The sequence below is a fragment of the Nocardia sp. IBHARD005 genome (genome assembly GCF_052814245.1).
In genome coordinates this window covers 4061569-4517115 of record NZ_CP199935.1, presented here as the reverse complement: position 1 = coordinate 4517115, position 455547 = coordinate 4061569, and the positions used below count along the sequence as shown (strand labels likewise).

Sequence of the window (455547 nt, the reverse complement as noted above, 5' to 3'; positions counted from 1 at the left end):
GTGCGAATACCCTTCGTCTTCTCTTCGTAGCCGGCGAAACCGGGATACCGTCGGGCCTGCTCGGCGAAGAGGCGGTCACGTTCGGCACCGGTGACTTCGGTGACGGTGACCGCGAAGGTCTCGGTGCCGACCTCGGCTTCTGCTGTGCCCGCGGAGATGAGGTTGTAGTACCAGTCGGGATTGGTGGGGGCACCGGCTTTGGACGCGAAGACGTACATGACCTCGGGGTCGTTCTCGTCGGCCAGGTACATCATCGGCGATACCGATTGCCGGTCGGTGCGCCGTCCCCGGTGGTGCACCAGCGCGATCGGCGCACCGTCGAAGGGGCCACCCACGCGCCCTTCGTTTTCTCGGAACTCCGCGATGATCTTGCTGTTCCAGTCCTGTGATTCGCTCATGCCCGGCATCCTCTCCCCCGATCTCCGCATATGCGACTAACCACGCTCACGGCTCGTCGAGTACTTCTCGCAGACGGGCGGCGGCGCGGTAGCCGTCACCGAAGAAGCTCACGCGTTGCCGGCATTCACCGACTCTGACGCCGAGACCCGCAACGCCGTCCTCGGCGGACCCCGTCAACGAGTGTGATCAGGCTGCTGTCGCGCTGTTCGCGCGAGATGGCCTATCCCGGTACTGGCTACCTGCTCGGGTGGCGGGCCGCCTAGCGGCGGCGAAGCTCGTCGGCGCGAGCACGCAGTGTTCCGGCGACCAGTTCACGGCCTTCGTGCGCCAGGTCGACCAGCTCACGGGCGCTCTCACGTCCCGCGTCGCCCAAGATGGCGGCGATCGCGGTGCCTGCTCGGCGCGCCGCGATGGACAGTTCGTTGATCAGTTCTCGACCGGGATCGAATTTGTCCATCTCCGTGGGACTCCATTCGCAGTGCAGGCCAGCTCGGGTATCCGACAAGTATCAGTGTACAGTCGTGCACTGAACCTGTGTCAAGTCCCCGGCGGCGGCTCGCGACGATTCCAGCATGCCAGAACGTCGGGCCCGAGCCGAAGTACACCGGTGCCGCACAGCTCAGAACTGCGCGGCACCGGTGTGAGACGGGTCAGTTGTAGGAGTTGGCCACCCCGTCGAGCAGATGCTCGAGAGTCTCGTAGGCCGGCACGTCCACCACGTCGATCAGGTCGGCGGCCACGGGTACCGAACGTTCGGCGGCCACGGAGGTGAACTGGGCGGTGTCGCCGGTGCGGAAGCCGTGGTCGGCGGCCAGGCGACGCAGTTCGGGGTTGTCGGTGAGTAGTTTGCCGATCTTGTCGCCGGTGGCGTTCAGCGGGACGAGGGTATGACTCGACAGGACCGTCGGGGTCGGGTAGGTCAGCATCATGTCCGGCTTGATCCGGCCCTCGCCCGCCGCTTCGACGAACTGCGCCTCGTAGATGCAGACCAGCGGAGTCGGGCCCATGCCGTTGGTGAGGTACTGGTTGAACGGTCCGTCGCTGCTGTTGCCGGTGTAGCCCTGGGCGAGGAACAGTTTCGACAGAGTCGGTAATACGTGCTGTTCGGCCGTGGCGCCGCGCACGATGGTGTGGTCGTTGGCGACGTAACTGGCGATCGAGAGGTACATGGCCGCGGAGTTGGAGCTGCGCGGGTCGGTGGTGGAGACCAGGATGTTCTTGGCGACCGGGTAGGTGGTGTTGCCGGGCAGGTCGTCCCACTGCACGCCGGTTCCGGCCAACTCCAGGTACTTTTTCATATCGAACGTCGCGACCGGTCCGGGCTTGATCACCCCGGCCGCGGTCAGGAGGTCCGCGATCGGCCGGTAGGTGGCGATGGCGATCGGAGAGGAGAACGGTGTGTACTTGGTGGTGATGTTGCGTTGACGCTGGATTCGTTCCGCGGCCGGAATGCTCGACGGGAACGCGAAATCGAAGGCGCCGAGGTCGACGGTGGTCGCGATCTGCCGCGAACCGGCCGGTTCGACCTGAACGCGGAGACCGTTGTCGGCGAGTACCTTCACCACGCGCTCGTCGGCGAAGAACGACATCTTCTCCGACCCGACGACACCACGCACCACAGCCGGTTCCGCCACCGGGGCGGCAGCCGGCGCATCGGCACCGCCGGGCAACAGCACGACTCCGGCCACGACGGCGCCGACAACCACCGCCGCGCCGATCGACAACGGCACCACGCCACGCCTGCTCACCAACCGCTTCGGCTGCTCCTCGGTCGTGTTCGACTCTCGTGCGATGAGCTCGGCGGCCCGCACGCCGGCCGCGGGGGCCGGAACCCGCACCGTCGGATCGGGGTCGGCGAGTTCGCGGCGCACGATCCGCTCGACCAGGATCGGCACGAACTCCCGGATCGGTTTACCGGTGAAACGATGGTGTGCGGCACCTACCGCCGACGTCACCTGGTCGACGGGAACGTTCTCGGACAGGTCATCGACCAAACTCTCGGTCATCCGCCGCATCGCCAGCTCTTCACGCTGGACGGCATCGGCAGCTACGCCGGGGACTACGCGCGACACCACACTTCTCCTGGGCTCACAATCGGGCTGCGGACGCGGCGCGCCGAACACCCGTGCGCACGCCGCGGGCCACGCTACCGGCGCGCAGCACAGTTACCCCAGCCGTGAGCGCGGGTGCACACAGAGTTCAGCGCTCGCTCGACTGCCCGCAATGTCGCGTTGTCCCCGAGTTCGCGTAAACTTCGAATGCCGAACTCGCAGTGTGTGATTCGCTACTACAGCTCGGTCGCGGCCCGCACCGGCGGCACCTGGTCCTCGGTCGCGGACCCGCGCGCCCCCTGCAGAGCCGCCCGACCGAGTCCACCGGCGAGCAGTTCCATGGCACCGATCACGACCAGCCCACCACCGGCCATCGTGGCCAGGCCCGTGACCGTCTGGAAGGTGACCGCGATGATGGTGATGCCGACCGCGGCGGTGGCCAGCCCGCACACTTCGTGCGCCCCGCCGTCGACGATGCTGTCATCCCATCCCGCGACCAGCGCCTCCACGATGCCGCGCACCGACCAGCCGATCCCGATCCACAAGGCAAGCAGTTCGATATTGCCGCCGCTGAAGACCTGCCCGGCCAATATCCCCGTGAGCCCAGCGCTGACCAGCACCAGCAACCGCAGCAAGAACGCGATCCGCGCCATCATCGCCAGATACGCCTGCACCGCGGTGCTCAGCACCAGCGAGATCCCGAACAGCATCGCCAGGGTCGATTCGGCACGCCCCGGCCACAGCAGCAGCGCCACACCCAGCGCGAACGAGCACCCACCGGCGACGAGCATCGCAGTGCGGGTCCGATCAGCGCTGTGGGTCATCTCAGCCGCTCCAGCAGGTAGGGCGAAGTCCGGCTGACCGGATTCTGCGCCACCTGCTCCGGTGTCCCCTGCGCCACGATCCGGCCGCCCTGCCCGCCCCCGCCCGGTCCCATGTCGATCACGTGGTCGGCTCCGGCGACAACGGTCATGTCGTGTTCGACGACGACCACACTGGCGCCGCTGTCGACGAGCGAATTCAGTTGTGTCATCAAGATATCAGTGTCGGCAGGATGCAGCCCGGTTGTCGGTTCGTCGAGCAGGTAGACGGTGTCGGCGCGCCGCGCCCGCTGCAGCTCGGTGGCCAGCTTCACCCGTTGCGCTTCACCACCGGACAGTTCGGTGGCCGGTTGCCCGAGCCGCAGGTAACCGAGGCCGACATCGCGCAGCGTGTGCAGGGCGCGCGCGACGACTCCGACATCGGCGAGGAAGTCGGCGGCCCGGTCGACGGTCATGTCGAGCACCTGGGCGATCGTGGTGTCACGGTAGGTGATGTCGAGGGTCTCGGGGTTGTAGCGCGCACCGCCGCAGACCGGGCACGGGCTGTAGGTGCTGGGCAGGAACAGCAGTTCCACGGTGATGTATCCCTCGCCCTGACAGGTCGGGCAGCGCCCTTCGGCGACATTGAACGAGAACCGGCCGACGCCGTACCCGCGGGCTTTGGCGGTGTCGGTCGCGGCGAACAGTTTGCGCACCGTGTCGAACAGCCCGGTGTAGGTGGCCAGGTTCGACCGTGGGGTGCGCCCGATCGGCGCCTGATCCACTTCGACGACTCGCACGATGCCCGGGTCGGCCGTGGCGGTGGTCGAAACAGCATGCAGCAGAGTCGATTTGCCCGATCCGGAGACCCCGGTGATCGCGGTGAACACTCGCAGCGGGATGTCGACGTCGAGGTCTTGCAGGTTGTTGCTGGTGATCGCGCGTAATCGCAGCGCGCCGGTGGGGGTGCGAGCCGTGCGCGGTGGGCGGACGATCTCGTCGAACAGGTAGGGCCGGGTGACCGAGTCGGCGACCTCGCGCAAGCCCTCGACATCTCCGGCGTAGAGCACCGTGCCGCCGTGCACGCCCGCGCCGGGGCCGATGTCGATGAGCCAGTCGGCGTGGCGGACGACGTCGAGGTCGTGTTCGACCAGGAACACGCTGTTGCCCGAATTCTTGAGCCGATCCAGCACTGTCGTCAGTGCGGCGGTGTCGGCGGGGTGCAGGCCCGCCGACGGTTCGTCGAGAATGTAGACGACACCGAACAGTCCCGACCGCAGCTGCCCGGCCAGCCGTAATCGTTGCAGCTCACCGCCGGACAAGGTCGGGCTTTCCCGGTCGACGCTCAGGTAACCGAGCCCGAGCTCGATCAGCACATCGATCCTCGAGGTCAGGTCCTGGGTGAGTACCGCCAGCGCCTCCGTGCCAGGGGTGTAAGGCCGCAACACCTCGACGAGCTCGGTCAGCGGCAGGTCGGCGAGTTCGGTGATGTTGTACCCGGCGAAGGTCACCGCGAGCGCTTCGGGTTTGAGTCGGCGCCCGCCGCACAGCGGGCAGCGGGCGGTGTGCAGGTATTCGGCGGCGCGGGCTCTGGTCGCCTCGCTCTTGGATTCGGCGTGCGAACGCAGCAGCAATTGCTTGGCACCGGTGTAGGTGCCCTGGTAGGGGCGGTGGATGCGATGTGGTTCCCGCACGGGTTCGACCGTGACGACCGGTTTTTCCTCGGTGAACAGAATCCATTCGCGGGCGGCGGGTGAGAGTTCCCGCCACGGGCGGTCGATGTCGTAGCCGAGCGCGCTCAGCACATCGCGCAGGTTCTTGCCCTGCCAGGCACCGGGCCACGACGCGATCGCTCCTGCGCGGATGCTCAGCGACGGGTCGGGGACCATCGACGCCTCGGTGGCTTCGTGGACCACACCCTGTCCGTGGCAGCGCGGGCAGGCGCCTTCGACGGTGTTCGGGGAGAACGCGTCGGAGTAGAGGCGGTTGGTGCCCTCCGGGTAGTGCCCAGGGCCGGTTCTGGCCGGGGCGTCGGGATAGTCGCCTTCACGGGACATGAGCATCCGCAACGTGTTCGAGATCGCGGTGACGGTGCCGACAGTCGATCGTGACGACGGCGAGGACCGGCGCTGCGCCAGTGCCACCGTCGGCGGTAGGCCGGTGACACTGTCGACGTCGGGAGCTTCGACCTGGTGCAGCAACCGACGGGCATACGGTGCCACCGACTCCAGGTATCGGCGTTGCGATTCCGCGTAGAGAGTGCCGAATGCCAGCGACGACTTGCCCGAACCCGAAACACCGGTGAATGCGACCAGGGCATTTCGCGGCATGTCCGCGTCGACATCACGCAGATTGTGGACCCGGGCGCCACGCACCCGAACCGAAGAATCGACCTCGCGCGAATCCACAGCTACCTACCGTACTCCCGAAGCCGTGCCCTTCGGGCGAACGCGCCCGTTGTGGTGGAGCCTAGAAGAACCAACCCAATTGCGGGGCACGGTCGGTGGTGAACGCTTCGTCGAACGCGCGCAGCACCCCCGGATCCTCGACCGTGATCCGGTGCGCGGCAGCGAAAGCGCTCGCGCGCTGCCCACCGAAGTAGAGGGCGCCGAGAATGTTGATATCGAAGCCGAGCGTCGCTGTCCGGGTAGTCGGCTCGCACTCGGCGATGCCGTCGCGAATCCGCAGGGCGAAGTTCCCGCCCGCGTTGCGGAACGGGTCGTGCACCGCCAGGACGGTGTCGAGGTCGGCGCGATAGGTCCGGGCGGTGAGGGCGGCGGGTACGTCCATGACCCGTGCCCACAGTGCGTCGCCGCGGTGGGTCACCTGCACCGCGCGCGGGTCGGTGAGCAGGTAGGCCAGCGGATCGTCGTCGGCGATCTCGGCTTCCACGGTGTCGACGAGGTCCATGCCGAGCAGCACCCGCCACAGCGCGGCGTGCGCGTCCGGGGTCACGGCACGGAACTCCCAGACCGAGGCGATGCCACGATCCGCACGCCTGGAGCGCCGATACAGGGCGTAGCCGTCGGCGTGGAGCAGCACGAACAGTGTCGTCGCACCGTCGCGGTGACGCTCCACATCGGCGAAGAACAGGTCCCACTTGGCATCCGGACGATCCTGCGCCCCCGACGTCACTTTCTGCCACCGCTCGTAGATCTCGCGAATCCGCGGGCCGGCGTCGGGCAGTGTCTCCAAGGTGACACCACCGGGATCCGGTGTGGTGGAACGGAATTCGGCCCGCCGCGTATCGATGGACACCGCGGTCTCGAGAATGGCCACCTCATACCCGAACCGCCCGTAGATCGTGCCCTCACTGGCAGTGAAGATCGTCAACGGCAACCCATCCGCCTCGGTCCGAGCATGCTGGGCCGCATAGAGCTCGCGCAGAATCCCCCGCCGCCGATGCGTCGGCGCCACCGCGACCCCCGACACCCCACACGCCCGCACCGACCCCTCCCCCGGCACCGTGACCGTCATCGTCCGGTCCACCGTATGCCCCACGATCCGGTCACCCTCCACCGCGACCAATGACCGCTCGACCGGAAAAATCTCCCCCCGGAACTCGTTCTCATCACCCCCATACCGCATGCCGAACCCGGCCTCCTGCAATCCTGTGATCGCAACCGAGTCCGCCCGAGTACCCGCCCGAACGCAAACACTCTCCACCGATGCCATCCTCGTACCCTCCCACGCCACCCCACCACGCCACATCTTGTTTTCGACCCGATGTGGCGCGTCGCGGAGCACCTGTACGCCTAGGCGGTCAGCACAGTGATCAACTCGACGACCGGGCCAAGCACGGAGGGCGCGGCGACCGAACCTGCCCCGCCGAGCCGCACAGCTACGGGCGAGCGATGCAATCGCACAACAGCGGACCCGATGGGAACATCGGTGTGGGCGATGCCGTCCACACAAACGCCGAAATCACCCTCGATCAACTGTTGTTCGGGCTGTGTCACGACGACGGTCGGGTCTATCGTGTCGCTGAGGCTCTGAGCCTGAGCCGTCGTCCGACCTGTCAGCAGATCCACGATGGCGCCGATCGCTACCGGATCGCGGGTGCCGTCGTAGATCCAGCGGCGGCCCAGTACGCCATGCTCGGCTGTGCCGAGTAGCGCCGAGTCACCGTCCGGAAGCGGCGCCCCACGGTAGGTCAACGGCACCTGATACAACGCCTGGTCTGCACCGGAATCGTCGACGAACAGCATGAATTCGATGCCCACCTCGCCGGCCGGGTCATCGAGGCGGAACCCGCCGGCTTTTCGTATGCGTGGCATCGTGCCCTGGTACCACTGCCGACTGGGCAACCACGCCGCGACGATATCGCGCTTGGACGGCGTGACGGTGGTCTGGTGGATGACTGCCATAGTGTGCGTCAGCCTTTCGCGTTCATCGCGCGCAGGTCGGGGAGGGTGCCGATGCGTTGGGTGGTGGGGCGGTTCGGGGCGGGGGTTTGGGGGGAGCCGGTGGTGCGCAGGAGGGTTCTGATCTGGTCGGGGGTTGCGCGGCCTCGGCCGTGGGTGCGGATGCCCTGGTAGGCGGCGATGGCGCCGACGACGATCGGGGAGGCGCTGGAGGTGCCGCTGAATTCGTCGGTGTACCAGAGGTCTTCGTCGGGGCCGCCTTGGAGGTCGCCGTAGCCGGTGGTGGTGACTTCGCGGCCCCACCCTTGGGCGTCGAGGCGGGCGCCGTGGTTGGAGAAGTCGAGGCGGGAGCGGGCGGGGCCGTGGTCTCGGCCGTGCAGGCCCGGTGGTGGGGCGCCCGCGCCGACCAGGATGGCGCCGGAGTCGGCGGGGCCGGCTCGGAACGGGTTGTGCCAGGTGGCGGGGAAGTCGCCGGGGCGGGTGTCGTATACGGCGTCGTCGAGGTTTTCGCCGCCGTTGCCCGCCGCTTCGACGACAACGATGCCGCGGCTCACGGCGTAGCGGATGGCGGCGAGGTCGTCGGGCCACCATTCGACGGCGATGTAGCCGCGCTGATCGGGAGTGCCCCGGTAGTCGAATCGTGGTCCGGGGCGGTGCAATTCGATGAGGACGATGTCGCCGGGGTCGAGGGCGTCGGCCGCCGAGCGGATCGCGGCGGCCGAGCCGATGCCGAAGATGGAGATGGCTCTGATGTGGGCCTCGGGTGCGATTCCGGTGACACCGACGGCGTTGAGGTCGCCGCTGATCTCCCCGGCCACGGCGGTGCCGTGATTGCGCCAACCCAGATCGGCCGATGCGGTGCCACCGATCATCCCGCCTTGGTTCTGGCGCAGATCCTCGTGGGTGAACCGCCACGCGCCTTCGACGTCGATCACCCGCACGCCGGTGCCGAGCCCGCCGGGCCGACCGTGCGCCCACACCGCGTCGATGCCGTTCGGCGCGGCATCCAGATAGGCCTGTCGGACCCGGAAGTCGGGTGTCACAGCGGGTGCTCGCGGTGCGACGATGTTCTGCGCGAGGGGTGCCAGTGGCGGTTCGGCCGCGGGCTTCACATAAGCGGCGGCGACGGTGTCGTCCGCACGCAGCCGATGGGCGAGCTCACCGAGGTCACCCAGCTCACCGTGCACCGCGTAGTAGCTGAGGTACTCCCCCGCGACCGTCGCCTGCGGTGTGCCGGCCAGTCTGTCCGCGAGTCGATTGTCCGGACCGAAGATCGGCACCAGCCGTGCCGAACCGGGCAGCAACTCATCGACCCTGGTGCGGACGGATCGGTTCTCGCGCAAGGCGATCGGCGTGATCTCCGGGCCGGTCGGTGTGGTGATGACGATCAGTTCGCCCGGCGGGACCGCGGGTGCGGGCACCCCTGATCGGCGCTGCCTGCTGGATCGAGTGGAGGCCATGGATACCAGTCAACCGTGCTCTACGCCCGCCCGCTACTGTTCTGCGGCAACGGCTTCGGCGACACACCGTCACCACAGCGCGGCGACGACCCCGACCACGGCGATCGCCCCGACATAGACCAGCACCAGCCGTGTATCGCGCAACCAGCATCGACTGCGCCGCAACCCGGCCCGCCACGCCCGCCAATAGCCGGCGAACGCGAGCGCACCGAACCCGGCCACCGCCCACGGCCCCACCAGCCACGTCAGCAACGCCACGGTCGCGACCACACACAACGTCAACGGGTCGTGCGGCTGCTGCCCGCGCACCGCCTCCTCGAAATAGACCCCGCGCGCGCTCACCGCACCTCCACCGGCAACAACGCCCGCCCCGACGGTGCCGCCGCCGACAACCGCTGCCGCGACAGCGCCGGCCACGCCTGCACCGCACAGAACGGCGCGCACTGATCGGCATCAGCGCGGGTCCCGACGTGCACACAACACTGGGTGAGCCGTTCCTCGATCATCGTCGACATATCCATGAACGGCTTGACCGTGATCCGCACAACCCGTTCCCCGAGCAGCGTCCGCAACCGTTTGCGCCGCCCGGGCAACGCCGACGACGCCAACGTGAGCAGGGTCGACATCCCCAGATCGCAGTTCTCGCAGATGTTGCGCCACACCCGCCCGATCTCCGGATGCGAGAGAGACGACTGCTCCGACAGCAATCCCAGCAGTGACTCCTGCACCGCCACCCGCAGTTCGGCGGGACGCGCCGAGTCCGCGATCCGGTTCGACACCAGCCCCAGCTGTTGCTTCAACCGCTCGTGCCCGATCAGCGAGACCAGCGACCGCCATTCCCCCGCATCGTCACGCAGCAGGTAACCGACCGAGCAGCAGTGCGGATGCGAACACGGCAGCGCGGTGAGGTCACGCCAGGTGACCTGGCCGTCGGTCTGCGGGCCGAGCCGGCGCAGCACACCGGTGTGGGTGAGCCGGTCCATCGGGTCGATCGCTCCCGAACGCCCAGAACCGAATTGCGGTTGGATCGACACCCCGCCCACGAACGGTGTGTCCATCGCCGTGCGCAGAACCGCACCGATCTCGTCGTCGTTCACGCCCAGCGCGACCGTCATCACCAAGGTGGTGAAGATGGCGTTCGACGAAAGCCGTTGCAGCGCCTGCTGTTTACGGACCCGCAGGTCACCGCCGCGGTGATGGCGTGATGCCTGCGCCGATTCCCCGTCGTATTGCAGATACACCTCGACCCGGTCGCGATGCGCACCCAGCAGCGCCAGCAACTCGTCGTCGACGGCGATGCGCACACCGTTGGTGTTGAGCAGAATCCGGGTGATCGGCCGTGCGGTCAGCTCGGCGAGCAGTTGCGGCAACTGCGGATGCAGGGTCGGTTCACCGCCGCTCAGCATCAGCACGTCCAGGCGCCCGTTCTCGCGGGCCAGACGCTGGTCGACATTGGCCAGCACATCCTCGACCGCCACCACACCACGCAATTCGGGCGAGGAGTCGGCGAAACAGGTGGGGCAGCGCAGATTACAGCTGTCGATGATGTCCTCGAGGAGGATGCAGGTGTGCTGGGTCTGCATCTCGGGCAGCCCGCGCAGGTATGCCGAGGGCACCGGATCGAAATTGCCCGCGGTGTCGGGCAGATGCGCTTTGGTCGGGGCCGTCCACTCTTCGAGGTAGGCCAGGATTTCGGGGTCCTCGTCGTAGAGGGTCCGCACCATGCCGTGGGTGCGGCACCCTCGTTCGAGGAACACCTTGCCGTCCCGTTCGGCCAACCACCCCGACAGTCGCGCGACGTCGGGCAGCGGTGTCTCGGGGTGTTCATCATGGCAGCGGGGGCAGAACGCGGTGACATAACGCAGGATTCGATCGCCCCGCAACGGCATTCCGGTCATCGCGCCATCCCGAACATCCCCGTGTACAGCTCCGGGTTGATGGCCGTGCACAGACCCGCCGTGCACACCGTGACCAGCGACCACCCGATCATCAGCCCCATCCCGAACCCCTTGGGCGCGGGCCGTTTGCGCCGGATCAACAGCCAGCCACCGCCGAAGGCCACCGCCGCACTGGCCACCGCGGTGAGCCCGAACAGCACCTTGGTCGCGGTGTCGTCGTTGATGGAGGCGACCACCATGAACACGAAGAATCCCGCCATCGCATTGGCCACGATGAACGCCATCGCTCCCGCCAACGCCATCGCCGCGACCTGACCGCCCTGCCCAGGCGGTTTCCCGCCCTGCCGCGGTGGTGGGGGTGGCGTGTTCGGTGGTCGGGGAGGAAAGTTCATGCGACGACCTTTCGTCGAAGTACACCGTCGTAGTTCCCGCGCCGGTAGCCGATGGTCCAGCGCACCGCTACCAGGACCAGGCCTGGCAGCAGGAACCATTGTGGGCGCGTCAGATCCAGCCACACCGTGTCGTTGGCGCGGGTGAACTCGACCAGGAACCGGAAGATCGCATAGGCCCCGACATAGAGAGTGAATAACTCCCCCGGCGTGCTGATCCGGTCGCGCAACCACCACAGCGCGCCGAAAGCGGCGAGCTGGAACACGATTTCGTAGAGAAAACTCGGGTGCATCGCCACACCGGCCACGCACCCGGGGCACTGCGGCATCGTCGCGGGCGCGTGGATCCCCCACGGCAGGCTCGTCGGCCGTCCCGGTGCCTCGGTGAGCAGGCACCCGATGCGCCCCACCGCCATGCCCAGCGTCACCGCCGGTGCGAACAGGTCACCGGTCCGTTCCCGGTATCCGATGATCCTTTTCGCGATCAGTACACCTACATACGCGCCGAGCAGGCCGCCGAGCACGCTGCGCGCGCCGAACATCCAGCTTTCGAAGGGATCCAGAGTCTCGGCCAGACTCGACAACCGCATGCCGATCGCCCCACCGACCAATGCCCCGGTGACCGCGACCAGGGACTCCTCGCGCAGTGCGTCGCGTCGTCGGCATTCGGCCACGAACACCAACGCGGCCACAGCGACACCGAGCGCGACGAAGAACCCGTGCGTCGGGATCCCCCACATCAGCTGCGCCACCATGGCGAAAGGGTAGCGGGCCAACGGGCCGCCGTGCGTGAGTGAAACTACTCCCGAATTCGGGTACTACCCTGTTCGTTGGCGAACGACGGTGCGGGAGTGAGTGTTTCGATTAGAATGGTGCGTGGTGAGATCCTCACCGCGGTACCGATCCTCGGGTACCAGCGTCAATCATCGCGATAGTTCCACCATTTCGGGAATTCCATCCGATACGCAGTCATACAGGGGGTCAAACATGTCTACAGCTGTCGATTTCGCGGCCAGGCTCATCGATCCGCGGGCGATCGCCGCGGCGGGCCATTCAGCGGTCCTCGCCTACATCTCACCGAGCAGGCCGGGCGCGAACTTCGGTGCCAAACCGATCACCGCCGACTACGCTCGCACGCTCACCGCCGCCGGGCTCGACATCGTCTCCATCTGGCAATACGGCAAACCCGGCGACGCGACCCCGTCGGACTGGACCACCGGTTTCGAGGGCGGTCGGCAGATGGCCGAACAGGCGTTGGCCACCCACCTGAGCGTGGGCGCGCCTCGACACGCACCGATCTTCTTCGCCGTCGACGAGGACATCTCGTTGTCGCAGTGGAACAGCACGGCGGTCGAGTTCTTCCGCGGCGTCAACGCGGTGCTGGGTACGGCATGGACCGGGATCTACGGGCACTCCCGGGTGTGCGCGTGGGCGATCGAGGACGGGGTGATCGGTGCGCGAGGGGAATTCAGCTGGGCGTGGCAGACGCGTGCCTGGTCGGGCACCGAACGGGAACCGCGCGCCGTACTCTACCAGCGGGTGATCGACACCCCGAGCAACCCAGGACCTCTCATCGACGGCACCCGCGTCGACGTGAACGACATCCTCGCCCCCGACTTCGGGCAGTGGGCGATCGACCGCTCGGCATCGGTACCGCAGTTCACCGAGATCGACCGCCTCGGACCCTCACACTCCCCGCGCGACGGCACCCGGGTCACCAATTTCCTGTTGCACACCCAGGAAGGCAACGGCACCGCCGAATCCCTTGCCGCGTATCTGAACAACCCGGCCAACGAAGTGTCCTACCACTACACGCTGCGCGACGCGGTGGTGGTGCGGGTGGTGCCGGAGGAACGCGCGTCGTGGTCGGTGCTCTCGGCGAACCCTTTCACCGTGAATCTGTGCTTCGCCGGCAGCCGGATCGCGTGGTCGCGTGAGCGGTGGCTGAGCATCGACGGTGATCTGCGGATCGCGGCGTACCTCGCCGTGCGCAGCGCGCACCGGCACGGGCACTCGACCGAGGTGATCGGGCCGGATTACCACGTTGCCGACGGGATCTCCGATCATCAGTACGTCACGAGGGCTCTCGGTATCGGCTCGCATACCGATGTCGGCCCGAACTTCCCGTGGGATGTGTTCGCGGCCCATGTTGCCTCGTTCGTCGGTGGAACCGGGCAGACCGCGATCGATGCCCGTGCCGCCGCGTCCCCGTGGTTGGGCGTGCGCCGCACAATCGGCGAACACCCCACGTCGGACGGGGTAGGACGTTTCGCCGAATTCGAACACGGCTACGTCTACTGGCATCCGGCCGGCGATGCCCACGCCGTCCCGACAGCGGTCATGGCCAAGTACGCCGAGTTGGGGTGGGAGACAGGCCCCTTGGGCTACCCGACCGCCGAGCACACCGAACTGCCCGATCCGCGAGGTTCCGGACCCGGGCTGACGCAGGCTTTTCAAGGCGGAACCGTCTACCGGCGCGCCGCGCAACTCGCGTACTGGGTGCACGGTGCGATCGGTGCGCGTTGGGCGGCAACCGGGTCCGAGAACGGCGAGCTCGGCTGGCCTGCCTCCGACGAGACCGCCCACGACGACGGGATGTATCAGGCGTTCGAATTCGGCCGGATCTATTGGGTGCCCGGACAGATCGTCGCGCTGCGCAATTCCGGCGAGCCTGATACCCCGTTGGCTCGGCCCACGTGAGGGGTCAGGCCAGCAGGATCGCGAGGGTGGTGGCACCGGCACCCAGTACCAGCGCCGCTACCACCAGGAGCGCGATCAGCCGCGTCCGTGACGTCGGGCCGGTGTAGGTTTCTTCGGCGTTCAGCATGTCGTCGATGTCGATGGCGGCGAACTCACGGGTCGATTCGAGAGGGCCGGGCTGCTCGGTCATGTGCGTGACGCTAGTCCAGGTCGCTGCTCACCGCCGCCGATACCCCACTGATGTTCGCGAGCACCGGGGTCCGGGTAGTGGCGAGGAGCTCGTCGAGCTGAGCTTCGGCGCGTTCGGCACGGGCCAGGGTTTGCTTGCGGGCATCGTCGAGCGCTGCCCATCGTTGCGCGCCTTCGGTGCGCACTTGTTCCAGCGCGGCCGCCGATTCGTCGCGGCGTTGCTGGGTTTCGATGGTGGTGGTGCGGCGCAACTCCGCGAGTTCGGTACGGGTGCGGTCGAGTTCGCCGCGCGCGGTGTCGAGGTCGGTGCGGGCCCGGCGCCACTCCTCGCGTGCCTCGGCGGCCGCCTCCACTCGTTCGGCGGTGGCTTGCTCGGCGCGTTCGGTGGCGCGGTCGGCGTCGGCGGCCCGCTGGATCGCCAGGTCGCGTTCGGCGTTCGCGGCCGCGATCCGGGCATCTGCGTTTCGGCGCTGGTGGGCGATCTCGGTGTCGGCGCGCTGCTCGGCGCGCGCGACGGCGTCGTCGGCTTCTTGTTTTGCTGTGTCGATGTCGTCGGCCGCTTGTCGTTGCGCCGCACGCACTTGCGCCTCGGCATCGCTGCGCGCGGCGAAAACGTCCTCGGCAGCCTGCCTGGTGAGCGCGTCCACCGAGGCCACGACTTCATCCCTGGCCGCGAGCGCCGCACCCACCGCCTGCTCAGCCTGTTCCGCGGCAGCCACCGCCTCCTCGGCCACCGACTCCGCCAGCGCGCGGGCCTGTTCGGCCTCGCGCCGCGCTTGTTCGGCCGCCACCGTCGCGATTTCCGCCTCGGCGATCCGTCGCGCCGCGTCGGCCTGCACAGCCTGGACCTGCGCCTCGGCCACCGACGGATCCCCGATCGTCTGCAGCTCGGCCACCGCCGCATTCAAGGTGGTCCCCAACTGCTCGGCCAACCCCCGAAACTGCCCGAGCAGCTCATCGGCCCGCAACCGTGCCACCGTCACCGGCCCCTGAGCCGTCACAGTGACAGTAGCCGCCGCACCCTCGGACTCCTGTTGCTGCCGTTGCCTTTCCCGCCACGCCCGCCACCGCGTGTGGTCCGGGTGATCGCAGTACTCGGAGGGACGACCCGGGCCACCGGCGCGGGTAATGGGGCGGGCACAGCCCGGATAGTTGCAGATGCTCGACACCCGAGAATCGTAACGTTGGTTTCGTCATTTCCACATGTATTACACGAAACGAAACCCGTGTCGCCTCTTGCGGACTCGAATCCAGGGTTCGCGGTCCTGACCGCCGATAAGTGAACATTATCGGCGGTCAGCCAGCTGGCTTGTCGCCGAACACCTAGGATTATTTACGTTTACGTTTGGTTGGCACCAACGCTACGAATCGACAACGGAACACATCGAAAACCGTGCTCGGTGGTACGGGCGTCCACAACGGCGCCGAAGACAGGCGTGGGACTGGCTTGCTCATCAGACGGATCGCCAACAGCGCAACCCAAATGCCGCCGGCAATGATCCCGATCCGGTCGATCAGCCCTGACGCCCGGAATCGGCGCTGCGGATGTGCCCGTGCGGCCGCACCGATGAATTTCGGGTGCTTCCGTCGTCCAAACCTCTGAATGCACTGACAGACAGGAGTCCAGGCATGACGAGACCGTTGCGATGCGGGATGACCACGGTACGGGCGAACGGTGTGGATCTCGGCATCGAGAGCTTCGGCAGCGAGGACGATCCGCTGGTCCTGCTGGCCGGCGGCACAACGATGCTGTCCTGGCCCGACGCGCTGTGCGAGCGGCTCGCGTCGGGCGGGCGGCGTGTGGTCCGCTACGACCTGCGTGACTCCGGCGCGTCGACGACCCTCGATCCGGAGAATCCGGCGTACGACCTGCGCGACCTCGTCGCCGACGCGGCCGCGCTGGTCGAGGTGCTTGGTGCGGGGACCGCCCATCTCGGTGGGATCGGCGTCGGCGGGATGGTCGCTCAGGTCGCCGCACTGGCCCACCCGGACGTGTTCTCCGCACTGACCCTCGTCGGCACCCGGCCGGTGGCGCCGGGCCCGGCCGACGAGGACCTGCCGGACCACAACCCCGAGGTCATGGGTGCGCTGTTCTCCCGCATGCAACCGGACTGGACCGACCGGGATGCCGTCACGGCGTTCGCCGCCGAGGGTGCCGAGCCGATGGGCAACGATCCGGAGCAGGCGCGCGCGACTGCGGCTCGAATCTGGGACCGGACGCGGTCGCGCGATCCCGCGGTTCACCAGGCGAATCAGCTCGGGATGGTGTTCTCCCGGATCGACTGCTCCCCGCGATGGCGGGAGCGCCTCGGTGAACTCGACGTGCCCACACTGGTGGTGCACGGTCGCGCCGACCCGTTCTTCCCGGTCGGCAACGGTGAGGTCCTCGCCGCCGAGATCCCCGCAGCGCGACTGCTCGTCCTCGGGGACATGGGTACATCCTTGCGGGACAACGCGGCAGACCAGGTCGCTGCGGCAATGCTCACCCTGTGACCCTCGGCTGGACGCGCTGGCATCTGCGCCACCGAACTCGCCGATCCCACTGACCGCCGCTAAGGGTTGGACGCTACTATTTGACAGAGTGCGTAATACTGTAACGCATGATGCTCCGCCCCGACGGCATGACGATCACCGATGAGTCCGCGATCGGCCTGGCCGCGTCGATCCGCGCGCGCGAGGTGACCGTGCGTGCCGTGATCGACGCCCACATCGCCGTTCTGGAACGCTTCGCGCCCGCCACGAACGCCGTGGTCGTCGATTGCTACGACACCGCGCGACAGCAGGCCGACGCCGCCGACGCCCACCTCGCGACCGGACCGGCGACCCTGCCGCCGCTGTTCGGCGTACCGATCACCGTCAAGGAATCCCTCGCCGTCGCCGGCTTGCCCAACGCCGCGGGTGTCGTGGCACGAAAGCACCTGCGGCCCGCCGCCAATGCCACTGTGGTGCAACGAGTCCTGGACGAGGGCGCGATCGTGCTCGGGCTGACGAACACCTCCGAGGGGTGCATGTGGATCGAGTCGACCAACCGGGTCTACGGGCGAACCAGCAATGTGCACGACCGAACACGCACGGCGGGCGGGTCCTCAGGCGGTGAAGGTGCCGCCGTCGGCAGCGGTGGCTCCCCGCTCGGGTTGGCCACCGACACCCTCGGCTCGATCCGCATCCCCGCCTTCTGCAACGGAGTATTCGGCCACCGTCCCACGACCGGCCTGCTCCCGACCACCGGCGCCTGGCCACCGCCCTTCGGGGTCGCCGCCTTGTGCTCCAACGGGGTCATCGCCCGCCGCGCAGCCGATCTCATGCCGCTGCTGCAGATCATGGCGGGCCCTGACGGGACCGACCCACTGATCCAGGAAGTCACCCTCGGCGATCCGGCGACGACCTCGCTACGCGGTGTTCGCGTGGTGCTGCTCGACAAAACGTTCGCCCCTGGCGTCGGCCGCGAAGTGCTGGCAGCACGAGACCGGGCCGCCGCCGCGCTCACCGACGCCGGCGCCGAGATCACCCACGTGCCAATGCGTTCACTGCGGATGATCGGACTTTTCGCCACGATCGTGCTGGCCGAGGAAACCGGGATCAGCTTCGCCGAGATCATGCGCAACGAAGGCGCCGACATCCTCGCGGTACGCCAACTCACCGCCGCCCGTGGGGACCACATACTCGCCACCCGGCTCCTCGCACTCGGCGAACTGATCGCAGCACAACTACCCGCCCCGGCGGCCCGGCGCATCACCGCAGCCGCACACAACGCTGCCACCGAGATCACCGAAACCATCGGCGACGGACTCCTCCTGCACCCCACCCTGACCACGGTCGCACCCCGCCACGGTCGCACCACCGGGCGCCCATGGCGCACGAGCACGGTCGCACCGTTCAACCTCGCCGGACTACCGGTCACCCAGGTTCCCCTCGGCCGCGGCACCCACGGGCTGCCACTCGGGGTCCAGGTGGTCGCCGGCCCGAACCGCGATCACCTCTCGATCGCGGCGGCCCTCACGCTCGAGAAGGCGTTCGGCGGTTGGGTCAGGCCACGCCACTGACCACACTCGAGTGCCGGTGCCTCAGTGCGTGGCTGCCTCTTCGATAACGGCGGCGACAGCAGCGGGCTGCGAGACCAAGGAGGCATGGGAGGCGGGAATTTCGGAGGTGCGGGCGCCGATTCGGTCGGCCATGAAGCGCTGGGAGGTCGCGGGGATCACCCGGTCGGCGCCGGAGACCAGGTACCAGCTGGGTATCCGGGACCAGGCGGGCGGGCCGGAGGGTTCGATGTTCGCCACAACCGCGATGGAGCGCTGGTGGGCGATCATGTCGGTTGCGGTGGCATCGCTGACATCCTGCGCGAATACCTCGTGGAACGACGCGGGGTCGACGTAGCCGTCGAGGTTCTTGCCCGCGATCCCCTGACTGTCGTCGACGACGGCGACCTGCAGGACCGGCGGCAGCAGGCGGCTGCCGGGGAAGCGGATCGGATCCAGTGCCAACTGGGCGGGCTCACCCTGTTGCGGGGCGAACGCGGCGATGTAGACCAGCGCGGTCACATCGGGGTCGTCGATGTTGGTGATCACCGTGCCACCGTAGGAATGTCCGACCAGCACGATCGGTCCGTCGATCGTCGCGAGAGTGCGTTCGACAGCGGCGGCGTCGTTGGCGGGACCGCGCAGCGGATTGCCGGGGACCACGACGCGGTAGCCGTCGGCGCGCAGGGCCGCGGCGACGCCGTCCCAGCTGGTGGTGTCGGCGAACGCGCCGTGGACCAGCACCACGGTGGGGGTGTCGGCGGCCAGGGCGGGTGCCGTCGCGCTGAGCACGCCCGCACCAAGGCCGACCGCAACAGCAACCGCCACATTCGATCGGAGCCTGCTCGTCATGACTTCGTCCTCTCACCCTCGGAGATTCGGCGAACGCCCACGCCACAGTATTGTCCACCGCCCCGGAAAATGATCAGCAGGCGGCCACCGCCGGGATCGTCGCCGATGAAGCTGCGCCTCCTCGACGCCGTCGATCTGGCGGCGATGTCTGCTTTCGGGTAGGAGTGGAGGCGAATAGAGGGGGAATCGTGGGGCAACGAATCAGTCCGTCGGCGACGGGCTCGCGGGTGAGTGAGCGTCGAGTGCGCTCCACCGAGGAATGGCTGGACTACTTCCAGCGGAATGCGGCTCGGCAGCGACCCATTCCGTGGCAGACGAACGGAATCGGAGCCGGTCCGGCAGAGCTGGCACCGATTCGCCGCTCACTGCAGGCCTGGCAGCTCGGCGAAACATCGGACGGATGTCACCTGGCCGCATCCGCTGACCGATACGCCACAGCGACCGGCGACCCCGCCTACCGCGACGTCATCGACCTGTTCATCCGGGAAGAGCAACGCCACGGCGCGCTGTTGGGTCGAATCTTGGACGATGCGGGAATCCCACGCCGACAAGCCGATTGGGGCGACACGCTGTTTCGCCGACTCCGGCACAGCATCACCGACATCGAGGTCTGGACCACGCCCGTCGTCATGGTCGAGACCCTGGCGATGATCTATTACAACGCGATCCGCCGAGCCACCGGCTCACCGGTACTCCGCGCGGTCTGCGCCCAGATCCTCGCCGACGAGGTACCCCACGTGCAGCTGCAATGTGAACGACTGGCCGTGTTGCTACACAACCGATCCCGCACCCGCTACCACCTCACCATGCTCACCCACCGCGTCCTGTTCCTCGCAGTCATGCTCCTGGTGTGGGCAGGCCACCACCGCGCCCTCCGCGCCGGCGGCTACACCTGGGCCCATTACCGCCAGGCGGCCTACGCCAAAATGCACCGCGCGTGGCAACGGATGGACCCGCAGCGGTACGTCTGGACCTGATTCGCACGGCCGAGGACGCGGGTAGTCAGGCTCCACCGACACGCCGGGACGGGACCCTGGAACCGGTGGGAGCCGACCGGCCGCTCGGCACAGGGGATGCCCGCGAGAGAGCCACTTACATACCGCGGTACCAGGGGATTCGAATCCGCGCCCCGCAACCGGCGGGACCAGTAACGTCGCAGAAGTAGGTGCATCCCGACCAGAGGAGAACCGTGAAGCTACTCGTCACCGGCGGTGCTGGTTACATCGGCAGCATTGTCGCCGACCAACTGTGTACCGCGGGTCATCAGGTTCATGTGCTCGACGACCTATCCACCGGGTTTCGCGAGAACGTACCCTCGGCGGCGGCATTTCATGAGGGTTCGGTACACCATGTCGCTGATCTACTCACTCGCGCAGCGGGTTTCGACGGCGTCCTGCATTTCGCCGCATCAATCGAAGTCGCCGAGTCCGTTGCCAACCCAGAGAAGTACTGGCACAACAACATCGAAGGCTCACTGGCGTTGCTGCGCGCGATCCGATCCGCCGAAGTTCCGCGGTTGATCTTCTCCTCGACCGGGAGCATGTACGCCGGCGACGGCACCACAGCGTTCGACGAGACCGCCGTAGTCCGGCCGAAGAATCCCTACGCCGCAACGAAGGCCACCGTCGACCAACTCATCGCCGGCGAATGCGGTGCGTCGGCCACCCTCGGCGCGGCGTCGCTGCGCTACTTCAATGCCAGCGGTGCCGTGCTCACCGCGGACGGCGTCCACCTGGGCGAACGCCACGATCCCGAATCCCACCTCATCCCCATCCTGCTCCAGGCCGCCACCGGTCAACGCAGCGAATTCACCCTGTTCGGCACGGATTACCCGACCGCCGACGGCACCTGCATCCGCGACTACATCCACGTCGCCGACCTCGCCGCCGCACATCTTCTCGCCCTGAACGCGGTAACCCCGGGCGTCCACGAGATCTACAACCTCGGCAACGGCCAGGGCTACAGCAACCGCCAGGTCATCGACACCGTCCGCGAAGTAACCGGCGTCGACTTCCCACTACGGGTTGCAGGCCGCAGACCGGGCGACCCCGCGACCTGCATCGCGTCCAGCACCAAAGCGCACACCCACCTCGACTGGAAACCTCAACGCCCCGACCTCGCCGATATCATCAGCGACGCCTGGCGCTTCCACCAGCGTCTATGACCGATTCATCGCCCGGTCTCGACCGCAGCGGCCGACGAACGATTAGCGCTGAGCCAATCCCGCTTCACGAGAACCCCAGCACGGCACTCGCCGCAAGCTCGGGCGCGTTCAACTGCTGGCGGAATACATCGAAGAATCCTGCGCCGACTACGCCCACGATCTCCCCCGGCTCGACGGGACGCCGGTCCTGATTGTCGATGGTGCGAACGACAGCCGCACGGTCATCCTGGGATGGCCTGCGGCTGTCGGAACGGTTGCGCCGCGCCGCGGCGATGGCGACCCATCGCGTGTTGCCGGTCGGCCATGCGATCACCGCCGAGGACTGCGAGGTCGCGCGCGAATGGCTTCGGGCGCAACAGCTTTGATCATTTCCGCGTCAGACGAGAGCTCCGTGTCCGACGGTGACGTTCCCGTACAGGTTGCGCGCGAACACCTGCACGGCATCCCCGCTCCCCTGTGACTGGCCTACGGGTTCCATGCGATTCTGTACGCTGCCGTGCAGCGCGTTGACCTCCAGTCGCGCCGCGCTGCCCGGACGGATCCCCACCTCGAGATCGCCCATCGAGGTCTCCAGCCGGAGCACCCCGTGGGAGGCTTCGTCGACGCGGATGTTGCCCTTGGCGGTCTTCGCGGTCACTGAACCACCCGGTCGTTCGATCACGATGTCGCCGGCGGATACCTCGAGCTCGGACCGGTCGAATTCGCCGATACTCACCAGTCGACCCATTGCGGCGGTCGCGTCGAGCACGGAGCCGATCGGTACCGCGACGGTCACCGAGACCGCCGGATTGCCACCGAACGGCGTGAAGGCCTTCCACTTCTTCGGCGCCTCGACGGTCAGCTTGCCACCGGCGAACTCGACCTGAATCTGTTCGGCAGCACGCACATCCGCTTTGCTGGACGTATCGGCCGGTCGGACCTCGACGACGGTGTCGGTTCGGTCGGCGGCGACCACGGTGACATCACCGCAGGGCACATCGACGGTGACGGTGATCGGCTGCGGTGTCTGGAAAGTAGGCATCTGCACTCCTGGACTGCGAGGGTTATACGTAGATGTATACGCACATTGTGCTGCTCTCACTATAAGTAGATGTATACGTATAGCGCAACCCTCATTTTCAGCCGCCAGTCTTCGCCGCCGAGGGCAAGACGTGTATCCGAGGGGGATATTACTTTCAGGTAATATCCTGGTGGTATTCCCGGCGAGCAGGCAGAGCGAAAAGAGGGTGGACAGTGGGCGTAGCGCAACGACTGGTCGGATTGGTGAACCGGAACGGGCGGGTGAACGGGTCCCCGTTCGATGCCACCCAGTCGATGAGCCCACCGTCGGGATGGCAGCGGAACTGGGTGCACTACGGGGTGATGGTGCCCGATCTGCCCGAGCCGCACCGTTCCTTCGGGGTCACATCGATCGTCGGCACCCCCGGCGTGACGATCTTCGCCAACGATCACGCGATCACCACCACCCCGTCCGACACGGCGTACACCTCCTCGGCGACGGCATCCATGACCGAGGGGCAGTTCCTCGTGCACAGCATCGCTCGCGACTGCGAGTTCGCCTCGGACGGCAGCCACCTCCGCTTCGGCGAGGACCTCGTCATCGACGGCACCTACCCGCACTTCACCGTGCGCCGGACCCATCCAGAGGTCACCGTCGAACTCGAGATCGAGGCCACCGACAAGGTGGCCCACTTCGCGAACATCCCTGGGCTGTATCGGCATTGGAGTCTGCTGGCGACCTACCGCGGTCATATCGACTATCGCGGTGAGCGCGTCCAGGTGCAGGGTTTGTGCACCGTCGAATATGCCGCCGGTGCCGGTATGCACAGCGTGACGACCTCGACACGACCCAAACTGCCCGCGAAGTTCTTCGCGTACAACGTCATCAACGTGGACGACCGAACGCAGGCGTTGCTGGTCGAGGTCCTCGGCCCCGCCGGGTTCCCGATCCATCAGGCGGTCTACCTGCGCTCCCTCGACGGATACGGCGGCGTATACACCCGCGGACTCGAATTCCGTGTCCGCGAGTACGAATCCCAGCCGCGGCGTACCCCCGACGGCCGCGCGATGCGGCTACCGAAGTCGTTGTCGTGGCAGGTACTCGACGACGAGGGCCGGGACCTGATCACCATCGACGGCACGGCCGGCGGTGACTACTCCTACGGGCTCGGCGCCGGGTTCGTAGGCACCTACGACTACACCGGCACCTACCTGGGCCGCGCGATCACAGGCCGGGCCTACCTCGAGTACATCGACTGCCGCTGACCGCGGGCCACCGACGCCCAGCGGCATACCCGCACTCACCTGCGCTGTGAACGATGGAACCAGTAAGGCCTGCCAGCGCCGATGCGAGCGACAGAATTGGTCCGGGAACTCACCGGGCCCCTTCTCGCTACGGCAGAACCCGACACTTGACCACATAGCCGCTGGGCGAGCGGCCGAGATCTACGTCGTCACCTCGCACACCAGCATCTCGTCCGCGTGCGCTTGGAACTCGTAGTCCACCTTCACAATTCGGCTCGAAATGCCCGCGAGCGACAACTCGGCACGCAACTTCTCGAGCTGCTCGTACCGGCCCTGCGAACCGATGGGGACCACAGGGAACAGCCGGATTTCCGTGGCGGCGACGCGTGCCAGTTCGATAATCGCCTGGCGGTGGAACTCGTAGTCGAGATCGTCGGCGTAGCTGAAGAGTAGATGCGAGCTGAGGACGAGGTCGAAGGTGTTGTCGGCGAAGGGGAGTGCGGGGAGCTGACCTGGGATGTAGCGGTGCGGGGACGTCCGGGTGTGGGTGGCGAAGTGTTCGGCCGACTTGCGGCGAGCGCGGTGGTGTTCGTCGGGGTCGGCGAAGAACGTCCAGCGGTAGGCGTCGGCGTGCTCGCGGACATATCTGTTGCCACGGTCGGCTTCAGCGACAGCGTTGGCAGCCACCCGGTCGACGCCATTGCCGAAATAGGCTATGTCGCAAGCAGTGACATCACCACCGCGCTGGCATACCGCGGCGGTGAAACCTGCCGCACCACCCGGACAGTCCAGAATTCTGCGCCCGAGATCGTCTTCGGTGAGCGCGAACATCGCCTGGTACTCGCCGAGTGAGCGTGAGCTGACGAGAATCTCGCCGAACCCACCGGTTCCCCTGGACGTGTCGTTGTCGATCATGGTCGTCCTCCTGTTCCAGGACCGCCCGCAGGGCCGGAACAGATGTCGTCACGACAGATCTGGCCACCCTCGAGGCGGCCGCGCACAACTCGGTCAGCCGCTAGGTCAGCGGCCACCACCGTTGCGCGAACATCATCACCCGGTGATTGAACCACGTGGGCGCGCTCTCGAGTATGCGAATTTCGTCGCTATAGCGGATCATATGGCGGTGAATGAAGATCTCATGAGGGCGCACGCGGCGGAATTCGACGGCGCGGACGCACCGGCTGCCTGACATGCATCCCACTGAACTCGCAGCTGATCTGGACGAACGCCAGTTCGCGCGGTACGAATGCCCCTGTTGTGATGAGCCGATCGAGCGCACCTGGAACATGATCACCCGCGACGGGAATGCTTACGCGGCGTACTTCGCCAACAGCTACCAGCACACCGATAAGCATCATGACACCTGGATCGACGTCATCCTCGGCACCTGGGATTCCGAAACCGCCGACGACCACGTGACTTTCGGTTGCCGCGTCGGACCCGTGCAGAACAATCCGAACCCCGCGGCAACCCTGGTCCAGGCATGCCTGGACGGGTCAGCCGATGAAGTCCACGGCGTGGTGCTCTCGCGCGAGGACGGCTTGGTCCACCCTCGTCTTCCGGAGTTCTGGGGAATCGTCGACTTCGTGCTGGCCAACGACCCGACCGTCACCGCCCACTTGTACGGGTAGGCGAGAGGGGTCATCCAAGTACTCGATGACCCCTCTGAACTCAGTCGATCGGGCTGTGTCCCAGCAGAACCCGGCCACTGAAACGGGTCTGTTTCGCCCGGGGCAGGGGATGGAATTGGCAGCCGTGGATGTCGCGGTAGAGGCGTTCGAGGTCGCAGGTGCGGGAATAGCCTGCGCCGCCGGTGGTTTCGATCGCCAGGCGAACGGTGGTGATGAGGGCGTCGGCGGCGACGGTTTTGCGGCTCAGGGTGCGGGCGGCGTAGGTGTCGGTGTTGGGGAAGGTCAGGTTCTCGGAGTCGATGAACATGGCGGTGATGAGGTCCTCGGCGGTGGTGTAGGCGTTGAGCATTTCTCCCGCCGACTGGACCGTGTGGGCTTCGGAACGGCCCTCCAATAGGCGCGCGGTGAGGTCTACAGCCGCGTCGGCGACACCGAGATAGGCGGCCAGTACCAGTGGAAGGGCGGCGCCGATCACCACATTCAGCACCGGCGGCCACGGACCGGCCGGGCGGGTCATCGAGATCGCGGCATCGGGCACGAATACGTCGTCGAGGACGACAGTATGGGAACCGCTCGCACGCAGACCGAACGAATCCCAGGTCTTGTCGATACTCACCCCCGCGGCAGTCAGCGGGATCGCGAAATGCAGCACCTCACCGTCATAGCGAACACTGGTGACGAGCACATCGCCCACCTCACACCCACTCGCGGGTGCCTTGCGCGCGCTTACCCGATAGCCACCGTCGACACGCACGGCCTGCCCATTGGACTCGACCCAATCCGACGCGCCGGTGCTGACCAGAATCGCCCCGCCCACCACCTTCGCGAACACCGCCGAAGCATCCACCCCATGGTTGTGCCGCCACACCTGCGCGGCCACCAGGTGTGAATGCATCGCGAACGCGACCGCCGTCGACGGATCGTGCCTGCCGAGTTCGCGCAGGATCTCCCCCATCTCCCGATGCGAGGCGCCCCCACCGCCGAACTCGACCGGCACGAGCGCCGCCGACAGACCGCTCGACCGCAATCGGTCGAACGCGGCGACGGAGATCTCGCCGGTGTGGTCCCGCTCAGGGACTTCCAGACACAAGGTTTCACCGATCTCGCGGGCGAGGGAAACCCGGTCGGTGCTGGACGTGGTGCCGGAAATTGTGGAAGTCATGTTTCGAAGGTAGGAAGCGGCGCGATAACCAGATAGTCCAGAAAGTGGACTCTCCCGGTCCAGAAAATGGACCCCGTCGGTGAGGTGACCATGACAACAACGACCGCAGGCTACGGCCAGTACTGCCCGATCTCGCGGGCCCTCGACGTGCTCGGCGAACGGTGGTCGCTGCTCATCCTGCGCGACCTGTTCCTCGGCACCACCCGCTTCAACGACCTCGCCCGCGGCCTACCCGGCCTGTCACGCAGTTTGCTCGCCAAACGCCTGCGCCAGTTCGAACGCGCCGGACTCATCGAAAAGCTCGGCACCGAACACCTGCTCACCGAAGCGGGCAGCCAGCTCGAACCCATCCTGTTCGGCCTCGGCGAATGGGGCGCGCGCTGGACCTTCGGCGCCCCACAGCAGGACGAACTCGATGCGGCGTTGCTCGTGTGGTGGATGCACACCCGGATCGACACCTCGATGCTGCCCGGTCGGCGGCAGGTTTTGCAGGTCCGGTTCACCGACGATATCCGCCGGTTCTGGATCGTCGTCGAAGCCGCTGTTCCCTCGGTGTGCGAGACAGATCCCGGCTATCCCGTCGACGTCACCATCAGCGCCGACGTCGCCGGCCTGTACGAGGTGTGGTTGGGGCGAATGCCACTGCCCCACGCGCAGCGCACCGGGCGGGTCATGTTCACCGGCCCACCCGCACTCACCCGCCGGATGCCTGCGGTATTGCGATTGAGCCCGGTCGCCGGATATGTCTCCGCGACGGCTCGACCGGACCCGGCAGCGCGCGCCTCGTGAGACGAAAGGTCCTATTCCGGACCGGTACGCCCGGCGATCCACATCGCCCAGCGGTAGAGGTCTTCGGGATCCCCCAGACTCGCTCGCGCTTCGGGCCCGGCGAACATCATGGCGCCGAACGACCCCAGACCGGGGTCATGAACTAAACCGAACAAAACGTGGCAGTAATCACTACTTTGCCCGTCATGTTGGCAGCGGCCGTGATCAAAACGTTAGGGTTCATCCATGGTACGTACCGGAGCAGCAACCTCAGAGCCGTACGAACCGAATGTTCCTCTCCCCCAAAACCATCCGGCACGGCTCGAGCTCGTCAGCGAATCGCCCGACCCCACCGCTGCGCCGACCGGAGACGTCGACGACCAGTTCCCGCGTCTCGGCGACACCAGTTTCCTCACCGGCGCCGCCAAGCACCGGCTCGCCGCCTACATCCACACCCAGCTCGCCGAGCTCGAAGAAATGCCGTGACCGCACGCCGATAGCGACTCCCGAACGCTTCGCTCCCGCGCCGGATTAGGCTGCACGCCAGGAGTTATCGGCGGCAGCGACAATTCACGCGAGGGAGTGGCGAAGGTGAGCGACGCATCGGTCGTGCTTCCGGAACAGGTTCGCACCGAACTGCGCCGCGGGGTGCGTAGCGTCCTCGTCGATACCGCGGCCCTACGCCTGGTCCGCGAACGCTTCGACGACAACCAGGCAGGCGCACTGCGCCGCTACCTCGAAGCCTCCCAATCGGCGAACACCCTGCGCGCCTACCGAACGGACTGGATCGCCTGGGCGGGCTGGTGCGCCGTCGAACAGCGACAGGCGCTCCCCGCGGACCCCCTCGACGTGGCCGTGTACCTGGCGGCCTCCGCGGACGCCCGACGAGAAAGCGGCGGGTGGGCGTTCAGCCCTGCCACCCTTGATCGCAAGTCCGCCGCCATCGCCGCAGTCCATGCCGCCAACGGGCTCCCCTCCCCGACACGCTCCGACGTGGTCCGGCTCACCCTGCGCGGCATCCGCCGCACCCGCCGCACCCCGCCGACCCGGAAACGACCGGTCCTGCTGCACACCCTCGACCAGCTTCTCGCCGAACTCCCCGCCTCTGACTGGCCCACCGAACCCGCGCGCCGCCGAGACGCCCTGGCACTGCTCGTCGGATTCGCCGGCGCACTGCGGCGTAGCGAACTCGCGGGCCTTCGCATCAGCGACGTGCACGTGCGCACCGACCACACCACCGGCGAACCGCTACTCGTCGTGCACCTGCCGACAACGAAAACCGACCCGACCGGTGTCGCCGAGCAGCGCATCGCCCTGCCGCGCGGCAAACACGCACGCACCTGCCCGATCTGCGCGTTCGCCGACTGGGTTCGGCTACTGGAAGTCCACGCAGACACCGGCGACGCGGGCGCCCGAACCTGGACGACGAACAACCTCGCGGCCGACACCACAATCCACCGCTGCCACGGCTTCACGGGAACCCGCCTCAGCACCGACGTGGACCGCCCGCTGTTCCCCACGATCAACCGGCACGGCTCGATCAGCGCCACCGCGCTCTCCGGCCGGGCCGTCGCCGAGCTCGTCAAGCGCTACGCGGCCCGGGCGGGCCTGGACCCCGACCTGTTCTCCGGACACTCCCTGCGCGCCGGCTTCGCCACCCAAGCCGCCCTCGGCGGAGCCAGCGACCGCGAGATCATGCGCCAGGGCCGCTGGGCGAACCCCCGCACCGTCCACGGCTACATCCGCACCGCGAACCCACTCGAAGACAACGCCGTCACCAAACTCGGTCTGTGATCAGACGATCCGGTCGAGCCGGAAGATGCGGAACTCGCGACTGCCCGAGCGCTGGAATTCCATCTCGTAGCCGGGCCAGAACTCGACAGCCTGGTCCCAGACGCGCTTACGCTCGACGCCGGTGATCTCAGCAACGGTCACCGGGAACGCGGAGCTGCCGCCGAAGCGCGCCGAGGCCGTGCGGGCCGCGCGCAGGTTCGCCGACCACGCCGGATGCTCCGGCTTACCCCAGTTCGAGCCGACCAGATAGAAGCCGTCCCCGTCCGGCACACACAGCAGCGACGTAGTGCGTGGCTGTCCCGACTTGCGCCCGACCACCGTGATCTCGATCGACGGGAGCCCGGCCAGATCGAGTACACCCCAACGACCGCCACTGAGCCTGCGCAACAACCGCTCGGTCGGCAGAACGACACCGGCGCCACGCATCACCCAGGGCTGTGCCGCGAACACGCGCGCAAAGCCCGGCAAGGGATTCCAAACCATCCACGAATCCTGGCTCGAGCGAACCGAGTTCGCCCACTTACGACCGTGCGCTGAGAGGCAACTCACTCGGCATGCTGGACGACCGACCCCCGCGAGCGGACCATGGAAACATGGACGAGGCCCGAAACGAAGCTCGGCGCACCGCGGCCGCGGCCGAAATCGGTAAACACGGCAGACTGGTGCGCAGCCCCCGCGACGGCAAACTGCTCAGTGCGGGCATGGCACCGTTCTTTCGCATCCGCACCCCACGCGGGTACGGCATCCTCACGACCACCGGGCGCAAGACCGGTCTACCGCGCCCGAAGGGTGTTCGGGTCTTCCGCGACGGTGACCGGGCGTACCTGGTGCAGCTGATGCCACCCCACGTGACGATTCAGCAGCCTGACGCGGTCAACGCCTGGCTCCGCAATGTTCGTGCCGACCCCCGCGTCACCCTGAAGCTGTCCGACGGTACCCACAGCGGGACGGCCAGGGAGATCATCGACCCGGACGAAGTCGCCACCGCACGCGCCCTGCTGTGCGACACCGTGGTGCCGGTGGACTACGGCGAATGCGCGATCCACCTGCGCGGAATGCCCTCGCGGGCGAAGATCCGGAGGCTGCACGCGTACTGGTTCGACACCGGTCGCGCGGTTGCCATCGATCTGGCGACCTAGCGGAAGCTCTCTCCCGTCCTTGCTGGTGAGTAGTTGTCACGTGCGGACATGTCGTGGACTGGAGCGGCTATGTCGGCCCTAAGGGGTGATTCATTAGTAAATGCGCATATCTACGTAACTAGATGTTTCTTCTCTTGCGGCAGGCTCCAAGCCTGCCGCACAGCCCTAATTCCCCCGCACAACTACCTCGATGTCGCACATGAACTCCCTCCCCTCCCCTAGCCGCCAGGAGTGCCATGCCCTCCCCCACTGGTCGCCGAATCCTCGCCGCGGTCGCTCTGACCGCCGCGGCCATGCTCACGACCAGCACCTCCCCCGCTCTTGCCCGACCACCGGCGCCGGCGCAACTGGCACCACTGCGCCACGACGGGATCGGCGCCGCCGATGTCATCACCATGGGTGAACGAATCACCCAGGCGCACAACAGCATCTACGACTACATCCATGCCGTGCACCCCGGCGCCCAGGTGAGCAGCAATGTCGCCTACATCCCCGGCGCCGACGATGCGGTCAGCGGACCGCTGCTCGACGGGATCTCGGCGCGCCTGGACTACATCGGCATCGACTATTACTACGGCCTGTCCCCCACCCAGCTACAGGTCCCCGATCCAGACCACCTCTGGACGATTCCGTTGCAGCCCGAAGGCATCTACTACGCGCTCGACCACTACGCGCGAAAGTTCCCCGGCCGCCCGCTCTACATCGTCGAGAACGGCATCCCCACCGAGAACGGACTCCCCCGCGCCGACGGCTACACCCGCGCGGATTCGCTGCGCGACACCGTCTACTGGCTGCAGCGCGCCGTCGCCGACGGCATCCCGCTGATGGGTTACAACTACTGGAGCCTCACCGACAACTACGAATGGGGCTCCTACACAGCACGTTTCGGCCTCTACACCGTCGACGTGCTCACCGATCCGACACTGACCCGCACACCGACCGACGCGGTCGCCGCCTACCGCGCGATCACCGCGGCGGGCGGCGTCGCCCCCGATTACCGGCCGACGCGTCCCGTCGCCGCATGCTCGCTCGTCGACGGGCTCGCCAGTTGCACCGATCCGGTGGCGGTCCCCCGGTAGAGGTTTGAAGCATCGATGGTTGCTCTACACTCAGGCGGGTGTCGAGCACAGCGTCACGCCCCTCCAGTGCCGTCAGCGGCAGGCAAACCCGATGGCAGCCGCACAACGACAGCCGCCGGGAGCGGATCGTGCTGGCCGCGGTCGAGCTGATCGAACAGTCGCCCCTCGGCGTCGAGGTGGCGATCGTCCAGATCGCCGAGCACGCGGGGCTCGCGAAATCGGTGCTCTACCGGCAGTTCGCCGGTCGCGACGAGCTGGATCGCCGGATCAGGAGTGAGATCGCCGACCGATTCGTCGCCGATATCGAAGACGCGCTCGACATCGCCGAGGGCTCGATCCACGAAATCCTGGTTCGCACGATCGGCGGCGTCGTCACCTGGATCCAAGACCATCCCCGGCTCCACGAGTTCCTGCGAACAGGTCCGTCCGAAGCCGATCCCGATATCGACGCGATGAGCGCGCTGATCACCACGATCGCAGGGTCGGCCAGGGCGCTCGTCACCGGCCTGGCCGGGGTGGTCGGCGTGACCGATGAAGCCTCGGCCGACACGATGACCTTCGCCATCGTCTCGATGACCGAGGCCACCGTCACCCGCTGGGCCAACGACCCGAATCCCGCGCTCACCAGGGATCAGCTGATCGAGGAAGTCGCCTCCTACGCCTGGCACGTGGTCGACGGCGTGGCCCGCCGCCACGGCCTGAACCTGGATCCCGACCAGCAACTCACCGAGGTCATCACCCAGCTGGTCGCCGGCTACTGAACAGCCGCCGGGGCCAGCTCACGCGACGCGGCGCGCGCTGCGTTCGGGTTCGCTGCGGTAGCGCGACACCGGGCCGTCGATGCCGAACTTGCGCCACAGCCACTTGGCGGTCGGGTTCATCAGGCCGAGGTCATCGGCCAGTTTGCGCATATCACCGAAGTAGCCCGACAGGATCTGCTGGGAATGCTCCGACTTCCAGAACGCCTGCTCGATGACCTCGCGCGGAATATCGAACTCGCGCTCGAACGCACGCGGCGGTGCCATGATCTCGCCTGCCAGCCAGCGCATCGCGATGGGGAACGCGACCGAGCAGACGCCACGATTGAACTTGCCCATCTGCCCGATGTGCGCGGTGAGGAAGTCGCCGGCGAAGGAGATGTGGCGTGCTTCCTCAGCGATGTGAATCTCCATGGTGCGCAACACCAACGGCGGCATCGACGCGCCCTCGCGGATCACTGCCTTCTGGTAGTGATCGATCGGTTCCTCGCCGCCGAGGATGCCGATGAACAGGATCAGGTGGGCGTAGCCGCCCGCGACGCCGATCAGCGGCGAGAGTGCCCGGAACAGGGGCCGCATGCCGGGCACATCGACGTCGATGCGGTTGACCAGCTCCTGGAACATCTGGATGTGGTTGCACTCTTCGGTCATCTCGTGCAAGCAGTACCGGAATTCGGGCGAGCCGTTCGGCAGCTTCATGATGTATTGCATCATTCCGCGGATCAGGATGCTCTCGAAGGCCGAGCCGACCTTGATCGTGTTGGCTGTGCGCCACTTGCCGATCTCGATCTGCCGGTCGAGCGGTTGGTCGCGATACCACTGCGTCGCGCCGAGCGGGTCGATCCGCGGCGAGAGAACCCACCGCACATCGTTGGGGTCAAGGGCGAGCTCGGGTGAATCCCAGTCGATATCGAGGTACGGATCGAAATGACGGTCGACAGACCCCTGTGACAGGGTAGCCAGCGCCTCTCGGTACTCCTCGGACTTGGGTCCGCCACGGCTCGATTCGGTCAGCGTCATCGGTGCCTCCTCGGTTCGCGTCCGGCGCGGACGACACTGTTAGCGCCGTCACACCGTGCCCCAAGAATAACTGAGACGTTCCGTCCCACACAACCCTGGACCGATAACGTTTTCCACGTCCTATTCGACCAGCAGAACCACCATCTGACGGGCGAGGTCGGCATCGCCGGGACCGCCCAGCCAGACCAGGGGCCGCCGCTGGTCGAGATGATCCAGCGCTTCGGGCAGGGATCCGTAGACGCGGTCGGCACGGACGACACACACCTGGGGTATCGCCTCGGAGACGGCAGGCCCACCATCGACATCGAGTGCCAGCGAGCCCGTGGACGCATCGCCGGCCACCGCGTCGCGAACCACCGCGTCGCCGGGCTCGACCGAGTCAGAGCCGCTGTGTACGACCTGGTGTCCGGGAGCACTGGCCCAGTGGTCCAACCACGCCGGGCCCGGCTCGACCGCGGCGAGCACCGTCTGCACGCTCATGCCGTAGAGCACGTCGGCGACCGCGGCGGGCAGGCCCGCGACGTCGACAGTGCGCACCAGCGAGCCGTGCTCGCGCAACCGTTCGGCGAACCGCGCGCGTACCTCGGCTCGCTCGGTCGGGTCCACCATCGCGTGCCTGCCGGTGGATCGACGCATGGGGACCCGGCGCTCGTCCTCGGGTAGGTCGAGCAGCCCGTCACGGACTCGGCGCAAGATCTCCTCGCGAGGATTCACTCGGGCACTCTCCTTCGTTGGCGACATCGTCGTCGCCGTTCACACATTCCTCTCCCCACATACCGCGGGAACTCTTCAGATCGCTACCGTACCGACCGGTCCACATGATCCTGGCACGGCACGACGAAGCCGAGCAGATGCAGTAGCTGGTCGATATTCAGGTCGAAGATCTCCGCGCGATCAGCGAAGGTGTCTCGGCCGTACATGTCGAACACGTCGAAATTCACGGCACCGAACAGCGTGGTCCAGGCGGTGAGGGCGGACGCGATCACCCGGTCGGGGGCGAGCAGGCCGAACTGCTCGCGGATCGTCGCGAAATCGGCTGCCGTTCGCGGGCTGATCGCCGGTTGACCGGCGGGGACGGTGAGCTGACCCTGACGGAAGGCGCTGTCGACGATGCCGAGCAGGATCGCGATCACCCGGACGCCCGGCGCCTCGGTGTCGGCGGCGGGCGCGTTGTAGCCGGGGATGGGCGTGCCGAACAGCAGGCCGTACCAGGCCGGCTCGGCCAGTGCCCATTCCCGCACGGTCCGCGCGGTGACCCGGAAACGGGTCGCGGGGTCCACGGGTACGTCGATCAGTGCCGCGTCGACGGCGTCGCCCAGTGCGTTGTAGCCGTCGACCACCAGCATGGTCAGCAGTTCGTCACGGCTGCGCACATACCGGTACACCGCCGAGGACACGACCCCGAGATCGCGTGCGACGGCGCGCAGCGACAATGCCGCGGCGCCGTGGGTGGCCAGGTGCTCGCGGCCGATGCGTTTGATGTCGGCGATCGTCTGCGCACGCGCCAGTGCGCGCGGGCCCGGCTGGTCGGAACTCATCGTCCGATCATCGCGCACTCGCGGCCCGGGCCGGAGCACGGCGTCCGGCCGCGTCGTCGGCGGCCGCGGCGCGTTCGATCTCGGCGGCGAACGTGATACCGCCGACCTCCCATGCCATCGCGAGCAATCGGTCGCGGAAACGGCTCAGGTCCACCCCGACCCCCTCGCCGCCGTAGCCCGTGCCCGCGGCGTCGCGGACCGTGTGCACCACCTCGTCGGCGAGCGCGGCGATCCGCGACTGGACCATCGTTCGCAGCGCCCCGCTGAGGGTGATGTCGATGCCCACGTCGTAGAGGACCAGTGCGGCCTTGAACATCGACCGGTCCGCGAGGAACCAGCGCTCGTCGCGACGCTCGAGATATCCCGCCGAGATGAGTTCGGCGAGGACATCGGCGCCACGGTCGCCCAGCATCGTCGCGAGTTCGGCGTCGTCGATGAAGGACGAGCGTTCGGCGGCCTGGCCCGCGCGCGGATCGAACAGCGCGCGCCAGTCACCGGCCTGCGGTTCGGCGTCGAAGACCTCGCGGATGGCGTCCAGACGCAGCCCGCGCGCCTGCATGGCGACGATGTCGCGCAGGCGGTCCACGTGCGCGTCGGAGTAGACGACTTCCTTGCCCGCGCGGCCGGGTTTCGGCAGCACGCCGAGCGACTGGTAGTAGCGGATGGTGCGCGACGCCACGCCGCTGACGACGGCGAGTTCCGCTCGGGTATATCGGGCCACCCGACCAGCATAAGTCGGGCCGGACCTACGTTGACAGCTCTGGCTGTCGCCATTAGCGTTACCCGCGTCACTGCCGACACCCGATCGAGGAGCTCCCCCATGCCCGAGCGCACCACTGATTTCGACGTTCTGATCGTCGGCTCCGGGTTCGGCGGCAGTGTCACCGCGCTGCGCCTGGTGGAGAAGGGCTACACGGTCGGCGTCATCGAAGCGGGCCGCCGCTTCGCCGATGACGAACTGCCCAAAACCAGCTGGGACCTGCGCAAATTCGTGTGGGCACCCAAGCTCGGCTGCTACGGCATCCAGCGCATCCACCCACTGCGCGACGTCCTGATCCTGGGCGGCGCCGGCGTCGGTGGTGGCTCGCTGAACTACGCCAACACCCTCTACGTGCCGCCGGAGCCGTTCTTCCAGGACCCGCAGTGGCGCGAGATCACCGACTGGCGCACCGAGCTGACCCCGTATTACGAGCAAGCGAAAAAGATGCTCGGTGTCGTGACGAATCCCCACATGACCCCCGCCGACGAGATCTTCAAATCCGTCGCCGAGGACATGGGTGTGGGCGACACGTTCGTGCAGACTCCCGTCGGCGTGTTCTTCGGAACGCCCGGTGAGACCGAGGCCGATCCCTACTTCGGTGGTGCCGGTCCCGAGCGCACCGGCTGTGTGGAATGTGGCGACTGCATGGTCGGTTGCAAGTTCGGCGCCAAGAACACCCTGGTGAAGAACTACCTCTACCTCGCCGAACAGGCGGGGGCGCAGGTCATTCCGATGACCACGGTGTCGGCGCTGCGTCCGCTGCCCGACGGCACATGGGATGTCGCCACCGAGCGCACGGGCGCCTGGGTACGCAAGGCGCCCAAGACCTTGACCGCAAAGCACGTCGTGCTCGCGGCGGGCACTCTCGGCACGCAGAAGCTGCTGCACGCGATGCGCGATGAAGGTGCGCTGCCGAACCTGTCGGACAAGCTCGGCTTGCTCACCCGCACGAACTCCGAGTCGATCGTCGGTGCCGCGACCAAGACCCTCGGCCCGGACCAGGACTTCACCAAGGGTGTCGCGATCACCTCCTCGATCCACCCCACCCCCGACACCCACGTCGAGCCGGTCCGCTACGGCAAGGGCTCCAACTCGATGGGCATGCTGCAAACGCTCATGGTCGACGGTGGTGGGCGCGTGCCGCGGTGGCTGCGGTTCCTCGGCCTCGTGCTGTCCAATCCGCTGACCTTCTTCCGCTTCATGAGCGTGAAGAACTGGAGCGAGCGCACGATCATCTCGCTGGTGATGCAGCACCTGGACAACTCGATCACCACCTACACCAAGCGCGGGCTGTTCGGTGGCCGCAAGCTCACCTCCAAACAGGGCCACGGACAACCGAACCCGACGTGGATCCCGGCGGGCAACGACGTCACCCGGCGGGTGGCGGAGAAGATCGGCGGCGTCGCCGGTGGCACCTGGGGTGATGTGTTCAATGTGCCGATGACCGCGCACTTCCTCGGCGGCGCGGCGATCGGCGCCGACCGCGAACACGGCGTGATCGACGCCTACCACCGCGTGTACGGCTACCCGACGCTCAGCGTCGTCGATGGTGCCGCCGTGTCGGCCAACCTCGGTGTCAACCCGTCGCTCACCATCACCGCCCAGGCCGAGCGCGCGGCCGCCTACTGGCCCAACAACGGCGAGGTCGACACGCGCCCCGAACAGAGCGCCGGCTACACCAAGATCGCCCCGGTTCGCCCGAACCAGCCGGTCGTGCCCGCGAGCGCGCCCGCCGCGCTGATCCTGCCGATCGTCGAGATCCGCAGCTCGGAGAAGACCGCGGGCTGATTCGACGAAACCCGGCCCCGGCCTTGCGGTTACCCACCGCGAGCCGGGGCCGTTTCTGTTCCCCGGCGACGTAGCATCGGTGCCGACGAGCGGGAGGATCTTCGATGACAGTGCTGGTTCTCGGCGGATACGGAACGGTCGGCGCGCACCTGGTGCGATTGCTGCGTGCCGAGGGAATCCCCGCACAGGTGGCGGGGCGTGATCCTGCCAGGGCGGACCGGGTGGTCGACCTCCGCGACAGCGCCGGCGTCGACGCCGCCTTGACCGGGGCGACCGTCGTCGTGAACTGCGCAGGCACGGAGGACATCCGGTTGGCACAGGCGTGTGCCGGTCGCGGGATCGCCCTCGTCGACATCTCCGCGACGTCGAACTATGTTCAGGCGCTCGAGGACGTCGACGGCCCCGCGGTGCTCGGCGTCGGGTTGGCGCCCGGCCTGACCACCCTGCTCGCCGTCGACGGGCTCACACACCACCGTGGCCCCGTCGACATCATGATCGGCCTCGGCTCCGGTGAAACCCACGGCCCGGCCGCGACTGCCTGGACTTACCGGCTGCTCGGTCAGCACTTTCCCGATGCCGACGGCACGAGCATCCGCAATTTTACCGGGCGGCAACGCTTTTCAACGCCCGCGGACGCGGACTACCGACCGTTTCCGGCCGTGCGCGCCGATTTCGCCGATCAGCACCGCCTCACCCGCGAGTTCGGCGTCGCGGTGCGCACCTACCTCCGCCTCGACTCCCGACTCGCCACACTCGGGCTGGCCGCCCTCACCTGGGCGCCCGCCCTGCAACGGCTGGCACCCGCCCATATACCCGGTAGCAGCGACCGGTGGGTAGCACTGGCCCGGTCCGCGGACGGATCGACCAGGTCGGCGAGAGGTCGTGGACAATCACTGGCTACGGCCGTGGTTACCGCCATCACGGTTCGCGCGCTGATCCGGAATCCGGTCTCCGCACCGACTTGGATCCATCAGCTTCTCGAGCTCGACGACATCTGTCACGACCCGCTCGCAGCCGACATCCGGTTCGAGCGCTACTGACACTCTCCGGGGCGTGGTCAGAGTGCGTTGACCCGGGCCAGTGCTTCGAAAGCCAGGTCCGCAGCCTGCCACAACGCTGTGATCTCGGTGCGGATCGCGGGTGCGAGGGCGGGATCTTGCAAGGCGAGGCCGTTGGTGAAGATCACCGTGTTCGCGCCGAGGTCGGCGGCGATGAGCAGCTGTTCGGTGGCGACTCCGGCACCGAACAGCTGGTCGAGTCCCTCGCCGACGAAGTAGAACCGCCACAGCGGTCCGAGGTCGGCGCCGTAGGCGGCTTTGGTGCGGTCGATGATCACGTCGCCGACCGAGGCGATTCCCGCCACGATCTTGAAGTAGTCCGGCGCGTTCTCGGGCTTGCTACCGACTGCCGCCACCGAATAGGTCAGGTCGACGGTCAGGTGCGCGTTGTATCCGGCCATGGCGGTGCGAGCGCGCGATGCCCCACAGTCGCCGGCCAGCGCGAAGTAGTGCGCCCACTGGGGTTCGGCGATACCACCGGTGAATTCGGCGTGCAGATTGTCGAGGAACCGGCGCAACAGTTCCAGGCTGATCGCGTGCGCGTACTCACGGTCGGCGAATGCCGCGGGATCACGCTGCATGGGCATCACCGCGGCGTATTCGACGCCGTCGAGCCCGATCGCGAACAGCCCGCGCAGGTCTCGATGCTCGACGAGGATCTCGGTGATCCGATGATGCCGGGCCACCGCGTCCTCGAGCCGGTCCAGCGCAGGCTGTCGATCATCTTCTTCGCCTGATCGGCGGTGAGTTCGCCGGTGGTGCCGCGGTCGACGAGGATGGTCAGTACGAGGGTGGTGGTGGCGGCGTTGCGGAACCCGAAGGTGTAGACGGAGTAGGCGTTCGCCGTGCACCCAGGGATCTGCGGGGTCCACGCACCCGAGGTCTCCACGAATTGGCCGCTGACACCGCTCTGGGTCTTCAGCGAGGTAGGCGTGCTGATCTTTCCGCCGGTCGGGTCCGAATACCCGCCTGCCGCAGAAATCTTCGCGACGCTCTTGGCGGCGGCGGCGAGATCGGTTTCGGTGCTCGAGGTGACTGCGGCCATGGCGCGGTAGACCGAGCCGGGGCAGTAGTCGGCTCCCTCGGTGGCCTGCCCGCGACCGTCCACCGAGCCGTTCGCGGTGGTGAACGACATGGGGTCGGAGTCGGAGTGGATGGTCCAGGCCGACGGCACGTCATAGGCCACACGATAGGTCGGGATGAGCACGCCTTTCGAGCCAGGGGCCAGGGGCGCGGTGCTCGTGCCCGACAGTGGTCCCGCCTTCGTGGTGGTGGTCGAACCCGCCGACGTCGTGGAATCGTCGGAGGAACGGGCGCCGATCGCGACCGCGACCGCTACTCCGATCGCCAGCACCACGATCACCGACACCACCGCGATGATCACCCCCGAGCCACCACCACGACGCGGCGGTGCCGAATACTGTTGTGGCGCAGGAGCGTAGCCGTAGGGCTGCTGCCCGTACCCCGGCTGCTGGACAAATGGCTGCTGACCCGGTCCGAACTGCTGCCCGTACGGCTGTTGGCCTGTCAGCGGCTGGGATGGGTACGGCTGCCCGCTACCAGGTTGCGGCGCATACGGATCTTGGCCCATCCCGGGTTGTTGCCCATATGGTTGCTGCCCGGTCCACGGCTGTCCGACCACTGCCGGTGGCGCATACAGATGCTGGCCGCTGCCGGGTTGTCCCGTTCCGGGCTGCTGCCACTGTGGCTGCTGTCCGGTCCCGGGTTGCTGTCCGTACGGCTGCTCGCCACTGCCGGGTTGCCCGAAGGACTGCCCGAACACAGTGGGCGGAGCTACCGGATGTTGCCCACTACCAAGCTGATTCGTCCCCTGCTGCGGGCCGGCAGACGGTTGCGGGCCGTCTTGCGGTCGGGCGGCCGGCTGTTCGGCCGGGTTGCTGGGCGACCGCAGGATGGTGGGGTCGGCGAGAGGTTGTGCGGCGGGGTCAGCGGTGGGGCCTGACATTCCGGGCGCCTCCCACCACCGATCACTGTCGTTTGCCACGGCCCGTCCTTCCTCGCCATCCGCCTCCACGACCGTCGAGCGGGTCGTATCCGGTCAGATCCCCTCTCAGAGTAATGGCGAACCACCGTCGCCGAGAACTCGAATTCGCCTGTTCGCGTGGCATTCGGTGCGGCTGTGGTCTCGCTGGAGCGCGCGACCGGGGGTCAGTCCCCCGGCCCGCCGGAGGTGATTCGGTCGGCGGCGCTCACCGTCGCCGCGCCGAGCTCACTCAAGGCACGGGCAGACAACCGACTATCGGGGCAGCTCACGACCGCGGCGACGACCGCACCGGCGCGGTCGCGGATCGGGGCCGACAGCGTGACGACGGCGTTTTCGGGGCCGAGTTCGTCGGGGAGGTAGTCGATGGTGATCAGTTCGGTGATGACGGAACCGAGTTGGGCGCGCAACGCGGCCGTGATCGGTGAATCACGCAGGCCCGCAAGTACTTCCAGCATCGGTGTCGAATCGTCGACCAGGCGTTCCACGGAGTAGCCGCGGGTGCGGATCTCGGCGAGTACGCGCGTGAGGCGGTCACGGTGGGCCGGGTCGGCCGTGGCGATCCACGCCTGCCTGATGGGTTCGGCTGCCCAGGCGACGAATTCGCGGCAGACGGGGGGTGCGAACGGTAGCCGACGACCGGGACGGATCCAGCCCGCCGACGGATGACCGACGACCTCGGTGACCACGATGCTGTCCCCGGCGCGTTCGGCGAGGAAGACCGGCACGCCGGCCTGCTCGGACAGCGCGTGCAGATGCGCAACCGCGGTGCGGCGCAGCGGAAACGCCGTTTCGGCGCGCCTGGCCACCGTCAGTAGCCGCAAGCCGATGCCGTAACAGCCGTCATCGTCGCGCACCGTCCAGCCATCGGCGGTCAGCTGGGTGAGCACAGCGTGCGCGGTGGCGCGCGACAGCCCCGCTTCGCGCACGATGCGGGCCAGCGACAGACGTTCGGTGGCGTGCCGTGACAGCAGCTCGAGCACCTTCACCACGCGCTGCGTCGGCGGCGACGCGGCGCCGGACATCTCGGTATCGCCCATCGAATCCGGGGTCACCTCTTGACCGGCGCGCTCGGCCCGGCTTATCGTCGGTGTCACAATACCGAACACTAGCGTCGAATATTCGACATCGCAACCCGTCGGGGAAATCTTCCCGGTGAAAATGCGCGAACGAAGTGGGTGAACAGTGCAGGCGGGGTACGAGTTATCGCATCTGGCGGCCTTGGAGGCCGAGTCGGTGCACATCTTCCGGGAGGTCGCGGCCACTCTCGCGCGAGCGGCCCTGCTCTTCTCCGGCGGCAAGGATTCCGCCGTGCTGCTGCACTTGGCACGGCGCGCGTTCTGGCCGGCGCCGTTGCCGTTTCCGCTGCTGCATGTGGACACCGGCCACAACTTCGACGAGGTGATCGAGTTCCGCGACCGCACGGCCGAGCACACCGGGGCACGCCTCGAGATCGCCCGGGTCCAGGACGACATCGACGCGGGCCGCGCCGTAGAACGCCCCGGCGGCACCCGCAACCCTTTGCAGACCACCACCTTGCTGCGCGCGATCGGTGAGCACCGGTTCGACGCGGCGTTCGGCGGCGCACGCCGTGACGAGGAGAAGGCCCGCGCCAAGGAGCGAGTGTTCAGCTTCCGCAACAGTTTCGGCGAATGGGACCCGCGAGCACAGCGACCCGAGGTGTGGAACCTCTACAACGGCCGCCATCAGCCCGGCGAACACATCCGGGTGTTCCCGCTGTCGAACTGGACCGAGCTCGACATCTGGGAGTACATCGATCGCGAGGCCGTCGAACTGCCGTCGCTGTACTACGCGCACCGGCGGCAAGTCATCGAACGCGACGGAATGCTGCTGCCGGCAACACGATTCATCACCCCGGCTCCCGGTGAACGCACCTTCGAAGCCACCGTCCGTTTCCGTACGGTCGGCGACGCCACCTGCACCGGATGCCTCGAGAGCACCGCCGACACCCCAGCGACGGTGATCGCCGAGACCGCCGCCACCCGGCTCACCGAGCGCGGCGCTACCCGCGCCGACGACCGGATCTCCGAGACCGGCATGGAAGACCGCAAGCGAGAGGGCTATTTCTGATGCGCCGCAACCTATTACGACTGGCGACCGCGGGTAGCGTCGACGACGGCAAATCCACCCTCATCGGCCGGCTGCTCTACGACTCCAAGTCCCTGTTCGACGATCAACTCGCCGCCGTCGAACGAGTCAGCACCGAACGTGGCAGCGACGCGGCGGATCTCGCGCTGGTCACCGACGGTCTGCGGGCCGAACGCGAGCAGGGCATCACCATCGACGTCGCCTACCGCTACGTGAGGACACCACGCCGCAAATTCGTCATCGCCGATACCCCCGGGCATGTGCAGTACACCCGCAACATGGTGACCGGCGCCTCCACGGCGGACCTCGCGCTGATCCTGGTCGACGCGCGCACCGGTGTTTCCGAGCAGACCCGAAGGCACGCGTTCCTCGCGACACTGCTCGGCGTGCCGCACCTGGTGGTGTGCGTGAACAAGATGGACCTGGTCGACTGGTCGCAGGAGCGTTTCGAGGAGATCCGCACCGAGTTCGGCGCGTTCGCCACCAAACTGACGGTGGGCGATCTGAGCTTCGTGCCCATTTCGGCGCTGCTCGGCGACAACGTCGTCGACGGTTCCGAGCACATGGACTGGTATCCGGGACCGCCGTTGCTGCGCCACCTCGAGGACGTGCACATCGCCTCGGACCGCAACCTCATCGATGCCCGGCTGCCGATCCAGTACGTCATCCGGGCGCAGGAGGGGCTCGACCACCGCAGTTACGCGGGCACCATCGCGGGCGGCATCTTCAAGCCCGGCGACGAAGTGGTGGTACTGCCCGCGGGTCGGTCGACCCATGTCAGGCAGATCTGGGGGCCGGGCGGCAGCAAGGTCGATGAGGCGTTCACCGGGATGGCTGTCTCGCTGACGCTCGACGACGACATCGATGTCGGGCGCGGTGACTTGCTCGCCCGGCCTGGCAATCGTCCGCATATCGGCACCGAGCTCGACGCGATGGTGTGCTGGTTCTCGGAGAGTTCGCATTTGCGCGAGGGCGCGCAGTATTGGGTGCGCACCGCCGCGCAGACCTCGTCCGCGCAGGTCACGGCCATCGACTATCGCCTCGACGTGAACACTCTGCACCGAGTCGAGGACGTGGAGTCTCTGTCGCTCAACGACATTGCGCGCGTCCGTCTGCGCAGCCGCCAACCATTGCTGTCGGATCCGTATCGGGAGAATCGGCGCACAGGCAGCTTTATCCTGATCGATCCGGTGACCGATCAGACGGTTGCCGCGGGGATGGTGACCGGTCGGGAATCGGGGTTGGACCGCGCTGAGCGGACACTGATCGATACCGCGACCGAGGGCGACGACAGTGTGCGCTTAGCGCAGTCTCTGGTCTGGCATCGCTCGGCGGTGAGTCGCGCCGAGCGCGGACATCCGGGCGCGACGGTCTGGCTGACCGGCCTGTCCGGGTCGGGGAAGTCCACGCTGGCCGTCGAGCTGGAGCGGCAGTTGGTCGCGGCCGGCCGTCCCGCCTATCTGCTCGACGGCGACAACCTGCGGCACGGACTCAACGCGGGCCTCGGCTTCTCCCCCGCCGACCGGGACGAGAACGTGCGCCGGGTAGCCGAAGTCGCCGCGTTGTTCGCCGATTCGGGTGCGGTGGCGATCGTGTCGGTGATCAGCCCGTTCGCCGCGCAACGCACCGATGCCCGAACCGCCCATGCCGACCGCGAGCTGCCGTTTCACGAAGTCTTCGTCGACACCCCGCTCTCGGTCTGCGAGCGCCGAGACTCCAAGGGCCTCTATGCGAAAGCCCGCGCGGGCGAACTGCCCGGCTTCACCGGGATCGGCTCCCCCTATGAACGGCCCGAGCACGCCGATCTTGTCATCACTCCCGATCTCGGCTCACCCTCCGAGATCGCCGCCCATATCCTCCGAGAGCTAGGAATCGCAGACCGTTGACCCACTCCAGTACCGCCATCGAATCCGGTAGCAGCGCGCCACCGGAACCGCTCACCGCGCCGTTCCTCGCCGCTGTGGCTCAGGCCGAAACACTCATCGCCGGAGCGGAATTCGTCCGCAGTGATCAGGACCTCGCCGAGGGTTACGACTATCTCGCCGCCAGTGTCGCCGCGTGCCTGCGGCTTTCGGGCGCGCATGGCACGTCGCATCCCTACTTCGTGTCCTCGACGGGCCCGTACGCCAAAATGGGCCTGGACAACCCGGACACCCTCTACTACCACGCCACTATCGAGCCGACCGCCGAGTACGTGGTGAGCGGGGTGCGTGGCAGCACCGTCGACCTGAGTTTCCAGGTCCTCAAAGGTGACTACACCGCGACCGATGTGCCCGGCGGCGCCGATGCCTTCGACGACCGGCGCATTCCGATCGCCGCCGACGGCAGCTTCTCGCTTCGCTTCGGACCGCCGAAAGACGATGCCGGCCCGGACTACTTCCCACTCGGGGAGGGCGCGTCCATGCTGGCCGTGCGCGAGGTCTACAGCGACTGGACCGAGCGCAAGGGCTCGATCCGGATCGAACGGGTCGACACTATCGGCACCGCACCGGTAGAACCGGACCTGGCGCGGATCCGCAAACGGTACGGCGCGGCGGCGAAAATGCTGCTCACCCGGGTACACACCTGGTTCAACTTCCCGAAGTGGTTCTACCTCGATCTGCCGGTGAACACCCTCACCGCACCCCGGCGCACCCCCGGTGGGCTGAGCACCCAGTACTCCTCGGTCGGGCATTTCGATCTCGCCGACGATCAGGGCCTGGTGATCACCGTCCCGAAATCCGATGCGCCGTACCAGGGTTTCCAGCTGGGCAGCCTCTGGTACATCTCGCTGGACTATGTCAACCACCAGACCAGCCTCAATCACGCTCAGGCCCAGGTTGATTCGGATGGTCTGATCCGGATGGTGGTGAGCAAGCAGGATCCGGGCATCGCGAACTGGATCGAGACCACCGGCCGCACGCGCGGCATTCTGCAGTTCCGGTGGCAGCGCACCGATCGGCCGATGACCGAGGCAGACGGGCCGACCGTCTCCGTGGTACCGATCGAGGAGATCACGCAACACCTTCCGTACTTCGAGAACAACCGGATCGACGCCGCAGGATGGCGTGACCGGATCAGCGCCCGGCAGCGGGCATTCGCCGAAAGGATGCTCGGATGAGCGGGGCACTGTTGGACGGGAAAGTCGTCGTCGTCTCCGGGGTCGGCCCCGGGCTCGGGCGGTCGATCTGCCTGGAAGCGGCCACGGCGGGCGCGACGGTCGTGCTCGCGGCACGCACCGAATCCCGATTGCACGAGGTAGCCGCCGAAATCGAGGCCGCAGGCGGTGCCACGCTCAGTGTGCCCACCGACATCACCGACGAGGCCGCGGTACAGAATCTCGTGACGCGCACAGTCGAAACCTTCGGCCGGGTCGACGCACTCGTGAACAACGCGTTCTCGGTGCCGTCGATGAAACCACTCGACCGCACCGATTTCGACCACATCCGGTCGAGCCTGGATATGACGGTGCTCGGCGGCCTGCGGATGACGCAGGCGTTCGCGCCCGCGCTCGCCGAGGCCAAAGGCGCTGTGGTGATGATCAATTCGATGGTCGTGCGTCATTCCGAACCTCGGTACGGCAGTTACAAACTCACCAAAGCCGCGCTGCTGGCCATGTCGCAGACCTTGGCCACCGAACTCGGCGGCAAGGGCGTGCGGGTCAACAGCGTGCTGCCCGGCTACATCTGGACCGATCAGCTGAAGTGGTATTTCGGTCAGGTCGCCGGGAAATACGGCATCACCGTCGAGCAGGTCTACGAGCAGACCGCGTCGAAATCCGATCTGAAACGGCTACCCGAGCCCGACGAGGTCGCCCGTGCCGTGGTGTTTCTCGCCTCCGACTGGTCGTCGGCGATCACCGGTCAGACCCTCGACGTCAACTGCGGCGAATACCACAACTAGGAGCTTCTCTGATGACTGTGCGCACCGACGTCGGCACCGTGGCCGACCTGCACGCCTCAGCCACCAAACTCACCGGTCTCACCGAATTCGGGACCGACGACTACACCGAGGCGATGCAGGTTCTGCTCGACTCGTATCGCGACGAGGCCGGGCTCACCGAGCTCGGCTCCAAGATGTCGCGATTCTTCCTGCGCGGTGCGCTGGTCGCTCGTGCGCTGAGTGAAGCCGCGTGGGCGGCAAATCCCGGCTACGTCGAAACACCGGTCACCCAGCCGATTTTCGTCACCGGGCTGCCCCGGACCGGTACCACCGCACTACACCGGCTGCTGGCCGCTGATCCGGCCAATCAGGGGCTGGAGATGTGGCTGACCGATTTCCCGCAGCCGCGACCTCCGCGCGAGACCTGGGGCGACAATCCCGCCTACCAGCAGATCGACGCGGGTCTGCGACAGCATCAGGTGCAGAACCCCGAGTTCATGGGACTGCACTACATGAGCGCCTCCGACGTGGAGGAATGCTGGCAGTTGCTGCGCCAATCGGGCATGTCGCACTCCTATCAATGTCTGGCCTACGTACCGGGCTACGCGCAATGGCTGGCCGGTCAGGACTGGACACCCGCCTACGCACGCCACCGCCGCAACCTGCAGCTGATCGGCATGAACGACACCCGCCGCTGGGTCCTCAAGAACCCCAGCCACCTGTTCTGCCTCGACGCCTTGCTGGCGACCTACCCCGACGCCATCGTCATCCAAACCCACCGCGACCCCGCCACCATCATCCCGTCGGTCTGCAGCCTCAACGAACACGCCACCCGAGGCTGGTCCACGGTCTTCACCGGCGACACCATCGGCCGCACCCAACTCGACCTCTGGGCCCGCGGCCTCACGGAATTCACCGCCGCCCGCACCCGCCACCCCGCAGCCACCTTCATCGACGTCGACTTCGACGACCTGCGCACCGACCCCCTTGGCGTCGTCGACCGCATCTACTCCCGAACCGGCACCACCCTCACCCCCGAGGCCAGAACAGCCATCACCGCCCTTGACCACGAAAGCCGTACGGGCGCACGCAAACCCACCCACCACTACTCCCTCGCCGACTACGGATTGTCCGAGGAGATGGTCGCCGAACGTTTCCAACGATGACATCTCCCCTGGGTCCTCACCTCTGGCATGAAGAACGCCACCGGCGAAAGAGCACCGTCACCGCCGCACTGCGGATCCCGGCCCAGCGCTGCTTCTCGATCAGCATGCGAGGGCCGGCCGCCGCGCGGCCCGGTCGGGGTGGATCGTGGTCGGTTCCGCGATCATTCCGTCGGGCTATCGCGCGCAGCGCCGACGGGGTCACCCCCGCGAATGCCGTTGGTATGCCATTCGCCGTCCGGGTAGGTGATGTAGAGCGGGCCCAGATTGCACGGGTTGAGGCAACCGGTCGCGGTGATCAAGGCGCCGGGGTGGTCGCGGCGCAGCCTCCGGTGCAGCTCGCCCGCGCCGTACACGGTGCAGCGGGGGCCTCGGCACACCAGGATGTGCGAGGTGTGGTCCGGGATTTCGGACCAGGCCGGGCTGCGGAACGCTCGCGGGCTCGCGGTGACCGGTGCGCCGTCCTCGGACATCCTGGAACGCACCACATCGGCGAATCCATCGGCGGTGTCGATGCCGTCGGTGATGCGCACGTCGAGTTCGCACGCGCGGGTCTCCTTCCAGTTCGCTACCGCCCGCGCGATCCAGGTCTCGAGGTAGCGGTCGCGCGGCACGGCGAGCGGGATCAGGGTGACCGGCGATTCGTCGCGGGCGGCGGTATCCAGTGCGGTGTGGATGGTCGGCTCCTCCTGGTCGAGCAGCGCGTAGTCGACCCCGCAGGCCTGCGCCAGAGCTTCGACGGACGGCAGGTCGACGCCCGACGGAGTCGGCCGGGCGACGAGGACGTACCGGCGCGTCATGCGGTGCGCACCGTTCGCGGGGCCGGAATCACCAGCGGTGTGCCCGTCATCGGGTCCTCGATCACCGTGCAGTCGATGCCGAAGACTTCCGACACCAGCTCGGGGCGCACGATCTCGGCGGGTGAACCCTGAGCGACCACGCGGCCGTCCTGTACGGCGACGAGATGGTCGGCGTAGCGGGCAGCGAGGTTCAGGTCGTGCAGGACCACGATGATGGTGCGCGGCAACAGGTTTCGCAGGACGTCGAGAACGTCGAGTTGGTGCGCCAGGTCGAGAAAGGTCGTCGGTTCGTCGAGCAGCATCACCTCGGGGTCCTGCGCCAACGCGAGCGCGATCCACACCCGCTGTTTCTGGCCGCCGGAGAGCTGATCCACCGATCGGTCGATCAACTCGAGAGTGTCGGTGGCCGCCAGCGCTTTTCGCACGGCCTCGCCGTCGCGCGCCGACCATTGACGAAACCAGCGCTGGTGCGGATGGCGACCACGGCCGACGAGTTCACCCACGGTGATGCTGTCGGGGGCGACAGGTTGTTGCGGCAACATGCCGAGCCGGCGCGCGACCGTGCGCGCGGGCTGCGGGGCGATATCGGCGCCGTCGAGCAGGACCGCGCCCGCCGTGGGCGCGATCAGTCGGGCCAGGCCACGCAGCAGGGTCGATTTGCCGCAGCCGTTGCGGCCGACGATGACAGTGATCGCACCGGTCGGGAAGTCGACGGTGGCCTCGGTGACGATCGCGGTGTCGCCGTAGCCGAGCGTGAGTCCCTCAGTGGTCAGGTGTGCGGTCATCCAGCGTGTCCGATCCGGGTTGCACGGGCGAGAAGGTAGACGAGAACGGGAGCGCCGAGGATGGCGGTCACCACCCCGACAGGCAGTTCTGCCGGGAACAGCCGCCGGGCGGCCAGGTCGGCGGCGACCACCAGCAATGCCCCGGTGGCGGCCGCGGGCGCGAGCCCGGCACCGCGTTCGGCAAGTAGCCGTCGCGCGATCTGCGGCGCCACCAAGGCGACGAAACTGATCGGTCCGGCCGCGGCCGTCGCCAGGGTCGCGGCGGCGGCCGCGACGACGATGAGCGTGATGCGGTGCGGGCCGCGCCGCCCGGCCAGCGAATTCGCCAGTTCGTCGCCCATTTCCAGCAGCGGCAACGAGCGAGCGAGAACGATCAGCGGCGCCGCGACCACCACCAGCGCCACCGCGGCGAACCCGACGTGGCTCCCATCGCGGTTGGCCAAGCTGCCGGTGAGCCACATGGCGGCCGTATGCGCCTGGTAGTTGTCGGCAATGGTCAGGATGAACGCGATGGCCGAGGACAGCATCGCCGTGACACCGATACCGACGAGCACCAGTCGATAGCCGTCGAGTCCGTCCTTGGTGGCCACGGCCACGATCAGCGCCATGGCCACCCCGGCGCCGAGCACCGCGCCGCCGACCAGCCCCAGCCCGGCGCCGCCGAGCAACACGCTCACCACCAACGCACCCAGCGAAGCGCCCGCGTTGATCCCGATGATCTCGGGACTCACCAATGGATTGGTCGCGATCCGTTGCAGGATCGCCCCCGACATCGCGAAGGCCGCGCCGACACACAGCCCGGTGAGCACGCGCGGCAACCGATCGCCCACCACCACGTCGTACTCGATGAGCGTGCCACCGCCACCGAGAACCCGGATCACGTCAGCGACCGTGAGCGGGTAGTAGCCGATCGTGAGTGACCACGTCGCCACCGCCACCGCGGCCGCCGTGATCAGCACGGTCAGGACCGCGGATCGTTTCCCGACGCGAAAGACGATGCGCCGGTCGGGTGTTCGCAGCAACACCGTGCCGCTGGGCAGCACGCCGCACTCGGTGCGCGTCACAGGGTGGCCACCTTTCGATTGCGCACGAGATAGAGAAAGAACGGCGAGCCCGCGAAGGCGGTGATGATGCCGACCTGGATTTCCTGTGGCCGCGCCAGCATCCGTCCGAGAATGTCGGCCACCAACAGCAGCGTCGGACCCAGCAGCGCACACCAGAGCAGAATCCACCGGTAGTCGTGTCCGGCGAAGAATCGGGCGATGTGCGGGATCACCAAGCCGATGAAGGCGATCGGCCCGGCGATGGCCACCGCCGAGCCTGCGAGCAGCACCACGCTCAACGCACCGGTCGCGCGCGTCGCGGCCAGTCGGGTGCCGAGTGTGCGCGCCATGTCGTCACCGATGGCGACGGCGTTCAACGGCCGTGCCACCACTACCGCCAGCAACAACCCGACAGCGATGAACGGTGCTGTCTCCCACACGGATTCGATGTTCGCGCGAGCCAACGAGCCGACCACCCAGAACCGGAAGTTGTCGAACAGGGCCCGGTCGAGCAGGGTGATCGCCGTGGTGATCGATCCACACAGTGCGGTGCAGGCAGCGCCCGCGAGCGCCAGTTTCACCGGGGTCGTGCCACCGAACCCCAACGATCCCAGCGTGTAGACGAACGCGGCGGCGACCGCGGCACCGAGGAAGCCGAACCAGATGAATCCGCCCGTCGCCGTGAGGCCGAACGCACCCATCGCGATCACGATCGACAGCGACGCACCCGCGTTGATGCCGAGCAGGCCAGGTCCGGCCAGCGGATTGCGGGTGAGCCCCTGCATCACCGCGCCCGCCAGCGCCAACGCGACGCCCGCGAGGAGTCCCGCGACAGTTCTCGGCAGCCTGATGTAGCGCACGACCCGGTCGGTGTCGGTCCCCTGGAAATCGGTGAACGCGACCACGGCCTGGTCGAGGGTGAGCGGGTGGGAACCGATCAGGATGGACGCGACGCAGGCAGCCACCAGCGCGGCGCCGGCCAGGATCAGACCGGTGCCGCGTGCGGTGCGCGTCACCGCCGGAACAGCTCGGGATGGATCAATTCGGCGACCAGCTCGGTCGCGTGCGCGATCCGCACCCCTGCCGCCCGGTCGGCGAACAGGAACGGGTGCACGGTCGCGTTCCGCACGGCCGCCAGATTCGCGAACGCGGGGTTTGCGACGATCTTGTCGACCTGGGGCTGAGCGTCGGCGCGCGTGTAGGTCGCCTTGCAGCACAGGCTGGTCAGGATGATGTCGGGGTCGCGGGCGATGAGCTCTTCCGCGCCGACAGGCACGTTGCGCTTGGAGGTGAGATCGGCGAAGACATTCACTCCACCGGCGGCCTCGATGATCTGGGTGACGAAGTCGATGCCGCTTGCCACGGTATAGGAGCCGTCGTCTTTGGGGGTGACGACCGCGACCCGCGGCTTCCCAGCGTTACCGACCTTCGCGCGGACCGCGTCGATGCGCGAACTCAGCTGCGTGACAACCTCTTCGGCGCGCTCGGCGGTGCCCCACAGCGCACCGAGGTCGCGCAGGTCGGCGTACACGTTGTCGAAGCGCACGGTATCGGGGTCGATCGCTTCGTCGGCGAGCCCGTCGGCACTCGGGCACAGCGGACTCAGCACCCAGGTGCGCACGCCCAACTCGTGCAGGCTTGCCCGGTTACCGACGCTCTTCTGCGCCGAGGACGCGAACATGCCGTTGAAACCCGACATGACGAAGTCGGGTCGCTGGGCGAGCAGTTCGTCGCGACTCGGCAGCTTCTCGACGTACGGTGCGCGCGCCTGCGCGCCGACATATTCGTCGAGCACGGCGGAGTCCAGGAATGCCGTCCCCACCAGCCGATCGGTGACACCGAGCGCGTGCGCGATCTCGATGGACGGCTGATACGCGGCGTAGATCCGCTGCGGTGGGCCATCGACGGCGACGTCGATCCCACAGTTCACGCGGGTGACAACAGCTGCGCCCCCCGCGTCGGAGAGGGGTTGCACACCACAACCGGTGACAACAATCGTGCAGGCGAGCAACGCGCCGGAACGTAAGCGCGCGAAAACAGAGCGGGTCAAGAGACGGCCTTCCAGGTCCTCGTGGAATGGGGTACTGCGTAGCCGTGGCCGGTCTCCTGGCTGACGGGATAGTGCGCGGTGAATCCACCTTCCCAGGGCAGGTGCCCCAGTGGCTCCGGACGACATACGTCGTCCGGATCGATTCACAACTCCCGATCACAGTGGCGAGGGCCGCACCGGTTCTACACCGGTTTCCCGAACACCACGGCTGGTGCACTGTAGCAACGTCGCCTCCATCGAGGGTCGGCGCCGGGGCCTGTGCTCGAGCGCGGACTCCGGATTCGATACACAGCCGACTCCCAGCCGGGTCCCACCAGGCTCGACGGTTGGGCCGCGAAGATTCAGCTATCGGCCGAGCACTTCGGCCGGCCGACGATCTCGGCAGTGAGATCGAAGATCAGGAGGAACGCGCATGAGGATGAAATCGACACTGGCCAAGACCGCGGTGGCGGGCACTCTGGCACTCGGGGTGCTCGGCGCGACGGCGAGCGTGGCGAGCGCGGATCCGGGTAGGCACGACCAGCAGGGGCCCGGGCAGAGCCAGGAGCACCGGCCGCAGCAACAGCCGCAGCAGCACCGGAACGACGCGCCGCAGCACGGCTTCTGGTTCTTCGGCACCTGGGTCCCGTTCCGCTGACCCCCACCGCAGACCCGGCGCTTACCGGGTCTGCGGTGCCTGAACTGCGAGTTGCGGTGCGGGACTTCGCCATCCAGTTCGCGAACTCCCATCCATGCCGACGCCCGCGACGAATGGAAGGCAGGCGGGTCGGCACCGTATCACCGGTACCATTCACTCCCCTGAAGCCGACCCGCCTGCTTTTCACCTGCGATCCCGCTCACCGCGTGACCAGCCTCAGGACCGGTCGGACACGGCGGTCGCCGCCGGGTTGGTGGCATCACGGATCACCCGCAGGCCGGTGATCAAGCCGTCGAGTTGGGTGGGCGTCAGCTGACCGGTGAGCCACTGTTCGAGGCCGGCGAGGTAGTCGGGAAGAACCTGTTCGAGGCGGCGGATGCCCGCATCGGTCAAGGCCGCGTAGGCGCTGCGGCGGTCGGTCGGGTCGAGTTGACGTTCGACCAGTCCCGCGGTGGCCAATCGGTCGACCAGCCGGGTGACGCCGCTGGTCGAGAGCTCGGTTTGGGTGGCGAGATCAGACATCCGTAGGCGGCAACTCGGGGAGCGACTCAGTCTCAGCAGGGCATTGAGGTCGAGGCCGGAGAGACCGTGCGCTTTCCAGGTCGGCTCGAGCTTGGCGATCAGGCCGTTGTGTGCCTCGAAGAGCAGGCCGGAGATGGTGAAGCGGGGGTCGTCGAATAGCTCGTGCACGGACATGAGGCCAGCTTAGCCGATATTTGTCATGCGGATAGTTGACATGAGGAATACCTACGGGTAAACCTATGCGTAGGCATTATTCCGCACAGCAATTATTGGAGAGATCATGCAGCGCAACAGGTGGATCGCGGGCTTCCGGACCGGCGTCATCGACCCGAACGAGCAGATCAAGCTCGCCGAGTCACGGGAGTTCGGTGACGAAACCGTGCGCCACGTCGTGCACATGACAGGGGGCGGCGACGCGGTACGCGTGCGGTTGACCAACCGATACGGTCTCGCACCACTGCGGATCGGGGCCGCACGCATCGCACAACGCAAGACCGGATCGGCGATCATCGCGGATCGAGAGATCACGTTCGGCGGCGCGGCGGAGGTCACCATCGACGCGGGGGCCGAACTCGTGAGCGATCCGATCGACCTGCCGGTCGCCGCGGGCGAAGACCTGCTGCTCAGCCTGAACGTCGCGACTTCGACCGGCCTGGCTACCTACTCCCACCAACCTGGCGAGATCGCCTACATCGTCTCCGGTGACCACACCTCCGACGTGGAACTCAGTGGTGCGCAAGAGGTTCCGTTCCGATTCTTCGTCACCGGAATCGACGTGCTGGTCACCGATCAGACGCCGGTCGCCGTCGCGTTCGGCGACTCCTGGTTCGAGGGCGTCGGTACCACACTGAGCGCCAATCGCCGCTCGGTCGACGTGCTCAACGCCCGCCTCACCCATGGTTGGGTGGTGAACAACGGCATCGCAGGCAATCGCCTCACCGCAGAGGAAATCGGCGAATCCGGTCTGCGCCGTTTCGATTCCGACGCATTGCAGGTCCCCGGTGTCACCGACATCCTGATCAATTTCGGCATCAACGACCTCATCCTCGGGGCGATGGGCGGACAGCCCTCCGCGACCACCGAAGAATTGATCGCCGGTTTCATCGACCTGGCCGACCGCGCCCACGCCGCCGGGCTGCGCATCCACGCGGCCACCATCGGCCCTTATGCCGGGTGCGTCTACCCGGGCATGCCGCTACTGGAAACCCAGCCGACCCGCCGCGCCGTCAACGAATGGCTGCGCACCACTGATGTTTTCGACTCGATCTTCGACGTCGATCGGGCCGTAGCCGACCCCCAGCGCCCCGACTACATCAGGCCCGAGTTCGACAGCGGCGACGGCATGCACCTCAACGACGCCGGCGCCGCCGCCATGGCAGCCACCGTCGACCTCACCGCCCTCTTCCACTGAGACATCGATCGAGATCGCCACGCTCCCACCGTGTCTCCTTCGGTGGGAGCGTGCTACTCGGCCGGGGGTAGTACGCACCCGCCGTCGAGGATGCCGAGGTCGTAGAACACTCGGTAGCACGCGGGGTCATCGGGCAGTTTCCAATGCACACCCTCGAGACCGAAGACGACCACCAGGTTCGCCGCGATCACCAGACCGCACAACCACAGCGCCAGCTTGCCGATCAGGGCGAGTGACGGCGGGATGATCGTGGCCGCGGTCGGGTACGAGAAGGTCGTCACGACACCGATGGTGGCGATCGCGGCGACGTAGAGAACCAGCGCCCACACATACAGATGCACACCGAGGACGGCGCCGCCGTAACCCGGATCGCCCGGCAGAATATGCAACATCGTCTGCCGCCATGCGGTGAAACCGCCACCGACGCACCCGATTAGCGCCAGACCCCAGCCAACCGCGTAGTCGCGCGCCACGATGACGCCGTTCATCCCCTTGCGCACGATGAACGCACCGCCGAGGGCGGCCAGCACCATGAACATCCGCTGGAGCATGCACAGCGGGCACGGGTACTCCCAGTCGATGAACTGCACGGCGAAACCGCCACAGATCACCGCCGACCAGCAGACCACCGAAGATCAGCGTGTCCATAGCTACGCACGCTACGCATCGCCAGCGATTCCGGCGGTGTGCTGTATCGCGAACACGCCGACCAGGCTGTTCGACTGTGGACGGACGGCCGGTGACCCGCTCAGCGCTCGTCGTCCTGAGGCTTCGTTGGGGCGAATTGGGCGTACCAGGCGAGTAGAGAGGGATCGTCGACTGCGCTGGGGTCCACGACAGTTGTGGGATCGACCCGCTCGGTTGGCCGCGCCGAGCCCTGCACACCGAACGATTCGGCCGACCGAGCCGGGCACAAGGCTCGACAATGAGTGGCGGCAACCGGTTCCCGAGGGCACGGTCGCCTGTGTTCCCTATCAGTGCGATGTGACGGTTGACACTCAACTCTCACAATGGAAATCTGAATCGGATTCAATGTGAACTAGATTCACAATGGGGGACCCGATGTCAACCGGCACGAACATGCGACCGACGCGTGGCGGACACAGAATCCGAGGTCAGGCGATGCTCAGCGCGGCAATGCTCGCCGTCGCCGCAGTGCTGACCGTGGGCGCTGGACCCGCCGCCACCGCACCGGATTCGGGCTCGGCGTCGGGCTCCGCCCAGGGCAGCGACTTCTACCTGCCGCCCGCACCGCTACCAGCGGGGGCACCCGGCCAGATCCTGCGTAGCGAACCGTTCACCCTCGCCCTCGCGGTTCCCGGCCAGGACGGGCAGGTCCCCGCCAACGCCACCCGGATCATGTATCTGAGCGCCGACACCCACGGCACCCCCGCGGCGGTGACCGGGACCTACCTCGAACCCACCCTCCCGTGGAACGGACCCGGTCCCAGACCACTCGTCGCGGTCGCACCCGGAACTCAGGGCCAAGGCGACCAGTGCGCACCGTCGAAGGGTTTCGCCGAGCTCATCCACTACCGTTTCCCACTCGATGTGTGGGTCAGCTACGAGATGACCACCGCCTATTCGCTGCTCGCCCGCGGCATGGCGGTCGTGATGACCGACTATCACGGCCTCGGCACCCCCGCGGTCCACGACTACGTCAACCGGGCTGCCGAAGCCCACGCGGTCCTCGACTCGATCCGCGCTGCGGAATCGCTGACCGGGATCACCCGCCCCAGCGCGATTTTCGGCTACTCCCAAGGTGGGGGTGCCGCTGCCGCTGCCGCCGAACTGCAAGGCGACTACGCCCCCGAACTCGACGTGCGGGGCACCTACACCGGCGCGCCGCCCGCGGACCTGCGAGCGGTGATGCTCAGCGCCCCCGCGATCAACGGGATCGTGCCCGGCGTGATCGGCGGCTTCGCATCAGGTTTGCTGGGCTATGTGCTCAACGGGATCGTCGCCAACGATCCCGAGATGGCGCCGATCGTCGACGCCGCGACCAACCCCGCGGGCAAGCAGATGATGGCCGAGTTGGCCACCACCTGTATCGCCGAGGCGGTAATCCGGACCATGCTGAGACCGGTGACCTGGTACACCGCCGGTGGTCGCACACCCGCCGAGATCATCGACAGCTCACCGGAATTGACCGCGATCGTCGACCAGCAGCGCATCGGCAGGCGTAAACCCGCCGCACCCGTCTTGATCGCCGGCGGCACCAACGATGATGTCCTGACCTATCCGCAGGTCCGCCAACTGGCCGTCGACTGGTGCGCGCAGGGCGCGAAGGTGCAGTTCGAACCGACAGTGTGGCTCCCGCCCCTGTTCCCGAGCACCGCGATCGGCCACCTGGTGGAGTTCCTGCCCGCAACTGTCGCGGCCCACGACTGGCTCACCCAACGTCTCGCCGGCACACCAGCGCCGAGCAACTGCGCTGCTCTGCCCTGACCTCGGCCAGGGATGTTGCCGTGGGGCGCGAGAGAGCAATCCCGCGCCCCACTGGTCGCCGGCCCCGATCCAGCGCCTTCCACGGCTCCGGCGAAGGTTCGACCCCCATCGGCGGTGCGCCGATATCAAAGTGTTCTCTCAGCGAGGGGTGGGGCACTGGCCTTCATAGCGACTCAGACCCAGACCGCTGGCCTTCTTGCTGCGGCCTACCGGACCGTTCTTGGCGGAGCGGACCCAGGTGCCGTCGGTGTCGAGGACGGGCATGCGTTCGCTGAAGGCTCGGCTGTAGTGGATGGTGCCGTCGACGGTGAGGATGCCGTCGCGCACATCGATATGGGCGACGGTGGCCCAGAACGAGCTCTTGCCGTTGCCGATGATGACGGTGATCTGGTCGGCGTCCTTGTCGGGGAGGCCGTCGGGGCCGGGGCGGCCGTAGCGGACGCGGACTCGGGGGTTGCCGAATTTGTCGATGGCGCCCGCGCCGTTGTCGACGGATTGGTAGACGTTGAGGAGGAGGTCGCCGTTTTCGGTGGGGCGGACGGTGACCTGTTCGGTGGCGGGGAGGTTGTTGGCGCCGGGGCCGCGGGTGTCGCCCTGGTGGTGGATGAACGGCCACTGCGTGATGTCGCCCTGATGGCCCTTCTCGCCGCTGAGGACCACGTAGTCGCCGGTGATCTCGTTGCGGCAGAAGAAGTACACGTCCAGGTCGCCCGTGCCGAACTCGGTGACGCGGCCGTTCGCGTCGTATTTCGCGCCGCGACCGTCCCACTCGAGGCCGACTGTCAGCACGTAGCCGGGATCGCCCTTGCGAAGGTCGATGGTCGCGCGGCGGTCTGGCGAATCCTTGGTCAGAACGACATCGACTTTGCGGAGATCGACCGACGGCGCAGGGGGCGTAACACTCTGCGGCGCAGGCACTTCGGTCACACTCGGCGGCGCGTGCACTTCGGCCGGTTCTTCTTCCGCATCGACAACGATGCCGTGATCGGTCGCGAAGGCCGCCAGTCCGGCGCTATACCCCTGGCCGATCGCATCGAGCCGCCACCCACTCCCCCGTCGGTACAGCGCGACAGCTTGCAGCACCGTCTCCGAATCCAGACCAGGTGGCACGAAACTCACCGTTTGACTCGCTCCGACGACGGAAACCCGCAGCCCGGCCACCGCACCGAACCGAATCCCCTGCGCCTCGGTACTTCCGGTGATCACCACCCGATGAATCTCGGCAGGCAAAGCCGAAAGATCGACCGCGACAACAGCATCGGACTCCAACCGCACACCGGAAGCCGCCGGATTGTTGAAGAACACGAAGTCGGCATCGGAGCGCACCTTGCCGTCGGCGGTCAACAGCACCGCGGCAATGTCCACCGCCCCGGCCGGGCTGTCGAGATCCAGGCGCACCGTGTACTGCCCGTCGACGAGATCGGTCTTGGACCCTTTGGACACCTCGACCATCGTTGCCGCACTCCCACTCATGATTCTGCCCCTCCGCCAGTCGACTGAGCCCCACGGTACCCGCAGCGCTGCCGATGGTCCTGAGCTCTGCGATCGGTCCCGGACCGCGCCTGACACGCGACAACGCCGGCCCCGTAGGACCGGCGTTCACGCACTACACGGCGACGAGACCGAGGTCGAGCTTCACCAATTGATCGGCGCAATCGAAGTACCGGTCATCGTGGGTGATCACGATGACCGTCTTTCCACGGCGCTTCAGATCCGTGAGGATCTCGTGATAGAACACGTCGCGGAAGCGCGGCTCCTGATCGGCGGCCCATTCGTCGAAGACGTAGATCTGGCGGTCTTCGAGCAGGGCGGTGAGCAAGGCCAGGCGCTTGCGCTGCCCCTGCGACAGGTCGACGGTCGACAACCGCCCGTCCTGCACGGTCACCTTGTGCGCGATCTGCAACTCGTCGAGATAACGCTGGACTTCGGCGTCGATACCCGGGCGGTCGAAACCCAGGTAATCCTCGAACAGATGGAAATCGGTGAACACCGCCGACGAATTCTGCCGGTACCACTCGATGTTGTCGTGGTCGATCCTCTCCCCGTTGAGCGACAACGACCCCGAGCGTGGCACATACAGACCGGTGATCAGCTTGGCCAGCGTCGACTTCCCGCTGCCGTTGCCACCGACGATGAACGTGATCTGGCCCGGCTCGAAAACCAGGTCGATCGGACCGAGCCGGAAACCGGCGTCGGCGGACTCGTCGAGTCCGGGCGGCGGAGCCAGCGGGCGCACATCGGTGCCACCGTGGTCGACCCAGTTCTTACCGTTGACATCCACCTGCGCACCACCCGGATGCGCACCGGGATGCGCCGGATGCGGATGCCTGCCGTTGCCCTCACGCGGCGGCATCCCCGGACGCGGCGGATGCCCACCCGGCCCATGCGATCCCGGCGGCGGTGGCACCTGAGATGGCGCCTCCGAACGATAGATGTAGCTGACGTTCGTCAGTTCCAGCTTGGCCTCCCCTGCCGCTGGACGCTCCGAATACGGCAGCGACTCCTCGTCGTGCAACGTGGTCATCGACAGGTTCATCGCCCGGATCTTGGCCAGCGCCACATCACCACGCAGCAGGTCGGGGATGCGGTGCATGAAGTTCTGCATCGGCATCGCCAAGAAGGTGGTGACCAGCACGTAGCCGACCATCGTCTCGCGCGGCAGATCCAGTGCGGCCGCGATGACGAAAAGGATCAGCGCCATCGTGCCCAGCTGCAACGCCTGGCCGAAGCCTTGGGCATAGGAGAACTTCGAGCCCGCGTCGGTGTTCTGGTCGCGCAGCGTGCCCGCCGAACCGAGCAGGTGCCGGTCCATGAAGTCGCGGCGACGGCCACGGTGCAGCTTCAGTTCCTTGATGCCGAGGGTGACGGCCTGGAACGATCGCAGCAGCGCGTCCTCGTTCTCACGGGCTTCCCGGTAGATACCGCGGACGCGCTCGAGAACCAGTTCCACACACGCGATCCCGACCAGCGTGCCGCCCACCGTGACCGCGAAGATCGGGCCCGACACCACGGCGAGGAACACGAAGCAGCCGACGATCGTCGCCACATCCACACAGATCGAGGGGATGGCGGTGACGGCCTGCGACAGTGACCGCACGTCCTCGGTGAGCGTCGCCATCAGGCGATGCATGCCGAGCCGTTCGAGGTGTTCCAGTGGGGCGGAGACGATTCCGGAGCTCAGATCGCTGCGCAGCCGGTAGATCGCGTCCTGGGAGAGCCGGATCAGCAGAACCTGCGACAGCACACCGCTGACGAGGATCACCAGACCCGTCGCCCCGAAGCGGAGCAGCAGGTCATCCGGCTGCGGGCGCGGCGAGACAACCGCGTTGATCAGCGTGACCAGGTAGGTGTTGGCGGCGCCGCAGATCAGGCCGGCGGCGACGACGGCCGCGATCCTGGCCGGCGACAGCGCGGCGAGAAAACGGAGCAGATGCATGGCTTTGCGCTCTCAGCTGCGGATGACATCGAACACGATGCCCTCGAGGGTGACACCGGGTGCGAACGAGAACGCCACACCGGTCGAGATCGGTGCCGATGTCTGCGCGTCGCGGATCATCCGCTCCAGCACGAAGATCAGCGAGACACTGAGCATGTTGCCGTGCTCGGCGAGTACCTCCCAGCTCGGCGCGGCGAGCTCGGCGGGAATACCGAGCGAATGCGCCGACTCCTCGATGATGCGGGGACCACCGGGGTGGATCGCCCACAACTCGATATCGGTTTTGCCGAGTCCGTTGCGCGCCAGCACTTCCGAGACCACCGGGTCGACACCGCGGTAGATGTAGTCGGGCAGGCTGGTCGCCAGTTCGCAGGTGATGCCCGCGTCCTTCACGCCGAGCACGATGCCGTCCTCGGCGTCGTCGAACAGGTGGCTGAAGCTGTCGCGGATCACGACGCTGCCGGGTGCGAGTGGCTTGTGCACCTGGTTGGCGCCGATCACCACCGCGCCGCAGCCGTCACCGAACAGGCTGTGGGTGATCACGTCGTTGACATCGTCGTCGAAAACGGCGTTGACCGAACTCAATTCGATGCACAGCACCATCGCCTTCTTGTCCGGATGGGCCCGGACGTAGTCGACGGCGGCGCGAATGCCGTTCATGGCCGCGGCGCAGCCCATGAAGTTGATGACCATCCGGCCCACCGTGGGCGACAGACCCAGCTGCTTGACCACCGCGACGTCGACGCCGGGGGCGATGAAGCCGGTGCTGGTCACGAAGATCAGCTGGCCGATGTCGTCGGCCGGGTTCGCCAGCCCGGCGACCGCGCGCCGTGCCACGTCGACCGCCAGCGGCACCGCGTGCTCGACGAACAGGTTCATCCGCTCCCGGATGGTGCCGGGCTTGCGGCTGAACTCGAGGAATTCGGGATCGAGCGGGTCGATGGCGAGGTGGCGGGTGTCGATCCTGGTCTTGGCGTAGATCCGCGGAATACGCTGGCGCTGAACGGGATCGGAGAACAGTTCGGCGACCCGGCCCGCGTTCACCGCTTGATCGACGACCAGCGAGGGCGAACCGGTGGCGACCGCCTCGATCACGCCGACGGTCGTCGGCGGCGTGGGTGGTAGCAGGTCGTGCCCGCGCTCGACATCGGGCGTGCGGCGCAGGTCAAAGGAAACAGACACGGGCACAAATCCTTTCGAGACAGAACAGAGGCGGCAGCGGGCCGGGTCAGACGGTTCCGATGCCGGAGAAGCCCTGCGCGGTGTAGGTGACGCAGGTCTTCAGCGCTGACGGTGCGCAGTGTTCGCGCACGAAACCCCACCGGTTCTCCTGCGCCGCACGCGAAGGTGCGAGCAGATAGGTCCGGCACAGCTTGGGGAAACGATCTCCGAAGAAGCTCTTGGCGGGCAGCCACTCCACACCGAACTTCGCGGCTTCCGCACGCACCACGTTCTCCGAGGCGATATTGGCGAACCCGCTGCGCTGGAACGGAAGTACGTGATGGGCCCGGTGCGAACTCAAGCCGGCCGAGAGGAAGCAGTCGACGTACTTGTTGCCGACCACGGTCAGGTCGTAGGCCTGCTCGAGCTGGTTCACCGCCCAGTCCTCGGTCTCGGTGTGCAGTTCCTCGGTCGGGATCTCGAAGTCGTGGCTGGCCACCACCATGAAGGTGCTGATCCACAGCGTGATCACGAATTGCAGGCCCCAGGCGAGCAGGTCGCCCGCGAAGGCGAAGGCCACGAACTCGGCCACCAGCAGGAATCGCATCCCGAACGAGCCGATGAAGTGCGGCAGCGCGCCACGCCAGCTGCCGTACATGTCCTTGATGCCCACCTTGCGGGTGAGCCTGCAGACATCGAGGAGCCGAATGATCATGCCCGTCAACAGATGTCCGAACTTGTGCACGGTGTGCACCGGCACTCGGTACAGGCGCGGGATCTGCATCATCATCGTGAAGACGTTCTTCTTGATGTCGACTTCACTCTGGGTGTGCGGGTGGTGCAGCAGCGCGTGGCCGTCGGCGGTGACGAAAGACAGTGCGACATAGTTCATGTCGAAGGCGTTGACCGCGTATTTGTTCAAGCCCTTCTGCGCGCGGTGGATCGCGTAGTGGCCGAAGCCGGCCAGCGAGCTGCGCAGCAGCACCATCGCGATCACGAAGGCGGGCAACGGCATCCAGCTCGTGTCGTAGAGACGCAGCGCCTGCACGACGATGTAGGCGAAGATCAGCACACCGACGACGATGTTGAACGCGCGATCCATCCGCTTCAGTCGCGCTGCCAGCTCGGGTTCCTCGAGCCGGGCCTTCACCTGGTGCAGCAGATCGGACTTGTTGTCGAACTTGTACTTCGGGGTGTCGTCCCAGCTGTTGAAGCCGTCTTTGAAGAGGAAGTCGGGGGCGTTGTTCTTCGGATGGATGTCCTCGGGCGTGGCATCGCGACCGAGACTGTAACGCTCGATCATTCGCGCGATTTTTTCCGGATTACGGTGGTAGGAACCGATGATCGAGGTGATATCGCGATTCTTCGTGCGGCCGATGAAGAATTCACCGCCTGGATGCTTGGAGATCCAGTCACTCAGGTCGTAGGCTCTGCCGTTATAAACCCATACGTTGTTGACGGGAGGCCGGCCCCTCGGACCGGGCGGTGGCGGGAGCTCGCGCTCCGCTTCATCAGGTCGATCATCGATCGTCATTAGTTCTTCCTCCGTGTCCGATCGGCATCCGATGCGTGTTGCCTGCCGACCAGCGTCCCGACACGTATAGTCCTTGTGGCGCCTTGCATCTCGCTGAACATTCTCTTATTGGATGTGCACTCGTGCGTTCATGATTCGTTTACCGCGGGCGACACCCAGACGACACACCGGCCCGGGGCGGCGGAAGGCACTGTGTGCCAGGTTCCGCTGACCCCGGACCGGTGTGGTTTGATCCGGTAGTTCCGGCGAATTTCAGCCGGCGGGCTTGATGATGTTGACCGGCTCGGCCCAGTTCGACAGGCCGACAGTGACCTCGCCCTGATCCTTCTTCACCACGGCGCGAACAAGATTCGGGCCGTCGCCGGTGGAGGGCGCGTCCGAAGGCTTGGTGGAATCGGAGGCGGGCGGGGCGGTGTCCTGGATCCACACGGTGATCGGCATGGTGCCCGCGTTCTGGCCGATGCGCGGCACGATCGGGTCGATCACGGCGGCGTCGATGGCGCCGGAGACCTTGACGGTGTTGATGCCGTCGATCACCTCACGGCCCTCGGTCTTCGCGTTCTGGATATTGGCGATCACATTCGCGATGCCCTTGTCCTTGTCCAGGATGACACCCGGATCGTAAACCTTCTCGGCCGGACCCGCGGGCACGTAGCGGCCGCCGGCCTGGGTGTACAGGACCTTGTCCACCACCAGGAATTTCGCCTCGGTGAAGGAGGCCTCCGGGGTGAGCTTGACCTTCGCCTCACCCATCGCGGCGCCGGAGCCCTGGGTCTCGTTGGTGACATCGGCGGAGACGGTTTCCACCGGCAGGTCGGGCAGGTTCTTGACGTTGATCTTCAGGTGCACGTTGCGCAGGGTCTGCGTGGTCTTCGCCGACTCCTTCACGATCTGTGCGCCCTCGGGCAGCTGGCCGGTGGGCGCCGGGCCCGCCGTGGTGGCCGAATCGTCTTTCGTGCAGCCGGATACGAGAGCAGCGCAGACCGCCGCCGCCGCGACGACCGAAGTGATGCCGGAACGTCGCGCGAAGCGCCGACGCGAGGTGGGGTTCGGTGTCATGTCGATCAAGTGTCATCCCCTGGAGATGGTCGTATATCGGTATGAGGCAGCCGAAGACCATCGTTCATCTCGCGCGCTCCCCCGTCGGCGATAGTACCCGAGGAGTTCGATTCGCGAGTTCTCTGCACGCACTGACGATTTCGGATATCTGACACCCGCCGACATACACAATTACCCCAGGTCAGACGACTGCGTGGAACCGCCGCCGGTGCTCATCGACCGGGCGCAACCGCGCTTGGTCCGACATCGCCCATAGCACGGACAGTTTCGCTGCCTCCGCCGCGTCGACCGGAGTGAAGATCTGGATCCACTCGCCGTCGGTGGCGGGCAACGCCATCATCGTGAGATGCATCGCGAGCTCGCCGACCGCGGGGTGCTGGATCACCTTGATCAGGTTCACCGGCACCGCGACATCGTTGCGCGCCCACATTCCGGCGAATTCGGCACTGGCCCCACACAATTCGTTGACGAGCGCCTGCCACGTCGGGTCATCGAGGTGCCGGACGTAGGCGCCACGCAGGTAGGCGACCATCCGGCGCTTGTCAACGATGTTGTGCTGATAGGGGTTACAGCACTCGGGCGTCAGGAACACCGTTCGCAGGACATTGCTGCCATCGTCGGTGAGGCTGGGAAAACAGTGCGCGATAGGCGTCGTTGTGCGCCAGGACGCTGTACTTGGAATCGAGCAGCACGGCGGGCAGCGGCGAGAGCTGGTCCAAGATCATCGGCAGGCCCGGCTGCTGATACCCGTACTCTATGGGAGTCGATCAACTCGTCGCGGCACCGCGGTCCGCCGGACCTGGACACGGCGGCCGCTACACCCGGCTGACACGGGCCCGCGAACGGTGGCCCGACGACTACGACCCGGCGCTCTCGGGCCTTTCCCCGCGTGTCGGTGGCCGCTGCTAGGGTCGGTCGAGTTCTGACACGGGGTGTCTCGCAACCGCGAGGCTGAGAACAGACCCGCTGAACCTGTTCAGGTAATGCTGACGAAGGGATGTCACGGTGTTGCGCGCCCACCCCATGAATACCCATCGATTCACCGACCACCTCTGGGACCGGACGAAAGCCCTGCGGGCCGCGATCGACGATCTGGAATTCCTGCGCCTGCTCGGCGAGGGCACCTTACCGCTCGACGTGTTCGGCACCTACATCGAACAGGATTCGCTGTACCTCACCGGATACTCGAAGGCGCTGGCGATACTCGCCGCCAAGTCCCCGGACCCGCAGACCGCGGCCTTCTGGGCGACCTCGTCGGCGAATGCGGCCGCCGTCGAATCGGCCATGCACGAACAGCTGCTCACCGGAGGGGCGCTGCCGCCACGACAGGGTGAACCGGAGCATTCGCCGACCTGTCTGGCCTATGTTTCCTATTTGATCGCCGCCGCCGCGACCGAGTCCTACGCCGTCGCCGCCGCCGCCGCGCTGCCCTGTTTCTGGATCTACGCCGAAGTGGGCCGCGACCTGGCCGCGAGTGCCGCGAAGGTGATCGCCGCCGACCCCGCCCACCCGTACGCCCAGTGGGTGACCACCTACGGTGCCGAGGACTTCCAGAACGCCGCGTCGACGGCTCGATCACTGGTCGACGCGGCCGCCGAATCGGCAGGCGACCGGGAACGCGAAGCGATGGAGAAGGCGTTCACCCTCGCGGTGCGCTACGAGTTGCTGTTCTGGGACACCGCCCTGCACCCGCAGCCCTGGCCTGCCGCGTGAACGGGCACATACGCCGCGCGCTCGCGGTTGTCGCGACCACCGTCACGATGCTGTCGGTGCTCACCGCGTGTGGTTCGGGCGGCGGCTCCGATCAGACCATCCGCTTCGCGCTGGACTGGACACCGAATACCAACCACTCCGGATTGTATGTCGCGTTGCAGCGCGGCTACTTCGCCGACGCCGGTCTGGATGTGCAGGTACTGCCGTACAACAACACCTCGGTCGACACGGTGGTCGATGCCGGGAACGCGGAATTCGGGATCAGTACCCACAATTCGTCGACGTTCGCCCGCGCATCGGGTGCGCGGATCCAGTCGGTTCTCGCGCCCCTGCAACATTGGGCGACCGGGATCGGCGTCCGCGCTGACCGTACCGACCTCGTGAGCCCGAAGAATCTGGACGGCAAGACCTACGCCGGGTTCGGTGACCCGGGTGAGCGGGAGTCGCTCGCGCAGGTTATCCGCAACGACGGCGGCACCGGCGATTTCACCTCCGTCATGCTGGGATCGTCGGCTTACGAAGCCGTCTACTCCGGAAAGGCGGACTTCACCGTCTCGTATCTGGCATGGGAGGGCATCGAGGCCGAACACCACGGCACCCCGATGAAATACTTCCGCTACACCGATTTCGGATTCCCGGACTCCTACGCCATCGTGATCGACGCCAACGAAGGCTGGCTCGCCGAGAACCCGGATCGCGCGAAGAAGTTCGTCCAAGCCTTGCAGCGCGGCTACCAATTCGCCGCGGACAACCCGGACGCGGCAGCCCAGGACCTCATCGACGCCAACCCGGGCGCGTTCAACGACGAGAAGCTGGTCTTCGACAGTCAGCGAATGCTGGCCGAACAGTTCATGAAAGACCCGGACGGCCGAGTCGGGACCCAGACGGTGGAGCAGTGGTCGGCCAATTCCCGGTTCCTGTACCGCAGTGGCCTGCTCAACGGGCCCGACGGTAAACCACTGACCACCGAACCCGACTGGTCGACGTATTTCACCGATGACTACCTTGCCAACCCGTGACGGGTCCGTAGACGCGTCGGTCCTGCCCGACGACCGGATCGGCCGCTGGGCGGGAATCCGGTGGGCGGTGCCGTCGATCGTCATGGTGGCGATACTCGTGGCCGGGTGGCAGATCTATGTCACCACCAGTGGTGTGCGTCCGCAGGTGCTGCCGTCACCGCTGCGCGTGGTCGAGCAGGGCTGGGCGCATCGCGACGAGATCGGCACCCACCTGGCCGCCACCTTGCAGGTCACGCTGATCGGCTTCGCGGTCTCGCTGAGCTCGGCCTGGGTGCTGGCGGTGATCGTCGACTTCTCGCCGTGGCTGCGGCGCGCGTTGGTGCCGCTGTTCGTAGCGTCACAGACCGTGCCGATCGTCGCGATCGCGCCGCTGATGATCATCTGGTTCGGGTTCGGTCTGCTTCCGAAGATCCTGGTGGTCGCACTGGTCACCTTCTTCCCGATGGCCATCGGCCTGATCGAAGGGTTCGGCGCGGCCGACCGCGACGCGGGCGCGCTGCTGCGCAGCATGGGCGCTTCCCGTGTGCAGGTGTTCCGGTATGTGCGGCTGCCGTCGGCGGTGCCGCGGTTCTTCACCGCGTTGCGGATCGGGATCACCTACGCGGTCGTCGGTGCGGTGTTCGCCGAATACGTCGGCGCCAGTGTCGGTCTCGGCATCTACATGAGTCTGCAGAAGAATTCGTTCCGTACTGATCTGGTGCTGGCCGCGGTCGTGGTGACAGCGCTGCTGAGTATCGCGCTCTACCTGACGACGTTCGCCGTCGAACGCCTCGTCGCGCCGTGGGCGCGCGCGGAGCACAGGAGCCGACGTGACTGACGCCGAAGGCGACCGGATCGTCGTCGACCATCTCACCAAGTCGTTCCCTCAGCCCGGTCGGCGCAGCCCCGACCTCGCGGTATTGAGCGGGGTGTCGTTCACGGTCCGATCGGGAGAGTTCGTCACGGTCATCGGCCCCAGCGGCTGCGGCAAGAGCACCGTGTTCAACATGCTGGCCGGGCTCGAATCCCCCGATTCGGGCAGCGTCGAGTTTCTCGCGACCGACGGCGAGAGCAGCGCATCGCACTGCGCCTACATGCCACAGAAGGATCTGCTGTTCCCCTGGCGAACCATCCTCGACAACACCATCCTCGGTCTGCGCGTCCAGGGCGTCCCGAAAACGGAGGCCAGGCGCCGCGCTCGCGAGCTGTTCCCGGCCTTCGGCCTGTCCGGCTTCGAGAACTCCCGACCGTCCCAACTGTCGGGGGGGATGCGCCAGCGAGCCGCACTGCTGCGCACCGTCGTCCAAGACCGCGAACTGCTGCTCCTCGACGAACCCTTCGGCGCCCTCGACTCGCTGACCCGCACCACCATGCAGTCCTGGCTCCAAGAAGTGTGGCAGCGATATCGCTGGATGGTTCTGATGATCACCCACGACATCCGCGAAGCCGTCTACCTGTCCGACCGCGTCATCGTCCTGTCGGCCCGCCCCGCCACCGTCCGCCGCGAACTCCGCGTCGACCTGCCCCGTCCCCGTGACCTGTCCACGATCACCTCCCCCGAATTCGTCGCGCTGGAAGAAGAACTCCTCGCCATCCTGCACGAGGAATCACGCCGGGCATCCGCACACGATGGCGATCAACGGTGAACTCCGCGAACGCACAGCCCGCCGCGCCCGCGCCGGCTCATCCGACTCGACGAGCGCGAATTCGGTCCGCGGACTGCGCCATACGCAGCAGTCCATAGTTCAGCCATCCCGCTCCGCGCACGAGCAGCTCGGGGAAGGTCACACCGCCCCGACCCGGACAACAGGCAGTTTTGTTCGTAAAGTTCATGATTGTGTCACCGAACTCGAATACCGCTGCCATCGCCAGCGCTCTCTCCTTGCTCACCGTGAGACTCGACCGCCTTCTGCGCAACCACCACACCGACTCGCAGATCTCCCTCGTTCAGCGCTCGGCGCTGACCACCCTCATCCGGGACGGCGCGATGTCGCCGGGTGCGCTCGCCAACAAGGAAGGGGTGCGGCCACCATCGATGACGCGGGTCATCAACGCGCTGGCCGAGCTGGAACTGATCGAGCGCCGGCCACACCCGTCCGACGGCAGGCAGATCGTCGTCTCGGCCTCGCGGGCTGGTCGGTCACACCTGACCGACAAGTTCTCGACCCGCGATTCCTGGCTCGCCGAACGGTTGACCAAGCTTTCCAGCGAGCAGACCGTCCTGCTGCGGCAGGCCCTCGCGATCATGAGCCAAATCGGCGAGGCGGATTCCGTGTCCCGATGACTCGACCAGGCTCGGCCCGGCGCCGACGACTGTGGCACGGCAGGTTTCTTCTGTCCGGGCCCTCGGTGTCGCACAGAGGCGCCGCCAACCCGGTTTTCGGGCCGGGGTCGTCGTGCATCACCTACCAGCGCGACATCTGGACCATCGTGGAACATTTTCCCGGTCTGCCCAGCTATCTCGTCAGCGTGGTTATTCGGCCGCACCGGTGATATTGCGGGCCATCCCACCGAATATCACCGCGTGGAAGGGGCTGAGCGCTTTCCAATAGAGATGTCCGGCCAAACCGTGTGGTTCGAACAGGGCGCGCTGCCGGTAGCGCGCACCGCCGGCGGCGGTCGGGGTGACCGACAGCTCGAGCCAGCCACTCCCAGGGACGCGCATCTCCGCGCGCAATCGCAACAGCCGTCCGCGTTCGAGGTGCTCGACCCGCCACCAGTCCAGCGCTTCGCCCACGTGCAGGCGGTGGGGGTCGCGCCGGCCGCGTCGCAGGCCGACGCCACCGAGCAGGCGGTCGATCCAGCCGCGCAACGCCCAGGCCAACGGGAAGGAGTACCAGCCGTTTTCGCCGCCGACGGCCTCGAGGACGGCCCACAGGGTGGCGGGGTCGGCGGTCGTATCGCGTTCTCGCACATCGCTGTACAGCGATCCGCCGGACCAGTCGGGATCGGTGGGCAGCGGATCCGACGGGGCGTCGGACAGGCCCGCGTCGGACCATCGGGTGGGGACGTCACGATCCCGGATACGGCGTAGTGCCAGGCTCACCGCGCCGGAGTAGGAGGTGAGCCCGGCCGGTGGGTCCGGGATGAAGCCGGCGATGCGGTGGTCCTCGCACACGACGTCGTTGATGAGCGATTCCATCAACGGCACGGCGAGCGCGCGCGGTACCGGGGTGACCAGGTTGACCCACTGGGCCGACAACCACGGGGTCAGCACGGGTACGGGCATGATCATCCGGCGGGGCAGGTCCGCCGCCTCGGCGTAGCCCCGCATCATGCCCTCGTAGGTGAGCACGTCGGGGCCGCCGATGTCGAAGGCGTCGTTCACCGTGCCGGGCAGGTCTGCCGCGTGCACCAGATAGTGCAGGACATCTCGGACCGCGATGGGCTGGATCCGGCTGCGCACCCAGCGCGGTGTCACCATGACGGGCAGCCGTTCGGTCAGATACCGGAGCATCTCGAAGCTGACCGATCCGGAGCCGATGATCACCGCCGCGCGCAGCACCGCGGCGGGGGTCGGCGCACCGAGCAGGATCTCGCCCACCTCGGCCCGCGAGGCGAGGTGGCGGGACAGCTCCTGGCCGGTGGGCGTGATGCCGCCCAGGTACACCGACCTGGTCAGGCCTGCGCGTTCTGATTCGGCGGCGACCAGCGTCGCCGCCTCCCGATCCACGTTCTCGAAATCGGCGCGACCCAGGGAATGGACGAGGTAGTAGAGCACTTCGTGCCCGTCCAGCGCAGTGCGCACGTCGGCGGCGCGGGTGACGTCACCGCGCACCACCTCGACCCGGTCGCGCCATGGCGCGTCGTCGATTTTGCCTGGGTCGCGGGCCAGGACGCGGACGGTGTGTCCGGCGTCGAGCAGTTCCGGCACGAGTCGGCCACCGAGATATCCAGTGGCACCGAACACGACGCAGCGCATGCGAGATCACTCCTGATCGATGATGGTGGCGGCAGCTCGGTGGCGAGGGCCGTGCCGACGTCGAGCGACGGTCCCGACGGTGAGTCCTCCGGCCTGGCCGTCATCATCGGTCAGCGTCCGGTGCCAGGACCGCGTGCTCGCGCGGCGCTCGTAGACCACAGCGGCCAGGCACAGCAATCCCCACACCGAGGTGACCGTGAGCGTCTTGCCCCGCTCGGGTCGCCCTGTCATGGCGTGGGCGAATACGGCGGTGTCGGCAGCATCGGAGCCGACCCGCACGACCGCTGCCACCGCGCGAGCACCAGGACCCGACGCCGTCGCCAGGGCGATTCCGGAGATCACGTCACGAAGTGCGACCGACCGGGCCAAGGTGCGCAGTTCGGGTTCCGCGCCGGTGCCGAGCCCGCTGGGCCGCAGCAGGATGCCGGGCCACACCGTGACGGCGGCACCGTAGGCCGCGGTCGCGACACCGAGGATTCGAGTCGGTGTGGTGGGGTTCATCGGGTCACCGCCGCGTCGAGCTCGGCTGCCGGGTCCCGGTGGCGCAGGATCAGTTGCAGCGTGTCGAGGTATCCCGAGCGGAATCCAGCTTCGGAGTAGGCGAGGTAGAGCCGCCACATCCGCTGGAACACCTCGTCGAAGCCCAGTGCGCCGACCTGATCGGCGGCGGCGGTGAAGCGGTCCTGCCACAGCCGAAGCGTGTGGGCGTAGTGCTGTCCCATCGCCGCCCGATCCACGAGCTCGAGCTCGGTGTGGCGTGAGATGAGTTGCGCCAGTACCTCTTCCGACGGGAGGAACCCGCCGGGGAAAATGTATTTCTGCACCCAGGTGTGTGTCGCGCGACCGGCCTGCATCCGGTCGTGCGGCATGGTGATGACCTGCAAGGCTATGCGGCCGCCCGGCGCGAGGTCCCGTTCGAGGACGGTCAGATAGCCGGGCAGATAGTCGTAGCCCACCGCTTCGATCATCTCCACCGAGATCACCGCGTCGTACCGGCCGTCGACCTCACGGTAGTCACACAGTTCGATCGACACCCGGTCGGTGAGCCCGGCCTCGGCCACGCGTGCGCACGCCAGCCGCTGCTGTTGCGCCGAGAGTGTGACCGAGCGAACGGTCGCACCACGCTGCGCGGCCCGGATGGCGAGTTCGCCCCAGCCGGTGCCGATTTCGAGTACCGAGGTACCGGCCCCGACTCCGGCAGCGTCGAGCAGCCGATCGATCTTGGCGCGCTGGGCCACGGCAAGGTCGCCCCAGAGCGGGGCGGGGCTGAGCCGATCGAACAGCGCCGCCGAGTAGGTCATGGTCTCGTCGAGGAACAACGCGAAGAAGTCGTTGGACAGGTCGTAGTGGTGCGCGGCGTTGCTGCGAGCCCCGGCCCTGGTAGCCCGGGTCCGTGCCGGTTGTCCCGGCAGGACGAGGGATCGCAGCATCTGGAGCGGCGCTGGGACGAGCTGTCCCAGGTCCGAGGCCAGCACGGTAAGCACCGCAGCCGGATCCGGCGCCGACCACTCACCCGTCATGTAGGACTCACCGAAACCGATGAGTCCGGTGGCGCCGACGCGGGTGGCGAAGTCGTCCGGGTCGTGGAGCACCATCAGCGGGCTGGTCGGGTCGTGGACGCCACCGCCGAAGGTCGTTCCGTCGGGCAGTTCGACGCGCAGTGGAAGTCGTTGCACCGCACGCCGGAACAGTGCGTCCACGACCAGGCGACCCGCACCGGCACGGACGCCGCGGGGCACCTCGGCCAGGTGCGCCCACCGGCCAGCGATCGGCGCGGATGTCGTGGGCTGTGTACCGCACGAGGAGATGGTCATGACAGAGCCTCCTGGGAAAGATGCTGTGTGCGCGACACGATCGGTAGACCCCGACGCCACAGCCGCAGTCCTTGCCACCGGATCAGCACGGCGATGCGCCAGGTTTCGCAGGGATGCACGAGAATCACGCGGGCGAGGGTCCGGTGCGTCGCCGGCAGGACGAGTCCACGGACGGTGGCCTCGAAGGTGGTCCGGCCGTCCGGTCCCTCGAGCGATATCGTCAGCTGCAGGCGAGTGCCGGGAACCGGGAGACACAGCCGGTATCGCCCGGCCACCGGGTTGAACGGCGAGACGTAGAACTCCTTGGCGACAACGGGATTCGCCTCGGGTGCGACGACATAGCGGTGCCGTTCGCCGTAGGTGTTGTGTACTTCGGCGATCACACATCGCAGGGCGCCGGTGTCGTCGTGGCACCAGAACACGGTGAGCGGGTTGAAGACATAGCCCAACACCCGCGCGTTGGCGAGCATCAGTATCTGCCCACCGCGCAGGTCGATGCCCCGGTGTGCCAGGTGGTCGACTACGTTGTCGCGCAGGGTGGCCGACGGATCACCGAGATGGTCGCGCGCGGCGAAACCCGCGAACGGGCGCAACAACCATGCCGGGGTCGGCATCTCGTCGAGGTCGACAAGCCAGCTGTAGCTGCGATAGGCGAACAGATGACGCACGGGTTCGCGGCGGGAGTGGCGAATCACGGTGCGTACCAGTCGGGCTCGGGTCATGTCGCCCGCTGGGTGACGGCCGGGCGCACCGAGGGGCGCGTGTGCCACTGTCCACCGACGCGTTCGGCGGCGCGCAGTCCCGACAGTGCGCCGTCCTCGTGGAATCCCCACCCGTGGTAGGCGCCGGCGAAGGCCACGGTGTGGTCGCCGAGGCCGGGCAGCCGCCGCCGGGCGGCCAGGGAACATGGCGTGTATTGCGGGTGTTCGTAGGTCATCGTGGCCAGGACCGCGTCGGGTGCCACTCGGTCGGCGTCGCCGAGGGTCACCAGGAACCTACGGTCCGCACCGGCGTGCAGACGTTGCAGGCGAGTCACGTCGTAGCTCACGAGCACGCCGTCGGCCGTCGAATCACACTGCGGGAGAAGGTAGTTCCAGGACGCCCGGGCGCCGCTGCGGCGCGGGAGCACCGAGTCGTCGGTGTGCAGGACGGTGTGGTTGGTCGAGTAGGTCAGCGCGGTGAGGACCTCGGATTCGGCAACGGTCGGCGTCTCCAGCAGCCGCAACGCCTGGCCGGGATGAGTGGCGATCACGGCGGCGTCGAAATGGTCGACCCGATCGGCGTCGTCGCGGACGGTGACCGACCTTGCGCAGCGGTGGACGGTCCGCACCGGCACTCCTGCCCGTACCTCCTGCACGCCCTCGGCGATCGCTCGCACGTAGGTGGCCGAGCCGCCCGATACGGTCCGCCAGGTGGGCGAGCCGAACACGGTGAGCATGCCGTGGTGGTCGAGGAACGTGAACAGGTAGCGGGCGGGGTAGCGCAGCGCGAGGTCCGGCGGGCAGGACCACACCGCGGCCACCAGCGGCACCAGGAAATGCGCGGTGAAGTAGGCGGAGAAACCACCGACGCGCACGAACTCCCCCAGGGTGCGCAGGTCGTCGCCATCGGTGTCCAGTTCGGCGCGGGCGAGTCGGTGGAAGCGGGTGATCTCGCCGAGCATCCGCAGATAGGGGCCATCGGCCAGCGTCCGTGGCGTCGGGAAGAGCCCACGCAGCCCTTTGGCGCCTGCGTATTCGAGCCCGCAGCCGTCGCAGCGGATCGACATCGACATGTCGGAGTCCTGCGTGCGCACTCCCAGTTCGCCGAACAATCGCAGCAGGGTGGGGTAGGTGCGGTCGTTGTGCACGATGAAGCCGGAATCCACGCCGAGCCACTTCCCCGAGCCGTCGGCGCGCGCGTTCATCCGGTGGGTATGGGCGTGGCCGCCGAGGCGCGCATCCGCTTCGTAGAGAACGACTTCACAGGTGCGGGCCAGCACCCAGGCGGCGGTGAGACCGGCGACCCCGCTGCCGATCACCGCGACGCGCTGTCGGTCGCCGGTCATCGCCCTGCCCGCGATTCGGGTCCGCCGCCGGCGCGCAGCCGGTCGGCCGATGCTGGGATACCGGCGACTGTTCGTCGACCGCGGGATGAGGTTGCGGTCATAGCGTCCTCCAGCGGTCGGCCGAGCCGATGGATTGTCCGACTCACACTTTCGACGCTATCATAAAACGATGCATAAACGATGCGACGCTGCGAGGCGGGGCGGACCCGGCAGGGGCGATCCATGACTGTCCACCGTCCGACCCACCTCGACGCGACGCTGGACCGCACCGTGGTCCTCGGCTACAGCCGGATCGGCTTCCGGGTGCGGAGCAGAGCCTGGCCCCCGTTCCCACCGCAGGCGCTGAAGGGCCGAACCGCCCTGGTCACCGGCGCGAATTCCGGCATCGGCAAGGCCATCGCCGCGGGATTGGCCGGACTCGGAGCATCGGTCACCCTGGCGGTGCGCAACACCTCACGCGGTGACGTGGCGGCGGCCGAGATCACCGTGGCAGTTCCCGATGCCGCGCTGCAGGTCGAACGATGCGACGTGGCCGATCTCGTGGACGTGCGGGAGTTCGCAGCCCGCTTCCTCGGCAAGACCGATCGTTTGGATATGCTCGTCCACAACGCGGGCGTCATGCCCACCTCCCGCACCGAGAGCACACAGGGCCACGAGCTCTGCCTGGCCACCCACGTGCTCGGACCGCTACTGCTCACCGAGTTGCTCTCTCCCGCGCTGGCCCGCGCAGCGGCCGCCCAGGTGATCCTGATGTCCTCGGGCGGCATGTACGCCCAGGCTCTGCATCCCAACAATCTCGAATACCGCACCGGCGACTACCACGGGGCGACCGCCTACGCACGGTCGAAGCGGATGCAGGTCGCACTGACCCCGGCCCTGGCCGATCACTATGCTGGAGAAGGCATTTCGGTCCACAGCATGCACCCCGGCTGGGTGGACACCTCGGGCGTGGCCACCTCGCTGCCGAAGTTTCACGCACTCGCACGCCCACTGCTGCGCTCCCCCGCCGATGGCGCGGACACCGCGATCTGGCTCGCCGCCACCGATGGCTTGCCGTCCGGAAGGTTCTGGCACGACCGAAGAATCCGGCCCGAGCATTACCTGCGACGCACCCGCGATAGATCTGCCGACCGCGATCGCCTGTGGCAGTTCTGTGCCGCCGCGACCGGACTCGCGATCGGGTAGACCCACGCCCGACCGGCCCTGGCGAGGTCGCCACCGCCCCTACTTAATGATTCATTTTCGATGCACTCGGTGACACAGTGGCAGCCTCGAGGCGGCCAGCTGTGCGCCGATGCACCGGATCGTCATCAAGAAAGCTGATACACGCCGCGAACTCGGCCAATTCGTCCTCGGCCATCGCCGCCAGGCACCTGAATCCCGCAGCCTTCCAGACCATTTCGTTTCACTAGCGAAACTCAACCCTTGCCGACCAGCAACTTATTCGAGCCCACCCATCACCGGCCCGGCCGGATCGAGAGAAGAAAATACTACTTTTCAGTAATTCTGCGAAAACACGACATACGCGACAAACCGCAAATACCGTCCACACCATTCGGCGGCCGGGGTTGGCCGTCGTATCGATGTGGGAGCGGCATGCTGGAAGTTCGCAACCTGGAAGTGGTGTACGAGGACGTCATCCTGGTCTGTAAGGGAGTGAGTCTCGACGTGGCTCCCGCACAGATCGTGACCCTCCTCGGCGCCAACGGAGCTGGAAAGACCTCGACACTGCGGGCTATCACCGGCCTGCTCGATACCCATCGCGGCCGCATAGCCGCGGGCACGATCAGTGTCGACGGCACCTCGATCACCGACGTCGAACCCGCCACAGTGGTTCGCTCGGGCATCGGACAAGTCATGGAGGGCCGAAGAATCTTCGTCGACTTCACCGTCGAGGAGAATCTGCTCGTCGGCGCGCACACCCGTAAACGGTCTGCTATCGCACCCGATCTCGAACGCGTCTACGCCATGTTCCCGATCTTGAAGGATCGCCGCACCGGGCGTGCGGGGTTCCTCTCCGGTGGCGAGCAGCAGATGCTGGCGATCGGGCGGGCGCTGATGGCGCACCCGCGCTATCTGCTGCTCGACGAACCGAGCTTGGGGCTGGCGCCGCTGGTGGTGGCGCGGATCCGCGACCTCATCGTCGAGATCGCGGCGGCGGGTACGGGGGTGCTGCTGGTCGAGCAGAACGCCGCGATGGCGCTCTCGATCGCCGACCACGGGTACGTGATGGAGAACGGCAAGATCGTGATGGACGGTCCCGCCGCGCAATTGCGCGAGAACTCCGACATCCAGGAGTTCTACCTGGGACTGGGTGCGGAGTCGGGCAGCTACCGAGACCTCAAGCGCTACAAGCGCAGGAAGCGCTGGATCGCATGAGCATCGTGACTGTCGAGAACCTGAGCCTGCGATTCGGTGGCACCCACGCCCTGACCGGCGTCGGTTTCGAGGTCACCGAGGGCGAACTCTTCGCGGTGATCGGCCCCAACGGCGCGGGCAAGACCTCCATCTTCAACTGCCTGTCCGGGGTGTACCGCCCGCAGGAAGGCTCGATCACGCTGGCGGGCACACCGCTGCGGGGTCTGCGGCCCGACGCGATCGCCCGCCGCGGAGTGGCCCGGATGTTCCAGAACATCGAGCTGTTCGACAACCTCACGGTGCTCGACAACATCAAGCTCGGGCGCCATATCCACTTGCGCTACAGCACTGTCGAGGCCGCCCTGTTCCTTGGCCGGGCCCGCCGCGCCGAGCTGGCGGCCCGGCGCTTCGCCGAGGGACTGATCGAGTTCCTTGAACTCGAGTCGGTGCGCCACCACCCGGTCGGCATGCTGCCCTACGGCATCAAGAAGCGGGTGGAGCTGGCGCGCGCGCTGGCGATGGAACCGTCGCTGCTGCTGCTCGACGAGCCGGTGGCCGGCATGAACGTCGAGGAGACCGAGGACATGGCCCGGTTCCTCTGCGATATCCGCTCCGAAATGGGGATCTCGATGATCATGGTCGAACACGACATGCGGCTGGTGATGGACCTCGCCGACCGAATCATGGTGCTGGACTTCGGCAAACGCATCGCCCTCGGCACACCCGAGCAGGTGCGCCGCGATCCGGCGGTGATCGCCGCCTACCTCGGCGGCGCCGACACCGACAGCGCCGCCGAGGCCGAAGCTCTGCTGGAGAGCCGATGAGCACCCCGCGCCGCCTGCCGCAGCTGATCGCGGCCCGCGCCGCCGCCACCCCCACCACGGTGGCCCTTCGCGAGAAACACCTCGGTGTCTGGCGTCAGATCACCTGGGCCGAGTACGACACCCGGCGCCAGGTCGTGGCGCACGCGCTGGCCGCGCTCGGCGTCGGCGTGGGCGACCGCGTCGGCGTGCTGTCGGAAAACCGGTGCGAATGGCTCTACACCGATCTCGGGGCGCTGTCGCTGCGCGCGGCGAGCGTGGGTTTCTATCCCACCAGCCCGGCGGCCGAGGTCGAACATCTGCTCACCGATTCCGGGGTGAAGGTGCTCGTCGTCGAGGATCAGGAGCAGCTGGACAAGGCCGTCGCGGTCTGGGATCGCTGCCCGGCCCTCGAGACGATCGTCTACCTCGACGGTCGTGGCCTTGCCGACTACACCGACGAGCGGCTGCTCTCGTGGGCGCAGCTCTCCGAGCGCGGCACCGCGCATCTGGCCGGCAATCCGGATCTGCTCGACGAGATCGCCTCGGGCACAAGCGATGACGACCTCGCCACGCTGGTCTACACCTCCGGCACCACCGGCCCGCCCAAGGGCGCGATGCTGACCGTCGCCAACATCGACTTCTTCCTCGCGAAGGCGGGCGAGGGCATCGGGTTGTTCACCACGATTCCCAGCGAGCGCGATGTGACCCTGTCGTACCTGCCGCTGTGCCACGTCGCCGAACGGGCGTTCACGGTCTGGTACAACGCCGGGCACGGTGTGGTCGTGCACTTCGCCGAATCCTTCGACACCATCTCCGCCGACCTGGCCGAGGTGCAGCCGACGGTGTTCTTCGGCGTGCCGCGGGTGTGGGAGAAGATGCGGGCCACCGTCGAATCGAAGATGGCCTCGGCCTCGCCGATGAAGCGGCTGGCGTGGCGGGTGTCGCGGCGCATCGGTGACCGTGTCGCCACGCAGCGGCTGGCCAACGGCGGCTCGCACACGCTCCGCTCCCGGTTGTGGTATTCGATCGCCTGGGTTCTGGTGTTCCGGGCGCTGCGCGAACGGCTCGGCCTGCGCCGGGTGCGGACCGCGCTGTCGGCGGCGGCGCCGATCTCGCCGGAGGTGCTGCGGTTCTTCCTGGCGATGGGCGTGCAGGTCACCGAGGCCTACGGCATGACCGAGAACACCGCGCTGGCCTCCTCCACCCGCCCTGGCAGGCAACGGCTCGGCACCGTCGGTGAGGTCCTCGACGGCATCGGCCTGCGCCTGGACCCGCAGACCCAGGAAATCCAGACCAGCCACGCCGGCAACTTCGCCGGCTACTGGGGCAACCCGGCCGCCACCGCCGAGGCCTTCACCGAGGACGGCTGGTTGCGCACCGGCGATCTCGGCGAGTGGGTCGGCGACTCGCACCTGCGGCTGATCGGGCGCAGCAAGGACATCATGATCACCGCGGGCGGCAAGAACATCTCGCCCGCCGAGATCGAGAACGAGCTCAAGACATCGCCGTTCGTCAACGAAGCCGTGGTGATCGGTGACGCCCGCCCGTATCTCACCGCGCTCATCGCGATCGACCACGACGTGGTCGCCGACTGGGCCTCGCGCCACCACCTGCCATACACCACCTACCACGATCTCTCCGGCAAGCCCGAGGTGGTCGAACTGATCCGCGCGGCCATCCTGGTCTGCAACGACACGTTCGCCCGCGTCGAGCACATCCGCAAGTTCCGGATGCTGCGCAAGGAACTCGACCACGAGGACGGCGAGCTGACCGCGACCCGGAAGGTCAAGCGGGCGGCGATGATCACCGCCTACGACTCCCTCATCGGCGACATGTATGCCAACACCACCGACCACGCGGGCGGCGACCTGCTGTCGGTGCACACAGAGAGAGCGGACGCATGAGCCAGCCATTCTCGCGCACCCGGCGCGCGCACGGAGCCGGGGCGGTGCACCGATGATCGAGTTCGCCGAATCCCTGGTCCGCGGTACGGGCCTGGGCGCAATGTACTCGCTGATCGCGGTCGGCTTCGTCATCATCTTCCGGGCCACCGGCGTGATGAACTTCGCCCAGCCCGTGTTCATGATCCTGGGCACCTTCCTCAGCTACACCCTCACCGGCGCGGCCGGGCTGCCGTTCGCGGTGGCCGCTCTCGGCGCGGTCGCCTCGGTGGCCGCGATCGCGGCGGCGACCGAGCGGATCGCGATGCGGCCCATGGTCGGCCGGCCGCCGTTCTCGGCGACGCTGGTCACCGTCGGGCTGTTCGCCGCCGGACTCGTGGTGGCCAACAAGCTGTTCGGGCCCGATGTGATCACCTCCGGTGACCCGTGGGGCCTCGGCAGCTTCTGCCTCGGCGGCACCCGCGCCGAGACCGGCACCGTCGCCGGGCTGGCCGCACCCTGCGTCGGTGGCGTCACCGTCGGCTACGTCGACATCTTCAAAGTGGTGTCGGCGGTGGTGATCGTCGGTGCGCTGCTGCTGTGGCTGGACCGCTCACGCTACGGGCTGGCGATGCGCGCCACCGCCGCCGACCAGGAGACCGCGATGGCCCAGGGCATCAGCGCGGGCACGATCTTCTCCCTGTCGTGGGCACTGGCGGGCGCGCTGGCCGCCTGCGGCGGGATCCTGCTCGGCACCGCGCCCGGTGGCGTCGCGGCCGCGGCGGCGCTGGTGGCGCTGAAAGCCCTGCCCGCCACCATCATCGGCGGCCTCGACTCGGTGAAGGGCGCGGTGGTCGGTGGGCTGATCGTCGGCTGGGCCGAAGCGCTCACCAAGACCTACCAGCCGGATCTGGCGCCGTGGCTGGGCGCCAACTTCGACGTCGTCATGCCCTACGTACTGATGTTCGCCGTCCTGCTCGTGTCCCCGTACGGGCTCTACGGCACCAAGGAGGTGCAGCGAGTATGACCACTACCCGCCAAGATTCGCCCCGCAAGGTTCTCGTGCCGCGTGCGGTGCTGCGCGGTCGACCACGGCTCTACACCACCTACGCCGCCGACCAGGCCATCTGGAACACCCCAGCCAAGGCGTGGTGGACAGGCGGTCTGCTGGTGCCGGCGGTGCTGGCGCCGTTCCTGGTCACCAGCGACGTCACCAATCTCCTCGCGCTGGTGGCGGTGTACGCCATCGGCGGGATCGGGCTCAACCTGCTCACCGGGTTCGCTGGGCAGGTGTCGCTGGGGCACGCGTTCTTCGTCGGCGCAGGCGCCTATACCGCGGCGGTGTTCGGCGGCACGCAGACCCGCACCGTCATCGGCTTCGGCTGGGACATGGCGCTGTGGCTGCCGATGGCCGCGCTGGTGCCTGCGCTGCTGGGACTTGTCGTGGCGCCCTTGGCATCTCGGGTGCGCGGCCTCTACCTGGCCACCCTCACGCTGGGCCTGGTGATGCTCGGTGAACACGTCTACCAGGAGTGGACCAGCGTCACCGGCGGCGCGGGCATCGGGCGGCGCCCGGCCGAACCGATCCTGTTCGGCGTGGACCTGACCAAAAAGTACAAGGTGGCCGGGGTGGTCGTCGACGAGACCATCACCCTCTACCTGGTGTGCCTGGCGGTGCTGATCCTGGCGGCCCTGGCCGCGCGCAACCTGGCCCGCTCCAAGGTGGGCCGGTCCTTCGCCGCGGTGCGCGACCGCGACATCGCCGCCGAGGTGATGGGGGTGCCGTTGCAGCGCACCAAGACCCTGGCCTTCGTCATCTCCTCGGCCTACGCGGGCGTGTGCGGCGCGCTGCTGTCGGTGGTGGTCGGCCAGATCAGCGCCGAACGCTGGAACCTGCTGCTGTCCATCGACTTCCTGGCCATCGTGCTCATCGGTGGCATCGCCACGTTGTCCGGCACGATCATGGGCGCCGCGTTCGTGGTGCTGCTGCCGCGCATCCTCGAAGAGCTCACCCGGGCCTTCCCGTTCCTGGTCGATGCCGAGGGCGAGATCCTCGGCGTCACCCTCGAGCAGGTGCAGCTGATCCTGTTCGGCGTGCTCATCGCCGCCGTCATCGTGCTCGAGCCGCGCGGCATGTTCGGGCTGTGGCTGCGCGCGCGCAACTACTTCAAGGCTTGGCCATTCAGTTACTGAGCCTTCCACTGCCGACCACTCGACCCTGGATTCACCCGCTCAAAGGAGATTCACATCATGAGTGCCGCACTGCGCCGCCCTCGGGGCGCCTACCGTCGGTCGGTCCGCGTGGCCGCCCTGCCCGTCTTGGCAGCGCTGCTGCTCTCGGTGGGCTGTTCGAGCGTCGACGAGGAGACCGGCGCCGGTTCCACCGGCCCCGGTGTGACCAAGGAGCCCTGCCCCAACGCCATCGACAAGGCCAAGGGCTGCATCTACCTCGGCGCGCTCAGCGACCTCGAGGGTGGGCCCTTCGCGGTGATCGGTCAGGCCGTCAACGCGGGCCAGACCGATTTCTGGAGGAAGGTCAACGAGTCCGGCGGTATCGGCGGCAAGTACGAGGTCGACCTGGCCACCAACACCAAGAACACCTCCTACGACGCGCAGAAGCATGCCGCCGGGTATAAGGAGATCGAGCCGAAGATCCTCGCGCTCGCGCTGAGCCTTGGCACCGTGCAGACCCAGGCCATTCTCGACGACATGGACTCCGACAACGTCGTCGCGGCCGCGGGCACCTTCTGGTCGGGCTGGCAGTTCCCCGAGACCGACAAGGGCCTGGTGCTCGAGTCCGGCTACTCCTACTGCACCGAAGCCGTGATCGGCCTGGACTGGCTCGCGGCCAACAAGTCCAAGCCCACCAAGCTCGCCTCCGTCGGCTTCCCCGGCGACTACGGCGGGGACTACGCCGAGGGCGTCAAGCGCTGGGCCGACGCCAACGGCGCCCAGGTGGTCGCCACCATCAAGACCGCCCCCAACCAGGTCGCCGGTAACCAGGACGGCCCGGTGCAGCAGATCGTCTCCGCCGCACCCGATGTCGTGACGCTGGCCACCGGTCCGGCCGAGACCGCCGAGATCATCGGCAAGGCCGTCGCCGCCGGCTACAAGGGCCGCTTCATCGGCGCAGGCCCCACCTGGAACGGCGCGCTGCTCAAGACTCCGGCGGCGCCCGCGCTGAAGGCTCTCTACAACAGCACCAGCCCGTTCGACGGCTGGGACGGCACCAGCGCGGGCATCGCCGAGGCCAAGGCCGCCACCGCGGGCAAGGTCCCCTCGAACTGGGCCTACATCGCGGGCTGGGCGATCTCCAAGCCGATCAAGCAGATCCTCGACATCGCGGCCGAGCAGGACAAGCTCAACCGCGTCGACATCCGCAAGCTCGCCAACTCGCTCGAGGCGAACTTCGACGGGCTGGCCCCCAACCAGGTCTATGGCAAGGCGCCGGTCGCCAAGTCGTTCACCGGCAGCATCGCCGTGCCCGACGACAGCGCCCCGATGGGTACCAAGACCGTGGAGGCCAACTACAAGGCGCCGACGCTGGAGAAGATCAAGTACGACTCCCCCTGCGTAATGCCCTGATACGCAAGCGATCTCGGCCCACGCACCGAAGTTCGATGCGGGGGCCGAGTCGTCTCCGGGTCAGATGCGAGTTATGCCGGTGGTGTTTTGGCGCAGGTGAACTGCATGACATCGATGAGCCCGGTCCGGAACTGTTCGGCGCTGCCGGTGAGGTAGTGCTGGTAGTTGTCGACCGTGTCCTGCCCGGCCATCGCGACCGCCTCGTCGTTGTGCGCGGTCAGCGCGGCAGCCCAATGGTCGAGGGTTCTCGCGTAATGCGGCTGCAGCGCCTGGATCTGCGTGACGGAGAATCCGCCGGCTTCGGCGTATTCGCGCACACCGAGCGGGAAGCTCCCCCACGGCCGGGGCAGCTGCCCACCGGGAAAGATTTTCTCACGGATGAACCGCACGAACTCGAGGTCCTCATGGGTCAGCCGGATCCCGTTCTCCCGCAAATAGTCCCGCCCGTAGGCGACAATGGTGTGTAACAGCATGATCCCGTCGGCGGGCATCGCCCGGTAAGCGAAATCGAAGAAGTCGTCGTAGCGCTCGGACCGGAAATGCTCGAACGCCCCGATACTCACGATTCGATCAGCCCGCCCCTCGAACTCCTCCCACCCCGCCAGCAACACCTCACCATGCCCACCGCCGCCCTGCCGCTTGCGCAACAGATCCGACACGTAATCGTACTGATTACGGCTCAACGTCAGCCCGACCACATTCACCTGATAAGCGTCCAGGGCCCGCAACATCGTCGAGCCCCACCCGCACCCGATATCGAGCAGAGTCATACCCGGCTCGAGCCCGCATTTGCCCAACGCGAGATCGATTTTCGCGATCTGGGCCTGTTCCAGCGTGTAACCGGGTTCTTTCCAATACGCGCAGCTATAGGTGCGGGTCGGATCAAGGAACAATCCGAAGAAGTCATCATTCAAATCGTAGTGGGACTGGACATCGGCATAGAACGGGCGGTGACGAATCACGACAACAACCTCCACGCCATCGAGGTGAGAGCCCGCGGGTATCCGCGGCACATGATCGTTCCAGCCTCTACCACCCCGCGGCTCACAGCAACCCCCGAAATCGGTGATCGCCGACGACCCGGGAAACAATTCGGTCACACTGACATAATCGGCCACACTTACCTGGTGAATCAGGCGTGCAATCGTGAGCGATGACGTCAAGACGAATGCGAGCGCTGAACTCAGCTGTTCAGGATCAGGTCTGCGCATCGCTCGCCGATCATGATCGCGGGCGCGTTGGTGTTGCCACCCGTCACGCTCGGCATGATCGACGCGTCGGCGACTCGCAGTCCGTCGATTCCGCGCACTCGAAGCCGCGGATCCACGACCGCCCTCTCGTCGACACCCATCCGGACCGACCCAACGGGGTGATAGACGGTGTGGACACGATTCGGGAGCTCTTCGCGCATCGCTGCTTCGTCGGCGAATTTCACCCCCGGAACGAGTTCGCCCTCGTTGTCGCCGGTTCCCGCCATGATCTCGCGGACCATTGTGATGCCCTCCAGCAGCACCTCGGCGTCCTTGGGCGCCGTCAGATACGCCGGATCGATGAGTGGTGCGGCCGTCGGATCTGCGGAGGCCAACCGAACAGTCCCCCGGCTCTCCGGGTAGATGAGTGCTGGAAAAACACTTTGACCTGGCTTCTTAGTAGCCGGAACGACTCGTTGGTCGGAGTCTTGATTCGGTGACGGATATACCCAGTAAAGGCTGAGCAGTTGCAGGTCCGGGATCTCGCGCGCCTGCGAGGTACACACGAATGCGACTGCTTCGAAGGAGGAACCAGCCGCCCACGACGATCCCGGACGAAACCGTTCAGCCGCCAGTCCACGCAGGAAGTACGGCGCAGTCGGCTTGCGCAACGCCGATTTCATCGCGAACGAGAGATCCGCCGAGTATCCGGCCGCGCGTCATCGGGATCTCGCGGTCGAGCGCGTTGCGCTGCGGCGTCGACTTGTCGCCCCAATCGAACAGCTTCTTCAGCTGCGGCGTCGAGTGGATGACATTGATCGCGCCCGGGACCTGGACGAGCATCTTGGCCCAGCCCTTGTTGTCCACTCCACCCGCTTCGAGCAGCACCACGGACGCGCCGCTTTCGGCGAGCCTGCGTGCGACCGCACAGCCCGCGCTGCCCGCTCCGACAACGACGTAGTCGGCCTCGGTCACGTTGTTCTCCGTTCGGGAGGCGACCCGAACAACACCCGAATTGTATCGTGTTCTACTTCACGCCAGGATGCGCAATATCGCCGCCTACCACGGGGCCGAGGCGGAGGGCCGTGGCGCGCGGCGACCGCGCCGAGCGAGGCCGAGCGGTTGCGCGGTGGTGGTCGACGATCTCACGCCGCCGCACAACCATCACCACCCGCCCCCGGAGGAGCGCAGGTAGGCGGCCAAGCCCCGAACTCGTTGTGCCGGTAGCGAATCGGCGCGGGCCTGCTAGCGTTTGCGGCCGACGCCGGCGACGATGCAGTTGCGGACGTCGGAGAGTGGGGTGAGGTGGGGGCCGTCGGACCACCAGTCGTCGCAGCGGACCAAGCCGGGTTCGACCATCTCGAGATTGCCGAACATCGCCTGGATTTCGTCGCGAGTGCGGAAACGGCCACTGCCCATCGGGCTGTGGATGAACTTCTCTTCCATCTTCCGGGCGAGTTCGCTGTATTCGGCGGTCTCCGGGTCGTGGAAGTGGCCGATCGCCACGAACGAGCCCGAGGGCAGTGCGTCGATGTAGGTTTGCATCAGGGCGGAGCCGTCCTCGCCCAGGTAGTGGTGCAGCGTGCCGATCTGGAACAGGGCCAGCGGGCGGGTGAAGTCGAGTTCGCGGCGCACCGTGGCATTGCCGAGAACTTCCAGGGGGCGGAAGATGTCGGCTTCGGCGATGTGGGTGCGGCGGTTGCTGGCCAGCAGCGCCTGCGCGTGCACGAGAACCGACGGGTCGTTGTCGACGTAGACGACCTTGGACTCGGTGTTCACCCGCTGAACCACCTGGTGGGTGTTCTCCGCGGTGGGCAGACCCGACCCGAGGTCGAGGAACTGGTCGATGCCCGCCCTGGCCAGGAACCGGCAGGCACGGATGAGGAAATCACGGTTGGCCCAGGCCAGATCGTTGACCTGCGGGGCGACCGCGCGGACCTGGTCGAGCACCGCACGATCCACGTCGAAGTTGTCTTTGCCGTTGAGTGCGGCGTCGTAGACCCGCGCGATACTCGCACGGGTGGTATCCACCCCGACCGGGACAGCGCTGGGGTAGGCGGCAGAAGAATGTGACATCGAGAGCGCCTTTCGAGCATCGGAGCAGACTGGACGATTTCAGCCTAGAGCATCGGTTCCCTTGCTGGACAAGCTATTCCGACGCCGACTCGGGCAGGAGATGAAGCCGGGTACCCGGAGTACCCGTATCGGTGGGGTCCTATTCGCGTGCGCCTGCCGGTCCCACGATCAGTGCATGATCCAGATGCTCGAACCAGCCCCGGTGCCCGATTCGGTGACCGGCAGGTGTTCGTTCGCCGTGCTCGTCGTGATCCTCACCGGCCAGTTCATGACGGTGCTCGACGGCTCCATCCTCAATGTCGCCATCGCGTCCATTCGGTCGGACCTCGATACCGGCGGGGCCGCACTGCAATTGATCGTCGCCGGCTATGTGATCGCCTACGCGGTGCTGCTGGTCGGTGGTGCGCGTCTGGGTGACCGGTTCACTCAGCGGCGAACATTCATCGCGGGTCTGGCGGTGTTCACGCTGGCCTCACTCTCCTTCGGGCTGGCGTGGAACGCGGAGTCGCTCATCGTATTCCGGTTCGGTCAGGGTGTCGGCGCGGCCGCGATGGCGCCGCAGGTGATGACGCTGATCCAGCGCACGTTCGCCGCAGCGGCGCGGGCCAGGGCGCTGAGTATCTACGCGGCGATCGTCTCCGGTGGCTTGCTGGCGGGCCAGATTCTCGGCGGGTTGATCGTCGACGCGGATCTGGGCGGCACCGGTTGGCGTGGTTCGTGAGCGCCATCCACCTGCAGAGCGATCTCGGCTACAGCGCGCTGCGGGCGGGTGCGCAGTTCTTGCCGATGGGTGCCACGTTCGCGGTGGCGGGCCTGTCGTGGCACCGTGTCCCGGCCCGCCTGCACGCGAGGATGATTCCGTTCGGGCTGGTGGTGAGCGCGGCCTCGCTGGGCTGGCTCGCGTGGTTGCTCGGCGACGGCGCGGGGATCGGACCTGCGGCGTCGATCGCGTTCGGGCTCTACGGCCTCGGAAACGGGCTGGCGTTCAGTCCGTTGATGACGCGGGCGCTGGCCGCAGTGCCGGTGCCGGTGGCCGCCGATGCCAGCGGCATTCTCGTCACCAGCGTGCAGCTGGGAACCGTGGTCGGGATCGCGAGCATCGGGTCGGTGTTCTTCGAATCGGTGGGAACGACCGCGTCATCGGCGGCTGATGCGGTAGCGGTCGTGCATCTGATCTGCGTCGCGACCACGCTCGTCGCTGCCGCGGTCGCCGTGCGCGGGATCCGCCGCTGAGCATGCCGATCGCGAGGTCACCGGTCCTGAGCTAGCGTGGCACCATGCACGAGCTCAGTGCCGGTGACGTCGTCGCCGGTTATCGCATCGAGCGGGTGCTCGGGTCGGGTGGGATGGGCAGCGTCTACGCAGCCCGGCATCCACGGTTGCCGCGACTGGTCGCGGTGAAACTGCTGCACTCCTCGTTCTCGGCGGATCCGGTGTTCCGTGGGCGGTTCGAGCGCGAGGCCGATCTCGCGGGGCGCCTCGATCATCCCAACATCGTGGCGATTCACGATCGCGGCAGCGCGGCCGGGCGGTTGTGGATCGCGATGCAGTATGTCGCGGGCATCGACGCGGAATCAGCGCTGCGGCCAGGAGCTTTGGCACCGGATCGGGCATTGCACATCGCGCGGTCCACGGCGGACGCGCTCGATTGCGCGCACGCGGCCGGGTTGCTGCATCGCGACGTCAAACCGGCCAACATCCTGCTGCGTGCGGGTGCGGGCGGTAGCGGTGAGCGGGTGCTGCTCACCGATTTCGGGATCGCGAAGGCCATCGATGAGGGCACCGCGCTGACCCGGACCGGGACCGTGGTGGCGACGCTGCGGTACGCGGCGCCCGAGCAGCTCGACGGACGCGCGGCGGGCCCGAGGTCGGACCAGTATTCGTTGGCGTGCACGCTGTTTCACCTGCTCGCGGGGCGGCCACCGTATACCGCGACCAACGCGGGTGCGTTGATCGGTGCGCACGTGATGCAACCGGTGCCGCGGATCAGCCGGATAGTGCCGGGTCTACCCCTCGCGGTGGACGAGGTGTTCGCGCGAGCACTGGCCAAGGATCCGGGTCACCGATTCGCCAGTTGCGCGGAGATGGTCGCGGCGGCGACCACCGCGGTGACAACCGGAATCGCTCCGACGCGCCCGGTCGGCGTCCTCGGACCCGACGATCGAGGTCCGCAGGTGGGCGGACCGCCCCTGGCGGGAGACGCGGGCGGCCGAGCCTTCGATGCCGGCGATCAGGCGGGTTTCGGCGGCACCGCCGAGGCGGGCACTCGTCGAGGGCACGTAGCGTGGTGGGCGGTGGGCGCCATCGGGGTGGTCACGGTGCTCGTGATCGTGACGGCAGTCCTCATGAACCGAGGCTCCGGGGGCACCGGCCCGGATCCGACCACCACGACCAGCGCGCCGACCACCACCACCGTCGACGCGTGGGCGGCGGCGCGGCCGACGATCGCGATGTTCCCCGATCTGCTGCCCGCCAGTCCGGACAGCGAGGGTTACCGGGGGTTGCGGTGCAGTTTCGCGACGAAGAGCCCGGAGGCCGTGTGGGACACGGGGTTCGACTGCACCGATCGCGAGGGACTGCAATTGCAGGTGCTGGCGCACTCCGACGCCGAGACCGTCGGGCGGTTCGTCGCGACCCTGCCCGCCGGGGCGACCGAGCAGCCGCGGTCGAGGTACGGCAGGCCGCTGACCGTGCACAGTTTCAACGGCTCCACCGGACCATGGCTGCTGGTGCGCTTCGATGCCGCGCCGTATTCGACTGTGCTGCTCCAGGTGTACTGGAAGGGCACCACCCATCAGGAGATGATCGACCAATGGTTGAGCACCGCACCCCTGTGACCGCCCGACTGGCGCTGGGCGCGCTCGCCGTGCTGCTTGCCGGCTGCGGCACCGTCGACGGCACCGCGACGCCCGGCGAGATCGATGTCCGGTCCCTCGACGTGGGCAGCTATACGACGGTGCCCGCCGATATCGAGACCGGCCGAAAGCCCACGGACGGGCCGATCCTGGAAGGTCTGCGGATGGCGGGCGCGGTGGTGTTTCCGCACGAGGTCGATCCGGCGCTGACCCACAGCTGGGGCACCGATGTCCTGGACACCCCACAGCGGGCCTCGGATACCTCGGCGATCTCGAACGTCAATCTCGCAGTGCTGCAACGGCATCGGATGCTCGTCGGCTTCGACATCGCCGAGGGGACCCAGGCCTTCGACAAGGCGAAACCGGCGATCGAGACCGACGCGCGGATCACCAGGGTCGTGCTGTTGCGGTTTCCCGGCGCCGAGAACGCGAAGGAGGCGGCACGGGAACTCGCGGCAACCGATTTCGGGGTCAGCCCGGACAACCGGCCCGTGCCGATCCCCGGTTACGCTGCCGCACAAGCACATTGGCGACCGGGCATCAAGACGATCGGGGCGACCTTCGCCCACGGCGAGATCGTGGTGAGCCTGTTCCTGCAGCATCAGTCCCCCGACATCGATGCGCTCGCCAAGCGTGTCGCGGCAGTCCTCGACGCCCAGATACCCCTGCTCGACAAGTTCACGCCGACCGCGCCCGACCAGATCGCGCACTTGCCGCGCGATCCCGATGATCTGTTGCGCCGCACCCTGATTCCCGGTCCGGCCGATCAGCGGATCGCCATCGCCGCACGGGAGTTCGCGCCGTGGACGGGCCGCGCAGGCAGGCACTACCGCCCCACCGAACCCGCCGAGCTCGGTGCGGCCTGGGATCGCGGCGGCGTGGACAGCGTGGCGCACGCCTACAGCACCACGCTGTTCCGATTCCGCGACGAGGCCGCTGCCCTCGCATTCGGCACCACCTGGCACGACACGCTCAGCGCGGCCGCGCATCCCGTCGCGGCGCCCGAGGGCCTGCCGCAGGCGCGGTGCGCGGAGCGCCGGGCGGGCAGTGCGCCCGCGCTGACCCGCTGCTATGTGAGTTTTCGCCGTTACGGCGCGTTCGTCAGCGGCGCCGAACCCGCCGGAGTTCGCCGCCAGGCCGCAGCACAGTTCGCGCTGCTGGCGAACGCTCAGTAGGTCAGAGCTGGGCTTCGATCGCCTGCACGACCTCGGCGGCGTCGGGGGTCGTGCGCGGCCGGAACCGGCCCGCGACGGTGCCGTCGCGACCGACGAGGAACTTCTCGAAGTTCCACTGCACGTCACCGGCCGCGCCCTCGGCATCGGCCGTCTCGACCAGCGCGGCGTAGAGCGGGTGCCGGTCGTCACCGTTGACGTCGGCCTTGGCGAGCAGCGGGAAATCGACACCGTAGGTGACCGAGCAGAATTCCTGGATCTCCTCGGCGCTGCCCGGCTCCTGGCCCATGAATTGGTTGCTCGGGAAGCCGATCACGGTGAAACCGCGCTCGCCGTAGGTCTTCTGTAGCTCCACCAGGGCGCCGTACTGCGGGGTCAGGCCGCACTTGGAGGCCACGTTGACCAGCAGCACCGCCCGCTCGCCCGCCAGGTCGCCCAGCGTGGTGTCCTCGCCCGCCAGGGTCTGCACCGCAATGTCTCGAATGTTCGCGCTCATCACATCACCACCAGATCTCGTCGATGTCGGTTCGATCGCCACCGTACCGGAGCCGGATCGGCGCGCAAGTGTCCCGCTCGGCGGGAGAATCTGTAACACGTTCTTGTTTTGTCGCGCGGTTGGCGGCACCATTCCAGTGAAGGGCGGTGACGCCCGCACCCCGAGCACCGGAGGAAACCCGTGAGCGAACAGTCACATCGGATCGATACCGTCCGCCCGCTGCGCGCGAGCGAGGTGACACAGTGGGATTTCGAGGCCGATGTGGTGGTGGCCGGTTTCGGGATCGCCGGGGTGTGCGCGTCGATCGAAGCCGCGCGGGCCGGTGCGAAGGTGCTCATCCTGGAACGGACCGGCGGCTGGGGCGGTGCGGCGGCCCTGGCGGGCGGATTCGTCTACCTCGGTGGTGGCACACCGCTGCAGAAGGCGCTCGGATTCGACGACACCCCGGAGAACATGGCGGCCTTCCTCACCGCGGCGCTCGGGCCAGGGGTCGACGAGGCGAAGATCAACGACTACTGCGCGGGCAGCGTCGAGCACTACAACTGGCTCGTGGACTGCGGTGTGCCGTTCAAGGAGTCGTTCTGGGGCGAGCCCGGCTGGGAGCCCCCGCACGACGAGGGCCTGATGTACTCCGGTGGCGAGAACTCCGCACCGTTCCTCGAGATCGCCGAACCCGCTCCGCGCGGGCATGTTCCGGAGCTGGCAGGCAAGAAGATCGGTGAGCGCAGCGGCGGCTACATGCTGATGAAGCCACTCGCCGACACCGTCGCCGAGCTCGGCATCGACGTCGAGTACGACACCCGGATCCGTCGGCTCGTCGTCGACGACGCGGACCGTGTGGTGGGCGTGCTGGCCACCACCTACGGCAAGCCCGTCGCCGTGCGGGCCGCGCGCGGTGTCGTGCTGGCGACCGGCAGCTTCGCCTACGACACCGAGATGATCGACCGCTACACCCCGCGCCTGAGCGGCAGGCCGGGCGCGGCCATCGAGGAACACGACGGCATCGGTATCCGGGTGGCCCAAGCGCTCGGCGCCGAGCTCGCGCACATGGATGCCAGCGAGGTGGCCATCTTCGGCGATCCGCAGATGATGGCGCGTGGCATCCTCGTCAACGGACGCGGTCAGCGCTACGTCACCGAGGACACCTACCCCGGCCGGATCGGTCAGGCGACGCTGTTGCAGAACGACAACCAGGCGTTCCTGATCATCGACGAGACCTCGCTGGCGGAGGCGCTCGCGACCGAGAGCGCCACGCCGTTCTTCCGCTTCGCGCCCAAGTGGGTCGCCGAGACGGTCGCCGAACTCGAGGCCGAGATGGGGCTGCCCGCACAGACATTGCAGACCACCGTCGCCACGTACAACCAGCACGCCGAACACGGCAGCGACCCGCTGCTGGGCAAGAAGCCCGAATGGGTGCGACCGATCACGGGATCGCTGGCCTGCTTCGACCTGCGCGGGTTCACCGCCGGGTTCACCCTCGGCGGGCTGCGCACCGACCTGGATTCGCGGGTGCTCCACGTCAGTGGTGAACCGATCGAAGGCCTGTTCGCGGCGGGTCGCTGCACCTCGGGACTGTGCGCGTACGGCTACGTCAGCGGGGCCTCGCTCGGCGACGGCAGCTTCTACGGCCGTCGCGCGGGCGCAGCGGCGGCAGCGGGCTGAACCGCGCACGACCCACCGCGGGCCTTCTGTCAGTACTCTGCTTGCAGCGTCACGCCTGACGACGAGTCCGGCTGGGCTCACGGTCTTTTCACACCCGGGAGCAGGCGCGCCGAACGACAGACGCAGTGCAGATCGGAGTTGGACAGTGCAAGCAGGTGGGACGTCCGCGGATTACGTGATCGTCGGCTCCGGATCCGCGGGGGCGGTGCTCGCGAACCGGCTCAGTGCCGACCCCGGCACGACGGTCGTACTGCTGGAGGCAGGCCCGGCCGACGACGACAAGTTCGCCCATATTCCGGCCGCGTTCTCGAAACTGTTTCGCAGCGAGCGTGATTGGGACTATCTGACCGAGCCGCAGACCGAGCTCGGCGACCGCCGGATCTACTGGCCGCGCGGCAAGACCTTCGGCGGCTCGTCGTCGATGAACGCGATGATGTGGGTACGCGGTTTCCGCGCCGACTACGAGGAATGGGGACTGCTGGCGGGCGAGAAGTGGAACTTCGCCGCCGCGGTGGAGCAGTTCCGCAAGATCGAGAACGTCCAGGACGCCCAGTTCCCCGACGAGGGTTCCAAGGGACCGCAGCACGTGCAGCGCCAGCGCAGCCCGCGCGCGTCGACGCACGCGTTCCTCGAGGCCGCGCGCCAGGCGGGCCACGAGCTCGAGTCGGCGAACCGGCCTGCGCCCGAGGGCTTTACGCAGACCATGGTGACCCAGCGTGACGGCAGGCGCTGGAGCACCGCCGACGGATACCTGCGGCCCGCGATGAAGCGGCCGAACCTGACCGTGCTGGCCGAGTCGCTGGCCACCCGCGTGCTGTTCGAGGGCACCAAGGCCACCGGCGTGGAGTACCGCAACGGCGCGCAGACACTCACCGTGACCGCGAATCGCGAGGTCATCCTGTGTGGTGGCGCGGTGAACAGTCCTCAGCTGCTGCAGCTTTCGGGCATCGGCGATCAGGACGAGCTGACCGAACACGGCATCGAGCTGGTCGCCCACTCCCCCGAGGTCGGCGCGAACCTGCAGGACCACCTCATCTCGGCGCTCGGCTACAGCGTGGAATCGGACTCGCTGTTCACCGCCGAGAAGCCACTGGAACTGATCAACTACCTGGTCCGCCACCGCGGCATGCTCAGCTCCAATGTCGGTGAGGCATACGGTTTCGTGCGCAGCGAGCCCGATCTCGAGCACCCCGATCTGGAGCTGATCTACGCACCGGCGCCGTTCTACCACGAGGGTCTGGTCGAGGCCACCGAACACGGTGTGGTGCTCGGCGCGATCCTGCTTCGCCCGCGCAGTCGCGGCAAGATCAGCCTGGCCTCGGCCGATCCGACGGCCAAGCCGGTGATCGATCCGCGGTACCTGTCCGATCCCGAGGGCGCCGACCGGGCCGCGCTCACCGCTGGGCTTCGGGTGTGCGCCGGGCTCGCCGGACAACCCGCGCTCCAGAGCGCACTCGGCGCGCTGATCTACCCACCCGAAGCACCCGAGGATCTCGAGGCCACCATCGCGCTGACCATCGAGCAGTTCTCGCACACCCTCTATCACCCGATCGGCACCTGCCGGATGGGCACCGACGCCGCCAGCGTCGTCACCCCTGACCTGAAAGTCCGCGGCGTCGAGGGTCTGCGCGTCGCCGACGCTTCGGTGATGCCGCTGATCATCCGCGGCCACACCAACGCCCCCGCCATCTTCATCGGCGAACAGGCCGCGGACTTCATCCTCGCCGAGGCCTGACAGAAGTAAGTGGTGGCGCGCCCGCCACGGCGCGCCACCACTTACCGCATACTGCCGCGAGACCGAGCGAAGCGGCCGCGAGCAGCAGATATGGCAGTGGATAACCCAGATCCGCGTACCGGCGCGACCGGGCGACCGTGAGTTCGGCGGCGACGAAATCGCTCGCACTGTCGCTGCCGCCGGAACTGCCGTGATCAGGGCCGCGAAACGACCGGATCCCGGTCAGAGCGCGGGGACGCGGGCGAATCCCAACGGTGGGGTCGGTACGCGGCCCGAACGCAGGTCATGCCGGAAATCGGGCAGCAGCGGGAGCACCTCGACGTTGCGGGCGGCGTAGCAACGCACCATCGGCAGGGCGCGCGAGACCTCGGCCCGTTCGACCGGCTCGGCGTCCACGAACGCGAGTGCGTCCAGCCCGAGGCCGAGGGTGCCCGCGATCCGGACGATCGAGGCGGACTTGCGGCCCCAGCCGACCTCGACCGCCGAGAACATCTCGTACAGGCCGTGGCGGTACAGCGTGTGCAGGGTTCTGCCCCGGTCACCGCGCGCGGCGACAGCATGCAGCACACCGCGCTCGCTCAGTTTCGTCAGCGTGCGCAGTGCCGGTGGGCGCGGCGTGGTGCCGGTCTCGTCGTGGACGACACCCTCCCACAGGGTCTCGTCCAGTTCCCAGACCAGACAACGGACGGCAGGTCGCATGGCGCTGAACTCTACAACCACTGATAGCGAAGAACCAGACTTGTGACCGGTCACTACGTGGGGTCCGCCGCCGTCGGCCCCATACCCAGAACCTGACGTTCCATTCCGGTTTCCTTGGTAGTTGGTTAGGGTGGGGTTCGCTGGACAGCGGGGGGTACAGCCGCACCAGGCGAAGGGAACACAGATGTCCGTCCACCATCCACCCCGGCCGTCGCTGACCGTCTCGGGCAAGCCGATGTCGTTGCCACTCAAGGACGTTCGCGCACTGTCGCGGCACATGGTCGGCCATTTCGTCGCTACCGTCGCGCCCTGCGGCACGCTACCCGGTGACGCCATTTCCGGCGATGTCACCACGATCACCCGGATCTGCCTCGAATTCGCCGTCGGCATGCTCGACGGGCGCGACATTCCCAGCAAGCTGCAGCGCCTGCAGGACGCGGCGGGTGCGTGGGCCCGGGAGGGCGTGCCCATCGACACGATTCACCACTCGATCTCCGAGGGCTTCAAGATCGGCCTCGACCTGGTCGTTGCGAGCGCGTCGGGGAAGGATTTCGACAACCTCATCGACGGCGTCAAGGTCGTGATGGAACTGCTCGACACCATCACCGCCCAGATCTCGCTGGCCTATGTGCGTGAGCTCCGCGGTGTGGTCAGCGAACACCACACCGCCGTACACACCCTCACCTCGGCCCTGCTCGGCGGCCACAGCACCTCGACGATGGCCCGCGAATGCGGCATCACGATCGCCGAGACCTACGCGGTCTTCGCCCTGGCGATCCCGCAGCACCGCGAGGAGGCCAACCCGGCGCTGGATTCGAAGGTCGTCGCCCGGCGCAAGTTACGCCGGGTGCAGGCCGAGCTGGCCAAACGCTGCGGTGACTCGGCGCTGTCGCTGCTCAGTGTCGACGGCGGGACCGTACTGATCCCGGCCGACACCTTCGACCGCGAGGGTCTGACCGCGCTGGTCGCCCAGCTCTCCCAGGCCGCACAGGTCGGCATCACCGCCGCGATGGTCGAAACGAGCACCACCGGAGTCCCCGATGCCGCCGACCAGGCGCACGAACTGCTCGACATGGTCCAGCGGCTCGAGGTGACCTCTGGTCTGTACCGCTTCGACGAGCTGGCCCTGGAATACCAGCTGACCCGTCCCGGCCCCGGCCGCGAATTCCTCGGCTCGCTGCTCGATCCACTGGATCAGTACCCCGAGCTGCTCGAAACCCTGCAGCGCCACATCGCCAACAACCTCAATCGCCAGCGCACCGCACGCGTGCTGCACGTGCACACCAATACCGTCGACTACCGGCTCAAGCGGATCGGTCAGCTCACCGGCTTCGATCCCACCCAGCCTTCGGGATTGTGGTACTTGCGTTCCGCGCTCGTCGCCCGCAGCTACCGTTGCGTGCCCGCCTGACCCGAACACGACGAAGGCGCTGCCCACATCAGCTGGGCAGCGCCTTCGTCGTTGTCAGCGCGAGCGGGTCAGAGCGAGCCGCCGCCACCGACAAGCCACGGATTGAACACACAGGTCAGCTGCGGGTTCTGCACCGGGTCGAGCGCCCGAAGCGCGATCGACAAGGCACGCGGCGAGTACATGATCGTCAGGTGATCGGAGAGGTCCTGCTCGCAGCCGTCCTGCAGGGTGATGTTGTCGACCTTCGCCCCCGGGCCCGCCTTCAGGAAGGTCAGTTCGTAGGGGTTGGTGACCTCGTCGTACCGGGTACCGACCACGGTGTAATCGACACCGGCGACAGTGTCACCTCCTGCGTTGAGGTTGTTGACGAAATCCGAGCCGATGGTCTGCTGGATACCCGCGTGCCCGACGAAGATCTCGATCGGGCCGAGGATGTCGATACCCAGGTTGTTGATCATGCGGCCCAGCGCGCCGATGCCGTCGAGGCTGGTGCCGTGGTGGGTGGCACCGAAGGTGATCAGCTTGTTCACCTTGGCCGCGCCGCCCTCGAACTTGGTGTAGTAGTTCGCCATCGACCCACCTTGGGAGTGCGCGACGATGTCGACCTCGCCGGAACCGGTGGCCGCGAGGACCCGGTCGACGAACGCTGCCGTCTGCTTCGCCGAATCCTCGATGTAGCCGGTGCCCATCACACCGGGCAGGAACGAACCGAGGCCGCCACCCTCCATCATGGTCGAGCGGCCGTAGTTGAACGTGAACGTGCAGTAGCCGGCGTCCTTGATCGGCTGGCCCATGTAGGCAAAACCGTTGTAGGCGTTCATCCAGGTGCCGTGCAGCAGCACAACCGGGCGAGGATGCTCGGCGGTCGGCTTGCAGTTCCAGTCGTTCGTCCCCGGCGCGGCGGCGTCGGGGTTGCCGAGACCGTAGGCGAACGCGGCGAGGAACGCCGTCGACTCCGGTCCGTACGCGCCGGGATCGGAGGAATAGCCGCCCGAGGAACCCGAGCTGGAACCCGAACCGCCGTAGCAGTCACCGGACCCGTTACCGGACCCGGCACCGCTACCGGAGGTGCACGCCGAACCGGACCCGGCGACCTGCCGACCTTCGGAGACGATGTCGGCGAGATCCTGCTCGGTCGGCGAAGCAGCGGGAGCCGCGCTCGCCCCCGGCCCGGTGAGCACCATGGAGAGGGCGCCGACTCCGGCGAATACCGCCGTGTGCAGCGTGCGCCTGCGACTGGGAGATTTCATGTGTTGACTTGTCTTCCTGTGCGATTCGAATATTCGCCGCCCTGACCTGCCGGGAGAACGAATGGCTTGTCGAAACCGCCAAGAACATAAGCCGCAGAATTACTGACGAAACGATTGTCACGCGCGGTCTGGGCAGCTCACCACAGCCCGTCGAAAACTGCCATGACAGGGCACAGGAAAATATTCAGCATTCGCTGCGCGCGGCGACTCCGAGCAATCGCTCGTCGAGCCACAGCATCGCCTCCGGATAGCCGGTCGCCGCACCGATGATGTGCTCACCGAGCACACCGCGATAGACCGCGCTGGCACCGAGTTCACACTGCTCGGCGTAGAGATTGCGCGCACCCTCGGCGGGGATCCAGAATTCCTGGTCACCGTTGTAGATATAGAGCGGAGTAGCCGACCGCAGGCCTTGCATCCGGGTGATCTCGTAGATATCGGTGGCCAGTTCCGAACGCAGCGGGTCGGCGATATTGGCGCCGACATCGATCGGCAGATGCAAGATTCCGGGTATCGCGAACACACTGGCGCAGGTATCTTTCATCATCGACGTCGTGACCCAGCGTCCGAGATTGTTCATCGCGGCGAGGATTTCGGGTCGTTCCCGGCCGATCGCGAAGGTCGCGGCCATAAATATTCCGGACGCGAGATTGGCGTTCATGCTGCGCGAAAGGATTTCGAAGTCGGCCGGTACGCCGCCCAGTGCCGCGCCGACGATCGCGTCGGCCAGTTCCGGTGCGTAGGAATCGATCAGCTTGGCCGCACCGTGGGTGGCGATGGCGCCACCGGAGTAGCCGGTCATCGCGAAGCGGCTCTCGCCGTAGGACACCGGGTCGGTGCCACGCACCGCCCTGATCGAGTCGAGCACCGCGTGCCCGGCGACATACGGTTCGGCATAGGCCATCCACGGGCCCTCGTGGTCGGGCACCAGGACCGCGTACCCGCGCAGCACCGCCAACTGGGTGGTCGGCGGAATGAACTCCGTCGCACTCGACTGTGTTGTCAGGCCGTGCGCCAGCGAGTAACCCGGGGTGCACTTGCGGCCGAGCGCGTCGATCGGAAGGTTGTTCACCAGCACGGGGCGGTCCCCTGGCCCGGTCCACTCGGTGGCGGGCACGATCAGGGTCGCGGTGGCGTAGGACGGCCTGCCGTGCGCGTCCTCGGTGCGGAATTTCAGCAGCGTCGCCGAGCGGATGGGCACCAGGGTCAACCAGGCCGCGGTCGCGGTGATGTCACGGGATTCGATCAGATCGCCGGGCGACAACTCGTCGAGCCCGGCGGGCCACTGGTCGAAGATCGGATCACCGACCGCCGACGGCAGCACCGCCGCGTGCAGTGCCGCGAGCTCAGCGGCCGGATCAGCGGCGTTGGGCTGGATCGGTGAGGGAAGCACCTGGTCGATCCAGCGCTGCAGATCGGGCAGGAAACCGGGTGTCCCCACCTGTGGCACCGGGAATTCCTGGGTCGATGGCGGATCGGCCGCGGCAGTGCCCGCCGCGAACGAGAACAGCAGCAGTGCCGAACAGACAAGTACTCGAACAGATCTCATGGCACACACGCCTTCGGGTGGCAACGGATTCGTCGATGACGTGCCACCATGCGGTGCTTCGACCCCCGCCGAAACTCCCCCACCGCGCCGTCGTCAGAGCAATCACGCTACGTGGCGCCGCGGCGCGACTTCGGCGTTGTGCCCGACTCGTGTGCGCAATGCCGCTGTATCGCAACAAGAATCGCCCTGCCGCGCCACGCATCGGCCCGGATCCGCAACGGGGCGCGCGGATCCGGGCCGACCGGCTCCGGACTCAGCGGGTGCTGGGCGCAGGCGCCCCCCGCAGCCGGGCACTCGGGCTGCCGTGCCGCCGCCCATGCCGTCGCCATGCCGCCACCGGAGTATCCGGCCACCGCGACCCGGCTGCCGCGCAGAGCAGCAGTGTTCGGCCCGGCCGAGTGTGCCGTGTCCCGGGAACCCAGATCATGCGGCTGTCCCTCCCGTGTCGCTGCTGTCGAGAGCGATCTTCGCCGGTACCGTGGCTCCTCGTCGACGGGTCGCCGCGAGCATCGGCGGAGCTCACAACCTCACCTGGTGTGCGTTGTGACCGGAGGCAGCGCGCACGCCGATAGGCGGGCGCACCGCCGCGGCGACAGGTGGATTGTGAGATCTCCAAGCGAAATCGGAACGTGTTCCGCTCGATGGTGCAACACCTACCGTCGAGTAGGAAGGCGCTCACCAGTGCCGGGGCGAAAGGAGCACGCCATGATTCCCACCGACGAGAACATCGCCGCCACCCTCCACCGCATCGAACCGAACGAGATACCGACCCGGCGGATCACGGTCTACTTCGACGGCCCGACACCCGAGGACGCACTGGTCCTCGAATACGCGGCGACCCAGGCCGAGGCCTGGGAGTTCACCTCGGCAGCCGTGCATTCCGGCCTGCTGGTCACCGTCGACGGCCACGTCGGCCCCGGCCTGCGCCGGTTGCCGTGCCGGTCCCTGTGGCACTGACGATCACGGCACCAACTCGTCGACCGCACTAGGCTGGCACGGCGGGCGTTCGCCGGCCCGCGGTGACAGAAGGGGCGTTCGTGACACGGTGGCAGTTCCGGCTCGCACTCGCCGCGGTGGCCGTCCTCACCGGCTGCGGCTCGGCCGACACCCCGGATGTCGCCGCCACGTCCAGCACCGCCGCCCCGACGACAACCACCAAGAGAGTGCCCGCCACCATCGCATCGCCCACCACCACGGTCGACCCCTACGCGGGCCTGCCCCTGATCGATCACGTGACCTGGACCGCGAACGTCGACGGCCCCCGCTTGCTCGTCTTCCCCACCCAGGCGGGCCGCAAAACGGCCGCGCCCGGCACCGACGAGCTGGCCTGGCAGGAAGTACGTGCCCTCGACCCCGATGCCGACGCGCCGGGCATGCGCGACCAGTTCCTGTGCCACTGGGTGTGGGCGAGGATGGTAGCGCCCGGCAAACCGAGCTGGAACCTCGAACCGTGGCGCCCCGACGTCGGCTATCAGGCCACGGTGTCGGCGAACTGCAATCCTGGCGGCCCCGAACGCTGAGAGGAGCACCCCATGCGCATCGTCATCGCCGGTGGACACGGCAAGATCGCCCTACTGCTCGCCCAGTTACTGACCCGGCGCGGTGACCACGTCCACGCGCTCATCCGCGACCCGGACCAGACTGCCGATATCGCCGCGACCGGTGGCGTCCCGGTCATCTACGACATGGAATGCGACACCGCCGCCGACCTCGCGGCCGCGGTCGCCGGTTCGGATGCGGTGGTGTTCGCCGCTGGCGCGGGGGCGGGCAGCGGTGCCGCGCGCAAATACACCGTCGACCTCAACGGTTCGGTGCAGCTGGCCGACGCCGCCGAGCACACCGGCGTCGCGCGGTTCGTGCAGATTTCGACAATGGGCGCAGGCAGCCCACCCGCACCGGGAACCGATGAGGTGTGGGCCGCCTATCTCGACGCCAAGACCCGCGCCGAAGCGGACCTGCGAACCCGCGATCTGGACTGGACGATCCTGCGTCCCGGTCGGCTCACCGACACCGAAGGCAACGGTCTGATCACGCTCGGACCGCCGCCGATTCCGCGCGATTCGGTGCCGCGCGCCGATGTCGCCGCGACGCTCGCATCGATATTGTTCGCGGACAATACTTTTCGACGCACGCTCGAGCTGGTATCCGGAACGCTGCCGATCGAGTCAGCTGTCGCGGCCATTTGATAACCAGAAATTAACTATCACAAGAAATTTCGCCCGCTGGACGCGATTACCGCGCACCCCGCCCGCATTGTCGTCACCCGATGAACACCGCGAACCGCCGGTCACGCCACTATTCGGGCACCACCCATGGCGAAGGTGGTGCCCACACCCTGGATTCGCCGCTCAGAAGCCGGGAAATACGCCGCATCGAGAAGGAATCGATCGTGCAGATGTGCTTGCATGTGAAAGTGTCCCCGTCCTAAACTCAGGGCCGCAACACAATTCAGGGGATAGTAAGGGGAGGCCGCGAGCGGCACACCCGGGGTAAAGATTGCCTTGGGTTTGCCACTACCTGAGAAGCACAGGGGCATTCACATGAACAACACCACAGGCCGGTTCGGCCTCGCCGATCGCGCGGCGGCCACCCACCCCGGCACCACACGGTCGTCACGGGAAAGCGCGATCGCTTTCGTCATAGATGCCGTGGAATCCACCGGCGCGGCGACCCGCAACGATTTCGATATCGATCGGATCGTGACCACCGCGCACGAGCTGGCCGACGACTGGGATCTGCAGATGCTGACCCCCGATACCTTCTGGCGCATTGCCGCCGGCTGTATCCGGTACTGAACACCGAATCGGCACCCGGCGATCTTCCGAGCAGTCCGATCGAGTTCTTGGTGTCGACCCCGCTGAACCGTCAATCCCGTTCGGCGTAGGACAGCAGGATCTCGCGTGAGCGATCCGGCCGTTCGGCCTGGACGCTGAGCTGATCCATCACCGACAGATACATCGCGAGGTCCTGGCGACGCTCGAGGTAGAGCGCGCTGGTGAGTTGCTCGAGGTAGACGATGTCGGGCAGTTCCGGCTCGCCGAAGCGCAGAATGCTGAACGAACTGCCCGCCGCCGCGTGCCCGCCCGCCGCGTACGGCAGCACCTGGACGGTCACGTTCGGCAGCTCCGCCAGTTCGGCCAGGTAGCGCAGCTGTGCCTTGTGCACATCGCGACCACCGATCGGACGGTGCAGTACCGCCTCATCGATCACCGCCCATACCACCGGCGGGTCGACCCGGCGCAGGACATCCTGGCGTAGCTGACGAACCTGGACCCGGCGCTCGGTTTCGGCGTTGTCGAAACCGAGGCCGACGATGGCCCTGGTGTACTCCGGCGTTTGCAGCAGGCCGGGCACCAGCTGGGCCTCATAGGTGCGGATCTGACTGGCGGCCTGCTCGAGCCCGAGGTAGGTGCTGAACCACGACGGCAGCAGATCGCTGTAGCGATGCCACCAGCCGGGTTCGCTGGCCTGCCTGGCCAATTCGAAGAACGCGGTGCGTTCCATGGGGTCGTGCACGCCGTAGAGCGTGAGCAGATCCCGGATGTCGCGTTCCTTGAAACCGGTGCGGCCCAATTCGAGTCGGCTGATCTTGGCGTGCGAGCCGCGAATCGCGTCACCGGCGTCCTCGCGGGTGATGCCTTTGCCCTCGCGTAGCTTGCGCAACTGGCCACCGAGCGCGATGCGCAACACCGTAGGGCCGCGGTCGACAACAGGTTGCACGCGACCGATCTCGTCGGGTTCAGCCGTCATGAACCCAGATGCTACCGATTACCCAGTGAGGTAGTCGAACTCTCCGGCCTTCGCGCCGCGGATGAACGCGTCGATCTCGGGCCGGGTGTAGAAAATCACCGAGCCCTGCGGGTCGCGCGAGTTGCGCACGGCGACCGAGCCGTCGGCGGCTTCGGCGACCTCGACGCAGTTGCCGCTGGGGTTGCTGTAGGTGCTCTTGCGCCACGCGCCGTCTCCCGGGCGTTCACGCTGATCATGCTGTATTCCGGACATACCGCACTCCTCCTTCTCGAATGATGCCCATCGGTACGAAAATTGCAGATGCACGCACAAACGTTCTTGCATCTGCCTTGCGCGATGGGGACATTAACATGCGAAACGCCACCGCGCACCGGTCGGTACTTACCCGATGCCATGACCGGGAGTACGCCCCACCGAGCCGTCCAGCCCCCTGAATTCGCAAGCGCCACAACCCCATCGCGGCCCGACACGGCCAGAACGAACGTGCAGATGTGCTTGCATTCGAAAACAACCCGCCCGTACACTCAGGGCGCAAGATCACCGGGAGGTTCGTCGGCTCGGCCGGGCAGACCTTCCGTCGCCGGATGGGAGGGGACTTCGATGAGTAGTCCGTTTCAGCGCCACCTCGGTGCCGCAGTCGCACCGCCCACGGCGTGTAGCGACGAGCCGAACGGGCTCACCTACCGTCAGGCGCGCGAGATGCTGAGCCAACACGACATCCACGGTCCGCAGTGCCGTCAGTGGTTGGCCGCCGCCGCGTACCTGTCCGCGGGGCTGGACGACGAATAACGCGGTTGTAACGTCTTCGTGCTGGTCAGGCCGGTTCCGACAGGTCATGCTAGTGGGCGAGGTATCGATCGGACGGGTGGTGCGCATATGCGGATAGCGGAGATCCTGCGCAACAAGGGCACGGCGGTCACGACGGTGTCACCGCAGACCACGGTGCGTGACCTGCTGGCGGCGCTGGCCGAAGACAATATCGGCGCGGTGGTCGTCTCCCCCGATGGCAAGGCGATCGCGGGCATCGTCTCCGAGCGCGATGTGGTGCGTCATCTGCATGCCCACGGTGCCGCGCTGCTGGATCGGCCGGTCACCGACATCATGACCGCCCGGGTTCGCACCTGTGGGCCCGATGAAGACGTGTCCTCGCTGCGAGATGTGATGACCGAGCACCGGATCCGGCACATGCCGGTGGTGGAGTCCGACCGGCTCGTCGGCATCGTCAGCATCGGTGACGTGGTGAAGAGCGAGATCACCGAACTGGCCGCCGAACGTGAACATCTCGTCGAGTACCTCCAGGGCAACTACTGAGCCCGACGCCACCCCGCGGTGCCGAAAAGCCTTGCGCCTGAGAATTCTTCGCGAGCCGTACCAGAAACGTGCGTATCGTTGAGCAGGTGTACCCCGCCCGGCCCGAGCTCGCCGCCGCCTCGGTGATCCGGCACGCGCCGACTCCGGTGCCGGCCTCGATCCGCGCGCGGTTCCCCGCCTTGGCCGATCCCGCGGTGGTCTATCTGGACAGCGCCGCGACGACGCAGAAGCCCGACACCGTCATCGCGGCCGTCACCGACTACCACCGCGAGCACACCGCCAACGCGGGCCGCGGCACCTACGGCTGGGCCACCGCACTGTCGGCGCGGATCGCCGCCGTCCGTACCCGGGCGGCCGGTTTCCTCGGCGCGCAGTACTCCGACGAGATCGTGTTCACCAGCGGAGCCACCGCCGCGCTCGGCGCGATCGCGCACAGTTGGGGCCTGGCCGAGCTGACCGACGGCGACGAAATCGTCTACAACCCCGCCGATCACGCCGCCAATGTGCTGCCGTGGCACCACCTGCGCGACACCCTCGCCAGATTCGGCCGCCGAATCGTGTTGCGGCCCTATCGCAGCACCGCGACCGGTGAGGCCGATATCGATGACATCCTCGCGCAGGTCGGTCCGCGCACCCGCCTGATCACCACCAGCCACCTGCATCACGTGTACGGCGGGCTCACCACCCTCGAGGAATTGCACGGCCGGATCGACCCCGAGATCCTGCTGTGCTTCGACTGCTCGCAGAGCGGTGGGCACCTGCCGGTCGACGTGACCGCGCTCCGCGCCGATTTCGCGGTCTTCGCGGGGCACAAGATGTTCGGCGCGCCCGGCACCGGGCTGCTGTACTGCCACCGCCGGGTGCACGACAAGCTGCGGCCCTTCCTGCCCGGCGGGCACTCCGGGGTCACGATCACCGACGCCGGTCTCGTCAGCACCGGCATGCCGGAACTGCTCGAGGGCGGCACCCACAACATTCCCGGGATCCTTTCCCTGGCACCGGCTTTCGATCTACTGGACGAACTCGACCGGTTCGCCGTCGCCGCGCACAACCGGGTACTCACCCTGCGGCTGGTCGATGGCCTGCGCGAGATCCCCGGGCTCGATTTCCTCCCCGGGCCCGCGCACGCCGCGTGCGCCGTCGGCTACGGGATCGTCTCGTTCACCCTCGACACGCTCACCGCGGCCGACCTCGGGTTCGTGTTGGCCGATGCCGGATTCCTGGTGCGGACCGGGGCGCACTGTGTGCCCTCGGCCGATGCCGGGAACGCCTCGGTGCGGGTGAGTACCCACCTCTACAACACCCTCGACGAGATCGACCGATTCGTCGCCTGCGTGTCCGGCATCGCCGGGCACGGGCGCTGACCCGACCTGTCCGCCAAGCCCCCGACGCCGAGGAGGAACGATGGGCACGCCCACCGTGCAGCACTACGATCGCCGCGCCGCGTCCCGGGTATTGGCCCGGCTGGCCGCCCCCGGGCTCTTCGCCTCGACCGAACCACCGGCTCCGGTTCGAATCACCTTCCGTACCCGCGCATTACAACCCGAGACCGGCGCCGCGCTGACGCAGTCCCAGCGGATGTACCTGGACCGGTTCATGCGACCGTGCCGCCCCGACCAGGTGAGCAGCGCGACCCACCGCCTCACCTGGACCGACAGCGCCGGCATCCCCAACACCGGGTACTTCCACACCACGGGCTCAGGTCCTGAGCTCGCGGTGATCGCGCGGGAAACCGTGCTGGCGCTGTGGCGCGCACTCTCGGCATCCGGCCTTGCGGCGCGGGCCGCGGCTCTACCCGCCCACGATCACGGCGTCCTTTCCGCGACCACCACCGATCACGATCCGCACGAGATCTTCCGGGTCGGCATCGAGGCGACGGGACGCGCGCTGGTCCAGCACGGGCTGATCGCCGCCGACACTCCCTATCGCGGGGTCATCGAATTCACCAGGGGGATGCGTGATTCCGGCATCTTCACCGCCGTCGCAACCCGCTGGTTCTGGGAACTGCAGGCCTCGACCTTCCGGCGCGGGATGATCCCGGTGCGATTGGCCACCCAGCCCGATGGGTCCGTGCGCTACACCGCCGATTCGATCGCGGTCCTGCGCGCGATGAAGGACGCCACCATCGCCGACGCGCACGCGGTGATGCTGCGCGCGACCACCGAGGAAGGCCTCGAGACCGAGGCGGCCGTCGCGAAATACCACGACGACCTCGACCTGATCTCACGGCAATACGCGCTGCTCCCGCCCGGCACCCGGCCCACCTGCCTCGCGGCGACTCAGCACGACATCGACGGTGCAGGCGTGCATGTGCTCGCTACCGTGGCAGACCGGTTCGTCGAGACGTTCACCGCGCTGGCGGGCACGGTGGAGGTGGTCGAGGACCTGACCGAGGAGCGACCCGGCAGCGATCCGGCAGGCGACGACGGTGTCTTCTACGTCCCCGATATGAGCTGCAGGCACTGCGTCCGCACGATCACCGCCCTGCTCGAGTCGATGGATATCCCCCTCGTCGAGATCGACCTGGAGTCCAAACGGGTGCTCGCACGGATCCGCAGTCCGCGCAACAGGTTCCGCGTGTTCGAGGCGCTGCGCGACGGCGGCTACAACCCGGTCGACGACGTGCCGGCGCAGGTGCCCGGCGCGTCGGTGGGATGATCCCGCCCGCCGTTCCCGCCGCGCTGCACCCGCTCGTCGCCGCGTTTCTCACCGATCGCGACGGCGTGCGTGCGGCGCTGCGCCGGTATGGCTCCCCGCTGCATCTGGTGTTCCCACAGGTCTTCACCGCCAACCTGGCCGCGCTGCGCACCGCACTCGACGCAGGAACGTTCCGGTATCGGATCTGCTACGCGCACAAGGTGAATCACTCGGCGGCGTTCGCCCATACCGCCGCGCGCGCGGGGATCGCCGTCGATGTGGCATCCGCGCGGGAACTGCGGTCGGCGTTGTCCGCCGGATTCCCCGCCGACCGGATCGAGGTAACCGGGCCCAAGGGTGCCGCGATGCTGCGCGCCGCGCTGGCGGCGGGAGTCACGGTCAATGTGGACAATCTCTGGGAACTCGCGACCCTGGCCGAGCTGGCGCCCCGGGAACCGGCAGTGCCGGTGTTGCTGCGCATTTCGGGCTTCGCCGGTAGCTCACCGAGCCGGTTCGGCATCGATCTCGCCGACGTGGCGGCCGCGCTGGATCTGCTGGTGCGGCATCGAGATCGGCTGCGGCTGCTCGGGTTCGCCTTCCATCTCGATACCGCGGCCACCACGGAACGGGTCAACGCCGTCGGTGACTGTCTCGAACTGATCGAACGCGCCTACGCGCACGGTCTCACGCCGGCAGTGCTCGATATCGGCGGTGGCCTGCGCCAGGTCTTCACCACCGACGCCGCGGGCTACGACGCCTACGACCACGTGCTGCGGGCAGGTCTGCTCGGGCGTGGTCCCGCGATGCACTGGGGCAACAACACTTTCGGCTACCACCTCGCCGAGGGAATGGTGCACGGCGGACCGGTGTTCCACAAGTACGCCAATACCGAGCCCGCCGCCGCCACCCTCACCGAGCTACTCACCGCTGCCCTGCCAGGGCACGGTGGACGGGCGCTGGGCGCGGTGCTCACCGACAATCTCCTCGACCTCTGGCTCGAACCGGGCAAAGCGCTGGTCGACCATGCCGGAATCACCGTGGCGCAAGTCGAATTCGTCAAACAGGCGGGCAACGGCGCGACGCTGGTACATCTTGATCTCAGCCGCGACACCGTCACCGCCGCCGACCAGGAGGTGCTCATCGATCCGATCGTGCTGGCCGAGGACGTCGAATCCCGGCCTGTCGGGGTGTATTTCGCCGGGCACCTGTGCCTCGAGCGCGACCTGGTCACCCAGCGGCAGGTGCGGGTCGAGCGTTTGCCGTCCCCCGGCGATCCGGTGGTCTTCGCCAATACCGCCGCCTACCACATGGATCTGTCGGCCGCGCAGGCGTCCATGCACCCGGTTCCGGCGAAAGTCGCGGTGCTCCATCGCGATGGACGGTTCGTACTCTGCCCTGATGCCGACTATCGGCCCGGGGACCGCTGATGGTCTACACCCACATCACCGAACTGATCGGCAACACTCCCCTGCTGCGCCTCGACCCCGCCGTCCACGGGCTACCCGAGGTCGACCTGTACGCGAAACTGGAGTCGCACAACCCTTTCGGTTCAGTGAAGGACCGCGTCGCCTGGGCGATGATCCGCGACGACCTCGAGCGGATCACCGCGGGCGGACAGTCGTTCATCGAAGCGTCGAGCGGCAACACGGCCAAAGCACTGCGGGTACTCGGCGCACTGCACGGCATTCCGCTGCGCGCGGTCACCAACCGGATCAGGGTGAGCGAGGTCCGCCAGCTGCTACAACTGCTCGGCACCGAGATCGTGGAACTTCCCGGCCTGTCCGAATGTCCCGATCCCCATGCGGCCGATGATGTTTCGGCCGTCATCGAGCAGACCATCAGCCAGGCGCACGGTCGCTATTATCACCCTTCGCAATACACGAACGAGCGCAATATCGCGGCCCATCACGACGGCACCGGCACCGAGATCGCCACCGACCTCGCCGACGCGGGCATCGACCATCTCGACTATCTGATCGGCGGCCTCGGCACCACCGGCTCCACCCGTGGCACCGCGACCGCGCTGCTCGCCCACCATCCCGGGCTGCGCACCATCGGGGTGGTATCGGACCGTTTCGACTTCATCCCCGGTATCCGCTCCGAGCGCGAGATGTGGGAGGTCGGCCTGTTCCAGCCGGATTTCTACGACGAGATCGTCACCGTCGACTCCGCCGCCGCCATCGAGGCGACCCTCGACCTGGTTCGTGGCTACGGCGTCCTCGCCGGACCGACCAGCGGCGCAGGCTATTTCGCCGCCCTTCGCGCGCTGGCAGCGGCACCGCGACCCGACGGCAGACCGCTGGTGGCCGTGCTGATCGTGTGCGACCGGATCGAACCGTATCTGTCCTATTTCGCCAAACGCAGGCCGGATCTGTTCGGCAAGCCCACCGGGCCGCCACCACCGAGCCCCGGCGACGCCGCGCCGACGCTCTCGCCCGCCGCACTGGCCGAACTCGACCGCACCGGCAGACCCACTGTCGTCGATACCCGTGGCGCGATGGCCTACCGAGTGGGGCATGTCCCCGGCGCGCTCAACATCCGCGACGACCAACTCGACGAAATGCTCACCCAGGGCGTGCCGTTTCCGCGGTCACGGCCGGTGGTGTTCGTGTGCCCCGTCGGGGAGACCTCGCTGCGTTTCGCCGCGCTGGCCCACCGCGCGGGCTATGCGGCGTTCAGCCTTGCGGGCGGCATCGTCGCGTGGCGCGACGCCGGATATGCCATGGAGCGCGGCGGCTGATCAGACGAGCACCCTGGTCGCACGGCGGGCGGTGCTCGGCGAACGACCGCGGCCGGTTGTCGCCAGCAGGGCCGCGAGCGGGCCGCGATAGCCATCGGCGAGCAGCCCGGCGACCGCGCGGAAACGCGCCACGAAGTGCTGTGCGGTCGCCTCGTCGAACCGGGCGATCGGATAGATGAACGACCCGTCGATCCCGGCCGGCGCGCCGAGCGGATCGACGTGATCGGTGAGCCCGAACTCGAGATCATGCTTGGCCCTGACCACGCCGGTCGGCACCTCGGTGATCGAAAGACCCTGTGCGGGTGGAGGTTCCAGGCTGGTGCGGGGCGACCCCGCGCGCTGGAGGATGAGCGTCGCCTGGAACAGCGGGAGCGCGGCGTCCTGCAGCAGACAGCGCTTGAGGCGAGTGTCGGGGGTGTCGGGGTGGGCGTACGCGGCGAGCGCGACGCGGCGTACCTGATCGATGAGCTCGTCGACGTCGCCCGCGCGATCAAGGCGGACCCGCATCAGCACGTCATCGGAGAAGTTGCCGACGAGATCGTCGAGGAGGCGGTGATCGCGACCCGAAACCGCCGTGGCGACAGTGACATCGCAGCTGCGAGCGAAGGCGCCGACGGTGAGGGCGAACGCGGCCTGCAACACCATGAACAGACTCGCCCGCCCGTCCTGCGCCACCCGCAGCAGCCCGGCGTGGGTCGCGGCGTCGAACGAAATCGGCAGCAGCGCACCGGCGACCGGGTCGATCGGCGTCGCGGGCTGTTCGCGGGCGGGCAGGTCGAGCAGGGCGGGACGGCCCGCCAGCGCATTGGCCCAGTACCGCAGCTGATGGGTCGCCCGGCTCCACTCGTCGGTGAACTCACCGAGCTGCTCGTGCTTCCACAGGGTGTAGTCGATGTAGCTGATCGGCAGCGGCGGCCACTGCGGGGAGGTGCCTGCGCGACAGGCCAGGTAGGCGGTGACCAGATCGCGGATCAGCGGGCCCATTGATCGGCCGTCGACCGAGATGTGGTGCACGACAAGGGCAAGCACCACATCGCCGGGGCCGAGGACCAACAGCCGCGCCCGCACCGGCAGATCACGGGTGAGGTCGAAGGGCTGCCGGGCCAGCGCGGCGACCGCGGGGGCGAGTTCGGCTTCGGCGACGCTGCATTCGGCCACATCGAGGACGAGATCGCCGGGGTCGGCCACCTGCTGTGCCGGGCCGAGCTCGGTGACCGGATAGCGGGTCCGCAGCGGAACATGTCGCGCGACAAGGAGTTCGAGCGCCTCACGCAACGCCGCCACGTCGACCGACGCCCCGCGCACGCGCATGGCCCGCGCCACATTCCAGTCCGCCGACCGGCCGAGCCGGGCGGCATGCCACATCCGCTCCTGGGCGGGCGCGAGCGGCACATACGCCGGACACGGTCGTGGCGCGAGCACCGGTGGCGTGGAGGGCCTCAGATACACCGGCGCACTCCCGGTGCGCGCCGTCGCCGTCAGAACGCCGCGACCGACATCGAATCCCCCCGATATCATCCCCACACCGGGGTCCAACACGCGTCTACAACCTCCACACCGTTCCGACCGGTGAGGAACGCTAATGACCCGATGTGAACGCACAGTTACCGGATCGTGACCATGCTCGGTCGAGCGACCGCATCGCCGATCCGAAGATTTCGCCGACTATCCACTTTCCGGGCAAAATCGCCCAAAAGCCGCGTTAGAGTAGCGACGGGAAGCGGAGCGAGGAGTTGGTTGGTGTCCATCGGGAAATTGGTGTCGTTCGACGGTTCACGGGGTTTCGGGTTCATCCGGCCCGATGACGGCGGGCCCGATGTGTTCGTCCACGTCAACGACATCGGCCTCGACGAGGACGAACTCCGTCAGGGTCGGCTGTTCGAGTTCGATGTGACCGAAGGTGACCGGGGCCCCAAAGCGATCAACCTCACCGGAGTCGGCCAGCCCCCCGCGGCCCCGAAAACGCGCAAGACCGGCGACCGGCTCGGTCCCGACGAACTGCGTCAGCAGATCACCGAACTCCTGCTGGAAGCCTCCCCGGCGCTCACCGCGGCCGAGATCATCACCATCCGTGACCGGTTCACCACCTTCGCCGACGAGCACGGCTGGCTCGACAGCTGACCCTCGCGGACAGCTGAGCGCGACAGACGCGCCCCCGATGTCCGCGCACGTGTCGGTGCCCCGTCCTACGATCGCCTCACACACCGATGAATCGGGCGTGCTCGCATCGTCGACACGGGTGTACAGACCCGCGAGGAGGATCGGATGGATCTACCGGTGATGCCGCCAGTGCGCCCCATGCTGGCCAAGTCGACGCCGTCGCTACCGCGCGAACCAGGACTCAGCTTTGAGCCGAAATGGGACGGCTTCCGCTGCATCGTGTTCCGCGACGGTGACGAGATCGAACTCGGTTCCCGCAACGATCGCCCGCTCACCCGCTATTTCCCCGAGTTGGCCGAGCTGCTGAAAGCGGCGCTGCCGCAACGCTGTGTCGTCGACGGTGAGATCGTGGTGGTCACCGACCAGGGCCTCGATTTCGATACCTTGCAGCAGCGGTTGCATCCTGCGGCATCCAGAGTGAACAAGCTCGCGGTGCAGACACCGGCCAGTTTCGTCGCCTTCGATCTGCTCGCCCTCGGCGATCGCGATCTCACCACCGAGCCGTTCGCGCTGCGGCGCCGCGAGCTCGAATCGTTGCTCGACGCCGCGCCCGGCCGGATCCACCTCACGCCGATCACCCAGGATCCCGACGTGGCTCAGGACTGGTTCACCCGGTTCGAGGGTGCGGGCTTCGACGGCGTGATGGCCAAGTCCGACGAGCTGGCCTACCTGCAGGACAAGCGTGTGATGCTCAAGATCAAGCACGAACGCACCGCCGACTGCGTGGTCGCCGGGTACCGGATGCACAAGGACGGCGAGGGTGTCGGTTCGCTGCTGCTCGGGTTGTTCGACGACGAGGGCACTCTGCATCACGTCGGGGTGGCATCGAGTTTCACCGCCGCCCGGCGCCGCGAACTGCTCGGTGAGCTGGCGCCGTTACGCGAGAACGCGCTCGACGATCATCCGTGGCGCAACTGGGCCGACGCGGCCGCACAGGCGAACGCCGACGGCAAGATGCCGGGCGGGGTGAGTCGATGGACCGGCGGCAAGGACCTGTCGTGGGAGCCGTTGCGGCCCGAGTTGGTCGCCGAGGTGCGCTACGAGCACGTGCAGTCGGGGCGGTTCCGCCACGGCGGGCGGCTGGCACGGTTCCGGGCCGACCGCACCCCCGATTCGTGCACCTACGCTCAGCTCGACGAAGTGGCACCCGCCGAACTCGACGCGATCTTCGGAGCCGGCCGATGAGCACCGCGGTGGAACTCGACATCGACGGCCGTGCGCTGACGATCAGCAATCCCGACAAGATCTACTTCACCACACGCGGCGAGACGAAGCTCGACCTCGTCAACTACTACCGCGCCGTCGCCGACCCGCTGCTCGGCGTGATCGGTGGGCGTCCACTGCTGCTGGAACGCTATCCCGACGGCGCGTCGGGCAAATCGTGGTTCCAGAAACGGGTGCCGAAGTCGGCGCCGGAGTGGTTGCAGACCGTCGAGGTGTCCACCCCGAACGGCACCACCAGCGACGCGCTGGTCGCGCACGATCTCGCGCACATCCTGTGGGCGGTGAATCAGGGCTGCCTCGGCTTCCACGTGTGGCCCAATCACGTTCCCGATCTGCGGATCGCCGACGAACTGCGGATCGACCTCGACCCCTCGCCCGGCATCGGATTCGGCGATCTGCGCCGTGCCGCGGTGCGCACTCGCGAGCTACTGGCCGAACTCGGCATCGACTCCGCCATCAAGACCTCGGGTTCACGTGGCCTGCACATCTACGCAGCCCTGGAACCGAGGTGGGACGGCTACGAGGTGCGCGCGGCCGCGGTGGCGATGGCCAGGGAACTGGAACGCAGGCACCCCGACGAGATCACCGCGCAGTGGTGGAAAGAGGAGCGCGGCTCGCGGGTGTTCATCGATTTCAATCAGAACGCGCCACACAAGACCGTGTTCGGCGCCTGGTCGGTACGGCCGAAGGTCGGCGGTCAGGTGTCGACGCCGATCACCTGGGCCGAACTCGACACCGTCGTCCCCGACGAACTCACCCTCGCGACTGTGCCCGCCCGCCTGGCCGCGTCGGGTGATCCATGGGCGAACCGGGCACCCCAGTCGATCGAACCACTTCTGGACATGTCGGAGCGCGACATGGCGGCGGGGCTGATGGACGCGCCGTGGCCACCGCAGTATCCGAAGATGCCGAACGAGCCACCGCGCGTGCAACCGAGCCGGGCCAAGAAGGACTGAACGCCAGGTCCGAAGCACCCAGACGCGGCAGCTGCACCGAGTGCTGAGATCTACTCGGTGGTCCAGAGCGACCAGACCGCGGCGCTGCCCTTGCCCTCACACACGAGTGCGTGGTTGTCGGAGGTGCGCCCCGACTTGTCCACCGAGGGATCACATTTCGCCCCCGCGGTGTAGTACGACCCCGACACCCGGAACGGCCCTGACCAGGTATGACCGCCCGGTCCGCGCAGGCACAGCAACGTTGCACCGTCTGCGGCCACGCCGAGCAGACCAGCCTTGTCCGCCGAACACGCGGTGCCCTTCTCGACGACGCTGCCCTTTTCCGGGGGACTCGTCACCGGAGCCGCCTGGGTCACCGGCGCGGCCCCGGTCACCGGCGGCGCGCCGTGGGAGGTCACCGACACCGGCGTCGGGGTTGCCGCGACCGACTGGGCCAGCGTCGGAACGGACACCTCCAGCCCGCCGAACACCGCGAGCCCGATCGCGATCGCGACCGCTGCTTCGGAGATGCCGAGCAGTACGGCCAGCACCGCGATCCCCCGCCCGCGCGGATGCCCGAACGACAGCAGCCCGAACACGATCGCGATCGGGAAAAGCACCACCAGCGCGGCGGCGAGCGCCACCATCGCATACGGATTCACGCGCGGTTGGTCACCGCGGCCACCAGCGCCCGAACCGTCCGTGGACACCTGCGGCCAGCGCTGGCCGTTCCAGCGCCGATCGTCGGACTCCTGCTCGGGGTCGTCGTCCCATTCCTCGTACCGTGCCATCAACCCCGGGTCCCTCTCCGATCTCCCCGGGCGCACAACTAAACAGGTGCGACGCCGGGTTACGCGACGAGAATAAGGACTCAGAGCCCGATAGGGCAGCTCAAACGCGAAATAGGGTCACAGTGACATAACGTGTGATCTGCGGTAATTCGCCTGGTAACGAACCGGCAAACACCTTTGCCTGTCCAGATGGAACAGGTTCATGCTGGTCAACAAGTGCACCACTGCGCGCACTCCTGAGCTCGCGAGGAGGAATCATGTCCGACAGCACGCCCTCGGCAGACGGAGCCTGGCATGCCCAAGCCGGCGATCTCCTCGCCGACGACTACAACGTCCCGGGCATCATCATGTGCGCGATCGGCGTGGTCGGGCTCGCCTGCACGCTCGTCGCGGCAGGCACCGAGCACACCGGGTGGGGCGTACTGGCCGGGATCATGACGGTGCTGTTCCTCGGCGGCGGCGTCGGTGCGCTGATGTTCGAACATCACCGCGAGCAGCAGATCGAACAGGCGCTCGGCCGCAATGGCCACGCACCCGGCCATGCCGTACCACAGCGCTACAGCGCCGCGGTCGCGATGCCACGCGCGAGGCGCGCGCTCGATTCCTAACGTCCGCTCGGCGTCGGCTCGGCGCGCAGGACGCTGGGGATCGTCTCGGTCATCAGCGTGAGCAGGGTGTCAACCAGCAGTTGATGCACCTGTGCCCTGGTGAGCGTGCCGCGGGTGATCCATTCGCGCCCGGCGACTTTCACCAGACCCGCGTAGGCGAGTACCAGTGCGCGCAAAGGTGCACTGTCTGCCAGATCGGCGCGTCCGATCATCACCAGCATGCGTTCGGCGGCGGCATCGTCGGCCTGGTCGAGGATCTGCTGCACCTCGGGGTCGTCACCGACGCCCTCGTGGCTGGTGACCTTCACCCAGGTGGTGCCGTGCTCGGCGATGGTGTCGAGCAGCCAGCCCACGATCGCGTCGACCCGCTCACCCGCTGAGCCGTCGGGAATGGACACCTTGTCCTGACGCGGCAGCGTCACCATGCGACGCACCACCGCCAGGTACAGGTCGCGCTTGTTGCCGAAGTAGTGGTTGATCAGGCCACGCGCCACCCCCGCTCGCTGGGCTAGTTCCGCGGTCGACACCGCCGCATAGGGCCGCTCACCGAACATGTCGATGGCACAGGCCAGGATCTGCGCGCGTCGCTCGTCGGGTTCGAGCCTGCGCCTGCGCGGCGCGTCTGCGGTGTCGGTCTCCAGCGGGGAAATCGGGCTGCTCCGTCGGGTTCGAATCGTCCCTCGCGCGGTTGCGGCGACGGCCCATCACGATACCCAGCGTGTCGCTCGCGCGGCCAATGCGACAATAGATGTCGTCAACCGCTCCCGCACGAAGGAATGTCGCGCTCCCCGATGACCGAGAACATGATCGATCCGGATGAGTTGGCGACCTGTCTGCGGGTGCTGGAACGCGCGGGGCAGCTGGAGAAGGAACACCCCGATTCCCTCGCCGTGCAGCGCGCCGTCGGGCACATGTTCAAGAAGCTCAAGCACCGCCGTCGCATCGAGGCCAGGGAACAGATCTCCTCGAACGACCGCGCGGTCATCGCCGCGACCGCAACCGGTTCGCCCCAGCGGATCGACGACGAGACCGCGGGCATCCCGATCAGCTCGGCCACCTCCGGCGCGAGCGCGGGCACCCTGCTCAAGGCGCGACCCTGCTATATCTGCAAGCAGAAATACACCCAGGTCGACGCGTTCTACCACCAGCTGTGCCCCGGCTGCGCGGCCGCGAGCCACACCAAACGCGATGCCCGCACCGACCTGTCCGGCAAGCGCGCCCTGCTCACCGGTGGCCGCGCCAAGATCGGCATGTACATCGCGTTGCGCCTGCTGCGCGACGGTGCCCACACCACCATCACCACCCGCTTCCCCAACGACGCGATCCGCCGCTTCGCCGCCATGGAGGACAGCGCCGACTGGCTGCACCGGCTGCGCATCGTCGGCATCGACCTGCGTGATCCCGCGCAGGTCGTGGCACTGGCCGACGACGTCGCCGCACAGGGCCCCCTCGACATCCTGATCAACAACGCCGCCCAGACCGTGCGCCGCTCGGCGGGTGCCTACAGCGCCCTGGTCGACGCCGAGACCTCCCCGCTGCCCGCGGGCGTCCTGCCGGAAATGGTCACCTTCGGCAAAACAATGCAGGCTCACCCGACCGCCCTCACCGCCTCGCTCACGCCGTCGCTGTCGGCCACCGATGTCGCCGAACTCGCGCTGGTCGCGGGCTCGGCCACCCCGGAACGGATCGCGGCGGGCGTGGCCATCGACGCGGGCGGCCTGGTTCCCGATCTCGCGCACACCAACAGCTGGGTGCAGACCGTCGGCGAGGTGGAGGCCACCGAACTGCTCGAGGTGCAGCTGTGCAACTCGGTCGCGCCGTTCATCCTGGTGTCGCGGTTGCGTCCGGCGCTGGCCGCCGCGGCGGGCAGGCGTAAGTATGTGGTCAACGTCTCCGCGATGGAAGGCCAGTTCGGCCGCGGCTACAAGGGCCCGGGGCACCCGCACACGAACATGGCCAAGGCCGCGCTGAACATGCTCACCCGCACCAGCGCGCTCGAGCTGTTCGAGGCCGACTCGATCCTGATGACCGCCGTCGACACCGGCTGGATCACCGATGAACGCCCGCACTTCACGAAGGTCCGCCTCGCCGAAGAGGGCTTCCACGCTCCCCTCGATCTCGTCGACGGCGCCGCCCGCGTCTACGACCCGATCGTGCAGGGCGAGGACGGCGTCGACCTGTACGGCTGCTTCCTGAAGGACTACCGGCCTTCACCCTGGTGATCCAAGCGATGCCGAACCGGAATGATGATCATGATTCCGACCGGCGAGCGGGTACATATTCTGAATAGGTGCCGTTCCGGGTGCTGGCCGACGTTCTCGCCGTCACCCACGTCGCGTTCATCGCGTACGTGGTCGCCGGCGGCTTTCTCGCGTGGCGATGGCCGCGCACGATCGGCCTGCACGTGCCGGCCGTGGCGTGGGGTTTCGGCACCGTCCTGATCGGCTTCCACTGCCCGCTGACCTACGCCGAGAACTGGGCGCGCAGGCGGGCCGGGGAGGGCGAGTTGCCCGCCGCGGGATTCATCGACCACTACCTGACCGGGGTGATCTACCCCGACAGCGCGCTCGGCTTGGTGCGCGCGCTCGCGGCGGTGGCGGTGCTCGTGTCGTGGGTGGGCTACGCGCGCCTGCACCAGCGCCGCCTCAGTTCACGTGCCGTGTGATCTCCTGCGCCACCGCGGCGTGTTGTTCGTCGAGATAGAAGTGCCCGCCACCGAACGTGCGCAGGTTGAACGGCCCGTCGGTGACCGCACGCCACTGTTCGGCCTGCGCCACCGTGGTCGTCGGGTCCTCGGTACTGACGAGCGCGACGACCGGGCAGCTCAGCGACGGTCCCGATCGCTGCCGATAGGTCTCGACCGCCTGGTAGTCGGCGCGGACGGCGGGCAGCACGAGATCGGCGAGCCCCGGTTCGGTGCGCAGCAGACGCACCGGCACCGGGTCGTTCGCCAGCCGCTCCAGATCGTCGATGAGCGCGGCGTCCGAGGCCTGGTGTAGCCGTCCGGTTTCAACGAATTCCGGTGCGGGACGGCCGGATACGATGAGGGCGCGGACCGGTTGTCCGGCCGCGGCGAGTCGCCGCGCGGTCTCGTAGGCAACGGTCGCGCCCATGCTGTGCCCGAACAGTGAACGGGCGGGACCGGGCTGACGCGCGATGTCCGCGGCGATCCGGTCGGCGAGCAGGTGCAGGTCGGTGATCGTCGGATCGTCGAGGCGGTCCTGTCGCCCCGGATACTGCACTGCCGCCACTTCGACGCCCGCACCGATGTGTCGCGCCAGCTCCCGATAGAAGGCCGCCGATCCCCCACCCGGCGGAAAGCAGGTCAATCGCCCGCGCGCCGCCGTATCCGGTCGCAGTATCCGAACCCACTCCGTCGCAGCCGTATTCACGCCCACATCACACTCCTCACCATCATCACCACAACTAGGCTGGTCGATGTGACCACCGCGCAGCAGCTCGTCCACGCCTACGAGACGGGACTCGGACTCGCACCGTCGAGCGATGTCGACGTGCCGGACCCGGGTGCGCGGTTGGCGGCCACCCTACCGGTGTGGGCGCTCGCGGCGGGTTCGGTCGCGGCGGCGAGCGCGGCCGCCAACCGGGTCAGACTCGCGCGGGGACTGCCCACCCGCCCCGTTTGCCTCGGTGCCGACCGGGTGACCGCGGCGTTCAGCAGTGAGCGTCTGTTCCGTCGAGGCGCGGGCGCCCCCTCGTTCTTCGCCGAGCTGTCCGGCTTCTTCCCCACCGCCGACGGTTGGGTCCGCACCCACGCCAACTACCCCCATCACCGTGAACGACTCCTGCGGGCACTCGACCTCCCCGCCGACGGTGCCGCCGACCGGCTCACCGACCGATTGTCCACGATGAAGGGCGCCGAGGTCGAAGACGAAGCGGCCGCGGCGGGTGCGATCGCGGTCCGCGTCCGCACCGAAGACGAATGGTCGACCAGCCCGATGGGCCGCGCCGCCGCGACCGGCCCGTTGGTCGCCGCGGACGTGCGCGACGACCGGATACCCACCACCGACGCGACGCTGCCGGGAGGCGGGCACGATCGTCTGAACGATCAACGGCCCGGCACTGCGCTCGGTGCCACCGGGGCAGGTCCCACGACCGACCGACCCCTGACCGGTATTCGCGTGCTCGACCTGACTCGTGTCCTCGCCGGGCCGGTCGCGACCCGAACGCTGGCGCTGCTCGGCGCCGACGTGCTGCGCATCGACCCACCGCACCTGCCCGAGATCGACTGGCAGTTCTCCGACAACTGCCAGGGCAAACGCTCGACCCTGCTCGACCTACGAACCGACCTCGCGACATTCGAGGATCTGCTCGCCGAGGCGGATGTGCTCGTCACCGGCTACCGTCCTGGCGCGCTCGCCGCGGCCGGTGTCCACGCGGCCCGGCGTCGCGGCGTGATCGAGGCCTCGGTGTCCGCATGGGGTACGAGCGGACCATGGGGCGACCGACGAGGTTTCGACAGCATCGTCCAAGCGACATCCGGCATCTCGCTCATCGAGGCAACACCGGATCGTCCCGGCGCACTGCCCGCACAGGCACTCGACCACGGGTCGGGCTACCTCCTTGCCGCCGCCGTCATGGACGCGCTGCTGGCGCGCGCCGACGACGGGTTCGGGCGAAACATCCGAGTCTCGCTGGCCCGCACCGCATCCTGGCTCCTGGCCGCGGACGGCCGCTGTCCCGGCCATCCCGCCGCGACACCACCCGATCCGGCATCGACGGTCGCCCACCACGAACTCGTCACGGCCGCACCGGCATTCGCCGATTACGACGATTACCGCTGGCCCGCGCCACCGTACGGGTCGGCGCAGCCGTTCTGGGTCGAAGCGCCCGACCACTACCACCGCCCGTGACCGGACTCGATCACGTCCCCGCGAGCGCCTGGACCGCCACGGTGAGCTGATCACCATCGATACCGACCTGGCCGGGATCGAGCAACCACAGCATCCCGAGCCCCTGGGCGAGCACGAAATACAGCCGCCCGATCGCCGCGGCCTGGACCGGATCGAGTTCGGGATGGGCAGCCTGCACATGGGCCCCGAGGTCGACGAACGCCCTGGACAGCTGGTCGCCCAGCTGAGCCCGCGCCTCGTCGGAGCGCACGATCCGCACGATGTTCTCCAGGCTGGCCAGCATCGCCTCGTGATTGCCCGCGAATACCGCGGACATCCCGTTCCACAGCACAGCGAGCCCCTCCAGTGGCGACTTCCCGGTGCCCGCGGCGATCAGTTCGTCCATCGCCTCACCCATGGAGTTGCCCAGCGCCTCGCTCAACGCCTCGGTGACCAGGCGATCCTTCGACCCGAAGTGGTAGCCGATCGCGGCCAGGCTCACCCCCGCCGCGGCGGCGATATCGCGCGCGGTCGCCTTCGCGACGCCGCGCTCCAGAATCACTTTGCGCGCCCCCGCCAGGAGATCTTCTCTATTGCCCATGCTCAGCAGGCTACCTGGCTGTCTTAGACATTTGTTCTAGACATCCGTGCCACCCCCTGTTAGACATATGTCTAAGACATTCGTTCATCAGACGGGAAACACCATCATGAGCATCACCAGCCCCCTCCACGTTCTCGTCTCCGGCGGCGGTATCGCGGGCAACGCGGTCGCACTCCAGTTGCTGCGCAACGGCATTCGTACCACCGTCGTCGAGCGCGCGGCGGTCCCCCGTCCCGGCGGCCAGGCCGTCGATCTGCGTGGCCCGAGCAAGGAGGCCGCCGAGCGGATGGGTTTGATGGCGGGCATCGCCGAGTACCAGATCGACGAGCGCGGGATGTCCTACATCGACGGCGACGGCAAGATCTACGCCAGGATGGCGATGGCGGACTTCGACGGCCAGGGCGCCGTCGCCGAAATCGAGATCACCCGCGGCGATCTCAATCAGGTGCTGCTCGACGCAGTGGCCACCGCCGACAACGGCCGGCTGGACTATCGCTACGGCGCGTGGATCGACCAGGTCGTCCAGGACGACACCGGTGTGGATGTCACGTTCGCGTCCGGGGTCGCCGAGCGGTTCGACCTGGTGATCGGCGCCGACGGCGTCCACTCGGCGACGCGGCGACTCGTCTTCGGACCCGAGGAGAAGTTCAGCACCAACCTCGGCGGGTACGGCGCCTTCTTCACCATGCCGAAGCCCGCCGAGGTGGAGCCCGGCTGGTTCAGCATGCGCCTGGTGCCCGGTGCCATGCTCGGCATCCGCCCCGACGGCGACCCGAGCACCGCCAAGGCGATCATCACCATGCGCACCGAGGCAGACCCGGCACTGCGCCGCGACATCGACGCCCAGCGCGCACTCATCAGAAAGACGATCGGCGGCGCGGGCTGGCACGCCCCGGCGGTCCTCGACGCGATGGACTCCACACCCGACTTCTACTTCGATGAGATCGCCCGCGTCGACGTCCCCGAGTTGTCCATCGGCCGCGTGACGCTGATCGGCGACGCGGGCTACTGCGGATCCCCGCTGACCGGCATGGGCACCGCGATGGCCATTGTCGGCGCCTACGTGCTGGCCGCCGAGATCGCCGCCACCCCGGACGATCTGGCGGGCGCGCAGCAGCGCTACCAGGACAAGATCTCGCCGTTCCTCGACAAAGCCAAGGAGATCCCCGGCGGCGGTTTGGCGATGATGATCCCCAAGTCCCCGCTGCTGACGCGGCTCGCCAAGGCGAACGTGCGGCTCATGATGTCTCGCCCGATGCGTCCGCTCACCAAGAAGATCTTCTTCGGCCACACCGCAGAGTTCGCCCTCCCGACCTACTGACCGCCACCCACCGACTGGCCGCGGACCCCGAGTGGTCCGCGGCTACCCTCGATGGCGTGCCGCAGAAGATCCTCCTCGACGTCGATACCGGGATCGACGACTCCCTGGCCATCCTCTATCTGCTGGCCTCCGACGAGGCCGAGATCATCGGCATCGCCGCCACCGCGGGCAATGTGGACGGGGCACAGGTCGCGGCGAATACCCTGGCGATGCTCGACCTGGGCCGGGCACCCGAGATCGAGGTGGCGCTCGGCGCGGCCGAACCGCTCGCCATCCCCTTACGCACCACCGAGGACACCCACGGTCCGCAGGGCCTCGGCTACGCCGAACTGCCCGTCTCGGCGCGCGCGCTGTCGCCCCGATCGGCGGCCCAGCTCTGGGTCGACCTGGTTCGCGCCAACCCCGGCGAGGTGACCGGCCTGTGCACCGGTCCGCTGACCAATCTCGCGCTGGCCCTGCGCATCGAACCCGAACTGCCGCGCCTACTGGACCGCCTCGTCATCATGGGCGGCGCGTTCAACCACCCCGGCAACACGACTCCGACCAACGAGTGGAACATCCACGTCGATCCCGAAGCGGCCAAAGCGGTCTTCGACGCCTTTTCCGCGGCGCCGCCGGACCGCAGGCCGCTGGTCTGCGCACTCGACATCACCGAGTCGATCGAGATGGTCCCCGAACACCTCGAGCTACTGGCGCAGTCGGCACACAGCACACCGATCGAGCAGGTCGGCGCGGGCGATCCCGCCGAATTCCGCTCGGCGGCAAGCAATCCGATCATCCGCTATCTCACCGACGCGGTGCGCTTCTATTTCGATTTCCACCACCAGTACGACCTCGGCTACCTGGCCCACATGCACGACCCGTTCGCCGCCGCGGTCGCACTCGACCCCACCCTGGCGACCACCCGCGCGGCCACCGTCGACGTGGAGCTGGCCGGCACCATCACCCGCGCCACCACCGTCGCCGACTGGGCGGGCATGTGGGGCCGAGAACCCAACGCCGACATCGTGATCGGCACCGACCCCGCCGTCTTCTTCGAACGCCTCGTCACCCGCGTCGGTGCCCTGGCCCGCCACCTCTACCCGGAGCAGTCATGACCGTAGACACCGTCGCCTACCTCGCCGACTTCCGCGAACGCTACAACCTGCCCGCGATCGTCGACGTCCACACCCACTTCATGCCCGATCAGGTGATGCACAAGGTCTGGGCGTACTTCGACGCCGCCGGGCCGCTGACCGGCCGACCGTGGCCGATCACCTATCGCGACGACGAGCAGGTACGCCTGAAGACCTTGCGCGACTTCGGCATCCGGGCGTTCACCTCGCTGGTGTACCCGCACAAACCGGAGATGGCCGCCTGGCTCAACGACTGGACCGCCGAGTTCGCCGCCCGCACCCCCGACTGCCTGCACACGGCCACCTTCTACCCCGAGCCGGACGCGCCACGCTACGTCCGCGAAGCCATCGATCGTGGCGCGCGAGTGTTCAAGGTGCACATCCAGGTCGGCGCGTTCTCGCCCTTGGACCCGCTGCTCGACCCGGTGTGGGCAATCCTCGCCGAAACCGGCACACCCGTTCTCATCCATTGCGGATCCGGTCCCGCCCCTGGCGAATTCACCGGGCCCGCCCCCATCGCCGAACTCCTGCGGCGCTTCCCGACCCTGCGGCTGATCATCGCGCACATGGGAACCCCCGAATACAGTGAATTCCTCGACCTGGCCGAGCAGTACCCGCTGCTCTATCTCGACACCACCATGGTGTGGACCGACTTCAGCGAAGGCGGCGCACCCTTCCCACCGTCCGAACGAGATCGCCTGCGCCGCTTCGCCGATCGCATTCTGTTCGGCAGCGACTTCCCCAATATCCCCTACCCCTATGCCGAGGCCGTCGCCGCACTGGAACGGCTCGACCTCGGTCCGGAGTGGCTGCGCAAGGTCTGTCACGACAACGCGGCACGGTTGTTCGAGCTCGGCTGATCAGGCGGGGGATCTCCCTCCCTTCGGCCAGGAGCGGCCACGAGTTCTTGAAGGCCTTCTGCCAGTAGCCCCACGAGTGGGTGCCCTGGGTCGACAGGTCGGACGTCGCGGGGATAGTGTTCGGGCGCGCTCCCGCATCCCGACGATCGGCGTGTCCCGCTGGCGCCGACGCCTCGCGACCGCCGTTGACGACCTCGATCACGATCCCGCCGTCGCGCCTGCCGATCCGGAACCGCACCGGCACAGCACGATGCGCGTGTTTCATGACATGTGGTCAGCGATTCCTCTACCAGTCGTAAGACTGCGACCATGCGCGGATCGGCTTCGCGCACAACATGTCCGGCCACCGAGATCCGCAGAATGATCGAAGCCATATGGTGGGCCACCACGTCGTGGAGTTCCCTGGCCAGTGCGGCGCGTTCGCCGAGGCGGGTACGGGCTTGCGCCTCATCGGCGCGCGTTCGCAGATTCTCCGCGAGGTCATGCTGCCCACGCAGAGACAACCCGAGCAGCAACGGCAGTCCCACCTACGCCGCGGCCTGCGCCACCACGAAGACCAGGCCGTGATGGGCCAACTCCTGGTCCTCGCCCAGGTCAGCAACCCGCGCCCACGCAGATGGACATGGGCGCCATGAGTCACGGAGCTGACAGCGGCTTGTGACTACAGTCGAATCATGGGCATCGAGTGTTCTGGCGTTGTCGCAACACCCCGGGCCGACGTGTTCGCCTGGTTCGCTCGTCGCGGTGCGTTCACGCGACTGGCGCCGCCGTGGCAGCCGGTCACCTTGCTCGCCGAGGCCGATTCGCTGGCCACCGGGCGAGCGGTGCTCGGCCTTCCCGGCGGGCTGCGCTGGGTCGCACAGCACGACCCCGAGCAGTATCGCCCGCCCGAGCGGTTCGCCGACGCCGTCGCGGCGGACGGGCCCGCCTCGTTCCCGGTCTCCCGACTGTTGAGGTGGCGGCATGTGCACGAGTTCACCGAGGTCGACGACTCGCACACCCGTGTCATCGACCGGGTCGACACCCCGATTCCGGAGTCCGTGCTGCGGCCTGTGTTCGACTACCGCCTGCGCCAGTTGACGAACGATCTGGCAGCCCATCGCCGCGCGGCCGAATCCGGCATGCCGCCGACGACGATCGCGATGACCGGCGCGTCGGGGCTGGTCGGCTCGGCGCTGAGCGCCTTCCTCAGCACCGGCGGGCACCGCGTGGTGCGATTGGTGCGCCATCGCCCACAACATCGCGACGAACGACAGTGGGATCCCGCCGATCCCGCCGCCGACCTGCTCGCCGGCATCGACGCCGTGGTTCATCTGGCGGGGGCATCCATCGCGGGGCGATTCACCGCCGGGCACCGGCGAGCGGTGGCCGACAGCCGCATCGAGCCGACCCGGCGGCTCGCCGAACTCGCCGCCGCGTCGGGCATCGACACCTTCGTCAGCGCTTCCGCCGTCGGCTACTACGGCTACGACCGCGGCGAACAGGTACTCACCGAGCAGTCCGAGCGCGGCGACGGGTTCCTGGCCGACGTGGTCGAACAGTGGGAGGACGCGTGCGAGCTCGCGGCGGTGGGCGGAGTCCGCGTGGTGCGGGTGCGCACCGGTATCGTGCAGTCGCCGCGTGGCGGCACCCTGCGGTTGCTGCGACCGTTGTTCGCCGCCGGTCTCGGTGGGCGGATCGGGGACGGCCGGCAGTGGCTGTCGTGGATCGGCATCGACGATCTCGTCGATGTCTACCACCGCGCTCTGTGGGACAGCACGGTGGCAGGACCGGTCAATGCCGTTGCGCCGCAGCCGGTTCGCAACAGCGAGTACACCCACGTCCTGGCTCGCGTGTTGCACCGTCGGGCCCTGCTCCCGGTCCCGAGCTTCGGTCCGGCGGTGCTACTGGGCAAGCAGGGTGCCCGCGAACTCGCCGAGGCCAGTCAGCGGGTGGCGCCGACCCGGCTCGCGGCGGCCGGGCACACGTTCCGTACCGAGGAGTTGGAGGAGACGCTGCGGCATCTCCTCGGACGAACTGCGATCTGACGGGTTTCCGATGCCAGGTCGTCACGAGCGAACGATGGGCGTCGGCGGGTCCGCCAACTCTGGAATGTCCGGACCCGCCATGAATCGATTATGAATCATTCAATGGTTCAAATTGCCGACGCTGAGCCGGAGCTATCTTCAGCGATGGCGTCGACCGCGGCAGCCAGATCACCGACTCGCTCGACCGTGTCGGGCAGCATCACGACGTCCCAGCCCGGCCCGCCGACGAGCACCCGCGCGCCCGCGCTCGCGCAGGCCAGCACTGCCGAGGTCAGCGCGGTCGATTCACGCTGCGACCACAACAGCACCGCGTTCGGGCCCGAATGCCTGGTGAGCGCATCGGACAGTGCGACCGTCGGCACGTCGGCGCCCAGCATGCGCGCACCGACCCCGGCCTGCGCCAAGGCCGCACGCAGCACATCCAGCGGGAGCGAATGCGTTTCGCCGCTGGTGCAGGCGAGCAGCACGGGCGCGCTGCTCCGCGCCGGTTTCACCTGTTGCATGACCGCCGCGATCGACCACGACAGCAAATGCTCGACATCGATGCATCCCTCACCACCGCCCTGACGCGCGACGATATCGGCGAAGGCGGGGCGACACAGGGTCTCCCAGGTCTGTACGACACCGTGGGCACGCACGTGCGCGTCCAGGTGTGCGCAGACAGTGCCGGTATCCAGCGCGAACGCCGCGTCGAGCAGGCCGGCGCGATCACCGAGGACCGGCGCGGGTCCACGCGCGGCCGCCGCGGCCCCGGCCGGGCTGGCGCCACCGGCGATCAGCCCGAGCATGTGCTCGAGCGCCGCGATATCGGTATCGGTATAGAGCCGATGACGGCCCGGACGTTCCTGGGCGGGCCCGATGCCGTAGCGGCGGTTCCAGCTCCGCAGGGTGGCGGTCGGGATGCCGAGACGGTCGGCCACCGCGCGCACCGTATAACCGGCCGCGGCGGAAGCGGGAGCGAAACCGGCGGGCATCGTTTCATTCTGCCCGGAACACCCGGGCAGGCGCGTCACGGCCCGGCCTCCGCGCGTCGGCGGCGCGCAGAAGCCGCCGACGCGACGACTCGCGCAACCGCCCTCCTCATGCATCAATAATGCATCATTTACTGCTAACCTGGGAGAACACCGCCTACAGCGAGGAGTTTCCCGTGCGTACCCGACTCCGCCCGTGGACCACCGCTCTGCTGATCGCCGCCGGCCTCACCGCGACAAGCCTCGGCACCGCGACCGCGGCCCCACCCGCACCGGTACCGCGCCTTGACCTCGACCGCTATCTCGGCGTATGGCATCAGCTCGCGGCGGTACCGCAGGTGTTCAACCTCAACTGCGCGCGCGACACCTCCGCGACCTACACCCTCGACCCCGGCGGCGACATCGCAGTCCACAACCGGTGCCACACCTGGACCGGCGGCGTCGACGAGATCCGCGGCACCGCGACGGTGAACGACCCGATCACGAACGCGCAACTGCACGTGAGCTTTCCGGGCGTCATCGGCCAGGACGAGCGCGTTGGACCGACCAACTACATCGTGACCGCGCTCGGCCCTGACTATTCGTGGGCCCTGGTCACCTCGCCGAACAGGCTCTCCGGTTTCGTCCTGTCGCGCACCCCCGCCCTGGACGACACCGCCTGGCAGCAGATCGACGAGGCGATCGTGACCGCGGGCCAGGATCGGTGCATCTACCTGACCTCACCCACGACCGGCGGACGTTCGGGTGTGCTGCCCCTCTGCGCCCGATGAGTGTCGCCATCGCCCTGTTCACTCGCGACCTGCGCGTGCACGACAATCCGGTCCTCACCGCCGCGGCTCGCGGGGCCGACCAGGTGGTACCGCTGTTCGTCGTCGACGAGGCGCTGGTGCCCGACCGCTGCCCACCCAATCGCGCGCACTTCCTCGCCGCCGCCCTGGCCGAACTCGACAAGGAGCTGCGTGCGCTCGGCGGTGCGCTCGTCGTGCGCCGCGGCGCGGTGATCGACGAGGTCGACCGAGTGGTGCGGGAGACCGGCGCCGCGAGCGTGCACCTGGCAGCGGACGTCAGCCGCTACAGCAGCATGCGCGAACAAGCGCTGCGCCGCATCTCGAACACCGCGGTGCAGTGCCATTCCGGTTCCGTCACAGCCACTTCCACCGAACTCGTCCCGTCGACGGGACGCGATCACTTCGCCGTTTTCACCCCCTACTTCCGGCGGTGGAGCGCGGCCCATCACCGCACCCCGCTCCCGGCGCCCCGGTCGCTGTCGGTGCCACCGATCCGGGGCGAGGAACTACCCCGGCCTGCCGATCTCGGTTCCGGGCAGCCGTCGCCACGGTTGCGGGTCGGCGGGGAGTCCACCGGTCGTGCGCTGCTGCACGACTGGCTCGACGGCCCGATCGCCGACTACGCCCGTGACAACGACGATCTCGCTGCCGACGCGACCTCCCGGCTGTCGCCTTACCTCCACTTCGGGTGCGTGTCCCCCAGCGAAGTGGTGAGCCGGGTCGACACGGCGACCGAAGGCGGACTCGCCTTCGTCCGGCAGCTGGCCTGGCGCGACTTCCACCACCAGGTGCTCGCCGCCCGCCCCGATGCCGCCTGGTCGGACTACCGCACCCGGGTGACCGCGGGCCCCGACGACGAAAAGGCCGTCGCCGCTTGGCGAGACGGGCGCACCGGCTACCCGATCGTCGACGCCGGCATGCGGCAACTCCGCGCCGAAGGCTGGATGCCGGGGCGAGCGCGCTTGATCTCGGCCAGCTTCCTCGCCAAATCGCTACGCCAGGACTGGCGTGTCGGCGCGGCGCATTTCCTGCACTGGCTCGTCGACGCCGATCTCGCGAACAACCAGCTCAACTGGCAGTGGGTCGCAGGCACCGGCACCGACACCCGGCCCCATCGAATCCTCAATCCCCTGCGCCAGGCCGACCGCTACGACCCCGACGGCGCGTACGCGCGGCGGTGGCTACCCGAGCTGGCGCACCTGCCCGGCGCGAGCATTCATCGTCCGTGGCGCGAGCACGTCGATCCGGCGGACTATCCCCCGCCGATCATCGACTGCGTCGGCAGCTAGGTGCTGCCACTGCGCGGTTCCCGAGCAGCGGAGCGCTCAGGCCTGGGCGAGGAGATAGTTCACGAGGGCGTCGACGAGGGCGCGGGTGCCTTCCTCGCGCTGGGCACCGGTGTCGAATCCATCGAGGTGGGCACCGAATTCGACGAGAGTGAGCTTGGTGCCGGTGGTGGTCGGTTCGAATTCCCAGGTGGCTACCGAGGTGGAGATATGGGAGCCGTTCAGCCACATGTCGTAGGTGTAGACGAGACGTTCGTTGTCGACGATGTCGGTGTAGGTCGCGACGAAGCGGGAGGTCATCTTCTTCTCGAAGGTGCCTTCGTTGATCTCGCGTCCGCCGACCTCGAAGTCGACCGAGACCTCGCCCTGCTCCCAGCCTTCCTCACCGCCGAACCATTTCGCCTTGACGGCGGGGTCGGCGAAGGCCTGGAAGACGACGGCGGGCGCGACGGGCACCTCGCGTTCGATGGTGAACTGGGCGTGATTGATGGAGCGGATCACCGTGTCGGTCATTGTTCTTCTCCCTCTGGGGTTTTGGTTGATTCCACGAGAAATGCCGTGAGCCGGTCCACCTGCCGCTGCGCCGGTGGACGTTGGCGGTGCAGCCAGTCCATCGCGGTCCCGAAGGCATCCGGCACCAGCTGGTAGGTGCGCACGCGCCCGATCTTCGCCGAACTGACGAGCCGACCGGCCTCCAGCGCTTTCAGGTGCTGCACGATCGTCGGGAGCGCGACCTCGAACGGTGCGGCGAGATCCGACACCGATGCGGGCCCACGCGCCAGCCGTTCGACGATCGCGCGACGAGTCGGATCGGCCAATGCCCGAAAAACACTGTCGAGTCCTACGTCCGGTTCGTCGCTCGAATACTTAGGCACATACCTAAGTATTCACATCTACCGCGGTCTGCGCAACCCTTAGTTCGTTTGCTCCGATGTCGGCCGCCGTCGCCTACGTCGAGCACGACCTGCGCAAGATCTCCGCCTACATCGCGACCCTGGCCGTCCCCACCATGATCGCCGGCATCTACGGCATGAACTTCGATCACATGCCCGAACTCCACCAGACCTCGGGCTACCCCGCCACGGTGTTCGTCATGGTCGCCGTCTGCACCGCCCTGATCGTCGTCTTCCGACGTATCCGCTGGTTGTGAAAGTTCGACCCGGTCAGACGAGTCGACCCCATCGGGTCGCCACGAACCCGCAGAGCGCGATGGCGGTGGTCATCCGCTTCCAGAGCCGCACCATCGCGAGCTCGAGGATGATGCCTATGCGGTCGGCACAGGTGGTGGCCTCCGCCAGCGCCATCCGGTCATAGACCAGGGCTGGGTCACTGAGGATCTCGTCCAGCCTCAGTCCTGATATCGCCTGATCAGACGTCAGGCCGAATTCCGGCAGCCAGGTGAGCCGCCAACGACCGTCGCCCCCGAGAATCGCCCGCTCGGGCGTCCTGTCGCTGCTCATGGTCCGATTCGTGCGGAAGATCGTCATCACTACCTCCTCGGCCGTCAGCTCTCGACGTCCATTTCCGAGGATCCTCGGAAATCGGCGCGGACAACAGCTGGCAAAGTGGTCGGAATCGGAATATCATCCACAAACCCCGACGTGAAAGCCAAAAATTCCAGAGGATCACATAGGTACGACTCAATGACGCCGCCAACAGCTACCGGTGGGCACCGTTGCAGGTGTCTCAACTCCGGTCGAAGGCCGTGAGGATCTGTTCGGCGGCGAGGGCGGGGGTGAGCGTTCCAGCGCGGACAGCCGATTCCACCTGCGCGCGAACATCTTTCACGTTCGGATTGTCGGCCAGACGGCGCAGGATCTGGTCGTGGACCATGGTCCAGGTCCAGTCGACCTGCTGGCGGCGGCGCTTCTCGGCGAATTCGCCCGCCTCGGTGAGCACCCGACGGTGGTCGAGGACGGTGCTCCAGAACTTGTCGAGGCCAACGCCTTCCAGGCCGCTCATGGTGAGCACCGGCGGTTTCCACAGCGCGTCGTGCGGGTGGATCAGGCGCAGCGCCCCCGCCAGTTCGCGGGCGGCGCCCTTGGCCTCGAGCTCGTGTTTGCCGTCGGCCTTGTTGACCGCGACGAGTTCGGCGAGTTCCAGCACGCCCTTCTTGATGCCCTGCAACTGATCTCCGGTGCGGGCCAGGGTGAGGAAGCAGAACACGTCGACCATATTGGCGACGGTCACCTCGGACTGGCCGACGCCGACGGTCTCCACGAGGATCACGTCGTATCCGGCGGCCTCCAGGAGCACAATCGTCTCGCGGGTCGCCTTGGCCACGCCGCCGAGAGTGCCCGCGGTCGGGGACGGCCGGATGAACGCGCCGGCTTCCAGCGACAATCGCGCCATGCGCGTCTTGTCACCGAGGATCGAACCGCCGGTGCGGGTCGACGACGGATCTACCGCGAGTACCGCGACCCGATGCCCCTTGGCGAGCAGGTACATGCCGAGGGCATCGATGAAGGTCGACTTGCCGACGCCGGGCACGCCGGTGATGCCGACCCGGTTCGAGACGACACTGCCCGGCTCGGCCGCCACCCGCAGCAACAACTGCTGAGCCAGCTCCCGGTGATCGGAGCGGGTGGATTCGACCAGCGTGATCGCGCGGGCCAGCGCCGACCGCTGCCCTGCTTTGACCTCGTCGGCGAGCGCGTCGACGTCGATCGTCCGGCGAACACCTGAGGCGGTGCGCCCTTCGTTGCGTGGCGAGCCGACGCCCGCGGTGGTCCCCAGCCGAGGGTGCACCTCGGCACCCCCGGCTATCTGTGCTGCGTCGCTCATACTGTTCCGATACGGCATGCTCGGGCGCCCTTCGTGATGACGCCGGCTGCCGCCTGCGGGCGCTGACCGCTCATGCCTGTGTGCCGCCGCCGATCTCGTGCCCGAGCGCGGCACCCAGCTTCTTCAGCAGGTCGATCGCCGCGTCGGCGATGACGGTGCCCGGCGGGAAGATCGCCGCCGCACCGGCCTCGTAGAGCTCGTCGAAGTCACCGGGCGGGATCACGCCGCCGACGATGACCATGATGTCGGGACGACCCACATCGGCCAGTGCCTGCCGCAGCGCGGGCACCAGCGTGAGGTGACCAGCGGCCAGCGAGGACACACCGACGATGTGCACGTCGTTGTCGGCCGCCTGGCGCGCCACCTCTTCGGGGGTCTGGAACAGCGGGCCCACGTCGACGTCCATGCCGAGGTCGGCGAACGCGGTCGCGATCACCTTCTGGCCGCGGTCGTGTCCGTCCTGGCCCATCTTGGCGACCAGGATGCGGGGGCGACGACCCTCGGCCTCGCCGAATTCCTCCACCAGCGCGATGGCGGCGCCGATGTTGGAGGCCTTGCCTGCTTCGTCACGGTACACACCGGACAGGGTACGGATCTCGGCCTGATGGCGACCGTATACCTTCTCCAGCGCGTCGGAGATCTCGCCGACGGTGGCGTTGGCGCGGGCCGCGTTGATCGCGAGCGCGAGGAGATTGTTCTCCATACCGCCTTCGGAAGCCGTTGCCGCACGGGTCAATTCGGCAAGCGCCTGCTCCACTGCCGCCGAATCCCGTTCGGCGCGCAGGCGTTCGAGCTTCTCGATCTGCTCGGCGCGCACCCGCGAGTTCTCGACCTTGAGGACCTCGACCGCGTGGTCCTCTTCCACCTGGTACTTGTTGACCCCGATCACCGGCTGCTGCCCGGTGTCGATGCGCGCCTGGGTCCGCGCGGCGGCCTCTTCGATGCGCAGCTTCGGAATGCCCTCCGAAATCGCCTGGGCCATACCGCCGTGCGCCTCGACCTCGGCGATGTGGGCGCGCGCCCGCTCGGCGAGCTGGTGGGTGAGCCACTCGACGTAGTACGAGCCGCCCCACGGGTCGATCGGGCGGGTGGTGTTGGATTCCTGCTGGATGAGCAGCTGGGTGTTGCGGGCGATGCGGGCGGAGAAGTCCGTCGGCAGGGCCAGGGCTTCGTCGAGGGCGTTGGTGTGCAGCGACTGGGTGTGCCCCTGGGTCGCGGCCATCGCCTCGATGCAGGTGCGCGCCACATTGTTGTAGGCGTCCTGCGCGGTCAGCGACCACCCCGAGGTCTGCGAATGTGTGCGCAGCGACAGCGATTTCGCGCTCTTGGGTTCGAACTTCGACACCAGCTCGCTCCACAGCAGACGCCCCGCGCGCAGCTTGGCGACCTCCATGAAGAAGTTCATGCCGATGGCCCAGAAGAACGACAGGCGCGGCGCGAACTTGTCCACGTCCATGCCCGCGGCGATACCGGCGCGGAGGTACTCCACACCGTCGGCCAGGGTGTAGGCCAGCTCCAGATCGGCTGTCGCACCGGCCTCTTGGATGTGGTAACCCGAGATGGAGATCGAGTTGAACTTCGGCATCTTCGCACTGGTGAAGGCGAAGATGTCGGAGATGATCCGCATCGAGGGCTTGGGCGGGTAGATGTAGGTGTTGCGGACCATGAACTCTTTCAGAATGTCGTTCTGAATGGTTCCGGCCAGCTGCTCGGGCGTCACGCCCTGCTCTTCGGCGGCGACAACGTAGAGCGCCAGGATCGGCAGCACCGCACCGTTCATGGTCATCGACACCGACACCTGGTCAAGGGGGATCTGGTCGAAGAGCTGGCGCATGTCCAGGATCGAGTCGATCGCGACACCGGCCATACCGACGTCACCTTGCACGCGCGGGTGGTCGGAGTCGTAGCCGCGGTGGGTGGCGAGGTCGAAGGCGACCGAAAGCCCCTTCTGGCCCGCCTGCAAGTTGCGGCGGTAGAAGGCGTTGGAGTCGGCTGCGGTGGAGAAGCCGGCGTACTGGCGGATGGTCCATGGCTGGTTCACATACATGGTCGGGTACGGACCACGAAGGAACGGCGCGACGCCGGGGACGGTGTCGAGGGGATAGCCCTGTGCGACAACCGCATCCCGGTCGGCCTTGGTGAACACCGGCGCAACGTCGATGCCCTCGGGGGTCGACCAGACCAGCTGCTCGGCAGTGGTGTGGTTGGCCGTCGCGGCATCGGCCACGAAGGTGCGCACCTGCTCGGCGTCGACGGCGGCGGGCGCGGGCGCACGGTCGGTCAGCGGCACCTCGGCGAAGCTGCCGATGACGTGCTCGATATCGGATGTGGTCATCAGGCTCCCACCTTCTCCAGCAGCTGCGACAGGACCGCGACCGCGTCGATGCGCAAGGCCAGGTACCCGTCAGGACGCTGCGTCCCGCTGAATTGCGCGACCGACTTCTCCGGTCCGGCCAGCAGCACGGTCTCGATTCCGGCGGCGCGCAGGGCGTCGGTCGCGGCTCCCGCCTGTTCGCCGTAGCGCTTGTCGGCACCGCACAGCACCGCGATCCGCGCACCGGATTCCGCGGCGGTGGCAGCGATGGCGTCGATCGTGAGGGGGCCGGGGTTGACCGACTCGATACCACCCGATGCCAGCACGTTCGCGGTGAAGATGGTGCGCGCGTTGTGTTCGGCGACCGGGCCCAGCGGCACGATCAGCGCCTTGGGGCGGGCGCCGTTGGCAGCCAGGTACGCATCGGAACGGTTGCGCAGCGCCTCGAAGGCAGCGCCGTAGCGCGCGTTCGGGCCGGGTTCACGAGCCTGCTCCGACAGCGGGGTCTCGGCGAGGTTGGGGAACTCGTTGACGCCGGTGACCGCGGTCCGGCGATGGGCGACGTCGGCGGCGCGCGTGGCGGCGGTCTCGGCGATCCGGGCCGCGAGCACACCGGCGTCGAGCGCGGCGAGGTAACCGCCCGCCGACTCGAGCTCCTGCATGAACTCCCACGCCTTGGCGGCGAGTTCGTCGGTGAGCGCATCGACGTACCAGGAACCGGCGGCCGGGTCCTGCACGTGCCCGAGGCGGGATTCCTCGAGCAGCAGCAGCTGGGTGTTGCGAGCCAGGCGCTGGGAGAACGTCGTCGAGACGCCGAGTTCGCCCGCGGGCAGAGCCGCGTCGAAAGGCAGCACGGTCACCGAATCGGCACCGCCGACACCGGCGCCGAACGCGGCGAGCGTGGCGCGCAACAGGTTCACCCAGGGGTCACGCTGGGTCATCATCGCGGCCGAGGTGACAGCGTGCTGCGGCGCGGCGCCGAAGGCGGGAGCACCGGAGACCTGAGCGACTCGAGCCCACAGGCGCCGGGCAGCGCGGAACTTCACGATGGTGGCGAACTGATCGTCGGTGGCCGCGAAGCGGAACTCGAGCTGGCCGAACGCGTCGGCGATGTCGACCCCGGCGCCGGTCAGCAGGCGCAGGTAGGCCAGACCGGCCGCGACGGCGGCGCCCACCTCCTGTGCGTCGGCGGCACCGGCGTTATGGAAGGCGATGCCGTCCACGGTGATCGCGCGGACCGTCTCGGGCCGGGCGATCGCGCGCACGGCCAGTGCCACGGTCTCGGCCTGGTCCAGGTCCTCGGCGCCGGTGAAGGCACTCGTCAGCGGGGCGGCGCCGAGGCCGATCCGGATCTGCGGGCGATCGGCGATCGAGTACCCGTCGAGCACCTCGAACACGCGCTCAGCGGCAGCATTGGTGGCCGCACCGGCCACCAGCGTCAGCGGGGCCAGCTCGAACAGCACGCCGCGCAGGGCGACCGGGATATCGTCGACGGCGACACCGTAGGTGCCCACTCCGAGCGCGATCGCGCTCACACCGTTCTCCAGACCGGTCAGGATCACCCGGTTGGTGGCCTCGGCGTCGTCTTCACCGGCGAACGCACCGACGAACCAGCCGCGCTGCGGGTCGCGAGTGGCGTCGCCACCGCGCACATACGGGAAGGCGCCGGGCAGCGGCTGCTCGGGCAGCTCGTCGCGGCGGGTGTAGAGCGGGGCGATCGTCAGCCCGTCATAGGTGGTCTCGTCGAGCAGATGTTCCGGTTCGGCGGGGAGCTCGGAAGCCTCGACCCGTCGCGCTTTCGCCAGCACACCCGCCACGCCCTTGCGCCACGCGGCGTACTCGGGCACCGGATCCGGTGCGAGCCCCGCCCCGGACTCTGAAGCAATCGGCATAGCTGCTGTTCTCTCTTCCATTCGACGACCGCACCCCGGTGTGCTGCCGGTCCGTGAAATCCCACCAACGGGCCCACAGCGAACCAGGATGTTTCCGGTTCCCTCCTGATGCTATCTGTGACACCACGTCCGCTCACTCGGGCCATCCCCTACCGGCCGGTACGCTTACCCGGGTGTCCCGACTGATCCGCTCCCCGCGCCTGCTCATCGCCCTGGCCGGGCTCGCCGGACTGTTCGTGGTGGCGATGATGGTTCCGTTGCCGGGCCCGCAGCAGATCCGCGAGTGGGCCGGTGGCGCCGGGCCGCTGTTGCCGTTGCTGTTCTTCCTCTTCTACGCGGTGGTCGCCGTCGCTCCCGTTCCGCGCACCGTGCTCACCGTGACCAGCGGCGTGCTGTTCGGTCCGATCCTCGGTTCGGTCATCGCCATGGCCGCCACGGGTGTGAGCGCGACCGTGGCTCTGCTCGGGGTACGCGCGCTGGGCCGCGACCGGGTCGCCGAACACCTGACCCACCCGGCGGTGCGGGCGATCGATGATCGGCTGGCCCGGCGTGGTTGGCTCGCGGTGGCCGCGCTGCGGTTGATTGCCCTTGCCCCCTTCTCGATCGTCAACTACTGCTGCGGGCTGTCGTCGGTCCGGGTCGCCCCGTATCTCGGTGCGACACTGGCCGGTTCGGCGCCCGGCACGATCTCGACAGTGGTGCTGGCCGGTTCACTGGCAGGCGAGGGCCACCCGATCGCGATCACCGTGTCGGCCGTCTGCTTGTCGATCGGGCTGATCGGGCTGATCGTCGACCTTCGGCTCCCGGTCGACGCGGCGGTTCCCGAGCCGGAGCCCGCCACCCCCTGACCGACGGCGCGCCTGCTCCGAGCAGTCCCGATCCGCCCGGATAATCCCAGGTCATGGCGATCACGGTGGGCCGCAGATCAGCACTCACACTCCTGGCCGGACTCCCGCTGCTGGCGGCGGGCACAGCCCGCGCGCAGCCCTCACTCGGTCCTGGAGTCGGCGTCGACCCGAACCGCACCCCGGTCCGCTACACGATGACCGCCTTCCGCACCGACAGCGATACCACCCTCGCGGTCTACGAATCCACCGACGGCACCGACTTCACCCCGGTCCGCGAACACGCGTACTCGCCGCCGGTCGGCCTGGTCCGCGATCCGAGCGTGCTGCTGCACACCGACGGTCACTACTACCTCACCTACACGATCGCCGGTGACGCAGGCGCGATCGGCTTGGCCCGCAGCCGTGACCGGATCCCTGGACGTTCCTCGGCAACGTGCCGATGCTGGTGGTGGGCCGACTCGAAGGCGCGTGGGCACCGGAGTGGTACGCCGACGCGGCGGGTCGGGTCGGCATCATCGTGTCGCTGACCTGGGGACACGGTTTCACCCCGCATCTGCTCATCCCGCTCGACGCCGGGCTCACCAGCTGGGCGCCGCCGGTGCCCCTGCTCGGACTCGGTCCCGCCGGGCCCGGCTCGCTGGGACATATCGACACCACGCTTGTCCGCCTGGACGGTCGCTTGTTCGCGTTCGTGAAGAACGAGGACTCCAAGCTGATCGAACTCGCCGTCGCCGACCGGCCGGTCGGGCCGTACCGATTCATCGCGACCGGCGACTGGGCGGGCTGGGGTGGCCCGCGCGAGGGTCAGTCGGTCGTCCGCCTGCCCGACGGCGGGCACCGCATCTACCTGGACGCCTACACCGAGGCGCGCTACTACTACAGCGACAGTCACGACGGGTTCCGTACGTGGTCACCGCCGGCCGAACTGCCCGGCCTGTCGGGGGTCGTCCGGCACGGCACGGTCCTCACCGAGTTCAGTGCGCTGATCTGAACTAAAACCCCAATACTCCAGGGGCACGTGGTTTAGGTTGTGATTCGGAACAAATCTGAAAGTGAGCTTCTTCACACCTCCCAGTTGTGAAGAACTAATATTTCAGAAAACTCTCAGAGTTATAGACTCGGGATAGCCCAGGGTTCGCCAGCTACATCCGGTGCGGGATCCAGAGCAACATCCGGTGACGCGCCCGCGATCACCGAATCCCCGTCGCGCCGTTCTCGGCTTGCACTCCCATGAGGTGACCCGCCATGGAATACACCCATCTCTCCGAATTCCGGATTCGCTGCGGCGACCTCGTGATCTGGACCCCCGAACTCACCTCCCCCGACACCTGGCGCGACGACGAACGCCCCCTCGCGAGTGTCCACGAGCAGTACCTCGGCTTCCTCGATCCCGAGGACGCCCGGCCGGGACGCGGCCGCTGGATCGGCACCATCTTCGAGATGGACGCCCCCCTCGACGCCGCAGCCTGGGCCACGACCCTGCGGCTGTGGCACGACCGCCACGAGGGATTCCGCACCACCGTCGCTCCCACCGGTGACGGCGGCTACCACCGCGTGACCACCGCCCCCGGCACCGTCGGTATCACCGGCGCCGCGGTCACCGATCTCTCCGACGGCGACGAGATCAACGAGTACCTCTGCGACGCACTGGAATTGCGTCTGTCGGCGTTGACGTGGCCGCACCTGCTGGTGGCCACGGTCGCCCACGACACCGACGACTTCACCGTCCTGGTCGGCGCCGACCACTCGGTGCTCGATGCCTACTCCCAAGCCGTGCTCATCCTCGAGCTGCGCACCCTCTACGCCGCGGTGACCACCGGCGGCGAGATCCGCGACTCGGCCACCTTCGGCAGCCCGGCCGACTACGCCGTCATCGAGCGCGCGGCCGCCGAGGAACTCGACCCCGACTCCCCCGCCGTCGCGGTGTGGCGCGAATTCCTCGGTGCGCCGGGCTCTCCCATGCCCCGCTTCGGTGCCGACCAGGTCGCCGTCCTCGACGGTGAGCACGCCCAGCCCAGCGTCTCGCGCACGCTGATCGGCATCGAACAGCTCGAGGAGATCGAGGCGGCGCTCGATCGAATCAAGCACCGGCTTTCGGTGACCGTGTTCGCGGCGTTGGCGATGGCCTCCCGGGAGACCTTCGGCGAGGACCGGTTCCGCACGGTCATGCCGATCGCGACCCGGCCCGACCTCACCTGGCTCGAGTCGATGGGCTGGTTCGTCAATGTCGTCCCGGTCGACGTCACATTGCCCCCTGGCGCGGACATGACCGTCGCGCTGCACGAGACCCGCGCCTCGCTCAAGCGTGCCCACCTCTGCAACGACGCATCCTGGGGCCGTTCCCTGGCAATGGTCGGCGCGGTGGAGGGCCCGACCTACGGTGCCTCCTTCCTCGACATCCGCATGCTGCCCGACTACGAATTGGTCGCCGACCTGCGCGGACGGACGTTGCGTGCGGTGTCGTACTCCACCGAAGAGGTGTACTTCTGGGTCGTGCGCGGCCCCGACGGCCTCTATGTCTCCACCCGGCACCCCGCGGGCCTGCCCGGCGAGGTGATGGAACGCTTCCTCACCGAGTTCGCCAGGGCCATGTACGCGGTGACCATGGTGCCGGTCGAGACCACACCGGTCACCGACACCGCGCCGGCACTGAGCGCGGGCTGAGAATGCGTGCACTGCTGGCCTTCACCGGGAGCCGGGGCGACGCCCAGCCCGGCATTCTCCTGGCCCGCGAGCTGCTGGCTCGCGGGCACTCGGTGACGCTCGCGCTGTCGCCCAATCTCGTCGACTTCGCCACCGCGCACGGCATCGCCGCCGTCGGTTTCGGCCGCGACAGCGCCGAGCTGCTGCGCACCCAGCACGACGATCACCGTTTCCGCAGTCCGAATCCGCGCCGGCGGGTGCGCGCGGTGCTGGATCTGCAGCGGCGCGGGGTCGTCGAGGCGGTGCGTGACCTGCTGGTTCTCGCACCGGGTCACGACGTGCTCGTAACCGGGATGGCGGGCGAGGAAGCGGCCGAGAAGGCCGCGCGTCGCGTCGGACTACCGTTGGCGGCAGTGCACTTCTTTCCGATCCATCCGAATCGGTCGGTGCCGGTGATTCCCACCGCGTGGGGCGCCCGGATCCCCGGGGCGCTCAACCGGCGGATCTGGTCGGGACTGCGCTGGGCACGTGATGCCGCGCTGGAACAGCCGCTGTCGGAGTTCGGGATCGTCGAACATCGGCTGCCCGACCGGGTGTCGATCCAGGCCTATGACGTCGGCCTGTTTCCCGGATTGGCCGACGAGCTACCGGATCGTCACCCGGTGACCGGATTCGCCGTCGATACCGACGGATTCCTCAGCGCACCCACCGATCCCGCGCTGGCCGCGTGGCTCGGCGCCGGTTCGGCACCGATCTACGTCGGCTTCGGCTCGATGGCGGTCGACGATCCGCCCGCACTGGTGGCGATGTTGCGCGCGGTCTGCGCACGCCGCGGTCGCAGACTTCTGCTGGCCGCGGGGTGGGCGGGCATCGAACCCGTCCTGTCCCCCGAGATGGCTGTCGTCGAGCAGCTCGACCATGCGTCGGTGTTCCCGCGCTGTCTGGCCGCGGTGCACCACGGCGGCGCGGGAACCACCGCAGCCGCGCTGAGAGCCGGTGTCCCGCAGGTGATCTGCGCGATCCAGTGCGACCAGCCGTACTGGGGCCGGGCGCTGGCCCGGCTCGGCCTGGCAGGCACCGTGCGCGCCGCCGATCTCACCGAGACCGAGCTCACCACCCTGCTCGACCGAGTCGCCGACCCGAACGTCGCGTCGCGGGCGGCCGCCTATGCGAGCCGGTTCGCGGGAACCGGGGTGGCACGTGCCGTCGACGAGGTGGAATCCCTTGTCCCCCTGTCATTCCCGACGCCGGTTTCCATCCATGCCGGGAGGCCACGGTGAACACCGACATCGCCGTCCGCACCAGCGGACTCGGTAAGTCCTATGGCGATTTCACCGCCGTCGGCAGCGTCGACCTCAGTATCGCGGCCGGATCGGTGTTCGCGATGCTCGGCCCCAACGGCGCGGGCAAGACCACCACCGTCCGCATGCTCGCGACACTGTTGCGACCGGATCGAGGCAGCGCCGAGGTGTTCGGCTACGACGTCGTGCGCGAGGCGACCGCGGTGCGTTCGATGATCGGCCTCACCGGTCAGTACGCCTCCGTCGACGAAACCCTCACCGCCGGTGAGAATTTGCGCCTGTTCGGTCGGCTGCTCGGCCTGTCGCGGCGCGCTGCCGCCGGCCGCGCCGATGAACTCCTCGAGGAATTCGAACTCTCGGCCGTCGCGCGCCGCAGCGTCAGCGCGTTCTCCGGAGGCATGCGACGTCGCCTCGATCTGGCCGCGACGCTGATCACGGTGCCTGCGCTGATCTTCCTCGACGAGCCGACCACCGGCCTCGATCCGCACACCCGCGACCGCATGTGGGGCATCGTGCGCGGACTGGTCGCCCGCGGCGCCACCGTGCTGCTCACCACCCAGTACCTGGAGGAAGCCGACGCACTCGCCGACCGGATCGCGGTCATCGACCGTGGCACGCTCGTTGCCGACGGCACGCCCGCCGAACTCAAGTCCTCCATCGGCGAGCAGGTGCTGCGCCTGGACATCCCCGACACCGCCGACCTGCGCCGGGCCGAGGCGCTGATCCAGGAGATCACCGGCGATGTGCCGGAAGGTTCGTCGACGGGGACGTTGACGGTCACGTTGCACGACGTCGCGCGCGGCGCCGACATCGTCGCCGCCTGCCGCGACGGGGGCATCACCCTGCGCGGTTTCGCGGTGGACCGGCCCGATCTCAACGAGGTGTTCCTGTCGCTGACCGGACACGCACGCTCCGTGGACGCGGCATGACGACCCTTCGCGAAAGTTCGAGAACCACCATGACTCGCACCGCCGAGATGCCGAAACACGTGGTGCGCAAGCCACGCGTGACCCGTGTCAGTCCGCTTGCGGCGCTGCATCATTCGCTGATGATGGCGTGGCGCGGACTGCTCACCTTCCGGCACAGCCCGCAACTGCTCTACGACGCCATCCTGCTGCCGATCGTCGGCCCGGTGCTGTTCGGCAGCATCTTCGGCACCGCCATCGCGGGCAGCATGGCGGCGTACCTGCCCATCATGATCCCCGGCGTGCTGGTCCAGATCGTGCTCACGTCCTCGGTCGCCACCGGCGTGCAATTGTCCGAGGACATCCACTCGGGGGTCTTCGACCGCTTCGTCGCCATGCCGATCGCCCGATCCGCCCCGGTAGCCGGAGCATTGCTGGCCGGGGCGGTGCGTTACCTGATCGCCGCGACCACCGTCGTGATCGTCGGGTTCTGCATGGGCTACCGGCCCGAGCACACCGCCGGATTCCTGGCAGGCGCGGTGCTGGTCGTGTTCGCCACCACCGCCATCAGCTGGCTGTTCGCGTTCATCGGCGCCACCATCGCCCGCCCCGCCGCGGTGCAGGGCATGTCCATGCTGGTGCTCACCTTCCTCGGCTTCGCCTCCAATGCCCTGGTGCCCGAGGAATCCATGCCCACCTGGATGCGCCACGTCTCCGACCTGAATCCGGTGTCCTACCTCGTCTCCGCGGTGCGCACCCTCGCCGCGGACGGCACCGTCGGTGCCGATGCCTGGTGGTCGCTGGTCGCCTCGGTGGTGGTTGTCGCCGTCTTCGCGCCGCTGACGGTGCGCACCCTCCGTTCCCGCTAGGCGTACTTCCGCCTTCGCTACAGCCGTGCGCAGCTGAGGAACGCTGTCGCGTCGGCGCCCATTAGGAGCTTTTCGATGACTGTCATCTCCCCCGCTGTCGCGGTAGCCACCGAGCTCAACCGGATCACCGCCGACGACGACCTGTTCTTCAAACTGCACAGTCTCTACCCGAACGCCCTGGTCAACCAGCTGGCCTACCGCTTCGACACGGTGCTGAGCCGAGACCTGCTCGCGGACTGGCACGCGCATCTGGCGACCGGGTTCATCGCGCGGCGGGTTCGCACCACCCGTTTCCCGATCGCCCGCGCGCACTGGGAGCCCGCCACCGAATCCCTGCCGCTGCGGTGGTCGGACACCCCGATTCCCGAGGACCGGATTCTCGACTGGTTCCTCGAGCAGGCCGCCGTCGAATTCGACCCAGAGCGCGGACTGGTGTGGCAACTCGCCGGCGCGCCTGCCGAGTCCGGTGGCACTGTGGTCACCCTGGTCGCCTCGCACGTGGCGTGCGACGGCGGCGCCATGATGCACGCGATCGTCGATTCCCTCGACCGGCTGAACCGCGGTGCGGCACCCGACCGCTTCGCCAGCGCGGGCAGGCTCGTCGGCCCTGTGGCGGGCACGGGCCGCTTCGCCGCCGACCTCGCCGATGCCCGCGGCCAGCTCCGCGCCGTCGCCCGTGGCGTACGTGCGGCACGCCGATCCCGCGGTGTGCGCGAACCGGCCCGCAATCCACGCCCGGCCGCGCCGCGCTTACCGCATGCCGACACCTGGCAGGCCGCCGAGTCCATCGTCCAGCTCGATCTCGCCGAATGGGACGCCGTCGCCGCCGCGCACGGCGGAACCACCAACGGCCTGCTGATCGGCGTCGCTGTCGGGCTGCTCGGTCGCAGTGGCCGCGTCGCCGACGGTGCCGAGGTGCGCGTCGACATACCGCATTCGATGCGCGAGGCCGACGACCCGCGCGCCAACGCGACCACCGGGCTGCCGATCAGCGTCGGCTACCGCGCGGGCGAACGCGCCGATCTGCCCGCGGTCCGCGCCGCGCTCAAAGCGGCGGGCCTGGCCTACGGCAATCCCGAGACCATCCCACCGATCCAGCACCTGCAACCGGTGCAGATGCTGTTGCCGAAGGTGGTGCTGCACAAGTTCGCCCGCACCGCGAAGGCACCGGAATGCTTGTGCACCAACATGGGTCGCACAGCACAGAACATCGCGGTCCTCGGCTCGCACCGTGCGCGCGACGTCATCATGCGCCCGGTGGTCAATCCAGGCCCGGTCGAGTTGTTCCGTCAGGTAGAGGTCGGCGTCAATCTCGCCTTCTCCTGCGACGACGACACCGTGACACTCGTGGTCACCGGCGGCGACCCCGATCGTTTCCCGACCCGGGCGGCGCTGCGCGAGCTACTGGCGGCAGAGTTCGCCGACTGGGGACTGACTGCGCGGTTCTGGTGAGCGACTAGGAGGCTTCCTCGACGAATTCGGCAGCGTCTTCGACCTTTTCGATGCGCAGGGCGAACCGGAATCCGCACGATGCCTCCAGGGAAGCCGAACCACGCTGCGGGCGGTTGCACACCTCGATCCTGACATCGATGTCGTCGTAGCCGACGTGGAACCGATCCGCCATCCACAACTCGGTGTGCCAGGCCGTCTGCCCGGCGAGTACGTCACCCGCGCCGGGACGGAACTCGCCGCGCCGCACGCAGATCGGCGTGTACCCCTCGGTGTCGGGCGCCAGGTACAGCACAACCGGGCCGTGCATCTCGAGCAGCAACCGCAGGACGCGCAGGGCATTATCGCTGGCCTCGACCGCACGGTGGCGATGATCTACCTTGCGGCCGTGGGAATGTCGAACCATAGTGCGCTCCTCGCAGTTTCTCGGCGGTGATCGTGCTCGGGGCACACTATGGTTGCGAAAGGTTGGTCCAGGGTTGGTTCCGGTCTAAACCTGCGAAGATCACCCGCGCGTGTCACCGCCGCGGAATCGCATCACGTCCCTGACGTTGAACTCCTGATATGGCACACCGTGCAGGTCACCCGACCGGGCTGTTCGTCCTCGCGCAACACAGCGTCGCCATGCCCCTGCTGTTCGGGCTGACCGAATTCGACGGCCACACCGACCTGACCGTGTCGGCACGCAACGGCGCCGGTATCGAAGCCCGCCTCGAAGCCCTCCTCGACCGCGTCGTCGCCATGCTCGAGCCAGCCGAGTAACCCCGGGACCAGCGCATTGACGGCTACCGCGACTATCGTGGAGCCGTGGGCATCATGGGCGAGCTGTTTCCGGGCAAGAAGCTGCAGAACGAGGGCAGCGGCGACAGCGACGGCCAGTCACACGAACCCCGCCTCGACGTCGACCTCGACGCCGGTGTGATCCGGGTCTGCGGTCCCGTCGGGCCGACCGACCTCGACTGACCCGAATCGGCCCCCTTTCGCTCACCCCTGCGCGCAATCCTCCGTGGGCTGGGGTCGCGATAGTTCTCGGCACGTCGTCGAGCAAGAAGCCACCGTGACCGCCACCGAACCACCACGTTCCGGCGGCGCCGAGGTGATCTGGTCGACAAGGGCTACTGCGGAACCAGCGGCGCCACAGCGCCTTCCGGCACCGGCGTCTGGTACGTCGCGCCCGAGGCCGCCGCCCGCGCCGACGCGAAAGCGAGCTGGGAGGCGCTCGGCGATCATCTCGCCGACCCCTACTGGATGGATCGCGTCCTCGACCAGGTTCCCGGCGCCGACGTCGGAACCGGCGTCCGGCTCGCGCGCCGACCGGGATGTCGCCGAGCCCCGATTAAGGTGAGGCGCTATGTCGACTCACCGGCGGCGGTAGCCATAACGCCGCGAGGGCGATGTCGTCGGGAAGCTGGGCGGGCACGGGTGCCGCAGAGCATGCCATGACAGCGGGCCGATCCGGTGACGCGGTGCACGGAATCGGTGGAGTCGGGTTGCGCCCCAACGGGTCACGGTCGGTTGCCGCGGCCGAAGTCGTCACCGCCGCGCAGGACGAGTTGATCCCCTTCGAGAAGAATTATCTGCGCCATGGTGACGGCTGCGCCCTGCCCTGGCTCGGCTCGGCTCGGCTCGACGAACTGTGGGATGCCGCATCAGCCGGTCTCGGCGGCGGGACCGGCGACGAGCGGGTCGGGGCCCGGCAGGCCGCGGCCATCACCGCGGTCGGGCGCCTGATGTACCGAACCGCCTTGGCGCGCACCGAGACTCGCGGGATCAGCAAACGCGCCGATCATCCCGACCTCGATCCGGCCCAGCATCACCACCTGCACTCGGGTGGGCTCGACAAGCCGTGGGTCGATGCGGCAAGGCACCCGCAACTCGGGTCTGGTGGTGGCGTCGTGATCGAATTACTGCGTGCGCGCGACTGCATCGGCTGCGACAAGTGCGTGTCGGCCTGCCCCACCAACGTTTTCGACCGGGTCGACGGCGGAATCCCGGTTATCGCCCGGCAATCCGATTGCCAGACCTGTTTCCTGTGCGAGGCGTACTGCCCGACCGATGCCCTCTTACGTCGCGCCCGAGGTCACGCCGCTGCCCCCGGACGCGGCGGTTCCCACCGAGCACATCGGCCGATATCGCGAGAAGCTCGGCTGGGGGGCACAGGCGCACCGCGGGCGCACAGGTCGCGGTGGGGCCGGTGCTCCCGCACGGCGCACCGCCGCCGCGGCTCAGCTCCTGAGCGCCGACGGCGTCGGGTTCGGCAACGGACCGAACAGCGGGTCGTCGAACACACTCCGTTCGACGACCGGGTCCGGGACACGCAGCAGGCCTGCGGTGCTGACGTCGGACCAGTCGTATCGTCCGTCCTCGCACTGCAATTCGACCATCGAGACCGCGGAGACCGTGTCGTCGAGGGCGAAGTCGGCGAAGCCGTCCTCGTCGAGCGCGGTGCGAATATCGTGCACGGGTGTCGGGTGGGTCGCGTGGGCCAGCACCAGGTAGGGGCGCAGCGGCTCACCGAAGTCGGGGATCCGTTCCCGGATCCACACGTCGGTCAGCGCGTCGGTCAGATCCGCGCGCACCCGCAGCAGTTCCTCCGAGACGGTGATCGGCAATCGAATGGACTCGACGGTGACCTCCGGCGGCCCGAAGACGAGCTGGAACGGCGCGAGCTCGGCGAGCAGATCTCGCGCCCCCGCCACCAGCGCCGCCAGGTGCACCCCTTTGACCCCGTCGGCGAAGCCGATACCCTGCACCCCGATCCGCAGCCGCTTGGCGTCGACCTGTTCGAGTCCGGGCAGGCGCGACAGGGTGGGCGCGAAGATCTCGATCAGTTTGTCGGCGACCGGCTGGCTCGGCACGATCTGCCAGTTGTAGAACGAGCGACCCGGTGTCCACCCCGGACGCCACCACCAGCGGCTGGCAACGGTCATTTCGCTCGCGATCATGGTGTGCCACCTCCCGATCTCGGCCGACCGCGGGGTGAACACCCGGCTGGCCGGCCGTTCCGCCCGACACGATCGGCACCGATGCCTGCGATGCCAGTTACCTCACAGCGACGGTATTCCCGGTGTGTTCGGCGAGCAACCTGGTGAGACCGATCCGTTGTGCCTTCGACGCACTACACTGACTGCCATGCCTGTTCGACGGCTGATCACGCGTTCCGCGTTCGCCCTCCTGCTTCCCCTTGCCGTTTCCGCGTGCACCATGAACGGACCCGGCACCACCTCCGAATGCACCGTGAGCGGCTGCACCGTCACCTTCGACCGGGGGGTGAGCGCGAAGGCCTCGGTCCTCGGCATCGACACCGAACTCGTCGCCGTGAACGGTGAGATGGTCACCCTGAGCATCGGTGGCCAGCAGATCACGGTCCCGGTCGGTCAGTCCCAGGCCAGCAACGGCACGGATGTGCGGGTCAGCGAGGTGACCGACGACAAGGTCGTCGTCGTCTTCGCGACCGGCCTGAACCCGAACTGATCATCCGGCCACGTTTGACCGACCTGCCGGTTCGGAGACCACCCAGGGCGCGTTCGGTTGGTCGAGTATCCAGCGCCAGCTTCCGTCCGGCTGCCTGCGCGCCACCTCGACGGTCGCACCGGTGCCACCGGGCAGACGCGACGACGTCAGCGCCAGATCGCCCGCGAATAATGCGGGCGCCTGGTGACCGGGTTGGAATATCGGTCGATCGGCGACCAGTCGTGCGTACGCCGCCCGAATCTCGTCGACCCCCGTCGCGACGACGCCGTCCGGCAACGCGAGCACCGCATCGGACTCGTACAACTCGACGAGACCGTCCACGTCACCGGCATTCAATCGCTCGACCACCAGCCGGCTCAGATCTTCCGGGCGCTGCGCACGTTCACGCACATTCTCGGCCATCGACACCCTCCCTCGACTCGGGTTGTGCGACAACGGTAACGCCGGGGTATGACACGAATCGGCGCGCGACCCGGGATCAGGGATGGTCGTGCATCGTCACCGACCACCGCCGTGGCACCAGATCCGTCGTGTGCGTCCCCACCGTCGTCATCAGCCCACCTCCGGTCGACTCGTACCCTGATGAACGGCGAAACCCCCGAAGGCCAACGGCCGCCAGGGGTTTCACAGACAGAACGGGATGTCAGCCGATCACAGCGGGGGGAATCCCGACGATCCGGTCGCCATCCAGTTCCAGAACTCGGTGACGCGGTTGAGGACCAGCGCCATGATGTCGAGGGCAGTGCTTCCCATTGTCTTCCTTCACATCCGAACGAACACTTCGCGCCTTCACCCTAGCAACCGGCATCGAGTGCGCAACGTTGTGATAACGGTCAGATGACGGCGCCCGTGCTGGTCTCCAGCAACGACGCCGAACCGCGCTCTCCGGACATGTCGTGGCCGACAATCCCGGATGCACCGGTCGTCATATTGCGAACGGCATCGATGAATTGCGTCAGGTGAACACGAGGGAAACGCACTTGGACAACCGCCCACCGGCAGTGTGATGGTGCATACAAGAATCTTCCCGTCCGGAATGAACAAAATATCGACAGACAATCCCGTCCTTGATTGCACGTTTTCGAACACTGAAGTAGGACAAGCGAATCCATGCCACTATCGTGATAACCTCGCAGGCGGCAGAGTTTTGTTCAACTAAACCGTGATGCCCGTCACCATGACGCTCTCAGCAGAATCACATATACGATCAATCGCGCCGAGGCTTCACGGAAATGCAATGCCGCCGAAGTCCAACGCATCAGGTGACACAGTGCGGTGTTCTCCTCCCACCCTTCCGCCGCTTCGGCATGCATTCGTCACGAGGTGAACCGGTCATGGAATACACCCACCTGTCCGAATTCGAAATCCGTTCAGGCGCTTTGTCGATGTGGACACCCGAACTCGCCGCCGACGCATGGCGAGCCGACGATCGTCCGCTGAGCAGCGTGCACGCCCGCTACTGCGCGAGCGTCGATCTCGCCGACCCGCTGCCCGGTCGCGGCCGCTGGATCGGCACCGTCTTCGAGATGGATGCCCCGCTCGACGGCCCCACCTGGCGCGAGACGCTGCGGCGCTGGCACGCCAGGCACGAGGGCCTGCGCACCACGGTGACCACCGCGTCCCGGAGCGAACCGCGCAGGCTCGTCGCCGCACCCGCCGCCGTCGACATCGCCGAACAGCCCGTAGCCGGACTCACCGACGGCGCCCGGATCAACGAATTCCTCAGCGGCACACTCGAAGAGCGCCTGTCGCCGCTGGTGTGGCCGCATTGCCTCGCGGCCACGGTCGAGCACGCCGACACCGGCGATTTCACGGTGCTCGTTGCCGCCGACCACTCGGTGATGGACGCCTATTCCCAGGCCATCCTGATTCTCGAACTGCGCACGCTCTACCGCGAGGTCGCGGCGGGTGAGCAGTCACGCGAGTCCGTCACCTTCGGCAGCGTGGCCGACTTCGCCGTACTGGAACGGGCGAGCGCGGCCGAACTGGATCCGGACTCCCCCGCGGTCGCCACCTGGCGCGAATTCCTCGCCGACGGTGCGATGCCGCGCTTCGCCCCGCATGCCCAGCGGCCCGCTCCCGCGGACCTGCCCCAGCCGAGCGTGTCGCGGCGACTGCTCGATCTCACCGAACTCGAGCAGGTCGAATCGGTCCTCGACCTGGTGCGGCACCGGATGTCGGTCGCGGTGTTCGCCGCGTTGGCCGTGGCCAATCAGCAGCAGTTCGGCGCGGACCGGATGCGCACCGCGATGCCGATCGCGACCCGCCCTGACCTGCGCTGGGTGGAATCGATGGGCTGGTTCGTCAATGTGGTCCCGGTCGATATCGCCCTGACAGCCGGCTCCGGCATCGCCGAAGCCATGGATCAGGCGCGCGCCGCGCTCCGTCGTTCGCGCACCGCCAACGACGCCTCCTGGTCGCGCGTTCTCGACCTGCTCGACGTCGCGGAAACACCGCGATTCGGCATCTCCTTCCTCGATATCCGAGTCCTGCCCGGCTACGAATTGGTCGCCGACCTGCGCGGACGGACCTTGCGCGCGGAGTCGTACTCGCCCGACGAGGTGTTGTTGTGGGTTGTGCGGGCCGCCGACGGTCTGTACGTATCGACCCGGTACCCGGCGGGGTTCCCCGCCGAGGTGATGGACGAATTCCTGACCGCGTTCGGGCAGGCACTGTCGTCGATCACCGCCACGGTGCACGCGGGTCCAACTGTGGGCGCCGACGCGCTCCGTCTCACCGCGCAGGCGGGATGAGCTGATGCGGTCACTGTTGGCTTTCACCGGCAGCCGGGGCGACGCCCAACCCGGCATCCTGCTGGCTCGTGCGCTGCGCGAGCGCGGTCACTACGTGACGTTGGCGCTCGCGCCGAACCTCGTGGCCTTCGCCGATGAGCACGGGGTTGCCGCGGTGCCGTTCGGCTGCGATACCGCCGACCTCCTCGACGCGCAGCGCACCGACCACCGGTTCACCAGCCGCGATCCGCGCGCCCGGCTGCGGGCGCTGTTCGAGCTGCAACGGCGTGGAGTGCCCGAGCAACTCGCGGACCTGCGTGCGCTGGCACCCGGACACGATGTGGTGGTCGCGGGGATGGCGGGCGAGGAAGCCGCCGAGTCGGTAGCGCGGGCGGTCGGACTGCCGTTCGCGGCGGTGCACTTCTTCCCGATCCAGCCCAACAGCGCGGTCCCGGTCGCACCGGTGCGCTGGGCGGCGCGTCTTCCCGGTGTCGTGCACCGAGGGGGTTGGTCGATACTGGCCCGCGCACGGGCCGCTGCCCTGGCAACGGTCGTGCCCCGCACCACCGGGCCGAATGTCGCCGCCGTGCGCATTCAGGCCTACGACCCGCGGCTGTTCCCCGGTGTTGGCGAGCAGTTGTCCGGGCCGTTCGTCGGGTTTCCGGTCGATTCGAACGGATTTCTCACCAGGGGGCCCTCGCCCACTCTGGATTCGTGGCTGGAGGCGGGATCGGCGCCGATCTACGTCGGTTTCGGTTCCATGGATGTCGGCGACCCGGCCGCCTTCGTCGCGATGCTGCGGGCGGTGTGTGCCGGGCGTGGTCGTCGGCTACTCCTCGCGTCGGGTTGGGCCTCGATCGCCACCGGATTCGAGCAAGACGTCGCGGTCGTCGAGCAGGTCGATCACGCCCGGGTGCTACCCCGTTGTGTCGCCGCTGTGCATCACGGCGGTGCGGGCACGACGGCGGCGGCACTGAGAGCTGGTGTGCCACAGGTCATCTGCTCGGTCCAGGCCGATCAGCCGTATTGGGGTCAGGCGTTACAGCGGCTCGGTCTGGCCGCCACGACTCCGGCGAAACGGTTGACGGGCGAGCGTCTGGACGCTCTGCTCGACCGCGTCGCGCATCCCGATGTGGTCGCGCGCGCGGCAACCTCTGCCGCCGGTTTCGCCGCCGACGGTGTCGAGCGGGCCGCCGATGTCGTCGAGGCGCTGGGCGGTTCGCCGGTCGCCCCTGAGTTGGCCTATTCCGCCGGGAGGCAACTGTGAATACCGATATCGCCATCCGCACCACCGGTCTCGGCAAGTCCTACGGCGATTTCACCGCCGTCGGCAACGTCGACCTCACCATCGCGGCGGGTACCGTCTTCGCCCTGCTCGGCCCCAATGGCGCGGGCAAAACCACCACCGTCCGCATGCTCGCGACCCTGGTCCGTCCCGATCGCGGCACCGCCGAGATCTTCGGTTACGACATCGCGCGCGACGCGACCGCCGTGCGCTCGATGATCGGGCTCACCGGCCAATACGCCTCGGTCGACGAAACCCTCACCGCCGGTGAGAATCTGCGATTGTTCGGCCGGTTGCTCGGACTCTCCCGCCGTGATGCCGCGCGCCGCAGTGTCGAACTCCTCGAAGAGTTCGAACTGTCGAAGGTCACCGACCGGCCGGTGAACCAGTTCTCCGGTGGCATGCGGCGGCGGCTCGATCTGGCGGCGACTCTGATCACCGATCCGCCGCTGATCTTCCTCGACGAGCCGACCACCGGCCTCGACCCGCACACCCGCGACAAGATGTGGGGCGTGATCCGACGGCTCGTCGCCCGCGGCGCGACCGTTCTGCTCACCACCCAATATCTCGAAGAAGCCGACGCACTCGCCGACCGGATCGCCGTCATCGACCGCGGGACGATCGTCGCCGAGGGCACCGCGGCGGAGCTGAAGTCCTCCATCGGCGACCAGGTGCTGCGCCTGGAACTCGCCGACGCCGCGCAATCCGCCCACGCGGAGGCCATCGTCGTCGAACTCACCGGCGAGGTTCCCGAAGGGTCGTCGGCGGGCATGCTCACCGTCGCGCTCAACGATGCGGGCACCGCCGCCGATATTGTCGCCGCCTGCCGCGCCGCGGGCATCGCCCTGCGCGGTTTCGCTGTCGACCGTCCCGATCTCAACGAGGTCTTCCTCGCGCTGACCGGCACCGACCGCGTCGCCGCCTGATCCGAAAGACCGAGGCCACCATGACTGCCACCCTCACCGAGATCGCCGTCGAGCCCACCACACCGCCGACGATCGACCGGCGCCCCCGGATCACCCACGTCAGCCTGCGCGCCTCGCTGTTCCAGTCGCTGATGATGGCGTGGCGAGGTCTGCTCACCTTCCGGCACAGCCCGCAGTTGCTCTACGACGCGCTGCTGCTGCCCATTGTCGGGCCGCTGCTGTTCGGCAGCATCTTCGGCACCGCCATCGCGGGCAGCATGCAGGCGTACCTGCCGATTCTGATTCCCGGTGTCCTGGTGCAGATCGTGCTGACGTCGTCGGTCGCCACCGGAGTGCAACTGTCCGAAGACATTCGGTCCGGGGTCTTCGATCGGTTCGTCGCCATGCCGATCGCCCGGTCGGCACCGGTCGCCGGAGCGCTGCTGGCCGGGGCGACCCGGTATGTCATCGCCGCGACCACGGTGGTGATCGTCGGGTTCGCGATGGGTTACCGCCCGGATCATCCGGTCGGGTTCGTCGCCGGTGCGGTGCTCGTCGTCCTGGCCACCACCGCGATCAGCTGGCTGTTCGCTTTCATCGGCGTCACCGTGTCGAGACCCGCCGCGGTGCAGGGCATGTCCATGCTGGTGCTCACCTTCCTGAGTTTCGCGTCCAACGCGCTGGTGCCCGAGTCGGCGATGCCGACCTGGCTCCGGTACGTCTCCGACTACAACCCGGTGTCCTATCTCGTGTCCGCGGTGCGTGGGCTCGCCGAGAACGGCGTTGTCGGCGCCGACGCGTTGTGGTCGGTGGTCGCCTCGCTCGTGATCGCCGCCGTCTTCGCGCCCCTGACCGTCCGCACCCTGCGTGCTCGCTGAGGAGTTCTGATGACGCTCACTGCCCCGGCCATCTTCGCCGCGCCCGTCGCCGTCAACCGGCTCACCGCCGACGACGACCTGTTCCTCAAGCTGCACAGCCTCTACGGCAACGCGCTGGTCAATCAGCTCGCCTGGCGGTTCGACGAGCCGGTCGACCCCGAACTGCTCGCCCGCTTCCACGCCCAGTTGGCCCAGGGTTTCCTGGCCCGCCGCGTGCGACCGACCAGGGTTCCGTTCGCCCGTCCCTACTGGCTGCCCGCGACGGAATCGCTTCCGCTGGGCTGGGATTCGGTGCCCGTCGCCGACGACGAGATCCTCGACTGGTATTTCGCGCAGAGCCGGGTCGACTTCGATCCCGCGACCGGTCAGGTGTGGCGGCTGTCCGCGGTGGCGACCACGGCGGGTGGGACGCTGGTATCGCTGGTGACCTCGCACGTGGCATCCGACGGCGGCGCGGTGCTGTTCGCCGTCGGCGACGCACTGGCACGGCTCGATGAGAGCCCGGACTGTGCCACAGGTTCGGGCCAGCTGGTCGGGACATTACCGCGGAACTCGTTGAGCGCGAACATTATCGATGCGGGCCGACAGCTTCGCGCAGTCGCGAAAGGGGTCCGCGCGGCGATCGCCACCCGTGGTGTCACCGAGCCGGACCGCAACCTTCGTCCCTCGCTCCCCGAGCTGCGCCTTCCGGCACAGTGGTCACCGGCCGACACGGTGGTTCAGCTCGATCTCGCCGAGTGGAACGCCGCCGCCACACAGCATTCCGGCACCACGAACGGGCTCCTGATCGCCCTGGGCGCCGGTATTCTCGGTCGCAGCGGGCGCGTCGGCGACACCGCCGACATTCGCGTAGACATCCCCCATTCGATGCGCACACCCGATGACCCCCGCGCCAACGCCACCACCGGTTTGCCGATCTCGGTCACCTACCGCACCGGCGAACGCGTCGACCTCGCCGCCATCCGCTCCGCCGTGAAACGCGCCGCCACCGCCTACCGCGACCCGGCCACCACGCCTGCCCTGCAACACCTCCAGCCGTTGCAGATGATCCTGCCCCGCTTCGTGCTGCGTCATTTCGCCCGCACCGCCAAAGCCCCGGAATGCCTGTGCACCAACCTCGGCGAAACCGCCAGTGGTGTAGCCGATTTCGCAGGCCACCAGGCCTGCGCCGTGCTCATGCGCCCGGTCGTCTGCACCAACGACACCGCCATGTTCCGCCAAGTGGAGGTGGGCGTGAATCTCTCCTTCTCCACCGACGGCCACACGGTCACCCTGGCCGTCACCGGCGCCGACCCCGACCGCTTCCCCACCCGCGCTGCCCTGCGCGAGTTGTTGTCGGCGGAGTTCGAGTCCTGGGGCCTCACACCCAGATTCTGGTGACTCCCCGGCAATCAGTGATCGCTCGCCACCGCGCGGACGGCCGCCCTGGCTGCGACCAGGACTGGATCCCAGACCGGGGAAAACGGTGGTGCGTAACCGAGGTCGAGCGCGGTCACCTGCTCCACCGTCATTCTCGCGGTGAGCGCCACCGCCGCGATGTCGATTCGCTTGGCGGCACCATCACGTCCGACGATCTGCACACCGAGTAGCCGACCGGTGCGACGTTCGGCGAGCATTTTCACCGTCATCGGTTGTGCGCAGGGAAAATACCCCGCGCGTCCGGTGGATTCGATGGTGACGCAGTGGAACTGCAGCCCAGCACGCCGAGCGTCCTTCTCCCCCAAGCCGGTACGCGCCACCTCCAGGTCACACACCTTGCTCATCGCGGTGCCGACCACACCGGGGAAGGTGGCATATCCGCCGCCGACACCCGACCCGATCACCTGTCCGTGCTTGTTGGCGTGAGTGCCGAGCGGGATGTGACGGAGCGTGCCCGACACCAGATCCAGTACCTCCACACAATCACCGCCGGCCCAGATGTCGTCATATCCGCGCACGCGCTGAGCGAAATCGGTGAGCAGACCACCGCTCTCCCCCAGTGGTAGCCCGGCGTCACGGGCGAGATCGGTCGCCGGGCTCACACCGATCCCCAGCACGACCACATCGGCCCGATACTCGCCGCCGGCGGTCACCACCGCACAGACCTTGCCGTCCGCGGACGTCCGCATTCCGGTCACCTCGGTATCACGGATGAGCCGTATTCCCATCCCCTCCATGGCTTTTCGCACGAGCGCACCCATGTCCGGGTCCAGCGTGGCCATGGGTTCAGCACCCCGGGTGATCATGGTGACCTCGAACCCCCGACGCACCAACGCCTCAGCCATCTCGACACCGATATACCCCGCGCCCACCACGACAGCTTCCCGCCCGGTCGCCGACTCCAGCCCGTCGATGAGCGCCTGCCCGTCATCGAGGGTCTGCACGCCATAGACACCCTCGGCGTCGATACCCGGCAGCGGCGGCCGGATCGGCGTCGCGCCGGTGGCCACCACGAGCTGGTCGTAACTCGTCCACTCCTGTGCACCGGTATCGAGATCGCGAGCACGCACCCGCCGCCCCACCGGATCGATCTCGGTCACCTCGGTCCGCATCCGCAGATCGATATCACGAGCACGGTGTTCGGCCACCGACCGCGCGATCAGATCATCGGCATCAGCGACATCCCCAGCGACCCAGTACGGAATCCCGCACGCCGAATACGAGGAATGGTTGCCCTTCTCGAACACCACGATCTCGAGCTCACCAGCATCCCGCAACCGCCGCGCCTGCGACGCCGCCGCCATCCCGGTCGCATCCGCCCCGACAACCACCATCCGTCCCATCCCACCACCGTACGAGAGGATGTCGCGGTTTCGGCCCCCAGTACCGCGAGTCCCGAGTTCTGCCGATTCCGTGAACTCAGTTCAGGACGATGGCCGCGCGCTCAGGATTCGCGGGCGGCGATCGCGGCTTGGATACGACGCAGTGTGCGTAGGCCCTTCTTCGCGGCGACGCTCACCATGCCGTCGAAAACCGTGGAGCCGCGATCGTTGGCCATCAGTCGTTCCAGTGTCGGGACAGCGCGGTCGTCGCCGGTCGAACCGAGTGCGACGGCTGCCCAGTACCGCTTGTCGGCGTCGTCGCTGGAGGCCGCCTCGACCAGCCTCGGGATGATGTCCGGGGCGAATTCCGACAAAGCACTGGCGATGTAGCCGATGCGGTAGTAGCGGCGATTCTCGAATTCGTCCCACAGCGCGGCCAACGCCGCGTCGCCGCCGATCATGCCGAGGGCTTCGGCGGCGCGTTCGCGCATCCCACTGATCGAGTCCTGGAGCAACGGAGCTAGGGCAGGAACAACCGATTCGTCACCGAGTACGCCAAGGGCGATGACCGCCTGATCCCGGGCGATGTCCTGCGGGTGATCCAGCATCGCGACAAGGCCGGGGATCGCGTCACGGAAACCGAGGGCCGCGCACCCCATCGCGGCCCATGCCTGGCAGTTGTAGCGGGTGTCGGCGAGCGACGCGAGCAGCGGCTCGCGCAGACTGTCGTCGCCGAAGACCTCCGCCCGATTCAACGCCCGGCTATAGAGCGACCGGTGGTACTCGGGATAGTCGCGAACGAGCGCGAGCAGCGTTTCCTTGGCATATATGTCGCCGTCGATCGCCCGATCGAACAAGAGCCGCAGATTGTCCTCGCGGGTCTCGAGATCGCCGTCCTTGAGGAGTCGCGCATCGGCTGAGTTCACCGCCCAACGGTACCCGCTGATTCGATCCTCCCCTGACCACGTTCGGGCGGCTCCCCACGCGTGCGCGCGGTTGTCGTGGTCGGTCAGACCGCCGCGCTACTCCGAGTAGGGCGGAGGCCGAAGACAACCAGTCCGATCGGCATCAGCACTGCCAGAGTGTCGAAAACCGTGCTGAACAACGGCGCAGCGGGCCGGGTGGCGGTATCCGACAGCGTCAAGACGAGATTGGTGGTCTTGGTCGTGATCGCGGCCACTGCGACCGGCACCCGGACTCCCGGCACGAAGGCCGCCCACACCAGTGCGGCGCCCAGCACACCTTGCATCACGCCCCGATGTCGCAACAAGGCGGTTTCCATCGGGCTCAACTGAGTCAGCCCGTAGTACTCCAGGGCAACCGGCGTCACCAGCGCGAGCACCGGCGTCATCGTGATCACACCCAGCACGACGAGGGCTACCTTGACGGCTCTATCGGTTGACATTGAAAGCTCCAATCATCAGCGATACTGACGATCAGTGTATGTGACACTAGAATGGATGTCATGCGAGAGTCGAATCCCGTAGAGCGGATCACCCAGGCGCCGATCTTCCTGTTGTTCCGAGTCGGCGACGCCGCCCGCGATGCCGTCGAACGGTCGCTGAACCGTCATGGCCTCCGCGGCAAAGACTTCCGGACACTCACCTACGCGGCCACCGGAGCCCACTCCCAACAGGAACTCTCCGCAGCCACCGGCCTCGACCGCACAACCATGGTCGCCGTGATCGACCGATTGGAGCGACTCGGCATGGCTGTGCGCGAGCGCGGGGACGACAGGCGACGACAGGTAGTGGTCCCGACCGCACACGGATTACATACCCTGACAGTCGCTTTCACCGAACTGGAGCACGTTCAGGAAGAGTTCCTCGCCACATTGAGCCCGACCGGCAAGCAAGCCATGACATCGGCGCTGTCGCGACTGTTCACCGCACACGATCCTTCGTGCAGCACGAAAGACAGCCCCTAGTACTGCAACGGCACTCGTGGGTCAATCGAGAGGGTGGCCTCGGCGGCGATAGTGAGACAGCCGGGCTTGATACTGGCGGCGGCGCCGCCATCTCGACCACAACCAGATGTGATCGGCCCTATGTTGCGGGGTCAGTACGAACGCGACCAACAGACGGCGGATCTCGGGTACCGTGAGAGCGATCATGTCCGCGTCGAGATCGCTGGTTCCCCCTTTGCAGCAAGGGTTTTCGACGCGGCCAACCACGCAAGGGCGAGCATCGACAAAGTGATGTGCGCATACCAGGCCCGCCAGCTGCGGACCTGGTAGTGATCGAGTCCTGCCTCACCCTTGGCCTGCTGGAATGCCTCTTCCACGTGCCAGCGTGATCCCGCGGTCCAGGCCAGATCGACCAACCTGGCGGTAGCGGGGCCGTAGCAGAGGTAGTAGGCGATCTCGTGCTCGCCTTTGCTGTTGGGCGTCAACGCCCGCCGTGCCAGCAGCCAGTGCCCGCGCCCGGTCTTCCAGGTGCCCTCGATCTGGCGTCGCGCCCAGTGGTATTCACGCGGCCCGTGCGCGCCGGCGCCGACCGAGAACCGCTGCCAGGTGCGGTCACCGAACTCCGCTACGAGGTCCTCGGCGCGCGCGAGCCGGTCGGCGCGGGTGCTCACCTGCTGGTCACGGCGGGTGGCCAGCACATAGAACACGTCGTGGTCCTCGCACCAGTCCCGCAAGTAGCCGGCTTGGCCGTAGGCTTCGTCGGCGGTGAACCAGGAGAACGGCACCTTCGCGGCCAGCGCGCGTTCGAGCATGAGGATCATCTGCCGGGGCTTGGTCGCGAACTCGACCTCGTCGGGAATCGCAGCGCCGCGACAGCGCTCCCGATCGGTGGTCCAGGACTCGGGCAGATACAGCTCCCGATCGATCAGGGCATGCCCGTGCCGCGACGCGTACGCCAAGAACACCCCGATCTGGCAGTTCTCCGTCCGACCGGCCGTGCCGGAGTACTGGCGTTGCACCCCGGCGGATTTGGTGCCCTTCTTCAGGAAACCGGTCTCGTCACCGGCGAGCACAGCATCGGGGTCGCCGAGGTGTTCGACCACATAGTCGCGCACGTCATCACGCACGGCCTCGACGTCCCAGTCGGCCTTGCGTAACAGCCGCTGCATCCCGTCCGGACAGCCCTCACCAGCACGTTCGGCCAACGTCCAGCCATTCTTGCGCTCCAGCCCGGCCAGCAGCCCCGACACGTATTCCCGCGCCCGCTCCCGCGGCTCCGACCGCGCGAACCGGCCACCGATCCGCGACATCAACGAATCCAACTCGGCCACAACACGATCCAACACCACGCACCAGATCTACCAGCAACGACTCACACAGATGCCGTTGCAGTACTAGCCCTCACCCGCCCCGGAAACTCGAGACCCCCGAAAACCTGCTCCTGGAGTTCGCGGCCCCAGTCACTGCGTGAAGTAGATGACCAACAGCGTGGAGACGACCAGAAACAGAACGGCCCACGCGGTCTGCGACAACACCGCGACCGTCCACCCCACGGCACTGCGCCCCGGCGTCCAGCCCAGCTCTGCCAGTTCAGCCGCGATCAGGTTCCGCACCGGTTGTTCTCGATCTCGATCGCGCCGAAGGGGAGTACCGCCTTCGGTCGGCCACCAGTGTTCGACGGTTTGGGCGAATCGGCGCTTCTCCTCGAGTATCAAGGCGAAGCAGTATGGAGTTCGTTCCTGGTTGTGGTCGTACGGCCGTGCGACGTGCACTTCACGGCGACCGACCGACCGGACCTCGAAGGTCGGGTAGCCGGTCAGCGCAAGCCGCAAGCGCTGCTCCAACTCGGTTCTCGGGGAGTCGATTTCGTCGAGCATGCACGAAGCCTACTGCGCCGATGAACCACACCCCGACAACGAAATCCCCCGGGAACCCGAAGGCTCCCAGGGGATTTCGTTCAGACGAGAACAGATCAGCCGTTGTTGGCGGCCTTGAACTCGCGGCGGCGGCGGTGCAGGATCGGCCTGACCTGCTGTTGCTGCTAACGAATGTCGGCCTGTGGCCGTGCTGTTACAGGAGAATCCACCTCGTGCCCGAGGATCAGCCGTGCAGTCGGCAGGTCGTACTTTTCCGCTACACGGGTCGCGCGTGTGGACAGAGTCTTAAGGTCTCCGACACCCTCGTTTTCCACTTCATCGGGCACGGCATCCTCGACAACGACGAACGACTCCTGCTGGGCACTCAAGCGACGACCGGAAAGTTAGATCAACAATATCAGGCTTGGTCCGTCGCGGGACTGCAGCCGATCGCCCTGGCAAAGGGTGTCCGTCACCAGCGGCGCTGCCTGCTGCGGCATCCTGGGATCCAACTCATCAAACCGGAGTGACCTACTCAGAGGATGGCACCCGCTTTCTGATCTCCCACAGCGACGGGATCATCAATGCGCACAACGCGTTCCGATCCGACACCGTCGTCCTGTGCGCCAAACTCACCACCAACATGAGCTATGCCGATTGGACCACGAACATCTCACCTCACGTTCCCTATGCCCGGCAATCCGAGGGACTGCCGGAGCCAAAGGACACTGAGCAAACGATGCCCGGTGGTTGACGAAAGTACTGATCCCGCCATGGGCACGACGCACAGGCACGCCGACAAGACACGGCCACCACCGCCAACCAACTGCGCAAAGCAACGCCTGACCACCATCACGATGCAACCGTCGAGCACCAACCGAGTGCGGGGTCTCGACCTGCGGCTGAATCCTCGACGAGGCCGTCGTGTCTTCAGGCACTCCGTGTAGCGGCGGCGCCCCGGAGCGATGGAATCTGGCGTCGCGGCCACACCCAGTTCGCCGCTCAACCTGCGCTCACGGGGGCATGAATGGATCTGACCGCGATCGTTAGCTAACGTAGGTGTCCGATGTGTCCGAAGGGAAAGTGGGGAGCGGACATGACAGAGATCGAGGTCGATTCCGCACGCCTACGGTCAGAAATCGCGGCCTTCTACGCCGGCTTCGGCGTCGCGACCGAGCTCGCGGACGCGTTCGAGTCCGCAGCGCTGCTGGTGCCGTTGACCGGCCCGGAAGATCGTGTGTTCACGCTGGCCTCGAGTGGTATCGACTGGTTGTGCGCGTTCACCGGAGTCGAGGAATACGCCCGGTTCATGACCGCACGCGGTGTCACCCCCGGCCAGGAGTATCGATTCCACACCTTCATGGGCCGACGCCTGCGTGAGTTCGCCGCGGCACAACCCGAACCGACCGGCGTCACCGTCGACATGGGTTCGCGGGCACCGATGGCCTTCCCTCCCGAGATGACAGAGGAACCCTCGGCTGAGAACCGACACCGCTGATGGCCGATCTCAACGTCGACCCGGCCCTGCTGACTCAGGCCTCGAACGGGATCAGCACCATCATCAGCGAGCTCTCCGACCTGGGTGTGGGCGAGACCGGCGCCCTCGGGCGCGGGTTCGCCCGGTTGACGATGTCAGCGGCCGAAGCAGGCACCGGCAATGTCCAGGTCACGTTCGAGACGTTCACCGAACGGTGGTCGTGGGGTGTGCGGGCGTTGGTGCAGTCGGGCAACGAGATCGCGAAGATCCTGGACTTGTCCGCGGGCCGCTATCACCTGATCGACGAGCAGGTCTCGAACACGTTCAAGCAGATGTTCACCCATCTGGCGGGCAACCCGCACCTGTCCAAGACTGACCTCGAGGGAATGGACTGGGGCCAGGTCTGGGACAACAGCAACTTCAACACGGCCAGAAATCCCCAATACAGCGCGGCTTCGTTCTCCGAAGCCTTCTCCCACATGGGCGACAACGTCTCGATGTTGGGGCAGGTCGGGCAGTACCTGGCCTCTGATGAAGTGCCCCAGCAAAGCGGGATCGGCGACTTCTTCCTGGCCGACACGGGGGCGGCGGCGAAGGTCGCCGAGATCCAGCAAGCACGACAAGACGCAGGTGGGGGAAACAAGTAGTGGGTATCGGCGACTTCGTCAACAGCCTCGGCGACAAAATCGAAGACGGGCTCGAGACAGCCACCGAGAAGGTCGGACAGGCATACAACACGTCCTCGACGTGGAGTCCAAGGTCGCGAAAGCTGTCGGCGCCGACGGGTTGTCGAACTGGCTCGACGATCTCGGAGACAAGATCGTCGACGCGACCGGCGGCGCCGTCCCGGAGAAACAACTCGGCGAGACCACCGACCCGAAGGAACTGATCCGCGGCGAACCCACCCGGATTCATGAGGTCGCTGACGATCTCGGCAAGATCGGCACCGCGATCGACCAAACCGGTGACGCGCTCCGCAAGATCGACGTCGCGGACTGGTCCGGGGACGCCTCGACGGCGTTTCACGACGAGTACTCCAAACAGCCCAAGCTGTGGTGGGACGGCGCCGACGCGATGAGCAAGGCCAAGACCGCGCTCGATTCCTGGTACCACGAGGTCACCGCCGCCCAAGCCAAAGCCGCGGACGCGATCGCGAAATGGGACGCCGCCGACCGCGAGGAACGCGACCGCAAGAACGCCTGGAACGCCCAAACCGACGAACAGCGCAAGGCTAAGAACCTCACCGATACCTGGACCGACATCCGCAACGAAGCCCGGGCGATCCTCAACGGTGCCCGCACTCAACGAGACAACGCCGCTGCCACGGCCATCGCGGCGATCGCGGCAGCGACCGAGACCGCGCCCACCGAGCCACCGTTCCTGTCGCGGTGGGGCAGCAACTTCGAAGACCTGGGTGCTGCGATCGAGCAGGCAAGAGCCAATTTCTCGTCCGGGCTGTTGACCTCGCTGACCGGCATGGTGCAATTCGTGCGGTCGATCAATCCGCTCGACATCTACAACATGACCCACCCGGCCGACTACCTGTCGAAGATGTCGGACCTGAGCACCGGAATGATCGTCGCCGCCGCGGACCCGAAAGCGACTGCGGCAGCGATGCTCTCAGGGTTCAAGACCAACCCGTCCGAGGCCTTGGGTGCTCTCACCGGCGACGCGTTGACGACCCTCGCGACCGGTGGCGCCGGTGGCGCCGCGAAAGCCGCTGCCACCACCGTCAACCGGGTCTCCGACGTCGCTGACGCCGGCCGGGTTGTCGATAACGTGGCAGATACATCAAGGCGCGCCGTGCCCGAGACACCCAGCGCCCCCACCCAGCCTGCCGCCCACGCCCCGGACAATCCCGCCACGCCGAGCCCGAACCCTGCTGGCAGTCCAGACACTTCACCCCCTACGAACCCAGCAGGCGCCGCGCCGGACGGAACCGGACCGAACCCGCCCGGTCAGGCGGGCGATACCCGGCCGACGAACCCAGCAGACACCCCGAACGCGAACCCCAACGATTCGACACCAGCCGCCAACGGAAACGACGGAACAAGCCCCGAAACCGTCGCACCCGTCAACCCTCGTGACACAGAGCCTGGCTCGCCCACACCGAACGACGGATCACCCGAGAACCCCGACAATGCACCGGCGTCACCGAACAGTCCCGATGAATCATCCACGGGCAAGCCGACTCCTGACAACGACGGTGGCAGCCCGACCCCGGAATCACCCTCCCCGAACGGCAACGATTCCACCCCCGATCAGCACGACAACTCGCCGACCCACCAAGACGGTGACAACGGATCCAACCCGGGCGACCACAACGGCGATTCCAACACCCCCGATCAGAACGGCAATGGACCCGAACCCCGTGCCCTGACCGATCAGGGCGGAAACGGGCAGGACAGCGTCGGTGATACGGCAAACAAGAATCCGCCGGAAACCGACTCCACCCGAAACCAGACCGAAGAGGGCGGCGATCCGGTCAATCTCGCCACTGGCGAATTCCTGCTCCCGCTCACCGATCTCGAACTACCAGGCATCCTCCGTCTAGCCCTGAAACGAGCCCACCACTCCAACTACCGGTTCGGTCGCTGGTTCGGGCCCTCTTGGTCAGCCACCCTCGACATGCGCGTAGTCGTCGAAGCCGACTGCGTCACTGTGGTTTTCGAAGACGGCATGCTATTGGCTTACCCGCATGCCGAAGTCGGTGTAGGCGTCGAGCCGATCGCTGGCGGTCAGCGGTGGAAGCTGACGCGTACTGAAGTCGGTGGTTACCGACTCTGGGACCCCGACCGAGAACTGGTGTGGCACTTCGCCCCCGAACCAGTCCTCGATGGCTTGGACACGCTGCTGGGCAATTTCGCGATCTCTGCGATCACCGACCGCCACCACAACCGGATCAGGTTCCATTACAACACCAACGGTGACCCGACCGAGGTCACCCACTCCGGTGGGTACCGCGTCGTGCTCGACTCGGCCAACGGCCGCGTGACCGCGATCTCGATCGCGGGCGAAGCGAACGGATTCGAAACCCTCACCCGTGTTCGGCAATTCGACTACGAGCAGGGCGAGCTGACCACCGCGGTAAACGGCGTCGGGGGCGCCACACGCTTTGTGTACGACGAGCACCACCGCATGCTGTCGTGGACCGATTCCAATGGCAGCTGGGTCGCCAACACCTACGACGAATCTGGGCGAGTCATCGCCCAACGCGGCCTCGATGGCGTGATGAACGCGGACTTCGAATACCTCGAACTCGGTAACGGTACCGGCCGCCTCACTCGGCTCACCGATTCTCGTGGCGGCGTCACCGGCTACGGGTTCGACAACGACCTACGCCTGCGCGATTTCCGTAACGCCGACGGCGGACACCGCCACATCGACTACAACGCCGCGCGCAAACCACTGGCCGTGACCGAACCCGATGGCGCGGTGACCCGGTACGCGTATACCGACGACGGTGATGTCGCGACGATCACCCGTCCCGACGGTAGCGACATCCGTATCGAATATGCCTACAGCAACCGGCCCACCACGATCACGAATCCTGATGGTACGACAGCGATTCGGAAATGGGACAAGGCGGGAAACCTCGTCGCGGTCATCGACCCAGGAGGCGCGCGAACCGAATATACCCACAGTCCGTGCGGCGCGGTCACCGAAGTCCGTGATCCTGACGGTGCCCTCACCCACGTCGAAGTCGACCCCGCAGGACTGCCCGTCACGGTGACCGACCCTTACGGTGCAGCGACGACCATCCGCCGAGACCAGTTCGGACGCCCTGCTGAGGTCACCGACCCGCTCGGGCACACCACCCGCTACGAGTGGACCCCCGAAGGGCGACTAGCCCGTCGAGTCGATCCCGACGGATTCGCCGAGTCCTGGACCTACGACGGCGAAAACAACCCCCTCACCCATACCAACCGCAGCGGCGGCGTCACCACCTACGCCTACGGCAGTTTCGACAAAGTCGCCGCTCGGACCGAACCCGACGGCTCGACTACCCGCTACCTGTACAACACCGAACGCCAACTGATAGCGGTCATCAACCCGCTCGGTCAACGCTGGACCTACAACTATGACCTAGCGGGCCGCCTGGCCTCGGAGACCGATTACACCGGCGCCACCACGGCTTACACCTACACGGTCACTGGCCGCATCGCCACCGTCACTCCCGCGACCGGCATCACACGCCATCACCGCCACGACGTTCTCGGCAACCTCACCTCGGTTACTGCTGATTCCGGTGAGTACCTCGCATACACCCATGATCCTGCGGGCCGCATCCTCACCGCGATCAACGGCACCGATGAAACCCTCACCCACACCCTCGAATTCACCTACACACCCACCGGCCAAGTCGCGACCCAAAAGCTCGACGACCAACCCACCATGGTCAACGATTACGACCACCGCGGACGACGAGTCCGACGCACCACCCCGTCGGGTGCGGTCACTACCTGGCGTCACAACGCGCTCGGCCAGGTCGCGGCGCTGGACGCCGACGGCACCGACATCTCGTTCAACCACGACCGCGCGGGTCGCCTCACTGGTTGGCGCACCGGCGAAGTCCAAATCGACCGAACCTTCACCACCAACGGCAATATCGCCACACAGGAAGTCACTGGATTCCCTGCCGCGACCTTCTCGCTTGACTTCGGCGACACTCCGACCGCGCGGCCCGATCCGTTCACCATCCGCCGCGACGACTACACCTATCGCCCCGACGGCTACCTCACCGACCACACCACTACCCGCCCCGACACTGGCACCTCCCGCGCCGCCTACGCCCTCGACCCCATCGGCCGCGTCAACACCATCACCCGCGACACCGAGATCGCCGAAGCCTACGAATACGACCCCCTCTCCAACATCACCGCCAGCCTTCCCACCTCGACCGAGGCTCCACAGCCCGCACGAGCCCAGAGCGGGCCCATGGAAGGCCGCGAGTACCACAACAACCTCCTCGTCCGAGATGGCCGCAACCACTACTACTACGACCCCGCTGGCCGACTTATCCGAAAAGTCACCACACGAATTTCCCGTAAACCAGCTGTCTGGCACTACCGATACAATGCGTTCGATCAGCTGACCGATGTGTACACGCCGGAAGGTGAATGGTGGCGCTACTCCTACGATGCTCATGCGCGCAGGGTCGGTAAGACACGTCTAGACACCGCCACGCAACGATTGGTTCAGCAGACCTCCTACGTGTATGAGGCGGCATGTCTAATTGAGGAAGTTCAAAAGGACGTGGTGACCTGCTGGCACTATCTGCCTGGGACACTAACCCCTGCAGCCCAGTCTGTGAAGCACATGTCGGCGACTGTGCCCTCCATCGTTGTCACCGACCTCACCGGGTGCCCCGATGAACTCATAAACCCGCACACCGCAGAACGGCAAGGAATATCCCGGCGGACCCTATGGGGAAGGAGCCTCTGGACTGGCGGAACAAGCACACCACTCCGGTATCATGGCCAATACGCGGATACCGAATCAGGTTTGCATCATAACAATTTCCGAGCGTACGACCCGGAAACGGGCAGATTTCTCACCACTGACCCACTTGGGCTCGCTCCAGCGTCGAATCCTCACTCTTACCCCCACAATCCGACAAAGTGGTCAGACCCACTAGGACTTACCCCAGAATATCGCGATTTTGCACACGGAACGTCCCTGGAAAACGCAAACAACATCCTAAATAACGGACTCGATGCCAATGCCGGGCAAGCAGCTACGAATGGAGGATTGATGAGCCGACCAGGATCATTCTTCACACATGAAGTTGCAGGTGGCGACGCCCCCGGATTTCAGTCGGCCTACGAATGGGGCCTTCGCGTGGACCCCAATTCCCCCTCCACCGTAATCGTGGGAAGGATTCCTGAAAACATCTACCAGCAACTGCTCGAAAGGGGCCACGTCGAGGTTCGAGCAGTAGGCGAAGGGGTTCCTGATGAGACAATATTCCATCCGCGATCATTTGAAACACTGAACGCGACGATGGAGTGGATTGCGAAGGTGACGCCATAATGTCTTCGAAGCGCTACGAATACTCCGCCGCAAACATAAAGAAGACAACCTGGGGGAAGGTTTGGGAGTTGGGCGATAGTTACTGGGAGACTGTGTGGCGGCTCACATTTAGGTCGGCACACCCGCTGAGAAACGTGGAGGTTCTCCGCAGTGACGACGGCAAGTTTTTGGCCGAGCTTCGTATGATTGGCGGTACAAACGGGGAGCTACGGGTGACTACCAACGGGGACGCAATGGCCCCAGAGAACTACCCGCATACGTATACGTGCTTCAGGATTATCAATGATGAATTCGGTGAAATTGAAACAATAGAAACTCACCCGAAGGATTGGTATCCACCTTTTAGAAGCCGGGGCCCTACGAGCTAGTATTGATTCAGAGTTTAACGATTGGGATATATACGGAGAGGTGGATCGATCAATAAGAAAACGTTAGAGAGTCGAGCAGCGGAAGCAGTTGCCGAAGGTGTCGTAGGACAGGACCTGCTCATCACCGCACGCAACGCCGACACCATCAGTGTTTGCACTGCATCGAGGACTGTTCTACTTCGCGTCTACAAGAGGAGGCTGAAGCACACGGGCGGAGATTCCACCCTCCTGATAATGACCGAGCAGCTGGTAGAATTCCTCGCCGCCTTTCCGCACGACGAGTTGCTAATGATAGAGATACACGGTCATGATGGTTCCAACGCTTTCCTTCTAGCCAATTGTGAAACCTCTGAAATACTTCACTGGATGCGAATGCTCGGCAACCGGAATTCGCGACCAGTGCAGGGATAGCCACTCGTTTCGCGACCAACCTTCAAGCAAACGCGTGGCACCTCGACAACCGAGTCGTTCGAGTGCCCTTCCCGAAGGGAACATGGTGATGCTGGTAACCCTGCTGACAGACATTCCGCCCGGCGCGTCGGGCATGGTCAGATCACACAGCGGTGATTGGCCCGCAGTGTGGGCCGGACGGAACCCGGGAGTAGCGGGCACCCAGCACGACGTAGAGATCGAACTGGGCGACGACGTCTCAGAAATTCATGTCTATGATTCCGACGCACCTAAAGAGGGAATCTATCTGAAGGACGGTCAACTCATGGTTTGCGGCACAGTCACAACCGTTTTCGACGACGGAATCGTTGCACTCGACCTCAATCCCGGAAACCTTTTACTCGAAGCTAGCAATCCGCTCCCCACACTCCGCGCGGGTCAGGTAGTCTGCGCTACTCCTAGCGAAATATCTGTACTTCCAACCGGCTTCTAACCTCAATCTTTCGCGGGGCTGACATGCTGGCCTGAGCGGCTTCGAATTGGTATCTCGATCGGAATTTTCCGGTTGAGGGCGCGGCAGCCGGCCGCACAGCGGGGCTGGCTGCCAGGGTTCCACGAACCCGGAATGATCGATTCCTCGAAAAGTAGAGACAGTTATCTGCCTGCTCAACCGGGCCGCAAACGTGCCGCAGCTGTGTATCCGAAGCAACCGAACCGAACACTGCTGGTTCGGCGCCCAGCAGTGCCAGGTCGGCGGCGCAGTCGCCACCGATCGCGACGCCGACAGTCGATGCGGGCACCAGGCCCGATAACGGGCACCGCCGTACAGGAAGGCCGTGACCGTCATCGCACACCGCAAGCACGTGTCCGAGACGGATCGCAGTACGGCCCCTGCCCGCCACCGGGGGTCGGTGCGGTTCAAAAATGAGGGGATTCTGTGGTGGCGGGGCGAAAAACGTCAAATATCCGGATACGAAGGACACCTCCGACCCAGGTCAGACTGGGTTTTCGCTGTCGGGCTGACAGGATTTGAACCTGCGACCACGTGGCAAGGGCTCCAGTTGTCCAGACCCTACCTATCAAGATCCAATAGTGCTCAGCACCAAGCTTTTTCGCGAAACGAAACTTCTCGATGATTCGCATGAATTCGCATCGATTCCGGTCAAAGCGGGGAGTTCTGTGGGGTACTTTCGAGCTCTCCCCCACCGTAGCCACACGCGATTCCCCCGCGGAGACCGACGCTGGAGACGCGGGCTACCTTCCGACGATCGCGGCCACAACAAGCGCGGTTCCCGAGGTACCGAGACCGCCGACAGCAGAGCCGACGCCTGAGCCATGCAGGGTGCTGGCCCGTGACGCAGCGAGCTCATCACCTGCGACGCTGAACTGGTGCTCAGTCGGCCTGACCAGGCCCGGACCGGCTTCGTGACCCTAATTCGACGATTCGGGGCGCGCAGCGTCGGCAATACCCTTTCGGTGTGCACCGGGAAGGTCCAGAATTAACTAGTCGCTTGCTGTACGGCGCAAGTACCGCTACTACCGCGGTAGTTACGGGCGGTCACTACCCGGTGGTTCCTACGTAGGAGCCTCCATGCAACAGATTTTCCTATCGCCCACCGAGACCGGCCCCGATTTGCCCGAGGGCGCATTCCCGCTGTCGGCAGCTCAACGCGGTATCTGGTTTGCCCAGCACATCGCGGGCGACATCCCCATCTCCATGGCGCAATACATCGACCTGAGCGGGCCGATAGACCCTGACCTGCTGGCGCGGGCGTCGCGGCAGGCCGGTCGCGAGTTCGGCACCGGGTATCTGCGGCTGATCGAGGTCGACGGGTATCCATTCCAGTTGGTCGACACCACGCTCGACGATGACCCGGTCGTCCTGGATTTCCGTGGCGAACCCGATCCGGTGGCCGCCGCGCAGACGTGGATGCGCGCGGAGTACGCGGCGCCGCTGAATCTGACCGTCGATCGCCTGGTCTGTGGCGCCATGCTGCGAATCGCCGACGACCGCTGGTTCTGCTACACGCGGATCCACCACATCGTGCTGGACGGCATGGGCGCGGTCGCCATAGTGCAACGCGCCGGCGAGCTCTACAACGCGGCGGTAGATGGCAAGCAACCACCTGCGGCCAAGGCCGAGGATCTCCGCCAGATCGTCGACGCCGATCTGGCCTACCGCCGCTCGGATCGGTTCGTGGCCGACCGGGAGTATTGGCTCGAGCATCTCGGCGGGATGGCCGACCCCGTGAGCCTTGCCGGGCGCATCGCCGATGTCGACGCGCAGCCGAGCCGCGTCGCGGGTGCGCTGTCCAGCGACATGGCGGCGCTGCTGGACTCTGTCGCGAAGGCTGCCGCCTCGGGCGTCGCGCCGACCGTCGTCGCCGCGTTCGGCGCGTACCTCGCCGCCATGACCGGAGCCGGAGAGGTTGTGTTGAGCCTTCCCGTTTCGGCGCGCACCACGGCGAGCCTGCGACATTCCGGTGGCATGGTCGCCAATGTCGTCCCGCTGCGGCTCTCCCTGTCGCCGACCACCACTGTCGGCGACGTGATCCGCGCCGCGCAGGCCGAGCTCACCGGCGCGTTGCGGCGGCAGCGTTACCGCCAGGAGGACATCTTTCGCGATCTCGGCTGGCCGATGGACGAACCCGCGTCGTTCGGGCCGTCGGTGAACCTGATGATGGTGGACTCCCGGATTCAGCTCGGCGAGGTCACTGGACGGTTGCACGTGCTGACCTCCGGGCTGATCGAAGACCTGTTCGTCAACCTGTACCCCGGGGTGGGCGGTGAGAGCACCCACATCGACTTCCAGGCGAACAGAAACCTCTACAGCGACGCCGAATTGGCGGCGCAGCACCACCGGTTCCTGCTGTTCCTGCACCGGTTCCTCGCCGCAGGGCCGGACGCGGCGCTCTCGACGGTGCAGATGGTGTCCGACGACGAGCATGCCGAGCTCGTCCCCGCCTGCGGGCCGGAAGGTGCCGGACCCCGTTCGCTGCCCGAAATCCTCGCTGCCGGTGCGGCACTGGATCCGGATGCGGTGGCGATCCGCAGCGGCGACACCACGTTGTCCTACCGCCAGGTCGACGAGTATACGAATCGGCTGGCCCGGCTGCTGATCGCGGTCGGCGCCGGACCGGAACGCGCCGTGGCGATCTCGATTCCGCGTTCGGCGGAGTCGGTGTCGGCGATGATCGCGGTGGCCAAGACCGGCGCGGCTTTCGTGCCGATCGATCCGACCTATCCCACCGACCGGATCGAGCACATGGCCGGCGACAGCGGTGTCGTGTCGGGCGTGACCGTCGCGGCTGCCCGGCAGTCGCTGCCGGACCGGGTGAACTGGCTGATACTCGACGACGAGACAACTCGGCTCGACGTGGCCGAGCAGGACACGGCGGCGATCACCGACGCCGAGCGCCGCGCCCCCATGCACCTGGACCAGGCCGCGTACATCATCTACACCTCCGGATCGACCGGGTTGCCCAAGGGTGTGCTGGTCGCGCACCGAGGGTTGGCCGATCTGGTCGCGAGTTCCGGCAGTCGATTCGGTGTGGATTCTGATTCCGTGGTGGCCCATGCTATCTCGCCGAGTTTCGATATCTCGATCGAGGAGATCCTGGTGACCCTCGCCGCGGGCGCCACGTTGGTCGTCGTGCCGCCGTCGGCCGCTGCAGGCGAGGAGTTGGCTGACGTGCTGCGCGCACACCGCGTCACCCATCTCGATGTCACGCCTGCGGTTGCGGCGTCGCTGGATCCGGCGACGCTGCCCGACCTGCACACGGTGGTTGTCGGTGGTGAGGCCTGCCCGCCCGAGTTGCCGGCAAAGTGGTCAGGGCGGACCCTGCTGAACGGGTACGGCCCGACGGAAACCACCGTGACCGTGACCTTGAGCGAAGCCCTCACACCCGCCGCACCGATCACCATCGGCAGCCTCCAGTGCGGGGTCTGCGCCGTTGTGCTCGACCCATGGCTGCGACCGGTTCCCCCGAAGACGACGGGTGAGCTGTACATCGCAGGCCCCGCAGTGGCGCGCGGCTACCACCAGCGCAACGGACTGACGGCTGGACGATTCGTCGCCAACCCGTACGCGCCGGGCGCGCGGATGTACCGGACCGGCGACCTGGTGCGCTGGAGTACGCGGGAGGGCAGACTGGAGCTGGAATACCATGGCCGCAGCGACTCCCAGGTGAAGGTGCGCGGCTTCCGTATCGAGCTGGGCGAGATCGACGAGGTGCTGCAACGGCATCCGGACATAGATTTCACGATCACCCTCGGCGCCGAAACCGGTTCCGGTGCTACCGCGCTGGTGTCCTATGTGCTCCCCAGGCTGGGGGCAGAGGTGGATCCGGAGGCCCTGAAAGCGGCTGCCGGTGAATCGCTTCCGCGCTATATGGTGCCCGCGGTCGTCGTGGTGCTGGACAGCATTCCGCTCACTCCGCTCGGCACGATAGATCGCAAGGCTTTGCCCGCACCGGATACCAGAGTGGACGGTGCCGTCGGCCGCGCGCCGTCGACTCCGCGCGAGGAAACACTTGCTGCGCTGTTCGCCGACGTGCTGGGGCGGGAGGCGGTGGGTGTCGACGACAGCTTCTTCGCGCTCGGCGGGGACAGCATCGGATCGATCCAGCTGGTGTCGCGGGCGAAGGCCGCCGGGCTCGGGTTCGGTGCCCGGGATGTCTTCGAGCGCAGGACTGTCGCCGCACTGGCCGCTGTCGCCACCGAGGTACAGGCGCAGGTGTACGAATTGCCGGGTGGCGGCGTCGGCGCTGTCGAGCTCACCCCGATCGTGCATGCGATGCTGGACCACGGGGATACGTGGCGCCGGGCCGGCCAGGCGGTATTGATCGGCTTGCCAGCGGGTATCGAGCGGGCGCGACTCGGCGTGGCCCTGCAGGCGCTCGTCGACCACCACGACGTACTGCGTTCCGCGTTGCGTCGCACCGGTGAAGGCTGGGAATGGGTTGTCGCCGACCGCGGTTCGGTCGATGCCGAGGCGCTACTGGAGGTCGTGGCTGCAGGTCCGGACATCGAGGAGACCTGCGAACGCGCATTGCAGCGCGCTGCCTACCTGCTCGACCCCGAGTCCGGCGTCGTCGCGCGGTGTGTCCTGATCGAGCAGGCGCAGGCCGATCCCCTGTGCTGGCTGGTCGTGCACCGTCTCGTCATCGACGAGGTCTCCTGGCGAATTCTGCTGCCGGATCTGGCCGCAGCGGCGCTGGGTAGCGACCTGACCCCCGTCGGCACCTCGTTCCGGCGCTGGGCGCACGGTCAGGTCGAGCACGCGGGCGGGCTCGTCGACGAACTGCCGATCTGGCAGCGCGTTCTGGCGACACCCGATCCGGCTCTCGGCTCCGGCACCCTGGATCCCGCGGTCGATGTGGTCGCCACCATGGCGCATCGCCAGAGCACCATCGCACCGGATGTCGCGCACACCCTGCTCACCACCGCGGCCGACCGATTCCATTGCAGCGCCGACGATGTGCTGCTCACCGCACTCACGATGGCACTGGGTCGATGGCGCGACCGGACCTGCGCACTGTTCATGCTGACGGGCGACGGCCGCGTCGAGGACATCGAGCCCGGCGCCCGAGTCGCGCGCACGGTGGGCTGTTTCACCAGCGAGTACCCGGTGGCCGTCGACCTGACCGGTATCGACCTGACCGACGCGTTCGCGGGCGGTACTGCGGCAGGCGCCGCGATCAAGGCCACCAAGGAGCAGCTGCGCGCGTTGCCCGGCAAGGGCATCGGCTTCGGCATGTTGCGCTACCTGAACGCCGACACCGCCGGCACGCTCGCGGGCGCACCCACCCCGCAGATCAGCTTCGGCTACTCGGGCTGGGCAAGGACCGGCGGCGGGCCGGGAGCCTATCTCCCGCAACGCTTCACGGAAACTCGAGACGACCGAGCGCCGTTGGCCGTCGTCGTCGATGTCAGCGCCGACCTGACCGACACCGGCCTGGAAGTGACCTGGACCTACGCCTCTCGATTGCTCGACGCCGCCGACGTGGACGAGCTCGCCGGACTATGGACCGACGCAGTGCGGGCACTCGCCGACCATGCCGGGTCCGCGAGTGCTGGTGGTCACACACCGTCTGATTTCGACCTCGTGCCGGTGACCCAGCGGCAGATCGACGGGTGGGAGCACACCTATCCGAATATCGCCGATGTGTGGCCGCTCTCGCCGCTGCAGGAGGGCATGCTGTTCCACTCGCGGTACGACCCGAACACCGCCGACAGCTACACGGTGCAGTCGATCCTCACCCTGGCGGGCGCGGTGGATGCGTCCCGCTTGCGGACCGCCGCGCAGGCAGTGGTGGCGCGCCACGACATCCTGCGGGTCGCTTACGTGGAAAGCGACGAGGGCCCGCGCCAGCTCGTTCTCGCCGATGCCGAACTCCGCTGGCAGGAGGTGGATCTCACCGACATCGCGGACGGCGATCTGCGGCAGCGGGAGCTGGATCGAGTGATCGCCGTGGACGCGCGCACCCGATTCGATCTCACCCGGCCACCACTGTTGCGCTTCATGCTCATCCGGACCGCCGCCGACGTCTACCGTCTCGTGGTGACCAATCATCACCTCGTGCTGGATGGTTGGTCGGGGCCGCTGCTGGCCCGCGAGTTGCTGACGCTCTACCGCACCTCGGGCGAGGCCGCCACACTGCCGCCCGCCCACTCCTACCGGGAGTTCCTGACCTGGCTGCGCACACAGGACAGCACGGCATCCGTCGCCGCTTGGGCGCAATCGCTTGCGGGGGTGGATACGCCGACCCGCGCGGTCCCGACCCGGGTAGGGGACGAGTCCACCGACACCGGGATGGCCTCCACCGAGCTGTCCCACGGCACGGTCACTCGGTTGGCTACGGCCGCACGCGAATCCGGCGCAACGGTGAACACCCTGGTGCAGGTCGGCTGGGCGATGGTGCTGGCCATGCTGACCGGCCGGACCGATGTCGTGTTCGGCGCGACGGTTTCCGGCAGGCCACCGGAGCTGGCGGGCGTCGAAGAGATGGTCGGCCTCTTCATCAATACGCTGCCGGTACGCGTGCGACTCGATCCCGCGGAGAGGGTGGCCGAGCTGCTGGCCCGGCTGCAGGCCGAGCAGGCCCGGTTGATGGACTACCAGCAGGTCGGGCTCGCGGCCATCCACCAGGCGACCGGCCTTGCCGAATTGTTCGACACGCTGGTCGTTGTCGAATCCTTTCCGATCGACCGGGAAACGCTGCTGTCACAGGCGCTCGACATCGCGGGGATGCGGGTGCTCGACGTCGAAGGCACCGACGTGGCGCCCTACCCGTTGAGCCTCATGGTCATTCCACTGCGCGGCACCGAGGGGCACGACACCCTACGAATCACTGTGCAGTGCATGGCCGAACAACCCGGTCCCCTGGCGGCGCGGCCACTGCTGGATCGCTTCGTCCGGCTGCTGACCCAGCTCGCCGAGCACCCGCGTGCAGTGGTCGCACAGCTGCAGTACTGCGACGACGCGGAACGCGCCGCGCTGTTGCCGGTACGCGGCCCGGAGTCGGTACCGTCGCGGACCCTGCCCGATATCCTCGCCGACGGCGCGCGCATCGACAGCAACGCCATCGCGGTCAGCATGGGCGAGCGCACCATGTCCTACGGCGAACTCGACGCCCGCTCCAATCGCCTCGCCCGGATACTGCTGCGCCGGGGCATCGGCCGTGAGGTATTCGTTGTGCTCGCCCTCACCCGATCGCTGGACTCGGTGATCGCGATGTGGGCGCTGGCCAAGACCGGCGCGGCCTTCGCGCCGGTGGATCCCGGCTATCCGGTGGACCGGATCGAGCACATGATCACCGACTCGAAGGCGCCGATCGGTGTGACGGTCACCGCGATCCACGAAACGCTGCCGGGCACCGTCGACTGGCTGCTGCTCGACGACCCCGGCACGATGCGCTCGGCGATGAGGGTCTGCGACGCTCCCATCACCGACGAGGAGCGCGGCGGCCCCATCGATATCGACCAGACGGCCTACCTGATCTACACCTCGGGATCCACCGGCAAGCCGAAAGCTGTCCTGCTCAGCCATCGCGGCGTGGCGAATCTGGTCGCGGCCCAACAGGAATCGTTCGAGCTGGGTTCGACGGCCAGCCCGCTACTTCTGTCCTCACCGAGCTTCGACGGATCGATCTCCGAGCTGCTGACCGCGCACGCGGCGGGCGGCAGGCTCGTGGTCTCGCCGCCGGATGTCTACGGTGGCGCCGATCTGGACCGGCTGCTGCGCGTCGAACGGGTGACCCACGCGGTCGTCACGCCATCGGTGCTGGCCACGATGGACCCCCGCGATCTGGACCACCTCCGAGTGCTCTCGGTCGCCGGTGAGGCCGCGACACCGGAACTGATCGAGCGATGGTCGGTGGGCCGGCGAATGGCGAACCTGTACGGCCCCACCGAATTCAGTATCTCGGCGACCTGGTCGGCGGAACTCGTCGCGGGCGAGCCGATCACGATCGGCGGGCCGATCCGCGGTGCCGCCGCCATGGTGCTCGACACCTGGCTGCGCCCGGTTCCGGTGGGCGTCGCGGGTGAGCTGTACCTGGCCGGTCCGGCGCTCGCCCGCGGGTACTTCAACCGGTTCGCGATGACCGCGGAACGCTTCGTCGCCAACCCGTGCGGTGCGCCGGGCGAGCGGATGTATCGGACCGGCGACATGGTGCGCTGGCTCACCAGCAACGGCGCCCTCGCTCTGGAGTATCTGGGCCGCAGCGACTTCCAGGTCAAGATCCGCGGCATTCGGATCGAGCTGGGCGAGATCGACGCGGCGCTCTCGCGCGACGAGCAGGTCGAGTACGCGGTGACGATCGGGCGCGCGGGCCCGGCGGGGGCGACCGCACTGGTGTCGTATGTGCTGCCCGCGCAGGGGGTGGAATTGGACACCGCGCGGCTGCGTGCGCAGCTGGCCGCGGAACTGCCCGGGCATATGGTGCCCGGCTACGTCGTTGTGCTGGATTCGATTCCGCTCACCCCGGTCGGCAAGCTGGACCGCGAAGCCCTTCCGGTACCCGACTTCTCGGACACACAGCATCCGTATCTGGCGCCGCGCACCCCGCTCGAAGATGCCGTCGCCGCAGTGTTCGCCGATGTGCTCGGCACTGAACAGGTGAGCGTCGACCGGTCGTTCTTCGAGCTCGGCGGCGACTCGCTGAGCGCGACCAAGGTCGTCGCCCGGCTGAATTCGGCGTTCGGGTCTGCCATCGCGCTCCGTGATCTGTTCGACGCGCCCACCGTAGGGCAACTGTCGGCACTGGTCGTCCCGGCCACCGACGGCAAGCCCGAACCCATCGCCCTCGCCCCGCGGATCCGTCCTGCCCGGATCCCGCTGTCACCGGCGCAACAGCGCATGTGGGTGCTCAACCGCATGGATCCGGCGTCGCCCGCGTACAACATCGCGGTCGCCCTCCGACTCACCGGCGAACTGGACGTGGATACCATGCGGCTCTCGCTCGCCGATGTCATCGGCAGGCACGAGACCCTGCGCACCATCTACCCCGCCGACGAGGACGGACCACGGCAGGTGGTGCTCGATGCCGAGGCGGCCACGCCGGACATCACGGTGCTCGACACCGAAGATGGTGCACCGCTGCGTGATCGGATCAACACAGTGGCGGACAAGGGATTCGATCTCGCCGAGGAACCACCGCTGCGCGTGAGCATCTACCGCGTCACCGCACCTACAGCTCACCCGGCGGGCACCGCTGCGATTGCCGCCGAACACGCTGCGGGCGCCGCGCAGGTTTGTTCCGGTCACTCCATGAGCGGCGCCGAGGACTGCGCGGTGCCGGCGAGTCCCGCGCCGGTACACGTGGTCGTCCTGGTGGTGCATCACATCAGCGCCGACGGCGCGTCGATGGCGCCCCTCGCCACCGACGTGGTCGCCGCCTACGCGGAGCGGGCGGCCGGAGCCGACAACGCTCGGGTGCCGCTTGCCGTCCAGTACGCCGACTTCACACTCTGGCATCGCGAGCTACTCGGCAGCGAGTCCGATCCGGAATCAACTGCCGCGCAGCAGATCCGATACTGGACTGACACGCTCACCGGCGCGCCCGACCAGCTCGAGCTCCCCGCCGACCGCCCGCGACCCGCAGTGCAGTCGATGCGCAGCGCCGACTACGCCTTCACCATCGACCCCGACCTGCACGCCGCCCTGGTGGAATTCGCGGCCGCGCACAACGTCACCCTGTTCATGGTCGCGCACGCCACGCTGGCGATCCTGCTGGCCCGGCTCGGCGGCACCGATGACGTGGTGATCGGCACCGCGATCGCCGGCCGCGGCGAGCGTGCGCTGGACGAGCTCGTCGGCATGTTCGTCAACACGCTGGCACTGCGCACTCCGGTCGACCCGAGCGCCGGGTTCACCGAGTTCCTCACCGCAGTCCGGGCGGCCGATCTGGACGCGTTCGCCCATGCCGACGTGCCGTTCGAGCGGCTGGTCCAGGTGCTGAACCCGAGCCGGTCGACCGCGCACCATCCGCTGTTCCAGGTGTTGCTGACCCTGCACAACTTCGTCGAGCCGGCACTCGAACTACCCGGCCTGCGGTTCGAGCTGGAGGATTTCGACCGAGCTTCCTCGCAGTTCGACCTGACGCTCGTCCTGCGCGTGCCCTTCGGGGAGACGGGACCGGTCGGCCTGGACGGCGTACTGACCTACGCGACAGACCTGTTCGATCCGGCGACGGCGGCGGCGCTCGTCACCCGGTGGCGCCGCGTGCTAGCCACCGTCCTCGCGCAGCCCGGGGTGCGCATCGCCGATGTCGACATCCTCGACGACACCGAGCGCAGCACCCTGGTGCCGGTGCGCGGACCCGAAAGTGCCGCGACCACAACGCTTCCGCAACTGCTCGCCGCTTCCGTCGCGGAGTACCCGCAGCGTCCCGCCCTGGTCGTTGCCGGACACACAACCACGTACCGGGAGATCGATGCGCTCACCAACCGGCTGGCGAGGCTGTTGCTGGAAGCGGGCGCAGGCCCGGAAACCGTGGTGGCGCTCGGTCTCCCCCGTTCGGCCGAACTGCTCACCGGTGTGTGGGCGGCCGCGAAGGTCGGGGCGGCCTTCCTGCCGGTCGACCCGAAGTACCCGGTGGAGCGGATTGATCACATGCTGACAGATTCCGGCGCCCAAGTCGGTCTCACCGTCGCCGCCTGCCGGTCGATGCTGCCGGACAGCACGAACTGGCTCGTTCTCGACGACCTCGAGGTGGTCGAGCGCTGGTCCAGTGCGCGCAGCACCGCCGTGCGCGAGGGCGAACTGCCCACACCGATCCGGCCGGACAATCCGGCGTGGCTGATCTACACCTCCGGCTCGACCGGAACACCCAAGGGCGCCTCGGTCCCCCATCGAGGCATCGCCGACATGGTCGCGGCGCAGCGCGCAGTGCTCGGCCTCGACGAACACTCCCGGGTCCTGCAGGTCGCCTCACCGAGTTTCGACGCGTCGGTATTCGAGGCCGTCATGGCGTTCGGTACCGGCGGCGCCGCGGTGGTGTCGCCGCCGGATGTGTTCGGCGGCAGCGCACTCGCCGAGCTGATCGAGGCCGAACGGGTGACCCATATGGTGATCACGCCGTCGGCGCTGGCCTCCCTCGATCCCGCCGAGGTGTCGAGCGTGCGGGTGCTCGCGGTCGCCGGTGAGGCTGTCGGCGCCGAACTCGTCGAGCGCTGGGCGACGGACCGCACGATGGTCGACCTGTACGGACTGACCGAATCCACCATCTGGACAACGGCTTCCGCTCCCCTTGTCGTCGGCGCACCGGTCTGCCTCGGTACGCCGATACGGGGCGCGGCCGTGCTTGTCCTCGACAACCGGCTGCGCCCGGTTCCGGTCGGCGTCGCGGGTGAGCTGTACGTCGCCGGACCTGCCCTGGCCCGCGGTTACCACGCCCGGCCGAGCCTGACTGCCGCCCGCTTCATTGCCGATCCCTTCGGCGCAGCGGGAGAACGGATGTTGCGCACCGGTGATCTCGTGCGCTGGACGCGTTGCGCGGCGGCGGCGGAGCTGGAGTACATCGGCCGCACCGACTTCCAGGTCAAGGTGCGCGGACAACGTATCGAGCTCGGCGAGATCGACGCCGTGCTCGGGCGCGCCGACGGCGTCGACTTCGCGGTGACGCTCGGTGTCCCCGGGCCCACGGGGGCAATGGCTCTGGCGGCCTACCTGGTGCGCACGCCGGGAGCCGATCTCGACCTCGGCCGGGTTCGTGCCCTCGCGGACGGCACCCTGCCCGCGCACATGGTGCCGTCCGCTTTCGTTGTGCTGGAAGCGATTCCACTCGATGCCGTCGGCAAACTCGACCGGAAGGCGCTGCCCGCTCCGGAATTCACGGTCGAACGGACCGTGTATCGGGCGCCGACGACACCCACCGAGGAGGCCTTCGCCAGGATCTTCGGTCAGCTGCTCGGTCTCGACACGGTGGGCGCCGACGACTCGTTCTTCGCCTTGGGTGGCGACAGCATCCTCGCCATCCAGCTGGTGTCGCGGGCCAAGCTGGAGGGCATCCGTTGCACGCCGCTGCAGGTCTTCGAGCACCGCACGGTGGCGGCGCTCGCCACCGCCGCCGACGCCGCGGGCCCCGTAGTGACGCTTGACGAGCTGCCCGGTGGCGGTGTGGGCGATATGCCCGTTCCACCGATCGTGCAGTACATGCTGGAGCGCGGCGGCAACTACGACCGCTTCGCGCAGACCGCGGTGCTGGAGCTACCGGCCGGCATCGACCGCGCCCAGATCGTCGGCACACTCGCGGCCGCCGTCGACCGGCACGACATGCTGCGCGCACGGCTGACGACAGCCGACGACGGCGCGCCACGACTACTGGTCGGCGAACCGGGCTCGGTCGACGTGGACGCACTCCTGCATCGCATCGAGTTCGACGCGGCAGCATCCGTCGAGCTGCGCGAATACGCGGTGACCGAGCTCGATTCCGCGATGAACCGGCTCGATCCGGCGAGCGGGACTGTGCTGCAGTTCGTCTGGCTCGACCCGGTGAGCGACGCAGGAACACCGACCAGGGCGGGCCGACTCGTCGTGGTGGCACATCACTTGGTGATCGATGGTGTCTCCTGGCGCATCCTGGTGCCGGATCTGATCGCCGCCTGGGCGCAGCTTTCAGTCGGCAACACCCCGGTCCTCGCCGAGACGGGCACCTCGATGCGGCGCTGGTCGTACGCACTGGCCGACGAATCACGCACGGACAGAAGGGTTTCCGAACTCGAATACTGGCGGCGGGTTGTCGGGGGCCCTGACCCGCTGATCGGTTCCCGCGAGCTCGACGCCACGGTCGATCAGACGCACACGCTGCGTAGGGTCGAACGCGAAGTAGCCGCCGACGTCACCAACGCGCTGCTCACCACGTTGCCCGGCGTCTTCCACGGTGGCGTCGACGACGCCCTGCTCGCCACCCTGGCGCTCGCGCTGGTGCGCTGGCGCGGCGAGGCCGAGAACACCGCGCTGATTCGGCTCGAAGGCCATGGCAGACAAGAGGAAGCAATCCCCGGCGCCGACCTGTCCCGCACGATCGGCTGGTTCACCAGCATCTACCCGGTGCGGCTCGACCTCACCGGGATCGATGTCGACGACGCGTTGGCCGGCGGCCCTGCCATCGGCGCGGCGATCCGCACGGTGAAGCATCAGCTGCTCGCGGTGCCGGACAAGGGCATCGGGTTCGGCCTGCTGCGCTACCTGAATCCGGCGACGGCGGCACACCTTCCGGTCCGCCTGCCCGGCCACATCAGCTTCAACTACCTGGGCCGCTACTCGACCGGCGACATCCCCGCCGGACTGGAAGGCATCGGCTGGCTGCCCACCAACGAACTCGGCGACCTGCACGGTGCCGAACATCCGGACGTGCCACTGCAATCCGCGATCGATGTGAGCGCGGTGGTCGTCGGTGACCGGCTACGAGCGAGCTTCGGCTTCCCGGCAACACTGCTCGACGAGAACGCGGTGGCCGAACTGGCCGACCTGTGGATCGACGCGCTCGGCGCGGCCGCGCATTTCGCCGAGACCCCGGCCGCACAGACGGCCGCTGCCGAGGAATCCGCGGCGGCCGCCGCCGCCGTATCCATCCCGGGCGGACTCGGTCTCGATGTGCTGCTGCCCATCCGGCTCGGCGGCACCGAGCCCGCTCTGTTCTGCATCCACCCGTCATCCGGAATCTCCTGGACCTATCTCGGATTCGCGGAGGCGCTGCGACCCGGCCGGCCGATCTACGGTCTGCAGGCTCCGGATCTCGGCGGCCATGAACCACCCGCACGCTCGATCGAGGAGTTCGCCGACCGGTACCTGCGCGAGATCCGCGCCGTGCAGCCCGACGGTCCGTATCACGTGCTCGGCTGGTCGTCCGGCGGCCTCATCGCGCACGCCATCGCGACCAAGCTCCGGGAGTCGGGCGACACGGTGGGTGTCGTCGCGCTCCTGGACGCCGATACCGCCGACATCGACGGCGACAGCATCGAGCAACTCACCGCGGGCGGCTTCGTCAACGCCTTCGGCTCGGTCATCGGAATCCACGATGTGCCCGCCGAAGCGACCGCACAAGAAGCCGCCGATGCGATCCACGAGCAACTCGGTGGCGTATCGCTGATCGATTCGGGCACCCTCGAACGGCTGGCCAGGTCGTACAACGCATCGGCGCGAACCAGAACCGGATATCGGCGCCCGGTGTTCGACGGCGACATCGTGTATTTCAGCGCGACCGTCGGCACCTCCGACATCTTCGGCCCGGAGGGCTGGCGGCCCTATGTGACCGGCGAAATCAGCAACCACGACATCGAGGTCACCCACTACGAAATGACCGCACCCCACGTGCTGCCGATCATCGCGCGCGTGCTCGACGAGTATCTGGAACGGTATCTGCAGTGATCTCCGATGACGGCAGAGGCCCCGCCTCGGATGTCTCCGATGCGGGGCCTCGAGAACTCGCCATCACTACTTCTGCGCGGCCTTGAACTCGCGGCGGCGGCGGTGCAGGATCGGCTCGGTGTAGCCGTTGGGCTGCGTGGTGCCTTCCAGGACCAGTTCCTTGGCGGCCTGGAACGCGATGGAGTCATCGAAGTTCGGGGCCAGCGGGCGGTAGGTCTTGTCGTTCGCGTTCTGGCGGTCGACGACCGGGGCCATCCGCTCGAGGCTGGCGATCACGTCGGCCTCGGTGACGATGCCGTGGCGCAGCCAGTTGGCGACCAGCTGGCTCGAGATACGCAGGGTGGCACGGTCTTCCATCAGGCCGATGTCGTTGATGTCGGGCACCTTGGAGCAGCCGACACCGTGATCGATCCAGCGGACCACGTAGCCCAGGATGCCCTGGGAGTTGTTGTCCAGCTCCTGACGCTTCTCCTCGTCGGTCCAGTCGGTGGACTGCGCGAGGGGGATCTCGAGGATCTGGTCGACGGTGGCGCGCGGGCCACCCTTGGCGATCTGGGACTGCTGCTTGAACACGTCCACCAGGTGGTAGTGGGTGGCGTGCAGGGTGGCGGCGGTCGGCGAGGGCACCCATGCGGTGTTGGCGCCTGCCTTGGGGTGGCCGATCTTCTGCTCGAGCATGCCTGCCATCAGGTCGGGCATGGCCCACATGCCCTTGCCGATCTGCGCCTTGCCGGGCAGGCCCTTGGCCAGGCCGGTGTCGACGTTCCAGTCCTCGTAGGAGGTGATCCAGGTCTGGGCCTTCATCTCGGCCTTGCGGACCATCGGCCCGGCCTCCATGGAGGTGTGGATCTCGTCGCCGGTGCGGTCGAGGAAGCCGGTGTTGATGAACACCACGCGGTCCTTGGCGGCCTCGATGGAGGCGGCGAGGTTGACCGTGGTGCGGCGCTCCTCGTCCATGATGCCGACCTTGAGGGTGTTGCGGGTCAGGCCGAGGACGTCCTCGATCCGGCCGAACAGCTCGTTGGTGAACGCGGCCTCGTCGGGGCCGTGCATCTTCGGCTTCACGATGTAGACCGAACCGGTGCGGGTGTTGGCGCGCGAGGCGGTGCCGTTGAGCGAGTGCACGGCGATCAGCGAGGTGATCAGGCCGTCCATGATGCCCTCGGGAACCTCGTTGCCCTGCGCGTCGATGATCGCGTCGGAGGTCATCAGGTGGCCCACGTTGCGCACGAACAGCAGCGAACGACCGTGCAGGACCAGCTCGGAGCCGTCGAGCGCGGTGAACACGCGGTCGGGGTTCATGGTGCGGGTGAAGGTCTTGCCGCCCTTGGAGACTTCCTCGGCCAGGTCGCCCTTCATCAGGCCGAGCCAGTTGCGGTAGCAGACGACCTTGTCGTCGGCGTCGACCGCGGCGACCGAGTCCTCGAAGTCCATGATCGTGGTGAGCGCGGACTCCAGGACGATGTCCTTCACACCCGCGGTGTCGGTGGAGCCGATCGGCGAGGTGGCGTCGACCTGGATCTCGATGTGCAGCCCGTTGTGCTTGAGCAGCACCGAGGTCGGGGCCTCGGGGTCGCCGAGGTAGCCGACGAGCTGCGACGGGTCGGCCAGGCCGATGTCGGTGCCGTCTTCCAGCCCGATCTCGAGCTCGCCGTCGACGATCTTGTAGTAGGCCGAACCGAGGTGCGAACCGGTGATCAGGGTCACCGCGTCGTCGAGGAAGTTACGGCCCCACTCGATGACCTTGTCGCCGCGCACGCGGTTGTAGCCGCTGCCCTTCTCCGCGCCGTTGGCCTCGGGGATGGCATCGGTGCCGTAGAGCGCGTCGTAGAGCGAGCCCCAGCGCGCGTTGGCGGCGTTGATCGCGAAGCGCGCGTTCATCACCGGCACCACGAGCTGCGGGCCCGCGGTGGTGGCGATCTCGGCGTCGACGTTGCCGGTGCCGATCTGGAACGGCGCGGGCTCGGGCCGCAGGTAACCGATCTCGGTCAGGAACTGCTTGTAGGCGGCCTTGTCGTAGCCGGTTCCCGGGTTCTCGCCGTGCCAAGCATCGAGCTTGCCCTGGAACTCGTCGCGCTCAGCGAGCAGAGCGCGGTTACGCGGGGCGAGGTCGTTGATGATCTGCTCGGCACCGGCCCAGAACGCGGCGGAATCTACGCCGGTACCGGGGAGCGCCTCGTTCTCGATGAAATCGTGAAGAACGCTCGCCACCTGGAGCCCGCCGACCTGAATCCGCTCTGTCATCTACTGCCTCACTTTGGTGAAAACCGGGTGGGAAAAGTCGATGTCATGTTACCCGTGGGTAGAGGTGACACCTCGTGTGGGTTCGAACGCCCCATGGGCCCCGTCCATTCCGCCACGCCGAGCCACCGAGGTCGGCGGCATGGGCGCGGCGGGTCACCCCTTGATTGTAGGTGCGCGGACAATTAATGTACTGATCGGAACATTAAGTCGCGAGCCGGACCGAACGGAGGCGCCGTGACCACCGGACCGTCGTCGCCTGTGCGTCGCCGCGGCCGTCCCCGCGCCACCGAGCGCGCGGACACGCGTGAGCGGATCCACCACGCGGCACTCGAACTGTTCGCCGAACGGGGATTCCATGCCACCGGTGTCGCCGAGATCGGCGCGAGAGCCGACGTCCAGCGGGGTGCCCTGTACTACCACATAGGGTCCAAGCAAGACCTGCTGTGGGCGATCCTGCGCGACTACACCCAGCTGCTGCTCGCCGATGCCGAACGCATCGTCGAGGCAGGCGCCGACCCCGTCGAGACGCTGCGCCGGCTGATTCGCAGCCATGTCGAACTGATCGTCACGCATCGGCGCGCGGTGGCCGTGCACCTGCGTGACGCCGACGCACTGACCCACGAACACGCCGTCGTCCTGCAGCAACTACGCGATCGGCTACAGCACCACTGGCAAGACGTCATGGACGCGGGCCACGCGGCCGGGCAACTGCGCACCGCCGACCACATCGTCACCAACGGCATGCTCGGCATGCTCAATTCCCTCGGCTACTGGTACCGCGAGCGCGGCACGCACTCCCCCGCCGAGATCGCCGACATCCTCACCGACACCGTCCTGTCCGGGCTCCGCGCCACGGGCGACAACACGAAAGGCTGACCATGGCTTGGGATTTCGAGACCGATCCGGACTACCAGCGCAAGCTCGATTGGGTGGCGGAGTTCGTCCGCACCGAGGTCGAGCCCCTGGATCTGCTCTACCCCAATCCCTATGACCGGACCGACCCCGAGATCCGGGCGCTGATGCGGCCGCTGCAACAGCAGGTCAAGGATCAGGGTCTGTGGGCCTGCCATCTCGGTCCCGAACTCGGCGGTCCCGGTTTCGGTCAGCTGAAGCTGGCGCTGCTCAACGAAGTGCTCGGCACCTCGATGTGGGCGCCGCTCGTCTTCGGTTGTCAGGCACCGGATTCCGGTAACGCCGAGATCTTGGCGCACTTCGGCACCGAGGAGCAGAAGGCGAAATACCTGCAGCCGTTGCTCGATGGCGAGATCGGCTCCTGCTACGCGATGACCGAACCCACCGGCGGCTCGGACCCGACCGCGTTCCGCACCACCGCGGTGCGCGACGGTGACGAGTGGGTGATCAACGGCGAGAAGTGGTTCAACTCCGCCGCCGAGTTCGCCACCTTCCACATCGTGATGGTGGTGACCGACGCCGCGGCCGAACCGCACCAGCGGTTGTCGATGTTCATCGTTCCCGCCGACGCGCCTGGCCTCGAACTGGTGCGCAACTTCACCGTCCCCGGGTTCAGCGAACACGAAGGGCACCTGCGATTCACCGATGTCCGGGTGCCGGCCGATCATCTGCTCGGCGCGGAGGGCGCGGGGTTCATCGTCGCGCAGACCCGGCTGGGCGGCGGCCGCGTGCACCACGCGATGCGCACGGTCGCGTTGGTACGCAAAGCCTTCGACATGATGTGCGAGCGCGCGGTCTCGCGCCCGGCCCGCAAGGGTGTAGTCGGCGGCTTCCAGATGACCCAGGAACGCATCGCCGACAGCTGGATCCAGATGGAGCAGTTCCGGTTGCTGGTCCTGCGCACCGCCTGGCGCATCGACCAGGCCAAGGACTACCGCGCCGTCCGCAAGGACATCGCCGCCATCAAGATCGCCATGCCGACCGTCATGAACGACATCGCCCGCCGCGCACTGCATCTGCACGGCGCGATAGGCGTGAGTACCGACCTCCCCTTCCTCGACATGACCACCTACGCCGAGGTCATGGCCATCGCCGACGGCCCGACCGAGGTCCACAAGATCACCCTCGCCAAGGAAGTGCTCAAGAACTACGCGCCGGGAGACCCGGTGTATCCGAGTGGCTACCGGCCCGCGCTGCGCGAACAAGCCCGTGATCTGGTGGCGCGCAGGCTCGAACACGAGGTCGGCAACCACTGAAGGTCCCGATCTTCGGGTGAGCAGGAACTAACCTGCCTCGCACGGGCGGTGTCAGCCTCTTCGACCCCGCGCTGCGAGTCAGGGCGTCGACGGTCTGCGTGTCGCCGACGCCTCGGTGTTCCCCGAGCACACGACGGTGAACCCGAACATCACCGGCATGCTCGTCGGTGAACGCTGCGCCGAACTCGTCGCCGCCGACCGAAAATAAATCAGCCGACATTTCGGACACGGTATGTCACCATGATTTCACGCAGGTGATTCGCATCGGGCGAGGAACCGACGAGCAGCATCGAGAGGAGGAGACGGCCGTGAAACAGCAAGGGCCACAGCGAGAATCGGACAAGACCTATCGCCGCGCGGATTCGGCCCATCGCGCGATGCGCCTGGGAATCGATGGCTCCGGCCGTCTCCGGTTCGTGGCCTGACCGGCCCGCCTCTTCCGCTTCCGACGTTCGCTCTCTTCGAAACATGGTGATTCCCATGATGATTCGTCATGCCGTCGACCCGACGGCGCCCGCTTCCGACACCTGGATACACACGCGGGTGCTCGTGCTGAATGCCAGCTACGAGGCCCTCGACGAGATCACCGCCGATCGGGCCGTGACATTGCTGATCAGCGGCGCCGCGGAGACCGTGATCGAGCGGGTGCCGCACTTCCCGATCCGGTCCCAGCACCTGGTGATCGGGCTGCCGGAGACGATCCGGCTGGTGCGCTATGTCTACCTGGCACACCTCGCGCCGATCGGTGACGACAGCCGCGCCACCCTCGCCGGGGTGTTGCGCCGCGACAAGCACCGGTGCGGCTACTGCGCCGACTGGGCCCACACCGTCGACCACATCCGCCCGCGCAGCCGGGGCGGACCCAATACCTGGAGCAATCTCGTCGCCTGCTGCGCACCGTGCAATACAGGCAAGGCCGACCGCACCCCGGAAGAGGCGGGGATGCGGCTGTTGTGGGAGCCCAAGGCTCCCGACCCGCTCGCCCGCAAGCAGCGCCGGATCTGGAAGGAGTACGCGCCGTGACCACCACCGACCTCGCACTGACCGAACTGCTGACCCTGTCCGATTCGGGGCAATGGCATCGCGCCGCCTGCCGCGGTGACCCCAACCACGAGGCGTGGTTTCCGTACCCGTCGCAGGACTTCGACTACGCCCGCCGGATCTGCGCCGGTTGCCCGTTGCTCGCGGGGTGCACCGAGTACGCGGCGCAGACGGGTCAGTCGGGGGTGTGGGGCGGTCGGGAGTACGACCGTGGTCGCGTGATCAGGGCGTGATCGCGCCGCGGCCGGGTGCCGACACCGGCACCCGGCCGCGGCGTCCTCCGTGCGACATCGCTGTGACCTGCGGCGATGCGTCGGGGTACGCACTGTGCGGCGGTGCGGCGCGGTGTCCTTAAACTTGCCGCGTGGGTACGCATCGCAACGGGACCAGATCTCGAAGTATCAGCAAAGGTCCGGTTATCGCGGCATCGGCACTGATCCTGGTGATCGTCGCCGTGTTCGCATGGTTCCAGCTCAGCGATCGTGCCGAGACCTCTGATGTCGCGGCGGCCGCCGAGTGCGTCGAAGGGGCCGCGGCCCTCGATGTCACGGTGGATCCGGCGATCGCCGGTCCGGTGCGGACTGCGGCCGAGCGCTTCAACGCGACCAAGCCTCGGGTGCGTGACCACTGCGCCCAGGTGAAGGTGTCGGCACGCCCGTCGAGTGCCCTGGCAGGCGGCCTGGCCGACACGGCCACGTGGGATCCGGCGCTCGGTCCGAAGCCGGGCCTGTGGATCGCCGATTCGAGCCGCACTGTCGAACTGGTTCGGGTGCCCGGTCTGATCGAGGGCACGCCCGCCTCCATCGCCACCAGCCCGATCGTGCTGGCCGTGCCAGATGCCCTGCGCCAGGCGCTGGAGCAGAACCAGATCGCGTGGGCCGACCTGCCGCGACTGCAGCAGGGCTCGCTCGACGAAGTCGGTCTGAGCGGGTGGGGTGGGCTCCAGATGGCCTTGCCCGTGGGTGACGCGACGACCGCCGCCGCGGCGTCGATCGGCGCCGCGGTCTCTGGCACCGAACCGTTGACCGAGCAGGCCGCCGGATCCGGTCAGGTCGTCGCCGCGATCTCCGGGCTCGCCGCGGGTGCGCAGACACCGGCCGACCTGATGACCGCCATGTCGGCGATGACCGCGAACCCCACCGACGATGCGGTGCACGCGGTCGCCGCGACTCAGCAGCAACTCGGCACCGGTGGTCTCACCGCGTTCCGGCCGGTCGGCTCCGCGCCGCTGGCCGACTATCCGGCAGCGCTGCTGTCGGGTCCGTGGGTCGACAAGACCCAGAACCTGATCGCGTCGCGGTTCATCGACTTCCTGCGCGCGCCGGAGCAGGCGGGCGCGCTCGCCACCGAGGGCTTCGGGCCCGCCATCGGCTCGGCGCCGGCGAATCCGCCGCGGGCGGCACTGGAGAAGGTGCAGTCGACGCTGGCCAATCCGGTCCTCGGCGTGAACGCCACGGTCTTGCTCGATGTGTCGTCGTCGATGGGCACCGCCGAGGGATCGACCACCCGGCTGTCTAACGCGATCGCCGCCGTCGCCTCGACACTGCAGGTGATGCCGCCCGATTTCGGGCTCGGCCTGTGGACGTTCGGTAAGAACATCGACGGCACCACCCCGTACAAGGTGCAGGTGGCCACCGACCTGCTCACCAACTCCCAGCGCAACGCGGTCGGCACGGCGGTCACCTCGGTGAAACCGAGCCAGCTCACCGCGGACCAGGCGTATCCGACCCTGCTCGCCGCCTATCGCGCCGCGGTGGCCGGATACTCCCCCGGGCGCACGAACTCGATCCTGCTGATCACCGACGGCCCCGACGACGATTCGACGCTGACCGGCACCACGCTGGTCAGCGAGATCACCGCGGCGACCGATGCGGGCAAGCCCATCCGCATCGACGTCGTCGTGGTCGGCGGCGCGGGCACCCAAACCCTGCAGACCCTCGCCGACCGGACGGGCGGCACCTACCTCCGCATGCCGGCGAGCAACGACCTCGGCTTCGGCACCGCGGTGGTCAAGGCGCTCACCACGCCCTAGGTTCGGCCGGCCATACGCGCTACACCGGCATCATGACGGCGAAACCTGCACCAGCGCACCGGATTCCATCGCTACCCAGAGGTATCCGGCAGGGTCGACGGTGAGTCCGTGCGGTTCGGCGCCCGGTAGGTCGAGGTGGGTGATCGTGCCGTCGGTGGCGATCCGGCCGAGACGGCAGCTCGCCCACTCGGTGAACCACCGGGCACCATCTGGACCTGCCACGATCGCGTGCGGGCGCCGGCGTCCGGGAGGGCGAACTCGGCGATGGTTGCCACTCAGCGCCCGTTCCACCTCGTCGACCACGAGTAGTTTCTGGAACCGCAACGACGCCCCGGCGGACGTAGCGCCCGGGTCAGGGAAGCCGTTCTCGACGCGACGACGGCCGAGCTCGCCGAGCAGGGCTATCGGATACGGGCACTCTCACCGGCGATCTCTGTGCGCTCACCGAGCTGGTTCGCTCGGGCTTCGCCGATCCCGACGCCGGCACCGTGGCAACAGCCTTTGTCGCAGCGGGCATGCAACATCCCGATGCCACCGCCGCACTGCGCGGCTTCTACGCCGCACGCCACGACGAGGCGGCGGCGATCGTGCGGCGGGCGGTCGTCCGCGGCGAGGTCGAGCCGAACATCGACGCGGCCGAGATCATCCGGCTCGCCATCGCACCGCTGTTCCACCGGCTGTTCATCACCCACGAACCAGTCACCACAGAGCAGGCACGCCGATCCGCGGACATCGCAGCCGCACTCGCAAGAACCGCGCTCGATACCTGAAGTCGATAACACTGCGCGAAATCGTTACCTGCGAACCGGCATCACTCGCCGAGCCCGGCAACATCGGGGGCAAGAACAAATTGGCCGCTATGAGGGAAGGGGCCGGCCGCACTGACCGAGGAATGGGCGCCCACGCAGGCGAAAAGGGACCGATATCAAACCCAGGGGCGGCCGAACTTCGTGTGCCGACTGCATTTTGCCCCGCCGATTCCAGGATTTTCGACGCTGAGCCCGGCGAGCGCGACGAATTCGAATCGATGCTCGATTGCCGATACTTTGTGACAAATAAAAATGGCGGTTCGGCCATCGTCGGCGGACATCCGCATCAAACGCTCGTGCAGTTCGAGTGATGTTTCGTCAAACTAACGGACTTCCCCGCCTCATGAGTGAAACCTCCCGGCCCTTCTGGGCGATAGACTCTGAGATGGGCGCGTTGCGCTTGCGTGGCAGTCGATTTTTCGGGGTCGACGCGCCTTCCCGTCTTGGCTAGTATCGGCCGGAATAGGATGTTTAATCCTGAGCAGGGAACGGTCTGACTCTTCCCTTCTCCATTTTGCTCAGCAAATTTTAGTTTGAAATCACCGGGTGTCATAGCGCAATCAATCGACACAGATCAGTCCGGCTTGCGGCCTGGGTGCATATCGATACCAGATTGAGGCTGACAGGAGTTATGCGCTTTGACCGGCACGAACGCGAGTCAGGAGATATGCGTGAGCGAACAACCGTACAAATCCGGAGAATGGCGCAAAACTTCCACCGCGCCGACCTCGGCGTTCGGATTGTCGGCGGCCCAGCGGGGTATCTGGTTTGCCCAGCACATCGCCGGTAAGGAAACCCCCATCTCGATCGCCCACTACGTGGAGTTCGTCGGCGATGTGGATGGCGAGCTGTTGACGGTGTGCGGCCGCCGCGCGTTGCGGGAGTTCGGGTCGGGGTTTCTCCGGTTGGCCGAGATCGACGGCGTGCCGTACCAGATGATCGACGGCCCCCATGACGAGACGATGCCCCAGATCGACTTCAGAGACTACCCGAACCCGATCCGGGCGGCGCGAGACTGGATGACTCGCGAGTACACAGCACCGCTGGACATAGTGAGTGACCGGCTGGTGCATTCGGCGCTCCTGCGGGTCGGGACGGCTCATTACCTCTTGTATTCGCGGATCCACCACATCGCCCTGGACGGATATGCGGCGATGACGATGATGCAGCGGGTCGCTCAGCTGTACTCGGCTGCCAAGGCAGGTGACCCGCCCCCGCCGTGCAACGCCGATGACCTGCGCGAGATCGTGCGAGCAGATGCCGAATACCGCGACTCCGAACGATTCGCCGCCGATCGTGAGTATTGGCGCGAACATCTTGCCGACACTCCGGCACCGGTGAGCCTGTCCGGCCGAACCGCCGACGCCGACTCGCATCCCGTGCGGGTGGGAGGTGCCCTGGACGCGGAGACCGCGGCCGGCATGGAGGCCATCGCCGCATCGGCGAATTCGCAGGTCGCGCCCGTGGTTGTCGCGGCATTCGGTGCCTATCTCGCGCGGATGACCGGCGAGGATACGGTCAGCCTGAGTCTGCCGGTATCGGCGCGAACCAACGCCTCGTTGCGCCGGTCAGGCGGTATGGTCGCCAATGTCGTGCCGTTGCGGCTCGGCGTCGGTACCGATCCCACCGTCGCAATGTTGATTCTGTCAGCTCAGCATGAACTGACCGGAGCGCTGCGTCGGCAACGGTATCGCCAGGAAGACATCTTTCGGGATCTCGGTTTCACCAGCGACCGCGCCGCGTCGTTCGGACCATCGGTCAACATCATGCCCTCTGACCGGGTCATCGATTTCGGCGGCGTCGTCGGCGAACTGCACGTGCTCACCTCCGGGCTGATCGAGGACCTGTTCGTGAATCTGTACCCGGGTCGGGGTTCAGAACGCACCCACCTGGACTTTCAGGCGAACCCGAACCTGTACACCGAGGCCGAACTCGGTCGGTACTACCACCGTTTCCTCGAGTTCCTGCACGAGTTCGTCACCGTGGGTCTCGATACCCCGGTGTCGTCAGTGCCGCTGTTGTCACCCGGTGAACACGCCGCGATCGTGCCCGCCCGCGGGCCTTCGGGATCGGAGCCGGTAATCCTGCCCGACCTGCTGGCCGCAGGACCCCGGTCGAACCCGGACGGGCTGGCCGTGATCGCCGGTGACCGGCGGATGACCTACCGCGAACTCGACGAACAGTCGAACCGGCTGGCTCGAATGCTGATCGGTGCCGGTGCGGGCCCGGAAACCTCAGTCGCCGTGGCGATACCGCGATCGGCCGATTCGGTGACGGCGATCTGGGCGGTAGCCAAGACCGGTGCGGCGTTCGTTCCCATCGACCCGCGCTACCCGACCCAGCGAATCGGCCACATGATCGCCGACAGCGGCGCCCGAATCGGGCTCACGGTCACCGCGGCGCGCGAAACAGTGCCCGACGAGCTGGATTGGCTGGTGATCGACGATCCGGCCCTCGACCAGCTGTATACGACCACACCGGCGTCGTCGATCACCGATGCCGACCGGCTCGCTCCGATACATGTCGACAACAGCGCCTACCTGATCTACACGTCGGGGTCGACCGGCAAGCCCAAGGGCGTGATCGTCGGTCATCGTGGCCTGATCAATCTGGTGCACAGCGCGATCGGCGATGAACCGTTGTCCACCCGATCGCGGGTCGCCCAGGTCGCCTCACCCAGCTTCGACGCCTCGATCGAGGAGCTGCTGATAGCTTTCGTGTCGGCAGCGACTGTCGTGGTGGCAGCGCCGGAGGCCTATGCCGGGGAACAGCTCACCGCCCTCCTGCGGGAGCAGCGGGTCAATCGGCTGCACGTGACGCCGGCGGTGCTGGCAACGATCGATCCGACCGGGCTGGACGAACTCGCCCGTGTTGTCGTCGGCGGCGATGTCTGCCCGCCGGAGCTGGTTTCCAGGTGGGCGCCCCATGTTCAGATCGTCAACAGTTACGGACCCACCGAGACCACGATCTCGGCCACCTTCAGCGCGGCGATGCGTGCCGACCAGCCGATCACGATCGGCGGCCCGGCCCACGGGGTGGCCGCGATGGTGCTCGATCGCAGGCTTGCGCCCGTCCCGGTCGGGGCGGTCGGCGAGCTCTACTTGGCCGGCCCGGGTGTGGCCAGGGGCTACCAGGGACAGCCTGGCCTGACCGCGGACCATTTCGTCGCCGATCCATGCGGTTCGGGTGCCCGGATGTACCGCACCGGAGATCTGGTGCGCTGGTCCGGGCTCGACGACCGGGCAACCGGGGAATCGGCGCGGGAACTGTCGCTGGAGTATCTGGGCCGCAGTGACTTCCAGGTCAAGATCCGCGGCGTCCGGATCGAGCTCAGTGAGATCGATTCCGTGTTGACCAGCCACGATGCCGTCGACTTCGCCGTCACTGTCGGCACGCCGACACCGTCGGGCGCGACGATTCTCGTGGGCTATGTGGTGCCGAGCGCGGGCGCCGACATCGATCCCACGGCGCTACAGGCATTCGCCGCGGAACTTCTCCCGCCCACCATGGTGCCTTCGGCGATCACGGTCCTCGACGCGATACCGATGAGCCCGACCGGAAAAGTCGACCGTAAGGCTCTACCGCAGCCAGACCTCACCGCTCCTGCCGGTTCGAGCCGGGCAGCCTCCACGCCACGCGAGCACACCATCGCCCGGTTGTTCGCCGAGCTGCTCGGCGTCGCTACGGTCGGCACGGATGAGAGCTTCTTCGCGCTCGGCGGCGACAGCATCAGCTCGGTGCAACTGGTGGCGCGCGCACGGGCCTTCGGGCTCGAGTTCAGCGCTCAGGATGTCTTCGAACACAAGACCGTGGCCGGGCTTGCTGGTGCCGCCACCGACCTCGGTTCCGCGATGTCGACGCTGCCCGGCGACAGGGAACTCACCCGCACGCCGATCGCCTACGAGATGCTCGATCGCGCAGGTGGGATCACTCGCGACGCCCAGGCGCTGCTCCTGACGATCCCGCACGGAGTCGACCGATCGGTCCTCACGGCAGCCCTGCAGGCTGTCCTCGATCGCCACGACATGCTCCGCGCGATCCCACGCACGTCAGGGTCGGATTCCGGCCTCGCCGACGATTGGTTCATCGACATCCGGCCGGCAGGCGCGGTCCCGGCCGACGACCTGGTCCGGCACGTCACCGCGTCCGATGACCCCATGGCCGTGGCCGACCGCGAACTCGACCACGCCCTCGATCGGCTGGACCCAGCCGCCGGGCATCTGGTCCAGGCAGTGTGGATCGCCCCCACCGACGACCAGCAGACCGGCCTGCTGTGGCTGGTCGTGCACCAGCTCGCGATCGACGCAGCGTCCTGGCCCCTCGTCGTGGCCGACATGGCTGCCGTGTGCTCGTCGATCATGGTCGGCGAAGCTCCGGAACTCGAGGCTCCCATGATGTCGTTGCCCGCCTGGGTGCGGGCACTGTCGGCCGAGGCGCAGACCCCTCGCCGACGCGGCGAAGCAGCGCTGTGGCAGCAGGCGATAGCCACCCCCGATCCCTGCCTCGCCGCTCGGGCCGACGGACCGCGGAGCGACTCGGCCGAAACCGGTGACCTGCAGGTCATGGTCCCGGTACCGGTGACGGCAGCGCTGCTGGGGACAGTGCTCGAACGATTCCACGCCGATGTCGAGCACGCGCTGCTGGCCGCGCTGGCCATGGCGGTCACCCGCTGGCGTCATGAGCGCGGCGGCTCAGGCGACTCCCTTCGAGTCATGGTGAACGGCAGCGGCCGCAACGCCGTGGCTGGTGCCGAACTCGACCGCACGATAGGCGGTTTCGATGCCGCGTATCCAGCCGGTCTCGACCTCACCGGGATCGATCTCGACGACGCCTTCGCCGGGGGACCCAGCGCCGGCGGTGTGCTCAAGACGGTCAAGGAACAGCTGCGGCGACTCGGCGACGGCGTCGGCTATTCGATGCTGCGCTACCTCGCCGGAGAGCTCGCCGGGGTCGCTGCACCGCAGCTGAGTTTCACCTATCTGGGCAGTACCGAGGACTGGCAGCACGACGGCTGGCAGCCGGTGACCGTCACACGGGCCCGCGACCCACAGGCACGCTCGCGCCAGGAAATCGCTGTCGACGCCAGCGTGCGGCACACTGCGGCGGGGAACCAGCTGGCCGTGACCTGGTCCTATCCCGCCGCCCTGTTCAGCGATCAGGAGATCCGCGCACTGGCGCAGCTGTGGCTGTCGGCGCTGCGGGGCTTGGTCGCGGTCACCGGCTCACCGGATATCGGCGGGCATACGCCGTCGGATTTCGCGCTGGTGGCGACCACACAAACCGAGATCGACCGATGGGAACAGCAGTACCCCACCCTGTCGGATGTCTGGCCACTGTCGCCGATGCAAACGGGGATCCTCTTCCACGAGGCCTACGCCGCCGACTCCGCCGACGAATACATCGACCAATCCGTGCTGACGATCGCCGGACCGCTGGATCGAGACCGGCTGCGCGCCGCCGCGCAAACCCTGCTCGACCGCCACGACAGCCTGCGGGTCGCCTTCCAGCACACCGAGTCCGGGCCGCGGCAGCTCGTCGTCGGCGACGTCGAGATCCGCTGGCATGAGCTGGATCTCAGCGAACGGAACGCCAGCGACGACGTAGTCGAACGACTGCTCCTCGATGACCGCACACGGCGGTTCGACACAGCGGACCCGTCGTTGCTGCGGTTTCAGCTGATCCGGACCGCTGCCGACCGTCACCGACTCGTGGTGACCGGCCACCACATTCTGCTCGATGGCTGGTCGACCCCCTTGTTGGTGCGAGAACTCATCGACCTGTACATGGCAGGTGCGCACACCGCACAGCCCGCGCCCGCCCATACTTACCGTGACTACCTGGCGTGGCTGGCCGAAGGTGATGCGGCGGCGGCGATCTCGGCGTGGCAGCACGCGCTGGCCGGCATCGATTCCGCCACGAGGGTGACGACCACCGAGCACTGGAAATCGGACACTGCGGCGAGCATGGTCAGCTCGGAGCTCGGTGCCCGAGCCACGGCGGCGCTGACCACAACGATCCGCAAACACGGGATCACACTGAATACTGCCGTGCAGGCGTGCTGGGCCATGGTGGTAGCCACGCTCACCGGGCGCACAGACGTGGTATTCGGCTGCGTTGTGTCCGGGCGGCCGCCGCAGGTAGCCGGTGTGGAGCACATGCTCGGGCTGTTCATCAACACACTGCCGGTACGCATCCGACTCGACCCGGCCGAAGAATTGTCGCAGTTGCTCACGCGCATCCAGCTCGAGCAGAGTCGATTGCTCGACTATCACCATATCGGGCTCCCCGACATTCACCGCGCGGTCGATATGCCCGAGTTGTTCGATACCTTGATCGTGGTCGAGTCCTATCCGGTCGATCACTCGGTGCTGACCAAGGCGCTCGATGCCGCGGGGCTGAAGGTCCTCGCGGTGGACAGCTCCGACGCGGCGCCGTACCCGGTCAACCTGATGGTCGTTCCCGGCGAATCCCTCACGCTCGAGCTGCTGTTCCGTGACGCGGCGATCGACCACGACCAGGCCGGCGAGCTACTGGCGCAGGTCGTGCGTTACCTCGAACAGATCGCCGCCGCCCCACATTCGCGGGTGGCCACCGTGCAGCCCTGTGACTCCGCTGTTCTCCAGGAGTTGACGACTGTGGCAGGCCGGGAGGCGATCTCGGCTCGAACGCTGGCCGAGATCCTGGCCGACGCCGCGGCGCGCGACCCGGACGCGACAGCGTTGCGATACGCGGGAATCTCGGTGACCTACCGAGAGCTGGATGAGCGGTCGAACCGCCTGGCGCGGGTACTGATCGATTCGGGTGCCCGGCCGGAGTCCTGCGTCGCCCTGGCTTTGCACCGCTCGGTCGACTCGATTACCGCGGTGTGGGCGGTGGCGAAGACCGGCGCCGCCTTCTTGCCGATCGACCCGAAGCAGCCGGCCGAGCGGATCGAACTCATGCTCACCGACTCCGGCGCCGTGATCGGCGTGACCACAACCGGCATTCGTGACCATCTGCCCGCTGGGCCGCAGTGGCTCGAAATCGACGCGACATCGACGACGGAGAGAATCGCCGCCGCTTCCGACCGGCCGCTCACCGATGCGGACCGGCTGTCCGAGCTCTGCGTCGACCACCCCGCGTATCTGATCTACACCTCCGGCTCCACCGGCGTGCCGAAGGGCGTCGCCGTCACCCACCGCGGCCTGGCCAATCTGGTCCAGGCCCAACAAGAACGGCTCGACCTCACATCCTCGGCACGGGTGCTGCATTGCGCCTCACCCAGCTTCGACGCCGCGGTATTCGAGCTGTTGATGGCATTCGGATCCGCCGCCCAGCTGGTGATATCGCCACCCACCGTATTCGGCGGCGACGAACTCGCGGACCTGATCACCAACGATGAGGTCTCGCACATGGTGATCACCCCCACCGCCTTGGCGACCATGGACCCGGTCAGGCTCGACAGTGTCCGAGTCCTCGCAGTGGCCGGCGAAGAGGCCGGAGCGGAACTCATCACCCGATGGTCTCCCGGCCGGAAGATGATGAACCTCTACGGACCGACCGAGTCCACGATCTGGGCCACCGGCACCGACCCGATCACCGCAGGCGACCCCGTATCAATCGGAACAGCAGTGCGCGGCACCACAATTCAAGTTCTCGACAGCTGGCTGCGACCCGTCCCCCTCGGCGTCACCGGCGAGCTGTACCTGGCCGGCCCCAGCCTCGCCCGCGGATACATCCAACGACCAGCCCTGACCGGCACCCGATTCGTCGCCGATCCATTCGGCAACGGTGCACGAATGTACCGGACCGGCGACCTCGTCCGATGGACGACGATCGGCGAACTCGAATACGTCGGACGCGCCGATTTTCAGGTCAAGATCCGGGGCTTCCGCGTCGAGTTGGGGGAGATCGACGCCGCCCTGATCGCGATCCCGTGGATCGACTTCGCGGTGACGATCGGCTGCGAAGGACCCACCGGGGCAACGGTGTTGGTCTCCTATGTGCAGGCCGCATCGGGTGCCGAGCACAACGCCGATGACCTGACAGCGACCCTGCGCAGGTCGCTGCCCAGCTATATGGTGCCTGCCGCCATCGAATTCCTGACATCTGTTCCGCGGACACCGGTGGGCAAACTCGATCGTCGGGCGCTGCCCGCGCCGTCGTTCGACCGGGCGCGGACCCACACCCGCGAGCCTGCCACCGAGATAGAGCGGCAGCTGTGTGGGTTCTTCGCTCAAACACTCGGTATCGAGACGGTGGGCGCGGACGACTCGTTCTTCGGACTCGGCGGCGACAGCATCATGTCGATCCAGCTGGTGTCGCGCGCGAAAGCCGAGGGTCTGTATCTGTCCCCCCGTGATGTTTTCGAGAATCCCACTGCTGCCGCGCTGGCCGAGATCGTCTCCGCTCGCGGCGGCGCCCAGGGCCGCGACCTCGTCGACGAGCTGCCCGGTGGCGGGATCGGCACCGTCGCGCTGCCCCCGATCGCCCGGTGGTTGATCGAGTCCTCGAACGGAGATTTCGACCGGTTCAGCCAGACGATGATGCTCACACTGCCGGAGGGGATCGACCACCAGACGATCGCGGCGACGCTGCAGGCCGTCTTCGACCATCACGACGCCCTCCGGGCCCGGCTGGTCCACGATTCGGCCGGATGGTCCTTCCACGTGGCCCCGCCCGGGTCGGTCGCCGCATCGGCGCTGGTCCATCGCGTCGTCGTGGACGCCGATACGGACTTCGATGTCGTTGCCGCACAAGAAATGTCGGCAGCGGCGGATCGGCTCTTCCCGGAAGCCGGGCTGATGGTGCAGGCTGTCTGGTTCGACCCGACCGCCGACGCGGGTTGCGAGCCGCGCCTGTTGCTGGTCGTGCACCATCTCGTCGTGGACGGTGTCTCCTGGCGCACGCTGGTACCGGATCTCGTTGCGGCATGGGGACAGATCAGTGCCGGCGAACGGCCGTCGCTGCCACCGGTCGGCACCTCTTGGCGTCGGTGGACACACGGTTTGGTCGAGGTCGCCGCGACGCGGGCGGGTGAGCTCGATCTGTGGCGCCGTATCCTCGAGGGCCCGGATCCGCTGCTGGGAACCCGCGCGCTCGATCCCGCCGTCGACGTGGCAGCCACGGTCGAGCAGGTGCAGGTGCAGGTATCGGCGCAGATCACCGAATCGCTGCTGTCCACCATCCCGGCGACCTATCGCGCCGGGGTCCACGATCCGATGCTGGCCGCGCTGGCGCTCGCGGTGCAGCGTTGGCGCGGCAATCGCGCCGATTCGGTACTGATCGGGCTGGAGGGGCACGGCCGTGCGGAAGACGTGGTCGGCGCGGACCTCGCGCGGACCGTCGGCTGGTTCACCAGTGTGTTCCCGGTACGGTTCGATCTGTCCGGTATCGACATCGACGACGCGTTCGCGGCCGGTCCAGCCGCTGGTATGACGATCAAACGAGTCAAGGAACAGCTGCGCGCGATCCCGGACCACGGGATGGGATTCGGGCTCCTGCGGTACCTCGATCCCGCGACCGCGCCAGTCCTGCGGGAGTTCCCAGCCCCGCAGGTCAGCTTCAACTATCTGGGCCGTGTCGACGCGGCGGTCCCCCAGGGATCGTGGCTTCCGATCGCTGGGCCTGACGCGCTGGGCGCCACGCACAACGACGACATGCCGGCCAGTGCTGTTCTCGCCGTCGACGCACGCACCGAGGACAGCCCGGCGGGGCCGCGGCTGACCGCGACGCTGTCGTACCCGACCGGGCTGCTCACCAGGGCGGCGGTGCGGGAATTGGGCGAGTACTGGACGCGGGCGATGATCGCCCTCACCACGCACGCGCAGGGGCCCGCCGCCGGTGGACTGACACCGTCGGATCTGGACCTGGTTCGGGCCAGCCAGCCAGACATCGATGCCTGGGAGCGCCAGTTCCCGACCCTCACCGATGTGTGGTCGCTGACACCACTGCAAACGGGGCTGCTGTTCCACTCCCGCCTAGCCGCGCAGGGCGTCGATTTCTACACCGTGCAGATGTCTCTCGACTTGCGCGGGCAGGTGGATTCGGAGCGAATCCAGCGCGCGGGACAGGCACTGATCGATCGGCATCCGAACCTGCGCACCGCAGTCGTCGAACGTGATGACGATCCCGTCCAGATCGTGCTCGAACACGCGCCCCTGCCCTTTGCCGAGGACTTCCTCGACCGATCGGATGGGGCGGCCGCACAGCGCATGACGGAGCTGGCCAGAGCCGATCGCACCACACCGTTCGACATGGGCACGCCACCCTTGGTTCGCTTTCGATTGATCACGGTCACCGACGACCACTGCCGCTTGGTGATCACCGCCCACCATTTCGTCCTCGACGGATGGTCGATGCCGCTGCTGATTCGCGAGTTACTGACGCTCTACGCCATCGATGGGGACGGCTCGGCCTTGCCCCCGGCGCCGCCCTATCGTGAATTCCTGTCCTGGCTCGCCCGCCGCGACCACGCGGCGGCACAGCTTGCCTGGTCGAAAGCTCTTGCCGGACTGGAAGAATCGACCCTGATCGCACCGGCGGCCGACGCACACGCGCAGTCGCTCACCACGCCCCCGACCGTCACCGTGTCAGTCGAATTGCCCGCCTCTGCCACCGCGGCGATCAACGACCTGTCGCGGGAACGCGGAATCACGGTGAACACGATCGTGCAATCGGCCTGGGCGATGCTGCTGTCGATATCGACCGGCCGCCGCGATGTCGTCTTCGGGACCACCGTGTCGGGGAGACCGGGCGAGGTAACCGGGGTCGAATCGATGATCGGACTGTTCATCAACACCGTGCCGGTCCGGGTGCATCTCGATCCCGCTGAATCTTTGTCCGGGCTGCTCACACGCGTGCAGGCCCAGCATGCCGCGCTGCTGGATCACCAGCATCTCGGCCTGGCCGATATTCAGCAGGCGACCGACCTCGGCACACTCTTCGACACCATGACGGTCTTCGAGTCCTACCCGATCGAGCAGCGGGAGTTGCTGCACACCACCGACATCGCCGGGATGCGGGTGAGCGACCTGCACGCCACCGACGACACGCACTACCCGTTGATCCTGCTGGCGATCCCCGGAGAACGGCTCCGGCTCGAGGTGAAGGGCCTGACCGCGACCTTCGATCGCCCTGCGCTCGAACGGATCTCCCAACGGCTGGTCCGGGTTCTGGAAGCCTTCGCCACAACTCCCGACCTGCCGAGTGCGCGCCTCGATGTGCTGTCCGGGCCGGAGCTGGCCGAGATGACCGCCACGAAGCCGAACCGAGTCGAACCGAGAACATTGGCGTCGCTGCTGGCATCGGCCGCGCAGGCCGATCCCGACGCGATCGCACTGTCCGCGAGCGGGATCGAACTTTCCTATCGCGATCTCGACGAGCGGTCCAATCAGCTGGCCCGGCTGCTGATTCACCAGCAGATCGGTCCGGAAGACGTTGTCGCGGTGGGTATCCGGCGTTCGGTGCAATCGGTGATTGCCGTCTGGGCTATCGCCAAGGCCGGCGCGGCCTTCCTGCCGACCGATCCGACCTATCCCGCGGATCGGATCGCCCACATGGTGGCCGACTCGGGGGCCATCGTCGGGCTGACCGTCGGGTCGACGCACGCGACGCTGCCGGATTCGGTGAAGTGGTTGATCCTCGACGACCGGGCATCGGCCGATCGATCGGAGTCGATGTCGGCGGCACCGATCACCGACGAAGAGCGAGTGCGCCCGCTCCGCGTCGACCACCCCGCGTATCTGATCTACACCTCCGGCTCCACCGGCGTCCCGAAGGGCGTCGCCGTCACCCATCGTGGTCTGACGAATCTGGTCCAGGCCCAACAAGAACGGCTCGACCTCACATCCTCGGCGCGGGTGTTGCATTGCGCCTCACCCAGCTTCGACGCCGCGGTATTCGAGCTGTTGATGGCATTCGGATCCGCCGCCCAGCTGGTGATATCGCCACCCACCGTATTCGGCGGCGACGAACTCGCCGACCTGATCACCCACCATCAGATCTCACACATGGTGATCACCCCCACCGCCCTGGCGACCATGGACCCGACCGTCCTGGAATGCGTGCAAGTCCTCGCCGTAGCCGGCGAAGCAGTCGGAGCAGAACTCATCACCCGATGGTCAGCCGGCCGGAAGATGATGAACCTCTACGGACCGACCGAGTCCACGATCTGGGCCACCGGCACCGACCCGATCACCGCAGGCGACCCCGTATCAATCGGAACAGCAGTGCGCGGCACCACAATTCAAGTTCTCGACAGCTGGCTGCGACCCGTCCCCCTCGGCGTCACCGGCGAGCTGTACCTGGCCGGCCCCAGCCTCGCCCGCGGATACATCCAACGACCAGCCCTGACCGGCACCCGATTCGTCGCCGATCCATTCGGCAACGGTGCACGAATGTACCGGACCGGCGACCTCGTCCGATGGACGACGGTCGGCGAACTCGAATACGTCGGACGCTCGGACCTGCAGGTGAAGGTCCGTGGAGTCCGGATCGAACTCGGCGAGGTCGACGCCGCCCTCACCGCTCATGCCGGGGTCGATTTCGCGGTGACCATCGGCCACGAGGCCCAGCCCGGCACCACCGTGCTGGCAGCCTATGTCGTCCTCGCCGATGGTCACGCCCCTGATATGGGAGAGCTGCGCACGTTCCTGTCCACCCGGCTGCCCGTCCATATGCTGCCCGCGTCGATCACAGTGCTCGACGCGATGCCACGGACACTCACCGGAAAACTGGACCGCAGGGCACTGCCCGAACCGATACTCGTGCCGACACCGTTCCGGGCGCCGATGACGTCGATCGAGAGAAGTGTCGCCGACGCGTTCGCCCAGGTCCTGGATAGCCCCAAGGTCGGGTTGGACGATGATTTCTACCAGCTGGGCGGCAATTCCCTGCTCGCCACCCGTGTCGTGGATCAGCTTCGGCGTGAACTCGACACCGACGTGGCGGTGCTGTGGATGTTCACCGAACGCACGGTCGAACAGCTGGCGAAGCGGATCGAGACCGCGGCGGCCATTCCCGGCTTCGGTTCGGTCGATTCCGCCGACACGCCACTGGCCGTGCAGCTGCCGATCCGCACCGATGGTGACCTGCCACCGCTGTTCTGCATTCACCCGGCCTCGGGGCTGGCCTGGCCCTACGCCGGTCTGTCCCAGCTCTTGGCGCCCGGCAGACCGATCTACGGCCTGCAGTCCCCCGAGCTGACCGGCGAAGGGGACCCACCCGAGTCGATCGACGCGTACGCCGACCGATATGTGCGCGAGATCCTTTCACGCCAACCACACGGACCGTACAACGTGCTCGGATGGTCGTTCGGCGGCTTCATCGCCCATGCCGTGGCAGCACGGCTGCAACAGCTCGGTGAATCTGTTGCCCTGCTCGCGGTGCTCGACGCCGATCTCGCGGTGCGTGATGCCGAGCCGGGCGCGCCACTCACACCTGGCGAATTCGTCCACGAGTTCGGCGCGACCCTCGGCTTCGAGTCGATCCCGGCACAGATGTCGGCCACCGAGGCCGCTGCGCTGATCAACAATTCGATCGGTGGGCAGCTCGTCGAATCGATCCACATCGAGCGGCTGGCCAACTCCTACAACCGATCGGCTCGAGTGGTCGCCGGTTATCTGCCGCCCGTCTTCGACGGAAACCTGCTGTATTTCACCGCCCTTCGGGATGCCGACGACCCCGACCGGGGGGTAGACAATTGGCGGCCCTTCGTCACCGGCTTCCTGCGCAATGTCGTGGTCGATACCGACCACGACACGATGACCACCCCGCGCGTGCTTCCCGAGATCGCCGCGGTGGTCGACAGTTATCTCTCGACCGTGCCTGAGAAATCGTGACTACGACGAATCCCGAACTGTCCACGCTCGGGCAATGGTGGGTACTGACGCGTCGATTGATCGCACCCTCGTGGCGCAACGGCGAGATCGTGTTGTCGATCCTCACGCCGGTGGTGTTCACCGTCGGGTTCTATGTCCCGCTGAACTTGGTGATGACGGTCTTCGGGCACGGACTCAGTAGCTACGCGCAATTTCTCATGCCGATGATCGTGCTGCAGGCGATCGCGTTCACGTCGATCGCCGCCGCGTTCCGGGCGGCCTCCGACGCGACAGGGGGGATAAACCGCAGATTCGCCACCATGCCGATCGGCGTCGCGACGCCGCTGGCGGCACGAATGTCTGCCAATATGCTCCGCTGTGGCGTCGCGTTGATCTCCGCGATCGTGTGCGGATATGTGATCGGGTTCCGCTTCGACCGCGGTCCTGTTTCGGCGATCGGTTTCTGTCTGTTCGCGATGCTCGTCGGTGCGGCGCTATCGCTCGGCGCCGATGTGCTCGGGACGATCTCGAAGAGTCCGGAAGCCACCACGCAGGCGCTCACGCTCCCGCAATTGATTCTCGGCATGCTTTCGGTCGGGTTCGCACCGGCACAACAATTCCCGCAGTGGATTCAGCCTTTCGTGCGAAATCAGCCGGTCTCGCAGTTCGCGTCCGCGCTGCGCGTTCTTGCCGGCGATACCACCGCCGGTGTCGCCGCGGTCACGTGGTCGGTGATGGGTCCACCGCTGGCCTGGGCTGTCGGATTGATCGTGGTCTTCGTGCCGCTGGCGACGTTTCTGACAGCGAGAAGGCAGTGATGGCGTCACTGAGTATCGAGTCCGAGCCCGCACTGACATCGAAGCGGCGATTTCCGTCACCGTCCCCCTCGCGGTGGCGGCGGGAGAACTCGATCCACGCGCTGCTCGTGCAGACCCTCGTCCAAACTCGGCAGTTGTTGTTGCGCTGGTCCCGCGATCCGATCATGGTCCTGCAGGCGCTGGTCTTCCCGGCGTTGCTCCTCGTGATTCTGAATACCGTCCTCGGCCGGCAGATCTCGGCCTTCGCGGGACACGATGCCCTCTACGGTTCGGTGCCGATGGTGACACTTGTCGCGGCGATGTCAGGGGCCACCGCCGGTGCTGTCGCGCTCGGACGTGATCGTGACCATGGCTGGCTGGCTCGGCTCTGGGTCCTGCCGGTCCATCGCGCATCGGGGTTGACAGCGCGGATCGCGGCGGAAATCGTGCGGATCGCGGTCACCACACTCGTGATCGTGTGCACGGGTTTCGCGCTCGGATTCCGCTTCCAGCAAGGTATTCCCGCCGCGGCGGCGTGGCTGCTGGTACCGGTGCTGTTCGGCACCGCCTACGCCACATTCGTGACCGCTGTCGCGGTACACACCGCCGAAACCACCCTGGTCGAGGGCGTGACCCTGATCAGTTCGCTGCTGATGTTCTTCTGCACGGGATTCGTACCGCTGGCCGCGTATCCGCCGTGGGCTCAACCGCTGGTCGAGCACCAGCCGATGACCTATGCGATCGAGACGATGCGCGGTTTGGCCCTCGGTGGTGCGGTGCGGGGGCCGCTGACCGGAATCGTCCTGTGGACGGTGGGTGCGATCGCTGTGTTCGCCATCCCCGCCGTCCGTGGCTATCGACGCGCGTCCCGGCGCTGATCGGTGATCACCCCAGAAATCGACGCGGTCGCCGCAACTTCTCCATCGAGTGTGTTGCGACGACCGTTCGACCCCAGTGCGCTGGTTCAGTCTTCGTAGGCATCCAGCGGCGGGCACGAACACACCAGATTGCGGTCACCGAACGCACCGTCGATGCGCCGCACCGACGGCCACACCTTCGGGCGGGCATGACCGATTCCGCGCGGATACACCGCCGTCTCACGGCTGTACGGGTGATTCCACTCAGCGACCAGGCTGGCCGCGGTGTGCGGTGCGCCGCGCAGCGGGTTGTCGGTCACCGGCCATACCCCGGCGGCGACCTGGTCGATCTCGCCACGGATGGCGATCATGGCGGCGATGAACTCGTCGATCTCCTCGAGGTTCTCGCTCTCGGTGGGTTCCACCATCAAGGTTCCCGCGACGGGGAAACTCATGGTCGGCGCGTGGAAACCGTAGTCGGCCAGCCGCTTTGCCACGTCGTCGACGGTGACGCCGGTCTGCTTGGTGATCTCGCGCAGATCCAGGATGCACTCGTGGGCGACCATGCCGTTCTCGCCGGTGTAGAGCACCGGGAAGTAGGCGTCGAGGCGGCGGGCGATGTAGTTGGCCGACGCGATCGCGGTCAGGGTCGCCGCGCGCAGGCCCTCGGCGCCCATCATCCGGATGTAGGCCCAGGTGATCGGCAGGATCGAGGCGGAGCCGTAGTTCGCCGCCGATACCGCGTGCGAACCGGCTTCGAGCGGGTCACCGGGCAGGTACTGCGCCAGGTGCGCGCCGACGGCGACCGGGCCGACGCCGGGACCGCCGCCACCGTGCGGGATACAGAAGGTCTTGTGCAGGTTCAGGTGGCTCACATCGCCGCCGAACCGGCCCGGACGGGCAAGGCCGACAAGGGCATTGAGGTTCGCGCCGTCGACGTACACCTGGCCGCCCGCGTCGTGCACGAGGGCGCACAGCTCGGCGACCTCGTGCTCGTAGACGCCGTGGGTGGACGGGTAGGTGATCATGATGCAGGCCAGCCGGTCGGCGTGGTCGGCGATCTTGGCGCGCAGGTCGTCGAGGTCGACGTCACCGTTCGCGCGGCACTTCACCATCTCGACGCGCATGCCGACCATGGCCGCCGAAGCCGCGTTGGTGCCGTGCGCGCTGGAGGGGATCAGGCAGGTATCGCGGTGGTCGTCGCCGCGATCGAGGTGGTAGCGGCGGATCGCGAGCAGGCCCGCGTACTCGCCCTGGCTACCGGCATTGGGCTGCAGGCTCACCGCGTCGTAGCCGGTGATCTCGGCCAGCCACTGCTCGAGGTCGGCGATCAGCTGACGGATACCCGGGGTGTCCTCGGTGGGTGCGAAGGGGTGCAAGCGCGCGAAACCGGGCCAGGTGATCGGCTCCATCTCCGCGGTCGCGTTGAGCTTCATCGTGCACGAACCGAGCGGAATCATGCTGCGGTCCAAGGCGATGTCCTTGTCCGAGAGCGCGCGCAGGTAGCGCAGCATGGCCGTCTCGGTGTGGTGGCGGGTGAACGCCGGGTGGGTCAGGTAGTCCGAGGTCCGCGTCTCGACCGCGGCGAGCTCGGTGCCCGTGCCCGCGTCGGGAGTCAGTGCGGTGCCGAAGGATTCGACGACGGCGACGACGTGCGCGTCGGTGGTGGCCTCGTCGCAGGCGATCGCGACATGGTCCGCGTCGACCAGGCGCAGGTTGATGCCCTTCGACTTCGCCTTGGCGACAACGGCTTCCGCACCGCCGGGCACGTGGGCGAGCACGGTGTCGAAGAAGGCGCCGTGCACGAGGGCCCCGCCGAGACCGGCCGCGACGGCGGCGGCATGCTCGTGCACCCGGCGCGCGATGGCACGCAGTCCATTGGCACCGTGGTAGCTCGCGTACATCGCGGCGACAATGGCCAGCAGCACCTGGGCGGTACAGATGTTGGAGGTGGCCTTCTCCCGGCGGATGTGCTGCTCACGGGTCTGCAGTGCCAGGCGGTACGCGGGCGCGCCGTCGGCGTCGACGGACACGCCGACCAGGCGGCCGGGCAACTGGCGGGCGAAGGCGGTGCGCACGGCCAGGTAGCCGGCGTGCGGTCCGCCGAAGCCCATCGGCACGCCGAAGCGCTGCGTGGTGCCGAAGCACACGTCGGCGCCCTGTTCACCGGGCGGCGTGCTCAGCGTCATCGCGAGCAGATCGGCGCCGGCGGCGACCAGCGCGCCCCGCTCGTGGGCGGCGGCGAACAGCGAGGTCCAGTCGACGATGCGGCCCGACGCACCCGGGGTCTGCACGATCACACCGAAGAACTCGCCCGCAGGCAGCTCCCCGGTCGACAGGTCGGCCTCGACGAGCTCGATGCCGAGCGGCTCGGCCCTGGTGCCGATGATGGTCTTGGTCTGCGGGAACAGATCGGCGTCGATGAGCAGCCGGTTCGACTTGGACTTGCCCGCGCGGCGCAGCAGCGTCATCGCCTCGGCCGCGGCGGTGGCCTCGTCGAGCATGGAGGCGTTCGCGACGTCCATGCCGGTCAGATCCGACACCATGGTCTGGAAGTTGAGCAGCGCCTCGAGCCTGCCCTGGCTGATCTCGGGCTGGTACGGGGTGTAGGCGGTGTACCAGGCGGGGTTCTCGAGCAGATTGCGCACCAGCACCGGCGGGGTGAGGGTGTCGTAGTAGCCGAGGCCGATCATCGAGGTGGCGACGGTGTTCGCCTGCGCCAGCGCGGCCAGTTCTTCGAGCACCTCGTGCTCGGAGGCGGGCGCGGGCAGTGCGCCGAGGCCGGACTCGTCGAGGATCGTGGCGGGCAACGCCGTGGTCGCGAGTGCGTCGATGGACTCGACGCCGATGGTCGCGAGGATCCGGGCGAGTTCACCGGAATCGGGTCCGATGTGGCGGTCGGCGAACGAACGGGTCACGGGCAGCTCCAGGTCGGGCGGGTCGACCTCGTGGTCGACGGGTACCAGCCCTCCCCCTCTGTCTGTGCGCCTGAGAGATTCGGAAACCCGGCCCCGAAAATCGGTGACCGTGCCCCTTTCCCCGTGGGCGGGCAGCCGGATGCCACCGCTTTCCAGAGGCGTCGAATCACCGTGCGGTCCCTGTTGCCTGAGAGATTGACGGGGAGGTGCTGCTCCTTCGGCGCCCCGATTCTTGCGAACCGAGGACTCTCCCGCACGGCGGCGACGCCCATCCAGTCTAATGGCAGACAAACCCCCGCAGCACCACCGCGACCCCGCTCAGGGTGTAGCGCTCGTCACCCACGCTCACTACAGGCTGGTTGGGTCGCCGAACACGGCTCCGCTGTCGTCGACTGCGGGTGTTCTGGTTTGCACATAGGTGTATTGGCGGATGGTGACCGGGCCCGCGCAGTTGTCGACTTTGATGTGGAAGTCGCGGGTCACGATCCGCACGGTCTCGCCCGGGATGAGCGGCTTGCCCTCCCCGATATCGATGTTGGTGATGTCGCCGGGTTCCAGTTCCAATTCCAGGTACGGACCCGGGTCCAACAGGATGGCAGGCAGGATGCCGTTGAACTCCTGCACCTGTGCCGATTCGAACTCCTGTGATTGCCCGGACTCCTGCGTCTGGGACCGCCCCGTCTCGCCGGAACTCGACCGCTGGACGGTCTCCGACTGCGCCTGCTCCGTCGCCTGCCGCTGCGCCTGCTCCGTCGCGTAGTTCTGCTGCGGCCCCTCGAGCCCGAATTCCGTGGTGGGATCGATGCCGGGGATCAAGACACCGATCCTGGCCGCACAGCCGACGGAGTATCCGGTCCTGAGCACGCCCTCGGCCTGCCCGTCGAGCCGTCCGTACGCGACAGTGGAGACCAACGCTTCACGGCTGGTGGGGACGCTGTTCAACGGCGCGATTCGATTGATGACTTCGTCGTGTGTGCCGACGGTGAAACTGCCCATATCCGACTCGAAAGTCTTCTCGTGCGGTGGCAGATTGACGCTATCGGCATATGCGGTCGGCTGCGACAGAATGGCCAGCGCTGAGGCGATGTAACTCACTCTCCAGATGATTCGCAACATGACCCGGACACTAGCGAATCCGACAGCCGCTTCCCCTGCGTCGCGCGGGCGCGTGTCCCGACCGATGCGGCTTCTTATTCCCCCGTTCATCCGCCACGTCATTTACCCTGTCTTGCGGTTCTCCCGAACCTTGCGGCGGAAGGACAGTTCGTCCTCGGGCCGGTCGGTGATCGCGGTGGCCCGCTCGGCGGGGAAATCCGCGATCGCGCCGGTCAGTTCCCGCATCGCGCCACCCACGGCGATACCGAAGACACCCTGGCCGCCCTGCAGTAAATCGACGACTTCCTCGGGCGAGGTGCACTCGTACACCGAGGTTCCGTCGGAGAACAGGGTGATCCCCGCGAGATCGCCGACGCCACGGCTACGCAGGTGATCGACGGCGATCCGGATGTTCTGTAAAGAGATGCCCGCGTCCAGTAGCCGCTTCACGATCTTGAGGACCAGGATGTCCTTGAACGAGTACAGCCGCTGACTGCCCGACCCCGCCGCACCACGGATCGATGGCACGACCAGCCCGGTACGGGCCCAATAATCGAGCTGACGGTAGGTGATACCGGCGACCTGACAGGCGCTCGGCACCCGGTAACCGACCAGATCATCCGGAACCGAGTCGTCCGGGAACAAGCCAGGCTGTACGACATCCTGCGTTTGTTCTTCCACTGATCGCTCCTTCTGCCGACGTTCTCGGGTCGGAGTCACGACGGATGTTGCCCGACTTTCGAGGTTACTCCTGCCATTGTCGGACCTGCGGTGCAGTCACACCAAGCACCAAACGCCGCGATTCCCTGGACCTCTACTTCAGGCTGAGTCTTTTGCGGCTGGCGCCGCGGGTTCTCGGCCTGGAAGCCTCGATCTTCCCTCCCTACGGGCACTCCTTCGTCGCACCCTTCGGTCAGTCCAGATCAAGGCGGCCGAGAACCGTCGATCTCAACTGTCGGTCGCCTTGAAGTCGTCGGGCGAAACCGACTCCAGGAACTCCTTGAACTTCTCCACCTCGTCCTCCCGTTCGTCGGGCATCACCAGTCCCGCCTCCGCGAGGACCGGCTCCTCGGCGTAGATCGGGCACCCCACACGCAAAGCGATCGCCACCGAGTCCGAGGGTCGAGCCGAGACCCGCAGGTCGCCGTCGAAGACCAGGTCGGCGTAGAAGGTGCCCTCCTGCAGATCCACGATCCGCACTTCCTTGAGTGTGTGTCCCAGCTCCGTGATCAGAATCTTGATCAGATCGTGCGTGAGCGGACGGATCGGCGTGACCCCCTCCTGCTCGAGCACGATCGCGGTTGCCTCGGCCTGCCCGATCCAGATCGGCAGATACCGCTCCCCCGACGCTTCCCGCAGCAGCAGCACGGGCTGATTCTGTGGCTGCTCGACACGGATGCCGATAACACGCATCTCGCTCATGCCTCCACCTCGCTGACGCTCGGCTCCGCCATGACCGAGTGCTCGGCTGTGTCCACCGATCGCTCGCTACGCTCGCTCATGCCTCCACCTCGCTGACGCTCGGCTCCGCCATGACCGAGTGCTCGGCTGTGTCCACCGATCGCTCGCTACGCTCGCTCATGAGTAAGTCCTGCCTCCCATACTCGGCCGCCGGCCGGCACGACAGCTGCACAGCTCGCCGTATCACTGAGTCTAGGCGAATTCTGGGGCGTGTAACGGAGACGTTCGAGCCGAAATCGGTGTGTAGCCGGGGCGATACCTGGTCACCCGGCCGGGTGTGTCAGCCGCCGAGGGCCGTGCGCACCGCGGCTTTCACCAGTGCGGCGTGCAGGTTCAGCGATAGTGCCGCGAGTTCGCGGACGGTCTCTTCCGCGCGTGCGCGCGCGTCGGCATCGCGGCTCTTCGCGATGGGAGCGGCGATCTGCGCGATCAGCGCTGCCTCGCGGTCCGCGGCCAGTTTGAAGGCGCGCAGATGACGTGCCTCCAGGCCGAATTCGGCCATCGCCTTCGCCGCATGTGCGAGCGTCACCGCATCGGACTCGAAGAATCCGCCGGCGCCGGGGACGATGAGTCCCGCGCGCAGCAGATCGTCGAGGAAACCGTCGTCGATATCAGCCTTGGCGAGCAGGTCGGTCCTGGTGAGCCGCACGCCGACGTCGACGCGCAGTTCCTCTGGCCTGATCCCGCCGGGAACGATACCGAGGCGGCGCGGCGCGGCCGGGCTCGCCGCCTCGCCGTCGGCGTCCGCGGAGCCGGACACACCGTGCCCGGCCTCCGCTGACCCGTGGTGGGAGTGCGCACGGGCGCGCGCTTCACGCACGCCCATCGTCGCCGCACCACTGTCGATCGCTTCCAACTGCTCCTTGATCACCTTCAACGGCAGGTACTGATCGCGTTGGGCGGTCAGTACGAAGCGCAGCCGTTCGTAGTCGGAAACCGAGAACCGCCGGTATCCCGACGGTGTCCGTTCCGGCCGGATCAGGCCCTCGGATTCGAGGAACCGGATCTTGGAGATGGTGATATCAGGAAAATCTGGTCGCAGCAGGTCGAGCACGGAGCCGATCGACATCCCTCCGCGCGCCCACTGCGCCGCCCCTGTCACAGCACTGTGCCCTTCGCGGGCACCAGTACCGTTGGGGTCACCGCGACCCCGCGCCCGACGCCGACTCGTTCGCCTGCGCGCGCGGACCGGTCAGGAAGACCAGCCGGAACTTGCCGATCTGGACCTCGTCGCCGTTCTGCAGCTCCGAGGAGTCCACCGGCTCCCGGTTGACGTAGGTGCCGTTGAGGCTGCCCACATCGACGACCTGGAACGAGTCGTCGTCCTGACGGAACTCGGCATGCCGACGGCTGACTGTGACGTCATCGAGAAAGATGTCACTGTCGGGATGGCGGCCGGCCGAGGTGGTCGGCTGATCCAGCAGGAAACGCGAGCCCGCGTTCGGGCCACGCTTGACCACCAGGAGGGCCGCGCCGGCCGGCAGGCCCTCGACGCCCTGAACCGGCTGTTCGCCGGTCGGCTCTGCGGAGCGCGACGCGTCGACCTCGTTGAGGAAGTCCGCGCGGAAGACCGACGTCGTCTCGGCCGCGGTTTCCCCGTAACCCGGGTCCCTGTTCTCGCTCACCGTTTCTCTCCTCCTCGAACCTGATTATCCATGCAAGCAGGTGCTGTATTCGGCGACACGACCGGCGCGATCACATCGCCAGGAAAAGATCCCGGCGTCGATTCCCCGACGTATCCGCTTGGCTTTGACCGTACCCTGCCGGGGCGTGCCCGTGCAGGGAGAACTGTGAAGGCTGAGTCAGCCCCCGATAACTCCTTGGTAACCCGCTGCATCCAGCAGTTCACCGAGGGCGGAATCGAGGGTTGCCTCGTCGTCGAACGCGAGCTCGAACAGCCATCCCTCGTTGTAGGGATCTTCGTTGAGCGTCTCCGGCGTCTGGACCAGATCCTCGTTCACCGCAACGACTTTGCCGGTGAGCGGAGCGTAGATGTCGGACACGCTCTTCGTCGACTCGACCTCGGCGATGCTGTCGCCGACGGTCACGTCTTTGTCGACGTCGGGCAGCTGAACGAACACGACGTCACCCAGCTGTGACTGGGCGTAATCGGTGATGCCGACACGGACCGCCGTGGGGCTGGTCCGCCGCACCCATTCGTGCTCTTCGGTGTAGCGCAGTTCCTCAGGGGTCCGGGTCACAGGACGTCCTTTCCTCGTCGACGTTGCACGCAACAGTATCGACTAGCTCCCGCGGTGCGGCACAGGCGGTATCGATCGCGCGACCGCGACCGCCAGCCCCGCGTAGAGCACCCCGGTCCAGACGTAGAGTGCCGTACCCCAGATCAGCAGTGCCCAGCCGAAGGCCCCCCCGAAACTCGCCCCCGCCCAGTCCATCTCCCCGGTGAGGATCCACGGTAGCGCCGACATCAGCGCGAAGGTGGCCGCTTTCCCCAGGTAGATCACCTCCGGCGCGGGCAGGTCGCGCCGCTTGTACACCGAAAGGGTCGCGGTGAGTACCAGATCGCGTGCGATCAAGATCACCGCGAGCCACCAGGGCAGCAGGCCGCGCACGACGAAGGCAACCAGGGTCGTCACCAGGTAGAGCCGGTCGACGAGCGGGTCGAGCAATGCGCCCAGACGCGAGGACTGATCGAGGAGCCTGGCGAGTTTGCCGTCGAGGAAATCGGTGAAACCACTGGCGATCAGCAGCGCGAACGCCCAGCCGTCGGCCTGGCGGACCAGCAGCAGCCACAGGAAGACGGGAATGCCGATCAGCCGCAAAACGCTCAGCGCGTTCGGCACGGTCAGGATACGGTCGCTGAACACGCCACCGGATTCGGTGTCGTGCGTGCCCGGCGTTCCTGATTCGGTTGCCACGCCCCTGCTTACCGCACCGACCCCGTCCGGCGCCATCCGGCCACGCCGAAACGCCGACAACTGGCGCTGTGTGTCGAGCGTGGCGCTGCCCGCCACGCGGCGACCGGCTAACCTGGGCAGTCGTGTCCGACAGTGGTATTGATCTGCGCTCCTACGTCTCCGCCGAGGACGCCCGCGAACGTGGCCGGGCTGCCAGGCAGCGGGTGCCTGTCAGCGAACGTGACCGTGCCGCGGAGAGTCCCGGGCGGCCGACGGTGCGCGAGTTCATCGATATCAGCAACCGTGGCCGCATCGAGCGCCTGATTCCGCTGCGGATCGGCCGGATGATCGCCTCACCGTTCACCTTCTTCCGTGGCGCCGCGGGCCTGATGGCGGCCGACCTCGCCGCCGGGCCGGACAGCGGCCTGGCCGCGCAGATCTGTGGCGACGCCCATGCCGCCAACTTCGGCCTCTACGGCACCCAGCGTGGCGAAATCGTGATGGATATCAACGATTTCGACGAGACGGTCATGGGCCCGTGGGAGTGGGATCTGGAACGTCTGGCGGCAAGCCTGGTGCTGGCCGGGCGAGAAGGCGGCGTCGACGCCGGCAATTGCCTGCGCGCGGCACGCGATGCCGCCCGCTCCTACCGGCGCACTGTCGACGAATTGGCCGACATGCCGTTCATGCAGTCGTGGACCGCGTTGCCCGACGAGTCGATTCTCGCCAGCGCCAAGGCCGATGACCTGCTCGACGACTTCAAGAAGGCCGCGAAGAAGGCCCGCAAGAACACCAGCGCCAAAGTGGTGGCGAAGTGGACCGAGCACCTCGACGATCACGAGACCGATATCCGCAAGCACCGTTTCGTCAGCGACCCGCCCGTGCTGACGCCCGTCGACGCGCCGGTGTCGGACGCGGTGATCGACGGTCTGGAACGCTACGCGAGCACCATCCGGGAGTCCCGGCGCAATCTGCTGGCCCGTTTCGCGGTCTCCGATGTCGCGTTCCGCATCGTCGGCACCGGCAGCGTCGGACTGCACAGCTATGTGGCGCTGTTGCACGGCAACGACGGCGAGGCGGTGGTGCTGCAGGTCAAGCAGGCGCGGCCGTCCGCGCTCACCCCGTTCCTGCCCCCGGCCGCGCCCCGGCACGAGGGCGAGCGGATCGTGGTCGGCGCGCGGACCGTGCAGTCCGAGACCGATATCCTGCTCGGCTGGACGACCATCGAACTCGACGAATCGCTGCCGTTCATCGTGCGCCAGTTCCGCAATCTCAAGGGCAGTATCGACCCGGCGACGCTGTCCGCCGACAATCTCGACGACTACGGTCGACTCGCCGGTGCGCTGCTGGCCCGCGCGCATGCCCGCTCGCTGGACCCGCGCGCACTGGCCGGCTATCTGGAAACCGATAACGACGGTGACGACCGGTTCGAGGAATCGGTGGCCGGCTTCGCGGTGCGCTACGCCGACCGCACCGAGGCCGATCACGCCGAACTCGTCGCCGCCGTGGCCGCCGGCACGTTCGACGCCGAACAGGATTGACCCAGCTACGATGTACGCCAACGGTTCTCGGCACAGTTCGCGTGTGCCGGGCACCGCGCCAACGACCAACGAAGGGCGGTCTCCATGCTCGTGCGCGTGCAGAATGCGGCAGGCAGCGATGCCGAGGCGGCACTGATCGACTGGTTGCGAACATGGAAGGACCCGGCGAGCCCGCACGGCGTCGTCACGATCAACTGCAGCCTGTTCCACCGGGATCGGCTGCACCAGTTCGACGCGGTGGTCTGGACCCCCACCAGTTGCGTGGTCGTCGAGGCGGAGACGTTCACCGCGCCGCAGGACGGCGTGCTGGAGATCCCGCTCAACGGCCCGTGGATGGTCTCCGGGGAGCTCGCCCAGTTCGCGGGTTCGGAGAAGTCGACGCCGCTGGAGCGGTCGCGTGATCACACCTTCGCCCTGCAGGACTATCTCGCCGCCCGCGGGCTCGGCCAGCGCGCGGTGCACGGCCTCGGCCTGATCGTGCCGATGCGCGGCGCCCAGATCGACGTGCACCAGGGGTGGAGCGACCCGAGCTTCGATGTGATCGTCACCGACGACCCGCACCGGCTCGAGATGTACTTCGACATGCTGGCCGAGAAGGAACACAATCTCTGGACGGCCAACGACGTCGCCATCGCGTTCCGCGGCCTCGGCATTCTGCCGTCCCTGCCCGCACCACAGGACCTGCTCAACGAGGGCTTCCTCGGTCCGATCGACGTGACGCTGTGGCACGGCGGGCCCACCCAGGCGGCCGCGGAGACCTATGCCGAGGAGCAGGCCGAGCTCGAGCGCCAAGCGCAGTCCCGGGGCATGGTCGCGCCGTGGTACAGCCCGTGGAAGCTGTATCCGCGGGTCGGCGGCGATCTCGATTTCGGCCGGGCGTTCCTGCGGATCACCCTCGCCCTCGGCATGATCGTGGCCGTCGTGTGGGTCCTGTGGTTCCTGGTCACGGCGGTGCTCACCTACGGTCCGGCTTGAGCGGGACCGGGCGGCGGCTATTGTCGCGTCCGTGATCGACCGTGTTCGCAGTGCCACCGTTGCCCGGGTGACGGCGATCGGCGCCGGTGCGGCACTGACCGCGGCGATTCCGTTGACGTTCCCCACGCACGGCGGTGCGAGCGAGCTCGACTCCATGCTGTCCGAGGACACCGTCTCCCCCGGCCTCGCGCAGGTGCTCGTCGCTGCGAGCAACGCGCCGGTGGTAGTAGCGCTGCTCGTGGCCGCGTGTGCCTGGTTCGCGCTACGGCGGCAGTGGTGGCAGGCCGTGACCATGCTGGTGGTTCCCGAGATCGCGTTGGCGGTCAACACCTGGTTGCTCAAACCGCTGTGGGATCGCCGGCTGGACGACCATCTCGCCTACCCGAGCGGACACACCGTCCATATGGTCGCTGTCGCAACGACTTTCGCGTGCCTGGTGACCGACCGCCGGGCCCGGATCGTGGTCGCGGCGCTGACCGCGCTGGCACTGGTCGCGATCACCCCCGGCATGGCCGAATTGGGATACCACCACCCCACCGACATTCTCGGTGGGGCAGCGGCGGCAGCCGCGATGGCGATCGGGCTGTGCTGGCTCTCCGATGCGCTCCGTGCCCGAAACCGCACCTAGCCCGCCTCCGGACGGGCAAGGCGCGGCGGGTGCTCTATCGGCGGTCGAAAACGCTGGCGTCGTGCAGCATCTCGGCGCGCAGCATCGTCTCCGGCACGCCCATCGCCTCCACCAGGGTCAGCGCGTCGGGTCGCAGGCGGTCGACGAGTTCGTTCACCCCGCGCCGCACCCCCTTGGCCCGCTCCACCGACATGAACCGGTGCATGATGTACCAGGCCAGGTTCTCCTCCAGCGAGGCGTAAACATAGAGGTCGCAGACTGTTTCAGCGAGAGCTTTCGCGTCCGGGTCCTCGATGTCGGCGATACCGTCGACGAACTCCTCCAGCACGAGGCGGTCGATGTGCGCGGCCCCGGCGGCCAGGATGTGGTCCTGGGCATTGTTGAACGCCTCGAACGGGCCGGTATCAGCGGCCCGGGCGCGCAAGCGGTGCGCGGCGGTGCGCAGCAGGTAGTCCTCGCGGTCGGCGAACAGCTGCAGCTGGACATCGCGTTTGGACAGGTCACCCTCGTCGACGCTCTCGTCGTTGCGGTCGCGCAGGGTCTGGATCAGCTGACGCACGCCCGAGCGTTTACGCACCACGTCGCCGGCCATGGTGGCGGCGAAACGCACCCAGCCGAGCGCGTCGAGGTCGCGGACCTCGTCGGAGTAGGCCGTGAGCAGTTCCTTCGCCACGAGCTGGGTCAAGACGATGTTGTCGCCTTCGAAGGTGGTGAACACGTCGGTGTCGTCCTTCAGCGTGACCAGGCGGTTCTCGGCGAGATAGCCCGCGCCGCCACAGGCTTCGCGGCATTCCTGAATAGCCCGGGTGGCGTGGCGGGTCTGGGCGACCTTCAGACCGGCGGCACGCTTCTCCAGCGCCCGCTGTGAGCTCGGTTCCGTGTCCTGCCCGCGCTGGATCAGATCCATCCGGCGCACGAGGTCGTTCTGGGCGAAGGCCAGCGCGAACGACTTCGCGACCAACGGCAGCAGCCTGCGCTGATGGCTGCGGTAGTCCAGCAGCAGGGTCTCCTCGCCGGTGTCGGGGTCGGCGAACTGGCGGCGCACCAGCGCGTAGCGCACGGCGATACTCAGTGCCACCCGCGCGCCCGCGGCGGCCGCGCCACCGACGCTGACCCGGCCACGCACCAGCGTGCCGAGGGTCGTGAAGAAGCGGCGGCTCGGGTTCTCGATCTCGGAACTGTAGGTACCGTCCGGGGAAACGTCGGCATAGCGGTTGAGCAGGTTCTCGCGCGGGATCCGCACCTGGTCGAAGACGATCCGGCCGTTGTCGACGCCGGGCAGACCGCCCTTGAGGCCGTCGTCGTAGGTGGTCACGCCGGGCAGGTCCGCGCCGCGGTCGTCGCGGATCGGTACCAGCAGACAGTGCACCCCTTGGCTCTCGCCGCCGACGATCAGCTGGGCGAACACCGCCGCCATCCGCGCGTGGACCGCGGCGCCGCCGATGTAGTCCTTGCGCGCCGACGGCGTCGGGGTATTGATCACGAATTCCTGCGTGGCCGGATCGTAGGTGGCCGTGGTCTCCAGATCGGCGACATCGCTGCCGTGCCCCGACTCGGTCATCGCGAAGCAGCCGAGCAAATCGAGCGAGATCAGGCGCTTGATGAAGTCGCGGTGCCGCTCGGTGCCCAAGTTCTCCACCGCGCCGCCGAACAGCCCCCACTGCACACCGGATTTCACCCACAGCGACAGGTCGGTGTAGGCCAGCATCTCCAGCCCGGTGACCGCGCCGCCCGGATCGCCGGTGCCGCCGTTCTCGGGCCGGAAGCCACGCTCGGGATAGCCCATGGTCGCGATGACGCGCATCTGGTCGAGCACGCGAGCCCTTGCCGCGTGGATGTCGAGTTCGGGGTCGTCGGTGAATTCCTCGCCGGCGAGTTGCGTGCGCGCCTGCTCCCTGACCGTGCGCCACGGTCCGTCCAGCGCTGCGCGGAGATGTTCTGCCGTCGTCGATGTGCCGGTAGCCATGGCTCCGACACTAGCCCGCCGACGAACAGTCACCCAGGCCCGAAACTCGGTTCGGGCCACAGTCTTGCCAACGGATTGAACAGGCGTTTAATATATTGAACATGCGTTCAGCCGATCTCACCACCGCAGCCAGGATCCGCGATTGCGCGATCGAATTGTTCGGTGAGCAGGGCTTCGGTGTCGGGGTTCGGGCGATCGCCGCCGCGGCCGGAGTGTCGCCCGGTCTGGTGAACCATCACTTCGGTTCCAAGGACGGCCTGCGCGCGGTCTGCGACGATCGCGTGCTCGAGATCATCCGCGACGAGAAGTTGCGCGCGATTGCGGCGCCGGGCCCCGCGGGGATGCTCACCGCGATGGCCGAGATCGAGATGTACGCCCCTCTGGTGGCCTACATGCTGCGCAGCTTCCAAGCCGGCGGGGCGCTCTCGGAGTCGTTGCTCGAGCACATGATCACCGACGCGGAGCAGTACATGCAGACCGCCGTCGACGCGGGAAAGATCAAGCCGAGTCGCGATCACACGGCGCGCGCCCGCTACCTCGTGCTCTGCCACGTCGGCGCCATGAACCTCTACCTGCAGATGCGCATACAACGCGAAGGAAAACTCGACTACCGCAAGGCGATTCGTGAGCTGTCCGACGAGATCACCTTTCCGGCCCTCGAGCTCTACACCCAGGGATTACTCACCGATTCCACCGTGCTCGACACCCTTTTCGAGGAGTAGACGATGCCCAACCCCACCACCGCCCTGGTCATCGATGTCGCGGACCTGCGAAAGACGTTCGGCCGCTGCACCGCGCTCGACGGACTCGACCTCCATGTCGGTACCGGCGAAATCCACGGTTTTCTCGGTCCCAACGGCGCAGGCAAGTCCACCACCCTCCGAATCCTGCTCGGCGTCCTGCGCGCGACCGGTGGCGAGGCCGCGGTGTTCGGCCGTGACCCGTGGACCGATGCCGTCGACCTGCATCGCCGGATCGCTTACGTCCCAGGCGATGTCACGCTGTGGCCGTCGCTGTCGGGTGGCGAGACGATCGATCTGCTCGCCCGCATGCGCGGCGGCCTGGACCAGGCGCGGCGCGACGAGCTGATCGAACGCTTCGAGCTGGACCCGACCAAGAAGGCACGTACCTACTCCAAGGGCAACCGGCAGAAAGTCGCACTGGTATCAGCCTTTTCGGCGAACGCGGACCTGTTGATCCTCGACGAACCGACGTCGGGTCTCGACCCGCTGATGGAACAGGTCTTCCAGGACTGTGTGCGTGATGGGGCGGCCCGCGGTGCGACGGTCCTGCTGTCGAGCCACATCCTGTCCGAGGTCGAGCACCTGTGCGATCGGGTGACGATCATCCGGGCGGGCCGTACCGTCGAATCCGGTTCGCTCAACGAACTCCGCCACCTGAGCCGCACCGCCATCACCGCCGACCTGATCGGTGATCCCGGCGATCTCAGCGCGCTGCCCGGTGTCGGCGATGTCGAACAAGACGGATCGACGCTGCGCTGCCAGGTCGACGCCGACCATCTCGGCGCCCTGATCCGGGTACTCGGTGACGCGGGCGTCCGCAGCCTGACCAGTGCGCCGCCGACGCTAGAGGATCTGTTCCTGCGCCACTACCACGTCGACAACACCGAGACCGGGGAGAAGGTGCGGTCATGACCACTACTGTCGCGCTCCCTCCTTTCACCGCAACCTCGCGCACCGCAGGCGAATTCGCGGGCACCGCACAGATGCTGCGCCTGTACCTGCGCCGCGACCGGGTGGTGGCCCCGCTGTGGTCGCTGCTGATCGGGTTGATGCCCGCGCTGCAGATCGTCTCGATCAACGACATCTACACCACGCAGGAACGACTCGACCACTTCACGGCCACCACGGCCGCGAGCCCGGCGCTGATCGCCATGTACGGACCGGTTTTCAGCTCGGCACTCGGCTCCATCGGCACCTGGAAAGCCGGGGCGATGTACGCGATGATCGCGATCGCCGCGGTACTCACCGTCATCCGGCACACCAGAGTCGAGGAGGAGACCGGGCGCGCGGAACTGGTCGGCGCCACCAGCATCGGCCGATTCGCCGGCCTCACCGGAGCACTCCTGCTCACCTTCGGCGCGTCCGTGCTCGCCGGAATCGCTTGCACCGCTTCGCTGCTGGCCACCGACCTGCCCGTCGCGGGCTCGGTCGCCTTCGGTGCCGCGCTCGCCGCCTCCGGTGTCGTCTGGGGTGGGGTGGCCGCCGTCGCCGCGCAGGTCAGCACCGGAGCCCGGCTCGCCCGTGGCATCGCGCTCGGCACCTTGGGTGCCGCGTTCGCGGTGCGCGCGGTCGGCGACGCGGGAAATGGTGTGCTGTCCTGGTTCTCGCCGCTGGGGTGGTGCCTGCAGGTCCGCCCGTTCGCCGACGAACGCTGGTGGGCACTCGTGCCGGCGGCCGCCCTCGGCGCCGGCGCGACCCTGCTCGCCTATCGCTTGCTGCGCACCCGCGATATCGGTGCGGGCCTGCTGGCCGAGCGCCCCGGACCGGCGGTCGCCGGCACGGCATTGCCGGGTCCGATCGGTCTGGCCTGGCGGCTACAGCGGGGTTCACTGCTCGCCTGGACGACCGGCTTCGCCCTGTACGGCTTGCTCATCGGCGGTGCGGTGAACAGCATCGGCGGCATGCTCGACGACAGCGGCACCCTGCGGGACGTGGTCACCTCGCTGGGAGGGTCGGCGGATCTGGAGAAGTCGTTCATCACCTACGCCGTCACCATGCTGGCCGCCGCGGCCGCCGCCTACTCGGTGTCGGCCGTGCTGCGGCTGCACGAGGAGGAGAACTCGGGCCGCGCCGAGACGGTTCTGGCCGCCGCGGTGGGGCGCGTGCGGTATGCGTCGAGCCACCTGCTGTTCGCGATCGGCGGACCCGCCGTGGCGCTGCTGACCGCCGGTCTCGCCATCGGCATCGTCTGGGGCGCGACCGACGGTGATCTTCCCGGCACAGTCGGCGAATCCCTTGGCGCGGTCGCGGTGCAGCTGCCCGCGGTCTGGGTGATCACCGCCATCGCGATGCTGTTGTTCGGCGCCCTGCCCAAGTACGCGACCGTTGCCTGGGGCGTGCTGAGCGCGATGATCGTGATCTTCCTGCTGGGCTCGCTGGGCAGCATCGCCCAGTGGATCCTCGATCTGGTCCCGTTCGTCCACCCGCCGAAGCTGCCGGGCGCGGCGTTCGACATCGTGCCGATCGCCTACCTGGCCGCGTTCGCCGGAGCGGGAATCCTGCTGGGACTCACGGCCTTCCGTCGCCGCGACCTGCGCTGACGGCGAGGCGAGGCCCGGGTGGCGGGGTGGTGAGTCGACTCACCACCCCGGCTTCAGTACGCGCCGTCGCCGCGGGTGACCACCCCGATGGTGCGCGCGATCAACGCCAGATCCAGCACCATCGACCAATTCTCGACATAGGACAGGTCCAGCCGCACCGAGTCCTCGGGCGACAGATCCGACCGCCCGCTGACCTGCCACAGCCCGGTGACGCCCGGCTTCACCAGCAGCCGCCGTCGCATCTCCCCGTCATAGCTGTCGACCTCACGCTGCACCTGCGGGCGCGGGCCGACGACACTCATGTCGCCGCGCAGCACATTGAAGAACTGGGGCAACTCGTCGAGGCTGTACTTGCGCAGGAACCGGCCGACAGCGGTTACCCGCGGGTCGTCTTTGACCTTGAAGAACAACGGATTCCCACCGTGCCGGTCGATGAGCGCCTCCACTGCGCTGTCGGCATCGACGAGCATGCTGCGGAACTTGATCATCCGGAACGGAATACCGTCACGCCCGATCCGCTCCGAGAGGTAGAACACCGGTCCCGCGCTCGTCACCTTCACGGCGATCGCGACGGCGGCCAGCATCGGCGCGACGAGCACCAAGACCGTCGCGGCAAAACACAAGTCGAACAACGCTTTACGACTCGACTTCGCTCGTCCGTAGCGCGGCGGATCGATGTGCAGCATCGGCATCCCCGCGACGAGCCGATTGGTCAACCGTCCCCCCGCGATGTCGACGACACCGGGCGCCACGATCAGATCGACGCCGAGTGGATCCAATGCCCATGCCATTCGCCGCAATTCGGCGGGGCCCAGATGATCGGTCGCGGCCACGGCCACCGAATCGGCCCCACTGCGGCGTACCGCCTCGAGCACCGAGCGATCGTCCCCGAGCACCGACGGCCCATCGGTCGTATCGAACTGCGCGCCGATCGATCCCGATGGCACGCACACGCCGACCACGCGGTACCCGGAGCCGGGATCGCCGGTGAACGCCGTCGCCATCGCGTGCGCGGCCTCGGGCGAACCGACGACCAGCACCGCGGTGTGGCACCGGCCCTGTGCGCGCCACCGTCGCAACCGCCACCGCCACGCCAGCCGCCCAGCGACCAGCGCGAGCAGCCCGGCGGGCAGCGCGATGGCGAGATAGCCACGCGCGACCTCCACCCGGAACAGCAGCGCCAGGATCGCGAGCACACCGAACAGCCGCAGCGTCGCCGATACCAGCCTGCGGAACTCCTCGCTGCCGGTGCCCACCATCTGCGGTGTGCGGCTGCCGTATCCGTGCAGCAGCGCCAGCCACCCGGCGGCCAAGGCCAGCGACACCACGGAGTAACCGACCTCGTAGGGCAGCGGCCAGGCGAGCGGGGGCGCGGCAGGCCCACCGAAGCGGATCACCTGCGCGGCGGCGACCGCCCCGAATACCGCGATCACATCGGTCACGACCAACCGCTGGACCAACGCGGTCTGCCAACTCTCGCGCTGCGTACGGCGCAGCGCTTGGACACCGTTGACAACATCGACGTCGCCAGTACCGGTGAGCTCGTAGCTCATGAACCCACACCTCCCCTTCGGGAGACGAATCGTTTCCCGATCCCCGTCGACCGGAACGCGGCCGTTGCGGCCGTCCTACTTCCCGTCGATTCGAACCCCGCCCGCTGATTGTTACAGACCCCGAGCAGGCATTCTTGCCGAAGGCTCACTGCCACAACAGATTCCAGCGGTTAACCACATCACAGCGCAATCGGACAGCTATCACCGAGTCGCTATTGCCTTTCGATATGAATGCAGGACAATCACTTTCACAAGTGATGTGCGTCACAAATGACTGAGGAACGGTCGCGCTCGCCAGCAGTTTGCCGGTGCCGGATCGACCTGCTCGAACTCCGAAACATACCACGAATCTCTTTCTGCCCCGCACGTTTCGGGGCATCCCCTAGTGCCCGCCGCTGTAACGTCTGAGCCCGTCGATCCGACTTCCGGCATGACCGGCATGAGCCGTGATTGCTTGGGTGAACGTGTAAGAAGGTGGGGGCTCCACGTGCAATGTCGACTCTGTGATTCCGAACGGCTCACGAGCGTGCTCGATCTGGGTGCCACCCCTCCGTGCGAGAGCTTCCTTGCCGTCGAGGAGCTCGACCTGCCGGAGGCGACGTATCCGCTGCACCTGCGATTGTGCGAGGACTGCCTGCTGTTGCAGATCCCGGCGCTGATCACCCCCGAGGACACCTTCACCGAGTACGCGTACTTCTCCTCGTTCTCCGACAGCTGGATCCGGCACGCCGAGCAGTTCGTCACCACCACCGCCGAGCGACTCGGCCTCGGCCCCGATTCGTTCGTCGTCGAGGTGGCCAGCAACGACGGCTACCTGCTGCGGCACGCGGTCGCCCGCGGCATCCGCTGCCTCGGCATCGAGCCATCCGTCAACGTCGGCCTGGCGGCCCGCGAGGTCGGCGTGCCGACGGAAACGGCGTTCCTGGAACAGGATTCGGCCGCACGGATCCGCGCCGAGCACGGTCCGGCCGACCTGGTGGTCGCCAACAACGTCTACGCCCACGTGCCCGACCTGCGCGGGTTCACCCATGCGCTGCGCACGCTGCTCAGCGACGACGGCTGGTGCAGCATCGAAGTGCACCACGCGCTGAACCTGGTCCAGCTCGGCCAGTTCGACACCATCTATCACGAGCATTTCCAGTACTACACCGTCCATTCGGCGCAGCGCGCGCTGGCGATCGCCGGGCTGACCGTCGTCGATGTGGAACTGCTGGAAACCCACGGCGGCTCGATCCGGCTGTGGGCACGCCCCGACGCCGTCGCCGAACCCAGCGCCCGGGTCGCCGAGGTCCTCGACCTCGAGCGGGCAGCGGGCCTGCACGAGCCCGCCGGTTACGCCGCGCTCGGTGCCCGCGCGGAATCGGTCCGCCAGGAGCTGCTGCGTTTCCTGCTCGACTGCCGCGCGGCGGGCAAGCGGGTAGTCGGCTACGGTGCGCCGGGCAAGGGCAACACCCTGCTCAACTACTGCGGTATCCGGCCCGACCTGCTCGAGTACACCGTGGACCGCAACCCCTACAAGCACGGCCGATTCACCCCGGGCACCCGGATCCCGATCCATCCGCCGGCGCGCATCGACGCCGACAAACCCGATGTGGTGCTGGTCCTGCCGTGGAATCTCGAACCCGAGATCACCGCCCAGCTCAGCCATGTCGGTGCCTGGGGTGGCGAATTGATCTATCCGCTTCCGGTGCTGCATCGCGGCACCGCGATCGACACACCGGTGGCAGGCGAACCAGTCGCGGCCGGCGCACACTCCGAATGAAGGTGAACGAACCGATGAAGGTCGTACTGTTCTGCGGCGGATACGGCATGCGCATGCGCGGCGGATCCGGCGACGTCGTCCCCAAGCCGATGCAGCTGGTCGGTCCGCGCCCCCTGCTGTGGCACGTGATGCGCTATTACGCGCACTACGGCCACAAGGAGTTCGTCCTGTGTCTCGGCTACGGCGCCGAACACATCAAGAACTTCTTCCTCACCTACCAGGAGTCGGCGTCCAACGACTTCGTGATCCGCAACGGTGCGGTGGAACTGCTTGGCAGCGACATCAGCGACTGGTCGATCACCTTCGTCGACACCGGCGTCGAATCCGCGATCGGGGAGCGACTGCGCCGCGTGCGCGAGCACCTCGACGGCGACGAGCACTTCCTGGCCAACTACGCCGATGTCCTCACCGACGCACCACTGGACACCATGATCGAGCGCTTCCACGCCTCGGGTGCGGCCGCGTCGATGATGGTGGTGCCACCGCAGTCCTCGTTCCACTGCGTGGACATCTCACCGACGGGCGAGGTGAAGGACATCGTGCCGGTGGCGCAGATGCCCCTGTGGGAGAACGGCGGATACTTCGTACTCAGCCAGGAGATCTTCGATCTCCTGCCGCCGGGCGGGGATCTGGTGGCCGACGCGTGCGGCGCGCTCGCCGGGCAGGGCAGACTTTTCGGGTATCAGCACATGGGCTTCTGGAAGCCGGCCGACACCTTCAAGGAGCGCGCCGAACTCGACGACGCCTACCGCAACGGCACCAGGCCGTGGATGGTGTGGGACCAGCCGTGATCGGGTTGTTCACCCGCCCACCGCGCCGGATCGCGGTGCTCGGCGCGCACTGCGACGACATCGCGATCGGCTTGGGGGCAACACTTCTCGCGCTCACCGGTGCCGATCCCGACGTCGAGGTCCGTGCCCTTGTGCTCTCCGGCGGCGGCACCGCGCGCGAGGACGAGGAGCGTGCGGCGCTGACCGCGTTCTGCTCGGGCACCGAACCCGACCTGCGGGTCCTCGATGTGCCCGACGGCCGCGCACCGGCGCACTGGGACCGGATCAAGGACGCACTGGCGGCCTTTCGTCGTGGCGGCGAACCCGAGGTGGTGTTCGCACCGCATCGCGGCGACGCCCACCAGGACCACCGCCTGCTCGCCGAACTGGTGCCGACCGAGTTCCGCGATCACCTGACCCTGGGTTACGAGATCCTCAAATGGGAGACCGACACCCCGGCGCCCACGCTCTACCACCCGTTGAGCCATGAACTCGCACAAGAGAAGTCGCGACTGCTGCACAAACACTATCCGTCGCAGACGGGCCGCGACTGGTTCGACGAACAGGCCTTCCTCGGGCTGGCCCGGCTGCGTGGCGTGCAGTGCCACGCACCGTATGCCGAGGCTTTCGTGCTCGACAAAGCGATCATCAGATGGGAACAGACGTGAACATGCGGGTACTGGTCACCGGGCACCAGGGCTATCTCGGCACCGTGATGGTGCCGGTGCTGCGGGCGGCGGGCCACCAGGTCACCGGCCTGGACATCGGCTACTTCGCCGACTGTCTGCTGGGCGAATTCGCCGGTGACCCCGAGGGTTTGGCGGTGGACCTGCGCGAGGTGACCGTCGAGCAGCTGCGTGGTTTCGACGCGGTGATCCACCTTGCCGCGTTGTCCAACGATCCCCTCGGCGCCTTGGCGCCGGAGATCACCTACGACATCAACCATCACGCGTCGGTCCGCCTGGCCCGCCTCGCCAAACAGGCCGGGGTCTCCCGGTTCTTGTACGCGTCGACCTGCTCGGTCTACGGTGCCGCCGGTGCCGACCTCGTCACCGAGGACGCCCCGCTGCGCCCGATCACCCCGTATGCCGAGAGCAAGGTGCGCGTCGAAGACGATGTGGCCGCCCTCGCCGATGACGATTTCGTCCCGGTGTTCCTGCGCAACGCAACGGCTTTCGGCTTCTCGCCGCGACTGCGGGCCGATATCGTGCTCAACAATCTGGTCGGCTACGCGGTGCTCACCGGTGAGGTGAAGGTGCTCTCCGACGGCACCCCGTGGCGCCCCCTGGTCCACGCCGCCGACATCGCCGCCGCGTTCGCCATCTGCCTCACTGCGCCCGCCGCCGACGTCTCGTGCCGGGCGTTCAATATCGGGACCGAGGTCAACAACCTGACCGTCGCCGAGATCGCCGCCTCGGTGGTCGACGCGGTGCCCGGCTCACGATTGCTGATCACCGGCGAGAGCGGCGCGGACCCACGGTCCTATCGCGTCGACTTCTCTTACGCGCGTGCGGTTCTCGGCTTCGAGGCACAGTGGACGGTGCCCGCGGGTGCGGCCGAGCTGTTCACCGAGTACACCGCGCGCGGGCTCACCTCGGACGCGTTCTTCCGCCGGTTCACCCGGTTGCCGCATCTGCAGGGCCTGTGCGATTCGGGAGTGCTCGACGCACAGCTGCGCCGGATCAGTGCGTCGGCGTCAGCGTAGCCAGCAGCGCGGGCCAGCTCCCGGCTCCCGCGTCCCGCGCGGAGACCGGGCCGACGGGCAGCGGCCAGTCGATGGCCAGCTCGGGGTCGTCGTAGGCGACCCCGAGGTCCTCGGCGGGATCGTGCGGACGGTCGATGCGGTAGCAGACGTCGGCGATCTCGGTGAGCGCCTGGAATCCGTGCAGGAAACCGGGCGGCACGTACAGGTGGTGGAACTGCTCGTCGTCGAGCCGAAAAGCCTGCCGCGCACCGAAAGTCGGCGAATCCGTGCGGATGTCGACCAGCACGTCGTGCACCGCGCCATGTGCGCAGCGCACCAGCTTGGCCTCACCGCGCCCGCCGCGACCGTGCATGCCACGAATCACCCCGCGCACCGACCGCGACTGCGAATCCTGCACGAAAGCCGCCGCCGCACCCGGCACCCCGAGGTGGGCATCGAACTCGCCCGCATCGAAGGTGCGAGTGAACAACCCACGCTCGTCCCGAAACGGTTCGGGAACGAGTACCACCACGTCGGCCAGTTCGGTCCGCTCGATACGCACGAGGACATCCTGCCTTACCCCTTCCCCACAGCTGATGCCGGGGATTTCTGCCATCAACCAACACCGCCTTCGTCGCCGCGGTCGGCGGCACATCCTTGGAGGTTGTCAAACGCCATGCGGCGTAACAGAAGAATCCGTGACAGACACTCCGATTCCTCCCCGTGGCTGAAGCCAGGGCGTTCCCCGGAGCCTGCTCGATGACCCGCCGATGCCGCGGCTGCGGAAATGCCACCCTCACTACGGTGCTCGATCTGGGCACGACCCCTGCCGCAGACCACTTTCCGCCACGTGACACACCGGTCACCACCACCGAAATCGGCCATCCGTTGCGCATGAACCAGTGCACGGTCTGCGGGCTGGCCCAGCTCGCCGACGACGACACGGTGACGGCCGAACCCCACGGCATCGAACCGCAGGCTCTGCGCGACCAGGCCGCCGAGGCGGTGCGCCTGGTACACGCTGCCGGACTGCTGCGCGGGTCGACGGTGACCGAATTCGGCAGCCCCCACGGTGGTACGTGGCTGCCCCTGCTCGCCGCGCACGGCTTCACCGAAAGCACCGGCGGAGCGGCCGATGTCGTGCTCGACTGCTTCGGCATCATGCACGAACCCGATCAGCGGGTGGCGTTCGCGGTGCGTGCCGCGGCGACGGCTCCCGACGGGGTGCTGCTCGTGCAGTACCACTCGCTGGCCACCATCGTCGCGCAAGGGCAGTGGAATGCGTTGCGGCACGGGCACTTCGCGTATTACTCGCTGGCAACGCTGCGCACACTGTTGCGGGCCGCGGGGATGAGCGTGGTCACCGCGTGGGAGTTCGAGCTCTACGGCGGCACCGTGCTCCTCGCTGTTCGGCACGGCGACCACGCTCCCGACGCCACGGTGGCACGGCTGCTCGCGGACGAGGCCGATTCGCTGAGGTCGGTCAACAGGCTCCAGGACACGGTCGACCACCATGTCAAAGCACTGCGTACCTGGTTGGAAGCCAGTGCGGCACAAGGGCATCGGGTCTACGCCTATGGTGCCGCCTCCCGGGCGGTCGCCCTGCTCAGCATGGCGGGCGCGCACCGAGGTCTGCTCGCCGGTGTCGCCGATGCCTCACCAGGCAAGCAAGGCTGCCGAATGCCCGGTACCGATGTGCCCATCATCTCCCCCGCCGACCTGGTCGCCGCCGACCCCGATGTCGTGCTGCTGACGTTGCCCGATCTGCTCGCCGAGGTGAGCGCCGGACTGCCCACACTCGACGGCCGCTGGATGATCGACGACCCAGCGGGCCCACGCAGGCAATAGTCGCGCGCAACGACTGTGGCATAGCAGACTTTATGTTGATCGGCGCATGATCGGATGGCGTGGGATACTCGTAACGCCCAGCGCCGCACCATGATCGAGCCGCTGATCGCCCTCTCGAGCGATCACCGGCATCACCGTCGGCCCACCGCAGTGTCGCGATGGCCGGTGCCCGGATCGTAGGGGGACGGCGGCGCCGAACGCATCGTTCGACGGGCGAGTTTCTCAGGGGAAGAATCTGATGAGGGGAATCACCGTGCTTGCACCGCGCGCGCTGCGCATCGCAGCGATGGCCTCGGCCGTCGCCGTCGGTCTCGCCATGGGGGCCGGCTCCGCCGGTGCCGGAATCGACGCCAGCAGTACCGTTCTCGACGGCAAGGACCGTACCGTCGAAGCCATCCAGTCCGACACCCGGATCGACTTCGTCGCCCCGCTGGACGGCAATCCGCTCACCCGCGAGTGGTTCCACAGCGGCGCGGCCTCCTACCGGATCACCGGTCCTGACGCCGAGGGCTGGTCGGGCCACATCATTATCGGCTACCAGGTCGGCTACCCCGCGACCCTTGACGGCAGGATCAAGTTCGAGTGGTCGACGCCGAGCCTGGGTATCGAGATCGGCAGTGATCCCAGCGCGACGATCGGCGGCCTGATCCCGACGGCGGGTATCGAACTGGCAGTCGGCTTCGGCCCCGGCATCCAGGAGGTCGAGGTCGCCGGGGGCGATATCTCCGGAGCCGAAGGCGTGCTGCGACTTTCGGGCTTCCACGGCACCGTCACCGGCGTGCTCGGCCAGACCAACGTCCGCCCGTTCGTGAAGATCGTCGGCTCCTCCGGCGACACCGTTGTCACCTACGGCAAGACCTTCTCGATCTGATCCGCATGGCCCCGGCGGTGTTCACTCGCCGGGGCACTCCGAACACCCGCCGGTGTCAGGCGCCGGGGCGTACCGCACCGACCGCGCCCAGCGTGCGCACCCTGACCCGCTCCATGATCTGGCCGACCAGGCGCAGGTCACCGGTGAGAACGTCGGCGCGCGTCACCAATTCGGGATAGTCGACGACAAGGCGATGGTGGAAGCGGTACATGTCGGTGAGCTTCGATCTGGTGGTCGTGCGACTGCACAGGTTGAACGAGGAGTTGCGCCACGCGGCGACGATCCGTTCCATACCGACGAAGTGCCCGCCGGTGGCGACGCGTGCGAAGAGGTCGACGTCCATCGGGAACACCAGGTCGGGGCGAAGGCCACCCACCCGCCGGTAGTCGGCCAGCCGGAACATCGCGGCGGCCGTCGGCCCGAACTCGGCGGGACCGCGCCGCACGATGACCTTGGCCAGTTCCCGTGGTGTGCGACGGCCGATCAGACCGGGCAGACCGAGGTCGGTCTCGAGCAACCCGCCCTGCTCATCGATTACGTCGAATCGTCCCGCGCAGATCGCGACCGACGAGTCGGCCATCAGCGCCCACTGTTCGGTCAGCGCGCCCGGGCGCAGAATGTCGTCGGCGCACACCACTTTCACCAGGTCACCGGACGCGGCCCGGATCACCCGGTCCCAATTGGCGCCGATCGGGAGCACCGACTCGTTGCGCAGCACCCGCACCCGGGGATCACCGGTGGAGCGGGCGATCTCGCCGGTGCGGTCGGCGCTGGCGTTGTCGAGGACGAGCAGTTCGAAGTCGGCATCTTCGGCGAGCACCGATTCCAGGGTCACCGCGAGCGTGCGCTCGGCGTCATAGGCGGGCACACACACCGTCAACGCGGAAACCATTGTCGCACTCCCTGTCACCGGGGTGTGCCCTGTTGCACCCCCGCCTCCCCCGGTGACGAATCTACCGCACTCCCCTACTGCGTGCCGCCCGGTAGGCCCGAAGGCCGGTACTCCCCTAGACTGTGGGCTGATTGCGAATTCGCCGGTCGGGATGCACTTCGCGGGACACATGATGAAGGGTGCGAGGGTTGACGACTGCGACCGCTGTGGTTGGTGTGCACATGACCGGATCGGAATGGTTCGGTACCACACCGGGCGGACTCAACCGGTATTTCACCGATCTGTATCGAGCACTGGCGCGACAGCCGCGGATGGCGGTGACCGCGTCCGCGTTCGGTGCCGCCGACGACGCGAGCGCCGGATCGTGGGGGCCGACGGGCGGTTCGACATGGCACCGCACCCGGACCGCGCTGCTCGCGCGCTCCGAGCTCGCCCCCGACACGATCCTCGACCGGCATTTCTGTCTGTACGGCCCCCTCGCCCGGACCGTGACGACCAAGCGGCCGCTGGTCGTCCATTTCCACGGGCCGTGGGCGCAGGAGAGCGCGATGGCGGGTGAATCGGCCCGTGCCGTGCGCGCGAAGTACCTGTTCGAACGACTGCGTTATCGCGGCGCCGACCGATTCATCGTGCTGTCGGGCCACTTCCGTGATGTGCTCGAACGCGACTACCACATACCCGCCGACCGGATCTCGATCATCGCGCCCGGCGTCGACCTGGACCGCTTCCATGCCGCACCACTCGATACGAGGGCGCCGACGCGCACGGTGTTGTGCGTGCGCAGGCTCGAGCGACGCATGGGCATCGATGTGCTGTTGAGGGCCTGGCCGCAGGTATCGGCCGCGCACCCCGACGCTCGACTCGTCGTCGTCGGCACCGGCACCGCCGAAGCGGATCTGCGCGCCGAGGCGGCCGAGCTCGCCGGCACCGTCGAGTTCACCGGCCGGGTCAGCGACGACCGGCTCACCGAGCTGTACGCCGAAGCCACTGTCTCCGTTGTTCCGACGGTCGCGCTGGAGGGCTTCGGCCTGATCGCCCTGGAGTCGCTGGCCGCGGGCCGAGCGCCGATCGTCACCGACTGTGGCGGATTGCCCGACGCCGTGCGCGGCCTGGACCCCACCCTCGTCGTCCCCGCAGGCGAGCCCGACGCGCTCGCCACCCGGCTCGTCGCCGCCCTCGACGGCACGGTCCCCGACCCGGCCGCCTGCCGCGCGCACGCGCAGACCTTCACCTGGGATATCGCCGCCGACCGGCACGCTGCCCTGTATCGGGACCTGCGATGACCCGGGCTGTCTTCCTCGCGCATACCGCGGCACCGTCGGGCGCCGAGCTCGCCACCTTGCGGCTGCTCGACGCCTTGCGCGCCACCGGCCGCTATCAGGTCACCATGATCTACACCGAGGACGGGCCGATGGTGGCCCGGATGCGGGCACGTGAGATCGAAACCCGGGTCGTAGCGGGACAATTCGACTCGCGCGCGATGCGCATCGGCACCGGAGTGCTCGGACTGATCACCGGCTTCATCGCGTTGCTGCGGTTGGGCTGGGCCGTCGGCGCGGTCGTCGACGAAACCCGCGCCGATGTGGTCGTCGCCGAAAGCACCAAGGCACTGGTCCTCGGCGCCGTCGCGGCCCGCCGCGCGCGTGTTCCCCTGGTATGGCAGGTCCACGACCGCGTCTCCCCCGATTACTTCGGCAACCTTCCCGCCCTGGCGATCCGCGTGCTGGCCCGGCTCGTGTGCCGCGGACAGCTGGCCAACAGCCGCGCGACCGCTGCCACCCTGCCCACCGGACTAGCTACCGCGATCGCCTATCCGGGTGTCGAACTGCCTGCGGCACAAGCGGATCCGCGCACCCGCCCGGCCGCGGAGGCAGTTGTCGTCGTAGTCGGCAGACTCAGTCCATGGAAGGGCCAGGACGTCTTCCTGCGCGCGATCGCCGCGCTGCGGGTGCGGCCCGGCCGGGTGATCCTGGTGGGCGGCACGTTCTTCGGCGAGCAACCGTATCGCGCACAGCTGGAAAAGCTCGCGGCCGAATTGGGTGTGGACGCCGAATTCACCGGCCATGTCGACGATCCCGCCGAATATCTCACCGCCGCGGACATTCTCGTGCACTGCTCGGTCCTGCCCGAGCCGTTCGGACAGGTCGTCGTCGAGGGCATGGCCGCGGGCTGCGCGGTGGTCGCCGCGACACCGGGCGGTCCCGCCGAGATCATCCACACCGGAGTCGACGGCCTGCTCGTACCCGGCGGCGACGTCGCCGCCCTCACCGCCGCGCTGGAAACCCTCCTCCACGACCCCGACGACCGTGCCCGCCTCGCCATCGCGGGCCGCGACCGCGCGCGCGACTTCGACATCCACACCAGTGCCCGTACGGTCGCCGACTTCCTCGACACCATGGTGACCCGCGGTGACTGAGCACGATCGCTACCTGGCCACCGTCACCACCGACGTCTTCCCGCACGTGCAGGCGGTCCCCCGCGACTCCGGCCCGCCTCGCCGACCCGACGACGAACACGGATCCGGCGGCGGGCACATCAAGTCCGGCCCGCTGGCCGTCCTGCGCGACATCGGGTTCGTCAGCTTCGGCAAGTACGGGCAGTATCTCGTCACCTTCATCACCGTGCCGCTGATCGCCCGGGTGCTCGGCGCGCACGGACTCGGGCTGCTCGCGATGGCGATGTCGGCCTACTTCATCGGCTCGCTGATCGTCGACCTCGGCATCACCTCGTTCATGGCGGCGCGAGTGCCCGATGCCGAGGTCAACAACGGTGCCAGGACCCGGTTCTCGGCCATCAACCAGTTGCGCGGCGACTACCTCGCCGTGCGGCTGAGCCTGCTGCTGATACTCGGGCTGGCACTCGGTGCCGGCCTGGTGTTCGGCGTGCCAGAACCGGTGCAGATGATCCTGCTCGGCCTGTTCGCGGGCGGGTTCTGGTCGATGTCGGAGGACTGGCTGCTGATCGGCCAGGGCCGTTTCGGCGCGTCGACGGTCTATCAGGGCATCGGGCGGCTCGGCTACCTCGCCCTGCTGGTCGGCGTCCTGCCGCGCATGCCGAGTGCGCAGGTCGCGGTGCTGTGCCTGCTGGTGTCGTCGGTACCGACGGTGGTGGCCACCTGGATCGACACGTCCCGGCGCTACGGCAGGCCGTCGCGGCCGCGCGATGTCGGTGAGCTGCTGCGCACGGGCGCGCCGGTTTTCGCCTCCCGCTTGCTGATCACCACCTACGGCCAGGGTGCCGCCGCGATCTATTCGGTGGTGCTGAACGCGGCCGCCCTCGGCCTGTACTCCGCGGGCGATCGTCTCGTACGGGCCCTGCAATCGTTGCTCGACCCCATCGGTTTCGCCCTGCTGCCGCGCATGGCGCGACGCAGCACCGACAGCAACTTCTGGCGCGACAGCATGCGGGTGCTCGCCGCCTGCGTCGCCCTGGCCGCGCTGGTGAGTGCCCTGGTCTGGGTCACGGCGCCCTACCTGATCGAAGTGATCTTCGGCACCGAATTCCTCGGCGCGACATCACTGCTGCGGATCGAGATCCTGATCCTGCCCGCCACCACCGTCACCTCGTTCGTCACCACCGCGATCCTGCCCGTTCGCCAGGACACCTTCGGTGTGCTCGCCGGCGCCGTGATCGGCACGGTGATCGCGGCCTGCGCGCTCGGGCTGACCTTCCGCACCCACTCGGTACACACCCTCGTCTACGGCAGCGTGCTGGTCGAATACACCGTCGCTGCCTGGTATCTCGCGCGGGTCAGGATGCTTGTCCTGCGCGACCGGCGTAACAAGGACCACTCCGCATGAAAATCCTCTTCGTCGGCGACGACTGGATCGGCAGCAATGCCCGCTCGCTGGCCGACGGTTTCCGCCAGGCGGGCCACGATGTGCTCGTCGTCGACTCGACCGCGATCACCCTGCCGACCCGTTTGTCTCCACCCTGGATCTACGCCAAAGCACGCGCGGAGCGGGCACCGTGGCAGGTGCGCGCATTACACGAGCGAATCGAACGTAGCGCTGAGGCCTTCGATCCCGATATGGTGTTCGTGTTCAAGGGAATCCATCTCGACCAGCGCAGACTGCTCGATCTGCCTGCCGCGCTGCATGTGCATTACAGCGCCGACGATGTGGCGAACCCGGAAAATCTCACCTCCGCCTACCTCGCGCACGAGCCCGAGTGGGATCTCGTGGTCACCACCAAGCGCCACAATGTGCCCGAGCTGCGGGCACGCGGCGCCCGGGCCGTCGGTTTCGTTCGCAGCGCCTACGATCCGGCCTGGCATCACCCCACCGCCCGCCGCGACGGCCGTGACTACCTGGTCGGGTTCATCGGTGTGTGCCGTCCCGACCGCCGCGCCGCGATGGTCGAACTGGCCGGGCGCTACGGCGAGCGCATGCTGGTGCGTGGGCCCGGCTGGCGCCGGGTACCCGAACTGCGCGCCACCGGCGCCCACGTGGGCGGGGCTGTCTACGGCGCCCGGTATTCGGCCGCGGTGGCCCAGGTCGGCGCGAACCTGGTGCTGCTGAACTCCGGCAACCGCGACACCCACACCTGCCGCACCTTCGAAGTGCCCGCTGCCGGTGGACTTTTCGTCGGCGAACGCACCGATGAGCACGCCGAGCTGCTCGACGACACCACCGAATGCTTCCTGTTCTCCGACACCGGCGAACTCCACGACATCCTCGACCGATGCGCGGCCGAACCGGACACGGTCGCGGCGGTGGCCGCCGCCGGGCACCGCCGCGTCGTGGCCGACGGGCACCGCTATGTGGATCGGGCGCGCGAGATCGTTGCGCTGGCGCAGGAGGTCAGGTCCTGACCGGTTCTGCCACCGTCGCCGCCGTCGCCGCCGCGCTGCTCGTCATCGCGGTCGCTGCCCTGTGGGTGCCCGGCGTCGCCCGGGTGTTCCTCATCGCGCAGGCCGTGTTCTGGTCGCTGTCGTATGTGGCGCGACCGCTGGTGCTGCTCGCGGTGCGGCCCGAACCCCACTTCGGTGACAACGTGCCCGATCCGCGTCTGGCCGATCTCGGCTACGACCGCGGGATCGCGCTGGCGTTGCAGCATGTCGTGTTCGGGCTGTGGGCGTACGCGGCGCTGGTCGTCGCCTACGCGATCTGGGCGCACCGCAGGCCGCAGCGCCGCGCCGCCGCCCTCGACGATCCGGATTTCGTGCCCGCGCTGGTCGCGCTGTACGTGCTCGGCATGCTCGGCCGCGCGGCCGGGAAGGCGTCGGGGTCGGCGGGCACCGCGGGTGAGGTCGACAGCGCCAACCCGTTGCTGGCGTTCCTCGCTGTCCCGGCCTCGATCGCCGCGATCGGCCTGATCATCTTCCTGCGACCACCCGACCCACGCCGGACCGCCGTCATCCTCTGCGGGCTGCTGGCCGGTGAGCTGTGGTGGTCATCGGTGGTGCAATCGAAGACCCCGATCCTGGGCGCCGCGCTGGCACTGGCCATCCGGTTCTCGATGATCGGCTGGAACCGGCGCACCGCCCTCGGTGTCGCGGGCATCGGCGTGCTCGGCGTGGTGGGCTTCGGCTGGCTGCAGTCGTTCAAGTCCACCGGCACCGCGGCTCGGGATGCGGCGTCGGTCGATTCGATCTACCCCGAGAACGTCCAACCGTTCTTGAGCATCCTGCGCCGGTTCGATCTGCTCGAGGCCGCGACCGACGCACTGTTCTACGGTCCCGGCGGCTGGCTGACGCCGACCGAGGTGGCCCAGCACGCGAGCCTGAGCCTCATCCCGGCGCCGCTGCTCGGGCTGGAGAAGTTCCAGTCCGGGACGGCGTGGGCGAACCAGGTGCGCGGCGCCTCGGTGGACATGAGCACCGTGACGGTCTCGCTCGCCGAGGGAAATTTCAACGAGGGCTACGTGCTCGGCGGTTACACCGGGGTCCTCGTGTGCGCGGTGTTCACCTTCGCGCTGCTGCTGGCCTGGTCGCATTCGCTGTATTCGCGGTGGTTTCCGGTGGTCGTGCTCGGCTTGGCGATCACCGGCGCCTCGACCCTGTTCGAGCGCGGGATTCTCGGCAGCATGGAGAATCTCGGCAAATTCGTGCAGACCGCCGTGCTGGCGTGGCTGGTGTATCTGGTCGTCGAGGAGTTCCGGCGCACCGAATCATGTGTGGTATCAGGGGAAATGGAGTCCCAGCGATGGGTTTGATCGATATCTGGCGCATCGTACGACAGCGATGGCTGTTGATCGTGGGTGTCGTGCTGGTGTGCACGGCGGCCGCGTGGGCTTACGCGCAAACACTGCCGAGCACCTATTCGGCGTCGAGTTCGATGTATGTGTCGATGGCGACGGGCACCTCGGTCAACGACTCGTATCAAGGTGGTCTGGCCGCGCAGCAGCGCGTGCGGTCCTATCTCGATCTGGCGGCCTCCACGACGGTCGCGGCGCGGGTGGTCGACGAGAAGGGATTGAAGGTCACGCCGGAGCAGATGCGCGCGCGGATCACCGCCAGTTCCCCGCCCGCCACCTCGGTGATCGTGATCTCGGTGCAGGATTCGACGCCGACCGGCGCCCGCGATCTCACCGATGCCGCGGTGGCACAGTTCCGCAAGCTCGTCGACGAGCTCGAGTCCATCCAGCGCGACGCGGCACCGGCCGCGCGGGTTGCCGTGGTCGACCGCGCGCAGGTGCCGAGCACGCCGCTGGAACCGCCGCCGAGCCGGCTCGTGCTGCTGGGTCTGATCGCCGGTCTCGCCCTCGGAGGCGGCGCGGCGTTGCTGCGCGAGCGCACCGACCGTTCGCTGCGTACCCCGGATGCCGTGGCGGGCGCCCTGCCCGTTCCGGTGCTCGGTGTGATCGATGCGGGCAGGCCCGGTGCCGCGGGTGAGACGCGGCGGTTGCGCAGCCGGTTGCTGCAGCACGACCCCGCCAAGTCCGTGCAGCTGACGAGTCTGTCGCCGCGGTCGGAGCCGGATGTGGCGATGGCACTTGCCCGTTCGCTGTCCGACAGCGGACAGCACGTGGTGCTCGTCGACGCCGACACCAGTGGTGGCGGCAGCACCGAGTTCATCACCAGCGACAGCCCTGGGCTGGCCGCCGTGCTGCGCGCCACCCTGCCCGTCGCCAAGGCACTGACGCCGTGGTCGGAGACCGGGATCGCGTTCCTGCCACTCGGTGCGGCCGATCAGCAGACGCCGGACCTGCTGGTGTCGGCGCGGTTCGCCGACCTGCTCACCGACCTGACGTCGCGTTTCGACCATGTCATCGTGGAGACCGCACCGGTCACCGTCGCCGCGGACGCGATCGGTGTGGCACCGCTGTGCGATGCGACCGTCGGCATCGTCGAACTCGGTGCGCTGTCCGGTCCCGGCTTGCGCGGCGCGCTCGCGACTCTCGGCGCCGCGAAACTCACCGGAGCGGTGGTGTACAGCAGACCGTCGGCTCCTCTGGCCCGTTTCCTGGAACGGCTGCCCCTGTGAACGAGGAATCAGTGGGGCGGCGGCGGCTGCTCGCGGCCACTTTCGGCGCGGCGGCGGTGCTGCCATTGGCCGCGGCGTGTGCCGCCGACCCGGAACCGAGTGCCGAGTTCCGGTCACCGCACGTCAGCGATACGCCCGCGGCGCGCAACGTTCGCGATTTCGGGGCGGTCGGCGACGGTAAGGCCGACGATACGGCGGCCATCGCGGCGGCCGCGGCCGCCAGGGACCGGCCGGTGGTGCTGTATTTCCCGGCGGGCACCTATCGCGTCCGATCGTGGCCTGACATGCCGGATTACGCAACGGTTCTCGGCGACGGCGGGGACTCCAGCGTCGTGTTCTGCGAGGAAGATGTCACGCTGATCCGTTTGGAGCAGCGCAGCCGGGTGCGGTTCTCCCGCATCGGTTTCTATCTCACCGGACCGCGCGCCACCGGATTCGTGCTGTCGGAATGCTTCCGCTGTTCCTTCGACGGTGTCGTGATCCGGGGAAATCACCTCAGCGACAACCATCCTCGCTTCCTCGCCCAGCGTGGCGTTGTGCTGGATCGCAATACCGGTGGCACCGCGTTCATCAACTGCGATATCAACAATTTCGGGGTCGGGCTGGAAACGCAGTGCATCCAGAACTACGTCACCTCATCGAAATTCACGAGTAATTACGTCGGCGTGCTCGGCACCGGCAACGACCACAATGCCGGCTTGGCGCTGACCAACGTGGAATTCGTCTCCGATCGCGATCCGCGCACCACCGATCGCCATCTCATGGTCGACGGTGCGGCCAACGATTGGTGGCTCACCAATATCTGGTTCGAGGGCGCCGATATCGCGGTCTCGGCCGGAACACGCGGTAAGGGCGGACCCGCCCAGTTCGGCATGGTCAATTGCAAGGTGGCGGCCCGCTCGGTCGGGATCGATCTCGCGTATTGCAGGCAGCCATATCTGGCGAATGTGGTCTTCGATCAGGAATCCGACCGCCCCGCCGTCGAATTGCGCATCGACCCCACCGACTGCGCGGAGGGCACCGCGATCAATCTCATCTCCGGCACCGCCGACGACCTGCGGGCCGGAGTGTTCCCCGACGGGTGGCAGGTGATCGGGCGCAGCGGGATGCGCACCTCGCGGTTCACCGGCACCGTCATCACCCGCGCCGGGCACGGCGACGCCGACCTGTTCCAGGCGCAGGGCAACGACGGCGCGGTCCGCTCGGCCGTATTGTCCAGCGGCGCTTGGCTCTCCGATCACGCCGAGGCCGGACTCGTCCTCAAGGATCCCGCGGGTAGCTACTGGCGACTGGCCGTCGGCACCGACGGCGCGTTGCGCACCGTGGCCATGGGCAAACAACGGCCGCGACAATGAATTCGTATACCTCGGTCGTGCTGGGACCGGTGCGCCTGCACGGGGTCACGGTACGGCTGCGACCACCGGCTTTCGGTGACTTCGCCGAGTGGCAGCGGATTCGCGTGCGGGATCGTGACTGTCTCGAACCGTTCTGGTTTCGTTCCCCGCTGACCTGGGAGCAGCGGCACACCGCGACCCGCTGGGTGCGTGAATGTCTCACTGCCCGAGCCGAAGCCAGGGCGGGACGACGGGTGAGCACTGTGCTCGAGATCGACGGCAGGTTCGCCGGGCAGCTCGAGCTGGTCGGTATCGACTCCGGTGCCGCCGAGCTCAGCGTGTGGGTCGACGCCGAGCTCGCCCGACGCGGTGCGGGCGGGCTCGCCGGGTCGCTGCTGCTGGACTTCGGGTTCGGCACCCTCGGCCTGGAGCGGATTACCGCGCCGATCGCCGTCACCAATGCCGGTGCGCGGCGCGCGGTCCGGCAGCGCTGGACGATGGAAGCGGTCATGACCGGGTACTTCGACGTCGGGAGCGGCCGCGTCGACCATGAACTGTGGTCGGTGACCAGCGATCGGATACCTCCGGGCGGGTTCGCCGCGGACTGGCTGGACGGCTATCTCACGACGCACCCCACGCCCGAGAGCCCGCCCGAGAGCCCCGGCTCGACGACCGGCGCCCCGATATCGAGGCGCACGGTGCTGCGGGCCCGGACACGTTACTGCCTCGGCAGGATGCGGCACATCGCCGACCCCTTGCGCGCCGGTACCGCGGGTACGGCCCGTGCCGAGCAGGGCTCGATGACGTTACGACGCTGGCGCACCGGCGATTTCAGATCCCGCCGCGCGGCGCGGATCCGCGCCCGGCCGCTGCTCGCGCCGACGGCACAGCCCGAGGATTGGACTCGGCTGCACACTCGGCGGGAGTGGTGGCGGGCCAGGGCATCGTCTCGGATGGGGCTTGGCGGCAAGCACGGCGCCGTCCTCGTCATCGAGGAAGCCGGCCGGTACATCGGCGAGTGCCGCCTCTTCGACCGGGACATGTTCGATCGCAATGTCCGTGCGGCCGTGTGGGTTTCACCGGAGGCTCCCCCGGAGATCGCGGTCAGCGCGGTGCGTCTGCTGATCACGCATGCCACCGAGCGGCTCGGCATCTGGCGAGTGGCACTGACCGTACCGTCCACCGACCACGCGGGTGCGGCGATCGCCCTCGATGCCGGTCTGCGCCACGAGGGCACCCTGCATCACTACCGCGGTGCCGACGGCGAACTCACCGATCACGAGCTGTGGGCGTTCAGCACCGCACGCACCACCGCGGCGTGCCTACCCGGCACCGGAGAGGAACACCCATGACAGCCCACCACGGCTTCGATCGCAGCAACGCGCTGCAGGCGCGCTTGCACGACCTCGTTCCCGGCGGCGCGCACACCTATGCCCGCGGCGCCGACCAGTATCCTGAGTCCATGGCGCCGATCCTGGTGCGCGGCAACGGCGCTCACGTCTGGGATGCCGATGGCAATCGCTACGTCGAGTACGGGATGGGCCTGCGCGCGGTAACTCTCGGCCACGGCTACGCCCCCGTACTCGCCGCGGTGTCGGCGGCCATCGCCGACGGTGTCAGCTTCAGCAGGCCCACCGAGCTGGAACTGCTTGCCGCACAGGACTTCCTCTCGCTCGTGCCCGGTGCCGACATGGTGAAATTCGCCAAGAACGGCTCCGATGCCACCACCGCCGCGGTCCGCCTGGCCAGGGCGGTCACCGCCCGCACCACCATCGCTGTCTGCGATCAGCCGTTCTTCTCCGTCGACGACTGGTTCATCGGCACCACCGAGATGGCGGGCGGCATTCCCGCCGTCGACACCGTGAAGTTCGCGTACAACGATCTCGACGCCCTCGCGGCGACACTGGCCGACGGCTCCGTGGCCGCGGTCTTCATGGAGGCGGCGACCGCCATGGCCGAGCCACTGCCAGGCTATCTGGAAGGCGTTCGCGCACTGTGTGATCGGCACGGCACGCTACTGGTGTTCGACGAGATGATCACCGGCTTCCGCTGGTCGGCGGGCGGTGCCCAAGCCGTCTACGGCGTGACACCCGACCTGTCGTGCTGGGGCAAGGCGATGGGCAACGGCTTCCCGATCTCCGCGCTCGCGGGCAAGCGCGAGTACATGGAGCGCGGCGGGCTGCGCACCGATCAGGAGCGGGTATTCCTGCTCTCGACCACGCACGGCCCGGAAACGTCGGCACTGGCCGCGTTCCGGGCGGTGGTGCACGCCTACCGCACCGAGGACCCGGTCGGGCGAATGGAACAGGCGGGCAGCGCACTCGCCGACGGCGTGAACACGATCGCCGCCGGCCTCGGCATCGCCGATTTTCTCCAGGTGCGCGGCCGGCCGTCCTGCCTCATCTACCGCACCATGGACGCCGAAGGCGCACCCTCGCAGGCATGTCGAACCCTGTTCCTCCAGGAACTGCTGGTCCGCGGCGTACTCGGCCAGTCGTTCGTCACCTCCGCCGCCCACGACCCGGACGCGATCACTACTACGATCGCCGCGTGTGCCGAGGCAGCCGAGGTCTATCGCCGCGCGATCGCGCGCGGCACCGTGGACGGGCTGCTGCGCGGCCGTCCCGTCGCCCCCGCACTGCGTCGTACCGCGGCGCCCCGACAGATCGAAGCGAGCACCCTGCGATGACCCGTGTCGCCATCGTCCACGAACGCTTCACCGAGTTCGGCGGCTCCGAGGCCGTCGTCGGCGAATTCGTCGAAACCTGGCCCGATGCCGAGGTTTTCGCGCCGATCGTCGCGCCCGGCGGCCTGCGCGAACCCGTGCGCACCGTGCACGACACCTGGCTCAGCACAGCGCACACCTACACCGGCGGCAGGCACGCTCCCTTGCTCCCGCTGGTCCCTCGCGCGCTGCGTCGACTGCCGTTGCGCGACTTCGATGTCGTCGTGGTCAGCCATCACGCGTTCGCCACCCAGGCCGCGCTGGCCACCGACGCGCCCGTCGTCGCCTACGTGCACTCCCCCGCCCGCTGGGCCTGGGATCGCGAGTTCCGCGCGCAGGAGGCCGGTGGCCGCGTCGGCCAACTCGCGCTCGGCGCGCTGGGTACCCTGGCTCGACGCGGCGAACTGCGCGCCGCGCCACGGCTGACACACGTCATCGCCAACTCGCACGCGGTCGCCGAGCGGGTCACCGACTGGTGGGGTCTGCCCGCCTCGGTCGTCAACCCGCCCGTGCAGGTCAGCCGTTTCACCCCCGACCCGACGGTGGCGCGCGAGGACTTCTTCCTGTGCGCGGGCAGGCTGGTGCCGTACAAGCGCGCCGACCTCGCCATTCGCGCCGCGCAACGGGCGGGAGTTCGACTGGTCGTCCTCGGCGATGGCCGGTTCCGCGCCCAGCTCGACGAGATCGCCGGATCGGAGACGACCTTCCTCGGCGCCACCTCGGGCGAGCTGCTGCAGGACATGTACCGGCGCTGCCAGGCCCTGCTGATGCCGGGCATCGAGGACTTCGGCATCGTCCCGGTGGAGGCGATGGCCTGCGGCACCCCGGTGCTCGCGGTCGGTACCGGCGGTGCCCTCGACACGGTGCGCCCCGGTGTCACCGGCGAATACGTCCCGGCCGGATCCGATGACGACGTCGTCGCGGCGCTGGCCGACCGCATGCGCGAATTCCGGTCGGCGGCCTACGATCCCGCGAAGATCCGCGAACACGCCAACACCTTCGCCCCCGAGGTGTTCCGCAGCAGGATCGCGAGCACCGTCCGCGACGTCTTGGCGGACCAGCCGCGACGGTAGCGACAAGTTGCCTGAAACTCTCGGTTACTGAAAGTATCTGTCACACATACCCTTTGACCTGCGACGACAGGTGACAATTCCCACACGGTGATGCCACGCCATTCGCTTGCCCGTCCAGGTTACCGACGAGTACGGTAGGCGTAGCCGAGACGACGATGTGCCCGGTTTCTCTCCAGCCATGCAGTCGCTGGACCTCAACCGTTGATTTCGCATCCACCGCCGCATGCCGATCACTGTTGCATGACATTGTGTTTCGAGATTTTCAGGAGGGGCGATGGTTTCCTACATCGTGACAGGCGGTACCGGATTTCTGGGTCGGCGCGTGGTGCGGGGGCTGCTCGCAGCCGACCCCACCGCGATCGTGCACGTGCTGGTGCGCGCCGAGTCGCTGACCAAGTTCACCGCGCATAATGCGCAACATCCCGACAGCGACCGCGTGTTCGCGCTGGTCGGCGACCTGACCGCGGAGGGCCTCGGTCTCGGCGACGGTGCGCCGCGCGCCGATCACGTGCTGCACCTGGGCGCGGTCTACGACATGACCGCCGACGAGGAGACCGCCCACGCGGCCAATGTCGCGGGCACCCGCTCGGTGATCGAGTTGGCCCGCAGCCTCGATGCCACCCTGCACCATGTGTCGTCGGTGGCGGTGGCGGGCGATCACCGGGGCAAGTTCTTCGAGGAGGACTTCGACCTCGGCCAGAACCTGACCTCGCCGTATCACCGCACCAAGTTCGCGGCGGAGAAGCTCGTTCGCGAGGCGACCGACGTGCGCTGGCGGGTCTACCGCCCGGCGATCGTGGTCGGTGATTCCCGCACCGGCGCGATGGACAAGATCGACGGCCCTTACTACTTCTTCTCCGCCATCTCGGCGCTGGCCACCCTGCCGTCCGAACTGCCGTTGCCGCTGCCCGACCTGGGCGCCACCAATGTGGTGCCGGTCGATTACGTCGCCGAGGCGATGGTCCGGCTGGTTCGGCGCGGGGGTCTCGACGGGCGCACGTTCCACCTGGTCAACCCGCGACCGCAGCCGTTCGGGGAGATCTACCGTGCGCTGGCCGCCGCCGCGGGCGGTCCTGTCGGCATCGGCACCGTGCCCGGCAGCGCACGTGCGCTGCACGGGCTCGGCCACGTCCCCGGCGCCGGCGCGGTGCGCGACTTCCTGTTCGAGCAGGCGGGCATCCCGGCCGAGGTCGCGCCGCATGTCGGTTTCACCGCCGAGTTCGTCTCCGATTCCACCCAGGCGCAACTGCCCGGACTCACCGTGCCCGCGTTCGACACCTACGCCGACCGCCTCTGGGAGTTCTGGCGCACCGATCTGGACCCGCACCGCGGCCGTATCGCCGCCGACGCGCACCCGCTCTCGGGACGCACGGTGCTGATCACCGGGGCCTCCTCCGGCATCGGCCTCGCCACCGCGCACACCGTCGCCCGCCGGGGCGCGATCGTGCTGATGATCGCCCGTGGCATCGAAGACCTCACGGCCGCAGTGGAATCGGTGCGTGCCGACGGCGGCACCGCCTTCGCCTACCCCTGCGACATCACCGACGCGGAGTCCGTCGACCTCCTGGTGAAGACCGTGCTGACCGAACACCACCACGTCGACTATCTGATCAACAACGCGGGCCGCTCCATCCGCCGCTCGGTCGCCAACTCCGTGGACCGTATGCACGACTTCGAACGCACCATGGCGGTCAACTACTTCGGTGCCGTGCGCCTCATCCTGGGGTTGCTCCCGTCGATGCGCGAACGCCACTTCGGCCATATCGTCAACATCTCCTCCATCGCCGTCCAGACCAAGGTCCCCCGCTTCGCCGCCTACGCGGCGAGCAAGTCCGCACTGGACAACTTCAGCGATATCGCCGCGGTCGAAAACCGGGGTGACGGAGTAACTTTCACGTCCATCCGGATGCCACTGGTCCGCACTCCGATGATCGCTCCGACCGAACTCTACCGATCGCTGCCGCTGCCCGACCCCGAACGCGCAGCCGACATCGTGGTCCGTGCGCTGCTGGAACGCCCCGACCGCATCGACACCCCCGTGGGCACCTTCGCCCAGGCGGTCGAGATGTTCCTGCCGTCGCTCAAGCGCACCATCCTGCACACCGGCTTCCGCTTCTTCGGTGAATCCACTGCGGCACAAGGAAAGTCGGCTCCGCAGGCGGCCGCCGCACCTGCCGAACCGACACGCAACGCCCTCACCGTGCTCGGCCCGGTCCTCGCACCGCTGATGGTGATGCCCAGCTCGGCGGCCCGCATGAGCCGGGTACTTCCCGGCGTGCACTGGTGACCTCGCACTGACACCCGGCCGGTCGCGATGCTCATTGTCGCGGCCGGCCGGTTCTGTGCACCGCAGAGGGGTGCTCGCCCACGCCGCGAGGGTTGTCGGCGTAGTGGTGAGCGTGCCTGCCCGGCGGGAACCCATCGCGGCCAATTCCTGACCGCGATGGGCGACGAGTTTCGGTGACTACTCCCGGACCCCGACCTACTTCAGCGTGATCGAACGAGGTCGAGGGAACGATCCGGAGACCATGGCTCCCCCGCGGCGATGAGGGTGCGGGTCGCGCGGAGTTCTCTCGGTCTTGCCATGGCGACGGCGCCGACAGGGCGGCCGTTGTGCAGGGCGATCGCGAGGAAGTCCCTGGAATCCAGGTCGCCGTCGACGATCAGTTCGTCGTGCGGGTGGATCCAGCCCGCGAACTGCATCGACAGGCCGTGCTGGTCGGTCCAGCCCCAGGGAATTTCGGCGGGGGCGGCGGGGTGGCCGAGGATGGCTTTCGCGGCCGCGGCGCCGTCGGACATCGCCGTGTTCCAGTGCTGGCCGCGTTCGAATTCGCCACGGCGGGGGTTGAATCCGGTGGTGGCGTCGCCCGCGGCGAAGACGGCGGGGGCCGAGGTGCGGTAGTGCTGGTCGATGACGATGCCGTCGTTCACCGCGATGCCCGCGGCTTCGGCCACGGTGGTGTCGGGGACCGAACCTATGGCGACCAGGGCGGCGGCCGCGGTGAAGGTGCGGCCGTCGGCGGTCGTGGCGGTGACACCGTCGCTGGTGTCGACGAGCTGCGTGGTGGTGACACTGTTTTCGACCACCACGCCGTTCTCGACATGGATGTCGTGGACCAGATCCGACACGGTCTGCGGCACTATCCGATCGAGCAGTGCCGGGCCCGCGTTCAACAGGGTCACATCGGCACCGAGACCGCGGGCAGTGGCGGCGACCTCGCAGCCGATCAGTCCGCCGCCGATGATGAGCAGCGAGCCGCCCGTGTCGATCGCGCCTTGCAGTGCGGCGACATCGGACCGCCTCCGCAGCGTGTGCACGCGGGTGGACGCGGTATCGATGGTGCGCGCGCCGGCTCCGGTGGCCAGCAGCAAACTGTCGTAGCCGAGTACCTCGCCGGTACTCAATCGTACTGTCGCGCTGCCGGTATCGACCGCACGCACCATGGTGGCCGGGCGCAGATCGATGGCGTTGTCGGCCCAGAACGTCGGCGGCTTCAGTACCACGCGCTGGAACGGCGTGGTACCCGCGAGCAGTTCCTTGGACACCGCGGGCCGACGATACGGCAGGTCGGGTTCCGCCCCGACCAGCACGATCTCGCCGCCGTAGCCCTCCCGCCGCAGGGTCTGGGCGGCGGTGGCACCGGCGACGCCCGCGCCGACGATGACGATCCGCCCACTCATCCTCGGCTCACCTCCCGCATGTCGAAATCGGCCTTGGCGGCGCCGCAATCGGGGCAGGACCAGTCGTCGGGGATCTCGTCCCAGCGGGTGCCGGGTTCGATGCCGTCCTCGGGCCAGCCCAGCGCCTCGTCGTACTCGAAGCCGCACTGGACGCACTGGAACAATCGGTAGTCGTTCATCGGGACACGCCTTCCTTCGGTTCGAAGTCGAGCTTCTCGCGCACGCCACAGTCGGGACAGCACCAGTCGTCGGGGATCTCCGACCAGGCGGTGCCGGGCGCGAAACCCTCACGGGGAGCGCCGGATCGCTCGTCGTAGACGTAGCCGCACACGGGGCAGAGGTAAGCCATCAGTTCACTCCGTACTTCGCCAGTACCTTCGCCCGCTTGCTGGGCTGGATGTTCACCCGGGTGATGTCGCCGTTGTAGTGCGCGAGGACGCGATGGTCCATCACCTTGCGCCACAACGGAGTCACGTACGCCAGGCCGATCAGGCTCGCGTAGCCGCTGGGCAGCTCGGGCGCGCCGTCCATATGCCGCAGGATCTGGTAGCGGCGGGTGGGGTTGGCGTGATGGTCACTGTGCCGTTGCAGGTGGTAGAGGAAGATATTGGTGACGATGTGGTCGGAGTTCCAGCTGTACTCGGGGGTGCAGCGCTCGTAGCGACCCGACGCGGTCTTCTGCCGCAGCAGACCGTAGTGCTCGAGGTAGTTCACCGTCTCCAGCAGCGAGAAGCCGTAGATCGCCTGGATCACCAGGAACGGCAGGATCGACGGACCGAACACCGCGACCAGCGCCACCCACAGCGCGACCGACATCAGCCAGGCGTTGAGCACGTCGTTGTGCAGGGAGAAGGTGCTCTTGCCCAGCCGCTGCATGCGGGTGCGCTCCAGCTCCCACGAGGAGGTCAGGCTGCCCCACACGCTGCGCGGCAGGAAGGCCCAGAACGACTCGGCGAACCGTGCGCTGGCCGGATCCTCCGGCGTCGCGACGCGCACGTGATGGCCACGGTTGTGCTCGATGTAGAAGTGCCCGTAGAACGTCTGGGCCAGCGTGATCTTCGACAGCCAGCGCTCGAGTTCGTCCTTCTTGTGGCCGAGTTCGTGCGCGGTGTTGATGCCGACCCCGCCCATCGCGCCGATGCTGAAGGCCAAACCGATCTTGGAGATCAGGCCGAGGCCACCGTCGATGCCGAGCCAGGACAGATTGTCCGCGGTCCACAGGTAGCAGGCGAACACCAGGCTGAACAGCTGCAGTGGAATGTAGGCGTAGGTGCAGTAGCGGTAGTACTTGTCGTTCTCCAGCTGCTCCATCACCTCCTCGGGCGGGTTCTTGCCGTCGGGCCCGAAGAACCGGTCGAGGGTAGGCAACAAGACGTACAACAGGATCGGCCCGATCCACCACCACACGGGCGCGACGACCTGCCAACCGAGCTGATTGAAGGCCCACACCAATCCGGCGGCCAGCATCGTCGCGCTGGGGGCGACGAGGCCGAACAGCCACAGGTACCGCTGAGGATCTCGCCAGTGCGGCGGGGTGGTCGATGCTTCGTTGTCGATGCTTCGAGATGTCGTCATTGCCATTCTCCTGATCACCGAGACTCCGAACACATACCCGCCCGAAGTCGCCTTCGTTTACACATTAGCGCGTATTGTTCCGAATTGATACAGAAGTGAGCATATTGTCAGCAAACGAGCACATCGACTTGCACATGTAGGATGATCACGTGGCCGAACCACCGAACTTTCACGCAGAAATGCGCCAGTTGCTGCGCGACCGGATGATCGACGCCGCGCGCACGATGGTCGTCACTGAGGGCTGGGGCGCGGTCAACATGTCGCGGGTAGCCAAGGTGGTCGGCATCAGCAGGCCGGTCCTCTACAAGGAGATCGGCACCAAGCAGGCGCTCGCGGATGCCCTCATCGAGCGCGAGACCGGGATCTATCTGACCGGAATCGCCGAGACGCTGGCGCAACATCCGGCCGACCCGCTGGCGGGCATGACCGCCGCCGCCGAGTACACGCTGCGCACCGCGGGCGACAACACGCTGATCAAGGCGGTGCTCTCAGCTCGCCAGGGCGGCGATACCGCCCTGCTGCCCGCCCTGGTGAGCAACCCGGAGCCGATACTCGGACGCGCGGTCGCCGCGCTCACTACCACCGGCCGTGCGCAGTACGAATTCGCGGATATGACCGATGACGAGCTGACCTCGATCGTCGAGATCATGGTCCGGCTCACATTGAGTCACTTGTTCCAGCCGACCGGCAGCGTCGACCGCGCGGTGGCGCAGATCGGCGCTGTCCTGTCCGGGGTCATGCCCGACGTCTGAGCGGGCTCACAACCGCGCGCCCACCTGGCCGGCCGCGGCCGCGAACGCCCACCCGTAGCTGCCGTGCGCGGCCGGGAAGATCCCGCCCGCGCACACCGGATCACCTGCGGCGCAATAGTTCGCGGTGCGGTCGGCGTACAACGGTGTGACCGTGCCGCCGATGAGCCGCAGTGGATCACCGAACAGCAGCACCGCGACGACGCGCGGGGACAGCTCCGGCGGCAGTACCCACATGCCGGGCAACGGCGCCGAGCCGAGCACACCGTGGGCGACCACCGCGCCCTGGGAGTAGCCGACGAGAACGAAGCGCTGGTCGGGGCAGGCAGCGGCCTGGTTGATCAGATGGCTGGTCATGGCCCGGGTGCCGTCGCTGATCGAGCTCGGCACCAGTAGGTCGGCTGGGTACTCGACCCGGTGGGCGGTGGTGTCCACCGGTAGCTGCGCGCTCAGTACCGCGTAGAGCGGGTCGCCGATGGCGGCTCCCAGATAGCCGGGTTCTGCTGTGCCGCGGGCGATCACGACATCGAGCGTGGCGCAGCTCTGCGCCCATGCTGTCAGTCCAGGGGACATCGCTGTCCCGATTCCCGCGGCCAGCAGCAACACCGACAGCGCTCGCGCTGTATGCCTTGCGACGATACGAATTGCCTTCCGATAGGTCATCGTGCCCACCTACTCACGCCGTTGTGAGAAATAGAGAAAGAGCGATTCACCTGCTGCCCCAACGGCATTCGGCGCGCTCAGTGGTGGAATACCCGCTGACCTGCATCTCCATGGCGCGAACTCGGCATCGGCTGCGCCACGGTTACATCTCGGATCGCCTGCGGCACAACGCCGCTGCCCGATCTCAGTGCTTCTTGGACTTCTTCTTGTACTTGGGCTTGTCGTGATCGGGCTCCCACTCGTAGCCCGCGACACCGCGTTCGCAGTAGGAGTCCGCGACGTGGACATCGCCCTGGTCGCGCTCACACCAACGCGATTTCGAGCAGGAGGTGGCGCCGAGGCCGGCCACAACGGCGAGCGTGAGGACGGCAGCGCCGGTACGGGTACGGACGTTCATAAGTTGTCGAGCCTTTCCTAGAATGAAATATCGCTGGTCAGGGCGTTTTCCAGGACTTGTCCCCACCCGTCGACGAACCAATGCTACGTTCCGTGGCATGTCGAGCACAGCGCCTGAGCCCACCGAAGATTTCTCCCCTGACGCGATTGTCGTCGGCGCCGGGCTGGCCGGCCTGGTCGCCACGCACGAGTTGGTGCTCGCCGGACGCAAGGTGCTGGTGCTCGATCAGGAGAACCGCGCCAACCTCGGCGGGCAGGCGTTCTGGTCGCTGGGTGGGTTGTTCGTCGTCGACAGCCCGGAGCAGCGCCGGATGGGCATCAAGGACTCCTACGAACTGGCACTGCAGGATTGGCTGGGTTCGGCCGGTTTCGACCGCGAGGACGAGGACCGGATGGGCCGCGAATGGGCGAAGGCCTACGTGCGGTTCGCCACCGACGAGAAGCGGGATTACCTGCACGCCTTGGGTTTGCGCTTCACCCCGCTGGTCGGCTGGGCCGAGCGGGGCGGCGGTCTGGCCGGCGGGCACGGCAACTCGGTCCCTCGGTTCCATCTCACCTGGGGCACCGGGCCCGAAGTGCTCCGCGTCTTCCTGGAGCCGGTCCTGGCCGGTGAGGCGAAAGGATTGGTGCGCTTCGCATTCCGGCATCGCGTCGACGAGCTGATCGTCGAAGACGGCGCCGTCACCGGTGCGCGCGGCAGCGTCCTCGCCCCCTCCGACACCGACCGCGGCCAGGCGTCGAATCGGGATGTGTTGGGCGAGTTCACCTTCCGGTCCCCCGCGGTGATCGTGAGTTCGGGCGGCATCGGTCACGCCCACGACCTCATCCGCCGCAATTGGCCCACCGAACGTCTCGGCCCCTGCCCGCAGACCATGATCTCCGGCGTCCCCGCCTATGTGGACGGCCGGATGCTCGGCATCTCCGAGGAGGCGGGGGCGGCGCTGGTCAACCGCGACCGGATGTGGCACTACACCGAAGGCATCAACAACTGGGATCCGATCTGGCCCGACCACGCGATCCGCATCATTCCCGGCCCGTCGTCGCTGTGGTTCGACGCGAACGGAAACCGCATGCCCGCACCGTGTTTCCCCGGTTTCGACACCAACGAGACCATGCGCCAGATCCTGTCGACCGGCTACGACTACTCGTGGTTCGTCCTGAACCAGTCGATCATCGAGAAGGAGTTCGCGCTGTCGGGTTCGGAACAGAATCCCGACATCACCGGCAAGGACTTGAAATTCACGGTGCGCAGCAGGCTCGCCAAGGGCGCGCCCGGCCCGGTGGAGGCGTTCAAGCAGCACGGCGTGGACTTCGTGGTCGCCGAGTCGCTGGCCGAGCTGGTCGACGGTATGAACGAGCTCGCCCGCGGGCCGAAGCTGGACGTGGCCGCCCTCGAACACCAGATCGTGGGCAGGGACCGCGAAGTCGCGAACTCGTTCTCCAAGGACGCGCAGGTGACCGCGATCAACAACGCCCGAAAGTTCGTCGGGGACAAGGTCCGTGTCGTCAAACCGCACCGCATCCTCGACCCGTCGCACGGCCCGCTCATCGCGGTACGCCTCAATGTGCTGACCCGCAAGACCCTCGGCGGGCTGCAAACCGACCTCGATTCGCAGGTGCTGCGCCCGGACGGCTCGGTGTTCGCGGGGCTGTATGCCGCCGGTGAGGTCGCCGGGTTCGGCGGTGGCGGCGTGCACGGTTACAACGCGCTGGAAGGCACATTCCTCGGCGGGTGCATCTTCTCGGGACGCGCGGCCGGTCGGGCGATCGCGCGGCGCACGCCCTAGTTGTACTGACCGGAGAGGTTGGTGACGCGGCTCGCTGGTGGGTGTCCGCCTAGGGTTGGCGATCTATCCAGGTCCCTCGTCGGTAATGAGCTCAGGTGCCAGCACCGAGGCCGCCTGTTCGACGGCGAGGTCAGTGCGAATGAACCTGCGAGTGAGCCTCTTCGAGAGAAAATCCCGCCAGCAGCGCCTCGACTCCGCTGGTGAAGTTGGGGCACTCGAAGATGTCATTGTGCGGGCAGGCCATACCATGGGCGATGGCGGTGCGTGCCGCCAGTGCCTGGGCAATCCGTTGGTCCAGCTCGGTGAGCTTGCGTTGGTACAGCTCCCGCCAACTGTCGTCAGTCAGCGAACGAGACGCGATGAACGCTTTGACCTCCCGCAACGTGAAACCGACGTTTTGCAGCGCCAAGATCACACCGACCAGCCCGACCGCCGATGGCGGATAACGCCGTTGGCCCGAGACCCGGGCCGGTGGCGGTAGCAGGCCGAGTTCCTCCCAGTAGCGCAGCGCGGAGGTGGCAACACCGGTGCGGCTCGCCAGCTCACCGATCGTCAACTGCTCACTCATTTGACTTCAAGCATACTTGAAGCCGTTAACTGGCGATCATGCAGAAGGTAGCTACAGCTCTCAAACAACGGGCGATCAGATATTTGGTGCGCCAGGCCCTTCACCCTCGGGGCGTCGTCGGGTGGGCGACCGGCTGGATGTTCGCTCTTCGCCCCTCCAACCGGCAGCGCAACGTCTGGGCAGTGTCGTTGCTGGACGTGCAGCCCACCGACCGGGTACTCGAGATCGGTTTCGGTCCCGGCGTCGCCATCGCCGAGTTTGCTGGGCGCGCCACCCAGGGGCATGTCTTCGGCATCGACCACTCCCAAGCCATGGTCCGGCATGCCACCCGCCGCAACGCCGCCGCCGTCCGTATCGGCCGCGTGCATCTCACGCACGCCTCGGTGGAGCAGTTGCCGAGTTTCGACGATCCGCTCGATGCCATCCTCGCCGTCAACTCCGTGGGTTTCTGGCCCGACCCGGTGGAGCGGCTTCGCGAGCTGCGCCGCATGCTCCGGCCCGCAGGACGCATCGCGCTCGTCAGCCAGCCCCGCTGCCCCGGTGCCACCCGGGACACCACGGCCCGAGCCGGCCAAGAACTCCAGGACCTGCTCACCCAGGCCGGCTTCCTCCACACCCGGGTCGAAACCCTCGACCTCGATCCGCCTGTCGCCTGTGTGCTCGCCACCAACCCGACCGACATGACCTCATAACCGCCCACAGCACACCGACCAGCCCCGGTAGTGCCGACTGCATGACTAAAGCAGCTAGGGCCCGAATCATCCTCGACGGGCTACAGCCGCCCGCGCGCCAATAGTTGGACCTAGTGCGGGTGCCGGGGTGCCAGGGTGCGCGATGCCTCCTTGGCTACCTCGGCGAGCGCACGGGCCAGCCGCGCGGTGTCGAGTGCGGCGCGCTCACCCTTGACCGTGCCCGACAGCGAGATCGCGGCCACCGCGACACCGCGGCCGCGGATCGGCACCGCGACGCAGCCGACGCCCGGCAGCGACTCCTCGGTGTCAACAGCCACGCCCTGACGATTGCGGATGCGGGCGAGTTCGCGGTGCAGTTCGGCCCGGTCGACGATCGTGCGCGCGGTCCGCGCCACGGCATTGCCGCGCAGCGAGGCCTCCGCGATGCCGGGCTCCAGCGTGGCCAGTAGCGCCTTGCCGACCGCGGTGGAGTGTGCGGGCAGCCTGCCGCCGATGCGGGTCGGGATGACCATCCGCCCGCGGCCACCCGACCGATCGAGGAACAGCACTTCGCGCCCGTCCAGCACGGCGAGGTGCCCCACCAGCCCGGTGCGCTGACTGAGGTCGTAGAGCAGCGGCCCCACCACCTCGCGCAGCTCGTTCTGCTCGGCCGCGAGTCCACCGAGTTCGAGCACCCGCAGCCCCAGCCGGTAGCCGCCCGGGGTGTGCGCGAGCCAGCGCAGCCGGATCATCTGGTCGAGGATGCGATGCACGGTCGAGCGCGGCAGCCCGGTGCGTTCGGCGAGCCCGAGCAGCGTGAGAGTGGGTGTGGCGGTGTCGAACGCGTCCAGAATGAGCGTCATCCGCTCGATCATCGACGTCGGCGGTGTTCCGGTCGCCCGACCCGATCCGGTCCACAGGCTTTCCGGCGCCGGCCCGGTCACGATCTCGACCGTCATGTGATCCAACCTCCACAGTGCGTAGCGGTACCAGACTAGAGCCGTCAGCTCCGCTTACGCACTATTTCGCCTCGATCTCAGGCCGGCATCGGGCTGACCGGCGTCACGGGCAGCGGGCGGCGCACGATCGGGGCGAGGGTTGCCGCGATCTCGCCGATGGCCCTTGCCGGTGCGGATCTGGGGTCCGTGTCGACGAACGGAACGCCCTGATCACCCGGCGCAGACCGCCGGGTCGAAGGGGATCCGGCCGATGACGGGACAGTAGGTGTCGAGCAGACCGCTCAGCGCCCGGCTCACCGCGGTGGCGCCGCCCGCGCCGAAGGGGGCCTGATGCTGATGCCCGACGCGAGCAGCGAGGTGATCGCTGGGACCGCTGCACAGATCCTCGGCGACAGCAGCTTCGCCTCGGCCGCGAAACAGCTGGCCGTCACCATCAGCGGCTACGGCGGCGCGGCGAAGGCCGTTGCCGTGCTCGAAACGCTCGGCTAGGGCGGGCGGCGCTCAACCACGCGCGTTCTCGAGCAGCGCGGCGCGCTCCACGAGCAGTTCACCCGGCCCGGTCGGCGGGGTGTTGCGGCGCCAGATGGCCCGGAATTTGCGGGTCAGGCGGGCGGCATCGGCCGAGGGGACTTCCACCAGGGTGCCGGTGACGAGGTCGGGTGCGGCGATCAATCGGCTCAGGACCGCGGGGGCCATGCCGGTTCGGGCCGCTGCCACGATCGCCGCGGTCGACCCGAGTTCGGCGGCCGGGCCCGCGGGTGCGGCCGCGGTGGCAAGCAGGTCCCACACGGTGTCGCGGGTGCCCGAACCCGGTTCGCGCCACAGCAGGGCGGTGCCTGCCAGCTCGGTCAGCGTGACGGGGGTCTTGCGTTGCGCCCATGGATGATTCGGTGCCACGACTACGACGAGTTCGTCGGCCCCCAGTACGCGACTGCCGAGTCCGGCCGGTGGATGTGGGCCTTCTACGAAGCCGAGATCGGCGGTGCCGTCCCGCACGAGGCCCGCGACCTGTGTCGAGTTCTCGACTTCGAGGGAGATCACGACTTCGGGGTGATCGGTGCGCAGGGCGGCGAGCCAGTGCGGAATGCGGTGGTCGGCAATGGTTTTGGAGGCGGCGATGCGTAACCGCGGGGCTTGTGCGGCGCGGAGCCGGGCGAGGTCGTCCACGAGGTCGTGCACCGCGGCCAGCACAGTACGAGCGTGGGCGACGACGGCGCGACCCGCGTCGGTGAGTTCGGAGCCGGTCGGTGCACGGTCGAGCAGCTTCACGTGCATGCGGCGTTCGAGTGCGCTGATCCGCATGCTCGCGGCGGGCTGGCTGACCCCGTGCCTGCGGGCGGCGGCGCCCAGGCTGCCCAGCTCGGCCACCGAGACGAGAAGATCGAGGACCTCCAGGTCGGGTGTTCCGGGTGGCAGGGTCATGGCCCGATTATGGGCGAAAGGTGGCGAGACACCACATCAGGCACTGTCGCCGCCGTGGACCTGGCCGAATCGGCTGCGCAACGTCTTCGCCACACCGTAGAGGGCGAACACCGGTTTCAGCGGCATCCATTCGCCGAACCGATACTCCCGTCCAGGGACGAGCCGGACGGCCAGTTCCGGGCTCTGTTCCGCGAGATAGGCGCGGGCGGTCTCGGCGTGCGTCGGCAGTGAGACGATCTTGATCCGGTCGACATCCTTCAGGTACGGGATCGCGAAAGCGACGTTCTCCCAAGTGGATCGGCTCGACTCCTCCAGCACGAGTTCGCCGTCGTAGCCACAGGTCTCCACGGCGTAGCGCGCCATCAGCGCCGCTTCGGTCTCCGGGCCCGCGCAGGCGCCCCCGCACAGTACGAGGCGGGTCTCGGTCGCGCGCGGATCGATGGATCGCAGACCGGCGCGCACTCGCCACCGGTTCATGCCGTTGGCACGCGAACCCGTGTTGCGATACCCCAGCACCACGACCGCTTCCGACCCCGCGCGCGGGGATCCGACGCCCCGACGGGAGGCGCGCCGATTCGCCCATTCACCCCACAGCATCAGCCCGACACCGGTGGCGATCGTCAGCCCGGTTCGTTTCCGCACGTCTCCAGCAAACCACACACGCCGACGGCAGGCCCATAAGCCACATTGATGGGTACCTGCGAATTCGCTCTCTACCTCGAAGTCCTCGGTGCCGCGATGGTGAAGGGGTGAACCGCGTACACGCCCTCGCTCCCGGCCTGGCCCTCGCCGCGCTCCTGGCCACCGTGGCCACGCCGGTAGGCAAGGCGCTGCCGATGATCGGCGCGCCGGTGCTCGCGCTCGGTGCCGGCGCAGTCGCCGGGGTGGTGCTGCGACGCAAGGACGTGACGGGTGAGACGTTCGGGCCGGGGCTCGACGTCGCCCGGCAGCGGTTGCTCGGGCTGGCGATCGTGCTGCTCGGGCTCGGCCTACCGCTCGGGTCGGTCCTGAGTGTGGGGCGCGAGACGGCGGTGGTGCTACTCGGGACATTGCTCGTCGGCGGTGTGGCGGCGTTCTTCGTCGGACGGATGCTGGCGGTGGACAAGGAGTCGGCGACCCTGATTGCCGTGGGCACGACGATCTGCGGCGCGTCCGCGATCGCCGCCGCCACCGCGGTCCTGCGACCCGACAAGCAACGCGTCGCCTATGCCCTGGGCACCATCTTCATCTTCAATGTGACTGCAGTGCTGGTGTATCCGCCGCTCGGCCGCGCTCTCGGTCTGTCGCAGGAGGCGTTCGGACTGTGGGCGGGCACCGCGATCAACGACACCTCGTCGGTGCTGGCCGCGGGCGTCATCTTCGGTGCCGGCGCGGCGCATTTCGCGGTGATCGTGAAGATGGTCCGCAGCCTGGCCATCATCCCGCTCTGTATCGGCCTGCACGTCGGCCGCCGCCACTTCGCCGAGGACACCGACCTGCCCCAGGCTTCCCTGCGTCAGGCGGTCCCCCTCTTCGTGATCCTGTTCCTGGCCGCCTCCGTCATCGCGGGCCTCGGCATCCTCCCCGCCGAACTCACGAAACCACTGTCCACCATCAGCGGCTGGCTCATCGCCGCCGTTCTCGCGGCCATCGGCACTTCCCTGAGCGTGGCCCGACTCCGCAGCGCGGGGATCCGCCCCTTGATCCTCGGCGGCACTCTCGGCCTGATCCTCGGCACCACCAGCCTCGGCCTGATGTACCTGACGGGGTGGTACTGACGGCGGGTGCCGCCACCCGCCGGCTCAGCCGGGGATCGCCTCGGCGACGAACCCCATCAGAATCGCGGTGAAAGACAGTGCACCTGTTCCGAACGCCGCAGCGAGGGCGTAGCCGATGAGTACGTCCTGCGCGGTAGGCACGGGTGGCTCGATCGTCCGGTGGAGCACCTTCGTCGGCAGCGCCCAGAATACGTCGACGGTCCCATCGGCCTTCGCTGTCAGCTCACCGAAGTCCTTTTCGATCTCGTGCGGTTTTCCGTTCACGAACGTCGCCGTCTCGAGGTCTTTGGGACGCATGCTGAGATAGCGGCCGTCCACCGACGCGGTGATGCGGTAGCTGCGCTTCAGGAGCTTTCCCCGTCCGATGTCCAGGGCAAAAGCACGACCGTTCACGACCGCGGAAATGGCCGCCGTGTCCCGGCTACCGAGGTGACACCGTTTGCGCGTCCGGGGTCCTCGCCGCTCGACAACTACCGAGACCTCCGCGTCGGATGCCAGGAATGTTCGAACCCTCCCCTCGGAGCGTTCGATCACCAAGGTTCCCCACACCTCGGTATCGACCTCGACACGATCGACTTCGGCAGTCCCCACGTTGCACCCCCGCCATCCCCGCCGGACACAGCGGAACTACGACCTCGCAACTCTACGTGCCGTTCAATAGCCGCGCAGCCCAACGGTTTCCGTGCGACGGCGAGATCCTACCGACGCGCACATCGAGCGCAGAGAACCGCTCCCTTGACCGGCTCGGTCCCTCGGCACACAGATGCGCGAAGCTAGAATTGCTGGACATCCGCTACGACGGCCGCTGGAGCGCTCGCGCCCGCTGAGGACCCAGCGCCCATCCGGGCAGCGGTTCGCGCGCAGCAAGCCACTCCGCCGGAATCCCACGGGTGCGCTCCCGGTTTCCGGTGCCGGTGTGGGCTGCCACGATTCCGCCGACGATCGCGGCCGTGGTGTCGGCGTCCCCGCCCGCCTCGACACAGGCGCAGACCGCCGCCGGATAGTCGTGCAGGTAGGTTGCGGCCACCCACAACGTGAAGGGCACGGTGTCCTGAGCGCTGACCCGTGCGCCGTTGCCGAGTTCGTAGGCCGCTTCGGCTACCGTTCGGCCGAGCAGTTGCCGGGCGCGACGGACACCATGCGCGGTGAGCCCGTCAACCAGATACGGCTCGACGGCCAGCAGCAATTCATCAGGCGCACAGCCCTTTTCACGCGTGCCCGTGGCGTGTGCGGCCGCAACCGCGACTGCCATCGCACCCACGATCGCTTCCGGGTGCCGATGGGTCAGCTCCGCGGACATCGCTGCCTGCGCCGCGGCCCGATCCGGATCTCCGGCGAAATGGGCACCGAGCGGCGCCACCCGCATCGCCGCACCGTTTCCCCACGATCCGCGCCCGTCGAACACGGCACCCGCGGCTTCCGCCCACGGACGCCCGTCGCGAATCTCGTGCAGCACAACCACGGTGCCGGGACCGTAGCCGCGATACGGCTCGCAGCGTTGCGCGAACGCGGCCGCGAGCGCATCGCGATCCACACCGCCGCGGTCTCGGATTTCGGCGTACACCGAACACGCCATCTCGGTGTCGTCGGTCCATTGCCAGGGTGCGGCCGGTGGTCGTCCGGCGAGAAGATCAGGGACGGAGCGCCCGGGGACGAAGAATTGAGCGCCCAGCGCATCCCCTACGGATAAGCCTTCGAGGCTGTCGAACGAGGGATCGGAATTCAGCATGCTGGGCACAATCATTGCCCAGCCGGAGCAGGCGCCGCAACCCGATCCGAACGGCTACACCAACTCGACCTCGTCGAATCCGACCGTCAGCTTGTGCCGCCGCTCCCGCAGGACATTCCCTTCCCGGTGAACGGTTCCCTCCCCGAATTCGATGCGCAACTCCGCCCGCCGAGTATCGACCTCCCGCACCACCCCGCAGATGCCGCTGAACGGCCCCGCCGGGAAATACACGACATCGCCCGGACCATATTCGATAATCCCCACGGCGCCACTACAATTCACATCAGCGTGTCTCGCCGATGGGCGTTGACCCAGAGGGACGCACCGGTTCGTAGAGATCCCGCACAGCCTGCGGATCGATCTTCTCGAGATCGAGAAAGTAGCCGCACTGCCACTCTTGCGAGCGTCGCGCCTGCTTGTTCTCCGCCGTCGACCACGGTGGGTACACCCGGAACCCGCGCTTGCCGCCATGACCGGCGACCGACACGATCCCGTGCTCGACAAGTGCGCTCTTCGGGAACACGAACTGTCCGAAACGCGGTTCCGCGCGGGCGGTGATCACCAGCAGATCGGCGCCGCCTTCGGCCGCGAAAGGCTCCGTCGAACCGTCCTCGGCACGCCGCCACACGGAAACGAACAGGCCAACCTTCGTCGGAGTCTGCTTGCCCACCCGGAATCTGACCGATCCACGGCCCACACTCGATACGAACGCGCCGTACTCAGCGTTGTCCGCCTCTGGAACGGCAGGTGAAATCTCCAGTCCGAGATCGCTGATGAGGATTCGCGCCTCGACCACGTCAGGATGCAGGGTCAACTCGCCCTCCTATTCGCCGAGGTCGAGATCGAAGTCGGCATCGAGGAGTTCGTCGGCGCGGGCCAGCGCTCGGTCCAGTTCGTCGGTGACGGAGTCCATCAGGGAGATGCCGTCGAGCAGGTCGGAGAGTTCGGTGTGCAGGGCGTGGAGTTCGGCGATGGCGGGGTCGATGGTGGTCCAGGCGACGGTGTCGGACCACCAGGTGTCGCCTTGAATCCAGGACCAGACGATGTCGCGGACCAGGAGGGCGTCGGTGGTGAACAGCTGGCGGTGCTCGGCGCCGGTGGTGTGCTCGAGTTCGTAGGTGCCGTCGTCGAGGTAGCGCGCCTGGATCCGGTCGGTCGGGGTGCGCGTCAGCAGGAGGAAGGGATGTTCGGGTGCGGGATCGGTGGCGCAGGCACCGGGTCGGGCGGGGTCTACGAGGTGTGGCTCCTCGGAGCCGTCACCGACGTGGACTACGACTTCGGGCTGGTCGTCGCGCTGGGCACCCATCGGGCCAGTGTGCCGGAACGGCGGGGGCTCCGAACGGGCGGACCGATGAATCGGTGACGCGACACCGAGCACGCGCAATAGTCACCGGGCGGCGGATTCGCGGGCATCTCGCGGTCACCAGCGCCCGAAATCGAGCTGCACCCACGACATCTCGGCGGGTAGCCTCGCCCCGATGACGTGGAAAGCACCCGAACTCCAGCCGACCAGGACCCTGGTAGGCGCTGACGAACGGCCGATGTTGCAGTCCTGGTTGGACTTTCATCGCCAGACGTTGCTCGGAACATGCGGCGGACTCGATGGCGAACAGCTGGCGGCGCGTTCGGTGAAGCCGTCGTCGCTGTCTCTGCTCGGGCTCGTCCGGCATCTGACCGAAGTGGAGCGGGGCTGGTTCCGGCTGTCCGCGGCGGGCGAGGAGGTCTGAATCAGGCGGTACCGGTCACGATGTCGGAAGTGAGCAGGCCCAGATCGTCGATGACCGCGTCGGCCAGGGCGAGCGCGTCGGGCGACGGTGGGAATTCCGGGCGCGGTGCCGCGATCAGGCGCATCCCCGCGCCGTGGGCGGAGAGCAGGCCGTTGGTCGAATCCTCCACGGCTGTACAGTCGTTCGGCTCCAGACCGAGACGCTGCGCGACGGTGAGGTAGACATCGGGTGCGGGCTTGCCGCGACCGACCTCCTCGGTGGACAGCACCACGGCGAAAGAGCCGAGCAGACCGGACTTCGCGAGCACCAGATCGATCAACGCGGCCGGCGATGAACTGGCCAGGCCGAGTTTCCAGGAGCCCGCGCACCGCCGCACCGCGTCGATCGCACCGGGCAGCAGCGGAACGTGGTGAGCGTATTCGTCGGCCATCAGATCGATGATGTCGGCAGCCACCTTGTCGGCCGGTTCGGCCACACCGAGATCGTCGGCCAGGTACGACGACCACTCGACGGTGCTCATCCCCATCATCTTCTTCTGCGAATCCGGTTTCCACCGGCCATTTTTGAGGACAACGTAATCGTGCCTGACCTTTTCCCAGATGGGTTCGGAATCGATCAGCACGCCATCCATGTCGAACACAACCGCCGCGATACCCATGCGCTCAGCCTTTCGCCGTTCACCCGGAGGGCACCACCGACGGTGCGCCGACTCTCCGGTACCAAGGAGACCTACTCGGTGATCGGCACCCAGCCTAGTTGACCTGACACCGATCCCCGACGCGAACATCCAGCTCGGCAGCGATAACGTGTTGCATATGGACGATACACAGGTCGGCAGCTCGCTCCCGGACGAGAAGCATCACGAAGGCGGATTCCGGCCGGTTGCCGAGCTGATCCAGGCACGCAAGGATCGCAGCGCCGAGTCGACCGCGGGCGGGCCGCACTACGGCGAGCTGATCGAACAGGTCCGCGTGCTGATGGACCGGGCGCGGCTGGTGAGCCCGTCCGACGAGCTCGCCAAGGAGGCCATCGCCACTCTCGAGCAGCTCAATGCCCGCCTCGAGGAGGCGGTGGTGGACGAGTGGTCCTCGCCCAGCTGGTCGCGCACCGACCTGCCCGCGCGCGGCAACATCACCCTGCCGCCGTACACGGTGATCAGCGGTGACCGCGACGGTGTCACCGCGAAGGTCACCTTCCGCAGCTTCCACCTGGGCGGCAACAACGCCGCCCACGGTGGGCACATCGCGCTCGCATTCGACGACATCATCGGTATGACCGCCGCGCTGTCCACCAAGTCGGTGACCCGCACGGCCTCGCTCACCCTCGACTACCGGTCGATCACACCGCTCAATCGCGAACTGACGGTCCGCGCGTGGACCGAACGCGTCGAGGGCCGCAAGGTGTACCTACGGGCGACGCTGCACGACGATGAACGTTTATGCGCCGAGGCGAAGGGACTGTTCATCGTGCTCAACCCCGGCCAGCCCTGAATCCGTCCCGACATTGCGATCGACCTGATCGCAATGTCGGCCGCGTGTCCCGAGGTGGCGCAATAGCGGTTTCTCCACCGATACCCGCAGGTCGCGCCAACCACCACCCGGCGTAGAAACATCCCCTGAATTCACGCCAGGATCGCGGCGGGCCGAGTGCCGCGTAATCGCCGCTATCGTCGCTGTTCATGCAGGTCAGCGAGAAAACAGGGGCGCCGGAGCCCACCCCGATCCGCGGTCAGCGCGCCGATCGGGCGCGCAGGGTCGCCGACATCCTGCGCCACCAGATCCTGGCGGGCGCCGTGCAGGGCACGGTGCCCGGCGAGCAGGAACTCGCCGCCGAGCACGGCACCTCCCGCAATACCGTGCGCGAAGCGCTGGCGCTGCTGCGCGACGAGGGACTCATCGATCGCGCCCCGAAGCTCGGCACCCGGGTCGCCGCCCGCAAGTTCGACCACGGGCTCGATGCCCTGCTCGGCCTGCAGGAGACCCTCAAAGGACACGGCACGGTCCGCAATGAGGTCCGTGCCGCCACCACGATCACCGCTCCCGCGGCCGTCGCGCGCCGGCTCGAGCTGGACCCGGGCGACAAGGTCGTCTACATCGAACGACTGCGATTTCTCGCCGATCTGCCGCTGAGCCTGGATCTCACCTATCTCGCGCCCGACCTCGGCGCCGAAGTGCTCGCCCACGATCTCGAGACCACCGACGTGTTCGTGCTCCTCGAACAGGTCACCGGCCGGTCGCTGGGCGCCGCCGACCTCGCGCTGGAAGCCATCGCGGCCGACCCGCACACCGCGACCACCCTGGACACCCCGGCCGGTGCGCCGCTGCTGATGCTCGATCGCCTCACCCACCTCGACGACGGCCGCCCCGTCGACCTCGAATTCATCCGCATGCGCGGTGACCGCATCACGATGCGCGGCAACCTCACCCGCAGCACCCCCGAATGGAAGGTCCTGTAATGGCACTGGTCCCCCAGCGCGCCGACGTCCCGGTGACGATCGACGAGTCACTGTGCATCACCGGCTGCACTCTGTGCGTGGACATGTGTCCGCTCGATTCCCTTGCCATCCACGATGATTCGGGCAAGGCCTACATGCACGTCGACGAGTGCTGGTACTGCGGGCCGTGCGCGGCGCGCTGCCCCACCGGCGCCGTCACCGTCAACATGCCCTATCTGCTCCGCTGAACCCGGGAACCCCACGCATGAAGATCACTCGATTCGCCCCTGTCGCACTGGCTCTCGCGCTCACCGCGGCGGGCTGCTCGCTCGAAAGTACCGACGCCGCACCGGCGGGCACCGTCAAGGTCGTCATCGGCTACCAGTCCAAGACCATCAATACCGTCACCGCGGGCACGCTGCTGAAAGCGCAGGGCTACCTGGAGCAGCGGCTGCAGCAGATCACCGACGGCGGCGGCGCGAAGTATCAGGTGGAGTGGCAGGACTACGACACCGGCGCGCCGATCACCGCTCAGATGGTGGCCGAGAAGATCGATATCGGCTCGATGGGCGATTATCCGTTGCTGATCAACGGATCTCGCACGCAGGCCAATGAACGCGCACGGACCGAGCTGGTGTCGATCACCGGCTACAACCCCAAGGGCGCGCTGAATATGGTGGTGGTGCCCAATGATTCACCTGCTCGCTCGCTGACCGATCTGGCCGGGCAGAAGATCTCGGCCAGCGTGGGTTCGGCGGGCCACGGCACCCTGGTGCAGGCGCTGAGCCGGGCCGGGATCGACCCGGCCAAGGGTGTGGAGGTGCTCAACCAGCAGCCGCAGGTAGGAGCGACCGCGCTGGAATCGCATCAGGTGAGCGCCCTGTCGCAGTTCGTGGCGTGGCCCGGTCTGCTGGTGCAGCAGAACAAGGCCAAGCTGCTCTACGACGGCGCTGAACTGAATGTGCCCACTTTTCACGGCGTGGTGGCGCGCCGGACGTACGCGGCCGATCATCCAGAGGTGTTGCAGGCGTTCCTCGCCGCACAGCTGGACGCGACCGCGTTCCTCAACGAGAAGCCTTTCGAGGCAGCCGATCTCGTCGCCAAGGGGTCGGGCCTGCCGCAAGAGGTCGTGTATCTCTACAACGGCCCCGGCGGTACCAGTTTCGACCCCACGCTCAAGGCGAATCTGATCGCGGCGTTCAGGGATGACGTGAACTACCTGAAGTCGATCGGCGATTTCGCCGATCTCGACATCGACGCGTTCGTCCAGGACAGCCCGCTGCGCAAGGCCTTCGCGGAGAACGGCCGCGGGGACTACGACACCACGCTGGCATCGGGGGTCAACCCGAGCAAGGTGACCGGAACCGATCCGATCTGCGCTGTGGCGGTGAGTGATCCGGCGCTGGCCGGCGAGGTCTGGGTCGACGGCGCCGACAAGCCGCAGCCCGCCGCGAACCCCGACTGCTTGTTGCGGGCGGTGCAGGCAGCGAAGGCGCAGGGCAAGAGGATTCGCGCGGTCTATGTTCCCGATGCCGAGCTGGGCACTCGCTGGTTCGCCGACAAGGCCATCTGGTTGCGCGAGGGCGTGCGTTACCTGCCGTTCACCACGCAGGCAGCGGCCGACCGCTACCGCGGCACCCATCCCGCCGCCGCACCGGTCTCCTATGAGCAGGCCGTGACGGAAGTCCGCGGATGAGCACGGTTTCCGGGCTGCCCACCCCGATCGGGACCGATGCCGACAGCGACGGCACGGCAGCGACGGCCGAGCATTCAACCGAATTACCCACTGCCGCAACCACTCTGGTTGATACGGGCACCGTCGACGCACCTGGCGTTGTGAGCGCGCCGCATTCCGAGAACGCCGCTGTCCGCGCCGACAGCGCACCCGTCAGGTCGGTGTGGGTATCTCGGGCAATCCGGATCGCCTCGGTGGTGGCGGCGATCGGCCTGTGGCAGCTGCTGACGGCGGGCGATGTGCGCGCCGGGCTGCGGTTCGACACCCTGCCCACGGTCACCGAGATCGTCGCCGAGTTCGGTGACCATCTCGGGACCGGCCAGTACTACCTCGATGTGGCGCAGTCGCTGATCCGGATCGTCACCGGGTTCGGGCTGGCCGCGGTCGTCGGCGTGCTGGCGGGCATCGGGCTCGGCCGGTCGCGACTGCTGGCCGATGTGTTCGGATCGCTGGCCGAGCTGATCCGGCCGATTCCGGCGATCGCCCTGGTGCCGGTGGCGATCCTGCTGTTCCCCAGCGACGAATCCGGCATCGTGTTCATCACTTTCACCGCGTCGCTGTTCCCGGTTCTGGTGAGTACCAGGCATGCGACGCGCGCCCTGCCGACCATCTGGGAGGACGCCATCCGCACGCTGGGCGCCTCGCGGCGGGAGGTGCTGACCCGTGTCGTCGTGCCCGGCATCCTGCCCGGTGTGTTCAGCGGGCTGTCGGTGGGCATGGGCGTGGCCTGGATCTGCCTGATCTCCGCCGAGATGATCTCCGGACGCCTCGGCATCGGCTACCGCACCTGGCAGTCCTACACCATCGTCGACTACCCGGCCGTGTTCGTCGGGATGATCACCATCGGTGTACTCGGTTTCCTCACCTCCGGAATCGTCGAACTGGCAGGCCGTCGGGTGACCCGCTGGCTGCCGCGAGAGGTTGGCTCATGACCACGACCACCGCCGCGCCCGCCGTCTCGGTCGGCATGCGATTGGACCTCGCGTCCGTGCGGATCAGCTACGGCCGCACAACCGTGGTGCACGACCTGGATCTGACGGTCGCGGCCGGGGAGATCCTGGTCCTGGTCGGCAAATCCGGCTGCGGCAAGTCGACGTTGCTGCGCGCCATCGCCGGGCTGCGCAAACCCGCCGCCGGGGTGATCCGCGCCGACGCGGACACCGTCACCGGGCCCTCGGCCGATCGCGCACTGGTGTTCCAGGACGACGCGCTGCTTCCGTGGCGCACCGCTCGCGCCAATATCGATCTGGCGCTGCGCCTTCGGGGAGTGTCGCGCAGCGAGCGGGCCGAACGTTCGCAACGCTGGCTCGACGAGGTCGGGCTCAGCGGCTACGCCGACTACCTGCCACGCGATCTGTCCGGCGGGATGCGCCAACGCGTTCAGCTCGCCCGCAGCCTGGCGGGCTCGCCACGCGCGGTGCTCATGGACGAACCGTTCGGCGCACTCGACAGCCAGACGCGTGCGGAGATGCAGCGCCTGCTCATCGATACCTGGCGCGCGCACCCGACCACGATCGTTTTCGTCACCCACGACCTCGACGAGGCCCTGCTGCTCGGCGACCGGATCGCCGTGCTCGGCGCCGGTTCGCTCCGCGCGGTCGTCGAGGTGCCCGACGCGCGCGAACCGGTGGACCGGCGTGCCCTGCGGGCCCGGATCCTGGAGTCCTTGTGAACATTCCCGAACTATCCGACCGCATCCGTCTCGACTGCGATGTGCTCGTCATCGGTGGCGGTACCGCGGGCACCATGGCCGCGCTCACCGCCGCCGAGTCCGGCGCGAACGTGCTGCTCCTCGAGAAAGCACATGTGCGCCATTCCGGTGCGCTGGCCATGGGCATGGACGGCGTGAACAACGCCGTCATCCCGGGTAAGGCGGAACCGGCGGACTACGTTGCCGAGATCACTCGCGCCAACGACGGCATCGTCGACCAGCGCACCGTGTATCAAACGGCGACAAGGGGTTTCGCGATGGTGCAGCGGCTCGAACGCTACGGGGTGAAGTTCGAGAAGGACGAATACGGCGAGTACGCGGTGCGCCGGGTGCACCGGTCGGGGTCGTATGTACTGCCGATGCCCGAGGGCAAAGATGTGAAGAAGGCACTCTATCGCGTGCTGCGGCAACGGAAGATGCGGGAGAAGATCCGCATCGAGAACCGGCTGATGCCGGTGCGGGTGCTCACCGCAGGCGGCCGCGCGGTGGGGGCGGCCGCGTTGAACACGCGCACCGGCGAATTCGTCGAGGTGGCCGCGAAAGCGGTGATTCTGGCGACGGGCCCCTGTGGGCGGCTCGGCCTGCCCGCGTCGGGCTATCTGTACGGCACCTACGAGAATCCCACCAACGCCGGTGACGGCTACTCGATGGCCTACCACGCCGGTGCGGAACTCTCCGGTATCGAGTGCTTCCAGATCAACCCACTGATCAAGGACTACAACGGCCCCGCCTGCGCGTATGTGGCCAACCCGTTCGGTGGCTATCAGGTCAACGCCGAGGGTGAACGGTTCGTCGACTCCGACTACTGGTCGGGCCAGATGATGGCCGAGGTGAAGCAGGAGATCGAATCCGCGCGCGGACCCATCTATCTCAAGGTCTCGCACCTGCCGGACGAGACGCTGTCGACGCTCGAATCGATCCTGCACACCACCGAGCGCCCCACCAGGGGAACCTTCCACGCCAATCGCGGACAGGACTACCGCACACACGACATCGAGATGCACATCTCCGAGATCGGTTTGTGCGGTGGACATTCCGCGTCCGGGGTGTGGGTGGACGAGAACGCGCGAACCACGGTGCCCGGCCTGTACGCGGCGGGTGACCTGGCGTGCGTGCCACACAACTACATGATCGGCGCGTTCGTCTACGGCGACCTGGCAGGCGCGCACGCGGCGTCGACGCTGGCCGAAATCGGCGCACCGGCCGACCTGCCCGAAGACCAGCTCGCCGACGCCCACAACCTGATCTACCGGCCGTTGCGCCGGCCAGAGGGCCCACCGCAGCCACAGGTCGAATACAAGCTGCGCCGGTTCGTGAACGACTATGTGGCGCCGCCGAAAACGGCGGCCAAGCTCTCGATCGCCGTCGAGACCTTCGAACGGATGCGCGCCGAGGTCGACGCCATCGGCGCGCGGACACCGCACGAACTCATGCGCGCGGTCGAAGTGCAGTTCATCCGGGATTGCGCCGAAATGGCTTCGCGCAGTTCGCTGACCCGCACCGAGTCGCGATGGGGTCTCTATCACGACCGCGCCGATCTGCCCGAGCGTGACGACAAGTCGTGGAATTTCCATCTGAACCTGCGCAAGACGGTCGACGGGGCGATGGAATTCGTGAAGCGTTCGGTGGCGCCCTACCTGGTTCCGGTGCCCGGTCTCGACGATGTGCCCTCGCCCGAGCCGATCGTCGAAGTGATCGCGCAGCCCGAACTGGTGGGCACGCGCGCGCCACAGCGCGAGGCACCCGTCCGCACCGAGGCCGCACCGGTCTCGCCGTCCTCGCCTCGGCTGGTCACCCTGCTCGCACTGGATTCGCCTGCGGTCGAGGACCTTTCGAGCTACCTCACCGATGCAGATCCGGTGGTGCGGGTCGCGGCGCTGTCGGTACTCACCGAGAACACTCCCGACGGATTCGCCGATGAGCTGGTGCGGGCGCTGGGCGACGAGGTGGCCTCGGTGCGCCGAGCGGCCACCGAGAGTCTGCGGGAACTGGTCGAGGTACTCGCGGGGGCCGGTGCGCTGAGCGAGCATCTCGGCTCCCCCGACTCCCTTGTCCGCGCGACCGTCGTCGATCTGCTGCGCGCGCTGCGGGCCGGATCGGCACCGGATTACCGTGTGGCACTGGGTGATACCGACCATCGAGTCAGGATCGAAGCGGTGCGCGCGCTGGTCTCGCTCGACGACGCCGATGCGGTGTCCTCGATCGCGGGCGATGCCAACCGTGAGGTGCGCATCGCGGTCGCGTACGGGCTCGCCTCGATCGGTTCCGGCGGTGTCGAGGTGATCCGCGTGCTCGCGGGCGACCCCGATCCGCTGGTCCGCGCCGCCGCGCTCACCGCATATGCCGCGCTGGGCACCGGCGACGAGGATGTCGCCGAACTCGGTGCGGCACTGCGCCATTCCGCCTGGCAGGTACGTGTCGGTGCGGCGCGTGGGCTGGCGGGCTCGACCCCGGAGGCGGGCGTGGTGCCGTTGGGCGAGGCGCTCACCGACCGTCACCTCGACGTGCGCAAGGCAGCGGTGCTCGCCCTGTCCACCTGGCCGAGCAGCGCCGCGGCCCTCGACGCGCTGGAGTCGGCGATCGCCGATCCCGACGCCGACGTCCGTGCCTATGCCCGCCGCGCGGTGACCGCCGCGGGTCGCATACCGGTCGACTCGGTCCGCACCGACGCGGCGCTGACCGAGGCCAGGGCATGACCGCCACGCTCAGGGTTATCACAGCCCACCGTCGGTAGGCTGGCCCGATGAGTGCACTTCCAGCCACGTTGGTCAGGGTTACCGAGGATCTGGACGCGGTGACCACGATCGGCCACGAGGACGATCCGGCCGCTGCCGGGTCATCGCGTGCCGACGTCGAGGCGATCTGGGCGTCGGTGCGCGCGTGGTACGCGATGGGCACGACACCGGCCGTTCAGGTCTGTCTGCGGCGCAACGGCGGGATCGTCCTGAACCGGACCATCGGTCACGGCTGGGGCAACGCACCGAGCGACGGACCGGACGCCGAGCGGATTCTGGCGACACCGCAGACACCGTTCTGCGGGTTCTCCACCGCGAAGGGCGTCGCCGCCACCCTGATGTTCATGCTCGTCGAGCAGGGCGCGTTCGCTCTGAAAGACCCTGTGGCCGACTATATTCCCGAGTTCGCGGCCCACCGCAAAGGCGTGATCACCATCGGCGATGTGCTGTCGCATTCGGCGGGCATTCCCTTCATCACCGCGCCGCACAGCGGAACCGCCGCGGTCCTCGACGAGGAACTGGCCGTCGCCGCCCTCACCGATCTGGTGCCGAGCTGGCCGCCCGGCCGTTTTCGCGTCTACCACGCCTTGACCAGCGGACTGATCCAGCGACTGCTCGTCCAACGCGCGACCGGCAAGCGGATGCGCGAGCACCTCGCCGAGCAGGTGCTGACACCGTTCGGCTTCCGCTGGAACAACTTCGGCGTCGATCCCGTCGACGTCGACAAGGTCGTGCCCAGCGTGAAGACCGGTCCACCACAGCCCCGCCTGGCCCGATTCCTGGCGAACAAGGCCCTCGGCGGCCATATGGACAAGGCGTCGAAGGCGACCAACGACGCCTTCCTCGCCGCCGAACTCCCCTCCGGCAACCTGGTCACCACCGCCTATGAACTGTCGCGCTTCTACGAAATACTCGCGCACGGTGGAGAATTGGACGGAAGAAGAATCATCGGGCCCGGCACGCTGCGCGACGCGATCGCCCCCGCAGATCGCATGCCAGGCCTGGCCGGTCGCGTCAGCCGCGCCGGATTCGAGCTCGGTGCCCGCCGCTCGAAATTCGGCCGCGACACCGGATCGCACTTCGGCCGCAGCGGCCTCACCACCCAGTACGGCTGGGCCGACCCCGACCGGGGCCTGTCGGGTGCCATTCTGACCAACGGCAAAGCGGCCACCGACCTCGATCGGCCATGGCGGCTGGTCGCTCAGATTTCCGACACCCTGCGCCCACTACCCCCTGCGGATCGGCTCTTTCGTCCCTGATCGGATCAGCCGTTTCGGTCAGCGGAAGGTTCCTATTCGGCTTCGACGACGACCACGATGCCGGTCGGCGCTTCGAGCAGATCGAGAGTGCGCGCGGCGGCGGTGAGCAGATCGGCGATGCCCTCGGTGCGGATACGGGAGTTCGCCTCGCCGGAGGCGGCCAGTCGCGCCACGTCGTCGGGGAGGTCGGCGAGCTGGTGCATGACCAGTTCCGGGGCGAAGTCCATTACCGCGGTGGTGAGGCCGTCGGCGTCGTAGACGTCGTGGACCACCGCGCCGGCTCCGGTCGCACGGACGGCCGCCGCTTTACCCGTGGAGCGGGTCAGGCCGGCCATCTCATGACCGGCGCCGACCAGCAGCGGCAGCAACCGTGATCCGATGACGCCCGTGGCGCCCGCGAGAAAGATACGCACGCTCCCGACGGTAGCGGGAGCGGTATTCAGGCCCCGATGACCGCGTTCATGATCGTGCCCGCGCTGGTGGCGACCGCGCCGCCCGCCATGGCGCTGGCGATCATCTTCGGCGATTGCAGGCCGCCGCCGTTCCACTTCTCCCAGGCGAATCGGCCACCGCCGTAGGTGATGGCGGTGACGCCGGATAACAGGATCATCCAGGTGAAATACCGGCCCAGCTGCATCACTTTGTCGGCCATCGGCGGCGCCTCCGGCGTGGGGTTGCCCACCTGGGCGACAACGATGCCGTAGGTGTCGTGCACTGCGGCCAGGATCATGCTCACGATCGGTGCTCCTTCGTCGGTTGTTCGTGGTGAAGCCGATGTCGAGAACTCGTGACGCGGTAGAACCCAGATATGTTGAACATTCAACCTCATGGTTGTTTCGGTGACGTGGACGACACTCCGCGCAAACCATGACCGCCGTCACGCGCGCGGATCCGTGCCCGCGTCGCGCCGTGCCCCTACTATCGAACGTGCGGGGCTTGTTCAGATTCGGCGCGACGAGGCGCTGACCACCACCTTCATCGCACGACTACCGTACCGCGAGGAGGGCAACATGGCTTTTCTGATTCCCTTGTTCGTCGCGTTTCTTCTGGTCACCGCAGCGGTGGTAGTGGCTTCCTACGCCACCGTTTCCCTGACCTATTGGTTTGAATCACGCCGGATCCGTCCGGAGCAATCCGACCCGCAACCTGCACGCTGAGCCCCGTTCCGACCAGATGTCCCGGTATCCCACGAGGTACCGGGACATCGTCGGTTTCGCCCACGACCGCGGTCAGGGCAGATCGAGACCGGACTGCGATGCGATCACCGCGGCCTGCACGCGCGACTGCACGCCGAGCTTGCTCAGCACCCGGGAGACGTGCGTTTTGACGGTGGCCTCGCCGATGCGCAGGCGCGTGCCGATCTGAATGTTGGACAGACCGGCGCCGAGCCCGGCGAGTACCTGCCGTTCGCGGTCGGTGAGCGCGGACAGATCCGGCGGGGGCGCAACCTCCCGCACTCGGGGCAGCGCGGCGATCACCGCCCTGGTCACCTTCGGGTCCAGGACAGCGTCTCCTTCGGCCACGGCCAGCACGGCGCTGACCAGGTCGTCGCCGCCGACGGACTTGAGCAGGAATCCGCTCGCACCGGCCGAGAGCGCGCCGAGGACGTATTCGTCGATGGCGAAGGTGGTGAGTACCAGTACTTTCGCGCTGGTCTCGGCGACGACGGCGGCGGTCGCCGCTAGCCCGTCGACGCGCGGCATGCGCACATCCATCAGCACCACATCCGGGCTCAGGGCACGGGCTTGCCGCACCGCGGCGGCGCCGTCGGCCGCTTCGCCGATCACCCGCACCTCGCCGGAAGCCTCGAGCAGCATCTTCAGGCCCGCTCGGATGGTGGCGTGATCGTCGGCCACCAGCACGGTCACTGTCACTTGTCCCCCAGTGGAATTCGCGCGCACACGCGCCAGTTGCCGTCGTGTGGGCCCGCGGTGATCGTGCCGTCGACCGATTCCGCGCGAAACATCATGTTGCGCAATCCATTTCCCTGGCCCTGCGCTGCTCCCGGTGGGATCGCATTCGTCGCGGTCAGCACCAAGCGCGTCGCATCGCGGCTCAAGGCGATATCGAGTGGTGCGCCGGGTGCGTGTTTGGTCGCGTTCGTGAGAGTCTCGCTCAGGATCCGGGTGACGACGGCCTCGATGGCGGTGGGCAGTTCGAGGTCGCCCGGCCGACGCAAGGTCACCGCGCCGCCCGCGGCCTCTGCCGCGTCGATCAGGCCGTCCAGGGAGGACAATCGCGTGGTCACCGCGGTGTCGTCGGGTGCGGTCAGCAACTCGATGGTCGTTCGCATCTCTTCCAGTGCGGCCAGGCTGCCCGAGCGGATCGTTCGCAGCACAGCCATATTGCCGGGATCCTTCTGCGCCACTTCGGCCAGGATCGCGACCGCGGAGACGTGGCCTGCCACCGCGTCGTGCAGGTCTCGGGCCAATCGCCTGCGCTCCTCGCCGATCGCGGCGGACCGTTCGGCATCGCGCGCGGTGAGCTCGGCACGAGCGGCGTCGCGTTCGGCGTCGACCGTGCGGCGGGAGGCCCGTACCGCGCGGGCGTATCCGAGCGGCGACCAGGTGAGCGCGACGCCGATCAGGCCGGTGTACAACGCCGCTCTGACGCCGAACACGGTCAGCGCCAGCAGCGCCCCGCCCACGGTGACCGTCAGCGAGAACCAGCCGACCACCGCGCCGAGCCGGTCCGATCCGGTGCTGACGGCCAGGAAGATCACGTCGGTCAGCGCGATCCACAGCGGCAGCGACGGACCGAACACGAAATCGCCGGCCAACAGGGCGATCATAAAACCGAAGCCGAGGGCGGGCTTGCGTTGCGCGGTCATCTGGATCACGAACGCCGCGCCCAGCAGCGCCAATTTCGCCGGCGGTGGATACAGGTCGCGGTCGACCACGACCGCCCAGCCACCCGCGGCCCACAGCAGCAGCCCCACCAGAAACACCCCGACGGCGGCGGCGGTCGCGCTGTCGAAGGCTTCCGCGAGCCGGCTCAGAGGCGTGCGGGGTGGGGGCATGCCCCATTTCAGCACACCGCCGTGACGCCGCGGGTCCCCCGAAAGACGGACCGGACAAGGACCCGAAGCGGGACGACGGTCCTGCGGTGTCCCCGGCACAGTGAGGGAATGGACGAACTGAGCAACCCCGTATTGCTGACGATCGCCGCGTGCGAAGTCGGTTTCTGGGTATTGGTGGTGGGCGGTTTGCTGCTGCGCTACGCGATCCGGCTGCCGCGCGCGAGCACGGTGACGCTGGCGCTGGTGCCGGTGCTGGATGTGGTGCTGGTGGTCGCGGTGGCGATCGACCTGCATCGCGGCGGTGAGGTGAGGTTCGCCCATCGGGTCGCCGGGATCTATCTCGGCTGCACGGTGATGTTCGGTGGCCGGATGATCCGGTGGGCCGATGAGCGGTTCGCCCACCGATTCGCCGGTGGGCCGGTTCCGGAGAAGGTCCCGAAGTACGGGCCGGAGCGCACCCGCAAGGAGTGGGCCGATTTCTCCCGGTGGCTCGGTGCGGCTGCCATCGCCGGCGCGCTCACCGTGGTGCTGAGCTATACGGTCGCCGATGCCGAGCAGCGCGAGCAGCTGATGGGGGTATTCGGCAGCCTCGGTGTGATCACCGTGATCTGGCTGGTCACCGGGCCGGTATGGGTCACGGGGTCTAGCCGCGGCTGACCACGCGAGCACCGATCGCGTCACACCGTGGGAAAATGACGCGCTGGAACAGCCCTGCGACCGATACGTTGAACCGAGTGATCAGTCGGAGCAACGAAAGAAACTCGGTGGCAACCGATACCGTGATTCCGGCGGTCGGCCTGCGATCCGAACGAGGTGCGATTCTCGCCTCGCTCATGCTCTCCACCGGGTTGGTCGCGCTCGACTCGACCATCATCGCGACCGCGGTCCTCACCATTACCGACACCCTCGGCGGGTTCGCGATGTTCCCGTGGTTGTTCTCCATCTACCTTCTCGCGCAGGCTGTTACGGTGCCGATCTACGGCAAGCTCGCCGATATGGTGGGGCGCAAGCCGGTGATCCTGTTCGGGATCGTGGCGTTCGCGGTGGGATCACTGCTGTGCGGACTGGCCACGAGCATGGTGGCGCTCATCGCTTTTCGGGCGATCCAGGGCATCGGGGCGGGCGCGATCCAGCCGATGACGATGGTGATCGCCGGTGATCTGTACACGCTGGCCGAACGCGCCAAGGTCCAGGGTTATCTGGCCGGGGTGTGGGCGAGCTCGGCCGTGCTCGGGCCGCTGCTCGGCGGCCTGTTCGCCGACCATCTGAGCTGGCGGTGGATCTTTCTGATCAATCTGCCGCTGTGTGCGGTCGCAGGCTGGATGTTGGTGCGCCACTTCACCGAATCGGCGGTGCGCAGCACCCAGCGAATCGACTATCTCGGCGCGATCCTGCTCACGGTCGGTGCGGGTGCCTTGATCCTGGCCTTGCTCGAAGGCGGGCAGGCGTGGGAGTGGACCTCGCCGATCTCCCTGACCTTGTTCGTCGGCAGCGTGGCGGTGCTCGTGCTGTTCGCGGTCGTCGAATTGCGGACGGCGAATCCGATTCTGCCGCTGTGGATCTTCACCCGGCGGGTGGTGATCGCGAGCAGCACCGTCTCGCTGCTGGTCGGCGCCGTGGTGCTCGGAATTACCTCGTATGTGCCGACGTTCGCCCAGGGCGTGCTCGGGACCAGCGCACTGGTGGCCGGGCTCACCGTCGGCGGGCTCACCCTCGGCTGGCCACTCGCCGCCACTTTGTCCGGAAAGCTGTACCTGCGCTGGGGCTTTCGGATCAGCGGCGTGGTCGGCAGCACGATCGCCGTGCTCGGCTGCGCGACCACGCTATTCGTGGGCCCCCAGGCGAGCCCCTGGCAGATCGCGGCCTCCTGCTTCCTGATCGGCGCCGGCATGGGCCTGGTCGCCTCCCCCACCCTCATCGCGGCACAGGCCAGCGCGCAATGGCACGAACGCGGCGTCGTCACCTCCGCCAATATGTTCGCCCGCTCCCTCGGCAGTGCACTCGGCGTCGCGATGTTCGGCGCCATCGTCAACGCGGGCATCCACAACCCCGATCACCCGGCACCCAGCGAACTCGCCCACGGCATCCACCTGGTATTCGTCGCCATGCTGGCCATGGCTGCCGTCATGCTCATCGCCGCCGCCACCATGCCGGGCCGCGCATCCGGTGGCCGCGCCCCGGTCGCCTAGCGTCGGCTCTCAGCCGTGCGGATCTGGTTGCGGGGTATCGGTCAGGACGCGACGATCGAACTCCTTGCGCGTCTCTTTGAGCGTTGCGAGCCGTCCGTTCAGATCGATATCGGCGGCTGATTCGAGCCCGAGATCCTCTCGAATCCCGCTACGTAACAGGCGCACGGCGAATCCCAAAGTGTCGTTCACGTAGAAATCCAGCGCCGCGACCGCCGCGGGATCGCTCGCGTCCACTTCGAGCACCGCTCGATAGCCGATGTCGAGGCAACGATTCGCCTCGGACGCGAAGTCGATAGCCCGATCCGACAACACCATCTGCGCACGTGAATAGCTCTCGCGCAGGCTATCCCATGCCCCCTGCAGGCCGGCGAGATCAGGACTACGCCCACCGCGCTTCTCATCGAGATAGCTGCGTGCCGCGGCACGCAGAGAATGAGCGGCGGTGTTGAGAGCCGCGTAGATCGCTCGCTTCTCATCCGTCGCCTCTTTGCGACCGAGCTCGCGCAGTTCTTCTGTTCGATAGACACGCTGAATCTGCGCGTCGATCCGCTTGCTGCGAATCGCGAACACCTGCGTGACGATTCCGCCACCGAGCGTGCCGACAACAGTGATCGCGGCGACTGACACATTGGTCCAATCCATACCGGCGATTCTTCCTGCCTACCACCACCATTCGCTACTCGCAGGCGGCTACGTCGGTGGAGATGGTCGGCCAGGGAGCCGTCGGTGCCGAACAATTCGGCGGTCCGCCGTTCGAGGACGGCGGTGTACACCTGATCGCCGACCTGCGCGCCGCAGGTCGACAACGCGGCGACGCCGGACCGTTCGAAGTACTCGCTCAGCCCGATCCTGTGTCCCTCCCGGAATCAATCATCTACCGAGGTTGCGAGCCGCCGCACCGTACCGGGTGGGTGCGGGCGGCGGGGCGCGGTCAGTCCTGTTGTTTGTGAACCACGTCGACCAGTTCGTCGGGAGCGAACTCGACGACACGGCGGACGCGCGAGTTGGCTACCGGGGCGAGGTCGACGAGGATCGGGCCGGTTGGGGCATGGTGGGCTATCGCGGTGATGCGGTCTTGGAGGTGGCCCCCGTCGGGGACGAGGACCCGGATGATGTCACCGACCGCAAGGGCTTCGGCGCGGAGTCGGCCGCCGACGGCAGTCGGGTCGAGGGTGCCACAGCGGGTGTGGCCGACGGTGGCGCCGAGGCCGCGTTCGGCGATGGTCCACCAGACCGGTGCGTCGGGTTCTTCCGGTCCGATGCGCCTGTGCCAGGACAGGATTCGGTCACGCTCAGCTTCGGCGTCGGCGCGGGTTTCGTGCAGGGACAGCTGACGGCGGACCGGGGCGTTGCGGGGACGGCTGGTGCCTGCGGCGCCGTCGACGACCAGGATCCAGCGCGCGCCGATGGCTTCGTCGCGGCGGGCGGTGACTCGTTTGGCCAGTGCCAGGCCCGGGGTAGCGCCGAGGCGGTCGGCCGCTTCCTCGATGCTCTCGACCAAGCCCAGCGCGCGCAGCAGCTCGGCGACCGACAGTTCCGAAGTGGCCAGTTCCTGTGCGAGTGCGGGCATGGGTGTGCGTCTGCGCCAGCCGATGCGGGCGCAGTGCTCGTGGCGGGTGAACCACAGGCCGCTGTGGGAGCGGCGGTGGTGGTCGATCACCACCGCCCACCAGTCCCATTCCGGCTCGGCGACAAGGCGTTTGCGAATCCAGCGCTCCCGTTCGGCGGTCGGCACCCGTTCCTCTGGTGGCACGAAATTGCGCAGTGCGGTGCGCACCGCCGATTCGGTGCGCCCCACCGTGATCGCCGTGCGGGCGAGATCGGCACCCGCGCGCAGATCGTCGGCCAGTATTCGGTATTCCGATTCCCGCCAGGTGGTTCCGTGCTGGCGTGGCGGCCGCAGATCGCCGCTGTTCTCGTCACTCATCTCGTGTGCCCCCGTTCTCGCACCGCCCGGCCACACTCGCGTCCGGGCTGGTTGTGTGACACTTCGACGATACCTAGGGGGTATGACAGAAAACGGCTCTCTGCCAGCGGCTTTCCAGCAAACGGGGGCTAGAGGATCGCCAGGCCGGCGGCGAGGTAAGCCAGGATCAGCGACGGACGCTACCGCCCGGCTACCGTGGCCGGTGTCACCACCGCCCGGTGCGCGGAAATGCCGGCGGCTGGGCGCGGGTTGGCTTCGATAGGGGTTTGATACACCTTCGAGGAGGCTCATGAGCGCCGTCACGCTGTCGGTTCTGGATCTGGCACCGGTGCAGTCCGATGCGACGGCGGGTGCGGCGTTGCGCGCGACGACGCGGTTCGCCCAGCACGCCGAGGAACAGGGCTTTCGCCGATTCTGGGTGGCCGAGCATCACAATATGCCTGGTATCGCGAGCGCGGCGCCCGCGGTGGTGCTGGCGCATCTGGCCGCTTCCACCTCGCGGATCAGGGTCGGTTCGGGCGGAGTGATGCTGCCGAATCATCCGCCGCTGGTGGTCGCCGAACAGTTCGGCACGCTCGAGTCGCTGCATCCGGGACGGATCGATCTCGGGATCGGACGTGCGCCCGGCACCGATCCGGTGACCGCGCGGGCCCTGCGCCGCAGTGCCGAAGGACTCGGCGGTGACGCGTTTCCCCAGGAGCTCACCGCGCTGATCGGCTTCTTCCGCGGCGCCGATCCGAACGGGATCGTGGCAAGCCCTGGACTCGGCGCGGAGCCGCAGGTGTGGCTGCTCGGTTCGAGTGGTTACAGCGCACAGGTCGCCGCGGTGCTGGGTCTGCCGTTCGCGTTCGCCCATCACATCGCGCCGGACAACACCGTCGCCGCGCTCACGCTCTACCGCGACAATTTCCGGCCCTCGCAGACCCTGAGCGAGCCGTACACGATCGTGGCCGCCTCCGCGATCTGCGCCGACACCGACGCCGAGGCCGACCGCCTCGCCGCGCCCCGCGATCTCGCCTTCGCCAACTTGCGCTCGGGTCGCCCGCAGGCACTGGCCACGCCGGAGCAAGCCGCCGGCTTCCCCGGCAACGACGCCGAACGCCACTTCGCCGCCCAGCGCAGGGCCGGGCAGTTGCAGGGTTCGCCGGAGACGGTGCGTGCCCAGGCGGCGCAGCTGCTCGACGCGACCTCCCCCGATGAGCTCATGCTCAACACCCTCGTCTACGACCTCGACGCCCGCATTCGTTCGCTCGACCTGACGAAGAAGGCGATCGACGGCTGAGTGGTCCGGCCGCTCAGCGTAGCCGGAATCCCCTGGCGGCCAAGGACTCCCGCAGGCGATGACGGCCGTTGAGGGAGGCCGCCGAGGCCAAGCGGGCCAGGGTGCGCTCGGTCCAGGAGAACGGCAGGCCCTGATCGGTGTAGATCTCGCCGACCCGCTGTTCGTACTCGGCGACCGGCTCGCGCTGGGCGGCCAGGTCGTAGGTCTCGTGGTGCAGCACCGCCGCCCGCGGTAGGCGCGGCTTGACCCTGGTGCCCTCCGCCGGGTCCGGGTGGCCGACCACCAGGCCGAAGACCGCGAAGACGTGATCGGGCAGATTCAGCTCGGCCGCGACCGCTTCCGGGTCGTTGCGCAGCGCGCCGATGTAGACCGTGCCCAAGCCGAGGGATTCGGCGGCGACCACCGCGTTCTGCGCGGCGAGCGCGGCGTCGACGAAGCCGACGTAGCTGGATTCGAGATAGTCGGCGCCCTCCAGTGGGGCGCCGTGATCGTCGGCGAGCTGGCGCAGCCGGGCGAAGTCGGCGGTCCACACCAGCAGTACCGGCGCCTGCCCGATCTGTGCCTGACCACCCGCTATCGCGGCCAGCCTGGCCCGGCGCGCCGGATCACGCACCTCGATCACGCTCCACACCTGCAGATTCGACGAGGTCGCCGCGGATTGCGCGGCCGACACCAACAGCCGAATCGTCTCCGGCGACACGGCATCCGGAAGATAGCGGCGCACCGACTTGTGCGCGTGCAGTACCTCGAGCACCGGATTCCACTGGGCGGGAATCTCGGTGGCCTGGTCCGCGTAACGCTGCTGGACGGGGTGGGCGGGACTCGGTGCGGTCTGGGTCATAGGAGACATCGTCGGATACCGCGCGGTCGGCGTCTGCGGTAACCCTCACCGTGAACCGAACGGCGGTCCGGGAGCGCCCGGTCGATACAGTGGAGGCGGGGAGCTCACCGACTGGTGGGACAAGAGAGTGTGTCATGGGCAAGGTGTTCGATCGGATCGACGACAAGCTGCGGGCATTCATCACCGAACAGCCGATGTTCTTCATCGGGACCGCGCCCTCCGTCGACGGCCACGTCAACGTCTCCCCCAAGGGCTATCGCGACACCTTCGCCGTGATCGACGACCACACCGTCGCCTACCTCGATCTGTTCGGCAGCGGTTCGGAAACGATCGCCCACCTGCGCGACAACGGCCGGATCACCGTGATGTTCTGCTCGTTCACCCGCACCGCCCGCATTCTCCGGCTCTTCGGCACCGGCCGGGTCGTTCGCCCCGACTCCAGCGAATTCGACACGCTGCGTGCGCATTTCGGCACCGGACACCCCGGTATCCGTGCGGCGGTGACGATCTCGGTGGAACGCATCGCCGACTCATGTGGCTGGTCGGTGCCAAAACTGGACCTCGTCGAGGAGCGCTTCATCCTCGACGAGGCCCACACCCGTCGCACCGACGCCGATTTCGCCCGTCGCATCGCCGGCGACAACGCCACCAGCATCGACGGGCTGCCCGCGCTCGAGCCGGACCATCCGGTGCCGTCCAGCATTCGCCGCTGAGGTCAGGTCGCCGGTACCGAGGTCACCGCGATCGCCGGTTCGGACAGACTGCCCAGGTAGAGGGTGCCGTTGTGTTCTGCCACCGAGGTGACCAATGCGTAGTCGGCGCCGTCGCGCTGCAGGTCGTGCACGATGGTGCCGTCGAAGTCGAGCGCGAGCACCCAGACCGATCGGACGGGCGCGGGCGTCAGCCGATCCGGGAGCGCGTCGACGATTCGTCGCAGGATGCCGGGGAGCGGTAAGAGCTTGTCCAGCAACGGGTTACGTGGCGAGACGATGCCGACCCAGACCAGTCCGTCGCTGCCGATCAGCATGTTGTCCGGTGAGCCGGGCAGGTTCTCGGCGATGTAGTCCGTGGTACCGGCGCGCGGACCCGTGAGCCAGTAACGCGTGATCCGGTAGGCCCCGGTCTCGGCGACCAGCACACTGGATCGGTCCGGCGCGAGCACCAGGCCATTGGCGAACTGGAGACCGTCGACGAGCACCTCCAGGTGTCCGTCCGGATCGCGGCGTACCAGCTGTCCACTGCCGGAATGTTCCAGAATGTCGGTCATCCACTCTTCGAACGGCCAGCGCCGCGACGAGATCGTGAAGTACATCGTGCCGTCGTCGTCGCGAATCACATTGCTGGGGAACGCGATCGGGACACCGTCGAGCTCACCGACGACGACTTCCAGATCGGCGCCTGCCTCGGCCAGACGAAGGATGCCTCGACCCGCGACGCAGATCAGCAGTGCGCCGTCCGCATCGGCGTGCATGCCGAGTGGCCGACCGCCGGCGTCCGCGATCCGCTCGACCGCGCCGCCCGCCGGATCGACCCGCCAGATCGCGCCATCGTCGGTCCCGGTGACGAGGCGGCCGTCGGGCAGCACCACGACGTCCTCCGGACCACTTCCCGGCACCGGCAGCAGTCGGATCGGCGGCATCGGCGGATCGCTGTGGGTCTGGCGCGCGCGAGCGGTGGGGCGCGGCGGAGTCCAGCGGTGAGGGCGCATCTGCATGCCCATTGCTATCACGACGGGGACCGTCATGGGGCCGGTGCGCGAATGCCACGTCCGGCACCGGGATGCCTCGAACAGCCACTCACACAATGGATATGTGCGTAGACGATCGAGTAGGCCGCCACCGCACGCGCCTCGGTTTCGACCTGTGTCCCGCCGCGCACAGGTCGGGCGCCCATCCGGTGCCGTCACAGGTTTCCACGCGGAGCTCCGCGTGTGCCCGCGCACCGCTAAAGTGCGACGGTGAACACCGGATCCGCCAGCACGCTGCTCGATCGTCTCCTCGCACCGCAACCCGCGCCCGCATGGTGGTTGGTGCTCGCCACCGCGGCGGTGGCTTTGATCTTGGTCGGGTACCGACCGTTATGGCGGCTGACCAGGGCCGCGGTGACAGTGGCGCACGAGGGCGGGCACGCGGTGATCGCGCTGCTCACCGGGCGCAGGCTGCACGCGATCACCCTGCACACCGATACCTCGGGGCTGACGGTATCGAGCGGCAAACCGAGTGGCCCCGGAATGATTCTCACCGCGGCAGCCGGGTATCCGGCGCCCGCGCTGCTCGGACTCGGCTATGCGGCACTGCTCGGGACCGGCCGGGTGACGGTGATGTTGTGGGCGACGCTGGTGATGCTGGCCGCGGTGCTGATCAAGGTCCGCAATATGTACGGGCTGCTCACGGTGGTGGTGCTCGGCGCACTGGTGTTCGGGGTGTCCTGGTTCGGCAGCGATCTGCTGCAGGCCGCGTTCGCGTATCTGGCGGCGTGGTTCCTGCTGGCAGCCGCGGTACGGCCGGTCTTCGAACTGCAACGGAGTCGACGGCGCCAACCCGGTCGTACGGATTCCGATGCAGACCAGCTGGCACGGTTGACGCACCTGCCCGCGGTGCTGTGGGTGTTGTTCTTCACCACGGTCTGCCTGGCGGCGCTGGTCTTCGGCGCGATGCTGATGCTGGCGCCGGTCGAGGAGCTGCATCCGCTGCTTCAGCGGTGATCGGCGATCCAGGCGTCGACGGCCTCGGCGACGAGCGCGCTCGGCGGCTGTGACGCGTTGAGGGTGACGCCCACTTCGTCCGATCGCAGCGGTTCGAGGGTGTCGAGCTGTCCCGACACCCCCATCACCACGATGACAGGTTCGGCCACCGCGACCTCCTCGTCGGAAGAACTCTGCACAGCATGCCTACGCATACTGCTCGATCGAGGGTAGTGGGCGGCGACTCCCCCAGCGTCGATCAGGGAATCGGACGGTCGGTGGGCAGGTTGACGAAACTCGGCGCCGCGGGGTCGAGGCGAACGTGCTGGGGCTCGAGGCCGCTGGCGTTCAGCATCGGCCGGAACGGCAATGCCTTGGGCGCGTTGCCCGCGAAGACGTCGATGCGGAGCCGGTGTCCCGGTGCCAGCACCGCCTGGGTCGGAATGACGGCGACGTCGATCGCGGTGGGTGCACCGGGTACCACCGGGAGCAGCCGGTCGACGGTGAGCGGGTTGAAGGGCGCGGTGAAGTCGCCGTTGATCGAGCGTGCGCTGCGGCGTTCGTCGACGGCCCGCATCGACGAGGTGAGCTGGCCGGTGGTGAGCACGGTCGAGGTCCCGTCGGGTGCCACGTCGTTGACGGTGACGTTCCAGAATCCGTCGGTGGCGTCGTGGATCGTGTTGAGCCGCACGTTGATCGGGCCCGAGATCACCGTCTGTTCGGTCAGCGGGGCGCTGGTGAAAGTGAGACCGTTGCGTTCGGCGATGCGGGAGTCCTTCGCGCAGGTATCGAAGGCGGCCGTCATGCCCGCCGAGCCCTGCGCCGCGTCGCGCGAGCAGACTTGGTTCAAACCTGGTGCCACGGTGAGTGTTTCGGCACTCCCCGGTCCGGTGGCGCTGAGCGATCCATCGTGCAGGCTGTCCTCGGTGCTGCCGCTGGGGGTGGCGGACAGGTAGACGCGGCGATGTGTGACGCCGGGCTGTGGGAACTCCCGCAGCGTAACCCAGCTACCGCCTTGCTGTTTCACCGTGACAGGCCCGAATCCTTCGACGCCGCTGTCGATGTCTTTGAGCCAAGTGTCGAACCAGGCCCGCTGCAGCACGTCCAGGCGCGGGGGTGCGCCGGGAACACCGGTGCCCGCACCGGGATTGGCGTGATAGGTGTCGCCGACGACGAGCTGCTTGCGTCCGGCGGGCAGCGGGATCTGCTCGTAGAGTTTGGTCGCGCTGTTGGCGAAGATGTCGTGCCAGCCGCCGTAGACAAAGGTCGGCACCGTGACGTTTTCGGGGTGGCCCATGATCGCCTCGCGGAAGTCCGAGGTGTCGTCGAGCGCGCCGTCGAGCGCGGGCGGCATATTCGACAGCGACGGCGTGAGCAGCGACTGGGCGAGCAGGTCGAAATTGGTCGTCGGATCGGCGAGGCGGTCGTTGAACCAGGTCCAGTCGAAACTGCCGTCGACCATGGAGGCCACGTCGGGGACGAGTTTGAGCTGGTTGACCGAGTTCAGCCACAGCGGCAGGAAGGTGGTGCCGACGCCGCCACCGGGGGCGACCACGTCACGCATGAGGTCGCTGCCCGGCTCGACCGGGAAGATCGCCTGCAGTGCGGGCGGCGCGTTCTCGGCGGCACGCAACTGGTTGATGCCCGAGTAGGAGCCGCCACTCATCCCGATGCGGCCGTTCGACCACGGCTGCGTGGCCGCCCAGTCGATCACCTCGCGGGTGTCGAGCTGTTCGCGCGCACCGAGGGTGTCCCATTTACCCTGGGACAGCCCGGTTCCGCGGACGTCGGCCACGACGACGGTGTAGCCGGCGCTGACGAGTTTGCGGTCGACGCCGAGCATGGTCTGGATCATGCCGCCGTCCAGTGCCTGCATGAGGTCACCGAAACCACTGATCGGGGTCGCCGACAGGTTCAGCCTGCGCACGATGTCGACGGCGGTGGACTGCAGGCCCGGAATCGCGGCGGCCGATTCGATCAGCCCGGTCATGAGTTTCGAATAGGGGGTCAGGCTGACGATCGCCGGCAGCGGCTTCTGCTCGATCACACCGGCGGCATCGGCGGGGCGGTAGACGTCGGCCTTGAGCACCACGCCGTCGCTCATCGTGATCTGGACGCCACGCTCCACCCGCACCTCGGGATAGGCGCCCGGCCCGTCGTGCAGGGCGGTCCACTTCGCGGCAGGCGCGTCCGGGGGCTGCCCACCGGCGGGACCACCGCCGCAGCCGAGCACGACGACCACCGCGAGGATCGTCGCCAGCATCCGGACCAACCCGCGTTCCGAACCCTTACTACTCACCATGAATCGCTCCCGACCGGTTCGTCTCCAACGTTGACCAAGCCACCGCACGATCGGCGCGGAAACTGTAACAACGGCAACGAGTTGGCCAGGCGATCCTCGGCCCGCTCGGGCTGTCGCTGTGAACACGCGTTGTTCCAGTTCAGCGCGGTTGCGGGCTCCCCAACTTGTCGGTGTCCGGTGGTTGACTTGCCTCGTGCCGGTGCGAATGCGGACCGGCCTTCATCCCACGCCGAGGAGGACGTTCGACATGCCGACACGCGACGAAGCTTGGCCGCAGGGAACTCCCTGCTGGATCGACTGTCAGGTGGACGACACCACTGCCGCCCGCGATTTCTACAGCACCCTGTTCGGCTGGGAGGTCCAGGACAGCCCCGCCGAAGCCGGTGGCTATCTCATGGCCATGCTCGACGGCCGACCGGCGGCGGGCATCGGCCCGAAACCGCAGGGCATGGAAGCGACGCCGTCGGTGTGGACCACCTACTTCGCCGCGCAGCGCGCCGACGAGATCGCCGAACGCGTGAGCAAGTCGGGCGGGCAGGTGTTCATGCCACCGTTCGATGTGCTCGACGTGGGCCGCATGGTCGTCGCCGCCGACCCGGCAGGCGGCGTATTCGGCGTGTGGGAAGCCAAGGCGCACAACGGTTCCGGGGTATTCAATCAGACCGGCGCCTATTGCTGGAACGAACTGCACACTCCTGCCTACGATCAGGCACACGAGTTCTACAACAAGGTGTTCGGCTGGGAGTACACCGAAATCGGGGACGGGGAGACCTTCACCTACTCCACCTTCGCGCTGCCCGGTGACAGCCGCGGAGTCGGCGGCATGATGGACGCCTCAGCGCAGAGCACCCCGCCCTACTGGCTCACCTGGATCCAGGTCGACGACGCCGACGGATCCCTGGCCAGGGCCACCGAGCTGGGCGCCTCGGTGATCATGGGCCCCGACGACAGCCCGTTCGGCCGGATGGGCATCCTGGCCGCGCCACAGGGCGAGGTGTTCGGCGTGATCGATCCGGCCAAGGCGGTCGGCGAGGTACCCACCGGGTCCTGACATCGTCACGGGGTGACGATGGCGAAGTTCGGGTCCGGCTTGTCGATCAGGCCGGGCAGCTTCGCCAGGGCGGTGACGTCGCCATCGATGGCGATGTCACCGCTCGCGACGCCCTGACGCAGGTCGGCGCCGCCGACCAGGGTGGAGATCAGGGTCCGGCGGGTGAGGGTGATCGTCGCGTCGGGCGCAGGCAGCGCGTCACCGGGGAATCGGTCGTGGTGCACGAGCACGCCGTTGCGCAGTGGATGTACGGCGACTTGCTGTCGAACGCCATCCGTCGTGCCGCCAAGGCGTCGTTGAACACCACTCTCGCGCACCCGAATGCCTTCGCCAATGCCGCCTGTTGCCCCGGTGTCGGGTTGAGGCGGAACTGGTATCGGAGTTGCACCACCACAGTCTAGGACCGTTATCTCTGAGCAACCGCGATACTCGCCCGCGCGGCCAGCTGAATGTCGAGCAACAGCCGGTCTTCGGGATCGGTCAGGTCGATGCCAAGGACGGCCTCCACGCGTCGCAGTCGATAGCGCAGCGTGTTCGGATGCACGCGCAAGGCCGCCGCGGCGGCTCGCACCTCCCCGTGCGCGCGAAGATACGCATGCACCGATACCCGTAGGTCGGCGGCGTGAGTTCGGTCGTAGGCGTCGAGGGCGGCCAGGCGCGGATCGTGCAGGCGCGGGCGCTCGCGGATCAGCGCCATGATCTCGGCCAGCAGCACCGCGGTCCTGGCGTCGGCCAGCGTGGCGACCCGGCTGCCCGCGAGATCGGCGACCGGGCTGTCCAGCACCCGGTCGACCTCGGCGCGCGCGCCCGCGACCGCGGTGAGACCGGCGACCGGCGCCGCGATCGCGGCCCGCACGACCAGTTCGCGCGTCTGCTCGAGCTGGGCGACCAGCTTGCGCACCCACGAGCCGACGCCGCGTTCGGAGTGGTAGGCGGGCAGCAGGACATAGACCCGCTCACCGATCGACTCGGTGACCGAATCATCACGGAAAGCACTGGCGTGCAACCGGATCAAGCCACTCGACGCGGCCAGGCCCGCGGCGGGACCCACCGGCGCGAAGCCGATCACCGCGGCAGGACCGGTCGTCGGCAGGTTCAGCGCGGCGGCTACCGAGGGCACGTCGACGCCGTCACCGTGCGCGCCGAACAGCCTGCGTACCAGCAATGCCTCGGTCGAGGGCGCGTCCAGCCGCCGCGCGATGATCCTGGCCGCCACCGCCGACGCACCACGCAACACCTGCGCCGCGTCGGGACGCAACGCGCCCGCGCCCTGCTGCAACCAGATGGTCCCGAGCATTCTCGATTGCGCGCCTTCCCCACGCCGGATGCCGACGACGAGCCTGCGGCGAATATCGAGCTCGGGATGTTCTGGTACGTCGACGACCTCGTCACCACGCCGCACCCGGTCGAACACACCCCACGCACGCAGGATCCGCAGGTAGTCGCTCGGGCCTTCCCGGCCGAGGATGGACTGGATGCGCAGCTGGTCGGCCGACGCGTCCGAGGCCGAGTAGGCCAGGACATGCGACTGGGGGTCTTCGATCGAGACCATGCCGCCGGTTTCCCTGGCCAGCACCTGCGCCAGGCCGAACAGGTCGGTGTCGGGGGCGAGCAGGTCGTGCTCGTCGGCGGCGGCACGCTGACCGGGTGAGCGGGCCAGCATCCGGCGGATCAGCGAGAAGACCTGGTCCCAGCGCGCCTGCCGGTGGACGTGCACCAGCGCGACACCCGCGGCATGGGCGGCGGCGCGCACGGCGGGCGAGTCGTTGGCGCTCTTGGTCATCAGCACGCGCGGCCGCTGGGCGGGGTCGCGGTCGACGACCTCGCGCAACCAGCGCGCGGTCGCGGCGGCATCGACGCCGACGAGGAGATACACCTCGGGCAACGCGCCCTCGTCGTCGAGGTGTTCGGGCAGGTCGGCAGGCTCGGCCAACGCGACTGTCCGCACCGCGACCTCGGGGCCCGCGGGCGCGTCGACGAGGGTGGCGACCGTGTGGTCTAGGGCGGTCAGCAACTCGCGCAGCGTTGTGGCCCCGTCAGACATCGAGCACCTCCGTGTTGGTCGATCGGACAAATGATTGCGTGGATCTTCATCCGATCAGACGATTATGACTGGTACCGATCGGTGTTGACTACGTCACATCCCGCCATCCCTGACGACGCAGGAGCCGCACTCATGGACGCCATCGCGACCACCCCACCACCGGTCAACGAACCCGTCGGCACCTTCGCTCCGGGAAGCCCGGAACGTAGTCGCCTACAGACCGCGCTCGCCGAGTTGTCCGCCTCCCCCACCGAGATCGCCCACGTGATCGGCGGCCGCCACCTGCCCGGCGACGGCGCTTCGCACGACGTGGTCCAACCGCATCGTCACGCCGCTGTCCTCGGCACCCTGCGTGACGCGAGCACCACCGAAACCGCCGCCGCGGTCGAGGCCGCCTGCGCCGCGGCGCCCGCCTGGCAGGCCATGGCGTTCGACGATCGAGCCGCGATCTTCCTGCGCGCCGCCGACCTGCTGTCCGGGCCGTGGCGCGCGAAGATCGCGGCCGCGACGATGCTCGGGCAATCCAAGTCCGCCTATCAGGCCGAGATCGACGCGCCGTGCGAACTGATCGACTTCTGGCGGTTCAATGTCTCGTTCGCCCGCGAGATCCTCGCCGGGCAGCCGCTCTCCTCGCCGGGTGTGTGGAATCGGATGCAGTACCGCTCGCTCGAGGGGTTCGTCTACGCGGTGACACCGTTCAACTTCAGCGCGATCGCGGGCAACCTGCCCACCGCGCCCGCGCTGATGGGCAACACCGTGGTGTGGAAGCCCGCCAGGAGCCAGTCCGTCGCGGCCTATCTGACGATGCGGCTGCTCGAAGCCGCCGGACTGCCGCCCGGGGTGATCAACCTGGTCAACGGGGCGGGCCCGGTGATCTCCGATGTCGTACTGGCCGACCCACGACTGGCCGGCGTGCATTTCACCGGGTCGACGGCCACGTTCCAGCACCTGTGGCGCGAGGTGGCGCAGCGCCTGGACGGGTACCGCACGTATCCGCGCCTGGTCGGCGAGACCGGCGGCAAGGACTTCGTGCTCGCGCATCCGTCGGCCGATCCGGCGGTGCTCACCACCGCGCTGGTGCGTGGCGCGTTCGACTATCAGGGCCAGAAGTGTTCGGCCGCCTCCCGGGCGTTCGTCCCGCGTTCGGTGTGGGCGGCGATGTCGGAGGACCTGATCGAACGGACGTCGAACCTGCGCTACGGCGATATCACCGACTTCACGAATTTCGGTGGGGCGCTGATCGATCGACCCGCTTTCGACCGCAATGCCGCCGCACTCGAACGCGCCAAGGCGACACCGGGTCTGACGGTGGTGGCAGGCGGACACAGCGATGACAGCGTCGGGTGGTTCGTCGACCCGACCATCGTGGTCGGTGACGATCCGGCCGACGAGATCTTCCGCACCGAGTACTTCGGCCCGATCCTGGCGGTGCACGTCTACGACGACAGCACCCCGACCGCCTTCGCCGATGCCATGGACCTCGTGGACAGCGGCAGCCCCTACGGCCTCACCGGCTCGATCATCGCGCAGGATCGCACCGCGATCTGCGCGGCGACCGAACGGCTCACCTTCGCCGCGGGCAACTTCTACATCAACGACAAACCGTCCGGAGCCGTCGTCGGCCAGCAGCCGTTCGGTGGCGGGCGCGCGTCCGGCACCAACGACAAGGCGGGTTCCCCACAGAACCTGCTGCGCTGGACTTCCGCGCGCACGATCAAGGAAACCTTCGTCCCGCCGACCGAGCACGGCTACCCCCACCAGGCACCGGAGGTCGGCTGATGTCTGCTCTGCTGCGTTCGACCATGCTCGCCGCCGCGCGCTCACCCCGGCTGGAACGCACCATCACCGGCCTGCCGGTCAGCCGGGCGGTGGTGGCCCGCTTCGTCGCGGGCACCACCACGGAGCAGGCGGTGCTTGCCACCGAAACCCTTTTGCGCTCAGGGCGTTTCGTCAGCATCGACTATCTGGGTGAGGACACCACCGACCTGGCGAGCGCCGAGGCGACCCTCGCGCAATACCGGACCATGATCGCCGCGCTCGGCGAACTCCCCCAGCCCGAGGTGGCGACGGGAGCTGTTCGGCCACTGGAGGTTTCGGTGAAACTCTCCGCGCTCGGGCAGGCCCTGCCGCGCGACGGTCACGCCATCGCCCGCGAGCACGCCCGCCAGATCTGTGCCGCCGCCGAGGCCGCGGGGATCTGGGTCACCGTCGATGCCGAGGACCACACCACCACCGATTCGATGCTGTCGATCGTGGGCGAACTCCGCGCGGACTACCCGTGGCTGGGCGCGGTGCTGCAGGCGTATCTGCGCCGCACCGAGGACGACTGCCGCGCCATGGCAGGTCCTGGGTCGCGAATCAGGCTGTGCAAAGGCGCCTATGACGAACCGGAGTCGGTCGCCTTCCGCGACAAGGCCGAGGTCGACGCGTCGTACATGCGGTGCCTGGGCGTGCTCACCGCGGGCGCGGGCTATCCGATGATCGCCTCGCACGACCCGGCGGTGATCACCGCGGCCGGGGTCGGCATGCAGTCGGCACAGCGCAAGACCGAGGAGTACGAATACCAGATGCTGTTCGGCATTCGCGCCGACGAACAGCAGCGACTCGCCGCCGCGGGCAACCATGTCCGCGTGTATGTCCCCTACGGTGACCAGTGGTACGGCTACTTCATGCGCAGGCTGGCCGAAAGGCCCGCCAACCTCGGGTTCTTCCTGCGCGCACTGGTCGGCGCGCGCGGAAGATAACCGGCGTTGCCGAACAATCATTGCCACTCAACATTATTCACTCTCGACGCCCGCGACTCGCGAGTGGCGGTGTACTCGGATGAGCCCACCGCTCGAACACATCGCGGTGGCGGCGGCGGGCGCGAGCGCCGCGGCGACGACACTCCCTAGAGTGAGTTCACCAGCTGCGACAGCGCGACTTTCGGCGGGAAGTTCACCAGCAGGTGCACGTGGCCGGGTTCAGCGTTGAACTCGACCAGCTCGCATTCGAAGTCGGCGCACACCCTGGCAATGATCTGCTCCGTTCGTTGATCTGCTCCGTTCGTTCGAGGTGGCGTGCCGAGAACACTCGATGTCGATGCTCGGTGACGAAGACCAAGTGAGTGTGGAGAGCGGAAACGCGGCGTCGGATAGTCCGTACCTGAGGTTCTGTGGCCATGAACCCCTGATATCCTCGGGTTATGTTGTTGCGGTATAACTTCCGTGTCTATCCGACGCCTGGCCAGCAAGTCTGGCTGGCGAAGGCGTTCGGGTGTGCGCGAGTGGTGTACAACGACGGGTTGCGGTTACGGCAACAGGCCCGTGAGGCCGGGTTGCCGTACGTGACCGACGCCGCGCTGTCGAAAGCGTTGACCGAAGCCAAGAGAACCCCGGAACGCGCATGGCTCGGCGAGGTGTCGTCTGTGGCACTGCAACAAGCGCTGTCCGACTTGAACACCGCCTACCGCAACTTCTTTCAGTCGGTGACCGGGAAACGCAAGGGTGCGCGGGTAGCGCCGCCGAGGTTCCGGTCCCGCAAGGACAACCGGCAGGCGATCCGGTTCATGAAGAACGCCAGGTTCGCGGTCACCGCTGGTGGGAAGCTGCGACTACCGAAGATCGGTGACCTGGACGTGCGTTGGTCGCGGGAACTGCCATCGGAGCCGTCTTCGGTCACGGTCGTCAAGGACGCGGCGGGACGGTACTTCGCGTCGTTCGTTGTCGAGGTCGGCGACTCCCGGCTTCCTGCGGTCGACGCGGAGATCGGTATCGACTTGGGGCTGTCGACGTTCGCCGTCCTGTCGGACGGCAAGACGATAGCCTCGCCGAAGTTCCTGCGCCGTGCCGAGCGCCGACTCCGCAAAGCCCAACAAGGGTTGTCGCGCAAGCAGAAAGGTTCCGCGAACCGGGCCAAGGCTCGGATCAAGGTCGCTAAGGCGCACGCCGCCGTGGCTGACACGCGCCGGGACTGGGCGCATAAGCATTCGACACGGATCATCCGCGACAACCAAGCGGTGTACGTCGAAGACTTGTGAGTGAAGGGTTTGGCGCGTACCCGGCTGGCGAAGTCGGTTCACGATGCCGGCTGGGGCATGTTCACCCGCATGCTGGAGGAGAAAGCCGCCCGATACGGGCGGCATTTCTCGAAGGTGGACCGCTGGTTCCCGTCCACCCGGTTGTGCTCCGTCTGCGGTGTGGTCGGGGACAAGAAGCCGTTGCAGGTGCGGGAGTGGACCTGTGTCTGTGGTGTGGTCCACGACCGCGATCTGAACGCGGCCAAAAATATCCTCGCGGCGGGACGCGCTGAGAGGTTGAACGCCTGCGGAGGGGCTGTAAGTCCGGCCGCTTAGCGGCAGGCGAGCCCCGGTGAAACAGGAACCTGCCGGAGTGGTGCGCGAGCGCCGTGAGGGGAGGACGTCAATCGCTCAGCGCTGACCCCGGCACGAGCACCCGCTTGAGGATCTTGCCGGTCTCCCCGCGCGGCAGCGCGGTCAGGAACGTGACGTCGCGCGGGACCGAGAATCGGCTCAGGCGGTTGCGGATGTAGGTCCGCACCATGTCCGAATCCAGTCCCGCCCCTTCGCGTTTCACCACGAACGCGGCCAGCCGCTGACCGAACTCCCGGTCGGGAACGCCGACGACCGCGACTTCGCTGATCTGCGGCAGGTGGGCGAGCGCCTCCTCCACCGGTCGCGGAAAGACGTTCTCACCACCGGAGATGATCATCTCGTCGTCGCGGCCCGCCACGAACAGCCGTCCCGCGGCGTCGAGGTAACCGAGGTCGCCGGTGTCGAGCATGCCGTCGGCTTCCTCCGGCGGCGCGGCGTTGACGTAGCCGTCGAAGAGCATGTGGTTGGCGACGAAGATGTGCCCGGTGGCGCCGACCGGCACCGGACGCAGGTCGGGACCGAGCACCGCGACCCGGGTGCCCAGCGGTGGGCGGCCCGCGGTCGTGGGCGATACCCGCAGGTCGTCGGGGGTGGCGACGCTGGCCCACGACACCTCGGTCGAGCCGTACACGTTATAGAGCAGGTCGCCGTAGCTGTCCAGGAATCGCAGCACGGTGGCCCCGGCCAGCGGCGCACCACAGCTGACCACGAACCGCAGGCTCGACAGATCCAGGCCCGCCCGGGCCTCGTCCGGTACCTCGAGCAGGCGTTCCACCATCGTCGGAACGACGATCAACGTGGTGATCCGGTGCTCGGCCACCGCGCGCAGGCAGTCCATCGCATCGAAACCGTCCGACAACACCACGGTCGCACGCAAGGCCGTGCTGAGCTGCAACCCGGCCAGACCCCAGGTGTGGAACAGCGGCGCGGGAATGAGCAGGACCTCCTCCACGCGCAGCGGGATCCGCGAGAGCAGTGCGGCGATCGTGCCGAAACCCTTGGCATGCGGGCGGCGCGCGCCCTTCGGCGAGCCGCTGGTGCCGGAGGTGAGCACGATCAGCCGGCCCGAATGCGCGGGGACCGGGAAGTCGTTGTGCGCCTGGGCGATCAGGTCGTCGACCGTGGTGCGATCCGGGTCCGGCGGACAGTCGTCGGTGGTGTAGCGCGGGACCTCGCTGTGCAGGTAGCGGATCAGCGTTTCCAGCGCACCGTCGACGAAGACCGCGCTCAGCCGGTGCCGCTGCACGATCTCCTCGATCCGCCGCCCCGACAATCCCGCGTTGAGCAACGCCACATCGACACCGAGTTTGCCCGCGGCGACCATGGTTTCGACCATGCCCGCGTGATTGCGTGCCAGCAGCCCGATGGCGTCACCCTTGCGCAGACCGGTCGAGTACATCGCCGCGGCCAGCGCGGTGGATCGGGAGTCGACCTCGGCGAAGGTGCGGTGCCCGCGCGCATCGATCAGCGCGAGCCGATCAGGTGCGTACGCCGCGCCCGCCGCGTAACCACCGGCCAGGTTGAAACCCCACTTCGACAGGGAGCGAAGCTGTCTCACGATCGACACCGGCTCGGGCCGCATCAGCCCGGTGGCCGCGATACTGCGCGCCACCCCGGCATTGCGGCGCACCATCGAACGCTCAGCGTTGACCACCACCGAGGAACGGGTGCCTGCGATCGCGTCGGCGGTCCGGCGCAGGCCCGCCTTCACCCAGTCGGTGACCAGCGAGTCGGTGCCCTGCTCGATCAGCGGATGGACACGCGCGGCAGCGAACAGGGTGATATCGAGTCGGGTCCGCTCCTGATCGCCACGCAAGCGGATCGCGGCGAAGCTGCCGAGCACCGGGCTGCGCAATTCGAAACTCTCGTACCAACGGCCGATGACGAGAATGAACTCGTGGATCCTGATCCCGCCGCTCGCCGAGCCGATCCGCACCTGCCAGTGGACCGCACCGTCGGGGCGTTCCACCGGTTCACAACTGCCGATGCCGGTGAACATCCGTGGGTAGCTCTGGGGATCGAGCAGCACATCCCACAACGCTTGTCGCGCGATGGTGAAATCCGCGCTCACATCGATGACGTCGTTGACCAATCTCCGTGCTCTACTTCCCGTCGGCCTGTTCGACCCAGCTGGTCGGCGGGCGAAAATGGGCGCTGCGGTCATTACCACCTCGCGGGTCGACACGCTACCCGGCCGCGGCGTCCCATCACCAAGAATCAGACAAAACCGGGAGTTCGGGACGGTTTCGGCCGAATTTTGGTTTGTCGGCCACACCTGCCGACATCGCCGATGTGAAACTATCCAATCGCTTGCACGCGTCCCGAGGATGCCGAAGTATTGCTGGCAGTACCGACCCGATCTGCAGGAGTCGCCGTGACACACGGCGCGACGAGCGAAGAGGTGTGGACATGACAGCGAGCTTTCCGAGCTCTCGGGACCCATTCGACGACATCTTCCAGCGGTTTTTCGGTTCCGGAATGTCATCCAAACCACCGGTACAACGCATCGACCTTGGCAGGCTGATGACCGACAACGCGAAGTTGCTGATCGGCACGGCCCGCGAAGCGGCCCGGGAATGGGGCAACCCGAAATCACTCCCGAACACCTGCTCTACGCGGCCACCGAGGCAGAACCCGGACGCAGCATCGTGGCCGAGCTCAGCCTGGATCCCGACCAGGTCGCCGAGCAGATGCAGGACTACCTCGACATCGGCGAACCCAGTGCCGACGACCTCGCCGACAGCACACTCAGCCCCGCTGCCAAGGTCGCGCTGCGCGCGGCTCAGCGGCAGGCGGCCCAGTCGGGCAGCAGCTACATCGGCTGCTCGGCATCGCCTCGCTCCCGGACAGCGTGGCGGCGCAGGCGCTGGTCGCCGAGATAGCCTCGTCCCGCGCCCTCACCTCGGGATCGGGAGTGCCCGAACGCAGCCGGATCCGCGCACCCGCCTGGTCGATCAGGTCGATCGCCTTGTCGGGCAGGAACCGGTCGGTGATGTAGCGATCCGACAGCTGCGCGGCCGCGACCAGCGAATTGGTCTCGGAGCCTTCGGTGGCGGACACCATCGAGATCCTGCGCGGTCTGGCCGATGTGTACGAAGAACACCACCAGGTGCGCTACTCCGGCGAATCGCTTCAACCGGATCGACGAGCAGATCGTGTTCCACCGCCTGGACAAGGAGCAGCTGGAGCAGATAGTCGAACTGATCCTGGATCGCACCCGGCGCATGCTCGCCGCTCAGGACATCGACCTCGAGATCAGCCGGTCCGCGGTGGACTGGTTGGGCGAGCGGGGTTTTCAGCCCGAGTTCGGTGCACGGCCGTTGCGGCGCACCGTGCAGAAGGAGCTCGACAACCGGGTCTCGCGGTTGCTGCTCGACGGCGGGTTGGCGCCGGGTGGCACGGTGAAGGTCGATACCGCCGACGACGATCTGGTCGTCACAGCGGTGCACCCGGCGGGCAAGCCCGAAACCAACGGTTCGGCGCCGACGCCGAAGAAGGCGCCGAAGAAGCCCGCCAAGAAGGCCACGGGCAAGAAGGGTGAGGGCAAGAAGCTGGCGTCGAAGTAGCGGATAGAACAACGGTGGCCCGGTTCGCCGAACCGGGCCACCGTGTTGTCGCCTGGGTCAGCCGCCGGTGACCACACAGGATTCCCCGAAGCGGAAGCCCCGGCCGACCGTCACATTCGAGCTACTGGCGATACCGTCCTGAACGGCGGTCATCGTGTGGGCTCCGGTGTAGGACGGCACCCAGTTGAACATGGCGACGCCGTCGGTCGGGGCGACCACGGCCAGGAGCACGCCGTTGTCGTAGAAGGCGACAGGAACGATGCCGATGCTGAGCCTGGCCAGCAACTGATGGGTGCATCCGGTGCCGTAGTCGGTTGCCGAGCCGACGCTCAGGTTGGGTTTCACGGTCAACTGCGAAACACCGGCCGAGGCGGCGGGAGCGCCGAGGGTCGTGGCCAGCATTGCCGTCCCGACGGCCGCGACGGCGATGGCGATTTTCCTGTCACTCATATCTCACGTCCTTGTGCTGCGGGCCGACCGAACGCGAGGCCGGCGAGTCGGTCTCATCCTCGCCCCATCGCAGGACCGATGGTGGGAGAACACACGAACCGTTTCGCCGACCTCGGTACGTCGACTACACCCGAGACCAGAGTGCGGGAGTGTTCGGCGGTGTCCAGTTCGGGTCGTGCACCGTGTGCGCCTGCCTGCAGCGATAGGTGGCGCCCTGGTAGGTGACCTTGTCGCCGATGGCATAGGTGGCACCCTGACGCCAGGACGATCCGGTGGGGGCAGCCGTGGTCGTCGGGTGTTCGTGCCCGGGGGTGGTTGTCACGGGCGGTTTCGTGGTCGTGGCAGGGGGTTTCGTGGTTGTCGTTGGCGGCGTGGTGGGGGCCGGCCGGGACGTGGTCGGCTTCGGGGTGGTCGTAGCCCCGGGGGTGCCACCTACCTCGAGATCGACGCAACTGTAGAATGCGGCCGCGGTATCACCGATATTCCATACCGCCCGCAATTTCTGTCGCCCGGAATAGTTCGTCAAATCGACGGTATGGGTCACTTCCATGGACGGCTGCTCGTTTCGGCCGTCGAACACGGCAACCCTGGTGTTTCCGATGAAGTATTCCCAATTGAGCGTTCGATGGTTCGCGGTGTTCTTCCACGTGAAACTCGCACGGCCGGAGACTTTCTGCGGTACCCAGCCCAGGCTGTCGTCATCGAGCTCGGGGTATTTGTTCGCACTACAGGTGGTGAGCCCCTTCGGACCTTCCACACTCTGCGGTTCGTATTTCACCGCGCCGCAGGGCACGAGGCCACGGGCGCATTGTTCCTGCCTGCTCGCGGGTCCGGCGATCCAGCCGTGCGCAGTGGCGCTCCCCGCGGGGGCCAGCGCGGTGACGATCGGCGCCAATGCCATTGCTCCGGCGAAGAACAGAATTCGACTTCTCACTATCAATACTCCTTGGAAACGCACGCGGAGGACGACAGGGGCAGGCTTGCCGTCCGGGAAACATTTCGAGCGATGACACTGAACACTTCGATATCGAACTGTGACAGGGAGATTAGGGTGGCGAAGATCAGCCGTCAACCATTCTGGTAGCGAAAAATGCCGCTACCGGCCGGTATTCGCGAAACGTTCCGCAGGTGTGCGAATTCAGCGAACGAACATATTTCAGACCAACCGGTTCCCACTCGGAGCAAATGGCGAGTTAATTGACCAGCTATCGCGGGTTTATCGATTTGCCAGCAGCTGATGGTAGGTAGCCATGTTGACAACAAGCTGCCTTACTGTTCGAGCGCGGACTCCGCCGGAGCGGGCCCGGCGAACTTTGCGCGACTCCTCCAAAATCCGCTGGCGGCGGTCGGCGAATCAGCCGAGGAACGCGAGGATTCCGGCGGTGATGAGCTCGGCGTAGCGGGCCCGCCCCGCCGGGGTCTCGATGAGCGCGGCATCGGTCGCTGAGCGCATGTTCCCGCATTCGACCAGGGCGCTCGGCCGCTCGGCCAGATTGAGCCCGGCCAGATCCGCCCGCGGATCCAGTCCCGCCGACCCCACATAGGTCGACGGCACCACGCCACCGGAGACCATGGCATCGCGCAGCGCGGTGGCCAGTCGCGTCCCCGCCTCGGCCTGCACCGGGTTCAGCGCGGGTTCGGCGTAAGCGATGTGGAATCCGTGCGCGCCCGCGCCGGTATTGCCGTCGGCGTGGATCGAGACCACCGCGTCGGCCCCCGACTGATTCGCGATGGCGGCGCGCTGGTCGACGCACGGTCCGACGCCGGTGTCGTCGGAGCGCGTGAGGATCACCCGAATACCTTGCGCGGCGAGCGCGTCGCGCACCCGCAGGGTGACGTCCCAGGTGAACTCGTGTTCGGTGTAGCCGCTGTCGGCCGAGGTGCCGGTGGTGTTGCAGGCCTTCGTCCCGCCGCGCCCGTCGGGCACCGGCGCGTTGATCTGCGCGAGATGGGTGGCGTTTCCCCCGTTGTGACCGGGATCGAGGACAACGGTGCGGTTCGCGGCGGTGGAAGTCGGCGGCACGACACTCTCCGAGGACACGGCCGTCGCGGTCGGCGTCGTCGGGTTCGCATCCGTGGACGCGCATCCGGCGAACAGCGCTGTCGTCGCGAGCAGGCAGGCGGGCAGGAACAGACGGGGGCGCACTCCGACACCGTGCCACACCTCGTCCACGGGGCGACTCCGCCCGCGCCGTGTCACACCCGCACCGATCGCGGTGGGGCGGACGCGGTACCGCCCAGGAGACTTCGAGCCGCGGCCGCACCGCGAGGACCGGCGTCGAACCGTACTCAGGAGCGGGTAACGCGCAGGGGAAGAGTCGCGTGGCGTCTGGCGAACAAGCTGGGCACCCATCGTGGTGGCTCGGCATCGATGAGGCTGAACCGCTCGGTGCGATCGAGCAGCAAGGTGATCGCTGCGGTTGCTTCCAGCCGGGCAAGAGCGGACCCGATGCAGAAGTGGGCGCCCGCACCGAACGCCACGGTGGCACGTCCACGCGGCCGGTTCAGGTCGACGATGTCCGGATCCGGGTAGGCGGCCGGATCGCGGTTGGCGGCTCCCCACAGCAGCAGCAGGTGGCTTCCCGCGGGTAGGTCGACGCCGTCGAGGTGGGTATCGGCCACGACGTGGCGGTGGTGGCCGCGGAAGGGTGACTCCAGGCGCAGCGCCTCGTCGAGGAACGAGGAGATGAGCTCGGGGCGTTCGCGCAGCCGGGTCTGTAGTTCGAGGTCGGTGGCGAGCAGTCGCGCTGCCGAGGCGATCAGGCCCGCGGTCGACTCCCCGCCCGCGCCGATCAGCTGCACCACGATCAGCACCGCCTGCTGTTCGTCGATCGTGCCCGCCGCCATGGCCGCGACGAGGACCTCCAGCAGTGTGCGCGGCGAATCCTGATCGGCCACTCGCTCTTTCGCACCGCCGATCGCCAGGTACGCGTAGTGGGCCAGTCGACCGCATCGAACGCGCCGCCCTCGCACTGTTTCTCGAACACGGCATCGACAACGTCACCGCCGAGGACATCGCCGCGGCCGCCGGCTGCTCGCGCGCGACGCTGTATCGCTACGCCGGCGGAAAACCACAACTGGTGCGCGCGGTGATGGTCAGGGCCGCCGGGTCCGTCGTCGCGCGCGTCGAGGCGGTCGTCGACTCGGTCCCGCCCGGCCGACGACCCGTCGAAGCCATCCTGGCCGCCGTCGCCGCGATGCGCGCCGACCCCGTGCTGCGCCAGTGGCTGATCCGGCACCGCTCCCCCGATACCGACGAATTCCTCGCCGGCGCACCGGAACTCGGTCACATCGCGACCGCGCTGACCAGGATCACCCCCGACGACGAGGCCGCGGGCTGGGTCGTGCGCGTCGTCTTGTCGCTGCTCACCTGGCCGCTGCCCGACGCCACGGCGGAACGTCACCTGGTGGAACGATTCGTCGGGCCCACCTTACGTGCGGGCTGACTCCCGGCGGGTACGCGGCTCAGCCGCGATGATGGCGACTCTCGTAGGCGACGCGCTCGACTTCGGCCCGGCGGCGTTCGGCCACGTTCGCCAACTCGGGATCGAAGCCATGGCTGACCAGGCGGTGGCGCCGGTACACGTAGACCAGCGCCACGGTGAAGTAGACCAGCGGCAGGTACAGCAGCGCGATCATCGACAGCCCAATCCACAGCGGGCCTGGCACCAGCAAGAACAGGCACAGCACCGCAAGCACGGGCAGCAGCAAGCGCATCAGGTATCGGCGGGTCGCGCCGGGGCCGGTGAGGTCGGCCAGCACCCAGTCCGCCATCGAGGGCGGCAGGGTGGCGCCGGTGATGTAGCGAAAGCGCTGCCACAGATTCGGGGTCGAATTGCTCATTACTGCCCCCTCACCTCGGTTGCGCGTCGCGCGGCCGCGTTCACCCGGCCGAGGACATCGCGCAGTTCTTCCAGATCCGCCAGGCTCACGCCGAGGCGTGCCACGACGGCGGGCGGGATCCGCTCGGCCTGTTCACGCAGCTCACGGCCCATTTGGGTGAGGTCGATGTGCAGCGTGCGTTCGTCGTGTGGATCGCGGCGTCGGGTGATGAGACCGGCGGATTCGAGCCGCTTGAGCAGCGGTGACAACGTCGCGGAGTCGAGCTGGATCGCCTCGGCGACGGCCTTCACCGACATCGGCGCCTCACCCCACAGGGCGAGCATCACCAGATACTGCGGATGGGTCAGGCCGAGCGGTTCGAGCAGCGGCCGGTAGACCGCCAGCACCGATCGATTGGCCACCGCCAGGGCGAAACACACCTGCCGATCGAGCCGCAACGGGTCGTCGAGCTCCTGCATGGTCCACCACCTTCCTTAGCCCACACACTATTACGCCACTAATAGTTAGTGCAATAACTATTAGTGGCGTCACAGACTGACGGAGCGACGATGCGCATCAGTCCTCGTCGATGACCAGCGGCTCACCGGCGGCGGCGCGGCGCACCTTCTCGCGGCCGTTGTCCTCCTCGGTACGGCCCTGACGCCAGTAGCCCGTGAAGGTGATCGCGCGCGTGTCGACGCCACGGTCGCGGACCAGATTGCGCCGGGTGAGCTTCACCAACTCGGCCTCACCGGAGATCCACGCGTAGGGCGCACCCGTGGGGAGCTCGGCGGCGCGGACCGCGCCGACCACGGCGTCGCCGTGCGGGCGATCGCCACGATGCACCCACTCGATCCGCACGTCGCCGCGGGTCTGGAACCACTGCTCGTCGGCCGGGCCGTCGACCTCGATGAACGCTCGCACCGGCGTACCCACCTCGAGGCGTTCGATGATCGCGCCGATCGCCGGCACGGCGGTCTCGTCACCGACGAGCAGCTGCCAGCCGGGATCACCGGACGGGATGTAGAGCGCGTGCGGCGGGCACAGCAGGCCGATCTCGTCGCCCGGCGCCGCGCTCGAAGCCCAGTCCGAGGCGGGGCCCGCGTGCTCGGCATGCATGGCGAAGTCGATGTCGAGCTCGCCGAGTTCGGGCCGCTGCGCACGGATCGTGTAGGTGCGCATCGGCGGGCGGATCTCGTCAGGCATCGCGAGATACCGCTGGTACCAACTCATTACGCTGCCCGAGTCGTCCAGTGGCGGCGGCACGACGGGACGCGGCCTGCCCGGGAGCGGGAAGAAGAGCTTCGTGTACTGGTCGGGCCCGGCGTCGGCGAGGGCGAGCGGGTCCTGACAGCCGAGGGTCACCCGCACCATGCGCGGCGTCAGCCGTACCGCGCGACGAACCGTCGCCGGCGCGTAGACCATGGCCGGTCGATTCACAGTCCCAGTTGTCATTAGGCAAGGCTAACCTATTTGTTGACCGCCTCGGCGTCGTCACCTTCGAAGATCTGCGCCATCCCGGTGGCGACCTGCTGCCCGATCGCGGGGGTGCACCCGAGCATCGAGTTCAGCACCTGGAACACCAGCGCAAACGCGTACTGGCTCAACAGGTCCGCGGATCCGGTCACGCAGAAGCTGTTGATCAGCCCACATCGCCACCCGCTCGTCGGCGGCGATATCGACTGTCACGAGCCTGTTGCTTCCTGCCTGCGGAAAAGGTATTCCGCCAACGTGATCAGTGCGCGCAGCCCCTGGTCACGGCGGCGTGCGTCGAGCGCGATCACCGGGGTCTCGGGAGCGAGGTCGAGTGCCTCGCGCACCTCCGCGAGCGGGTAGCGCCGGAATCCCTCGAATTCGTTCACCGCCACCGCGTACGGCACACCACGCTGTTCCAGGGCCGAGAGCACGTCGTCGGCCTTCTCGATGCGCCGGGTGTCGACGAGCACCAGTGCACCGAGGGCACCGCGCGCCAGTTCCTCCCACAGCGGGGCGAACCGTTCCTGGCCCGGCGTGCCGAACAGATACAGCGCCAGTTGGGGATTCAGGGTGATGCGGCCGAAATCCATGGCGACAGTGGTGGATACCTTGCTACCCAGCCCGGCCATGTCGTCGACACCGATACTGGCCTCGGTGATCGTCTCTTCCGTGCGCAACGGCCTGATCTCGGACACCCCGCACACGAAGGTGGTTTTGCCGACACCGAAATTGCCTGCGACCAGGATCTTCACCGACCGTGTCACGGTTTCCGCGACGTAGTCGACCTCATCCCGCAATGGCGCGGAGGCCATGCAGCACCTCCTTGATCAGTGCGAGTTCCGGCTTCACCTGTGCCGGGGTGGGGCAGTGCAGGTGGCCGCTGTCGAGCAGGTCGGACACAATGATCTTCACGACGGAGGCGGGCAGGTCGAGATAGGCCGACAGTTCGGCGATCGACAGCGCGCCGCGGCGGCTGGTGAGTGCCAGCAGGCGGCGCTCGTCGGGGCGGTGATCGGGACGCGCGTCGTCGGCGGCCCGGACCAGCGTCACCAGATCCAGGTCATGCGCGGCACGCACCCGCCCGCCGGTGCGCACATAGGACCGCACCAGGTCGGGATCGCGCCTGCCGCGGCTCAATTCCTCCCGCCTAGTCGGGGCGCGCTACCGATCTCGTGACCGACGCGCGAAGCCAGTTCGTTCATCCGATGCGCCACCAGCGCGACGTCGACATCGGCGGTGGTGGCGACGCCGAGCAGCGCGCCCGCTCCGGCGGCGGTGATCATGATCATGCCCTCGTCGTACTCGGTCATGTTCTGGCGCACCGCATTCGACACGCCGCCACAGAATTCACCGAGCGCCTTGCCGAGCGAGCGCAGGCCGGAGGCGGCCGCGGCGAACCGTTCGGCGTCGTCTTTGACCACGCCACGGGAGTGGGCGATGCGCAGTCCGTCTTCGGACAGCAGGACCGCGAAGCGGACGCCGGGGATCTCGAGATCCTCGAGCAGCCACGCCAATCGATTGGTGCTATCGGCTACCGGTGTGCTCATCGGCTGTTTCCTTCCGTGGTTCGCTCGGCCGCAGCACGACCGCTGCGGGATCCGCTGCGCCAGGCAGCGGCGAGGTCGGGGCGCGCCTGCCCCGACTCGGTCGTTACCCCCGCCGAATCCGGGGCAACCGGTCTGCGGCGGCGCTTGGGCAGCCCGCCGCTGGTGATCTCGTGGACATCGGCGCCGGGCGATTCGATCTCGGCGACCGGTACGGGAATATGGGCGGGCGCGGCGAGTTCGGGCTCGAGCAGCCGCGGCGCGTCCCCGCTCACCAGCAGTGCCGACGGTACATACACCATGGCCCGCATGCCACCGAAGATGTTGGGCCCGTCGACGTGTACGGAGAATCCGTAGCGCCGGGCCAGCGCGGCGATGCCGGGGAAGCCGACCTTCGGTGCGGGACCGAGATCGTGGATATCGACCGGGCGTTCGCCGCTGAGCACCAGGCGCGCGTCCTCGAGCTGCTCGGGACTCATGCGCATGCCCGCGTCGTCGATGATCACGGTGACGCCGTGATGGCCCTCCTGGAAACCGATCTCGACGAACGACGACGGCGGCGAGTAGCGCAGCGCGTTGTCGAGCAGGGTCGCCATGGTGTGCACGAGTGGTTCGACCGCGCGGCTGATCACGATCCGGTCGGACTGCGACGCCCGTACGCGCAGGAATTCCCTGACCCGCCCGGTGGCACCGCCCGCCACATCGGTGAGTGACTGTTGTGGCCACCGACGACCGGGCAGACCGCCGGAGACGATCACGTAGGACTGCGCCTGCCGGATCATCTGCTGCACGGTGTGGTCGATGCGGGTGAGCGTTTCGTAGATCGCGTCGTCGCGATGTTCGCGCAGCGCCGCACTGACGACCTGACCGAGGTCGGTGCCCAGGCTCACCACCGAGGTACCGAAGGAGCGCACCGCGGCGCTGGTAGCCGCCCGCGACGACGCCGAGAGCTCAGCGCGGGTCTGCTCCTGCGCGGCGTGTATCTCGCTCACGCGGCGTTGCTCGACATAGCGTTCGACCATCGCCCTGGTCTCCTCGGTGACCACGCGCAGATCTTCGGCATGGCCAATGGCGATCCACTGCAGTGCCTGGCCGCACTGCGAATCACCCAGTTCCACCGGCAGATCCACGGCGACCGACGGAATCTCGTGTCGGCGCACGGCGGCGGTGATCGCGGGCAGCGTGGTCTGCACCAGCTGTATCAGGGCGTTCTCGCAGGCGAGGCGCGCACGGATGGCGGCATCGGCCCGCTGCCGCTGTCGGCGCTCGTTCCGCATGGCGAACACACTGACCGCGATCGCGAGCAGTAACAACGGCGCACCGATGACAAGCAACAGCACCGCGATTCCTGAGTTCATCAGATCTTTCGTCGTCCTCGACCACACGCGCTCTTGCCGGTGGCCCTCGCCGGCCGGCCCGCCGAGGCATTCGCCTTCTCGCGGGGTGAATGGAGATACCCGATTCACACGCCCCGCTTCCAGCGACTCGCACACATTAGCAGCACGCATAACGATCGCGACACGGATCATGCTGTCAGACATCATAATTCCCGCTCGAAACAGGCCACACCACTGGACGGTTGATCTATTCTGGTTCGCTATGTCTCGAGCCGCCGCTTACAGAACCCCGGGTACCGGATAACATGCCCGGCGTGGCGAAACTGAAGCTCTCCGTCGATGTCCCCGTCCCGCCGGACCAGGCCTGGGCGCACACGTCCGATCTTCCGCACCTCGGCGATTGGCTGACTATTCACGAGGCGTGGCGCGGCACGCTGCCCGAGGAATTGACGCCGGGCACCGTTCTCGTCGGCATCGCCAGCGTGAAGGGCTTCCGCAACAAGGTCACCTGGACCGTGCGCACCGCCGAGCCGCCGCGCGAGCTCGCCCTCACCGGCAAGGGCCTCGGTGGCACCAAGTTCGGCCTCAGCCTGCGCGTCGAACCGAGCGGCACCGGTTCCACGGTGAGCCTCGACATCGAACTGGGCGGCGCACCGCTGTTCGGCCCGATCGGCTCGACCATCGCCAAGGCCTTGCGCGGCGATATCGAACGCTCGCTCGAGACGTTCGTCAAGCTCTACAGCTGAGCATGCGACGACGAAAGCCCGGACGGAACACGATGTTTCGCCCGGGCTTCTGCATGACGAGGGATCAGGCCAGCGCCACCGCTTCGGCGTCGACCGGGACCTTCGGCTTGGTCCGCGGCAGGAAGAACGCCGGGACCAGTGTCAGCAGCGCGAGCACCACGGTGACCCAGTAGGTGTTGCTGAACGCTTTCGCTGCCAGCTCCAGTCCCTGCTCGATGACCGACGGCGGAATCTGCGCGGCGAGGTCGGGCCTGGCGTTGGCACCGATGGCCGCCTTGGCCTCCAGATGATCATTGAGCTGGGCGGCCAGCACGACCGACATCGTCGCCGTGCCGATCGACGCCGCGGTCTGGTTGATGATGTTCATCAGCGTCGAACCGCGCGCGACCTGTGCGTGCGAGAGCGTCTGGATGGCGGCGGTCATCACCGGCATCATGGTGCAGCCCATGCCGAGACCCATCACGAACAGCGCGCCACCGGTCAGCAGGTACGAGGTGTCGGCGCCCAGTTGTGTGAACCCGGCGAGGCCGATGGTGATGAAGCTGATGCCGAACATGACGATCTTGCCGGGGCCGATCCTGTCGACCAGCAATCCCGCGATCGGCATCGTCAGCATGGCGCCGATACCCTGTGGCGCCATGAGCAAGCCGGAATCGAACGCCGTTTCCCCGCGGACCTGCTGCAGGTAGTTCGGCAGCAGGAAACCAGCGCCGAAGAACGCCGTCGCGAACAGCGACATAGTCAGCACGGCGTAGCGCAGCGACGAGTTGGCGAACAGCCGCAGGTCGATCAGCGGATGCTCGGTGCGCAGCGCGTGGAACACGAACGCCACCAACAGGGCCGCGCCGATGATCACCGGAATCAGCACACGCGCGGCCATCACGGTGCCCTTCTCCGGAATGGAGGAGACACCGAACAGGAACAGCGCCAGGCCCGGCGAGGCCAGCAGCATGGGCGAGGAAGTCGAACGATTCCAACGGCTTGGGCTTGTCCGGAGCGAACACGACATAGGCCAGGATCAGCGCGATGATGCCGAGCGGCAGATTGATCAGGAAGATCCAGTGCCAGCTGAAGGCGTCGATGAGCCAGCCGCGAGAATCGGGCCGCAGATCGGGCCGAGCAGCATGGGCACACCGAGCACCGCCATCACGCGACCGATCCGCTGCGGGCCCGCGGCGTGGGTCATGATCGTCATGCCCAGCGGCATCAACATGCCACCGCCGATGCCCTGGATGACGCGGAACGCCACCAGCGCTCGGCGTCATACCCGCGTGATCACCGCCTCGCTCGCCACGAGCGCCGCCTCGGTCGCGGCGCGCGAGGCGGGCAGCATCGGCAGCCGAACGGCCGCGCTGGCGATCTGGCCACGCTCGGCGAGTACCGCCTTGATGACCGTGGGGTTGGGCTCGGCGAACAAGGCCGCGGCGAGTGCGTCGAGGCTGCTGCCGATGGCGCGGGCCCTGATGATGTCACCGGCGTGCCAGGCCTCGATGAGATCGGCGTATGCGCGGGGCGCGATGTTCGCCGCGGCGGGGATCGCGCCGTGTGCGCCGAGGGCGAGCAGGGCAGAGGCGAATCGGTCGTCGCCGCTGAGCACCGTCGCCGGGGTCTGTGCGGCCATCAATTCGACACTGGCCGCGTCGATTCCGCCGACGGCGTGTTTGAAGCCGGCGATATTCGGAATGTTCGCGAGACGAATCAGCGTGCTACCGCTCAGCGGACGCCCTGTGCGGTGCGGCACGTCGTAGACCAGCAGCGGAGCCGGGCTGATCGCCGCCAGCTGGGTGAAGTGCGCGATCACACCTTCTTCGCTGGGTCGCACGTAGTACGGCACCACCGCCAGCACGGCCGCGACGGGCCGCGCGAGTTCGGTGATCGCGCTGACCGATTCGGCGGTGGCGTTGCCCCCCGCACCGGCGATCAGGGGTGCGCTGCGGTCGGCGCAGACGCTCGCACAGATGTCGAGGACTCGGGCGCGCTCGGCGCCGGTGAGCGCGGAGGGTTCCGCGGTGGTGCCGAGCGCGACGAGGCCGGTCGCGCCCCCGTCGAGGACGGCGTGGGCGTGGCGTTCGAGTGCGGCGGGATCGAGTTCCCCGTCAGCGGTGAACGGCGTGATCAGCGGGACGAAGAGGCCGTGTAGCGATGTCATGGCTCCATCATCGAGCCAGACCTATCATCAGGTCTAGTTCACATTCATAACGTCGACAGTAAGCTGAACTGATGCTCGATGTCCGCAAACTTCGCCTGCTCCGTGAACTCGCCCACCGCGGCACCATCGCCGCGGTCGCCGAGGCGCTCAGCTATACGCCCTCGGCGGTGTCCCAGCAGCTCACCGCCCTCGAACGCGAAGCGGGCGTCCCGCTGCTCGAGCGCTCCGGCCGCCGCGTCACTCTCACACCCGCCGCCCATCTCCTGGTCGGCCACACCGAGACCATCCTCGCGGCCCTCGAACACGCCGACGCCGAATTGTCCTGCACCCGTGACGAACTCGCGGGAACCCTGCGCATCGGTACCTTCCCGACCGCCGCGCGCACCCTGCTGTCCCCCGCTCTGGTCACCCTGAGCACCGACCATCCGCGCCTGGAACTCACCGTCACCGAAATCGACCCCGCCGACATCCCGAACGCCCTACGCGCGGGCACATTGGACATCGCGCTCACCCACGACTACGACCTGGTTCCCGCCGACGCGGACGCGTCCTTGCAGACCGAACCCCTGCACACCGAAACCGTCTACCTCGCCACGCGAACCCCCGTGCCCACCAAGGACTCACTGGCCGCGCACCGCCGATCCGCCTGGATCGCGGGAACTCCCGGCACCCTGTGCCACACCTTGACGATCCGAGCCTGCCAGGCAACAGGATTCACCCCCCACATCCGCCACCACGCCGACGACTTCGACACCGTTCTCACCCTCGTCGCCGCGGGCGCGGGCACCGCGATAGTGCCCGCTCTAGCCCTCTACGCGCCCCCCGAACACATCACCCTCACCGCGCTGCCGATCCGCCGCCACACCCAACTCGTCTATCGAAACGGCACCGGCCTACACCCCGCGATCCACGCCGCCCGCATCGCCCTTCACGCCGCGGGTCAGCCACACCGGCCCTTGCAGGCTGGGGGATAATCGGGGTGGTCTGCGTGACATCGGAGCAATGGCATCGAGTAGTGGGAGAAGCCCATGGCACGAGTCAGAACCGGAATAGTCGATCCAGGTCTTCATGCCCGCTATGCGCCGGACCTCACCCAGCGCAGCGCAAAGTTCGTCGCGGTGACAACCGGTGCCGATTCGCTGTGGGTCATCGACCATTTGATCGGATTGTTTCCCTCGTCGGTGTGGAAGCCGAGCCATGTCGGCGCCGCGCGGATCATTTCCGCCGCGGACGCGTACTACGAACCGTGGACCCTGCTCGGGCGTGCGGCGGCGCGGAATCGGTGGAGTCGGCTGCGGCTGGGGGTAGGAGTCACCGATACCGGTCGCAGGCACCCCGCGGTGACCGCGCAGGCCGCCGCGACCTTGCATCTACTCAGCGGCGGGCGGGCGATTCTCGGTATCGGTCCGGGCGAACGCGAGAACAACGAGCCCTACGGTGTCGATTGGCAGCGCCCGGTGGCGCGCTTCGAGGAAGCTGTCGCGACAATTCGGGCGTTGTGGGAGTCCAACGGTGAGCCGATTTCCCGAGATTCGGAATTCTTCCCTTTGCGGAACGCGGTCTTCGCGCTGCCGCCGCACCGCGGTACCAGACCGGAGCTCTGGATGGGCGCGCACGGGCCGCGCATGCTGAGATCGGCTGGTCGATTCGCCGATGCGTGGCTGCCTGCCTTTCCGAGCAGCCCAGCCGAATACCGCGAAAAGCTCGACACGATCCGGACCGCGGCCTCGGATGCGGGACGCGACCCGGCTGCGGTGCAAGCAGCCGGATGGCAATGGATCATTACAGCGAAGTCGCAGTCGGTGGTCGACGAGATCCTCGACTCGGCGGTGATCCGCGCCTACATGCTCGCCGCGTCCGCGCAGGCGTGGGCGCGCCACGGTGTCGAGCATCCGTTGGGCCCCACGTTCTCCGGTGCGCAAGACATCCTTCCGCAGACCATCGACGAAGCCACCGCGCTGGAGTACGGCCGACGCGCACCCCTGTCGTTGATCAGAGATGTCTTCCAGGTCGGCACACCCGCGGAGGTACTCGACCAGATCGCCGAACGCCGCGACCACGGGCTCACCTACGCCGTGATGGTCGACCTCGGCGCCTGCCATCCGAAACTGCGCACAGGACTCCGCACCGGGTCATCGTTTGCCGCGGTCGCGCGCGGAGTCCGCCGGTTGTGACACCGACCTGACGGTATCGGTTACCGAATACCATTGGCGCGCAGATTATTTCAGGCAGTCTTGCCGCGCTGACGGGTGCGGGTAGCCGACACGGGGTCGATGGTGACCATGGACCACTGCGCCGACAGGGCGAGACTGGGTTCACGACCGGAAGCCACATGGCGTCAGGCGATTTCGGCTGCCGAGTCGGGGTCGTTGGCGGCGATGGCGGCGTAGAGGGCAACGTGTTCGTCGCACTGGGTGCCGGGGTCGACCGATTCCGCAGTGCGATAGCCGGCGAAGCCCATGCGCCGGTCCAGGGTCGTCGTAGACTCGATCGGCACCACGCTCACCAAGTCCGGCGACACCCTGATGGCCACCCAGGACGGTGGGCACCGAGCTGGGCGAGGTGATCGCGGGCCGGGCACCCGGCCGCCGTGGCGACCGTGACATCACCCTGTTCAGCTCGGTGGGCATCGGCCTGCAAGACCTGGTCGCGGCCCGCCTGCTCATCGACAAGGCCCGCGCCAACGGCATCGGAACGGAAGTGGATCTCACCTCATGAGCGAGCTGACCGATATCGACATCACCCACCTGCGCCGTGCCATCGACCTCGCCGGGCACGCCGCAGCCCTCGGCGACCGGCCGTTCGGCGCGGTCGCTGTCGCAGACGACGGTGCTGTCCTGGCCGAGGGCGTGAACGCGGTGAACACCACCGGCGACGTCACCACCCATGCCGAACTGGTCGCGATCACCCTCGCGACCGCGGCGGGCCGCGCCGCGCACCTGCGTGGCGCCACGGTGTACGCCAGCGGCGAACCGTGCCCGATGTGCGCCGCCGCGATGGTGTGGGCCGGGGTCGGTCGCATCGTCTTCGCGGCGGCCGCAGCCGAATTCGGGCCGATCCTGCCCCCTGGGACCAGGTTCGAGCTCACCTGCGCCGAGGTCGTCGCGAGCTCGAACGTACCGGTCGAGATCAGCGGACCGCACCTCGGCGAGGAAGGTCTCGCCGTGTTCCGCGCGGCGGTCGAGAACTAGTACCGGACACACCGAGGGCGCGGCGCCGTCTCGACGCCGCGCCCTCGGTGTTCGGCTCACTTCACCGCGACGACCTCTTCGGGCTCGCCCAGTGCACGCTGTTCCTCGATCGCCTCGGGAGTGCCGGGCACCTGTGTGCCACGCAGCGATACACCCTTGGTCTCGATGAGGAACAACGACGCGATCAGACCGACCGCGCACGCACCGAACATGTAGTACGCCGGAATCATGGTGTTGCCGGTCGCGCTGATGAGCGCCTCGTTGATCACCGGCGCGGTACCACCGAACATCGAGGTGGCGACGTTGTAGCCGATCGCCACACCGGCGAAACGCACGATCGTGGGGAACATCGCGGGGAACGTGGCCGAGATCGTCGCCAATTGTGGTGCGTAGAGCAGGCCGAGGATCGCGAAGCCTGCGATCGCGCCGACAAGCGAGGAACCGATCAGGTGGTAGACCGGGATCACCGCGATCATCATCGCCGCGCACGAGAACATCCACAGGGGTTTGCGCCCGATCCGATCGGAGAGAGCACCCAGGAACGGCAAGGTGCACAACATCGCGACCTGGCCGATCAGCGGCACCAGCAACGCATCGGATTCCTCCATGCCGAGGGTGGAACCGAGGTAGGTCGGGGTGTAGCTGAGCAACGAGTAGTTGACGACGTTCAGCGCGATCACCAAGCCGAACAGGGTCAGCACCGGACGCAGGTACTTGGTCACCAGATCGCGGTAGACGCCGGAGATTTCCTCGGTCTCGTCGTTGCGCTCGACCTCGCGGAAGACCGGGGTGTCCTCCACCCGGCTACGCAGATACATGCCGATCAGGCCGAGCGGACCGGCGATCATGAACGGGATACGCCAGCCCCACGAATTCATCGACGCGTCGTCGAGCACATTCACCAGCAGCAGGGCGACCAGATTACCGAGGGTGAAGCCGGCGAGCGTACCGACCTCGAGGAAACTGCCATAGAACCCGCGCTTGCGATCGGGCGCGTATTCGGCCATGAATGTCGCGGCACCACCGTATTCGCCACCGGCGGAAAGCCCCTGGATCATGCGCAGCAGGTACAGCAGAATCGGGGCGCCGATGCCGATCATGTCGAAGCTCGGGATAAGGCCGACGGCGAGTGTCGATCCGGCCATCAGAATAATCGTGGTGGCCAGTACCCGCTTGCGCCCGATGCGGTCGCCGAGCGGACCCCAGATCATGCCGCCGACCGGCCGGATCAGAAACGATACGGCGAAACCGAGCAGCGTGTAGACCATCCCGGACTCGCCGTCGCCGGGGAACAACGATTTCGCGATATATGTCGCCAGGTAGGCATAGACACCGTAGTCGAACCATTCGACCGCATTACCGATCGCCGACGCACCAATAGCGCGGTGCAGCACCGATTTCGATTCCCTTGCCATCCACAACACCCTCTCGTCGTCGCCTTCGACGAATACCCGGCCTCTTTACGAGCAAACGTTACGAGCGTGCGAAGACCCACATTTATGGCCGCTACCCTGCGAATACGCTCATTCGTCCGCCCCGCTGTTGACCCAACGGCGACCCGGTCAGGCGAGGGCGGCGAGTTTGTTTGCGAGGACGGCCTTTTCGCGTTCGTTGCCGCACCGCCGGATGGCGTCGGCGAGCTCCGCGCGGGCTTCGGTGGTGCGGCCGAGCCGGGTGAGCAATTCGCCGCGCACGCTGGGCAGCAGGTGCGAGGCGGACAGGGCGCCGGACGCGGCGATCTCGTCGACGATCGGCAGGGCCGCCGCGGGCCCGTCGGCCATCGACACGGCCACCGCGCGGTTGAGGTCGACCACCGGCGAGGGCGCGAGCCTGCCCAGCGCCTCGTACAGCACCACCACCCGTTCCCAATCGGTCCGCTCCACCGAGGGTGCGACCGCATGGCATTCGGCGATCGCGGCCTGCAGACCGTAGGCGCCGAGTCCACGTCCGACTTCACCGGCTTTCACCAGTGCGGCACGGCCGCGCCTGATCGCCGAATGGTCCCAGCGGCGGCGATCCTGCTGTTCGAGCAACACCGGCGCACCGTCGGGACCGGTGCGGGCAGGAAACCGCGCCGCGGTCAGTTCCAGCAGCGCGAGCAGGCCGTAGACCTCGGGTTCGGCGGGCATCAGCCGCGACAGCACGCGGGCCAGCCGCTGCGCTTCCCCCGCGAGATCGAAGCGGATGAGGTCATCGCCGGTGCTGGCCGATGATCCCTCGGTGAAGATCAGGTAGATGACGCCGAGCACCGAACCCAGCCGAGCCCGGCGATCGACGGCAGGCGGGACCTCGAAGGCGATCTCGGCCGCGCCGAGGGTCTTCTTCGCCCTGGTGATCCTGGCCTGCACGGTCGCGGTGGGCACCAGGCACGCCTTGGCGATCTCGTCGCTGGTCAGACCGCCGACGACGCGCAGCGTCAAGGCCAACCGCGCCTCCCGCGACAGCACCGGGTGACACGAGATGAACATCAGCGCGAGCACGTCGTCATCGATCTGATCGGGATCCCACCGCACGTCCCGCGTCGCACGCACGGGGTCGCCGCCGGTGAGCGCGTCGCCCTCGCCGAGGTCGGCGGCGAGGGCGGTGTAGCGGTCATCGAGGGCGGCGCGGCGCCGGAACGCGTCGATGGCCCGGCGTCGGCCGACGGTGAGCAACCACCCGGCCGGCTGACGTGGCACGCCTTCGCGCGGCCATGTCACCAGCGCCTCCGCGAAGGCCTCCTGGGCGAGGTCCTCGGCCATCGCGAAGTCGCGGGTATAGCGCGCGAGCGCGCCGACGATGCGGGCCGATTCGATCCGCCAGACGGCGGCGACAGCCTCGCGGCCGGTGTGGTCGCTCATCGTGATTCAGAGCTGGCCGGTGGCTTCACGCCAGGCGCGCTCCCTCATGACCCAGACATTGTCCTGTGGGAATTCGTCGATGCTCGGGACCCGGCGGATCTCGGTCTTGGTGCCCGGTACGACAACCGGCATGCGCTTGGCCCACTCGATCGCCTCCTCCTTGGAGGCCACGTTGAGAATGTAGAACCCGCCGAACAGTTCTTTCGTCTCGCCGTAAGGTCCGTCGGTGACCACCGGGGTCTCCGACGAGTAGTCGACGACCACGCTCTGAGCCGCGTCGTCGAGCCCCTCGGCGGCGACGAGTACCCCGGCGCTGATCAGCTCGTCGTTGAACTTGCCCATCGTCTCGAGCATCTCGTTGAAGTCGATGTCGGCCGCCGCCGCCCAAGCTTCATCGGTGGCACGCATGATCAGCATGTACTTCATGGTTTCGTCTCCTCGGATCGGTGTGGACCCGCCTGGCGGGCCCTGCGTTCATCCCTAGGTCGAACGGGCACCGCTGCGTATCGACACCCGGCCGAAATTTCTTTCGCGAGTGTTCGGCAGCCTACGACGAGTGGGTTGTGCGCGTGCCGACGACGGACACGAATCCCCGATTCGGGTATTCAAGATCGACCGGCGTGATACAGATCGAAGAGGTTTGTCATGCTGACAGCCACCTAGCGAAGGAGTCACTCGTGAGCGCAGTTCTCGTCGAGCAACGCGAGCATGTGCTCGTCATCGTGCTGAATCGGCCACAGGCCATGAATTCGGTCGACACCGAACTGAGCACCGGCGTCGGCGAGGCGCTCGAGCGAGCCGACGCCGATCCGGAGATCCGCGTGGTGGTCCTCACCGGCGCGGGCGAGCGGGCATTCTGCGCGGGCGCGGACCTGAAGGCACTCAGCCGGGGTGAGTCGATTCTGGCTGCGGGACACGAGGATTGGGGTCTGGCCGGGTATGTCCGCCACCCGATCAGCAAGCCGACCATCGCCGCGGTGAACGGTTTCGCGCTCGGCGGTGGCACCGAACTCGTCCTTGCCAGCGATCTCGCCGTCGCCGCCGAGACCGCCACCTTCGGGCTGCCCGAGGTCGCCCGCGGCCTGTTCGCCGCGGCCGGTGGCGCGTTCCGCCTGCCCGAGCAGCTGCCACGCAAGGTCGCGATGGAGATGATCCTCACCGGCGAGCCGATCACCGCGGCCCGCGCGCTGGAACTGGGCCTGATCAACCGTGTCGTTCCCGCCGCCGAGGTCCTCGATGCGGCGCTGGCACTGGCAGGCCGGATCGCCGGGAACGCGCCGCTGGCGGTGCAGGCGAGCAAGCGGGTGGCACTGGGCATGATCGACGGCAAGCTCGCCGACGACGCCGCCTGGGACCAGACCAACCGCGAGATCATGGCCGTCGCCATGACCGAGGACATGCGGGAAGGCGCCATCGCTTTCGCGCAGAAGCGCAAGCCGAAGTGGCAGGCGCGCTGACACGATGCGGATCCTGATCCTCGGCGCCTGGCGGTTTCGTCGGCAGCGCACTGCACGCGCAGTTCGCCGAGAACCATGAGGTCGTCGGGACCAGCCGGGGCAGGCACGGGCTCGTCCCGGTGGATCTCGCCGACACCGGCGCGGTGCGCGCACTCGTCGGGCAGGGGTTCGACATGGTGGTCCATACCGCCGGTGTCGTGGATCTCGGTGCCGCGCAACATGATCCCGCCGCGGCCTACGCGGCGAACGTCGCGCCGATGGTGCCGCTGCTCGAAGCCATCGGCACGACGGGCGCGAAACTCGTCTACCTGTCGACCGACAATGTCTTCGACGGCACGGCCGAGAACTACGACGAAAGCGCAACGCGCACACCGATCAACGTCTACGGCGAGACCAAGGTCGCTGCCGAGGACCTGGTCCTCGACCACGACCGCCACCTGGTAGTCCGGCTCCCGCTCGTCTATGGACGCAGCCCACTGTCGACCAAATTCCTGGCCCGCTTCGCCGCACCCGAGATCCCGGCACGCACCGATATCGTCTGCAATCCGCTGTATCTGCCGAGCCTGGCACCCGCGCTCGAGCAGCTCGCCGACGAATCGGGCGTCGTGCACTTCGCGGGCGCGGAAACACTGAGCCGCTACCAACTCATGACCCGTGTCCGCGATCACCTCGGCGCGCCGGCGCGCATCGTGGCGACCGATCGCTTCTCCGCCGTCCAGGACTGCCCGCGACCATTGCGCCTGGTCATGCGCAGTAATCGGCACAGCCTGCGCGGCCCGGACGTGGACACCGCCCTCGCCGATCTCCGCTGATCCCCTGTCAGGTGTCGACGCTCCGCGAAGAGTGAGTGTACAGTCACTCACATGAGCAAGCGCGGTGCCACCCTCTCCACCTCGGACGTCCGGCGGGACGCAGTTGTCGACGCCGCGATCATCGAGTTCGCCAAAACCGGCTACCACGGCACCCCGATCAACACCGTCGCCGCGCGCGCCGACATCTCCCCCGCCTACGTCTTCAAACTCTTCCCCGGCAAGGTCGCCCTGTTCGTGGCCGCGCTCGATCACTGCTTCGAACTCGTCGAACGCGCGATGTCAACGGGCGCGGCCAATTCCACCGCCGAGGACCCCGCCGGAATCCTGCACGACATGGGCGGCGCCTACGCCGAACTCATCGCCGACAAGAGTCTGCTGATGCTGCAGGTGCACGCCCAGTCCGCCACCGACATCCCGGAAATCGCCGACGCACTGCGCCGGGGACTGGCCAAGGTGACCACGTTCGTGCAGCGCCGCTCCGGTGGCACCCCCGAGCAGATCCAGTACTTCATCGCCTACGGCCAGCTCTGCCACCTCGTCACCACCCTCGGGCTCGACGGCAACGACAGCGCCTGGGCCACCGCCCTGACCACCGGCATGCGCCACCCGAAGGCCCACTGACCCCATCGCTCCAGCCTTGCCAGGTTGGAGTCTTCTTTCCACCCAGAGTAATTGACCAGTCACACACCATGGAAGGCGCCCCGATGAACACCACGACCGCCACCGAAATTGTCCTGCCCGGGCGAGTGGAGCCCAGCGGCCTGCTCGTCACGCAACGCGAACTCGCCCCACCCGGCCCCGGGCGCGCGCTGGTCCGCGTCGATGCCTCCGGGGTGTCCTTCGCCGAGCAGCAGATGCGCCGCGGCAAGTACTTCGACCAGCCGCCGTTCCCCTTCGTGCCAGGCTATGACCTGGTCGGCACGGTGACCGCGGCCGACGACGCGACGCTGATCGGGCAGCGGGTCGCCGCGTTGACCAAGACCGGCGGTTGGAGCAGCCACGTCGACCTCGACGCCGCCGACCTGATCCCGGTGCCGGATACGGTCGAGGCCGCCGATGCGGAAACCTTTGTCGTGAACGGCATCACCGCGTGGCAGATGCTGCATCGGGTCGCCGACGTCCAGCCGGGCGCGACAATCCTCGTCCACGGCGCCAACGGCGGTGTCGGCTCGACGTTGGTCCAATTGGCCCGTGCCGCAGGCATTCACGTGATCGGCACCGCGTCGACTCGCCATGCCGACGCGGTCGCCGCGCTGGGCTCCACCTGGATCGACTACCGCGGCAATGTGCCCCAACAGGTTCGGGCTATCGCGCCGCACGGAGTCGACGCCGTGTTCGATCACATCGGCGGGCCCGGAATCACCGACTCATTCGACCTGCTCGCCGACGGCGGCACCCTCGTTTCCTACGGAACGGCGGCCACCAAGAACGACGAGGGCGGCTCCCGGCTGCCCGTCCTGAAACTGTTCGCCCGCCTGTTGTGGTGGAACACGCTGCCCAACAAGCGAAGTGCGCTCTTCTACAACCTGTGGGCGGGCAGGCGCAACCTCACCCGCTTCCGTGCTCGTATCGCCGAAGATCTCGCCCAGGTTTTCGCGCTCGCCGCCGCGGGCACCGTGACCGCCCAGGTCGCGGCCCGCATCCCCCTCACCGACGCGGCCCGGGCGATGGAGCTCGCCGAATCCGGCACCGTCACCGGCAAAGTCGTCCTCGTCAGCGCCTGACCCGCGCACACACTGGAGATCGATCATGGACGTTTCCCAGCCCGGCCGGGTCCGGGCTGATCGTCGGACTGCTCTACCTGGCAGGCGGGGTCGCCTACCGCGACGTTCTGCAGTACACGCTCGGCGCATTGCTTGCCGTAAGTTCCACGGCCGCACTGTTTCTCGACGGCGCGTATCTGTACTGGGCGCTGGCACTGGCCGGTGGCGGCAGCTATCTACTCGCCGCCGCGATCGAGCCGCGCAGGATCGCCGCGGCGAGCTGAAACCTCCGCCGAGTGCCCGTCCGGAATTCCGGTCGGGCACGCTCGGCGTTCAGCCCTTCTGCTGCGCGCTGATCGCGGATCCCATCCATCGGCGCAGGTAGCGACGTAATTCGTCATCGGAGCGTGCCGGGTTGCCCGGCGACAGGAAGAACGACTGCATCGTGCGCAGGACATATTCGACGAGTTCGCGCAGGGCTGGCTCGTCGTAGCCGTGGGCGGACCAGTCGACATCGAAGCGGCGGATCATCGTCATGCCGAAGGCTTGAGCCTCGTCGGAGGTCATGCCCTCCGGGTGGGCGTTGGAGTACGAGCTCGACAGCAGAATGCCCAGGTGGGGGGTGCGGCGGACGTCGGTGAGGGTGAAGACGACGGCCTCTGTCATCGCTTCGACGGGGTCGCCGAGGCCGCTGACCTGGCGGGTGAGTCGATCGAGGAAATCGTCGACCGAGGCGATAGCCGATGCGGTCATGAGCGCGTCGGCGCTGGGGAAATACCGGTAGACCGTCTGACGGATGACGCCGAGCGATTCCGCCACGTCGGCGATGCTGATCTCCGCACCGGTCCGGCCGATGAGTTCGACTGCGGCAGCGATGATCCGGCGCGTCGCCTCCGCATCGTCACCCGGCGGACTGCCGCCCCACCCACGTCTACGCGCCACCAGGTGGACGCTAGCACAACCCCAGGTCAGGGCGAATTACCAGAAAGTGATCATACACTCGACGGCCGAATCGTATGATTGCTTGATCAACCGTGGCCGACAACGAGGTAGCCCCACCGTGACCGAACTTCACGTCCGCAAAATGGATTTCGCGTTCTCCGACTACGACGTGCCGTTTCTGTGGAACCCACAGAATCCGGCGTTCTCGTCGATGGCCAATGCCGTCTCGTTCCTGGCCATCGGCTTCGAGAAGATGATCGTGCAGCTGATCACGCAGGCGAAACCGCAGATCACCGACCCCGAGGTGGCCTCGGAGGCCGACGCGTTCATGCGCCAGGAGGGCCAGCACTCCACCGCCCACCGCCAGCATGTGAAGGCGCTGATCCGCCGCTACCCGGGGCTGCAACAGACCCTGGACGCGGTGATCGGCGAGTTCGACAAGCTCACCGCCGAGACCCCGGTGAAATACCGCCTCGCCTACACCGCCGACCTCGAGGCGACGTTCACGCCGGTGTTCAAGCTGATGCTCGACAACGACAAGAATCTGTTCGCCCCCGGCGACGACCGCGTCGCCTCCCTGTTCATCTGGCATTTCGTCGAGGAAGTCGAGCATCGCAGCTCCGCGCTGATCATCTTCAATTCGGTGGTCGACAATGAGCTGTACCGGATGCGGGTGGCGGCGTCGATCTTCCGGCACGTCCTGCAGGTGATCCGGGTGGCGTGCGAGGGCTTCAACGAGCATGTGCCGCTGGCGGATCGGCAGGTCGACGCGCTGTCGATGTTCGCCAACTACCGCAGGGGCCAGACTCTGCGCCGGTGGCTGCCGTTCCTGCAGCCTGCCGGCAACGGGACGATGCCGCGCGCGTTCGACGATCTCGGGCTGCGCGAGCAGCTCGTCGCACTGGGCGGCATCATCCGCAGTCAGATGCCACGGCACAATCCGGCGCACGAGCAGCTACCCGCACTCGCCGACGAATGGTTCCGCCGCTACGACGAGGGCTACGACGTAACCCGTTGGTACACCGCCGATTCCGTCAGCTCGTAGAAGGTAACCCCGATGGCCGACCATTGCTCGAACACCTTCGCCGAACTCGCCACCGAACTGGGCTTCTCTTGCGAGGAAGCAGGCGGACTCGTCGAGTTCCGCAGCCCGTTCGCCCTGGAGAACTGGACCCTGCCGGTCCTCGAACTCACCATCGTCGCCGGCGCGATTCTCGCGCTCTGGTACGCGATCGTGCGCCTGCGCCGCCACGGCGACCCCACCAACCTGGTCCTGTGGTTCGGCGCCACCGCCTACCTGTTCGTCATCGAACCGCCGCTGTACTTCCCGGCCGCGTTCGGCATCGAAGAACACGTCGACACGATGTTCGCGCACAACGTGTTCACCGTCGACTTCCTCTGGGGCCGACTGCCCCTCTACATCATCGCGATCTATCCGCTGATGGCGACGATGGCGTTCGGCATCGTCCGGATGCTCGGTATCTTCCGTCGATACGGAGTCCTGATCGGCGCCACCTGCGTGGGCTTCGTCCACCACGCCTTCTACGAGATCTTCGACCACCTCGGACCGCAGCTGCGCTGGTGGGAATGGTCGGTGGACAACCCGATCAACCAGCCGATGTTCGATTCGGTCCCGATGGGCAGCGTCGTCGTCTTCGCGGCACTGTGGCCGATGTCGCTGGCCTTCTGCGTCCAGTATTTCGTCGGCCGCCACGTCGACGACGGCAGACACTTCTCCGGTATCGAATTGACCTGGCGCACAGTCGTGATCGGCCTGCTCGCCTCGGTCGGCACCTTCGTGCTCCCGCTCCCCGCGACCGTCATCGGCATGAGCAACACCACCGTCCGCGGCGTCGTCTACGCACTGGAACTGGCCGTCCTCGCGGTGGTCGCCGGAGTCGTGCTGGTTCGCCAGTGGTCCCAGCTCCGCCGAGACACCGAGGCAGCTCCGCAATACACCGACCCGTTCGTGCAACGATTCAGCGCCCTCTACCTCGCCGTCTTCGCCTTCCTCTGGATCGCGTCACTACCCGCCTTCTTCGACGCCGTCGACGGGCAGACGAGCAACGGCGACCCCATCGGAAACCTCTGGTACACAGCGGCGTGCTTCGCCATCGCAATCGCCTCGGTCCTGGCCACCTTCACCGTGCCACGCCCCCAGCCGACCCCGGACTCCCCCGCTTCGGCGACTTCGGAGGTGTCCAGCTGATCCAGTCCCATGGTTGCGCACCAGTGTTGCCGCCGCGCTCCCCCACGACATGGATGGGCTGGCACTAGAAGCGGATGATGTCGGCGCCCGCACAGGCAGGCGCCGACATCATTGCCTACTACAGCTGGTCAGCCGCCGTGCGATGGCGGAGCAGATGCCGCCGATACCCCGACCTGCGCGGCCGGCTAGTCGTCAGGGGACGCGCGGCGGTTGCGTTTGGTGACGCCGCGCCGCTTCTTCGCGGAGATGCGACGTTCCTTCGCTCCGCGCGAGGGCTTGGTGGCGCGGCGAACAGGTGGCGGGGCGGCAGCGGCGTCACGCAGTAACGAGGCCAGGCGTTCGCGGGCGGCCGCGCGGTTCTGTAGCTGTGCGCGTTGCTCTGATGCGGCGATCGTGAGCACCCCGTTGACCAGGCGGGTGGCCAGGCGGTCGAGCATCCGGGTGCGCAGCCACTCCGGCACCGAGGGCGAGTTGGCGAGGTCGAACGACAGCTCTACCCGGCTGTCGGTGGTGTTGACGTGCTGCCCTCCCGGACCGGACGACCGTGAGAACCGCTCGCGCAACTCGGACGCGGGAATCACCAGCCCCCGAGTCACGGTCAGGTCCTCTGCCATGATCCGACGCCGCACTTTCCGATCCGCGAGTCGACCTGACCACGCCGGTCTGGTTGCGACTGAGTGCCGACCTTGTCGTTCATGTTAGCGATGACCTTGTCGACGTGAAACAAGCAGGCTGTCCGCCAACGATTTACGCCACTAGGCGAACCGGGTGGTCAGCTCGGAGGCGATCTTGTAGTGGCGCACGAGGAATGAGCGTTCGTCGAGCTTCTTGCGCCGCAGCCAGCCAGTCACCTCGGCGTTGCACTTGCTGGCATTGCACGACCCACACGCGGGCACGACATTGCCGAGCGTGTAGCGGCCACCGCGAGAGATGGCCTGCACGCAATCCCTCTGCAGCGAGGTGACGAGGGCGCCGCAGTAAGCACACCCACCCCAGGACGCCTTGAGCGCGTCCCACTGCGCGTCGGTGAGATCATGGGTGACCTGAGCCATCCGCTTCTTGCGCTTGCGCGCGGCCCGAACCTGTTTGCTACCACCAGTCGGCACGAGGGGTGACAGTACGCGTCGCGATGGTCAACAGTCGGAGGCCGGGCACACTGTTTCCGTCACAGTCCGCACCTTGGAGACCGGCTCTGGCTTTGTTGCCAATCCACCTGGCTCGCGTTCAGGCCGTCGCCAACGCACCAAAATGCCGATGAGGGCGATCGCTTCGGTGATCTGCCTCGTCCAGCGATCCGAGTGTCAGGGATAGAGGCGACTTTCAGAATCGCGGCATAAGGCGTCTGCCTCGAACAGGATCGGGTGCTGCTTGCTCGCCATGTAGCCGAAAGCGGCGAAACCACCTGGACGCTTCCGGTTATCCGGCAGACCTGAAAATCGACGGCCCGACATATCTGGGGCCGTTGGTGTGCACGGTAATGCCGATGCGAGTGCGGGGACCGATTCCGCGAGGAAGTGGCGAACATGGCTCACCGCGGATACGGCGGTGCCTCAGGGCCAGGCTCAGCAGGTGCCGTTCTGCACCGGATAGTGGATGACGACTGCACCACCGGTGGCGTAGTTGGCGACATCGGCTGCTGCCTGCTGGCCCTGCGGAGACTCCCTCGCCGCGGTCATTGCCGCAGCGTCAGCGAACTCGGCCTCGAAGACCGCGAAGTACGGCGTCTGTCCCTGCGTCGCTGCCACCTCGAAGCTGTAGCGCCACGCGAGCAGGCCGGGCATGCGCATGACCAGCGGGAGGTGGTTGTTCACGTAGTAGTCGCGGAAGTGGTCGGGATCGGCGGGCTCGGGATACAGGACCATCAGTTTGTGCACAGCGACCTCCGTTCGGCGGCGGGCGACCACAACACCTTCGGAGATCTCGGGTCGTCGCCATACCAGCACCACCCTAAAGGCACACGATCAGGAGCACGAGCGAAAATCCGCTCATGCCGCGACCTGCGCGGTTCAGGCTATTCGTGCGAACGCAAGATCCCGTGGCTTGAACCACCACGAGTCGATGACAACATCGGTCGGCGTTCGGGCGGCCAGTGCCCAGATCGTGTCCATGGCGACGCCGCCCAATTCCGGTACGTCGACAGCATTTTCGATACTGGCGGCTAGCGCTTCCTTGACGGCGTCTTTGGATAGGAACCACGCGTCCAGCGACCGCGCGAGCTCGGCGCCCAACGTCGTCTTGCCCGCCCCGGGTAGTCCGTTCACCAAGACCAGAAGTCCATCCACGCAATAGATCATCGCTCAACGTCGATCAAGTCCGCCGGAACGCACCCTTGTGCCACTGCGCGCGCGGCTATCCGCCACGAGGACCTGCCCGGGTATCGGCCACTCGCAACCGATCGCGGTTGCCTCGCACCCGCGGCTCCGGCGGCTCACACGCAGTCTGCTTCGACGCCGAGTGTGCGAGGGTGGAGGACATGACGGTAGAACGGTTCGAGGTCCAGCGGCATGTCACCGCGTCACCTACGGAGATCTTCACGCTGCTGTGTTCCCCCGAAGGGCATGTAGCCATCGACAGTTCGGGCATGCTGCAATCGGCGGAGGGGAAACCCGTCACGGGTGTCGGCGACGAGTTCGTCGTGCACATGGACCGCGAGTCGCTCAACGACCTTCCGATGGGCAAATACGACGTGACGGTGATCATCACCGAATTCGAGCAGGACAAGCGGCTCGAATGGACGATCTCGGGCACGATCAAGCCGCCGATCGAGCACCGGTACGGCTATCGCCTGGAGGCCGACGAGACCGGCACACTGGTCATCTCGTACTACGACTGGAGCAATATCGCGCCCCGCTATCGCGAGGCGGCCATCTTCCCGATCATTCCCGAGTCGGCACTACGAGCCACCCTCGGCATTCTCGCCCGCACCGTCCAGAGCGGCCTATAGGTCTGGCTCACCCGCACGACTCGCGTCTCCGCGCTGCGTCGCTGTCCAGTCGCGGATCGCGGCGACGAACTCCTCGGGTGCGTCGGATTCCACGTAGGTGCCTGCGCCTTCGACGATCACGGTCTTGTGGTCGGTGAAGGTCGCTTCCAGGCGCTCGCGTTCCTGGGGACGGAAGGCGATGTCGGCGTCACCCCACACGATCAGTGTCGGCAGGTCGGCGAGGTCGGTAAGGCCGGCCTCGACTTCGGCGAAGAAGTCCCGGCTGGCGAGGACCCGGCCAGGGAGTACCGCGGAGGCCTGGCGCCTCCCGGGGGTGTCCAGTGCCCGGCGGTAGTGCGACATCTCGGCCGCTGTCGGCTTCCGCCTGCGGTGGCCGGTGGGGATGAACGTGTTGACGAGGACGTTGAATCGCCGGATCAGGAATCGGCTCGGGAGTCCGCCGATGACGCGGGAGAAGGCCTCGAAGTGGAGGATGCCGTTGAGCGGCCACGCCCAGGTGTTGGCGAGCACCAGCCGATCGAAGACGCCCGGCCGCCGCTGCGCGACCGCCAGGCCGATCAGGCCGCCCCAGTCCTGCCCGACCAGAGTGACCTCATCGAGGCCGAGCGCGTCGACGAACCCGGTGACCACGTCTGCGTGTTCCTCAGGCAGGTAGCGGTAGCCCGGCTGCGGTGTCGACAGCCCGAAGCCCGGGTAGTCGAGGGCGACGCACCGGAAGTCCTCGCGCAGCGCGCGGATCACGTCGCGCCAGAGGAACGACCAGGTCGGGTTGCCGTGCAGGAACAGGAGTGTGGGACCTGACCCTTCGTCGATGTAATGCACGGTGTGCCCGTCGATATCGATGAATCGGCTCTCGAACGGGAACAGATCGTCGTCGACCCAGCTGGGCCGCACGCTCTTGGTGATATCGGCCATGGCGGCCCCCTCTTGGCTCGGCATCGACGGTATGCTTGAGCTTGTCACGCGCACTTGAGAATTTCAAGCGATAGTAGGAAATGATGCGTAGTTACGGCCAGTACTGCGGGCTCGCCCGGTCCCTCGAGGTCGTCGGCGACCGGTGGAACCTGCTCATCGTCCGTCAGCTCCTGATAGCCCCCGCCCGCTACCGCGACCTGATCGACGGACTTCCCGGCATCGCGACCAACCTGCTCGCTGACCGACTCCGCGACTTCGAGGCTGCCGGCGTGGTCGAGCGGCGACTGGCGGGCGAGGGAAGCGTCGTCGAGTACGCCCTCACGCCGTGGGGCGCCGAGCTGCGCCAGCCGATCGACAGCCTGATCCGCTGGTCCACCCCGTTGATGTCCCGCGGCCCCGCCGACGGTGACTCCTTCCGCCCCGGGTGGCTCTCCCTCGCCGTCCCCGCCCTGCTCGACACCCGGGTCGAGGTCCGCCCCTCGGCGACGGTCGGTCTCGAGATCGGCGACCCGCTCCTCCAGCTCCGCGCCACGAACTCCGGCTTCGAAGTCGGCCCCCACGACGGCCGCGACCTCGATGCGACCGTCCGTGCCGACCCCGCTTACATCCTCGGCCTCGCGGCCGGCGCCTTCACCCTCAGCGTCGCCCTCACCCTCGGACTGGTCGAGATCGACGGCGACGAGTCCGTCGTCCGCACCGTCTTCGCCGCCTGAGGGGGCCGCTCCGGCAGGCGCACGGCCGGCAATATCCGAGCTCACCGCGCCATCGTCGTGGACGAGGTCAATTCGGTTGTCGCCCAACGCATACCGGATTGTGTGCGGGGTCGGTCCGAGCTGGCGGGTGATCGCGCCGCTGTCCCGCGAGCGCCCACGGTGCCCGACTATTGGGCGCCGCGACCGGTGAAGTCGAACGGCCCGCCGTCGATGCCCCAGGAGATGATCCGTTCGGGGTGAATTCGGATGATGGTGCGTTCCGGGGGCGGGAACGGTGGTTCCTCGTCATCGAGCACCTCGGCCTTCCCGCGTACCTCGATGCCGCGAATCACGTAGGGCTCCAAGGAAACCTGCTGGTCGATGACGAACGACACCCGGCTGCCCGCCTCGACATTGCGGCACTTTCGACTGGCACGCATCCGCATGCCCCCGATGTCGATCGTGCCGTCGGCGTTCACCCGATAGTTGGTCGGGTTGTTCTGCACAACACCCTCCGGCGACACCGTGGCCAGCCGACCGATCCCGGCCTCCGCGAGGAACTGCTGTTCATTGATGGTGAAGGTCATGTCGCTTACTCCTCGGTGAATTCGATTTCAGGTGCGCCCCGCACCGCGTGCTCGGAGATCAGAACAGGATCAGCGCGGCGCACAGGCCGGCGATGGCGATGAACTGCAGGGTGACCCGGTACTTCAGAATGCTGTCCCACTTGTCCTGCAGCGCACGGGCATCGGCCGGAATGATGCCGCTCTGGGCAGCGGCGGTCTGCTGGGTATTGATCGGCTTGGCGATGCGAACGTAGAAGGCGAGCCAGGTGAGCAGTGCCGCCACCGTGATCCCTGCCGCGACAGCCGCGCCGATCCGGCCGGCCGCCAGCGCGATCACCAGGGTGAGCACCGCGGTGACCACACCGCCCACCCCGAAGACCGGCATGCGTTTGTCGCCGTAGTAGTGACCCCATCCCGCACTCACGGTCACGGTCGCGTCATCGAGCTTGCGGTACACGGACCGCATGATCAGGGCCCCGCAGACATCGGTGCCATAGACGATGGCGTTGGCGAGAACGGCGACGGCGGCGATGATCTGGCCGGTGACAATGAGCATTTTCGGCTTCCCTTCCTACTATCTAGCATCGCTAGAAATTGGAGCAACGGTAACACTCGTCCGTCGGCCTGTCTAGCGCCGCTAGATTTCAGATGGCTACCGCGGCGGACCCTCAGGCCTCGCCGTAGAGCTGACGGAAGTCTTCGAGGGTGCCGGTGTAGTACTCGTAGTCGTCGACGAGGTGTGCCCGGGTGATCCTGTCGGGCTGCTCGCGCGCGAACTGTTCGCCGAGTTCGGACCAGAATGCCTCGGCAGGCAGCCTGCCCGCGCCTTCGGGCAAGAACTTCATCGCTTCGACGACCGTCTCAGCCGCGAACTCCCAATTCAGCTCAACAGTGGTGCGGTCCTGACCAGGCTGGGCGGTGTAGGCCATGTCCGCCTCGAGTGCGCGGCGCGCGAACGTCTGGGAAATCATGATCCACTGGCCGGCATCGATGAGCTGTGAAACGCCGAGGCCATAGACACGTCCCAGCCGGCGGCTGACGTCCTCGGACTGGTACCGCACCGCAACGTCGCCGAGCTCCGAATGGAGAGTCCACGCTTGCGTTCCTTCGGTCAGCGAGGTCTCGGGCGGGCCATGCCTGGCCTCATCGGATGCGGCCACGAGGCTCAGGTAAATGGTCGCTTCGGCCAGGGTCCTCGCAGTCAGCATCAATTCGCTCCTGTCACCGAAACCGCTTCCCCGACCACTGGACGGCCAGGCTTTCACCACTTGGTTATGCCCGCCCGCCAGCGGTGGCACTCGCCGTTCGACGATGTTGGTACAAGATTGTTTTGGCACCTTGGGGCCGGAGCCCCACCCAGCAATCCCGAAGCCCCAGGGAGAGCAGAGCCAGCCCAAGCGTGACGCGCGCGCGAAACCCACTGGTTCGGCAAGCCCACCAACTGATTTCGCCTGAGCCACCAGCGCGGACGCTGACCACGCTCAGCACTACAGCGCGATTCCGAGCGCTCGCTTCGCACGATCAACCACTTCCGCCGCCGCGCCCTCACCGTTCACCACCGCAAACTCCAAGGCACCCTCGGCCGCCCGCTGCTGATACCAGTCGCGAAGGGGTTGAACCTCATCGTTGAACCGCCGACTGAGCGCCCGCCACCAGAACTCGTGGCACCGATCCGGTTCGAGTTCGGCGGCAACCTTCGCGATAAGGGCATCCTCGGACATGTCGACAATCAGCGCATGGTCGATCGCGACGCCGACCGCGTCCAGCGCGACCCGTAGTCCCACGGTCGCCGGAAGTCCCAGCAACAGGTATCCGCCGGATCGGAGGTCGACGAGCTCAGCCGATGCGATCGAGGTGACAAGGTGATCGGGAATCCGTTCCCCCGCATCCAGGAAAGATCGCGCCCGCCTGCCGAGCTCGGTCTCGTTGACGATGGACGGGCGAAGCAGTTTCGCAGCGGTGTAGACGGGGATGGACAGCTCAGCCCGAGCCCATTCGACGACCGACTCCACGCTCGACCCGCCCACACCGAGCACGCTGATCCTCATGTGCGCTCAGCGCCGTTCGGCCACACCACATCAACCCGAAGTCCCCGCTCACGCGCCGAAACGACAACCGTCCCGGTACCTGCCCGCAGGCCGACCTTCCCGTCCCACACTGCGATCATCCGATCGGCCTCGCCGACAAGGACCGCGTTGGCGGCCTCGTACGCGTCGCGGCCTGCGGTGTCGAAGTCCATCACCCGAACCGTCGTTGCGCGGTCGATCAGCGCGTCGAACTGCGCCAGGTGGTCCGGCTGCACCTTCGCCTCCCGGTAGTCGCGCAAGGGCAACACCACCTCGAGGTGTCCACCCGCGTCGAGGACCGCTTCGGCGAAGATGCTGTCGGCGCCGCGGGCGATACAGGAAATGCCGACCAGATTCGGCGTGTCGGCGATCAGGTCGGCGATCGCCTCGCGAACGATCGGGACCGTGTCGGCGGGGAGGTTCATGTGGCCGGTGACGCTGATTCGCATTGCGCCATGATGCCGGATCGATCAAACGGTTGAAGCTGATCCGCGGCTCGGAGTAGGCGGCCTTTGCTACGGTCCCGCCAGACGCTCGACGTATTCCGCACCCCACTGGTTCAACTCGGTGACGAAGCCGCGCAAAGCTTTCCCGGTCGGGGTGCGCGAATACTCCACGCGTGGTGGGACTTCGGGGACGGCGTGTCTGCTGACGATGCCGTCTTGTTCCAGCTCGCGCAGTTGGCGGGTGAGTACGCGTGGGGTCACCTCGCCGGCCTTGCGGCGCAATTCGCCGTAGCGCAGGCGCGCTCTCGCCTTCGGCTGGATCAGCGTCTTCCACCCACTCGGCGCGGGCGCGATGGCCCTCACCGGCGGGCTGATCCGCGACATCAACGGCTCCTACACCCCCCTCGGGATCACTGTAGCCCTCGCCTGCCTCACCGCCGCCGCCCTCGGAACCACCGGCTCCCGAATCAGATGAGCGCCTTCTGTTTCCGGATTCGGCGACGCACATCGCGGATCATCGCGTTGGTGCCCGCGAACCTGATGAACTTCGGGATGAAGCGGTTGACGAAGCCGACGACCAGGAACAGGTGCTCGAAGCGGCGCTGGTCCGAATCGGTCCATTCGATCGCCAGCTGGTCGCGGAAATGGGGCGGGAGGAAGCCTGCGGTCAGGAACTGCAGGAGGCCGCCGAACGTCACGCGCACGGACCAGTGGATCATCCGCAAGTGGAGCAGATCGTCGATGTAGGCGCGGAATTCGTCGTCGCACACGACTTGTTCGCAGGCCCCGAGCCAGTACTCGTCGAATTCCGCGCGCGTCTTCGGCCACATGTCGGGGTGGACCTGGAGGGTGGTGCCGAAAGTGTCCGCGCCCTGGAAGAACGCCTCGAGTTCGTCGGGGGTCATCTTGCCGTGCAGCAGCTGATGGGTGTCCTCGAAACCGATGTAGATCGCGGCCGCCACATACATCTGCAGGTTCCGGTCGAAGGCGTTGTACTTCACTGTCGAGTCCGGCCCTGACCTGACCTGGCGGTGCGCGACATCGACCGCCTCCCGCATCGCCGATTTGTCCTCGTCGGTGCCGAGCACGGCGACCGCGAGGTAAGCGGAGGTGGTCCGCAGCCGCTTCCACGGATGCACCATCAGCGCACCGGATTCCACCTTGCTCTCCATCACCCCGGCCGCCACACCCTGGTGCGCGAATTGCATCGCCACGTTCGCGGCCGCACCGGCGAACATCCAGAAGTCCAAGGCGTCGGCGAGTTGGGCGGGGCGTTTGCGAGGGGATCGATAGGTGTCGGGAATGTGGAGGCGCACGCGGTCGAGAGTCAGCGCGTGATCGGGCGCCACAGAGTCCATGGTCATCGTGCTCACATCCGTTCGATCATCGTCGCGTTCGCCAATCCGCCTGCCTCGCACATCGTTTGCAGCCCGTAGCGACCACCGGTTTGTTCGAGGTGGTTGACCATCGTGGCGAGCAGTCGCGTGCCGGAAGCACCGAGCGGGTGACCCAGCGCGATCGCGCCGCCGCGCGGATTGACCCGGGCAGGGTCGGCGTGGAGTTCGTGTTGCCAGACGAGCGGGACCGGGGCGAAAGCCTCGTTCACCTCGAAGGTGTCGATGTCGTCGACCGTGAGCGAGACCCGCTCGAGCGCCTTGCGGGTCGCCGGGATGACAGCGGTGAGCATGAGTGTGGGATCGCCGCCGACGACGGCGAAGGAGTGGAAGCGGGCGCGTGGGGTGAGCCCCAGCTTCGCCGCGATCGCCTCGCTCATGATGAGTGCCGCCGACGCACCGTCGGTCAGCGGTGAGGAATTGCCCGCGGTCACCGACCAGTCGATCTCCGGAAACCTCTCCAGCACAACGGGATCGGTGAAGGCGGGACGCAGGCCGGCCAAGCCGTCGACGGTGGTAGCGGCGCGGATCGTCTCGTCGGCGGTGAGCTCACCGGACACCATCAACTCGGCGTCGAAACCGCCCGCGGCCGCGGTGGCTGCCGCGAGCCGGTGCGATCGCGCGGCGAACTCGTCCAATGCCGCGCGATCCAATTTCCAGCGGGCAGCGAGGATTTCCGCGGCGATCCCCTGCCCGATCAGCCCGGCCGGATAGCGGGCGGCAAGCGGACCGCGCAGCGAGTCCTTGCCCTGGGTGTTGGAGAACATCGGCGCACGGCTCATCGACTCGACCCCACAGGCGATCGCCACGTCATAGGCGCCTGCCAGCACGCCCTGGGCGGCGAAATGCACGGCCTGCTGACTCGACCCGCACTGCCGGTCGACTGTGGTGGCCGGGACCGATTCGGGGAATCCGGCAGCCAGCACAGCGGTCCTGCTGATGTTGTTGGCCTGCTCCCCACTCTGGGTGACGCATCCGCCGATCACATCGTCGACCAGCGCCGGATCGATCCCGGTGCGCTCGACCAGCTCCGCCAGCACGCCTGCCAGCAGCGTGGCCGGGTGCACGGATGACAGCCCACCGCCGGGCTTGCCCCGGCCCGACGGCGTACGAACCACATCAACGATGACCGCGGACATCACGAACCTCCTGCACAGTCGCCGACCGTCGGCGCCCTTCGGGGACTATGTTAATCACCATTCTCGCCTCATCGAGGAGAATTGCTAGTAACTTATCACTGGCATGCGGGGCAGCTGACCACTGATCACAGTCGCCTCATCGCTCATCTATGAAGAATTATCGGCAACATCATCGGATCAGACAAGAATTGTCGGCAACATCGTCGGACCGTCAACGACATCGGCCACCAGCCGTCGTCACCGACCGGTCCGTGAAGGAAGGAACACCGGTATCGCCATGTTGCGACGGCTGGACAGGTTTCTCAGTTACGAGATGAAAGTGTCGGAATACCTCGGCACGCTCATCATCATCGGCATCCCCTACGGTCTCGTCGGGGTCGTCTGGACTCTGACCCATACCGGTCACCTCCGCGACCTGCACGGCGTCGACCTGGTCATATCGTTGCTCGGGTCCATCGTCTGCTGGCCGGTGCTCACCTTCGCGAACGTGACGATGACCTGATGATGGCGCTGGTCTGGTTCATCGACATCGTGGTGATCGTCGTCAAGATCCTGGGCGGGCGGACACAGGTCAATCCCGTTCTCCGCGTGGGCATGTGGATCGCGCTGCTCTGCGTGCTCATTCTCGCTGTGGCCGCGGCCGGCGCGCTACTCGTCCTTCTCGAACATCGGCTGAGCGTATGACGCGACCCGCTACCGAACCGTCGGAGCTCGACAAGATCCTCGACAGTGCCACCGGGCTCTGGCGACGACACCCGCAACAGTCGATCGAGACGCTGGGCAGGCAGGTTCTGCTCGCCAAGGCCACGATCGCGCAGTTGTTCGTCTCCATCGCGCAACGGCGATTCCCGTTCCACGAGTTCATCAAGCAGTGCGCCTTCATGGCCAATGTCTCCGCGCTGCCGACCGTCTTCGTCGCGATCCCGGTCGCGGTGGTGGTGTCGATCCAGGTCGGCGCCCTGGTGAATCAGGTCGGTGCGACCACCTTCATCGGCGCGGTGGCCGGGCTCGGCATCATCCGCCAGGGCGCACCGCTGGTCACCTCGCTGATGATCGCGGGCGCGGTGGGTTCGGCCATCTGCGCCGACCTGGGTTCGCGCACCATCCGGGAGGAGATCGACGCGATGCGGGTGATGGGGGTGGATCCGGTGCGCCGGCTCGTCGCACCGCGACTGGCCGCCGCCGTGCTGGTCAGCATGCTGCTGTGTGGGTTCATCGTGTTCGTCGGCTTCGCGACCGCGTACCTGTTCAACGTCTACGCCCAGCACGGCACGCCGGGGTCGTTCATCGGCTCGTTCGCCTCGTTCGCGGTGGCCAACGACCTGATCGTCGCCCTGGTCAAGGCGGCCACCTTCGGCGTGCTCACCGCGATCATCGCCTGCGACATCGGATTACACACCGAAGGCGGGCCGGGCGGGGTCGCGAACTCGGTCAACTCAGCCGTGGTGTCCTCGGCGCTGATGCTGTTCGCCACCAACATCATCGTCACCCAGCTGTACAACACCTTCTTCCCGTCGAAGGTGGTCTGAGATGGCAGCCGAATACCTCCCGCCCGTGCTGCGGCCGGTCCGCGTGGCCGGTGCGGCGGCCAAGGTGCCTGTGCGGGTCAACCAGCGTGTCGGGCATCAGGCCATCGTGTTCTTCCAGGCGTTGTTCGCGATTCCGTTCGCGCTGCGGCACTACCGCAAGGACGTCGCGCGCCTGGTCGCCGATGTCGGGTGGGGCAACGGTTCGCTGATCGTGGGCGGCGGCACCGTCGGTGTCGTGGTGGTGCTGTGCGCGTTCGGCGGCATCACCGTCGGCGTGGAGTCCTATACCGCGCTCAACCTGCTGACGATGGGCCCACTCACCGGGGCCATCTCCGGTTTCGCCACGACCCGCGAAATCGCGCCGATCCTGGGCACGCTCGCCTTCGCCATCCAGTCCGGCTGCCGGTTCACCGCCCAGCTCGGCTCGATGCGGATCTCGGAGGAGATCGACGCGCTCGAATCCCTCGCGATCCGCCCGCTGCCCTACCTGGTCACCACCCGGATGATCGCGGCCACGCTGACCATCGTCCCCCTCTACACCCTCGGCCTCGCGGTCGCCTACGTGGCGACCAAGCTGTCGGTGCTGTTCCTCGGCGGTACCACCGCGGGCACCTACGACCACTACTTCTTCCAGTTCCTGCTGGGTGGCGACGTGTTCTTCTCGGTGCTCAAGGTCGTGATCTTCGTGCTGATCGCCACTTTCATCCAGTGCTACTACGGGTACACCGCCTCCGGCGGTCCCGAAGGTGTCGGAGTGGCGGCCGGACGTGCGATCAAGATGGTCATCGTCGTGATGGTGTTCACCAATCTCTTTCTCACCCTTGCTATCTGGGGCATCGACCCCGGATTCCGGATCTCGGGATAGGTCGCCTCGATGATGCTCGATCCCAGTGGCCGCGGACCCAAACCGCTCCAGCTCACCCTCGCGGGCCTGGCCGTGGCCCTCACTGTCGCCGTCGCGCTGTATCTGCTCGCGATGCGCTACAACGGCGAGTTCGAAGACACGGTGGTGGTCGGCGCCGAACTGACCAGCACCGGCGACGGCCTGCCCCAGCGCGCCGACGTCAAGTACCGGGGAATGATCGTTGGGGCGGTCTCGGCCGTCGACATGGTCGCCAAGGGCAGGCTCCAGCACGCCACCCTCGAGCTGAAACCCGGTATCGCCGAGACGATTCCGGACACCGTCACCGCGCGGGTGATCCCCGACAATATCTTCGGTGTCACCTCGATCCAGCTGGTCGACAACGGCGCGGCCGCCACCACGCTGCGGGCGGGCGCCACCATCGGCGAGGACACCAGCTCGGCGACCATTCAGTTGCAGACCACGCTGAACACCCTGCGCGATGTGCTCACCACCATCCAGCCGGAGAAACTCGGCCGGGTGCTGGCGACGCTGGCCGCCGCGCTCGACGGCAACGCGCGGGTCCCCGGCAGTACCATCGAGCGCCTCGATACCTGGCTCACCGAGGTGCACCGGATTCCCGAGATCGGTGGTCTACTGGGCAATCTCGGCCGTGCGTCGATGGCGCTGAGCCAGTCCGCGCCCGAACTGGTCGGGATGCTCGGCGATTCATTGACCGCCGCGAACACCCTCAACGAGCACCGCACCCAGCTGGTCGCGCTGCTCGCCGAAGGCAACTCCACCGTCGAAGCGGTGAACAGCCTGTTCGCCGCCAACCCGAATTCGGGCAAGGAGCTGGTGTCAGGGCTGGACACCGTGTTCGGCGCGATGGCCAAGGATCCCGGCGCCCTGCAGTCCGCCGCGGCCAATCTCAATGTCTCGCTGCACAAACTGCAGCAGGTGTTCCACTTCGGGCCGCGCAAGCAGATGGTGTGGAAAATGGACGTTTCGTTCACTCCGTTCCAGCAGTACACCGCGGCGGATTGTCCGCGCTACGGCGACATGTCCGGGCCGCGCTGCGGTGGGCCGACGGTGCCGGAAGTCGCACCGCCGCAGGAGTATCCGGCCCAGCAGATCCCGCGGCGCGTCGAGGCGGCCGGTCCGGCGCCGATCGTGGAGATTCCCGGCATCGTCGGCGGCCTACCCACCGCACCTACGATCCCCGGCCTGCCCGCGCTTCCGGGACTGCCGTCGATTCCCGGGCTACCCGCCATCCCCGGAATAACCGCACCGGCCGCCGCGCCGCTGCCGAATACCGGTGCGGCGACACCGATCTCACTGCGAGGACATGCCGCGGTGGCGGCGCTGGTCGGCGGGCGGCCCACGGTGACCCAGCTGCTGCTGCTCGGTTCGATCCTGGGCAATGTCCCCCTCGTCCCCGACACCGAAAGTGGCGCGCCATGACATCGACGAAAGCGCTCATCGGGTTCAGCTTGTTCGTCGCCCTCACTGTCACGCTCACCTATACCGTCTGGTCGACGCTGCAGCGCAGTGTGCCGGGCAGTACCCACAGCTACTCGGCACTGTTCACCGATGTGCTCGGGCTGCGCGTGGGTGATGACGTCCGGATGGCCGGGGTCCGGGTCGGCCGCATCGACAAGATCGATTTCACCGACGACTACACCGCCCGCGTCGACTTCCGGATCGAGGCGCGCCAGCATCTCACCGATACGACGAAAGCGCTTGTCCGCTACCAGAATCTGATCGGTCAGCGCTATATCGCCCTCGCCGCGGGCGAGGACGCCGGCGTGACCGTGCCGCCGGGGGCACAGATTCCACTCACCCGCACCGAGCCGTCCTTCGACGTGTCCTCGCTGCTGTCGGGCTTCGAGCCGCTGTTCAGTGTGCTGCAACCCGACCAGATCAATTCGCTGTCGGAAACGCTCATCCAGGCACTACAGGGCAACGAGGTCTCGCTGTCCGCGTTGATCACCCAGGCGGCAGAGCTGGCGAACACCTTCGGCCGGCGCGACGAGATCCTCGGCGACGTACTCGGCAACCTCAGCGCCGTGATGTCGGGTCTGGCCAACCGCAGCGGCGAACTGGAAACCCTGATCACCCAGACCCGCAGCCTGATGGACGGGCTCTACGCGCAAGGACAGACATTGAAGAGCTCCGTCGACCGGGTGGCAGGGGCCACCGACTCCCTTGTCACCCTCATCGGCCAGGTGAAACCGGGCATGAGCGAGGCGCAGCGCACCGCCACCGAGGGCGTGATGATGCTGCTCTACAACGGCGCCGCGCTCGACCGCGCCGCCGTGGAATTTCCCGACTTCCTCAACGGTCTCGCCCGATTCACCAGCTACGGCACCTACGGCAACGCCTATATCTGCCGACTCGACGTCTCGCTGTGGAACGTGGTGTTGCCGCCGGGCTTGTTCTCCCAGGTCGGCGGCGAATCGCAGTCGGGGGTGTGCCGATGATGGGCAAGCTCGGGTTCCCGCGCGACAACCGCACCCTGCGCCTCGGGCTGGCCGCGGTGCTCGCGGTGGCGGTGCTGCTCGGCGGCTCCAGCCTGCTGGCCCAGCTCCGCCTGGGCGACAAGACGATTCACGCCGAGTTCGCCCAGGCCGCCGGGTTACGGCCGGGTGCCACCGTCGATATCTCCGGGATCGAGGTCGGGGCGGTGCGCGCGGTCGAGCTCGTCGACGATCGGGTCGACGTGACCTTGGCCGTGCGCCGTGACCTGCGACTGGGTGCCGACGCCAAGGCGGCGATCAAGATGTCGACCATCCTCGGCAGGCTGCACATCGACCTGAAGCCGGGCAAGGGCACCCCGCTCAGCGGCGACCGGATCACCGTCGAGAACACCTCGGTGCCCTACAACCTGAGCAAGGTGATCCAGGACCCGCAGTACACGTCGTCGTTCGAACGGATCGAGCGCCTCGACCCGAGCAAGTTACGGACCGCGCTCGACCTGCTCGACCAGCAGATGGGCGAGTCCCCCGCGATGGCCGTGCAGGCACTGGACAGCATCGGCGCACTCGCCCAGGTGATCAACGCCCGCCGCGACGAAGTCGACCTGCTGCTCGAGAGCATGGACCAGGTTTCCCAACTCGTGTCCGACAACCGCAACAGCGTGCTCGTGTTGCTCACCCGCGGTGAGGCGATCGGGGCCGCGGTCCAGACCAGGCAGACGCTGCTCACCCAGCTCCTCGACAATGTCGCAGCGCTGTCGAAGCTGTTGCAGGACATGGGTATCGAGAACAACGGCGAGCTCGGGCCGCTGATCGCCAATCTCGACACCATGGCCGACGGCCTGACCGAGAACAAGGAGAACCTGGACCGGATCTACGAGATCGCCCCGGTCACCCTGCGCCAGTTCAACAACGTGGTCGGCAACGGACCTTATGGCGAGGTCTGGGCTCCGTGGGTCTTTCCGGACAACTGGCTGTGCTTCGCGCAGGCCGTACAGGGGTGCAACTGATGAGAAGCAGAATGAAACTGGCGGCGCTGTGCGTGGCCGCCGTTGTCGCCTCGGGCTGTTCGCTGCTGCCGAGCAGTATGTCGAGTCTCGGCGACCGGTATTTCGGCGAGAACAAGCGCATCAGCGCGGATTTCGAGAGTGTGGCCGGGCTCTATGTGGGCAACGAGGTGGCGGTGCTCGGCGTTCCGGTGGGGGTCGTCGAATCGGTGACGCCGCGTGGCAGCTACGTCGAGGTGGTGATGTCGGTCAAGGGCTACGTGCGGATCCCGGCTGACGCGATGGCCGCGCTGATCTCACCGCAGCTGATCACCAACCGGCATGTGGAGCTGGCGCCCGCCTACACCGGGTCCGGCCCCGAACTGGCCGACGGTGCGCATCTTCCGTTGGCGCGCACCAGAACTCCCGTCGAACTCGACCGCATCCTGGAGAACTTCGACCAGCTCGGCGCCGCGCTCAAAGGTGACAGCGAGGCGGGCCCGATGGCGAGTCGGGTGCTGTTCCCGCTGCTCGACGGCAACGGCGACCGGCTCCGCGAAACCCTCGACGCACTGTCGTCGGCCTTCGAGGTGACCTTCGCCAACTCCGACCAGATCGCGAACACGGTGGTGCGGCTCAACGAAATCACCCAGATCATCGCCGAAAACGACCAGACCGTCCGCGATTTCAGCGGCCGGATCACCGAACTGGTGGCCCTGCTCGGCGCGCAGGCGCCCGGTGTGCAGGCCGTGCTGGCCCAGCTCGACGACTTCGTCACCAACACCTCCTCGGTAGTCGGCCAGAACCAGGATCAGCTGGCGGGCGCGCTCACCAAGTTCGTCGCCATCGCCGCCCAGATGCGGGCCAACGCGCGCGGACTCACCGAGATCATCGACGTCGGACCGCTGTTCTTCGACAACATCGACAACGCGATGAGCCGGGAACGCCAAGCGCTGCGCCTGCACGGACTGCTCGACAAGGCGGTGCTCGACGGCGAGGCACTGTCGCTGTTCTGCGAACGCGTCCAGATGCGCCTCGACGGCTGCCGCACCGGCAAGATCGCCGACTTCGGCCCGGACTTCGGGCTCACCGCCGCACTGTTGGGAATCACGGAATGAACCTGCGCACAGCCGTTTCCGCCACTGCCTGCGCCGCGGTTGTCGTGTCGGCGAGCACCGCCTGCTCGCTCACGGTCCGGGAGCTGCCGATGCCCGAACCCGGTATCGGCGGCCCCGGTTACACCCTGCACGCCACTTTCCGCGACGCACTGAACCTGCCGGACCGCGCCCAGGTAAAGATCGGCGGCACCGATATCGGTGTGGTGACCGACATTTCGACCACCTCGTTCCTGGCCGACATCGAAATGCTGATCCGCGAGGACATCCAGCTGCCGCGCGGCACCACCGCCGAACTGCGTCAGGCCACCCCGCTCGGCGACATCTTCGTCGCGATGACCCTGCCTACCGACGCGGACGCGGGCGCCCCGCTGCGGGCAGGCGAGACGATCGGCATCGAGCACACCGGCTCCGCTGCCTCGGTGGAACAGCTGATGATGTCGATTTCGATGCTGATCAACGGTGGCGGCATCAACCAGGCCGCGCGGATCACCTCCGAACTCGATTCGATCTTCGCCGGGCACGCACCGCACCTGCGCCACCTGATCACCGAGATGACCGACGTCATCGGCGCGCTCAACCAGCGCACCGGCGACCTCGACGCCACCCTGCACGGCTTGCAGGTGCTCACCTCCGAGCTCGCGGGCCGCAAGGCCGAACTCGGCGCCGTCGCCGACAGCTTTCCGCAGCTGATCGGCCTGGTCGCGGAAAACAACCAGTCGATCGTCGACCTGATCGGCAAGGTAGCGGTCACCATGGACGCGCTCGGCGACTTCAGCACGAGCAATGGGCCGCAGTTCGTGAGCCTGTTCCAGAGCGTGCAGAACCTGATGTCGGGATTCACCCTGATGGGCGATGACCTCACCGGCACCCTCGAGGGTCTGCACACGCTCTATCCCTCGCTGATGGCCAGCCTGCAGGGCCCCACGCTGGCGGTCGCGGCGACGGTGTCCCATCTCGACATCGGCGCACTCACCGACCCGTCGGGCAGCCGCTGGCCCGAAGTGGGCGATGTGCCCGCGTTCCTCGGCAGTCTCGCCGAGGTTCTCGCGAAGGTGTTCGGTCGCGTGACCAGCATCCCGCAACCCGCACCGCAGGAGGGTCCGCGATGAATTCACCGCTGTGGCAGTGGCTGGTGCGCAGGCGGGTCGCCGTCGCCAACGCCGGGCTCGTGGTCGTTCTCGTCCTCGGCAGCCTGTATCTGGGCGGCGCGGTGCTGCGGATCGATCCGAGCCGTTCGCAGTATGTGGTCACCGTGGAGTTGGCGACCTCCGGCGGATTGACCACCGGCAGCGACGTCACTTTCCGTGGCTGGCGGGTCGGCCGGGTCGGCGCGGTCCGCGTGTCCGGTGACGGCGTCGCGGCGGTGGCCGAGATCGACGGGGGCACAAGGATTCCGGTGGGTGGCACGGTCGCCGTCAACCGGTTGTCCGCGGCGGGCGAGCAGTACCTGGACTTCCGTCCCGTCTCCGGGAGCGGGCCCTATCTGCGCGACGGTTCGGTCGTCGAGCGCGCGCAGACCTCGGTGCCGGTGCCGATGCAATCGGTACTGGCGAACATGAGCGGTCTGGTCGGCGGAATGAATCCCGACCGGCTCACGGTGATCGTCGACGAACTCGACAAGGCCCTCGCCGGGGGCCCGGATCGGTTGCGCAACATGATCTCCGGGATCAGCAGGGCAATGGCCGGGCTCACCGAGCTACTGCCACAGACGCAGCAGTTGCTTCGCAATCTCGAGGTCATCGCCCAGACGACCTCGCACGCGCAACCGGACCTGAGCACGCTCACCGCGTCGGGCACCGCCCTGTTCCGGCAGTTCACCGCCGCCGACACCGAGGTACGGCACCTATTGGAACAGGGCCCGGGTCAGTTGGCGACGCTGGGCGGATTCGTCTCGCGCACCCACGATCCGATCACCGATCTGGTGACGAACTTCGTCGCCATCACCACAGCCGCCAAGCTCCGGCAACCAGCGCTCGAGGCACTGTTCCCGTCGCTGAGCCGCTTCGCCGAAGCGCTCGGCGTCCCGGCACACGACGGTGGGTTCTTCACCCTCATCGACCCGTGGCCACGGCCGACGTGTGACTACGACACCGTTCCCGTGCTGCCGACCACCGAGACCACCGACACCAGGGTGCGCCTCTACAACTACTGCGTGACCTCCAATCCGGCTTTGCAGGTGCGTGGTTCGGCCAATGCGCCGCGCCCTGCCGGGCCCGACAACGGCGCGGGGCCACCGCCCGGCGTCACCGGCAACGAACTGTCCCAGCCCGCCGTCCCCGCACCACGTTGAGGAGTTCCATCATGACCAGTGACGAGAACGAACCGATCACCGATTCCGGCGCGACCACGGTGGACCCGACTACCGAGGCGACGCCGACCGCCGAACCACCGGCTACGGAATCAGCTGCGACCACCGACCGCCAGGAGTCGTGGTCGCGGGGACGCAGGGCCGCTGTCGTCGCGCGCGTCGGCGTTGCGGTGATCCTGTGCGCCTCGCTGGCGACCTCGGTCGTGTTCTTCGTGCAGAACCAGCACAACAAGGACCTCTTGCGAGCCCAGGAACAGGCACGCGCGGCCGCCTGCCAGTACGGACCGGTGCTGGCCGACTACGACAGCAAGAACCTCGACACGTACTTCGCGGCGGTGCTCGACGGCTCGACCGGTGAGTGGAAGAAGCAGTTCGAGTCGACCAGCACCGAGTTGCGTGAGGTACTCACCCAGGGCGAAGTCACCTCCGCGGTCACCGACACCCAGTGCGCGATCCGCACCGCCGACGCGAACTCCGCCGAGGCGATCGTGGTGATCCGCCAGACCATCACCAGCCTGGGAACCCAGCACAAACCCAAGCCCGGCCAGCTCTCGATGGTGCTGAGCCTGCGCGCCGACGACGGCCGGTGGCTCGTCGAGAAGGTGAATTCGCCGACGCCGACGGCGCCTGCCCAGTGAGCGAATCCGGTGAGCTGGCCCGCGGTTATCGAGCGATAACATGACAGACGAGATGGGCAGGACGACGAACGAACACGCGGCACAATCGACAGCGGACGCGCCACCACGGGTGGTCAAGCGCAGGCCGAAGAACCGGCGTGCGCAGATCGCGGCGGAATCGGCTGCCGCGTTCGGCGCGCACGGATATCACGGCGTCAGCATGGACGACATCGCCCGCAGGCTCGAGATCAGTTCCACCGCCCTCTACCGCCATTTTCCGAGCAAGTACGCGCTGTTCCGGGAGGAACTGCTGCGATTGTCCGGGCTGGCGCGCAGCGCCGTAGAACTGCCCGACGAAGCTGCCGGCTGGTCGCCGCGCCAGCGCCTCGATCATGTTCTGGACGCGATCATCGCGCTGACCATCACCAACCGCCCGACCGTCGCGCTGGCCCGGTGGGAGCGCCGCTACCTCGAGCCCGCCGACTTCACCGAATTCACCGAGCAGTTCACCACCGCGATCGCCGCGGTGCGTGGCCTCATTCATGACGTGCGTCCCGAACTCGACGGCTACGACCGCGTGGTCCGCGCCGTATCGCTGTACGCGGTGATCAGCAGCATCGGCGACCACCACGCGACCGTCTCGGCGAAAGCGCTTGCCCCGCTGCTCAAAGCGACCGCGTGGGCATTGATCGACGCCGATCTGCCGGGTGAGCGTAGTGCCGCGCTGGTTCGGCGGGCCGCCGAGCGGCCGGAGCCGTTCAAACATGAGCTCTTGCTGCGCAAGGCGGTGGAGCTGTTCCACGAGCGTGGCTATCCGAACGTCAGCATGGAAGACATCGCCGTCGCGGCGGACCTGTCGGCCGCCTCGGCCGTGTATCGCTACTACCGCAGCAAGAGCGACCTGCTCGCCGCGGCGTTCCGGCGCGCGGCCGACCGGGTGTCCGGGGCGATCACCCCCGCGGTGACCGCCGCCGACACCCCCGCCGAGGCGCTGGGGACACTGATCGACCTCTATGTCACCGGGTCCTTCGACGAACGGGCGCTGACCTTCGTCTACTACGCCGAATTCACCCACGTGGACCCGGCCGATCAGGTGACCCTGCGCCACCTGCAGCAGCTGATCATCACCGAATGGGCCAAACTCGTGGCGCAGGCCAGGCCGGAGCTGTCGATCAGCGAGGCCAGAATCCTCGTGCACGCCGCGTTCAGCCTGGTGGTCGACCTCGGCCGAACCTTCGGCGATGACGGAATCTGCCCGCAGGACACCGTGATCCGCCTGCTGCAGACCATCACCCTCGGTCAGCCGCTGCCCTGCTGACGCACACACCCTCCATGCCGGATCGGCGCGCGCGGCGCGGTCATTATCCCCGATGTCGTGGCACCGCAATGTAGCCGGACTACGCTGGCCGCCATTGCCGCCCATCGATGAATTGAGGGGATCAAGCATGACCAGCAGCGAATTCGCGTACACCGGGTGCGACAACCTGGAGGCGATGACCGAAGCGGTCAATTACAACAGGTTTCTGATCGACTGTGTGGATAAATATGTCGCGTCGCCGGATCTGCGCATACTCGACTTCGGTGCTGGTCGGGGCACCTATGCCGACATGCTGGCCGAGCGGCGGATCATCCCGGATTGTCTCGAACCCGACGCCGAGCTGCAGAAATTGCTGCTGTCGAAGGGCTACAAAGTCGTCGATTGCGAGGCCGAACCCACCGAATCCGAAATGTACAGTCTCATATATTCTTTCAACGTTTTCGAGCACATCAAGAACGACCAGGAAGCGTCGGAACACCTCACCTCACTGTTGCGGCCGGGCGGGACGCTGGTGATCTACGTGCCCGCGCTCGAGATGCTGTTCACGTCGATGGACACGAAGGTCGGGCACTACCGGCGCTACCGCCGGACCCAGCTCGAGCGCATTCTGCGCAATGCCGGCCTGGAGATCGTGGAGTCGCGCTACTGCGACCCGATCGGCTTCTTCGCCACCTTGGCCTACAAGATCATCGGCAGCGACGACGGCACGATCAACACGCGAGCACTGAAGTTCTACGATCGAGTGCTGTTCCCGCTCAGCAAGATAGTGCAGGTCAGCACGGGCAAACTCTTCGGTAAGAACATCCTCGTCGTCGCCACGAAGCCCTGACCGCCGGGCCGGGGAGGCCGCGCGAAAAAATTAGTCGGTTCGACGGCCATCCAAGGCGGTGTGCCAGCCGAACTCCGTTGCGTCCAAACCAGTGCGGCTCCCGCCGCCTCGACGGAAGTGACGAAAAAGACCATGCGATCGATGCGCAGCGCCCTCATGACGGCAGTACTCCTCAGCTCGGTGCTCGGCGCCTCTGCCTGTTCCGACGACGACTCGAGTACCACCGCACCCACCTCCTCCGCGCCGATGACCTCGGCGCCAACCACCTCCGGCGCTGCCGCCGCTTCGGGCCTGGTCGGTCCTGGGTGCGCGGAATACGCCGCCCAGGTTCCCAGCGGTCCCGGCTCGGTCAGCGGAATGGCCAAGGACCCGGTGGCCACCGCCGCGTCCAACAACCCGATGCTCACCACCCTCGTGGCGGCGGTCTCGGGCAAGCTCAACCCCCAGGTCAACCTGGTCGACACCCTCAACGGCGGCCAGTTCACCGTCTTCGCGCCCGTCGACTCCGCCTTCGCGAAGATCGATCCGGCCACCATCGAGTCGCTGAAGACCGACTCGGCCACGCTCACCAAGATCCTCACCTACCACGTGGTTCCCGGCCAGATCGCCCCGCAGTCCATCGCGGGCACGCACAAGACAGTCGAGGGCGCTGATGTCACGGTGAGCGGTTCGGGCAACGCCATCAAGGTCGGCGACGCGAACGTGATCTGTGGCGGCGTTGGCACGGCCAACGCCACCGTGTACATGATCGACAGCGTGCTCATGCCGCCTGCAGCCTGATGCCGGCGATGATGGCGCCGCTGACGCTCGTACCATCGGACGAGAAATATCTCGGCGGCGCCCATCCGAACGTGTGGGCTGGCCGAAGTCCCTCTTATGCCGATGCGAGCAGGAACCACACGATGACGAACCGGCCGGGCTCCTCACCCATCCGACTGCGAGCGGTCGCCGATCCGGCGACCGCTTGCCCGGCGGGTGCCAAGCCCGACCACGCCGCCCAAGCCCGGCTGGTAACACTGCTCGGCGACGTCGCGGCCGGTGATCGTGCGGCGTTCGCCGAGTTCTACCGTGCCACCAGCTCCCGGGTGTTCGGTCTCGCGCTACGGGTGGTGCGCAACCACGGCGCCGCCGAGGACATCGCCCAGGAGGTGTACCTGCAGGTCTGGTCGCTGGCCCCGGACTACGACGCAACCAAGGCCAGTCCGATCGGCTGGCTGCTGATGCTGACGCATCGGCGCGCGGTCGACCGGGTGCGAGCCGAGCAATCGGCCACCAGCCGCGACCTCGTCTTCGGCCATGCCAACCTCGGCTGCGACCACGACATCGTGTCCGAGGAGGTCATCCAGCGGCTCGACGAACAGTCGGTCCTGGATTGCCTGGAGACCATGACCGAACTGCAACGCGAGGCGGTGGCCCTCGCTTACTACAGCGGTCGCACCTATGTCGAGGTCTCCGAGGCCTTGGCGGTGCCGTTGCCGACGGTGAAGAGCCGGATCAGAGACGGCTTGAAGAGACTCGAAAATTGTTTGACCGGAGGGAATTTCCGATGAGGGAGACAGATCGGCGGACCCCTTGGTCATGGATGGATGAGGCTTACCCGTACGCACTGGACGCGATGGCCCCACAGCAGCGGCATGCTCTCGACGAATGGCTCCTGGCTGCCGGACCTGACCGCGCGGAGGAGTTTCACGCCGCCGTGCGCCGGATTCAGGAGACGATCGCGGCGCTGACCGTGTTCGACTCGGTGCCACCGCCAGCGCGACTGGAATCCGCGCTGATGCTGGCCTTGGACCAACACGATTCGCGCAGGCATCCACTCACGCGTCGTGGCGCTCTCGGCCGGAGCTGGCAGGTGCGGTGGTTGACCGTCGCGGCGGCGGCCATCGTGGCTGTCGGCGCCGGGGTCGGCATCGCGGCGGTGATCGAACGCGCGGATGAGGGGTCGAAAGCGGTCACCGCACAACAGGTGCTCGACCGGCCTGACAGCCGCGAGTCCTCGGTCGCCGTCCCCGGCGGCGGGACCATGACGGTCTCTCAGTCGAAAGAGCTCGGCGCCGCCGCGGTGTTGTTCCGTGATCTGCCCGCGCTGCCTACCGACCGCACCTACCAGCTATGGCTGGTGCCACCGGCGGGCTCACCGAAGTCCTTGGCGGTGATGGATAGTCCAGCCTCGATCGTCACCGCAGTCGATTCCGCCGACACCCTCGCGATGACCGTCGAACCCGCCGGTGGCTCGCCAGCGCCTACCCCACCGGTAATCGTCAGCATGACTGTCGGCTGACCCGCCCCGGCGGGTCGTGCCGGCACTCGATACTTCAGGAGTGACAGCATGATTCGCCGCATCGGGTTCTCGCATCGGCCGATGAGCCGCACGGCGGCGGCCGCCGCAACTACGGCCGCCGCCGCCGTCGTCCTCGGGGTGGGCCACCTCGTGGCCGTCTTCCTCGATCCGACTTCCTCGCCGTTCTTCGTGCTCGGCGCGACGGTGGTCGACCTGACGCCGAAGTGGCTGAAGGACAATGCCATTCGCTGGTTCGGCACGAACGACAAACTGGCACTGGCTATCACGATGAGTGTGGTCATGGTGGCAGCGGCCGCGCTGATCGGCCAGGTGGCCCGCCGTAAGCTCGCGCTGGGAGCTTGCTGCCTGGGCGGTCTCGGCCTGGCAGTGGCGGTTCTCGCGCTGTCGAGGCCGACCGCTACGCAGCTATTCGCCATCCCCGCCGTCATCGGTACGTGTGCGGGAATCGCGGCGTTGTGCGCACTCTTCCTCGTTCCGGCCGGTGCCGGTCGGCAGGCTGGGCCCACCCGCCGCGGGTTCCTGCTGGCGCTGGGAGTGGTGGTTGCCGGTGCCGCCGCGGCGGGCACCGCGGGGCGGATCATCGGTGCGCGACTGCGCGATATCGGTGCCGACCGAGCGGCTTTCGTGCTTCCACGCGTGGCCGATCCCATCGCGCCGGTCGCGCCCGAGATGGATCTCGCGGTTCCCGGTTTGACCCGATTCATCACTCCGGCAGCGGATTTCTATCGCATCGACACCGCGTTGCAGCTTCCGTCGCTGACCCGCGACCGGTGGCGTCTGCGTATCCACGGGATGGTGGACCGCGAAATCCGGCTCGACTTCGACGAATTGAGCGCCCGGCAGGCCGTCGAATCACTCATCACGCTCACCTGCGTCTCGAACGAAGTCGGCGGCGGCCTCGCCGGAACCGCGACCTGGACGGGCTACCGCCTCGGTGATCTACTGAGGGAAGCCGGCCCGGCTCACGATGCCGACATGCTCCTGTCGCGCAGTATCGACGGATTCACCGCGAGCACCCCGTTGGCCGCCATCCTCGACAATCCTGACGCGCTGCTCGCTGTCGCGATGAACGGTGCCGCCCTCCCTGTGGCCAATGGCTACCCGGCACGGATGATCGTGCCCGGCCTCTACGGCTACGTCTCGGCCACCAAATGGGTGGTCGACCTCGAACTCACCCGGTTCGACCGCGCCGCCGCGTATTGGACCGAACGCGGCTGGGCCGACCGTGCGCCCATCAAGACCGCGTCGCGGATCGATGTCCCCGCCGCGTTCGCGAAACTGCCCGCCGGACCGGTCACCGTCGCCGGTGTCGCCTGGGCACAGGGCCGTGGTATCACCGCCGTGGAAGTCCAGGTCGATGACGGCCCCTGGCAGCAGGCCACGCTCGCCGCCGCGTACTCCATCGACACCTGGCGCCAATGGACCTGGGTGTGGGACGCCTCCCCCGGCACGCACGCGCTGCGAGTGCGCGCCGTCGACGCCACCGGCACAGTGCAGACCGACTTGCGGACCACACCGTTCCCCGATGGTGCCACCGGATGGCATTCCCGCGTGGTGACGGTGCGCTGACCCGAGGCACAGCACAGACACGAAGTCCCGATGACCGCGGATCTGGTCATCGGGACTCGTTGTTGCTTGCCTAGCGGCGCAGTGGACTCAGTTCGTGCGGCTGCCGACCGACTGCGCCAGGAACGGCCACGAGGTTTTCAGGTCGTCCTCCCAGTAACCCCACGAGTGGGTGCCTACGGGTCGTTCGTCCAGCGTGACCGGGATGTTCAGCTCGCGCAGGCGGTTGGCGAGGTTCATCGTGCAGAAGTGCACCGCCGCTTCGATGGGGCCGCCGAGGGCGATCTGGACCGGGAGCGGGATCCTGCCCTCCTGGACGCGTTTGTCGGCGGGCGTGTCGTGGGGTGCGGCGGGCAGGCCGGAGCCGGTGCTCAGGTAGACCTCGGTGCCGCGCAACTTTTCCGCGTTGATGAGCGGATCGTTGGCTCGCCACAGCGGGCCGTTGCGCGGCCCCCACATGTTCTCGATGCTCTGCCCACCACCCCAGTTCTCGACCGTGATCCGAACGAATTCCTGGCCGATGGGGTCCGAAGTCTGCGCGCAACCGCTGTAGGAGGCCACGCTGTTCCAGAAGCCCGGCTTGGCGATCGCCAGGTTCAGCACCGAGGTGCCACTCATCGACACACCGACTATGGTGCGATTGCCATCGGCCCGGAGGAATCCCTCGATCACCGACGGCAACTCCTCGTTGAGGAACGTCTGCCATTTGTTGCGGCCGAGCGCGGCGTCGTCGCGCACCCAGTCGGTGTAGTAGGAGCTGGCACCCCCGACCGGGGTCACGACATTGACGTCCTTGCCGCTGAGGAACTCCACGGCATCGGTCTGCGCGTCCCATCCGCTCTCGTTCGGGCCGCCTTGGGAACCGTTGAGCAGATACATCGTCGGCCGCGGGTTCGCGGTGTCGGCGGCCCGGATGACCTGCAGCGGGATTGGTTTGTTCATCGCCGGGGAGAAGACGGTCACCAGCTGGCGCCTGCCGTCGATGTCGTCTGCCGAGACCACACGCGCGGTCTCGGGCTCGGCGGCCGCGACACCGGCGGGCAGCGCCAGCCCGGTGAAGGCCAACGCGCCCACCAGCGCGCTGTGCGCCGTCGCCGTACGGATCGATCGCCGTGTTCTTCTCACAATGGGAACCTCTCATCTACCGGTAGCACTGTGTGGAGGCAGTGCGGGTCACCCCACGGCCGTGCGTGAGGCATGAAGAGAAGTTCGGCCTGCCCCTTCCCGCGGTTTGGTCAACCGCTGTCAGAGTCCGAGGGTCCGGCCGATGATGTCGCGCTGGATTTCGCTGGTGCCGCCGAAGATGGTGGAGACCAGGGCCCCACGGACGTGCTTTTCCATGTCGAATTCGCGAGCGTAGCCGTAGCCGCCCATCATCTGCATGCCTTCCAGTGCCACCCGCTTGCTGGTTTCGGTGGCCTTGAGCTTGGCCATCGACGCCTCCCTGGCCAGCATCTTGTTCGGGTTGGCATCGGCCTCGCGCGCCACGCTGTAGATCAGCAGCTTGGTGCATTCGATCTCGGTGGCGAGGTCGGCCAGCCGGTGACGCAGGGACTGGAAGGTGCCGACCGGGCGACCGAATTGCTGACGCTGAGTGACGAATTGAAGGGTGTCCTCGAAAGCGCGTTCGGCGGCGCCCAAGCTCATCGCGGCGAGGATGAGTCGTTCGACGTTGAGGCCGGTCATCAATTGACGCCAGCCGTTTCCCTCCTCGCCGACCACCGCGTCTTCGGGGAGCAGACAGTCGGTGAAGTAGAGGTCGTTGGTCTCCTTCTGGTTACCCATCAGCTCGATCGGGGTGATCTGCAGACCAGGGGTGCCCGCGGGTACGTGGAACATGGTGAGCCCCTCGTGTTTTCCGCCGTCTTTCGAGGTGCGGGCAACGAGCAGGATGTTCTCGGAGATGTGGGCGTTGGAACACCAGGTCTTCTGGCCGTTGATCAGCCAGCCGTCGGCGGTCTTCACCGCTTTGGTCGACAGGTTGCCCACATCCGAGCCCGCCTCGGGTTCCGACATCGAAATCGACTGGGACGCACCGCGAACAATGCCGCGCAGCACCGTGTCCTTCTGCGCTTCGGTGCCGAATTCGGCGTAGGCGCCACCGGTGATGAGGGTCGGCCCGATCGCCCCGATCGGGAGCATGCCGCGCAGTGACTCCTCCAGGAGAATGCACATGTCGACCATCGTGGCCGCCGAACCGCCGTATTCCTCCGGCACCGTCAGGCCGAGCCAGCCGAGCTCGGCCATTTTCGCGTAGACATCCGGATTGTGCTGTTCGGTGTCGTTGGCGGTGAGCGCGTCGCGCTGTTCGCGGGTGCCCGCTTCGCGCTTGGCGAACGCGGCGACAGCCGCGGCGAAATCCTTGTGTTCGGAGCTGAATTCGACGCCCATACTGTTCTTTCCTCGTCCTTTTCGTCAGTGAATGGAGTTACTTGGCGCGCCCGAATCGGCGGGCGGTGATCTTGCGAATCAACGACATGGTCGATTCGGTGCGAGCGAAGGACTGCAATGCCATGCCGGGAATCGCGAAGCGCTGGCGTGCGATGGAATGCGAGCGGGTGAACCCGAGCAGGCCCGCGGCGCCGTGGATGCGGCCGACGCCGGACTCCCCCACCCCGCCGAACGGCAGTGCGGGAATCGCCGCGTAGGAGGCGGGGCTGTTCACCGAGGTGGCGCCTGCCCGCAGCGCGCGGGCGATCTCCATGCCACGTGCGCGGGAGAACACCGAGGAGGCCAGGCCGTAGCGCGAGGCGTTGGTCAGCCGGATCGCTTCCTCGACATCAACGACACCGCGCACGGTCAGTGTCGGTCCGAAGGTCTCCTCGCGCACCGCGGTCGAATCCTCGGGGACGTCGAGCAGCACGATCGGGCTCACGAACGGCGCCTTGATCGAGCCGGACCCACCGAAGACGGCGGTCGCGCCCTGCGCGAGCGCGTCGTCGACATGCTCGGCGACCACGTCGACCTGGCTGGGCAACGTCATCGGACCGTAGGACTGCCCCGGCGTGAGTGCGCGAACCCGCGCGGTGACCTCGGCCAGGAACTCGTCGAGCACGGAGTCGACCACATAGCAGCGTTCCGTGCCGACACAGGTCTGGCCGGAGTTCGCCATCGCCGACCACACGATCGCGTCGGCGGCGGCCGCGAGATCGGCATCCTCGGCCACGATCGCCGCGTCCTTGCCACCACATTCCAGAACCACGGGCGTGAGCCGTTCGGCGGCGGCCGCCATGATCCGCTTGCCGGTGGCGGTCGATCCGGTGAACGCGATCATGTCGACACCGGACTCCACCAGCGCGCGACCGGTGTCGCCGGGCCCGGTGACGACACTCAGAATCCCGAGGGGCAGCGTGGGGTTGGCCGTGGCGAAAGCATCGACGAACCAGTGCCCGATCCCGGTGGTGAGCTCACTGGGCTTGAACACCACGGTGTTGCCCGCGGCCAGCGCGTAGGCGATGGACCCGTTGGGCGTGTACACGGGGTAGTTCCATGGGCCGATCACGCCGACCACCCCGTGTGGACGCTGTTCGATCACCGCCTCGACATTGGCCATCATCAGCCCCGGCCACACCGTCTTCGGCTGCAAGACCTTGTGCGCGTTCGCGGCTGCCCAGTTCAGGTGTTCGACGGCGGTGATCACCTCGAGATAGGCGTCGTCGGCGGGCTTGCCGTTCTCGGCGCTGATCAGCGCGCAGAACTCGTCGACATTGTTGACGATCTGCGCGGCCCACCGTCGTAATGCCCGTTTCCGCTCGGCGAACCCGAGCTCACGCCATGGCTGCGCGGCCGCACGGGCCCGCTCGACGGCGGCGGCGACAGCCGCGGCATCGTCGATCTGCCAACTGCCGACCGGCTCGCCGGAAACGGCGTCGACAGTCGTCAGCATTGTCGCAGAAACGGGTGTGGTAGTGGGCGTTTCGGTCATCTTCGACCATCCTTCGAGTAGCACGACGCGGACTTGCGCACACTGTTGACAGTCCACCTCAGCGGCCGTTAAGTTAATCCCAATTCTCGCTAAGTTAATCATGATTCTCGCCGGTTGCAAAGAGCCACTGCGGCTCCGCGGCAGCAGGCGAGAACGTCGAAACCGGACGGAGGGCGCGATGTTGCGCACCCGATTCACCGAGGCCTTCGGTGTCGAGCACCCGATCGTGCAGGGCGGGATGATGTGGGTAGGCCGGGCCGAACTCGCGGCCGCGGTCTCGGAGGCGGGCGGCCTCGGCATCATCACCGGTCTCACCCAGCCCACACCGCAGGCCTTGCGGGAGGAGATCGCCCGCACCAGGGATCTCACCGACAAGCCGTTCGGCGTGAACCTGACGATCCTGCCGTCGATCACCCCGCCGCCGTACGCGGAGTACCGCCAGGCGATCATCGACTCCGGCGTGCCGATCGTGGAGATCGCGGGCGGCAACCCGGCCACCCACCTGCCCTATCTCGAGGACGCCGGGATCAAGGTGCTGCACAAGTGCACCAGCGTCGAACACGCGCTCAAGGCCCAGCAGGTCGGCGTCGACGCGGTGAGTATCGATGGCTTCGAATGCGCCGGTCACCCCGGCGAAAACGACACGCCAGGGCTGGTGCTCATCCCCGCCGCGGCACGCGAGCTCGAGATCCCGATGCTCGCCTCCGGTGGCATCGCGGACGCGCGCGGTCTGGTCGCGGCGATGGCACTCGGTGCCGATGGGGTGAACATGGGCACCCGGTTCCTGTGCACGGTCGAGTCGCCGATCGCGCACACGGTGAAGGAGCAGATCGTCGCCAATACCGAGCTCGACACCAAGCTGATCTTCCGGACGCTGAACAACACGGCTCGTGTCGCCGACAATGCCGTCAGCCGCCGAGTAGTCGAGATCGAGCGTGGCGGTGGCACTTTCGAGGATGTGCGTGAACTCGTGGCGGGCGCTCGTGGCCGCAAGGTCTACGAGGAGGGCGATCTGGATGCGGGCATCTGGAGCGTCGGTCAGTGCCAGGGTTTGATCCACGACATCCCCACCTGCGCCGAGCTGGTCGCGGCGATCGTGCGCGACGCCGAGGCATTGATCGCGGGCCGGCTGGCCGGCTCGATCGTCGAGGCGGTGGCCCGATGAGCGAGAGCCTGCTGAGCCACGAAGAGCACGGGATTCTGCGCCTCACGATCGACCGCCCGGCGCGGATGAACGCGATCGATCTCGAGACGATGAGCGAACTGGGCGCGACGATCATCGCGGCCCAGACCCGGCCCGAGGTCAGGGTGATCGTGCTGACCGGCGCGGGCAAGTCGTTCTGCACCGGCGCCGACCTCGCCGCGGCGGCCGCGGCGGGCGGCAACGAGGCGGCGCCGGAGACGGTGATGGATCGTGCCAATGACGTGGTGCGCGCGATCGCCGATTCCGCACTGCCGGTGATCGCGCAGGTCAACGGCCCGGCCGCCGGAGTCGGCGCCTCGATCGCACTGGCCGCCGACCTCATCTACGCCGTCGACACCGCGTATCTGCTGTTGCCGTTCACCTCCATCGGCCTGATGCCCGACGGCGGCGCTTCGGCGGTTGTCGCCGCCGCGATGGGTCGGGTTCGGGCTGCCGAACTGGCGCTGCTCGGTGCGCGGTTGCCCGCCACCGAGGCCGCGGCGGCAGGGCTGATCACCCGCAGCCTGCCCGCCGAGAAACTGTCCGCCCAGGTCGACGCCGTGGCCGCGCAGCTCGCAGCGGGCCCACGGCGCGCGCTGCAACTGACCAAGGCGGCGATCAACGCGGCGACCCTGGCCCACCTCGACGACGCGCTGGCCAGGGAGAAGACCGGCCAGGTCGAACTGCTCACCTCCGCCGATTTCCTCGAAGGAATGACCGCGATGCTGACCCGCCGCGCACCGAAATTCGACGGCGCCGTCCGCCCGATCGCCAACCCGGCCTGACAAGCACACCCCGCACAGCGTTCCTCCGCCGCGCATGGCCGGAACGCATGCGGCGGTACGCCCAGCCCCGCCCAGGAGACATGATGTCCACAGAACCGATGCGCTCGCGACGCAATCACTGGATGAACCAGATCGCGATCCACGCCACCGCCAGCCCCGACGGGCCCGCCCTTCGCTATCTCGGCAAGACCACCAGCTGGGGCGAGTTGCACTGGCGAGTCGACCGCCTCGCCGACGCGCTCGCCCGGCGCGGGGTCGGCGAGGGCGACCGCGTGATGATCTTGATGCTCAACAACACCGAGTACATCGAGTCCGTTTTCGCGATCAACACCCTCGGCGCGATCGCTGTCCCGGTCAACTTCCGGCTGACCCCACCCGAGATCGCGTACCAGATCCGCGACAGCGGCGCGACGGTGGTCATCACCGATGTCGTGCTCGCGCCGCTGGTCGGTGCCGTGTCATCGCTGACCGACGCGCTGGCCACGCGCATCGTGGTGGGCCTGCCGACCGGCGACGGGTTGCTCGGCTACGAGGACCTGGTTGTCGAGGAGGGCACCCCGCACGAGCCTCGCGATATCGCCGAGGACAGTGCCGCCCTGATCATGTACACCTCCGGCACCACCGGAAACCCCAAAGGCGCGGTGCTGACCCACCTCAACATGAACTCCCAGGCCCTCACCTGTATCCGGGCCATGCACTACCGCACCGACGACATCGCCTTCTGCGCGTCGCCGCTGTTCCATATCGCCGGATTGGGCAGTGTCGCAGCCTGTTTCGTGCTCGGCGCGCTGACCGTCCTCCACCCGCTCAAAGCTTTCGACGTCACCGAGGTGCTCGATGCCTGGGAACGCGAACGCGCCACCTCGGTGTTCCTCGTTCCCGCCCAGTGGCAGCTCGTCTGCGCCGATCCCACAGTGGCACAGCGTGACCTGCGACTGCGGGTGATCAGCTGGGGTGCCGCGCCCGCCTCGGACACGGTGCTGCGCGCGATGGCCGAGACCTTCCCGAACGCCCACAATGTGGCCGTCTTCGGGCAGACGGAGATGTCACCGATCACCTGCGTGCTCGACGGCGAGGACGCGATCCGCAAGCTCGGCTCGGTCGGCAAGCCGATCCCCACCATCGCCACCCGCATCGTCGACGACGAGATGAACGACGTCGCCGCGGGCGAGATCGGCGAAATCGTCTATCGCGGACCCACGTTGATGCGCGAGTACTGGAACAACCCGAGCGCGACCGCCGACGCGTTCGCCGGCGGCTGGTTCCACTCCGGTGATCTGGTGCGCCGCGACGAGGAGGGCTTCGTCTATGTGGTGGACCGCAAGAAGGACATGATCATCTCCGGCGGCGAGAACATCTACTGCGCCGAGGTCGAGAATGTGCTGTTCGCCCACCCCCGGATCCGCGAAGCGGCGGTGATCGGCCGACCCGACGACCGGTGGGGCGAAGTGCCCGTCGCGGTTGTCGCCGTCGCGGACGGTGGGGAGATCGGCCTGGCCGAGTTGGCGTCACACCTCGACGCCCACCTCGCCCGCTACAAGCACCCCAAGGCGCTCGTCGTCGTCGAAGCCCTGCCGCGCAACGCGGGCGGCAAGGTGATCAAGCACGAGTTGCGTGCACGGCACGGGTCGACGGCCGTGGTCCGCGGCTGAGGAACGCCTCGATCGCGGACCAGGTCGTGTCGGCGGCGGACACCATGCCCAGGTGGCCGCCGCTGACCTCGACGAACTCGACCTGGGCGGCATTCGGCAGCACATCGAGGCCGCGGCGCACCGAGTCGGCGGGCACCACCACGTCGCCGCGGCTGCCCGCCAGCAACACCCGGCAGGTGACCTTCGACAGTTCGATCACCAGGTCCGACCGCAATCGGATCGACCCGCTCGCGAGTTCGTTGCGCAGGACCAAGCTGCGGTAGATCTGCCAGTACGAGCGGCCGGGGTAACCGGTCATGGTGGCCATGAACCGGTCGGTCGCCTCCATCTTCGCCAGTGCCTCGGTGTCGAAGGCCTTGCGGGCCAAGAACATCGGCTTGGCGAGCTCGCGGTCGATGGCCTGAATCCGGAAGCCGAGCCGCACGAATTCCTGCGGGATACCGCCGAGAACCTTGGTTGCCAAGGCCATCTCCCGGCCACCGGTGACCTTGGCGACCAGGCGCAGCGGGATCAGGAACGCGGTGCGGGCCTGGTCGATCGGTGCGGCCAGGCAGGTGATGGAGGCGATCGGCAGGTCGGTGTGAGAGGCCGCGGTCAGCAGCGCCAGCACCCCACCCAGCGACCAGCCGACGATGTCGACGCCGCGGCCGTCGTGTTCTTCGGAGACCCGCGAGATCGCCTCGGGCAGGATGTCGTCGATCCAGTCCTCGAGGCCGAGATCGCGATCGGCATAACCGAATTCGCCGTAGTCGATGACGTAGGGCTGCCTGCCCTGGTCGAGCAGGAAGCGCACCAGGCTCTGCCCTGGACGCAGGTCGAAGCACGCCGTGGTCACCGCGAGCGGCGGCACGAGCAGCACCGGATTGCCCTTCGCCGACGTAGTGCGGTCGTAGCGCTTCAAGTGCCGGTGTGCGCCGTCGTACACCGTCGTCGACGGCGCGGGGCGGTAGGACTCGAGTCCACCGCCGAACGACACCGACCACACATTGCGCACCGCACGCGGCAACTCAGCAACGATCCCCATCGGTAACCCCTTACCTCACCAGTTACTGCCTGCCGGCAGACCCAATACTTCGCATCTTACCAGTGAGTAAGTTATGCCTCATGCCGCGCGACGAGCTCTCCTCGCCGAGCGATCCCTGCCATGACCGGTCGCCGAGGCGGTGATCGGACGCCCGAACAACGCCTGTAGCGCGGCGTGCGCGAGGGCGCCGAGCCCGCGACGACCCGCGGGCAGCGCGAGCACGCTGCGCACGGTGCGGGTTTCCGACGGTGTCACCCCTACACCGGCGAATCGGTCGCCGAGCCAGTTCAGGCTCAACGGGGTCGACAGCGGCAGCAAGGTGATGTGTTCGCTCGCCCGGTCGCGCAGATAGGTCACATGCGCGCCGTGCTCGCGATAGCGCTGCACGAGTGCGTCGATGTCGGCCGCCGCGATGATCTGGTCGTGTACGGCTTGCACGACCAGCAGCGGTACCGCGGGCGCCCGGTCGCCGAGCGTGAGATCGGCGAAGACGGCCAGCATCGCCTCCATCGCGAGGAGCTCGGCGACCGGGGTGCCGCTGTGCCGGTCGACGTTGTAGCGGGCCAGCCGCAGGACCGCGGCAGCGGTCGTCGACTGGGCGGCCTTGTCGAGCACCGCGCGGCCTTCGTCGCTGAAATGGGTGGCGACGAGCTCTTCGAACGCCGGATACACCCGGCGCAGCGCGGCGACGACGAGCGTCGGCAGCCCGGCGTGCAGGCTGCCGTTGAGCCGATGGAAGGTCGAGACCAGATCGCCCACCGGGGAGCCGAGCACGGCGCCGACGATGTCGAGTTCGGGCGCGTAGGTCGGCGCCATTTCCGCGGCCCATGCCGTCGCCAGACCGCCGCCCGAGTAGCCCCACAGGCCGACCTGCGCCGACGGGTCGAGCCCGCCGGGTTCGAAGGCCAGTGCCGCGCGAATGCCGTCGAGTGCGCGGTAGCCCGGTTCGCGTGGCGCTCCCCACGCGCCGAGCATGCCTTCGTGATCCGGGATCGAGATCGCCCAACCCCTGGTCAGCGCGTCGACGAAACACAGCAGCTCGACGTGCGCGAAGGTGCCGATGGCACGGGAGCCACGCTGCAACGCATAGGACGGAAACGCCCGCGGCGAGATCGCGTCGATCGCGCACTGGAACGACAGCAGTGGCGCACCGGGCGCGACACCGCCCATCGGCGCCACCACGGTGGTGACGGATGCCTCGGGCATACCGTTGAGATCGGTCGTGCGATACAGCAGCTGCCAGGCCTGCACCTTCAGCCCGATCAGACCGAACGCGGCGAGTTCGACCGGTCGCCAGCGCAGGATCGTGCCCTCGGCGAGGCTCTCGAACCCGGGCCACGGCGAGAAGAACGGATCTTTGTCCGGGAGCACGGCGTGCGTGGGCGCCGGCCAGCTTTCGGCTCTCATGCGGCCCTGCGCGCGGGCTCGCTGCGGTAGCGCGAGACCGGTCCGTCGAGACGCCACACACTCTTGGCGGGCGAGTCCCAGTCGATATCGGTGCAGGGATCGAAGTGTTTGACCACCGAGCCCTCGGACAGGCTCTGCAGGGTGTCGTGATCGCTGGACAGCGTCATCGGTGTCTCCTCGGTGCGGTTCCCACCCAGTTTAGTGGTACCGGGGGTACCACACAAGTTTTGACGCTACCTCGTGTTACATCTAGTTCTCCGTCGGCCTGGTCCAGAGCCTCCGGCCACTGATGCCCCGGCCACCGTCGATCCTTGGTGGCCTACTCCGACGTGGTCGACACACTCCACAACCTATCCGGACGACCAGGGCCGCACCGAGAACGGTGCGGCCCTGGTGGGTCGTGCCGCTGAGTCAGCCCTGCTGGCCGAACCGGCGCGGCTTCTTCGCGCCCATGATGTCGGTCCACCACGATTGCAGCGGGCTCGGTTCGGGCCAATGGACGGTCGGGTCGTCTTCCTCGGGGTCGACGGGTGTCATGTCGGACGGGTCGTCGTCGAGATCGCTGGTCATGCGGATTCTTCCTCGGATCGATCGACGGCGCCGCAGCGGGGAAACGAGAGAAGGAATGAGAGCCGGTGACTCGAGGCCGAGCGCGGCGACGACGCGTTGGTCGCCGCTGGTCCACGGCTGACCTGGATCTGTTCCACCGTACACGGCGAGGGTAAACCGGCGGTCTCGATTCATCCGCTTCAGCGCAATGCGAGTCACGTTCTGCACCAACCCGTTTCGTGCACTCGCCGGTTTGCACTGCTAACGTGTCCGCATCGCCGAATCGCCGGGCAGCGAGCCCGGACTCGACCGAACTCGCGCGCGCGGTGCCGAATCATGGTGCGGCGCAGAGGGTGTGCGGGCAGGTATCGGCGAGAACTCTCGTCGGAGAGACCGGCGAGGACCCGGCCACCGCGGCTCTTCGGTCGGTACGAACGACAAAGGAACCGATGACTCCGACGCTCGCGGTCTTCTTGTTCTCCATCGCAACCCTCGTGCTGCTCGGCGCGGTCGCGGTCGCGCTCCAGGCGCTGCGCAACGAACGTCAGATCCGCGGTCGCCTGGCGGTGGCCGAGCGCGACCTCCAAGCCAAAGACGCGGCGATGGCGCAGATGTCATTCGCCCACGCCGACGAGCTGCGTGCGCGAGAACACGAGGCGGCACTGGCCGAACGGGCCGCCGAAAAACACACCACGGCGCAGGTCGAGGCAGCACAGGAGACGACGCGCGCCCAGGTAGCCGCCGACGCCCGGTCCGCCACCAGCAACGCGGTGCGCGCGTTCGGTACCACCGTGGTCAGTCTCGGTGCCGACGTCGGCCAGGTCGTGAGCAATGCGCTGCGGGAGAACCGCAACGACGAGGTCTACGCGACGCTCACCCGGATCGACCACACGGTCCAGCAGATGATCCGCCAGGCCCAGGCCTACGTCATCGTCTCGGGCGGGCTGCCCGGCAGGCGCTGGCCGCAGCAGACCGTCGGCGACGTGGTGGGCGGCGCCACCGGGCGCGTGCGTGACTATCTGCGCGTACGCACGGGCAACTGCGAATCGGTGGTGATGAGCCGGGCGGTCGAACCGCTCGTGCACACGGTCGCGACCCTGCTCGACAACGCGCTGCGCTACTCGCCGCCGTCGTCGTTCGTCGACATCTCCTACCAGCAGGGCCACCACGGCGTCACCGTGATCATCGACGACGCGGGCGTGCGGATGAGCCGCGAACAGATGGAGGAGGCGCGCCAGGTGCTCTCCGGTGAGCGCGTGGTCGACATCAACGCGCTCGGCCCGTCACCGCGGGTCGGGTTCCCCGGTGTCGCCGCGCTCGCGCGCCGCTACGGCTTCGCCGCCTATGTCGACGGACCCAATATCTACGGCGGCACCAGGGCGATGGTGTTCGTTCCCGCGGCCCTGCTCGTCACGGCCACCGAAGTGCACCGACCCAAGCATGCCGAGGCGCCGGACCCGGTAGCACCACCACCACCCGTTTCCGAGATCAGCGCGTCGGCGCCCGAACTGGACGTGGCCGAGCTCGACCGCACCTTCGGCGGGCTGCCCAAACGCACGCGCCGCACCGTCGCCCCGGCCGACGAGCGCGCCGGCACCGGCGAGGGGCTCGCGCGCCCCGAGCTCGCGGCGGCCTGGCACAGCGGCTCCAGACACGGTCGCGCCGCGGCCGCACGCTCGACGAAAGGGCACGACAGCTGATGAGTACTCCGATCGCGAACAGCACCAACCGCCTCGCGTGGCTGCTGGACGACCTGGCTCTCGACGGTGTCCGCTTCGCGGTCTTGTTATCCGAGGACGGTCTACGCGTGGCGCACTCCGGCGCCATCACCACCGAAGACGCGGAGCGTTTCGCGGCCGCCGCGTGCGGGCTGCGCTCGTTGGGTAAGGTACTCGGCGAGTTCTGCGGCGGGCTCTCGAATACAGTGCGCCAGAACATGACCGAATACGACGAGGGCATGGTCCTGATCACGGCCGCGGGCGCGGGCACCCTGCTCGGCGTCGCCACGACCGGTGATGTGGACCTCGCCCTCGTCGCCCATCGCATGAACGAGCTGGCCGCCAGGGTCGGCCACGAACTCGGCGCGTCGCCGAGGCACCGATCGTCGACTCAGGAGTACACGCTGTGACACTGGATATTTCGCCGGACTCGCGCAGCGGCCAGGACCGGGTGCCGCTGTACTCGCCGGAGTTCGCGGCCGACCCGCAGGGCACCTACCGCGCCATGCGCAACCGCTTCGGTTCGCTGGTGCCGGTCGACCTGGTGCCCGGCGTCCCCGCCACCCTTGTGATCGGCTACCGCACCGCGGTACAGATTCTCAACGATCCCGACCATTTCCCCGCCGACCCGCGGATGTGGCAGCGCGACATCCCCGCCGACTGCCCGATACTCCCGATGATGCGTTACCGCCCCAACGCGATTCGGACCGCAGGCGTGGAACACACCCGCCACCGGCAGGTCACCGTCGCCGGCCTGGCCGGTGTCGACCTGTACCAGCTGCATCGCACCGTCGAGCAGATCGCGATGCCGGTGATCAACTCCTTCTGCGCGGACGGCAGCGCGGATCTGCTGAGCCAGTACGCCTTTCCCGTCATCTTCGCCACCATCAACGCGATGCTCGGTGTCCCCGCCGATATCGGCGGTCGGGTCGCGACCGGGATGGCGCAGATGTTCGAGGGCGGCGACACCGCGGTCGCCGGCACGCAGATGATGGAGGACGCGCTCTACGACCTGGTGCGGCTCAAGCAGAGCGAACCCGGCGACGATGTGACGACCCGGCTGGTGCAGCATCAGCAGCGGCTCACCGACGAAGAGCTGATGAACCAGGTGCTCACGCTGTACGGCGCGGGAATCGAGCCGATGCTGAATCTGATTCTCAATACGGTGCGGCTGATGCTCACCGATCATCGGTTCGCGGGCAGCCTGCTCGGCGGCAGCCTGTCCACCCGCGACGCTCTCGACGAGGTGCTCTACACCGACCCGCCGATGGCCAACTTCTGCACCACGTATCCGCGTCAGCCGATCCTGGTCGACGACGTGTGGCTGCCCGCGCATCAGCCGGTCGTCATCAGCATGGCCGCGTGCAACAACGATCCCGCGATCGGGACCGGCGATTTCCTCGACAATCGCGCGCACCTGGCGTGGAGCACCGGCCCGCACGGCTGCCCGGCGAAGTCCCCGGCCTACCTGATCGCCCAGGAGGCCATCGACCAGCTCCTCGACGCGCTGCCGGAACTCGAACTGGCGGTCCCCGCGGACGAATTGGTCTGGCGGCCGGGGCCGTTCCACCGGGCGCTGGCCGGGCTGCCGGTGGTGTTCCCGAGCATGGCCCCGCTGGTGATACCCGGTTAACTGACTACTTGCTCGGCCGACTCGGTCGGCCGAGCAAGTTCGCCTGCTACGCGCCGTGTACGTAAGCCGGCAAGTGGCGGTGACCGTTGGAGATGAAGCTGGGCACCGTGCCGAGTTCGGTCACGGGGGCGGCCAGCTTCAGGTCGGTGAACCGTTCGAACAGGGCGGGCAGCGACACCAGCGCCTCGAGGCGGGCCAGCGGCGCACCGAGGCAGTGGTGGGCCCCGTAGCCGAACGCCATGTGCGACTGCTTCTCCCGCGTGGGATCGAACTCGTCGGCGGTCTCGCCGTGCAGCTTCGGATCACGACCGGCACCGGCGTAGCTCGCCAGAATCGGGTCACCCTTGGCGATCTGCACACCATCGATATCGATGTCGTCCACCGCGAAACGCAACGGCAGATGCGCGACCGGCGACTCGAATCGCAGCGTCTCCTCGACCAGATCGGGCCAGGTGATCGCGCCGGCGCGCACACGCTCGAGCACATCGGGCCGGGTGAGCAGCGCGGTGATGGCCTGGTCGAGCAGATTCACGGTGGTCTCGTGACCGGCCGAGATCACCAGCAGCAGGGTGCCGACAAGCTCTTCCTCGGTGAGCTGGCCCTCGTCCTCGTCGCGCTGAGCGATCAGCAGGCTCGTGATGTCGTCGCCGGGCTGTTCGCGGCGCAGTGCCACCAATTCACCGAGGATCCGGTACATCTCCATGTAATTGGCCTGCGACTGCGCCGGGGTGAGCGTGGTGTCGAAGATGCCGTCGACGCAGGTGCGCAGCCCGGGGTTCAGCGATTCCGGCACCCCCATCAGCTCCGAGATCACCTGGATCGGCAGTGGGTACGCGAACTGCTCGCGCAGGTCAACCGGCTGACCGGGCGGGGTTTGTGCCAGCTCGTCGAGCAGTTCGGTGGTGATGCGCTCGACCTGTGCGCGCATGGCCTCGGTGCGGCGCGCGGTGAAGGCGGGCGCCACCAACTTGCGCAGCCTGCGGTGATCGGTGCCGTAGGCGGTGAACATGTTCGGCGCCGAAACCCACAGGTACAGCGGCCAATCCGGGGGGATCTCACCGGCGGCGAACGCGGGCCAGTGCTGGCTGGCGTCCTTGGAGACGCGGGGATCGATGAGCAGTTTCTCCAGCAGCGCGGCATCGGTGATCGACCATGCCTGCACCCCGCCCGGCAATTCGACCCTGGTGGCGGGACCGTGCGCCCTGATCTCGACGATCTCGCCCTGAATGTCTTGCCCAGTCGGATCCATTACGACCCGATTCGTCACCGTCTCCACTGTGAAACCTCTCGATCACCCGGTGCCCCGTGGACCCCGGTTCTCCGCGATCGCAACGAAACATCTTGCTGGACTAGACCTTACGGTCCGTTCGCGATGCTACCGGCGGAACGTGTTCGTCGCAGTGGACACTGGGAATGTCGATCGCAACACGAAGCCGGCCGTCCGCCGCCCGCAGCCGGGATATCAATGGCGTCCAGCTGTCCAGGCGGCGGGAATCTTGTACTGTCGCACACAGATCAGATGCTATGTCGCTGGTGGTTCTCCCTGGGCGGGCGCGCCACTGTCAAGTTACAGAGGAGCAAGGCTCATGGCCGACGTGCAGACCCCGATGATCAGGACCGATATCCCCCATTCGGCACGGATCTGGAACTACTGGATGGGCGGTAAGGACCACTACGAGATCGACAAAATCGCCGGCGACGCCGGGCTGGCGGTCGACCCGGACATCTCCACCATGGCCGTGCAGTCGCGGCAGTTCCTGATCAGGGCCGTGCGCTTCCTGGCGAAGGAGCGCGGCATCCGGCAGTTCCTCGATATCGGCACCGGGCTGCCGACGATGCAGAACACCCACGAGGTCGCCCAGGGTGTCACCCCCGAGGCCCGCGTGGTGTACGTGGACAACGACCCGCTGGTCCTCACCCACGCGCGCGCACTGCTGACCAGCACCACCGACGAAGGCGTCACCACCTACATCGACGCCGACTTCCACAACCCCGAGCAGATCGTCGCCGATGCGCGCAACGTGCTGAACTTCAACGAGCCGATCGCCGTGATGTTCATGGGCGTTCTCGGTCACGCCAAGACCTACGACGACCTGCTGCGCATCGTGGGCACGGTCGTGGGCGAGGTACCGTCGGGCAGCTACCTGATCATGTGGGACGGCACCGACGACAGCCAGGCCTACGTCACCCTGTGCGAGAACTACACCGGCACGGGCGGCACACCGTACGTCCCGCGCCCACAGGCCCAGATCCGCGGCGTCTTCGACGGCCTGGAGGTCGTCGAACCCGGCGTCGTCTCGATCACCGAGTGGCGCCCGGAAACAGCCCAGGTCGGCGAGGTCCGCCCGATCTCGGCCTATGGCGCGGTCGCCCGCAAACCCTGACCCACGCCGCGCACGGCAGCGGTCGCCACTGCCGCCGAAGGTTCCCGATCCGCCCCGTTCGATACGTGCTCGAACGGGGCGTCGACGTTGTTCCGGTGACCGCTGAGCAGCGGTTTGCCTGCCGATTCGAATGACTCCGCGAGAACAGATAAGGTGATACTAGGAGTTACACATAGTTTTCTCCTGCCGTCGCGACGTATCCGGAGAATCACATGGGCCCCCTGGCTGTTGCACTGCGCAACGCGGTCGCACTCTTGCGCGACGGTGTCGAGCCGTACGCGCCGACGCCGTCGGACATCGTCCACGACGAACCGCACCGCAGACTGCTGCGCTACCGGCGCTCCACTCCCGCCACGGGCGATCCCGTGCTGCTCGTACCACCGCTTGCCGTCACGATCTCCTGCTACGACATGCGGCCGAGCCAGAGCCTGGTGCGCTTCCTGCTCGACCTGGGGCGCGAGGTCTATGTGCTCGACTACGGCGAGATCACCTACGCGGACCGCGATCTCGGCTTCGAGGAGTGGGTCGACGACATCGTGCCGACGGCGATCGACGCGATCAGCGCGGACCACGAACACCGCACCGTCGACCTGATCGGCTGGTCGTTCGGTGGCACCATCAGCGTGCTCACCGCCGCGGGGCACCCCGACCTGCCGATCGGCTCGGTCACCGCGGTGGGAACCCCGTTCGATCAGCGCCGCAACGGCCAGATCTCGGTGGCCCGCCGGTTCGGACAACTCACCGGCGGCCGCGAGGTCACCCTGCCGGTGCGCGTCGCCGGTGGCGTGCCGAAGTACGGGGTGCGGGCCGGTTTTCGCATCCAGTCGATCGACCGCGAACTCACCAAGCCCTGGTACATCGCCCGCAATATCGCCGACACCGAAGCGCTTGCCCGCATGCAATCGGTGGATCGGTTCATGGACACCATGCCCGGCTACCCGGGCCGGTTCTATCGCCAGGCCTACCGGCAACTGATCATCCGCAACGAAATGTTCAAGGGCACAGTGCATTTGGGTCCCAATCGCGCGATCGATCTGACCGGACTCACCGCGCCGACGCAGCTGATCGGCGGCACCAAGGACGCCCTGGCCTCGTCGGCGTCCGTCGCGGCGGGCATCGGAGTCCTCACCGGCGCGTCGGAGGTTCGCTTCACCGAGGTCGCGGGAAGCCACCTCGGCATCATCGCGGGCCCGGCCGCCCGCGACACCACGTGGGCGACGATCGCGGACTTCCTCGACAGTGTGCGCTCGCCCAGCAGGACCCCCTCACCCACCCACTGACCGGACCGTCGATGAACTGGGGCCAGCGAATAGTTCGCACCCCCGTTCACCGGGACGCGCCACTGACAGCGCGGGTATCACGCGCCGCGCATGGCGCGATAGACGGCCGAGCCGACGAAGGCGCCGAGATCATCGGGATTCCACTGGTCCTGGTTGGCGAACAGGGTACGGACCGCGCTTTCGGCGGCCGACACCCACAGCTCCACCAGCGCGGGCAATTTGCGCTCGGCGTCGTCGATGCCCCATGCCTGCAAGGTCGGACGCAGCAGCGCCGTGCACCGCTCGACCGCGAGCCGGCGACCACGACCGAATGAGCCGACGACCGCGGGGTCGGGGTTGCCGTAGATCAGTCGCCACGCGTCGGGACGATCGGCGGCCTTGTGGAGCAGCGTGCGGAACCCCTCGACGAAGACCGTCTCGTCGGCGTTGGTCGCGCGCGGCGGCAGCACGTCGAGCACACCGGAGATCAGGAAACTCTCCTCGCGCTGGATCAGCGCGTCGATCAATTCGACCCGATCCGGGAAGCACGCATACACCACCGGGCGGGTCACCTTCATGTAGTCCGCGACCGCACCCATCGTGACCGCGGCGACGCCGTCGTCGGCGGCGATGGCCAGTGCCGCGTCGAGCACCTGCGGCCTGCGCCGCTCGGGGCCGAGGTGCGCGGCCCGCCCTCGCCGCTGCACTGCCGACTCGCTAACCATGAGCCCACAATAGCAACCCATCCGACGTTCCTACATCTTTGTACGAAAATGCTACAGTGACGAATGAAGCGTCCCGACCCTGCCGGACGCCCGCAGGAGGAGCGACGATGCCCCAGGATTTGTTCAACCCGAACACCGCCGGCTTCGCCCAGTTCGATCCGGAAACGCGCAGGCTGTTGCGCGCGACGGTCGACTGGTTCGAGACGCGCGGCAAGACCCAGTTGCTCGATGACGATCGATCCCGCGTCTGGCCGTCGGACTTCCTCGACTTCGTCAAGCGCGAGCGCCTGTTCGCCACCTTCCTCACCCCGGCGGCCCAGGCCGGCGGCGACCCGAACAAGCGCTGGGACACCGCACGCAACGCCATGCTGAGCCAGATTTTCGGCTTCTACGGCATGACCTACTGGTACATCTGGCAGGTCACCATCCTGGGTCTGGGCCCGATCTGGCAGAGCGACAACACCGCGGCCAAGAAGAAAGCCGCCGCGCAACTCGACTCCGGTGAGATCTTCGCCTTCGGCCTGTCGGAGAAGGAGCACGGCGCCGACGTGTACTCCACCGACATGATCGTCGACCCGCAGCCCGACGGTGGCTACACCGCGACCGGCGGCAAGTACTACATCGGCAACGGCAACCTGGCCTCGATGGTCTCGGTGTTCGGCCGTCGTTCGGACAAGCCGATCATCGACAGCGCAGCGGCATTGCGAGGCAAGCCGACTCAGCAGGATTACGAGGGGTATCTCTTCTTCGTCGCCGACTCCCAGCACGCGGCGTACAAGCTGCGCAAGAATGTCGTCAACAGCCAGATCTATGTCGCTGCTTTCGATCTGGAGAACTACCCCGTCGCCGAGGAGGACATCCTCCACCGCGGCGAGGACGCGTTCCACGCGGCGATGAACACGGTAAACGTGGGCAAGTTCAACCTCGGCTTCGGCGCGGTCGGCGCCTGTGAGCACTCCTTCTACGAGGCGATCAACCACGCCGAGAACCGAATTCTGTTCGGGCACAAGGTCACCGAGTTCCCACAGGTCCGGGCGCTGATCACCGATTCCTACGCGCGCATCGCCGCAATGAAGCTCTACAGCGCCCGCGCGGTGGACTACATGCGTTCGGCGTCGCCCGACGACCGTCGCTACCTGCTGTTCAACGCCATCGAGAAGATGTCGGTGACTCGCCAGGGACAGCACGTGATCGAGGACCTCGCCGACGTGATCGCCGCGCGTGGGTTCGAGAACGACATGTACTTCCCGGTCGCGATGACCGCCATGTTCGGCCTCCCCCGGCTCGAGGGCACCGTCCACGTCAACATGGCGCTGTCGCTGAAGTTCATGGCCAACTACATGTTCCACCCCGCCGATGCCGGCCTGGCTGCGATGCAGTCACTGCCGGGCGCCTCGGTGGCATCCACGGGAACCACCCGTGCGGTCGCCGGTGCGCTGAGCTGGTCGAGTCGCAAGATCACCCCGCGCCTCGGCGCGGTCGTGAAGCCTCTGCGTGCCGAATTCGCCAGTGCCGCTTATGCTTCGGTGCCATCGCGCCACGACACCGCCGACGACGAGTTCCTGTTCCGGCAGGGCCCGAGCAGTGGTCTCGGCCGGATTCGCTTCGCGGACTGGCGACCGGTTTTCGAGAGCTTCCGCGAGGTACCCAATGTGGCGGTGTTCCTCGAGCAGGTGCTCGCGCTGCAGGCCCTGCTCGCGGTTGCCGCACCGACGTCGTCGCAGCAGCAGGACGTGGACTTCCTGTTCGCGTTCGGTGAGCTGTTCACCGCGGTGCCCTACGCGCAGCTGGTGCTGGAGCAGGCACGCATCGACGGCACCGATCCAGCGGTGATCGACCAGATCTTCGACGGCTTCGTGCGCACCTTCTCCGCGAACGCGCTCAACCTGCACAACAAGCCGACCGCCACCCCCACCCAGCAGCGCCGGGCCCTCGACCTGGTTCGTCGGCCGGTCTTCGACGAATCTCGTTTCGAGCGTGTCCTCGGCAAGGCGCGCGCGCTGGCCGGGACGTACGAGATGAAGGCCTGACGCAGCAGCGACGGTTGCCTCCGTGTATCGAGCGGAGGCCACCGAGGTCAGTCGAGTGGCGGCGCTGTTTCGGTGATGGTGGCCAAGGTCGCTGCCACCGACATATCGGGCTCGATGACCACGCCCTTCTCTCGAAGAAAGCCGTCGAACAACTGGACGACGGCATTGGTCGTCCGATCGACGAACAGTGCCGTCGGTTCCGGCAGCGGAACGGGATCGGTGTCGAGCCACAGGTCGGTGACGGCCATGACGAAACCGACGATGCCGCGCAGCAGATGATCGATACCGTCGGTATCAAGCGCGACCGAGGACAGCACACTGCGGCTGCGGTCGGCCAGATCGTGCGACAGGCGCCGACCGATGTCCAACGGCCGAGCGGCCGGATCGGCGCCCGAGACGCTCTGGGTGAGGACGAGGAACCGGAACACGTCGGGATGTTCGGCGATGACCCCGGCGTAGGCGGTGAGGAACCGATGGATCGTGACCCTGGGCGGCTGCATGATGAGCGAGAGATCCGGCGCGACGGCCGCGTAGATCTGCGCGACGAGCCAATCCGAGACCGCGCCGTCGAGCTCGGATTTGTCGGCGAACATGCGGTACAGACGCGGTTTGGCGACGCCCATCTCGCGAGCGAGCGCCTCCATGCTCAGCTGGGGTCCGTCGCGGTCGATGCACCGCACCGCGCCCGCGATGACCTGTTCGCGGGTGAGCAACCGTACGGGCGACCGGCGAGCCGGTCTAGACGATGTAGTCACTGTTCTCCCTGATCCGCCCTTCGCGTACGGCCAGGATAGCGGCGTTCGGCCAGAGATCTGCCGCCGTATCGCGGGCGGACTCAGAGGGGGTGTTGACAGCGGCCTTTCCAATCCTCAAGATATTCCCGGTACTGCGCGTACCAGAAAATGGTACCGGCGGTACTATTGATGGCGCACGGAGCAACGAAGCCCCGTGCCGGAAGGAGTCTCGTATGACGCGCGAAACCGGCAACCACACCCCCGGGGCAGCGTCATCCAGAACACATCTGGTGCGCAACGGCGACATTTCGCTCGCTGTCTACGAATTCGGCCCACAAGACGGCATTCCGGTGGTTCTAGTCCACGGTTGGCCCGATACCCATCACTTATGGGACGGCGTCGTTCCACTGCTGTCGGACAAATATCGGGTGATCTCCTACGACACCCGCGGTTATGGCGAGTCCAGCGCGCCGACCCAGGTCTCGGCCTACCAGCTGAGCAAGCTCGCGACCGACTTCTTCGCCGTGGTGGAGGCCGTGAGCCCCACCGAACCCGTGCACGTCGTGGCCCACGACTGGGGCTCGGTGCAGATCTGGGAAGCGGTGTGCGAGCCGGGCGCCAACCAGTACGTCGCGTCGTTCACCTCGATCTCGGGCCCGAACCTGGACCACCTGGCCACCTGGATGCGTCGTGGCGTGCTGTCGGGCACCCCGCGCGGGATCTGGGGCACGCTCAGCCAGTGCCTGTCCTCGGCGTACACCGTCTTCTTCATGCTGCCGATCCTGCCCGGCCTGTTCTTCCGGCTCGTCGGCACCGAGAAGATCTGGAAGCTGTTCCTTCGCGTGATCGAGGGCACGCCCGCTGATCAGATCTCGCTGGCGCCGACGCTGAAACAGGACATGATCTCGGGGCTGCGCTTCTACCAGGCCAACATCATCGCCCGCATGTTCGGGCCCAGGGAACGCCGCACCACCGTGCCGGTGCAGTTGCTGGTCAACACCCGCGACATCGCCGTGCGCCCCGCCGGCTACGACGACACCGCGAAGTGGGCCGATCAGGTCATCCGCCACGACCTGCCGCGCGGGCACTGGCTGCCCTACTCCGACCCCGCCACGATCGCCGAATACGCCGACGCGTTCATCCAGGCTCAGCCCAAGTAGCGACGAATGAGAGATAAGCCAATGCTCGACTTCGACATCGTCATTACCGACGGTCTCTGGTTCGACGGCACCGGAGCCGCGTCCGCACAGCGCACGATCGGCATCCGCGACGGCATCGTCGAGGCCGTCTCCGTGGACCCGCTGCCGATCGGCGCAGGCACCGAGGTGATCGACGCCGCGGGCAAATGGGTGCTGCCCGGTTTCGTCGACGTGCACACCCACTACGACGCCGAACTGCTGATCAAGCCCGAGCTGTCGGAGTCGCTGCGACACGGCGTCACCACGGTCGTCGTCGGCAACTGCTCGCTGTCGACCGTGCTGGCGTCCAACGCCGACTGCGCGGATCTGTTCAGCCGTGTCGAAGCCGTGCCGCGCGACGCGGTGCACGATGCCCTGGACAAGCACCGCACCTGGTCGGATCCGGTCGAGTACGCCAAAGCGCTGGACTCGCTGCCACTCGGCCCCAATGTCGCCGCGTTCCTCGGGCACTCCGATCTGCGCACGCATGTGCTCGGGCTCGGCCGCGCGGTCACCCGCGACACCAAACCCACCGCTGCCGAGATCGAGCAGATGACCACCCTGCTCGACGCCGCGGTCGACGCCGGCTTCCTCGGATTGTCGTCGATGACGAACAAACTCGACAAGATCGACGGCGACGAATACCGGTCGCGGTCGCTGCCGTCGACCTACACCCGTGGCAAAGAGGTGCGCGCGCTCAACAAGGTGCTGCGCAAGCGCGGCCGGGTTCTGCAGAGCGCCCCGACGGTCAGCCTGAACCCCAATATCGCCAAGTTCTTCCTCGCCAGCGCCGGTATCGGCCGGCCGAGGCTGCGCACCTCGCTGCTGTCGGCGGCCGACTCCAAGGCCTACCCGCCGCTGGTGTGGTTCATGCTCTACGCCGCGCCGCTGCTGAATCGGTTCGCCCGCACCAACTTCCGGTGGCAGCACCTGCCCGTGCCGTTCACCGTCTACGCCGACGGCATCGACCTGGTGGTGTTCGAGGAGTTCGGTGCGGGCGCCGCGGCCCTGCATCTGAAGGATCAGGTCGAACGCAACGAGTTGCTCGAGAGCGAGCCGTACCGTCGCTGGTTCCGCAAGCAGTACGACAACAAGTTCACCCCGCGCATCTGGCACCGCAACTTCTTCGATGCCGAGATCATCGCCTGCCCCGATGAATCAGTGGTCGGCAAGTCGATCGGTCAAGTCGGCAAGGACCGTGGCCTGCATCCGGTCGACGCTTACCTCGACATGGTGGTCGAATACGGTTGCACACTGCGCTGGCGCACCACGATCGCCAACGATCGCCCCGAGTACCTGAACAAGCTTGCCGCGAGCCCCGGCGTGCAGATGGGATTCGGCGACGCGGGCGCGCACCTGCGCAACATGTCGTTCTACAACTTCCCGCTGCGTCTACTCGAAAGAGTGCTGCGCGCTCAGGAATCCGGCACACCGTTCCTGAGCACCGAACGTGCCGTCCACCGGCTCACCGGTGAACTCGCCGACTGGTATCAGATCGACGCCGGTCACCTGCGTCAGGGCGACCGGGCCGACCTGGTCGTGATCGACCCCGCCGGGCTCGACGACGAGGTGCACCAGCTCCACGAAGCTCCACTGCCCGAGTTCGGGCTCGACCGCATGGTCAACCGCAACGACCGCGCTGTCGTCGCGACCGTTGTCAACGGCCGCCGTGTCTTCGGCGCGGGCGAGGTCACGCCCGGCATCGGCGCGGACTGGGGAACCGGGCAGTTCCTGCGCGCCGGCCACGACAACTCCGCTCCCCTCGCACAGGAGACCCGATGAAACTCCCGTTCCGTCGCGCACCCAGGACCGTGCGTGCACCTGATGTCGCCCTGCAGGCACGCAACGTGAAGTTCGACTGGACCTGCGCGCCACTGCACTGGATGCCGTCCGAGCCGATCGCCTCGCACGTGGTGAACTCGCTGAACCTGCTGCTGCCCGAAGGCGAGCGGATGTTCTGCGCCACCTACCGCGACGCGTTGCCCTACGTGCGCGACGCCAAGGTGCGCGAGGCCATGCTCGGGTTCATCGGCCAGGAATCGATGCACGCCGAAACCCATGCCAAGGTGCTCGACCAGGTTTTCGCCGCCCACCACATCGACACCGCGCCGTATACCCGCCAGATGGAGTACGTCTTCCGCAACTCGCTCGGCGCACGCGAGGGCAGCCCGCACGCGGCACAGACCCGCCTGGTCGAACGGTTGACGTTCATCGCCAGCCTCGAGCACTTCTTCGCGTGGCTCGGTGACTGGATTCTCAACGCCGACCTGGAATCCCACGGCGCCGAACCACGCGTGCTCGACCTGTTCCGCTGGCACGGCGCCGAGGAAGTCGAACATCGGCGTGTCGCCCACGATGTCGCGATCTACTTCCGGGCCGGGTATGTGCGGCGTGCGGGAATCATGCTGCTCGTGATCCCGATCTTGCTCAGCTTGATCGCGCGCGGCACGAAGTACCTGGTCAATCAGGATCCGGAGCTGCCGAATATCGGCTATCCCCGACTGATCTGGAAGATCCTGGGGGCGATGTGGCGGGGCGCGCTGCCCGGCATTCCGGCACTGCTGATCAGTGCCGGATCCACGTTCAACCCGCGCTACGACCCGGCGAATGTCGGCTCGACCGAACAGGCGATCGCCTATCTGGCCAAGTCACCGGCGGCTAGGGCGGCGGCGTCGTGACCGTGTACCCCGCACCCGTAGTGATCCCGCCGGACCTGTATGGCAAACACGATCACGACCCGACGACCCGAGTGCTGGACACGGTCGCCAACCTGCGCGTGCGCTGGTCGACATTGATCAACCGCCGTCCCATCCTCACCAGGACCGACGATGCCCGCTTCCCGGTGGTCGTCACCGACCGGGTGCTGGTAGCCGAGGATCAGGCGGTCATCACGCTGGGGCTGCGCGCCCCCGATGGTGCTCAGCTACCCCCGTGGGCGCCGGGCGCGCACATCGACATCGAACTCCCGTCCGGGCGCCTCCGGCACTATTCGTTGTGCGGCGATCCGGCCGAGACCGGGGAGTACCGCATCGCGGTACGTCGCATTCCGCACGGCGGCGGCGGGTCGATCGAGGTCCATGACGCGCTGCCGGTCGGGACCGCAGTGGTGATCCGCGGCCCACGCAACGCGTTCCCGTTCGCGCCGCCCGGACGTGGCTCGTCGGCGAAACGCCTGCACTTCGTCGCGGGTGGCATCGGTATCACCCCGATTCTGGCGATGGCCCGTGCCGCCGACAGGCTCGGCATCGCCTGGACCCTGGTCTACTGCGGGCGCAGCCGCGACACCTTGCCCTTCCTCGACGAGCTCGCCGACCTCGCCGGACACGTGGTGGTGCGGACCGACGACGAGCACGCAACACCGAGTGCCGCAGACCTTCTCGACGGTGTCGACCACGACACGGCGATCTACTGCTGTGGACCGACCCCGATGACAGCCGCTCTCGTCGCCGCTGTGCGCACGATGCCGGGCATCGAGTTCCACTCCGAGAGGTTCTCCCCCGCACCGGTTGTCGACGGCACCGCGTTCGAGGTGGAGTTGGCAGGCACCGGCGAGGTCGTCCCCGTCGCCGCCGACCAGACCATGCTCGACGCACTGCTCGCGGTGCGCCCCGACCAGCCCTACTCGTGTCGCCAGGGCTTCTGCCGCACCTGTGTGGTCCGCGTCGTGGACGGCACACCCGACCATCGCGACAGCGCGCTGACCCCCGACGAACACGACGCAGGGGTCACGCTGACGTGCGTCTCGCGCTGCGTGGGAAAACGCCTCGTCCTCGACCTCTGAGCAGGAAGCTGTGAGCGGTGCCAACGTGATGCCGCACGCACTGGGTCGAGGTGTTCGCCCGAAGAACGGCACAATGGAATCGATGAAACCTTGGCAGCGCGATCCCAGCACCGGTGACAGCCCGCTCGGCAACGGCGACGGCGTCGGCTTCGACGACCTGCGCGCGCTGCGCGAGCAGTTCGTCGACTTCATGCTCGGTTACAAGTTCGCGATCGACGAGGTGACGACCAAGATCAACATCTTGCGTGAGGACTTCAACAACACCCACGAGTACAACCCGATCGAGCACGTGGGGTCGCGGCTCAAGTCACCCGAAAGCGTCCTCGAGAAGGTCCGGCGCAAGAATTACGCGATGAATCTGGCCGCCATCAGGGACAACGTGCTCGATATCGCCGGGGTGCGGGTGGTGTGCAGCTTCATCTCCGATATCGGCACGATCAGGGACATGCTGGCCGGTCAGGAAGACATCACGGTCATCGAGGAGCGCGACTACATCACCCACCGCAAGCCGAACGGCTACCAGAGCATGCACCTGATCGTGTCGATCCCGGTGTTCCGCTCCGACCGCACCGAACGGATTCCGGTCGAGATCCAGATCCGCACCATCGCGATGGACTTCTGGGCCAGCCTCGAACACAAGATCTACTACAAATATCGCGGCGAGGTGCCCCCGAACCTGCGCACCGACCTCGCCCAGGCAGCCGAGGTCGCCACCCAGCTCGACGAGAAGATGGAAGCCCTACACCGTCAGGTCGACCGCAGCGCACGCCCGAAGAAACCGGCCACGGACGCACTTGACCTCAGCATCCTGTACAACAACCTCACCGCCGGGCACCCCGGCTACCTCCGTCCCACCGAGCCGCCGACCTGAGCGGTCGATATCGAACTCGCAACCGCTGCGACCCCACCCGCATTTCCGCCGTCCGATCATCGGTGATCGGCGCTACTGTCCGAGCAGAGTCATCTCGAACAGCGTGGCGCGAAAGGATCCCGGTGTCGCTCTCACGTCGAACGTTGATCACCGCGGCCGCGGTCGGCCCCGCCATGGCCGCGCTCGGAATGCCCGTAGGGCGCGCTGAGGAACGTGCGCTCGGCGCGGGCGAGTTCCGGTCGCTGGCCGCGCGCGGGTACAACCGGCGATTCTCGGCTCGACCGGCGAAGATCTATGTGCCGACCAGCGCCGAGGAGGTTCGTCGCGCGGTCGCCGCGGCGGTGGGCGAGGACTCGGGGATCGCGGCGCGCTCGGGCGGGCACTGCTTCGACGATTTCGTCGACAACGCGCAGACGCGTTCGATCATCGACCTCGGCCTGCTGAACGCGGTGTACTGGGACGAGCGCCACGGTGCGTTCTCGGTCGACGCAGGCGCCGACATCGGCACCGTCTACCACGCACTGCACCGCTGGGGCGTCACGGTGCCGGGCGGGATCTGCCTCGGCGTCGGGATGGGCGGTCATGTCAGCGGTGGTGGCTATGGTCCGTTGTCACGGCGATTCGGGCTCGTCGCCGATCATCTGGCCGGGGTGGAACTGGTCACCGTCGATGCCGACGGCACCGCGAAAGTGGTGGTCGCGACCAAGGACGGCCCCGACCGCGAGCTGTGGTGGGCGCACACCGGTGGTGGGGGCGGCAATTTCGGTGTGGTGACCCGGTTCCTGCTCCGCTCGCCCGAATCCGACGGCTCGGACCCGGCGCAGGCCCTGCCGAAACCGCCGGGCAGCATGCTGAACGCGCGACTGATCCTGCCCATCACGACCGAGGATTCGTTCGTCCGGTTGCTCGGTAATTACCTCGGGTTCTTCGAACGCCACAGTGCGCCCGGTAATGAATTCGCCGGTCTTTACGCACCACTGATGATCCGGACGACCGGCACCGGCGCGGCCGAGATGCTGATCCTGTTGGATGCCGAAACACCCGACGCGCGAACCCGTTTCGACGAATTCGTCGACACGGTGAGCGAGGGCGTGTTCCCGCCGGGAATACTCACCCCGGTCACCCAGCTGTCCTACCCGGACACACTGGCCCAGGTGTATTACGCCAAGGGCAAGAACACGACGCGGGTCAAAGTCAAAGCCGCCTATCTCCGCAAGGCCTACTCCCCCGAACAACTCCGAATCTTCCACCGCTACCTCACCGATCTCGGCTTCCTCGGCGAATCCCAGCTCGAATTCCTGCCGTTCGGCGGCGCGATCAATGCCGTCACCGCCGACGCGACGGCGATGCCGGCGCGGGATTCGTTCATGAAGATGCTGATCCACGCATCGTGGCGGCTGCCCTTCGACGACGACAGATATCTGCGCTGGGCTCGCGCGATGTATCGCGACGTCCATGCCGACACCGGCGGTGTCCCGGTGCCGAACGAGGCCTACGGCGGCAGTTACATCAACTATCCGGACCCGGATCTGGCCGATCCCGAGTGGAACACCTCCGGCCTACCGTGGCATGCCTTCTATTACGGCGACAACTATCGGCGACTGCTCCGAGTCAAGGCCGCCGCGGATCCGGGAAATGTTTTCCAGCACCGGCTTTCGATCGGCCGACCCGACTGGTGAGGCCGGTCAGGTGAGCGCCAGCACCCGGCACGGTCCACCCGTGCCGCCTGCGTGTTTCGGCGCGCCGATGATCACCGTCGCGCCGCTCGGCGGTACCGCGGCGAGGTTGGCGAGCATCTCCACGCCGTAGCGACCCGCACCGAGAACGGCTGTGTGCGCACCGTATTCGGGATCGGCACCGCAATCCAGACTCAGCGTGTCGACACCGGCACCGACGATCCCGCATTGCGCCACCAGGTATTCCGCGGCCTCGGCGGAGAAACCCGGCGCGTGCGGCGTTGTTCGCTCGTCGAGATTGAGGAAGGTCGACGGCTCGGCGATGCGTCGTTCCCACCCGGAATACATCGCGACAAAGGCCCGCTCGGGGATGTCACCGTGCTGCGACCGCCAGCTGTCGATATCGGCAACGGTCACCACCGCATCGGCGTCGACGGCGGCCTTGGCACTGATATCGATGACGACGAGCGGCGCGACGAGGTCCTCGACGGCGAGAGCCTCGGTCGTGGTGGCGCCGGGAATCCGATGGGCGGGCGCGTCGAGATGGGTTCCGGTGTGCTCCCAGTACCCGAGCGCGTACTGCCCGAACCCACCCGACGCGTGCCAGGCCACCGGGACCATGACCATCGGCGGATTGCCCGGCCACACCGGCAAGTGCGGTGTCAGCGTGTGGGTGAGGTCGATGACGCCGGAACGCGGCGCGGCGACGGCTGGCGCGGGTGCCGCCACGGCCAGCGCGGTGAGCCCGGCGAGGCCGAGCACGGCCCGCCGACTCGGCTGTGGCGCACTCTCATGGGCGAGACGAACGATCTCGGGCGAGCACATCGGACTCAAGATAGCCGAGCGAACCAGGTTCGGCGCATGATCAGGGCCGATGCGGAAGGCGGGATTTCCGGCCGACCGGGTGGACGGCGCGACCGTCGCCGGACTATCTGTCGGCGCGCTGGTCGCGGCCTGCGGCGGGTAGCGGACTTTCGCTCGGTGCCAGGGCTTGATACAGGTTGGCGGGCCCCAGACCGCGAGACAGGCCGAGAATCATCGCGGCGCACCCGAGCCCGGACAGCACCAGACCGGTGGCGAAGAGCGTGGGGTATCCGGCCAGCTCGCCGACGAGGCCCGCGGCCATCCCGGCCACGCCTTGGACGATGACGATCGCGCAGGCGAGCAGGGTGTAGTCGCTGCCCGCGTGGTCGGGTTCGGAGGCGTCCATCATGAGGGCGAAGACGGCGACGGTGGCGGCACCGCCGAACACGTGCTCGGCGAGACTGGCGGTGACGAGCAGTTCGAACCCGCCGAGGCCGAGGGCGGCGAACAGATACAGCGCGATGCTCGCGGTCTGGGTGACACCGCCGATCAGCAGCGCCTTGCGGCGGCCGAAACGGTAGGCCAGCCAGCCACCCAGCGCCGCACCGGCCAGCGCGCCCGCCGAGGAGAGAACACCTTTGATCAGGGCGATCTCGCCGAGGTCGAGGCCCGCGTCGGACAGGAAGGGACCGGTGAGCGCCGCGGCCATCGAGTCACCGAACTTGAAGGCGCCGATCAACGCGATGAAGGCAAGGATGCCGGGGCGGCGCAATCTGGTCCACCAGGCGCCGAGCAGCTGCGCGGGCTTCCCGCGCGGCGCACGGTCGACGACCCGCTCCCGCAGCAGCCACACCGGCACCGTGGTGAGCATGATCAGTACCGCCATGGTCAGAAATAGTGCCCGCCAGCCCGCCAGCGCGTACAACCACAGCAGGGCGCCACCGCCGACGATCATCCCGACCCGATAGGCCCCGACCTGGATGCCGTTGCCGAGCCCGCGCTGACGCGGACCCAGCAGGCGCACCGCCAAACCGTCGGTGGCCACGTCCTGGGTCGCCGAGAGCAGGTTCACCACGACGATGCCGACGAACATCGCGCGCAGCGAGGACGACAGATCCATGCAGGCCAGCACCATCGCGACCGCGGCCGACAGCAGTTGCAGCACCAGCAGCCAGGTACGCCGGGTGCCGTACCGATCGACATAGGGCGCCCAGAGAAACTTCAGCGCCCACGGCAGGAACAGCACACCCGAGGCACTGATCGCCACCAGCGAATAGCCCGATTCGCGCAGCACCACCGGCAGCGCCTGGGTGAAGAAGCCGAACGGCAGGCCCTGCGCGAAATACAGCGACGACAACAGAACCAGCGTGCCCGCGGTGATCACACCCGGTCGGGTGGTGGTGCTCATGGGCACATCGTCGCAGAGACTCCGTCCCGACGCCGTGCACGGGCTCGGCGCGACCGGCCGTCAGCGCGTGGGCTGCGGGCTGCGAATGTGCTCGAAGACCAAACTCGTCTCGGTCGAAGCGAATTCGCGGGTCGCGCTGAGTTCCTGAGTCACGAACTCGCGCAACGCGTCCGGTGAGGCCGCCGACACCTGGATCAGGAAGTCCACGGTGCCCGCGAGGAAGTACACGTTCACCACACCGGGCAGTGCGGCGAGCTTGGCACTCAGCTCACCGATGCGGGCCCGAGCCGCCGGTTGCACCTGGACCGAGATCATCGCCTGGAGCGGCAGCCCCAGTGCCTCCGGGGCGATGTCGGTGTAGAAACCGCGGATCGCACCGAGTTCCCGGAGCCTGCGTAGGCGCAGCGAACACGTCGACGCGGCGATGCCGACCCGCGCCGCCAGGACATTGTTGGGAACGCGCGCGTTCTCGGCGAGTTCGGCGAGCAGCCTGCGGTCGATGTCGTCGAGGTTCGACGGCAACCCCCGGAACGGCTGCACGGGTTGCGGGCGGTGTTGCTCTCGCGACGCCATGATCGCAGGATACTCGGCTCCGATACCGATATCCGCCGATTGTGCAGGTGTGATAGCCGGTTGCGGTACTGATCCTCGATCCTCGGAGGAGAAATCGATCATCCGTAAGGAGCATCTACCATGCGCATCGGTGTCCCCAAGGAAGTCAAGAACAACGAATTTCGCGTAGCGATCACGCCGATCGGTGTGCACGAACTGGTGTCGAACGGTCATCACGTGATCATCGAAGCGGGGGCGGGGGTGGGATCGTCGATTCCCGACTCCGAATACCTCGCGGCAGGAGCACAGATCCTCGCCGACGCCGACGCCGTCTGGGCCGAGGCAGAGCTGGTATTGAAGGTCAAGGAACCCGTCGCGCAGGAATATCACCGCTTGCGCGAAGGGCTGGTCCTGTTCACCTACCTGCATCTGGCGGCAGACCGGCCGTTGACCGAACAGCTACTGGCGCAACGGGTTACGGCTATCGCCTACGAGACAGTGCAACTGCCCTCCGGTACGCTGCCGCTGCTGTACCCCATGTCGGAAGTCGCGGGTTGCCTGGCGCCGCAAGTGGGCGCGCACGCGCTGATGAGGCCCTACGGCGGTCGCGGGGTACTGCTCGGTGGCGTCGGCGGGGTCGACCAGGCCGACGTGGTCATCATCGGGGCCGGAGTCGCGGGCCAGAACGCGGCCAACATCGCCTTGGGAATGGGCGCGCACGTCACGCTTCTCGACACCGACCTCGACAAACTGCGAATGTCGTTCTGGCGCTACAACAACCGTGTGCGCGGGTTGGCCTCGTCGAAGCTGGCGATCGCCGAGCAGGTCCGCGCGGCGGATATGGTGATCGGCGCTGTCCTGATCCCCGGAGCCGCCGCACCCAAGCTGGTGAGCAACGAGCTGGTCGCGCAGATGAAACCGGGTTCGGTGCTGGTCGATATCGCGGTCGACCAGGGCGGCTGCTTCGCCGACACCCACCCGACGACCCATGCGGATCCGACCTATCAGGTTCACGCGTCGACGTTCTATTGCGTGGCGAACATGCCAGGCTCCGTGCCGCACACCTCGACCTACGCACTGACCAACGCCACCCTGCCCTACGTGGTGGCCTTGGCAGGTAAGGGCTCCGAACGCGCCTGCGCGGAAGATCCCAGCCTCGCACTCGGCCTGAACACCCACGCAGGCAACGTCACCAACGCCCAGGTCGCCGCCGCCCACGACCTCATGGCACAGGTCGGGTAGGGCACGCGCGGCGGCGACAGCCTTATCGCGGGCCGGGTATGTCGAGCAGATCCGCCAGGCGGGACCGATGAACGCCACCCGTGCCGAAGGCGATGTGGTCGGCTGTGGCACGCTCGAGGTACAGGTGCGCCGGGTGCTCCCAGGTCATGCCCATGCCGCCGTGTAGCTGCACTGCCTCTTCACCCGCGAGCACGGCGAGATCGCCGCAGAGCTGGCACCGGATTTCCTCGCCGGTCCACAGCGGCCGCAGAAAGCGCCGCTTCTGCTCGTCGGTCCCGTAGGCCAGGATCGTCGGCGCTGCCATGCCGAGGCCGATACCGTTGCCATAGGGATTGTTGTCGGGTGCGCCCGCCTCCTCGAACGCACGGTCCACTTCGACCTGCCGGGCATGCGGGAGACCGAGCCCGCCGTGGCCGGGTGGGAAGTACACCCAGGCCAGCCCCGCGTCGTAGCGGGCGCGCAGGAAGTCGAGGCGCTCGGTGGTGGCCGGATCATGGGCGGCGAGGAACTGCTCGATCTTGCGCCCCGAGTTCGTTGACTGTCATCGTGGCTCCCGTTGGCCGCGCGGCTCACCGCCGGCGTCGACCTCGAAACGTAGTGCGGCGAGACCGGTTTCGAGCAGCGGTTCGACCGCGGCACCGATGGTCTCGAAGCCCGCGCCCACGGTCTGGCCGTGCAGGTAGCGGTAGTGCACGCCCTCGAGGATCGCGGCGAGCTTGAAGGCCGCCAGTCCCAGGTAGAAGCCGAAGCGGGACATGTCGCGGTCACTGCGTGCGGCATAGCGCGCGATGATCTCGGCTTCGGACAGGAAGCCGGGCGCGACGGACGCATCCGCCACGTTCGCGTTGCTCGAGGTTCCGGACGCGAGGCGGCCGTAGACGATCATCAACGCCAGGTCGGTGAGCGGGTCGCCGAGCGTGGCCATCTCCCAGTCGATGACGGCCGCGGGACGGTCGTCGGCATCGGTCAGCACGTTGTCGAGGCGGAAGTCGCCGTGCACGATCCCGACGGCCGACTCGGCGGGGACATCGGCGGCCAGGCGCGCGTGGAGCTCGACGGCCGCGGGCAGCTCGCGCGTGTGCGATGCGTCGAGCTGCTTGCGCCACCGGGTCACTTGGCGCGCGAGAAAACCCGCCGGCCTGCCGAAGTCCGCCAGCCCGACCGCCGCCGGGTCGACAGCGTGCAGCGCGGCGAGGGTGTCGATCAGACCGGTCGAGATCGCCCTGGTCCGTTCGGGTCCCAGCGCGACCAGCTCGGCGGCATTCCGGTACGGCGTGCCGTCGACCCGCTCCATCACAGAGAACGGCGCGCCGAGAACGTCCTCATCACGGCACAGCGCGTACATCTCGGGCACCGGGACGGCGGTCGGTGCCAGCGCCGCCATCACCCGGTACTCGCGGGCCATGTCGTGTGCGGTCGCGAGAACATGTCCCAGCGGCGGACGACGCACGATCCACCGCCGGGTGCCGTCGGTGACCTCATAGGTCAGGTTCGATTTCCCGCCTGCGATCAGCCTGCCGCTGATCGGCGAGTCGACACCGGGGATCTCGGTACGCAACCACGACGAGAAGCGACCGAGATCGAGCCCGGGAAGTTCCGGCGCAATCCCCATCAGGCCACCACGAGCGACACGGTCTCGACCACGCACACCGGCTTGTCGCCACCTTCGCGTTCGACGGTGACCTTCGCGGTGACCAGATGTCCGCCTCCGCCGGGCTCGACCGAGAGCAACTCGACACCGGCGCGAACCTTCGAGTCGACCGGCACCGGGGCCGGGAACCGAAGCTTGTTGGCACCGTAGTTGACACCCATCTCGACGCCCTCCACCCGATAGATCTGCCCGACCAGGTCCGGCACGAGCGACAGCGTCAGATAGCCGTGCGCGATGGTGGTTCCGAAGGGGCCCTGTGCCGCCTTCACCGGATCGACATGGATCCACTGGTGATCGCCGGTGGCATCGGCGAAGGTATCGATCTGGGCCTGGGCGACGGTGTGCCATCCGGAGTAGCCGAGATGCGCGCCGACAGCGGCTTCGAGCTCGGCGACGCCATGGAAGGTCCTCATGCCTTCGGCCCGCCCGCCACGTAGAGCACCTGCCCGGAGACGAAACCGGCGCCCTCGCTGACGAAGAACGACACCGCGTGCGCGATATCGTCGGGCACGCCGGTGCGCGCGACGGGGATTTCCGCAGCGGCCCCGGCCTTGAGGTCCTCGAACGAGATGCCCACGCGCGCCGCCGTCGCGGCGGTCATCTCGGTTTCGATGAAACCGGGCGCGACCGCGTTGGCGGTAATGCCGAACTTGCCGAGCTCGAAGGCGAGGGTCTTGGTGAACCCCTGCAACCCGGCCTTGGCGGCCGCGTAGTTGGCCTGTCCGCGGTTGCCGAGCGCCGAGGTGCTCGACAGGTTGACGATGCGTCCGAAACGGGCTGCGGTCATGTGCTTCTGGACCGCGCGGGTCATCAGGAACGACCCGCGCAGGTGCACGTTCATCACCGTGTCCCAGTCGTCGGCGGTCATCCGGAACAGCAGGTTGTCGCGCAGGACACCGGCGTTGTTGACCAGCACGGTCGGCGCGCCGAGCTCGGCGGTGACCCGCTCGACAGCGGCTTCCACGGCAGCCTCGTCGGCGACGTCGGCGCCGATCGCGATCGCACGTCCACCGGCGGCCTCGATCTCGGCGACCACCGGCTTGCCCGCGGCTTCGTCGAGATCGATGACGGCCACGGCGAATCCGTCCGCGGCCAGACGGCGGGCCACGGCAGCGCCGATTCCGCGGGCAGCCCCGGTGACGATGGCGGTGTTGGTGGTACTCATCGAGTCATTCCTCCTTGGTTCGATATGTCTTCGGCGGTCCGAGCCGATATGTCAGACGCCGCCGGTCAGGGTCACGCCACCGTCGACGACCAGCAGCTGGCCGGTGATCCAGGCGGCGTCGGCGGAGAGCAGGAACGCCACCGCACCGGCGATGTCCTCGGGCACGCCGAGCCGTTTGAGCGGGTAGGTCTCGGCGAGTTCCTGCTCGCGGCCCTCGTAGAGCGCGGTGGCGAACTTCGTCTTCACCACCGCGGGTGCCACGGCGTTGACCCGGATATTCGGGCCGAGCTCCACGGCCAGCTCCTGGGTGATGTAGGTGAGCATCGCCTTGCTGGCACCGTAGAAGCCGATGCCCGGCGCGGGGCGCAACCCGGCGACCGAGGAGACGTTGACGATCGCGCCGCCGTGCTCGTCCATCCACGCCCTGTGCACCTGCTGAGCCCACGACAACGCCGCGAGGCAGTTGACCTCGATGATCTTGCGGGCCGCCTGGAGATCCATCTCGATCATCGGCCCGTACACCGGATTGATTCCGGTGTTGTTCACCAGCAGATCGACACCGCCGAACGCTTCGATCGCCCGGCTGACCGCATCAGCCTGATGCTCGATGTCGTCGGCGCGTCCGGCCACACCGAGCGCACGTTGCGCACCGCCCAATTGCTCGACCGCGTCATCGAGCGCGTCCTGCTTGCGCGCGGTGATCACGACCTTCGCGCCGTCGGCCACCAGCCGCTCCGCGATGCCGAACCCGATGCCCCGGCTCGCCCCGGTCACAATCGCGGTTTTGCCCGCGAATCGGCCGCTCACGACAGACGCTCCAGCACCATCGCCATACCCTGGCCGCCGCCGACGCACATGGTCTCGAGGCCGAACTGCTTGTCGTGGTGGCGCAGTGAGTTGATCAAGGTGCTGGGAACGGTCAGATCATCAGCGCGCGTGTCTTTGAACGACCCCTTGCCCGCCCGGCCTATCGGGGAACGGGCAGCGGCGACGATCACGGCTTCCGGCATCGAATCTCCTCAATTAAGTAAGCGCTTGCTTAGTCAAGCATGGTGCAACAGTCCGGCGACGGCCGTCAATATGCGGGCACCTGTAATCCACGTCACACCACCTGATCCGAGGGATGCGATTCCGGGGCGAGATAATGACCCCGCGATGACCGACATGACAGAAGCCCGCTCCGACGCGACCCGCGCGCGTCTACTCGACGCAGCCATCGCCGCGTTCGCCGAGAAGGGCTTCAACGGCACCACCACACGCGATATCGCCGCGGCCGCGGGCTTGAGCCCCGCCGCGGTGTACGTCCATCACAAATCCAAGGAAGAGCTGCTCTATCTGATCTCGCGCTCCGGGCACGAAGAAACACTCGACCTCGTGCTCGAGGGAGTCGAGTCGTCCGGCGAACCGGCCATCGCGCTGCGAAATGTGGTGCACGCCTTCGCTGTTCACCATGCCAGAGGGCACACCGGCGCCAGGATCGTGAACTACGAACTGTCCGCGCTCACTCCCGAGCACTACGCCGAGATCCTCGATATCCGCCACCAGATCGACGCGCAGATCCGGGCTCTCGTCGAGCGCGGCGTCGCGGCGGGCGTCTTCGACACCCCCAGCCCGCGCATGGCCGGGGTCGCCCTGCTCTCGCTCGGCATCGATATCGCCCGCTGGTACCGCGACGAGGGCGACTGGAGCCCCGAGGACATCGCCGACGCCTACGCCGACATGGCTCTACGCATCGTCGGGGCCCACTGAGCTGACGCGGATCAGCGATCCAACGGGTTCAGCGCGATGGCTACCCGCATTCCCGAGTACCAGAGTGTCGCCGCTGTAGAACGTGGCCGGAGGCGCGCCTCATGCCGCATGGCCGCGGTGAACTCAGCGGCGAATCCGTTCCTGCTGTGGCGGGCGTCGATGGCTGCGAGCTGACGCGAATCCAATTGGTAGGCACGCAAACCCGTGACATCCAGATGGGCGGCGTCGTGCAGCAATGCCGCTTCCGCGCCGCGGTCACGCGGAGTCGCCAGGTCCAGGTGGCGTGCGATGGCGGTATGGACGCACTCCCCCAGCGCAGGCGTGGCGCCACCGTCGAGAACGAACGCGCGAGCCCGGTGTGCGCCGAGCAGAGCGAAACACCCCACCGCCGGATCGACAGGCTCGCCCACGGCGACGTCGTGCAGCACACAGGCGAGGTAGAGCGCCTCGGGGTCGGGGCTCAGGTCGTCCACCCCCGCCAAGGCCATGCCGAATTCCCAGCAGCGCAAGCTGTGGGCGAGCAGCGCGGGAGTGAGTGCCTGCGTGGCTTCTTCCAGTGCCGATCGACACAGTCGTGAATCCGGTGGCACCGGCGCTGCCCAACCCGAACCGTCTCCCTCGCGACGCAGCCCGCGGATCAGATGCGGCAAGGCCGTGGTCTGTAGGCCCAATGCCGAAGCTACAGTGCGGATCTGCCGCACTCGGCTCAATTCGCCGTCACGCCTCATGGTCATCTCCTACATGGGAAAGCAGATCGGCTCGAGCGATGCCGAGCATGGCTTCCAGGGTTGTCTCGTCGACGATCCGGCGCTGGAACAGCGAGTAGGCCCCGTTCACCGCGGCCCACGAAACCATCACCAGCGCCTGGGCTTCGACATCACAGCCCACCAGTCGCACTGCGGCGGCGAAGGATTCGATCAAGCCGCCGAGCACATCGTCGATTCGCACCTTCGCTGTCGTCGCCAGTTCGGATTCACTGACGTCGACGTCGGTCAGCGCGAGGATCCGCAACGCGAGTGGGTTCTCCCGATGGAAGGCGACGTAGCGGTCGTATACGGCGGCGACCTCGCCATGCGGGGTCGACTCACTGCCGATCGGTGCGGACATCGCTTCCGCGTGCAGGGTCGCTATGCGCCAGGCCAGCGCGGCGTATACGTCGGCCTTGCCCTCGCGAAAATTGGCGTAGATCGAGCTCACCGCCACGTCGGCCTCGGCGGCGAGCATGTCAATGGTGGTGCCGCGGTAGCCCTCTCGAAGGAACAAGACCTGCGCGGCGTCGAGCACGGCGGTGTGGGTCCGTCGTTTGCGTCGGTCGGTAGGGGGTTCCAACGTCATGCCAATACCGTAGTCTTGTTCCGATATCGTAGTCAACTTCCGATAGGAGTACCGATGACCCTCTCTCCGCAACTCCCCCGCACCGGCAGCGAAGCCATGGCCCTGTTCCTCCCCCAATCCCCCTTCGTCCGGCACATGGGCATCGAACTCGTCGACATCGAGGAAGGCCTGGCCCGCCTACGCATGCCCTTCCGCGAAGAACTCGTCACAGTCGGCGACATGGTCCACGGCGGCGCCCTCGCAGGATGCATCGACATCGGGATCATGGCCGCGGCCTGGGCCGGAGCCCGACTCCCTGAGCAATTGCGGGGGGTGACAGTCTCGATGTCCATCGATTTCATCCAGCCCGCCCACGCCGAAAGCATCGACATCATCGGCACTCGCCTGCGCGCCGGCCGCCACCTCAGCACCTGCCGGGTCGACATCGTCGCCACCGACGGCGGTCGCCTCATCGCCGCGGGCGCGGGCACTTACAAAGTGGGATGAACCACGTAGTCGGGCATGCTGCGAATATCCCCTCACAGCACCTGGCACACCGCCGGACATCGGGCTTAACCTCGACGTCATGGAGTCCCGCAATGCCGCGTTTCTCGTCGTGTCCGCCGTCGCTCTCGGTCTGCTGTGCGCATGCGCCCCGAGCGACGGCTCCGAGCAGCCGAGCACCCGGACCGGTTCGTCCGAACACAACTCCACCGTCACCGATGAGCTCGACGCGCCGTGGTCGATCGCCTTCCACGGCACCACCGCACTGGTGAGCGAGCGGGACAGCGCCCGCATCCTCGAAATCGGTACCGACGGAACACAACACGAGGTGGGCACCGTCGACGATGTCGAAGCCGCCGGCGAAGGCGGCCTCCTCGGCATCGCGGTGCGCGGAGGGCAGTTGTTCGCCTATTACACCGCCGCCGACGACAACCGGATCGAACGATTCGACCTCACCGGACAGCCGGGCAATCTCGCACTCGGTGGCGGCACGACGATCCTCACCGGACTGCCCGCCGCGGCCAACCACAACGGCGGCCGGATCGCTTTCGGTCCCGACGGAATGCTGTATGCCACCGTCGGCGACGCGGGCGAGCGCCGGACCGCCCAGGATCGCGCCACCCTCGCCGGAAAGATCCTGCGCATGACACCGGACGGGCAAGCACCAGCCGACAACCCCATTCCCGGCTCACTCGTCTACAGCTACGGTCACCGGAATCCGCAGGGCATCACCTGGGCGCCCGACGGCAGGATGTTCGCCAGCGAATTCGGCCAGAACACCTGGGACGAACTCAATCTCATCGAACCCGGCGGCAACTACGGCTGGCCCGAGGTCGAAGGCATCGCCGGCCGACCGGGCTTCATCGATCCCGTTCAACAGTGGAAACCGTCCGAAGCCAGCCCGAGCGGAATGACGAACACCGACGGGTCCCTCTACATCGCCAATCTGCGCGGCGAGCGACTACATCGAATCCCGCTCGACAACCTCACCCAGTCGACCGAATATCTCGTCGGCGAGTACGGGCGCCTCCGCGACATCACCGTCGCCCCTGATGGCGCACTCTGGCTGCTGACGAACAACACCGACGGCCGCGGCGAACCCGCCGCCGGTGACGACCGCATAGTCCGCCTCGAGCTCGACAACTGAACGCGAGCCGGCCGCGGTCACCGCTGCGGATGCAACACCAGCACGGTGATCTCACTCGGCGCGAACACCCGCATCGGCGGACCCCAATAGCCCGTGCCGCGGCTGGTGTAGAGCTGGGTGTTGTTCGCGTGCCTACTCAGTCCCGCGACGACCGGCTGGTCGAGCCGGACCAGATAGTGGAACGGCCAGATCTGCCCGCCGTGCGTATGCCCGGAGATCTGGAGTTCCACCCCGACCGCGGAACTGTCGGCGACCTGTTTCGGCTGGTGGGCCAGCAGGACGGTCGGTAGCTCGGGGTCGGTGCCCGCGAGCGCGGCGCGCAGGTCGGGACCGTGACCGGGCACGTCGGCGGTGGGGTCGTCGATGCCGGCGACAACTAGCCGGTCACCGTCGCGCTCGACGGTTCGATGCGCGTTGTGCAGCGGCTGCCAGCCGATCGAGGCCATGTAGTCGATCCAGCCCTGGGCGTCGTCGAGGTACTCGTGATTGCCGGTGATGTAGAACCGGCCGAGCGGCGCCTCGACGCGAGCGAGCGGAGCGACCTGATCGGCTCGGTTCGCCACCGAACCGTCGACGAGATCCCCGGCCAGACCCACGATGTCGGGCTGCTGCGCGTTGACCACGTCGACAACTCTTCGCGACCATTCCGCCCGGTCGATCGCGGCGAAGTGGGTATCGGTGAGCACCACTACCCGCAGCCCGTCGAGCCCGTCGGCCAAGCCCGGGATCGCGACGTCGACCGTACGAACCTGCGGCACCCGCCGCGCCTCGTACACCCCGTACCCGGTAAGGACCACCGACACTGCCACCACAGCAAGAGCCACGCCCCGACTGGCGCGAATCCGCTCGACACGGACGACGCGCAGCGCGCCGCGGACGACAGAACCGATCACCGACCAGACGAACACCACCCACAACACCCCGAGCAGGACGTCACCGACGATCGCCGCGGGATCGAACTGCGGCGGCCCGTGCCCGAGGAACAGAGCGACAGGCAAACACAGATACCCGAGCACACAGGCCACGGTGCCGACCCGGAACCGAGTCCCACTACGGCCGGTCGGCGCGGCAACGAGCATCCACCACGGGACCGCGAACATCACCGCCGGAACCAGCACGACCACTATCACCAGTACAACGGAGCTCACGAGATCCCGTCCTGAACAAGGCCGCCCCCAGTCGGGCCGCACAACATCAGATCATCTCAGTTCCCCTTCGGCCCGGACGAACCCTTGCGCCGGCGCAAGGAGGGCGAACCGTCGGCGCGGCGCATGAACCTCACATCAAACAAGAGCACCGCTCTTGCTTTGCCGGTACGAGTGTGTGACGATCAATCCAGAGAAAGAGCACCGCTCTCGAAGTGAACGGTGCACCCCAAAGGAGTGTCATGTCCCTTCCCCTGCTCGCCGCACGCCCCGACCGCCGCGTCCGCCTGGGCGCCGTCGCCTTCGCACTCGCGGGGATCCTGTTCGTGATCTACGAAGCTGCCGCCCCGCGCGTAACCGACCAGACCACGCTCGCAAGCGCCGAGTCATGGACAGGCTTCGGCTGGTCCCTGGCACATATCGCCGCGATCGCGGGACTCATCCTCATCCCGCTCGGATACGGCGCACTGCGCGGCCATCTCCGAGGTACCCGCAACGAGAACACGGCCGCGGTGGCCGCGACGATCGGCTACATCGGATCGGCACTGACGATCTCGTACTACGGCGCAGAGGCCTACGGCCTCAAAGCGATCGGGCAGCGGGCCGTAGCCGACCGGGACGCCACGCTGACCGAGGTCGGCAACAACTTCCGGTACGACCCGACCGCGATGAGCGTCTTCGCGATCGGCCTCACGCTGATCGCGGTCGCCGCCGTACTGGCCGCGGTGGCGGTGTGGCGTTCGGGCACTCTCCACCGCTGGAGCGGCGTCCCGCTCGCGGCACTGCTGGTCGCGATGCTGCCGCAGTACGTCCTGCCGCACACCGGCCGCATCGTCTGGGGTGCACTGGTGGCAGTCGCGGCCCTGTGGCTCGCAACCGAGATGTGGCAGGCCCGCACCCCGGCCTCGCACGACGAACGGGAGCCCTGACCGGCGATCGCGGTCATGAGCGGGTCGAAATCGGCAACCGGCTTCGATCCACAGCATGATGGTGGGATGGCCGAGATGATGAACGCATGCGCGCACTGCTGATACTGATCGTCGTGCTGATGATCGCGCTGGTCGTCGGCGATCGAGTCGGGGTCGTCATGGCGCAGAACGAGATCGGTCGCAAGCTCGCCGCCGAGTACGACCTCCCGCACCAACCAGGCGTCGATATCGGCGGCTTCCCGTTCCTGACCCAGGCCGTCGACGGCAACTACCGCACCATCGATATCCGGATCGGCGACTGGAGTGGGCACAACATCTCCGTCCACCATCTCGATGTCGCGCTGACCGACGTCTCCGCACCGCTGTCCGACGTGATCGGCAACCGCACATCGAACCTGGTCGCGGGCACGGCGACCGCGACAGCCCTGGTGCCCTACGACATCGTGCAGAGCTTCGCCCCCGCAGGAGTCGAATCGATCTCCTATAGCCCGGAAGGACTTCGCGCTACCGGGACGTTCTCGGTGGCGGGGATCTCGGTGCCGGCCATAGTCTTCGTCACTGTCGCACCCACCGACGCGGGCATCGAGGTCACTCCGGTCTCCGTCCGGCCCGCGGCCGGTGGACCGACGATCTCCCTGACGCTGCTCCGTCAGTCCCTGACCTTCATCGTGCCGCTGCGGCAACTGCCGCTCGGTGCGCGCCTGACCGCCATCGAACCGGGCGCGGATGGCCTCCACGCCACCGCCGTGGCCCACGACGTGCGGTTCGACAGCCTGCCGTAAGAATCTGTCTCAGCGCCGATCAGTGACCGGTGAAGGTGATCCGGACAGACGAACCAAACCTGACCAGGGGCCGTGATCAGCGATTGCGTTGTGGCGCTTCGGCATCCGGGTGCTGATCGGGGCGGCGCAGGGGGGCGCCGACGTGGTGCAGGTGGGTGAGCGCCTCGCGGTACGAGGCGATCAGCCCGGTTTCGTGGTACGGCACGCCGATTTCGGTGCAGTAGTCGCGGACGATCACCTGGGCGTGACGCAGGTTCGGTGTCGGCATGCTCGGGAACAGATGGTGCTCGATCTGATAGTTGAGTCCGCCGAGGGCGAGGTCGGTCACCGGGCCGCCGCGCACATTGCGGGAGGTGAGGACCTGGCGACGGAGGTAGTCGGGGCGGTCGTCGCCGGTCAAGGTCGGCATCCCCTTGTGGTTCGGGGCGAAGATGCAGCCCATGTACAGGCCGAAAAGGCCCTGGTGGACAGCGAGGAACACGAGCGCTTTGCCGGCGGGCAGAACCGCAAACAGCGCGGTCAGGTAGAGGGCGAAGTGGCCCAGCAGCAGCGCACCCTCCCATCCACGGTGTTTGACCGAGCGATTCCTGAGCGCACGGACACCGGCCACATGGAGGTTCAGGCCTTCCAGCAGCAGCAGCGGGAAGAACAAGTACGCCTGCGCCCGCCCGATGAGCCGGGGCAGACCGTGGCTGGACCGTGCCTGCTGCTGTGACCAGACCAGAATGTCGGGGGCGACGTCGGGGTCGAGTTCCTCGTGGTTCGGGTTGGCGTGATGACGCGTGTGCTTGTCCTGCCACCAGCCGTAGCCGAGGCCGATCCCCGCGTTGCCGACGAGTCGTCCCACGAGCTCCGTCGGCTGTCGCAGCCGGAAGACCTGGCGGTGCGCGACATCGTGCAGCACGAGTGCGACCTGAGCGAACGTCACGGCCATGAACGCCGCGACCAGCAGCGTCCACCACGAATCGCCGAGGAGGACGAACGCCGCCCAGCCGCCGACCAGCGCGATCCCGGCGAGGCTGAGCCGCACGGCGTAGTAGATGGGCCGTCGGCCCATCAGCCCCGCGTCGGAGATTCGACGCAACAGACGGGCGTAATCGCCGTCGGCGCCGCGCCGCGGTGACCGTGGAGATGGCCCGGGGACCAGAGCAGATGTCGTCATGACCCGAAGCTATCGGCCGGATTCTCGTCGGCCGTAATCCCTTGGTATGAGATGGAATCGGACTGCGGGGTGATATCCGATCGCCGGCGAGGACCCGCACATCACCGGCTCTCGGGTTCACGTGCGTGTAAGCCGAGGGTTCGACCGTGAGGATCGTGGGTACAAAGATCTCGATGTCGTTCGAGAATCCGGCGGACGACGACGTCCTGGCAGGCGTTTCACAGTGTGGAGAACAGGTTGCTGAAACTGATCGAGCTCATCCGCAGACCGGCGCAGTCGACGATCCCGACCGAGCCCCCCACCGCGGCCGGGTCGCTGCGGGCAGGTGACATCGTGCTCACCGCCAAGCGCAGCTACCGGGTGGTCAGCACGAGCTTCGCCGACGACGCGCGCCGCGCCGGTCGTGTGGTCGCCGACACAGTCGACCTGGTCACCGGGCGACTGCGCGTGCTCGACTTCCCCAGCGCCGACACGATGGTCACCGTCAAAACGGCATAGTCGGGCCGGCCACCCGGGCCGAATACGCACCGGATTCGAAATCATCCGATGGCCGCGTAGCTCAGCTTCCGCCGATCTCGGTCTCGCCGAGGAATGCCGAGAGCTGTTCGATGACCGGCAGTGGCTGTTCTTGCTGGACCCAATGGCCCGCGCCGGGGATCAAAACGGAGCCGGCGAACTGAGCGCAGACGACTTCCGCCATTGTGCGCAGCGCGCCGGGCGATTGCCACACACCCCAGTCACACTGTCCGGCGATGAACTGAGTGGGCACCTCGATACGCGAGTCGCGCTGCGACGCGGAGTTCGGCAACGTGAGTGCCCGGTACCAGTTGAGTGCGCCCTGGAATTCGGTTCGACCGAATTCGCGTGCGTAGAAATTCAATTCTTCGTCGGTCAGCCATTCACAAGTGGCCCTCTGCGGTAATGAGGGCAGGTGCGGCGCTACTGTTTCCGGCATGCCGACGTCGGCGTCCATGACGTAATACCGCGGCAGGAGAGCCACATCGTGCGCGGTGGATCCCGGGAGTTCCCTGGCGTCCGCGTTTCCCGGCCAGTCCGCGCTCTTCATATGGAAATACGCGCGCAGAAAGTCAGCGATCCCCTGTGGGGCCTGCGCGATGTCCGCGGCGCTCGTCGTTCCCGCGAAGTAGTGCTGATAATGCCTGCGCGGCGGTGACAGTGCCCGAAGCGCGTTGTCGAGTTCGGTCGAGGACTTGGCGATTCCCGCTCCGGCGAACGGCGCGCTCATCATTGTCAGCGATCGGACCGCGCGTTGGTCGCCGAGGGTGGCCCAGCCCGCGACGACCGATCCGAAGTCGTGCCCGACCAGATGAGCCCGGTCGTAGCCGAGCGCGCGAACAAGACCCACAGCGTCCCGGGCCAGATTGTCGGTTCGGAAGGATTCGAGGTCGGTGATATCGCCGCCGGTGGTTCGGCCGTACCCGCGTTGATCAGGCGCCACGACGTGAAATCCGGCACGGGCCAGTGGCGCCAGGATCTTGCGCCACGAGTACGCCAGCTCGGGAAATCCGTGCAGCAGCAACACCAGTGGACGACCGGAACCGACGTGGCCGGATTCGAGAATATGCATCCGCAACCCGTTGACGTCGTCGACGAAGCGGGACCTGACTCCATCCGGCAGCCCCGGAAAGTCGACATCCTGGCCCATAGTGTCCTCCTCCGGCTGCGAATGTGGTTGCGCCGCATTCCTACACGGGCGCGGAAGATCCGGCCAGCCGTTCGATCACCCTCGAGCCAGTGACAGGTGTAGCTCGCCACACCATCGACTCGGTGGACAGCTCGATCGAATTTCCGCGCCGCGACGACAACCATGGAGTCATGACCGACACACCAGCCGAGCCGACTCTTGTGGTCGACGTCGCCGACGCCTCGGTCACATGGTTCCTCGAAAAGTGTGCGGGTGGTGCCGGGTCAGCGATGGGTGAAGCGCGGGGGCCGCTTGTCGACGAAGGCGGTCATGCCCTCGGTCTGGTCCTCGATCGCGAACAGCGAGTGGAAGACACGGCGCTCGAAGCGGATTCCCTCCGCGAGGGTGGTCTCGAAGGACCGGTTCACGGCTTCCTTGGCGATCATGGTGACCGGCAGCGACTTCGCCGCGATGGTCTCGGCCACCTCTGCCGTGACGTCGAGCAGGTCGTCGGCGGCCACGATGCGCGAGACCAGTCCGGCGCGTTCGGCTTCCTCGGCGCCGATGGTGCGTCCGGTCAGCACCATGTCCATCGCCTTGGCCTTGCCCACCGCGCGGGTGAGTCGCTGGGAGCCACCGATGCCGGGGATCACGCCGAGCTTGATCTCGGGCTGGCCGAATTGCGCGGTGTCGGCGGCGATCAGGATGTCGCAGAGCATGGCGAGCTCGCAGCCCCCGCCCAGCGCGTATCCCGCGACCGCGGCGATGGTGGGCTTGCGGAACTGCGCGAGCCGGTCCCAGCGGGCGAAGAAGTCGTCCATGAACATGTCCATGTACGACTTGGGCGCCATCTCCAAGATGTCGGCGCCCGCCGCGAATGCCTTGGCGGAGCCGGTGATCACGACGGCGCCGACCTCGTCGTCGCGGCCGAGTTCGTCGAGCGCGGCGACGATGTCGTCGAGCACCTGGGTATTGAGCGCGTTGAGCGCCTTTGGCCGGTTCAGCGTGATCCAGCCGACCCGGTTCTTGGTCTCGACCAGGATCGTTTCGTAGTCGCTCACTCGGTGGCCTCGCCGGATCGGTCGCGAATGTCGGTGACGATGGCGGAGAAGTCGCGATGGGCGTCGGTCTGGTTGAACCGCGCGTAGATCGCGGCGGCGAGTTCGCCGAGCTGTCCGTCGATCCCGTTGGCCTGCAACGCGTTCGCGGCCAGGGTGAGGTCCTTCGACATCAGCGCGGTGGCGAAGCCGGGCAGGTAGTCGTTGTTGGCCGGGCTGGTGGGGACCGGGCCGGGCACCGGGCAGTAGCTCGTCAGCGCCCAGCTCTGGCCCGACGCGGTGGACACCACGTCGAAGAACGACTGGTGACTCAGGCCGAGTCTCTCACCGAGCACCAGCGCCTCCGAGAGCCCGATCATGGAGATCCCGAGCAGCATGTTGTTGCAGATCTTGGCGGCCTGCCCGACACCGGCGTCACCGCAGTGCACCACCTTGCCGCCCATCACCGCGAGCACCTCGCTCGCGTCGGCGAAGTCGGCGGCCGCGCCGCCCACCATGAAGGTGAGGGTGCCCGCGGTCGCACCGGCGACACCACCGGAGACCGGCGCGTCCAGCGGACGGTGACCCGCCGTGACAGCCAGTGCCGCAGCTGCTTTCGCGTCGGCAACATCGATGGTCGAGCAGTCGATGAACAGGGTGCCCGGCGTGGCGGCGGGCAGCAGTTCGGCATACACGTCGAGGACGAGTTTGCCATTGGGCAGCATGGTGATCACCACGTCGCGGTCGGCGGCGGCCGCGGCGGCGGTGGCCACCACGGTCGCGCCGTCGGTGCGGGCCTGCTCCTGCGCGGCGGGCACCGGGTCGTAGGCGAGCACGTCGTAGCCCGCCCGCACCAGGTTCGCCGCCATCGGGCCGCCCATGTGGCCGAGCCCGAGGAAACCGATCTTGTTGCTCATCGCTGCGCCTGCGCTGTCGTCGAACCCAGTTCCGCCGCACCCAGATCGGCGAAGTAGGCCGCCACCTGGTCGTCGGTGACCTCGGCGAGCGTTGCCGGCCGCCACTGGGGATTGCGGTCCTTGTCGATCACCTGGGCGCGAATGCCCTCGACCAGGTCGAGTGAGCCGAGCGCGGCGACCGAGACCCGGTATTCCTGGTCGAGCACCGCCTCGAGGCTGGTCAGTTCGCGGGCCGCGCGCAACGAACGCAGCGTGACCTTCAGCGCCACCAGCGATTTGGCCAGCAGATCGTCGGCGGCCTTTGCGGCATCGGGTGACTCGTGGGCCCGCAACGTGGCCGCGATCTCCTCGACGGTGTCCGCGCCGTAGCAGGCATCGATCCAGTCCTGCTGGGCGAGCAACTCCGAAGCCGGTGCGGCCGTGGCGAACTGCGCGATCGCCTCGTCGGCACTCGCCGTGCGCAACGCATCGAGCAAACCGTCGAGATCGCCGGAAGGCACGTAGTAGTCGGCGAATCCGGCCGCGATCGCATCACCTGCGCCCATCCGCGCGGTAGTCAACGCGACGTGCGTGCCCAGCTCACCGGGCGCCCGCGAGAGCAGGTAGGTGCCGCCGACATCGGGGATGAAACCGATACCGACCTCGGGCATCGCGATCTTGGACCGTTCAGTGACGACGCGGTGGCTGCCGTGCCCGGACAGGCCGACGCCGCCGCCCATCACAATGCCGTCCATGATCACCACATACGGCTTGGAATAGCGGCCGATCAGCGCGTTGAGGTGGTACTCGTCGCGCCAGAACTGCCCGGTCGGCGAATCAGCGCCCGCCGTACCGCCTTTCGCGTCGGCATGGATGGCGACGATGTCGCCGCCCGCGCAGAGCCCGCGCTCACCCGCGCCGGTGACCACGACGGTGCGCACCGCGTCGTCGTCGGCCCAGGACCGCAGCGCGTCGGTGATGGCAAGGGTCATCGCGTGATTGAGCGCGTTGATGGCCTTCGGCCGGTTCAGGGTGATCAGACCCAGACCGTCCTCGACGGCGATCAGGACTTCGGGTTCGTCGGTCATGCTGCTCCGATCAGTGAGCGGGCGACGACCACCCGCATGATTTCGTTGGTGCCCTCGAGGATCTGGTGCACGCGCAGGTCGCGCACGATCTTCTCCAGGCCGTATTCGTGCAGGTAACCGTAGCCGCCGTGCAATTGCAGTGCCTTGTTGGCGACCTCGAAACCGGTGTCGGTGGCGAATCGCTTGGCCATCGCGCACAGGGCGACCTTGTCCGGTGCGTCGGCGTCGAGCGCGGCCGCGGCCCGCCACAGCAGGGTCCGCGCCGCCTCCAGTTCGGTGCCCATATCGGCCAGCTCGAACTGCAGAGCCTCGTTGCGCACCAACGGTTTTCCGAAGGCGTGGCGTTCGGTGAGGTAGCGGACCGCTTTGTCGAGCGCGGCCTGCGCACCACCGATCGAGCACGCGGCGATATTGAGCCGACCACCGTTGAGGCCGTTCATCGCGATCGAGAAGCCCTCGCCCTCCGCGCCGAGGCGGTTGGCGACCGGCACCCGGGCACCGTCGAGCAGGACCTGACGGGTCGGCTGGGCATTCCAGCCCATCTTCTTCTCATTGGGACCGACCGTCAGACCCGGTGTGTCGGCCGGGACGATCAGCGCCGAGATACCGCGCGGGCCGTCCCCGCCGGTGCGCACCATCATCACGTACACGTCGTTGGCGCCCGCGCCGGAGATGAACTGCTTGGCGCCGGTGAGGATGTAGTCCTCCCCGTCGCGAACGGCCTTGGTACTCAAGGCCGCCGCGTCGGAACCGATGCCGGGCTCGGTGAGCGCGTAGCTGCCGAGCAGCTCCATCGACGCCATCCCCGGCACCCACCGGTGCCGCTGCTGCTCGGTGCCGTAGGCATCGAGCATCCAGGTCGCCATGTTGTGGATCGAGATGTACGCCGCCACCGAGGGGCACCCGGTCGAGAGCTGTTCGAAGATCCGCACCGCGTCGAGCCTGCGCAGTTCGGAGCCGCCGACGTCGGCGCGCACCGAGATGCCGCCGAGCCCGAGCGGGCCCGCCTTGCGCAGCACGTCGACCGGAAAGTGTTTGCGCTCATCCCAATCCAGCGCGTTCGGCGACAGGAACTCGTCAGCGAACTGGCGCGCGGTCTCGCCGATCGCGCGCTCGTCGGAGTCGAGGGTGAACATGGCCGCCTCAGTCCATCGTCGGGATGACGAACGCGTTGGACTCCTTGAGCCCGGCAGGCCAACGCTGGGTCACCGTCTTGGTCTTGGTGTAGAACCGGATCGAGTCCGGGCCGTGCTGGTTGAGATCACCGAAGCCCGAACCCTTCCAGCCACCGAAGGTGAAGTAGGCGATCGGCACCGGGATCGGCACGTTCACCCCGACCATGCCGACCTGCACCCGGGCCGAGAAATCACGGGCAGTGTCACCGTCGCGGGTGAAGATCGCGACACCGTTGCCGTATTCGTGCTCGTCGACCAGCCGCAGCGCCTCCTCGTAGTCGCCCGCGCGCACCACGGTGAGCACCGGCCCGAAGATCTCTTCCTGGTAGATCCGCATGTCCGCGGTGACATTGTCGAACAGGCTCGCACCGACGAAGAAGCCGTCCTCGGCGCCGTCGACGGTCAGTCCGCGACCGTCCACCAGCAGCTGCGCGCCCTCCTCGACACCGATCTGCACGTAGTCGTTGACCCGGTTCACACCGTCGAGCCCGACCAGCGGACCGAAATCAGCGCCCGGGTCGTCGGAGCGGCCGACATTGAGCTTGTGCACGCGCTCGGTGAGCTTCGCGACCAGCCGATCCGCGGTTTCCTGTCCGACCGGCACGGCCACCGACAGCGCCATGCAGCGCTCACCCGCCGAGCCGTACGCCGCGCCGATGAGCTGATCGGCGACGTCGTCGAGGTCGGCGTCGGGCATCACGACCGCGTGGTTCTTGGCCCCACCGAAGCACTGCGCGCGCTTGCCGTTGGCGGTCGCGGTCTCGTAGATGTATTGCGCGATCGGGGTCGAACCGACGAAGCCGACCGCCTTGACCCGGGGATCGTGCAGGATCGCGTCGACCGCTTCTTTGCCACCGTTGACCACGTTGAACACACCCGCAGGCAGACCCGCTTCGAGGAACAGCTCGGCCAAGCGAAGCGGCACCGACGGATCACGCTCGGACGGCTTGAGCACGAAGGCGTTGCCGCAGGCCAGTGCCGGTCCTGCCTTCCATAGCGGGATCATCGCCGGGAAGTTGAACGGGGTGATACCCGCGACGACACCCAGCGGCTGACGCATCGAGTACACGTCGATGCCGGTGCCCGCGCTGTCGCTGTATTCACCCTTGAGCAGGTGCGGAATGCCGATGGCGAACTCGATCACCTCGAGTCCGCGCTGGATGTCGCCCTTCGCGTCGGCGATGGTCTTGCCGTGCTCGGCCGAGAGCAGCGCGGCCAGGCTGTCCATCTCGTCGTTCACCAAGGTCACGAACTTCATCAGCACCCTGGCCCGCTTCTGCGGGTTGAACGCCGCCCACACCCGCTGCGCCTCGGCCGCGTTCGCGATCACCGCCGCCACCTCGGCGGTGTTCGCCAGCGGAACTCTGGCCTGAACCTGTCCCAGGTTGGGATCGAAGACGTCGCCGTAGGCGCCGGAAGTGCCGGTGACGTGCTTGCCGCCGATGAAGTGCGTGAGTTCGCGAACCATGCCAGTCCTACTCCGTTGATGTCGGTTGCGCGGTGCGCGCAGTTAGAGGTTATCCAATAGTTGGATGTCCAAGCAATTGGAACCTTCGCAGTACGGTTAGGTGTTTGTCAATGCCCCACCCGCACTATTGACCAACTGTCAACAGGGTGCCCACCTGGGCCTGGCCGAGCTGGCCCGCAACTTCTTCGTCAACACCGTCGGGCCGCACCGCGAGGAGTTCGCCGCGGCTATGCCGAGGACGGCTCGAGGCGGAAGAACCGACTCCGGCGAAGGCTGCCGTCACGGCGGACGACAGTGTCCTGGCGCACGCCGAGATCGAGGGCACCCAGCTTGCGGATCGCGGCGGCCGACCGGGAGTTTCGCTCATCGGTCCGCAGCGAAATCCACTGTGCCCCCATCTCGAACAGCTCCCGGACCAGCATGGACTTCACCCGCGCGTTGATGCCGGTGCCCCAGACCGACGGAGCGAACAGGGTCGCACCGATCTCGACCCCGTCCGGCGTGGCCGGCTCGAAGAAGATCGAGGTCGTCCCGACAATCGCGGAGTCTCGAAACACCGTGAAGGCCAGCCGTTGCGCGGCACCGAGTCCTGGCCCCATGGTGGCATCGAGCTCGCCGGCATCGCGCGGGATCAGCCGCGGGATGTGCTCCCACACCCGCTCGTCGCCGATCGCGGCGAACAGTCCCGTTGCGTCGGCGGATTCGTATCTGCGCAAAGACATCTCGCCATCGACGAGGCGGTCGGCGGGGATGGACAGTGGCCAGTTCACCATCAGCGTTGCCGGACAGCATCGTAGGCCAGCGGCAACGCCGCGCCGGAATTCAGCGCCAGCAGCGCTTGATGCAAGTGTGTCCGCGCATCCGGGTCGAGACCGTCGAGCAGGTCGTCGTTCAGGGTGCGGACCAGGTCGTCGGCCTGTTCGACGGTGCGCATCCCCTGCTCGGTGATCTCGACGAGAAACCGCCGGCGGTCGCGGTGATCGCGAATCCTGGTGGCCAGCCCCGCGGCTTCCAGGTGGTCGATCGCGGCGACCATCGTGGTCGAGTCGATCCGCAACCGCGTTCCGAGTTCGAGCTGGGAACTGGCCTTGTCGCCTGCCAGCACCTTCAAGATCATGAAGTGCCTCGTCCGCAGACCCAGCGTGGCGAGCCGATCCTCGCTCACGCGGAACATCACCTGCCCGAGCTTGATCAGCAGGCAGGTGGTGTGGTCGGCGACCATATCCGGGATCAACGGTTCGGTCACTGGTGGAAACCTCGATTTCTGGGACTGGACAGCAGACCGATAGTAGTCGGGACTACACCCTCCATCGACAACCACAGTCCCCGATAATCGTGACCAGTAATAGTTCGTACTACTGATAGTCTGTCCGGCATGGAGTCAGAATTCATCCAGAAGATCGACCTGACCGACAAGGTCGTCGTCGTCGCGGGCGGCACCAGCGGCATCAATCTCGGCGTGGCCGAGGACTTCGCGCGGGCAGGTGCTCGGGTCGCGGTCCTCAGTCGCTCCGCCGACAAGGTCGACGCGGCCGTCGAACGGCTTCGCGCGCTCGGCGCCGAAGCGTTCGGCGGTAGCGCCGACGTCCGCGACTACAGCGCGACCGAGGCCGTCCTGGCATCGGTGCATCAGGAGTTCGGCGACTTCGACGTGATGATCTCCGGTGCGGCGGGCAACTTCCCCGCCGCCGCCCTCGGCATGTCCGCCAACGGGTTCAAGTCGGTGGTCGACATCGATCTGCTCGGCACATACAACGTCCTGCGCGCGAGCTACCGATTCCTCCGCAAGCCGGGCGCCTCGGTCATCAACATCTCGGCACCGCAGTCGGAGTTGCCCACGATCACCCAGGCGCACGTGTGCGCCGCCAAGGCAGGCGTCGACATGCTCACCAAGGTCCTGGCGCTGGAATGGGGCCCGTACGGGGTTCGCGTCAACGGTGTGATTCCGGGCCCGATCGATGGCACCGAGGGAATGGCCCGGCTGGCTCCGACCGAACAGGACCGTGCCCTGGTCACCGGTAGCGTGCCGCTGCGCCGCTACGGCACTCCCCGTGACGTCGCCAATGTCTGCCGATTCCTCGCGTCTGGGCTCGCCGACTTCGTCTCCGGAGTTGTGCTGCCCGCGGACGGCGGGTGGGTGCTCGGTGGCGCATCGCAAGCGATGGGTGTCATCGGGCAGCCGCTGCTCGATGCCGCACATCAGGATTCCTGACCACACAGGCCCGACTCGCCGTGGCGGGGTGATCGTCGATAGGTTCTGTCCATGAGTCGTACCACGGCCGTCTTCGACAGCATCCACATCGCTGCGCACCCGGTGTCTGTTTATCAGCAGGTCAGCGATCCGACCCTGATGGGTCGGTGGAGTCCGGAGAACCGCGGAGCGAAGGTCACCCAGCCGCGCGAGTCCACTTATGTGGGAATGGAATTCGAGGGGTTCAACAAGCGGGGCTTCGCTCGCTGGGTGACCCGCTGCGTGGTGATCACGGCCGAGCCGGGGAAGCGATTCGCGTTCCGCGTCGAGGCGATCGGTGTCCGCAGGCCGTGGATCCGCGCAGGTATCGCGACCTGGGAGTACCGATTCGAGCCGGACAACGGCGGCACCCTGGTCACCGAGACCTGGCACGACGATCGCAAGACCTGGCCGAACGCGGCGGTTCAGGTCTTCGACCGGATCGCCACCGGCGGCGACACCTTCGTGGAATTCCAGCGCAAGAACATCCACCGCACCCTGCGCAACCTCAAACGGCAACTCGAGTCGACGGACTGAACGGCGCCGAGCCTGTCCTTTGCAGGAACGACGGGTGGCGGTCACTCGGCGCCACGCAGGATCTCTCGCAAACGCTCGGTGTCGCCGATGGTCCAGTCGGCGGGCGACAGGATCGCCGCCCAGGCATCGGCGATATCAGCCTGGAAGGTGTGGCCGTGCCCGTCCGGCACATCCACCGAGACGGCCATGTCCGCCGACACCTGCAGAAACGTCACCACCGGGATCCAGCGGGTGCTCGGCAAGACATCGCGACCGCGTTCTTCGTTCAGCCAGTCGGGTTTCTGGAACAGCAGCCGCGGTGTCCACCAGGTGATCGGGTCGGAGGCGTGCTGGAGATAGACCACTTTGGGTGCGGTCCACGCGGTGCCGGGGCGGGCGAGATCCGGTGCGCCGGCGACGAATCGGACGGTGTACCCGTCACGGTAGATCGGCAGCCACTGCGGGGAACCCGGGTCGCGTCGTGCGGTGGCATCGCGCCACACTGGATTGGTGGCGGTGGGACCGACGAACAGGACGCCGTCGGTGCGGGCCGCCATGTCCTGGATTCCGGAGAACGCCGCCTCACCACCGAAGGATCCGAGGCTCTCCCCGAAAACCACCAGCTTCGGCCGACGATCGACCGGCAGCAGGTCCCACTCGGCGTGTACCGCCTCGAACAATGCTTGACCGGCCTGTCGAGCGCGTTCCTGGTCGACGACAAAGGACAGCCAACTCGGCAGGTAGGAGTACTGCATGCTCACCAGCGCACTGTCCCCGCCTGCCAGGTACTCCAGCGCCGAGGCCGTCGACTCGTTGATCCACCCGGTACCGGTGGTGGTCGCGATCCCGAGGACCGCTCGTTCGAAGCCACCGGCCCGCCGTAACTCGGCTACCGCGAGATCTGCTTCGGCCCTGATCGTCTCCGCCGAATCGAGACCGGTGTAGACGCGAATCGGCTCGCGCGCGGGCCGTCCGCTGAATGCCGTCAATTCCAGGGCGGTCGGACCGTTGGACACGAAGATTCGCCCCTGCCTGCCCAGCGAGTCCCAGCTCACCAGCGAGCCGGGACCACCGGACCGCTCCGCGATGGCGGGTTCCTCGGTATCGGGCGAGCTCTCCTGGTTGACGGCCTTGAAGGTCTCGTTGAGCATCGACATCGCCACGTCGGCGACCACCCCGTTGACCGCCGCGACAGCTACGGCGGCTACCACCACAGCGCCCAGCACCGCCGCGACGCGCGTGGGCATCACCCGCCCCAACAGCCCACCGACCCATCGCGACAATGCCAAGCACAGCCGCGCCACCGCGATCAAGACCGCGAACACCACAGCGGCGATGGCCACGATGATCGGATAGGCGTGCCAGGGCAGGCCGCTCACTCCCATGAGCGAACGCAGATCTCTTTGCCACTCGGCATACCAGGCCAGCACCGCGGCCGATCCGAGGCAGGCCACGACGCCAAGCCCCCACGTCAACACCGACGGCGCCGGCCGAGGCTGCCGTTGCAACATCCACCACAGCAGCGCGGCGACTGCGACGCCGAGTCCGTAGCCGAAGGCCGCCGCGGCACCGGTGACGACCCCTTGGAACAACGGACCTCTCGGCAGCAGCGACGGCGTCAATGACAACCACACCAACACCAACGCCCCCACCGCGCCACCGAAAGGGAATCCCCGACGCCGAAAAGCGGGTTCCGCGGCCGGCCGTGCGAACGAACTTTCCTGGCCGGAGCCCGCGGCGATGTCCTCCTGTGGGGGATCCTGGGAACTCGCGTCGGTTCGGTGTGCGCCGAACGTCCACCGTCGACCGTCTCCGCGCGTGGAATTCATTTGTTCCCCTGTGTTTCGCCCATCGATCCACCGGTGCACGCATTTCGCTGTCGAGCGTCGATGCGGTTCGTTCAATGTGGAACTATACGACCCGATCTCACCGCAACACCGGATCAGGGCATTCGACACCGACAATGAGATCCAACCGCAGGTCGAACCGATGACCCCGTTCGGTACAACCACTGGTCGGTGCGAATAGCGGGGATGCGGCTACTCAGGGAACCGCTGGTGGGCGGTCGGGGACCAGGAAGGTGGCGATTTCCGTGCCGATGCCGACGGCGTTGTTCTGGCCGGAATTCGAGGTCGGGCCGAGGGTGGCGTAGACGACGACGGTTGTCCCGGATTTCGTGTCATAGAAGGCGACACCGTCGTAGCCGCCGTAGGACGGGTTCATGAACAGCCAGTCGGCGAGGTGGACCACGCCGAAGGCGAAGTACTTTTCCTTGGTGAAGGGCCCGAGACCCGCGGTGGACGGGCCCATCATCTGCTGGAACTGATCGGGGGTGAGACGTTCGCCCGTGCCGAGGGCGCGGACCCAGCGGCCGACATCAGCAACGGTGGAGTTCATATTGCCGCTGTGCAGGAAGGCGGTGGGGTTCCAGAAGGTGGAGTCTTCGAAGAATTTTCGTTCGTTGGTGTAGCCGTGCAGGATCGGTTCGTCGATCTGTGGATCGAGGACTACTGAGCTGTCGCGCATGCCCAGTGGGTCGGTGATGTGTTCGGCGATCAGCTCGCCCAGTGGCTTACCCGCCGCCTTCTGCAGGACTTCCCCGAGGACGACCAGATCGCTGTGGGCGTAGCCGAAGTCGGTGCCCGGCTCGAACAGGGGTGGGCGGGCGTTGGCGCGCTCGAGCAGTTGCGGTGCGGTCCATTCGCGGATCGGGTTCTCGCCGAAAATCTTCAGGAACTCCGGTTCGGTCACATAGTCGGAGATGCCGGAGGTGCTGTCGGCGAGCATTCGCGGGGTGATCTTGCCGGCGCGCGGAAAGTCGGGCAGCCAGCGGGCGATGGGTTCGTCGAGTTTCAGCACGCCCTGTCTGTCGAGTCGCCACAGCACGGTGGACAGCATGGGTTCCATGGGCTGGCCGACCCGCAACCGCATATCCGCTGTCGCGGGCACACCGAGCGGTGATCCGCCCAGCGCGCCGAGGGCGATCTGCTCCGCACCTCGCCATGCGCCGTAGACCGCGGAACTGAGGTCGAGTTCGGTCATCTTTGCGCGGACGATGTCAGCGATCTTCGACGCTTGTGGACTCTCGACCTGCGACGACGAGCCCGTGGACGGGGAGTCGGCGGACTTCTCCTGCGCAGTGCAGCCGCCCGTCGCGATGGCGAGCACGACCGCGAACACCGCCCACGCTCTGCGGTATCCGCGATGCAGGGGCGACACGCTCATGACGGCGATCCCTTCGTAGAGGAGAACTCACGATCAGCAGCGATGTCGAATCTACGCGCCGACGGCACTCCTACCCGGCAAGCCATACCTCGTGCTGGTGCGCCAAGTCGCCAACATGCTGCTGACCAGCAGCAGAGCCGGTGTGCGCGAGCCGAGTTGGACGATGAAGGTACCCCATCGAATCGTGGATGTCGTGGCGGCGAGGAAGGCGAGCCCGGTTCAGCGCGTCGTAGCCCCAGACATCGGGAACCCACAACGGCGAGGCGCTCGGCCGCGAGAGCGAATTCGGCCGCACCGGAAGCCGCGGTTCGATCATGACACCGATCTGCACGTTCACGCTTCCTGTGGGCGGATGGAATTCGCGAGGATCACTTCCAGTTCGCTGACGACGTCGTCGAGCGGAACGGTCGAGCGCGAGGCCCGGCACAGGATGACCGCGCCTTCGATGGCGGCGATCGCCATCGTGGCCAGCCGGGAGGCGCGAGCCTGCTCCACGCCCTCCGCTGTCAACGAGCGGGTCACCGCATCCTGCCACCGCCGGAAGATGTCGGCGACGGCTGGGATCAGTTGCTGATCGTCGTCGGATCCGCCGACCGTCACCGATACCACCGGACATCCCGCCGCGTAGTCGCTGTCATGGAGGATCAGAGTCCAGAACGCGCCGAATCGCCGGAGGGCACCGACCGAACCCTCCCGCACGGATTCGTCGATGATCGCCGCAATAACAGTGCCCGCGAGTTCGACTGCCTCGGCGATGATCTGGTTCCGGCCACCGGGAAAGTGGTGATACACCGAGCCGCGGGGTGTCTGACTGCGCGTCAGGACAGCATCGACGGTGACTCCCGCGGCACCGCGTTCCCGCAGGAGTTCGACCGCGCCGTAGAGCATCTTCTGCTTGGTCCCGCTTCGTGCCGCCACGTTTCCCTCCACATCGAGGGCGCATAGTTAGCCACCCTGCCATAGAGCATAGTCGGCGGGATCTCGCGCCTGGATCCCCCGGAGGACTCGACGGCGAAGCGCTGACAGGTCAACTGACCCCGCCTTCGGTGTTCAGGTACACCACGAGATCGCGGGGTGCGCACGAGCCACCACGAGGTGGAACGGAGCGAACGCATCAGAATCGAGGACGGGCGGGCAATGCGCAGCGCGCTTGTGCCGGTGGGGTTTCGAGGTCGATGAGGACGCCGCGACGATGTCGTCGACGCACTGGCTGGTTCCTGCCGCATCATGATTTGACGATGACGCGGTCATAGGTATGCCATGACGTCCGTCATGGCGGGATCGAGAACCGGGCTGCGGTGCCGTCGGCCCGGTGGGTGCGGCGGTAGCCTGCGCCACCGCCGCGCCCATGCCTCAGATATCGACCATCTGGTGCTCGCCGAGCCGCCCCGTGAGGTAGCGCAGGTGATCACCGGAGTCGCCGAGGGTGTGCTCGATCGCGGTGAGACGGGCGGTGTAGTGCCCGACCGGGTACTCGGCGGTCATGCCGATACCGCCGTGCATCTGGATGGCTTCTTGGCCGATGTGCCTGCCGGAGCGGCCGATTCGCAGTTTCGCGCGAGCGGCGACAACCGGATCGGCGGTGCCGTCGGCCAGCGACATCGACGCGTACAGGTTCATGCTGCGAGCCAGTTCCAGCGACACGTACATGTCGGCGGCCCGATGGGTGAGCGTCTGGAAACTGCGCAGCGCGACACCGAACTGCTTACGGGTCGAGAGGTACTCGGTGGTGAGCCGCAATGCTTCGGCCATCGCGCCGACCGCCTCGGCGCCGAGCGCTGCCTGGGCGGTAACGGTGATCTCGGCGATAACGGCGGAGGTGTCGACCGGTGTGCCGAGCGGTTCGGCGAGCGCGTCGGCGAAGGTGATGTCGGCACCGCGCCGTCCGTCGTGGGTGCGCAAACCTGTCCTGGTCACACCCGCTGCGCTGGGGTCGACGAGGAACAGACCGGTTCCGCCCTCGGGCAGCGCGGCGCTGACGATGAGCTGTTCGGCGCAATCACCGTAGGGCACAGGGTGTTTGCGCCCGGTGAGCTGCCAGGTATCGCCCTCGCGCACAGCGCGGGTATCGACCGTCGTCGACGGTCGGCGCACACCCGGCTCGGCGTGGGCGAAGGCCAGTCGCAATGCGCCCTCGGCGATCCGGGGCAGCAATTCCTTACGCTGAACGGCCGACCCGGCCTTGCTGATGATCGCACCCGGCAGCAGCGCGCAGTCCAGCACCGGTTCCGGCGCGAGTGCGCGGCCGAGTTCCTCCATGACCAGCATCGTCTCGATGGGTCCGGCGTCCATGCCGCCGTCGTCGGCGGAAATGGTCAGCCCGAGCAGCCCGATCTCGGCGAAGGTGGACCACACCTGGGGGTCCCAGCCGGGTTCGCCGGCGATGACCTCGGCGCGGTGTTCATGGGTGTAGTGGCGCATGAGCACACTGCGCACGGTGTCGCGCAGCATGTCCTGTTCGGTGGTGAGTTCGAAATCCATGGCCGTGCCTCACAATCCGAGGATCGTCGAGGCGATGATGCTGCGCTGCACTTCGCTGGATCCTCCGTAGATCGATGTCTTGCGGTAATTGAGATAGGTGGCGGTGCTGCGCCGCGCCCAGTCGGCGGTGTCGCCTTCGCGGGCGAGAGAATCGGAGCCCGCGATATCGACGAGTAGCTCGGTGACCGCCTGCTGCAGCTCGGTGCCACGCAGTTTCAGGATCGAGGAGACCGGGTCCGGCGTCCCGTCGGTGGTGCCCGCGACCACCCGCAGCTGCACGAGTTCCAGTGCGAGCAGCTCGTTTTCGAGTTCGGCGATCCGGGTGGCGAAGACCGCGTCGTCGAGCAAGGTGCCGCTGTCGAGCGGGGTCTGCTTGGCGTATTCCTTGGCCAGCCACAGCCGCACCTTGGTCTGGCCGACCGCGGCGATGCCGGTGCGCTCGTTGCCGAGCAGGAACTTGGCGTAGGTCCAGCCCTGGTTCTCCTGACCGACCAGCTGGTTCGCCGGTACGCGCACGTTCTCCAGGAACACCTCGTTGACCTCGAAACCGCCGTCGATCAGTTCGATCGGGCGCACCGTCACCCCGGGTGAATCCATGGGGAACAGCAGCATCGAGATGCCTGCCTGCTTCTTGGGTGCGGACGGGTCGGTGCGGGCCAGGCAGAACATCCAGTCCGCGCTCTGGGCGGCGGTGGTCCAGGTTTTCTGGCCGTTGATCACGTAATCGTCGCCGTCGCGCACGGCGACAGTGCGCAGCGAGGCCAGGTCGGACCCGGCATCGGGTTCGGAGAAGCCCTGGCACCACCAGATGTCGAGGTTCGCGGTGGCGGGCAGGAAGCGTTGCTCGAGCTCTTCGGAACCGAACTGGGCGATCACCGGCCCGATCATGTTGGTGTTGAACGTGAGTGGCTCCGGTACCGAGGCGAGCTGCATTTCGTCGTGCCAGATGTGGCGCTGCACCGGAGTCCAGTCGCGGCCGCCCCAGGCGGCGGGCCAGTGCGGCACCGCCAGCCCGTGCGCGTTGAGGATGCGCTGGGTGGTGACGATGTCGTCTTTGCTGAGGTCGGCCATGTGCCGGGCTCGATTGCGGATGTCGGCGGGGATTTCGCGCCGGAAGAAGGCACGCAGCTCGTCGCGGAAGGCGAGCTCGTCCTCGGTCAGTGCCAATTGCATGGCGAGTATGTTACACAGACGATCATATGTTTCAAATAGCAGCCGGCGAGCAGCCCCTATGCTGAGCGGTGTGACGCGAGCCGAGGGAACCAGAGCGCCGGGACGACCGGCCGCGGCCAGCCGCGAAGATGTGCTGGCAGCCGCGATCGAGGTGTTCCTGGCCGGTAAGCGGGTCGACGTGAACGCCATCGCCGCCCACCTCGGCCTTGGCCGGACCAGCATCTATCGCTGGTTCGGCTCGCGCGAGGGCCTGCTCGGCGCGGCCATCGCCAACCAGCTCGAGCGCATGATCGCCCACGCCGAACGCAACAGCACCGTCACCGGCGGCGAACGGCTCAACGACATCCTCGACCGCACCATCTACTGGCTGGTCGAAGACGATTCGCTGCGCACCTATTTCGACAACGAGTCCACCGCGGCCCTGCGCCTGATCACCCGCAGCGACGGCCCCGTCCACCAGGCCGCCGTCGCGATCGTCGATCAACTCATCGCCCGCGCCGAGGAGCAGGGCTACCGTCCGCCCATCGAGCGCGCCACCCTCGCCTACGCCCTGGTCCGGCTCTGGGAAGCCTTCCTCTACAACGACGCCGTGGCCGGTTTCCGCGGTGACGTGGAGCGGTTGCGCCTGGTCCAGGCCGCGCTACTGCGAACCTGACCGCCGCGGCCCGCCTATCGAGACGCGCCACCCCACCGCGACATGACGCGGGTCGCCGGACTCGCAGCGCACATCAGCCATGGCCCGAGGTGGTTTCCCCGTGCGTGGTGACGATCTCCGCGTCGGTATCGAATCCCATCCCGTCGAGAATCAGCCGCAACGATTGAATGAATCCGCCGCCGAGAATCTTGAGCATGGGGCCGGACCTGGCGTGCTCGGGCGTAGCGCCGAACCGCATGACGTGCCACAGGACGTCGGGCGCTGCGTAGTCGCGCATGTCCGAGAACTCTTCTGCCAGTCGATCGGTCCGAGCTGTCGTTCGACGGTATCGAGGAAGGCCGCGAACGACGCCGGGGCGGTGACGTTGAGTCGGCCGTAGACCTCGAGCCCGAGCATCCGTCGACGCGGTCAGTGGTACATGGCCTCGATCTCGGCGGCGTACTTCTGGGTGATGACCTTGCGCTTGAGTGACATCTTCGGTGTGAGTTCGTCACCACCGGGTTCCCAGATCACGGGCAGCACAGTGTGTTTCTTGATCTGCTCCACGCGGGACAGGTGCTCATTCGCCGCCGCGATGCCCGATTCTATGGCCGCGACGACGTCGGGGTTGGCCGCCGGCGCCGCGGGTGCCTCGCGGATCATCTCATCGGTCTCGGACCATTCGAACATCGTTGTTCTCCTCAGAGTTTCATGGCAGCCGGGCCGCGATGTCGTCGATCAGCCATGGCCCTTCCGTTTCGATGGTCTTCACGTCGTGCCAGCCGGCCAGCTCCGAGATCGCCCCGCCCTGCACCGCGAAGACGTTGCCGGTGATCGGGCATTTCTCGCTGGCCAGGTAGGCGACCAGCGGCGAGATATTGGCGGGGCTGAACGCATCGAAACCACCGTCGGCGGCCGCGTCCTCAGCTTCGGCGGCCATCATCGCGCCCATCCCGGGAGTCGCCAGCGTCAAGCGGGTGCGGGCGATCGGCGCGATGGCGTTCACGCGCACGCCGTAACGACCGAGCTCTTCGGCCGCGACCAAGGTCAGCGCCGCGATAGCCGCTTTGGCCGCGCCGTAATTGGCCTGGCCCGCGTTCGGCACGGTGATCCCGGACGCGGAGGCGGTGTTGATCACCGCCGCGTTGGGCTGTTCGCCCGCCTTGGACTGGTCTTTCCAGTAGGCGGCAGCGTGATGCAGCACCGCGGCATGACCTTTGAGGTGCACAGCAACAACCGAATCCCACTGCCCCTCAGCCATTCCGGCGATGAAGGCATCGCGCAGGATGCCGGCATTGTTGACCACGATGTCGAGTCGGCCGAACTCCGAAATCGCCTGATCCACCAGGCCCTTCGCGCCCTGCCAACCGGCGACATTGTCGGTGTTCGCTACCGCTCGCCCACCCGCGGCGACGATCTCGTCGACAACTTCTTGTGCCGGGCCTGCATCGGTGCCGTCCCCGGAGTTGCTGCCGCCGAGGTCGTTCACGACGACGGCCGCGCCCTCCCGGGCGAACAGCAGTGCGTGCTCGCGGCCGATGCCGCGTCCGGCGCCGGTGATGACGGCGACCCGTCCCTCCAGTGCACCCATAGTCTTCTCCTAGCTAGATCTGAAAATTCTTCGGATTCAGTCACTCACCACCGCCAGGCCGTCGGTGAGAACCAGCTCGCTGCCACGTCCCGTCTCGAAGACGTACGTGGTGGAACCGTTCGCGTCGCCGGAGCGCCAGATACGGGTCTCCAGGTCGTCGTTGGGGAACACCATCTTGGAGAAGCGCACCGCGAATCGCTTCAGCCGGTGCACATCGGAGCCCGCGACCTCGCTGAGGACACCCCATGACGCCATGGCCATCGTGCACAGCCCGTGGGCGATGATGCCCGGAAGCCCGGCATCCCTGGCCACCTGCTCGTCCAGGTGCAGCGGCACCGGATCTCCGGAGGCCGGCGAGTACCGGTAGGTCTGATCGGCGTCGACATGCGCGGACACCTTCGCCAACGGCGGAACCTCGGCCAGCGCTTTGTCGAAGCGGTGCGGCGGAGCAGCGTCACCGACTCGGGGCCCGGCGTTCACATCGCGGAAGAAGGCGGTCAGATACTGCTCGTTGACCAGTTCCCGGTCCTCGGCCCGGCATTCGATGAGCACAGTGATGGACGACCCGTTGTCCTTGCCCTCGTAACCGATCACCTTGGCACGCGAGACCAGCCTGTCCCCCGGTCTGATCGGCCGGTGAAAGTGGAAGTCCTGTTCACCGTGCACGACCCGCCCGAAGATGCTCATCGGCACCACGTCGATGATCGGCATCATCATGGCCTCGAACACCGGCACGATCGCGAACACCGGATTGGCGACCTCGCCGCTGCGATGCGCCTCGATGGGATCGTTCGTGGCCTCCGCGTACTCCGCGAGCCGTTCGCGCGTGACCTCGAACCGCTCCTCATCGCACCAGACGTGAAGGCCTGCCGGATCGAATTCGATTGCGGAACCCAACATCTCAGGCCGCCGCGGCCAGTGCATCGAGCTGGGTGAGGCTCTTGCCGATCTGCCCGCGACCGTCCTTCTCGACCGCCTTGCCGAGCGCGCCCTTGATCAGCGCACCCTCGAAATCGCCCGACACCGACAGCTTGCTGCCAGTGCCCTCGGGAGTGATCTCGAAGGCGAACTGCACCTTGACCCCGGCCATACCGGTACCGCCCAGCACCAGCTCGCTGGGGGCATCAACGCGCTGGACGACCCATTCGATCTTGTTGGCCATGCCGAGCATGATGATCTTGGCGACCAGTTTGGCGCCGGGCGCGAGGACGGCGGGCGGCTCGTCGATCCAGCGCTCGTGGATGGAGAACCACTGGTCCCAGGTCTGCGGATCGGAGACCACGGCCCAGAGAGCCTCAGGGTCTGCGGACAGGGTAGCGCTGGCTTCGATGTGTCCCATGGTGGGTACTCCTCGTCGAGTGTTATTGCGTGGGTTGGTATTTCACGTAGTTCCGGCCGAGAAGGTCGTTCAGCGCTCGGCGCGCTGGTAGGCCGTGATGACAGCGGCGCCGCCGAGGCCGATGTTGTGCTGCAGGGCGGCGGTGACGTTGTCGACCTGACGCTTGTCGGCGGTGCCTCGCAGCTGCCAGGTGAGCTCGCTGCACTGCGCCAATCCGGTAGCGCCGAGCGGATGCCCCTTGGAGATCAGGCCGCCGGAGGGGTTAACGACCCATTTGCCGCCGTAGGTGGTCTGGTTGTTGTCGAGCAGGTTCCCGGCCTCGCCCTCGGCGCACAGGCCGAGCGCCTCGTAGGTGAGCAGCTCGTTGGCGGAGAAGCAGTCGTGCAGCTCGATGACCTGGAAGTCCTCCGGCGCCAGCCCGGCCTGGTCGTACACCTGACGCGCGGCGGCGACATTCATGTCGTAGCCGATGAGGTTCTTGGCGGTCCCGTTGAAGGTGGAGGCGAAATCGGTGGTCATCGCCTGACCCACGATCTCGACCGCCTGACCCGCCAACCCGTGCTTGTCCACGAACGCCTCGTTCGCCAGAATCACCGCGCCGGAACCGTCCGAGGTCGGCGAGCACTGCAGCTTGGTCAGCGGGTCGTAGATCATCCGTGAGCCAAGGATGTCATCGAGCGAGTACGCGTCCTGGAACTGCGAGTACGGGTTGTTCACCGAGTGCTTGTGGTTCTTGTAGCCGATCGTGGCGAAGTGCTCGGCTGTTGTGCCGTACTTCACCATGTGCTCACGACCAGCGGCGCCGAACATCCATGGAGCCACCGGGAACAGCACCTCGGAGATTTCCGCCAGCGCGAGGATGTGCTTGCCCATCGGCTGTTCGCGATCGTCCCAGGTCGATTCCAGTGAGCCCGGCTTCATGCGCTCGAAACCCAAGGCCAGGGCGCATTCCGCGAGCCCGCCCCGAATCGCTTGCGCCGCAAGATAGAGCGCGGTCGATCCGGTGGAACAGTTGTTGTTGACGTTCACCACCGGGATGCCGGTCATACCCAGCTCGTAGACCGCGCGTTGCCCCGCGGTGGACTCGCCGTACACGTAGCCCACGTAGGCCTGCTGCACCTCGCGGTAGTCGATCCCGGCGTCGGCGAGAGCCTCGGTCCCCGACTCGCGGGCCATGTCCGGGTAGTCCCAGTCGCTGCCGTCCTCGTTCTTGCGGCGGCCCGGCTTCTCGAACTTCGTCATGCCGACACCGACGACGTAGACCTTCTTCGTCATCGAACTCCTCATCTCGGGCCGCACGCTTGCCTTGCTGCGGCATGTTCCGATCCGTATCGATCGAACCTTCACGAAACATACAGCTCTGAACGCATGTAAACAACCCTTGTGGCAGTTACAAGGCGTTTGGCGACAAATATCCTAGTCAAGGCCAGTATTAAAGATACATTCCAGCGTGTATGTAAATACCACAGCAGACGCCACCGACGTCGATGTCTGTCGGCGTCAGTCGCCCGCGGGCCGTCCTGACAGCGCCGCCTCGGCAGCATCGTGCAGGTGACGGCAGGCGCGCAGCCACCGTCGGTGCGCGCGCTCGGGATCGTCGTCGACGAACGCGGAGAGAAGGATGCCACGCAGCGCGTCCATCGCCGTGTACAGGAATGTCTCGGCGTCCTTGCGATCCACTTCATCCGGGGTGTAGCGGCTCAAGCCCATCAGAACCGCGTTGTTGACGAACGGCTCGACCTTCTTCAGTTCCGTCGCCAGCGCCGGATCGGTACGGCTGGCAACCCACAGCTCCACCGAAGCGATGAACAGCGGACCCTGATGCAGCTCCCAGAGAAAATCCAGCACGGCCGCGACCGAGTCGGACGAGACCTGAATCCGCCCCAGCTCCTGCATGGCAGCTTCGATGCGTCGCTGCGCGAGACGACTGATGGCCGCGGTCATCAGCTCGGCCTTGGACCCGAAGTGGTGAACCTGCGCACCACGCGTCACCCCGGCGCGCTCGGCGATCCGCGGCGTGGTGGCGCCGGCGTAGCCGTATTCGACCAGGCAATCGATCGTGGCGTCCTGCAGCCGGGTCCGCATTTCCTGGCTGCGCTGTTCCTGCGTGCGGCGCGGCACCGGGGAAACTGTCGATCGCGTCATAGACCCAGCATAGGGAACCCCGACCGACCGGTCCCGCGGTCAACATCGGCCTGCGGCGTGCGCGGCGGAGCTGTGGGGCCACATCGAAGCCCACCGCACCCATCCATGGCGCTGTGCACAGCGAACTCCGTCCACCTTGCGGATCTCGACTACCTGACAACCTGACGCGCTGCGCTCGACAACTGCTAGAAGACGCGACTGCTGCTCGTCGTACACGACCGGCTAGCGCGACCAAATCTTGGAGGATCTATGAACAGCGAACCCGTTGAGTTAGCTATCGCCAGCACCGTCAGAAGCGGCGAACGTGAGTTGCGCATCGAAATCACCGAACCCCAGCAGGACCACACGACGCGAGGCTGGCAGTGCACCTACCGCGTCGAAGGCGCCCGGGCACGGGTAGCCCACGGCCCGGACAGGTTGGCCGCCATCTACGCCGCGATGATCGACATTCCGAACGCAGCGGCACGAGCCGGTTCGGTAGGCCGCCCCACCGAATCGGACCGATCACGAGTACCCGAAGGTCCTAGACCCCGTGTCGGCAACTCCGCCGGATCCGCGGCGAAGGCCCGCGAGTTCGGCCCGCATCTGGCGGCTCGGGCCGTTCATACCGCCGAGGGCCCGGTGGTGATCGCACTCGGACGGCCCCGCCAAGACCCCGATCGTCCGTACACATATCTGTGCCCTTTCCGGATCGATGATCGCACCGAAGCCTTCGGACAGGGAATGAACGAGGTGCACGCTGTGATGTCGGCGATCCGCGGTGTGGGCGCGATTCTGGGTATTCCACTGGACTGGCCCATGCCGAGCCCATCGACCGGCAGGTAATCCTTCAGGTCGGAGTTCGGATGCCTGACACGACTCGCCTCGACCGGCCGGTCGAGGCGAGTCCTTCCCCGTGCACCCACACGCCGCCGCCACGTCGCGCGGGCGTGATCCAGCGTAGACGCTGCGGCCTCCCTTCCCGGGGAGCCGCGCCCTCTGATAGCAAGTACCACAGGAAATTTCGTGGGCCGCTCAGCCGTCGACAGCACAATGCGAGTGCCGAGCCAAGGGAACAATGGCGGTGGAAGCTACACAGGCGGCCGATAGGTAACGTCTCTCGCTATCGCTTCGTCGATCTGCTCAGGCGTGAGCAGACCCACGGTGTGCGACACAGCCGCACCAGCGGCCGCGGTGCGAATCGCGAGCGCTGCGGCTGAGACATCATCCGGGACATCACCGATGACGAACAGGTCGTCGTCGCCGAAGGCGAAATAGCACGCTTCTACCCGACCACCCACGCTCTCCACCATTTCGGTGATGGCCGCGCGGCGGGCACTGCCCCCCTGTGCCAGCAGGCCTTGCGCCCCTTCTTGGAGATAGCTGACCCGCCACATGTATTTGGGCATACCTACCAGCCTCCTCTGCTCAGGGCGATCTCGGCGAGACCGACCCTACGGGCCAACCACCACCGAAACCATCCAGTGCGAACACTGTCGTCGCAATGATGCGGCAACGTAACTGCGGCGATATCCGAGATCAAGAACACCGTCCACTGCCGCGTGCGCAAAGCCGAGGAGCTACTCGGACATCCGATCGGTGAACGCAGGCTCGACATCGAAGTGGCTGACCTGCGCCCAACGGGGAATCCCGGTCAGGTGATCGAACGCGAGGCTTTTCGATCGAGACCGCATGCTTCGACCTGCGCGGCTACCTGCGCGAACGAAGTGGACGGATCGCTGTCGGCGATCGCATTTTCGAACTCGCCGACGGTTCCAGGCCACGCATTGGTGATCGTGCCATCTGCGCCCTTCCACCACGCCGTCGCTGCACCGCCGCACCAGATGGTCCGGGCGAGAGCGTGATCCAGGCGATCGAGGTAGCTCGCCATTGCCCGCTCGGTCACCTCCAGTGGCGCACCCGAGCCGGTGCTGAGGACCAGGCACCGCAGGATGTACCGGGCCTGATGCTGCTTCAGCGAGGGGTTGCTGTTCGAGGGGGTGAACGAATGCGGGCCGGCGATCATGTAAAGATTCGGAAACCCTGGTACTGCGAGCCCGTAGAAGGCGGTCGGTCGTCCTTGGCGCCGCCACTGGTCGTGCAGGTCCACACCGCCGCTGCCACGGATCTGCACCCCACCGAGAAACGCAGGCGCACGGAACCCTGTGGCCCACACGATGACGTCGGCGCGGCGCTCGGTGCCGTCGACAGTGCGGATCCCGTCCGAGCTGAGTCGATCGATGTGATCGGTGACCAATTCGACGTGTGGCTGGGTCAGCGCCGGATAAAATCCGCTGTCGAGGAGGATGCGCTTGTCCCCGATCCGGTAGTCCGGTGTGAGCTTGGCGCGCAGCTCGCGATCGCGCACGTGCCGCCGAAGATGGCCCCGCGCAGCGAGTTCGGCCGGTCCCGCCGACCACCCTGCGCGCATGATCGGTGCCAGCACCAGGTCAGCGGCATGGGAAATCCCAGCCCGATACAGCTCGTGCAGGCCGGGTACGTGCGTCAGTGCCCACCGCGATACGGGGCCGAACGACGCGGCCGGTTTCGGCAGGACCCAGGACGGGGACCGCTGATACACGGTGACACCGGCCGCGGTGCGGGCCAGCTCGGGAATCATCTGTGCCGCCGAGGAACCGGTGCCGACGACCGCGACATGCCCACTCAGGTCAGCGGTGTGGTCCCATCGCGCGGAGTGGAACGCACGGCCGCCGAAGATCTCCGCTCCGCGCAACTGCGGAATCGCGGGTCGATGCAACTGCCCGAGGGCCCACACGACCGCGCCGGTGCGGATCAGGTCCCCCGTATCGGTGCACAGTGTCCAGGTGCGGTCTGTGTCGGAGTAATGGGCGCTCACCACGGAGGTGTTGCAGCGTAGACGCTCGCGTAAACCGTTGCGGTCGGTGACCTCCCGCAGGTAGGCCAGGATCGCCTGCTGGTCCGGATAGCGCACCCGGACATCTCGATAGGGGTCGAAGGCGAAGCTGTACAGGTGTGCGGGCACATCGCAGGAACAGCCCGGATAGGTGTTCTCCCGCCACACCCCGCCGACCTCGGGTCCTTCTTCGAGGATCAGGAAGTCGCGCACACCGGCCTGTTCGAGTTGCGCGGCCATAATGAGCCCGCCGAACCCGGCCCCCACGACTACGAGTTCGTGGGTGAGTGTTTTCGGGTGTTTTCGGGTGTCTCCCCGTGCTCGCGGGGAGACACCCGATCCGGTATCCGAAGTGAATGTGCGCCAATGCAGAGCGGTCCACAACGACTGCTTTGTCTTCGGCACGGCAGGTGGTCCACGGCCCACCAGCAACGGCAATCATTCAGCAATCGTTTCGTTCGATCGGTGTCCGTCGGTCGAGTCGGGGTGTCGTCATATTTCGGGCGCGACATGAGGACTGGGACGCGATGAACGGATATTCGGCGCGATCGCGGGGGCGTGGCGCGATCCACTCAGGCGATCAGCCGGCGCCGAGCACCTCGCGGCCGATCTCGCCGGCCAGTACCTCGGTCGAGTACGCCATGAGTTGCCCTGCCTCGGCGTCGCGCAGGTGTCGCTGAATCGGCGACCCACGCAGATAACCCGATGCTCCACCCACGCGCACACCCAGCTGCGCGACGTCAACGGCGACCTTGTTCGCCAGATACTTCGCCCGTGAAAGGGTGGAGAAGAAGGCCGGGTTCGCGTTGTCGGCTTCGCGCAGACCCTGGTCATAGAGGGCATGCGCGGCGGCGAGCCGGATCTGCACGTCGGCGACCTCGTGTTGCACCCACTGTTGGCCGGCCAGTGGATTGCCCAGGATCATCCGCGACCGCGCGTGTGCGACCAACGCGGCAAGCGCCGCGTCGGCGATGCCGAGGGAAATGGCGGGCAACCCGGCCGGGATCACCGCGAAATCACCCGGTCCCGGTGCGCGACCGCGGTATTCGGCGCGCAACACGGTGTTGTCGAAGGCCAGCAGCTGACTGCGGGTCGCTCGCAAACCGAGGGTGTCCCAGATCGGGATGATCGACACGGACTCGTCCGGGATCACGCCGAAGAACGTCGGCGCCCCCGAGACGAGTGCGTTCACCAGTAGGTAGTCCGCGATCTCGCTCCCGGAGACGAACCGTTTCGCACCGGTGAGCGACCAGCCGCCCGCCACCGGGTCGGCCACCTGCTGCGGCTGCAGAAAGCGGTTCCCGCTGCCCGGTTCGGACAACGCGTTGGCGAACCGCTTACCCGCGAGGAACTCCTCGGCGAAGAACGTCCCCGCCGAATCGCCGGTCAACTCCGCCAATGCGACGCCCGCACCAGCGTGCATCACCCAGATCGTCGCCGTGGACGGATCGGCCTTCGCCAGAATCCGGACCACTGTCCCGAACGACTGGTAGCTCAATCCCAGCCCACCCAGCCGTTGAGGCAGTACCGCCCGATCGACCTGCGCATCATGCAGGGCGGTCAACTCCTCGACCGCAATCTCGGCCCGCTCGTCGTAGTCGGCGGCGTCGGCGGCAAAACCCACCGCCAGTTCGGCCACCCGATCCAGGATCTCGGGCTCACTCAACTCTCGCGACGAACCGAACTGCGCGCTGATCACGAACTACCCTCCGCTCCACAGGGATTCGATCACCGGACTGCGGAGATCATTCGACCAGGATACGCAGCGGGCCGCGCTGTGCCGCGAGATACGACAACGGACAACTGGTCACCACCGGTACGGAGCGTCCGACCTCGTCGCCGGAAACCCGGCAGCGAAGTCCGGCGCCCTCGTGCCGGACGTCGTACGGTGCGGGGCACGGAAAACCTGCTCCGGAAACGCCGGTTCGGTGTTGCGGCCCGGGAAACGCTGTGCGCACCAGAATTCAATCCATGGCCGCAGTTTCGGTCTCAGCAGGCTGCGCCACTACAGCTTTCATGGGCGTTACCGGCCACCACACCTTGTCGCCGAGCAGTGCGAACAGTGCGGGGACGACCAACGTCCGCACCACGAACGTATCGAGCAGGATGCCGATCCCGACCACGATGCCCAGCTGGGTCAGGGTGATCAACGGCAGCACACCGAGAACGCAGAACACCGCGGCGAGGACGACACCGGCGCTGGTGATGACGGCGCCGGTCGAGGCGACGGCGCGCACCATCCCCTGGGTGGTGCCGTGCGCACCCGCCTCCTCGCGCGCCCTGGTCACCAGGAAGATCGTGTAATCCACACCAAGTGCGACCAGGAACAGGAAGCCGAACAGCGGCACGTTCGTGTCGAGTGCGGGGAAGCCGAAGACCGTGCCACTGATCCAGCTGCCCGCACCGAGCGCGGCGAGCGCGCTGAGCACCGTGACGCCGACGAGCAGCACGGCGGCAGGCACCGCGCGCAGCAGTGCCAGCAACACCAGCAGCACCACGGCCAGGATCAGCGGAATGACCAGCGCCTGGTCTCGGCGGGCAGCGTCTCGGATGTCGAGCGCTTCGGCGTCGGAACCGCCGACGAGGGCCTCGGCGTCTGGGACCGCGCCGACCGCGGTCCTGATCGCGGCGACGGTGGTGAACGCTTCCGCCGTGCCCGGCGCCGCGTCAAGAACAACCGACCACCGGGTAGAACCGTCATCGGACACTCCGTCCGCTGTGGCGCGCGAAATGCCCTGCACGCCATCGAGTGCCGACTGTATCTGTGCGGTGCTCGTGCTCCGCGCGATCACCACGGCCGGATCCGACGAGCCGGACGGGAAGTGTTGGGCCATCGTCTCCAGTCCGTCGACCGACTCGGCCTCGACCCGGAATTGCCCGGTTTGCGAGAGCCCGATGTCGGTGGCCGCGAGCCCGGTCGCGAACACGATCAGAACCGCCGAAGCGGCCCCGGCCACGACGGCCGGGCGTCGCACCACCCGCTGCGCGACGACCGCCCAGGGGCCCTGCTCGGCCGCATCGCGACCGTCCGCGCGCGGCACGAACGGCCAGAAGACCCGCCGCCCGCACAGTGCCAGCATGGGCGGCAACGCGGCGAGCACGAAGATCAGCGCCACCAGGAGCCCGGCCGCGGCGAACGCGCCGAGGCTGCGGGTGTTGGGCAGCAGTGCGAGCAACAGTGTGAGCAGGGCGAGAACCACGGTGACATTGCTGGCGACGATGGCGGGCGCGGCATGACGCACCGCGGCTCGCAACGCCACTCGATGGTCGGTGTGGCGATGCAGTTCGTCGCGGTAGCGCGAGACCAGCAGCAGTGCGTAATTCGTTCCCGCCCCGAAGACCAGCACGCTGGTGATGCCGGAAGTCGAACCGTCGAAAGCGAGTCCGGTGAGCTCGGCCAACAGTGCGCCGACGCTGATGGCGACGCGGTCGGCGAGGCCGACCACCGTCAACGGCACCAGCCACAGCACCGGCGAGCGATAGGTGACGATGAGCAAGGCCATCACCACGATCGCGGTGACGATCAGCAACAGCGCGTTCGCGCCGGAGAAGGAGTCGGCGATGTCGGCGCCGAAAGCCGGTCCGCCGGTGATCTGCACGCGCAGCGGATCGGGTAGGCCGGTGGCGACGGCGGCGCGCAGTTCGCCGATCCGGTCGGTGAGCGCGAACCCGTTGAGCTGCGCGGACACCGGAATCTGGGCGAGGGCGGCGCGCCCGTCGGGAGCGAGGATCACCCGGGTGTTCTCGGTGGACGCCACGCCGACACGGGCGAGGGCCGCGTCCGCCGCCGCGAGATCGCCCGGTGTCAGGGTGCCGTCGTCGGTGCGCGTCACCACCATGATCGCGGCGGCCGTTCCGGCATCGGGAAACCGTGCGGCGGCCTCGGCCGCCGAGGCGGATTCCGCGGACGGCGGCAATGACACCGGCGCCTGCCCCGCGCTGTCGTTGCTGCCCGCCAGCGCCATCACCGCCATGGCGGCCGCGACGACAACCAGCAGCACCGCCCACGATCGCCGGCCGGTGACCAGCCCGGCGAAGCTGTCCCATCCGTTTCCGGTGTTCACACGCATCACGCGGAAAAATATTTCAGAAAATTAAACATTCGGCAATGCCGTTGGTTACGGCAGCTAAGCTCGCTGTCTGACAGAGAGAGGAGATCGCGCGTGCGTGACGACACCGCCGACACGGAACCAGCCGTCGGCCGGTCGGCGTTGGAGACCGCCATAGCTCGGGATCTGCGTGCGTTGACCGCGATCTCCGAACAGATCGGTCATGTCTTCGCGCAGTCGAACGACCTGCGCCCGAACGATTTCCGGGCCCTGATGCATGTCGCGACAGCCGACGCCGAGGGCTCGCCGGTGAGCGCGGGCCAGCTGAGCAAGTTGATGGGCGTCTCCGCACCCGCGGTCACCTATCTGGTCGAGCGGATGATCGAATCCGGGCACCTCGAACGCGTGCCCGACCCGGCGGACCGGCGCCGGGTCCACCTGAGCTACACCGACCAGGGCATGTCGGTCGCCGCCGGATTCTTCGGACCTCTCAGCGCTCATACCCGCGCCGCGATGGCCGCGCTGCCCGATGCCGACCTGACGGCCGCCCACCGCGTACTCGTCGCTGTCACGGCCGCGCTCCGCGAGTTCTATACCGAGCTACCAGCCTCGGCGCACGCCGCCGAATAAGACCTGGTAGATGGCCTCGCCGAGACGCTGGGCACCATGAGCCCGGTCACAGCTTGCGTGTCGACCGATCGCCGAGCGTGCTCGCTACGAATAACGAGGAGCTCTCAGATCGATCGGATTAGGTGATCTATGACAACCACAGTTGGAGTATCAGCGGAGTTCGGTGTCATCCGTGGGGTACTACTGTCGAGCACGCCGAGTGCACGGCCGGAGGTCCTGCTGTCCGTCGAGCAGCGCGTCGATCAGGGTGGGTCGATCGTCAGTGCACTGGACGCCATCACCGAGACGGAGCCGCCCATAGCGGACGTCGCCGTCGCGTACCACACGCCGCAGGAACGGAAGAAAATCGTCTCGCAGCTGGCGTCCGGCCGCTGGCAGACATCGTCGTTGGTCTCGATCCGATCGGCACTGTTCGCGCTGGTCGGCGGCACGCCGGAGCTGGACGAGTTCAGGACCGTCGTGGTGCTGAACCTCACCGATCGCATCGCGACCGCGGTGGTGGTCGGGGCAGATCGTCGGCACATCCTGGCGTCGGACTCCTGGACCACCCAGTTCGGCGTCGACACCGCCGCCGATGGCCCCACCGAGGTGGTCGACACCGACCCGATGAGCGAGACGATCGGTCGAGTGCGGTCGATGCTGGCATCGATTCCGACACATCCCAGCGTGATCGCCCTCGGCGGCGCGGGGGCGGCCGAACCCGAGATCGCGACGGTCTTGCAGGACGAGCTCACCGCGCGCGTTGTCCTGCTGCCGGACTTCGCCGACGCGGCCGCGCGGGGGGCGGCGCTGATCGCCGCCGACCAGGTGCGAAACCGGTCCGCCGCACCACCGAAAGATCACCGGAGCCCCAGGCGGCTACCGCTGACCGCGGCGGTCGCCGCGGTGCTACTCGTCGCGTCCGGATTCGCGGTGACACAAGTGCTGGACGACAGCTCATCAGCGGTGAATGTGGGTTCGCCCGACACGACCAGCGCTTCGCCGTCGCCGAATTCCGCGCCCGTCATCGAGCCGACGACCGATGCACAAGGTCCGATCTCGCCTGCGGGCTCTGCCTCACCATCGACGGCCGTCCCGACCCCGGCACCAGACCCTGGCCACGCGGCGGGCGCCGGCCCCGCTACAGGGGCACCATCGGCGCCCGCCCCGACCCCGCAGTCGGATCCGGTGGAACCCGAGTGGGTGCCGGCCGAACCCGAGTGGGTGCCCACCACTGCGGCGAACCCGAGAGCTCCCTCCACACCGGCGAGCTCACCGCAAGAGGCCACCCCGAGTGGCACGCCGACACCGACCAAGGTCGGCGCCCCCGACCAGAACGGGCTGTTCCCAGGAGAAGCCCCACCCCCACCGGCCGGCGCTGACCCCGCGGCGGAACGCGCATGGTGGGACAACCACTGGAACCTGAAGCAACGTTGGTTGCACGGCGGCTGAATCGCCCCGATAACCCCGGCGTTACGCCACAATCCGCAGCGGGTGTTCGACAAGTTCTTTCAGATTTGCCAGGAATTGGGCCGCGACCGCGCCGTCGATCGCGCGGTGGTCCGCGGACAGGGTCACGCGAAGGATCTTGCGGGCAACCACTTCGCCGCCATCGAGGCGTAGTTCCCCGGCCGGGGTCGCGACCGCGACGCCGAGGTGGATTCCCTTGTGACGCAACAGCTTGTCACCCGCGAAGCTGACGTTGATCGAGCTGTTGCAGCGCGACGGCCTTGACGAGTAGATCGTTCACACTGACCTTGCTGTCGCCCGCCGCGTCCAGCGTCGCGTTGATCCGCACCCGGAAGGCGAACAGCTCGGTGACGTCGATCGCGCTGGCCACGTAGAAGTGCGGTGCCTGCTGCTTACTCTCGGTGAGCCGAATCGCGCCGACACGCTGAATGTTCGTCAGCGCAACGTCCTCGAACTCCCCCGATGCCGGAACATGTTGCGGAGACACCACATTCGCGTCAACTGGCGACGTAGCGATGACGGCGGGAGCAGCAGCCTCGGCGAGGCTGACACTGTGGAGGTACACGAGGTCGGCGCCGGCGCTCAGCCCTGCGTGCTTGGTCAGCCCAGGATCATCACCCCGACCGGCCATGACGTCCCGGGCGCTCGGCAGTGGGTGATTGCATTCGGTGAGCTACCTTCCCCAAACCCTCCGCGATGGCGCGGAGCTGCTCGGGGGTCAGCACATCGATGAAGGCCTCGCGGACGAGGCCGACATGACCAGGGGCCGCGTGACGCAGGGCATCGCGACCGGCATCGGTGAGCGTGGCGTTGACGCCCCGGATATCGGTGGGACACAACTCGCGCTGGACCAGCCCTGCCTTCTCCAGCCGGCCGATCTGATAGGTCAGCCCGCTCTTGGAGTTGACCAGGGCATCGGCGAGTTCGCTCATGCGCAGTCGCCCACCCGGTGCCGCGTCGAGACGGACGAGCACCTCGTATTGGACGTGGGAGAGCCCGGCGTCGCTCTTGAGCTGAGCCTCGATCTGCCGGTTCAGCAACGACCACCCGGCGATGAGGGCATGCCAGGCGCGGCTCTCGTCCTCGTTCAGCCACCTCGGTTGATCCATTACCCCAGCGTAACGCACATTGTTCAAATTCGAATAATGATGTACCTTCGGTCATGTAGTTCAAATTCGCCGGAAACTGGCACCGCTGCGAGACGAGGGCGTACTGATCGTCGGCAGCGGGTTCTTCACCCACAACCTGCGCGCGCTGACCCATGACGGCTCGGTGCATCCGGTGATGACCGAGTTCGACGACTGGGGCCACCGCGCCCTGACCGCGGGCGACATCGACACGCTGCTCGACTTCGAGGACAAAGCCCCCGCATCACGATTGGCGCATCCGCGCACCGAACACTTCGCCCCGCTATTCGTCACACTGGGCGCGGGCGCCGACGACATCGCCACCCAGCGCACCATCATCGACGACTTCTGGCTGGGCTTGTCCAAACGCTCCATCCAGCTCGGCTGACGGCTGCGACACAGCGTCGTCCTCTGCCGCGTCAGCCGCGTTCCTGGGCGAGATGAAATGACGCCGATCCCGCTTGATCGCGGCAGTCGAGCCCGCCATCGGGCTGAGCCGCTCGGCTGCGCTGAGCCCCTTTGCACTGCTGGTTGGTTCCACCCTGTCGACACAACGCCGCATTTGCCCGATGACGGTCACCGGCGAACCACGACGCTCGCGCGCGGTGTCGGGCACCCCCAGCAACTGCCGAACTCGAACACCTGACCAGCATTTCGCCGTCGTCATCGCCCATAGCAACCTCGAATGTGCCGCGCGGGTGACCGATTCTTGCGTGCTCGCCCACACCGATCGGGTTGTCGCACATGAAAACAGGTGACGGTGCGGAAACGGAACGGCTCGGAGACTTGAGGTGTGGGTGATCTCGACCGTGGGGAGCCTAGTCGTGCAGGCAAATCCAGTAGATGCTGGTCATGTAAGTCGATCTGACCGATTCTGAGGGGCGGGCCGGATCCGGTACGCCGCAGGCCAGGTGCGCAATGACCTCGGATTCCGCGCCCTGCTCATCCGTCCTGACGGCTTCGCGGCATGGGCCGGTGACGCCGCCCCCGATCGCGACGAGTTCGCGCGGGCCGCCGCGCACTGGTTCAGCCGCCCAGTCCAGTGAAAACCATGACATTCATCGCTTTCTCTGACGGTGATCGCCACGGCCGGGCAACATCGATCGGCTCGCCACCGGCAAGAGCACCTTGCCGCCCAGTTCGCTCTACACCCTCGACTCCAGAGCGGAGGCGATCCACCAGGTCGCGGTGAGCGATATCGACACACTCGCTCGCACAGTCGCAGTGACACCCCTCACGGCTCCTTGGCCGGAACCCGTTCTGGTTCAGCGACCGGCGCGTCGGCGACAGCGGAGGGGCGAGTGGGGTCGAAGCGATAGCGGTATGTGATCGGGATGACGATCAAGATCAGGATGGCGGCGAAGACGACTACTGTGCCGCCGCCGGATACGGCGATCGTGGTGCCGACCAAAGCTGCGGTGATGCCGTGCGAGAAATCGCCGAGGCGTTGACCGCCGGCAACCGCGACGTTGAACAAACCCTGAAGTCGGCCACGGACATCGTCGGTAGCGATCTGCTGAATCATGGTGGAACGGAAGATCACCGAGATCAGATCCCCGACACCGGCGATCGCCAGGAAGAAGATCGCGAGGATGAGCCCGCCACTACCCAGCAGAGCGCTCAGACCGAACCCGGTGATGCCCACACCCCAGATGACGACGCCGACGATTACCGCGACTCCATGCCGGCGCACCCTCGGCACCCACCCGGAGAAGGCGCCACCGAGAACCGAGCCGATCGCCATCGCCGCGAACAACAAGCCCACGACCAGTTCACCGTCTCCCGCACCCGCGGCGAAACTCTTCTCCGTCATCTCCGGGAACAACGCACGGGGCAGACCGGCGACCATCGCGACCAGGTCGACCACGAACATCGCCATGATCAGGCGGTGCGACGAGACGTACACCAGACCGAACCAGATCTCGCGCACCCCCGACCGGGTCACGCGACCACTCGGCGGCAAGGCGGGCAACCGGTAAGCGGCCCATACCGCAACCAGCATCGCGGCCGAATCCAGCAGATAGGCGAGCGCAGACCCGCCGAAGGCGATGATGACACCGGCCAGCACGCTTCCGACAATGCCGCCGATCTGGATGACGGTCATCTCGAGAGTATTGGCTGCTGCGATGTGCTGCGCGGGAAGAATGCGCGGGAAGATCGCATTGCGAGTCGGCTGGTTGATCGCTATACATGCCTGCTGCAAAACAAGGATTCCGTACAGCAGCCAGATGTTGTTCAGACTCAGAAACGCTTGGATGAAAAGCAGGCTGGTGGCAAGAACCATTCCGTACGAACTGCCAAGCAGCAGTGTGCGCCGGTCGATCACGTCCGCCAGCGCACCGCCCCACAGACCGAATACGACCAGCGGCGCCACAGTGAACACCCCGACCAAGCCCACATAGGCCGATGATCCCGTGATCGCGTAAACCTGCAGCGGCACCGCGATCACGGTCAGTTGCGCACCGGAGATCGACACGACCCCGCTGAACCACAGTCGCCGAAACGCCGGATAAGCCAGTGGTCTGCGGTCGATGAGCACGCCACCACCGCGCTCAGTCGTCTTCGATCCTTCCCCCGGTTCCACAGCTATCGATTCGCCGAGTAGCAAGTAGTCAATGCCGCCGACAGGCTCATGGAACCAGCACCAACTTGTGCCGCAGCCTTCACAAGATCCCTCAGCTCCAGAATTTTCGATGAATCTATATTCAGTGAACTACGATTCATCATCGTACGCTTCCGCTGAACACTGTCAAGAAGTGATCGCCACGTCCGCAGCCAACGGATTCCCTCGGTGTCCAACCCATGGACGGGCTCGTCGAGCATCAAGATCTCCGGATCGCCGAACAGTGCGGTCACGACACCGAGCCGTTGCACCATGCCTAGCGAGTACGCCGTGACCTTGCTGTCCGCGGCACTCGCCAGCCCGACAGTCGCGATGGCGTCACTGCGATCGCTGAACCCGCGTAACCGCTGTCCTGCAGTCATGGTGCAGTGGACGGGTGGAGTCGATCGGACCGTTGGTTCTCGACCATCCGGAGCAGTCCCGGCCATGCGGCCGCGAAGATCTCGCTTTTGGGGGACCCGAGCGGTCAGAGAATGGGGATGTCCGGAGGGATCTGGAGTGCGATGTAGATCAGGGTGTGAACGCGAGTCGCGATGACTCCGAGCAGGCCCTGCATTGCTTCCGGCGCGGACTCGGCGACGGCCTGGAAGGACTTCAGGTCGTCATCGATCCGCTCGAGGATCGGCCCCACGTCTGTCGTGGGCGAGGCGAAAGCGGTCGCGATCTCCTCCAGTGGGATGCCCTGGGCTTCCAGGCTTTTGATGAGCTGGATCCGCTCGGTGTCTGCCGGATCGTAGAGCCGGAAATTACCGGTGGTGCGTTCGGCCGGATTCAGCAGGCCGAGGCTGGTGTAGTAGTCGACCGTTCGCGTCGAAACCTCGGCGCGGTTGGCCAGTTCACCGATCCGGATCGGCGCTTCGGTCATATCGGCGCCCTCTTTCCACACTGCCGTTCACCTGGTCATGGCGTCGGTCAGCGTAACTGTTGTTGGTAATTCATCGACACCTCCACGCGATTCAGGTGGCGGCGACGAGGTCGGCGACGACGACAGTGACGTTGTCCGGTCCCCCACCTTCCAGCGCCAGATCGATCAGTCGGTCGGCACACGCGTCGACGGTGCGTACGTCGGCCATCGTCATTTCGATCTGCTCGGAGCCGACCACATCCGACAATCCGTCCGAACACAACAGAAACCGATCACCGATCACCGCCGTCCCGGGGACGAGCGCAGGGGTGAGAGCCGCACCTGTCAATGCTCGCATGATCAACGAACGTCGCGGATGCGTTCGCGCCTGCTCGACGGTGATGTGGCCGGCGTCGACCAGTGACTGGACGAAAGTGTCGTCGTGGGTGAGCTGCGACAGTTGACCGCCACGCAGCCGGTAGGCGCGGGAGTCGCCGACGTGCGCGAGCCCGAAGCTGGTGCCGTCGAACAAGATCGCGGTGAGCGTGGTGCCCATACCCGCCGTCTCGGGATTACGGGTGGCGTGCTCGGCGATCGCTGTGTTGCCCGCCAGCACCGCCTGTTCCAGCTGTCGCAGGAGATCACCGTCACCTGTTTGTTCGAGCGGTGCCAGTGCGGCGATCATCAACGCGGAAGCGACTTCGCCTGCCGAGTGGCCACCCATCCCATCGGCGAGTGCGAGGACCCTCGCCCCGGCATGGACACTGTCCTCGTTCGCCGCACGGACCAGCCCACGATGGCTGCGCTGCGCACAAACCAATCGGGTTGTCACGGTGACACCTTCGTTGCCCGTCGCAAGTCGACACCCATGATCTGTCCTTTCGCCGTGGTGAAACTGCTTGTTCTGCCTAGTTTTTCGTGTCTTTGCCCGTAGCTGCCGGGAGTAGCCGCTGCAGGACGTCGGTGATGGTGACCAGACCGACGATCGCCGTTGCGGCATCCGCGGCGGTGACCAGCGCGAGGTGGCTGCGGGATTCGCGCATGACGCGCAGCGCCTCGTACACCGGGACGCTGGCAGCGAACCTCAGCACCGGCCGCATCAGTTCGTCCGCGGTGGTCCGCGGCGCGGCGGTGAGACTGTCACGCACGTGAACCACGCCGAGGACGTCGGTGCCCTCCCGCACCAGCAACCGCAGGTGACCGGTCTCGCGCGACATGTCCTGGATGTCGAGGATCCCGGCGGTGGGCGCCACCGCGCTCGGCCTGGGGTTCGGCGCGGTGAGGTCACCGACGGTGAGCTGTTCGAGTTCCAGTGCGCTGGTGAGGTTCCCGTGGTAGCGCTCGTCGAGGGTGCCCGCGGTCGCGGAATGCTCGACAAGGTGGCGCAACGCGGCCGAATCCTGACCGGCGTCGACCTCGTCGACCGGCGTGACACCGACTCTGCGCAGGCACCAGTTGGCCGCATGGTTCAACGCGGTCAGCAAGGGACGCGTCACCGCCATGAACGCGCGCATCGGAATCGCCAGCATCGTCGCCGACTTCTCCGGATGCGCGATGGCCCACGATTTGGGTGCCATCTCACCGACCACCAGGTGCAGGAACGTCACCACGATCAGCGCGAGCACGAACCCCGCGGCGTCGGCCACCCACAACGGGGCACCCAGGTGCTCGACGAGAGGGGTGATCCAGTGGTGCACAGCAGGTTTGGTGACCGCGCCCAAGGCAAGGGTGCAGACCGTGATACCGAGCTGAGAACCGGCCAGCAGCACCGGCAACTCCGCCGAACTGCGCAACGCCGCACGGGCGGCACGACTGTTCGGTGCGGCATCCTCGAGCCGGTGCCGGCGGGCCGCGATCAGCGCGAACTCGACAGCCACGAAGAACGCACTCGAAGCGATCAGGACGATCGTGACAGCGACGACCACCCACGGGTTACTCATCAGCGTCGCCTGCCTGCTCGGTGCGCACGGTCAACCACACCGACGACGGCACATGCTTGCCGATCGCTCTGACCTCGGCCGCCACCGTCCGGGCCGGACCCGGTCGCTCGGCGATGTAGTCCGCGCCGCGGCGAGGAATCGCGATCTCGACGCGGTCGCCTTCCTCCGGCAGTCCCCCGTAAGCGTTGATGATCAGTCCGGCAATGGTTTCGAAGTCGCCCGCGGGCAGGTCCACCCCGATCACCCGCTCGACCTCGTCGAGGTGTATGTCGCCCGGCATGAGCCAACCACCTTCTACGGCAACGATTTCCGGGGTGGTGCCGGAGTCGTGTTCGTCGGCGATCTCACCGACGAGTTCTTCGGCGATGTCCTCGATCGTCACGATCCCGGCGAAGCCGCCGTACTCGTCGACGACCAACGCCATCTCCTGCCGCGCCGTACTGAGCCGGGCGACCACCTCTGGCAGCGCCAACGACTCCGGGACCAATTCCGCGGGCCGCATATGGTCGCCCGCGGTCCCGGTCGGTTCGCCGACGAGCAGATCGTGCAGTTCGATAATGCCGAGAATGTCGTCGCTGGAACGTCCGACAACCGGGTAGCGGGTGTGTCCGGTACTCATCCGAGCGAGCACGGCCTCGACCGGCTCCCCGACATTGACCAGGTCGACTTGGGAACGCGGAATCATCGCGTGTTCGGCTGTGGCGGAAGGGAAATCGAGCATCCGATCCAGCAGCATCGACAACTCACGCGGCAACTCCCCCGCGTCGCGGGAAGCGGCCACGATGTGTTCGAGGTCGCGCGGGGTGGCAGAGTGTTCCACATCGTGGACCGGTTCGATCCGCAATGCGCGCAACAGCACATTCGATGATTGGTCGAAAAGCCAGATCAGCCAGCCGAATACCCGCAGATACAGCGTGGTCGAGCGCGCCAACCAGCGCGCGACCGGCTCGGGGCGGGCAATGGCGAGGTTCTTCGGGAACAACTCACCGAACAACATCTGTACCAGCGTTGAGAACACGATCGCCAGCACTGTGCCGACACCGATTCCGACCGCGGTCGGAATGCCGATCCCTCCCGCCATTTCCCCGAGACCGCGACCGATCAGCGGTTCAGCCACATAACCGACGAGCAGCCCGGTCACCGTGATTCCCAACTGGGCGCCGGAGAGCATGAACGACGTCCGCCGCGTCACCGCGAGCGCACGACCTGCGGCCGCATCACCGGCCTCGGCGTGCGCGGCGAGCCGGGACCGATCCACCGCCATATACGCGAATTCCTGGGCAACGAAATACCCGGTCACCGCGGTAATCAGCAAAACAACAACCACTCCGAGAACCACGCTCAACGCGGTCAGCACATGCCCACCCCGTCACGCCCCACCAACGCGCGCGCCGCACCGCGGAGCAATCTAGACGGACCTTCGTCGTCAACTTCACCATCCGGCATGCGCGCCACACTAGCACGTAGCACTGTACGGTTCCGGTGCCGAAACCAGTGCCGGGAAACCGGATTCCGCCGGGAAGTGTGAGGTCCGCGGTGCCGCGATCAGGGGGCGAGCACGACAGTCTTACCTCACCTGGAGCCGCCCTGTCACGCCGATCGCTAGAGCGATGGTGTGCTCGGACAGGTCGGAGACGGCGGTTCAGCAGCGGTGTCGACGGCCGTATGCGCATGCTCAGTGCCCGCACCGGCGTCGGACAGCGGAGTCTCATGGGCAGTGTCGGTGTCGGAGCCGAACGACGTTGCGGTGGGGTATCGAGGGAGTTCGGACAGTACGTCGAGCGATATACCGGCCGGAATCGGTGTCATCATTGCCTCGGTGTTGGGGCCGATGAGCTCTGGACCGCGCAATTCTGCCCTGCGGTCTTGCCGACCGCGCGCCGCCCCGCCGGGCGCGCGGACGGTGGTGATACTCAGGTGCAACGGACAGATCAATGGAGCCGGAGGCAGCAGTGACGTCATATCACTTCACCACGCAGATCGAGCTCGGAGGACAGACCGCCACCGGTTTCCGGGTACCCGCCGACATCGTCGACGCGCTCGGTCAGGGGAAGCGACCACGGGTCTTCGTGACCATCGGGCCCCACACGTATCGAAGCACGGTGGCCGTGTATGGCGGTGAGTTCATGCTGCCGCTGAACGCGTCGAACCGTGACGCCGCTGGTGTCAGCGCCGGAGACACCACAGAGGTCACCGTCGAACTCGATCGGGAAGAACGCACCATCGAGGTTCCCGACGATCTCGCACAGGCACTGGAACAACACCGCGGCTCGACAGCAGCGTTCGCCGCGCTCTCCTACAGCAAGCAACGCGAACGCGTGCAGTCCGTCACCGCGGCCAAGCGTCCCGACACCCGCAAGAGCCGGATCGCCAAAATCATCACCGAGCTCACCGATACCTGACCGGAGACGTCTCGCCGTAGCGCGGGCTCGTCGTCACGTGCAAGGCGGCTGGAGGCGTTCCTTCGCGAATGCCGCGGTCACATAGTCGACAAGGTGAAGACGAAGGGTCGAATGCCAGTCGGCGGGAATATCGCCGATTGCCCCACCGAGGGCCGTCTCGACTTCGTTCAATACGAAGGGAAGCGGAATGCTCTCCCGCGAACAAGCCTGTACCACATATTCCAACTTGTCCACAATGTCGTGGAGATGAGCGGTCTCGCTCTCGCGTATCCCCGCATCGAGACCCCCGGTGCTTCCGAGATTCCGGCGCACCTGATCGCTGCCTTCACCGTAGAGCGATCGCGGGTTATTCCTGATGTACTCGTCCATGGCCCCCCCTGTTGTATTCGTTCCGTGCCGATGGTCAACGTACCGAATATTCACAGGAACCGGTGTACTACCGAGCAGTCACTTGGCTAACATACAGTTACAAGTAGAGGATTTGTGATCCTTACCAGGACGCATGCGCAGAGTGTCCAGCGCCACAATCAGGGCGGTGCTGGGCGCGATCTGATCCGTTCGCGAAGCGTGACTCTCGTCAGGCCCGTTCGCCGTGCAGGGCGAGTGTGTCGTCGATGCAGCGTGCGATGAACACGTCATCGATCGCCTGTTCTCCGACCAGCAGCCGGAAATACAGTGGCGCGGAAAGGGTTTCGAGTACCGCGCGCGGATTGACCGTTGCCGGGAGTTCGCCACGCTCCACGGCTTTGGTGATCACCTGCGAGCTCCGCTCGAAACGATCGTTCCAGAATTTGCGGCGCGCGGCGTCGACCTCCGGATCCGACGACAGAGCCACGGTGGTGCCCACCAGCCGCGCCATCCCCGGGCGCGAGATCAGGTCAGAAACCTGTTCGGCCAGCACCGCCAGATCCGATCGCAGGCTGCCGGTGTCCGGCGCGGGATTCCCGACGGCGGCGAGCTCGGTGACCGCCGCGGCGATCAAGGCGGTCCGGGTGCCCCAGCGGCGATAGATCGTCGTCTCGGCGACACCGGCGCGGGCCGCGACATCACCGATGGTCAAACCCTCGATGCCGTGCTCGGTGACCTGCTGCAGGGTCGCGGTCAGAACGGCGTCACGTACTCGCGCCGAGCGTCCCCCGGTCCGCTTACGCGGAGCCGGGGGTGTCACCGACTGCTCGTCGTCGGCTTCGAGTCCACTCTGATCCATGGTCAAGTTCTACTCGACGGCCACGCCGTCTGCCGAATGCCGACCGACGGGACCGGCGCGCCCGGCCACCTCCTGGTCAGCGCAGATATGCCTCGATCCAGTTGCCGAATTCGGTCGCGAGATGCCACTGGTGCTCGCTGATGTACAGGCCGGGCACCGCAGCTTCCGTTGCCGCCGTCGCGTTGTCAACGGTCTGCACATAGTTAACGCCACACGAACTTGCGTTTCCAAGCGCAAGGAGGCACGGTTAACGCCAGTTCGAATAGCTTTAACGAGAGGTAGCAGCCATGGACGATCCCATCGAAATCCGAACATTCCTCGGCGAGGAGAACCTCACCCGCCAGCAGGTACGCGCCTGGGAAGCGCGGCGCGCCGAAGCGGTGCTGAAGAGGTTCGCCGCACGCCTCGGGCGCCGCGGAGTAGCCGAACTGCTGCGCGATTTCACGATCGGCAGGGCGCTCGACGCGCCCCTCGACGTCCAGCGCAAGGCCCTCACCGATATGAAAACCCAGCTGGGTCACGCGGGGATCTACGCCATGCTCCAGCGCGATCTGGCGATCTCGGACCGGATGGCGCGAATCGGTGTCGCCACCAGCCGGGGCCGAGCCAAGTACTCGGTCACCCGACTCGAAGTCCCCCACTACTCCGCGCAGCGATTCGCCGACTGGTTCAACAACCTGACCATCACCGACGCCGAGGTCGACATGGTGGCCGCCACTCCGGACCACTACCTGCTGCGCGGCCTGCCCGACGGCCGTCAGGAAGTCGTCGAAACGACCGGCGGCTCACCCACAGCGTCGCGGTTCCTCGTCGACTACACCAGAACCGAAGCGCTGACCATCCCCGTCGACCCCGACTACCCCATCCAGATCGCGGGCCAAGCCCTGCTCGACGACGGCCTGGTCATCGGCGGCGTCCGCCACCAGTTCCGCGACCGCGACGGCACTCTCGAAGCCCTACTGACGGTGCAGTTCCCGGGCAGTCTGCCCGACCGGCTCATCCACCAGCACCAATGGCACCTGGCCGACGAGTTCAGCAACTGGATGATCGCCGCGGCCCCGGTGGCGGCGACCGCCTGACACCGAGAACCGAGCACGGCACGACCTGGCGTGGAGTTCGACAGCAGGCCTGAATACGGTCCGGATGCCGTCGTTGCCGCGATCCGGAGGGTGCTGGACACCTTCGATCGGCCTCGACCTGGGCATACGGAGCCCGGGATACATTGGCAGCCCCCGTGATCGCGACGCCCGCCGAATCGTCCGCGGCCTGGTAATCGCCCCACATAACAGCACTGACCAGCGGAATAATCGAGTTCGGGATCGCCGGGTGCGGTTGCTGGATAGGGTCGGCGGAAAGACCGAGCTGGAGGTGAACGTGGGAGTCAAACAGCGGGCCACGGTGCAGATGAGCGCGGACGAGATCGCGCAGTTCCTCGACCGCAGCAGGGTGCTCACCTTGGCAACCCTCGATGCCGAGGGGAAACCGCATCTGACAGCCATGTGGTTCGGGCACATCGACGGCAAGATCTACTTCGAGACCAAGGCGAAGTCGCAGAAGGCGGCCAACCTGCGCCGCAACCCGACCCTCACCTGCATGGCCGAGGCGGGCGACACCTACGACCAGTTGCGCGGCGTTTCGATCGAAGGAACAGCGCATCTGATCGAGGACCCCGCCGATGAGGAGTACTGGAACGCCGGAATCGACGTCTTCCGCCGCTACGTCGGTCCGTACACCGCGCAGGCTCGTCCGCTGGTCGAGTCCATGATGCACAAACGCATCGTCGTTCGGGTCGAGCCGACGCGGATCCGCTCTTGGGACCATCGCAAACTCGGTCTGCCCGCCATGCCGCTCGGCGGCAGTACAGCTGATGTGCAGCCCTGATCGGCGTTCATCGGATCGGCCGAGGCGACCACCGCGTCGTACCGGCTTCCTCGACGATGCCACCGTCGGTCGCCTACGCGCCGGGCGGTGGTGGTGATGGCCTCAGCACAGCATCAGCCAATCGGGCTGATCGCGAAGCTGATGCATGTTCACGTGGTTATCACCTCTGTCAGCCTGCGTTGTCGAAGCGCATACCGGCGTGCGACGACGTAGGAGAGGGCGCTGACGCCGAACATGACAGCGCTCACCAGCAGCCACCGTACGAGGAAAGGCTGCTGGGTTTGCCCGGTGGCGGCGAGATACGTTGCCTTCCCCTGCTCGAAGATGCCGGGGAAGAACAGCAGCAACAACAGACCGCTGCCCAGGGCTGGAATCCGAAGGTAGTTCACAGGCGACACGATCGGGCGCCCCAGCGTTGGTCGTCGGCCCCGGGCTGCGTGCCAGCTTGCGGTCAGCAGTCGATCGGCGAGGGCGTACAGCGGAAACAGCACAAAGTCGTGAGCAATGACCGCGCCGAGAAACCAGACCAGGATCGATTGCCACCACACGTCGGGGTTCCAGAGCGTCGCCGGCCCCATCACGGCGATGATGTATCCGAAGAGAGAGAAACCCGCCAGCAGGACGAGCAAATACAGGGGGTGTGCGCCGTAGAACCTTTTCGCACCGGCAATAATTGTGGGCATGTCAGCTCCGGAACTCGATCGAGCGGACCCATTTCGTGTTGTGTACCCCGGGAAGGGCGGGGACGATGATTCGGGCAGGGTAGCCGTGGTCGAGCGAGATATCCTGCCCGTTCACCTTCAATGCGAGCAGCGAGTCCGGGTGCAGAACCTGATTACCCTGCAGAGTCGCTGCGCCGAACGGCCCGCCTCTTTCGAGCGAGCTCACCAACGCAGACGACGGAGCGGAAATGCCGGCGAGCGCGGCCAAATCACGTAACCGCACGCCAGTCCAGGTCTGGGTGGTGGACCAGCCTTCGACGCACGCGATCGGCAACCGTGCGGTGTGTTGGGACATGTCTGCCAGCGCGAGGCGATCGAGCGTGCGTGTCGATGATCCGCCGGTCAGAGTCAGCCGCCATGCCGACCCGGTGGCGGCGGCGTCGATCCCGGCGGCGGTCGCGGTGCGGTTGATCGGGAACCCGTTGGGACCTCGTTCTGCTCCTCGTCCTCGGGGTACCAGAAGCGCGGCGTGGCGGGTGATCCCGCCGATCGTCTGACCTGCCGTCAGGATCGCCACCAGCAGTGACCCACAGCCGACCAGCGCGAGCGCACCACGGCGGCTGATCGTCGCGGGCGCGGGATCCTCGGCAACCAGTCCGTCGGGACCGAGCGATTCGGGGCGCGTATCGGCGCGGGAAGTCCGCAGTACCCCGAGCAGGGAACGGGAGCGCAGGTGACGGACCATCCGAGGCAGTTTGAGGGCGACATGCACCAGGAATCCGGCGATGAACACCCATGCTCCGTAGTAGTGGGCGGTGTAGAAGCTGAACCCGAAGATGTAGTCGTACTGGATGTTCAGCACTCCGGTGGCGATCTCGAAGACGATGCCGCCGATCAGCAGTATCAGGGAGAGTCGTTCGAGGATTTGCGCAATCGAGCGGGCGGGTGGCCAGATGAACAGTCGTGGCATCACCGACCACAGCTTCGCCAGGACTACCGGGATGATGATCAGCCCAAGGCCGACATGGAGGCCCTGGGTGAGCTGGAACAGCCAGGACGGCCGGGTCGGCCAGTCGAAGAACGGCAGGCGTAACCACCCCACGTCAGCGGGGATGGCTTGGCCGAACTGAGGTCCGTAGGCGATGTAGTCGAGCAGTCCGGTGAGAGTGACTATCGGCAGGGCTACCAAGAGCACAGCGCCGAAGACGGAGGTCAGCCACGGGCCCCGCAGGGGGCTTCGCCATGTCTTCGACGTGGGTAGCAACGGCGGACGACGTCGCCCTATGGCTTCCCATAGGCCGGCGGGGAAGCCGTATGCCCCCGCGTCCTCGATAGCATCCTTGTCGCGTTCAGTTGGCGCACGGTGCTGTTCGGGTTGCTCCGAGTTCGGGCTGTTTACGGTCATGAGCACCCCGTCATATGTTCGCGACACCGAACGCGCCCCGCGATGGGCCAGGCTCCCGTCGGGGGATTCGGTTGTGGGTGAATCCGCTATGTGGTGTTGAGGGTGATCGTCGCAATTCCGACGAGCATGCCCGCCTTGACCGCGTCAGTGTTGAATGTCTTGTTCAGCAGTGCTGCAGCGTCCTCGGACACCAGGACTCGGGTGCCCTGCAGGATGGCCGTGTTGTCGGGTCCGGTCTGCAACGGCTGCAGAGTGCTGCCGTCGAGGTTGAACAGGGTGGCGTGCGTCGCGGCCGGGTCCCCGTTGACACTCACGTCGCCGTACAGCAGCGAGGTGCCGGGATCGATGTCGAAGTTGGTCAGCTCCACTGTGGTATGTCCCGCGGTCAGGGACAGGCCACTGTCGTTGTGCTTGATATCGCCTTGCACATAGGGCTCGACGGTGCCAGGTGTGTAGTACTTCACTTGACCGCCGGTGATCGGGAACACGACCGATCCATTGTCGAGTGTGGCGGTACCGACAACTCCTGGAGTCAGCGCGAGACTGGTCAGCGCGTCGGTGAAGCTCTTGTCCAGAGCAACTGCCGTGGTCTTCCCGGTCAACGCATCGATTTGAGCGACGGGGGTGGGTACTGCTGTTGTTGTTGTCATCATATTGGTAGTCGTATTGGCACTGGATTTGTCGTCGGCATTGTCGTTCGAGCACCCTGCCAGAGGTGTAATAGCGAAAGCAGCGATCGCCGCTATCAGGGCGGACTTGCGGTAGTCGACCATGAGTTTCAACCTTCCTCGGAGTTTTCAGGTCAGTAATTCGCTACGGCAAGCAACTCGGATGGGGTTATTGGTCGCAATGAGCCTGGGAACCTCCTTGCCTGCTCGTGTCGGCAAACACTCGATGCGCGTCGTTTTGCGCGATGACTGTGCAAGCTCACCGCCCTGCTGCGTCGACTCCCTCAACGGTATTCACTATTGTGACCCCGTCGTTGCGCGCACCCGACGACTCTGTGCCCTTGGCTGCCTGTGGGCAATGTCGGTCACGAGCGGGTGTGAGGTGAGAAACTGTCGGCGCGGGTGGGATCGGCCCGAACGCGTGAGCCACCGCGGCGCAGGCGGTGAGGAGGCGATCGATCTGCCCCTCGGTGAGCGCGGCGTGTAAGGAGAAACGGATCAGCGTGCTGTCGCCGGGCGTGGCGGGCGGACAGAAGATCGAGCCGAAAACGCCGAGATCTGCCAGATAATCGCGGACCGCGATCGCGTGCGACGCGGGCCCGGTCTGCAGAGATACGATGTGACCGGCAGCGCCCGCCAGGTCGAATCCCAAGGCGCCCAGCGCGCTTCGGATCCGCAGCCCCACCTCGCGTAGCCGGACGCGCCGGGGTTCCGCGGCCTTGATCAGCGCGAGCGTCGCGGTCAGTGCCGCGATGTCGCGGCCGAGGACTGCTGAGGAGAACACCGCCGGATAGGCGTGCATCCGGAAGTAATCCGCGAAATCCGGATCACCGGCGGTGACCACGCCTGCCCGGCCGGCAAATGCCTTGGCCAGGCTGGCCGTGCGATAGGCCACCCGGTCGGTGAGACCGAGCCCGACCACCGTTCCGGCGCCGAGCGGTCCCTCCACACCCAGTGTGTGGGATTCGTCGACGACGAGCAGGCTGCCGGACTCCTCAGCGACGGCACACAATCGCTCGACTGGAGCCTGACTACCCGCAGTGCTGTCTATGGCGTCGACGGCGATGATTCCGGGCCCGTACATGGCGAGCAGGGCGCGCAGAGTGTCGATATTCTTGTGCCGGAACGAAAATACCGGTGCTCCCGCGATACGGGCACCATAACGCAGCGACATATGCGCTCGGCTGTCGACATAGACGGGTGTGTCGGGGTCGCCGATAGACTGCAGCAGCCCGATATTGGCTTCCCAACCCGATTGGCACAATATCGCCGAGGACGCGCCCAGATGGGTGGCCAGAGCCACCTCGAGCGCTGTCCGTGGCTGGTCGTCACGGTATCGTCCGGCCGCGCGCAATGCCGCGCACATGGCGCTGATGATCTGCGGATCACGGCCGAGTGCCAGATAGTCGTTGCTGGTCAGCACGATGTCACCGGCCAAAGGTGGACTGCCGCACAGCGGGTGGCCGCCGCCCCACTCTTCGGCACGCTCCCGCCGGAAACCCTCGACGCGGTACCGAACACGATCGGCGACGGTTACCGACACACCGGCCTCCTGAGGCTCGACGATTCCAGTAGCACCTACCAAGCATTCCGAATGAACCCGTCCAAGTATGCCGCAGAGTTCCACCGAAAGCCGATATTGCGGCCCGGGTCCCGGAAGAGTGGCCGATGCCAACGGACTCGCCGACAACCCCGCCGAAAAAAGGGAATTCGACGAAACGGATGCCAGAATCGGACGCATGCGTGTTCTGTTGACCGGCGCCGCCGGTTTCATCGGGTCCCACGTTCGGCGAGCGCTCGAGGACGAGGGACACGATGTGGTCGCGATAGATCTGATGCTCGCCGCAGCGCACGGACCGGACGCGTTGCCGCCGTCGGGGGTCGAGCGTGTCGATGTGCGTGACCGCGCCGCGCTCGATGCCCGCCTTGCCGGTATCGACGTGGTGTGCCATCAGGCCGCGGTCGTCGGGGCGGGCGTGAGTGCCCAGGACGCGCCCGCCTACGCCAGTCATAACGACTTCGGTACGGCGGTGCTCCTGGCCGCGATGGATCGGGCACGCTGCCGTCGGCTGGTTCTGGCGTCGTCGATGGTGGTCTACGGCGAAGGGCGCTACCGCACCGCCGGTGGCGATGGTGCCCCCGTCGACCCGGCGCCGCGTACCACCGCTGACCTCGAGCAGGGCGTATTCGACCACCGCGACGCCCATACGGGCGCTCCACTCGAGTGGGCGCCCGTCGACGAGAACGCGCCGCTGCGCCCACGCAGTCTGTACGCAGCGAGCAAACTCGCCCAGGAGCATTACAGCGCCGCGTGGGCCACGGCAACCGATGCAACAGTCACCGCGCTGCGATACCACAACGTGTACGGGCCCGACATGCCCAAAGACACACCGTATGCCGGCGTCGCCGCGATATTCCGTTCGTCGTTGGAAGCGGGCCGAGCGCCGCGGGTGTTCGAAGACGGCATGCAGATGCGCGACTTTGTCCACGTCAGCGATATCGCCGCCGCCAATCGCGCCGCCGTCGAACGACCACTGACCGGTTTCGTGGCGCTGAATATCGCATCCGGTCGGCCCATCAGTATCGGCGACGTCGCGGAGGTTCTTGCCACTGCGCGCGGCGGCGACGCGCCGATCACGACGGGGCAGTATCGCTGCGGCGATGTCCGCCATATCGTTGCGAGCCCTGCACGTGCCGCTGAACTGCTCGACTTCACCGCGCAGATCGCACCCGAAAGTGGACTCGCGGAGTTCGCGGGGGCTCCTCTTCGTGCCGCGGCCAGCGCAGGCGCTCCGACCTGGTGAGAGCGCGCGTGCTCATGGCCTGCGCTGGCCGGCATCACGACGCAGGTCAGTTCACCAACTGGTCAAGATGAGATGGGCAATCAACAGCGCACCGAGCACCTGAACCCCCAGCCACGCGCGCACCGTCCGCGCCGGCAACAGTGCGGTGCCTGCCAAGACCCAGATTTCGAACGGTAGCCAGATCCGCTCGGTCTCGGCCTTGCTCAGCAAACTGAGGTCGGCGAGCACAAGCGCTGTCAGGCCCGCAACAGCAACCAGCGCAGCCGGATCCGCCTGTTCGCGCCAGCTGTTCAGCGCCGCGATGGGATTGGTGCGAACAGCCGCGAACGACGGGAGACCGAGCGCACCTGGCAAGCGGTGCAGCACCGCAGCGGAGGCAAGGCCGACCGCACAGACTGTGGCCGCCAAGTTCGCCCAGATCCAATAGGACACCGGCCGCGTGGTCGCGATGCCCTGGTAGTAGCGCTGCACCACGAGGTGGTATCCGTCCAACCACCAGAACCCCGACGCAGCGAAAGCCCCGACCACCAGCAAAACCCCTACCACCGCCGGCCACACACCACGCAGTCCACGCAGCGCCAGTACCGCCGCGACCGGAACAGCCATCAGGACCAAGCCGTAGTTCAGGAACAGGGCGTAGCCGAACAGCAGGCCGGATCCGAGGGCGAATATCGGCCTGCGCCCGCCCGGTTCGAGCGCTGATGCGAGCAGCGCCACCGCCCATGCGGCGACTCCGGCGAACAGCGCGTCGGCCGAGACCGCCAACCAGATCGCGGCAGGTGCCAGCGCAAGAAATGGAGCAGCTGCTCGGGCGCGCTCGGGCGCGCCGAGCGCCCGCAGCGTCACCAGAACCGCGACCGCCCCGCTACAGCCGACCATCGTGCACAGCACGCTCGCCCAGACGCCACCGCCCAATCCGATACGGTCCAGCAGCACGAACGTCAGCAGCGCTCCCGGCGGATGCCCAGAGACGTGCGTCGTCCAGGAATCGGGCTGGAAGTCCAGGATCCGGTCGGCGAAACCATCCAGCATGGCGCCGAGGTCACCCACACCGCCGACCTCGTACAGATATTCATGCCCGGTGGTCAATCGACCGGCAAAACCACGCTGCCAGCCATCGACCATCGCCAGCGAGAATGCCCAAGCAAGCCCGGTTATCCAGGTAGCCGCCAGCAGTTGACGCCAGGACAGCCGCGTCGCGACCGACGGCCCGTACACCACTGCGAGCGCCCCTATCGCAATCGCCGGACCGGTCCCCCAGCCCACGTGCGGCAACCAGCTGCCGAAAATGGGGGCCGACGCCGCGTAAATGCTGTCCCGCCATCGTTGGCTGCCTAGTTGCGGCAGCAGAAACGCGAGCCCGACCAGCACGACGGCGGCGGCCGCGCAGTACAGGTCGGCACGTTCAGCGCGTACCCGACGCCCGGTGGAGACAGAAGAATTCCGCACTGCCTCACCGTAGGAGCCCTACGTCACCCTGTGACACCGGCACGGAGGCGCCGTTACCTTTTTGTCACCGGTTTCATCAGGCATTTTCGACCGAATCGGTCCTACGGTCGCAGTGTGGACAGTGACGACCGCGCCCGGTGCGTGACCGTGGTGATTCCCTGCAGAAACGAAGCGGGCGCTCTGCCCGGCGTACTGGCCGCCGTCCCCACCTCCTACCGAGTCGTCGTCGTCGACAATGGCTCAACCGACGCAAGCGCAGAAGTTGCCCGAACACATGGTGCGACGGTGGTCACCGAATCGACTCCGGGCTACGGCGCCGCGGTGCAGGCCGGAATCGACGCAGCGACCACGGAGCTGATCGCGGTCCTCGACGGTGACGGGTCCATGGATCCGGCCGATCTACCCGACCTCGTCGCCGATCTCGCACCTGGGGTCACCATGGTCGCCGGGCGCCGCAGACCGGTCCGTGGGGCGTGGCCATGGCACGCAAGGCTGGGCAGATGAACGTCGGAAATACGCTGGACGCAACGCTGCTCGTGGTCGCCAAGGCGCCGATCGCGGGTTTCGCCAAGACTCGGCTGACGCCGCCGTTGCGCCCTGTCGACGCGGCGACGTTGGCCGCCGCTGCCCTGCTCGACACACTGGCCGCGGTGCGCGCGAGCGGGTCCCGCCACGCCGTGGTCGCTTGGACCGGCGACCTGTCACGGGCCGAGTGCGCCGACGATATCGCCACCGCCCTAGCGGATTTCGAGGTGATTGCCCAACGCGGCGACACGTTCGGCCAACGTCTGGCTGCCGCGCACGCCGACGCTGCCAATGCAGGACTGCCGGTGCTGCAGATCGGTACGGACACCCCACAAGCCGGTCCGGATCTACTCGCTGCCGCGGCCACCGCACTGTTGGGCGGCGCAACGGTATTGGGGCCTGCCACCGATGGTGGCTGGTGGGCACTCGGGCTCACTGACCCACACGCTGCCCAGGTCCTCGTCGACGTGCCCATGTCGACAACTCGCACCGGAATGCTCACGCACACGGCGTTGCGTCGCAAGGGCTATCACGTCGTGCTGCTTGAACCTTTGACCGACGTCGACCATTTCGACGACATAGGCATGGTCGCGGCTGCATCGCACGGACACTTCGCTTCGACCGCAGCGCGGCTGTGCCCGCAGATCAGCGCAATCCGGCCGTGACACCGATTCGCCGGCAGTTGATCCATCCTCCGGCTGCGCTCGACGGCCTGACCTGCGAGAGCCGACGAATCCCACCGCGTCTGCGGAAACGATCGGCATCGACGGTTCCTCCGAATCTCGAGCGCCCGCTACCGTGACGTCGCCTCGCCTGAACTCACCAACCGTTACTTCCGCCCGCCGGCCGCGGACGGATGATGTTCGTCGCCTTCGCGCGGGCGATCCAGAATTCCACGGCGACCAACTGCTACCGCTTGGCCTGTTCGACGTCTCCCAGTTCACGACGCGGGTCGAGGACCTGTCCACCGGCCAGCGCCGCTCTGTTCATCGCAGCCGATGCCGGCCCAGGGCGCACCCGCAGCAACAGCCCGGATCACAGTGCGCCTACGCGAATCCACCGGCGCGGACCATCCGCGCGTAGAGGTCGTCGGCGCGCATCAACTCGTCGTGGGTCCCGACCGCCCGTAGGCTGCCGTCGTCCATCACGACGATCCGATCGGCGTGCCGCACGGTCGACAAGCGGTGGGCAATCGTCACGACGGCGTGGGTGCGTGCCCGCACGGCGATCGCTTCGACGATCGATGCCTCGGTCAGGGTGTCGATCTGCGACGTCGCCTCGTCGAGAAGCAGCACGTCGGCCTCACCCAGCATCGCGCGTGCCATCGCGATCCGTTGCCGCTGCCCGCCCGAAAGATCGGTGTCGCGCACGTGGGTGTCCAGGCCTTTCGGCTGGGCCGCGACAACCGAGTCGAGTCGGAGCAGGCGAAGAACCTCGGCCACCTCGTCGTCGGTGGCACCGTGCCGCAGGAACCGCAGATTGTCGCTCAATGTGCCCGGTACCAAAGGGGATTCCTGCTCGACGTACGCGATACGCGCGCGAACTTCCGACATCGTCAGGTTCCGGTACGCCACGCCGCCCACCGAGATGGTCCCGGTGTCGGGTTCGACGAATCGCAGGATCGTCGAGAACACCGTGGTCTTGCCCGCGCCGGACGGCCCCACGATGGCTGTATGGCCGGTTGCGGGAATCCTCAGCGTCAATCCCTGCAATGCGTACGGTGCATCAGGTGCGTAGCGGACCGTGACGTCGTCGAAACGCAAGGCGGCGTCGGACTCGGCGGTCGTCGCCGGCGCAGTCTCGTGCGCCACGTCTGTTTCGGAGTGCAGCGTCTCCATCTCCCGGATACGCATGGCGGCCGCAATACCCGACTGCATGGCCGTGATGTGCATGGTCAGTTCCTGGATCGGTCCCATCAACGTGAACGCGTACAGCAGGAACGCGATCAGCGTCGAGACGGTCAGCGAACCGTTGTCGACGCGCCAGGCGCCGATGGCCAGAATCGCGATGATGGCGCCCTGCACGCCGGTCCACGCGACGGTCCATGCCGTTGCCGAGACGCGCACCGACTCGATCGCGTGTGTCCGGGCGTTGCGTGCGTCGGCGCCGATCAACGTGGCGATGCGGTGCTCGGCGCGTGCCGCCTTGACGGTGCGCACCGAACGCAGGCTGCCTTCCAGCACTCCGCCGAGGCGGCCGAGCGATTCCTGAGTTTGCGCGTCCGCCTTGGCAATTCGTGGCATGAGTGTTCCGAACAGCATGCCGACGACAACGATGGCCAGCACGGTGACGCCGAGGAGCATCATGTCGAGCACACCCATCAGGAGCACGGTGCCCACCGTCAGGAAGGTGGCGTTGATGATGCCGATCACCGCCGACGACGCGGCCTCCTTCAGCAGTAAGGTGTCGGCCGTGACGCGTGTGACCAACTCGCCTGTGGGACGCGCCTGCACCGACGGAACCGTCGCGCCGAGCAGTCGTCGAACGAGCGTCGTGCGTGCGTCGAAGACGATGTTCTCGGCGACGGTCCCGAGCAGGATCCAGTAGCCCCACCCGAGTGCGGCGCCGATGACGAGCAGCACCAACAGGGCAACGGTCGGGCCCGTGATCGACGCGCCCGTGCCGAGAGCGTCGAGGATCGATTTGGTCACCATCGGCGTCGCCATCACCGTCGCGGAACTGCCGAGGGCGAGTACGAGTCCGATCAGCAGGGTGCGTGTGTGCGGTCGGGCATAGCCGATGAGGACACCCAGGTTCGACATGGTCATCGGTGGAGCGGTTTCGATGGGAGGCGCAATCGTCGTCACCCCATCAATGGAACAGCAATGTTCCATTGTAGTAAAGCGAATATCCAGGATGGGTCTCGTTTATGCTGCACCCTGTGGAGGATGTCGAACAGACCAGTGCCCGCGAACGCACCCGGCGCGCGATTCTCGATGCGGCAGTGGCGACGTTCGCGAAATCGCCCAACGCGTCGCTGACGGAAGTCGCCGCGACGGCGCGCGTCGGACGTACGACGCTGCACCGCTACTTTCCCGAACGATCCGACCTGATCACCGCCGTCGGGCGGCTCACCGAACAAGCCGTGGCCGACGCCTCGAAGCGCGCGCGCCTGGCTGACGGGACCGGCCTCGACGCGGTCCTACGGCTGTGTCAGGAGTACTTCGAACTCAGCGATGTCCTGACTGTCATCTTCTTCACGTCAGGCGTGTACGACGAGACCACATCGTGCCTGTCCGACGACGACGCGATCGCGGCGATAGAACGGGGGCGCAACGACAGCTCGATCGACGCAACGCTCGACGCCTCGTGGATCCTGAACATGATGTGGGCGCTGCTGTATGCCGCCGTCGACCACGTCAACCGCGGGTCGGCCAGCCGCATGCACGCGCAGACACAGGCGCTGACGAGTCTGCGCAAAGCGATACGCTCGCCCGGGTGACCGTGTTCGCCGTCCAGGGTCCGCGCTCCACGGATGCGCTCGGCCTACCGACCGGCATGAACTACATGGCGATGCCGCCTCGCAAGTATTCATGGGCACTATAGGCGATGGTTACGACAAGCCGAGCTGCTCGACCGTAGAAGTGAAGACCCGCACCGAGCCGGCCAACATGTTGTTGCAGCGGAGCTGGATTCGTTGCAGGCGAGGATACGCAGGATGCACGCCAGTGTGCATCCTGCGGTACTGCGAACCTCGGGCGGTTCGCTTGCCCCCTTCGCGAGCGAACCGGGACTCGCCAAACTGGCCGGGCCCGTCCCCTACCGACCGCTCAGGACGGCTATCGTGAGCCTAAGCCGGTCAGCTTGCTAGTGCAAGTTGCAGAAGCAAGTTTTGTGATTGTGGATAAAGTAGCCAGCAGTTGCGCCGGGCGGGTGCCCACCGACATATAGAAGGAGGTCCGGGGTATGTCGAACCTCGAAAACGATGACACGCCAGCAGAATCCGAAGGCGGACCGATGTTTGCCGATCGGCTGCGGTTTCTCTTCGAGACGGTGTATCCACGCGGCCGCGGTCCGTACAGTCAGACCGAGGTGGTCGACATGATCAGGGCTAACGGGGGCGGGATGACCACCGGGTACATGTCACAGCTTTTGTCAGGTAAGCGCCGTTCACCCGCGTTGCCGACCGTGACCGATATCGCCGCCGTATTCCGCGTCCCGATCGACTTTTTCGGGTCACCGGAGTCCTATGCGGAGATCCGGCGTCATATCGATTGGATCAGTGCGATCCGTGATTCGGGTGCCGAGCAGGTCGCTGCCCGCAGCTACGACCCCGCCAAGGTGTTCGAGGTCGGGTTCCGGGAGCTCCGCCGCAGCATCGACGAAGGCGACGCGGGCAGCTGATTTTCAGGACGCCAGCAGATAGGCGGCGGCGGCGAGCACCGCTCCCACGAAGGAGCCGACAACGACCTGTCCGCGTGTGTGATCACCCAGCCACACGCGCGACCATCCGTTGACGACAGTCAGTGGCAGCGCGGCAAGAAACCACGGTGAGGCGATCAACGCCAGCAGGACCGTCGTTCCCGCACTCACGGCGGTATGGACACTCACCTTCCATTTGCCGATCACGGTCACGATTCCGATGCCGAACAGGACAACCAGCCCCGCCACCGTCCACGCGATCAGAGCGCGCGGAGCGCCCTGCACGATCTCGACAATCAGGCCCACGCCCACGATGCCCAGAATCGCCGGAATCACCCAGCGCCGACCGTCGATATCGGTCACATGGTGATCGCTGGCGATACCCCGCCGCACACCGGCCAGGATGATGATCATCGGGATCCCGCCCGTGATCGCGGCGACGAAAAGCCCCCATCCGGGAGCATTCACAGCCAACCCGGCGATCGTCCCGGTCACGATATTGATCACCCAGGGCGCACCGAGCTCAGTGATCACCCGAGCCGCACGCGCTTGCGGCACCATCGTTTCCGTCACGCCGAAACCTCTCGCTGTTCATCCCGATATTTCCGTGCCAAAGTCAATGCCCACGTGCGGTCGAGTTCTGCCTCGAGGACCGCCGATCGAATACCGGCACTATTGAACGCGGACGACGCTCGCCCGTGCACCAGCCACTGTGCTACTGCTGCAGCTACTTCCGTCATGTCTGCCACGGAAGCGCCGGGTTGTGGGGTGCTCTCGGCTTCCATACTCAATGCGTCGAGCAATTCGGTGACCCGGTCATCGGCCCGCTCATCGGTGCTACTGCCCCGCCGCGACGCTCGGCGAACCCCTGGCCAGCGCGTCATCACCTCCCGATGCAGCGGGCCGATCGCCCACAGGATCCGCTTCGCACGCACCCACGACACGACCGGCGACAACATCATGCCCACGAAGATCACCAGCACGCCCACCGCGGACACCGCCCGAGTCACCTCGAAGACCACAGGCAGCTGGGGCGCACCGAGATAGCGCGCCGCCACGAAGTAACTCAGCCGAATCCACGCCCACACCGTCGCCGCGGCCAGCCCCACCGACAGCAGAGTCAAACTCCAGCCGGTCAGGCTGCGCACATCCGCGGCGCGAGCGGTCATCACCAGCAGCGCAGGGCACAGCAGCGCCGGGAACAGCGCACCGGCGATGCCTGCCTCGGCGTATCCAGGCAGATGACTGTAGGAGATGTCGAACTCGAATCCACCTGCCGCCTGCGGAACCGTCGGCGCGCACGCGAAAATCGCCATCGCCACCACCGAACCGACCACCGCGATCAGGCCGAGTACCCGCGCCCCACACGCCACCCTCTCCGGATCGGTCGTGACGACGGCCAATGCCAGCACACCCGAGGAGGCAGCCATCAGATTGAACAGAACCATCCGCAATCCGGTCGAGAAGTTGGGAATCGGCACGACCGCCTGCACCAATGTCTCCACTGCCGGGATATTCACACTCAAATGCACTGCGACAACGCCCAACGCCACCACCATGCTCCCCAGCACCCAGCTGCGCGACCACCACCACCGCCACGCCCTACTCACCACCGCGATCCACATCAGCGGCGCCAGAATCATCGCGTTCACCCCAGCGCCTCACCCCAGCGAGACCGCAACCGCGGTTCTTTGCGACCGATGCGCTGCAAGCGGTTCAACAGCATGCCGGCGAACTGCTCGGCAGCCAGTTCCTCTCCGGCCGCACCTGCATTCCCGCACTCTCGGCGCAGCATCAGCGCGGCCAACTCGTGTACCCCTGTCGGCAGTACCGTCTGCGCCAGCTCGAGCACCGGCCGTCCCTGATGTCCGAGCACGATATGGCCCAGCTCGTGGGCGAGGGTCCGATCCCGAGTCTGTACCCAGGACGCGACGCTGACCTCATCGTGATCTCGATAGTGGACCCACTGCCCGAACACCCCCGCGGGCAGTGCCGAATTCTCAACCACCCGTAACGGCCGCCCCCGAAACCGGGAAACCGCCTCCACCAACCCATCCAGTGACTGAGACTCCCCCACCGTCGCCATGGCGAAGATACGATCGACCGCCGAATTGACCGCCGACCCGTTGAACACGCCCACTATCCAACCACAGCCCATCCCGACCGGCCGATCTTCGATGTCCGAGCCGCCTTCGATCGGAGAGGATTCGCGATCGGTCAACACCCACGAAGCTCGACGATCACAGCCTCCTCGTGCAGGCACGTTCATCAACCAGCTTCAGTTTCCGGGTTTGAATTAGGTTGCGGTGCTGTGTAATTCATCACAATCAGGTCGGCGTGCTTCGATCACGCACGGCCCTCGCAGCCTTCATTGTTTGCGACGAACACGCAGCTGATGCCTCCCCGCATCTCGCTCACCACGTCAGAATCCGTTGCGGGCGTTGACACGGTCGTCGCTGCGTTGGCCGTAGTCGGCCACACACATCGGGTCGGCCTCGGCGTTCATGATCGTGTGGACGAAGCTGGACAGCCTTTCCCGCAGCAGATCAGGGCTTGCCGCGGCGAGTTGAGCGTCGAAGGGCTTGTTGAGCCGTCCCGGGTTTGGACGCTTCCTGACAGCAGACCCACTCGCACTCGCTCCGTCTCCGAATCCATACGGCTACCCACATAACCCGACAAGGTGGACCGATCCGCTCGGCCTCATGCCGGACGGCTGCGAGGCAGCCGACCAGGCCAAAGCGAACGCACCAGTTCTGCAGCAAGAGAACATCGATCCAAGAACGGTGAAGCCCGTCGATGGATCACGAAATGGGCAGCGGGCCAACCAAATTTCACTACCACGAAGAGACATGGACCTACAATCCGTCCGCAAACGCGTGGCACCTCGACAACCGAGTCGTTTTGCCCTTCCCGAAGGGAACATGGTGATGCTGGTAACCCTGCTGACCGACATTCCGCCCGGTACATCGGGCATGGTCAGATCACACAGCGGCGATTGGCCCGCAGTGTGGGCCGGAGGGAACCCCGGAGTAGCGGGCGTCCAGCACGATGTGGAGATCGAACTGGGCGACGAGGTCTCAGAAATTCATGTCGATGATTCCGACGCACCTCAAGAGGGAATCTATCTGAAGGATGGTCAACTCATGGTTTGCGGCACAGTCACAACCGTTTTCGACGACGGAATCGTTGCACTCGACATCAAACCCGGAACCCTTTTACTCGAAGCTAGCAATCCGCTCCCCACACTCCATGTGGGTCAAGTCGTCTGCGCTTCTCCTAGCGAAATATCCGTGTTTCCAACCGGCATCTAAGCGTCAGTAAACCGGCGAAGGGATCTAATATGCGACGGAAGCGGGCATATGGTCCGAACAACCTCGATCTGGTTATTCCCAGTTCAATCCAAAATTCTCAATCGGACATCCGGTGACAAGGGACTGCTGCACGCGGAGACATCTGATCTGTGGTGCCAACCGGCACTGCTGGAAGGATGTCTCCTCCTCGTGCAGCAGTCCCGGCAGCACAATCGCAGGCACTCGCTCCGGCATGCCCTCGGCCCACAGTCCGTGAATTCACCACCTTCGAGAACTCCATCGATTGCCGTCCCGCGCCGCAGTACGATGAGAGGGCGAACCTGATACTCGATCAGGTAGACACCTGGGTCGGCGCCTGCTGCCCTGTGCGAGACCGGAGTCGCGGCATGAATATCCTCGTCTGGATCGTTTCCGGCCTGCTGGCCGCGCTGTTTCTCATGGCCGGTTCGATGAAACTCGCCAAATCCAAAGTACAGCTCGTCGCCGACCCTAAAATGGGCTGGGCCGAGTCCTTGCCGGAAGGCCTGATCAAGTTCATCGGCGTGGCCGAAGTCGCCGGTGCACTCGGTCTGATCCTGCCCGGCGTGTTCGACATCGCCACTTGGCTGGTGCCCGCGGCCGCCATCGGCCTCGCGGCGATCATGGCCGGCGCGATCGTCACGCACGGGCGCCGCGGTGAATGGTCGAACGTCGTGATGACCATGGTGCTGCTGGTATTGGCGGTGTTCGTCGCGGTGGAACGGATCGGCCCGCAAGCGTTCTGAGTCGTCGCGGTAACTGTCGGCGTTGACACGAGAACCCGGGGGCATCGGCCAGGCGCAGCCGTCCGAACATCGTTACCGCGAGGGCACTTACCGCATCCGAACCCGCGAGTTGATCGGGTGATCCGATCCAGCGTCGTCCGGACCCTACCCATCAATACCCAATAGTGCTCAGCACCAGACGTTTTCGCCAAACGTCTTTCTCAACGATTCCCATTGATTCCGGTCAAAAGTGTGGGGTTTCTGTGGGGACTCCAGCTCGCCCCGAGGTCCTCCGTGGTGCCGCAAGCCCTCGATGCCGTGGGCACTTTCCCGCTCGAGCGGGAACATGTATCAGTGGCTAGCGGACTCACCCCCGCACACGCGGGGAGCACCTGCTGCCCCGCTGGTCTACATCCTGGCTCGCGCGCGGAGGACATCGATCCTCGCCTGCTGACGATGTTCGAGTACGTCGTCGAGGTTTCCCGACCTTTCCCGCCGCCCCCGAAGACGTCGGCGATCTCGCCGAAACTCTCATCCGCCGTCGAGATAGCCCTTGCGCGCCGACTTGGCGATCGCGGCGCTGGCGATGCCTTCGTCGATGAGCGATCCGGCGACACCGGCCCGGTTCTGGTCGATCATCGTGACGAGCAGACCGAGGCTCGCCAGCTTGCCTGTCTGTCCGAGGGCCGCGCGGTGCCCGGCCGCCATAGCCGCGATCAGCCCGCCGGAGCAGGCGGCCATGGTGTGGACCGAACCCGCTCCGGTGATCCGGTCGACCACGGAGAACGCGTCGATCAGCGCCTCGGCGTAGGCGTCGATGCCCCAGTCGCGGTGGCGTTCGTCCGGGTTGCGCCAGGTACGGCGCCGGCTTCACCGGTCTCTACCTCGCGCCCGCTGCAGCGGATTGGTGAATGAGTTCTGTCGGGGTCAGAATGCCCCGCTCGACAGCCGGTCCACGACATAGTCTGGACTGATGGCACGACTGCCGGAAAGTAGGACCGAGCTGGTTCTGGGTCCGTTGCTGCGTCACGTCGGCGAATGCGACGCCACCGTCTGGGTCGAGACGTCCGCACCGTGCACTGTCGAGGTCCTCGGCCACCACGAACACACCTGGACCATCGCCGGACACCACTACGCTCTCGTCCTGATTGCGGGACTGGCGGCCGGTTCCGTCACGCCGTACGAGGTCAATCTCAACGGGAAGCGCGTCTGGCCGCTGCCCGACGCCCCGTACCCGTCCGTCATTCGCACGCTCAGAGGCGACGCCGATCTGACCCTCGCCTTCGGCTCGTGCCGATTCGCCACACCGACAGCGACGCAGGACAACGACCACTTCGACGCCGACGCTCTCGACGCCTATGCGCGGCGAGTCATGGAACGCCCACCCGAAGATCTGCCCGACGCATTGCTACTGCTCGGCGACCAGGTTTACGCCGACGAGCTGCTGTCCCCGGAGATCCTGCGTCGCATCGACGAGTTGCACGACCTCGACCAACCGCCGGGCGCCCAGATCCGCAACTTCGAGGAGTACACGTGGCTCTATTCCGAGTCATGGTCCGACCCGCAGGTGCGCTGGCTGCTGTCCACGGTTCCGTCGTCGATGATCTTCGACGACCACGACGTCATCGACGACTGGAACACCTCGAGATCGTGGCGTGACGAGATCGAGGCCACCGACTGGTGGGAGGAACGCATCGTGGGCGCGTTGTCGTCGTACTGGATCTACCAGCACCTGGGCAACCTCTCGCCCGCAGCCCTGGCCGACGACGAGCTCTACCAGCGGATCCGATCCGAGGGCGGCGACTGCGCGGAGTTGCTCCGCGATTTCGCATCCGCAGCGGACGAAGAAGCCGACGGCGCCAAGGGAGCGCAATGGTCGTATCGCCGCGATCTCGGCACCACCCGGCTGCTCGTCATCGATTCACGGTGCGGACGCATACTCGGCGGCGGCACGCGGTCGATGGTCTCCGAGCCCGAGTTCTCGTGGATCGAACGACAGACCGAGGGCGACTACGACCACCTGCTGGTGGGGAGCTCGCTCCCGTGGCTGCTGCCGCGCGCCCTCCACGACCTGGAGTCGTGGGATGAGCGCATGGCCTCAGGGGTGCGGGGCCGACGTGTGACCGGATGGGCCGAAAGATTGCGGCGCTCAGCGGATCTGGAACATTGGGCCGCCTTCCGAGATTCATTCGACCGGCTCGCCCGGCTCGTCGCCCGCGTCGGGCGCGGACAGTGCAGCGGCCCGGGAGGACGGGCGCCCGCCACGATCTGCGTCCTGTCCGGCGACGTTCACCACGCCTATGCCGCGCAAGCGCAGTTCCCCGACACCGTGAGGTCCCGGGTCTACCAGCTGACCTGTTCGCCGATGCATAACAGCATCCCGACCGCCATGAAGGTGATTTTCCGGGTCTCGTGGAGTCGGGCCGCCGAACGGGTGACGCGTTTCCTCCTGAACCGGGTGTCCGCCGTTCCCCCAGTGTCGGTCGAGTGGAGCCGGGTCACCGGCCCCTTCTTCGGTAACCAGATAGCGACGCTGCACCTGCGCGGTCGGACCAGCCGCCTCGTGCTGGAGCAGGTGAGCACCGACTGGGGCCGTCCACATTTGACGACGGTCGCGGACGTGGTGCTGTCGACCGAGACGGACGACTCGCCCCATAGCGGCACACGCCGAGATCCATGAAGGACCAGGTCGCGGCGAGCCGCGTTCCCAGGATGTGCGGTTCGCCTCCACACACACGCCGTCGCCACGTCGCGGGGCGAGCTCG

The 455547-nt window shown here is 67.2% G+C and carries 439 protein-coding genes, 21 pseudogenes and 3 riboswitches (1 of these 463 only partly in view); of the genes and pseudogenes, 231 read left to right on the top strand and 229 right to left on the bottom strand.

The features are described 5' to 3' along the window. The 13 genes from ACTWPB_RS21355 to ACTWPB_RS21295 form a co-directional block, all read right to left on the bottom strand. Positions 1–398 carry the 5' portion of a nitroreductase/quinone reductase family protein gene (locus ACTWPB_RS21355; protein ID WP_446222346.1) on the bottom strand. It extends 31 nt beyond the left edge of the window, so 398 of the gene's 429 nt are visible here — the first part of the coding sequence; its start codon is at positions 396–398; its stop codon lies off the left edge, out of view. 46 nt (positions 399–444) lie between these two features. Continuing rightward, positions 445–576 (bottom strand): hypothetical protein, encoded by a 132-nt coding sequence (locus ACTWPB_RS21350; protein ID WP_446222345.1) that lies wholly within the window; start codon positions 574–576, stop codon positions 445–447. Between the two features lie 82 nt (positions 577–658). Next, on the bottom strand, positions 659–856 hold the full coding sequence (locus ACTWPB_RS21345; RefSeq protein ID WP_446222344.1) for a hypothetical protein: 198 nt from the start codon (positions 854–856) through the stop codon (positions 659–661). 193 nt (positions 857–1049) lie between these two features. Beyond that, a complete protein-coding gene (locus ACTWPB_RS21340) occupies positions 1050–2471 on the bottom strand; it encodes a three-helix bundle dimerization domain-containing protein (RefSeq protein ID WP_446222343.1) in 1422 nt (473 codons plus the stop codon). 215 nt (positions 2472–2686) lie between these two features. Next, positions 2687–3274 carry a DUF308 domain-containing protein gene (locus ACTWPB_RS21335; RefSeq protein ID WP_446222342.1) on the bottom strand — a complete coding sequence of 196 codons (588 nt, stop codon included), beginning with the start codon at positions 3272–3274 and terminating at the stop codon, positions 2687–2689. Beyond that, entirely contained in the window at positions 3271–5580 is a 2310-nt protein-coding gene (locus ACTWPB_RS21330; RefSeq protein ID WP_446226436.1) for an ATP-binding cassette domain-containing protein, read from the bottom strand. Before ACTWPB_RS21330 ends, ACTWPB_RS21335 begins: the two co-directional genes overlap by 4 nt. 139 nt (positions 5581–5719) lie before the next feature. Then, complete coding sequence (locus tag ACTWPB_RS21325) at positions 5720–6925, bottom strand: GNAT family N-acetyltransferase (RefSeq protein WP_446222341.1); 1206 nt, start codon at positions 6923–6925, stop codon at positions 5720–5722. A gap of 80 nt (positions 6926–7005) precedes the next feature. After that, on the bottom strand, positions 7006–7617 hold the full coding sequence (locus ACTWPB_RS21320) for a maltokinase N-terminal cap-like domain-containing protein (protein WP_446222340.1): 612 nt from the start codon (positions 7615–7617) through the stop codon (positions 7006–7008). A gap of 8 nt (positions 7618–7625) precedes the next feature. Continuing rightward, positions 7626–9074: a S8 family serine peptidase gene (locus ACTWPB_RS21315; protein ID WP_446222339.1), complete on the bottom strand. Its 1449-nt coding sequence runs from the start codon at positions 9072–9074 to the stop codon at positions 7626–7628. 69 nt (positions 9075–9143) lie between these two features. Further along, positions 9144–9416, bottom strand: coding sequence for a hypothetical protein (locus tag ACTWPB_RS21310; protein WP_446222338.1), 273 nt, complete (start codon positions 9414–9416; stop codon positions 9144–9146). Next, on the bottom strand, positions 9413–10963 hold the full coding sequence (locus tag ACTWPB_RS21305) for a radical SAM protein (RefSeq protein ID WP_446226435.1): 1551 nt from the start codon (positions 10961–10963) through the stop codon (positions 9413–9415). The genes ACTWPB_RS21310 and ACTWPB_RS21305 overlap by 4 nt, the downstream gene beginning before the upstream one ends. A 5-nt stretch (positions 10964–10968) precedes the next feature. Then, the gene (locus ACTWPB_RS21300; RefSeq protein WP_446222337.1) at positions 10969–11274 is read right to left on the bottom strand and encodes a hypothetical protein; all 306 of its coding nucleotides are present in this window, start codon (positions 11272–11274) and stop codon (positions 10969–10971) included. An 86-nt stretch (positions 11275–11360) separates the two neighbouring features. Then, entirely contained in the window at positions 11361–12116 is a 756-nt protein-coding gene (locus ACTWPB_RS21295; RefSeq protein WP_446222336.1) for a prolipoprotein diacylglyceryl transferase, read from the bottom strand. A gap of 121 nt (positions 12117–12237) precedes the next feature. On the opposite strand from ACTWPB_RS21295, the pseudogene ACTWPB_RS21290 reads away from it, so the two are divergent. Both ACTWPB_RS21290 and ACTWPB_RS21285 read left to right on the top strand, forming a co-directional pair. After that, positions 12238–13002, top strand: a pseudogene (locus ACTWPB_RS21290) (DUF1906 domain-containing protein); the annotation flags it as partial. A gap of 156 nt (positions 13003–13158) precedes the next feature. Next, positions 13159–14061: an LGFP repeat-containing protein gene (locus tag ACTWPB_RS21285; protein WP_446226434.1), complete on the top strand. Its 903-nt coding sequence runs from the start codon at positions 13159–13161 to the stop codon at positions 14059–14061. Positions 14062–14065: 4 nt separating this feature from the next. Here the strand turns inward: ACTWPB_RS21285 and ACTWPB_RS21280 are convergent, their stop codons facing one another. Continuing rightward, positions 14066–14251, bottom strand: a complete 186-nt coding sequence (locus ACTWPB_RS21280; protein ID WP_378913730.1) for a hypothetical protein — start codon at positions 14249–14251, stop codon at positions 14066–14068. 10 nt (positions 14252–14261) lie between these two features. Then, a complete protein-coding gene (locus tag ACTWPB_RS21275; RefSeq protein ID WP_446222335.1) occupies positions 14262–15419 on the bottom strand; it encodes a hypothetical protein in 1158 nt (385 codons plus the stop codon). A 484-nt stretch (positions 15420–15903) separates the two neighbouring features. Here ACTWPB_RS21275 and ACTWPB_RS21270 point away from each other — a divergent pair, with 484 nt between their 5' ends. Beyond that, positions 15904–16743, top strand: coding sequence for an alpha/beta fold hydrolase (locus ACTWPB_RS21270; protein ID WP_446226433.1), 840 nt, complete (start codon positions 15904–15906; stop codon positions 16741–16743). 107 nt (positions 16744–16850) lie between these two features. After that, entirely contained in the window at positions 16851–18293 is a 1443-nt protein-coding gene (locus ACTWPB_RS21265; protein WP_446222334.1) for an amidase, read from the top strand. A 21-nt stretch (positions 18294–18314) separates the two neighbouring features. Here the strand turns inward: ACTWPB_RS21265 and ACTWPB_RS21260 are convergent, their stop codons facing one another. Then, positions 18315–19121, bottom strand: a complete 807-nt coding sequence (locus ACTWPB_RS21260; protein WP_446222333.1) for an alpha/beta fold hydrolase — start codon at positions 19119–19121, stop codon at positions 18315–18317. Positions 19122–19348: 227 nt separating this feature from the next. Here ACTWPB_RS21260 and ACTWPB_RS21255 point away from each other — a divergent pair, with 227 nt between their 5' ends. Both ACTWPB_RS21255 and galE read left to right on the top strand, forming a co-directional pair. After that, positions 19349–20098, top strand: a complete 750-nt coding sequence (locus tag ACTWPB_RS21255) for a ferritin-like domain-containing protein (protein ID WP_446222332.1) — start codon at positions 19349–19351, stop codon at positions 20096–20098. Positions 20099–20310: 212 nt separating this feature from the next. After that, positions 20311–21285 carry a UDP-glucose 4-epimerase GalE gene (galE, locus tag ACTWPB_RS21250; RefSeq protein WP_446222331.1) on the top strand — a complete coding sequence of 325 codons (975 nt, stop codon included), beginning with the start codon at positions 20311–20313 and terminating at the stop codon, positions 21283–21285. A 64-nt stretch (positions 21286–21349) separates the two neighbouring features. Here the strand turns inward: galE and ACTWPB_RS21245 are convergent, their stop codons facing one another. Together ACTWPB_RS21245 and ACTWPB_RS21240 are read right to left on the bottom strand one after the other, a co-directional pair. Next, a complete protein-coding gene (locus ACTWPB_RS21245; protein WP_446222330.1) occupies positions 21350–21598 on the bottom strand; it encodes a hypothetical protein in 249 nt (82 codons plus the stop codon). Between the two features lie 63 nt (positions 21599–21661). Next, positions 21662–22306, bottom strand: a complete 645-nt coding sequence (locus tag ACTWPB_RS21240; protein ID WP_446222329.1) for a hypothetical protein — start codon at positions 22304–22306, stop codon at positions 21662–21664. Positions 22307–22566: 260 nt separating this feature from the next. Between ACTWPB_RS21240 and ACTWPB_RS21235 the strand changes: the two genes are divergently transcribed. Next, positions 22567–23550: a DUF6670 family protein gene (locus ACTWPB_RS21235; protein ID WP_446222328.1), complete on the top strand. Its 984-nt coding sequence runs from the start codon at positions 22567–22569 to the stop codon at positions 23548–23550. 180 nt (positions 23551–23730) lie between these two features. On the opposite strand, the gene ACTWPB_RS21230 is transcribed toward ACTWPB_RS21235, so the two are convergent. Next, positions 23731–24444, bottom strand: coding sequence for a class I SAM-dependent methyltransferase (locus tag ACTWPB_RS21230; protein ID WP_446222327.1), 714 nt, complete (start codon positions 24442–24444; stop codon positions 23731–23733). A gap of 275 nt (positions 24445–24719) precedes the next feature. Here ACTWPB_RS21230 and ACTWPB_RS21225 point away from each other — a divergent pair, with 275 nt between their 5' ends. Beyond that, positions 24720–25160 (top strand): hypothetical protein, encoded by a 441-nt coding sequence (locus tag ACTWPB_RS21225; RefSeq protein ID WP_446222326.1) that lies wholly within the window; start codon positions 24720–24722, stop codon positions 25158–25160. A gap of 40 nt (positions 25161–25200) precedes the next feature. On the opposite strand, the gene ACTWPB_RS21220 is transcribed toward ACTWPB_RS21225, so the two are convergent. Next, positions 25201–26322 (bottom strand): acyl-CoA dehydrogenase family protein, encoded by a 1122-nt coding sequence (locus tag ACTWPB_RS21220; RefSeq protein ID WP_446222325.1) that lies wholly within the window; start codon positions 26320–26322, stop codon positions 25201–25203. A gap of 90 nt (positions 26323–26412) precedes the next feature. On the opposite strand from ACTWPB_RS21220, the gene ACTWPB_RS21215 reads away from it, so the two are divergent. The 3 genes from ACTWPB_RS21215 to ACTWPB_RS21205 all read left to right on the top strand — a co-directional run bounded on the left by ACTWPB_RS21215 (position 26413) and on the right by ACTWPB_RS21205 (position 28884). Then, positions 26413–27111, top strand: a complete 699-nt coding sequence (locus ACTWPB_RS21215; RefSeq protein ID WP_446222324.1) for a winged helix-turn-helix transcriptional regulator — start codon at positions 26413–26415, stop codon at positions 27109–27111. A 225-nt stretch (positions 27112–27336) separates the two neighbouring features. Further along, on the top strand, positions 27337–27576 hold the full coding sequence (locus ACTWPB_RS21210; RefSeq protein WP_446222323.1) for a hypothetical protein: 240 nt from the start codon (positions 27337–27339) through the stop codon (positions 27574–27576). A gap of 105 nt (positions 27577–27681) precedes the next feature. Continuing rightward, a complete protein-coding gene (locus ACTWPB_RS21205) occupies positions 27682–28884 on the top strand; it encodes a site-specific integrase (protein WP_446222322.1) in 1203 nt (400 codons plus the stop codon). On the opposite strand, the gene ACTWPB_RS21200 is transcribed toward ACTWPB_RS21205, so the two are convergent. Further along, positions 28885–29367, bottom strand: a complete 483-nt coding sequence (locus tag ACTWPB_RS21200) for a nitroreductase family deazaflavin-dependent oxidoreductase (RefSeq protein WP_446222321.1) — start codon at positions 29365–29367, stop codon at positions 28885–28887. A gap of 110 nt (positions 29368–29477) precedes the next feature. Here ACTWPB_RS21200 and ACTWPB_RS21195 point away from each other — a divergent pair, with 110 nt between their 5' ends. From ACTWPB_RS21195 to ACTWPB_RS21185, 3 genes are all read left to right on the top strand, one after another. Continuing rightward, positions 29478–30023: a nitroreductase/quinone reductase family protein gene (locus ACTWPB_RS21195; RefSeq protein WP_446222320.1), complete on the top strand. Its 546-nt coding sequence runs from the start codon at positions 29478–29480 to the stop codon at positions 30021–30023. A 236-nt stretch (positions 30024–30259) separates the two neighbouring features. Then, the gene (locus tag ACTWPB_RS21190; RefSeq protein ID WP_446222319.1) at positions 30260–31102 is read left to right on the top strand and encodes a family 1 glycosylhydrolase; all 843 of its coding nucleotides are present in this window, start codon (positions 30260–30262) and stop codon (positions 31100–31102) included. Between the two features lie 38 nt (positions 31103–31140). Then, positions 31141–31863 carry a TetR/AcrR family transcriptional regulator gene (locus ACTWPB_RS21185; RefSeq protein WP_446222318.1) on the top strand — a complete coding sequence of 241 codons (723 nt, stop codon included), beginning with the start codon at positions 31141–31143 and terminating at the stop codon, positions 31861–31863. 18 nt (positions 31864–31881) lie between these two features. On the opposite strand, the gene ACTWPB_RS21180 is transcribed toward ACTWPB_RS21185, so the two are convergent. The 4 genes from ACTWPB_RS21180 to ACTWPB_RS21165 form a co-directional block, all read right to left on the bottom strand. Beyond that, entirely contained in the window at positions 31882–32880 is a 999-nt protein-coding gene (locus tag ACTWPB_RS21180) for an AurF N-oxygenase family protein (RefSeq protein ID WP_446222317.1), read from the bottom strand. A gap of 120 nt (positions 32881–33000) precedes the next feature. After that, positions 33001–33594, bottom strand: a complete 594-nt coding sequence (locus ACTWPB_RS21175) for a hypothetical protein (protein WP_446222316.1) — start codon at positions 33592–33594, stop codon at positions 33001–33003. An 83-nt stretch (positions 33595–33677) separates the two neighbouring features. Next, positions 33678–34418, bottom strand: a complete 741-nt coding sequence (locus tag ACTWPB_RS21170) for a TetR/AcrR family transcriptional regulator (RefSeq protein WP_446222315.1) — start codon at positions 34416–34418, stop codon at positions 33678–33680. A 7-nt stretch (positions 34419–34425) separates the two neighbouring features. After that, entirely contained in the window at positions 34426–35139 is a 714-nt protein-coding gene (locus tag ACTWPB_RS21165; protein WP_446222314.1) for a MerR family transcriptional regulator, read from the bottom strand. A gap of 99 nt (positions 35140–35238) precedes the next feature. Here ACTWPB_RS21165 and ACTWPB_RS21160 point away from each other — a divergent pair, with 99 nt between their 5' ends. Then, on the top strand, positions 35239–36966 hold the full coding sequence (locus tag ACTWPB_RS21160) for a GMC oxidoreductase (protein ID WP_446222313.1): 1728 nt from the start codon (positions 35239–35241) through the stop codon (positions 36964–36966). 104 nt (positions 36967–37070) lie between these two features. Beyond that, entirely contained in the window at positions 37071–38006 is a 936-nt protein-coding gene (locus ACTWPB_RS21155) for an NAD-dependent epimerase/dehydratase family protein (RefSeq protein ID WP_446222312.1), read from the top strand. Between the two features lie 17 nt (positions 38007–38023). On the opposite strand, the gene ACTWPB_RS21150 is transcribed toward ACTWPB_RS21155, so the two are convergent. Together ACTWPB_RS21150 and ACTWPB_RS21145 are read right to left on the bottom strand one after the other, a co-directional pair. Beyond that, complete coding sequence (locus ACTWPB_RS21150; RefSeq protein ID WP_446222311.1) at positions 38024–38710, bottom strand: DUF5995 family protein; 687 nt, start codon at positions 38708–38710, stop codon at positions 38024–38026. Next, a complete protein-coding gene (locus ACTWPB_RS21145) occupies positions 38611–39408 on the bottom strand; it encodes a hypothetical protein (RefSeq protein ID WP_446222310.1) in 798 nt (265 codons plus the stop codon). Before ACTWPB_RS21145 ends, ACTWPB_RS21150 begins: the two co-directional genes overlap by 100 nt. A 39-nt stretch (positions 39409–39447) precedes the next feature. Here ACTWPB_RS21145 and ACTWPB_RS21140 point away from each other — a divergent pair, with 39 nt between their 5' ends. After that, the gene (locus tag ACTWPB_RS21140; protein WP_446222309.1) at positions 39448–39987 is read left to right on the top strand and encodes a hypothetical protein; all 540 of its coding nucleotides are present in this window, start codon (positions 39448–39450) and stop codon (positions 39985–39987) included. A gap of 206 nt (positions 39988–40193) precedes the next feature. Here the strand turns inward: ACTWPB_RS21140 and ACTWPB_RS21135 are convergent, their stop codons facing one another. After that, positions 40194–41123, bottom strand: a complete 930-nt coding sequence (locus ACTWPB_RS21135; RefSeq protein WP_446222308.1) for an IclR family transcriptional regulator — start codon at positions 41121–41123, stop codon at positions 40194–40196. Between the two features lie 88 nt (positions 41124–41211). Here ACTWPB_RS21135 and cysD point away from each other — a divergent pair, with 88 nt between their 5' ends. Genes cysD through ACTWPB_RS21110 form a run of 5 tightly spaced genes read left to right on the top strand, consistent with a single transcriptional unit; the run spans position 41212 to position 47162 of the window. After that, positions 41212–42117, top strand: a complete 906-nt coding sequence (gene cysD / locus ACTWPB_RS21130; protein WP_446222307.1) for a sulfate adenylyltransferase subunit CysD — start codon at positions 41212–41214, stop codon at positions 42115–42117. Continuing rightward, on the top strand, positions 42117–44021 hold the full coding sequence (cysC, locus tag ACTWPB_RS21125; protein ID WP_446222306.1) for an adenylyl-sulfate kinase: 1905 nt from the start codon (positions 42117–42119) through the stop codon (positions 44019–44021). The genes cysD and cysC overlap by 1 nt, the downstream gene beginning before the upstream one ends. After that, a complete protein-coding gene (locus ACTWPB_RS21120) occupies positions 44018–45235 on the top strand; it encodes a hypothetical protein (protein ID WP_446222305.1) in 1218 nt (405 codons plus the stop codon). Before cysC ends, ACTWPB_RS21120 begins: the two co-directional genes overlap by 4 nt. Further along, positions 45232–46017 (top strand): SDR family oxidoreductase, encoded by a 786-nt coding sequence (locus tag ACTWPB_RS21115; protein ID WP_446222304.1) that lies wholly within the window; start codon positions 45232–45234, stop codon positions 46015–46017. Before ACTWPB_RS21120 ends, ACTWPB_RS21115 begins: the two co-directional genes overlap by 4 nt. An 11-nt stretch (positions 46018–46028) precedes the next feature. Continuing rightward, positions 46029–47162: a sulfotransferase family protein gene (locus tag ACTWPB_RS21110; protein WP_446222303.1), complete on the top strand. Its 1134-nt coding sequence runs from the start codon at positions 46029–46031 to the stop codon at positions 47160–47162. 161 nt (positions 47163–47323) lie between these two features. Here the strand turns inward: ACTWPB_RS21110 and ACTWPB_RS21105 are convergent, their stop codons facing one another. Genes ACTWPB_RS21105 through ACTWPB_RS21085 form a run of 5 tightly spaced genes read right to left on the bottom strand, consistent with a single transcriptional unit; the run spans position 47324 to position 51717 of the window. After that, positions 47324–47959: a (2Fe-2S) ferredoxin domain-containing protein gene (locus ACTWPB_RS21105; protein WP_446222302.1), complete on the bottom strand. Its 636-nt coding sequence runs from the start codon at positions 47957–47959 to the stop codon at positions 47324–47326. Continuing rightward, complete coding sequence (locus ACTWPB_RS21100; RefSeq protein WP_446222301.1) at positions 47956–48744, bottom strand: ABC transporter ATP-binding protein; 789 nt, start codon at positions 48742–48744, stop codon at positions 47956–47958. Before ACTWPB_RS21100 ends, ACTWPB_RS21105 begins: the two co-directional genes overlap by 4 nt. Beyond that, positions 48741–49808: a FecCD family ABC transporter permease gene (locus ACTWPB_RS21095; RefSeq protein WP_446222300.1), complete on the bottom strand. Its 1068-nt coding sequence runs from the start codon at positions 49806–49808 to the stop codon at positions 48741–48743. Before ACTWPB_RS21095 ends, ACTWPB_RS21100 begins: the two co-directional genes overlap by 4 nt. Further along, positions 49805–50803 carry a FecCD family ABC transporter permease gene (locus ACTWPB_RS21090; RefSeq protein ID WP_446222299.1) on the bottom strand — a complete coding sequence of 333 codons (999 nt, stop codon included), beginning with the start codon at positions 50801–50803 and terminating at the stop codon, positions 49805–49807. Before ACTWPB_RS21090 ends, ACTWPB_RS21095 begins: the two co-directional genes overlap by 4 nt. Then, on the bottom strand, positions 50800–51717 hold the full coding sequence (locus tag ACTWPB_RS21085) for an ABC transporter substrate-binding protein (RefSeq protein WP_446222298.1): 918 nt from the start codon (positions 51715–51717) through the stop codon (positions 50800–50802). Before ACTWPB_RS21085 ends, ACTWPB_RS21090 begins: the two co-directional genes overlap by 4 nt. Before the next feature lie 149 nt (positions 51718–51866). Continuing rightward, a riboswitch (cobalamin riboswitch) is annotated at positions 51867–52059 on the bottom strand. A gap of 190 nt (positions 52060–52249) precedes the next feature. On the opposite strand from ACTWPB_RS21085, the gene ACTWPB_RS21080 reads away from it, so the two are divergent. Further along, positions 52250–52474 carry a hypothetical protein gene (locus tag ACTWPB_RS21080; protein WP_446222297.1) on the top strand — a complete coding sequence of 75 codons (225 nt, stop codon included), beginning with the start codon at positions 52250–52252 and terminating at the stop codon, positions 52472–52474. Positions 52475–52690: 216 nt separating this feature from the next. Here the strand turns inward: ACTWPB_RS21080 and ACTWPB_RS21075 are convergent, their stop codons facing one another. Beyond that, positions 52691–53170, bottom strand: a complete 480-nt coding sequence (locus tag ACTWPB_RS21075; RefSeq protein ID WP_446222296.1) for a MarR family winged helix-turn-helix transcriptional regulator — start codon at positions 53168–53170, stop codon at positions 52691–52693. A gap of 106 nt (positions 53171–53276) precedes the next feature. Here ACTWPB_RS21075 and ACTWPB_RS21070 point away from each other — a divergent pair, with 106 nt between their 5' ends. Then, the gene (locus tag ACTWPB_RS21070) at positions 53277–54407 is read left to right on the top strand and encodes a GDSL-type esterase/lipase family protein (RefSeq protein WP_446222295.1); all 1131 of its coding nucleotides are present in this window, start codon (positions 53277–53279) and stop codon (positions 54405–54407) included. Positions 54408–54460: 53 nt separating this feature from the next. On the opposite strand, the gene ACTWPB_RS21065 is transcribed toward ACTWPB_RS21070, so the two are convergent. After that, the gene (locus tag ACTWPB_RS21065) at positions 54461–55036 is read right to left on the bottom strand and encodes a disulfide bond formation protein B (protein ID WP_446222294.1); all 576 of its coding nucleotides are present in this window, start codon (positions 55034–55036) and stop codon (positions 54461–54463) included. 493 nt (positions 55037–55529) lie between these two features. Between ACTWPB_RS21065 and ACTWPB_RS21060 the strand changes: the two genes are divergently transcribed. Then, complete coding sequence (locus ACTWPB_RS21060) at positions 55530–56855, top strand: lipase family protein (protein WP_446222293.1); 1326 nt, start codon at positions 55530–55532, stop codon at positions 56853–56855. Between the two features lie 138 nt (positions 56856–56993). On the opposite strand, the gene ACTWPB_RS21055 is transcribed toward ACTWPB_RS21060, so the two are convergent. The 6 genes and pseudogenes from ACTWPB_RS21055 to ACTWPB_RS21030 form a co-directional block, all read right to left on the bottom strand. Further along, a complete protein-coding gene (locus ACTWPB_RS21055) occupies positions 56994–58328 on the bottom strand; it encodes a TerD family protein (RefSeq protein ID WP_446222292.1) in 1335 nt (444 codons plus the stop codon). Positions 58329–58461: 133 nt separating this feature from the next. After that, positions 58462–60291, bottom strand: a complete 1830-nt coding sequence (locus ACTWPB_RS21050) for an ATP-binding cassette domain-containing protein (protein WP_446222291.1) — start codon at positions 60289–60291, stop codon at positions 58462–58464. Positions 60292–60303: 12 nt separating this feature from the next. Then, the gene (locus ACTWPB_RS21045; RefSeq protein WP_446222290.1) at positions 60304–61473 is read right to left on the bottom strand and encodes a type III polyketide synthase; all 1170 of its coding nucleotides are present in this window, start codon (positions 61471–61473) and stop codon (positions 60304–60306) included. Between the two features lie 46 nt (positions 61474–61519). Continuing rightward, a complete protein-coding gene (locus ACTWPB_RS21040; RefSeq protein ID WP_446222289.1) occupies positions 61520–62986 on the bottom strand; it encodes a fatty acid desaturase in 1467 nt (488 codons plus the stop codon). Positions 62987–63238: 252 nt separating this feature from the next. After that, the gene (locus tag ACTWPB_RS21035; protein ID WP_446222288.1) at positions 63239–64045 is read right to left on the bottom strand and encodes an LppX_LprAFG lipoprotein; all 807 of its coding nucleotides are present in this window, start codon (positions 64043–64045) and stop codon (positions 63239–63241) included. 181 nt (positions 64046–64226) lie between these two features. After that, positions 64227–64770 (bottom strand): annotated as a pseudogene (locus tag ACTWPB_RS21030) (MmyB family transcriptional regulator). Positions 64771–64963: 193 nt separating this feature from the next. Further along, a riboswitch (TPP riboswitch) is annotated at positions 64964–65060 on the top strand. A gap of 8 nt (positions 65061–65068) precedes the next feature. On the opposite strand from ACTWPB_RS21030, the gene ACTWPB_RS21025 reads away from it, so the two are divergent. From ACTWPB_RS21025 to ACTWPB_RS21005, 5 genes are all read left to right on the top strand, one after another. Further along, positions 65069–65758, top strand: a complete 690-nt coding sequence (locus tag ACTWPB_RS21025; RefSeq protein ID WP_446226432.1) for a TenA family protein — start codon at positions 65069–65071, stop codon at positions 65756–65758. 47 nt (positions 65759–65805) lie between these two features. Continuing rightward, on the top strand, positions 65806–66777 hold the full coding sequence (locus tag ACTWPB_RS21020; RefSeq protein ID WP_446226431.1) for an ABC transporter substrate-binding protein: 972 nt from the start codon (positions 65806–65808) through the stop codon (positions 66775–66777). 82 nt (positions 66778–66859) lie between these two features. Continuing rightward, the gene (locus ACTWPB_RS21015; protein ID WP_446226430.1) at positions 66860–67594 is read left to right on the top strand and encodes an ABC transporter permease; all 735 of its coding nucleotides are present in this window, start codon (positions 66860–66862) and stop codon (positions 67592–67594) included. Beyond that, on the top strand, positions 67587–68402 hold the full coding sequence (locus ACTWPB_RS21010) for an ABC transporter ATP-binding protein (RefSeq protein ID WP_446222287.1): 816 nt from the start codon (positions 67587–67589) through the stop codon (positions 68400–68402). The genes ACTWPB_RS21015 and ACTWPB_RS21010 overlap by 8 nt, the downstream gene beginning before the upstream one ends. Before the next feature lie 185 nt (positions 68403–68587). Continuing rightward, complete coding sequence (locus ACTWPB_RS21005; RefSeq protein WP_446222286.1) at positions 68588–69040, top strand: MarR family winged helix-turn-helix transcriptional regulator; 453 nt, start codon at positions 68588–68590, stop codon at positions 69038–69040. A 189-nt stretch (positions 69041–69229) separates the two neighbouring features. Here ACTWPB_RS21005 and ACTWPB_RS21000 read toward each other — a convergent pair whose 3' ends face one another. Genes ACTWPB_RS21000 through ACTWPB_RS20980 form a run of 5 tightly spaced genes read right to left on the bottom strand, consistent with a single transcriptional unit; the run spans position 69230 to position 74539 of the window. Beyond that, positions 69230–70678 (bottom strand): SDR family oxidoreductase, encoded by a 1449-nt coding sequence (locus tag ACTWPB_RS21000; protein ID WP_446222285.1) that lies wholly within the window; start codon positions 70676–70678, stop codon positions 69230–69232. Between the two features lie 6 nt (positions 70679–70684). Continuing rightward, the gene (locus ACTWPB_RS20995; protein ID WP_446222284.1) at positions 70685–71179 is read right to left on the bottom strand and encodes a hypothetical protein; all 495 of its coding nucleotides are present in this window, start codon (positions 71177–71179) and stop codon (positions 70685–70687) included. After that, a complete protein-coding gene (locus ACTWPB_RS20990) occupies positions 71176–72492 on the bottom strand; it encodes a class I SAM-dependent methyltransferase (RefSeq protein WP_446222283.1) in 1317 nt (438 codons plus the stop codon). The genes ACTWPB_RS20995 and ACTWPB_RS20990 overlap by 4 nt, the downstream gene beginning before the upstream one ends. Next, the gene (locus ACTWPB_RS20985) at positions 72489–73214 is read right to left on the bottom strand and encodes a DUF1365 domain-containing protein (protein WP_446222282.1); all 726 of its coding nucleotides are present in this window, start codon (positions 73212–73214) and stop codon (positions 72489–72491) included. The genes ACTWPB_RS20990 and ACTWPB_RS20985 overlap by 4 nt, the downstream gene beginning before the upstream one ends. After that, a complete protein-coding gene (locus ACTWPB_RS20980) occupies positions 73211–74539 on the bottom strand; it encodes an NAD(P)/FAD-dependent oxidoreductase (protein WP_446222281.1) in 1329 nt (442 codons plus the stop codon). The genes ACTWPB_RS20985 and ACTWPB_RS20980 overlap by 4 nt, the downstream gene beginning before the upstream one ends. Positions 74540–74761: 222 nt before the next feature. Between ACTWPB_RS20980 and ACTWPB_RS20975 the strand changes: the two genes are divergently transcribed. From ACTWPB_RS20975 to ACTWPB_RS20945, 7 genes are all read left to right on the top strand, one after another. Beyond that, complete coding sequence (locus ACTWPB_RS20975) at positions 74762–75724, top strand: SDR family NAD(P)-dependent oxidoreductase (RefSeq protein WP_446222280.1); 963 nt, start codon at positions 74762–74764, stop codon at positions 75722–75724. A 411-nt stretch (positions 75725–76135) separates the two neighbouring features. After that, complete coding sequence (locus tag ACTWPB_RS20970; protein WP_446222279.1) at positions 76136–76918, top strand: ABC transporter ATP-binding protein; 783 nt, start codon at positions 76136–76138, stop codon at positions 76916–76918. Beyond that, positions 76915–77721: an ABC transporter ATP-binding protein gene (locus ACTWPB_RS20965; protein WP_446222278.1), complete on the top strand. Its 807-nt coding sequence runs from the start codon at positions 76915–76917 to the stop codon at positions 77719–77721. The genes ACTWPB_RS20970 and ACTWPB_RS20965 overlap by 4 nt, the downstream gene beginning before the upstream one ends. After that, entirely contained in the window at positions 77718–79604 is a 1887-nt protein-coding gene (locus tag ACTWPB_RS20960) for an AMP-dependent synthetase/ligase (protein WP_446222277.1), read from the top strand. The genes ACTWPB_RS20965 and ACTWPB_RS20960 overlap by 4 nt, the downstream gene beginning before the upstream one ends. Positions 79605–79656: 52 nt before the next feature. Next, entirely contained in the window at positions 79657–80607 is a 951-nt protein-coding gene (locus tag ACTWPB_RS20955) for a branched-chain amino acid ABC transporter permease (protein WP_446222276.1), read from the top strand. After that, positions 80604–81773: a branched-chain amino acid ABC transporter permease gene (locus ACTWPB_RS20950; protein ID WP_446222275.1), complete on the top strand. Its 1170-nt coding sequence runs from the start codon at positions 80604–80606 to the stop codon at positions 81771–81773. The genes ACTWPB_RS20955 and ACTWPB_RS20950 overlap by 4 nt, the downstream gene beginning before the upstream one ends. 57 nt (positions 81774–81830) lie before the next feature. Further along, a complete protein-coding gene (locus ACTWPB_RS20945) occupies positions 81831–83165 on the top strand; it encodes an ABC transporter substrate-binding protein (protein WP_446222274.1) in 1335 nt (444 codons plus the stop codon). A 71-nt stretch (positions 83166–83236) separates the two neighbouring features. On the opposite strand, the gene ACTWPB_RS20940 is transcribed toward ACTWPB_RS20945, so the two are convergent. The 4 genes and pseudogenes from ACTWPB_RS20940 to ACTWPB_RS20925 all read right to left on the bottom strand — a co-directional run bounded on the left by ACTWPB_RS20940 (position 83237) and on the right by ACTWPB_RS20925 (position 86431). Then, the gene (locus ACTWPB_RS20940) at positions 83237–84127 is read right to left on the bottom strand and encodes a cyclopropane mycolic acid synthase family methyltransferase (protein ID WP_446222273.1); all 891 of its coding nucleotides are present in this window, start codon (positions 84125–84127) and stop codon (positions 83237–83239) included. 221 nt (positions 84128–84348) lie between these two features. Next, positions 84349–84783, bottom strand: a pseudogene (locus ACTWPB_RS20935) (GMC oxidoreductase); the annotation flags it as partial. A gap of 196 nt (positions 84784–84979) precedes the next feature. Further along, the gene (locus tag ACTWPB_RS20930) at positions 84980–85330 is read right to left on the bottom strand and encodes an FAD-dependent oxidoreductase (RefSeq protein WP_446222272.1); all 351 of its coding nucleotides are present in this window, start codon (positions 85328–85330) and stop codon (positions 84980–84982) included. Positions 85331–85600: 270 nt separating this feature from the next. Beyond that, positions 85601–86431, bottom strand: coding sequence for an SAM-dependent methyltransferase (locus tag ACTWPB_RS20925; protein ID WP_446222271.1), 831 nt, complete (start codon positions 86429–86431; stop codon positions 85601–85603). A gap of 175 nt (positions 86432–86606) precedes the next feature. Here ACTWPB_RS20925 and ACTWPB_RS20920 point away from each other — a divergent pair, with 175 nt between their 5' ends. The 4 genes from ACTWPB_RS20920 to ACTWPB_RS20905 are packed head-to-tail and all read left to right on the top strand — an operon-like array spanning position 86607 to position 90461. Further along, entirely contained in the window at positions 86607–87152 is a 546-nt protein-coding gene (locus ACTWPB_RS20920) for an MFS transporter (RefSeq protein ID WP_446222270.1), read from the top strand. Then, positions 87149–87664, top strand: a complete 516-nt coding sequence (locus ACTWPB_RS20915; protein WP_446222269.1) for a hypothetical protein — start codon at positions 87149–87151, stop codon at positions 87662–87664. The genes ACTWPB_RS20920 and ACTWPB_RS20915 overlap by 4 nt, the downstream gene beginning before the upstream one ends. Before the next feature lie 44 nt (positions 87665–87708). Then, on the top strand, positions 87709–89268 hold the full coding sequence (locus tag ACTWPB_RS20910) for a protein kinase domain-containing protein (protein WP_446222268.1): 1560 nt from the start codon (positions 87709–87711) through the stop codon (positions 89266–89268). Continuing rightward, positions 89265–90461: a DUF7373 family lipoprotein gene (locus tag ACTWPB_RS20905; protein WP_446222267.1), complete on the top strand. Its 1197-nt coding sequence runs from the start codon at positions 89265–89267 to the stop codon at positions 90459–90461. The genes ACTWPB_RS20910 and ACTWPB_RS20905 overlap by 4 nt, the downstream gene beginning before the upstream one ends. 1 nt (position 90462) lies before the next feature. On the opposite strand, the gene ACTWPB_RS20900 is transcribed toward ACTWPB_RS20905, so the two are convergent. After that, positions 90463–90954, bottom strand: a complete 492-nt coding sequence (locus ACTWPB_RS20900; protein WP_446222266.1) for a glutathione peroxidase — start codon at positions 90952–90954, stop codon at positions 90463–90465. Between the two features lie 180 nt (positions 90955–91134). Between ACTWPB_RS20900 and ACTWPB_RS20895 the strand changes: the two genes are divergently transcribed. Next, positions 91135–92616, top strand: a complete 1482-nt coding sequence (locus ACTWPB_RS20895; protein ID WP_446222265.1) for an FAD-dependent oxidoreductase — start codon at positions 91135–91137, stop codon at positions 92614–92616. 145 nt (positions 92617–92761) lie between these two features. Further along, positions 92762–94351 carry a GMC family oxidoreductase gene (locus ACTWPB_RS20890; RefSeq protein WP_446222264.1) on the top strand — a complete coding sequence of 530 codons (1590 nt, stop codon included), beginning with the start codon at positions 92762–92764 and terminating at the stop codon, positions 94349–94351. A 222-nt stretch (positions 94352–94573) separates the two neighbouring features. On the opposite strand, the gene ACTWPB_RS20885 is transcribed toward ACTWPB_RS20890, so the two are convergent. Continuing rightward, the gene (locus ACTWPB_RS20885) at positions 94574–95050 is read right to left on the bottom strand and encodes an HAD-IIIC family phosphatase (protein WP_446222263.1); all 477 of its coding nucleotides are present in this window, start codon (positions 95048–95050) and stop codon (positions 94574–94576) included. 184 nt (positions 95051–95234) lie between these two features. Here ACTWPB_RS20885 and ACTWPB_RS20880 point away from each other — a divergent pair, with 184 nt between their 5' ends. Further along, on the top strand, positions 95235–96461 hold the full coding sequence (locus ACTWPB_RS20880; RefSeq protein WP_446222262.1) for a PucR family transcriptional regulator: 1227 nt from the start codon (positions 95235–95237) through the stop codon (positions 96459–96461). A gap of 68 nt (positions 96462–96529) precedes the next feature. Here ACTWPB_RS20880 and ACTWPB_RS20875 read toward each other — a convergent pair whose 3' ends face one another. The 3 genes and pseudogenes from ACTWPB_RS20875 to ACTWPB_RS20865 form a co-directional block, all read right to left on the bottom strand. Further along, positions 96530–97711 carry an esterase/lipase family protein gene (locus ACTWPB_RS20875; protein WP_446222261.1) on the bottom strand — a complete coding sequence of 394 codons (1182 nt, stop codon included), beginning with the start codon at positions 97709–97711 and terminating at the stop codon, positions 96530–96532. A gap of 184 nt (positions 97712–97895) precedes the next feature. Next, entirely contained in the window at positions 97896–99260 is a 1365-nt protein-coding gene (locus tag ACTWPB_RS20870) for a lipase family protein (RefSeq protein ID WP_446222260.1), read from the bottom strand. A gap of 257 nt (positions 99261–99517) precedes the next feature. Then, positions 99518–99634 (bottom strand): annotated as a pseudogene (locus tag ACTWPB_RS20865) (lipase family protein); the annotation flags it as partial. Positions 99635–99965: 331 nt separating this feature from the next. Between ACTWPB_RS20865 and ACTWPB_RS20860 the strand changes: the two are divergent. The 4 genes from ACTWPB_RS20860 (at position 99966) to ACTWPB_RS20845 (ending at position 102055) form a co-directional block, all read left to right on the top strand. Further along, a complete protein-coding gene (locus tag ACTWPB_RS20860; RefSeq protein ID WP_446222259.1) occupies positions 99966–100217 on the top strand; it encodes a hypothetical protein in 252 nt (83 codons plus the stop codon). Between the two features lie 80 nt (positions 100218–100297). Further along, the gene (locus tag ACTWPB_RS20855) at positions 100298–100780 is read left to right on the top strand and encodes a DUF2599 domain-containing protein (protein WP_446222258.1); all 483 of its coding nucleotides are present in this window, start codon (positions 100298–100300) and stop codon (positions 100778–100780) included. Between the two features lie 12 nt (positions 100781–100792). Next, the gene (locus ACTWPB_RS20850; RefSeq protein ID WP_446222257.1) at positions 100793–101446 is read left to right on the top strand and encodes an NAD(P)H-binding protein; all 654 of its coding nucleotides are present in this window, start codon (positions 100793–100795) and stop codon (positions 101444–101446) included. 354 nt (positions 101447–101800) lie between these two features. After that, a complete protein-coding gene (locus tag ACTWPB_RS20845; protein ID WP_446222256.1) occupies positions 101801–102055 on the top strand; it encodes a hypothetical protein in 255 nt (84 codons plus the stop codon). Positions 102056–102125: 70 nt separating this feature from the next. On the opposite strand, the gene ACTWPB_RS20840 is transcribed toward ACTWPB_RS20845, so the two are convergent. Continuing rightward, the gene (locus ACTWPB_RS20840; protein WP_446222255.1) at positions 102126–103010 is read right to left on the bottom strand and encodes a helix-turn-helix domain-containing protein; all 885 of its coding nucleotides are present in this window, start codon (positions 103008–103010) and stop codon (positions 102126–102128) included. An 18-nt stretch (positions 103011–103028) separates the two neighbouring features. Then, entirely contained in the window at positions 103029–103262 is a 234-nt protein-coding gene (locus ACTWPB_RS20835) for a DUF397 domain-containing protein (protein WP_357290715.1), read from the bottom strand. A gap of 348 nt (positions 103263–103610) precedes the next feature. On the opposite strand from ACTWPB_RS20835, the gene ACTWPB_RS20830 reads away from it, so the two are divergent. The 6 genes from ACTWPB_RS20830 (at position 103611) to ACTWPB_RS20805 (ending at position 109698) form a co-directional block, all read left to right on the top strand. Next, entirely contained in the window at positions 103611–103799 is a 189-nt protein-coding gene (locus ACTWPB_RS20830) for a hypothetical protein (RefSeq protein ID WP_378928335.1), read from the top strand. 87 nt (positions 103800–103886) lie between these two features. Next, on the top strand, positions 103887–104321 hold the full coding sequence (locus tag ACTWPB_RS20825; RefSeq protein ID WP_446222254.1) for a CBS domain-containing protein: 435 nt from the start codon (positions 103887–103889) through the stop codon (positions 104319–104321). Positions 104322–104407: 86 nt separating this feature from the next. Continuing rightward, a complete protein-coding gene (locus tag ACTWPB_RS20820; RefSeq protein ID WP_446222253.1) occupies positions 104408–105685 on the top strand; it encodes an aminotransferase class V-fold PLP-dependent enzyme in 1278 nt (425 codons plus the stop codon). Positions 105686–105725: 40 nt separating this feature from the next. Further along, on the top strand, positions 105726–106979 hold the full coding sequence (locus ACTWPB_RS20815; RefSeq protein ID WP_446222252.1) for a heavy-metal-associated domain-containing protein: 1254 nt from the start codon (positions 105726–105728) through the stop codon (positions 106977–106979). After that, positions 106976–108385 carry an alanine racemase gene (locus ACTWPB_RS20810; protein ID WP_446222251.1) on the top strand — a complete coding sequence of 470 codons (1410 nt, stop codon included), beginning with the start codon at positions 106976–106978 and terminating at the stop codon, positions 108383–108385. Before ACTWPB_RS20815 ends, ACTWPB_RS20810 begins: the two co-directional genes overlap by 4 nt. Then, complete coding sequence (locus ACTWPB_RS20805) at positions 108385–109698, top strand: pyridoxal-phosphate dependent enzyme (protein WP_446222250.1); 1314 nt, start codon at positions 108385–108387, stop codon at positions 109696–109698. Before ACTWPB_RS20810 ends, ACTWPB_RS20805 begins: the two co-directional genes overlap by 1 nt. Here ACTWPB_RS20805 and ACTWPB_RS20800 read toward each other — a convergent pair whose 3' ends face one another. Then, positions 109699–111147, bottom strand: a complete 1449-nt coding sequence (locus ACTWPB_RS20800; RefSeq protein ID WP_446222249.1) for a condensation domain-containing protein — start codon at positions 111145–111147, stop codon at positions 109699–109701. A 288-nt stretch (positions 111148–111435) separates the two neighbouring features. Between ACTWPB_RS20800 and ACTWPB_RS20795 the strand changes: the two genes are divergently transcribed. The 3 genes from ACTWPB_RS20795 to ligD all read left to right on the top strand — a co-directional run bounded on the left by ACTWPB_RS20795 (position 111436) and on the right by ligD (position 114038). Continuing rightward, positions 111436–111819, top strand: a complete 384-nt coding sequence (locus ACTWPB_RS20795) for a cold shock domain-containing protein (RefSeq protein ID WP_446222248.1) — start codon at positions 111436–111438, stop codon at positions 111817–111819. A gap of 144 nt (positions 111820–111963) precedes the next feature. After that, a complete protein-coding gene (locus ACTWPB_RS20790; RefSeq protein ID WP_446222247.1) occupies positions 111964–113043 on the top strand; it encodes an ATP-dependent DNA ligase in 1080 nt (359 codons plus the stop codon). Continuing rightward, positions 113040–114038: a non-homologous end-joining DNA ligase gene (ligD, locus tag ACTWPB_RS20785; RefSeq protein ID WP_446222246.1), complete on the top strand. Its 999-nt coding sequence runs from the start codon at positions 113040–113042 to the stop codon at positions 114036–114038. Before ACTWPB_RS20790 ends, ligD begins: the two co-directional genes overlap by 4 nt. A gap of 50 nt (positions 114039–114088) precedes the next feature. Here ligD and ACTWPB_RS20780 read toward each other — a convergent pair whose 3' ends face one another. Then, entirely contained in the window at positions 114089–114808 is a 720-nt protein-coding gene (locus ACTWPB_RS20780; protein ID WP_446222245.1) for a hypothetical protein, read from the bottom strand. 257 nt (positions 114809–115065) lie between these two features. On the opposite strand from ACTWPB_RS20780, the gene ACTWPB_RS20775 reads away from it, so the two are divergent. Further along, the gene (locus ACTWPB_RS20775; protein ID WP_446222244.1) at positions 115066–115416 is read left to right on the top strand and encodes a hypothetical protein; all 351 of its coding nucleotides are present in this window, start codon (positions 115066–115068) and stop codon (positions 115414–115416) included. Here the strand turns inward: ACTWPB_RS20775 and ACTWPB_RS20770 are convergent. Continuing rightward, on the bottom strand, positions 115413–115970 hold the full coding sequence (locus tag ACTWPB_RS20770) for a TetR/AcrR family transcriptional regulator (RefSeq protein ID WP_446222243.1): 558 nt from the start codon (positions 115968–115970) through the stop codon (positions 115413–115415). The genes ACTWPB_RS20775 and ACTWPB_RS20770 overlap by 4 nt on opposite strands. Before the next feature lie 237 nt (positions 115971–116207). Between ACTWPB_RS20770 and ACTWPB_RS20765 the strand changes: the two genes are divergently transcribed. Beyond that, the gene (locus ACTWPB_RS20765) at positions 116208–117638 is read left to right on the top strand and encodes an SDR family NAD(P)-dependent oxidoreductase (RefSeq protein ID WP_446222242.1); all 1431 of its coding nucleotides are present in this window, start codon (positions 116208–116210) and stop codon (positions 117636–117638) included. A gap of 68 nt (positions 117639–117706) precedes the next feature. After that, complete coding sequence (locus ACTWPB_RS20760; protein WP_446222241.1) at positions 117707–118081, top strand: DUF2784 domain-containing protein; 375 nt, start codon at positions 117707–117709, stop codon at positions 118079–118081. Here ACTWPB_RS20760 and ACTWPB_RS20755 read toward each other — a convergent pair. Beyond that, entirely contained in the window at positions 118062–118814 is a 753-nt protein-coding gene (locus tag ACTWPB_RS20755) for a thioesterase II family protein (RefSeq protein ID WP_446222240.1), read from the bottom strand. The genes ACTWPB_RS20760 and ACTWPB_RS20755 overlap by 20 nt on opposite strands. 42 nt (positions 118815–118856) lie before the next feature. Here ACTWPB_RS20755 and ACTWPB_RS20750 point away from each other — a divergent pair, with 42 nt between their 5' ends. Further along, positions 118857–120287: a CoA transferase gene (locus ACTWPB_RS20750; RefSeq protein WP_446222239.1), complete on the top strand. Its 1431-nt coding sequence runs from the start codon at positions 118857–118859 to the stop codon at positions 120285–120287. A gap of 10 nt (positions 120288–120297) precedes the next feature. On the opposite strand, the gene ACTWPB_RS20745 is transcribed toward ACTWPB_RS20750, so the two are convergent. Then, the gene (locus ACTWPB_RS20745; protein ID WP_446222238.1) at positions 120298–120867 is read right to left on the bottom strand and encodes a TetR/AcrR family transcriptional regulator; all 570 of its coding nucleotides are present in this window, start codon (positions 120865–120867) and stop codon (positions 120298–120300) included. Between the two features lie 106 nt (positions 120868–120973). On the opposite strand from ACTWPB_RS20745, the gene ACTWPB_RS20740 reads away from it, so the two are divergent. Genes ACTWPB_RS20740 through ACTWPB_RS20730 form a run of 3 tightly spaced genes read left to right on the top strand, consistent with a single transcriptional unit; the run spans position 120974 to position 124163 of the window. Then, the gene (locus ACTWPB_RS20740; protein WP_446222237.1) at positions 120974–122188 is read left to right on the top strand and encodes an FAD-dependent monooxygenase; all 1215 of its coding nucleotides are present in this window, start codon (positions 120974–120976) and stop codon (positions 122186–122188) included. A 56-nt stretch (positions 122189–122244) separates the two neighbouring features. After that, on the top strand, positions 122245–123285 hold the full coding sequence (locus ACTWPB_RS20735) for a nucleoside hydrolase (RefSeq protein ID WP_446222236.1): 1041 nt from the start codon (positions 122245–122247) through the stop codon (positions 123283–123285). Next, complete coding sequence (locus ACTWPB_RS20730; protein ID WP_446222235.1) at positions 123282–124163, top strand: amidohydrolase family protein; 882 nt, start codon at positions 123282–123284, stop codon at positions 124161–124163. Before ACTWPB_RS20735 ends, ACTWPB_RS20730 begins: the two co-directional genes overlap by 4 nt. On the opposite strand, the gene ACTWPB_RS20725 is transcribed toward ACTWPB_RS20730, so the two are convergent. Beyond that, the gene (locus ACTWPB_RS20725; protein ID WP_446226429.1) at positions 124127–124537 is read right to left on the bottom strand and encodes a hypothetical protein; all 411 of its coding nucleotides are present in this window, start codon (positions 124535–124537) and stop codon (positions 124127–124129) included. The genes ACTWPB_RS20730 and ACTWPB_RS20725 overlap by 37 nt on opposite strands. Here ACTWPB_RS20725 and ACTWPB_RS20720 point away from each other — a divergent pair, their 5' ends adjacent. Both ACTWPB_RS20720 and ACTWPB_RS20715 read left to right on the top strand, forming a co-directional pair. Beyond that, the gene (locus ACTWPB_RS20720; RefSeq protein WP_446226563.1) at positions 124538–124798 is read left to right on the top strand and encodes a hypothetical protein; all 261 of its coding nucleotides are present in this window, start codon (positions 124538–124540) and stop codon (positions 124796–124798) included. Positions 124799–124837: 39 nt separating this feature from the next. Continuing rightward, positions 124838–126190, top strand: coding sequence for a TIGR01777 family oxidoreductase (locus ACTWPB_RS20715; RefSeq protein WP_446222234.1), 1353 nt, complete (start codon positions 124838–124840; stop codon positions 126188–126190). Positions 126191–126297: 107 nt separating this feature from the next. Here ACTWPB_RS20715 and ACTWPB_RS20710 read toward each other — a convergent pair whose 3' ends face one another. After that, positions 126298–127164 carry a MerR family transcriptional regulator gene (locus ACTWPB_RS20710; RefSeq protein WP_446222233.1) on the bottom strand — a complete coding sequence of 289 codons (867 nt, stop codon included), beginning with the start codon at positions 127162–127164 and terminating at the stop codon, positions 126298–126300. 173 nt (positions 127165–127337) lie between these two features. On the opposite strand from ACTWPB_RS20710, the gene ACTWPB_RS20705 reads away from it, so the two are divergent. Together ACTWPB_RS20705 and ACTWPB_RS20700 are read left to right on the top strand one after the other, a co-directional pair. Further along, positions 127338–127931 (top strand): lipocalin family protein, encoded by a 594-nt coding sequence (locus ACTWPB_RS20705; protein WP_446222232.1) that lies wholly within the window; start codon positions 127338–127340, stop codon positions 127929–127931. Then, a complete protein-coding gene (locus tag ACTWPB_RS20700) occupies positions 127928–129238 on the top strand; it encodes a cryptochrome/photolyase family protein (RefSeq protein WP_446222231.1) in 1311 nt (436 codons plus the stop codon). Before ACTWPB_RS20705 ends, ACTWPB_RS20700 begins: the two co-directional genes overlap by 4 nt. 36 nt (positions 129239–129274) lie before the next feature. On the opposite strand, the gene ACTWPB_RS20695 is transcribed toward ACTWPB_RS20700, so the two are convergent. Both ACTWPB_RS20695 and ACTWPB_RS20690 read right to left on the bottom strand, forming a co-directional pair. After that, positions 129275–129748, bottom strand: a complete 474-nt coding sequence (locus ACTWPB_RS20695) for an SRPBCC domain-containing protein (RefSeq protein ID WP_446222230.1) — start codon at positions 129746–129748, stop codon at positions 129275–129277. Further along, positions 129745–130110, bottom strand: a complete 366-nt coding sequence (locus ACTWPB_RS20690) for an ArsR/SmtB family transcription factor (RefSeq protein ID WP_446222229.1) — start codon at positions 130108–130110, stop codon at positions 129745–129747. The genes ACTWPB_RS20695 and ACTWPB_RS20690 overlap by 4 nt, the downstream gene beginning before the upstream one ends. A 56-nt stretch (positions 130111–130166) precedes the next feature. On the opposite strand from ACTWPB_RS20690, the gene ACTWPB_RS20685 reads away from it, so the two are divergent. Next, on the top strand, positions 130167–130385 hold the full coding sequence (locus ACTWPB_RS20685; protein WP_446222228.1) for a CorA family divalent cation transporter: 219 nt from the start codon (positions 130167–130169) through the stop codon (positions 130383–130385). Between the two features lie 13 nt (positions 130386–130398). Here the strand turns inward: ACTWPB_RS20685 and ACTWPB_RS20680 are convergent, their stop codons facing one another. The 4 genes from ACTWPB_RS20680 to ACTWPB_RS20665 form a co-directional block, all read right to left on the bottom strand. Next, positions 130399–130695: a hypothetical protein gene (locus ACTWPB_RS20680; RefSeq protein ID WP_446222227.1), complete on the bottom strand. Its 297-nt coding sequence runs from the start codon at positions 130693–130695 to the stop codon at positions 130399–130401. A gap of 226 nt (positions 130696–130921) precedes the next feature. Beyond that, complete coding sequence (gene meaB / locus ACTWPB_RS20675; RefSeq protein ID WP_446226428.1) at positions 130922–131971, bottom strand: methylmalonyl Co-A mutase-associated GTPase MeaB; 1050 nt, start codon at positions 131969–131971, stop codon at positions 130922–130924. A 118-nt stretch (positions 131972–132089) separates the two neighbouring features. After that, entirely contained in the window at positions 132090–134354 is a 2265-nt protein-coding gene (gene scpA / locus ACTWPB_RS20670) for a methylmalonyl-CoA mutase (protein ID WP_446222226.1), read from the bottom strand. After that, a complete protein-coding gene (locus tag ACTWPB_RS20665) occupies positions 134354–136225 on the bottom strand; it encodes a methylmalonyl-CoA mutase family protein (protein ID WP_446222225.1) in 1872 nt (623 codons plus the stop codon). The genes scpA and ACTWPB_RS20665 overlap by 1 nt, the downstream gene beginning before the upstream one ends. Positions 136226–136398: 173 nt before the next feature. Between ACTWPB_RS20665 and ACTWPB_RS20660 the strand changes: the two genes are divergently transcribed. The 8 genes from ACTWPB_RS20660 (at position 136399) to ACTWPB_RS20625 (ending at position 144243) form a co-directional block, all read left to right on the top strand. Beyond that, on the top strand, positions 136399–137073 hold the full coding sequence (locus tag ACTWPB_RS20660) for a TVP38/TMEM64 family protein (RefSeq protein WP_446222224.1): 675 nt from the start codon (positions 136399–136401) through the stop codon (positions 137071–137073). Positions 137074–137126: 53 nt separating this feature from the next. Beyond that, positions 137127–137600 (top strand): hypothetical protein, encoded by a 474-nt coding sequence (locus ACTWPB_RS20655; protein WP_446222223.1) that lies wholly within the window; start codon positions 137127–137129, stop codon positions 137598–137600. Then, on the top strand, positions 137507–138064 hold the full coding sequence (locus ACTWPB_RS20650) for a hypothetical protein (protein WP_446222222.1): 558 nt from the start codon (positions 137507–137509) through the stop codon (positions 138062–138064). Before ACTWPB_RS20655 ends, ACTWPB_RS20650 begins: the two co-directional genes overlap by 94 nt. A gap of 254 nt (positions 138065–138318) precedes the next feature. Continuing rightward, positions 138319–139737: a condensation domain-containing protein gene (locus tag ACTWPB_RS20645; RefSeq protein ID WP_446222221.1), complete on the top strand. Its 1419-nt coding sequence runs from the start codon at positions 138319–138321 to the stop codon at positions 139735–139737. A 2-nt stretch (positions 139738–139739) separates the two neighbouring features. Beyond that, entirely contained in the window at positions 139740–140996 is a 1257-nt protein-coding gene (locus ACTWPB_RS20640; protein WP_446222220.1) for a glycosyltransferase, read from the top strand. After that, on the top strand, positions 140993–141946 hold the full coding sequence (locus tag ACTWPB_RS20635; protein WP_446222219.1) for an ATP-binding cassette domain-containing protein: 954 nt from the start codon (positions 140993–140995) through the stop codon (positions 141944–141946). The genes ACTWPB_RS20640 and ACTWPB_RS20635 overlap by 4 nt, the downstream gene beginning before the upstream one ends. 29 nt (positions 141947–141975) lie before the next feature. After that, entirely contained in the window at positions 141976–142791 is an 816-nt protein-coding gene (locus ACTWPB_RS20630; protein WP_446222218.1) for an ABC transporter permease, read from the top strand. Positions 142792–142866: 75 nt separating this feature from the next. Then, complete coding sequence (locus ACTWPB_RS20625) at positions 142867–144243, top strand: hypothetical protein (protein ID WP_446222217.1); 1377 nt, start codon at positions 142867–142869, stop codon at positions 144241–144243. Positions 144244–144247: 4 nt separating this feature from the next. On the opposite strand, the gene ACTWPB_RS20620 is transcribed toward ACTWPB_RS20625, so the two are convergent. Continuing rightward, entirely contained in the window at positions 144248–144646 is a 399-nt protein-coding gene (locus ACTWPB_RS20620; protein ID WP_446222216.1) for a DUF779 domain-containing protein, read from the bottom strand. A 158-nt stretch (positions 144647–144804) separates the two neighbouring features. On the opposite strand from ACTWPB_RS20620, the gene ACTWPB_RS20615 reads away from it, so the two are divergent. From ACTWPB_RS20615 to ACTWPB_RS20595, 5 genes and pseudogenes are all read left to right on the top strand, one after another. Beyond that, positions 144805–145002, top strand: a complete 198-nt coding sequence (locus tag ACTWPB_RS20615) for a hypothetical protein (protein ID WP_446222215.1) — start codon at positions 144805–144807, stop codon at positions 145000–145002. A 45-nt stretch (positions 145003–145047) separates the two neighbouring features. Beyond that, positions 145048–145203: a hypothetical protein gene (locus tag ACTWPB_RS20610; protein ID WP_446226562.1), complete on the top strand. Its 156-nt coding sequence runs from the start codon at positions 145048–145050 to the stop codon at positions 145201–145203. A 94-nt stretch (positions 145204–145297) separates the two neighbouring features. Then, positions 145298–145509, top strand: a pseudogene (locus tag ACTWPB_RS20605) (pyridine nucleotide-disulfide oxidoreductase); the annotation flags it as partial. A gap of 74 nt (positions 145510–145583) precedes the next feature. After that, positions 145584–146139 (top strand): annotated as a pseudogene (locus tag ACTWPB_RS20600) (pyridine nucleotide-disulfide oxidoreductase); the annotation flags it as partial. Next, positions 146136–146476: pseudogene (locus tag ACTWPB_RS20595) on the top strand (4Fe-4S dicluster domain-containing protein). The pseudogenes ACTWPB_RS20600 and ACTWPB_RS20595, both read left to right, overlap by 4 nt. On the opposite strand, the gene ACTWPB_RS20590 reads toward ACTWPB_RS20595, so the two are convergent. Then, complete coding sequence (locus ACTWPB_RS20590) at positions 146466–147185, bottom strand: 2'-5' RNA ligase family protein (protein WP_446222214.1); 720 nt, start codon at positions 147183–147185, stop codon at positions 146466–146468. The pseudogene ACTWPB_RS20595 and the gene ACTWPB_RS20590 sit on opposite strands and share 11 nt — an antisense overlap. A 187-nt stretch (positions 147186–147372) precedes the next feature. Between ACTWPB_RS20590 and ACTWPB_RS20585 the strand changes: the two genes are divergently transcribed. Then, positions 147373–147714, top strand: a complete 342-nt coding sequence (locus ACTWPB_RS20585; protein WP_446222213.1) for a hypothetical protein — start codon at positions 147373–147375, stop codon at positions 147712–147714. On the opposite strand, the gene ACTWPB_RS20580 is transcribed toward ACTWPB_RS20585, so the two are convergent. After that, on the bottom strand, positions 147715–148116 hold the full coding sequence (locus ACTWPB_RS20580; protein WP_446222212.1) for a YybH family protein: 402 nt from the start codon (positions 148114–148116) through the stop codon (positions 147715–147717). 932 nt (positions 148117–149048) lie between these two features. Between ACTWPB_RS20580 and ACTWPB_RS20575 the strand changes: the two genes are divergently transcribed. The 5 genes from ACTWPB_RS20575 to ACTWPB_RS20555 are packed head-to-tail and all read left to right on the top strand — an operon-like array spanning position 149049 to position 154894. Next, positions 149049–150467, top strand: a complete 1419-nt coding sequence (locus ACTWPB_RS20575) for a condensation domain-containing protein (RefSeq protein WP_446222211.1) — start codon at positions 149049–149051, stop codon at positions 150465–150467. A 4-nt stretch (positions 150468–150471) separates the two neighbouring features. Then, the gene (locus tag ACTWPB_RS20570) at positions 150472–151713 is read left to right on the top strand and encodes a glycosyltransferase (RefSeq protein WP_446222210.1); all 1242 of its coding nucleotides are present in this window, start codon (positions 150472–150474) and stop codon (positions 151711–151713) included. After that, positions 151710–152657 carry an ATP-binding cassette domain-containing protein gene (locus ACTWPB_RS20565; RefSeq protein WP_446222209.1) on the top strand — a complete coding sequence of 316 codons (948 nt, stop codon included), beginning with the start codon at positions 151710–151712 and terminating at the stop codon, positions 152655–152657. The genes ACTWPB_RS20570 and ACTWPB_RS20565 overlap by 4 nt, the downstream gene beginning before the upstream one ends. Positions 152658–152677: 20 nt before the next feature. Next, positions 152678–153514, top strand: coding sequence for an ABC transporter permease (locus ACTWPB_RS20560; RefSeq protein WP_446222208.1), 837 nt, complete (start codon positions 152678–152680; stop codon positions 153512–153514). A 9-nt stretch (positions 153515–153523) separates the two neighbouring features. Next, positions 153524–154894 (top strand): hypothetical protein, encoded by a 1371-nt coding sequence (locus tag ACTWPB_RS20555; protein WP_446222207.1) that lies wholly within the window; start codon positions 153524–153526, stop codon positions 154892–154894. An 11-nt stretch (positions 154895–154905) separates the two neighbouring features. On the opposite strand, the gene ACTWPB_RS20550 is transcribed toward ACTWPB_RS20555, so the two are convergent. The 3 genes from ACTWPB_RS20550 to ACTWPB_RS20540 all read right to left on the bottom strand — a co-directional run bounded on the left by ACTWPB_RS20550 (position 154906) and on the right by ACTWPB_RS20540 (position 157660). Beyond that, positions 154906–156276 carry an FAD-dependent oxidoreductase gene (locus tag ACTWPB_RS20550; RefSeq protein WP_446222206.1) on the bottom strand — a complete coding sequence of 457 codons (1371 nt, stop codon included), beginning with the start codon at positions 156274–156276 and terminating at the stop codon, positions 154906–154908. Between the two features lie 101 nt (positions 156277–156377). After that, positions 156378–157181, bottom strand: coding sequence for a HEAT repeat domain-containing protein (locus ACTWPB_RS20545; protein ID WP_446222205.1), 804 nt, complete (start codon positions 157179–157181; stop codon positions 156378–156380). Between the two features lie 83 nt (positions 157182–157264). Further along, a complete protein-coding gene (locus tag ACTWPB_RS20540; RefSeq protein ID WP_446222204.1) occupies positions 157265–157660 on the bottom strand; it encodes a hypothetical protein in 396 nt (131 codons plus the stop codon). Positions 157661–157720: 60 nt separating this feature from the next. On the opposite strand from ACTWPB_RS20540, the gene ACTWPB_RS20535 reads away from it, so the two are divergent. Continuing rightward, positions 157721–158182: a MarR family winged helix-turn-helix transcriptional regulator gene (locus ACTWPB_RS20535; RefSeq protein ID WP_446222203.1), complete on the top strand. Its 462-nt coding sequence runs from the start codon at positions 157721–157723 to the stop codon at positions 158180–158182. 182 nt (positions 158183–158364) lie between these two features. Here ACTWPB_RS20535 and ACTWPB_RS20530 read toward each other — a convergent pair whose 3' ends face one another. Continuing rightward, on the bottom strand, positions 158365–159510 hold the full coding sequence (locus ACTWPB_RS20530; RefSeq protein ID WP_446221242.1) for an IS701 family transposase: 1146 nt from the start codon (positions 159508–159510) through the stop codon (positions 158365–158367). Between the two features lie 111 nt (positions 159511–159621). Then, positions 159622–160038 carry a hypothetical protein gene (locus ACTWPB_RS20525; RefSeq protein ID WP_446222202.1) on the bottom strand — a complete coding sequence of 139 codons (417 nt, stop codon included), beginning with the start codon at positions 160036–160038 and terminating at the stop codon, positions 159622–159624. A 20-nt stretch (positions 160039–160058) separates the two neighbouring features. Between ACTWPB_RS20525 and ACTWPB_RS20520 the strand changes: the two genes are divergently transcribed. From ACTWPB_RS20520 to ACTWPB_RS20490, 7 genes are all read left to right on the top strand, one after another. After that, the gene (locus tag ACTWPB_RS20520) at positions 160059–160547 is read left to right on the top strand and encodes a hypothetical protein (RefSeq protein ID WP_446222201.1); all 489 of its coding nucleotides are present in this window, start codon (positions 160059–160061) and stop codon (positions 160545–160547) included. Continuing rightward, the gene (locus tag ACTWPB_RS20515) at positions 160544–160771 is read left to right on the top strand and encodes a hypothetical protein (RefSeq protein WP_446222200.1); all 228 of its coding nucleotides are present in this window, start codon (positions 160544–160546) and stop codon (positions 160769–160771) included. Before ACTWPB_RS20520 ends, ACTWPB_RS20515 begins: the two co-directional genes overlap by 4 nt. A gap of 342 nt (positions 160772–161113) precedes the next feature. Further along, positions 161114–161515: an SseB family protein gene (locus tag ACTWPB_RS20510; protein WP_446222199.1), complete on the top strand. Its 402-nt coding sequence runs from the start codon at positions 161114–161116 to the stop codon at positions 161513–161515. Then, a complete protein-coding gene (locus ACTWPB_RS20505) occupies positions 161515–162141 on the top strand; it encodes a hypothetical protein (protein WP_446222198.1) in 627 nt (208 codons plus the stop codon). Before ACTWPB_RS20510 ends, ACTWPB_RS20505 begins: the two co-directional genes overlap by 1 nt. Further along, positions 162026–167527 (top strand): putative T7SS-secreted protein, encoded by a 5502-nt coding sequence (locus ACTWPB_RS20500; RefSeq protein WP_446222197.1) that lies wholly within the window; start codon positions 162026–162028, stop codon positions 167525–167527. Before ACTWPB_RS20505 ends, ACTWPB_RS20500 begins: the two co-directional genes overlap by 116 nt. 867 nt (positions 167528–168394) lie before the next feature. Next, a complete protein-coding gene (locus tag ACTWPB_RS20495; protein ID WP_446226561.1) occupies positions 168395–168778 on the top strand; it encodes a hypothetical protein in 384 nt (127 codons plus the stop codon). Positions 168779–169876: 1098 nt separating this feature from the next. Beyond that, positions 169877–183160 (top strand): amino acid adenylation domain-containing protein, encoded by a 13284-nt coding sequence (locus tag ACTWPB_RS20490; RefSeq protein ID WP_446222196.1) that lies wholly within the window; start codon positions 169877–169879, stop codon positions 183158–183160. 66 nt (positions 183161–183226) lie between these two features. Here the strand turns inward: ACTWPB_RS20490 and ACTWPB_RS20485 are convergent, their stop codons facing one another. Next, a complete protein-coding gene (locus ACTWPB_RS20485; RefSeq protein ID WP_446222195.1) occupies positions 183227–185404 on the bottom strand; it encodes a malate synthase G in 2178 nt (725 codons plus the stop codon). A gap of 234 nt (positions 185405–185638) precedes the next feature. Here ACTWPB_RS20485 and ACTWPB_RS20480 point away from each other — a divergent pair, with 234 nt between their 5' ends. The 3 genes and pseudogenes from ACTWPB_RS20480 to ACTWPB_RS20470 form a co-directional block, all read left to right on the top strand. After that, a complete protein-coding gene (locus tag ACTWPB_RS20480) occupies positions 185639–186280 on the top strand; it encodes a TetR family transcriptional regulator (RefSeq protein ID WP_446222194.1) in 642 nt (213 codons plus the stop codon). 2 nt (positions 186281–186282) lie between these two features. Further along, positions 186283–187572 (top strand): acyl-CoA dehydrogenase family protein, encoded by a 1290-nt coding sequence (locus ACTWPB_RS20475; protein WP_446222193.1) that lies wholly within the window; start codon positions 186283–186285, stop codon positions 187570–187572. A gap of 79 nt (positions 187573–187651) precedes the next feature. Then, positions 187652–187780, top strand: a pseudogene (locus tag ACTWPB_RS20470) (GMC oxidoreductase); the annotation flags it as partial. A 1-nt stretch (position 187781) separates the two neighbouring features. Here the strand turns inward: ACTWPB_RS20470 and ACTWPB_RS20465 are convergent. Further along, positions 187782–188054, bottom strand: coding sequence for a hypothetical protein (locus tag ACTWPB_RS20465; RefSeq protein WP_446222192.1), 273 nt, complete (start codon positions 188052–188054; stop codon positions 187782–187784). Here ACTWPB_RS20465 and ACTWPB_RS20460 point away from each other — a divergent pair. The 3 genes from ACTWPB_RS20460 to ACTWPB_RS20450 all read left to right on the top strand — a co-directional run bounded on the left by ACTWPB_RS20460 (position 188053) and on the right by ACTWPB_RS20450 (position 190645). After that, on the top strand, positions 188053–188595 hold the full coding sequence (locus ACTWPB_RS20460) for an HNH endonuclease (RefSeq protein WP_446222191.1): 543 nt from the start codon (positions 188053–188055) through the stop codon (positions 188593–188595). The genes ACTWPB_RS20465 and ACTWPB_RS20460 overlap by 2 nt on opposite strands. Further along, positions 188592–188846, top strand: coding sequence for a WhiB family transcriptional regulator (locus tag ACTWPB_RS20455; protein WP_446222190.1), 255 nt, complete (start codon positions 188592–188594; stop codon positions 188844–188846). Before ACTWPB_RS20460 ends, ACTWPB_RS20455 begins: the two co-directional genes overlap by 4 nt. 131 nt (positions 188847–188977) lie before the next feature. Further along, entirely contained in the window at positions 188978–190645 is a 1668-nt protein-coding gene (locus ACTWPB_RS20450) for a VWA domain-containing protein (protein ID WP_446222189.1), read from the top strand. 30 nt (positions 190646–190675) lie between these two features. Here ACTWPB_RS20450 and ACTWPB_RS20445 read toward each other — a convergent pair whose 3' ends face one another. Next, a complete protein-coding gene (locus tag ACTWPB_RS20445; RefSeq protein ID WP_446222188.1) occupies positions 190676–190867 on the bottom strand; it encodes a virginiamycin B lyase family protein in 192 nt (63 codons plus the stop codon). A 227-nt stretch (positions 190868–191094) separates the two neighbouring features. Here ACTWPB_RS20445 and ACTWPB_RS20440 point away from each other — a divergent pair, with 227 nt between their 5' ends. The 5 genes from ACTWPB_RS20440 to ACTWPB_RS20420 all read left to right on the top strand — a co-directional run bounded on the left by ACTWPB_RS20440 (position 191095) and on the right by ACTWPB_RS20420 (position 206928). Continuing rightward, the gene (locus ACTWPB_RS20440) at positions 191095–191415 is read left to right on the top strand and encodes a TetR-like C-terminal domain-containing protein (RefSeq protein WP_446226427.1); all 321 of its coding nucleotides are present in this window, start codon (positions 191095–191097) and stop codon (positions 191413–191415) included. A gap of 122 nt (positions 191416–191537) precedes the next feature. Further along, a complete protein-coding gene (locus ACTWPB_RS20435; RefSeq protein WP_446222187.1) occupies positions 191538–191765 on the top strand; it encodes a hypothetical protein in 228 nt (75 codons plus the stop codon). Positions 191766–192125: 360 nt separating this feature from the next. Beyond that, on the top strand, positions 192126–205274 hold the full coding sequence (locus tag ACTWPB_RS20430) for an amino acid adenylation domain-containing protein (RefSeq protein ID WP_446222186.1): 13149 nt from the start codon (positions 192126–192128) through the stop codon (positions 205272–205274). Further along, on the top strand, positions 205271–206071 hold the full coding sequence (locus ACTWPB_RS20425; protein ID WP_446222185.1) for an ABC transporter permease: 801 nt from the start codon (positions 205271–205273) through the stop codon (positions 206069–206071). Before ACTWPB_RS20430 ends, ACTWPB_RS20425 begins: the two co-directional genes overlap by 4 nt. Next, entirely contained in the window at positions 206071–206928 is an 858-nt protein-coding gene (locus tag ACTWPB_RS20420; RefSeq protein WP_446222184.1) for an ABC transporter permease, read from the top strand. The genes ACTWPB_RS20425 and ACTWPB_RS20420 overlap by 1 nt, the downstream gene beginning before the upstream one ends. 86 nt (positions 206929–207014) lie before the next feature. Here the strand turns inward: ACTWPB_RS20420 and gcvP are convergent, their stop codons facing one another. The 8 genes from gcvP to ACTWPB_RS20380 form a co-directional block, all read right to left on the bottom strand. Further along, positions 207015–209825 carry an aminomethyl-transferring glycine dehydrogenase gene (gene gcvP / locus ACTWPB_RS20415; RefSeq protein ID WP_446222183.1) on the bottom strand — a complete coding sequence of 937 codons (2811 nt, stop codon included), beginning with the start codon at positions 209823–209825 and terminating at the stop codon, positions 207015–207017. A 164-nt stretch (positions 209826–209989) separates the two neighbouring features. Continuing rightward, positions 209990–210089: riboswitch (glycine riboswitch) on the bottom strand. A gap of 84 nt (positions 210090–210173) precedes the next feature. Then, positions 210174–210920, bottom strand: a complete 747-nt coding sequence (locus tag ACTWPB_RS20410; RefSeq protein ID WP_446222182.1) for an MspA family porin — start codon at positions 210918–210920, stop codon at positions 210174–210176. A 123-nt stretch (positions 210921–211043) separates the two neighbouring features. Next, positions 211044–211601 (bottom strand): MerR family transcriptional regulator, encoded by a 558-nt coding sequence (locus ACTWPB_RS20405; protein ID WP_131816826.1) that lies wholly within the window; start codon positions 211599–211601, stop codon positions 211044–211046. Positions 211602–211868: 267 nt separating this feature from the next. Further along, positions 211869–212342: a bifunctional nuclease family protein gene (locus tag ACTWPB_RS20400; protein ID WP_067446263.1), complete on the bottom strand. Its 474-nt coding sequence runs from the start codon at positions 212340–212342 to the stop codon at positions 211869–211871. A gap of 319 nt (positions 212343–212661) precedes the next feature. Continuing rightward, a complete protein-coding gene (gene ftsR / locus ACTWPB_RS20395; RefSeq protein WP_446222181.1) occupies positions 212662–213450 on the bottom strand; it encodes a transcriptional regulator FtsR in 789 nt (262 codons plus the stop codon). A gap of 70 nt (positions 213451–213520) precedes the next feature. Next, complete coding sequence (gene odhI / locus ACTWPB_RS20390) at positions 213521–214006, bottom strand: oxoglutarate dehydrogenase inhibitor Odhl (RefSeq protein WP_056817657.1); 486 nt, start codon at positions 214004–214006, stop codon at positions 213521–213523. Between the two features lie 177 nt (positions 214007–214183). Further along, positions 214184–214582, bottom strand: a complete 399-nt coding sequence (gcvH, locus tag ACTWPB_RS20385; RefSeq protein WP_379219366.1) for a glycine cleavage system protein GcvH — start codon at positions 214580–214582, stop codon at positions 214184–214186. A gap of 42 nt (positions 214583–214624) precedes the next feature. After that, on the bottom strand, positions 214625–215260 hold the full coding sequence (locus tag ACTWPB_RS20380; RefSeq protein WP_446222180.1) for a CDP-alcohol phosphatidyltransferase family protein: 636 nt from the start codon (positions 215258–215260) through the stop codon (positions 214625–214627). A gap of 122 nt (positions 215261–215382) precedes the next feature. Between ACTWPB_RS20380 and ACTWPB_RS20375 the strand changes: the two genes are divergently transcribed. The 3 genes from ACTWPB_RS20375 (at position 215383) to ACTWPB_RS20365 (ending at position 218383) form a co-directional block, all read left to right on the top strand. Continuing rightward, entirely contained in the window at positions 215383–216780 is a 1398-nt protein-coding gene (locus tag ACTWPB_RS20375; RefSeq protein WP_446222179.1) for a DUF2252 domain-containing protein, read from the top strand. Between the two features lie 96 nt (positions 216781–216876). Next, a complete protein-coding gene (locus ACTWPB_RS20370; protein WP_446222178.1) occupies positions 216877–217755 on the top strand; it encodes a nuclease-related domain-containing protein in 879 nt (292 codons plus the stop codon). A gap of 31 nt (positions 217756–217786) precedes the next feature. Continuing rightward, the gene (locus ACTWPB_RS20365) at positions 217787–218383 is read left to right on the top strand and encodes a phosphatase PAP2 family protein (protein ID WP_446222177.1); all 597 of its coding nucleotides are present in this window, start codon (positions 217787–217789) and stop codon (positions 218381–218383) included. Between the two features lie 34 nt (positions 218384–218417). Here ACTWPB_RS20365 and ACTWPB_RS20360 read toward each other — a convergent pair whose 3' ends face one another. After that, on the bottom strand, positions 218418–220349 hold the full coding sequence (locus ACTWPB_RS20360; RefSeq protein ID WP_446222176.1) for an acyl-CoA dehydrogenase family protein: 1932 nt from the start codon (positions 220347–220349) through the stop codon (positions 218418–218420). A 101-nt stretch (positions 220350–220450) separates the two neighbouring features. Here ACTWPB_RS20360 and ACTWPB_RS20355 point away from each other — a divergent pair, with 101 nt between their 5' ends. Genes ACTWPB_RS20355 through ACTWPB_RS20345 form a run of 3 tightly spaced genes read left to right on the top strand, consistent with a single transcriptional unit; the run spans position 220451 to position 223632 of the window. Further along, complete coding sequence (locus ACTWPB_RS20355; protein ID WP_446222175.1) at positions 220451–221071, top strand: TetR family transcriptional regulator; 621 nt, start codon at positions 220451–220453, stop codon at positions 221069–221071. A 3-nt stretch (positions 221072–221074) separates the two neighbouring features. Further along, complete coding sequence (locus tag ACTWPB_RS20350) at positions 221075–222004, top strand: ABC transporter ATP-binding protein (protein ID WP_446222174.1); 930 nt, start codon at positions 221075–221077, stop codon at positions 222002–222004. After that, complete coding sequence (locus ACTWPB_RS20345; protein ID WP_446222173.1) at positions 222001–223632, top strand: ABC transporter permease; 1632 nt, start codon at positions 222001–222003, stop codon at positions 223630–223632. Before ACTWPB_RS20350 ends, ACTWPB_RS20345 begins: the two co-directional genes overlap by 4 nt. A gap of 53 nt (positions 223633–223685) precedes the next feature. Here the strand turns inward: ACTWPB_RS20345 and ACTWPB_RS20340 are convergent, their stop codons facing one another. Then, a complete protein-coding gene (locus ACTWPB_RS20340; RefSeq protein WP_446222172.1) occupies positions 223686–225185 on the bottom strand; it encodes a sugar transferase in 1500 nt (499 codons plus the stop codon). Positions 225186–225672: 487 nt separating this feature from the next. Here ACTWPB_RS20340 and ACTWPB_RS20335 point away from each other — a divergent pair, with 487 nt between their 5' ends. From ACTWPB_RS20335 to ACTWPB_RS20320, 4 genes are read left to right on the top strand one after another with little or no spacing between them, the layout of a single operon-like run. Next, entirely contained in the window at positions 225673–226947 is a 1275-nt protein-coding gene (locus ACTWPB_RS20335; RefSeq protein ID WP_446222171.1) for a methyltransferase domain-containing protein, read from the top strand. Between the two features lie 14 nt (positions 226948–226961). After that, positions 226962–227738, top strand: a complete 777-nt coding sequence (locus ACTWPB_RS20330; RefSeq protein ID WP_446222170.1) for a glucose-1-phosphate cytidylyltransferase — start codon at positions 226962–226964, stop codon at positions 227736–227738. Beyond that, a complete protein-coding gene (locus ACTWPB_RS20325) occupies positions 227735–228385 on the top strand; it encodes a PIG-L deacetylase family protein (protein WP_446226426.1) in 651 nt (216 codons plus the stop codon). The genes ACTWPB_RS20330 and ACTWPB_RS20325 overlap by 4 nt, the downstream gene beginning before the upstream one ends. A gap of 2 nt (positions 228386–228387) precedes the next feature. Continuing rightward, positions 228388–229422 carry an NAD-dependent epimerase/dehydratase family protein gene (locus ACTWPB_RS20320; RefSeq protein ID WP_446226425.1) on the top strand — a complete coding sequence of 345 codons (1035 nt, stop codon included), beginning with the start codon at positions 228388–228390 and terminating at the stop codon, positions 229420–229422. Here the strand turns inward: ACTWPB_RS20320 and rfbC are convergent. Next, entirely contained in the window at positions 229400–229963 is a 564-nt protein-coding gene (rfbC, locus tag ACTWPB_RS20315; protein WP_446222169.1) for a dTDP-4-dehydrorhamnose 3,5-epimerase, read from the bottom strand. The two genes, ACTWPB_RS20320 and rfbC, sit on opposite strands and share 23 nt — an antisense overlap. Positions 229964–230160: 197 nt before the next feature. Here rfbC and ACTWPB_RS20310 point away from each other — a divergent pair, with 197 nt between their 5' ends. Both ACTWPB_RS20310 and ACTWPB_RS20305 read left to right on the top strand, forming a co-directional pair. Continuing rightward, entirely contained in the window at positions 230161–231249 is a 1089-nt protein-coding gene (locus ACTWPB_RS20310; RefSeq protein ID WP_446222168.1) for a class I SAM-dependent methyltransferase, read from the top strand. A gap of 238 nt (positions 231250–231487) precedes the next feature. After that, a complete protein-coding gene (locus ACTWPB_RS20305; RefSeq protein WP_446222167.1) occupies positions 231488–232120 on the top strand; it encodes an MspA family porin in 633 nt (210 codons plus the stop codon). A 55-nt stretch (positions 232121–232175) separates the two neighbouring features. On the opposite strand, the gene ACTWPB_RS20300 is transcribed toward ACTWPB_RS20305, so the two are convergent. Then, positions 232176–233012, bottom strand: coding sequence for a glycosyltransferase family 2 protein (locus tag ACTWPB_RS20300; RefSeq protein ID WP_446222166.1), 837 nt, complete (start codon positions 233010–233012; stop codon positions 232176–232178). 221 nt (positions 233013–233233) lie between these two features. Between ACTWPB_RS20300 and ACTWPB_RS20295 the strand changes: the two genes are divergently transcribed. The 11 genes from ACTWPB_RS20295 to ACTWPB_RS20245 all read left to right on the top strand — a co-directional run bounded on the left by ACTWPB_RS20295 (position 233234) and on the right by ACTWPB_RS20245 (position 247858). Beyond that, positions 233234–234295, top strand: coding sequence for a glycosyltransferase family 4 protein (locus ACTWPB_RS20295; RefSeq protein WP_446222165.1), 1062 nt, complete (start codon positions 233234–233236; stop codon positions 234293–234295). Then, positions 234292–235428: a glycosyltransferase family 4 protein gene (locus ACTWPB_RS20290; protein WP_446222164.1), complete on the top strand. Its 1137-nt coding sequence runs from the start codon at positions 234292–234294 to the stop codon at positions 235426–235428. The genes ACTWPB_RS20295 and ACTWPB_RS20290 overlap by 4 nt, the downstream gene beginning before the upstream one ends. Before the next feature lie 118 nt (positions 235429–235546). Next, positions 235547–236812 (top strand): oligosaccharide flippase family protein, encoded by a 1266-nt coding sequence (locus ACTWPB_RS20285; protein ID WP_446226424.1) that lies wholly within the window; start codon positions 235547–235549, stop codon positions 236810–236812. Further along, complete coding sequence (locus tag ACTWPB_RS20280) at positions 236809–237825, top strand: CgeB family protein (RefSeq protein WP_446222163.1); 1017 nt, start codon at positions 236809–236811, stop codon at positions 237823–237825. Before ACTWPB_RS20285 ends, ACTWPB_RS20280 begins: the two co-directional genes overlap by 4 nt. Beyond that, complete coding sequence (locus ACTWPB_RS20275; RefSeq protein ID WP_446226423.1) at positions 237822–239168, top strand: hypothetical protein; 1347 nt, start codon at positions 237822–237824, stop codon at positions 239166–239168. Before ACTWPB_RS20280 ends, ACTWPB_RS20275 begins: the two co-directional genes overlap by 4 nt. Further along, on the top strand, positions 239159–240439 hold the full coding sequence (locus ACTWPB_RS20270; protein WP_446222162.1) for a Wzz/FepE/Etk N-terminal domain-containing protein: 1281 nt from the start codon (positions 239159–239161) through the stop codon (positions 240437–240439). The genes ACTWPB_RS20275 and ACTWPB_RS20270 overlap by 10 nt, the downstream gene beginning before the upstream one ends. Then, positions 240436–241794, top strand: a complete 1359-nt coding sequence (locus ACTWPB_RS20265; RefSeq protein ID WP_446222161.1) for a glycosyl hydrolase family 28-related protein — start codon at positions 240436–240438, stop codon at positions 241792–241794. Before ACTWPB_RS20270 ends, ACTWPB_RS20265 begins: the two co-directional genes overlap by 4 nt. Before the next feature lie 17 nt (positions 241795–241811). Beyond that, a complete protein-coding gene (locus tag ACTWPB_RS20260; RefSeq protein ID WP_446222160.1) occupies positions 241812–243125 on the top strand; it encodes a GNAT family N-acetyltransferase in 1314 nt (437 codons plus the stop codon). Beyond that, a complete protein-coding gene (locus ACTWPB_RS20255; protein WP_446222159.1) occupies positions 243122–244462 on the top strand; it encodes a glutamate-1-semialdehyde 2,1-aminomutase in 1341 nt (446 codons plus the stop codon). The genes ACTWPB_RS20260 and ACTWPB_RS20255 overlap by 4 nt, the downstream gene beginning before the upstream one ends. After that, positions 244459–245571, top strand: a complete 1113-nt coding sequence (locus tag ACTWPB_RS20250) for a glycosyltransferase (RefSeq protein ID WP_446222158.1) — start codon at positions 244459–244461, stop codon at positions 245569–245571. Before ACTWPB_RS20255 ends, ACTWPB_RS20250 begins: the two co-directional genes overlap by 4 nt. Before the next feature lie 274 nt (positions 245572–245845). After that, positions 245846–247858, top strand: a complete 2013-nt coding sequence (locus ACTWPB_RS20245; RefSeq protein ID WP_446222157.1) for an SDR family oxidoreductase — start codon at positions 245846–245848, stop codon at positions 247856–247858. 200 nt (positions 247859–248058) lie between these two features. Here the strand turns inward: ACTWPB_RS20245 and ACTWPB_RS20240 are convergent, their stop codons facing one another. Genes ACTWPB_RS20240 through ACTWPB_RS20225 form a run of 4 tightly spaced genes read right to left on the bottom strand, consistent with a single transcriptional unit; the run spans position 248059 to position 250827 of the window. Next, positions 248059–249252 (bottom strand): NAD(P)/FAD-dependent oxidoreductase, encoded by a 1194-nt coding sequence (locus ACTWPB_RS20240; protein ID WP_446222156.1) that lies wholly within the window; start codon positions 249250–249252, stop codon positions 248059–248061. Then, entirely contained in the window at positions 249249–249431 is a 183-nt protein-coding gene (locus ACTWPB_RS20235) for a rubredoxin (RefSeq protein ID WP_446222155.1), read from the bottom strand. The genes ACTWPB_RS20240 and ACTWPB_RS20235 overlap by 4 nt, the downstream gene beginning before the upstream one ends. Beyond that, positions 249428–249604 carry a rubredoxin gene (locus tag ACTWPB_RS20230; RefSeq protein WP_446226422.1) on the bottom strand — a complete coding sequence of 59 codons (177 nt, stop codon included), beginning with the start codon at positions 249602–249604 and terminating at the stop codon, positions 249428–249430. The genes ACTWPB_RS20235 and ACTWPB_RS20230 overlap by 4 nt, the downstream gene beginning before the upstream one ends. Beyond that, positions 249601–250827 carry an alkane 1-monooxygenase gene (locus tag ACTWPB_RS20225; RefSeq protein ID WP_446222154.1) on the bottom strand — a complete coding sequence of 409 codons (1227 nt, stop codon included), beginning with the start codon at positions 250825–250827 and terminating at the stop codon, positions 249601–249603. Before ACTWPB_RS20225 ends, ACTWPB_RS20230 begins: the two co-directional genes overlap by 4 nt. A gap of 149 nt (positions 250828–250976) precedes the next feature. Here ACTWPB_RS20225 and ACTWPB_RS20220 point away from each other — a divergent pair, with 149 nt between their 5' ends. Further along, entirely contained in the window at positions 250977–251579 is a 603-nt protein-coding gene (locus ACTWPB_RS20220) for a TetR family transcriptional regulator (protein WP_446222153.1), read from the top strand. 6 nt (positions 251580–251585) lie between these two features. Here ACTWPB_RS20220 and ACTWPB_RS20215 read toward each other — a convergent pair whose 3' ends face one another. Continuing rightward, complete coding sequence (locus tag ACTWPB_RS20215) at positions 251586–252239, bottom strand: cutinase family protein (protein WP_446222152.1); 654 nt, start codon at positions 252237–252239, stop codon at positions 251586–251588. Positions 252240–252423: 184 nt separating this feature from the next. After that, positions 252424–252636 carry a hypothetical protein gene (locus tag ACTWPB_RS20210; RefSeq protein ID WP_446222151.1) on the bottom strand — a complete coding sequence of 71 codons (213 nt, stop codon included), beginning with the start codon at positions 252634–252636 and terminating at the stop codon, positions 252424–252426. Positions 252637–252733: 97 nt separating this feature from the next. On the opposite strand from ACTWPB_RS20210, the gene ACTWPB_RS20205 reads away from it, so the two are divergent. Next, positions 252734–254422, top strand: coding sequence for an FAD-binding dehydrogenase (locus ACTWPB_RS20205; protein ID WP_446222150.1), 1689 nt, complete (start codon positions 252734–252736; stop codon positions 254420–254422). 130 nt (positions 254423–254552) lie between these two features. On the opposite strand, the gene ACTWPB_RS20200 is transcribed toward ACTWPB_RS20205, so the two are convergent. Beyond that, a complete protein-coding gene (locus ACTWPB_RS20200; protein ID WP_446222149.1) occupies positions 254553–254990 on the bottom strand; it encodes a MerR family transcriptional regulator in 438 nt (145 codons plus the stop codon). A gap of 182 nt (positions 254991–255172) precedes the next feature. Here ACTWPB_RS20200 and ACTWPB_RS20195 point away from each other — a divergent pair, with 182 nt between their 5' ends. Further along, positions 255173–255682, top strand: coding sequence for a class I SAM-dependent methyltransferase (locus tag ACTWPB_RS20195; protein WP_446222148.1), 510 nt, complete (start codon positions 255173–255175; stop codon positions 255680–255682). A gap of 110 nt (positions 255683–255792) precedes the next feature. Here the strand turns inward: ACTWPB_RS20195 and ACTWPB_RS20190 are convergent, their stop codons facing one another. Further along, positions 255793–256620, bottom strand: a complete 828-nt coding sequence (locus ACTWPB_RS20190; RefSeq protein ID WP_446222147.1) for an IclR family transcriptional regulator — start codon at positions 256618–256620, stop codon at positions 255793–255795. A gap of 330 nt (positions 256621–256950) precedes the next feature. Here ACTWPB_RS20190 and ACTWPB_RS20185 point away from each other — a divergent pair, with 330 nt between their 5' ends. After that, the gene (locus tag ACTWPB_RS20185) at positions 256951–257109 is read left to right on the top strand and encodes a hypothetical protein (protein ID WP_446222146.1); all 159 of its coding nucleotides are present in this window, start codon (positions 256951–256953) and stop codon (positions 257107–257109) included. A 12-nt stretch (positions 257110–257121) separates the two neighbouring features. Here the strand turns inward: ACTWPB_RS20185 and ACTWPB_RS20180 are convergent, their stop codons facing one another. Together ACTWPB_RS20180 and ACTWPB_RS20175 are read right to left on the bottom strand one after the other, a co-directional pair. Further along, positions 257122–258042 (bottom strand): LysR substrate-binding domain-containing protein, encoded by a 921-nt coding sequence (locus tag ACTWPB_RS20180; protein ID WP_446222145.1) that lies wholly within the window; start codon positions 258040–258042, stop codon positions 257122–257124. A gap of 36 nt (positions 258043–258078) precedes the next feature. Next, a complete protein-coding gene (locus ACTWPB_RS20175) occupies positions 258079–258684 on the bottom strand; it encodes a YdcF family protein (protein WP_446222144.1) in 606 nt (201 codons plus the stop codon). A 107-nt stretch (positions 258685–258791) separates the two neighbouring features. Here ACTWPB_RS20175 and ACTWPB_RS20170 point away from each other — a divergent pair, with 107 nt between their 5' ends. Next, entirely contained in the window at positions 258792–259799 is a 1008-nt protein-coding gene (locus ACTWPB_RS20170) for a YeiH family protein (RefSeq protein WP_446222143.1), read from the top strand. A 24-nt stretch (positions 259800–259823) separates the two neighbouring features. Here ACTWPB_RS20170 and ACTWPB_RS20165 read toward each other — a convergent pair whose 3' ends face one another. The 5 genes from ACTWPB_RS20165 to ACTWPB_RS20145 form a co-directional block, all read right to left on the bottom strand. Continuing rightward, positions 259824–260390, bottom strand: coding sequence for a hypothetical protein (locus tag ACTWPB_RS20165; protein WP_446222142.1), 567 nt, complete (start codon positions 260388–260390; stop codon positions 259824–259826). Positions 260391–260592: 202 nt separating this feature from the next. Continuing rightward, complete coding sequence (locus ACTWPB_RS20160) at positions 260593–261528, bottom strand: ADP-ribosylglycohydrolase family protein (protein ID WP_446222141.1); 936 nt, start codon at positions 261526–261528, stop codon at positions 260593–260595. A 54-nt stretch (positions 261529–261582) separates the two neighbouring features. Then, on the bottom strand, positions 261583–261792 hold the full coding sequence (locus tag ACTWPB_RS20155) for a hypothetical protein (protein ID WP_446222140.1): 210 nt from the start codon (positions 261790–261792) through the stop codon (positions 261583–261585). Positions 261793–261811: 19 nt separating this feature from the next. After that, entirely contained in the window at positions 261812–262342 is a 531-nt protein-coding gene (locus ACTWPB_RS20150) for a MepB family protein (protein WP_446222139.1), read from the bottom strand. 9 nt (positions 262343–262351) lie between these two features. Further along, complete coding sequence (locus tag ACTWPB_RS20145) at positions 262352–262834, bottom strand: hypothetical protein (protein WP_446222138.1); 483 nt, start codon at positions 262832–262834, stop codon at positions 262352–262354. A 172-nt stretch (positions 262835–263006) separates the two neighbouring features. Here ACTWPB_RS20145 and ACTWPB_RS20140 point away from each other — a divergent pair, with 172 nt between their 5' ends. Next, positions 263007–263255: a mycothiol transferase gene (locus ACTWPB_RS20140; RefSeq protein ID WP_446222137.1), complete on the top strand. Its 249-nt coding sequence runs from the start codon at positions 263007–263009 to the stop codon at positions 263253–263255. A gap of 1 nt (position 263256) precedes the next feature. Here ACTWPB_RS20140 and ACTWPB_RS20135 read toward each other — a convergent pair whose 3' ends face one another. After that, positions 263257–263913, bottom strand: a complete 657-nt coding sequence (locus ACTWPB_RS20135) for an HAD family hydrolase (protein WP_446222136.1) — start codon at positions 263911–263913, stop codon at positions 263257–263259. Between the two features lie 157 nt (positions 263914–264070). Here ACTWPB_RS20135 and ACTWPB_RS20130 point away from each other — a divergent pair, with 157 nt between their 5' ends. From ACTWPB_RS20130 to ACTWPB_RS20095, 8 genes are all read left to right on the top strand, one after another. Then, positions 264071–264745: a PaaI family thioesterase gene (locus ACTWPB_RS20130; protein ID WP_446222135.1), complete on the top strand. Its 675-nt coding sequence runs from the start codon at positions 264071–264073 to the stop codon at positions 264743–264745. Positions 264746–264933: 188 nt separating this feature from the next. After that, positions 264934–265710 carry a GntR family transcriptional regulator gene (locus ACTWPB_RS20125; protein ID WP_446222134.1) on the top strand — a complete coding sequence of 259 codons (777 nt, stop codon included), beginning with the start codon at positions 264934–264936 and terminating at the stop codon, positions 265708–265710. Then, a complete protein-coding gene (locus ACTWPB_RS20120; RefSeq protein WP_056816936.1) occupies positions 265710–265937 on the top strand; it encodes a 4Fe-4S dicluster domain-containing protein in 228 nt (75 codons plus the stop codon). The genes ACTWPB_RS20125 and ACTWPB_RS20120 overlap by 1 nt, the downstream gene beginning before the upstream one ends. Before the next feature lie 17 nt (positions 265938–265954). Further along, on the top strand, positions 265955–267385 hold the full coding sequence (locus ACTWPB_RS20115; protein ID WP_446222133.1) for an ABC transporter substrate-binding protein: 1431 nt from the start codon (positions 265955–265957) through the stop codon (positions 267383–267385). Beyond that, complete coding sequence (locus ACTWPB_RS20110; RefSeq protein ID WP_446222132.1) at positions 267382–268356, top strand: ABC transporter permease; 975 nt, start codon at positions 267382–267384, stop codon at positions 268354–268356. Before ACTWPB_RS20115 ends, ACTWPB_RS20110 begins: the two co-directional genes overlap by 4 nt. Then, the gene (locus ACTWPB_RS20105) at positions 268353–269096 is read left to right on the top strand and encodes an ABC transporter ATP-binding protein (protein WP_446222131.1); all 744 of its coding nucleotides are present in this window, start codon (positions 268353–268355) and stop codon (positions 269094–269096) included. Before ACTWPB_RS20110 ends, ACTWPB_RS20105 begins: the two co-directional genes overlap by 4 nt. Then, positions 269093–271831: a fumarate reductase/succinate dehydrogenase flavoprotein subunit gene (locus ACTWPB_RS20100; RefSeq protein ID WP_446222130.1), complete on the top strand. Its 2739-nt coding sequence runs from the start codon at positions 269093–269095 to the stop codon at positions 271829–271831. The genes ACTWPB_RS20105 and ACTWPB_RS20100 overlap by 4 nt, the downstream gene beginning before the upstream one ends. A gap of 47 nt (positions 271832–271878) precedes the next feature. Continuing rightward, positions 271879–273129: a serine hydrolase gene (locus ACTWPB_RS20095; protein ID WP_446222129.1), complete on the top strand. Its 1251-nt coding sequence runs from the start codon at positions 271879–271881 to the stop codon at positions 273127–273129. 32 nt (positions 273130–273161) lie between these two features. Here ACTWPB_RS20095 and ACTWPB_RS20090 read toward each other — a convergent pair whose 3' ends face one another. Then, the gene (locus tag ACTWPB_RS20090; protein WP_446222128.1) at positions 273162–273542 is read right to left on the bottom strand and encodes an NAD-dependent epimerase/dehydratase family protein; all 381 of its coding nucleotides are present in this window, start codon (positions 273540–273542) and stop codon (positions 273162–273164) included. A 26-nt stretch (positions 273543–273568) separates the two neighbouring features. Further along, the gene (locus ACTWPB_RS20085; RefSeq protein ID WP_174555379.1) at positions 273569–273859 is read right to left on the bottom strand and encodes a hypothetical protein; all 291 of its coding nucleotides are present in this window, start codon (positions 273857–273859) and stop codon (positions 273569–273571) included. 97 nt (positions 273860–273956) lie between these two features. On the opposite strand from ACTWPB_RS20085, the gene ACTWPB_RS20080 reads away from it, so the two are divergent. Next, entirely contained in the window at positions 273957–274286 is a 330-nt protein-coding gene (locus ACTWPB_RS20080; protein ID WP_446222127.1) for a hypothetical protein, read from the top strand. A 72-nt stretch (positions 274287–274358) separates the two neighbouring features. On the opposite strand, the gene ACTWPB_RS20075 is transcribed toward ACTWPB_RS20080, so the two are convergent. Then, on the bottom strand, positions 274359–275003 hold the full coding sequence (locus tag ACTWPB_RS20075) for a response regulator (protein WP_446222126.1): 645 nt from the start codon (positions 275001–275003) through the stop codon (positions 274359–274361). Further along, positions 275000–276148: a histidine kinase gene (locus ACTWPB_RS20070; protein ID WP_446222125.1), complete on the bottom strand. Its 1149-nt coding sequence runs from the start codon at positions 276146–276148 to the stop codon at positions 275000–275002. The genes ACTWPB_RS20075 and ACTWPB_RS20070 overlap by 4 nt, the downstream gene beginning before the upstream one ends. Positions 276149–276256: 108 nt before the next feature. On the opposite strand from ACTWPB_RS20070, the gene ACTWPB_RS20065 reads away from it, so the two are divergent. Both ACTWPB_RS20065 and ACTWPB_RS20060 read left to right on the top strand, forming a co-directional pair. After that, entirely contained in the window at positions 276257–276805 is a 549-nt protein-coding gene (locus ACTWPB_RS20065; protein WP_446222124.1) for a hypothetical protein, read from the top strand. A 107-nt stretch (positions 276806–276912) separates the two neighbouring features. Continuing rightward, a complete protein-coding gene (locus ACTWPB_RS20060; protein ID WP_446222123.1) occupies positions 276913–278337 on the top strand; it encodes an MDR family MFS transporter in 1425 nt (474 codons plus the stop codon). Positions 278338–278346: 9 nt separating this feature from the next. Here ACTWPB_RS20060 and ACTWPB_RS20055 read toward each other — a convergent pair whose 3' ends face one another. Next, on the bottom strand, positions 278347–278979 hold the full coding sequence (locus ACTWPB_RS20055; RefSeq protein WP_446222122.1) for a hypothetical protein: 633 nt from the start codon (positions 278977–278979) through the stop codon (positions 278347–278349). 289 nt (positions 278980–279268) lie between these two features. Next, positions 279269–280264 carry a hypothetical protein gene (locus tag ACTWPB_RS20050; protein WP_446222121.1) on the bottom strand — a complete coding sequence of 332 codons (996 nt, stop codon included), beginning with the start codon at positions 280262–280264 and terminating at the stop codon, positions 279269–279271. A gap of 289 nt (positions 280265–280553) precedes the next feature. Between ACTWPB_RS20050 and ACTWPB_RS20045 the strand changes: the two genes are divergently transcribed. After that, positions 280554–281546: an LLM class flavin-dependent oxidoreductase gene (locus ACTWPB_RS20045; protein WP_446222120.1), complete on the top strand. Its 993-nt coding sequence runs from the start codon at positions 280554–280556 to the stop codon at positions 281544–281546. A 13-nt stretch (positions 281547–281559) separates the two neighbouring features. Here the strand turns inward: ACTWPB_RS20045 and ACTWPB_RS20040 are convergent, their stop codons facing one another. Further along, positions 281560–282387, bottom strand: coding sequence for an NADPH-dependent oxidoreductase (locus tag ACTWPB_RS20040; RefSeq protein WP_446222119.1), 828 nt, complete (start codon positions 282385–282387; stop codon positions 281560–281562). A gap of 134 nt (positions 282388–282521) precedes the next feature. Between ACTWPB_RS20040 and ACTWPB_RS20035 the strand changes: the two genes are divergently transcribed. Next, positions 282522–283100 carry a pyridoxamine 5'-phosphate oxidase family protein gene (locus tag ACTWPB_RS20035; RefSeq protein ID WP_446222118.1) on the top strand — a complete coding sequence of 193 codons (579 nt, stop codon included), beginning with the start codon at positions 282522–282524 and terminating at the stop codon, positions 283098–283100. 2 nt (positions 283101–283102) lie between these two features. Here the strand turns inward: ACTWPB_RS20035 and ACTWPB_RS20030 are convergent, their stop codons facing one another. Further along, positions 283103–284101 carry an SMP-30/gluconolactonase/LRE family protein gene (locus tag ACTWPB_RS20030; RefSeq protein WP_446222117.1) on the bottom strand — a complete coding sequence of 333 codons (999 nt, stop codon included), beginning with the start codon at positions 284099–284101 and terminating at the stop codon, positions 283103–283105. Positions 284102–284344: 243 nt separating this feature from the next. Here ACTWPB_RS20030 and ACTWPB_RS20025 point away from each other — a divergent pair, with 243 nt between their 5' ends. Then, positions 284345–285091, top strand: coding sequence for a M50 family metallopeptidase (locus ACTWPB_RS20025; protein ID WP_446222116.1), 747 nt, complete (start codon positions 284345–284347; stop codon positions 285089–285091). Here the strand turns inward: ACTWPB_RS20025 and ACTWPB_RS20020 are convergent. Next, the gene (locus ACTWPB_RS20020) at positions 285082–285240 is read right to left on the bottom strand and encodes a hypothetical protein (RefSeq protein WP_446222115.1); all 159 of its coding nucleotides are present in this window, start codon (positions 285238–285240) and stop codon (positions 285082–285084) included. The genes ACTWPB_RS20025 and ACTWPB_RS20020 overlap by 10 nt on opposite strands. Before the next feature lie 89 nt (positions 285241–285329). Then, positions 285330–287372: a CocE/NonD family hydrolase gene (locus ACTWPB_RS20015; protein WP_446222114.1), complete on the bottom strand. Its 2043-nt coding sequence runs from the start codon at positions 287370–287372 to the stop codon at positions 285330–285332. Between the two features lie 304 nt (positions 287373–287676). Between ACTWPB_RS20015 and ACTWPB_RS20010 the strand changes: the two genes are divergently transcribed. Beyond that, positions 287677–288423 carry a VOC family protein gene (locus ACTWPB_RS20010; protein WP_446222113.1) on the top strand — a complete coding sequence of 249 codons (747 nt, stop codon included), beginning with the start codon at positions 287677–287679 and terminating at the stop codon, positions 288421–288423. Positions 288424–288428: 5 nt separating this feature from the next. Here the strand turns inward: ACTWPB_RS20010 and ACTWPB_RS20005 are convergent, their stop codons facing one another. The 3 genes and pseudogenes from ACTWPB_RS20005 to ACTWPB_RS19995 form a co-directional block, all read right to left on the bottom strand. Then, on the bottom strand, positions 288429–288740 hold the full coding sequence (locus tag ACTWPB_RS20005; RefSeq protein WP_446222112.1) for an alkyl sulfatase C-terminal domain-containing protein: 312 nt from the start codon (positions 288738–288740) through the stop codon (positions 288429–288431). Between the two features lie 5 nt (positions 288741–288745). Continuing rightward, positions 288746–288811: pseudogene (locus tag ACTWPB_RS20000) on the bottom strand (helix-turn-helix domain-containing protein); the annotation flags it as partial. An 18-nt stretch (positions 288812–288829) separates the two neighbouring features. Further along, entirely contained in the window at positions 288830–290467 is a 1638-nt protein-coding gene (locus tag ACTWPB_RS19995) for a PucR family transcriptional regulator (RefSeq protein ID WP_446222111.1), read from the bottom strand. A 132-nt stretch (positions 290468–290599) separates the two neighbouring features. Between ACTWPB_RS19995 and pruA the strand changes: the two genes are divergently transcribed. Then, positions 290600–292246 carry an L-glutamate gamma-semialdehyde dehydrogenase gene (gene pruA, locus ACTWPB_RS19990; RefSeq protein ID WP_446222110.1) on the top strand — a complete coding sequence of 549 codons (1647 nt, stop codon included), beginning with the start codon at positions 290600–290602 and terminating at the stop codon, positions 292244–292246. Then, positions 292246–293211, top strand: coding sequence for a proline dehydrogenase family protein (locus ACTWPB_RS19985; RefSeq protein ID WP_446222109.1), 966 nt, complete (start codon positions 292246–292248; stop codon positions 293209–293211). The genes pruA and ACTWPB_RS19985 overlap by 1 nt, the downstream gene beginning before the upstream one ends. Before the next feature lie 149 nt (positions 293212–293360). On the opposite strand, the pseudogene ACTWPB_RS19980 reads toward ACTWPB_RS19985, so the two are convergent. Next, a pseudogene (locus ACTWPB_RS19980) lies at positions 293361–293480 on the bottom strand (transposase); the annotation flags it as partial. Positions 293481–293651: 171 nt separating this feature from the next. Here ACTWPB_RS19980 and ACTWPB_RS19975 point away from each other — a divergent pair. After that, positions 293652–294800 (top strand): annotated as a pseudogene (locus ACTWPB_RS19975) (RNA-guided endonuclease InsQ/TnpB family protein). A 67-nt stretch (positions 294801–294867) separates the two neighbouring features. On the opposite strand, the gene ACTWPB_RS19970 reads toward ACTWPB_RS19975, so the two are convergent. Next, on the bottom strand, positions 294868–296931 hold the full coding sequence (locus ACTWPB_RS19970) for an AMP-binding protein (protein WP_446222108.1): 2064 nt from the start codon (positions 296929–296931) through the stop codon (positions 294868–294870). A gap of 484 nt (positions 296932–297415) precedes the next feature. Here ACTWPB_RS19970 and ACTWPB_RS19965 point away from each other — a divergent pair, with 484 nt between their 5' ends. Further along, on the top strand, positions 297416–297721 hold the full coding sequence (locus ACTWPB_RS19965; RefSeq protein ID WP_446222107.1) for a Clp protease N-terminal domain-containing protein: 306 nt from the start codon (positions 297416–297418) through the stop codon (positions 297719–297721). On the opposite strand, the pseudogene ACTWPB_RS19960 reads toward ACTWPB_RS19965, so the two are convergent. Continuing rightward, positions 297714–297899: pseudogene (locus ACTWPB_RS19960) on the bottom strand (hypothetical protein); the annotation flags it as partial. The gene ACTWPB_RS19965 and the pseudogene ACTWPB_RS19960 overlap by 8 nt on opposite strands. Between ACTWPB_RS19960 and ACTWPB_RS19955 the strand changes: the two are divergent. Both ACTWPB_RS19955 and ACTWPB_RS19950 read left to right on the top strand, forming a co-directional pair. Continuing rightward, positions 297889–297933 (top strand): annotated as a pseudogene (locus ACTWPB_RS19955) (hypothetical protein); the annotation flags it as partial. The pseudogenes ACTWPB_RS19960 and ACTWPB_RS19955 sit on opposite strands and share 11 nt — an antisense overlap. Continuing rightward, a complete protein-coding gene (locus ACTWPB_RS19950; protein WP_446222106.1) occupies positions 297926–298405 on the top strand; it encodes a hypothetical protein in 480 nt (159 codons plus the stop codon). The pseudogene ACTWPB_RS19955 and the gene ACTWPB_RS19950, both read left to right, overlap by 8 nt. 57 nt (positions 298406–298462) lie before the next feature. Here ACTWPB_RS19950 and ACTWPB_RS19945 read toward each other — a convergent pair whose 3' ends face one another. The 4 genes from ACTWPB_RS19945 to ACTWPB_RS19930 all read right to left on the bottom strand — a co-directional run bounded on the left by ACTWPB_RS19945 (position 298463) and on the right by ACTWPB_RS19930 (position 301753). After that, entirely contained in the window at positions 298463–298855 is a 393-nt protein-coding gene (locus ACTWPB_RS19945) for a hypothetical protein (protein WP_446222105.1), read from the bottom strand. Between the two features lie 124 nt (positions 298856–298979). After that, on the bottom strand, positions 298980–299789 hold the full coding sequence (locus tag ACTWPB_RS19940) for a carbohydrate-binding protein (protein ID WP_446222104.1): 810 nt from the start codon (positions 299787–299789) through the stop codon (positions 298980–298982). A gap of 420 nt (positions 299790–300209) precedes the next feature. Continuing rightward, positions 300210–301001, bottom strand: coding sequence for an N-acetylmuramoyl-L-alanine amidase (locus ACTWPB_RS19935; protein WP_446222103.1), 792 nt, complete (start codon positions 300999–301001; stop codon positions 300210–300212). Positions 301002–301144: 143 nt separating this feature from the next. Next, entirely contained in the window at positions 301145–301753 is a 609-nt protein-coding gene (locus ACTWPB_RS19930; RefSeq protein WP_446222102.1) for a cytochrome P450, read from the bottom strand. Between ACTWPB_RS19930 and ACTWPB_RS19925 the strand changes: the two genes are divergently transcribed. Beyond that, positions 301726–302301 (top strand): TetR/AcrR family transcriptional regulator, encoded by a 576-nt coding sequence (locus tag ACTWPB_RS19925; RefSeq protein ID WP_446222101.1) that lies wholly within the window; start codon positions 301726–301728, stop codon positions 302299–302301. The two genes, ACTWPB_RS19930 and ACTWPB_RS19925, sit on opposite strands and share 28 nt — an antisense overlap. Before the next feature lie 19 nt (positions 302302–302320). Here the strand turns inward: ACTWPB_RS19925 and ACTWPB_RS19920 are convergent, their stop codons facing one another. From ACTWPB_RS19920 to ACTWPB_RS19885, 8 genes are all read right to left on the bottom strand, one after another. After that, complete coding sequence (locus tag ACTWPB_RS19920; RefSeq protein WP_446222100.1) at positions 302321–302698, bottom strand: DUF5313 family protein; 378 nt, start codon at positions 302696–302698, stop codon at positions 302321–302323. After that, on the bottom strand, positions 302698–303156 hold the full coding sequence (locus tag ACTWPB_RS19915) for a MarR family winged helix-turn-helix transcriptional regulator (protein WP_446222099.1): 459 nt from the start codon (positions 303154–303156) through the stop codon (positions 302698–302700). The genes ACTWPB_RS19920 and ACTWPB_RS19915 overlap by 1 nt, the downstream gene beginning before the upstream one ends. Positions 303157–303253: 97 nt before the next feature. After that, complete coding sequence (locus tag ACTWPB_RS19910) at positions 303254–304132, bottom strand: siderophore-interacting protein (RefSeq protein ID WP_446222098.1); 879 nt, start codon at positions 304130–304132, stop codon at positions 303254–303256. Positions 304133–304146: 14 nt separating this feature from the next. Further along, positions 304147–304305, bottom strand: a complete 159-nt coding sequence (locus ACTWPB_RS19905) for a hypothetical protein (protein ID WP_446222097.1) — start codon at positions 304303–304305, stop codon at positions 304147–304149. 57 nt (positions 304306–304362) lie between these two features. After that, the gene (locus ACTWPB_RS19900) at positions 304363–304965 is read right to left on the bottom strand and encodes a GTP-binding protein (RefSeq protein WP_446222096.1); all 603 of its coding nucleotides are present in this window, start codon (positions 304963–304965) and stop codon (positions 304363–304365) included. Then, positions 304940–305290, bottom strand: coding sequence for a DUF742 domain-containing protein (locus ACTWPB_RS19895; RefSeq protein ID WP_446222095.1), 351 nt, complete (start codon positions 305288–305290; stop codon positions 304940–304942). Before ACTWPB_RS19895 ends, ACTWPB_RS19900 begins: the two co-directional genes overlap by 26 nt. After that, the gene (locus ACTWPB_RS19890) at positions 305287–305700 is read right to left on the bottom strand and encodes a roadblock/LC7 domain-containing protein (protein WP_446222094.1); all 414 of its coding nucleotides are present in this window, start codon (positions 305698–305700) and stop codon (positions 305287–305289) included. Before ACTWPB_RS19890 ends, ACTWPB_RS19895 begins: the two co-directional genes overlap by 4 nt. Then, positions 305697–307055 carry a sensor histidine kinase gene (locus tag ACTWPB_RS19885; protein WP_446222093.1) on the bottom strand — a complete coding sequence of 453 codons (1359 nt, stop codon included), beginning with the start codon at positions 307053–307055 and terminating at the stop codon, positions 305697–305699. Before ACTWPB_RS19885 ends, ACTWPB_RS19890 begins: the two co-directional genes overlap by 4 nt. 284 nt (positions 307056–307339) lie before the next feature. On the opposite strand from ACTWPB_RS19885, the gene ACTWPB_RS19880 reads away from it, so the two are divergent. After that, positions 307340–307780, top strand: coding sequence for a type II toxin-antitoxin system Rv0910 family toxin (locus ACTWPB_RS19880; protein ID WP_446222092.1), 441 nt, complete (start codon positions 307340–307342; stop codon positions 307778–307780). Positions 307781–307844: 64 nt separating this feature from the next. Here the strand turns inward: ACTWPB_RS19880 and ACTWPB_RS19875 are convergent. Continuing rightward, positions 307845–309035, bottom strand: a pseudogene (locus tag ACTWPB_RS19875) (DHA2 family efflux MFS transporter permease subunit); the annotation flags it as partial. Between the two features lie 6 nt (positions 309036–309041). Further along, entirely contained in the window at positions 309042–309929 is an 888-nt protein-coding gene (gene dapA / locus ACTWPB_RS19870) for a 4-hydroxy-tetrahydrodipicolinate synthase (RefSeq protein WP_446222091.1), read from the bottom strand. 71 nt (positions 309930–310000) lie between these two features. On the opposite strand from dapA, the gene ACTWPB_RS19865 reads away from it, so the two are divergent. Continuing rightward, complete coding sequence (locus ACTWPB_RS19865; RefSeq protein ID WP_446222090.1) at positions 310001–310903, top strand: LysR family transcriptional regulator; 903 nt, start codon at positions 310001–310003, stop codon at positions 310901–310903. A 54-nt stretch (positions 310904–310957) separates the two neighbouring features. Further along, positions 310958–312103: an LLM class flavin-dependent oxidoreductase gene (locus tag ACTWPB_RS19860; protein ID WP_446222089.1), complete on the top strand. Its 1146-nt coding sequence runs from the start codon at positions 310958–310960 to the stop codon at positions 312101–312103. A 164-nt stretch (positions 312104–312267) separates the two neighbouring features. Here the strand turns inward: ACTWPB_RS19860 and ACTWPB_RS19855 are convergent, their stop codons facing one another. Beyond that, entirely contained in the window at positions 312268–312426 is a 159-nt protein-coding gene (locus ACTWPB_RS19855) for a hypothetical protein (protein WP_446222088.1), read from the bottom strand. A 44-nt stretch (positions 312427–312470) separates the two neighbouring features. Between ACTWPB_RS19855 and ACTWPB_RS19850 the strand changes: the two genes are divergently transcribed. Together ACTWPB_RS19850 and ACTWPB_RS19845 are read left to right on the top strand one after the other, a co-directional pair. Next, positions 312471–312647 (top strand): hypothetical protein, encoded by a 177-nt coding sequence (locus ACTWPB_RS19850; protein ID WP_446222087.1) that lies wholly within the window; start codon positions 312471–312473, stop codon positions 312645–312647. Next, a complete protein-coding gene (locus ACTWPB_RS19845; protein WP_446222086.1) occupies positions 312644–313120 on the top strand; it encodes a nucleoside deaminase in 477 nt (158 codons plus the stop codon). The genes ACTWPB_RS19850 and ACTWPB_RS19845 overlap by 4 nt, the downstream gene beginning before the upstream one ends. 56 nt (positions 313121–313176) lie before the next feature. Here the strand turns inward: ACTWPB_RS19845 and ACTWPB_RS19840 are convergent, their stop codons facing one another. The 3 genes from ACTWPB_RS19840 to ACTWPB_RS19830 form a co-directional block, all read right to left on the bottom strand. Continuing rightward, on the bottom strand, positions 313177–314535 hold the full coding sequence (locus ACTWPB_RS19840; RefSeq protein ID WP_446222085.1) for an MFS transporter: 1359 nt from the start codon (positions 314533–314535) through the stop codon (positions 313177–313179). Positions 314536–314682: 147 nt separating this feature from the next. Continuing rightward, positions 314683–315960 (bottom strand): RNA polymerase sigma factor, encoded by a 1278-nt coding sequence (locus tag ACTWPB_RS19835; protein WP_446222084.1) that lies wholly within the window; start codon positions 315958–315960, stop codon positions 314683–314685. Between the two features lie 6 nt (positions 315961–315966). Then, a complete protein-coding gene (locus ACTWPB_RS19830; protein ID WP_446222083.1) occupies positions 315967–316386 on the bottom strand; it encodes a YciI family protein in 420 nt (139 codons plus the stop codon). Between the two features lie 251 nt (positions 316387–316637). Here ACTWPB_RS19830 and ACTWPB_RS19825 point away from each other — a divergent pair, with 251 nt between their 5' ends. The 5 genes and pseudogenes from ACTWPB_RS19825 (at position 316638) to ACTWPB_RS19805 (ending at position 320216) form a co-directional block, all read left to right on the top strand. Beyond that, a complete protein-coding gene (locus ACTWPB_RS19825) occupies positions 316638–317417 on the top strand; it encodes a crotonase/enoyl-CoA hydratase family protein (protein WP_446222082.1) in 780 nt (259 codons plus the stop codon). Between the two features lie 41 nt (positions 317418–317458). Next, positions 317459–318229, top strand: a pseudogene (locus ACTWPB_RS19820) (SDR family oxidoreductase); the annotation flags it as partial. Positions 318230–318280: 51 nt separating this feature from the next. Beyond that, on the top strand, positions 318281–318850 hold the full coding sequence (locus tag ACTWPB_RS19815; protein ID WP_446222081.1) for a TetR/AcrR family transcriptional regulator: 570 nt from the start codon (positions 318281–318283) through the stop codon (positions 318848–318850). A gap of 83 nt (positions 318851–318933) precedes the next feature. Continuing rightward, positions 318934–319953 (top strand): medium chain dehydrogenase/reductase family protein, encoded by a 1020-nt coding sequence (locus ACTWPB_RS19810; RefSeq protein ID WP_446222080.1) that lies wholly within the window; start codon positions 318934–318936, stop codon positions 319951–319953. 128 nt (positions 319954–320081) lie between these two features. After that, a complete protein-coding gene (locus tag ACTWPB_RS19805; RefSeq protein ID WP_446222079.1) occupies positions 320082–320216 on the top strand; it encodes a hypothetical protein in 135 nt (44 codons plus the stop codon). A 49-nt stretch (positions 320217–320265) separates the two neighbouring features. On the opposite strand, the gene ACTWPB_RS19800 is transcribed toward ACTWPB_RS19805, so the two are convergent. Continuing rightward, on the bottom strand, positions 320266–320874 hold the full coding sequence (locus ACTWPB_RS19800) for a TetR/AcrR family transcriptional regulator (RefSeq protein ID WP_446222078.1): 609 nt from the start codon (positions 320872–320874) through the stop codon (positions 320266–320268). Between the two features lie 118 nt (positions 320875–320992). Here ACTWPB_RS19800 and ACTWPB_RS19795 point away from each other — a divergent pair, with 118 nt between their 5' ends. After that, positions 320993–321919 carry a metal-dependent hydrolase gene (locus tag ACTWPB_RS19795; protein ID WP_446222077.1) on the top strand — a complete coding sequence of 309 codons (927 nt, stop codon included), beginning with the start codon at positions 320993–320995 and terminating at the stop codon, positions 321917–321919. 12 nt (positions 321920–321931) lie between these two features. Next, the gene (locus tag ACTWPB_RS19790; RefSeq protein ID WP_446222076.1) at positions 321932–323083 is read left to right on the top strand and encodes a hypothetical protein; all 1152 of its coding nucleotides are present in this window, start codon (positions 321932–321934) and stop codon (positions 323081–323083) included. Between the two features lie 185 nt (positions 323084–323268). Here the strand turns inward: ACTWPB_RS19790 and arfB are convergent, their stop codons facing one another. The 4 genes from arfB to ACTWPB_RS19770 all read right to left on the bottom strand — a co-directional run bounded on the left by arfB (position 323269) and on the right by ACTWPB_RS19770 (position 325365). After that, positions 323269–323697: an alternative ribosome rescue aminoacyl-tRNA hydrolase ArfB gene (gene arfB / locus ACTWPB_RS19785; RefSeq protein ID WP_378662109.1), complete on the bottom strand. Its 429-nt coding sequence runs from the start codon at positions 323695–323697 to the stop codon at positions 323269–323271. 141 nt (positions 323698–323838) lie between these two features. Then, positions 323839–324189, bottom strand: coding sequence for an HNH endonuclease (locus ACTWPB_RS19780; protein ID WP_446222075.1), 351 nt, complete (start codon positions 324187–324189; stop codon positions 323839–323841). A gap of 456 nt (positions 324190–324645) precedes the next feature. Next, the gene (locus ACTWPB_RS19775; RefSeq protein ID WP_446222074.1) at positions 324646–324957 is read right to left on the bottom strand and encodes an EthD family reductase; all 312 of its coding nucleotides are present in this window, start codon (positions 324955–324957) and stop codon (positions 324646–324648) included. A gap of 132 nt (positions 324958–325089) precedes the next feature. Beyond that, on the bottom strand, positions 325090–325365 hold the full coding sequence (locus tag ACTWPB_RS19770; protein ID WP_446222073.1) for an AAA family ATPase: 276 nt from the start codon (positions 325363–325365) through the stop codon (positions 325090–325092). 191 nt (positions 325366–325556) lie between these two features. Here ACTWPB_RS19770 and ACTWPB_RS19765 point away from each other — a divergent pair, with 191 nt between their 5' ends. Beyond that, positions 325557–326027 carry a polyketide cyclase gene (locus tag ACTWPB_RS19765; protein ID WP_446222072.1) on the top strand — a complete coding sequence of 157 codons (471 nt, stop codon included), beginning with the start codon at positions 325557–325559 and terminating at the stop codon, positions 326025–326027. On the opposite strand, the gene ACTWPB_RS19760 is transcribed toward ACTWPB_RS19765, so the two are convergent. After that, the gene (locus ACTWPB_RS19760) at positions 326022–326966 is read right to left on the bottom strand and encodes an alpha/beta fold hydrolase (protein ID WP_446222071.1); all 945 of its coding nucleotides are present in this window, start codon (positions 326964–326966) and stop codon (positions 326022–326024) included. The two genes, ACTWPB_RS19765 and ACTWPB_RS19760, sit on opposite strands and share 6 nt — an antisense overlap. A 59-nt stretch (positions 326967–327025) precedes the next feature. Between ACTWPB_RS19760 and ACTWPB_RS19755 the strand changes: the two genes are divergently transcribed. After that, positions 327026–327655: a winged helix-turn-helix transcriptional regulator gene (locus ACTWPB_RS19755; RefSeq protein ID WP_446226421.1), complete on the top strand. Its 630-nt coding sequence runs from the start codon at positions 327026–327028 to the stop codon at positions 327653–327655. A 167-nt stretch (positions 327656–327822) separates the two neighbouring features. Here ACTWPB_RS19755 and ACTWPB_RS19750 read toward each other — a convergent pair whose 3' ends face one another. From ACTWPB_RS19750 to ACTWPB_RS19715, 8 genes are all read right to left on the bottom strand, one after another. Continuing rightward, the gene (locus ACTWPB_RS19750) at positions 327823–328221 is read right to left on the bottom strand and encodes a PPOX class F420-dependent oxidoreductase (protein WP_446222070.1); all 399 of its coding nucleotides are present in this window, start codon (positions 328219–328221) and stop codon (positions 327823–327825) included. A 58-nt stretch (positions 328222–328279) separates the two neighbouring features. Further along, positions 328280–328756, bottom strand: a complete 477-nt coding sequence (locus tag ACTWPB_RS19745; RefSeq protein ID WP_446222069.1) for a DUF1772 domain-containing protein — start codon at positions 328754–328756, stop codon at positions 328280–328282. Between the two features lie 112 nt (positions 328757–328868). Next, positions 328869–329660, bottom strand: a complete 792-nt coding sequence (locus ACTWPB_RS19740) for a hypothetical protein (RefSeq protein ID WP_446222068.1) — start codon at positions 329658–329660, stop codon at positions 328869–328871. A 27-nt stretch (positions 329661–329687) separates the two neighbouring features. Further along, positions 329688–330248: a nucleoside monophosphate kinase gene (locus tag ACTWPB_RS19735; RefSeq protein WP_446222067.1), complete on the bottom strand. Its 561-nt coding sequence runs from the start codon at positions 330246–330248 to the stop codon at positions 329688–329690. Continuing rightward, on the bottom strand, positions 330245–330715 hold the full coding sequence (locus tag ACTWPB_RS19730) for a hypothetical protein (protein WP_446222066.1): 471 nt from the start codon (positions 330713–330715) through the stop codon (positions 330245–330247). Before ACTWPB_RS19730 ends, ACTWPB_RS19735 begins: the two co-directional genes overlap by 4 nt. Before the next feature lie 66 nt (positions 330716–330781). After that, positions 330782–331096: a winged helix-turn-helix transcriptional regulator gene (locus ACTWPB_RS19725; protein ID WP_446222065.1), complete on the bottom strand. Its 315-nt coding sequence runs from the start codon at positions 331094–331096 to the stop codon at positions 330782–330784. Between the two features lie 83 nt (positions 331097–331179). Further along, complete coding sequence (locus ACTWPB_RS19720; protein WP_446222064.1) at positions 331180–332076, bottom strand: oxygenase MpaB family protein; 897 nt, start codon at positions 332074–332076, stop codon at positions 331180–331182. Positions 332077–332081: 5 nt separating this feature from the next. Beyond that, positions 332082–333248, bottom strand: a complete 1167-nt coding sequence (locus ACTWPB_RS19715; protein WP_446222063.1) for a thiolase family protein — start codon at positions 333246–333248, stop codon at positions 332082–332084. Positions 333249–333522: 274 nt separating this feature from the next. On the opposite strand from ACTWPB_RS19715, the gene ACTWPB_RS19710 reads away from it, so the two are divergent. The 17 genes from ACTWPB_RS19710 to ACTWPB_RS19630 all read left to right on the top strand — a co-directional run bounded on the left by ACTWPB_RS19710 (position 333523) and on the right by ACTWPB_RS19630 (position 349139). Then, positions 333523–333747, top strand: a complete 225-nt coding sequence (locus tag ACTWPB_RS19710) for a hypothetical protein (protein ID WP_446222062.1) — start codon at positions 333523–333525, stop codon at positions 333745–333747. Further along, the gene (locus ACTWPB_RS19705; protein ID WP_446222061.1) at positions 333747–333929 is read left to right on the top strand and encodes a hypothetical protein; all 183 of its coding nucleotides are present in this window, start codon (positions 333747–333749) and stop codon (positions 333927–333929) included. The genes ACTWPB_RS19710 and ACTWPB_RS19705 overlap by 1 nt, the downstream gene beginning before the upstream one ends. Then, positions 333926–334774 carry an MlaE family ABC transporter permease gene (locus ACTWPB_RS19700; protein WP_446222060.1) on the top strand — a complete coding sequence of 283 codons (849 nt, stop codon included), beginning with the start codon at positions 333926–333928 and terminating at the stop codon, positions 334772–334774. Before ACTWPB_RS19705 ends, ACTWPB_RS19700 begins: the two co-directional genes overlap by 4 nt. A gap of 1 nt (position 334775) precedes the next feature. Then, positions 334776–335639 (top strand): ABC transporter permease, encoded by an 864-nt coding sequence (locus ACTWPB_RS19695; RefSeq protein WP_446222059.1) that lies wholly within the window; start codon positions 334776–334778, stop codon positions 335637–335639. Positions 335640–335648: 9 nt separating this feature from the next. Next, a complete protein-coding gene (locus ACTWPB_RS19690) occupies positions 335649–337079 on the top strand; it encodes an MCE family protein (RefSeq protein ID WP_446222058.1) in 1431 nt (476 codons plus the stop codon). Beyond that, a complete protein-coding gene (locus tag ACTWPB_RS19685; RefSeq protein ID WP_446222057.1) occupies positions 337076–338098 on the top strand; it encodes an MlaD family protein in 1023 nt (340 codons plus the stop codon). Before ACTWPB_RS19690 ends, ACTWPB_RS19685 begins: the two co-directional genes overlap by 4 nt. Then, positions 338095–339102 carry an MCE family protein gene (locus ACTWPB_RS19680; RefSeq protein ID WP_446222056.1) on the top strand — a complete coding sequence of 336 codons (1008 nt, stop codon included), beginning with the start codon at positions 338095–338097 and terminating at the stop codon, positions 339100–339102. Before ACTWPB_RS19685 ends, ACTWPB_RS19680 begins: the two co-directional genes overlap by 4 nt. Then, positions 339102–340196 carry an MCE family protein gene (locus ACTWPB_RS19675; protein ID WP_446222055.1) on the top strand — a complete coding sequence of 365 codons (1095 nt, stop codon included), beginning with the start codon at positions 339102–339104 and terminating at the stop codon, positions 340194–340196. Before ACTWPB_RS19680 ends, ACTWPB_RS19675 begins: the two co-directional genes overlap by 1 nt. Then, positions 340193–341305 (top strand): MCE family protein, encoded by a 1113-nt coding sequence (locus ACTWPB_RS19670; protein WP_446222054.1) that lies wholly within the window; start codon positions 340193–340195, stop codon positions 341303–341305. Before ACTWPB_RS19675 ends, ACTWPB_RS19670 begins: the two co-directional genes overlap by 4 nt. After that, entirely contained in the window at positions 341302–342486 is a 1185-nt protein-coding gene (locus ACTWPB_RS19665; RefSeq protein WP_446222053.1) for an MCE family protein, read from the top strand. The genes ACTWPB_RS19670 and ACTWPB_RS19665 overlap by 4 nt, the downstream gene beginning before the upstream one ends. A gap of 11 nt (positions 342487–342497) precedes the next feature. Beyond that, the gene (locus ACTWPB_RS19660) at positions 342498–343142 is read left to right on the top strand and encodes a hypothetical protein (protein ID WP_446222052.1); all 645 of its coding nucleotides are present in this window, start codon (positions 342498–342500) and stop codon (positions 343140–343142) included. Between the two features lie 40 nt (positions 343143–343182). Then, positions 343183–344439, top strand: coding sequence for a TetR/AcrR family transcriptional regulator (locus ACTWPB_RS19655; protein WP_446222051.1), 1257 nt, complete (start codon positions 343183–343185; stop codon positions 344437–344439). A gap of 127 nt (positions 344440–344566) precedes the next feature. Beyond that, on the top strand, positions 344567–345268 hold the full coding sequence (locus ACTWPB_RS19650) for a class I SAM-dependent methyltransferase (RefSeq protein WP_446222050.1): 702 nt from the start codon (positions 344567–344569) through the stop codon (positions 345266–345268). 132 nt (positions 345269–345400) lie between these two features. Continuing rightward, complete coding sequence (locus ACTWPB_RS19645) at positions 345401–346048, top strand: fasciclin domain-containing protein (RefSeq protein WP_446226420.1); 648 nt, start codon at positions 345401–345403, stop codon at positions 346046–346048. A gap of 122 nt (positions 346049–346170) precedes the next feature. Further along, entirely contained in the window at positions 346171–346818 is a 648-nt protein-coding gene (sigK, locus tag ACTWPB_RS19640) for an ECF RNA polymerase sigma factor SigK (RefSeq protein WP_446222049.1), read from the top strand. A gap of 32 nt (positions 346819–346850) precedes the next feature. After that, positions 346851–347549: an anti-sigma factor gene (locus ACTWPB_RS19635; RefSeq protein ID WP_446222048.1), complete on the top strand. Its 699-nt coding sequence runs from the start codon at positions 346851–346853 to the stop codon at positions 347547–347549. 48 nt (positions 347550–347597) lie between these two features. After that, complete coding sequence (locus tag ACTWPB_RS19630) at positions 347598–349139, top strand: molybdopterin-dependent oxidoreductase (RefSeq protein WP_446222047.1); 1542 nt, start codon at positions 347598–347600, stop codon at positions 349137–349139. Positions 349140–349226: 87 nt separating this feature from the next. Here the strand turns inward: ACTWPB_RS19630 and ACTWPB_RS19625 are convergent, their stop codons facing one another. The 3 genes from ACTWPB_RS19625 to ACTWPB_RS19615 form a co-directional block, all read right to left on the bottom strand. Then, complete coding sequence (locus ACTWPB_RS19625; RefSeq protein WP_446226419.1) at positions 349227–350264, bottom strand: alpha/beta hydrolase; 1038 nt, start codon at positions 350262–350264, stop codon at positions 349227–349229. Positions 350265–350381: 117 nt separating this feature from the next. After that, entirely contained in the window at positions 350382–351527 is a 1146-nt protein-coding gene (locus tag ACTWPB_RS19620) for an acyl-CoA dehydrogenase family protein (protein WP_446222046.1), read from the bottom strand. 37 nt (positions 351528–351564) lie between these two features. Beyond that, positions 351565–353061, bottom strand: coding sequence for an aldehyde dehydrogenase family protein (locus ACTWPB_RS19615; protein ID WP_446222045.1), 1497 nt, complete (start codon positions 353059–353061; stop codon positions 351565–351567). Between the two features lie 178 nt (positions 353062–353239). Between ACTWPB_RS19615 and ACTWPB_RS19610 the strand changes: the two genes are divergently transcribed. The 3 genes from ACTWPB_RS19610 to fadD5 all read left to right on the top strand — a co-directional run bounded on the left by ACTWPB_RS19610 (position 353240) and on the right by fadD5 (position 356681). Then, positions 353240–354226 (top strand): NAD(P)H-dependent flavin oxidoreductase, encoded by a 987-nt coding sequence (locus ACTWPB_RS19610; protein ID WP_446222044.1) that lies wholly within the window; start codon positions 353240–353242, stop codon positions 354224–354226. Next, entirely contained in the window at positions 354223–355029 is an 807-nt protein-coding gene (locus ACTWPB_RS19605; RefSeq protein WP_446222043.1) for an enoyl-CoA hydratase-related protein, read from the top strand. Before ACTWPB_RS19610 ends, ACTWPB_RS19605 begins: the two co-directional genes overlap by 4 nt. 83 nt (positions 355030–355112) lie before the next feature. After that, positions 355113–356681 carry a fatty-acid--CoA ligase FadD5 gene (gene fadD5, locus ACTWPB_RS19600; protein WP_446226418.1) on the top strand — a complete coding sequence of 523 codons (1569 nt, stop codon included), beginning with the start codon at positions 355113–355115 and terminating at the stop codon, positions 356679–356681. Here fadD5 and ACTWPB_RS19595 read toward each other — a convergent pair. The 4 genes from ACTWPB_RS19595 to ACTWPB_RS19580 form a co-directional block, all read right to left on the bottom strand. Then, on the bottom strand, positions 356629–357705 hold the full coding sequence (locus tag ACTWPB_RS19595; protein ID WP_446222042.1) for an alpha/beta fold hydrolase: 1077 nt from the start codon (positions 357703–357705) through the stop codon (positions 356629–356631). The genes fadD5 and ACTWPB_RS19595 overlap by 53 nt on opposite strands. A 78-nt stretch (positions 357706–357783) precedes the next feature. Next, the gene (locus tag ACTWPB_RS19590) at positions 357784–359112 is read right to left on the bottom strand and encodes a lipase family protein (RefSeq protein WP_446222041.1); all 1329 of its coding nucleotides are present in this window, start codon (positions 359110–359112) and stop codon (positions 357784–357786) included. Beyond that, positions 359109–359279, bottom strand: coding sequence for a diiron oxygenase (locus ACTWPB_RS19585; RefSeq protein WP_446222040.1), 171 nt, complete (start codon positions 359277–359279; stop codon positions 359109–359111). The genes ACTWPB_RS19590 and ACTWPB_RS19585 overlap by 4 nt, the downstream gene beginning before the upstream one ends. A gap of 244 nt (positions 359280–359523) precedes the next feature. Continuing rightward, on the bottom strand, positions 359524–359682 hold the full coding sequence (locus ACTWPB_RS19580) for a hypothetical protein (protein WP_446222039.1): 159 nt from the start codon (positions 359680–359682) through the stop codon (positions 359524–359526). A gap of 428 nt (positions 359683–360110) precedes the next feature. Between ACTWPB_RS19580 and ACTWPB_RS19575 the strand changes: the two genes are divergently transcribed. The 3 genes from ACTWPB_RS19575 to ACTWPB_RS19565 are packed head-to-tail and all read left to right on the top strand — an operon-like array spanning position 360111 to position 363012. Beyond that, entirely contained in the window at positions 360111–361361 is a 1251-nt protein-coding gene (locus ACTWPB_RS19575; RefSeq protein WP_446222038.1) for a sensor histidine kinase, read from the top strand. Continuing rightward, the gene (locus ACTWPB_RS19570; RefSeq protein WP_446222037.1) at positions 361361–361789 is read left to right on the top strand and encodes a roadblock/LC7 domain-containing protein; all 429 of its coding nucleotides are present in this window, start codon (positions 361361–361363) and stop codon (positions 361787–361789) included. Before ACTWPB_RS19575 ends, ACTWPB_RS19570 begins: the two co-directional genes overlap by 1 nt. Positions 361790–361791: 2 nt before the next feature. Beyond that, positions 361792–363012, top strand: coding sequence for a cytochrome P450 (locus tag ACTWPB_RS19565; protein ID WP_446226417.1), 1221 nt, complete (start codon positions 361792–361794; stop codon positions 363010–363012). Positions 363013–363058: 46 nt separating this feature from the next. Here the strand turns inward: ACTWPB_RS19565 and ACTWPB_RS19560 are convergent, their stop codons facing one another. Then, positions 363059–364261 (bottom strand): cytochrome P450 family protein, encoded by a 1203-nt coding sequence (locus tag ACTWPB_RS19560; RefSeq protein WP_446226416.1) that lies wholly within the window; start codon positions 364259–364261, stop codon positions 363059–363061. Between the two features lie 337 nt (positions 364262–364598). Here ACTWPB_RS19560 and ACTWPB_RS19555 point away from each other — a divergent pair, with 337 nt between their 5' ends. Together ACTWPB_RS19555 and ACTWPB_RS19550 are read left to right on the top strand one after the other, a co-directional pair. Beyond that, positions 364599–365396, top strand: a complete 798-nt coding sequence (locus ACTWPB_RS19555; protein WP_446222036.1) for an SAM-dependent methyltransferase — start codon at positions 364599–364601, stop codon at positions 365394–365396. Between the two features lie 212 nt (positions 365397–365608). Beyond that, complete coding sequence (locus tag ACTWPB_RS19550; RefSeq protein ID WP_446222035.1) at positions 365609–366676, top strand: alpha/beta hydrolase; 1068 nt, start codon at positions 365609–365611, stop codon at positions 366674–366676. Between the two features lie 77 nt (positions 366677–366753). Here the strand turns inward: ACTWPB_RS19550 and ACTWPB_RS19545 are convergent, their stop codons facing one another. Further along, positions 366754–367380, bottom strand: coding sequence for a TetR/AcrR family transcriptional regulator (locus ACTWPB_RS19545; protein WP_446222034.1), 627 nt, complete (start codon positions 367378–367380; stop codon positions 366754–366756). A gap of 107 nt (positions 367381–367487) precedes the next feature. Here ACTWPB_RS19545 and ACTWPB_RS19540 point away from each other — a divergent pair, with 107 nt between their 5' ends. Further along, positions 367488–369410 (top strand): acyl-CoA dehydrogenase family protein, encoded by a 1923-nt coding sequence (locus ACTWPB_RS19540; protein WP_446222033.1) that lies wholly within the window; start codon positions 367488–367490, stop codon positions 369408–369410. A gap of 47 nt (positions 369411–369457) precedes the next feature. Here the strand turns inward: ACTWPB_RS19540 and ACTWPB_RS19535 are convergent, their stop codons facing one another. Next, entirely contained in the window at positions 369458–370165 is a 708-nt protein-coding gene (locus tag ACTWPB_RS19535; protein WP_446222032.1) for a TetR/AcrR family transcriptional regulator, read from the bottom strand. A gap of 212 nt (positions 370166–370377) precedes the next feature. Here ACTWPB_RS19535 and ACTWPB_RS19530 point away from each other — a divergent pair, with 212 nt between their 5' ends. The 6 genes from ACTWPB_RS19530 (at position 370378) to ACTWPB_RS19505 (ending at position 377653) form a co-directional block, all read left to right on the top strand. Then, a complete protein-coding gene (locus ACTWPB_RS19530) occupies positions 370378–371304 on the top strand; it encodes an alpha/beta fold hydrolase (RefSeq protein ID WP_446222031.1) in 927 nt (308 codons plus the stop codon). A gap of 21 nt (positions 371305–371325) precedes the next feature. Further along, positions 371326–373104, top strand: a complete 1779-nt coding sequence (locus ACTWPB_RS19525; RefSeq protein ID WP_446226415.1) for an N-acyl-D-amino-acid deacylase family protein — start codon at positions 371326–371328, stop codon at positions 373102–373104. Continuing rightward, the gene (locus ACTWPB_RS19520) at positions 373101–374000 is read left to right on the top strand and encodes a metal-dependent hydrolase (RefSeq protein ID WP_446222030.1); all 900 of its coding nucleotides are present in this window, start codon (positions 373101–373103) and stop codon (positions 373998–374000) included. Before ACTWPB_RS19525 ends, ACTWPB_RS19520 begins: the two co-directional genes overlap by 4 nt. After that, the gene (locus ACTWPB_RS19515) at positions 373997–375103 is read left to right on the top strand and encodes a PDR/VanB family oxidoreductase (protein WP_446222029.1); all 1107 of its coding nucleotides are present in this window, start codon (positions 373997–373999) and stop codon (positions 375101–375103) included. The genes ACTWPB_RS19520 and ACTWPB_RS19515 overlap by 4 nt, the downstream gene beginning before the upstream one ends. Before the next feature lie 82 nt (positions 375104–375185). Continuing rightward, on the top strand, positions 375186–375974 hold the full coding sequence (locus tag ACTWPB_RS19510; RefSeq protein ID WP_446222028.1) for a GTP pyrophosphokinase: 789 nt from the start codon (positions 375186–375188) through the stop codon (positions 375972–375974). A gap of 122 nt (positions 375975–376096) precedes the next feature. After that, positions 376097–377653: an FAD-binding oxidoreductase gene (locus ACTWPB_RS19505; protein WP_446222027.1), complete on the top strand. Its 1557-nt coding sequence runs from the start codon at positions 376097–376099 to the stop codon at positions 377651–377653. Positions 377654–377659: 6 nt separating this feature from the next. Here the strand turns inward: ACTWPB_RS19505 and ACTWPB_RS19500 are convergent, their stop codons facing one another. The 3 genes from ACTWPB_RS19500 to ACTWPB_RS19490 form a co-directional block, all read right to left on the bottom strand. After that, positions 377660–378475, bottom strand: a complete 816-nt coding sequence (locus ACTWPB_RS19500) for a cyclase family protein (protein WP_446222026.1) — start codon at positions 378473–378475, stop codon at positions 377660–377662. A 103-nt stretch (positions 378476–378578) separates the two neighbouring features. Next, positions 378579–379862 (bottom strand): MFS transporter, encoded by a 1284-nt coding sequence (locus ACTWPB_RS19495; protein WP_446222025.1) that lies wholly within the window; start codon positions 379860–379862, stop codon positions 378579–378581. 60 nt (positions 379863–379922) lie between these two features. After that, positions 379923–380435 (bottom strand): Lrp/AsnC family transcriptional regulator, encoded by a 513-nt coding sequence (locus tag ACTWPB_RS19490; protein WP_446222024.1) that lies wholly within the window; start codon positions 380433–380435, stop codon positions 379923–379925. A 120-nt stretch (positions 380436–380555) separates the two neighbouring features. Here ACTWPB_RS19490 and ald point away from each other — a divergent pair, with 120 nt between their 5' ends. Continuing rightward, positions 380556–381656, top strand: a complete 1101-nt coding sequence (ald, locus tag ACTWPB_RS19485) for an alanine dehydrogenase (protein ID WP_446222023.1) — start codon at positions 380556–380558, stop codon at positions 381654–381656. 22 nt (positions 381657–381678) lie between these two features. Here the strand turns inward: ald and ACTWPB_RS19480 are convergent, their stop codons facing one another. From ACTWPB_RS19480 to ACTWPB_RS19455, 6 genes and pseudogenes are all read right to left on the bottom strand, one after another. Beyond that, entirely contained in the window at positions 381679–382173 is a 495-nt protein-coding gene (locus tag ACTWPB_RS19480; RefSeq protein WP_446226414.1) for an acyl-CoA dehydrogenase family protein, read from the bottom strand. A gap of 24 nt (positions 382174–382197) precedes the next feature. Beyond that, positions 382198–383268 carry a phosphotransferase family protein gene (locus ACTWPB_RS19475; RefSeq protein WP_446222022.1) on the bottom strand — a complete coding sequence of 357 codons (1071 nt, stop codon included), beginning with the start codon at positions 383266–383268 and terminating at the stop codon, positions 382198–382200. Next, positions 383268–383720 (bottom strand): MaoC family dehydratase, encoded by a 453-nt coding sequence (locus tag ACTWPB_RS19470; protein WP_446222021.1) that lies wholly within the window; start codon positions 383718–383720, stop codon positions 383268–383270. The genes ACTWPB_RS19475 and ACTWPB_RS19470 overlap by 1 nt, the downstream gene beginning before the upstream one ends. Then, positions 383717–384472, bottom strand: a complete 756-nt coding sequence (fabG, locus tag ACTWPB_RS19465; protein ID WP_446222020.1) for a 3-oxoacyl-ACP reductase FabG — start codon at positions 384470–384472, stop codon at positions 383717–383719. The genes ACTWPB_RS19470 and fabG overlap by 4 nt, the downstream gene beginning before the upstream one ends. Positions 384473–384523: 51 nt before the next feature. Next, complete coding sequence (locus ACTWPB_RS19460; protein WP_446222019.1) at positions 384524–385279, bottom strand: SDR family oxidoreductase; 756 nt, start codon at positions 385277–385279, stop codon at positions 384524–384526. Then, positions 385276–385389: pseudogene (locus ACTWPB_RS19455) on the bottom strand (hypothetical protein); the annotation flags it as partial. The pseudogene ACTWPB_RS19455 and the gene ACTWPB_RS19460, both read right to left, overlap by 4 nt. Before the next feature lie 238 nt (positions 385390–385627). On the opposite strand from ACTWPB_RS19455, the gene ACTWPB_RS19450 reads away from it, so the two are divergent. Continuing rightward, entirely contained in the window at positions 385628–386221 is a 594-nt protein-coding gene (locus ACTWPB_RS19450) for a TetR family transcriptional regulator (protein ID WP_446222018.1), read from the top strand. Positions 386222–386232: 11 nt separating this feature from the next. Here the strand turns inward: ACTWPB_RS19450 and ACTWPB_RS19445 are convergent, their stop codons facing one another. Together ACTWPB_RS19445 and ACTWPB_RS19440 are read right to left on the bottom strand one after the other, a co-directional pair. Beyond that, the gene (locus ACTWPB_RS19445) at positions 386233–386949 is read right to left on the bottom strand and encodes an HD domain-containing protein (protein ID WP_446222017.1); all 717 of its coding nucleotides are present in this window, start codon (positions 386947–386949) and stop codon (positions 386233–386235) included. Next, a complete protein-coding gene (locus ACTWPB_RS19440) occupies positions 386939–387556 on the bottom strand; it encodes a TetR/AcrR family transcriptional regulator (RefSeq protein ID WP_446222016.1) in 618 nt (205 codons plus the stop codon). Before ACTWPB_RS19440 ends, ACTWPB_RS19445 begins: the two co-directional genes overlap by 11 nt. 54 nt (positions 387557–387610) lie before the next feature. Here ACTWPB_RS19440 and ACTWPB_RS19435 point away from each other — a divergent pair, with 54 nt between their 5' ends. Both ACTWPB_RS19435 and ACTWPB_RS19430 read left to right on the top strand, forming a co-directional pair. Further along, positions 387611–388042: a PaaI family thioesterase gene (locus ACTWPB_RS19435; RefSeq protein WP_378950649.1), complete on the top strand. Its 432-nt coding sequence runs from the start codon at positions 387611–387613 to the stop codon at positions 388040–388042. A 79-nt stretch (positions 388043–388121) separates the two neighbouring features. Next, positions 388122–389186, top strand: coding sequence for a PQQ-dependent sugar dehydrogenase (locus ACTWPB_RS19430; RefSeq protein WP_446222015.1), 1065 nt, complete (start codon positions 388122–388124; stop codon positions 389184–389186). 17 nt (positions 389187–389203) lie between these two features. Here the strand turns inward: ACTWPB_RS19430 and ACTWPB_RS19425 are convergent, their stop codons facing one another. After that, positions 389204–390334 (bottom strand): metallophosphoesterase, encoded by a 1131-nt coding sequence (locus ACTWPB_RS19425; protein WP_446222014.1) that lies wholly within the window; start codon positions 390332–390334, stop codon positions 389204–389206. 239 nt (positions 390335–390573) lie between these two features. On the opposite strand from ACTWPB_RS19425, the gene ACTWPB_RS19420 reads away from it, so the two are divergent. Both ACTWPB_RS19420 and ACTWPB_RS19415 read left to right on the top strand, forming a co-directional pair. Continuing rightward, the gene (locus ACTWPB_RS19420; RefSeq protein ID WP_446222013.1) at positions 390574–391260 is read left to right on the top strand and encodes a hypothetical protein; all 687 of its coding nucleotides are present in this window, start codon (positions 390574–390576) and stop codon (positions 391258–391260) included. Positions 391261–391346: 86 nt separating this feature from the next. Beyond that, positions 391347–392042: an LmeA family phospholipid-binding protein gene (locus ACTWPB_RS19415; RefSeq protein WP_446222012.1), complete on the top strand. Its 696-nt coding sequence runs from the start codon at positions 391347–391349 to the stop codon at positions 392040–392042. Positions 392043–392118: 76 nt separating this feature from the next. Here ACTWPB_RS19415 and ACTWPB_RS19410 read toward each other — a convergent pair whose 3' ends face one another. Next, positions 392119–393204 (bottom strand): fatty acid desaturase family protein, encoded by a 1086-nt coding sequence (locus tag ACTWPB_RS19410; protein WP_446222011.1) that lies wholly within the window; start codon positions 393202–393204, stop codon positions 392119–392121. 237 nt (positions 393205–393441) lie between these two features. Between ACTWPB_RS19410 and ACTWPB_RS19405 the strand changes: the two genes are divergently transcribed. Next, positions 393442–393702, top strand: coding sequence for a hypothetical protein (locus tag ACTWPB_RS19405; protein ID WP_446222010.1), 261 nt, complete (start codon positions 393442–393444; stop codon positions 393700–393702). Between the two features lie 61 nt (positions 393703–393763). Here ACTWPB_RS19405 and ACTWPB_RS19400 read toward each other — a convergent pair whose 3' ends face one another. The 8 genes from ACTWPB_RS19400 to ACTWPB_RS19365 all read right to left on the bottom strand — a co-directional run bounded on the left by ACTWPB_RS19400 (position 393764) and on the right by ACTWPB_RS19365 (position 401759). After that, positions 393764–394870, bottom strand: coding sequence for an alpha/beta fold hydrolase (locus tag ACTWPB_RS19400; protein WP_446222009.1), 1107 nt, complete (start codon positions 394868–394870; stop codon positions 393764–393766). A 263-nt stretch (positions 394871–395133) separates the two neighbouring features. Next, positions 395134–395910, bottom strand: coding sequence for an enoyl-CoA hydratase (locus tag ACTWPB_RS19395; protein ID WP_446222008.1), 777 nt, complete (start codon positions 395908–395910; stop codon positions 395134–395136). Beyond that, a complete protein-coding gene (gene mmsB / locus ACTWPB_RS19390) occupies positions 395907–396803 on the bottom strand; it encodes a 3-hydroxyisobutyrate dehydrogenase (RefSeq protein WP_446222007.1) in 897 nt (298 codons plus the stop codon). Before mmsB ends, ACTWPB_RS19395 begins: the two co-directional genes overlap by 4 nt. Continuing rightward, positions 396800–397870, bottom strand: coding sequence for an enoyl-CoA hydratase/isomerase family protein (locus ACTWPB_RS19385; protein WP_446222006.1), 1071 nt, complete (start codon positions 397868–397870; stop codon positions 396800–396802). The genes mmsB and ACTWPB_RS19385 overlap by 4 nt, the downstream gene beginning before the upstream one ends. Further along, positions 397867–399006, bottom strand: a complete 1140-nt coding sequence (locus tag ACTWPB_RS19380; RefSeq protein ID WP_446222005.1) for an acyl-CoA dehydrogenase family protein — start codon at positions 399004–399006, stop codon at positions 397867–397869. Before ACTWPB_RS19380 ends, ACTWPB_RS19385 begins: the two co-directional genes overlap by 4 nt. A gap of 7 nt (positions 399007–399013) precedes the next feature. Continuing rightward, positions 399014–400513, bottom strand: a complete 1500-nt coding sequence (locus ACTWPB_RS19375; protein WP_446222004.1) for a CoA-acylating methylmalonate-semialdehyde dehydrogenase — start codon at positions 400511–400513, stop codon at positions 399014–399016. A gap of 227 nt (positions 400514–400740) precedes the next feature. Further along, positions 400741–401286, bottom strand: a complete 546-nt coding sequence (locus ACTWPB_RS19370; RefSeq protein WP_446222003.1) for a GNAT family N-acetyltransferase — start codon at positions 401284–401286, stop codon at positions 400741–400743. After that, positions 401286–401759, bottom strand: a complete 474-nt coding sequence (locus ACTWPB_RS19365) for a MarR family winged helix-turn-helix transcriptional regulator (protein WP_446222002.1) — start codon at positions 401757–401759, stop codon at positions 401286–401288. The genes ACTWPB_RS19370 and ACTWPB_RS19365 overlap by 1 nt, the downstream gene beginning before the upstream one ends. A gap of 129 nt (positions 401760–401888) precedes the next feature. On the opposite strand from ACTWPB_RS19365, the gene ACTWPB_RS19360 reads away from it, so the two are divergent. Both ACTWPB_RS19360 and ACTWPB_RS19355 read left to right on the top strand, forming a co-directional pair. Then, positions 401889–402725, top strand: coding sequence for an SDR family oxidoreductase (locus tag ACTWPB_RS19360; protein WP_446222001.1), 837 nt, complete (start codon positions 401889–401891; stop codon positions 402723–402725). 51 nt (positions 402726–402776) lie between these two features. After that, positions 402777–403280 (top strand): SRPBCC family protein, encoded by a 504-nt coding sequence (locus ACTWPB_RS19355; protein ID WP_446222000.1) that lies wholly within the window; start codon positions 402777–402779, stop codon positions 403278–403280. 41 nt (positions 403281–403321) lie between these two features. On the opposite strand, the gene ACTWPB_RS19350 is transcribed toward ACTWPB_RS19355, so the two are convergent. The 6 genes from ACTWPB_RS19350 to ACTWPB_RS19325 form a co-directional block, all read right to left on the bottom strand. Then, positions 403322–405088, bottom strand: a complete 1767-nt coding sequence (locus tag ACTWPB_RS19350; protein WP_446221999.1) for an alpha/beta hydrolase — start codon at positions 405086–405088, stop codon at positions 403322–403324. Positions 405089–405302: 214 nt separating this feature from the next. Continuing rightward, positions 405303–406484: a serine hydrolase domain-containing protein gene (locus ACTWPB_RS19345; protein WP_446221998.1), complete on the bottom strand. Its 1182-nt coding sequence runs from the start codon at positions 406482–406484 to the stop codon at positions 405303–405305. 70 nt (positions 406485–406554) lie between these two features. After that, positions 406555–406821: a hypothetical protein gene (locus tag ACTWPB_RS19340; protein WP_446221997.1), complete on the bottom strand. Its 267-nt coding sequence runs from the start codon at positions 406819–406821 to the stop codon at positions 406555–406557. Then, positions 406818–407402 (bottom strand): TetR/AcrR family transcriptional regulator, encoded by a 585-nt coding sequence (locus ACTWPB_RS19335; protein WP_446221996.1) that lies wholly within the window; start codon positions 407400–407402, stop codon positions 406818–406820. The genes ACTWPB_RS19340 and ACTWPB_RS19335 overlap by 4 nt, the downstream gene beginning before the upstream one ends. Positions 407403–407837: 435 nt before the next feature. Continuing rightward, positions 407838–408965: an acyl-CoA dehydrogenase family protein gene (locus ACTWPB_RS19330; protein WP_446221995.1), complete on the bottom strand. Its 1128-nt coding sequence runs from the start codon at positions 408963–408965 to the stop codon at positions 407838–407840. A gap of 9 nt (positions 408966–408974) precedes the next feature. Beyond that, on the bottom strand, positions 408975–410138 hold the full coding sequence (locus ACTWPB_RS19325) for an acyl-CoA dehydrogenase family protein (RefSeq protein WP_446221994.1): 1164 nt from the start codon (positions 410136–410138) through the stop codon (positions 408975–408977). A gap of 70 nt (positions 410139–410208) precedes the next feature. Between ACTWPB_RS19325 and ACTWPB_RS19320 the strand changes: the two genes are divergently transcribed. Continuing rightward, on the top strand, positions 410209–410793 hold the full coding sequence (locus tag ACTWPB_RS19320) for a QsdR family transcriptional regulator (RefSeq protein WP_446221993.1): 585 nt from the start codon (positions 410209–410211) through the stop codon (positions 410791–410793). 73 nt (positions 410794–410866) lie between these two features. Here the strand turns inward: ACTWPB_RS19320 and ACTWPB_RS19315 are convergent, their stop codons facing one another. From ACTWPB_RS19315 to ACTWPB_RS19280, 8 genes and pseudogenes are all read right to left on the bottom strand, one after another. After that, positions 410867–411070, bottom strand: a complete 204-nt coding sequence (locus ACTWPB_RS19315) for a hypothetical protein (protein ID WP_446226560.1) — start codon at positions 411068–411070, stop codon at positions 410867–410869. Between the two features lie 20 nt (positions 411071–411090). Continuing rightward, positions 411091–411186 (bottom strand): annotated as a pseudogene (locus tag ACTWPB_RS19310) (short-chain dehydrogenase); the annotation flags it as partial. A gap of 15 nt (positions 411187–411201) precedes the next feature. Beyond that, positions 411202–411423 (bottom strand): annotated as a pseudogene (locus tag ACTWPB_RS19305) (long-chain fatty acid--CoA ligase); the annotation flags it as partial. Between the two features lie 58 nt (positions 411424–411481). Further along, positions 411482–412363, bottom strand: coding sequence for an SDR family oxidoreductase (locus ACTWPB_RS19300; protein WP_446221992.1), 882 nt, complete (start codon positions 412361–412363; stop codon positions 411482–411484). 36 nt (positions 412364–412399) lie between these two features. Next, the gene (locus ACTWPB_RS19295) at positions 412400–413263 is read right to left on the bottom strand and encodes a MaoC/PaaZ C-terminal domain-containing protein (RefSeq protein WP_446221991.1); all 864 of its coding nucleotides are present in this window, start codon (positions 413261–413263) and stop codon (positions 412400–412402) included. A 1-nt stretch (position 413264) separates the two neighbouring features. Further along, entirely contained in the window at positions 413265–413702 is a 438-nt protein-coding gene (locus tag ACTWPB_RS19290; protein WP_446221990.1) for a type II toxin-antitoxin system Rv0910 family toxin, read from the bottom strand. 69 nt (positions 413703–413771) lie between these two features. After that, a complete protein-coding gene (locus ACTWPB_RS19285; protein ID WP_446221989.1) occupies positions 413772–414977 on the bottom strand; it encodes a lipid-transfer protein in 1206 nt (401 codons plus the stop codon). A 225-nt stretch (positions 414978–415202) separates the two neighbouring features. Beyond that, positions 415203–415847, bottom strand: a complete 645-nt coding sequence (locus tag ACTWPB_RS19280) for a TetR/AcrR family transcriptional regulator (protein ID WP_446221988.1) — start codon at positions 415845–415847, stop codon at positions 415203–415205. Between the two features lie 249 nt (positions 415848–416096). On the opposite strand from ACTWPB_RS19280, the gene ACTWPB_RS19275 reads away from it, so the two are divergent. Beyond that, entirely contained in the window at positions 416097–416672 is a 576-nt protein-coding gene (locus ACTWPB_RS19275; protein WP_446221987.1) for a DUF6968 family protein, read from the top strand. Positions 416673–416917: 245 nt separating this feature from the next. Here the strand turns inward: ACTWPB_RS19275 and ACTWPB_RS19270 are convergent, their stop codons facing one another. The 4 genes from ACTWPB_RS19270 to ACTWPB_RS19255 all read right to left on the bottom strand — a co-directional run bounded on the left by ACTWPB_RS19270 (position 416918) and on the right by ACTWPB_RS19255 (position 422771). Then, complete coding sequence (locus tag ACTWPB_RS19270; RefSeq protein WP_446221986.1) at positions 416918–417235, bottom strand: GYD domain-containing protein; 318 nt, start codon at positions 417233–417235, stop codon at positions 416918–416920. Positions 417236–417480: 245 nt separating this feature from the next. Continuing rightward, positions 417481–418968, bottom strand: coding sequence for a flavin-containing monooxygenase (locus ACTWPB_RS19265; protein WP_446221985.1), 1488 nt, complete (start codon positions 418966–418968; stop codon positions 417481–417483). A 313-nt stretch (positions 418969–419281) separates the two neighbouring features. Then, a complete protein-coding gene (locus ACTWPB_RS19260; protein ID WP_446221984.1) occupies positions 419282–420400 on the bottom strand; it encodes an acyl-CoA dehydrogenase family protein in 1119 nt (372 codons plus the stop codon). A 265-nt stretch (positions 420401–420665) separates the two neighbouring features. Beyond that, positions 420666–422771 (bottom strand): MMPL family transporter, encoded by a 2106-nt coding sequence (locus tag ACTWPB_RS19255; RefSeq protein WP_446221983.1) that lies wholly within the window; start codon positions 422769–422771, stop codon positions 420666–420668. 93 nt (positions 422772–422864) lie between these two features. On the opposite strand from ACTWPB_RS19255, the gene ACTWPB_RS19250 reads away from it, so the two are divergent. Next, the gene (locus ACTWPB_RS19250; RefSeq protein WP_446221982.1) at positions 422865–423380 is read left to right on the top strand and encodes a MarR family winged helix-turn-helix transcriptional regulator; all 516 of its coding nucleotides are present in this window, start codon (positions 422865–422867) and stop codon (positions 423378–423380) included. Between the two features lie 129 nt (positions 423381–423509). Then, positions 423510–424811, top strand: a complete 1302-nt coding sequence (locus tag ACTWPB_RS19245) for a hypothetical protein (RefSeq protein ID WP_446221981.1) — start codon at positions 423510–423512, stop codon at positions 424809–424811. 21 nt (positions 424812–424832) lie between these two features. On the opposite strand, the gene ACTWPB_RS19240 is transcribed toward ACTWPB_RS19245, so the two are convergent. From ACTWPB_RS19240 to ACTWPB_RS19230, 3 genes are all read right to left on the bottom strand, one after another. After that, entirely contained in the window at positions 424833–425036 is a 204-nt protein-coding gene (locus ACTWPB_RS19240) for a 2-oxo acid dehydrogenase subunit E2 (protein WP_446221980.1), read from the bottom strand. Positions 425037–425043: 7 nt separating this feature from the next. Further along, positions 425044–425316 carry a 2-oxo acid dehydrogenase subunit E2 gene (locus tag ACTWPB_RS19235; protein WP_446221979.1) on the bottom strand — a complete coding sequence of 91 codons (273 nt, stop codon included), beginning with the start codon at positions 425314–425316 and terminating at the stop codon, positions 425044–425046. 127 nt (positions 425317–425443) lie between these two features. After that, a complete protein-coding gene (locus ACTWPB_RS19230; protein WP_446221978.1) occupies positions 425444–425938 on the bottom strand; it encodes a MarR family winged helix-turn-helix transcriptional regulator in 495 nt (164 codons plus the stop codon). A gap of 64 nt (positions 425939–426002) precedes the next feature. On the opposite strand from ACTWPB_RS19230, the gene ACTWPB_RS19225 reads away from it, so the two are divergent. The 3 genes from ACTWPB_RS19225 (at position 426003) to ACTWPB_RS19215 (ending at position 427002) form a co-directional block, all read left to right on the top strand. Then, positions 426003–426344 (top strand): dioxygenase family protein, encoded by a 342-nt coding sequence (locus tag ACTWPB_RS19225; RefSeq protein WP_446226413.1) that lies wholly within the window; start codon positions 426003–426005, stop codon positions 426342–426344. Between the two features lie 73 nt (positions 426345–426417). Continuing rightward, positions 426418–426714: a hypothetical protein gene (locus ACTWPB_RS19220; protein ID WP_446221977.1), complete on the top strand. Its 297-nt coding sequence runs from the start codon at positions 426418–426420 to the stop codon at positions 426712–426714. Positions 426715–426867: 153 nt separating this feature from the next. Next, positions 426868–427002: an aromatic-ring hydroxylase C-terminal domain-containing protein gene (locus ACTWPB_RS19215; protein WP_446221976.1), complete on the top strand. Its 135-nt coding sequence runs from the start codon at positions 426868–426870 to the stop codon at positions 427000–427002. 188 nt (positions 427003–427190) lie between these two features. On the opposite strand, the gene ACTWPB_RS19210 is transcribed toward ACTWPB_RS19215, so the two are convergent. The 6 genes and pseudogenes from ACTWPB_RS19210 to ACTWPB_RS19185 form a co-directional block, all read right to left on the bottom strand. Beyond that, entirely contained in the window at positions 427191–428495 is a 1305-nt protein-coding gene (locus ACTWPB_RS19210; RefSeq protein WP_446221975.1) for an MFS transporter, read from the bottom strand. Between the two features lie 47 nt (positions 428496–428542). Further along, positions 428543–428941, bottom strand: a complete 399-nt coding sequence (locus tag ACTWPB_RS19205; protein WP_446221974.1) for an ATP-binding cassette domain-containing protein — start codon at positions 428939–428941, stop codon at positions 428543–428545. A 104-nt stretch (positions 428942–429045) separates the two neighbouring features. Further along, entirely contained in the window at positions 429046–429444 is a 399-nt protein-coding gene (locus tag ACTWPB_RS19200) for a helix-turn-helix domain-containing protein (RefSeq protein ID WP_446221973.1), read from the bottom strand. A 103-nt stretch (positions 429445–429547) separates the two neighbouring features. Then, positions 429548–430255 (bottom strand): annotated as a pseudogene (locus tag ACTWPB_RS19195) (PP2C family protein-serine/threonine phosphatase); the annotation flags it as partial. 76 nt (positions 430256–430331) lie between these two features. Continuing rightward, on the bottom strand, positions 430332–431363 hold the full coding sequence (locus ACTWPB_RS19190; protein ID WP_446221972.1) for a hemolysin family protein: 1032 nt from the start codon (positions 431361–431363) through the stop codon (positions 430332–430334). Next, complete coding sequence (locus ACTWPB_RS19185; protein ID WP_446221971.1) at positions 431356–432720, bottom strand: hemolysin family protein; 1365 nt, start codon at positions 432718–432720, stop codon at positions 431356–431358. The genes ACTWPB_RS19190 and ACTWPB_RS19185 overlap by 8 nt, the downstream gene beginning before the upstream one ends. Before the next feature lie 595 nt (positions 432721–433315). On the opposite strand from ACTWPB_RS19185, the gene ACTWPB_RS19180 reads away from it, so the two are divergent. Then, positions 433316–433765, top strand: a complete 450-nt coding sequence (locus ACTWPB_RS19180) for a YdeI/OmpD-associated family protein (protein WP_446221970.1) — start codon at positions 433316–433318, stop codon at positions 433763–433765. Positions 433766–433798: 33 nt separating this feature from the next. Here ACTWPB_RS19180 and ACTWPB_RS19175 read toward each other — a convergent pair whose 3' ends face one another. From ACTWPB_RS19175 to ACTWPB_RS19165, 3 genes are all read right to left on the bottom strand, one after another. Then, positions 433799–434134 (bottom strand): hypothetical protein, encoded by a 336-nt coding sequence (locus tag ACTWPB_RS19175; protein WP_446221969.1) that lies wholly within the window; start codon positions 434132–434134, stop codon positions 433799–433801. A gap of 208 nt (positions 434135–434342) precedes the next feature. Further along, on the bottom strand, positions 434343–434972 hold the full coding sequence (locus ACTWPB_RS19170; RefSeq protein WP_446221968.1) for a TetR/AcrR family transcriptional regulator: 630 nt from the start codon (positions 434970–434972) through the stop codon (positions 434343–434345). A gap of 76 nt (positions 434973–435048) precedes the next feature. Beyond that, positions 435049–435171 (bottom strand): hypothetical protein, encoded by a 123-nt coding sequence (locus tag ACTWPB_RS19165; protein WP_446221967.1) that lies wholly within the window; start codon positions 435169–435171, stop codon positions 435049–435051. Between the two features lie 88 nt (positions 435172–435259). On the opposite strand from ACTWPB_RS19165, the gene ACTWPB_RS19160 reads away from it, so the two are divergent. Together ACTWPB_RS19160 and ACTWPB_RS19155 are read left to right on the top strand one after the other, a co-directional pair. After that, positions 435260–436051 (top strand): hypothetical protein, encoded by a 792-nt coding sequence (locus tag ACTWPB_RS19160; protein ID WP_446221966.1) that lies wholly within the window; start codon positions 435260–435262, stop codon positions 436049–436051. Between the two features lie 295 nt (positions 436052–436346). Beyond that, positions 436347–436853 (top strand): pyridoxamine 5'-phosphate oxidase family protein, encoded by a 507-nt coding sequence (locus ACTWPB_RS19155; protein ID WP_446226412.1) that lies wholly within the window; start codon positions 436347–436349, stop codon positions 436851–436853. A gap of 149 nt (positions 436854–437002) precedes the next feature. On the opposite strand, the gene ACTWPB_RS19150 is transcribed toward ACTWPB_RS19155, so the two are convergent. The 4 genes from ACTWPB_RS19150 to ACTWPB_RS19135 all read right to left on the bottom strand — a co-directional run bounded on the left by ACTWPB_RS19150 (position 437003) and on the right by ACTWPB_RS19135 (position 441329). Beyond that, positions 437003–437536, bottom strand: a complete 534-nt coding sequence (locus ACTWPB_RS19150) for a hypothetical protein (protein ID WP_446221965.1) — start codon at positions 437534–437536, stop codon at positions 437003–437005. 1 nt (position 437537) lies between these two features. Further along, positions 437538–438920, bottom strand: coding sequence for a molybdopterin-dependent oxidoreductase (locus tag ACTWPB_RS19145; RefSeq protein WP_446221964.1), 1383 nt, complete (start codon positions 438918–438920; stop codon positions 437538–437540). A gap of 86 nt (positions 438921–439006) precedes the next feature. Then, positions 439007–439693: a hypothetical protein gene (locus ACTWPB_RS19140; protein ID WP_446221963.1), complete on the bottom strand. Its 687-nt coding sequence runs from the start codon at positions 439691–439693 to the stop codon at positions 439007–439009. A 154-nt stretch (positions 439694–439847) separates the two neighbouring features. Continuing rightward, on the bottom strand, positions 439848–441329 hold the full coding sequence (locus tag ACTWPB_RS19135) for an aminotransferase class I/II-fold pyridoxal phosphate-dependent enzyme (RefSeq protein ID WP_446221962.1): 1482 nt from the start codon (positions 441327–441329) through the stop codon (positions 439848–439850). On the opposite strand from ACTWPB_RS19135, the gene ACTWPB_RS19130 reads away from it, so the two are divergent. After that, complete coding sequence (locus tag ACTWPB_RS19130) at positions 441328–442392, top strand: NAD-dependent epimerase/dehydratase family protein (RefSeq protein WP_446221961.1); 1065 nt, start codon at positions 441328–441330, stop codon at positions 442390–442392. The two genes, ACTWPB_RS19135 and ACTWPB_RS19130, sit on opposite strands and share 2 nt — an antisense overlap. 51 nt (positions 442393–442443) lie before the next feature. On the opposite strand, the gene ACTWPB_RS19125 is transcribed toward ACTWPB_RS19130, so the two are convergent. Further along, entirely contained in the window at positions 442444–443841 is a 1398-nt protein-coding gene (locus tag ACTWPB_RS19125) for a hypothetical protein (RefSeq protein WP_446221960.1), read from the bottom strand. 141 nt (positions 443842–443982) lie between these two features. Here ACTWPB_RS19125 and ACTWPB_RS19120 point away from each other — a divergent pair. Beyond that, positions 443983–444339: pseudogene (locus ACTWPB_RS19120) on the top strand (glycosyltransferase family 2 protein); the annotation flags it as partial. Between the two features lie 2 nt (positions 444340–444341). Then, on the top strand, positions 444342–445031 hold the full coding sequence (locus ACTWPB_RS19115) for a TIGR04282 family arsenosugar biosynthesis glycosyltransferase (protein WP_446221959.1): 690 nt from the start codon (positions 444342–444344) through the stop codon (positions 445029–445031). Between the two features lie 381 nt (positions 445032–445412). Here the strand turns inward: ACTWPB_RS19115 and ACTWPB_RS19110 are convergent, their stop codons facing one another. Continuing rightward, positions 445413–447134 (bottom strand): ABC transporter ATP-binding protein, encoded by a 1722-nt coding sequence (locus ACTWPB_RS19110; protein WP_446221958.1) that lies wholly within the window; start codon positions 447132–447134, stop codon positions 445413–445415. 113 nt (positions 447135–447247) lie between these two features. On the opposite strand from ACTWPB_RS19110, the gene ACTWPB_RS19105 reads away from it, so the two are divergent. After that, complete coding sequence (locus ACTWPB_RS19105; RefSeq protein ID WP_446221957.1) at positions 447248–447808, top strand: TetR/AcrR family transcriptional regulator; 561 nt, start codon at positions 447248–447250, stop codon at positions 447806–447808. A gap of 599 nt (positions 447809–448407) precedes the next feature. Further along, the gene (locus ACTWPB_RS19100) at positions 448408–448710 is read left to right on the top strand and encodes a helix-turn-helix domain-containing protein (RefSeq protein ID WP_446221956.1); all 303 of its coding nucleotides are present in this window, start codon (positions 448408–448410) and stop codon (positions 448708–448710) included. Positions 448711–448713: 3 nt separating this feature from the next. Here the strand turns inward: ACTWPB_RS19100 and ACTWPB_RS19095 are convergent, their stop codons facing one another. From ACTWPB_RS19095 to ACTWPB_RS19080, 4 genes and pseudogenes are all read right to left on the bottom strand, one after another. Then, positions 448714–449301 carry a phosphatase PAP2 family protein gene (locus tag ACTWPB_RS19095; protein ID WP_446221955.1) on the bottom strand — a complete coding sequence of 196 codons (588 nt, stop codon included), beginning with the start codon at positions 449299–449301 and terminating at the stop codon, positions 448714–448716. After that, positions 449298–450380 (bottom strand): hypothetical protein, encoded by a 1083-nt coding sequence (locus ACTWPB_RS19090; RefSeq protein ID WP_446221954.1) that lies wholly within the window; start codon positions 450378–450380, stop codon positions 449298–449300. The genes ACTWPB_RS19095 and ACTWPB_RS19090 overlap by 4 nt, the downstream gene beginning before the upstream one ends. Further along, positions 450377–450736, bottom strand: a complete 360-nt coding sequence (locus tag ACTWPB_RS19085; protein WP_446221953.1) for a hypothetical protein — start codon at positions 450734–450736, stop codon at positions 450377–450379. Before ACTWPB_RS19085 ends, ACTWPB_RS19090 begins: the two co-directional genes overlap by 4 nt. A 417-nt stretch (positions 450737–451153) precedes the next feature. Continuing rightward, positions 451154–451303 (bottom strand): annotated as a pseudogene (locus tag ACTWPB_RS19080) (transposase); the annotation flags it as partial. 127 nt (positions 451304–451430) lie between these two features. On the opposite strand from ACTWPB_RS19080, the gene ACTWPB_RS19075 reads away from it, so the two are divergent. Together ACTWPB_RS19075 and ACTWPB_RS19070 are read left to right on the top strand one after the other, a co-directional pair. Further along, the gene (locus ACTWPB_RS19075; RefSeq protein WP_446221952.1) at positions 451431–452039 is read left to right on the top strand and encodes a hypothetical protein; all 609 of its coding nucleotides are present in this window, start codon (positions 451431–451433) and stop codon (positions 452037–452039) included. 149 nt (positions 452040–452188) lie between these two features. Continuing rightward, entirely contained in the window at positions 452189–452803 is a 615-nt protein-coding gene (locus ACTWPB_RS19070) for a DoxX family protein (RefSeq protein ID WP_446221951.1), read from the top strand. Positions 452804–453313: 510 nt separating this feature from the next. On the opposite strand, the gene ACTWPB_RS19065 is transcribed toward ACTWPB_RS19070, so the two are convergent. Beyond that, positions 453314–453562: a hypothetical protein gene (locus ACTWPB_RS19065; RefSeq protein ID WP_446221950.1), complete on the bottom strand. Its 249-nt coding sequence runs from the start codon at positions 453560–453562 to the stop codon at positions 453314–453316. 193 nt (positions 453563–453755) lie between these two features. On the opposite strand from ACTWPB_RS19065, the gene ACTWPB_RS19060 reads away from it, so the two are divergent. Next, entirely contained in the window at positions 453756–455462 is a 1707-nt protein-coding gene (locus ACTWPB_RS19060; RefSeq protein WP_446221949.1) for an alkaline phosphatase D family protein, read from the top strand. Positions 455463–455547 lie beyond the last annotated feature (85 nt).

Bases quoted from the DNA above. Each gene is read 5' to 3' on its own strand.
- ACTWPB_RS21345 (WP_446222344.1), bottom strand. From the start codon at position 856: ATGGACAAATTCGATCCCGGTCGAGAACTGATCAACGAACTGTCCATC.
- ACTWPB_RS21335 (WP_446222342.1), bottom strand. From the start codon at position 3,274: ATGACCCACAGCGCTGATCGGACCCGCACTGCGATGCTCGTCGCCGGT.
- ACTWPB_RS21330 (WP_446226436.1), bottom strand. From the start codon at position 5,580: ATGCCGCGAAATGCCCTGGTCGCATTCACCGGTGTTTCGGGTTCGGGC.
- ACTWPB_RS21325 (WP_446222341.1), bottom strand. From the start codon at position 6,925: ATGGCATCGGTGGAGAGTGTTTGCGTTCGGGCGGGTACTCGGGCGGAC.
- ACTWPB_RS21320 (WP_446222340.1), bottom strand. From the start codon at position 7,617: ATGGCAGTCATCCACCAGACCACCGTCACGCCGTCCAAGCGCGATATC.
- ACTWPB_RS21315 (WP_446222339.1), bottom strand. From the start codon at position 9,074: ATGGCCTCCACTCGATCCAGCAGGCAGCGCCGATCAGGGGTGCCCGCA.
- ACTWPB_RS21305 (WP_446226435.1), bottom strand. From the start codon at position 10,963: ATGCCGTTGCGGGGCGATCGAATCCTGCGTTATGTCACCGCGTTCTGC.
- ACTWPB_RS21300 (WP_446222337.1), bottom strand. From the start codon at position 11,274: ATGGCGTTGGCGGGAGCGATGGCGTTCATCGTGGCCAATGCGATGGCG.
- ACTWPB_RS21295 (WP_446222336.1), bottom strand. From the start codon at position 12,116: ATGGTGGCGCAGCTGATGTGGGGGATCCCGACGCACGGGTTCTTCGTC.
- ACTWPB_RS21280 (WP_378913730.1), bottom strand. From the start codon at position 14,251: ATGACCGAGCAGCCCGGCCCTCTCGAATCGACCCGTGAGTTCGCCGCC.
- ACTWPB_RS21270 (WP_446226433.1), top strand. From the start codon at position 15,904: ATGACCACGGTACGGGCGAACGGTGTGGATCTCGGCATCGAGAGCTTC.
- ACTWPB_RS21265 (WP_446222334.1), top strand. From the start codon at position 16,851: ATGATGCTCCGCCCCGACGGCATGACGATCACCGATGAGTCCGCGATC.
- ACTWPB_RS21260 (WP_446222333.1), bottom strand. From the start codon at position 19,121: ATGACGAGCAGGCTCCGATCGAATGTGGCGGTTGCTGTTGCGGTCGGC.
- ACTWPB_RS21240 (WP_446222329.1), bottom strand. From the start codon at position 22,306: ATGCCTACTTTCCAGACACCGCAGCCGATCACCGTCACCGTCGATGTG.
- ACTWPB_RS21230 (WP_446222327.1), bottom strand. From the start codon at position 24,444: ATGATCGACAACGACACGTCCAGGGGAACCGGTGGGTTCGGCGAGATT.
- ACTWPB_RS21225 (WP_446222326.1), top strand. From the start codon at position 24,720: ATGCATCCCACTGAACTCGCAGCTGATCTGGACGAACGCCAGTTCGCG.
- ACTWPB_RS21220 (WP_446222325.1), bottom strand. From the start codon at position 26,322: ATGACTTCCACAATTTCCGGCACCACGTCCAGCACCGACCGGGTTTCC.
- ACTWPB_RS21215 (WP_446222324.1), top strand. From the start codon at position 26,413: ATGACAACAACGACCGCAGGCTACGGCCAGTACTGCCCGATCTCGCGG.
- ACTWPB_RS21210 (WP_446222323.1), top strand. From the start codon at position 27,337: ATGGTACGTACCGGAGCAGCAACCTCAGAGCCGTACGAACCGAATGTT.
- ACTWPB_RS21200 (WP_446222321.1), bottom strand. From the start codon at position 29,367: ATGGTTTGGAATCCCTTGCCGGGCTTTGCGCGCGTGTTCGCGGCACAG.
- ACTWPB_RS21195 (WP_446222320.1), top strand. From the start codon at position 29,478: ATGGACGAGGCCCGAAACGAAGCTCGGCGCACCGCGGCCGCGGCCGAA.
- ACTWPB_RS21190 (WP_446222319.1), top strand. From the start codon at position 30,260: ATGCCCTCCCCCACTGGTCGCCGAATCCTCGCCGCGGTCGCTCTGACC.
- ACTWPB_RS21180 (WP_446222317.1), bottom strand. From the start codon at position 32,880: ATGACGCTGACCGAATCGAGCCGTGGCGGACCCAAGTCCGAGGAGTAC.
- ACTWPB_RS21170 (WP_446222315.1), bottom strand. From the start codon at position 34,418: ATGAGTTCCGACCAGCCGGGCCCGCGCGCACTGGCGCGTGCGCAGACG.
- ACTWPB_RS21160 (WP_446222313.1), top strand. From the start codon at position 35,239: ATGCCCGAGCGCACCACTGATTTCGACGTTCTGATCGTCGGCTCCGGG.
- ACTWPB_RS21155 (WP_446222312.1), top strand. From the start codon at position 37,071: ATGACAGTGCTGGTTCTCGGCGGATACGGAACGGTCGGCGCGCACCTG.
- cysC (WP_446222306.1), top strand. From the start codon at position 42,117: ATGCGCCGCAACCTATTACGACTGGCGACCGCGGGTAGCGTCGACGAC.
- ACTWPB_RS21115 (WP_446222304.1), top strand. From the start codon at position 45,232: ATGAGCGGGGCACTGTTGGACGGGAAAGTCGTCGTCGTCTCCGGGGTC.
- ACTWPB_RS21110 (WP_446222303.1), top strand. From the start codon at position 46,029: ATGACTGTGCGCACCGACGTCGGCACCGTGGCCGACCTGCACGCCTCA.
- ACTWPB_RS21105 (WP_446222302.1), bottom strand. From the start codon at position 47,959: ATGACGCGCCGGTACGTCCTCGTCGCCCGGCCGACTCCGTCGGGCGTC.
- ACTWPB_RS21100 (WP_446222301.1), bottom strand. From the start codon at position 48,744: ATGACCGCACACCTGACCACTGAGGGACTCACGCTCGGCTACGGCGAC.
- ACTWPB_RS21080 (WP_446222297.1), top strand. From the start codon at position 52,250: ATGAGGATGAAATCGACACTGGCCAAGACCGCGGTGGCGGGCACTCTG.
- ACTWPB_RS21075 (WP_446222296.1), bottom strand. From the start codon at position 53,170: ATGTCCGTGCACGAGCTATTCGACGACCCCCGCTTCACCATCTCCGGC.
- ACTWPB_RS21070 (WP_446222295.1), top strand. From the start codon at position 53,277: ATGCAGCGCAACAGGTGGATCGCGGGCTTCCGGACCGGCGTCATCGAC.
- ACTWPB_RS21060 (WP_446222293.1), top strand. From the start codon at position 55,530: ATGCTCAGCGCGGCAATGCTCGCCGTCGCCGCAGTGCTGACCGTGGGC.
- ACTWPB_RS21055 (WP_446222292.1), bottom strand. From the start codon at position 58,328: ATGAGTGGGAGTGCGGCAACGATGGTCGAGGTGTCCAAAGGGTCCAAG.
- ACTWPB_RS21050 (WP_446222291.1), bottom strand. From the start codon at position 60,291: ATGCATCTGCTCCGTTTTCTCGCCGCGCTGTCGCCGGCCAGGATCGCG.
- ACTWPB_RS21040 (WP_446222289.1), bottom strand. From the start codon at position 62,986: ATGACGATCGATGATCGACCTGATGAAGCGGAGCGCGAGCTCCCGCCA.
- ACTWPB_RS21035 (WP_446222288.1), bottom strand. From the start codon at position 64,045: ATGACACCGAACCCCACCTCGCGTCGGCGCTTCGCGCGACGTTCCGGC.
- ACTWPB_RS21025 (WP_446226432.1), top strand. From the start codon at position 65,069: ATGAATACCCATCGATTCACCGACCACCTCTGGGACCGGACGAAAGCC.
- ACTWPB_RS21020 (WP_446226431.1), top strand. From the start codon at position 65,806: ATGCTGTCGGTGCTCACCGCGTGTGGTTCGGGCGGCGGCTCCGATCAG.
- ACTWPB_RS21015 (WP_446226430.1), top strand. From the start codon at position 66,860: ATGGTGGCGATACTCGTGGCCGGGTGGCAGATCTATGTCACCACCAGT.
- ACTWPB_RS21005 (WP_446222286.1), top strand. From the start codon at position 68,588: ATGATTGTGTCACCGAACTCGAATACCGCTGCCATCGCCAGCGCTCTC.
- ACTWPB_RS21000 (WP_446222285.1), bottom strand. From the start codon at position 70,678: ATGCGCTGCGTCGTGTTCGGTGCCACTGGATATCTCGGTGGCCGACTC.
- ACTWPB_RS20995 (WP_446222284.1), bottom strand. From the start codon at position 71,179: ATGAACCCCACCACACCGACTCGAATCCTCGGTGTCGCGACCGCGGCC.
- ACTWPB_RS20990 (WP_446222283.1), bottom strand. From the start codon at position 72,492: ATGACCATCTCCTCGTGCGGTACACAGCCCACGACATCCGCGCCGATC.
- ACTWPB_RS20985 (WP_446222282.1), bottom strand. From the start codon at position 73,214: ATGACCCGAGCCCGACTGGTACGCACCGTGATTCGCCACTCCCGCCGC.
- ACTWPB_RS20980 (WP_446222281.1), bottom strand. From the start codon at position 74,539: ATGACCGGCGACCGACAGCGCGTCGCGGTGATCGGCAGCGGGGTCGCC.
- ACTWPB_RS20975 (WP_446222280.1), top strand. From the start codon at position 74,762: ATGACTGTCCACCGTCCGACCCACCTCGACGCGACGCTGGACCGCACC.
- ACTWPB_RS20970 (WP_446222279.1), top strand. From the start codon at position 76,136: ATGCTGGAAGTTCGCAACCTGGAAGTGGTGTACGAGGACGTCATCCTG.
- ACTWPB_RS20965 (WP_446222278.1), top strand. From the start codon at position 76,915: ATGAGCATCGTGACTGTCGAGAACCTGAGCCTGCGATTCGGTGGCACC.
- ACTWPB_RS20960 (WP_446222277.1), top strand. From the start codon at position 77,718: ATGAGCACCCCGCGCCGCCTGCCGCAGCTGATCGCGGCCCGCGCCGCC.
- ACTWPB_RS20955 (WP_446222276.1), top strand. From the start codon at position 79,657: ATGATCGAGTTCGCCGAATCCCTGGTCCGCGGTACGGGCCTGGGCGCA.
- ACTWPB_RS20950 (WP_446222275.1), top strand. From the start codon at position 80,604: ATGACCACTACCCGCCAAGATTCGCCCCGCAAGGTTCTCGTGCCGCGT.
- ACTWPB_RS20945 (WP_446222274.1), top strand. From the start codon at position 81,831: ATGAGTGCCGCACTGCGCCGCCCTCGGGGCGCCTACCGTCGGTCGGTC.
- ACTWPB_RS20925 (WP_446222271.1), bottom strand. From the start codon at position 86,431: ATGTCACATTCTTCTGCCGCCTACCCCAGCGCTGTCCCGGTCGGGGTG.
- ACTWPB_RS20920 (WP_446222270.1), top strand. From the start codon at position 86,607: ATGATCCAGATGCTCGAACCAGCCCCGGTGCCCGATTCGGTGACCGGC.
- ACTWPB_RS20910 (WP_446222268.1), top strand. From the start codon at position 87,709: ATGCACGAGCTCAGTGCCGGTGACGTCGTCGCCGGTTATCGCATCGAG.
- ACTWPB_RS20900 (WP_446222266.1), bottom strand. From the start codon at position 90,954: ATGAGCGCGAACATTCGAGACATTGCGGTGCAGACCCTGGCGGGCGAG.
- ACTWPB_RS20885 (WP_446222263.1), bottom strand. From the start codon at position 95,050: ATGCGACCTGCCGTCCGTTGTCTGGTCTGGGAACTGGACGAGACCCTG.
- ACTWPB_RS20880 (WP_446222262.1), top strand. From the start codon at position 95,235: ATGTCCGTCCACCATCCACCCCGGCCGTCGCTGACCGTCTCGGGCAAG.
- ACTWPB_RS20875 (WP_446222261.1), bottom strand. From the start codon at position 97,711: ATGAAATCTCCCAGTCGCAGGCGCACGCTGCACACGGCGGTATTCGCC.
- ACTWPB_RS20870 (WP_446222260.1), bottom strand. From the start codon at position 99,260: ATGAGATCTGTTCGAGTACTTGTCTGTTCGGCACTGCTGCTGTTCTCG.
- ACTWPB_RS20860 (WP_446222259.1), top strand. From the start codon at position 99,966: ATGATTCCCACCGACGAGAACATCGCCGCCACCCTCCACCGCATCGAA.
- ACTWPB_RS20850 (WP_446222257.1), top strand. From the start codon at position 100,793: ATGCGCATCGTCATCGCCGGTGGACACGGCAAGATCGCCCTACTGCTC.
- ACTWPB_RS20845 (WP_446222256.1), top strand. From the start codon at position 101,801: ATGAACAACACCACAGGCCGGTTCGGCCTCGCCGATCGCGCGGCGGCC.
- ACTWPB_RS20840 (WP_446222255.1), bottom strand. From the start codon at position 103,010: ATGACGGCTGAACCCGACGAGATCGGTCGCGTGCAACCTGTTGTCGAC.
- ACTWPB_RS20835 (WP_357290715.1), bottom strand. From the start codon at position 103,262: ATGTCCGGAATACAGCATGATCAGCGTGAACGCCCGGGAGACGGCGCG.
- ACTWPB_RS20830 (WP_378928335.1), top strand. From the start codon at position 103,611: ATGAGTAGTCCGTTTCAGCGCCACCTCGGTGCCGCAGTCGCACCGCCC.
- ACTWPB_RS20825 (WP_446222254.1), top strand. From the start codon at position 103,887: ATGCGGATAGCGGAGATCCTGCGCAACAAGGGCACGGCGGTCACGACG.
- ACTWPB_RS20815 (WP_446222252.1), top strand. From the start codon at position 105,726: ATGGGCACGCCCACCGTGCAGCACTACGATCGCCGCGCCGCGTCCCGG.
- ACTWPB_RS20810 (WP_446222251.1), top strand. From the start codon at position 106,976: ATGATCCCGCCCGCCGTTCCCGCCGCGCTGCACCCGCTCGTCGCCGCG.
- ACTWPB_RS20805 (WP_446222250.1), top strand. From the start codon at position 108,385: ATGGTCTACACCCACATCACCGAACTGATCGGCAACACTCCCCTGCTG.
- ACTWPB_RS20790 (WP_446222247.1), top strand. From the start codon at position 111,964: ATGGATCTACCGGTGATGCCGCCAGTGCGCCCCATGCTGGCCAAGTCG.
- ligD (WP_446222246.1), top strand. From the start codon at position 113,040: ATGAGCACCGCGGTGGAACTCGACATCGACGGCCGTGCGCTGACGATC.
- ACTWPB_RS20780 (WP_446222245.1), bottom strand. From the start codon at position 114,808: ATGGCACGGTACGAGGAATGGGACGACGACCCCGAGCAGGAGTCCGAC.
- ACTWPB_RS20775 (WP_446222244.1), top strand. From the start codon at position 115,066: ATGTCCGACAGCACGCCCTCGGCAGACGGAGCCTGGCATGCCCAAGCC.
- ACTWPB_RS20770 (WP_446222243.1), bottom strand. From the start codon at position 115,970: ATGTTCGGTGAGCGGCCCTATGCGGCGGTGTCGACCGCGGAACTAGCC.
- ACTWPB_RS20765 (WP_446222242.1), top strand. From the start codon at position 116,208: ATGACCGAGAACATGATCGATCCGGATGAGTTGGCGACCTGTCTGCGG.
- ACTWPB_RS20745 (WP_446222238.1), bottom strand. From the start codon at position 120,867: ATGGGCAATAGAGAAGATCTCCTGGCGGGGGCGCGCAAAGTGATTCTG.
- ACTWPB_RS20740 (WP_446222237.1), top strand. From the start codon at position 120,974: ATGAGCATCACCAGCCCCCTCCACGTTCTCGTCTCCGGCGGCGGTATC.
- ACTWPB_RS20730 (WP_446222235.1), top strand. From the start codon at position 123,282: ATGACCGTAGACACCGTCGCCTACCTCGCCGACTTCCGCGAACGCTAC.
- ACTWPB_RS20725 (WP_446226429.1), bottom strand. From the start codon at position 124,537: ATGGCTTCGATCATTCTGCGGATCTCGGTGGCCGGACATGTTGTGCGC.
- ACTWPB_RS20720 (WP_446226563.1), top strand. From the start codon at position 124,538: ATGGTGGGCCACCACGTCGTGGAGTTCCCTGGCCAGTGCGGCGCGTTC.
- ACTWPB_RS20715 (WP_446222234.1), top strand. From the start codon at position 124,838: ATGGGCATCGAGTGTTCTGGCGTTGTCGCAACACCCCGGGCCGACGTG.
- ACTWPB_RS20710 (WP_446222233.1), bottom strand. From the start codon at position 127,164: ATGCCCGCCGGTTTCGCTCCCGCTTCCGCCGCGGCCGGTTATACGGTG.
- ACTWPB_RS20700 (WP_446222231.1), top strand. From the start codon at position 127,928: ATGAGTGTCGCCATCGCCCTGTTCACTCGCGACCTGCGCGTGCACGAC.
- ACTWPB_RS20695 (WP_446222230.1), bottom strand. From the start codon at position 129,748: ATGACCGACACGGTGATCCGCTCCATCAATCACGCCCAGTTCACCATC.
- ACTWPB_RS20685 (WP_446222228.1), top strand. From the start codon at position 130,167: ATGTCGGCCGCCGTCGCCTACGTCGAGCACGACCTGCGCAAGATCTCC.
- ACTWPB_RS20680 (WP_446222227.1), bottom strand. From the start codon at position 130,695: ATGAGCAGCGACAGGACGCCCGAGCGGGCGATTCTCGGGGGCGACGGT.
- scpA (WP_446222226.1), bottom strand. From the start codon at position 134,354: ATGACCACATCCGATATCGAGCACGTCATCGGCAGCTTCGCCGAGGTG.
- ACTWPB_RS20665 (WP_446222225.1), bottom strand. From the start codon at position 136,225: ATGCCGATTGCTTCAGAGTCCGGGGCGGGGCTCGCACCGGATCCGGTG.
- ACTWPB_RS20655 (WP_446222223.1), top strand. From the start codon at position 137,127: ATGGCGATCACGGTGGGCCGCAGATCAGCACTCACACTCCTGGCCGGA.
- ACTWPB_RS20645 (WP_446222221.1), top strand. From the start codon at position 138,319: ATGGAATACACCCATCTCTCCGAATTCCGGATTCGCTGCGGCGACCTC.
- ACTWPB_RS20640 (WP_446222220.1), top strand. From the start codon at position 139,740: ATGCGTGCACTGCTGGCCTTCACCGGGAGCCGGGGCGACGCCCAGCCC.
- ACTWPB_RS20630 (WP_446222218.1), top strand. From the start codon at position 141,976: ATGACTCGCACCGCCGAGATGCCGAAACACGTGGTGCGCAAGCCACGC.
- ACTWPB_RS20625 (WP_446222217.1), top strand. From the start codon at position 142,867: ATGACTGTCATCTCCCCCGCTGTCGCGGTAGCCACCGAGCTCAACCGG.
- ACTWPB_RS20620 (WP_446222216.1), bottom strand. From the start codon at position 144,646: ATGGTTCGACATTCCCACGGCCGCAAGGTAGATCATCGCCACCGTGCG.
- ACTWPB_RS20615 (WP_446222215.1), top strand. From the start codon at position 144,805: ATGGCACACCGTGCAGGTCACCCGACCGGGCTGTTCGTCCTCGCGCAA.
- ACTWPB_RS20590 (WP_446222214.1), bottom strand. From the start codon at position 147,185: ATGATCGCGAGCGAAATGACCGTTGCCAGCCGCTGGTGGTGGCGTCCG.
- ACTWPB_RS20585 (WP_446222213.1), top strand. From the start codon at position 147,373: ATGCCTGTTCGACGGCTGATCACGCGTTCCGCGTTCGCCCTCCTGCTT.
- ACTWPB_RS20580 (WP_446222212.1), bottom strand. From the start codon at position 148,116: ATGGCCGAGAATGTGCGTGAACGTGCGCAGCGCCCGGAAGATCTGAGC.
- ACTWPB_RS20575 (WP_446222211.1), top strand. From the start codon at position 149,049: ATGGAATACACCCACCTGTCCGAATTCGAAATCCGTTCAGGCGCTTTG.
- ACTWPB_RS20570 (WP_446222210.1), top strand. From the start codon at position 150,472: ATGCGGTCACTGTTGGCTTTCACCGGCAGCCGGGGCGACGCCCAACCC.
- ACTWPB_RS20560 (WP_446222208.1), top strand. From the start codon at position 152,678: ATGACTGCCACCCTCACCGAGATCGCCGTCGAGCCCACCACACCGCCG.
- ACTWPB_RS20555 (WP_446222207.1), top strand. From the start codon at position 153,524: ATGACGCTCACTGCCCCGGCCATCTTCGCCGCGCCCGTCGCCGTCAAC.
- ACTWPB_RS20550 (WP_446222206.1), bottom strand. From the start codon at position 156,276: ATGGGACGGATGGTGGTTGTCGGGGCGGATGCGACCGGGATGGCGGCG.
- ACTWPB_RS20540 (WP_446222204.1), bottom strand. From the start codon at position 157,660: ATGTCAACCGATAGAGCCGTCAAGGTAGCCCTCGTCGTGCTGGGTGTG.
- ACTWPB_RS20535 (WP_446222203.1), top strand. From the start codon at position 157,721: ATGCGAGAGTCGAATCCCGTAGAGCGGATCACCCAGGCGCCGATCTTC.
- ACTWPB_RS20525 (WP_446222202.1), bottom strand. From the start codon at position 160,038: ATGCTCGACGAAATCGACTCCCCGAGAACCGAGTTGGAGCAGCGCTTG.
- ACTWPB_RS20520 (WP_446222201.1), top strand. From the start codon at position 160,059: ATGAACCACACCCCGACAACGAAATCCCCCGGGAACCCGAAGGCTCCC.
- ACTWPB_RS20510 (WP_446222199.1), top strand. From the start codon at position 161,114: ATGACAGAGATCGAGGTCGATTCCGCACGCCTACGGTCAGAAATCGCG.
- ACTWPB_RS20505 (WP_446222198.1), top strand. From the start codon at position 161,515: ATGGCCGATCTCAACGTCGACCCGGCCCTGCTGACTCAGGCCTCGAAC.
- ACTWPB_RS20500 (WP_446222197.1), top strand. From the start codon at position 162,026: ATGAAGTGCCCCAGCAAAGCGGGATCGGCGACTTCTTCCTGGCCGACA.
- ACTWPB_RS20495 (WP_446226561.1), top strand. From the start codon at position 168,395: ATGCTGGTAACCCTGCTGACAGACATTCCGCCCGGCGCGTCGGGCATG.
- ACTWPB_RS20490 (WP_446222196.1), top strand. From the start codon at position 169,877: ATGCAACAGATTTTCCTATCGCCCACCGAGACCGGCCCCGATTTGCCC.
- ACTWPB_RS20485 (WP_446222195.1), bottom strand. From the start codon at position 185,404: ATGACAGAGCGGATTCAGGTCGGCGGGCTCCAGGTGGCGAGCGTTCTT.
- ACTWPB_RS20475 (WP_446222193.1), top strand. From the start codon at position 186,283: ATGGCTTGGGATTTCGAGACCGATCCGGACTACCAGCGCAAGCTCGAT.
- ACTWPB_RS20460 (WP_446222191.1), top strand. From the start codon at position 188,053: ATGATGATTCGTCATGCCGTCGACCCGACGGCGCCCGCTTCCGACACC.
- ACTWPB_RS20465 (WP_446222192.1), bottom strand. From the start codon at position 188,054: ATGGGAATCACCATGTTTCGAAGAGAGCGAACGTCGGAAGCGGAAGAG.
- ACTWPB_RS20435 (WP_446222187.1), top strand. From the start codon at position 191,538: ATGGGCGCCCACGCAGGCGAAAAGGGACCGATATCAAACCCAGGGGCG.
- ACTWPB_RS20420 (WP_446222184.1), top strand. From the start codon at position 206,071: ATGGCGTCACTGAGTATCGAGTCCGAGCCCGCACTGACATCGAAGCGG.
- ACTWPB_RS20400 (WP_067446263.1), bottom strand. From the start codon at position 212,342: ATGAGCGAGATGCGTGTTATCGGCATCCGTGTCGAGCAGCCACAGAAT.
- ftsR (WP_446222181.1), bottom strand. From the start codon at position 213,450: ATGTCGATCGGCTCCGTGCTCGACCTGCTGCGACCAGATTTTCCTGAT.
- ACTWPB_RS20360 (WP_446222176.1), bottom strand. From the start codon at position 220,349: ATGGCTACCGGCACATCGACGACGGCAGAACATCTCCGCGCAGCGCTG.
- ACTWPB_RS20355 (WP_446222175.1), top strand. From the start codon at position 220,451: ATGCGTTCAGCCGATCTCACCACCGCAGCCAGGATCCGCGATTGCGCG.
- ACTWPB_RS20350 (WP_446222174.1), top strand. From the start codon at position 221,075: ATGCCCAACCCCACCACCGCCCTGGTCATCGATGTCGCGGACCTGCGA.
- ACTWPB_RS20345 (WP_446222173.1), top strand. From the start codon at position 222,001: ATGACCACTACTGTCGCGCTCCCTCCTTTCACCGCAACCTCGCGCACC.
- ACTWPB_RS20340 (WP_446222172.1), bottom strand. From the start codon at position 225,185: ATGAGCTACGAGCTCACCGGTACTGGCGACGTCGATGTTGTCAACGGT.
- ACTWPB_RS20330 (WP_446222170.1), top strand. From the start codon at position 226,962: ATGAAGGTCGTACTGTTCTGCGGCGGATACGGCATGCGCATGCGCGGC.
- ACTWPB_RS20320 (WP_446226425.1), top strand. From the start codon at position 228,388: ATGCGGGTACTGGTCACCGGGCACCAGGGCTATCTCGGCACCGTGATG.
- ACTWPB_RS20310 (WP_446222168.1), top strand. From the start codon at position 230,161: ATGACCCGCCGATGCCGCGGCTGCGGAAATGCCACCCTCACTACGGTG.
- ACTWPB_RS20305 (WP_446222167.1), top strand. From the start codon at position 231,488: ATGAGGGGAATCACCGTGCTTGCACCGCGCGCGCTGCGCATCGCAGCG.
- ACTWPB_RS20300 (WP_446222166.1), bottom strand. From the start codon at position 233,012: ATGGTTTCCGCGTTGACGGTGTGTGTGCCCGCCTATGACGCCGAGCGC.
- ACTWPB_RS20295 (WP_446222165.1), top strand. From the start codon at position 233,234: ATGACCGGATCGGAATGGTTCGGTACCACACCGGGCGGACTCAACCGG.
- ACTWPB_RS20290 (WP_446222164.1), top strand. From the start codon at position 234,292: ATGACCCGGGCTGTCTTCCTCGCGCATACCGCGGCACCGTCGGGCGCC.
- ACTWPB_RS20280 (WP_446222163.1), top strand. From the start codon at position 236,809: ATGAAAATCCTCTTCGTCGGCGACGACTGGATCGGCAGCAATGCCCGC.
- ACTWPB_RS20270 (WP_446222162.1), top strand. From the start codon at position 239,159: ATGGGTTTGATCGATATCTGGCGCATCGTACGACAGCGATGGCTGTTG.
- ACTWPB_RS20255 (WP_446222159.1), top strand. From the start codon at position 243,122: ATGACAGCCCACCACGGCTTCGATCGCAGCAACGCGCTGCAGGCGCGC.
- ACTWPB_RS20250 (WP_446222158.1), top strand. From the start codon at position 244,459: ATGACCCGTGTCGCCATCGTCCACGAACGCTTCACCGAGTTCGGCGGC.
- ACTWPB_RS20245 (WP_446222157.1), top strand. From the start codon at position 245,846: ATGGTTTCCTACATCGTGACAGGCGGTACCGGATTTCTGGGTCGGCGC.
- ACTWPB_RS20240 (WP_446222156.1), bottom strand. From the start codon at position 249,252: ATGAGTGGGCGGATCGTCATCGTCGGCGCGGGCGTCGCCGGTGCCACC.
- ACTWPB_RS20235 (WP_446222155.1), bottom strand. From the start codon at position 249,431: ATGAACGACTACCGATTGTTCCAGTGCGTCCAGTGCGGCTTCGAGTAC.
- ACTWPB_RS20225 (WP_446222154.1), bottom strand. From the start codon at position 250,827: ATGACGACATCTCGAAGCATCGACAACGAAGCATCGACCACCCCGCCG.
- ACTWPB_RS20215 (WP_446222152.1), bottom strand. From the start codon at position 252,239: ATGACCTATCGGAAGGCAATTCGTATCGTCGCAAGGCATACAGCGCGA.
- ACTWPB_RS20210 (WP_446222151.1), bottom strand. From the start codon at position 252,636: ATGAACGTCCGTACCCGTACCGGCGCTGCCGTCCTCACGCTCGCCGTT.
- ACTWPB_RS20205 (WP_446222150.1), top strand. From the start codon at position 252,734: ATGTCGAGCACAGCGCCTGAGCCCACCGAAGATTTCTCCCCTGACGCG.
- ACTWPB_RS20200 (WP_446222149.1), bottom strand. From the start codon at position 254,990: ATGAGTGAGCAGTTGACGATCGGTGAGCTGGCGAGCCGCACCGGTGTT.
- ACTWPB_RS20190 (WP_446222147.1), bottom strand. From the start codon at position 256,620: ATGACGGTCGAGATCGTGACCGGGCCGGCGCCGGAAAGCCTGTGGACC.
- ACTWPB_RS20185 (WP_446222146.1), top strand. From the start codon at position 256,951: ATGCTGATGCCCGACGCGAGCAGCGAGGTGATCGCTGGGACCGCTGCA.
- ACTWPB_RS20180 (WP_446222145.1), bottom strand. From the start codon at position 258,042: ATGACCCTGCCACCCGGAACACCCGACCTGGAGGTCCTCGATCTTCTC.
- ACTWPB_RS20160 (WP_446222141.1), bottom strand. From the start codon at position 261,528: ATGCTGAATTCCGATCCCTCGTTCGACAGCCTCGAAGGCTTATCCGTA.
- ACTWPB_RS20145 (WP_446222138.1), bottom strand. From the start codon at position 262,834: ATGGGTGCCCAGCGCGACGACCAGCCCGAAGTCGTAGTCCACGTCGGT.
- ACTWPB_RS20140 (WP_446222137.1), top strand. From the start codon at position 263,007: ATGACGTGGAAAGCACCCGAACTCCAGCCGACCAGGACCCTGGTAGGC.
- ACTWPB_RS20135 (WP_446222136.1), bottom strand. From the start codon at position 263,913: ATGGGTATCGCGGCGGTTGTGTTCGACATGGATGGCGTGCTGATCGAT.
- ACTWPB_RS20130 (WP_446222135.1), top strand. From the start codon at position 264,071: ATGGACGATACACAGGTCGGCAGCTCGCTCCCGGACGAGAAGCATCAC.
- ACTWPB_RS20125 (WP_446222134.1), top strand. From the start codon at position 264,934: ATGCAGGTCAGCGAGAAAACAGGGGCGCCGGAGCCCACCCCGATCCGC.
- ACTWPB_RS20120 (WP_056816936.1), top strand. From the start codon at position 265,710: ATGGCACTGGTCCCCCAGCGCGCCGACGTCCCGGTGACGATCGACGAG.
- ACTWPB_RS20115 (WP_446222133.1), top strand. From the start codon at position 265,955: ATGAAGATCACTCGATTCGCCCCTGTCGCACTGGCTCTCGCGCTCACC.
- ACTWPB_RS20110 (WP_446222132.1), top strand. From the start codon at position 267,382: ATGAGCACGGTTTCCGGGCTGCCCACCCCGATCGGGACCGATGCCGAC.
- ACTWPB_RS20105 (WP_446222131.1), top strand. From the start codon at position 268,353: ATGACCACGACCACCGCCGCGCCCGCCGTCTCGGTCGGCATGCGATTG.
- ACTWPB_RS20095 (WP_446222129.1), top strand. From the start codon at position 271,879: ATGAGTGCACTTCCAGCCACGTTGGTCAGGGTTACCGAGGATCTGGAC.
- ACTWPB_RS20085 (WP_174555379.1), bottom strand. From the start codon at position 273,859: ATGATCCTGGCCGCAGTGCACGACACCTACGGCATCGTTGTCGCCCAG.
- ACTWPB_RS20080 (WP_446222127.1), top strand. From the start codon at position 273,957: ATGGTTGTTTCGGTGACGTGGACGACACTCCGCGCAAACCATGACCGC.
- ACTWPB_RS20070 (WP_446222125.1), bottom strand. From the start codon at position 276,148: ATGCCCCCACCCCGCACGCCTCTGAGCCGGCTCGCGGAAGCCTTCGAC.
- ACTWPB_RS20065 (WP_446222124.1), top strand. From the start codon at position 276,257: ATGGACGAACTGAGCAACCCCGTATTGCTGACGATCGCCGCGTGCGAA.
- ACTWPB_RS20055 (WP_446222122.1), bottom strand. From the start codon at position 278,979: ATGGATTGGACCAATGTGTCAGTCGCCGCGATCACTGTTGTCGGCACG.
- ACTWPB_RS20050 (WP_446222121.1), bottom strand. From the start codon at position 280,264: ATGAGTGACGAGAACAGCGGCGATCTGCGGCCGCCACGCCAGCACGGA.
- ACTWPB_RS20045 (WP_446222120.1), top strand. From the start codon at position 280,554: ATGAGCGCCGTCACGCTGTCGGTTCTGGATCTGGCACCGGTGCAGTCC.
- ACTWPB_RS20040 (WP_446222119.1), bottom strand. From the start codon at position 282,387: ATGACCCAGACCGCACCGAGTCCCGCCCACCCCGTCCAGCAGCGTTAC.
- ACTWPB_RS20035 (WP_446222118.1), top strand. From the start codon at position 282,522: ATGGGCAAGGTGTTCGATCGGATCGACGACAAGCTGCGGGCATTCATC.
- ACTWPB_RS20030 (WP_446222117.1), bottom strand. From the start codon at position 284,101: ATGCAGATGCGCCCTCACCGCTGGACTCCGCCGCGCCCCACCGCTCGC.
- ACTWPB_RS20015 (WP_446222114.1), bottom strand. From the start codon at position 287,372: ATGGTGAGTAGTAAGGGTTCGGAACGCGGGTTGGTCCGGATGCTGGCG.
- ACTWPB_RS19995 (WP_446222111.1), bottom strand. From the start codon at position 290,467: ATGTCTGACGGGGCCACAACGCTGCGCGAGTTGCTGACCGCCCTAGAC.
- pruA (WP_446222110.1), top strand. From the start codon at position 290,600: ATGGACGCCATCGCGACCACCCCACCACCGGTCAACGAACCCGTCGGC.
- ACTWPB_RS19985 (WP_446222109.1), top strand. From the start codon at position 292,246: ATGTCTGCTCTGCTGCGTTCGACCATGCTCGCCGCCGCGCGCTCACCC.
- ACTWPB_RS19965 (WP_446222107.1), top strand. From the start codon at position 297,416: ATGGGGCAACCCGAAATCACTCCCGAACACCTGCTCTACGCGGCCACC.
- ACTWPB_RS19950 (WP_446222106.1), top strand. From the start codon at position 297,926: ATGTGTACGAAGAACACCACCAGGTGCGCTACTCCGGCGAATCGCTTC.
- ACTWPB_RS19945 (WP_446222105.1), bottom strand. From the start codon at position 298,855: ATGAGTGACAGGAAAATCGCCATCGCCGTCGCGGCCGTCGGGACGGCA.
- ACTWPB_RS19920 (WP_446222100.1), bottom strand. From the start codon at position 302,698: ATGAGCAATTCGACCCCGAATCTGTGGCAGCGCTTTCGCTACATCACC.
- ACTWPB_RS19915 (WP_446222099.1), bottom strand. From the start codon at position 303,156: ATGCAGGAGCTCGACGACCCGTTGCGGCTCGATCGGCAGGTGTGTTTC.
- ACTWPB_RS19910 (WP_446222098.1), bottom strand. From the start codon at position 304,132: ATGACAACTGGGACTGTGAATCGACCGGCCATGGTCTACGCGCCGGCG.
- ACTWPB_RS19900 (WP_446222096.1), bottom strand. From the start codon at position 304,965: ATGGCCTCCGCGCCATTGCGGGATGAGGTCGACTACGTCGCGGAAACC.
- ACTWPB_RS19890 (WP_446222094.1), bottom strand. From the start codon at position 305,700: ATGAGCACACCGGTAGCCGATAGCACCAATCGATTGGCGTGGCTGCTC.
- ACTWPB_RS19885 (WP_446222093.1), bottom strand. From the start codon at position 307,055: ATGAACTCAGGAATCGCGGTGCTGTTGCTTGTCATCGGTGCGCCGTTG.
- ACTWPB_RS19880 (WP_446222092.1), top strand. From the start codon at position 307,340: ATGCCCGGCGTGGCGAAACTGAAGCTCTCCGTCGATGTCCCCGTCCCG.
- dapA (WP_446222091.1), bottom strand. From the start codon at position 309,929: ATGACATCGCTACACGGCCTCTTCGTCCCGCTGATCACGCCGTTCACC.
- ACTWPB_RS19865 (WP_446222090.1), top strand. From the start codon at position 310,001: ATGCTCGATGTCCGCAAACTTCGCCTGCTCCGTGAACTCGCCCACCGC.
- ACTWPB_RS19860 (WP_446222089.1), top strand. From the start codon at position 310,958: ATGGCACGAGTCAGAACCGGAATAGTCGATCCAGGTCTTCATGCCCGC.
- ACTWPB_RS19845 (WP_446222086.1), top strand. From the start codon at position 312,644: ATGAGCGAGCTGACCGATATCGACATCACCCACCTGCGCCGTGCCATC.
- ACTWPB_RS19840 (WP_446222085.1), bottom strand. From the start codon at position 314,535: ATGGCAAGGGAATCGAAATCGGTGCTGCACCGCGCTATTGGTGCGTCG.
- ACTWPB_RS19835 (WP_446222084.1), bottom strand. From the start codon at position 315,960: ATGAGCGACCACACCGGCCGCGAGGCTGTCGCCGCCGTCTGGCGGATC.
- ACTWPB_RS19830 (WP_446222083.1), bottom strand. From the start codon at position 316,386: ATGAAGTACATGCTGATCATGCGTGCCACCGATGAAGCTTGGGCGGCG.
- ACTWPB_RS19815 (WP_446222081.1), top strand. From the start codon at position 318,281: ATGAGCAAGCGCGGTGCCACCCTCTCCACCTCGGACGTCCGGCGGGAC.
- ACTWPB_RS19810 (WP_446222080.1), top strand. From the start codon at position 318,934: ATGAACACCACGACCGCCACCGAAATTGTCCTGCCCGGGCGAGTGGAG.
- ACTWPB_RS19790 (WP_446222076.1), top strand. From the start codon at position 321,932: ATGGCCGACCATTGCTCGAACACCTTCGCCGAACTCGCCACCGAACTG.
- arfB (WP_378662109.1), bottom strand. From the start codon at position 323,697: ATGGCAGAGGACCTGACCGTGACTCGGGGGCTGGTGATTCCCGCGTCC.
- ACTWPB_RS19765 (WP_446222072.1), top strand. From the start codon at position 325,557: ATGACGGTAGAACGGTTCGAGGTCCAGCGGCATGTCACCGCGTCACCT.
- ACTWPB_RS19760 (WP_446222071.1), bottom strand. From the start codon at position 326,966: ATGCCGAGCCAAGAGGGGGCCGCCATGGCCGATATCACCAAGAGCGTG.
- ACTWPB_RS19755 (WP_446226421.1), top strand. From the start codon at position 327,026: ATGCGTAGTTACGGCCAGTACTGCGGGCTCGCCCGGTCCCTCGAGGTC.
- ACTWPB_RS19750 (WP_446222070.1), bottom strand. From the start codon at position 328,221: ATGACCTTCACCATCAATGAACAGCAGTTCCTCGCGGAGGCCGGGATC.
- ACTWPB_RS19745 (WP_446222069.1), bottom strand. From the start codon at position 328,756: ATGCTCATTGTCACCGGCCAGATCATCGCCGCCGTCGCCGTTCTCGCC.
- ACTWPB_RS19735 (WP_446222067.1), bottom strand. From the start codon at position 330,248: ATGAGGATCAGCGTGCTCGGTGTGGGCGGGTCGAGCGTGGAGTCGGTC.
- ACTWPB_RS19730 (WP_446222066.1), bottom strand. From the start codon at position 330,715: ATGCGAATCAGCGTCACCGGCCACATGAACCTCCCCGCCGACACGGTC.
- ACTWPB_RS19725 (WP_446222065.1), bottom strand. From the start codon at position 331,096: ATGTCGCGGATCAGCCCGCCGGTGAGGGCCATCGCGCCCGCGCCGAGT.
- ACTWPB_RS19720 (WP_446222064.1), bottom strand. From the start codon at position 332,076: ATGACCATGGACTCTGTGGCGCCCGATCACGCGCTGACTCTCGACCGC.
- ACTWPB_RS19710 (WP_446222062.1), top strand. From the start codon at position 333,523: ATGTTGCGACGGCTGGACAGGTTTCTCAGTTACGAGATGAAAGTGTCG.
- ACTWPB_RS19705 (WP_446222061.1), top strand. From the start codon at position 333,747: ATGATGGCGCTGGTCTGGTTCATCGACATCGTGGTGATCGTCGTCAAG.
- ACTWPB_RS19700 (WP_446222060.1), top strand. From the start codon at position 333,926: ATGACGCGACCCGCTACCGAACCGTCGGAGCTCGACAAGATCCTCGAC.
- ACTWPB_RS19695 (WP_446222059.1), top strand. From the start codon at position 334,776: ATGGCAGCCGAATACCTCCCGCCCGTGCTGCGGCCGGTCCGCGTGGCC.
- ACTWPB_RS19690 (WP_446222058.1), top strand. From the start codon at position 335,649: ATGATGCTCGATCCCAGTGGCCGCGGACCCAAACCGCTCCAGCTCACC.
- ACTWPB_RS19685 (WP_446222057.1), top strand. From the start codon at position 337,076: ATGACATCGACGAAAGCGCTCATCGGGTTCAGCTTGTTCGTCGCCCTC.
- ACTWPB_RS19680 (WP_446222056.1), top strand. From the start codon at position 338,095: ATGATGGGCAAGCTCGGGTTCCCGCGCGACAACCGCACCCTGCGCCTC.
- ACTWPB_RS19675 (WP_446222055.1), top strand. From the start codon at position 339,102: ATGAGAAGCAGAATGAAACTGGCGGCGCTGTGCGTGGCCGCCGTTGTC.
- ACTWPB_RS19670 (WP_446222054.1), top strand. From the start codon at position 340,193: ATGAACCTGCGCACAGCCGTTTCCGCCACTGCCTGCGCCGCGGTTGTC.
- ACTWPB_RS19665 (WP_446222053.1), top strand. From the start codon at position 341,302: ATGAATTCACCGCTGTGGCAGTGGCTGGTGCGCAGGCGGGTCGCCGTC.
- ACTWPB_RS19660 (WP_446222052.1), top strand. From the start codon at position 342,498: ATGACCAGTGACGAGAACGAACCGATCACCGATTCCGGCGCGACCACG.
- ACTWPB_RS19655 (WP_446222051.1), top strand. From the start codon at position 343,183: ATGACAGACGAGATGGGCAGGACGACGAACGAACACGCGGCACAATCG.
- ACTWPB_RS19650 (WP_446222050.1), top strand. From the start codon at position 344,567: ATGACCAGCAGCGAATTCGCGTACACCGGGTGCGACAACCTGGAGGCG.
- ACTWPB_RS19645 (WP_446226420.1), top strand. From the start codon at position 345,401: ATGCGATCGATGCGCAGCGCCCTCATGACGGCAGTACTCCTCAGCTCG.
- sigK (WP_446222049.1), top strand. From the start codon at position 346,171: ATGACGAACCGGCCGGGCTCCTCACCCATCCGACTGCGAGCGGTCGCC.
- ACTWPB_RS19635 (WP_446222048.1), top strand. From the start codon at position 346,851: ATGGATGAGGCTTACCCGTACGCACTGGACGCGATGGCCCCACAGCAG.
- ACTWPB_RS19630 (WP_446222047.1), top strand. From the start codon at position 347,598: ATGATTCGCCGCATCGGGTTCTCGCATCGGCCGATGAGCCGCACGGCG.
- ACTWPB_RS19620 (WP_446222046.1), bottom strand. From the start codon at position 351,527: ATGGGCGTCGAATTCAGCTCCGAACACAAGGATTTCGCCGCGGCTGTC.
- ACTWPB_RS19615 (WP_446222045.1), bottom strand. From the start codon at position 353,061: ATGACCGAAACGCCCACTACCACACCCGTTTCTGCGACAATGCTGACG.
- ACTWPB_RS19610 (WP_446222044.1), top strand. From the start codon at position 353,240: ATGTTGCGCACCCGATTCACCGAGGCCTTCGGTGTCGAGCACCCGATC.
- ACTWPB_RS19605 (WP_446222043.1), top strand. From the start codon at position 354,223: ATGAGCGAGAGCCTGCTGAGCCACGAAGAGCACGGGATTCTGCGCCTC.
- fadD5 (WP_446226418.1), top strand. From the start codon at position 355,113: ATGTCCACAGAACCGATGCGCTCGCGACGCAATCACTGGATGAACCAG.
- ACTWPB_RS19595 (WP_446222042.1), bottom strand. From the start codon at position 357,705: ATGGGGATCGTTGCTGAGTTGCCGCGTGCGGTGCGCAATGTGTGGTCG.
- ACTWPB_RS19590 (WP_446222041.1), bottom strand. From the start codon at position 359,112: ATGAGAGCCGAAAGCTGGCCGGCGCCCACGCACGCCGTGCTCCCGGAC.
- ACTWPB_RS19585 (WP_446222040.1), bottom strand. From the start codon at position 359,279: ATGACGCTGTCCAGCGATCACGACACCCTGCAGAGCCTGTCCGAGGGC.
- ACTWPB_RS19580 (WP_446222039.1), bottom strand. From the start codon at position 359,682: ATGACCAGCGATCTCGACGACGACCCGTCCGACATGACACCCGTCGAC.
- ACTWPB_RS19575 (WP_446222038.1), top strand. From the start codon at position 360,111: ATGACTCCGACGCTCGCGGTCTTCTTGTTCTCCATCGCAACCCTCGTG.
- ACTWPB_RS19570 (WP_446222037.1), top strand. From the start codon at position 361,361: ATGAGTACTCCGATCGCGAACAGCACCAACCGCCTCGCGTGGCTGCTG.
- ACTWPB_RS19560 (WP_446226416.1), bottom strand. From the start codon at position 364,261: ATGGATCCGACTGGGCAAGACATTCAGGGCGAGATCGTCGAGATCAGG.
- ACTWPB_RS19555 (WP_446222036.1), top strand. From the start codon at position 364,599: ATGGCCGACGTGCAGACCCCGATGATCAGGACCGATATCCCCCATTCG.
- ACTWPB_RS19550 (WP_446222035.1), top strand. From the start codon at position 365,609: ATGGGCCCCCTGGCTGTTGCACTGCGCAACGCGGTCGCACTCTTGCGC.
- ACTWPB_RS19545 (WP_446222034.1), bottom strand. From the start codon at position 367,380: ATGGTTAGCGAGTCGGCAGTGCAGCGGCGAGGGCGGGCCGCGCACCTC.
- ACTWPB_RS19540 (WP_446222033.1), top strand. From the start codon at position 367,488: ATGCCCCAGGATTTGTTCAACCCGAACACCGCCGGCTTCGCCCAGTTC.
- ACTWPB_RS19530 (WP_446222031.1), top strand. From the start codon at position 370,378: ATGACGCGCGAAACCGGCAACCACACCCCCGGGGCAGCGTCATCCAGA.
- ACTWPB_RS19525 (WP_446226415.1), top strand. From the start codon at position 371,326: ATGCTCGACTTCGACATCGTCATTACCGACGGTCTCTGGTTCGACGGC.
- ACTWPB_RS19520 (WP_446222030.1), top strand. From the start codon at position 373,101: ATGAAACTCCCGTTCCGTCGCGCACCCAGGACCGTGCGTGCACCTGAT.
- ACTWPB_RS19510 (WP_446222028.1), top strand. From the start codon at position 375,186: ATGAAACCTTGGCAGCGCGATCCCAGCACCGGTGACAGCCCGCTCGGC.
- ACTWPB_RS19500 (WP_446222026.1), bottom strand. From the start codon at position 378,475: ATGTGCTCGCCCGAGATCGTTCGTCTCGCCCATGAGAGTGCGCCACAG.
- ACTWPB_RS19495 (WP_446222025.1), bottom strand. From the start codon at position 379,862: ATGAGCACCACCACCCGACCGGGTGTGATCACCGCGGGCACGCTGGTT.
- ACTWPB_RS19490 (WP_446222024.1), bottom strand. From the start codon at position 380,435: ATGGCGTCGCGAGAGCAACACCGCCCGCAACCCGTGCAGCCGTTCCGG.
- ald (WP_446222023.1), top strand. From the start codon at position 380,556: ATGCGCATCGGTGTCCCCAAGGAAGTCAAGAACAACGAATTTCGCGTA.
- ACTWPB_RS19475 (WP_446222022.1), bottom strand. From the start codon at position 383,268: ATGGGGATTGCGCCGGAACTTCCCGGGCTCGATCTCGGTCGCTTCTCG.
- ACTWPB_RS19470 (WP_446222021.1), bottom strand. From the start codon at position 383,720: ATGAGGACCTTCCATGGCGTCGCCGAGCTCGAAGCCGCTGTCGGCGCG.
- fabG (WP_446222020.1), bottom strand. From the start codon at position 384,472: ATGAGTACCACCAACACCGCCATCGTCACCGGGGCTGCCCGCGGAATC.
- ACTWPB_RS19450 (WP_446222018.1), top strand. From the start codon at position 385,628: ATGACCGACATGACAGAAGCCCGCTCCGACGCGACCCGCGCGCGTCTA.
- ACTWPB_RS19445 (WP_446222017.1), bottom strand. From the start codon at position 386,949: ATGAGGCGTGACGGCGAATTGAGCCGAGTGCGGCAGATCCGCACTGTA.
- ACTWPB_RS19440 (WP_446222016.1), bottom strand. From the start codon at position 387,556: ATGACGTTGGAACCCCCTACCGACCGACGCAAACGACGGACCCACACC.
- ACTWPB_RS19435 (WP_378950649.1), top strand. From the start codon at position 387,611: ATGACCCTCTCTCCGCAACTCCCCCGCACCGGCAGCGAAGCCATGGCC.
- ACTWPB_RS19430 (WP_446222015.1), top strand. From the start codon at position 388,122: ATGGAGTCCCGCAATGCCGCGTTTCTCGTCGTGTCCGCCGTCGCTCTC.
- ACTWPB_RS19420 (WP_446222013.1), top strand. From the start codon at position 390,574: ATGTCCCTTCCCCTGCTCGCCGCACGCCCCGACCGCCGCGTCCGCCTG.
- ACTWPB_RS19415 (WP_446222012.1), top strand. From the start codon at position 391,347: ATGCGCGCACTGCTGATACTGATCGTCGTGCTGATGATCGCGCTGGTC.
- ACTWPB_RS19410 (WP_446222011.1), bottom strand. From the start codon at position 393,204: ATGACGACATCTGCTCTGGTCCCCGGGCCATCTCCACGGTCACCGCGG.
- ACTWPB_RS19400 (WP_446222009.1), bottom strand. From the start codon at position 394,870: ATGGGCCAGGATGTCGACTTTCCGGGGCTGCCGGATGGAGTCAGGTCC.
- mmsB (WP_446222007.1), bottom strand. From the start codon at position 396,803: ATGAGCAACAAGATCGGTTTCCTCGGGCTCGGCCACATGGGCGGCCCG.
- ACTWPB_RS19385 (WP_446222006.1), bottom strand. From the start codon at position 397,870: ATGACCGACGAACCCGAAGTCCTGATCGCCGTCGAGGACGGTCTGGGT.
- ACTWPB_RS19380 (WP_446222005.1), bottom strand. From the start codon at position 399,006: ATGTTCACCCTCGACTCCGACGAGCGCGCGATCGGCGAGACCGCGCGC.
- ACTWPB_RS19375 (WP_446222004.1), bottom strand. From the start codon at position 400,513: ATGGTTCGCGAACTCACGCACTTCATCGGCGGCAAGCACGTCACCGGC.
- ACTWPB_RS19370 (WP_446222003.1), bottom strand. From the start codon at position 401,286: ATGGTGAACTGGCCACTGTCCATCCCCGCCGACCGCCTCGTCGATGGC.
- ACTWPB_RS19360 (WP_446222001.1), top strand. From the start codon at position 401,889: ATGGAGTCAGAATTCATCCAGAAGATCGACCTGACCGACAAGGTCGTC.
- ACTWPB_RS19355 (WP_446222000.1), top strand. From the start codon at position 402,777: ATGAGTCGTACCACGGCCGTCTTCGACAGCATCCACATCGCTGCGCAC.
- ACTWPB_RS19350 (WP_446221999.1), bottom strand. From the start codon at position 405,088: ATGAATTCCACGCGCGGAGACGGTCGACGGTGGACGTTCGGCGCACAC.
- ACTWPB_RS19345 (WP_446221998.1), bottom strand. From the start codon at position 406,484: ATGAGCGTGTCGCCCCTGCATCGCGGATACCGCAGAGCGTGGGCGGTG.
- ACTWPB_RS19330 (WP_446221995.1), bottom strand. From the start codon at position 408,965: ATGGATTTCGAACTCACCACCGAACAGGACATGCTGCGCGACACCGTG.
- ACTWPB_RS19325 (WP_446221994.1), bottom strand. From the start codon at position 410,138: ATGCAATTGGCACTGACCGAGGACGAGCTCGCCTTCCGCGACGAGCTG.
- ACTWPB_RS19315 (WP_446226560.1), bottom strand. From the start codon at position 411,070: ATGCGCGACTACGCAGCGCCCGACGTCCTGTGGCACGTCATGCGGTTC.
- ACTWPB_RS19300 (WP_446221992.1), bottom strand. From the start codon at position 412,363: ATGGGTGCACTGGAGGGACGGGTCGCCGTCATCACCGGCGCCGGACGC.
- ACTWPB_RS19295 (WP_446221991.1), bottom strand. From the start codon at position 413,263: ATGTTGGGTTCCGCAATCGAATTCGATCCGGCAGGCCTTCACGTCTGG.
- ACTWPB_RS19290 (WP_446221990.1), bottom strand. From the start codon at position 413,702: ATGGGACACATCGAAGCCAGCGCTACCCTGTCCGCAGACCCTGAGGCT.
- ACTWPB_RS19285 (WP_446221989.1), bottom strand. From the start codon at position 414,977: ATGACGAAGAAGGTCTACGTCGTCGGTGTCGGCATGACGAAGTTCGAG.
- ACTWPB_RS19280 (WP_446221988.1), bottom strand. From the start codon at position 415,847: ATGACGCGATCGACAGTTTCCCCGGTGCCGCGCCGCACGCAGGAACAG.
- ACTWPB_RS19275 (WP_446221987.1), top strand. From the start codon at position 416,097: ATGAACAGCGAACCCGTTGAGTTAGCTATCGCCAGCACCGTCAGAAGC.
- ACTWPB_RS19270 (WP_446221986.1), bottom strand. From the start codon at position 417,235: ATGCCCAAATACATGTGGCGGGTCAGCTATCTCCAAGAAGGGGCGCAA.
- ACTWPB_RS19255 (WP_446221983.1), bottom strand. From the start codon at position 422,771: ATGCGTGTGAACACCGGAAACGGATGGGACAGCTTCGCCGGGCTGGTC.
- ACTWPB_RS19245 (WP_446221981.1), top strand. From the start codon at position 423,510: ATGACAACCACAGTTGGAGTATCAGCGGAGTTCGGTGTCATCCGTGGG.
- ACTWPB_RS19230 (WP_446221978.1), bottom strand. From the start codon at position 425,938: ATGGATCAACCGAGGTGGCTGAACGAGGACGAGAGCCGCGCCTGGCAT.
- ACTWPB_RS19205 (WP_446221974.1), bottom strand. From the start codon at position 428,941: ATGACTGCAGGACAGCGGTTACGCGGGTTCAGCGATCGCAGTGACGCC.
- ACTWPB_RS19200 (WP_446221973.1), bottom strand. From the start codon at position 429,444: ATGACCGAAGCGCCGATCCGGATCGGTGAACTGGCCAACCGCGCCGAG.
- ACTWPB_RS19190 (WP_446221972.1), bottom strand. From the start codon at position 431,363: ATGAGTAACCCGTGGGTGGTCGTCGCTGTCACGATCGTCCTGATCGCT.
- ACTWPB_RS19175 (WP_446221969.1), bottom strand. From the start codon at position 434,134: ATGGACGAGTACATCAGGAATAACCCGCGATCGCTCTACGGTGAAGGC.
- ACTWPB_RS19170 (WP_446221968.1), bottom strand. From the start codon at position 434,972: ATGGATCAGAGTGGACTCGAAGCCGACGACGAGCAGTCGGTGACACCC.
- ACTWPB_RS19160 (WP_446221966.1), top strand. From the start codon at position 435,260: ATGGACGATCCCATCGAAATCCGAACATTCCTCGGCGAGGAGAACCTC.
- ACTWPB_RS19150 (WP_446221965.1), bottom strand. From the start codon at position 437,536: ATGCCCACAATTATTGCCGGTGCGAAAAGGTTCTACGGCGCACACCCC.
- ACTWPB_RS19145 (WP_446221964.1), bottom strand. From the start codon at position 438,920: ATGACCGTAAACAGCCCGAACTCGGAGCAACCCGAACAGCACCGTGCG.
- ACTWPB_RS19140 (WP_446221963.1), bottom strand. From the start codon at position 439,693: ATGGTCGACTACCGCAAGTCCGCCCTGATAGCGGCGATCGCTGCTTTC.
- ACTWPB_RS19130 (WP_446221961.1), top strand. From the start codon at position 441,328: ATGCGTGTTCTGTTGACCGGCGCCGCCGGTTTCATCGGGTCCCACGTT.
- ACTWPB_RS19135 (WP_446221962.1), bottom strand. From the start codon at position 441,329: ATGCGTCCGATTCTGGCATCCGTTTCGTCGAATTCCCTTTTTTCGGCG.
- ACTWPB_RS19115 (WP_446221959.1), top strand. From the start codon at position 444,342: ATGAACGTCGGAAATACGCTGGACGCAACGCTGCTCGTGGTCGCCAAG.
- ACTWPB_RS19110 (WP_446221958.1), bottom strand. From the start codon at position 447,134: ATGACCATGTCGAACCTGGGTGTCCTCATCGGCTATGCCCGACCGCAC.
- ACTWPB_RS19100 (WP_446221956.1), top strand. From the start codon at position 448,408: ATGATCAGGGCTAACGGGGGCGGGATGACCACCGGGTACATGTCACAG.
- ACTWPB_RS19075 (WP_446221952.1), top strand. From the start codon at position 451,431: ATGCCGGACGGCTGCGAGGCAGCCGACCAGGCCAAAGCGAACGCACCA.
- ACTWPB_RS19060 (WP_446221949.1), top strand. From the start codon at position 453,756: ATGGCACGACTGCCGGAAAGTAGGACCGAGCTGGTTCTGGGTCCGTTG.